This is a genomic window from Roseibium sp., from assembly GCF_965233565.1.
Taxonomy (GTDB): Bacteria; Pseudomonadota; Alphaproteobacteria; order Rhizobiales; family Stappiaceae; genus Roseibium.
The window spans coordinates 2,732,501-3,182,824 of the sequence record NZ_OZ247494.1; the positions used below are offsets into that span (position 1 = coordinate 2,732,501).

At 60.1% G+C, this 450,324-nt stretch carries 433 protein-coding genes, 4 tRNA genes and 1 riboswitch (2 of these 438 only partly in view); of the genes, 222 read left to right on the plus strand and 215 right to left on the minus strand.

Annotation, left to right across the window (positions count from 1 at the left end):
* On the plus strand, nucleotides 1-749 hold the 3' portion of the coding sequence (locus ACO6TG_RS12505; protein ID WP_422378465.1) for a M23 family metallopeptidase. Its footprint begins 1,225 nt before the window's first position; 749 of the gene's 1,974 nt are visible here — the last part of the coding sequence; its start codon lies off the left edge, out of view; the stop codon is at nucleotides 747-749.
* Nucleotides 750-890: 141 nt separating this feature from the next.
* On the opposite strand, the gene clpB is transcribed toward ACO6TG_RS12505, so the two are convergent.
* The 6 genes from clpB to ACO6TG_RS12535 form a co-directional block, all read right to left on the minus strand.
* Nucleotides 891-3,506 (minus strand): ATP-dependent chaperone ClpB, encoded by a 2,616-nt coding sequence (gene clpB / locus ACO6TG_RS12510; protein ID WP_422378466.1) that lies wholly within the window; start codon nucleotides 3,504-3,506, stop codon nucleotides 891-893.
* Between the two features lie 217 nt (nucleotides 3,507-3,723).
* Nucleotides 3,724-4,503 (minus strand): DUF4167 domain-containing protein, encoded by a 780-nt coding sequence (locus ACO6TG_RS12515; protein ID WP_422378467.1) that lies wholly within the window; start codon nucleotides 4,501-4,503, stop codon nucleotides 3,724-3,726.
* Between the two features lie 310 nt (nucleotides 4,504-4,813).
* Nucleotides 4,814-5,680, minus strand: a complete 867-nt coding sequence (gene prmC / locus ACO6TG_RS12520) for a peptide chain release factor N(5)-glutamine methyltransferase (protein WP_422378468.1) — start codon at nucleotides 5,678-5,680, stop codon at nucleotides 4,814-4,816.
* Between the two features lie 3 nt (nucleotides 5,681-5,683).
* Complete coding sequence (gene prfA / locus ACO6TG_RS12525) at nucleotides 5,684-6,757, minus strand: peptide chain release factor 1 (RefSeq protein WP_422378469.1); 1,074 nt, start codon at nucleotides 6,755-6,757, stop codon at nucleotides 5,684-5,686.
* Nucleotides 6,758-6,811: 54 nt separating this feature from the next.
* A complete protein-coding gene (gene ptsP / locus ACO6TG_RS12530; RefSeq protein ID WP_422378470.1) occupies nucleotides 6,812-9,079 on the minus strand; it encodes a phosphoenolpyruvate--protein phosphotransferase in 2,268 nt (755 codons plus the stop codon).
* Nucleotides 9,080-9,152: 73 nt separating this feature from the next.
* On the minus strand, nucleotides 9,153-10,403 hold the full coding sequence (locus ACO6TG_RS12535; protein ID WP_094072666.1) for an aspartate kinase: 1,251 nt from the start codon (nucleotides 10,401-10,403) through the stop codon (nucleotides 9,153-9,155).
* A 201-nt stretch (nucleotides 10,404-10,604) separates the two neighbouring features.
* Here ACO6TG_RS12535 and ubiG point away from each other — a divergent pair, with 201 nt between their 5' ends.
* The 3 genes from ubiG to ACO6TG_RS12550 all read left to right on the plus strand — a co-directional run bounded on the left by ubiG (nucleotide 10,605) and on the right by ACO6TG_RS12550 (nucleotide 12,795).
* The gene (gene ubiG, locus ACO6TG_RS12540; protein WP_422378471.1) at nucleotides 10,605-11,366 is read left to right on the plus strand and encodes a bifunctional 2-polyprenyl-6-hydroxyphenol methylase/3-demethylubiquinol 3-O-methyltransferase UbiG; all 762 of its coding nucleotides are present in this window, start codon (nucleotides 10,605-10,607) and stop codon (nucleotides 11,364-11,366) included.
* Entirely contained in the window at nucleotides 11,366-12,061 is a 696-nt protein-coding gene (locus ACO6TG_RS12545) for an alpha/beta fold hydrolase (protein WP_422378472.1), read from the plus strand. The genes ubiG and ACO6TG_RS12545 overlap by 1 nt, the downstream gene beginning before the upstream one ends.
* Before the next feature lie 212 nt (nucleotides 12,062-12,273).
* Entirely contained in the window at nucleotides 12,274-12,795 is a 522-nt protein-coding gene (locus tag ACO6TG_RS12550; RefSeq protein ID WP_422378473.1) for a hypothetical protein, read from the plus strand.
* Nucleotides 12,796-12,875: 80 nt separating this feature from the next.
* Here ACO6TG_RS12550 and ACO6TG_RS12555 read toward each other — a convergent pair whose 3' ends face one another.
* From ACO6TG_RS12555 to ACO6TG_RS12570, 4 genes are all read right to left on the minus strand, one after another.
* Nucleotides 12,876-13,400, minus strand: a complete 525-nt coding sequence (locus tag ACO6TG_RS12555) for a DUF1178 family protein (RefSeq protein WP_422378474.1) — start codon at nucleotides 13,398-13,400, stop codon at nucleotides 12,876-12,878.
* On the minus strand, nucleotides 13,397-14,251 hold the full coding sequence (locus ACO6TG_RS12560) for a carbon-nitrogen hydrolase family protein (protein ID WP_422378475.1): 855 nt from the start codon (nucleotides 14,249-14,251) through the stop codon (nucleotides 13,397-13,399). Before ACO6TG_RS12560 ends, ACO6TG_RS12555 begins: the two co-directional genes overlap by 4 nt.
* 46 nt (nucleotides 14,252-14,297) lie before the next feature.
* A complete protein-coding gene (gene grxC / locus ACO6TG_RS12565) occupies nucleotides 14,298-14,555 on the minus strand; it encodes a glutaredoxin 3 (protein ID WP_094072672.1) in 258 nt (85 codons plus the stop codon).
* A 110-nt stretch (nucleotides 14,556-14,665) separates the two neighbouring features.
* On the minus strand, nucleotides 14,666-15,448 hold the full coding sequence (locus ACO6TG_RS12570) for a ComF family protein (protein ID WP_422378476.1): 783 nt from the start codon (nucleotides 15,446-15,448) through the stop codon (nucleotides 14,666-14,668).
* Nucleotides 15,449-15,602: 154 nt separating this feature from the next.
* Between ACO6TG_RS12570 and ACO6TG_RS12575 the strand changes: the two genes are divergently transcribed.
* On the plus strand, nucleotides 15,603-16,490 hold the full coding sequence (locus tag ACO6TG_RS12575) for a methyltransferase domain-containing protein (protein WP_422378477.1): 888 nt from the start codon (nucleotides 15,603-15,605) through the stop codon (nucleotides 16,488-16,490).
* A gap of 21 nt (nucleotides 16,491-16,511) precedes the next feature.
* On the opposite strand, the gene ACO6TG_RS12580 is transcribed toward ACO6TG_RS12575, so the two are convergent.
* The 4 genes from ACO6TG_RS12580 to ACO6TG_RS12595 form a co-directional block, all read right to left on the minus strand.
* Nucleotides 16,512-16,742 (minus strand): Flp family type IVb pilin, encoded by a 231-nt coding sequence (locus ACO6TG_RS12580; protein WP_422378478.1) that lies wholly within the window; start codon nucleotides 16,740-16,742, stop codon nucleotides 16,512-16,514.
* A gap of 37 nt (nucleotides 16,743-16,779) precedes the next feature.
* Nucleotides 16,780-17,181: a (deoxy)nucleoside triphosphate pyrophosphohydrolase gene (locus ACO6TG_RS12585; protein ID WP_094072674.1), complete on the minus strand. Its 402-nt coding sequence runs from the start codon at nucleotides 17,179-17,181 to the stop codon at nucleotides 16,780-16,782.
* 98 nt (nucleotides 17,182-17,279) lie between these two features.
* Nucleotides 17,280-18,521, minus strand: a complete 1,242-nt coding sequence (gene argJ, locus ACO6TG_RS12590; RefSeq protein ID WP_422378479.1) for a bifunctional glutamate N-acetyltransferase/amino-acid acetyltransferase ArgJ — start codon at nucleotides 18,519-18,521, stop codon at nucleotides 17,280-17,282.
* 154 nt (nucleotides 18,522-18,675) lie between these two features.
* Nucleotides 18,676-19,560 carry a peptidylprolyl isomerase gene (locus tag ACO6TG_RS12595; RefSeq protein WP_422378480.1) on the minus strand — a complete coding sequence of 295 codons (885 nt, stop codon included), beginning with the start codon at nucleotides 19,558-19,560 and terminating at the stop codon, nucleotides 18,676-18,678.
* Nucleotides 19,561-19,829: 269 nt separating this feature from the next.
* Between ACO6TG_RS12595 and secA the strand changes: the two genes are divergently transcribed.
* The 6 genes from secA (at nucleotide 19,830) to ACO6TG_RS12625 (ending at nucleotide 27,793) form a co-directional block, all read left to right on the plus strand.
* Nucleotides 19,830-22,601, plus strand: a complete 2,772-nt coding sequence (secA, locus tag ACO6TG_RS12600) for a preprotein translocase subunit SecA (RefSeq protein WP_422378481.1) — start codon at nucleotides 19,830-19,832, stop codon at nucleotides 22,599-22,601.
* Nucleotides 22,602-22,704: 103 nt separating this feature from the next.
* Nucleotides 22,705-23,742: a glycosyltransferase family 2 protein gene (locus ACO6TG_RS12605; RefSeq protein WP_422378482.1), complete on the plus strand. Its 1,038-nt coding sequence runs from the start codon at nucleotides 22,705-22,707 to the stop codon at nucleotides 23,740-23,742.
* Nucleotides 23,732-24,163: a GtrA family protein gene (locus tag ACO6TG_RS12610; RefSeq protein WP_422378483.1), complete on the plus strand. Its 432-nt coding sequence runs from the start codon at nucleotides 23,732-23,734 to the stop codon at nucleotides 24,161-24,163. The genes ACO6TG_RS12605 and ACO6TG_RS12610 overlap by 11 nt, the downstream gene beginning before the upstream one ends.
* 19 nt (nucleotides 24,164-24,182) lie before the next feature.
* A complete protein-coding gene (locus ACO6TG_RS12615; protein ID WP_422378484.1) occupies nucleotides 24,183-25,688 on the plus strand; it encodes a glycosyltransferase family 39 protein in 1,506 nt (501 codons plus the stop codon).
* Nucleotides 25,689-25,756: 68 nt separating this feature from the next.
* Nucleotides 25,757-26,959, plus strand: a complete 1,203-nt coding sequence (locus tag ACO6TG_RS12620; RefSeq protein ID WP_422378485.1) for an adenylate/guanylate cyclase domain-containing protein — start codon at nucleotides 25,757-25,759, stop codon at nucleotides 26,957-26,959.
* A 36-nt stretch (nucleotides 26,960-26,995) separates the two neighbouring features.
* Complete coding sequence (locus tag ACO6TG_RS12625; RefSeq protein WP_422378486.1) at nucleotides 26,996-27,793, plus strand: alpha/beta fold hydrolase; 798 nt, start codon at nucleotides 26,996-26,998, stop codon at nucleotides 27,791-27,793.
* A gap of 307 nt (nucleotides 27,794-28,100) precedes the next feature.
* Here the strand turns inward: ACO6TG_RS12625 and ACO6TG_RS12630 are convergent, their stop codons facing one another.
* Both ACO6TG_RS12630 and ACO6TG_RS12635 read right to left on the minus strand, forming a co-directional pair.
* Nucleotides 28,101-29,285 carry an NAD(P)/FAD-dependent oxidoreductase gene (locus tag ACO6TG_RS12630; RefSeq protein ID WP_422378487.1) on the minus strand — a complete coding sequence of 395 codons (1,185 nt, stop codon included), beginning with the start codon at nucleotides 29,283-29,285 and terminating at the stop codon, nucleotides 28,101-28,103.
* Between the two features lie 150 nt (nucleotides 29,286-29,435).
* Nucleotides 29,436-31,286 carry a methyl-accepting chemotaxis protein gene (locus ACO6TG_RS12635; protein WP_422378488.1) on the minus strand — a complete coding sequence of 617 codons (1,851 nt, stop codon included), beginning with the start codon at nucleotides 31,284-31,286 and terminating at the stop codon, nucleotides 29,436-29,438.
* 297 nt (nucleotides 31,287-31,583) lie between these two features.
* Here ACO6TG_RS12635 and ACO6TG_RS12640 point away from each other — a divergent pair, with 297 nt between their 5' ends.
* Nucleotides 31,584-32,450 (plus strand): DMT family transporter, encoded by an 867-nt coding sequence (locus tag ACO6TG_RS12640; protein ID WP_422378489.1) that lies wholly within the window; start codon nucleotides 31,584-31,586, stop codon nucleotides 32,448-32,450.
* A gap of 15 nt (nucleotides 32,451-32,465) precedes the next feature.
* Here the strand turns inward: ACO6TG_RS12640 and ACO6TG_RS12645 are convergent, their stop codons facing one another.
* The gene (locus tag ACO6TG_RS12645; RefSeq protein ID WP_422378490.1) at nucleotides 32,466-33,377 is read right to left on the minus strand and encodes a YihY/virulence factor BrkB family protein; all 912 of its coding nucleotides are present in this window, start codon (nucleotides 33,375-33,377) and stop codon (nucleotides 32,466-32,468) included.
* Nucleotides 33,378-33,539: 162 nt separating this feature from the next.
* Here ACO6TG_RS12645 and ACO6TG_RS12650 point away from each other — a divergent pair, with 162 nt between their 5' ends.
* Both ACO6TG_RS12650 and ACO6TG_RS12655 read left to right on the plus strand, forming a co-directional pair.
* Complete coding sequence (locus ACO6TG_RS12650) at nucleotides 33,540-35,228, plus strand: acyl-CoA dehydrogenase family protein (protein WP_422378491.1); 1,689 nt, start codon at nucleotides 33,540-33,542, stop codon at nucleotides 35,226-35,228.
* Nucleotides 35,229-35,415: 187 nt separating this feature from the next.
* On the plus strand, nucleotides 35,416-35,796 hold the full coding sequence (locus tag ACO6TG_RS12655; protein ID WP_422378492.1) for a YkvA family protein: 381 nt from the start codon (nucleotides 35,416-35,418) through the stop codon (nucleotides 35,794-35,796).
* Nucleotides 35,797-35,819: 23 nt separating this feature from the next.
* Here the strand turns inward: ACO6TG_RS12655 and ACO6TG_RS12660 are convergent, their stop codons facing one another.
* Nucleotides 35,820-36,284, minus strand: coding sequence for a translation initiation factor IF-3 (locus ACO6TG_RS12660; protein WP_422378493.1), 465 nt, complete (start codon nucleotides 36,282-36,284; stop codon nucleotides 35,820-35,822).
* Between the two features lie 313 nt (nucleotides 36,285-36,597).
* On the opposite strand from ACO6TG_RS12660, the gene infC reads away from it, so the two are divergent.
* A complete protein-coding gene (infC, locus tag ACO6TG_RS12665) occupies nucleotides 36,598-37,137 on the plus strand; it encodes a translation initiation factor IF-3 (protein WP_422378874.1) in 540 nt (179 codons plus the stop codon).
* A gap of 141 nt (nucleotides 37,138-37,278) precedes the next feature.
* On the opposite strand, the gene ACO6TG_RS12670 is transcribed toward infC, so the two are convergent.
* Both ACO6TG_RS12670 and ACO6TG_RS12675 read right to left on the minus strand, forming a co-directional pair.
* A complete protein-coding gene (locus ACO6TG_RS12670; protein ID WP_422378494.1) occupies nucleotides 37,279-39,486 on the minus strand; it encodes an ATP-binding protein in 2,208 nt (735 codons plus the stop codon).
* Between the two features lie 464 nt (nucleotides 39,487-39,950).
* A complete protein-coding gene (locus tag ACO6TG_RS12675; RefSeq protein ID WP_422378495.1) occupies nucleotides 39,951-41,096 on the minus strand; it encodes a porin in 1,146 nt (381 codons plus the stop codon).
* A 699-nt stretch (nucleotides 41,097-41,795) separates the two neighbouring features.
* Here ACO6TG_RS12675 and ACO6TG_RS12680 point away from each other — a divergent pair.
* Complete coding sequence (locus ACO6TG_RS12680) at nucleotides 41,796-42,233, plus strand: MucR family transcriptional regulator (protein ID WP_422378496.1); 438 nt, start codon at nucleotides 41,796-41,798, stop codon at nucleotides 42,231-42,233.
* A 101-nt stretch (nucleotides 42,234-42,334) separates the two neighbouring features.
* On the opposite strand, the gene ACO6TG_RS12685 is transcribed toward ACO6TG_RS12680, so the two are convergent.
* A complete protein-coding gene (locus ACO6TG_RS12685; protein WP_422378497.1) occupies nucleotides 42,335-43,237 on the minus strand; it encodes a GlxA family transcriptional regulator in 903 nt (300 codons plus the stop codon).
* A 108-nt stretch (nucleotides 43,238-43,345) separates the two neighbouring features.
* On the opposite strand from ACO6TG_RS12685, the gene ACO6TG_RS12690 reads away from it, so the two are divergent.
* Nucleotides 43,346-44,185, plus strand: coding sequence for an MBL fold metallo-hydrolase (locus ACO6TG_RS12690; protein WP_422378498.1), 840 nt, complete (start codon nucleotides 43,346-43,348; stop codon nucleotides 44,183-44,185).
* A 17-nt stretch (nucleotides 44,186-44,202) separates the two neighbouring features.
* Here the strand turns inward: ACO6TG_RS12690 and ACO6TG_RS12695 are convergent, their stop codons facing one another.
* From ACO6TG_RS12695 to ppk2, 3 genes are read right to left on the minus strand one after another with little or no spacing between them, the layout of a single operon-like run.
* Nucleotides 44,203-45,207 carry a Gfo/Idh/MocA family protein gene (locus ACO6TG_RS12695; protein ID WP_422378499.1) on the minus strand — a complete coding sequence of 335 codons (1,005 nt, stop codon included), beginning with the start codon at nucleotides 45,205-45,207 and terminating at the stop codon, nucleotides 44,203-44,205.
* Between the two features lie 23 nt (nucleotides 45,208-45,230).
* A complete protein-coding gene (locus tag ACO6TG_RS12700) occupies nucleotides 45,231-45,833 on the minus strand; it encodes a hypothetical protein (RefSeq protein WP_422378500.1) in 603 nt (200 codons plus the stop codon).
* A gap of 59 nt (nucleotides 45,834-45,892) precedes the next feature.
* On the minus strand, nucleotides 45,893-46,801 hold the full coding sequence (gene ppk2 / locus ACO6TG_RS12705) for a polyphosphate kinase 2 (RefSeq protein ID WP_094072695.1): 909 nt from the start codon (nucleotides 46,799-46,801) through the stop codon (nucleotides 45,893-45,895).
* Between the two features lie 183 nt (nucleotides 46,802-46,984).
* On the opposite strand from ppk2, the gene ACO6TG_RS12710 reads away from it, so the two are divergent.
* The 8 genes from ACO6TG_RS12710 to ACO6TG_RS12745 all read left to right on the plus strand — a co-directional run bounded on the left by ACO6TG_RS12710 (nucleotide 46,985) and on the right by ACO6TG_RS12745 (nucleotide 55,574).
* The gene (locus ACO6TG_RS12710; RefSeq protein WP_422378501.1) at nucleotides 46,985-47,632 is read left to right on the plus strand and encodes a TetR/AcrR family transcriptional regulator; all 648 of its coding nucleotides are present in this window, start codon (nucleotides 46,985-46,987) and stop codon (nucleotides 47,630-47,632) included.
* Complete coding sequence (locus tag ACO6TG_RS12715; protein ID WP_422378502.1) at nucleotides 47,629-49,236, plus strand: carboxyl transferase domain-containing protein; 1,608 nt, start codon at nucleotides 47,629-47,631, stop codon at nucleotides 49,234-49,236. Before ACO6TG_RS12710 ends, ACO6TG_RS12715 begins: the two co-directional genes overlap by 4 nt.
* 3 nt (nucleotides 49,237-49,239) lie before the next feature.
* Nucleotides 49,240-49,662 (plus strand): ASCH domain-containing protein, encoded by a 423-nt coding sequence (locus tag ACO6TG_RS12720; RefSeq protein ID WP_422378503.1) that lies wholly within the window; start codon nucleotides 49,240-49,242, stop codon nucleotides 49,660-49,662.
* Nucleotides 49,662-50,177: an O-acetyl-ADP-ribose deacetylase gene (locus ACO6TG_RS12725; RefSeq protein ID WP_422378504.1), complete on the plus strand. Its 516-nt coding sequence runs from the start codon at nucleotides 49,662-49,664 to the stop codon at nucleotides 50,175-50,177. Before ACO6TG_RS12720 ends, ACO6TG_RS12725 begins: the two co-directional genes overlap by 1 nt.
* The gene (locus tag ACO6TG_RS12730) at nucleotides 50,177-52,171 is read left to right on the plus strand and encodes a biotin carboxylase N-terminal domain-containing protein (RefSeq protein WP_422378505.1); all 1,995 of its coding nucleotides are present in this window, start codon (nucleotides 50,177-50,179) and stop codon (nucleotides 52,169-52,171) included. The genes ACO6TG_RS12725 and ACO6TG_RS12730 overlap by 1 nt, the downstream gene beginning before the upstream one ends.
* Entirely contained in the window at nucleotides 52,158-53,786 is a 1,629-nt protein-coding gene (locus ACO6TG_RS12735; protein WP_422378506.1) for an acyl-CoA synthetase, read from the plus strand. Before ACO6TG_RS12730 ends, ACO6TG_RS12735 begins: the two co-directional genes overlap by 14 nt.
* 142 nt (nucleotides 53,787-53,928) lie before the next feature.
* Nucleotides 53,929-54,789: a hydroxymethylglutaryl-CoA lyase gene (locus tag ACO6TG_RS12740; protein WP_422378507.1), complete on the plus strand. Its 861-nt coding sequence runs from the start codon at nucleotides 53,929-53,931 to the stop codon at nucleotides 54,787-54,789.
* Nucleotides 54,786-55,574 carry a crotonase/enoyl-CoA hydratase family protein gene (locus ACO6TG_RS12745; protein WP_422378508.1) on the plus strand — a complete coding sequence of 263 codons (789 nt, stop codon included), beginning with the start codon at nucleotides 54,786-54,788 and terminating at the stop codon, nucleotides 55,572-55,574. The genes ACO6TG_RS12740 and ACO6TG_RS12745 overlap by 4 nt, the downstream gene beginning before the upstream one ends.
* 143 nt (nucleotides 55,575-55,717) lie before the next feature.
* Here the strand turns inward: ACO6TG_RS12745 and ACO6TG_RS12750 are convergent, their stop codons facing one another.
* The 7 genes from ACO6TG_RS12750 to ACO6TG_RS12780 form a co-directional block, all read right to left on the minus strand.
* The gene (locus ACO6TG_RS12750; protein ID WP_422378509.1) at nucleotides 55,718-56,542 is read right to left on the minus strand and encodes a hypothetical protein; all 825 of its coding nucleotides are present in this window, start codon (nucleotides 56,540-56,542) and stop codon (nucleotides 55,718-55,720) included.
* A gap of 182 nt (nucleotides 56,543-56,724) precedes the next feature.
* On the minus strand, nucleotides 56,725-57,546 hold the full coding sequence (locus ACO6TG_RS12755; protein WP_422378510.1) for a response regulator: 822 nt from the start codon (nucleotides 57,544-57,546) through the stop codon (nucleotides 56,725-56,727).
* Between the two features lie 244 nt (nucleotides 57,547-57,790).
* Nucleotides 57,791-58,597 carry a hypothetical protein gene (locus ACO6TG_RS12760; protein ID WP_422378511.1) on the minus strand — a complete coding sequence of 269 codons (807 nt, stop codon included), beginning with the start codon at nucleotides 58,595-58,597 and terminating at the stop codon, nucleotides 57,791-57,793.
* Between the two features lie 191 nt (nucleotides 58,598-58,788).
* On the minus strand, nucleotides 58,789-59,595 hold the full coding sequence (locus ACO6TG_RS12765) for a hypothetical protein (RefSeq protein WP_422378512.1): 807 nt from the start codon (nucleotides 59,593-59,595) through the stop codon (nucleotides 58,789-58,791).
* A gap of 261 nt (nucleotides 59,596-59,856) precedes the next feature.
* Nucleotides 59,857-59,932: transfer RNA gene (locus ACO6TG_RS12770), tRNA-Thr, on the minus strand.
* 186 nt (nucleotides 59,933-60,118) lie between these two features.
* The gene (locus ACO6TG_RS12775; RefSeq protein WP_422378513.1) at nucleotides 60,119-62,014 is read right to left on the minus strand and encodes a heme biosynthesis HemY N-terminal domain-containing protein; all 1,896 of its coding nucleotides are present in this window, start codon (nucleotides 62,012-62,014) and stop codon (nucleotides 60,119-60,121) included.
* Nucleotides 62,015-62,091: 77 nt separating this feature from the next.
* Entirely contained in the window at nucleotides 62,092-63,411 is a 1,320-nt protein-coding gene (locus tag ACO6TG_RS12780; RefSeq protein WP_422378514.1) for a COG4223 family protein, read from the minus strand.
* Nucleotides 63,412-63,436: 25 nt separating this feature from the next.
* On the opposite strand from ACO6TG_RS12780, the gene ACO6TG_RS12785 reads away from it, so the two are divergent.
* Nucleotides 63,437-64,153, plus strand: coding sequence for a hypothetical protein (locus ACO6TG_RS12785; protein ID WP_422378515.1), 717 nt, complete (start codon nucleotides 63,437-63,439; stop codon nucleotides 64,151-64,153).
* Here the strand turns inward: ACO6TG_RS12785 and ACO6TG_RS12790 are convergent.
* A complete protein-coding gene (locus ACO6TG_RS12790; RefSeq protein ID WP_422378516.1) occupies nucleotides 64,150-64,866 on the minus strand; it encodes a uroporphyrinogen-III synthase in 717 nt (238 codons plus the stop codon). The two genes, ACO6TG_RS12785 and ACO6TG_RS12790, sit on opposite strands and share 4 nt — an antisense overlap.
* Before the next feature lie 7 nt (nucleotides 64,867-64,873).
* Nucleotides 64,874-65,800: a hydroxymethylbilane synthase gene (hemC, locus tag ACO6TG_RS12795; protein ID WP_422378517.1), complete on the minus strand. Its 927-nt coding sequence runs from the start codon at nucleotides 65,798-65,800 to the stop codon at nucleotides 64,874-64,876.
* Nucleotides 65,801-65,928: 128 nt separating this feature from the next.
* On the opposite strand from hemC, the gene tsaD reads away from it, so the two are divergent.
* The gene (gene tsaD / locus ACO6TG_RS12800) at nucleotides 65,929-66,999 is read left to right on the plus strand and encodes a tRNA (adenosine(37)-N6)-threonylcarbamoyltransferase complex transferase subunit TsaD (protein WP_422378875.1); all 1,071 of its coding nucleotides are present in this window, start codon (nucleotides 65,929-65,931) and stop codon (nucleotides 66,997-66,999) included.
* 10 nt (nucleotides 67,000-67,009) lie between these two features.
* Here the strand turns inward: tsaD and ACO6TG_RS12805 are convergent, their stop codons facing one another.
* Nucleotides 67,010-67,405 (minus strand): hypothetical protein, encoded by a 396-nt coding sequence (locus tag ACO6TG_RS12805; RefSeq protein ID WP_422378518.1) that lies wholly within the window; start codon nucleotides 67,403-67,405, stop codon nucleotides 67,010-67,012.
* Nucleotides 67,406-67,641: 236 nt separating this feature from the next.
* Between ACO6TG_RS12805 and ACO6TG_RS12810 the strand changes: the two genes are divergently transcribed.
* From ACO6TG_RS12810 to ACO6TG_RS12840, 7 genes are all read left to right on the plus strand, one after another.
* Nucleotides 67,642-68,145, plus strand: a complete 504-nt coding sequence (locus ACO6TG_RS12810; RefSeq protein ID WP_422378519.1) for an NUDIX hydrolase — start codon at nucleotides 67,642-67,644, stop codon at nucleotides 68,143-68,145.
* A 20-nt stretch (nucleotides 68,146-68,165) separates the two neighbouring features.
* Complete coding sequence (locus ACO6TG_RS12815; protein WP_422378520.1) at nucleotides 68,166-68,648, plus strand: NUDIX hydrolase; 483 nt, start codon at nucleotides 68,166-68,168, stop codon at nucleotides 68,646-68,648.
* Nucleotides 68,635-69,642 carry an NAD(P)H-dependent glycerol-3-phosphate dehydrogenase gene (locus ACO6TG_RS12820; RefSeq protein WP_422378521.1) on the plus strand — a complete coding sequence of 336 codons (1,008 nt, stop codon included), beginning with the start codon at nucleotides 68,635-68,637 and terminating at the stop codon, nucleotides 69,640-69,642. The genes ACO6TG_RS12815 and ACO6TG_RS12820 overlap by 14 nt, the downstream gene beginning before the upstream one ends.
* Before the next feature lie 172 nt (nucleotides 69,643-69,814).
* A complete protein-coding gene (locus ACO6TG_RS12825) occupies nucleotides 69,815-70,105 on the plus strand; it encodes a YciI-like protein (RefSeq protein ID WP_422378522.1) in 291 nt (96 codons plus the stop codon).
* Nucleotides 70,106-70,531, plus strand: coding sequence for an EVE domain-containing protein (locus tag ACO6TG_RS12830; RefSeq protein ID WP_094072716.1), 426 nt, complete (start codon nucleotides 70,106-70,108; stop codon nucleotides 70,529-70,531).
* 1 nt (nucleotide 70,532) lies between these two features.
* A complete protein-coding gene (locus ACO6TG_RS12835) occupies nucleotides 70,533-71,192 on the plus strand; it encodes a class I SAM-dependent methyltransferase (protein ID WP_422378523.1) in 660 nt (219 codons plus the stop codon).
* Between the two features lie 153 nt (nucleotides 71,193-71,345).
* The gene (locus tag ACO6TG_RS12840; protein WP_422378524.1) at nucleotides 71,346-72,518 is read left to right on the plus strand and encodes a M20 aminoacylase family protein; all 1,173 of its coding nucleotides are present in this window, start codon (nucleotides 71,346-71,348) and stop codon (nucleotides 72,516-72,518) included.
* 82 nt (nucleotides 72,519-72,600) lie between these two features.
* On the opposite strand, the gene ACO6TG_RS12845 is transcribed toward ACO6TG_RS12840, so the two are convergent.
* A complete protein-coding gene (locus tag ACO6TG_RS12845; RefSeq protein ID WP_422378525.1) occupies nucleotides 72,601-73,158 on the minus strand; it encodes a Crp/Fnr family transcriptional regulator in 558 nt (185 codons plus the stop codon).
* Between the two features lie 225 nt (nucleotides 73,159-73,383).
* Between ACO6TG_RS12845 and ACO6TG_RS12850 the strand changes: the two genes are divergently transcribed.
* From ACO6TG_RS12850 to ACO6TG_RS12865, 4 genes are all read left to right on the plus strand, one after another.
* Entirely contained in the window at nucleotides 73,384-73,854 is a 471-nt protein-coding gene (locus ACO6TG_RS12850; protein ID WP_422378526.1) for a (2Fe-2S)-binding protein, read from the plus strand.
* Nucleotides 73,854-76,064, plus strand: a complete 2,211-nt coding sequence (locus ACO6TG_RS12855; protein ID WP_422378527.1) for a molybdopterin cofactor-binding domain-containing protein — start codon at nucleotides 73,854-73,856, stop codon at nucleotides 76,062-76,064. Before ACO6TG_RS12850 ends, ACO6TG_RS12855 begins: the two co-directional genes overlap by 1 nt.
* 215 nt (nucleotides 76,065-76,279) lie before the next feature.
* Nucleotides 76,280-77,074 (plus strand): helix-turn-helix domain-containing protein, encoded by a 795-nt coding sequence (locus ACO6TG_RS12860; RefSeq protein ID WP_422378528.1) that lies wholly within the window; start codon nucleotides 76,280-76,282, stop codon nucleotides 77,072-77,074.
* Between the two features lies 1 nt (nucleotide 77,075).
* The gene (locus ACO6TG_RS12865; protein WP_422378529.1) at nucleotides 77,076-77,849 is read left to right on the plus strand and encodes a sulfite exporter TauE/SafE family protein; all 774 of its coding nucleotides are present in this window, start codon (nucleotides 77,076-77,078) and stop codon (nucleotides 77,847-77,849) included.
* 99 nt (nucleotides 77,850-77,948) lie between these two features.
* On the opposite strand, the gene ACO6TG_RS12870 is transcribed toward ACO6TG_RS12865, so the two are convergent.
* Nucleotides 77,949-79,178 (minus strand): sterol desaturase family protein, encoded by a 1,230-nt coding sequence (locus tag ACO6TG_RS12870; protein WP_422378530.1) that lies wholly within the window; start codon nucleotides 79,176-79,178, stop codon nucleotides 77,949-77,951.
* Nucleotides 79,179-79,257: 79 nt separating this feature from the next.
* Nucleotides 79,258-80,346 carry a helix-turn-helix domain-containing protein gene (locus tag ACO6TG_RS12875; protein WP_422378531.1) on the minus strand — a complete coding sequence of 363 codons (1,089 nt, stop codon included), beginning with the start codon at nucleotides 80,344-80,346 and terminating at the stop codon, nucleotides 79,258-79,260.
* A 135-nt stretch (nucleotides 80,347-80,481) separates the two neighbouring features.
* Here ACO6TG_RS12875 and leuB point away from each other — a divergent pair, with 135 nt between their 5' ends.
* Nucleotides 80,482-81,594 (plus strand): 3-isopropylmalate dehydrogenase, encoded by a 1,113-nt coding sequence (leuB, locus tag ACO6TG_RS12880; protein WP_422378532.1) that lies wholly within the window; start codon nucleotides 80,482-80,484, stop codon nucleotides 81,592-81,594.
* Between the two features lie 180 nt (nucleotides 81,595-81,774).
* Complete coding sequence (locus ACO6TG_RS12885) at nucleotides 81,775-82,194, plus strand: hypothetical protein (RefSeq protein ID WP_422378533.1); 420 nt, start codon at nucleotides 81,775-81,777, stop codon at nucleotides 82,192-82,194.
* A gap of 73 nt (nucleotides 82,195-82,267) precedes the next feature.
* Here the strand turns inward: ACO6TG_RS12885 and ACO6TG_RS12890 are convergent, their stop codons facing one another.
* From ACO6TG_RS12890 to ACO6TG_RS12905, 4 genes are read right to left on the minus strand one after another with little or no spacing between them, the layout of a single operon-like run.
* On the minus strand, nucleotides 82,268-83,800 hold the full coding sequence (locus ACO6TG_RS12890) for a hypothetical protein (protein ID WP_422378534.1): 1,533 nt from the start codon (nucleotides 83,798-83,800) through the stop codon (nucleotides 82,268-82,270).
* The gene (locus ACO6TG_RS12895) at nucleotides 83,797-86,295 is read right to left on the minus strand and encodes a CHAT domain-containing protein (protein ID WP_422378535.1); all 2,499 of its coding nucleotides are present in this window, start codon (nucleotides 86,293-86,295) and stop codon (nucleotides 83,797-83,799) included. The genes ACO6TG_RS12890 and ACO6TG_RS12895 overlap by 4 nt, the downstream gene beginning before the upstream one ends.
* Nucleotides 86,292-86,702, minus strand: coding sequence for a hypothetical protein (locus tag ACO6TG_RS12900; protein ID WP_422378536.1), 411 nt, complete (start codon nucleotides 86,700-86,702; stop codon nucleotides 86,292-86,294). Before ACO6TG_RS12900 ends, ACO6TG_RS12895 begins: the two co-directional genes overlap by 4 nt.
* The gene (locus ACO6TG_RS12905; RefSeq protein ID WP_422378537.1) at nucleotides 86,699-87,613 is read right to left on the minus strand and encodes a hypothetical protein; all 915 of its coding nucleotides are present in this window, start codon (nucleotides 87,611-87,613) and stop codon (nucleotides 86,699-86,701) included. Before ACO6TG_RS12905 ends, ACO6TG_RS12900 begins: the two co-directional genes overlap by 4 nt.
* A 500-nt stretch (nucleotides 87,614-88,113) precedes the next feature.
* On the opposite strand from ACO6TG_RS12905, the gene ACO6TG_RS12910 reads away from it, so the two are divergent.
* Together ACO6TG_RS12910 and ACO6TG_RS12915 are read left to right on the plus strand one after the other, a co-directional pair.
* Complete coding sequence (locus ACO6TG_RS12910) at nucleotides 88,114-90,288, plus strand: methyl-accepting chemotaxis protein (RefSeq protein ID WP_422378538.1); 2,175 nt, start codon at nucleotides 88,114-88,116, stop codon at nucleotides 90,286-90,288.
* 83 nt (nucleotides 90,289-90,371) lie between these two features.
* Nucleotides 90,372-90,761: a VOC family protein gene (locus ACO6TG_RS12915; RefSeq protein ID WP_422378539.1), complete on the plus strand. Its 390-nt coding sequence runs from the start codon at nucleotides 90,372-90,374 to the stop codon at nucleotides 90,759-90,761.
* Between the two features lie 261 nt (nucleotides 90,762-91,022).
* Here the strand turns inward: ACO6TG_RS12915 and ACO6TG_RS12920 are convergent, their stop codons facing one another.
* On the minus strand, nucleotides 91,023-91,454 hold the full coding sequence (locus ACO6TG_RS12920; protein WP_422378540.1) for a YqaA family protein: 432 nt from the start codon (nucleotides 91,452-91,454) through the stop codon (nucleotides 91,023-91,025).
* Between the two features lie 232 nt (nucleotides 91,455-91,686).
* Between ACO6TG_RS12920 and ACO6TG_RS12925 the strand changes: the two genes are divergently transcribed.
* Both ACO6TG_RS12925 and ACO6TG_RS12930 read left to right on the plus strand, forming a co-directional pair.
* Nucleotides 91,687-92,763 carry a patatin-like phospholipase family protein gene (locus ACO6TG_RS12925; protein ID WP_422378541.1) on the plus strand — a complete coding sequence of 359 codons (1,077 nt, stop codon included), beginning with the start codon at nucleotides 91,687-91,689 and terminating at the stop codon, nucleotides 92,761-92,763.
* The gene (locus ACO6TG_RS12930) at nucleotides 92,760-94,211 is read left to right on the plus strand and encodes a GntP family permease (protein WP_422378542.1); all 1,452 of its coding nucleotides are present in this window, start codon (nucleotides 92,760-92,762) and stop codon (nucleotides 94,209-94,211) included. The genes ACO6TG_RS12925 and ACO6TG_RS12930 overlap by 4 nt, the downstream gene beginning before the upstream one ends.
* Nucleotides 94,212-94,247: 36 nt before the next feature.
* On the opposite strand, the gene ACO6TG_RS12935 is transcribed toward ACO6TG_RS12930, so the two are convergent.
* Complete coding sequence (locus ACO6TG_RS12935; protein ID WP_422378543.1) at nucleotides 94,248-94,688, minus strand: MarR family winged helix-turn-helix transcriptional regulator; 441 nt, start codon at nucleotides 94,686-94,688, stop codon at nucleotides 94,248-94,250.
* A 67-nt stretch (nucleotides 94,689-94,755) separates the two neighbouring features.
* Between ACO6TG_RS12935 and ACO6TG_RS12940 the strand changes: the two genes are divergently transcribed.
* Entirely contained in the window at nucleotides 94,756-95,166 is a 411-nt protein-coding gene (locus ACO6TG_RS12940) for an antibiotic biosynthesis monooxygenase family protein (RefSeq protein ID WP_422378544.1), read from the plus strand.
* A complete protein-coding gene (locus ACO6TG_RS12945; protein ID WP_422378545.1) occupies nucleotides 95,166-95,663 on the plus strand; it encodes a cytochrome b in 498 nt (165 codons plus the stop codon). The genes ACO6TG_RS12940 and ACO6TG_RS12945 overlap by 1 nt, the downstream gene beginning before the upstream one ends.
* Before the next feature lie 184 nt (nucleotides 95,664-95,847).
* On the opposite strand, the gene ACO6TG_RS12950 is transcribed toward ACO6TG_RS12945, so the two are convergent.
* Entirely contained in the window at nucleotides 95,848-98,067 is a 2,220-nt protein-coding gene (locus ACO6TG_RS12950; protein WP_422378546.1) for an esterase-like activity of phytase family protein, read from the minus strand.
* Between the two features lie 238 nt (nucleotides 98,068-98,305).
* On the opposite strand from ACO6TG_RS12950, the gene ACO6TG_RS12955 reads away from it, so the two are divergent.
* Nucleotides 98,306-99,505, plus strand: a complete 1,200-nt coding sequence (locus ACO6TG_RS12955; RefSeq protein ID WP_422378547.1) for a multidrug effflux MFS transporter — start codon at nucleotides 98,306-98,308, stop codon at nucleotides 99,503-99,505.
* A 50-nt stretch (nucleotides 99,506-99,555) separates the two neighbouring features.
* Here ACO6TG_RS12955 and ACO6TG_RS12960 read toward each other — a convergent pair whose 3' ends face one another.
* On the minus strand, nucleotides 99,556-100,065 hold the full coding sequence (locus tag ACO6TG_RS12960) for an arsenate reductase ArsC (protein ID WP_422378548.1): 510 nt from the start codon (nucleotides 100,063-100,065) through the stop codon (nucleotides 99,556-99,558).
* An 18-nt stretch (nucleotides 100,066-100,083) separates the two neighbouring features.
* Entirely contained in the window at nucleotides 100,084-100,419 is a 336-nt protein-coding gene (locus ACO6TG_RS12965) for an ArsR/SmtB family transcription factor (RefSeq protein WP_094072737.1), read from the minus strand.
* Nucleotides 100,420-100,572: 153 nt separating this feature from the next.
* Between ACO6TG_RS12965 and ACO6TG_RS12970 the strand changes: the two genes are divergently transcribed.
* Both ACO6TG_RS12970 and ACO6TG_RS12975 read left to right on the plus strand, forming a co-directional pair.
* Entirely contained in the window at nucleotides 100,573-101,658 is a 1,086-nt protein-coding gene (locus ACO6TG_RS12970; RefSeq protein WP_422378549.1) for a pyridoxal-phosphate dependent enzyme, read from the plus strand.
* A gap of 57 nt (nucleotides 101,659-101,715) precedes the next feature.
* Nucleotides 101,716-102,468 carry a maleate cis-trans isomerase family protein gene (locus ACO6TG_RS12975; protein WP_422378550.1) on the plus strand — a complete coding sequence of 251 codons (753 nt, stop codon included), beginning with the start codon at nucleotides 101,716-101,718 and terminating at the stop codon, nucleotides 102,466-102,468.
* Nucleotides 102,469-102,516: 48 nt separating this feature from the next.
* On the opposite strand, the gene ACO6TG_RS12980 is transcribed toward ACO6TG_RS12975, so the two are convergent.
* On the minus strand, nucleotides 102,517-103,014 hold the full coding sequence (locus ACO6TG_RS12980; RefSeq protein WP_422378551.1) for an arsenate reductase ArsC: 498 nt from the start codon (nucleotides 103,012-103,014) through the stop codon (nucleotides 102,517-102,519).
* Between the two features lie 350 nt (nucleotides 103,015-103,364).
* Between ACO6TG_RS12980 and ACO6TG_RS12985 the strand changes: the two genes are divergently transcribed.
* The 5 genes from ACO6TG_RS12985 to ACO6TG_RS13005 all read left to right on the plus strand — a co-directional run bounded on the left by ACO6TG_RS12985 (nucleotide 103,365) and on the right by ACO6TG_RS13005 (nucleotide 108,305).
* Nucleotides 103,365-103,502 (plus strand): hypothetical protein, encoded by a 138-nt coding sequence (locus ACO6TG_RS12985; RefSeq protein WP_157738969.1) that lies wholly within the window; start codon nucleotides 103,365-103,367, stop codon nucleotides 103,500-103,502.
* A gap of 111 nt (nucleotides 103,503-103,613) precedes the next feature.
* The gene (locus ACO6TG_RS12990) at nucleotides 103,614-104,648 is read left to right on the plus strand and encodes an aspartate-semialdehyde dehydrogenase (protein ID WP_094072742.1); all 1,035 of its coding nucleotides are present in this window, start codon (nucleotides 103,614-103,616) and stop codon (nucleotides 104,646-104,648) included.
* 80 nt (nucleotides 104,649-104,728) lie between these two features.
* Nucleotides 104,729-105,460 carry a TenA family protein gene (locus ACO6TG_RS12995; protein ID WP_422378552.1) on the plus strand — a complete coding sequence of 244 codons (732 nt, stop codon included), beginning with the start codon at nucleotides 104,729-104,731 and terminating at the stop codon, nucleotides 105,458-105,460.
* A 12-nt stretch (nucleotides 105,461-105,472) separates the two neighbouring features.
* Nucleotides 105,473-106,366 carry a DMT family transporter gene (locus tag ACO6TG_RS13000; RefSeq protein WP_422378553.1) on the plus strand — a complete coding sequence of 298 codons (894 nt, stop codon included), beginning with the start codon at nucleotides 105,473-105,475 and terminating at the stop codon, nucleotides 106,364-106,366.
* A gap of 223 nt (nucleotides 106,367-106,589) precedes the next feature.
* Complete coding sequence (locus ACO6TG_RS13005) at nucleotides 106,590-108,305, plus strand: methyl-accepting chemotaxis protein (protein ID WP_422378554.1); 1,716 nt, start codon at nucleotides 106,590-106,592, stop codon at nucleotides 108,303-108,305.
* Nucleotides 108,306-108,727: 422 nt separating this feature from the next.
* Here ACO6TG_RS13005 and ACO6TG_RS13010 read toward each other — a convergent pair whose 3' ends face one another.
* From ACO6TG_RS13010 to ACO6TG_RS13025, 4 genes are all read right to left on the minus strand, one after another.
* Complete coding sequence (locus ACO6TG_RS13010; protein ID WP_422378555.1) at nucleotides 108,728-111,844, minus strand: efflux RND transporter permease subunit; 3,117 nt, start codon at nucleotides 111,842-111,844, stop codon at nucleotides 108,728-108,730.
* Nucleotides 111,841-112,974 (minus strand): efflux RND transporter periplasmic adaptor subunit, encoded by a 1,134-nt coding sequence (locus tag ACO6TG_RS13015; RefSeq protein WP_422378556.1) that lies wholly within the window; start codon nucleotides 112,972-112,974, stop codon nucleotides 111,841-111,843. The genes ACO6TG_RS13010 and ACO6TG_RS13015 overlap by 4 nt, the downstream gene beginning before the upstream one ends.
* 16 nt (nucleotides 112,975-112,990) lie before the next feature.
* Nucleotides 112,991-113,878: an ABC transporter six-transmembrane domain-containing protein gene (locus ACO6TG_RS13020; RefSeq protein ID WP_422378557.1), complete on the minus strand. Its 888-nt coding sequence runs from the start codon at nucleotides 113,876-113,878 to the stop codon at nucleotides 112,991-112,993.
* A gap of 241 nt (nucleotides 113,879-114,119) precedes the next feature.
* The gene (locus ACO6TG_RS13025) at nucleotides 114,120-115,274 is read right to left on the minus strand and encodes an ROK family transcriptional regulator (RefSeq protein ID WP_422378558.1); all 1,155 of its coding nucleotides are present in this window, start codon (nucleotides 115,272-115,274) and stop codon (nucleotides 114,120-114,122) included.
* A gap of 171 nt (nucleotides 115,275-115,445) precedes the next feature.
* On the opposite strand from ACO6TG_RS13025, the gene ACO6TG_RS13030 reads away from it, so the two are divergent.
* The 7 genes from ACO6TG_RS13030 (at nucleotide 115,446) to ACO6TG_RS13060 (ending at nucleotide 122,919) form a co-directional block, all read left to right on the plus strand.
* Nucleotides 115,446-116,498: an ABC transporter ATP-binding protein gene (locus ACO6TG_RS13030; protein ID WP_422378559.1), complete on the plus strand. Its 1,053-nt coding sequence runs from the start codon at nucleotides 115,446-115,448 to the stop codon at nucleotides 116,496-116,498.
* Nucleotides 116,495-117,349 (plus strand): ABC transporter permease, encoded by an 855-nt coding sequence (locus ACO6TG_RS13035; protein WP_422378560.1) that lies wholly within the window; start codon nucleotides 116,495-116,497, stop codon nucleotides 117,347-117,349. The genes ACO6TG_RS13030 and ACO6TG_RS13035 overlap by 4 nt, the downstream gene beginning before the upstream one ends.
* Nucleotides 117,346-118,173 (plus strand): ABC transporter permease, encoded by an 828-nt coding sequence (locus ACO6TG_RS13040; RefSeq protein WP_422378561.1) that lies wholly within the window; start codon nucleotides 117,346-117,348, stop codon nucleotides 118,171-118,173. The genes ACO6TG_RS13035 and ACO6TG_RS13040 overlap by 4 nt, the downstream gene beginning before the upstream one ends.
* Before the next feature lie 34 nt (nucleotides 118,174-118,207).
* The gene (locus ACO6TG_RS13045; RefSeq protein ID WP_422378562.1) at nucleotides 118,208-119,311 is read left to right on the plus strand and encodes an extracellular solute-binding protein; all 1,104 of its coding nucleotides are present in this window, start codon (nucleotides 118,208-118,210) and stop codon (nucleotides 119,309-119,311) included.
* Nucleotides 119,312-119,385: 74 nt separating this feature from the next.
* Nucleotides 119,386-120,255 carry a glycerophosphodiester phosphodiesterase family protein gene (locus tag ACO6TG_RS13050; RefSeq protein WP_422378563.1) on the plus strand — a complete coding sequence of 290 codons (870 nt, stop codon included), beginning with the start codon at nucleotides 119,386-119,388 and terminating at the stop codon, nucleotides 120,253-120,255.
* Between the two features lie 309 nt (nucleotides 120,256-120,564).
* On the plus strand, nucleotides 120,565-121,566 hold the full coding sequence (locus ACO6TG_RS13055) for an HD-GYP domain-containing protein (protein ID WP_422378564.1): 1,002 nt from the start codon (nucleotides 120,565-120,567) through the stop codon (nucleotides 121,564-121,566).
* Between the two features lie 369 nt (nucleotides 121,567-121,935).
* A complete protein-coding gene (locus ACO6TG_RS13060; protein WP_422378565.1) occupies nucleotides 121,936-122,919 on the plus strand; it encodes an HD-GYP domain-containing protein in 984 nt (327 codons plus the stop codon).
* 88 nt (nucleotides 122,920-123,007) lie between these two features.
* Here ACO6TG_RS13060 and ACO6TG_RS13065 read toward each other — a convergent pair whose 3' ends face one another.
* Nucleotides 123,008-123,808 carry a hydrolase gene (locus ACO6TG_RS13065; protein WP_422378566.1) on the minus strand — a complete coding sequence of 267 codons (801 nt, stop codon included), beginning with the start codon at nucleotides 123,806-123,808 and terminating at the stop codon, nucleotides 123,008-123,010.
* 42 nt (nucleotides 123,809-123,850) lie between these two features.
* On the minus strand, nucleotides 123,851-124,288 hold the full coding sequence (locus tag ACO6TG_RS13070; protein ID WP_422378567.1) for a VOC family protein: 438 nt from the start codon (nucleotides 124,286-124,288) through the stop codon (nucleotides 123,851-123,853).
* 77 nt (nucleotides 124,289-124,365) lie between these two features.
* On the opposite strand from ACO6TG_RS13070, the gene ACO6TG_RS13075 reads away from it, so the two are divergent.
* Both ACO6TG_RS13075 and ACO6TG_RS13080 read left to right on the plus strand, forming a co-directional pair.
* Nucleotides 124,366-125,280, plus strand: a complete 915-nt coding sequence (locus ACO6TG_RS13075) for a LysR family transcriptional regulator (protein ID WP_422378568.1) — start codon at nucleotides 124,366-124,368, stop codon at nucleotides 125,278-125,280.
* A 231-nt stretch (nucleotides 125,281-125,511) separates the two neighbouring features.
* The gene (locus ACO6TG_RS13080) at nucleotides 125,512-126,456 is read left to right on the plus strand and encodes a DMT family transporter (RefSeq protein ID WP_422378569.1); all 945 of its coding nucleotides are present in this window, start codon (nucleotides 125,512-125,514) and stop codon (nucleotides 126,454-126,456) included.
* Nucleotides 126,457-126,464: 8 nt separating this feature from the next.
* Here ACO6TG_RS13080 and ACO6TG_RS13085 read toward each other — a convergent pair whose 3' ends face one another.
* The 6 genes from ACO6TG_RS13085 to ACO6TG_RS13110 all read right to left on the minus strand — a co-directional run bounded on the left by ACO6TG_RS13085 (nucleotide 126,465) and on the right by ACO6TG_RS13110 (nucleotide 131,787).
* Entirely contained in the window at nucleotides 126,465-126,983 is a 519-nt protein-coding gene (locus ACO6TG_RS13085; RefSeq protein WP_422378570.1) for a DinB family protein, read from the minus strand.
* A gap of 34 nt (nucleotides 126,984-127,017) precedes the next feature.
* Nucleotides 127,018-127,644: a carbonic anhydrase gene (locus ACO6TG_RS13090; RefSeq protein ID WP_422378876.1), complete on the minus strand. Its 627-nt coding sequence runs from the start codon at nucleotides 127,642-127,644 to the stop codon at nucleotides 127,018-127,020.
* A 147-nt stretch (nucleotides 127,645-127,791) separates the two neighbouring features.
* On the minus strand, nucleotides 127,792-128,103 hold the full coding sequence (locus tag ACO6TG_RS13095; protein WP_422378571.1) for a P-II family nitrogen regulator: 312 nt from the start codon (nucleotides 128,101-128,103) through the stop codon (nucleotides 127,792-127,794).
* A 4-nt stretch (nucleotides 128,104-128,107) separates the two neighbouring features.
* Complete coding sequence (locus ACO6TG_RS13100; RefSeq protein WP_422378572.1) at nucleotides 128,108-129,103, minus strand: sodium-dependent bicarbonate transport family permease; 996 nt, start codon at nucleotides 129,101-129,103, stop codon at nucleotides 128,108-128,110.
* A gap of 157 nt (nucleotides 129,104-129,260) precedes the next feature.
* The gene (locus ACO6TG_RS13105) at nucleotides 129,261-129,638 is read right to left on the minus strand and encodes a hypothetical protein (protein WP_422378573.1); all 378 of its coding nucleotides are present in this window, start codon (nucleotides 129,636-129,638) and stop codon (nucleotides 129,261-129,263) included.
* 151 nt (nucleotides 129,639-129,789) lie between these two features.
* Nucleotides 129,790-131,787 (minus strand): methylmalonyl-CoA mutase family protein, encoded by a 1,998-nt coding sequence (locus ACO6TG_RS13110; protein ID WP_422378574.1) that lies wholly within the window; start codon nucleotides 131,785-131,787, stop codon nucleotides 129,790-129,792.
* Nucleotides 131,788-132,067: 280 nt separating this feature from the next.
* On the opposite strand from ACO6TG_RS13110, the gene ccrA reads away from it, so the two are divergent.
* Nucleotides 132,068-133,363, plus strand: a complete 1,296-nt coding sequence (gene ccrA / locus ACO6TG_RS13115; protein WP_422378575.1) for a crotonyl-CoA carboxylase/reductase — start codon at nucleotides 132,068-132,070, stop codon at nucleotides 133,361-133,363.
* A gap of 181 nt (nucleotides 133,364-133,544) precedes the next feature.
* The gene (locus tag ACO6TG_RS13120) at nucleotides 133,545-134,081 is read left to right on the plus strand and encodes a CAP domain-containing protein (protein ID WP_422378576.1); all 537 of its coding nucleotides are present in this window, start codon (nucleotides 133,545-133,547) and stop codon (nucleotides 134,079-134,081) included.
* 15 nt (nucleotides 134,082-134,096) lie between these two features.
* Here the strand turns inward: ACO6TG_RS13120 and ACO6TG_RS13125 are convergent, their stop codons facing one another.
* Nucleotides 134,097-134,615, minus strand: coding sequence for an SH3 domain-containing protein (locus ACO6TG_RS13125; protein WP_422378577.1), 519 nt, complete (start codon nucleotides 134,613-134,615; stop codon nucleotides 134,097-134,099).
* A gap of 242 nt (nucleotides 134,616-134,857) precedes the next feature.
* A complete protein-coding gene (locus ACO6TG_RS13130; RefSeq protein WP_157738975.1) occupies nucleotides 134,858-135,277 on the minus strand; it encodes an SH3 domain-containing protein in 420 nt (139 codons plus the stop codon).
* 167 nt (nucleotides 135,278-135,444) lie between these two features.
* Here ACO6TG_RS13130 and ACO6TG_RS13135 point away from each other — a divergent pair, with 167 nt between their 5' ends.
* Nucleotides 135,445-135,936, plus strand: a complete 492-nt coding sequence (locus tag ACO6TG_RS13135; protein ID WP_422378578.1) for a hypothetical protein — start codon at nucleotides 135,445-135,447, stop codon at nucleotides 135,934-135,936.
* Nucleotides 135,937-135,966: 30 nt separating this feature from the next.
* On the opposite strand, the gene ACO6TG_RS13140 is transcribed toward ACO6TG_RS13135, so the two are convergent.
* On the minus strand, nucleotides 135,967-136,503 hold the full coding sequence (locus tag ACO6TG_RS13140; protein ID WP_422378579.1) for a winged helix-turn-helix transcriptional regulator: 537 nt from the start codon (nucleotides 136,501-136,503) through the stop codon (nucleotides 135,967-135,969).
* Between the two features lie 40 nt (nucleotides 136,504-136,543).
* Between ACO6TG_RS13140 and ACO6TG_RS13145 the strand changes: the two genes are divergently transcribed.
* Nucleotides 136,544-136,918, plus strand: a complete 375-nt coding sequence (locus ACO6TG_RS13145) for a VOC family protein (protein WP_422378580.1) — start codon at nucleotides 136,544-136,546, stop codon at nucleotides 136,916-136,918.
* A gap of 145 nt (nucleotides 136,919-137,063) precedes the next feature.
* Here ACO6TG_RS13145 and ACO6TG_RS13150 read toward each other — a convergent pair whose 3' ends face one another.
* Entirely contained in the window at nucleotides 137,064-137,795 is a 732-nt protein-coding gene (locus ACO6TG_RS13150; protein ID WP_422378581.1) for a GH25 family lysozyme, read from the minus strand.
* A 258-nt stretch (nucleotides 137,796-138,053) separates the two neighbouring features.
* Between ACO6TG_RS13150 and ACO6TG_RS13155 the strand changes: the two genes are divergently transcribed.
* Nucleotides 138,054-138,962 carry an alpha/beta hydrolase gene (locus tag ACO6TG_RS13155; RefSeq protein ID WP_422378582.1) on the plus strand — a complete coding sequence of 303 codons (909 nt, stop codon included), beginning with the start codon at nucleotides 138,054-138,056 and terminating at the stop codon, nucleotides 138,960-138,962.
* A gap of 142 nt (nucleotides 138,963-139,104) precedes the next feature.
* Entirely contained in the window at nucleotides 139,105-139,914 is an 810-nt protein-coding gene (xth, locus tag ACO6TG_RS13160; protein ID WP_422378583.1) for an exodeoxyribonuclease III, read from the plus strand.
* 472 nt (nucleotides 139,915-140,386) lie between these two features.
* Here the strand turns inward: xth and ACO6TG_RS13165 are convergent, their stop codons facing one another.
* Nucleotides 140,387-141,361 carry an NADPH:quinone oxidoreductase family protein gene (locus tag ACO6TG_RS13165; protein WP_422378584.1) on the minus strand — a complete coding sequence of 325 codons (975 nt, stop codon included), beginning with the start codon at nucleotides 141,359-141,361 and terminating at the stop codon, nucleotides 140,387-140,389.
* A 162-nt stretch (nucleotides 141,362-141,523) separates the two neighbouring features.
* On the opposite strand from ACO6TG_RS13165, the gene ACO6TG_RS13170 reads away from it, so the two are divergent.
* Together ACO6TG_RS13170 and ACO6TG_RS13175 are read left to right on the plus strand one after the other, a co-directional pair.
* A complete protein-coding gene (locus ACO6TG_RS13170; RefSeq protein WP_422378585.1) occupies nucleotides 141,524-142,069 on the plus strand; it encodes an RNA methyltransferase in 546 nt (181 codons plus the stop codon).
* Nucleotides 142,070-142,150: 81 nt separating this feature from the next.
* Nucleotides 142,151-143,479, plus strand: a complete 1,329-nt coding sequence (locus tag ACO6TG_RS13175; protein WP_422378586.1) for an NADase-type glycan-binding domain-containing protein — start codon at nucleotides 142,151-142,153, stop codon at nucleotides 143,477-143,479.
* Between the two features lie 15 nt (nucleotides 143,480-143,494).
* On the opposite strand, the gene ACO6TG_RS13180 is transcribed toward ACO6TG_RS13175, so the two are convergent.
* On the minus strand, nucleotides 143,495-144,157 hold the full coding sequence (locus ACO6TG_RS13180; protein WP_422378587.1) for a M15 family metallopeptidase: 663 nt from the start codon (nucleotides 144,155-144,157) through the stop codon (nucleotides 143,495-143,497).
* 46 nt (nucleotides 144,158-144,203) lie between these two features.
* Nucleotides 144,204-144,770: a sigma-70 family RNA polymerase sigma factor gene (locus ACO6TG_RS13185; protein ID WP_422378588.1), complete on the minus strand. Its 567-nt coding sequence runs from the start codon at nucleotides 144,768-144,770 to the stop codon at nucleotides 144,204-144,206.
* A gap of 367 nt (nucleotides 144,771-145,137) precedes the next feature.
* Between ACO6TG_RS13185 and ACO6TG_RS13190 the strand changes: the two genes are divergently transcribed.
* Together ACO6TG_RS13190 and rlmN are read left to right on the plus strand one after the other, a co-directional pair.
* Entirely contained in the window at nucleotides 145,138-145,647 is a 510-nt protein-coding gene (locus ACO6TG_RS13190; protein WP_422378589.1) for an invasion associated locus B family protein, read from the plus strand.
* Nucleotides 145,648-145,894: 247 nt separating this feature from the next.
* On the plus strand, nucleotides 145,895-147,118 hold the full coding sequence (rlmN, locus tag ACO6TG_RS13195; RefSeq protein WP_422378590.1) for a 23S rRNA (adenine(2503)-C(2))-methyltransferase RlmN: 1,224 nt from the start codon (nucleotides 145,895-145,897) through the stop codon (nucleotides 147,116-147,118).
* 69 nt (nucleotides 147,119-147,187) lie between these two features.
* Here the strand turns inward: rlmN and ACO6TG_RS13200 are convergent, their stop codons facing one another.
* Nucleotides 147,188-149,329: a methyl-accepting chemotaxis protein gene (locus tag ACO6TG_RS13200; RefSeq protein WP_422378591.1), complete on the minus strand. Its 2,142-nt coding sequence runs from the start codon at nucleotides 149,327-149,329 to the stop codon at nucleotides 147,188-147,190.
* A 393-nt stretch (nucleotides 149,330-149,722) separates the two neighbouring features.
* Here ACO6TG_RS13200 and ACO6TG_RS13205 point away from each other — a divergent pair, with 393 nt between their 5' ends.
* Nucleotides 149,723-150,334, plus strand: coding sequence for a cytochrome P460 family protein (locus ACO6TG_RS13205; RefSeq protein WP_422378592.1), 612 nt, complete (start codon nucleotides 149,723-149,725; stop codon nucleotides 150,332-150,334).
* 67 nt (nucleotides 150,335-150,401) lie between these two features.
* Here the strand turns inward: ACO6TG_RS13205 and ACO6TG_RS13210 are convergent, their stop codons facing one another.
* Nucleotides 150,402-152,588, minus strand: a complete 2,187-nt coding sequence (locus ACO6TG_RS13210; protein WP_422378593.1) for a molybdopterin cofactor-binding domain-containing protein — start codon at nucleotides 152,586-152,588, stop codon at nucleotides 150,402-150,404.
* Nucleotides 152,589-152,591: 3 nt separating this feature from the next.
* A complete protein-coding gene (locus ACO6TG_RS13215; RefSeq protein ID WP_094072778.1) occupies nucleotides 152,592-153,053 on the minus strand; it encodes a (2Fe-2S)-binding protein in 462 nt (153 codons plus the stop codon).
* 181 nt (nucleotides 153,054-153,234) lie between these two features.
* On the opposite strand from ACO6TG_RS13215, the gene ACO6TG_RS13220 reads away from it, so the two are divergent.
* Both ACO6TG_RS13220 and ACO6TG_RS13225 read left to right on the plus strand, forming a co-directional pair.
* Nucleotides 153,235-153,855: a TetR/AcrR family transcriptional regulator gene (locus ACO6TG_RS13220; protein ID WP_422378594.1), complete on the plus strand. Its 621-nt coding sequence runs from the start codon at nucleotides 153,235-153,237 to the stop codon at nucleotides 153,853-153,855.
* A 231-nt stretch (nucleotides 153,856-154,086) separates the two neighbouring features.
* Nucleotides 154,087-154,719, plus strand: coding sequence for a hypothetical protein (locus tag ACO6TG_RS13225; RefSeq protein ID WP_422378595.1), 633 nt, complete (start codon nucleotides 154,087-154,089; stop codon nucleotides 154,717-154,719).
* A gap of 231 nt (nucleotides 154,720-154,950) precedes the next feature.
* Here ACO6TG_RS13225 and ACO6TG_RS13230 read toward each other — a convergent pair whose 3' ends face one another.
* Genes ACO6TG_RS13230 through ACO6TG_RS13240 form a run of 3 tightly spaced genes read right to left on the minus strand, consistent with a single transcriptional unit; the run spans nucleotide 154,951 to nucleotide 158,065 of the window.
* On the minus strand, nucleotides 154,951-156,504 hold the full coding sequence (locus tag ACO6TG_RS13230) for an efflux transporter outer membrane subunit (RefSeq protein ID WP_422378596.1): 1,554 nt from the start codon (nucleotides 156,502-156,504) through the stop codon (nucleotides 154,951-154,953).
* 8 nt (nucleotides 156,505-156,512) lie between these two features.
* Nucleotides 156,513-157,664, minus strand: a complete 1,152-nt coding sequence (locus ACO6TG_RS13235) for an HlyD family secretion protein (protein WP_422378597.1) — start codon at nucleotides 157,662-157,664, stop codon at nucleotides 156,513-156,515.
* Nucleotides 157,661-158,065 carry a DUF3302 domain-containing protein gene (locus ACO6TG_RS13240; protein WP_422378598.1) on the minus strand — a complete coding sequence of 135 codons (405 nt, stop codon included), beginning with the start codon at nucleotides 158,063-158,065 and terminating at the stop codon, nucleotides 157,661-157,663. The genes ACO6TG_RS13235 and ACO6TG_RS13240 overlap by 4 nt, the downstream gene beginning before the upstream one ends.
* A 244-nt stretch (nucleotides 158,066-158,309) precedes the next feature.
* On the opposite strand from ACO6TG_RS13240, the gene ACO6TG_RS13245 reads away from it, so the two are divergent.
* Entirely contained in the window at nucleotides 158,310-159,530 is a 1,221-nt protein-coding gene (locus ACO6TG_RS13245) for an argininosuccinate synthase (protein ID WP_422378599.1), read from the plus strand.
* A gap of 11 nt (nucleotides 159,531-159,541) precedes the next feature.
* Nucleotides 159,542-160,222: a hypothetical protein gene (locus ACO6TG_RS13250; RefSeq protein ID WP_422378600.1), complete on the plus strand. Its 681-nt coding sequence runs from the start codon at nucleotides 159,542-159,544 to the stop codon at nucleotides 160,220-160,222.
* A gap of 46 nt (nucleotides 160,223-160,268) precedes the next feature.
* Here the strand turns inward: ACO6TG_RS13250 and ACO6TG_RS13255 are convergent, their stop codons facing one another.
* The 3 genes from ACO6TG_RS13255 to folP all read right to left on the minus strand — a co-directional run bounded on the left by ACO6TG_RS13255 (nucleotide 160,269) and on the right by folP (nucleotide 162,729).
* On the minus strand, nucleotides 160,269-161,300 hold the full coding sequence (locus tag ACO6TG_RS13255) for a phosphatase PAP2 family protein (RefSeq protein WP_422378601.1): 1,032 nt from the start codon (nucleotides 161,298-161,300) through the stop codon (nucleotides 160,269-160,271).
* Between the two features lie 79 nt (nucleotides 161,301-161,379).
* On the minus strand, nucleotides 161,380-161,895 hold the full coding sequence (gene folK, locus ACO6TG_RS13260) for a 2-amino-4-hydroxy-6-hydroxymethyldihydropteridine diphosphokinase (RefSeq protein WP_422378602.1): 516 nt from the start codon (nucleotides 161,893-161,895) through the stop codon (nucleotides 161,380-161,382).
* Nucleotides 161,896-162,729 (minus strand): dihydropteroate synthase, encoded by an 834-nt coding sequence (folP, locus tag ACO6TG_RS13265; RefSeq protein WP_422378603.1) that lies wholly within the window; start codon nucleotides 162,727-162,729, stop codon nucleotides 161,896-161,898.
* A gap of 190 nt (nucleotides 162,730-162,919) precedes the next feature.
* Between folP and ACO6TG_RS13270 the strand changes: the two genes are divergently transcribed.
* Nucleotides 162,920-164,494 (plus strand): alkaline phosphatase D family protein, encoded by a 1,575-nt coding sequence (locus ACO6TG_RS13270; protein ID WP_422378604.1) that lies wholly within the window; start codon nucleotides 162,920-162,922, stop codon nucleotides 164,492-164,494.
* 213 nt (nucleotides 164,495-164,707) lie between these two features.
* On the opposite strand, the gene ACO6TG_RS13275 is transcribed toward ACO6TG_RS13270, so the two are convergent.
* Nucleotides 164,708-165,919 (minus strand): multidrug effflux MFS transporter, encoded by a 1,212-nt coding sequence (locus tag ACO6TG_RS13275; RefSeq protein WP_422378605.1) that lies wholly within the window; start codon nucleotides 165,917-165,919, stop codon nucleotides 164,708-164,710.
* Nucleotides 165,916-166,377, minus strand: a complete 462-nt coding sequence (locus ACO6TG_RS13280) for a MarR family winged helix-turn-helix transcriptional regulator (RefSeq protein WP_422378606.1) — start codon at nucleotides 166,375-166,377, stop codon at nucleotides 165,916-165,918. The genes ACO6TG_RS13275 and ACO6TG_RS13280 overlap by 4 nt, the downstream gene beginning before the upstream one ends.
* 202 nt (nucleotides 166,378-166,579) lie before the next feature.
* On the opposite strand from ACO6TG_RS13280, the gene typA reads away from it, so the two are divergent.
* On the plus strand, nucleotides 166,580-168,403 hold the full coding sequence (gene typA / locus ACO6TG_RS13285) for a translational GTPase TypA (protein ID WP_422378607.1): 1,824 nt from the start codon (nucleotides 166,580-166,582) through the stop codon (nucleotides 168,401-168,403).
* 120 nt (nucleotides 168,404-168,523) lie between these two features.
* Here typA and ACO6TG_RS13290 read toward each other — a convergent pair whose 3' ends face one another.
* Nucleotides 168,524-169,063, minus strand: coding sequence for a DUF805 domain-containing protein (locus tag ACO6TG_RS13290; protein ID WP_422378608.1), 540 nt, complete (start codon nucleotides 169,061-169,063; stop codon nucleotides 168,524-168,526).
* A gap of 275 nt (nucleotides 169,064-169,338) precedes the next feature.
* Between ACO6TG_RS13290 and ACO6TG_RS13295 the strand changes: the two genes are divergently transcribed.
* Together ACO6TG_RS13295 and ACO6TG_RS13300 are read left to right on the plus strand one after the other, a co-directional pair.
* Nucleotides 169,339-170,235: a sulfurtransferase gene (locus ACO6TG_RS13295; RefSeq protein WP_422378609.1), complete on the plus strand. Its 897-nt coding sequence runs from the start codon at nucleotides 169,339-169,341 to the stop codon at nucleotides 170,233-170,235.
* Between the two features lie 304 nt (nucleotides 170,236-170,539).
* The gene (locus ACO6TG_RS13300; RefSeq protein ID WP_422378610.1) at nucleotides 170,540-171,592 is read left to right on the plus strand and encodes a MaoC family dehydratase; all 1,053 of its coding nucleotides are present in this window, start codon (nucleotides 170,540-170,542) and stop codon (nucleotides 171,590-171,592) included.
* 284 nt (nucleotides 171,593-171,876) lie between these two features.
* Here the strand turns inward: ACO6TG_RS13300 and ACO6TG_RS13305 are convergent, their stop codons facing one another.
* From ACO6TG_RS13305 to ACO6TG_RS13315, 3 genes are all read right to left on the minus strand, one after another.
* The gene (locus ACO6TG_RS13305; RefSeq protein WP_422378611.1) at nucleotides 171,877-173,127 is read right to left on the minus strand and encodes a L,D-transpeptidase family protein; all 1,251 of its coding nucleotides are present in this window, start codon (nucleotides 173,125-173,127) and stop codon (nucleotides 171,877-171,879) included.
* 333 nt (nucleotides 173,128-173,460) lie between these two features.
* The gene (locus tag ACO6TG_RS13310) at nucleotides 173,461-174,420 is read right to left on the minus strand and encodes an acetyl-CoA carboxylase carboxyltransferase subunit alpha (RefSeq protein WP_422378612.1); all 960 of its coding nucleotides are present in this window, start codon (nucleotides 174,418-174,420) and stop codon (nucleotides 173,461-173,463) included.
* Between the two features lie 205 nt (nucleotides 174,421-174,625).
* Nucleotides 174,626-175,459 carry a DUF3108 domain-containing protein gene (locus tag ACO6TG_RS13315; protein WP_422378613.1) on the minus strand — a complete coding sequence of 278 codons (834 nt, stop codon included), beginning with the start codon at nucleotides 175,457-175,459 and terminating at the stop codon, nucleotides 174,626-174,628.
* Between the two features lie 342 nt (nucleotides 175,460-175,801).
* Between ACO6TG_RS13315 and rpmB the strand changes: the two genes are divergently transcribed.
* Both rpmB and ACO6TG_RS13325 read left to right on the plus strand, forming a co-directional pair.
* Nucleotides 175,802-176,098 carry a 50S ribosomal protein L28 gene (gene rpmB, locus ACO6TG_RS13320; RefSeq protein ID WP_094074841.1) on the plus strand — a complete coding sequence of 99 codons (297 nt, stop codon included), beginning with the start codon at nucleotides 175,802-175,804 and terminating at the stop codon, nucleotides 176,096-176,098.
* A gap of 18 nt (nucleotides 176,099-176,116) precedes the next feature.
* The gene (locus tag ACO6TG_RS13325; protein ID WP_422378614.1) at nucleotides 176,117-176,803 is read left to right on the plus strand and encodes a queuosine precursor transporter; all 687 of its coding nucleotides are present in this window, start codon (nucleotides 176,117-176,119) and stop codon (nucleotides 176,801-176,803) included.
* Between the two features lie 211 nt (nucleotides 176,804-177,014).
* Here the strand turns inward: ACO6TG_RS13325 and ACO6TG_RS13330 are convergent, their stop codons facing one another.
* The 4 genes from ACO6TG_RS13330 to ACO6TG_RS13345 all read right to left on the minus strand — a co-directional run bounded on the left by ACO6TG_RS13330 (nucleotide 177,015) and on the right by ACO6TG_RS13345 (nucleotide 181,626).
* The gene (locus ACO6TG_RS13330; protein WP_422378615.1) at nucleotides 177,015-178,058 is read right to left on the minus strand and encodes an esterase-like activity of phytase family protein; all 1,044 of its coding nucleotides are present in this window, start codon (nucleotides 178,056-178,058) and stop codon (nucleotides 177,015-177,017) included.
* 8 nt (nucleotides 178,059-178,066) lie between these two features.
* Nucleotides 178,067-179,977 carry a cobaltochelatase subunit CobT gene (cobT, locus tag ACO6TG_RS13335; protein WP_422378616.1) on the minus strand — a complete coding sequence of 637 codons (1,911 nt, stop codon included), beginning with the start codon at nucleotides 179,975-179,977 and terminating at the stop codon, nucleotides 178,067-178,069.
* A 7-nt stretch (nucleotides 179,978-179,984) separates the two neighbouring features.
* Nucleotides 179,985-180,971, minus strand: a complete 987-nt coding sequence (gene cobS / locus ACO6TG_RS13340) for a cobaltochelatase subunit CobS (RefSeq protein ID WP_422378617.1) — start codon at nucleotides 180,969-180,971, stop codon at nucleotides 179,985-179,987.
* 64 nt (nucleotides 180,972-181,035) lie between these two features.
* On the minus strand, nucleotides 181,036-181,626 hold the full coding sequence (locus ACO6TG_RS13345) for a DnaJ domain-containing protein (protein WP_422378877.1): 591 nt from the start codon (nucleotides 181,624-181,626) through the stop codon (nucleotides 181,036-181,038).
* Nucleotides 181,627-181,804: 178 nt separating this feature from the next.
* Here ACO6TG_RS13345 and ACO6TG_RS13350 point away from each other — a divergent pair, with 178 nt between their 5' ends.
* Nucleotides 181,805-182,089, plus strand: coding sequence for a BolA family protein (locus ACO6TG_RS13350; protein ID WP_422378618.1), 285 nt, complete (start codon nucleotides 181,805-181,807; stop codon nucleotides 182,087-182,089).
* Nucleotides 182,090-182,107: 18 nt separating this feature from the next.
* On the opposite strand, the gene ACO6TG_RS13355 is transcribed toward ACO6TG_RS13350, so the two are convergent.
* From ACO6TG_RS13355 to ACO6TG_RS13365, 3 genes are read right to left on the minus strand one after another with little or no spacing between them, the layout of a single operon-like run.
* Nucleotides 182,108-183,460 (minus strand): HlyC/CorC family transporter, encoded by a 1,353-nt coding sequence (locus ACO6TG_RS13355; RefSeq protein WP_422378619.1) that lies wholly within the window; start codon nucleotides 183,458-183,460, stop codon nucleotides 182,108-182,110.
* A complete protein-coding gene (gene aroB, locus ACO6TG_RS13360; protein WP_422378878.1) occupies nucleotides 183,457-184,590 on the minus strand; it encodes a 3-dehydroquinate synthase in 1,134 nt (377 codons plus the stop codon). Before aroB ends, ACO6TG_RS13355 begins: the two co-directional genes overlap by 4 nt.
* Nucleotides 184,591-184,623: 33 nt before the next feature.
* Entirely contained in the window at nucleotides 184,624-185,271 is a 648-nt protein-coding gene (locus ACO6TG_RS13365) for a shikimate kinase (protein ID WP_422378620.1), read from the minus strand.
* A gap of 158 nt (nucleotides 185,272-185,429) precedes the next feature.
* On the opposite strand from ACO6TG_RS13365, the gene ACO6TG_RS13370 reads away from it, so the two are divergent.
* From ACO6TG_RS13370 to ACO6TG_RS13380, 3 genes are all read left to right on the plus strand, one after another.
* A complete protein-coding gene (locus ACO6TG_RS13370) occupies nucleotides 185,430-185,573 on the plus strand; it encodes a hypothetical protein (RefSeq protein ID WP_422378621.1) in 144 nt (47 codons plus the stop codon).
* Between the two features lie 22 nt (nucleotides 185,574-185,595).
* Nucleotides 185,596-186,519 (plus strand): site-specific tyrosine recombinase/integron integrase, encoded by a 924-nt coding sequence (gene xerA, locus ACO6TG_RS13375; RefSeq protein WP_422378622.1) that lies wholly within the window; start codon nucleotides 185,596-185,598, stop codon nucleotides 186,517-186,519.
* Between the two features lie 77 nt (nucleotides 186,520-186,596).
* The gene (locus tag ACO6TG_RS13380) at nucleotides 186,597-188,219 is read left to right on the plus strand and encodes an AMP-binding protein (RefSeq protein WP_422378623.1); all 1,623 of its coding nucleotides are present in this window, start codon (nucleotides 186,597-186,599) and stop codon (nucleotides 188,217-188,219) included.
* A 4-nt stretch (nucleotides 188,220-188,223) separates the two neighbouring features.
* Here the strand turns inward: ACO6TG_RS13380 and ACO6TG_RS13385 are convergent, their stop codons facing one another.
* Together ACO6TG_RS13385 and ACO6TG_RS13390 are read right to left on the minus strand one after the other, a co-directional pair.
* A complete protein-coding gene (locus tag ACO6TG_RS13385; RefSeq protein ID WP_422378624.1) occupies nucleotides 188,224-189,354 on the minus strand; it encodes a GNAT family N-acetyltransferase in 1,131 nt (376 codons plus the stop codon).
* Nucleotides 189,344-190,738: a lipopolysaccharide biosynthesis protein gene (locus tag ACO6TG_RS13390; RefSeq protein ID WP_422378625.1), complete on the minus strand. Its 1,395-nt coding sequence runs from the start codon at nucleotides 190,736-190,738 to the stop codon at nucleotides 189,344-189,346. The genes ACO6TG_RS13385 and ACO6TG_RS13390 overlap by 11 nt, the downstream gene beginning before the upstream one ends.
* 744 nt (nucleotides 190,739-191,482) lie before the next feature.
* On the opposite strand from ACO6TG_RS13390, the gene ACO6TG_RS13395 reads away from it, so the two are divergent.
* The gene (locus ACO6TG_RS13395; protein WP_422378626.1) at nucleotides 191,483-192,250 is read left to right on the plus strand and encodes an SDR family NAD(P)-dependent oxidoreductase; all 768 of its coding nucleotides are present in this window, start codon (nucleotides 191,483-191,485) and stop codon (nucleotides 192,248-192,250) included.
* Between the two features lie 68 nt (nucleotides 192,251-192,318).
* Here the strand turns inward: ACO6TG_RS13395 and ACO6TG_RS13400 are convergent, their stop codons facing one another.
* Nucleotides 192,319-192,714, minus strand: a complete 396-nt coding sequence (locus ACO6TG_RS13400; protein ID WP_422378627.1) for a YchJ family protein — start codon at nucleotides 192,712-192,714, stop codon at nucleotides 192,319-192,321.
* 123 nt (nucleotides 192,715-192,837) lie between these two features.
* Between ACO6TG_RS13400 and ACO6TG_RS13405 the strand changes: the two genes are divergently transcribed.
* Complete coding sequence (locus ACO6TG_RS13405) at nucleotides 192,838-193,809, plus strand: endonuclease/exonuclease/phosphatase family protein (RefSeq protein ID WP_422378628.1); 972 nt, start codon at nucleotides 192,838-192,840, stop codon at nucleotides 193,807-193,809.
* Nucleotides 193,810-193,901: 92 nt separating this feature from the next.
* Here ACO6TG_RS13405 and ACO6TG_RS13410 read toward each other — a convergent pair whose 3' ends face one another.
* Nucleotides 193,902-194,267, minus strand: a complete 366-nt coding sequence (locus ACO6TG_RS13410; protein ID WP_422378629.1) for a c-type cytochrome — start codon at nucleotides 194,265-194,267, stop codon at nucleotides 193,902-193,904.
* A gap of 195 nt (nucleotides 194,268-194,462) precedes the next feature.
* Between ACO6TG_RS13410 and ggt (ACO6TG_RS13415) the strand changes: the two genes are divergently transcribed.
* The gene (ggt, locus tag ACO6TG_RS13415; protein ID WP_422378630.1) at nucleotides 194,463-196,208 is read left to right on the plus strand and encodes a gamma-glutamyltransferase; all 1,746 of its coding nucleotides are present in this window, start codon (nucleotides 194,463-194,465) and stop codon (nucleotides 196,206-196,208) included.
* On the opposite strand, the gene ACO6TG_RS13420 is transcribed toward ggt (ACO6TG_RS13415), so the two are convergent.
* From ACO6TG_RS13420 to ACO6TG_RS13430, 3 genes are all read right to left on the minus strand, one after another.
* Nucleotides 196,205-196,711 (minus strand): hypothetical protein, encoded by a 507-nt coding sequence (locus tag ACO6TG_RS13420; RefSeq protein WP_422378631.1) that lies wholly within the window; start codon nucleotides 196,709-196,711, stop codon nucleotides 196,205-196,207. The two genes, ggt (ACO6TG_RS13415) and ACO6TG_RS13420, sit on opposite strands and share 4 nt — an antisense overlap.
* Before the next feature lie 153 nt (nucleotides 196,712-196,864).
* Nucleotides 196,865-197,362, minus strand: coding sequence for a TetR/AcrR family transcriptional regulator (locus ACO6TG_RS13425; protein ID WP_422378632.1), 498 nt, complete (start codon nucleotides 197,360-197,362; stop codon nucleotides 196,865-196,867).
* Between the two features lie 43 nt (nucleotides 197,363-197,405).
* Complete coding sequence (locus ACO6TG_RS13430) at nucleotides 197,406-197,777, minus strand: hypothetical protein (RefSeq protein ID WP_422378633.1); 372 nt, start codon at nucleotides 197,775-197,777, stop codon at nucleotides 197,406-197,408.
* A gap of 261 nt (nucleotides 197,778-198,038) precedes the next feature.
* Here ACO6TG_RS13430 and ACO6TG_RS13435 point away from each other — a divergent pair, with 261 nt between their 5' ends.
* Both ACO6TG_RS13435 and ACO6TG_RS13440 read left to right on the plus strand, forming a co-directional pair.
* On the plus strand, nucleotides 198,039-198,824 hold the full coding sequence (locus ACO6TG_RS13435) for a ThuA domain-containing protein (RefSeq protein WP_422378634.1): 786 nt from the start codon (nucleotides 198,039-198,041) through the stop codon (nucleotides 198,822-198,824).
* A gap of 76 nt (nucleotides 198,825-198,900) precedes the next feature.
* Nucleotides 198,901-199,965, plus strand: a complete 1,065-nt coding sequence (locus ACO6TG_RS13440) for a Gfo/Idh/MocA family protein (RefSeq protein ID WP_422378635.1) — start codon at nucleotides 198,901-198,903, stop codon at nucleotides 199,963-199,965.
* A gap of 324 nt (nucleotides 199,966-200,289) precedes the next feature.
* Here ACO6TG_RS13440 and ACO6TG_RS13445 read toward each other — a convergent pair.
* A tRNA-Gly gene (locus ACO6TG_RS13445) sits at nucleotides 200,290-200,364 on the minus strand.
* 242 nt (nucleotides 200,365-200,606) lie between these two features.
* On the opposite strand from ACO6TG_RS13445, the gene ACO6TG_RS13450 reads away from it, so the two are divergent.
* From ACO6TG_RS13450 to ACO6TG_RS13470, 5 genes are all read left to right on the plus strand, one after another.
* Entirely contained in the window at nucleotides 200,607-201,128 is a 522-nt protein-coding gene (locus ACO6TG_RS13450; protein WP_422378636.1) for a prolyl-tRNA synthetase associated domain-containing protein, read from the plus strand.
* Between the two features lie 140 nt (nucleotides 201,129-201,268).
* On the plus strand, nucleotides 201,269-202,258 hold the full coding sequence (gene trxA / locus ACO6TG_RS13455) for a thioredoxin (protein ID WP_422378637.1): 990 nt from the start codon (nucleotides 201,269-201,271) through the stop codon (nucleotides 202,256-202,258).
* Nucleotides 202,259-202,341: 83 nt separating this feature from the next.
* The gene (locus ACO6TG_RS13460; RefSeq protein ID WP_422378638.1) at nucleotides 202,342-203,019 is read left to right on the plus strand and encodes an LON peptidase substrate-binding domain-containing protein; all 678 of its coding nucleotides are present in this window, start codon (nucleotides 202,342-202,344) and stop codon (nucleotides 203,017-203,019) included.
* A gap of 28 nt (nucleotides 203,020-203,047) precedes the next feature.
* Nucleotides 203,048-203,239, plus strand: a complete 192-nt coding sequence (locus ACO6TG_RS13465) for a Trm112 family protein (protein WP_094072822.1) — start codon at nucleotides 203,048-203,050, stop codon at nucleotides 203,237-203,239.
* Nucleotides 203,240-203,495: 256 nt separating this feature from the next.
* Nucleotides 203,496-204,584 carry a hypothetical protein gene (locus ACO6TG_RS13470; protein ID WP_422378639.1) on the plus strand — a complete coding sequence of 363 codons (1,089 nt, stop codon included), beginning with the start codon at nucleotides 203,496-203,498 and terminating at the stop codon, nucleotides 204,582-204,584.
* Between the two features lie 275 nt (nucleotides 204,585-204,859).
* Here ACO6TG_RS13470 and ACO6TG_RS13475 read toward each other — a convergent pair whose 3' ends face one another.
* A complete protein-coding gene (locus tag ACO6TG_RS13475) occupies nucleotides 204,860-205,156 on the minus strand; it encodes a YggT family protein (RefSeq protein WP_094072824.1) in 297 nt (98 codons plus the stop codon).
* 223 nt (nucleotides 205,157-205,379) lie between these two features.
* Here ACO6TG_RS13475 and ACO6TG_RS13480 point away from each other — a divergent pair, with 223 nt between their 5' ends.
* A complete protein-coding gene (locus ACO6TG_RS13480; protein WP_422378640.1) occupies nucleotides 205,380-206,183 on the plus strand; it encodes a MipA/OmpV family protein in 804 nt (267 codons plus the stop codon).
* 86 nt (nucleotides 206,184-206,269) lie between these two features.
* Here ACO6TG_RS13480 and ACO6TG_RS13485 read toward each other — a convergent pair whose 3' ends face one another.
* From ACO6TG_RS13485 to ACO6TG_RS13510, 6 genes are all read right to left on the minus strand, one after another.
* Nucleotides 206,270-207,094, minus strand: a complete 825-nt coding sequence (locus ACO6TG_RS13485; protein ID WP_422378641.1) for a pentapeptide repeat-containing protein — start codon at nucleotides 207,092-207,094, stop codon at nucleotides 206,270-206,272.
* 406 nt (nucleotides 207,095-207,500) lie between these two features.
* Nucleotides 207,501-208,514: a patatin-like phospholipase family protein gene (locus tag ACO6TG_RS13490; RefSeq protein ID WP_422378642.1), complete on the minus strand. Its 1,014-nt coding sequence runs from the start codon at nucleotides 208,512-208,514 to the stop codon at nucleotides 207,501-207,503.
* 39 nt (nucleotides 208,515-208,553) lie between these two features.
* Nucleotides 208,554-209,336, minus strand: a complete 783-nt coding sequence (locus ACO6TG_RS13495) for a 3-hydroxybutyrate dehydrogenase (RefSeq protein ID WP_422378643.1) — start codon at nucleotides 209,334-209,336, stop codon at nucleotides 208,554-208,556.
* A 292-nt stretch (nucleotides 209,337-209,628) separates the two neighbouring features.
* On the minus strand, nucleotides 209,629-210,516 hold the full coding sequence (locus tag ACO6TG_RS13500) for a 4-hydroxy-3-methylbut-2-en-1-yl diphosphate synthase (protein ID WP_422378644.1): 888 nt from the start codon (nucleotides 210,514-210,516) through the stop codon (nucleotides 209,629-209,631).
* A 41-nt stretch (nucleotides 210,517-210,557) separates the two neighbouring features.
* A complete protein-coding gene (locus ACO6TG_RS13505) occupies nucleotides 210,558-211,352 on the minus strand; it encodes a hypothetical protein (protein WP_422378645.1) in 795 nt (264 codons plus the stop codon).
* Between the two features lie 168 nt (nucleotides 211,353-211,520).
* A complete protein-coding gene (locus ACO6TG_RS13510) occupies nucleotides 211,521-212,306 on the minus strand; it encodes a hypothetical protein (RefSeq protein ID WP_422378646.1) in 786 nt (261 codons plus the stop codon).
* A 225-nt stretch (nucleotides 212,307-212,531) separates the two neighbouring features.
* On the opposite strand from ACO6TG_RS13510, the gene ispG reads away from it, so the two are divergent.
* From ispG to ACO6TG_RS13530, 4 genes are read left to right on the plus strand one after another with little or no spacing between them, the layout of a single operon-like run.
* The gene (gene ispG / locus ACO6TG_RS13515) at nucleotides 212,532-213,791 is read left to right on the plus strand and encodes a flavodoxin-dependent (E)-4-hydroxy-3-methylbut-2-enyl-diphosphate synthase (protein ID WP_422378647.1); all 1,260 of its coding nucleotides are present in this window, start codon (nucleotides 212,532-212,534) and stop codon (nucleotides 213,789-213,791) included.
* A 22-nt stretch (nucleotides 213,792-213,813) separates the two neighbouring features.
* On the plus strand, nucleotides 213,814-214,710 hold the full coding sequence (pdxY, locus tag ACO6TG_RS13520) for a pyridoxal kinase (RefSeq protein ID WP_422378648.1): 897 nt from the start codon (nucleotides 213,814-213,816) through the stop codon (nucleotides 214,708-214,710).
* Entirely contained in the window at nucleotides 214,703-215,440 is a 738-nt protein-coding gene (locus tag ACO6TG_RS13525) for a DUF429 domain-containing protein (protein ID WP_422378649.1), read from the plus strand. Before pdxY ends, ACO6TG_RS13525 begins: the two co-directional genes overlap by 8 nt.
* Nucleotides 215,441-215,491: 51 nt before the next feature.
* On the plus strand, nucleotides 215,492-216,247 hold the full coding sequence (locus ACO6TG_RS13530) for a hypothetical protein (RefSeq protein ID WP_422378650.1): 756 nt from the start codon (nucleotides 215,492-215,494) through the stop codon (nucleotides 216,245-216,247).
* Between the two features lie 30 nt (nucleotides 216,248-216,277).
* On the opposite strand, the gene ACO6TG_RS13535 is transcribed toward ACO6TG_RS13530, so the two are convergent.
* Nucleotides 216,278-216,922: a hypothetical protein gene (locus ACO6TG_RS13535; RefSeq protein ID WP_422378651.1), complete on the minus strand. Its 645-nt coding sequence runs from the start codon at nucleotides 216,920-216,922 to the stop codon at nucleotides 216,278-216,280.
* Nucleotides 216,919-217,515: a TetR/AcrR family transcriptional regulator gene (locus ACO6TG_RS13540; protein WP_422378652.1), complete on the minus strand. Its 597-nt coding sequence runs from the start codon at nucleotides 217,513-217,515 to the stop codon at nucleotides 216,919-216,921. The genes ACO6TG_RS13535 and ACO6TG_RS13540 overlap by 4 nt, the downstream gene beginning before the upstream one ends.
* A gap of 217 nt (nucleotides 217,516-217,732) precedes the next feature.
* On the opposite strand from ACO6TG_RS13540, the gene ACO6TG_RS13545 reads away from it, so the two are divergent.
* The 6 genes from ACO6TG_RS13545 to queF all read left to right on the plus strand — a co-directional run bounded on the left by ACO6TG_RS13545 (nucleotide 217,733) and on the right by queF (nucleotide 221,100).
* Complete coding sequence (locus ACO6TG_RS13545; protein ID WP_422378653.1) at nucleotides 217,733-218,032, plus strand: hypothetical protein; 300 nt, start codon at nucleotides 217,733-217,735, stop codon at nucleotides 218,030-218,032.
* Between the two features lie 17 nt (nucleotides 218,033-218,049).
* Nucleotides 218,050-218,469 carry a hypothetical protein gene (locus ACO6TG_RS13550; protein WP_422378654.1) on the plus strand — a complete coding sequence of 140 codons (420 nt, stop codon included), beginning with the start codon at nucleotides 218,050-218,052 and terminating at the stop codon, nucleotides 218,467-218,469.
* Nucleotides 218,470-218,691: 222 nt separating this feature from the next.
* Nucleotides 218,692-219,381: a 7-cyano-7-deazaguanine synthase QueC gene (queC, locus tag ACO6TG_RS13555; RefSeq protein ID WP_422378655.1), complete on the plus strand. Its 690-nt coding sequence runs from the start codon at nucleotides 218,692-218,694 to the stop codon at nucleotides 219,379-219,381.
* Complete coding sequence (gene queD / locus ACO6TG_RS13560) at nucleotides 219,374-219,760, plus strand: 6-carboxytetrahydropterin synthase QueD (RefSeq protein ID WP_422378656.1); 387 nt, start codon at nucleotides 219,374-219,376, stop codon at nucleotides 219,758-219,760. The genes queC and queD overlap by 8 nt, the downstream gene beginning before the upstream one ends.
* Complete coding sequence (queE, locus tag ACO6TG_RS13565) at nucleotides 219,757-220,485, plus strand: 7-carboxy-7-deazaguanine synthase QueE (RefSeq protein WP_094072842.1); 729 nt, start codon at nucleotides 219,757-219,759, stop codon at nucleotides 220,483-220,485. The genes queD and queE overlap by 4 nt, the downstream gene beginning before the upstream one ends.
* A gap of 147 nt (nucleotides 220,486-220,632) precedes the next feature.
* Nucleotides 220,633-221,100, plus strand: a complete 468-nt coding sequence (queF, locus tag ACO6TG_RS13570; RefSeq protein ID WP_422378657.1) for a preQ(1) synthase — start codon at nucleotides 220,633-220,635, stop codon at nucleotides 221,098-221,100.
* A gap of 326 nt (nucleotides 221,101-221,426) precedes the next feature.
* On the opposite strand, the gene ACO6TG_RS13575 is transcribed toward queF, so the two are convergent.
* From ACO6TG_RS13575 to acnA, 3 genes are all read right to left on the minus strand, one after another.
* Nucleotides 221,427-222,023 carry a hypothetical protein gene (locus ACO6TG_RS13575; RefSeq protein WP_422378658.1) on the minus strand — a complete coding sequence of 199 codons (597 nt, stop codon included), beginning with the start codon at nucleotides 222,021-222,023 and terminating at the stop codon, nucleotides 221,427-221,429.
* A 480-nt stretch (nucleotides 222,024-222,503) separates the two neighbouring features.
* The gene (locus tag ACO6TG_RS13580; RefSeq protein ID WP_422378659.1) at nucleotides 222,504-222,893 is read right to left on the minus strand and encodes a bleomycin resistance protein; all 390 of its coding nucleotides are present in this window, start codon (nucleotides 222,891-222,893) and stop codon (nucleotides 222,504-222,506) included.
* Between the two features lie 116 nt (nucleotides 222,894-223,009).
* A complete protein-coding gene (acnA, locus tag ACO6TG_RS13585) occupies nucleotides 223,010-225,685 on the minus strand; it encodes an aconitate hydratase AcnA (RefSeq protein WP_422378660.1) in 2,676 nt (891 codons plus the stop codon).
* 376 nt (nucleotides 225,686-226,061) lie between these two features.
* On the opposite strand from acnA, the gene ACO6TG_RS13590 reads away from it, so the two are divergent.
* The 13 genes from ACO6TG_RS13590 to ccmB all read left to right on the plus strand — a co-directional run bounded on the left by ACO6TG_RS13590 (nucleotide 226,062) and on the right by ccmB (nucleotide 238,454).
* Nucleotides 226,062-226,802, plus strand: coding sequence for a DUF4129 domain-containing protein (locus tag ACO6TG_RS13590; protein ID WP_422378661.1), 741 nt, complete (start codon nucleotides 226,062-226,064; stop codon nucleotides 226,800-226,802).
* The gene (locus tag ACO6TG_RS13595; RefSeq protein WP_422378662.1) at nucleotides 226,799-228,121 is read left to right on the plus strand and encodes a hypothetical protein; all 1,323 of its coding nucleotides are present in this window, start codon (nucleotides 226,799-226,801) and stop codon (nucleotides 228,119-228,121) included. Before ACO6TG_RS13590 ends, ACO6TG_RS13595 begins: the two co-directional genes overlap by 4 nt.
* Nucleotides 228,111-229,067 carry an AAA family ATPase gene (locus ACO6TG_RS13600; protein WP_094072850.1) on the plus strand — a complete coding sequence of 319 codons (957 nt, stop codon included), beginning with the start codon at nucleotides 228,111-228,113 and terminating at the stop codon, nucleotides 229,065-229,067. Before ACO6TG_RS13595 ends, ACO6TG_RS13600 begins: the two co-directional genes overlap by 11 nt.
* A 17-nt stretch (nucleotides 229,068-229,084) precedes the next feature.
* On the plus strand, nucleotides 229,085-230,362 hold the full coding sequence (locus ACO6TG_RS13605; RefSeq protein WP_422378663.1) for a DUF58 domain-containing protein: 1,278 nt from the start codon (nucleotides 229,085-229,087) through the stop codon (nucleotides 230,360-230,362).
* Nucleotides 230,362-231,360 carry a stage II sporulation protein M gene (locus tag ACO6TG_RS13610; protein ID WP_422378664.1) on the plus strand — a complete coding sequence of 333 codons (999 nt, stop codon included), beginning with the start codon at nucleotides 230,362-230,364 and terminating at the stop codon, nucleotides 231,358-231,360. Before ACO6TG_RS13605 ends, ACO6TG_RS13610 begins: the two co-directional genes overlap by 1 nt.
* Nucleotides 231,360-232,280, plus strand: a complete 921-nt coding sequence (locus ACO6TG_RS13615) for an RDD family protein (RefSeq protein WP_422378665.1) — start codon at nucleotides 231,360-231,362, stop codon at nucleotides 232,278-232,280. Before ACO6TG_RS13610 ends, ACO6TG_RS13615 begins: the two co-directional genes overlap by 1 nt.
* 146 nt (nucleotides 232,281-232,426) lie before the next feature.
* Nucleotides 232,427-233,227: a hypothetical protein gene (locus tag ACO6TG_RS13620; RefSeq protein WP_422378666.1), complete on the plus strand. Its 801-nt coding sequence runs from the start codon at nucleotides 232,427-232,429 to the stop codon at nucleotides 233,225-233,227.
* A 103-nt stretch (nucleotides 233,228-233,330) separates the two neighbouring features.
* Nucleotides 233,331-234,185, plus strand: coding sequence for a hypothetical protein (locus tag ACO6TG_RS13625; RefSeq protein ID WP_422378667.1), 855 nt, complete (start codon nucleotides 233,331-233,333; stop codon nucleotides 234,183-234,185).
* An 87-nt stretch (nucleotides 234,186-234,272) separates the two neighbouring features.
* Nucleotides 234,273-235,049: a hypothetical protein gene (locus ACO6TG_RS13630; RefSeq protein ID WP_422378668.1), complete on the plus strand. Its 777-nt coding sequence runs from the start codon at nucleotides 234,273-234,275 to the stop codon at nucleotides 235,047-235,049.
* 46 nt (nucleotides 235,050-235,095) lie between these two features.
* A complete protein-coding gene (locus ACO6TG_RS13635) occupies nucleotides 235,096-235,980 on the plus strand; it encodes a hypothetical protein (RefSeq protein WP_422378669.1) in 885 nt (294 codons plus the stop codon).
* Nucleotides 235,981-236,190: 210 nt separating this feature from the next.
* Entirely contained in the window at nucleotides 236,191-236,970 is a 780-nt protein-coding gene (locus ACO6TG_RS13640) for a hypothetical protein (protein WP_422378670.1), read from the plus strand.
* A gap of 201 nt (nucleotides 236,971-237,171) precedes the next feature.
* Nucleotides 237,172-237,786 carry a heme ABC exporter ATP-binding protein CcmA gene (ccmA, locus tag ACO6TG_RS13645; protein ID WP_422378671.1) on the plus strand — a complete coding sequence of 205 codons (615 nt, stop codon included), beginning with the start codon at nucleotides 237,172-237,174 and terminating at the stop codon, nucleotides 237,784-237,786.
* Nucleotides 237,783-238,454 carry a heme exporter protein CcmB gene (ccmB, locus tag ACO6TG_RS13650; RefSeq protein WP_094072860.1) on the plus strand — a complete coding sequence of 224 codons (672 nt, stop codon included), beginning with the start codon at nucleotides 237,783-237,785 and terminating at the stop codon, nucleotides 238,452-238,454. Before ccmA ends, ccmB begins: the two co-directional genes overlap by 4 nt.
* Before the next feature lie 33 nt (nucleotides 238,455-238,487).
* Here ccmB and ACO6TG_RS13655 read toward each other — a convergent pair whose 3' ends face one another.
* A complete protein-coding gene (locus ACO6TG_RS13655) occupies nucleotides 238,488-239,120 on the minus strand; it encodes a LysE family translocator (RefSeq protein ID WP_422378672.1) in 633 nt (210 codons plus the stop codon).
* A 156-nt stretch (nucleotides 239,121-239,276) separates the two neighbouring features.
* Between ACO6TG_RS13655 and ACO6TG_RS13660 the strand changes: the two genes are divergently transcribed.
* From ACO6TG_RS13660 to ACO6TG_RS13690, 7 genes are all read left to right on the plus strand, one after another.
* A complete protein-coding gene (locus ACO6TG_RS13660) occupies nucleotides 239,277-240,044 on the plus strand; it encodes a heme ABC transporter permease (protein ID WP_094072862.1) in 768 nt (255 codons plus the stop codon).
* 4 nt (nucleotides 240,045-240,048) lie between these two features.
* Nucleotides 240,049-240,231, plus strand: a complete 183-nt coding sequence (gene ccmD, locus ACO6TG_RS13665; protein WP_422378673.1) for a heme exporter protein CcmD — start codon at nucleotides 240,049-240,051, stop codon at nucleotides 240,229-240,231.
* Nucleotides 240,228-240,851 carry a DsbE family thiol:disulfide interchange protein gene (locus ACO6TG_RS13670; RefSeq protein ID WP_422378674.1) on the plus strand — a complete coding sequence of 208 codons (624 nt, stop codon included), beginning with the start codon at nucleotides 240,228-240,230 and terminating at the stop codon, nucleotides 240,849-240,851. The genes ccmD and ACO6TG_RS13670 overlap by 4 nt, the downstream gene beginning before the upstream one ends.
* Nucleotides 240,852-240,998: 147 nt before the next feature.
* Nucleotides 240,999-241,769, plus strand: coding sequence for a DUF1223 domain-containing protein (locus tag ACO6TG_RS13675; protein ID WP_422378879.1), 771 nt, complete (start codon nucleotides 240,999-241,001; stop codon nucleotides 241,767-241,769).
* A 350-nt stretch (nucleotides 241,770-242,119) separates the two neighbouring features.
* Nucleotides 242,120-242,929 (plus strand): cation diffusion facilitator family transporter, encoded by an 810-nt coding sequence (locus tag ACO6TG_RS13680; protein WP_422378880.1) that lies wholly within the window; start codon nucleotides 242,120-242,122, stop codon nucleotides 242,927-242,929.
* Nucleotides 242,930-242,977: 48 nt separating this feature from the next.
* Nucleotides 242,978-243,805 (plus strand): carbohydrate ABC transporter permease, encoded by an 828-nt coding sequence (locus ACO6TG_RS13685; protein WP_422378675.1) that lies wholly within the window; start codon nucleotides 242,978-242,980, stop codon nucleotides 243,803-243,805.
* 54 nt (nucleotides 243,806-243,859) lie between these two features.
* On the plus strand, nucleotides 243,860-244,540 hold the full coding sequence (locus ACO6TG_RS13690) for an HAD family hydrolase (RefSeq protein WP_422378676.1): 681 nt from the start codon (nucleotides 243,860-243,862) through the stop codon (nucleotides 244,538-244,540).
* A gap of 50 nt (nucleotides 244,541-244,590) precedes the next feature.
* On the opposite strand, the gene ACO6TG_RS13695 is transcribed toward ACO6TG_RS13690, so the two are convergent.
* From ACO6TG_RS13695 to ACO6TG_RS13715, 5 genes are all read right to left on the minus strand, one after another.
* The gene (locus ACO6TG_RS13695) at nucleotides 244,591-245,811 is read right to left on the minus strand and encodes an ammonium transporter (protein WP_422378677.1); all 1,221 of its coding nucleotides are present in this window, start codon (nucleotides 245,809-245,811) and stop codon (nucleotides 244,591-244,593) included.
* Between the two features lie 320 nt (nucleotides 245,812-246,131).
* Nucleotides 246,132-247,484 (minus strand): ammonium transporter, encoded by a 1,353-nt coding sequence (locus ACO6TG_RS13700; RefSeq protein WP_422378678.1) that lies wholly within the window; start codon nucleotides 247,482-247,484, stop codon nucleotides 246,132-246,134.
* A 20-nt stretch (nucleotides 247,485-247,504) separates the two neighbouring features.
* Nucleotides 247,505-247,843 (minus strand): P-II family nitrogen regulator, encoded by a 339-nt coding sequence (locus ACO6TG_RS13705; protein WP_198338252.1) that lies wholly within the window; start codon nucleotides 247,841-247,843, stop codon nucleotides 247,505-247,507.
* A gap of 424 nt (nucleotides 247,844-248,267) precedes the next feature.
* Nucleotides 248,268-248,819, minus strand: a complete 552-nt coding sequence (locus ACO6TG_RS13710) for a DUF924 family protein (protein WP_422378679.1) — start codon at nucleotides 248,817-248,819, stop codon at nucleotides 248,268-248,270.
* A gap of 44 nt (nucleotides 248,820-248,863) precedes the next feature.
* Complete coding sequence (locus ACO6TG_RS13715; RefSeq protein WP_422378680.1) at nucleotides 248,864-249,682, minus strand: substrate-binding periplasmic protein; 819 nt, start codon at nucleotides 249,680-249,682, stop codon at nucleotides 248,864-248,866.
* Nucleotides 249,683-249,901: 219 nt separating this feature from the next.
* On the opposite strand from ACO6TG_RS13715, the gene ACO6TG_RS13720 reads away from it, so the two are divergent.
* A complete protein-coding gene (locus ACO6TG_RS13720; RefSeq protein WP_422378681.1) occupies nucleotides 249,902-250,132 on the plus strand; it encodes a sulfurtransferase TusA family protein in 231 nt (76 codons plus the stop codon).
* Between the two features lie 28 nt (nucleotides 250,133-250,160).
* Here ACO6TG_RS13720 and ACO6TG_RS13725 read toward each other — a convergent pair whose 3' ends face one another.
* Complete coding sequence (locus ACO6TG_RS13725) at nucleotides 250,161-250,460, minus strand: 4a-hydroxytetrahydrobiopterin dehydratase (RefSeq protein ID WP_422378682.1); 300 nt, start codon at nucleotides 250,458-250,460, stop codon at nucleotides 250,161-250,163.
* A 122-nt stretch (nucleotides 250,461-250,582) separates the two neighbouring features.
* Here ACO6TG_RS13725 and ACO6TG_RS13730 point away from each other — a divergent pair, with 122 nt between their 5' ends.
* Nucleotides 250,583-251,041 carry a low molecular weight protein-tyrosine-phosphatase gene (locus ACO6TG_RS13730; protein WP_422378683.1) on the plus strand — a complete coding sequence of 153 codons (459 nt, stop codon included), beginning with the start codon at nucleotides 250,583-250,585 and terminating at the stop codon, nucleotides 251,039-251,041.
* Between the two features lie 92 nt (nucleotides 251,042-251,133).
* Nucleotides 251,134-251,394, plus strand: coding sequence for a hypothetical protein (locus tag ACO6TG_RS13735; RefSeq protein ID WP_094072875.1), 261 nt, complete (start codon nucleotides 251,134-251,136; stop codon nucleotides 251,392-251,394).
* Between the two features lie 10 nt (nucleotides 251,395-251,404).
* Here the strand turns inward: ACO6TG_RS13735 and ACO6TG_RS13740 are convergent, their stop codons facing one another.
* The gene (locus ACO6TG_RS13740; protein WP_422378684.1) at nucleotides 251,405-252,262 is read right to left on the minus strand and encodes a phosphatase PAP2 family protein; all 858 of its coding nucleotides are present in this window, start codon (nucleotides 252,260-252,262) and stop codon (nucleotides 251,405-251,407) included.
* A gap of 77 nt (nucleotides 252,263-252,339) precedes the next feature.
* Between ACO6TG_RS13740 and ACO6TG_RS13745 the strand changes: the two genes are divergently transcribed.
* Complete coding sequence (locus ACO6TG_RS13745) at nucleotides 252,340-253,011, plus strand: 2-hydroxychromene-2-carboxylate isomerase (protein ID WP_422378685.1); 672 nt, start codon at nucleotides 252,340-252,342, stop codon at nucleotides 253,009-253,011.
* Between the two features lie 12 nt (nucleotides 253,012-253,023).
* Here ACO6TG_RS13745 and ACO6TG_RS13750 read toward each other — a convergent pair whose 3' ends face one another.
* Nucleotides 253,024-254,163, minus strand: coding sequence for a hybrid sensor histidine kinase/response regulator (locus ACO6TG_RS13750; protein ID WP_422378686.1), 1,140 nt, complete (start codon nucleotides 254,161-254,163; stop codon nucleotides 253,024-253,026).
* Nucleotides 254,164-254,352: 189 nt separating this feature from the next.
* Between ACO6TG_RS13750 and ACO6TG_RS13755 the strand changes: the two genes are divergently transcribed.
* Nucleotides 254,353-255,327 (plus strand): AEC family transporter, encoded by a 975-nt coding sequence (locus ACO6TG_RS13755; protein WP_422378687.1) that lies wholly within the window; start codon nucleotides 254,353-254,355, stop codon nucleotides 255,325-255,327.
* Nucleotides 255,328-255,334: 7 nt separating this feature from the next.
* On the opposite strand, the gene gluQRS is transcribed toward ACO6TG_RS13755, so the two are convergent.
* A complete protein-coding gene (gluQRS, locus tag ACO6TG_RS13760; RefSeq protein ID WP_422378688.1) occupies nucleotides 255,335-256,219 on the minus strand; it encodes a tRNA glutamyl-Q(34) synthetase GluQRS in 885 nt (294 codons plus the stop codon).
* A 102-nt stretch (nucleotides 256,220-256,321) separates the two neighbouring features.
* Here gluQRS and ACO6TG_RS13765 point away from each other — a divergent pair, with 102 nt between their 5' ends.
* Nucleotides 256,322-256,963 (plus strand): DNA-3-methyladenine glycosylase family protein, encoded by a 642-nt coding sequence (locus ACO6TG_RS13765; RefSeq protein ID WP_422378689.1) that lies wholly within the window; start codon nucleotides 256,322-256,324, stop codon nucleotides 256,961-256,963.
* An 11-nt stretch (nucleotides 256,964-256,974) separates the two neighbouring features.
* Here ACO6TG_RS13765 and ACO6TG_RS13770 read toward each other — a convergent pair whose 3' ends face one another.
* The gene (locus ACO6TG_RS13770; RefSeq protein WP_422378690.1) at nucleotides 256,975-257,748 is read right to left on the minus strand and encodes an alpha/beta hydrolase; all 774 of its coding nucleotides are present in this window, start codon (nucleotides 257,746-257,748) and stop codon (nucleotides 256,975-256,977) included.
* A 112-nt stretch (nucleotides 257,749-257,860) separates the two neighbouring features.
* Here ACO6TG_RS13770 and ACO6TG_RS13775 point away from each other — a divergent pair, with 112 nt between their 5' ends.
* Complete coding sequence (locus tag ACO6TG_RS13775; protein WP_422378691.1) at nucleotides 257,861-259,045, plus strand: glycosyltransferase family 4 protein; 1,185 nt, start codon at nucleotides 257,861-257,863, stop codon at nucleotides 259,043-259,045.
* A gap of 2 nt (nucleotides 259,046-259,047) precedes the next feature.
* Here the strand turns inward: ACO6TG_RS13775 and ACO6TG_RS13780 are convergent, their stop codons facing one another.
* A complete protein-coding gene (locus ACO6TG_RS13780) occupies nucleotides 259,048-261,012 on the minus strand; it encodes a methyl-accepting chemotaxis protein (RefSeq protein ID WP_422378692.1) in 1,965 nt (654 codons plus the stop codon).
* 383 nt (nucleotides 261,013-261,395) lie between these two features.
* Here ACO6TG_RS13780 and ACO6TG_RS13785 point away from each other — a divergent pair, with 383 nt between their 5' ends.
* Nucleotides 261,396-261,971: a DUF922 domain-containing protein gene (locus ACO6TG_RS13785; RefSeq protein WP_422378693.1), complete on the plus strand. Its 576-nt coding sequence runs from the start codon at nucleotides 261,396-261,398 to the stop codon at nucleotides 261,969-261,971.
* 12 nt (nucleotides 261,972-261,983) lie between these two features.
* Here ACO6TG_RS13785 and thpR read toward each other — a convergent pair whose 3' ends face one another.
* From thpR to ACO6TG_RS13800, 3 genes are all read right to left on the minus strand, one after another.
* Nucleotides 261,984-262,520, minus strand: a complete 537-nt coding sequence (thpR, locus tag ACO6TG_RS13790) for an RNA 2',3'-cyclic phosphodiesterase (RefSeq protein WP_094072885.1) — start codon at nucleotides 262,518-262,520, stop codon at nucleotides 261,984-261,986.
* Nucleotides 262,521-262,717: 197 nt separating this feature from the next.
* A complete protein-coding gene (locus ACO6TG_RS13795; protein ID WP_422378694.1) occupies nucleotides 262,718-263,770 on the minus strand; it encodes an NADP(H)-dependent aldo-keto reductase in 1,053 nt (350 codons plus the stop codon).
* Nucleotides 263,771-263,839: 69 nt separating this feature from the next.
* Nucleotides 263,840-264,466, minus strand: coding sequence for an arylesterase (locus ACO6TG_RS13800; RefSeq protein WP_422378695.1), 627 nt, complete (start codon nucleotides 264,464-264,466; stop codon nucleotides 263,840-263,842).
* Between the two features lie 123 nt (nucleotides 264,467-264,589).
* Here ACO6TG_RS13800 and ACO6TG_RS13805 point away from each other — a divergent pair, with 123 nt between their 5' ends.
* The 5 genes from ACO6TG_RS13805 (at nucleotide 264,590) to ACO6TG_RS13825 (ending at nucleotide 270,528) form a co-directional block, all read left to right on the plus strand.
* Nucleotides 264,590-265,297 carry an ABC transporter ATP-binding protein gene (locus tag ACO6TG_RS13805; protein ID WP_422378696.1) on the plus strand — a complete coding sequence of 236 codons (708 nt, stop codon included), beginning with the start codon at nucleotides 264,590-264,592 and terminating at the stop codon, nucleotides 265,295-265,297.
* The gene (locus ACO6TG_RS13810) at nucleotides 265,294-267,876 is read left to right on the plus strand and encodes an ABC transporter permease (RefSeq protein ID WP_422378697.1); all 2,583 of its coding nucleotides are present in this window, start codon (nucleotides 265,294-265,296) and stop codon (nucleotides 267,874-267,876) included. Before ACO6TG_RS13805 ends, ACO6TG_RS13810 begins: the two co-directional genes overlap by 4 nt.
* Nucleotides 267,877-268,041: 165 nt before the next feature.
* The gene (locus ACO6TG_RS13815; RefSeq protein ID WP_422378698.1) at nucleotides 268,042-268,815 is read left to right on the plus strand and encodes a hypothetical protein; all 774 of its coding nucleotides are present in this window, start codon (nucleotides 268,042-268,044) and stop codon (nucleotides 268,813-268,815) included.
* Between the two features lie 175 nt (nucleotides 268,816-268,990).
* Nucleotides 268,991-269,773, plus strand: a complete 783-nt coding sequence (locus ACO6TG_RS13820) for a Bax inhibitor-1/YccA family protein (RefSeq protein ID WP_422378699.1) — start codon at nucleotides 268,991-268,993, stop codon at nucleotides 269,771-269,773.
* A 242-nt stretch (nucleotides 269,774-270,015) separates the two neighbouring features.
* Nucleotides 270,016-270,528: a hypothetical protein gene (locus ACO6TG_RS13825; RefSeq protein WP_422378700.1), complete on the plus strand. Its 513-nt coding sequence runs from the start codon at nucleotides 270,016-270,018 to the stop codon at nucleotides 270,526-270,528.
* Nucleotides 270,529-270,538: 10 nt separating this feature from the next.
* Here the strand turns inward: ACO6TG_RS13825 and ACO6TG_RS13830 are convergent, their stop codons facing one another.
* Nucleotides 270,539-270,928 (minus strand): DUF2794 domain-containing protein, encoded by a 390-nt coding sequence (locus ACO6TG_RS13830; RefSeq protein WP_422378701.1) that lies wholly within the window; start codon nucleotides 270,926-270,928, stop codon nucleotides 270,539-270,541.
* A 542-nt stretch (nucleotides 270,929-271,470) separates the two neighbouring features.
* Here ACO6TG_RS13830 and ACO6TG_RS13835 point away from each other — a divergent pair.
* The gene (locus ACO6TG_RS13835) at nucleotides 271,471-271,989 is read left to right on the plus strand and encodes a GNAT family N-acetyltransferase (RefSeq protein ID WP_422378702.1); all 519 of its coding nucleotides are present in this window, start codon (nucleotides 271,471-271,473) and stop codon (nucleotides 271,987-271,989) included.
* Between the two features lie 18 nt (nucleotides 271,990-272,007).
* Here ACO6TG_RS13835 and ACO6TG_RS13840 read toward each other — a convergent pair whose 3' ends face one another.
* The gene (locus ACO6TG_RS13840) at nucleotides 272,008-272,586 is read right to left on the minus strand and encodes a hypothetical protein (RefSeq protein ID WP_422378703.1); all 579 of its coding nucleotides are present in this window, start codon (nucleotides 272,584-272,586) and stop codon (nucleotides 272,008-272,010) included.
* A 136-nt stretch (nucleotides 272,587-272,722) separates the two neighbouring features.
* Here ACO6TG_RS13840 and ppa point away from each other — a divergent pair, with 136 nt between their 5' ends.
* On the plus strand, nucleotides 272,723-273,262 hold the full coding sequence (gene ppa, locus ACO6TG_RS13845) for an inorganic diphosphatase (protein ID WP_422378704.1): 540 nt from the start codon (nucleotides 272,723-272,725) through the stop codon (nucleotides 273,260-273,262).
* Nucleotides 273,263-273,303: 41 nt separating this feature from the next.
* Here the strand turns inward: ppa and ACO6TG_RS13850 are convergent, their stop codons facing one another.
* Genes ACO6TG_RS13850 through ACO6TG_RS13865 form a run of 4 tightly spaced genes read right to left on the minus strand, consistent with a single transcriptional unit; the run spans nucleotide 273,304 to nucleotide 275,169 of the window.
* The gene (locus ACO6TG_RS13850; RefSeq protein ID WP_422378705.1) at nucleotides 273,304-273,738 is read right to left on the minus strand and encodes a metallopeptidase family protein; all 435 of its coding nucleotides are present in this window, start codon (nucleotides 273,736-273,738) and stop codon (nucleotides 273,304-273,306) included.
* A 50-nt stretch (nucleotides 273,739-273,788) separates the two neighbouring features.
* Complete coding sequence (locus ACO6TG_RS13855; protein WP_422378706.1) at nucleotides 273,789-274,055, minus strand: hypothetical protein; 267 nt, start codon at nucleotides 274,053-274,055, stop codon at nucleotides 273,789-273,791.
* Nucleotides 274,052-274,576: a disulfide bond formation protein B gene (locus tag ACO6TG_RS13860; protein ID WP_422378707.1), complete on the minus strand. Its 525-nt coding sequence runs from the start codon at nucleotides 274,574-274,576 to the stop codon at nucleotides 274,052-274,054. Before ACO6TG_RS13860 ends, ACO6TG_RS13855 begins: the two co-directional genes overlap by 4 nt.
* Before the next feature lie 14 nt (nucleotides 274,577-274,590).
* A complete protein-coding gene (locus ACO6TG_RS13865) occupies nucleotides 274,591-275,169 on the minus strand; it encodes a YqaA family protein (RefSeq protein ID WP_422378708.1) in 579 nt (192 codons plus the stop codon).
* A 202-nt stretch (nucleotides 275,170-275,371) separates the two neighbouring features.
* On the opposite strand from ACO6TG_RS13865, the gene ACO6TG_RS13870 reads away from it, so the two are divergent.
* Nucleotides 275,372-276,049, plus strand: a complete 678-nt coding sequence (locus tag ACO6TG_RS13870) for a hypothetical protein (protein ID WP_422378709.1) — start codon at nucleotides 275,372-275,374, stop codon at nucleotides 276,047-276,049.
* A gap of 206 nt (nucleotides 276,050-276,255) precedes the next feature.
* On the opposite strand, the gene ACO6TG_RS13875 is transcribed toward ACO6TG_RS13870, so the two are convergent.
* A tRNA-Leu gene (locus ACO6TG_RS13875) sits at nucleotides 276,256-276,340 on the minus strand.
* Between the two features lie 265 nt (nucleotides 276,341-276,605).
* Here ACO6TG_RS13875 and ACO6TG_RS13880 point away from each other — a divergent pair.
* Nucleotides 276,606-277,100: a cupin domain-containing protein gene (locus ACO6TG_RS13880; protein WP_422378710.1), complete on the plus strand. Its 495-nt coding sequence runs from the start codon at nucleotides 276,606-276,608 to the stop codon at nucleotides 277,098-277,100.
* A 122-nt stretch (nucleotides 277,101-277,222) separates the two neighbouring features.
* The gene (locus tag ACO6TG_RS13885) at nucleotides 277,223-278,788 is read left to right on the plus strand and encodes a CHAD domain-containing protein (protein ID WP_422378711.1); all 1,566 of its coding nucleotides are present in this window, start codon (nucleotides 277,223-277,225) and stop codon (nucleotides 278,786-278,788) included.
* 136 nt (nucleotides 278,789-278,924) lie between these two features.
* Here ACO6TG_RS13885 and ACO6TG_RS13890 read toward each other — a convergent pair whose 3' ends face one another.
* The 3 genes from ACO6TG_RS13890 to ACO6TG_RS13900 form a co-directional block, all read right to left on the minus strand.
* The gene (locus ACO6TG_RS13890) at nucleotides 278,925-280,388 is read right to left on the minus strand and encodes an amino acid permease (protein ID WP_422378712.1); all 1,464 of its coding nucleotides are present in this window, start codon (nucleotides 280,386-280,388) and stop codon (nucleotides 278,925-278,927) included.
* Nucleotides 280,389-280,393: 5 nt separating this feature from the next.
* The gene (locus ACO6TG_RS13895) at nucleotides 280,394-281,782 is read right to left on the minus strand and encodes a glutamate decarboxylase (protein ID WP_422378713.1); all 1,389 of its coding nucleotides are present in this window, start codon (nucleotides 281,780-281,782) and stop codon (nucleotides 280,394-280,396) included.
* An 84-nt stretch (nucleotides 281,783-281,866) separates the two neighbouring features.
* On the minus strand, nucleotides 281,867-282,808 hold the full coding sequence (locus ACO6TG_RS13900) for a LysR family transcriptional regulator (protein WP_422378714.1): 942 nt from the start codon (nucleotides 282,806-282,808) through the stop codon (nucleotides 281,867-281,869).
* A gap of 107 nt (nucleotides 282,809-282,915) precedes the next feature.
* Here ACO6TG_RS13900 and ACO6TG_RS13905 point away from each other — a divergent pair, with 107 nt between their 5' ends.
* The gene (locus tag ACO6TG_RS13905; protein ID WP_422378715.1) at nucleotides 282,916-283,872 is read left to right on the plus strand and encodes a DMT family transporter; all 957 of its coding nucleotides are present in this window, start codon (nucleotides 282,916-282,918) and stop codon (nucleotides 283,870-283,872) included.
* A 1-nt stretch (nucleotide 283,873) separates the two neighbouring features.
* Nucleotides 283,874-284,251 carry a nuclear transport factor 2 family protein gene (locus tag ACO6TG_RS13910; RefSeq protein WP_422378716.1) on the plus strand — a complete coding sequence of 126 codons (378 nt, stop codon included), beginning with the start codon at nucleotides 283,874-283,876 and terminating at the stop codon, nucleotides 284,249-284,251.
* Here the strand turns inward: ACO6TG_RS13910 and ACO6TG_RS13915 are convergent.
* Nucleotides 284,218-285,003: a helix-turn-helix domain-containing protein gene (locus tag ACO6TG_RS13915; protein WP_422378717.1), complete on the minus strand. Its 786-nt coding sequence runs from the start codon at nucleotides 285,001-285,003 to the stop codon at nucleotides 284,218-284,220. The two genes, ACO6TG_RS13910 and ACO6TG_RS13915, sit on opposite strands and share 34 nt — an antisense overlap.
* A gap of 125 nt (nucleotides 285,004-285,128) precedes the next feature.
* On the opposite strand from ACO6TG_RS13915, the gene ACO6TG_RS13920 reads away from it, so the two are divergent.
* Nucleotides 285,129-285,974: an ATP/GTP-binding protein gene (locus tag ACO6TG_RS13920; protein ID WP_422378718.1), complete on the plus strand. Its 846-nt coding sequence runs from the start codon at nucleotides 285,129-285,131 to the stop codon at nucleotides 285,972-285,974.
* A 183-nt stretch (nucleotides 285,975-286,157) separates the two neighbouring features.
* Here ACO6TG_RS13920 and thiC read toward each other — a convergent pair whose 3' ends face one another.
* Nucleotides 286,158-287,981 (minus strand): phosphomethylpyrimidine synthase ThiC, encoded by a 1,824-nt coding sequence (gene thiC, locus ACO6TG_RS13925; protein WP_422378719.1) that lies wholly within the window; start codon nucleotides 287,979-287,981, stop codon nucleotides 286,158-286,160.
* Nucleotides 287,982-288,071: 90 nt separating this feature from the next.
* A riboswitch (TPP riboswitch) is annotated at nucleotides 288,072-288,196 on the minus strand.
* A gap of 1,419 nt (nucleotides 288,197-289,615) precedes the next feature.
* Between thiC and ACO6TG_RS13930 the strand changes: the two genes are divergently transcribed.
* Nucleotides 289,616-290,422 (plus strand): ABC transporter ATP-binding protein, encoded by an 807-nt coding sequence (locus ACO6TG_RS13930; protein ID WP_422378720.1) that lies wholly within the window; start codon nucleotides 289,616-289,618, stop codon nucleotides 290,420-290,422.
* The gene (locus ACO6TG_RS13935; RefSeq protein WP_422378721.1) at nucleotides 290,419-291,978 is read left to right on the plus strand and encodes a permease; all 1,560 of its coding nucleotides are present in this window, start codon (nucleotides 290,419-290,421) and stop codon (nucleotides 291,976-291,978) included. Before ACO6TG_RS13930 ends, ACO6TG_RS13935 begins: the two co-directional genes overlap by 4 nt.
* Before the next feature lie 272 nt (nucleotides 291,979-292,250).
* On the opposite strand, the gene ACO6TG_RS13940 is transcribed toward ACO6TG_RS13935, so the two are convergent.
* Complete coding sequence (locus ACO6TG_RS13940; protein WP_422378722.1) at nucleotides 292,251-293,984, minus strand: AIPR family protein; 1,734 nt, start codon at nucleotides 293,982-293,984, stop codon at nucleotides 292,251-292,253.
* 415 nt (nucleotides 293,985-294,399) lie between these two features.
* Nucleotides 294,400-295,140 (minus strand): phosphonate metabolism transcriptional regulator PhnF, encoded by a 741-nt coding sequence (gene phnF, locus ACO6TG_RS13945; protein WP_422378723.1) that lies wholly within the window; start codon nucleotides 295,138-295,140, stop codon nucleotides 294,400-294,402.
* A 136-nt stretch (nucleotides 295,141-295,276) separates the two neighbouring features.
* Between phnF and phnG the strand changes: the two genes are divergently transcribed.
* The 9 genes from phnG (at nucleotide 295,277) to phnN (ending at nucleotide 302,547) form a co-directional block, all read left to right on the plus strand.
* A complete protein-coding gene (phnG, locus tag ACO6TG_RS13950) occupies nucleotides 295,277-295,762 on the plus strand; it encodes a phosphonate C-P lyase system protein PhnG (RefSeq protein WP_422378724.1) in 486 nt (161 codons plus the stop codon).
* The gene (gene phnH / locus ACO6TG_RS13955) at nucleotides 295,762-296,406 is read left to right on the plus strand and encodes a phosphonate C-P lyase system protein PhnH (protein ID WP_422378725.1); all 645 of its coding nucleotides are present in this window, start codon (nucleotides 295,762-295,764) and stop codon (nucleotides 296,404-296,406) included. Before phnG ends, phnH begins: the two co-directional genes overlap by 1 nt.
* A gap of 4 nt (nucleotides 296,407-296,410) precedes the next feature.
* Nucleotides 296,411-297,550 (plus strand): carbon-phosphorus lyase complex subunit PhnI, encoded by a 1,140-nt coding sequence (locus tag ACO6TG_RS13960; RefSeq protein ID WP_422378726.1) that lies wholly within the window; start codon nucleotides 296,411-296,413, stop codon nucleotides 297,548-297,550.
* Nucleotides 297,547-298,476 carry an alpha-D-ribose 1-methylphosphonate 5-phosphate C-P-lyase PhnJ gene (locus ACO6TG_RS13965; RefSeq protein ID WP_422378727.1) on the plus strand — a complete coding sequence of 310 codons (930 nt, stop codon included), beginning with the start codon at nucleotides 297,547-297,549 and terminating at the stop codon, nucleotides 298,474-298,476. The genes ACO6TG_RS13960 and ACO6TG_RS13965 overlap by 4 nt, the downstream gene beginning before the upstream one ends.
* Nucleotides 298,473-299,261 carry a phosphonate C-P lyase system protein PhnK gene (phnK, locus tag ACO6TG_RS13970; protein ID WP_094072917.1) on the plus strand — a complete coding sequence of 263 codons (789 nt, stop codon included), beginning with the start codon at nucleotides 298,473-298,475 and terminating at the stop codon, nucleotides 299,259-299,261. Before ACO6TG_RS13965 ends, phnK begins: the two co-directional genes overlap by 4 nt.
* 12 nt (nucleotides 299,262-299,273) lie before the next feature.
* On the plus strand, nucleotides 299,274-299,978 hold the full coding sequence (gene phnL / locus ACO6TG_RS13975) for a phosphonate C-P lyase system protein PhnL (RefSeq protein ID WP_422378728.1): 705 nt from the start codon (nucleotides 299,274-299,276) through the stop codon (nucleotides 299,976-299,978).
* A gap of 106 nt (nucleotides 299,979-300,084) precedes the next feature.
* Complete coding sequence (locus tag ACO6TG_RS13980; RefSeq protein ID WP_422378729.1) at nucleotides 300,085-300,834, plus strand: DUF1045 domain-containing protein; 750 nt, start codon at nucleotides 300,085-300,087, stop codon at nucleotides 300,832-300,834.
* Entirely contained in the window at nucleotides 300,831-301,976 is a 1,146-nt protein-coding gene (locus tag ACO6TG_RS13985) for an alpha-D-ribose 1-methylphosphonate 5-triphosphate diphosphatase (protein WP_422378730.1), read from the plus strand. Before ACO6TG_RS13980 ends, ACO6TG_RS13985 begins: the two co-directional genes overlap by 4 nt.
* Nucleotides 301,969-302,547, plus strand: a complete 579-nt coding sequence (phnN, locus tag ACO6TG_RS13990) for a phosphonate metabolism protein/1,5-bisphosphokinase (PRPP-forming) PhnN (RefSeq protein WP_422378731.1) — start codon at nucleotides 301,969-301,971, stop codon at nucleotides 302,545-302,547. Before ACO6TG_RS13985 ends, phnN begins: the two co-directional genes overlap by 8 nt.
* 63 nt (nucleotides 302,548-302,610) lie before the next feature.
* Here phnN and ACO6TG_RS13995 read toward each other — a convergent pair whose 3' ends face one another.
* The 6 genes from ACO6TG_RS13995 to ACO6TG_RS14020 all read right to left on the minus strand — a co-directional run bounded on the left by ACO6TG_RS13995 (nucleotide 302,611) and on the right by ACO6TG_RS14020 (nucleotide 311,222).
* On the minus strand, nucleotides 302,611-302,961 hold the full coding sequence (locus tag ACO6TG_RS13995; protein ID WP_094072921.1) for a hypothetical protein: 351 nt from the start codon (nucleotides 302,959-302,961) through the stop codon (nucleotides 302,611-302,613).
* 179 nt (nucleotides 302,962-303,140) lie between these two features.
* Nucleotides 303,141-306,011 carry an AsmA family protein gene (locus tag ACO6TG_RS14000; protein ID WP_422378732.1) on the minus strand — a complete coding sequence of 957 codons (2,871 nt, stop codon included), beginning with the start codon at nucleotides 306,009-306,011 and terminating at the stop codon, nucleotides 303,141-303,143.
* Nucleotides 306,012-306,138: 127 nt separating this feature from the next.
* Entirely contained in the window at nucleotides 306,139-307,296 is a 1,158-nt protein-coding gene (locus ACO6TG_RS14005; protein ID WP_422378733.1) for a DUF1513 domain-containing protein, read from the minus strand.
* Complete coding sequence (locus ACO6TG_RS14010) at nucleotides 307,277-308,347, minus strand: imelysin family protein (RefSeq protein WP_422378734.1); 1,071 nt, start codon at nucleotides 308,345-308,347, stop codon at nucleotides 307,277-307,279. The genes ACO6TG_RS14005 and ACO6TG_RS14010 overlap by 20 nt, the downstream gene beginning before the upstream one ends.
* The gene (locus tag ACO6TG_RS14015; RefSeq protein WP_422378735.1) at nucleotides 308,347-309,876 is read right to left on the minus strand and encodes a di-heme oxidoredictase family protein; all 1,530 of its coding nucleotides are present in this window, start codon (nucleotides 309,874-309,876) and stop codon (nucleotides 308,347-308,349) included. Before ACO6TG_RS14015 ends, ACO6TG_RS14010 begins: the two co-directional genes overlap by 1 nt.
* Before the next feature lie 83 nt (nucleotides 309,877-309,959).
* Nucleotides 309,960-311,222 (minus strand): imelysin family protein, encoded by a 1,263-nt coding sequence (locus tag ACO6TG_RS14020; RefSeq protein ID WP_422378736.1) that lies wholly within the window; start codon nucleotides 311,220-311,222, stop codon nucleotides 309,960-309,962.
* Nucleotides 311,223-311,536: 314 nt separating this feature from the next.
* On the opposite strand from ACO6TG_RS14020, the gene ACO6TG_RS14025 reads away from it, so the two are divergent.
* Nucleotides 311,537-312,007, plus strand: a complete 471-nt coding sequence (locus ACO6TG_RS14025) for a TerB family tellurite resistance protein (protein ID WP_422378737.1) — start codon at nucleotides 311,537-311,539, stop codon at nucleotides 312,005-312,007.
* A 92-nt stretch (nucleotides 312,008-312,099) separates the two neighbouring features.
* Complete coding sequence (locus ACO6TG_RS14030; protein ID WP_422378738.1) at nucleotides 312,100-312,855, plus strand: glutamine amidotransferase; 756 nt, start codon at nucleotides 312,100-312,102, stop codon at nucleotides 312,853-312,855.
* A 33-nt stretch (nucleotides 312,856-312,888) separates the two neighbouring features.
* On the opposite strand, the gene ACO6TG_RS14035 is transcribed toward ACO6TG_RS14030, so the two are convergent.
* The 4 genes from ACO6TG_RS14035 to ACO6TG_RS14050 all read right to left on the minus strand — a co-directional run bounded on the left by ACO6TG_RS14035 (nucleotide 312,889) and on the right by ACO6TG_RS14050 (nucleotide 319,108).
* A complete protein-coding gene (locus ACO6TG_RS14035; RefSeq protein WP_422378739.1) occupies nucleotides 312,889-314,454 on the minus strand; it encodes a DUF1254 domain-containing protein in 1,566 nt (521 codons plus the stop codon).
* A 149-nt stretch (nucleotides 314,455-314,603) separates the two neighbouring features.
* Entirely contained in the window at nucleotides 314,604-315,200 is a 597-nt protein-coding gene (locus tag ACO6TG_RS14040) for a hypothetical protein (RefSeq protein WP_422378740.1), read from the minus strand.
* Nucleotides 315,201-315,392: 192 nt separating this feature from the next.
* Nucleotides 315,393-318,833 (minus strand): pyruvate carboxylase, encoded by a 3,441-nt coding sequence (gene pyc / locus ACO6TG_RS14045; RefSeq protein WP_422378741.1) that lies wholly within the window; start codon nucleotides 318,831-318,833, stop codon nucleotides 315,393-315,395.
* The gene (locus ACO6TG_RS14050) at nucleotides 318,824-319,108 is read right to left on the minus strand and encodes a hypothetical protein (RefSeq protein ID WP_422378742.1); all 285 of its coding nucleotides are present in this window, start codon (nucleotides 319,106-319,108) and stop codon (nucleotides 318,824-318,826) included. The genes pyc and ACO6TG_RS14050 overlap by 10 nt, the downstream gene beginning before the upstream one ends.
* Before the next feature lie 528 nt (nucleotides 319,109-319,636).
* Between ACO6TG_RS14050 and ACO6TG_RS14055 the strand changes: the two genes are divergently transcribed.
* The 5 genes from ACO6TG_RS14055 (at nucleotide 319,637) to ACO6TG_RS14075 (ending at nucleotide 325,810) form a co-directional block, all read left to right on the plus strand.
* Nucleotides 319,637-322,762, plus strand: coding sequence for a helicase-related protein (locus tag ACO6TG_RS14055; RefSeq protein ID WP_422378743.1), 3,126 nt, complete (start codon nucleotides 319,637-319,639; stop codon nucleotides 322,760-322,762).
* Nucleotides 322,762-323,163: an RNA-binding S4 domain-containing protein gene (locus ACO6TG_RS14060; protein ID WP_422378881.1), complete on the plus strand. Its 402-nt coding sequence runs from the start codon at nucleotides 322,762-322,764 to the stop codon at nucleotides 323,161-323,163. The genes ACO6TG_RS14055 and ACO6TG_RS14060 overlap by 1 nt, the downstream gene beginning before the upstream one ends.
* Nucleotides 323,164-323,381: 218 nt before the next feature.
* Nucleotides 323,382-323,714, plus strand: a complete 333-nt coding sequence (gene fdxA / locus ACO6TG_RS14065) for a ferredoxin FdxA (RefSeq protein ID WP_422378744.1) — start codon at nucleotides 323,382-323,384, stop codon at nucleotides 323,712-323,714.
* 456 nt (nucleotides 323,715-324,170) lie between these two features.
* Nucleotides 324,171-324,758 carry a CarD family transcriptional regulator gene (locus ACO6TG_RS14070; protein WP_422378745.1) on the plus strand — a complete coding sequence of 196 codons (588 nt, stop codon included), beginning with the start codon at nucleotides 324,171-324,173 and terminating at the stop codon, nucleotides 324,756-324,758.
* 188 nt (nucleotides 324,759-324,946) lie between these two features.
* Nucleotides 324,947-325,810, plus strand: coding sequence for an RNA polymerase factor sigma-32 (locus tag ACO6TG_RS14075; RefSeq protein WP_094074859.1), 864 nt, complete (start codon nucleotides 324,947-324,949; stop codon nucleotides 325,808-325,810).
* A gap of 202 nt (nucleotides 325,811-326,012) precedes the next feature.
* Here ACO6TG_RS14075 and ACO6TG_RS14080 read toward each other — a convergent pair whose 3' ends face one another.
* Together ACO6TG_RS14080 and ACO6TG_RS14085 are read right to left on the minus strand one after the other, a co-directional pair.
* On the minus strand, nucleotides 326,013-327,458 hold the full coding sequence (locus ACO6TG_RS14080) for a M48 family metalloprotease (RefSeq protein ID WP_422378882.1): 1,446 nt from the start codon (nucleotides 327,456-327,458) through the stop codon (nucleotides 326,013-326,015).
* A 52-nt stretch (nucleotides 327,459-327,510) separates the two neighbouring features.
* Nucleotides 327,511-328,338 carry a hypothetical protein gene (locus tag ACO6TG_RS14085; protein WP_422378746.1) on the minus strand — a complete coding sequence of 276 codons (828 nt, stop codon included), beginning with the start codon at nucleotides 328,336-328,338 and terminating at the stop codon, nucleotides 327,511-327,513.
* Between the two features lie 329 nt (nucleotides 328,339-328,667).
* Here ACO6TG_RS14085 and ACO6TG_RS14090 point away from each other — a divergent pair.
* From ACO6TG_RS14090 to ACO6TG_RS14105, 4 genes are all read left to right on the plus strand, one after another.
* Nucleotides 328,668-328,744 (plus strand) — tRNA-Arg (locus ACO6TG_RS14090).
* A gap of 310 nt (nucleotides 328,745-329,054) precedes the next feature.
* Nucleotides 329,055-330,617 carry a cation:proton antiporter gene (locus tag ACO6TG_RS14095; RefSeq protein ID WP_422378747.1) on the plus strand — a complete coding sequence of 521 codons (1,563 nt, stop codon included), beginning with the start codon at nucleotides 329,055-329,057 and terminating at the stop codon, nucleotides 330,615-330,617.
* Nucleotides 330,618-331,192: 575 nt separating this feature from the next.
* Complete coding sequence (locus ACO6TG_RS14100; RefSeq protein ID WP_422378748.1) at nucleotides 331,193-332,458, plus strand: S8 family peptidase; 1,266 nt, start codon at nucleotides 331,193-331,195, stop codon at nucleotides 332,456-332,458.
* A 13-nt stretch (nucleotides 332,459-332,471) separates the two neighbouring features.
* Nucleotides 332,472-332,732, plus strand: coding sequence for a hypothetical protein (locus ACO6TG_RS14105; RefSeq protein ID WP_422378749.1), 261 nt, complete (start codon nucleotides 332,472-332,474; stop codon nucleotides 332,730-332,732).
* A 57-nt stretch (nucleotides 332,733-332,789) separates the two neighbouring features.
* Here the strand turns inward: ACO6TG_RS14105 and ACO6TG_RS14110 are convergent, their stop codons facing one another.
* Together ACO6TG_RS14110 and ACO6TG_RS14115 are read right to left on the minus strand one after the other, a co-directional pair.
* Entirely contained in the window at nucleotides 332,790-334,148 is a 1,359-nt protein-coding gene (locus ACO6TG_RS14110; protein WP_422378750.1) for a hypothetical protein, read from the minus strand.
* Nucleotides 334,149-334,380: 232 nt separating this feature from the next.
* Nucleotides 334,381-335,112 carry a FadR/GntR family transcriptional regulator gene (locus tag ACO6TG_RS14115; protein ID WP_422378751.1) on the minus strand — a complete coding sequence of 244 codons (732 nt, stop codon included), beginning with the start codon at nucleotides 335,110-335,112 and terminating at the stop codon, nucleotides 334,381-334,383.
* Between the two features lie 153 nt (nucleotides 335,113-335,265).
* Here ACO6TG_RS14115 and ACO6TG_RS14120 point away from each other — a divergent pair, with 153 nt between their 5' ends.
* From ACO6TG_RS14120 to acuI, 5 genes are read left to right on the plus strand one after another with little or no spacing between them, the layout of a single operon-like run.
* The gene (locus ACO6TG_RS14120) at nucleotides 335,266-336,057 is read left to right on the plus strand and encodes a DUF2182 domain-containing protein (protein WP_422378752.1); all 792 of its coding nucleotides are present in this window, start codon (nucleotides 335,266-335,268) and stop codon (nucleotides 336,055-336,057) included.
* A gap of 10 nt (nucleotides 336,058-336,067) precedes the next feature.
* Complete coding sequence (locus ACO6TG_RS14125; RefSeq protein WP_094072936.1) at nucleotides 336,068-336,694, plus strand: DUF1326 domain-containing protein; 627 nt, start codon at nucleotides 336,068-336,070, stop codon at nucleotides 336,692-336,694.
* A 16-nt stretch (nucleotides 336,695-336,710) separates the two neighbouring features.
* Nucleotides 336,711-337,832 carry a dimethylsulfoniopropionate demethylase gene (locus ACO6TG_RS14130; protein WP_422378753.1) on the plus strand — a complete coding sequence of 374 codons (1,122 nt, stop codon included), beginning with the start codon at nucleotides 336,711-336,713 and terminating at the stop codon, nucleotides 337,830-337,832.
* Between the two features lies 1 nt (nucleotide 337,833).
* Nucleotides 337,834-339,477, plus strand: coding sequence for an acyl-CoA synthetase (locus ACO6TG_RS14135; RefSeq protein WP_422378754.1), 1,644 nt, complete (start codon nucleotides 337,834-337,836; stop codon nucleotides 339,475-339,477).
* Between the two features lie 5 nt (nucleotides 339,478-339,482).
* Complete coding sequence (acuI, locus tag ACO6TG_RS14140; protein WP_422378755.1) at nucleotides 339,483-340,475, plus strand: acryloyl-CoA reductase; 993 nt, start codon at nucleotides 339,483-339,485, stop codon at nucleotides 340,473-340,475.
* Between the two features lie 22 nt (nucleotides 340,476-340,497).
* On the opposite strand, the gene ACO6TG_RS14145 is transcribed toward acuI, so the two are convergent.
* Entirely contained in the window at nucleotides 340,498-341,097 is a 600-nt protein-coding gene (locus ACO6TG_RS14145; RefSeq protein ID WP_422378756.1) for a hypothetical protein, read from the minus strand.
* A 247-nt stretch (nucleotides 341,098-341,344) separates the two neighbouring features.
* Entirely contained in the window at nucleotides 341,345-342,241 is an 897-nt protein-coding gene (locus ACO6TG_RS14150; RefSeq protein ID WP_422378757.1) for a LysR family transcriptional regulator, read from the minus strand.
* Nucleotides 342,242-342,339: 98 nt separating this feature from the next.
* Between ACO6TG_RS14150 and ACO6TG_RS14155 the strand changes: the two genes are divergently transcribed.
* The 4 genes from ACO6TG_RS14155 (at nucleotide 342,340) to ACO6TG_RS14170 (ending at nucleotide 344,574) form a co-directional block, all read left to right on the plus strand.
* Entirely contained in the window at nucleotides 342,340-342,957 is a 618-nt protein-coding gene (locus tag ACO6TG_RS14155) for an FMN-dependent NADH-azoreductase (protein ID WP_422378758.1), read from the plus strand.
* 269 nt (nucleotides 342,958-343,226) lie between these two features.
* Entirely contained in the window at nucleotides 343,227-343,424 is a 198-nt protein-coding gene (rpmI, locus tag ACO6TG_RS14160; protein WP_023002610.1) for a 50S ribosomal protein L35, read from the plus strand.
* Nucleotides 343,425-343,450: 26 nt separating this feature from the next.
* A complete protein-coding gene (gene rplT / locus ACO6TG_RS14165) occupies nucleotides 343,451-343,810 on the plus strand; it encodes a 50S ribosomal protein L20 (RefSeq protein WP_422378759.1) in 360 nt (119 codons plus the stop codon).
* Nucleotides 343,811-343,941: 131 nt separating this feature from the next.
* Nucleotides 343,942-344,574, plus strand: a complete 633-nt coding sequence (locus ACO6TG_RS14170; RefSeq protein ID WP_422378760.1) for a 3'-5' exonuclease — start codon at nucleotides 343,942-343,944, stop codon at nucleotides 344,572-344,574.
* Nucleotides 344,575-344,619: 45 nt separating this feature from the next.
* On the opposite strand, the gene ACO6TG_RS14175 is transcribed toward ACO6TG_RS14170, so the two are convergent.
* Nucleotides 344,620-345,216, minus strand: coding sequence for a hypothetical protein (locus ACO6TG_RS14175; protein WP_422378761.1), 597 nt, complete (start codon nucleotides 345,214-345,216; stop codon nucleotides 344,620-344,622).
* A 426-nt stretch (nucleotides 345,217-345,642) separates the two neighbouring features.
* On the opposite strand from ACO6TG_RS14175, the gene ACO6TG_RS14180 reads away from it, so the two are divergent.
* Nucleotides 345,643-345,915 (plus strand): hypothetical protein, encoded by a 273-nt coding sequence (locus ACO6TG_RS14180; protein ID WP_422378762.1) that lies wholly within the window; start codon nucleotides 345,643-345,645, stop codon nucleotides 345,913-345,915.
* A 219-nt stretch (nucleotides 345,916-346,134) separates the two neighbouring features.
* On the plus strand, nucleotides 346,135-346,455 hold the full coding sequence (locus ACO6TG_RS14185; RefSeq protein ID WP_422378763.1) for a hypothetical protein: 321 nt from the start codon (nucleotides 346,135-346,137) through the stop codon (nucleotides 346,453-346,455).
* A 13-nt stretch (nucleotides 346,456-346,468) separates the two neighbouring features.
* Here ACO6TG_RS14185 and ACO6TG_RS14190 read toward each other — a convergent pair whose 3' ends face one another.
* Both ACO6TG_RS14190 and ggt (ACO6TG_RS14195) read right to left on the minus strand, forming a co-directional pair.
* Nucleotides 346,469-347,854, minus strand: coding sequence for a multicopper oxidase family protein (locus tag ACO6TG_RS14190; protein WP_422378764.1), 1,386 nt, complete (start codon nucleotides 347,852-347,854; stop codon nucleotides 346,469-346,471).
* 101 nt (nucleotides 347,855-347,955) lie between these two features.
* Nucleotides 347,956-349,551 carry a gamma-glutamyltransferase gene (gene ggt / locus ACO6TG_RS14195; RefSeq protein WP_422378765.1) on the minus strand — a complete coding sequence of 532 codons (1,596 nt, stop codon included), beginning with the start codon at nucleotides 349,549-349,551 and terminating at the stop codon, nucleotides 347,956-347,958.
* A gap of 134 nt (nucleotides 349,552-349,685) precedes the next feature.
* Here ggt (ACO6TG_RS14195) and ACO6TG_RS14200 point away from each other — a divergent pair, with 134 nt between their 5' ends.
* Nucleotides 349,686-350,117, plus strand: a complete 432-nt coding sequence (locus ACO6TG_RS14200; RefSeq protein ID WP_422378766.1) for a GlcG/HbpS family heme-binding protein — start codon at nucleotides 349,686-349,688, stop codon at nucleotides 350,115-350,117.
* Nucleotides 350,118-350,276: 159 nt separating this feature from the next.
* Here ACO6TG_RS14200 and ACO6TG_RS14205 read toward each other — a convergent pair whose 3' ends face one another.
* Both ACO6TG_RS14205 and phaR read right to left on the minus strand, forming a co-directional pair.
* The gene (locus ACO6TG_RS14205; RefSeq protein ID WP_422378767.1) at nucleotides 350,277-350,786 is read right to left on the minus strand and encodes a GNAT family N-acetyltransferase; all 510 of its coding nucleotides are present in this window, start codon (nucleotides 350,784-350,786) and stop codon (nucleotides 350,277-350,279) included.
* Between the two features lie 18 nt (nucleotides 350,787-350,804).
* The gene (phaR, locus tag ACO6TG_RS14210; protein WP_422378768.1) at nucleotides 350,805-351,380 is read right to left on the minus strand and encodes a polyhydroxyalkanoate synthesis repressor PhaR; all 576 of its coding nucleotides are present in this window, start codon (nucleotides 351,378-351,380) and stop codon (nucleotides 350,805-350,807) included.
* A gap of 320 nt (nucleotides 351,381-351,700) precedes the next feature.
* Between phaR and ACO6TG_RS14215 the strand changes: the two genes are divergently transcribed.
* Together ACO6TG_RS14215 and phbB are read left to right on the plus strand one after the other, a co-directional pair.
* The gene (locus ACO6TG_RS14215) at nucleotides 351,701-352,882 is read left to right on the plus strand and encodes an acetyl-CoA C-acetyltransferase (protein ID WP_094074863.1); all 1,182 of its coding nucleotides are present in this window, start codon (nucleotides 351,701-351,703) and stop codon (nucleotides 352,880-352,882) included.
* Nucleotides 352,883-353,000: 118 nt separating this feature from the next.
* Nucleotides 353,001-353,729: an acetoacetyl-CoA reductase gene (gene phbB / locus ACO6TG_RS14220; protein ID WP_422378769.1), complete on the plus strand. Its 729-nt coding sequence runs from the start codon at nucleotides 353,001-353,003 to the stop codon at nucleotides 353,727-353,729.
* A gap of 50 nt (nucleotides 353,730-353,779) precedes the next feature.
* On the opposite strand, the gene ACO6TG_RS14225 is transcribed toward phbB, so the two are convergent.
* On the minus strand, nucleotides 353,780-354,520 hold the full coding sequence (locus ACO6TG_RS14225) for a DUF3299 domain-containing protein (RefSeq protein ID WP_422378770.1): 741 nt from the start codon (nucleotides 354,518-354,520) through the stop codon (nucleotides 353,780-353,782).
* Between the two features lie 140 nt (nucleotides 354,521-354,660).
* On the opposite strand from ACO6TG_RS14225, the gene ACO6TG_RS14230 reads away from it, so the two are divergent.
* Entirely contained in the window at nucleotides 354,661-355,299 is a 639-nt protein-coding gene (locus tag ACO6TG_RS14230) for a septation protein A (protein WP_422378771.1), read from the plus strand.
* A 350-nt stretch (nucleotides 355,300-355,649) separates the two neighbouring features.
* Here the strand turns inward: ACO6TG_RS14230 and ACO6TG_RS14235 are convergent, their stop codons facing one another.
* From ACO6TG_RS14235 to ACO6TG_RS14250, 4 genes are all read right to left on the minus strand, one after another.
* Nucleotides 355,650-356,072, minus strand: coding sequence for a hypothetical protein (locus ACO6TG_RS14235; RefSeq protein ID WP_422378772.1), 423 nt, complete (start codon nucleotides 356,070-356,072; stop codon nucleotides 355,650-355,652).
* 218 nt (nucleotides 356,073-356,290) lie between these two features.
* Complete coding sequence (gene rpmF, locus ACO6TG_RS14240; protein ID WP_094072957.1) at nucleotides 356,291-356,476, minus strand: 50S ribosomal protein L32; 186 nt, start codon at nucleotides 356,474-356,476, stop codon at nucleotides 356,291-356,293.
* 181 nt (nucleotides 356,477-356,657) lie between these two features.
* The gene (gene mtgA, locus ACO6TG_RS14245; RefSeq protein WP_422378773.1) at nucleotides 356,658-357,401 is read right to left on the minus strand and encodes a monofunctional biosynthetic peptidoglycan transglycosylase; all 744 of its coding nucleotides are present in this window, start codon (nucleotides 357,399-357,401) and stop codon (nucleotides 356,658-356,660) included.
* Complete coding sequence (locus ACO6TG_RS14250) at nucleotides 357,388-358,608, minus strand: class I SAM-dependent methyltransferase (RefSeq protein ID WP_422378774.1); 1,221 nt, start codon at nucleotides 358,606-358,608, stop codon at nucleotides 357,388-357,390. Before ACO6TG_RS14250 ends, mtgA begins: the two co-directional genes overlap by 14 nt.
* A 155-nt stretch (nucleotides 358,609-358,763) precedes the next feature.
* Between ACO6TG_RS14250 and ACO6TG_RS14255 the strand changes: the two genes are divergently transcribed.
* A complete protein-coding gene (locus ACO6TG_RS14255) occupies nucleotides 358,764-359,669 on the plus strand; it encodes a polyprenyl synthetase family protein (protein WP_422378775.1) in 906 nt (301 codons plus the stop codon).
* A 168-nt stretch (nucleotides 359,670-359,837) separates the two neighbouring features.
* On the opposite strand, the gene ACO6TG_RS14260 is transcribed toward ACO6TG_RS14255, so the two are convergent.
* From ACO6TG_RS14260 to ACO6TG_RS14270, 3 genes are read right to left on the minus strand one after another with little or no spacing between them, the layout of a single operon-like run.
* Nucleotides 359,838-360,782: a prephenate/arogenate dehydrogenase family protein gene (locus ACO6TG_RS14260; protein ID WP_422378776.1), complete on the minus strand. Its 945-nt coding sequence runs from the start codon at nucleotides 360,780-360,782 to the stop codon at nucleotides 359,838-359,840.
* A 9-nt stretch (nucleotides 360,783-360,791) separates the two neighbouring features.
* Entirely contained in the window at nucleotides 360,792-361,928 is a 1,137-nt protein-coding gene (gene hisC / locus ACO6TG_RS14265) for a histidinol-phosphate transaminase (protein WP_422378777.1), read from the minus strand.
* The gene (locus tag ACO6TG_RS14270) at nucleotides 361,925-362,791 is read right to left on the minus strand and encodes a chorismate mutase (protein WP_422378778.1); all 867 of its coding nucleotides are present in this window, start codon (nucleotides 362,789-362,791) and stop codon (nucleotides 361,925-361,927) included. Before ACO6TG_RS14270 ends, hisC begins: the two co-directional genes overlap by 4 nt.
* Nucleotides 362,792-362,973: 182 nt before the next feature.
* On the opposite strand from ACO6TG_RS14270, the gene metX reads away from it, so the two are divergent.
* The gene (gene metX, locus ACO6TG_RS14275) at nucleotides 362,974-364,176 is read left to right on the plus strand and encodes a homoserine O-acetyltransferase MetX (protein ID WP_422378779.1); all 1,203 of its coding nucleotides are present in this window, start codon (nucleotides 362,974-362,976) and stop codon (nucleotides 364,174-364,176) included.
* 1 nt (nucleotide 364,177) lies between these two features.
* Nucleotides 364,178-364,810 (plus strand): methionine biosynthesis protein MetW, encoded by a 633-nt coding sequence (gene metW / locus ACO6TG_RS14280; protein WP_422378780.1) that lies wholly within the window; start codon nucleotides 364,178-364,180, stop codon nucleotides 364,808-364,810.
* Nucleotides 364,811-364,817: 7 nt separating this feature from the next.
* Here the strand turns inward: metW and ACO6TG_RS14285 are convergent, their stop codons facing one another.
* Both ACO6TG_RS14285 and ACO6TG_RS14290 read right to left on the minus strand, forming a co-directional pair.
* On the minus strand, nucleotides 364,818-366,197 hold the full coding sequence (locus tag ACO6TG_RS14285) for an MFS transporter (RefSeq protein WP_422378781.1): 1,380 nt from the start codon (nucleotides 366,195-366,197) through the stop codon (nucleotides 364,818-364,820).
* Between the two features lie 246 nt (nucleotides 366,198-366,443).
* Complete coding sequence (locus ACO6TG_RS14290) at nucleotides 366,444-371,255, minus strand: NAD-glutamate dehydrogenase (protein ID WP_422378782.1); 4,812 nt, start codon at nucleotides 371,253-371,255, stop codon at nucleotides 366,444-366,446.
* A 107-nt stretch (nucleotides 371,256-371,362) separates the two neighbouring features.
* Here ACO6TG_RS14290 and ACO6TG_RS14295 point away from each other — a divergent pair, with 107 nt between their 5' ends.
* The 5 genes from ACO6TG_RS14295 to ACO6TG_RS14315 all read left to right on the plus strand — a co-directional run bounded on the left by ACO6TG_RS14295 (nucleotide 371,363) and on the right by ACO6TG_RS14315 (nucleotide 375,629).
* Nucleotides 371,363-371,929: a peroxidase-related enzyme gene (locus ACO6TG_RS14295; protein ID WP_422378783.1), complete on the plus strand. Its 567-nt coding sequence runs from the start codon at nucleotides 371,363-371,365 to the stop codon at nucleotides 371,927-371,929.
* A gap of 92 nt (nucleotides 371,930-372,021) precedes the next feature.
* Nucleotides 372,022-372,972: an N-acetyl-gamma-glutamyl-phosphate reductase gene (gene argC, locus ACO6TG_RS14300; RefSeq protein WP_422378784.1), complete on the plus strand. Its 951-nt coding sequence runs from the start codon at nucleotides 372,022-372,024 to the stop codon at nucleotides 372,970-372,972.
* 22 nt (nucleotides 372,973-372,994) lie between these two features.
* Nucleotides 372,995-373,600, plus strand: coding sequence for a 3-isopropylmalate dehydratase small subunit (gene leuD / locus ACO6TG_RS14305; RefSeq protein ID WP_094072967.1), 606 nt, complete (start codon nucleotides 372,995-372,997; stop codon nucleotides 373,598-373,600).
* A 286-nt stretch (nucleotides 373,601-373,886) separates the two neighbouring features.
* Complete coding sequence (locus tag ACO6TG_RS14310; protein WP_422378785.1) at nucleotides 373,887-374,624, plus strand: substrate-binding periplasmic protein; 738 nt, start codon at nucleotides 373,887-373,889, stop codon at nucleotides 374,622-374,624.
* Between the two features lie 132 nt (nucleotides 374,625-374,756).
* Nucleotides 374,757-375,629, plus strand: a complete 873-nt coding sequence (locus ACO6TG_RS14315; protein WP_422378786.1) for a sulfite oxidase heme-binding subunit YedZ — start codon at nucleotides 374,757-374,759, stop codon at nucleotides 375,627-375,629.
* A 179-nt stretch (nucleotides 375,630-375,808) separates the two neighbouring features.
* Here the strand turns inward: ACO6TG_RS14315 and ACO6TG_RS14320 are convergent, their stop codons facing one another.
* A complete protein-coding gene (locus tag ACO6TG_RS14320) occupies nucleotides 375,809-376,273 on the minus strand; it encodes a Crp/Fnr family transcriptional regulator (RefSeq protein WP_208988286.1) in 465 nt (154 codons plus the stop codon).
* Between the two features lie 67 nt (nucleotides 376,274-376,340).
* Nucleotides 376,341-377,024 (minus strand): response regulator transcription factor, encoded by a 684-nt coding sequence (locus tag ACO6TG_RS14325; protein ID WP_422378787.1) that lies wholly within the window; start codon nucleotides 377,022-377,024, stop codon nucleotides 376,341-376,343.
* 191 nt (nucleotides 377,025-377,215) lie between these two features.
* Between ACO6TG_RS14325 and ACO6TG_RS14330 the strand changes: the two genes are divergently transcribed.
* Nucleotides 377,216-377,755, plus strand: coding sequence for a L,D-transpeptidase family protein (locus tag ACO6TG_RS14330; RefSeq protein WP_422378788.1), 540 nt, complete (start codon nucleotides 377,216-377,218; stop codon nucleotides 377,753-377,755).
* Between the two features lie 31 nt (nucleotides 377,756-377,786).
* On the opposite strand, the gene ACO6TG_RS14335 is transcribed toward ACO6TG_RS14330, so the two are convergent.
* A complete protein-coding gene (locus ACO6TG_RS14335) occupies nucleotides 377,787-378,272 on the minus strand; it encodes a hypothetical protein (RefSeq protein WP_422378789.1) in 486 nt (161 codons plus the stop codon).
* Nucleotides 378,273-378,493: 221 nt separating this feature from the next.
* Between ACO6TG_RS14335 and ACO6TG_RS14340 the strand changes: the two genes are divergently transcribed.
* The 4 genes from ACO6TG_RS14340 (at nucleotide 378,494) to ftsY (ending at nucleotide 383,666) form a co-directional block, all read left to right on the plus strand.
* Nucleotides 378,494-379,381, plus strand: a complete 888-nt coding sequence (locus tag ACO6TG_RS14340; RefSeq protein WP_422378790.1) for a neutral zinc metallopeptidase — start codon at nucleotides 378,494-378,496, stop codon at nucleotides 379,379-379,381.
* 591 nt (nucleotides 379,382-379,972) lie between these two features.
* Nucleotides 379,973-380,884, plus strand: a complete 912-nt coding sequence (gene dapF, locus ACO6TG_RS14345; protein ID WP_422378791.1) for a diaminopimelate epimerase — start codon at nucleotides 379,973-379,975, stop codon at nucleotides 380,882-380,884.
* Complete coding sequence (mtaB, locus tag ACO6TG_RS14350; protein WP_422378792.1) at nucleotides 380,881-382,149, plus strand: tRNA (N(6)-L-threonylcarbamoyladenosine(37)-C(2))-methylthiotransferase MtaB; 1,269 nt, start codon at nucleotides 380,881-380,883, stop codon at nucleotides 382,147-382,149. Before dapF ends, mtaB begins: the two co-directional genes overlap by 4 nt.
* A 245-nt stretch (nucleotides 382,150-382,394) precedes the next feature.
* Complete coding sequence (gene ftsY / locus ACO6TG_RS14355; protein ID WP_422378793.1) at nucleotides 382,395-383,666, plus strand: signal recognition particle-docking protein FtsY; 1,272 nt, start codon at nucleotides 382,395-382,397, stop codon at nucleotides 383,664-383,666.
* Between the two features lie 11 nt (nucleotides 383,667-383,677).
* Here ftsY and ACO6TG_RS14360 read toward each other — a convergent pair whose 3' ends face one another.
* From ACO6TG_RS14360 to gloB, 5 genes are all read right to left on the minus strand, one after another.
* Nucleotides 383,678-384,172 carry a hypothetical protein gene (locus ACO6TG_RS14360; RefSeq protein WP_422378794.1) on the minus strand — a complete coding sequence of 165 codons (495 nt, stop codon included), beginning with the start codon at nucleotides 384,170-384,172 and terminating at the stop codon, nucleotides 383,678-383,680.
* A gap of 112 nt (nucleotides 384,173-384,284) precedes the next feature.
* Entirely contained in the window at nucleotides 384,285-384,716 is a 432-nt protein-coding gene (locus ACO6TG_RS14365; RefSeq protein WP_422378795.1) for a hypothetical protein, read from the minus strand.
* On the minus strand, nucleotides 384,713-385,156 hold the full coding sequence (locus tag ACO6TG_RS14370) for a cupin domain-containing protein (protein WP_422378796.1): 444 nt from the start codon (nucleotides 385,154-385,156) through the stop codon (nucleotides 384,713-384,715). The genes ACO6TG_RS14365 and ACO6TG_RS14370 overlap by 4 nt, the downstream gene beginning before the upstream one ends.
* 47 nt (nucleotides 385,157-385,203) lie before the next feature.
* Nucleotides 385,204-385,419, minus strand: coding sequence for a hypothetical protein (locus tag ACO6TG_RS14375; protein ID WP_422378797.1), 216 nt, complete (start codon nucleotides 385,417-385,419; stop codon nucleotides 385,204-385,206).
* Between the two features lie 118 nt (nucleotides 385,420-385,537).
* Nucleotides 385,538-386,320 carry a hydroxyacylglutathione hydrolase gene (gene gloB, locus ACO6TG_RS14380; protein ID WP_422378798.1) on the minus strand — a complete coding sequence of 261 codons (783 nt, stop codon included), beginning with the start codon at nucleotides 386,318-386,320 and terminating at the stop codon, nucleotides 385,538-385,540.
* Between the two features lie 150 nt (nucleotides 386,321-386,470).
* Here gloB and ACO6TG_RS14385 point away from each other — a divergent pair, with 150 nt between their 5' ends.
* Complete coding sequence (locus ACO6TG_RS14385; protein ID WP_094072980.1) at nucleotides 386,471-387,247, plus strand: class I SAM-dependent methyltransferase; 777 nt, start codon at nucleotides 386,471-386,473, stop codon at nucleotides 387,245-387,247.
* Nucleotides 387,248-387,319: 72 nt separating this feature from the next.
* On the opposite strand, the gene ACO6TG_RS14390 is transcribed toward ACO6TG_RS14385, so the two are convergent.
* The 5 genes from ACO6TG_RS14390 to htpX form a co-directional block, all read right to left on the minus strand.
* Nucleotides 387,320-389,431: a methyl-accepting chemotaxis protein gene (locus ACO6TG_RS14390; RefSeq protein ID WP_422378799.1), complete on the minus strand. Its 2,112-nt coding sequence runs from the start codon at nucleotides 389,429-389,431 to the stop codon at nucleotides 387,320-387,322.
* A gap of 225 nt (nucleotides 389,432-389,656) precedes the next feature.
* On the minus strand, nucleotides 389,657-391,273 hold the full coding sequence (gene purH, locus ACO6TG_RS14395; protein ID WP_422378800.1) for a bifunctional phosphoribosylaminoimidazolecarboxamide formyltransferase/IMP cyclohydrolase: 1,617 nt from the start codon (nucleotides 391,271-391,273) through the stop codon (nucleotides 389,657-389,659).
* Nucleotides 391,274-391,368: 95 nt separating this feature from the next.
* Complete coding sequence (locus ACO6TG_RS14400) at nucleotides 391,369-393,045, minus strand: heparinase II/III family protein (protein WP_422378883.1); 1,677 nt, start codon at nucleotides 393,043-393,045, stop codon at nucleotides 391,369-391,371.
* A 211-nt stretch (nucleotides 393,046-393,256) separates the two neighbouring features.
* Nucleotides 393,257-394,633, minus strand: coding sequence for a 16S rRNA (cytosine(967)-C(5))-methyltransferase RsmB (gene rsmB / locus ACO6TG_RS14405; protein ID WP_422378801.1), 1,377 nt, complete (start codon nucleotides 394,631-394,633; stop codon nucleotides 393,257-393,259).
* 151 nt (nucleotides 394,634-394,784) lie between these two features.
* Nucleotides 394,785-395,744, minus strand: a complete 960-nt coding sequence (gene htpX / locus ACO6TG_RS14410; protein WP_422378802.1) for a zinc metalloprotease HtpX — start codon at nucleotides 395,742-395,744, stop codon at nucleotides 394,785-394,787.
* Nucleotides 395,745-395,899: 155 nt separating this feature from the next.
* Here htpX and ACO6TG_RS14415 point away from each other — a divergent pair, with 155 nt between their 5' ends.
* Entirely contained in the window at nucleotides 395,900-396,163 is a 264-nt protein-coding gene (locus ACO6TG_RS14415) for a DUF1674 domain-containing protein (RefSeq protein WP_094072985.1), read from the plus strand.
* Nucleotides 396,164-396,173: 10 nt separating this feature from the next.
* Here ACO6TG_RS14415 and ACO6TG_RS14420 read toward each other — a convergent pair whose 3' ends face one another.
* Nucleotides 396,174-397,118 carry a hypothetical protein gene (locus tag ACO6TG_RS14420; RefSeq protein WP_422378803.1) on the minus strand — a complete coding sequence of 315 codons (945 nt, stop codon included), beginning with the start codon at nucleotides 397,116-397,118 and terminating at the stop codon, nucleotides 396,174-396,176.
* A gap of 128 nt (nucleotides 397,119-397,246) precedes the next feature.
* On the opposite strand from ACO6TG_RS14420, the gene ACO6TG_RS14425 reads away from it, so the two are divergent.
* The gene (locus ACO6TG_RS14425) at nucleotides 397,247-397,765 is read left to right on the plus strand and encodes a hypothetical protein (RefSeq protein ID WP_422378804.1); all 519 of its coding nucleotides are present in this window, start codon (nucleotides 397,247-397,249) and stop codon (nucleotides 397,763-397,765) included.
* A gap of 166 nt (nucleotides 397,766-397,931) precedes the next feature.
* Here ACO6TG_RS14425 and ACO6TG_RS14430 read toward each other — a convergent pair whose 3' ends face one another.
* The 3 genes from ACO6TG_RS14430 to ACO6TG_RS14440 form a co-directional block, all read right to left on the minus strand.
* Nucleotides 397,932-399,443 (minus strand): hypothetical protein, encoded by a 1,512-nt coding sequence (locus ACO6TG_RS14430; RefSeq protein WP_422378805.1) that lies wholly within the window; start codon nucleotides 399,441-399,443, stop codon nucleotides 397,932-397,934.
* A gap of 252 nt (nucleotides 399,444-399,695) precedes the next feature.
* Nucleotides 399,696-400,349 carry an SGNH/GDSL hydrolase family protein gene (locus tag ACO6TG_RS14435; protein WP_422378806.1) on the minus strand — a complete coding sequence of 218 codons (654 nt, stop codon included), beginning with the start codon at nucleotides 400,347-400,349 and terminating at the stop codon, nucleotides 399,696-399,698.
* A gap of 65 nt (nucleotides 400,350-400,414) precedes the next feature.
* On the minus strand, nucleotides 400,415-401,020 hold the full coding sequence (locus ACO6TG_RS14440; protein ID WP_422378807.1) for a DUF922 domain-containing protein: 606 nt from the start codon (nucleotides 401,018-401,020) through the stop codon (nucleotides 400,415-400,417).
* 158 nt (nucleotides 401,021-401,178) lie between these two features.
* Between ACO6TG_RS14440 and ACO6TG_RS14445 the strand changes: the two genes are divergently transcribed.
* The 4 genes from ACO6TG_RS14445 (at nucleotide 401,179) to ACO6TG_RS14460 (ending at nucleotide 406,894) form a co-directional block, all read left to right on the plus strand.
* The gene (locus ACO6TG_RS14445; RefSeq protein ID WP_422378808.1) at nucleotides 401,179-402,402 is read left to right on the plus strand and encodes an aminotransferase class I/II-fold pyridoxal phosphate-dependent enzyme; all 1,224 of its coding nucleotides are present in this window, start codon (nucleotides 401,179-401,181) and stop codon (nucleotides 402,400-402,402) included.
* On the plus strand, nucleotides 402,399-405,158 hold the full coding sequence (locus ACO6TG_RS14450) for a DNA translocase FtsK 4TM domain-containing protein (protein WP_422378809.1): 2,760 nt from the start codon (nucleotides 402,399-402,401) through the stop codon (nucleotides 405,156-405,158). The genes ACO6TG_RS14445 and ACO6TG_RS14450 overlap by 4 nt, the downstream gene beginning before the upstream one ends.
* A 93-nt stretch (nucleotides 405,159-405,251) precedes the next feature.
* Nucleotides 405,252-405,899 (plus strand): outer membrane lipoprotein carrier protein LolA, encoded by a 648-nt coding sequence (locus ACO6TG_RS14455; RefSeq protein ID WP_422378810.1) that lies wholly within the window; start codon nucleotides 405,252-405,254, stop codon nucleotides 405,897-405,899.
* A gap of 17 nt (nucleotides 405,900-405,916) precedes the next feature.
* On the plus strand, nucleotides 405,917-406,894 hold the full coding sequence (locus ACO6TG_RS14460; protein ID WP_422378811.1) for an ATP-dependent carboxylate-amine ligase: 978 nt from the start codon (nucleotides 405,917-405,919) through the stop codon (nucleotides 406,892-406,894).
* A 69-nt stretch (nucleotides 406,895-406,963) separates the two neighbouring features.
* Here the strand turns inward: ACO6TG_RS14460 and ACO6TG_RS14465 are convergent, their stop codons facing one another.
* Nucleotides 406,964-409,960 carry a hypothetical protein gene (locus ACO6TG_RS14465; protein WP_422378812.1) on the minus strand — a complete coding sequence of 999 codons (2,997 nt, stop codon included), beginning with the start codon at nucleotides 409,958-409,960 and terminating at the stop codon, nucleotides 406,964-406,966.
* A 370-nt stretch (nucleotides 409,961-410,330) separates the two neighbouring features.
* Here ACO6TG_RS14465 and ACO6TG_RS14470 point away from each other — a divergent pair, with 370 nt between their 5' ends.
* The 3 genes from ACO6TG_RS14470 to ACO6TG_RS14480 all read left to right on the plus strand — a co-directional run bounded on the left by ACO6TG_RS14470 (nucleotide 410,331) and on the right by ACO6TG_RS14480 (nucleotide 413,500).
* Nucleotides 410,331-411,320, plus strand: a complete 990-nt coding sequence (locus ACO6TG_RS14470) for an NADPH:quinone reductase (RefSeq protein WP_422378813.1) — start codon at nucleotides 410,331-410,333, stop codon at nucleotides 411,318-411,320.
* 129 nt (nucleotides 411,321-411,449) lie between these two features.
* Entirely contained in the window at nucleotides 411,450-412,631 is a 1,182-nt protein-coding gene (gene bktB, locus ACO6TG_RS14475; protein WP_422378814.1) for a beta-ketothiolase BktB, read from the plus strand.
* Nucleotides 412,632-412,909: 278 nt separating this feature from the next.
* Nucleotides 412,910-413,500: a hypothetical protein gene (locus ACO6TG_RS14480; RefSeq protein ID WP_422378815.1), complete on the plus strand. Its 591-nt coding sequence runs from the start codon at nucleotides 412,910-412,912 to the stop codon at nucleotides 413,498-413,500.
* A 21-nt stretch (nucleotides 413,501-413,521) separates the two neighbouring features.
* Here the strand turns inward: ACO6TG_RS14480 and ACO6TG_RS14485 are convergent, their stop codons facing one another.
* Nucleotides 413,522-413,728 carry a DUF1737 domain-containing protein gene (locus tag ACO6TG_RS14485; protein WP_422378816.1) on the minus strand — a complete coding sequence of 69 codons (207 nt, stop codon included), beginning with the start codon at nucleotides 413,726-413,728 and terminating at the stop codon, nucleotides 413,522-413,524.
* A 123-nt stretch (nucleotides 413,729-413,851) separates the two neighbouring features.
* The gene (locus ACO6TG_RS14490; protein WP_422378817.1) at nucleotides 413,852-414,754 is read right to left on the minus strand and encodes a LysR substrate-binding domain-containing protein; all 903 of its coding nucleotides are present in this window, start codon (nucleotides 414,752-414,754) and stop codon (nucleotides 413,852-413,854) included.
* Nucleotides 414,755-414,928: 174 nt separating this feature from the next.
* On the opposite strand from ACO6TG_RS14490, the gene ACO6TG_RS14495 reads away from it, so the two are divergent.
* Nucleotides 414,929-415,570 carry an isochorismatase family protein gene (locus tag ACO6TG_RS14495; RefSeq protein ID WP_422378818.1) on the plus strand — a complete coding sequence of 214 codons (642 nt, stop codon included), beginning with the start codon at nucleotides 414,929-414,931 and terminating at the stop codon, nucleotides 415,568-415,570.
* Between the two features lie 31 nt (nucleotides 415,571-415,601).
* On the opposite strand, the gene ACO6TG_RS14500 is transcribed toward ACO6TG_RS14495, so the two are convergent.
* From ACO6TG_RS14500 to ACO6TG_RS14510, 3 genes are all read right to left on the minus strand, one after another.
* On the minus strand, nucleotides 415,602-416,285 hold the full coding sequence (locus tag ACO6TG_RS14500; protein WP_422378819.1) for a glutathione S-transferase family protein: 684 nt from the start codon (nucleotides 416,283-416,285) through the stop codon (nucleotides 415,602-415,604).
* Nucleotides 416,286-416,419: 134 nt separating this feature from the next.
* Entirely contained in the window at nucleotides 416,420-417,304 is an 885-nt protein-coding gene (locus ACO6TG_RS14505) for an HpcH/HpaI aldolase/citrate lyase family protein (RefSeq protein WP_422378820.1), read from the minus strand.
* Nucleotides 417,305-417,727: 423 nt separating this feature from the next.
* On the minus strand, nucleotides 417,728-418,642 hold the full coding sequence (locus tag ACO6TG_RS14510) for a DMT family transporter (RefSeq protein ID WP_422373855.1): 915 nt from the start codon (nucleotides 418,640-418,642) through the stop codon (nucleotides 417,728-417,730).
* 184 nt (nucleotides 418,643-418,826) lie between these two features.
* On the opposite strand from ACO6TG_RS14510, the gene ACO6TG_RS14515 reads away from it, so the two are divergent.
* Entirely contained in the window at nucleotides 418,827-419,288 is a 462-nt protein-coding gene (locus ACO6TG_RS14515; protein WP_422373856.1) for a GNAT family N-acetyltransferase, read from the plus strand.
* 22 nt (nucleotides 419,289-419,310) lie between these two features.
* Here the strand turns inward: ACO6TG_RS14515 and ACO6TG_RS14520 are convergent, their stop codons facing one another.
* Entirely contained in the window at nucleotides 419,311-420,360 is a 1,050-nt protein-coding gene (locus ACO6TG_RS14520; protein ID WP_422373857.1) for a DUF2125 domain-containing protein, read from the minus strand.
* Nucleotides 420,361-420,495: 135 nt separating this feature from the next.
* On the opposite strand from ACO6TG_RS14520, the gene ACO6TG_RS14525 reads away from it, so the two are divergent.
* Nucleotides 420,496-421,026, plus strand: coding sequence for a gamma-glutamylcyclotransferase (locus ACO6TG_RS14525; protein ID WP_422373858.1), 531 nt, complete (start codon nucleotides 420,496-420,498; stop codon nucleotides 421,024-421,026).
* An 84-nt stretch (nucleotides 421,027-421,110) separates the two neighbouring features.
* Here ACO6TG_RS14525 and ACO6TG_RS14530 read toward each other — a convergent pair whose 3' ends face one another.
* From ACO6TG_RS14530 to ftsE, 5 genes are all read right to left on the minus strand, one after another.
* Nucleotides 421,111-421,482, minus strand: coding sequence for a hypothetical protein (locus ACO6TG_RS14530; protein WP_422373859.1), 372 nt, complete (start codon nucleotides 421,480-421,482; stop codon nucleotides 421,111-421,113).
* A 233-nt stretch (nucleotides 421,483-421,715) separates the two neighbouring features.
* Nucleotides 421,716-422,492 carry a lysophospholipid acyltransferase family protein gene (locus ACO6TG_RS14535; RefSeq protein ID WP_422373860.1) on the minus strand — a complete coding sequence of 259 codons (777 nt, stop codon included), beginning with the start codon at nucleotides 422,490-422,492 and terminating at the stop codon, nucleotides 421,716-421,718.
* Nucleotides 422,493-422,547: 55 nt separating this feature from the next.
* Nucleotides 422,548-423,237, minus strand: a complete 690-nt coding sequence (locus ACO6TG_RS14540) for a YdcF family protein (RefSeq protein ID WP_422373861.1) — start codon at nucleotides 423,235-423,237, stop codon at nucleotides 422,548-422,550.
* A 52-nt stretch (nucleotides 423,238-423,289) separates the two neighbouring features.
* Nucleotides 423,290-424,339 (minus strand): cell division protein FtsX, encoded by a 1,050-nt coding sequence (locus ACO6TG_RS14545; protein WP_422373862.1) that lies wholly within the window; start codon nucleotides 424,337-424,339, stop codon nucleotides 423,290-423,292.
* A gap of 8 nt (nucleotides 424,340-424,347) precedes the next feature.
* Entirely contained in the window at nucleotides 424,348-425,007 is a 660-nt protein-coding gene (gene ftsE / locus ACO6TG_RS14550) for a cell division ATP-binding protein FtsE (RefSeq protein ID WP_094073014.1), read from the minus strand.
* Between the two features lie 230 nt (nucleotides 425,008-425,237).
* On the opposite strand from ftsE, the gene ACO6TG_RS14555 reads away from it, so the two are divergent.
* The 5 genes from ACO6TG_RS14555 to ACO6TG_RS14575 all read left to right on the plus strand — a co-directional run bounded on the left by ACO6TG_RS14555 (nucleotide 425,238) and on the right by ACO6TG_RS14575 (nucleotide 431,422).
* Nucleotides 425,238-426,173: a zinc-ribbon domain-containing protein gene (locus tag ACO6TG_RS14555; RefSeq protein ID WP_422373863.1), complete on the plus strand. Its 936-nt coding sequence runs from the start codon at nucleotides 425,238-425,240 to the stop codon at nucleotides 426,171-426,173.
* 2 nt (nucleotides 426,174-426,175) lie between these two features.
* Entirely contained in the window at nucleotides 426,176-426,739 is a 564-nt protein-coding gene (gene hpt, locus ACO6TG_RS14560; protein WP_422373864.1) for a hypoxanthine phosphoribosyltransferase, read from the plus strand.
* Between the two features lie 2 nt (nucleotides 426,740-426,741).
* A complete protein-coding gene (locus ACO6TG_RS14565) occupies nucleotides 426,742-427,137 on the plus strand; it encodes a response regulator (RefSeq protein ID WP_094073017.1) in 396 nt (131 codons plus the stop codon).
* Nucleotides 427,138-428,249: 1,112 nt separating this feature from the next.
* Nucleotides 428,250-429,413, plus strand: coding sequence for an efflux RND transporter periplasmic adaptor subunit (locus ACO6TG_RS14570; RefSeq protein WP_422373865.1), 1,164 nt, complete (start codon nucleotides 428,250-428,252; stop codon nucleotides 429,411-429,413).
* Between the two features lie 107 nt (nucleotides 429,414-429,520).
* Complete coding sequence (locus tag ACO6TG_RS14575; RefSeq protein WP_422373866.1) at nucleotides 429,521-431,422, plus strand: MacB family efflux pump subunit; 1,902 nt, start codon at nucleotides 429,521-429,523, stop codon at nucleotides 431,420-431,422.
* Between the two features lie 59 nt (nucleotides 431,423-431,481).
* On the opposite strand, the gene ACO6TG_RS14580 is transcribed toward ACO6TG_RS14575, so the two are convergent.
* The 4 genes from ACO6TG_RS14580 to argH form a co-directional block, all read right to left on the minus strand.
* Nucleotides 431,482-434,058: a TIGR02302 family protein gene (locus ACO6TG_RS14580; protein WP_422373867.1), complete on the minus strand. Its 2,577-nt coding sequence runs from the start codon at nucleotides 434,056-434,058 to the stop codon at nucleotides 431,482-431,484.
* Nucleotides 434,059-434,196: 138 nt separating this feature from the next.
* Nucleotides 434,197-435,471: a diaminopimelate decarboxylase gene (gene lysA, locus ACO6TG_RS14585; RefSeq protein WP_422373868.1), complete on the minus strand. Its 1,275-nt coding sequence runs from the start codon at nucleotides 435,469-435,471 to the stop codon at nucleotides 434,197-434,199.
* Between the two features lie 112 nt (nucleotides 435,472-435,583).
* Entirely contained in the window at nucleotides 435,584-435,796 is a 213-nt protein-coding gene (locus ACO6TG_RS14590; protein WP_422373869.1) for a lipoprotein, read from the minus strand.
* A 113-nt stretch (nucleotides 435,797-435,909) separates the two neighbouring features.
* Nucleotides 435,910-437,295, minus strand: coding sequence for an argininosuccinate lyase (gene argH / locus ACO6TG_RS14595; protein WP_422373870.1), 1,386 nt, complete (start codon nucleotides 437,293-437,295; stop codon nucleotides 435,910-435,912).
* 41 nt (nucleotides 437,296-437,336) lie between these two features.
* On the opposite strand from argH, the gene tlpA reads away from it, so the two are divergent.
* On the plus strand, nucleotides 437,337-437,999 hold the full coding sequence (tlpA, locus tag ACO6TG_RS14600; protein ID WP_422373871.1) for a thiol:disulfide interchange protein TlpA: 663 nt from the start codon (nucleotides 437,337-437,339) through the stop codon (nucleotides 437,997-437,999).
* A 17-nt stretch (nucleotides 438,000-438,016) separates the two neighbouring features.
* On the opposite strand, the gene ACO6TG_RS14605 is transcribed toward tlpA, so the two are convergent.
* The 9 genes from ACO6TG_RS14605 to ACO6TG_RS14645 all read right to left on the minus strand — a co-directional run bounded on the left by ACO6TG_RS14605 (nucleotide 438,017) and on the right by ACO6TG_RS14645 (nucleotide 444,904).
* Complete coding sequence (locus ACO6TG_RS14605; RefSeq protein ID WP_422373872.1) at nucleotides 438,017-438,229, minus strand: hypothetical protein; 213 nt, start codon at nucleotides 438,227-438,229, stop codon at nucleotides 438,017-438,019.
* Between the two features lie 34 nt (nucleotides 438,230-438,263).
* The gene (locus ACO6TG_RS14610; protein WP_422373873.1) at nucleotides 438,264-438,524 is read right to left on the minus strand and encodes a hypothetical protein; all 261 of its coding nucleotides are present in this window, start codon (nucleotides 438,522-438,524) and stop codon (nucleotides 438,264-438,266) included.
* Nucleotides 438,525-438,838: 314 nt separating this feature from the next.
* Nucleotides 438,839-439,042, minus strand: a complete 204-nt coding sequence (locus tag ACO6TG_RS14615) for a hypothetical protein (RefSeq protein ID WP_422373874.1) — start codon at nucleotides 439,040-439,042, stop codon at nucleotides 438,839-438,841.
* A gap of 66 nt (nucleotides 439,043-439,108) precedes the next feature.
* Nucleotides 439,109-440,650: a class I adenylate-forming enzyme family protein gene (locus ACO6TG_RS14620; protein ID WP_422373875.1), complete on the minus strand. Its 1,542-nt coding sequence runs from the start codon at nucleotides 440,648-440,650 to the stop codon at nucleotides 439,109-439,111.
* Between the two features lie 11 nt (nucleotides 440,651-440,661).
* Nucleotides 440,662-441,543: a 3-hydroxybutyryl-CoA dehydrogenase gene (locus ACO6TG_RS14625; RefSeq protein WP_422373876.1), complete on the minus strand. Its 882-nt coding sequence runs from the start codon at nucleotides 441,541-441,543 to the stop codon at nucleotides 440,662-440,664.
* A gap of 137 nt (nucleotides 441,544-441,680) precedes the next feature.
* The gene (locus ACO6TG_RS14630) at nucleotides 441,681-442,613 is read right to left on the minus strand and encodes an electron transfer flavoprotein subunit alpha/FixB family protein (RefSeq protein ID WP_422373877.1); all 933 of its coding nucleotides are present in this window, start codon (nucleotides 442,611-442,613) and stop codon (nucleotides 441,681-441,683) included.
* 22 nt (nucleotides 442,614-442,635) lie between these two features.
* Complete coding sequence (locus ACO6TG_RS14635) at nucleotides 442,636-443,385, minus strand: electron transfer flavoprotein subunit beta/FixA family protein (protein WP_422373878.1); 750 nt, start codon at nucleotides 443,383-443,385, stop codon at nucleotides 442,636-442,638.
* A 308-nt stretch (nucleotides 443,386-443,693) separates the two neighbouring features.
* Complete coding sequence (locus ACO6TG_RS14640; protein ID WP_422373879.1) at nucleotides 443,694-444,392, minus strand: hypothetical protein; 699 nt, start codon at nucleotides 444,390-444,392, stop codon at nucleotides 443,694-443,696.
* On the minus strand, nucleotides 444,389-444,904 hold the full coding sequence (locus ACO6TG_RS14645) for an RNA polymerase sigma factor (protein ID WP_094073029.1): 516 nt from the start codon (nucleotides 444,902-444,904) through the stop codon (nucleotides 444,389-444,391). The genes ACO6TG_RS14640 and ACO6TG_RS14645 overlap by 4 nt, the downstream gene beginning before the upstream one ends.
* A gap of 204 nt (nucleotides 444,905-445,108) precedes the next feature.
* Here ACO6TG_RS14645 and ACO6TG_RS14650 point away from each other — a divergent pair, with 204 nt between their 5' ends.
* The gene (locus tag ACO6TG_RS14650) at nucleotides 445,109-445,765 is read left to right on the plus strand and encodes a hypothetical protein (RefSeq protein ID WP_422373880.1); all 657 of its coding nucleotides are present in this window, start codon (nucleotides 445,109-445,111) and stop codon (nucleotides 445,763-445,765) included.
* Nucleotides 445,766-445,786: 21 nt separating this feature from the next.
* The gene (locus ACO6TG_RS14655) at nucleotides 445,787-446,182 is read left to right on the plus strand and encodes an RT0821/Lpp0805 family surface protein (RefSeq protein WP_422373881.1); all 396 of its coding nucleotides are present in this window, start codon (nucleotides 445,787-445,789) and stop codon (nucleotides 446,180-446,182) included.
* A 7-nt stretch (nucleotides 446,183-446,189) separates the two neighbouring features.
* Here ACO6TG_RS14655 and ACO6TG_RS14660 read toward each other — a convergent pair whose 3' ends face one another.
* The 5 genes from ACO6TG_RS14660 to ACO6TG_RS14680 are packed head-to-tail and all read right to left on the minus strand — an operon-like array spanning nucleotide 446,190 to nucleotide 449,953.
* Nucleotides 446,190-446,885: a rhomboid family intramembrane serine protease gene (locus ACO6TG_RS14660; protein WP_422373882.1), complete on the minus strand. Its 696-nt coding sequence runs from the start codon at nucleotides 446,883-446,885 to the stop codon at nucleotides 446,190-446,192.
* Nucleotides 446,886-446,933: 48 nt separating this feature from the next.
* On the minus strand, nucleotides 446,934-447,509 hold the full coding sequence (locus ACO6TG_RS14665) for a cob(I)yrinic acid a,c-diamide adenosyltransferase (RefSeq protein ID WP_422373883.1): 576 nt from the start codon (nucleotides 447,507-447,509) through the stop codon (nucleotides 446,934-446,936).
* A 37-nt stretch (nucleotides 447,510-447,546) separates the two neighbouring features.
* Complete coding sequence (locus ACO6TG_RS14670; RefSeq protein ID WP_094073034.1) at nucleotides 447,547-447,744, minus strand: twin transmembrane helix small protein; 198 nt, start codon at nucleotides 447,742-447,744, stop codon at nucleotides 447,547-447,549.
* 54 nt (nucleotides 447,745-447,798) lie between these two features.
* Nucleotides 447,799-448,671, minus strand: coding sequence for an SDR family oxidoreductase (locus tag ACO6TG_RS14675; RefSeq protein WP_422373884.1), 873 nt, complete (start codon nucleotides 448,669-448,671; stop codon nucleotides 447,799-447,801).
* A 43-nt stretch (nucleotides 448,672-448,714) separates the two neighbouring features.
* Nucleotides 448,715-449,953: a ubiquinone biosynthesis hydroxylase gene (locus ACO6TG_RS14680; protein ID WP_422373885.1), complete on the minus strand. Its 1,239-nt coding sequence runs from the start codon at nucleotides 449,951-449,953 to the stop codon at nucleotides 448,715-448,717.
* A 128-nt stretch (nucleotides 449,954-450,081) separates the two neighbouring features.
* Between ACO6TG_RS14680 and tesB the strand changes: the two genes are divergently transcribed.
* A protein-coding gene (gene tesB / locus ACO6TG_RS14685; protein ID WP_422373886.1) for an acyl-CoA thioesterase II crosses the window boundary here: on the plus strand, nucleotides 450,082-450,324 show its 5' end (the start). It continues 624 nt past the right edge of the window; 243 of the gene's 867 nt are visible here — the first part of the coding sequence; its start codon is at nucleotides 450,082-450,084; its stop codon lies beyond the right edge, outside the window.

Below are 450,324 nucleotides of genomic sequence, written 5' to 3' on the forward strand. Positions count from 1 at the left end.
TGCCGGAAGAGATCATCAATGATCTGGTGCGCATGTTCTCTTTCGATGTTGATTTCAATGCCCGCGTCCAGCCTGGCGACGCGATCGAGCTGTTCTTCACCGAAGGCGACGGTAACAGCGCCCCGAAGATCCTCTACGCCGCGCTCAACACCGGCAACACGACACGGGAATTCTACCGGTTCCGTACCCCGGACGACGGCGTCACCGACTTTTATGACGAGTCCGGCCAGAGCGCGAAAAAGTTCCTGATCCGCAAGCCGCTCAACGGCGGCAAGTTTCGCTCGGGCTTCGGCATGCGTCGCCACCCGATCCACAAGTATACAAAGATGCACCGGGGCGTGGACTGGTCCGCGCCGCGCGGCACGCCAATCATGGCCGCCGGTAATGGCACGGTCATCAAGGCGGGCTGGAGTTCCGGCTATGGCCGCCGCATCGAGCTGCGCCACACCAACGGTTACACCACCACCTACAATCACATGACAGGCTTTGCCAAGGGCGTGCAGGAAGGTGTCCGGGTAACCCAGGGCCAGATCATCGGCTATGTCGGTTCGACCGGCCTGTCGACCGGCCCGCACCTTCACTATGAAGTGCTGGTCAACGGGCGCTACATGGATCCGATGCGCATCAAGCTGCCGAAGGGGCGCACGCTGGATGGCGAGATGCGCACCGCCTTTGAAACAGAACGCTACCGTGTAGATACCTTGCTCGACCGGGCGCGCAAACCGTCGCGGGTCGCAGCGGTCAACTGATCCAAACCCGCGACTTGCAGCGATATATGAAAAGCCCGCGGAACCGGAATTCCGCGGGCTTTTTTTCTTGATCAGGCCGGCGCCTGCCGAAATCTCAGACTGCAACACGACATGTTCGCGTCCACCTGAGGACGGCAGGTCCTAGTGAAGCGACTGGCTCTGCAGGGCAGCACTCTCTGCTGCATCCTCCTGAAACAGAAGCCTGTCGGCTCCGGCGGAGACATGAACGGTCTGGCCATCGAGAATCTCGCCAGCCAGAAGTTTCTCCGCCAGCGGGTCCTGAAGATCCTTCTGGATCACCCGCTTCAGCGGACGTGCCCCATAGGCCGGGTCATACCCCTTCTGCGCCAGCCAGCCGAGCGCGCCATTGTCCAGCTCCAGCGTGATCTTGCGATCGGTAAGCAGCTTGCGCAGCCGCTCCAGCTGGATCTTGACGATATCGGCCATCTGCGAACGCTGAAGACGATGGAACAGGACGATCTCGTCAAGCCGGTTCAGGAACTCGGGACGGAAATGCCCGCGCACGGACCCCATCACCTCGTCCCGGACCGCATCGGTATCCTGGCCTTCCGGCTGGTTGACCAGATATTCGGCCCCGAGATTGGAGGTCATGATGATCAGCGTGTTGCGGAAATCGACCGTCCGGCCCTGACCATCGGTCAGGCGACCGTCATCGAGCACCTGCAAGAGCACGTTGAAGACATCGCTATGCGCCTTCTCGATCTCGTCGAACAGCACGACCTGATAGGGGCGCCTGCGCACAGCTTCGGTGAGAGCACCGCCCTCTTCGTAACCGACATAGCCCGGAGGCGCGCCGATCAGCCGGGACACGGAGTGCTTCTCCATGTATTCCGACATGTCGATGCGTACCATCGCGCTGTCATCATCGAACAGGAACGCGGCCAGGGCCTTGGTGAGTTCCGTCTTGCCGACACCGGTCGGCCCCAGGAACATGAACGAGCCGATTGGCCGGTTCGGATCCTGAAGTCCGGCACGCGCCCGACGCACGGCGGTCGACACCGCGTGAATGGCCTCGGCCTGACCGACCACACGGCCCGCCAGAACGTCTTCCATCCTGAGCAGTTTCTCACGCTCGCCTTCCAGCATCTTGTCCACCGGAATGCCGGTCCATTTGGAGACCACCTGGGCAATATGGGACGGGGTCACCGCCTCATCGACCATGGCATCGGCCTCTTCCGTGGCCTCAGCCTCTTCCAGCTTTCTTTCCAGATCCGGGATCACGCCATAGGCAAGCTCGCCGGCCTTGGCCAGGTCGCCGCGCCTCTGCGCGATTTCCAGATCGATGCGGGCCTGGTCCAGTTGCTCCTTGATCTTCTGTTCAAGGTTCAGCTTTTCCTTTTCGCCCAGCCAGCGGTTGGTCAGCGCCTGGGACTGCTCTTCCAGATCCGTCAGTTCCTTCTCAAGCTTGGTGAGCCGATCCTTGGAGGCTTCGTCATTCTCCGCCTTTAGGGCTTCGCGCTCGATCTTCAGCTGAATGATCCGCCGGTCCAGTTCGTCCAGTTCTTCCGGCTTGCTGTCCACCTGCATGCGCAGGCGGCTGGCGGCCTCGTCAACCAGGTCGATGGCCTTGTCCGGCAGGAACCGGTCGGTGATATAGCGGTTCGACAGGGACGCTGCCGAGACGATCGCACTGTCGGTAATCCGCACACCGTGGTGAAGCTCATACTTCTCCTTGATGCCGCGCAGGATCGAGACGGTGTCTTCCACCGTGGGCTCGGTCACGAAGACCGGCTGGAACCGGCGGGCGAGCGCCGCGTCCTTTTCGACATGCTTGCGATATTCGTCCAGCGTGGTTGCGCCGACGCAGTGCAGTTCACCCCGGGCAAGCGCCGGCTTGAGCAGGTTGGAGGCGTCCATGGCGCCATCCGCCTTGCCGGCACCGACCAGCGTGTGCATTTCGTCGATGAACAGGATGATGCTGCCGGCAGCCGCTTCGACCTCGCTGAGCACGCCTTTCAGGCGCTCCTCGAACTCGCCGCGGTATTTGGCGCCGGCAATCAGCGCGCCCATATCAAGCGCCAGAAGCTGCTTGTCCTTGAGCGATTCGGGCACGTCGCCATTGACGATCCTCAGCGCCAGCCCTTCCGCGATGGCTGTCTTGCCGACACCGGGCTCACCGATCAGAACCGGGTTGTTCTTGGTCCGGCGTGACAACACCTGGATCGTCCGCCGGATTTCCTCATCACGGCCGATCACAGGGTCCAGTTTTCCCTCGCGAGCGACCTGAGTCAGGTCCCGCGCATATTTCTTCAGAGCTTCATACTGGTTTTCAGCCGTGGCACTGTCGGCGGTGCGGCCCTGGCGCAGCTGGTTGATCGCTTCATTGAGCGCATTCGCCGTCACACCGTGACGCTTCATCAGCTTGCCGGCTTCACTGTCCGTGTCCATTGCCAGCGCCAGCAACAACCGTTCGACCGTGACAAAACTGTCGCCGGCCTTGTCGGCAATTTTCTCAGCCTGTTCGAACAGGCGTGCCGTCGCCTGCCCCATATAAAGCTGACCGGATCCGCCTGAGACTTTGGGCATCTTTTCGAGAAGCCCCTCAAGATCACCCTTGAGCGCCTTCGTCTGGCCACCCGCCCGATCAATCAGGCCGCTGGCCATGCCTTCCGGGTCATCCAGGAGCACTTTCAGGATGTGTTCGGGGGCAAATTGCTGATGGCCGCGCCCGAGCGCAAAGGTCTGAGCGGATTGCACGAATCCGCGTGCACGCTCGGTATATTTTTCAAAATTCATGAGTTACCTCCTACTCGCCCGCACCACCCGAAGCATGGGGAACGATCTGGGATACGGACCTCTGTTGAGAGCGTCCGTGCAGCCTCTTTGAGCTCTGCCCCCTTCATATAGTGTTGCAAATTCATCACAAAAGCCCCCTGAAGTACTTTTTGCAAAGCCAAACAAAAACGGCGCCCCGAAGGACGCCGTTTATCATCTCAATCTTTCGCCGGACTGATTATTCAGTCGCCGGTGCGGCTTCAGCAGGCGCATCTTCAGCGGCCTTGGTCCGGCGCGGCCGGGTAGTGCGCCGACGCGGCTTCGGCTGGTCTTCAGCCTCTGCTGCCGGGCTTTCAGCCCCCTCGGCATTGCTTGCCGTTGAACCGGCTGCAGCGTCTTCTCCGGCACTGTCCGCTTCGGCCGCCCGACGCGGCGTCCGTGCCCGTGGCGTACGGGTCCGGCGGCGCGGTTTGTCGTCAACCTGCTCGTCTCCGGCTTCCGTCTTCTGACCAGCGCCGTTGACCTTGCCTTCCTGGTCGATGACCGGCATGTCCTCGATGAACGGCTGCGGGCTGTCTGCGTCGACAACGTCACCGTCGCTGGACGCAACTTCCGGCTGGGCGCGGTCTGCACCGTTGGCGTGCCCGTTGCTGTTGGCTGCAGCGACCTCGTTGCTGTCTTCAGCCTCGTTGCGCGCCGGCGCCTGCACATTGGGCTGTTGCTGCGGTTGGGCAGCGGCGACAATGCGCAGATAGTGCTCTGCATGCTGATTGTAGTTTTCAGACATCACCCGGTCGCCGGATGCCTGCGCATCGCGGGCCAGCTGCTGATACTTCTCCGCGATATGCATCGCCGTGCCGCGGATTTTCACATCAGGACCGTTGGATTCGTAAGTCCGGGTTAACGGATTCGGACCCTTGCGGCCCCGTCCGCGCATACGCTTATTGCTCTGATTTCCTGGTCTCATCCTGCCGTTTTCTCTTGCGGAACGGCGGTCAGCATTACGCCGACCCAACATCGGAATTGCATAAACCGATACGAAATAGCCACCGACACCAACAATGCTTGTTAGCGGCTGTCATTGAAAACATACGCAGCGCGTTAAAGGCCACAGGCCAACGCGTTTGTCATTTCTTCGACAGTCCGTAAACACCGGATAGTCCGATATGCAGTGGTTTCCAAAACGCCTAAACTGCGTCCGTCCCCACACTGCCGGATGCGCATGCCCCGCTGAACGCTGATCACATCTCCGGTCTCGGCAAGGGCAACCTACCCGTTTCCGCAGCGATTTCCAAGTGCTTTTTCGCCTTTGGATCAAAACGGCGAAATTATAACTTCTGCGCCAGCACGACCCGATCGTTTCCAGACAGATCCTTAATGATTTCAATCGCTCCAAAGCCATGATGACGCAGCTGGTTTTTCAAATCGACCGCCTGGTCGAAGCCGATTTCCAGCGCTATTCGCCCCTCTTTGCGCAAGAGGTGTGCCGCATCTGCAACAATGATCCTGTAGGCCTCAAGCCCGTCCTTGCCGCCATCCAGAGCCAGCCCTGGATCGTGCTGAACCACCTCGCGACTCAGCTCCTGAAGCACGGCTGTCCGGATATAGGGCGGGTTGCTGACAACCCAGTCGAACCCTGCCCACTCAGCTTTCCCCGCCGCCGGCCTGAGCGCACTCGTGTAATCGGCACAGACAGGCAACAGACGATCGGTGACGTGATGCTGCTCGGCATTCAGGCGGGCACAGTGAAGGGCCTCGGGAGCAAGATCAACCGCGACCATCCTGCTCAGCGGCAATTCGGCCAGCAGGGTCACCGCAATCGCTCCCGTACCGGTGCCGATGTCGCACAGAACCGGCGCCGACTTCGGGTCGCAACGCGCCAGCACCGCATCGATCAGCGTTTCGGTATCCGGCCGCGGTTCCAGCGTGGCAGCGTTGAGAAGAAAGCGGCGCCCATAAAACTCGCGCTCGCCCAGAATGCGCCCGACCGGCATGCCGGCCAGCCGTTTTTCAGCATAGGAATTGGCCAGACCGACAGAGGCTTCGTCGGAACGCTCGCGCTCCTGGAGCAAAAGAGAAGACACAGGCAGATCGAGAGCGGCGCTGACCAGAAGCCTGGCATCCAGATCCGGCGTCTCCAGACCGGCCTCACGGAACCGGTCACGCACAGACCTGTAAAGCCGGCCGATTTCCATGGATCAGGCCTCTTCGGAGGCGAGCAGACCGGCCTGGTGATCCATGATCAGTGCATCGATGACTTCACCGAGCGCCTCGCCGGCAACAATCTGCTCCAGCTTGTAGAGCGTCAGCCCGATGCGGTGGTCGGTGACGCGCCCTTGCGGAAAATTGTAGGTCCGGATCCGTTCTGAACGATCGCCCGAACCGACCTGCAGACGCCGCGCTTCCGTGCGCTCGCTGGCAGCCCTTTCGCGCTCTTCATCATAGATCCGGGCACGCAGCAACTGCATCGCCCGCGCCTTGTTCTTGTGTTGAGAACGCTCGTCCTGAACCGCGACAACGATCCCGGTTGGAAGGTGGGTGATACGGACGGCCGAGTCGGTCGTGTTGACGTGCTGGCCGCCTGCTCCCGACGCCCGGAACGTATCGATCCTGAGATCGCTGTCCTGAACATCGATATCGACATCTTCGGCCTGCGGCAGCACAGCCACGGTGGCGGCGGATGTATGAATACGGCCGCCGGATTCCGTTGCGGGCACACGCTGAACGCGGTGCACGCCGGACTCGAATTTCAGGCGGGCAAAGACGTTTTCACCGGTGACAGAGGCGATGATTTCCTTGAAACCGCCAACCTCCCCTTCGCTGGCCGACAGAACTTCGACTTTCCAGCCCCGTAGTTCGGCATAGCGCTGATACATGCGAAAGAGATCGCCGGCGAACAGCGCAGCCTCATCGCCACCTGTTCCGGCCCGGACTTCCAGAATGGCGTCATTGGTATCGGCTTCGTCCTTCGGCAGAAGTCCCAGGCGGACGTCCTGCGTGAGCTGCTCCACCTGTTCGGCCAGCTCATCACGTTCCAGTTCGGCCAGCTCCCGCATGTCCGCGTCTGTTTCCGGGTCCGACAGCAGCGCTTCGGCCCCTTCGAGATCCGCCTCTGCCTTGATCAGAGCCCGGATCTTGCCGACAAGCGGTTCAAGACCGGAATATTCCCGCGACAGTTTCACGTAAACCGCGGGATCCGGACCGGAGGACATCAGGTGTTCGATTTCGGCGAACCGGTCCAGCAGGGTATCGAGTTTGTGACGCGCCAGCATACGCGCTGATTCTCCTAAAATTCCCGATTTATGGGTGGGTTACGCCCGTTTGCGCTAAAGAGCAACATCGGTCTCGGCGGCGAACCGCTTCAAGACCACACGGATGTCGCTGTCATCATGTCCCGGCTCAAGCCTTGGCAGCAGCCTGGCGGACAACCGGCCCGCGTCAAGCGTGCGCAACATCGCCTTGACTGGCCCGAGCGAGGCAGGCGACATCGACAGGTCCCGATAGCCCAGACCGATCAGCGCCATGGCTTCCAGAGGCCGACCGGCCAGCTCACCGCACAGCGTCACCGGAACATGGGCTTTATTTGCGGCATCGACGATGGATTTCAAGGCCCTGAGGAACCCGACACCCAGCGTATCGAAACGCTCGGCAACGCGCGTGTTCCCCCGGTCGACCGCGCAGAAGAACTGGAACAGGTCGTTGGAGCCAACGGAGACGAAATCGACATAGGTCATCAGCTCGTCCAGCTGAAACAGCAAGGACGGAACTTCGATCATCACACCGAGACGGACATTTTCCGGCGTCGCATGGCCGTGCCGGCGCAGATGTTTGATTTCCTTGTCGACCAGCGCCTTTGCCTGAAGAAATTCGTCAACCACCGCCACCATCGGGAACATCAGCTTCAGATCACGGCCCGCCGCGGCATGCAGCAATGCCCGGATCTGGGTGCGCAACAGCCCCGGCCGGTCGAGACCGAGCCGCAGCGCCCGCCAGCCCATTGCTGGGTTTTCTTCCTGAATGGAGCGGAGATAGGGCAGCACCTTGTCGCCGCCGATATCGAGCGAGCGGAAGGTGACCGGGCGGCCGGCCGCCGCATTCAGGACCTGACTGTATTGCGCCTGTTGCTCGCGCATGCGCGGAAAGCTGGAGGCGACCATGAATTGCAACTCGGTGCGGAACAGTCCGACACCGGCTGCGCCCGCTTCTTCCAGATGCGGCAGATCGACCAGAAGACCCGCATTCATCTGCAGGGAAAATTCGACACCGTCCTTGGTGACGGACGGCTTGTTGCGCAGGCGCCGGTACTGTGCCTGCCGGCGGGCGCGAAAACGAACCTTCTCCGCATAGGCATTTTCCAGATCGGCCGCCGGGCGCAGATGCACCTCGCCGCTGTCGCCATCGACGATGATGGCATCACCGCCATCCGCCAGGCTGACGATATCGTCGACAAGACCGACGGTCGGGATGCCAAGCGCGCGAGCCACGATGGTCACGTGGCTGGTCGGTCCGCCTTCTTCCAGCACAAGGCCGCGAATCCGGTCCCGGCCATAGTCCAGAAGCTCCGCCGCACCCATGTTGCGACCGACAATGATCGCGTCCTGGGGCAGCTCGTCCATGCCCGGACCGTGTTCACGGCCCATGAGCTCGCGAATCAACCGATGGGCAAGATCGTCGAGATCGTGCAGGCGCTCGCGCAGATAAGGGTCGGTCTGGCGCAGCATACGCGCGCGGGTGTCGCTCTGGACCTTCTCAACGGCTGCCTCTGCGGTCAGACCGTTCCTGATTGCTTCCTCGATCTTGCGGATCCAGCCGCGATCATAGGCAAACATGCGATAGGCTTCGAGAACCTCTCGGTGTTCGCCGGTCGCTGCAATTTCACCGCTGGCCAGGAGGTCATCGATCGACAGGCGCAGTCTGTTGATGGCGCCGTCCAGCCGGCCCTTTTCCTTGTCCCCGTCTTCGGCAATCAGATTGGTGACAACCACCCGCGGCTCATGAAGAACCACGTGACCCAGCCCGACGCCTTCGGAAAGGCCGGCGCCGGAAGCGGTGATCGGGCGCGACAGATCGAGACCGGTGTCCTTTTGCGCAATCGCCTCGAGTTCGCCGGCGGCGACCATTTCGGCAATCACCATAGCTGTTGTCTGAAGGGCCTCGACCTCATCTTCCAGATAGGTCCGGTGCGACTGGTTCTGCACCACAAGAACGCCGAGCGTGCGCCCAGCCCGCAGGATCGGCACACCGAGAAAGGAATTATAGGCTTCTTCGCCCGTTTCCGGCAGATAGGCAAAGCCGGGATGGGCGCTGGCATTGGGAAGATTGAGCGGACGCGCTTCAGCAGCAATCAGACCGACCAGGCCCTGGCCGACGCGCAGCGAGGCATTGTGAACCGCAGCCCGGTTCAGACCCTCGGTGGCATAGAGCTCCAGAACGCCGTCGGCACGCAGAATATAAACCGAACAGACCTCGGCAACCACATTCGACGCGATCAGTACAACGATCTTGTCGAGTCGCTCTTGCGCCGTGATCGGCTCTGCCATGACTTCGCGAAGCCGGCGGAGCAGGAGGCGCGGTCCGGCCAGGTTGCTGCGCATTGCGCCCCCGATTGATCCCGCTTCAGTCAGACTTGGGCCCCGGTCCCCGCCGGAGCCTGCCTGCCGGATGTGACTATCCGTCCAACCCGTATAGCGAATGGAGAGTCCGCACTGCAAGTTCTGCATAGGCGGAATCGATCAGAACGGAGATTTTGATTTCCGATGTCGTGATCGCGCGGATGTTGATGCCCTTGGAGGCAAGACCCCGGAAACACTGCGCGGCGATGCCGGCGTGAGACCGCATGCCGATCCCGATGACCGAGACTTTCACGACATCGGTTGCCCCTTCCAGCTTCTGGAAGCCGATCTCGTCGCGATTGTCTTCAAGCACCTTGATGGCGCGCTGGTAATCGCTTTCCGGAACGGTGAAGGTCATGTCCGTCGTCTTGCCGTCCGGCGAGATGTTCTGAACGATCATGTCCACGTTGATATGGGCGTCGGCCAGCGGTCCGAACACCGACTCGGCAACGCCCGGCTTGTCGGCCACGTCACGGAGAGAGATCTGGGCTTCGTCCTTGGCATAGGCGATGCCGGTGACAACCTGCTGTTCCACGAGTTCATCCTCGTCGCAAATAAGAGTTCCAATCGGATGGTCGTTCGAGCCGACCTGCGCTGCTTCAGGATCATCGAAACTGGAGCGCACGAATGTTCTGACGCCATGAACCATGGCCATTTCGACAGACCGCACCTGCAGCACCTTCGCGCCGAGGGACGCCATCTCGAGCATTTCCTCAAAAGACACGCGCTCCAGGCGCTGCGCTTTCGGGACGATACGCGGATCGGTCGTGTAGACACCGTCGACATCGGTATAGATATCACAGCGGTCTGCCTTGATGGCTGCGGCAATGGCCACGGCGCTTGTGTCCGACCCGCCACGGCCGAGCGTGGCAATACGGTTGTCCGGCGCCACGCCCTGGAACCCGGCCACAACGGCCACCTGGCCCTGCTCCAGCCGTTCGCTCAAGAAACTGCCGTCGATCTCGCTGATGCGCGCCGCGCCGTGCTGCTCGTCGGTCTTGATCGGGATCTGCCAGCCCTGCCAGGAGCGGGCATTGACACCCATGTCCTGCAGTACGATTGCCAGAAGGCCGGAGGTCACCTGTTCGCCGGAGGCGACAACTGCGTCATATTCGCGGGCATCGTGCAGGGGCGAGGCTTCCCGGCAGAACTCGACCAGCTTGTTGGTCTGTCCGGCCATGGCCGAAACAACCACGGCAACCTGGTGTCCGGCATCCACTTCCCGTTTGACATGGCGGGCAACATTGCGGATGCGATCAAGATCGGCAACCGAAGTTCCGCCAAATTTTAAAACCAGTCGGGCCATACCACTCGTAAACTTCATTAGGTGTGTTGACGCGTCTCCCGCGCCTTATGGATCGGCGCACATGCATACAGGCTGCGTCCCTATGCTGCAACAGCGGTTCGTCGGCGATCACTTGACAAAAGGTCAAAGACGCTGAACGACAGCTAAAGAATGAAATGGGGCTGAAGCACAATGCCTTCGGCCAGTGGAAAGGACCGAGCAATGACCGGCAAGGCAGAAGCGACCAGCGGAACGATCGACAGCGAGGAGGTCGCCCGGTTTTCCGCCATGGCTGCGGAATGGTGGGACCCGACCGGCAAGTTCAAGCCTCTGCACAAGTTCAATCCCGTCCGGCTGAGCTACATCAAGCAGGAAGTCTGCCGCCAGTTCGGCCGTGATCCGAAGGCAGCCGATGCCTTCAAGGGGCTACGGTTTCTCGACATTGGCTGCGGCGGCGGCTTGCTCAGCGAGCCGATGGCCCGTCTCGGCGCAGAGGTGGTCGGAGCCGATCCGTCGGAAACCAACATCGAAATCGCCAGACTGCACATGCAGAGCTCCGGTTTGAACATCGACTACCGCGCAGAGACGGCGGAAGCCCTGGCAGAGGCCGGAGAGAATTTCGACGTCGTGCTCAACATGGAAGTGGTCGAACATGTCGCCGACGTGCCGCTGTTTCTCGACGCGACCAGCCGGATGGTTCGTCCGGGCGGGTTGATGTTCGTTGCAACCATCAACCGCACGCTGAAAGCCTATGCGCTGGCGATTGTCGGCGCGGAATATGTGCTGCGCTGGCTGCCTCAGGGCACCCATACCTATGACAAACTGGTGCGCCCGGCAGAGATCGAAGGTCCGTTGCAGGCGGCCGGCCTCAAGGTGATCGACCGCTCGGGTGTCAGCTACAATCCGCTCACCGACAGCTGGGCACAGTCACGCGACATGGATGTCAACTACATGATGCTGGCGGAACGCCCGAAGGGTGCCTGATGGGCGACCCGATCCTGTTCATTCCCGGTCTGCTCTGCACCGAGACGCTGTTTTCCAAACAGATCGTCGCCTTTGCAGACCGGCCAATCATGGTGGCCAACCACCGCGAACATGACAGCATCTCGGCGATTGCAGGAAGCTTTCTTGCCGAAGCGCCCGAGCGGTTCTCCCTGATTGCGCTGTCCATGGGCGGTTATGTTGCGATGGAAATCATGCGCCAGGCGCCGGAGCGTGTCTCAAAACTGGCTCTGATGAACACAAACGCGCGCGCGGATCGCGAGGACCAGTCCGAACGGCGCCGGTTCCTGATCGACATGACCCGGAAACGCGGCTTCAAAAAGGTCCCTCACCTGCTCTATCCGGGATTTGTGCACGAGCTGCGCGAAGAGGACGAAGACCTGAGGGCCATCGTGGTCGATATGGCCAATGACACCGGTCCGGAGGCCTTCATCCGGCAACAGACCGCGCTTATCAACCGCATCGATTCCCGCCCTTCACTGGGCGATATCCGCTGCCCGACCCTGGTTCTGGTCGGCGAGGGCGACAGACTGACGCCGGTACCCGTCTCCGAGGAAATCCACGACCATATTCCTGGCAGTGAACTGGTGATCGTCGAGGGCTGCGGCCACCTTTCCCCTCTGGAGGAACCGGACAAGGTGACCAGGGTGCTGCGGGATTTTCTCAATCGGGCGTAAGCGCACACCCGATCTTTTCAGATTCTGAACAATTCGTAACTCGCTTTTGATCCGGATCAAAGATAGGCCCTGTTGCTGGGCTAAAGTTGACTGACCTAGGGGGGCAGGAGCCGGACCTTACGCGAGCGGGTTCGCGAGGTCGGAAGCAGCGCACCGGCATGCGAAAACACCGGGCGCCTGCGGCATATCACGCAAACTGCGGAGGATGTTTCATGCCTACGAAAAACAGCACCGGTGCCTTTGATTTCAGCTCCATGATGACGGAATGGCCGAAGATGGGTGACTGGCCCATGCCGTCCTTCTCAAATTGGGCCTTTGCCGAACGCGAGGACCTGATGGAAGCCAAGACCGTCGCCAGTTTCCAGAAGATGGGGCAGACCATGTGGACCCATGCCGAAAAAGCTTTCAGCGATCACATGGACTTTGTCAGCGGGCGCCTGCACGAAGACTTCGAATGCGCCAAGTCCCTGACGAAATGCACCGCGCCGGAAGAGACGATGGCGACGCTGCAGGATTTCTATTCCCGGATGGCGACCCAGTATCAGGAGCATTTCGAAAAACAGGCCGCGCTTTTTCGCGACAGTTTTTCCGAGAACGCCGCAGCCGTTGAAGAGCTGAATGAAACGGCCATGGAAAATGTCAGCGAACTGACCAAGGCTGCTGAAGAAAGCCTGAGCGAAGGGAAGCCGGCCCGGACACCAACGCGGCGCAAGACGGCTGCTGCCAAGTCCTGAACTTACCGATGGCGGCCAAGCCGACCGCTTGGCCAGACTGCAATCGCCTTTGCGCTGAGGCGCAAGGGCCGGTTGGCTTGTCAGTTTTTTTCGTCTGGCAGATCCGGTAGCGGAAAGACCGAAATTCCCTCTTCCATCAGGGCTTCCGCGTCCTTGGGCGTTGTTTCGCCGTAAATGCTGCGCTCTTCCGCCTCGCCATTGTGGATCTTGCGGGCTTCGGAAGCGAAGTTGGTGCCGACATTTTCGGAATTCTCGATGATGCGGGACCGCACCAGGCGCAGGGCCTCGACAATTTCCTTCTGCTGAATGTCCTTCGGCAACAGCGCGGATGGCTGCAGGGCCGGTGTGGCGGCGTCGGCGGCCGGAGCTGCCGGCTCGGGCACCGCTTCCTGTGCCTGCATTTCGTTACGGGCCGCACTGACAAGCGCTTCCTTGCCGCGTGCCGTCGAAACCGCAGGTGCCATCAGCCCCTTGCGAATTTCGGTCGAGCCGCAGACCGGGCAGGCAACCAGGCTGCGGCTGCACTGCTTGTCGAAATCATCTGAATTCCGGAACCAGCCTTCAAACGAGTGGGCATCGTCACAGACAAGCGTGTATTTGATCACGCTGGCATCTCCTTCAGGCCGCCAGCAACCTGACAGACGAAGTCCCGTTCATTGGCGATCGCCGGGATCCGTCCACGTGCCTTGGCAACAGCTTCAGTCTCAATTTCTGCGAGCACATAACCCGGCTCGTCTCCGTCGAGTTCCGCGATCACCTTGCCCCAGGGGTCCACAACAAGACTGTGGCCGTAGGTTTCCCGGCCGTCCTCGTGTTGCCCGCCTTGGGCGGCGGAAATGACGTAAGCGCCGTTTTCGATGGCGCGGGCGCGCTGTAGCACATGCCAATGGGCTTCGCCAGTCTGACGCGTGAAGGCCGCCGGCCCTGTCAGGACCTCGGCGCCCTGCCGCGCCTGTGTCCGGAAGATCGCCGGGAAGCGGATATCGTAGCAGACCGCCATGCCGATCTTGGCAAAGGGAAGATCTGCAATGACGCTTTCCCGGCCCGGCTCATAGGTGGCCGACTCCCGCCAGCTTTCGCCATTGGGCAGATCGACGTCGAACATATGGATCTTGTCGTAGGTGGCTTCGACCGCACCGTCGGGCCCGAGCAGAAAGGCCCGGTTCGCGACTTTTCCGCCTCCTGCAAGAACCGCCAGCGACCCGAGATGGAGATAAATGCCGAGCTCTGCGGCAAGACCCTTGGCCATCTTCAAAAACGGGTCTGCTTCTGCGTCTGTAATCCGCTCAAGCAATTCTTCCCGGCTCTTCACCAGCACGTTCGACATTTCAGGCGTCTGAACGTAGCGCGCACCGTCCTGTGCCGCCGAACGGATCAGCCCCTCGGCCACCTCGGCATTTTTCGCGATGGTCTTGCCGCTGCGAAGCTGAACACAGGCTGCAGTGAAGGTCGCCATTGGCCGGTTGTCTCCCGTATCTGGTTTCAGTGAGGCCACCACTTAATCAGGCGGCGAGCAGAGCGTCCAGCTTGCCGGCCCGCTCCAGGTCATGCAGATCGTCACAGCCGCCGACATGGGTCGTGCCCACAAAGATCTGCGGAAACGTCGCGCGGCCGTTGGCCTTTTGTGTCATTTCCCTGCGCAGCTCCGGGCTGAAGGTCGCATCATGTTCCTGGTAAGCAACACCCTTCTTGTCCAGAAGGCGCTTGGCCGCCGTGCAAAAGCCGCACATCTGGCGTGTATAGATCACCACATCAGCCATCACATCATACCCTTTTGTTGCCGCACCGCCCCAACAGGCGTCTCGCGCGTCTGAAAATCCCGGCGTTATATGCGGGCGCGGCACAGAAACTCAAGAGTCATCCCGAAAAACTAACCGTGAACAGCAATGTCGTCCGATGCATTGGGATCCACCAGGGCGAATGTGAGCACGTCGACAGATGCTGCGCCGGCGGAAAGAAGACACCGGCAGCAGGCCGTGACAGTGGAGCCGGTGGTCAAAACGTCGTCCACCAGAACGACGCGCCGGCCTGCCAGGACATCCAGACGGGTCCGGTCAACCGCAAACGCCGCCCTGACGTTCCTGAGCCGGTCCTTGGCCGTCAAACCGACCTGTTGACGGGTTCGCTTTCTCCGTGTGAGCAGCATTGGCTCATATCCGGCCCCGCTTTGCCCGGCGATCTCCCGCGCAAGATCCGCCGCCTGGTTGAACCGCCGCGACACCAGGCGTGTCCAGTGCAGTGGTACCGGCAGGAGCAGGCACTCGCCGTCGAGCAATTCGCCTCCAGACCGTACCATCCAGGCCGCCATCGGGGCTGCCAGTTCTCGGCGCCGGGAAAACTTCAGCGACAGGACCAGTTGGCGGGCGGGGCCAGTATAATGGGCGACGGCGCGCAGACGGTCGAACAGGGGCGGCTCCGCGATCGCCCGCGGGCTCCAAGCGCCTTCACCGACATCGTAGGAAAAGGGCGTTCCCAGCCGCTGGCACCAGGGCCGTTCCAAAAACGGCATCGCGCGCCAGCACGACGCGCACAGCCCCGCCTCGGCGGCCACGCGAGCGTCACAGGTAAGACAGCGGCGCGGCAACAATCCATCCAGCAACAGGCGGCCGGCGGACTTAGACACATCAAGCAGTTTATCGCCGAAGATGACCATCCCTCGCTCCAGCGCCCTGCAACAGACCACCACCATAAGCTGTCAAAAGGCAGTTGCACCAGTTATAATTCAGGTCGCTTAAAGCACCCGCTTTGACGTGACGGGGCGGATAACATATGTGACCGGAGAGTTATGGAAATCAGCCGGTGACCTCGTGACCACGCAGCCAGACCTGTTCGACCGTCCTCTTCTGCGGCATCGCCGGAAACGTGCGCTTGTTGGCGCCAAAGCCGGCGCGGACTTCCTCCTGGAAGCCGTCACCGACGACCTGAAGGACCGGTTGCTGCTGATCAGCAGACATTTCGATGTGGCAGTTGACCTTGGCGGGCACACGGGACGGGTTGCAGACGCCATCGCGGGCAGCGGCAAAGCCGAAAGGGTTTTGAGGGCGGATCTGTTCCTGGCAGACCCAGCGCTGACACCTCCCGATCTGATCGTTGATGATGCAGTGCTGCCTTTCAGGGACCAGTCCATCGACCTGATCGTCTCTGGCCTGACGCTTCAATTCGTCAATGATCTCCCGGGCACACTTGTTCAGATCCGGCGTGCCTTGAAGCCCGACGGTCTGTTGCTGGCAACCTTGCCCGGAGCGGGAACACTGAGCGAGCTCCGAGACAGCCTGACCCGGGCGGAACTCGAATATAGCGGCGGCGCAGCAGCGCGCGTGCTGCCTTTTGCCGATACGCGAGACCTCGGAAGCCTGCTGCAAAGGGCCGGATTTGCGCTGCCTGTCACGGATCTCGACACGGTCACCGTCCGCTACGACACCATGTTTGCGCTACTGGCTGACCTGAAGGCCATGGGCGCAACCAACATCCTGAAGGATCGAAGCCGCAAGCCGCTGCCGCGACAGGTTCTGCTGCGTGCCGCCGAGCTCTATGCTGAAAATCATGCTGACCCGGATGGTCGCATCCGGGCGACATTTTCCTTCGTGACGCTGTCGGGCTGGGCGCCACACGAGAGTCAGCAGAAACCGCTGCGCCCCGGCAGCGCCAAGACACGGCTCGCCGATGCGCTGGGTGTTTCCGAGCAAAAGGCATGATTGAATTAGCGCCTGTCGCGGTTAACCGCCGTCACCGCCGGACGTCGCCAGAACCGAGTCAAGTGTGCTCACAACCGCGCCGAAAACATCGTCTCGCATGGTTTCGCCGATCGCCGTGAAGGCACCAATGGTTATGATGCTGAGAACGGCAACGATCATGGTGTATTCCATGGCGGTTGCGCCGCTTTCGTCACGCAGGAAGCGTCGCAGAAGGAGCTTGGCAGGTCTGAAACTGATCGGCCCGTTTTTCAATTCATTCGCTCCTTGCCTGCAGGCGTGAATCACTTTGTCAAACAGCGTCCAACAAATGTGGAATTAACGGCTCGTCAGCTGCCGGCATCGGGTAGTCCCTCAACCGGTTGGCACGCACCCATTTCAACGCCTGCCGTTCCTGCCCCTGCGGAACACCGCCCCAACGGCGGCAGATGAAAAGTGGCATAAGTAGGTGAAAATCTTCATAAGAGTGGCTGGCAAATGTAAGTGGTGCCAGACACGCTTCATTAACCTCGATCCCAAGCTCTTCGTGAAGTTCGCGGATCAAGGTTTCTTCAGGACGTTCCCCGTCTTCAACTTTCCCTCCGGGGAATTCCCACAATCCGGCCATCGATTTCCCCTCCGGCCGCTGGGCCAGAAGGATACGGCCATCCACGTCGACAAGGGCGCAGGCCGCGACGAGAACGATCTTGGTCATGATGAGGTGTCCAGTTTTGAGGCGGCAGCGTAACGCCGCATTAATCTTGTCTGCGGTTGCATCGCCAGAACTGCGAAGGGCGACATGTCAGCCGTCGTCTAGCTCCGGTAGTCGCCATTGATGGCGACATACTCCTTGGTCAGGTCACAGGTCCACACCGACGACTGCCCCGATCCAAGCCCAAGCTCGACGCGGATAACGATGTCTTCCTGTTTCATGACGGCAGAGGCAGCCTCTTCGCTGTAGGCAGGGTCACGCTCGCCCTCCACTGCCACACGCACATCGCCGAACCAGATGGCAAGCCGGTCGCGATCCGCCGGTTCTCCAGCCTTGCCGACGGCCATGACGACCCGCCCCCAGTTTGCGTCTTCGCCTGCTATGGCCGTCTTGACCAAAGGCGAATTTGCGATTGAAAGCGCAATTCTTTTGGCGGAGGCATTGTTGTCAGCCCCTTCGACCCGGACTTCGACAAACTTGCGGGCGCCTTCGCCGTCGCGGACGATCTGGTGTGCGAGATCGACCATGACGTCGCTCAGGGCAGCACGCAGGACACCCACACGCGGGTCTTCAAGCGACGCCACGGCCTCGACACCATTTTCGGAGGCCGCTCCGGTTGCGAACAGGAGAACCGTATCGGACGTAGAGGTATCGCTGTCGACGGTGATTGCATTGAAACTGCCATCCACCTCACGGCTCAACAGAGCCTGCAGGACATCGGGAGCAATCGGCGCATCGGTGAAAACGAAAGACAGCATGGTCGCCATGTCAGGCGCAATCATGCCGGCGCCTTTGGCTATGCCGTTGATCGTGACCGTTTCACCATCCAGATCCACGGCCGCAGTGGCGACTTTCGGGTAGGTATCCGTGGTCATGATGGCCTTGGCGGCATCCAGCCAGGACGCACTGCCCTGCCCAGCCTTCAGCTCTTCGACGACATCTGAAAACTTTTCCGCCGGCAACGGCTCACCGATCACGCCGGTTGAGGCAAGAAAAATCTCGTCACCGGAACAGCCCAGGGCCCCGGAAACAATGTCTGCGGACAGCTCTACTGCCGCCATGCCCTTTTTACCTGTAAAGGCATTGGCATTGCCGGAATTGACCAGTAGAGCCCGGGCCTTGCCTGCACCGATCCGGGCCTTGCACCAATCCACCGGCGCCGACGAGCATTTGGATTTCGTGAACACCCCGGCAACGGCCGTGCCCTCGGCAACGGTCGCCAGCAGCACATCCGTCCGGTCCTGGTACTTGATACCGGCAGAGGCGGTCGCAAATGCCACGCCGCGGATGTCCGGCATCTCGGGATAAGAAGTGGGGGCGAGCGGAGAAACGGTCGTCGACATCGATGCAGTCCCGGTCAGAATGGTGTGTGTTTGTCCCTAGCCACAGCGCATGACCAGCGCAAGCCTTTTGAGATCGCCTGGCGCAACAAATCACACGACAAAAACCCCGGCAGCACGGAGCTGCCGGGGTCTTTTATGCCGATCCGGAACCGGATTATTCCGTCTTGTCGCCGTCAGCTGCGGCGGCAGCGCCATTGTCTTCTGCAGCTTTCAGGGCTTCATCCAGAATTTCGATGCTGACTTCGTTTTTCAGCTCGGCCATGCGCGCATCATAAGCTTCGCGCATCAACTGCTGACGCAACCCTTGCGCAACATCTTCAAATGCCGGCTTGTCCTGGCGGCGCTTGTCTTCCAGCTTGATGACGTGCCAGCCGAACTGGGTTTCCACCGGTTCCTTGGTATAGGTGCCAGGCTCGAGAGCAAGTACGGCGTCTTCGAACGGCTTGACCATCTGACCCTTTGTGAAATAGCCGAGGCTGCCACCATTCGGGCCGGACGGGCCGGTTGATTTTTCCCGGGCGAGCTCGGCGAAATCAGCACCGCCGTCAAGTTCCTTGATGAGGTCTTCAGCTTCCGCTTTTTCCTTCACCAGAATGTGACGCGCGTTGAGCTCCTCCGGACCCTCATAGTCCGCAAACTCCTTGTCATAGGCTGCCTTGACGGCATCGTCGGAGATGTCACCGTTGATCTTTTCGCCGAGATACGCGTTGCGCAGGGCCCGCAGCTGCAGGAACTCGAGCTGCTTCTGGAAATCGGGATCCTTGTCCAGGCCTTCGTCGCGTGCCGCCTGCGCCATCAGCTCCATGTCAATCATGACGTCAAGCAGCAGCTTGCGCCACTGGGCCGGCGGAAAACGCTGCAATTCCTGACCAAGATCCTGGGCCGCAAACGCCATGTCGGCTTCCGTGATTTCCGCGTCACCGACCTTTGCGACTACATCGTCTGGTTCCTGGGCAGACAGCGAAGCGGATCCGAGCGACACGGCCAGGAGTGAAACGGCAAGCGCCTGAACCGGCCTGCGCATCGAAATTCGGAACATGAGAAGTCCTTTACCTATCGGAACTGTAATCTTTCTGGCCCCCGATCTTCGAGGGCGTGGCTACTTTGCGCATTCCTGCGGCGTTGACAAGCATACAGCCCCCTCTTATCTGTCGAGCGTCCTGGCTTGCGGGCCGGGAGGGCATCTTTTTGGCCGCATTCGCCGGCCACCGCGTTGCGCTTGGCGGCAACGTGGACAGCAATTGAGACGATTTCATGGGCAGGCGCCGGAATGCCAGATGGCGCCGCCTGTTAGGGAAGGACCGCCACATGGCTGGCCTTGGCGCATTAGCACGTAAGATTTTCGGTTCGGCAAACGACCGGAAGGTAAAGTCATTTCGGGCAGTGGTTGATCAGATCAACGCCCTTGAACCGGAAGTCCAGACCCTCTCGGACGAGGCGCTTCGCGCCCGGACCGATGAATTCCGGGCGCAACTCAAGAACGGCGCAAAACTGGACGACCTTCTGGTTCCTGCCTTCGCCACCGTTCGCGAAGCCGCCCGGCGCGCCCTCGGACAGCGCCACTATGACGTCCAGCTGATCGGCGGTATGGTCCTGAATTCCGGTCAGATTTCGGAAATGCGCACCGGTGAGGGCAAGACGCTGGTCGCAACGGCCCCCGTCTATCTCAACGCCCTGACAGGGCGCGGCGTGCACGTCGTCACCGTCAACGACTATCTGGCCCAGCGCGACAGCGAATGGATGGGTCAGGTCTACAAGTTTCTGGGCCTGACCGTCGGCTGCATCACCCACGGCCTGTCCGACGAGGAACGCCGCGAAGCCTATGCCGCAGACGTCACCTACGGCACCAACAACGAATTCGGCTTCGACTACCTCCGCGACAACATGAAGCATGACCGCGCCTCGATGGTTCAGCGCGAACATGCCTTTGCCATCGTCGATGAGGTCGATTCCATCCTGGTTGACGAGGCCCGGACCCCACTGATCATTTCCGGTCCGCTGGAAGACAGGTCCGAGTTCTACAACACCGTCGATGCCTTCATTCCGCAGCTGACCGAGGAAGACTACGAGCTCGACGAGAAGCAGCGCTCGGCCACCTTTACCGAGGCCGGCAACGAAAAACTCGAAGGCCTGCTGAGCGAAGCCGAGCTGCTGAAGGGCGATTCGCTTTACGATGTCGAAAACGTCTCGATCGTGCATCACCTGCAGCAGGCGCTGAAAGCGCACAAACTGTTCCAGCGCGACAAGGACTACATCGTCCGCAATGACGAAGTGGTGATCATCGACGAGTTCACCGGCCGTATGATGCCGGGCCGCCGGTTCTCTGAAGGTCTCCACCAGGCTCTCGAAGCCCGTGAGAAGGTTCGCATCCAGCCGGAAAACCAGACCCTGGCGTCGATCACGTTCCAGAATTATTTCCGCATGTACGACAAGCTCGCCGGTATGACCGGTACGGCGTCGACGGAAGCGGACGAATTCGCCGACATCTACAAGCTGGAAGTGGTCGAGATCCCGACCAACCTTCCGGTCAGCCGTATCGACGACGACGATGAGGTCTACCGGACCTTTGAAGAAAAATTCGACGCCATCAGCAAGCTGATCGACGACTGCAAGGACCGGGGCCAGCCTGTTCTGGTCGGCACCACCTCGATCGAGAAATCGGAAATTCTCGCCGAGCTGCTGAAGAAGAAGCACGGTTACAAGCAGATCGACCTGTCCGACCCGGCCGCATTTGCAGCCGCCCAGAAGAAGGACGGCGCCAAGTCCAAGGTTTTTGCGGTTCTGAACGCCCGCTACCATGAACAGGAAGCCTTCATCGTCGCCCAGGCCGGCCTGCCCGGCGCCGTGACGATCGCCACCAACATGGCCGGCCGCGGCACGGACATCCAGCTCGGCGGCAACGCAGACATGCAGATTGCCATGGAACTCGGCGACATGCCCGAAGGCGAGGAGCGCAGCGCCAAAGAGGCTGCTATCCGCGCCGAGGTCGAGGAAATGAAACAGAAGGCGCTGGAAGCCGGTGGCCTTTACGTGATCGGCACCGAACGCCACGAAAGCCGCCGCATCGACAACCAGCTGCGCGGCCGTTCCGGACGTCAGGGCGACCCCGGCCATTCCAAGTTCTTCCTGTCGCTTCAGGACGACCTGATGCGCATCTTCGGCTCCGAGCGTATGGATTCCATGCTGCAGAAGCTCGGCCTGGAAGAAGGCGAAGCCATTATCCATCCGTGGATCAACAAGGCACTGGAGAAGGCGCAGCAGAAAGTCGAAGCCCGCAACTTCGATATCCGTAAAAACCTTCTGAAATTCGACGATGTGATGAACGACCAGCGCAAGGTGGTCTTCGAACAGCGGATCGAGCTGATGGACAGCGACGCCATCCAGGACGCGGTTACCGACATGCGTCATGACGTGGTCGACGATCTGGTCGCCAGCCACATCCCCGAAAAGGCCTATCCGGAGCAGTGGGATACGGAAGGCCTCCAGGAGGAAGTCCAGAAATACCTCAATCTCGACCTGCCGGTGAAAGACTGGGCCGAGGAGGAAGGGATCGCGGACGAAGAGGTCAAGGACCGCCTGCGCAAGGCAGCTGACGAGGCCATGGCGCAAAAGGTAGCCAAATACGGCCCCGATGCCATGCGCTATGTCGAAAAGATGCTGCTGCTGCAGACGCTCGACAACCTTTGGCGCGAGCATCTGGCCAATCTCGACCACCTGCGGTCCGTGGTTGCCTTCCGCGGCTATGCCCAGCGCGACCCGTTGCAGGAATACAAGACCGAGGCCTTCACGCTGTTTGAATCCATGCTTGCCCAGTTGCGCCAGATGACCACGGCACAGCTGCTGCGCATCGAGATCGTGACCGAACAGCCGCCGCAAATGCCCGAGCAGCCGGAAATGCATCCCCATCACATCAACCCGCTGACCGGGGAAGATGAAATGGCGCTGGCCGATGCTCAGGCTGCCGGTCTGGGCGCCCGCGATCCCGACAATCCGTCCACCTGGGGCAAGGTCGGTCGCAACGAGGCTTGCCCCTGTGGTTCCGGCAAGAAATTCAAGCATTGCCACGGCGCACTCGTCTGAGATTAGATTTCAGACACCAGAAATCGGCCGGCCCGGATGATCGGGCTGGCCTTTTTTGTGATTATCCGTCAGGTTGCGCCGATCCAAATTCACCGAGCTGCATATGCAAGAAGTTGCCGCCTCCAACATTTACATTTCCCGCAGGGGCGACCAGCGTCCCGATGATCCCCTGATCAGCCTGATCGTTCCGGCCTTCAACGAGGCGGAGGTCATCGGTCATTTTCTAAAGGCGACCCGGCCTGTGCTTGAGGCCACGGGCCACGCTTATGAATATGTTTTCGTCGATGACGGCAGCCGGGATGAGACAGCCAATATCCTGTCTCGCGAACTCAAGAACGGACTTCCCGGCCGTCTTCTCGGCCTGTCACGCAACTTCGGCAAGGAAGCGGCGCTCTCCGCTGGTCTCGAAGCTGCCAAGGGCGACATCGCCATCATCATCGATGCGGATCTTCAGGACCCTCCGGAGCTGATCCTGCAAATGCTTGACGGCTGGCGTGCCGGCTACGATGTCGTCTACGGGTTGAGGGTCGACCGGTCGTCCGACACCATCTTGAAGCGATCGACGGCAGGCATGTTCTACCGCCTGTTCAATCGGCTCGCCAATATCGACATGCCGGCCAACGCCGGCGATTTCCGTCTGATCGACCGGGTCGTGATCGATGCGCTGTTGCGGCTGCCGGAGCGCAACCGGTTCATGAAGGGGCTCTTTGCCTGGGTCGGGTTTCCGGCAATGGCCCTGCCCTACGAACGGCCGCCGCGCAAGGCGGGAACCGGCAAGTTCAACTACTGGAAGCTCTGGAATTTCGCTCTGGACGGACTGACCGGCTTCACCACGCTGCCGCTTCGGGTCTGGTTCTATGGCGGTGCCCTGGTCTCTCTCGGTGCCTTTGCCTATGCGCTTTATCTGACGCTTCGCGTGTTTGCACACGGGATCGATGTTCCTGGGTATGCTTCGTTGATGGTTGCCCTGTTGTTTTTCTCCGGCGTCCAGTTACTGTCGATCGGCATGATCGGTGAGTACATTGCCCGCCTCTTCAACGAGGCCAAGCAGCGACCCGTCTTCATCGTGCAGGACGTCATCGAAGGCGCACCAACCTCACGCCCGACCCGTTTGGCGGACGAGAAGAGCGATGCAAGATAAGCGCCGTCGTCAGACGCTTAAGACCGAGACAGCCGCAGTGGGCAAATTCGCCGTGGTCGGTGTGCTGGCGACCCTGACGCATGCCCTGGTCGCCGCCAGTCTGCTCGAGGCCGGCGTCCTGACGGCGTTTCCCGCCAATATCTGTGGTTTCCTGGTCGCTTTCGGTGTGTCTTTCACCGGGCACTATTTCTGGAGCTTTGCCCACCTGCGCCAGGAAGGCAAAGCCTGGAAAAGCATGACGCGCTTTCTCGTGATTGCCCTGTCCGGTTTTGCGCTGAATTCATTTGTGCTGGCGCTGTGGCTGCAGTTGACACCCTGGCCGGACCTCGCCGGATTGCTGTTCTCGATCGCAATTGTTCCGGCCCTGTCCTTCCTCGGCGCGCGGCTTTGGGCATTTTCCCATCGCCCCGCAGAAACCTGATCATCCCGCGAGTGACCGCATGACCGCATCCCGCGCAGCCCTCCTTTACAGTGCCCTGGCCTGCCTGCTTTATGCCCTTGTTCCAACACTCACCTTTCCAACGCCTCCGCTCGACGTGGTGGAAGGCTTCGCCTGGGGACGGGAGTTGCAGCTTGGTTACACCAAGCACCCGCCCATGCAGGCCTGGCTGCTGGAACTCACCTACCGTCTGACCGGCGGCGGAACCTTTGGCGCCTACTGGCTCAGCGCCCTGTGCGCTGCGATGGGTTACTTCTTTATCTGGAAGCTTGCCAAACGGCTCGGACTGACCGGCTGGCAGGCTTTCTGGTCTCTGGTTCTGACCAGCGTGACCTTCTATTTCACGCTGCCCATGCCGGAATTCAATCCCAACATCCTGCAAGTACCGGTCTGGGCCGGCATGATGCTGTTCTTTCACCGGGCACTGACCAATGGCCACGCAATTGACTGGATTGTTCTCGGCGCATTGGCCGCTTTCGGATTCTACACGAAATACTTCGTCCTTCTTCTGGTCGGCACAATCGGCCTCTATACCCTGCTGTTTCCGGACGCTAGGCGCCATCTGCTCAGCCTTGGTCCCTGGCTGTGCGCGCTGACCTGCATCCTCCTGCTCGTGCCGCATCTCCAGTGGCTCCTTGAAACGGATTTCCTGACGCTTCAATACGCGGCCAGTCGCAGCAAGCCGGCCGCGGGTGTTGTTGGCCACATATTCAATCCGCTGAATTTCCTGGGCGCTCAGATCGGCAATCATGCCGGCCTGTTTCTTGTTGTTTTGGCAGGACTTGGCTGGACCGGCCTGAAGGATCTTCGGGCCAGACGGACGCAGTCGGCCGCCCCCCTTCTCCCGCCGCAGGACCGATTCCTGCTCTGGTTCGCCTTTGTGCCCCTCGCCGTTGTGCTGCTGGCATCCGCTGTCAGCGGGAACGAGTTCGAGCATATGTGGGGCACGCCGATGTTCGTCCTGTCGGGGATCCTCGCAGTCCGGTATCTGGGTTTGCCAAATCTGTGGTCCCACCCGCGCCGCTCCCTGGCTGCGGCCATAGCAATCCAGGCCGTGTTTCTGGGCATTCTCTTCGGTCAGGCCGTGCTTGAGCCTCACTGGAAGACAAAACAGACACGCATTCACTATCCGGGTAGGGAGGTTGCGCAGGAACTTTCCCGGATCTGGAAGGCGGAAACGGGAACGGACCTCGCCTATGTGGCTGGCGACATGTGGTCTGCCGCAAATGTTACCCTGTTCGCCCCCAGCCGGCCGTCCATGTTCTACCTGCACAGCCTGGAGCTGAGCCCGTGGATCAATCTCGACGACGTGCAGAAAAAAGGCCTCATGATTGTCTGGCGAGGTGACCGCGAAAAACCGCTCAACGAATTGCTCGCCTTCTATCCGGAGGCCGTGCGAGATGGCTCCAAGATGTTCCCTTATTCAGCCTCCGGCAGCATTCCCGATGTCAGGGTCAACTGGATGATCGTGCAGCCGGGCAAAGTAGCAACACAGGTTCAAAAATAACGGCGACAGCGGCTGTCGACCGTCTGGAAAGAGAGACAAAAGCCCTCTACCTTGGCGCCATGATCAGTATGGCGGAAATTGACGGCATCGAAGACTGGATGATCGGACAGGCACTTGGCACGCCCGACATGGCCACGATGTTCGGTGAAATGTGTGTGCGTCTGCGCCAGTGCAACGTTCCGGTAGACAGGGCCATGCTCGCCTGGTCGACGCTCCATCCTCTCATTGAAGCCGAACTTGCGTTCTGGGAAAGCGGAAACGCCGTTCAACACGAACAGATCACCCATACCGAGGAAGAAACCGAGGACTGGCTGCAAAGCCCCGTACGTGCCGTTCTGATCAGCGGGGAACCGTTGTTGCGCCGGCGGCTGACCAATGCCAACGCGCCTCTAGAATTTCCGCTGCTGCAACGTCTGTCGGACACCGGCTACACCGATTACATGGTGATGCCCACCGCGTTCGAGATCCCGGCCATACCGAGCGAATTTGCCAGCACGGGCATCGTTGTCAGCTGGGCCACCAGGGACAAGGAAGGTTTCTCCGACGACGCACTGACCGCCATCCAGTACATTCAAAAACGCCTCGCCTTGGCCGCTCGGGCTACGATTGAAGGTCAGATCAGCAAGACCATCGCAGAGACCTATCTGGGAAAGATCGCCGGCAACAAGGTCCTGAATGGCCAGATCCGCCACGGGGACGGCCAGACCATCGATGCCGTGATCTATTTTTCCGACATGCGCAGTTCCACCGCGATTGCAGAGCTACTCGGACCGGACGCCTATCTGAGTTATCTGAACACCTATTTCGAGGCGACGGCCGGCGCGGTTCTGGATCAGGGCGGGGAAGTCCTGGATTTTATCGGCGATGCGGTGCTCGGCGTGTTTCCGATCGGCTCTCAGGGCCTTGAAACCGCCATCCGAACCGCACTTGCAACGGCCGATGACAGCCGAGAACGGCTTAAGGCCCTGAACGCCGACCCATCTCTTGCGCATCCGCTGAAAGCCGGTATTGCCTTGTCCGTCGGATCGGTCATGTTCGGCAATATCGGTGTCGCCCACCGCCTCACCTTTTCCGTGATCGGCCAGACGGTGCATGCCGCTGCGCGGATCGAGAGCCTGACCAAGACCGTCGGAACAGATGTTCTCATGACAGAGGACATAGCCCGCCTCGCCGGCCCGCGCGCACAACCGGTCGGTTCCTTTGAACTCAGCGGCTTTACCGATCCCCAGCCGCTTTTTGCGCTGAATACGTCATCTCCTCTCCGGTCCTGAGACCGGCCTTTCTATTCCCTACTAAAAGCAGACCACATGACAGACCTGAGCCCCAATGCACCCAAAAACCTGCCTTTTCGCGACCAGCCTGCAAGCGGCGAGGAGGAAGGTGCACCGGTTGTCCTGCTGCATGGATTTGGCGGCGACCGGCAGACCTGGCTCAATATCCAGACCGCTCTGGCGCCCAAAAAGCGTTCGCTGGCCTTTGACCTGCCCGGTCATGGCGAGGCGCTGGACTGGCCGCGGATCGGTCATGCCGGTGTCTCGGCAAAGGCCGTCGGCCAGTCCCTTGAGGCGCTTGACCTGCAGCGCGTCCATCTGGTGGGCCATTCGATGGGCGGCGCCGTTGCAGCCCTGATTGCGCTGCGCAACCCGGACCTTGTGGCCAGCATGACACTGCTGGCGCCTGGCGGGTTTGGCCCGGAAATCAATCACCGGCTGCTGCGCCGCTATGCGGCGGCAACCGACCCGGAATTGATGGAAGTACTGCTGGAACAGTTTTTCGGCTGGGAATTCAAGCTGCCGAAATTTCTCGCCAGAACCGCAGCCGAGAGCCGGGCCCGGCCGGGAGCCGTTGCCACGCTTGAAACCATTGCCGATGAAATCATCGACGGCACGGTGCAAAAGACCCTGCCGCGCGACGAACTGGCAGCGTTGCAGATGCCGATCAAGGTGTTGTGGGGAACCCAGGACCGCGTGCTGCCGACCCGTCAGGCCCACAAGCTCCCCGGCACCGTTGCGACTCACATCTTTGAACGTGTCGGCCACATGGTGCATCTGGAAATCCCGAAGGAAACAACGCGGCTGATCCTGCAGAACGCAAGCACGTCCTAGGGTGCGTCGCGCTTAACAAGATCCGACGTTCCTCGGCAGCTACGTTGAAATCCTTGATTTCAGGCAGAAAAACCAAGTCCTGTTAAACACGGTTTGCTCTAACGCACTATCAGACTGCGAGACGCAGCAGAAATCTGCTGCATTTCAGCAATCTCAACCTCATCCTGAGGAGGACCGAAAGGTCCGTCTCGAAGGATCGGCTGCATAGTCGGGTGCTACCGGCCAACCCTGCAAAGGCGCCGCTATCGCGGCTCCTCAGGAAAAGGGCCTTTTGGGATCACGGTCTGCAATCGACAGCGGTCCCGCCTCACGCCTCCGGCAACAGATCGTCGCGCCAGGGTTCGCCAATCACGCGGCGCGCCATCATGTGCGAGCGGGGCGAGTTGATGCTATCGACAGCAATCAGTTGCGTTTCCTTCAGATAGGCAACGTAGAACTTGCTGTTCTCGGTCGAGCCGACGACCTTGGTGTCGTCATAACCTTCTGACAGGCCCGCAATCTGCAGCTTGATGTCGTACTGGTCCGACCAGAACCAGGGCAGCGGATCGTAGTCGACTTCATTCCCAAGCAGGGCCTGGGCAACGATCTTGGCCTGGTCGATGGCGTTTTGCACGCTCTCCATGCGAACGGACCGCTGGTAGCGGTTGGAATAGAACCGCGTGCAATCCCCGGCAGCAAAAATATCCGGATCGCTGGTCTGGCCACAGCCATCGACCAGAATACCGTTGTCGGTTTCCAGTTCGGCCGCTTCTGCGAGCCTGTCATTGGGTTCGGCTCCGACGGCAACCAGCACCAGTTCCGCAGACACCGTCTCGCCATTCGACAACTTGACGCCCGTAACGGCATCACCGCCCTCGATGGCCTTAATACCGGTGTTCAGTTTCAGATCGATGCCGTTTTTCTGGTGCAGCTTTGCGAAATACTCCGAGACAGCCTCACTCACGACCCGCTTCATGGGCCGGTCCTGGGCCTCAATGACACTGACTTCCTTGCCGAGCGACTTGGCAACCGCAGCCACTTCCAGGCCGATATACCCCGCGCCGATAATGGCGATTCGGCGGCTTGCCGAGAGGAGGTCCCGGATCACGTCGACATCCGCGATCGAACGCAGGGTGACAACACCCTTCTTGTCAGCACCGTCCAGTTTCAGGAAGCGGGCATTGGTGCCGGTCGCCAGCACCAGTTTGCCATAAGGCAGCGTATCGCCGTTTTCCAGTTTCAGCCTTTTGGCACCGCGGTCGATCTCAACCACCTTGGTGTTCGGAATATGGTCGATCTTGTTGGTCGTGAAAAAAGCCGGCGGGCGCAGCCAGAGTCCTTCAGCGCCGATTTCACCGGCAAGGAATTTTTTGGACAGCGGCGGGCGTTGATAAGGCGGATGAGGTTCATCACCGATCAGGCGCAGCGGACCTTCGAACCCGCCCTGCCGCAAGGACTGGGCAACCTGCGCACCGGCCTGTCCCGCACCGATGATGACGATATCTTCTTGCATTCCGTTCCGCCTTCTTCCCGCTTGGCTCGGGGCCTGTTCAGAAAAGAATGGCTAGCACGAAGAAAAGCCGTCCGCCAGACGGGCGAAACGCCGCGTTTGACCAACGCGGCGTTTTTTTGAACCAGTGTGTTTTTAAAGGTCGAGACGGGCTCAGGCGCTGCGCACGCCTTGCAGGAATTCAGCCACTTCCTGACGGATCAATGCCCCCTGCTCACCCAGCGATTCTGCCAGGTGCTCGACTTCCGCACCATTGGAACGGGCCAATTCTGCTGCGGAGCCGACGGTCTCCATTCGGGTGACCCCTTCTTCGGACCGGGTCGACGCGCTGGAGACGTTTTCGGAAATCACCTGGACGGCCTCATCCTGCTGCTGCACGGCAGAGGCAACGGCCGAGGCGAGCCCTTCCATGTCGGAGATGATCTTGTTGACGTCTTCGATTGCCTGAACTGCCTGTCCAGACGAGCCCTGGATGGCCTCGATCTGGGTGGCAATGTCCTCGGTGGCCTTGGACGTCTGGTCTGCCAGCTGTTTCACCTCAGCAGCAACAACCGCAAATCCTTTACCGGCTTCGCCGGCGCGGGCGGCCTCGATGGTCGCGTTGAGCGCCAGGAGATTGGTCTGGTTGGCAATGTCGCGGATCAGGCCCATGACTTCACCGATCCGGTCTGCGGCACTGGACAGTTCCTGCATGGTCGCCACCGTCGAGGAGGCACTCATCACCGCCTGCTGGGCAACCTCTGTCGACTTGTTGGCCTGCCCGGCAATCTCCGCAATGGAAGCGGCCAGTTCTTCGGCGGAATGCGCCGCAGAGGTGACGTTTTCCGCGGCCGTGCGCACCGCCCCGGCCGCTTCGCCGGACTGGTTGGCAACGTCATCGGCGGACTGCTCCATCGATTGCGACGTCTGACGCAACTCGCCATTGGCGCGGTCCAGGCTGTCGAGCGCTTCAGACACCGTGCCTTCGAAGCGGCCGATCAGATTGTCCAGACGGGCGACACGTTCTTCACGCTGCTGGTTTTCCTGATCCTGGGCCGCTGCAAGTTCCGCCCGTTCCACGGCGTTGTCACGGAACACCTGCACCGTTCGGCTCATGGAAGCCAGTTCGGTCTTTCCGGCCATTTCCGGCAAATCGACATCGGTCTGACCACCGGCCAGCTCCTCCATGGCCGCCTGCAGGCGCGCCAGAGGCCTGGCAACGGATTGACCGATCAGGATCGCGATGGCCGGCAACAGGATCAACAGGACCAGAATGGTGCCACCGATGGCATAGGCTGCGATCGAGCGCGCGCTTTCCAGCTGGGCGGCGGCTTCTTGTTGCATCTCGCTCGCCACCTTGCTGAGTTCATCGATACGCGGCGGCACGAAGTCAAACAGATGCCCCAGAAGCTCTTCCCTCTCAGCCTTCGTTGCCTTGGCAGCCTTATACTCTTCAAATGTAGCCTTGTAATTGGCCATGTTACCGGCGAGGTCTTTTTTGACCGAGTCAGACATGTAAGCTACTTGGAGTAACTCTTCAAAAACTCCGAACTGCTCACCGAACACTTCCTTTGCAGCGTCGGTATTGTTGAGCGTGTATTCCTTCTCGGCCAGCTGCACGGCCAGGATCGCACGGGCAAGCTTTTCAAAATCCGGCCCGCCACCAAATTTCATCTCTTCCGCAAGCCGATCCTTGACCGCACCTGCAAACTGATTCAGTCCGGCGAGCTGCCCCTGTGTCGCGTCATAGCCGATGGTCTGCTGGACCGCATCCAAATCGGCAAACGCCCCTTTGGTATCATTCAGTGTTTCGCGAACATCGTCGATCTTGACTTTGTAAGCTGCCGCCGCGGGGTTGGCTTCAATCGAGTCCAGAATGGTGTTCGCGGCGACCAGCCCCTCGGAAAACTCATTGAAACTCTCCGCCGAGGGCGAAGCAAGATAGCGCTCTTCCAAAGTGCGCAGCTTGCCTCCGGCTTCTGACAGCGCCCCGACCTGCTCAGCAAGTGAGGAACTGCCGCTCATGCGGGCAAAGGCTGAATTAAGTTCACCCTGGCTCCAGAAGAATACGCCTCCGATTGCCAACAGTCCGACGACCGTGAACAGGCTGAGAGCGAGAATTCTGACTTTGACAGACAAGTTGGCAAAGATGTGAAATGGAGATTGCGATCCGAAGGCCACCGGCGTATGTCCCTTAACACTCACGTTGGCAATCAAGAATTGGATAAAATTGCCAATTTACAGTTAACATCCGCGCAACTCTGCCAATCCGGCACCTATCTTCCGTTACGACAGCTTTCTCCTTAGCCCTTGAGGTCACTCTTGATTTCTCTTGCGAGACTTGCTCCGGCAATTTTTGTCCTTTTGTGGTCGACCGGCTTTGTCGGCTCCAAACTGGGGGCGCCCTACATCGAGCCCATGGTCTTTTTGACAGTGCGTTTTGTCGCTGTCTTGCCGATCCTGATTCTGCTCGCGCTGTTGCTCGCAAAGTCCTGGCCAAAGTCACCACTGGCGGTGTTTCATTGCATCGTCACGGGCATGCTGGTGCACGGGATTTATCTTGGCGGCGTGTTCTGGGCGATCAAGCAAGGCATGCCGGCTGGCCTGTCCTCCATCATCGTCGGTCTGCAACCGGTGCTGACGGCCCTGATGGCGGTCGGGCTCCTGAACGAGGCGATTTCAAGGAAACACTGGCTCTCCATGGCCATTGGCGCGGCGGGTCTTGCCCTGGTGCTCGGACCGAAATTCGACCTTGGCGGCTCGGGCATTACGGCTGCCACAGTAGGCATCGTCTTTGTTGCGGTGGCTGCCATCAGTTTCGGCACCGTCTATCAGAAGCGCTTTGTGCAGCAGACGGATCTGCTGGCGGCCACGGTCTGGCAATATGTGGGAGCACTGGTCGTCACGGTGCCGTTCAGCCTTGCGGAAAGCTGGCAGATCACCTGGTCGGGAGAGCTGATCTTCGCCATGGCCTGGCTGGTGCTGGTGCTGTCGGTCGGCGCCATCCTGCTGCTAATGTTGCTGATCCGGGAGGGCGCAGTCTCAAAGGTGGCGAGCCTGTTCTACCTGGTGCCGGTGGCAACGGCGGTGGAAAGCTATTTCCTTTTTGGCGAAATCCTGTCTCCCGTCCAGATCGGCGGCATGGTTCTGGTGATCGGCGCTGTCCTGACCATTCGCAAGGCGGCTTAAGATCACCTTCAGACGTCAGAAGCTGGGTGGGGTCGCGTCGGCCGGAACCGTCACAGGCTCCTTCAGGCGGTCTTTCCGGCGTTGCCAGTACCGCCTTTGCCGCGAGATTGCAGCATTTAGTTCTCCGCCCAGGATGAACACCAGCGCGCAGATATAGAGAAAGATCAACGCGGTCATGATCCCGGCAAGACTGCCATAGGTGGAGACGTAATTGGCAAAGCTTGCCAGATAGGCACCGAAGGCGCTGCCCGCGATGATCCACATGACAAGCGTCGCCAGCACACCCGGCCAAAGGTCGCGAAATGACCGCTTGCCGGCAGGCAGCAGCCAGTGCGTCACGAACAGGCCGATGATCAGCAGAGACCCGGCGAGGGTGAAGCGGGCCACATTGATCGACAGCAGAAACGATTCAACCTGCGGCACATAGGCCTGGAGGGTTTCCAGCGCGAGCGGCGCCAGAACCACCAGAAACGTGTAGGACAGCAAGATGGCCGCCCCCAGCAGGACCAGTCCGAGCGACTGCAATCTGAGCAAGATGATCGAACGAGGTTCGGTCTGCCGATAGGCCCGGTTGAGCGCCGTGCGCAGAGCTTCGACTCCGTTCGACGCGAACCAGAGCGCGGCAACCGCACCGAAGGTCAGAAGATCGCCGCGTCGGACGGTCAGCACATTGTGGATTTCATTGACCACCGGTGACGCTACGCTTTCGGGCCAGGCGTCGAAAAGAAGATCGGAGACGGTGTCGGCCGCACCGGTCATGCCGAAAAAGGCTGCCAGCGACGCAATGAAGATCAGCAGCGGGAACACCGCCAACAGACCGGACAAGGCCACATGGCTGGCCATTGCGAAACCATCGTCGCGGGCGAAATGGCCGATGGCGTCCTTCAGGACGGCATAGATTACCAGGACTGTTTGTCGGACGCGCATGGGCTTGATGTGGCCCCGAGGCGGCCGATCCGTCAAGTCCGGGGGGAAAAAACCCCATCCTCCAAAAGGTCTATAAATTCGCCCTCGACAAATGCCGGTGTGCAACGCAACATAGCTTCAAGAAAACGCCCCCGGGCGCAACAAATGAAAACGGAGATCGCCATGTCCACCGCAGCCCTTCCGGCGGCAGATAACCGGGAAAACCTTCACGAGCGCACCGAGGCCGCCGTCGAGACGCTCGACCGGCTGCTGGATCTCGCAGCGCAGCGCGTCCGCGCGCTGGTCACAACCGACGGCAGGATCTCGGCCACCCGGATGGAAGAAGAGCAACGGGCAACCCACGGCCTTGCCTGGCTGGCAACCTATGTCGAATCGCTGCGCCAGCTGAACGCTTATGCCCTCAGGCTCACGGAGGAAGGCCGTTACGGCCCACTGGAGGACCGGATTGTCCAGTTGGGTTTTGCCGAATACCTGGCCCAGATTTTCGGCGGCATTCCGATGAACCAGGGTGAATTTGTCCGCCTTGCCGATCTCGGACTGACCTTTCAGGAGGTCCAGGGCCTGCACACGCCCGAAATCGCGGCCCTGATCGATGCCGGCAACACGCCCGACATCCGCAGGGAAATCACGCAGCTGATCCGGGACCAGGCCGGTCATTCCACCTTTGGCGACCCCGGCCTCGACGAAACCATGGAGCAGATCCGCAACGAAATGCGGCGTTTTGCCGAAGGCACCGTCGTGCCTCATGCCCATGAATGGCACCTGAACAACGACTATATTCCGCTCGACGTCATCGGCCAGATGTCCGAACTTGGCGTCTTCGGCCTCACCATTCCCGAGGACTATGGCGGGCTCGGGCTCGGCAAGGAAGCCATGTGCGTGGTGTCCGAGGAGCTCTCCCGGGCCTATATCGGCGTCGGTTCGCTTGGCACACGCTCCGAGATTGCCGCCGAACTGATCCTGTGCGGCGGCACGGAGGAGCAGAAACAGCACTGGCTGCCGAAAATCGCGTCCGGCGAAGTCCTGCCGACGGCCGTCTTCACCGAACCCAATACCGGCTCCGACCTGGCTTCGCTGAAAACCCGTGCCGTCAAGGACGGGGACACCTGGAAGATTTCCGGCAACAAGACCTGGATCACCCATCCGGTGCGTGCCGACATCATGACGCTGCTGGCCCGGACCAATCCGGACGAGCCCGGTTACAAGGGCCTGTCCATGTTCATCGCCGAAAAGCCCCGGGGCACGGATGAAGATCCGTTCCCGGCGGAAGGCATGAGCGGTGGTGAAATTGAAGTGCTCGGCTACCGCGGCATGAAGGAATATGAGATCGCCTTCGACGGGTTTGAGGTGAAAGGCGAAAACCTGCTTGGACAGGTCGAGGGCGAAGGCTTCAAGCAGCTGATGCAGACATTCGAAGGCGCTCGTATCCAGACCGCGGCCCGGGCGCTCGGCGTGGCCCAGTCCGCGCTTGACCTCGGTCTGAAATATGCAGAGGAGCGCATCCAGTTCGGCAAGGCCCTCATCCACTTCCCGCGTGTTTCGGACAAACTCGCCCTGATGACGGTCGAACTGATGATCGCGCGTCAACTGACCTACTTCTCTTCCTGGCAGAAGGACAGCGGCAAACGCTGCGACCTGGAAGCCGGCATGGCCAAGCTGCTTGGCGCGCGTGTTGCCTGGGCAGCCGCCGACAATGCCCTGCAGATCCACGGCGGCAACGGCTTCGCGCTGGAATATGCAATCTCACGCGTTCTGTGCGATGCCCGGATCCTGAACATCTTCGAAGGGGCTGCCGAGATCCAGGCACAGGTCATCGCCCGCCGCCTTCTGGAAACCAGAGGCAATTCATAAGCGCGAAACAGGAGGCTGCCTTTGCAGCCTCCCTGCGTCATTCAACACGTGAAAAGGCAACGCCGGTTCTGCGGTTCCTGACACTGTCCGAACCGGTGCAGACCTCTCTGCTGGATGGACTGCGGTTGAACTGGCGGCGTTCTGCCCCCAGATTGTATGTCATGCAGGATCACGAAAGACGCGGCTCATGACATCTTCGTTTTCATTTGAGGACCTTGGTTTCGACCCTGAAATCCTGGGACCGGAAGAAGACCAGAAGCTCACCGTGCGGCAAAAGCTCATGGCGACCGCAAGGAAGGCGGCGCGCCAGGTCCCGTTCATGGAAGACGTCATCGCCGGCTATTATTGCGCGCTTGACCCGTCAACACCGGCAAAGGTGCGGGCCACGCTTCTTGCGGCTCTGGCCTATTTTGTACTTCCGGTCGACACGATCCCGGATTTTATCCTCGGAATCGGGTTCGGCGATGATGCCACCGTGCTGATGGCGGCAATCGCCATGATCCGCAGTCATATGCGCGACGACCACTACGATGCCGCGCGTGAAGCCCTCAAGGACGGCGATCTTTGAACTGCGCAATCTAAAGTTGGATTTCAGTCGACCGGTCCTTGATCGGCAGGCCTGGTGTCCTGCCGCTTCAAGCCGTGCCAGCAACCGGATGTCCGGCCGGCGATCAGCCAATAAACCGCACCGGCGACAAACCCGGCGGCCAGCGCCACCCCGCTGCCCGGGCGAAGCGTTTCGGCACCGGCCTCGCTTCCCAGGGTCCAGACCGCAAAGGCGATCAGGCCTGCGGCCGCCATGTGAAACACAATGCCCTTGAGCCGGGCAGTTTCGGCAATCGCTATGACCAGCCCCGCCGGAACCAGGGCGGTTGCACCGACAACGCTGGCGGTCACAAGCCCGGTACCGACGGTTGCCGCGAAGCCGACGGGATCAGTGTCAGGCGGACCGGCACGAAAAAAGCCCCACGCAAGGAACAGCCCGCAAGCCAGTACGGCAAGAATGAACCCGGTCACCACCTTGAGGAGCTGATAGACAAATTTTCCGCCGTCCAAACCGCCTGTCCTTCTTGATCTTGGTGTTCTGCCTCCTTACTTGAGCCCGCGCGTAAGCAAATGCAACAGCCGGGACAGGACCAGCCGGCAGACAGATTGAATTCCGTCAAGGAACGGACCGCTACTGAAAATCCGCGAAACCTCCAAGAAAACCGTTGTTTTCGGTTGACTTTTTGCCGGTTTCGCAGGAGCTTAGGGGATGGCGTCAAGCCAAGCACGTTCAGTCCCCTTGGTGCAGTTGTTCCGAGGTTTTTCGTGTAGGTATCGAGCCAAATCCTGACGCCACGTTGAAACGATAGAGGAGATTGCGACCATTCGCCGTCCGTTCCGCGCCCCGCCTCCCACGAAGGAAGGCCCGCGCACCAACCAAGAAATTCGCGTTCGCGAAGTCCAGTTGATTGATCATGAAGGCGCCAACCGTGGTGTCGTGCCGACCGAGGAGGCGATGGATATCGCCCTGGATGCAGGCCTGGATCTAGTTGAAATCCAGCCCAACGCAAACCCGCCCGTCTGCAAGATCCTGGACTATGGCCGGTACAAGTACCAGGCCCAGAAGAAAGCCGCAGAAGCCCGCAAGAAGCAGAAGACCGTCGAGATCAAGGAGATCAAGATGCGTCCGAACATCGACACCCATGACTATGAGGTGAAGATGAAAAACATGCTGCGTTTCTTCAATGACGGAGACAAGGTGAAGGTCACACTCCGCTTCAGGGGGCGTGAAATGGCACACCAGGACCTGGGCATGAACCTGCTCAACAAGGTCCGCGAAGAGACCAACGAAATCGCCAAGGTCGAATCCGCTCCGAAGCTGGAAGGCCGGCAGATGGTGATGGTGCTTGCCCCGCTGAAGTGAGCCGGCCGGCAAAGCCATGACGAACGAAACCCCGCCTCGGCGGGGTTTTTTGTTTTGTGCAATTCGGCTGGGACGCCTTAACGGATCACGTCCGAGCGGCCAGGTGACTTCCCCTGGAAGCGCTACATGAACAGAAAGCTGTCAAACGTCCTCCGTCGGTCGTTTCGGGGCAACGAGAGGCAATACGATTTTGAATGTCGTCCCCTCGCCGGCCTTGCTCTCCACGTCGATTTTACCGCCGAGCAGTTCGGTGACGAGATTATAGACGATATGCAGGCCGAGCCCTGATCCACCCATGCCAAGCTTGGTGGTGAAGAACGGATCGAAAATCTTGCCGATAGTCTCTTCGGGAATCCCCATGCCATTGTCGGCAACAGTGAGCGTCAGATGGCTTCCATCCGCGACCGAATGGACTTTGATGACGCCGGACTTCTCCGGCGGGAAAGCATGGACAAGTGCATTGTTGTAGAGGTTGAGCAGCACCTGCCCGACCGGTCCGGGATAACTGTCCATCTCCGCATCGGCTTTGATCGTCGTTTCGACAATGACATGCGCCTTTTCAAGAGACGGCCCGAGGGTCACACCGATCTCCTTGACGATTTCGGAGAAGCTGAAGACGCGGCGCTTGTAGCTTGTCTGGTCGACCGCAACCTGTTTGAAGCTGGCAACCAGTTCGTCGGCCTTGCTCAGATTGCGCAGGATCAGCTGGTTGCCATTGTCGACAACCTCGGCAAATTCCAGAAGAGCTTCCTGCTCCAGTGGCTGGTGGACCACCTTCTGGAAATCCCGGCTCCTGTCGACCAGGGTGCTTGCCATCATGACGGCATTACCGATTGGCGTGTTCAGCTCATGGGCAACACCTGCGACCAGGGAGCCCAGACCGGCAAGCTTTTCCGATTTGACCAGCTGGCTCTGCGCCTCCTTCAGCTCCGCCACGGTCCGGGATAATTCCGCGTTGGCCTGCGTGAGCTCCCGGGCGCGCTCGGCCACGCGGTCTTCCAGATCCGCATTCACATCCTGGAGCTTGTGAATGGCCTCACGGCGCTCAAGTTCCGTGGTATTTGCACGCCCGAACAGGCTCTTCCAGTGACGCGGCACAACGGGACTCTGGATCCGCACCTTGTGCGGCAGGTTTTCGACATGACGGGCAAGCTGCAAGGCGGGCAGCGTGAAGCGGCGGTGCTGGAGGACCACAAGCCCGATCAGCGACGCCACGCACAAGCTCATCATGGCGAGATACGGCGTCATCAGCTCAAAAACGGAAGACCGAAGATCTTCCTTGGCGATGTAAAGCAACATCCGCCAGGGCGTTCCCTGCAGATCGAATGTCTTCCAGACACCATGGTCGGACCGCTGCAATTCATTGGGGCTGATAGAAAAAACGGTTTCGATCTGCAGAGGATCGAGCACTTCGGACAAATTCAGGATTCGGCTGGACATATCCTGGGGTGGCCTTGAGGCGGCGACGACCTGACCGCCTTCTGCCAGAACCCAGAAATTGGCGATGGCCGTATCGTCGACCTTCAGTTGTTCGTTCAGGACGGCCAGGGTCAGATCCGAACCGAAGACACCGACAAATTCGTCCGAATGGTAGACCGGCGCCACCAGCGACACCATCAGCCCGGCAGCCGCGGCGTCAGGATATGGTGGTGTCCAGGCAAGTTGACGGTCGGGATTCTGGTCCGGCCCAATCAACTTGACCGGGTAGGTTCCTCCGGCTGCGAACACCACGTCGAGGATCTCATCCATCGTATGTTTGCCAGTTGCCCCGCTCAGCGCTTTGAAGTCGAGCCCCGGATAGAGAACGCTGAACGCACCCGCTGCGTCGTAATAGTAGCTCCATTGCAGGTTGGGAAACTTCTTGTGCGCATTCCACATCAGCGGCAGCGTTGTGAGCATGTCATCCAGTTCACGCTGGTACTCCGTGGCGTTCCTGCGAACATAGAGCGTGCCCGTTGTGGATCTCAACTCAGGCGGCAAGGTATCCCAGGGAGCGCCGGCAGGACTGCCCTGCCCGAGCCTTTCCAGCACTTCACTCATGCTGCCACCACTGCTCAGTTCAGTTCGTTCAAGCAGGGTTTCCATGACGAACCGCATGCCGTCCACATGCTGCTGAGCTTCGTCCAGTTGATGTTGCAGCCCCTTGTGAAGCAGCTCCGCCTGCCCGATCGCCTCACGTGTCAACCGATCGGATATCTGCTTGGCCTGGAGTATCCCGAACCCGGCCCCCACGGCGGAAAGAAGCAGGATGCCACCAACAAACAGGATGCCGTAAGCCTTTATGAGGCGCTCCGAATCGGTTCTCGGAATATCTGCGGCTGATGCGGCACCGACGGTGTCATCAGTCATCGGCGCACCTCCTGCCTTCCATGAGAAGATTGCCGCGCCCGGAGGTCGTTACGGCCTCACCCGGCACTTTCACACTGACGACGCCAGGGAACAGTGCGGACTGCAAATCTTCACCACCTCGTACAATTTACCCGCGGCCAAAAAGATACGCAGTTTGCAATTAAAGCAAAATATATATCTCTAGATACTGATATTTTTGACGGTGAAATTGTACAGGTTTTGCAGAAAAATCTAAAAGAATTGCCAAGTAAGGGCGTCGAATCGACTCCTCTTGCAAAGACATCGGCCTGCACACCTGACGAAACCGGCTCGCCGCCTGCCTGCCGTGCGGCATTGTTTGCAATCAGCCGGACTTGGCTGACATCCCCGGACCGCAAAAGGGGACGGCCCGGCAGATTGGAGCCTGCCGGGCCGCATGACTGACTGGAGGTTGGAGGTCTTCAGTCAGGCGAACTGTCGTCTGATCAGAATGTGCGCTGCATACGAACGCCGAAGAGGAGTTCGTCCGTGTCGCCCTGGGTGTCGACATCCGTGTTGGCGTAACCAACATCAGCACCAAGCAGGAAGCCGGAGACCGGTTCCCACTGAACCGAACCGTCAATCGCGTAGCGGGTGACGTCGTTCAGACCGGTCGCGGCGTCGATATCGGCGTAGGAACCGTCAAGCGCAAGACCGATTGTGCTGGTTGCCTGAATGTAGGCACCGGCGGAAAGCGAATAGCCCGAAGACGTATCGCCACCGTTGAAGTCGGCAACACCGTCATACGTCGTGATGTAGGCAAGCGCACCGTCAGCATAGAAACCCTGGAAGAAGATGTTCGATCCAGAGTTGGCAAACGGCAGGTTCACGCTCGCGCCACCGCCGATCGCCCAACCGAGCTGATCTTCAGCACCGTTGTTCGAAGTACCGGTCTGGTGGGCAGACGCGCGATCCGGATAGACCTGGTGCAACGCACCGGAAAGCTGGGCACTACCCCAACCCTGAGACACGCCGAGAGCCGCAACGATATCCGGCATGCGGGTGCCACCATAGTTGCCGTATTCACGCTCCGAACGGTCTTCCAAAGCGATGGTTGCAGAGAACCCGTTGCCGAAGGCAGCCGTATAGGCAATCTGGTTCACGGTGACGTCGGACCAGTCACGATCGACCACACCGATAAACGCCTGACCGGTAAAGATGTCGAAGTTCGAGGTCAGACGACCAGCCGTCAGACCGCCCCACTGGATGTAAGCGTTGTCCAGCGTGAAGGAAGAGTTGTCACCGTTGGTCGAAGAACCGTAGATCGAGATGTACGAACGCAAGGTACCGAACTCGGTTGCGGTACGCGCATCAAGATAAAGGTAGCCGCGAGCGAGCCAGGAGTAGCCGTCAGAGTCGCGATCACCCCAGTTGCCGTCATCCAGAACGTTGTTCGCGACGAACTGGGTACGAACACGGCCACCGACGCGGAGGCAGGTTTCTGTGCCGGGGATGTAATAGAAGCGAGCGCCGTAGGCATCACAGACGCGGACATAGTCGACCGGCTCCGGAGCAACGGGAAGGTCCGCTGCCTGAGCGGTGGAAGCTGTGGCGATGGCCGCAGCGCCGAGCATCAAGCTCTTGAAGTTCATTTGCTTCTCCAATTTCGATTTTGCGCCGGGGAGGGAGGAAACACGATTACTTAAACGTGTTCCGCTAAGCGCGCATTTTAACTTCCGCCTACTGAGATATACATAGCCCAACTCGGCGGCGACGACCCTAAAAAGCCAATCGAATCGCCTGAATGCAACCTCAAAATGGAGAATTCGGCATAATGAATCTGAGAGTCATATTTTTACAACACTATGATTTTCATAGGATTTTTATCCTGTTTCACATTTTGGCGCACCCCCTTGAACAACCGGCATCGCGACCCCATATGCCCCGCTTTTTCGTGCTTGTTTATTTACTTGAAAATATTTAAATCAAAAATCGTCTTTTCACTTTTCTGGCGAGATTAAACTGACCAGTTTAGTTTTCCAAATCTGAAATATAAATACAGATATTGGTAATTCAGCGGGACAAATTCGCTTTTTTGTTGTTTTTAATTGTCATTTATAGCTATTTTTTCTCGCTGCAACGCAGCAAATTTTGTTTTTCTTCCGTTTTACAGGCCAATGACTCACTCCGTCGTACACTCGCCACAAAAAATTCTTTGTTACAAATTTATTTGCAAAAAAATCAGAATGTACTTGAAATGGGAAGTCGTCATACAGATCTATTAGGGAAGGTTTTCCGGGACCGCATCCGCCGTTCCGATGAAGATATTTACCGCGGGACAGGGAGCTTCCATGCTGGAGCAAGACAATGGAAAAAGCGTCGAGGCTGCAAGCCTTGTCACGCTAACGGCGGATATCGTCTCCACTTATGTCACCAACAACACGGTTCCGACCGAAGATCTGACCGAACTGATCCGCAACGTTCACGGCGCTCTGGAGCAAGCGGCCGGATCACAGGCGTCAAACGGGCAGCCAGTCCCAGCGGTCCCAGTCGAAAAGTCGGTCACGCCGGAATTCATCTACTGCCTGGAAGACGGCAAACCGTTCAAGTTTCTGACCCGCCATCTCAAGACCAAATACAATCTCACTCCCCGCGAATATCGCGAGAAGTGGAGCCTGTCGGCGACCTATCCGATGGTTGCCCCCAAATACTCCAAGAGGCGCGCGGAAATGGCCAGAAAGGCGAAACTCGGCCACAAACGGGACGCTGGTGAACAGCCCCCGAATTGAAACCGAATTGGTCTGGAAAATGCCGGAACGCGCATGGCGCCCGATGCACTACGCTGGCGCTGCCCTCCGGATCTGTTCCATCTACTTTGGGAGGCCGTCGGCTAGCGCGCGCTCTTCCGCCTGAACTGCTCTCGAAAGGCCCGCGGCGTTAAGCCGGTCAGACGGCCAAACAGGCGAATGAAGGACGGTGGGTCGTTGTAACCAACCGCATAGCAGATCTCCGAGACACTGGTTTTGGTCTCGATCAGTAGTTCCCTTGCCCGTTCGATCCTGAGTTCCTGAAGGTAGACTTGAGGCGACAAGCCGGTCGCCGCCTTGAAACGCCGTTGAAAACTGCGCCCAGGCAGCCCGCTCACTTCGGCCATGCGCCTGACCGTGAGCGGTTCACGGTACCGGGCTTCCAGATGATGCTGGGCTTTCAGAACGGCATGGTCGCCGTGGCGCAGCTCCGGCAGGAAGCGGTGAAACCGGCGCTGATCACGCCGCCTGAATTCGACAATGAAATGGCGCGCCGTTTCCAGGGCAACATCATGCCCCTGAAAACGCTCTATCAGGGCCAGCGCCAGGTCAACCCAGGCCATCAGTCCCCCAGCCGTAACGAGATCAGAGTATTCGATCAGCAGCTGATCGGTGTCCAGCTGCAGGCCGGGGTAGGCTGCACGAAGGTGCTGCGCGAGCCCCCAATGGGTCGTCACCAGCCTCCCGCCTGTCAGATCGGCCTCCGCTATGAAGGCCAACCCCGTGCAGGCAGAACAGACGACGGCCCCCGTTCGGTGCTGCCCCACCAGAAAATCCGAAATCTGCGGCACTTCCTCTGCAAAAACCGGCCCTGCCGACGGTGGCAATATCAATGCCGCATACCGTTCTGGATGCGGTTGAAACGTGTTTAGCACGGCAAGATCCAGGACGGTGTCAGAGATCCCGTTTGCATGCCCAATAATGTCCTGCAGACCAAGCACAGCTGAGTCCAGGGATCCCGGATAGGCGAGAATGGCTACGGGCAAGCGAGTTATCATTTGGCTGATTTAGCACATTTTTTGTCAAATGCGCCAATCCCGGCACCTTGCGATCGCGCCTAACTTCCAGGCAACAGAAACCGGAGTGATATCAAGATGCTCGTTCCTTCTCAGCCGTCCCCGAACCAAACCCGCCTGGGAAACCTGACGGTCACCACACTGTCTGACGGTTTCCTCGATGTGCCCGGCGCCTACTTTTCCAATCTCTCCCCCCAAGAACACACACGTGTTCTGCCAACGGCGCGTTTTGGCGCCAACATCTGGCTGATAGAGGCTGGGGCACGAAAGGTGCTGGTCGACGCAGGGTCCGGCAGTTGGCTGAAAGAGCGTTTTGCAGACACCGGCAACCTCGGCTGGCAACTTGATGATAGGGCACCGGAACGCGCGGCAGTCACCGACATTATCGTGACCCATATGCATGCCGACCACATTGGCGGTCTTGTTGCCGGTGGCCGCAGTCTTTTTCCGAACGCGACAATTCACGTGCAGGCATCCGAATGGGCTTTCTGGACGGACGTAGCGCTTCCGCAATCCGTTCCGGAAGACCAACGCCCCCTGATCGAGCTGATTCAGGCGCTTGGCAATCCGCTCAAGGGTCAGATCAAGTTGCATGAAGGTAAAGCAGACCTTGGCGGCGGCATCAATCTGCTGCCGGCCGCCGGGCACACGCCCGGTCACCAGGTGGTGCATCTGTCTGCAGGGACCCGTGAGCTCATGCTGATTGCAGATGCCGTCGTTTCAGAGGCTTTGCAGTTTGGAAATCCCGACATCCACTACGCTCTGGACGGCGACCCGGCAAAGGCCGCCGAGACACGCAAGACCCTCTTCGACAGGATCGCCTCGGACAGAATTCCGTTCGCAGCGACCCATCTGACGTCAACTGGTTTTGGCCATCTGGAGCGAAGCGGCAGCGGTTACGACTATACCGCTGCCTGATCGAACGGCTTTGGATCTCAGCTGATGCTGACCCAGCCACCCGTCTCTGCCGACGCAAAGATCGCGTCCAGGACCTTCATGTTCTGGACGGCGTCCTGTGCACCGTAAGGCAGCGGCTCTTCCCCGGAAACGGCCCGGCCGAAGACGTCAGCCAGCTCGGCATACTGGTCACAGGGCGCGATAAGCTCGGATGTCATGGACGCATCCCCCAGAAGCGAACCGTCATCCAACCGGATCTGAAGAGCTTCTCCTTGTGGCGCGTTGAAGGGAATGACGATTTCCAGGCGCTTCTTCGTGCCGACCAGCTGCAGACGCTGATACGGCGTCAATTGGGTGGAAACCGTAAAGGACAGGTGCCGGTTGGAGCCGAAATCCATCAGCGCACTGGTCATCCGGTCCGTGCCGAACTCAGGGTCCCGGTCGATCAGCGAGACCACACGCTCAGGCTCGGCATCGTAGAAATAGCGGCCGGCCAGCATGGTGTAGCAGCCGATATCCATCAGGGCGCCGCCCCCGATATCGGCCTTGTTGCGAATATTGCCCGGATCGTCGTTGTAATAGCTGAAAAAGCCCTGAATTGCCTTCAGCTCTCCCAGGGTTCCCGAGCGCACGAGATCCCGCGCCTTGATCCATTGCGGATGCGCCCGCACCATGAAACCTTCCGCAACCAGTCTGTCTTTCGGCAGATCCAGGAGCAGCTCGGCCTCTCTTGCATTGAGCGCGATCGGCTTCTCGCACAGAACATGTTTGCCCGCCTCGACCGCCTGGACCGTTACCGGCACATGCATATGGTTGGGCAATGGATTGTAGATGGCGTCGATGTCTGGGTCGGCTAGGAGCTCTTCATAGGAGCCATAGGCCTTTTCAATGCCGAGTTCATCTGCGGCCGCCCTGGCCTTTTCAAGCCCTCTTGAGGCAATTGCGGCGGCGACACCGGTTTCGGAACGCTGTATGCCCGGGATAACCTTTGTCAGCCCGATCTTTGCCGTCGAAACGATGCCCCATCTGATCCTGTCCGCCATTTTCTCTCCGTTTCACACGCAATTTAATCGGTTAGAAGCCCGTATTCCCGGACTTCCTTGTCGGTCATGACATGTATGCCGTCTGCGGGCGCCGCTGACAATGTGAACCAGTAGAAACGATCGTCGCCAAGCATGTCCTCGGTGTATTTCCGCGCCTCCTCATGCTCCGGACTGTCCTTCGGATAATGCGCGCCGTCATGGATGCCGTCCGACCAGGAATGTACCCCGAGCACCGCCGCCTCCCCGATGGTCCGTTCAACGCCCGCCAGGAAAAGATCCACGCCGCCGGAGTAGATCTCGGCGCCCGCCGGCACATGAGTCGCCAGTCCGAGTTCCCGCACCCTGTAACCGAGCTTTACGTTGGTTTCGTCGTCGCTCGACCCGGAAATGCCGTCAAGCACCAGCACCTTCACCCATGGAAAGGCACTGATCACTTCGTTGAATTGATCAAGTGAAAGAGCGTTGATTTCACCACGGACATACAGCCGGTCATCGGCGACCTGGAACCGGGTTGTCGGCATGGAATTGGCAAAAAAGTCGCTTGTGATCTTGGCACCGGCAAAAAAGCCGGCAACGAGGATCGCAAGAACGGTGACCGCCAGCCAGACGAGGGGCCGTCGCATCATGGCATTTCTTCCCGTCAGGCACGGCCCCGGGTCATCTGACCCGGGCCGGCTGATTCACATCAGAATTTCTGCGGAACATAGAGATGTTCAGGCAGAACCTTGCGCTCATAATCCTGATTATAGACCCGTTCCGGCAGGGAGATCGGGTCATGCGGCACTTCTTCATACGGGATCATCGACAGAAGATGCGAGATGCAGTTCAGGCGCGCCTGTTTCTTGTCGTTGCCTTCCACGATGAACCAGGGCGCTTCGGGAATGTTGGTGCGCTCGAACGTCTCTTCCTTTGCCTTGGTGTAATCTTCCCAGCGCACGCGCGACTCCAGATCCATCGGTGACAGTTTCCACTGCTTCAAGGGATCGTGGATACGCATCAGGAAGCGCAACTGCTGTTCCTCATCCGTGATCGAGAACCAGTATTTGATCAGGCGCACACCGGAGCGCACGATCATGCGCTCGAATTCCGGAACGTCATTGAAAAACTGATCGACCTGATCTTCGGATGCGAACCCCATCACACGCTCCACACCTGACCGGTTGTACCAGGAGCGGTCGAACAGGACCATTTCCCCGGCGGCCGGCAGATGCGGCACGTAACGCTGGAAGTACCACTGTGTCTTTTCACGGTCGGTCGGGGCCGGCAGCGCAACCACCCGGGCAACGCGCGGATTGAGACGCTGGGTGATGCGTTTGATGACACCGCCCTTGCCGGCCGCATCGCGACCTTCAAAGACAATGACGATCTTCTCGCCCGTGTGCTGGACCCAATCCTGCAGTTTCACCAGTTCGGCCTGCAGACGCAGCAATTCATGAAAGTAGGTGTTCCGGTCGAGCGGCGACTTGTGTTTCTTTTCCGAAATGAAGGCCAGGTCCTTAGCGATCAGATTGTCATCGATCTCCATTTCCAGCTCTTCATCCAGGCTGTCCGCCCATTCGGCCTCAACCCAGCTCTTTGCGCTCTCTTCGGTCATCAATCGGTCCTTTTGAAAATTTCAGGCGAAACGCTCGCACGACTGTGAACAGATTATCCATGTAAGTTTTTTGACACTGCCCCTTCTTCGCAAGCCATTCTTTGATCTGACCCCTCCATTCCGCAAAAAGACACTTGTAAATGAATGATCGTTCATTTACTTTGCTGATCACGGAGGAGCCAGGTGATCAGCAACGCAGCAAAGGCGCAGCCACGCGGACCGTCCCGCCCCAAGGGGCTGGAGACGGCTGCACGTGTGCGCAAGGCAGCCCTGAAACGCTTTGCCGCTTCGGGCTATGCAGCCGTTTCCATGCGGGAAATCGCCGCCGATGTCGGCGTTCGTCCTGGCGCGCTCTACAATCATTTCCCGACAAAACAGGACATCCTGAAAGACCTGATGCTGTCCCACATGGCCGACCTGCTTCAGGCCTGGGAAACCGCCGACTTTCCGGAAAAGATGGACCCGCTGGAGCGGTTCGTGCGCTTCCACATCCGCTATCACCTTGAAAAGACGGACGAGGTCTTCATCTCCTACATGGAGCTACGCAACCTGGAACCGGACAATTTCGACCTGGTTGAGACCGAAAGGCGTCGCTATGAGACGATCCTGACCGGCATCCTGCAGGTCGGCGCGGCCCGGGGCCGCTATGCAGTCACCGAGCCGAAGGTCGCAACGCGCGCCATTATCGCCATGCTGACCGGCATCCCCAACTGGTATCGCGAAGGCGGCCGCCTCGCCAAACACGACATCGAAGACATTTATCTTGAGCTGGCGCGCAAGGCCGTTGCGCCTGGCGCCACACCACCCTTGACGGGAGACCGGATGACATGAGCATCCTGAAATCGAGCCTTTCGCCCAAATCCGAACAATTCGCCGCCAACAGGGCCGCGCATGAAGCTGCCATGGATCAGGTCAAGGCGGCCGCGCAGACCGCGCTTGACGGCGGCGGTGAGAACGCTCGCCAGCGCCACGTCTCCCGCGGCAAGATCCTGCCACGTGAACGCGTGTCCCGGCTGCTGGATCCGGGCTCTCCTTTTCTGGAAGTCGGCATGCTGGCCGCGCACGACATGTATGAGGGCGCCGCCCCGGCGGCCGGCATGATTGCCGGCATTGGCCGGGTCGAAGGTCAGGAAGTGATGATCCTGGCCAATGACGCGACTGTCAAAGGTGGCACCTATTATCCGATGTCCGTCAAGAAACACCTGCGTGCCCAAGAGATTGCGCAGGAGAACAACCTGCCCTGCATCTATCTTGTGGATTCGGGCGGTGCCAACCTGCCTAACCAGGACGAGGTCTTCCCGGACCGCGACCATTTCGGCCGCATCTTCTACAATCAGGCCAACATGTCGGCGAAGGGCATTGCCCAGATCGCCGTCGTCATGGGGTCCTGCACGGCGGGTGGCGCCTATGTGCCGGCCATGTCCGACGAGACGATCATCGTCAAGAACCAGGGCACCATCTTCCTGGCCGGCCCGCCCCTGGTGAAAGCCGCGACCGGCGAGGAAGTCACCGCTGAAGACCTTGGCGGCGGCGACGTCCACACGCGCCTCTCCGGCGTGGCCGATCACCTGGCGCGCGACGATGCGCATGCCCTGGCGCTCGCCCGCCGCGCCATTGCCAGCCTCAATCGCACCAAGACCTCCTCCGTCGCCATGCAGAGCCCGGAAGATCCGCTCTACGATCCGGAGGAAATCCTCGGGGTTGTGCCGGCCGACCTGAAGACCCCTTATGACATCCGCGAGGTTATCGCCCGCACGGTCGATGGCTCCCGGTTCGATGAGTTCAAGGCCCGGTACGGCACGACCCTGGTCTGCGGCTTTGCCCATATTCACGGCATGCCGGTCGGCATCATCGCCAACAATGGCGTTCTCTTTTCAGAAAGCGCAGTGAAGGGTGCTCATTTCGTCGAGCTCTGCTCCCAGCGCAAGGTGCCGCTGGTATTCCTGCAGAACATCACCGGCTTCATGGTCGGCCGCAAATATGAAAGCGGTGGCATTGCCAAGGATGGCGCCAAGCTGGTGACAGCGGTCGCCACCACGTCCGTTCCCAAGATCACCATGCTGGTCGGCGGATCGTTCGGCGCCGGTAATTACGGCATGTGCGGCCGGGCCTATTCGCCGCGTTTCCTATGGACCTGGCCGAATTCACGCATCTCCGTGATGGGCGGCGAACAGGCCGCCGGTGTTCTTGCCACCGTCCGCCGCGACGGCATCGAACGCAAGGGCGGCTCCTGGTCGATGGATAAAGAACAGGCCTTCAAGAAGCCGATCATCGATCAGTTCGAGGCGCAGGGCCATCCGCTTTACGCCACCGCCCGCCTCTGGGATGACGGCATCGTCGATCCGCGCAAGACCCGTGACATTCTCGGCCTGTCCCTCTCGGCCGCGCTGAACGCGCCGATCGAAGACACCCGTTTCGGCCTGTTCCGGATGTGAACCATGTCGATCGACGAGCTCAAACAGAAATACCCAGGGGCCGAGACCTTCAAGTTCGGCGACGGACCGGAGCTGAGCGATCAGCTGATCGCACTTGTCCGGTCCGGCAGGAAAACGGCCACCTGCGGCGCATTGAGAGATTTCCAGGAAGGAGGCGAAGCCATGCCCGTTGTTGGCAGACGGGACATTGCTCTCAACTGGGACGGGTCGCCGGCCCTGGTCATCGAGACACTGGAGGTCACAATCACACGCTATTGCGATGTGACGGAGGTCTTCGCACTGGCGGAGGGTGAGAACGAGGACCTTGCCGGCTGGCAACGGGATCATCAGGCCTTTTTCGAGCGCAATGGAGGCTTTGATCCGGAGATGGAACTCGTCTGCGAACGCTTCAGGGTCATTGAAGACCTGCAGCCGGAGGCCAGCTGATGAGCCGGATCGAAACAGAGGTAGGCGACATCACCCGGCTCGACGTCGATGCCATTGTCAACGCCGCGAATTCCTCGCTGCTCGGCGGCGGCGGGGTCGATGGTGCAATCCATCGCGCGGCCGGTCCGGAACTTGTTCATGAGTGCAGGTTGCTGGGCGGCTGCAAAACCGGCCAGGCCAAGATTACCAAAGGCTATCGACTGCCAGCCAGGTTCATCATCCATACCGTCGGCCCGGTCTGGCGCGGTGGCAGCGAAGGGGAACGGGATCTTCTGGCCAGCTGCTACGAAAGCAGCCTGCGCCTGGCATCGGAAAACGGCTGCAAGACCGTGGCCTTGCCGGCCATCTCGACCGGCATCTACGGCTATCCGGCCGACCAGGCGGCGGAAATTGCCGTTTCGACGGTCCGGCACTCGCTCGGCGATCTGCCGGATATCGAAACCGTCACTCTGGTTGCCTTTGACACGGCAAGCCACGACCATCTGAAAAACGCGCTCGGGAGGGCGGACAACTGATGTTCAAGAAAATCCTCATTGCCAACCGCGGCGAGATCGCCTGCCGGGTCATGGCCACCGCCCGGGATCTCGGCATCAAGACCGTCGCCGTCTATTCGGATGCCGATGCCGGCGCCAAGCATGTCGCCATGGCCGACGAAGCCTTTCGCATCGGCCCGGCCCCGGTCTCTGAAAGCTACCTAAAAATCGACACGATCATCGAGGTCTGTCGCAAGAGCGGCGCCGAGGCCGTGCATCCGGGCTATGGTTTCCTGTCGGAAAACCCCGATTTCGTCGATGCGCTGGAACAGGCCGGCATCACCTTCATTGGCCCGAGCGCCAAGTCGATCCGCGCCATGGGTCTGAAGGATGCTGCCAAGGCGCTGATGGTCGAGGCCGGCGTTCCCGTCGTACCCGGTTACCACGGCGACAACCAGGATCCTGACTTCCTGAAAGATGAAGCCGACAAGATCGGTTACCCGGTTCTGATCAAGGCCCGCGCCGGTGGCGGTGGTAAGGGCATGCGCCGTGTCGACGATCCAAAGGACTTTGCCGATGCACTTCAGGGTGCACAACGCGAAGGCGAAGCCAGTTTCGGCGACGGCCGGGTCCTGATCGAGAAGTATCTCACCAAGCCGCGCCATATCGAGATCCAGGTTTTTGGCGACAGTCGCGGCAACGCGGTGCATCTGTTCGAACGGGACTGTTCTCTGCAGCGTCGTCACCAGAAGGTGATCGAGGAAGCTCCTGCGCCTGATATGCCGGAAGAAATGCGCACAGCCATGGGCGACGCTGCCGTCAAGGCGGCCAAGGCGATTGACTATTCCGGCGCCGGCACCATCGAGTTCATCGCCGATGTTTCCGAAGGGCTGCGCTCCGACCGGTTCTATTTCATGGAGATGAACACCCGCCTTCAGGTGGAACACCCGGTCACCGAGATGATCACCGGCGAGGATCTGGTCGAATGGCAGCTGCGCGTGGCATCCGGTGAACCCTTGCCAAAGACCCAGGACGAGCTGTCCTTCAGTGGCTGGGCCTTCGAGGCCCGGCTCTACGCGGAAGACGCGCCCAAGGGCTTCCTGCCGGCCATCGGCACGCTGGAGCACCTCGCCCTGCCGGAGACCAGCGCAAGGGTCGATAGCGGCGTACGCTCCGGTGACGAGATCACGCCTTACTACGACCCGATGATCGCGAAGGTGATTGTCCACGGCCCGACCCGTGAAGCCGCTCTCGGAAAACTGCTGGCCAGCCTGGAGGCAACGGAAGTTGCAGGCTGTGTCACCAATGCCGGGTTCCTGGCCGCGCTGTGCCGTCATGAAGGTTTTGCGAAGGGCGATGTCGACACAGGCCTGATCGACCGGGACCTGGAAAGCCTGATCGAAGAACCGGCCATGCCGGAAGACGCCGTTGCCCTTGCCGCCTTGACCGCGCTTGGCCTTACGAAGCCGGCGCCGGGTGCCGATCCGTTCGAGACACTTGGCGGCTGGCGCATCTGGAGCGCGTCACGCCAGTTTGCACTCCTGGAGATCGGTGGCGAGCGGCGCGATGTCGAGGTCCATGCCCGTGGCAACCGGCGGTTCACCGTCCATCTTGAAGGCGGCGCGCGCGATTACACGCTTATCGACGTCTCGGCCGGTGCGATCACCTATGAATGTGCCGGCCACCGCGCCCGCGCTGTGGTCACCGCAGGCCGGAAGGGTCTCACCGTCTTTCTCGACGGCCACGCCTTCCCGGTCGCGCTGCCGGATGCGCTCAGCACGGATGAAGAAGCCGGCGGTGCCGGCGACCAGCTGGTCGCACCCATGCCAGGGCTCGTCAAGGTGCTCTCTGCCAAAACCGGTGATACCGTCACCAAGGACCAGCCGCTGGTCATCCTGGAAGCCATGAAAATGGAGCACACACTGAAAGCTCCGCGCGACGGCGTTATCGGCGACGTCCTAGTCAACGAAGGTGAACAGGTCACCGATGGCACCATCCTGCTGGCAATGGCGGAGGAAAGCGATGCTGCTGCCTGAGGCAACGAGCTACGACGCGCTTGTCTCCGGATTTTCCTGGGAGATTCCCGAACGCTTCAACATCGGCGTTGCCATCTGCGACGACTGGGCGGACCGGGAACCGGAGCGTGAAGCACTGGTGTTTGTCGATGAAGACGGCGACACAGCACGCTACAGTTACGCGGATCTCAGCCGTCTTTCGAGCCAGCTCGCCAATCTTCTGACGAGCCGGGGCGTTCTGCCCGGCGACCGCATCGGCGTGCTGCTGCCGCAGCGCCCGGAAACCGCCTATGCGCATATCGCAGCGCTGAAACTCGGCGCGGTAACGATCCCGCTGTTCACGCTGTTCGGTGAGGAGGCACTCGAGTACCGGCTGAAAGATTCCGGCGCCAAGGTCGTGATCACCGATCTTGCAGGCGCCGCCAAACTGGCCTCCCTGAGGGACAGTCTGCCGGATCTCTCGACAGTCTTCTGCGTCGATGGCGAAGATGGTGCCGCCCAGGACCTTGCAAGCCACATGGCCGGGCATGAAGACGCTTTCCGCGCCTTCGACACGGCCCCGAACGATCCGGCCATTATCATCTACACGTCCGGGACGACAGGCCAGCCCAAGGGCGCGCTGCACGGACATCGGGTGCTGCTCGGCCACCTGCCCGGCGTTGAGATGAGCCATGATTTCCTGGGCCAGCCCGGAGACCGCATCTGGACACCGGCCGACTGGGCCTGGATCGGCGGCCTTCTCGATGTGCTCATGCCCGCGCTCTATCTGGGCGTTCCGGTGGTTGCCTGCCGGTTCAGGAAATTCACGGCCGAAGCCGCCTTCCAGTTTTTGCAGGATCAGAAGATCCGCAACACGTTCCTGCCGCCGACTGCGCTGAAGATGATGCGCCAGCTGGACGCCCCCGAAACCCGCTGGCAGCTGAACTTGCGATCCGTTGCTTCAGGTGGAGAAACCCTCGGTGCCGAACTGATCGACTGGGGCCGGAAAACTTTCGGCCTGACGATCAACGAATTCTACGGCCAGACCGAGTGCAATATGATTGTCTCCAGTTGCGCCGGTCTTATGGACGCCCGCCCGGGCATCATGGGACGACCCGTGCCGGGTCACAACGTCAGCGTTGTCAATGACGCCGGAGAGGAACTTCCTACGGACACGCTCGGCAATATCGCCGTAAAACGGCCAGATCCGGTGATGTTCCTGAACTACTGGAACAACTTGGAGGCAACGCAGAAGAAATTTGCCGGCGACTGGCTGTTGACCGGCGACACCGGCTTAAAGGACGCGGACGGCTGGATCCGGTTTGTCGGCCGGGATGACGATGTCATCACGTCGTCCGGCTATCGCATCGGACCTGGGGAAATCGAGGATTGCCTGATCCGTCATCCGGCCGTTGCCATGGCTGGTGTCGTCGGCAAACCGGATGAACAGCGCACCGAAATCGTCAAGGCTTACATTGTCCTGAAAAGCGGCCTCGAAGGCAGCGAGGACCTTGCCAAGGAGATCGCCTCCTTCGTCAAGACACGCCTTGCAGCGCACGAATATCCGCGCGAAGTCGAATTTGTCGACGCCCTGCCGCTGACCACAACCGGCAAGGTGATCCGGCGAGAACTCCGCGCCAGGGCGGAAGGGGAGTAGCAGGTGCAGGCCACCCCTTTGTCATGCCCACGAAAACGGGGACCCAGCAAACGTCGGCGATCGACTGGTCGCCCTGGACCGGACCGGTAAGACAAATCACCGCCAACACAACTTGCCTCAAGAGAACTCAGAGCAGAACATCATGTCCGATTTTGTCACCCTTTTTGAAATGGGTCCCCGCGACGGCCTGCAGAACGAAAAGCTGTTTGTGCCGACCGCACAGAAGATCGAGCTCGTCGACCGCCTGTCCGCCTGCGGTTTTCGCAAGATCGAGGTGACCAGCTTCGTCAGCCCCAAATGGGTGCCCCAGATGGCCGACGCTCTGGAGGTGATGGAAGGGATCTATCGGCATCCGGCGGTAGTCTACACGGCCCTGACGCCCAACGTGAAGGGCTATACGGCGGCACGCCGGGCGTCCGTTGACGAAGTCGCGATCTTTGGCTCAGCCTCGGAAGGGTTTTCCAAGAAGAACATCAACTGCTCCGTGGCGGAAAGCATCGAACGGTTCAAACCGCTTCTGGAGAAGGCCCAGCAGGACGACATGCCCGTGCGCGGATATGTGTCCTGTGTCATCGACTGTCCCTATGACGGCCCGACACCACCGGAAAAAGTGGCCGAAGTCGCAGGCCTTCTGTTCGAACTGGGCTGTTACGAGATTTCGCTCGGGGACACGATCGGCGCCGCTACCCCGGACACCATTGCCCGTATGCTGGATGCCGTGCTGGAGGTGGTCCCGGCAGACAAGCTTGCCGGCCACTATCACGACACCAAGAGCCGGGCCCTGGACAATATTGCCGTCAGTCTGGAAAAGGGCGTCCGAACCTTCGACAGCGCCATTGGCGGCCTAGGTGGTTGTCCCTACGCGCCAGGCGCCAAGGGCAATGTGGCAACCGAGGCTGTTGTGGACCTGCTTGTCGAGAAAGGTTTCAAAACCGACCTCAAGCGGGATCTCTTGTCTGAAGTCGCCAATTTCGCGAAGACCTTGAGGAGTGTGGATGCATGAGTTTTGAGACCCTCACCCTGGCGACCGACCCGCGCGGCGTGGCCACGCTGACGCTCAACAGGCCGGACAAACACAATTCCCTTTCAGCGCAGATGATCGACGAGCTTACCCGGGCTGCCGCACAACTTGAAGCCGACGATGCAGTGCGCGTGGTTGTTCTGACGGGCGCCGGCGCCAGCTTCTGCGCCGGAGGCGATCTCGGCTGGATGCGCGAACAGTTCGAGGCCGACCGCGAAACACGCATGGCCGAAGCCCGCAAGCTGGCCATGATGCTGAAAGCCCTGAACGAGTTGCCCAAACCCTTGATCGGGCGCGTCCAGGGACAGGCCTTTGGTGGCGGCATTGGCATGATGAGTGTCTGTGACACCGTGGTCGCGGTCGACAGCGCCAAATTCGGCCTGACAGAAGTCCGACTTGGACTTATCCCCGCAACCATCAGCCCTTACGTTCTGGCCCGTATGGGAGAAGGCAAGGCACGCCGCGTCTTCATGTCGGCGCGGATCTTCGGAGCAGACGAAGCCAGGGACCTGGATCTTGCCGCGAAGGTGGTCAGCGAAGATGAGCTCGATGGCACCATCGAGGCGGAAATCAAACCCTATCTCGGCGCAGCACCGGCGGCGGTCGCCGCCTCCAAGGCGCTTGCCCGCAGTCTCGGCACACCGATCACCGATGCGGTCATCGACGACACCATCCGCCGCCTCGCCGACACCTGGGAGACACCGGAAGCCCGAGAGGGCATCTCGGCCTTCTTCGAGAAGCGCAAACCGGACTGGGTGGTGAAGTAGCGACACCCCAGCGGTGAGGCGGTGGCGGAAAAGCCAACCACCCTCCCGAGGAGGCACCTCATTGTGCCGCCGTCATCCGCAAGAAGCTGTGGAGTTTTAGGAAACCCTGGAGAAGCGGTATCCGGCCATTCAGAACACCGGCCTTACTGCCCTGCGCTGCGCCTTGCATGCTCGATCAGTGCAGCAATGCGCGCCACCTGCTTTTCTTCCGAAACCGGAGGTTCTCGCTCCGGTCCGCCATACATGCGCTCACGGCGCTGGCGGATCTTCTTGCGCTGATAATCGCTGATCACGTCCGGCAATTCGACGCCGGCCCGGTCGATATTGATCAGAACCCGCTGCAGATCGGGGACCAACTCGGAGGAGATCGTGAACTTGGCGCCGTCGCTGCGCTTGAACACCAGCGTCTTGGTGCTTTGAGCACCATTCAGGAGAACGGCGGACCGTGGCCCGCTGGAGCCGATTGTCGACTGAAACCAGGCCACCCAGCCCGAAGCTTCCCATTGCCGGACGTCGATTGTTTTCAGATCCTCATACATCACCCGGACCTTGAGACCGAACTGGGTAAATTCGAAGCCGTTGCTCAGGAAACGGACCCAGGAGGTTTCCTGGCGAACTGCGACCGTGAACAGCACCAGTGAAAGTGACGCCGGGCCTAGACAGATCAGGGCCGCAAGGGCAGCCGCTCCGCCCCAGGCGCTCATGCCGATCAGCGCGATGGAAAAGAACACGATGCCGAGAACCATGCCAATGGCGTCAAGCGTGACGACCGAAGGCTCGCAGACCGGCTTGACGGCCCCTGACGGTGCCTTCGGCCGTGGCAAGGCCGCATAGATTCCCCCCGCCGCGACCAGACAAAGAAGGCTGCTCAGCACGGATATGAAGAAATAACCACCGACAATGCCGAGAACGCTCAGACAGAGCGGCAACACCCGACGAACAAATTCAAGTTTAGCTGTTTTGCCCACACCGCTCTCCATGCGTTCAAACAGGTAAAACCGATACGAACTAAAGGGAGACTTCCTGATTCTTCTATTGAATCAACTGGGCCTACTCAAATCAAGCAAACGTTCAAACTATCCAAAATCAATGTAACCAAGCCGCAAACCGCAGCCGGAACACTTTAGGTCAAATTGGAAACAATGGCCGCTCAGGACGCTTTGCGTTCACGCTCCATGAAGCTGAACATGTCACGGACCTTCCCGAACTTCGGCGTATCCAGCTCCAGGAACTCGTGCATGACAGTGTCAATATCGTCTGCATTGAACGGCTTCTTCAAGAACCCTGAAATACCGACAAAGGCCGCTGAGCGTTCCAGATAGGAGGTCTCGTTGGTCGACATCATGTAAATGCCGATCTTGCTGGACAGGTCCCGGATGGAACCCGCCAGCTCGATGCCGTCAACACCCGGCATATGGAAATCGGTGAGCACCAGCTTGAACTTGCCGGAGGCCAGGGCACGCAAGGCGGCCTGAGCACTGTCCGCTTCTGAAATCTCGAAATCGAACCGGCTGTTCTCCAGGATTTTCCGGGTCAGCTTGCGCATGGTCGCACTGTCATCGACGATCAGGATCGGATAGGTCGTCGTCATGGTCATATAGGTGGCGATAACTTCGGAAACGTCTTCCTGCCTGAACGGCTTGCGCAGGAAATGATAGGCGCCGAACTGCTTGAACACGGTTTCCGCCCGAGCATCCAGATCACTCGACATAGCCACCGTGAGACAGTCGATCGATTTCGTGTCGCGCATGGCAGCAACCACTTCCGGACCGTTGAGCCCGGGCATGTTGATGTCGACAAATGCAATATCGACTTGTTTGCGTTTCAGGAGCTCCAGCGCAGACTGGCCATTGTCCACATTGTCGACTTCGATGTAGCGGTTGTTCCGATGCGGTTTGATGCCTTCGTTGACAACTTCGCGCGCGATGGCGCTGTCGTCTGCGACGAGAACGCGGATCATTTTGTGCAGCAAGGTCTCTTACCTCTTGGGTACCACGCGCTCAGGGCTGTGAGGCTTGTCTAAATTGACAAGTATAATAGCTAAACAATTGTATATTTTTGGTTACTGCGACTTGTATTACAAATTTCAACCTGAGATAGACATACACTTTACATGAACCACCAAATATATCGTAATGTGCTCGCAAATTATTAGTGAAATATACTGATGCAAACTCGACTAATCGGTCAATTTTTCACATTCACCGACTCAGAGCCTACTCCGTCAGCGGACGATCATCCTGCGTTTCCTCGGAAAACCGGAACTCTGCATGAGGACCCAGAATTGCCCTCATCCGGCCATCAAGGCGCATCTTCAGGATGAGCGGGTTGACGGCTGAAATAAACTGTCTGCCCGTTTCCGTGTCGTGGCAGATGAAGGTCACCTTGAAGCGCAGCTTTTTGACCGGCAGCGGACTGACATGGAGAGCATCCGGCTTGTTCAGCTCTTCGAGTGCAAGTGCCGTGTCCGGATGGTGCCCAAGAAACGCATCGATGCGATTAAGCTCAAGCATCCGGATCAACTGTTCTTCTGAATCGATCGCAAGAAACCTGTCTGCATTGGGTCCCAGCGGCTGGACTGCGCCGGACCCTCGAATGTAACCGACACGCTCCGGTGCAAAATCGCCGATCTCAATGTTCCCCGGCCGTTTGCTGCGCGTGTAAAGTCGCAGCGAAACCACATCCACCTGTTCTGAAGACAACAGCGTGTCGGCTTTGCTCCCGATCCTCAGCGCTCTGATATTGGTCGGGAACAGACAGGAGGACGGATCCTGCAGGAAATTCGTCTTGGACCGTACCAGTGGACCCGGTTTCAGCGACACCCTGACAGCGATGTCCTGCATCAGTTCCTTGAGGAAACCGTCATATTGCTGGCCGGTGCCAGGGACCAGTCGGTGTGGCAGCTGGTTGAGGTAAAGCGTGACATCTTCGGCGGCACGTGCAGTGGGGACAGTTGCCGGGCAGGCAAGCCAGACAAAAGACAAGAAGAGCCCGAAGCCCGCTTTGCCCAAGCCAAAGATCATGTTCCAAGTCTGCCTTTCACAGCGGTGCCTTGCAAGTTGTCTTCGTGGAAAGCTCGCAACTTGATTCCATGGCTTTCTTTATGCCTTGGCCGCGCACCTGGCGTTCATTTCCGGCCGCCCTAACGTCAGCTTGTGAATTTGTCCAGTTGAGATTGCAGAAAAACACCGAGATGTGGCCAATTCGCTGAGAACTACTTGATTAAGGGCCCGTTCTCTTCCGATCGATCCGTTTCGAACAGGTCAGCGTGCGGACCCAGGATTTCCTCCAGACGGCCGCTGCGGCGCAGCGCTCGGATCCGCGGATTGATGGATTTCAGAAATCGCTCACCGGTCTCATTGTCGTGACAGACAAACGAAACCCGAAATTCAAGGTTCTTGAACGGCAGTGCAGCTGCGTGAAGCGCGCCGGGTTTTCCGAGATCGTCCAGAGCCAGGGCCGTGTCCGGATGGTGCCCCAGAAAGGCATCCAGGCGCCCGAGTTCGAGCATGGAAATCAGTTGTTCTTCCGAATTGATTGCCCGAAACCGCTCCGCGTTCGGTCCCAGGAGATGAAGCGCACCGGAGCCCCGGATATAACCGACCCGTTCGGGTGCAAAGTCCTCGAGCGTTGCCCCGACATTGTTTTGACGCGCGGTGTAGAGGCGCACTGAAACAATGTCCACGGTCTCCAGCGCGACAACTTCCGACGCTTTGTCACCCATATTGAGCGCAACGACATTCGCCGGAAAGACGCAGGACCCCGGATCGGCCTTGAACAGTGCCGTGGTGCGCTTGAGAGGCGCCAGTTGCCGGTCGACGCTGATATTTGCTCCAGCAAGCAGTTCCTCAACCAGAAGCGCGTATTGCCGGCTGGCGTCTTCCGTCAGCCTGTGTGGCAGGTAACTGAGATGAAGGCGGATCTCTTCAGCAGCAGAGGCCTGCCCCTTGCATGCGGCAATCGCAAGCCAGGAAAACAGGAAGACCAGCGATTGGAGCCGGAGCGCGGATCTCAGAACCATTCCCAAGCTTGCCCTGCGTCAGATCTGCATTCAAGAAGCATTCACAAGTTTTCGCCGAGTTCCTGTTCAAGCGCTTGTTCTTGCCTCAGCTCTTGAAAGCAGCGCGGAATGCCGTAGTGCAAAAGAAAAGAGCAGGTGAGACGAACTGGAAGCGCATTCAACCAGGCCGAAAGCCATCAGCTCAACAAAGAGTGGTACAGGTGAGCGGAGCGAACTGAAACCGCGCTCAAGCAGGCCGAAGGCCGATAGCGCAAGAAAAGGTGGTGCCGCTGAAGGGACTCGAACCCCCGACCCCATCATTACGAATGACGTGCTCTACCATCTGAGCTACAGCGGCTTGTTCCGGAATGGACCGGACATCGCGCAATCTGCGCGGCGACTCGAGCAAGGCCCGAGTGCGCCGCTAATTACCGGAGCTTGACGTCAGATGCAAGCGCCGATTGCCGGTTTCCCGACCGAAGTTCATGCGCCTCGCAACAGAGGCGGTAGGACCGTGCATTCCAACGAACTGCAACGATAGCCGCTAGTTGAAAAACCTGGGCCGCGGCGTTTTGGGAGCCTTGTCGTCGTCCTCGTCATCCGGGCCGGGATCATCCGGCATGCGCGACAGCGGAAATTCAATCGGCCGGTTCATGTCATCCTTGCCGGCAGCCTTTTCATCCTTTTCGTCCTTGCCGCTTTCCTCGGAGTTTGCAGATGCCACGCTGGAACCATCCGCCTCAGCTTTGCTGTCCGGTTTTGGATCGGCAACAGGGTCGGACTTTGGTGCGTCGGCTTTTTCACCTGCTTTTTCCGGCGCCTCAGCCAAAGTCGGCTCTGCGGCCGCACTTGCGGCATCAGGCAGGTTTGACAGGGACGGACTGTATTTGACGTCATCCGTCGTGCCTTCATAGCCCTGCTTACCGGTCGGCGCTTTTGGCGAAGTTTCCTTTGCGGATGCCTTGACGCTGTCTACCGGCTCAGCCTCCAGCACGACAGCCTCGGTAACGTCCTCAACCGGTTCGGCTGTTGAACCGGCGGCGACAGTCGGTGCCGCAGGAGCCGGACTGCTGGCCGGCAAGGCCGGAGCGTCAAACAGGCTGTCTTCCAGCACAGCGCCTTCGCTATCGGCAAGACTTTCCGGCGTTACCCACTGAAAGGCGTCAATACGTCCGGTAACGGGCGACACGGCCTGCCAGTCGGCGGAGATGACACCATCCGCCATCCAGACCTTGTCCATCGGGGCCGTCACCGCACGGGCGAGCCAGTCCCGCATCCGGCCCTTGTCGCCATGTTCGGCTTCTTCAAGTTCCGCCATCAGCACAAAGGCCTGCCGGGTGGGTTCGGACTGCAGCACCTTTTTCAGCTGCTTGCGCGCCTCGTCAAATTCCCGCGCCTCGATGGCAGCTCGGGCAATCGCAATCGCCCCCTCCCCGGTGTTGGCCCGCTGTGCCGACAGAGCTTTAACCCGCTTCAACCGGTCGACGGCGGCATCGCCCGTGCGAACATGTGCATAGGTCTCGGCGAGATCCGGATGGGGATTAAGCCGCCATGTCGCTTCCAGTACCTTGGACGCCTTGCGGATGTCGCCGCGGCGGGTCGCAAGCCGAGACGTGACGACCGATGCCGGCACCAGATCGAGCGCAAGCCCATGCGCTTCCTTGGCCAGCGAGAAGGCGCGCTCCGGCTCGCCGTCTTCGAGTTTTTGCGCCAGCGCCGTCAGGATGACCGCGCGTTGACGGCGGTAGGACTTCTTGTCCAGTAGCTTGGCGGCGTAGTTGCGTTCCAGCGTTTTCAGCGCCTCGTCCCAGTGATGGGCAACAGCCTGGTAGCCGAGCACCGCCTTGCCGGCCCACTCCAGCCCGGGCGCTGTCTTTGCGGCTTCTTCCGCGTAGTGGCGTGCGGCCACGGGTTCCTTGTGACGTTCCGCTTCGACAAACAGACCATGCAGCCCAAGCGCCTTGGTTGCCGGATCCTCCAGCATCGCTTCAAACCGCTGCCGCGCCTCGTCGTCCCGGCCTGCAAGCTGCGCGGTCTGAGCCAGCAACAGCCGGGCCGCAGGTTCGTCTTCCAGCAGCCGGTCCGCATCAACCGCGTAGCGGCGCGCCAGCTTGGCATTGCCCGTGCCGAGCGCGATCAGGCCAAGCGACAGGGCGTTGTAGCCCTTGTCCTTGCGCCGGCGGCGAAAAAAGCGGCTGGCAATCTGCGGTGACTTGAGAACGACCCGGATCGCCCAGACCACGGCCAGGAAGATGGCCAGCAGCACGGCAACCACCACGGCGACAATCGCGGGCGATTGCTCCCAGATATCCGTGCCGACCTGCTCGCCGTTTTCATAGACCGGCCAGGAGATCTGGATCGTCCCCGGCAGATCCGCCATCCAGGCAAAGCCCATGGCGGCGAGAAACAAGAGGCCGAAAAAGAACAGAACGCGGATCATTCAGTTCGCTCCCTGCGACGGCCGGACAATTCCGGCGCTTGATTTCCTTGTCCGTCGGAAAGTCTTCCGGCGGACACTCAACTGTCTTTGTTCGCCAGCGCGTTCAGCACTTCTTGCGAAGCCTTATCCGTCAGGCTGTCCACTTCAACGCGGGCTTCGGCGCGGGCAGCCCAGTCGCTGGCAGCCGCCTGTCCGGCTTCCGGCAGTTCCTTGTAGGCCGCCAGGGCGGACGCAAGATCGCCGGATTTCACCGCATTTTCCATACGCTGCAATGCGGCGTTCGGCCCGTCGCCACTGCCACTGCCCGACCGGCGCACGGTGATCAGCGACTGCGCACTGGTCAGAAGGCTATCCAGGACATCGCCGGAGCGGTCCGGCTCGGAAAAGGTCTGGTAGACCTTGCGCGCAACCGGCGGAAACTGTGCGATCAGAACGGAGACCGGTTCGACACCTGTCTTGGCATGGGCTTCGAGCGCCGCCAGATCGATGTCGGACGGCAGTCCGGCCTTCACCGCCGCCAATTCGGTTTCGTAGGGACGGCCGGAATCAACCGCGGACTTGAGCGCGGAGACAGACAGCGCCCGGGCCGCAACCTCGCGTGCCGTTGCATCGCCCATTGTGGCTTCGACCGCTGCCAGTCTCTTGGAGATGGCATCCAGCTCGGCACGAACGCTTTCCAGCGCGGCCGTGTTGGCGGCACCGACGGACTTGATGTCCGCGGACAGGCTGGACAGCGTCTCGGTCGCACGGGCCTGGCTGTCTGCCAGGGTCTTCAACGACACGTCTGAGGTGGACACCGCCGTTTGGGCGGCCTTGGCCGTTGCTTCGGTGTTGGACAGCCGGGTTTCGACATCGCTCAGAGATGATTTCAGATCACTCAGCTGGGTCTCAAGACCGGTCACAGAACCGGACAGCTTGTCCGCTTCCGAAGACGCCGTCGTGGTACTCGTCTCCAGTTCGGTCAGCTTTTTCTCCAGCGGCGACAGATCGACAGGCGCCTGGGACTGGGAGGACGTTTCAAGAGCTGCAATCCGCTCCTCGAGCGGCTTCAGGTCAACGGGTGTGCCGTCACCACTGTTACCGGACACGGATGACAGGTCGCTGCGCAGACCTTCCATGTCCTGTTTCAGCGCCTCGACGGCCGGCGCGAGATCGGAGGAAGCAGCAGAGGCCGCCTCGGAGAGCTTGCCTTCCAGCTCCGTCACCTTGCCTTCCAGCGCCGACACGGCGGTGCCGACATCCTGGCTGGAGACACTGGCGGTGACATCGCCGAGTTTGGCCTCCAGGTCGGCGATCTTGCTTTCAGCTGCGCTCAGCGCGCTGGTCAGTTGCTGGTTCTGCTCCGGGTTGAGCTTGACCAGCCCGGCCTGATACAGGCCAAACCCGCCCCCAAGCACCAGAATTCCGCCAATGACGGCTGCAATGAGGACACCAAAGGCACCGACGCCGCCGCGCTCTTCGGCGGCCGGCGGGTTGGAAAAGGAGGTCGAGCCAGAGGAGCGTGAGGCACTCGAAGTGCTGGAGCTGCTGCTGGATGACGAGCTCGGCCGGCTGGACGGGGAACTTGTCGTGCTCCCCGTGGAAGACGGTTTGCCCGAAGACGAGGTCGACGTGCTTTTCGTGTCCGCAGACTTGCCGGCTGCGGACGCGGCAGACGTTGAGCTCGAAGCTGAGGACGTTGCGCTTGTCGTCCCGCCTGGGCGGGTTGAACTTTGGCTGGACGATCCTGTCGGCGGTGTTCCGGAGCGGCTGCTAGATGCGGTGCTGGCACTGCTCGAGGCGGGCTTGCTGTCTGCACCGGCACCACCTGGCTTGGCGCCGCCTGCGGAGGTGCTGGAGGGCGAACCGGAAATTCCCGGTTTGTCGCCTACTTTTTCGGCCGTCAGATCGATGGTGACCGGACGCTTGGACGAGCCGCTGGAAGTCGTCGAGCTGCTGCCGGATTTATCGGAAGATCCAGCACCGCTTCCCCCTGAGGAAGATGTCCCGCCCGAAGATTTTTTGTCCGTCGCCATCTCATCTCCTCCTGAACCCTACCGGTCCCAAGACCTTCACTATACACACCTCTTTGCGAAGCGGTACCGCTGCGGCAAAGTCTTTTGCGCGCTGCAAAAGAACGACTCCCCCGGATCTGGTTAACACTGTGTTAACGCCAGATCCAGCAGCGCGTTTTCATTTGGCGCGGCCGCCACTTTCACACGCATTCCGTTTGAAAGCGGTGCACCCGCCCGCTGCGACAGGGCGTAGACCGTCAACTTGGGCAAAATGTGGTCAAGCCGGTGCCCCCGAAGCAACCCGGCCAAGGCTTCTGCCGTACGTTTCGAATAGATCAGAATGCCGTCATATGCGGCATCCTTCAGCGCCTTCAGAACCGGGTCCGGCAGGTCCGGCACCGGATCCATCCGGTAAATGGCAACAGTCCGGCAGGAGACATTTCCTGCTTCCAGCAGACCTTCAAGATCTCCGGCCCGGTCGGTGGCCGCCGGATAAAGAACCCTGCCGCCGCCGAGGTCCTCCTTCCTGTCGAGAATCAGCAGCGCAAGCGCTGCGACATCTCCCTGGGCCGACAGAACAGTGTCGAACCCGGCGTCTCGGGCAGCGTCCGCCGTGGCCTTACCAACCGCAAATACCGGCAGACCGCGCAGGGCGCCAATTTGAGGATGGCCTGTCAAGACGGCGACCGTGCGCCGGCTTGATATGGCAAGTGCTGCAACATTTGCGAGATCGAGTTCAGCCGGGGCAATGTCGATTTGCCGCAGCAACGGTGCCTCGTCGGCAACGTGTCCCAGCGCCCGCAATCGCTCCGCCGTGCGTCTGCAATCCGGTTCAGGCCGGGTGACCAGCAGCCGCATCTTCGGATCAGCCCTCCGCCAGGAAGCCCGGACCCATCCGGGTTTTCAGGTCTTCGCCAACCGACCGGCCAATCCGGACAGCATCCTCGACAGGACCGCTTGCGGACGATTCATGCGCTTCCGAGCCGTCCGGCTTCAGGACAACGCCCTTCAGGGTCAAGGTGCCGCCATCCACCGTTGCCAGGCCGCCGATCGGCGTCCGGCAGGATCCGTCGAGCACGGCCAGAAACGCCCGCTCTGCATCGAGCCGGACCTGGGTCGACCTGTCGTGAATGGCGGCCAGCAGCGTCAGCGTCGCATCATCACCTTCGCGACTCTCGATGCAGATCGCGCCCTGCCCAACGGCCGGCAGGAACGTTTCGATTTCCAGAAGGCTGGTGATCTCCGATTCAAGACCAAGACGCCTGAGGCCCGCGGCAGCCAGCAAGGTTGCATCGACGGCGCCTTCAGACAGCTTGCGCAGGCGAGTCTGCAGATTGCCGCGATACATGACCACCTCGATGTCGGGACGCAGCCGCTTGATCATCGCCTGTCGGCGAAGCGAACTGGACCCGACCACCGCACCTTGGGGCAGATCGGTCAGCGTTTTCGCCTTGGGAGACAGGAAGGCATCGCGCACGTCTTCGCGCGGCAGAAACGCCGTCAAGGCCAGCCCCTCTGGCAGGACAGTCGGCATGTCCTTGGAGGAATGCACGGCAATATCGATGCGCTTGTCGAGCAGCGCCTCCTCGATTTCCTTGGTGAAAAGCCCCTTGCCGCCGACTTCGGACAGCGGCCGGTCCTGGATCTGGTCGCCGGAGGTCTTGATGACAACGATCTCGAACGCGTCTTCGGAAAGCGCGTGGGCGGCCATCAGCCGATCTCGGGTTTCGTGAGCCTGTGCCAGCGCCAGCGCGCTGCCCCGGGTGCCGATGCGCAAAGGATTTGATTGCAAGGTTTACCGTCCAGATGCTACGCCCGGCAGGACGCCGGACATATGTTTGTTCTTTGATACCTGTCCTATCACAGGCCACCGCACCGATACCAATGACTTCAGTCAATTCGAAAGACAATGCGACCAAACTGACGGTCCTGGGAATTGAGACGAGTTGCGATGAAACCGCGGCGGCCGTCGTGCGAGGTCCTGGGGACCGGACAATCCTGTCCAGCACCATCCGTTCGCAGATCGACGAGCACACGGAGTTCGGCGGTGTCGTTCCGGAAATCGCTGCCCGCGCCCATATCGAGATTCTCGATCGGATCGTTGCGGAGGCCATGAACGAGGCCGGGTGTGACTGGGACGACATCGACGCGGTCGCGGCCACCGCCGGCCCTGGTCTCATCGGCGGCGTGATTGTCGGCTTCATGACCGCCAAGGCAATTGCCATGGCCGCCGACAAACCCCTTGTCGGGGTCAATCACCTGGAAGGCCATGCCCTGACGGCCCGCCTGACCGACGATCTGGACTTCCCGTTCCTGCTGCTGCTGGTCTCCGGCGGCCACAGCCAGTTCCTGCTGGTACGCGGCGTCGGCGACTATGAACGGCTCGGCACCACCATTGATGACGCCATTGGTGAAGCCTTCGACAAGACGGCCAAGCTGCTTGGCCTGCCTTATCCGGGCGGCCCCCATGTTGAAAAAATGGCGGTGAGTGGCGACGTCACCCGGTTCAGGCTGCCGCGGCCTCTGCTTGATCGGCCCGGCCTCGACATGTCCTTTGCCGGTCTGAAAACGGCCCTTCGGACCCAGGCCAAGAAGCTGGAGCCCGTGGACGACCAGACGATCGCGGATCTGTGCGCCGCCTTCCAGCGGGCGGTTTCCGATGTCCTGGCGGCCCGCACCAAATCGGCCCTGGAGCTCTTCAGCACCCGCCACCCGGAGGCCGAGCCGGTGATCGTGGTAGCCGGTGGCGTTGCCGCAAACCAGGAAATCCGCCGCAGCCTGCTGGCAGCAGCTGATGAAGCCGGAGCACGGTTCGTCGCCCCGCCTCTCAACCTGTGTACCGACAATGCCGCGATGATTGCCTGGGCCGGCATCGAGCGCCTGCAACAGGGGCCGGTCGACGACATGGCGCTTGCGCCGCGCCCGCGCTGGCCACTGGATTCGGCCAATGCCGGCGTGCTCGGCGCGGGCAAGAAAGGCGCGAAGGTCTGACCGGGACGAGTTAGCCAACCACGCGGTGGCCACGCCCGGCCATGCAGTTCATGACAATCTGCTTGCGTTCGCCATGGGCCTTGACCGCGCCTCCGCCGGCACCAATGGCACCCCCTGCCAGTGCACCAACCACCGCACCGCCCGGCGCCGTATTGTCCTCTGCTTCGACGGCGCCGAGAACACCGCCAATGGCGGCCCCGGCAAGCGCGGCCATCTTGGTCTCGTCATTGAAGAGCCCGCGCTGCTCGGCCAGCTGTTTGCACTGTGCGAGATCGTTTTCATAGGCATAGCCGAGTGGGCCATCGACGATCGGCCGGTAATTCGAGCCGGTCTGCCCGCAGGCCGTCAGTCCGAAGAGAATCGCAAAAGGCGTAAGGAACATCGGGTTCGAGAAAGGTGTTTTCAAAGGAACGCTCCAAAGTGGTCAATCCACCGCCGGTCCGGGCGGACGCCGCGTATCTAGGGAACCTCAACCGGTAAATCAACAAATAATTATTGTTTTGCGATAATTTTTCTAACTTGAAAATGAACTCTCACCCAGTCTTCGAAGAAATAGACCAGCAAATTCACACGCTTGCCCTTTTTCCGCACCGCCCAGCCTGCTACGAAGCGGCAGGCAGCAACGAGGACTGTTTTTTAAAGATGCGCGTCTATCACAAGGCCTATGTCTACCTGACCTGCGGTACCGACCTCCTCGTGTTCGACGAGCCGGACACGCCCTGGCTTGGATTGCAGGTTCCAGGCGGCACGGTGGACCCGGGCGAAAGCTTCCTGCACGGCGCGATGAGAGAATTTGCCGAAGAGACCGGGCTTGATCTGGACGTCGCCTTCGAACAGTTCTCCAGCCAGGATCTCCCCTTCGAGACGATGCCTGCCACAGGCCAGTTCAAGGCGCCTTCAGGCAGACCGCTGAAGGGACGCCATATCCGGCGCAACTACCATGTCTGCCTGCAGAACCGGCCCAGGGACAGCTGGGAACATTTCGAGATGCATCCGAGCAATGGCGGTGATCCGATTCGGTTTCGCTTCTTCTGGATTGACCTCTTTGGCCCCAAAGCCGAGGACCGGGAAAACTTCTTTGCTGCCTTCGGCGAGCCCTTGGAAACGCTGCGCAGCAAACTGCCGAACCAGAGAAAAGCCGCCTGAACCCGTTTAATGTCAAGGACTTGACTTTGCAGATCTACCATAAGGCCTACGTCTACCTTACCTGCGGATCAGAACTGCTCGTTTTTGACGAGCCGGATTTTCCGGACGTCGGGCTGCAGGTTCCCGGCGGCACGCTCAACGCTGGCGAAAGCTACCTGATCGCTGCCCGGCGCGAATTTGCCGAGGAGACCGGACTTTCATTGGATATCGCGCTCGAATCGTTCGCCGATCAGGATCGTATCTTCGAAAATGTTCTCCATTGTCTCGACGGCGTGCATCGACAGCGGCATTTTCACGGCCGGATCCGGAAAAAGCCTGCGACAGAATGGGAACATTTCGAAACCTCACCAAGCTCGGGCGGTCCACCGATCAGGTTCCGCCTGTTCTGGGTTGATCTGTTCGCAAAGGATGCACCTGCCGAGACCCTCTTTTTTGAAGGTTTTGGAGCGCCACTTGAAACACTACGGACGCGCATGGAAGGGCAGATCGATGGGGGCCATTAAGACGGTCGGCGTCATTGGTGGCGGCGCCTGGGGCACGGCTCTGGCCCTGACGGCTGCGCGCGCAGGCCGGGACGTCCGGCTATGGGCGCGGGATCCCGGCACCGTCTCTGAAATCCGCGCAAGACGCCAGAACCCGCGCTATCTGCCCGGCATCACCTTTGACGAGGACTTGTCAGCGACGAGCTCTCTCGATGACGTTGCCGATGCCGATGCCCTTCTGCTGGTGACACCGGCCCAGACCACACGTGCCATGCTGGGCGCGTTGAAGAAGACGGAAAAGGTGCGCGGTCCCCTTGTCCTGTGTGCAAAGGGCATTGAACAATCCTCCGGCCTGCTCCTGTCCAAGGTTCTGGGTGAGGAACTGCCAGGCATTGAGCCGGGCATTCTTTCCGGCCCGAGCTTCGCCGACGATGTGGCGCGCGGCCTGCCAACCGCTGTTACTGTGGCTGCGAACTCGGCCAAGACGGCCCTCAGCCTCTGCGAAGCGCTGCAATCGCCCTGTTTCAGGCCTTATGCGTCCATCGACATTCTCGGCGCCCAGATCGGCGGCTCCCTGAAGAACGTTCTGGCAATTGCCTGTGGTGCCGTTGTCGGCCGCAAGCTTGGCGCCAGTGCCCAGGCGGCCCTGACAGCGCGCGGCTTTGCCGAACTCACCCGGCTGGGCACCGCCATGGGGGCCCAGGGCGAAACCCTGACCGGGCTCTCCGGCCTCGGGGATCTGGTCCTGACCTGCTCGTCCAGCCAGTCCCGCAACTTTTCGTTCGGTCTCCGGCTGGGCGAAGGCTTCAAGGCCTCGGAACTGATTTCGGCCGGCGGCAAACTTGCCGAAGGCGCTTATTCTGCCCGCGTGGCCGTCAAACTGGCGCGCAAATACGAAGTGGATGTGCCGATCTGCGAGACCGTTGCCCAGATGATCGACGAGGACCTCAGTATCGACGACGCCCTCAATACGCTGATGGCCCGGCCGTTGAAATCCGAGACGGAAGGACTTTGAAACGGCGGCACCTCCGCGCAATGTCTCCCGATATCCATCAGGCGCACGGCCAGTTTTCCGTCACCCGTTTTCCCTCCGCGCATCCTTCTCGCCAGACGGCAAACAGAAGGCTTCAAACTAACCGTGAAACGCTCTAGGTTCGACCCAGAATCGTTAACTCGGGAACCATTTCATGCTCTATGCCCTGATCTGCACCGACAAGCCCGGTGCATTGCAGACGCGCCTCGACAACCGCGCGGCCCATATCGACTTTCTGAAAGGCCTGGGCGACAGCCTCAAGGCCGCCGGTCCGTTCCTTGATGATGACGGCAAAATGACCGGCTCTCTCGTGGTGATCGAAGCGGCCAACCGCGACGAGATCCTCGCCATTTCCCAGGAAGATCCATATGCGAAAGCGGATCTCTTCGAGAGTGTCGAAATCCGCCCCTGGAACTGGGCCATCAAGAATCCGGAGATCTCGTAAGTGCAGTACTGGCTGATCAAATCCGAACCGGACAAATGGTCCTGGGAGCAGCAGAAGGCCAAGGGCGACGAAGGCGAACAGTGGGACGGCATCCGCAATTACCAGGCGCGCAACAACATGCGGGCCATGGAAATCGGCGACAAGGCGTTTTTCTACCATTCCAACATCGGCAAGGAAGTGGTCGGCATCGTCGAGGTCTGCAGCGAGATCCATCCGGACACCACCACCGACGACCCGCGCTGGGAATGCGTGGACTTCAAGGCTGTGCGCGACATGCCCAGTCCCGTGACCCTCGCCCAGGTCAAGGCTGAACCGCGCCTTGAAAAGATGTCGCTGGTCACCTCCATGCGTCTGTCGGTCCAGCCGGTCACCGAAGAGGAATGGAAGGTTGTCTGCGAAATGGGCGGGCTGAAAGAACCCGCCTGAGATGCCGGAGATCGAGGATCCGGTTGCCTTCATCCGCAGAGAAACCCGGGTCAAGCCCGTCCCGCATGCTGAGGAAATCCGCCTCCACCTTGCCGACGAGGCCATGGACCTGTGGCAGAAGACGGAAGAAGAGCTTGGCGAGCTCGGCCTGCCGCCCCCCTTCTGGGCCTTTGCCTGGGCGGGCGGTCAGGGCCTGGCCCGCTACATTCTCGACACACCGGACCTGGTCAGGGGCAAGCGTGTTGTGGATTTTGCCTGCGGCTCCGGTCTCGTCGGCATTGCCGCCATGCTGGCGGGCGCAAGTGCCTGCCATGCCGTGGATATCGATCCGTTTGCGCTTGTGGCAACCAGCCTCAATGCGGCGGAGAACGGGGTTACCCTGACGATCGAAACAGCCGACATCACAGAGGCTGCCGTACCGCAGGCCGACCTGGTGATTTGCGGCGATGTCTTCTACGACAGGGCCATGGCCGATCGAGTCCTTCCGTTTCTGGATCGGTTGCTGGAGGCCGGTACGGATGTGCTGGTTGGCGATCCGGGGCGCTCCTACCTGCCGAAAGACCGCCTTGAAGAACTGGCGGCTTACACAGTCCCGGTGGTCGGCGCACTGGAAGACAACGAGATCAAACGCACCGGAGTGTATCGGTTGGCGAAAAAATAATGCGCCCGCACCAGCCAGAGAGAAACAGACTGGTGCCGTTGTGGGAATGTGATCACTTTTTTCTTCAGCCCCACTTCCCCTTTTTGCAGCTTGCGATAGGTTAGCCGCTTGAATGCCTATCCCGCCTTCGTTTCGTATCTTCAGGAGTCCTTCATGCCCATCGTTAATCGCCTTGCAGATCTGGCCGACGAGATCACCGCGTGGCGTCGCGACATTCACGAAAACCCGGAGGTCCTTTACGAGACGGTGCGTACGGCGGAAAAGGTCTCCGAGCTGCTGCAAAGCTTTGGCGTTGACGAGATTGCGACCGGTATCGGCAAGACCGGTGTGGTCGGCGTGATCAAGGGCCGCAACGGCGGTGCCGGCAAGACCATCGGCCTGCGCGCCGACATGGATGCCCTGCCGATCGAAGAAGCGACCGGCAAGGACTACGCCTCCAAGATCCCGGGCAAGATGCATGCCTGCGGCCATGACGGTCACACCGCCATGCTGCTGGGCGCTGCCAAATATCTCTCCGAGACCCGCAATTTCGACGGCACGGTGGTGGTGATCTTCCAGCCGGCCGAAGAAGGCGGGGCCGGCGCCAAGGCCATGATCGACGACGGTCTGATGACCCGCTGGCCGATAGAGGAAGTTTATGGCATGCACAATTTCCCGGGCATGCCGGTGGGCGAATTTGCCATCCGCAAGGGCCCGATCATGGCTGCCACAGACGAATTCCGCATCGAGATCACCGGCAAGGGCGGCCATGCGGCCAAACCGCATGAAACCATCGATCCGATTGTCGTCGGCACCCAGATGGTTTCCGCCCTGCAGACCATTGCCAGCCGCAATGCCAATCCGCTCGACTCGGTCGTCGTCTCCGTGACCGTGTTCCAGGCCGGCAATGCGTTCAATGTCATTCCGCAGGAAGTGCTCCTGCGTGGCACGGTCCGCACCCTGAGCCCGGAAATGCGGGACCTCGCGCAGGCCCGCATGGAGACCATCGTTTCCTCAGTTGCCGATACGTTCGGTGCCAAGGCGGTGCTTGAATTCCGTCGCGGCTATCCGGTCACGGCCAACCACGACGAACAGACGGATTTTGCCGCCGAGATTGCAGAGGGTATCGCCGGTGTCGGCAAGGTCAACCGCAACATCGATCCGATGATGGGCGGCGAGGATTTCTCCTACATGCTGGAAGAGCGCCCGGGCGCCTTCATCTTTGCCGGCAACGGCAACAGCGCCGGCCTCCACCATCCTGAATATGATTTCAACGACGAGCTGATCCCGGTCGGCTGTTCCTATTGGGTCAAACTGGTCGAAACGGCTCTGCCTGCGGCTGCCTGAGAGAGCCACAGGTAGGGTTAAGCGATCAGGGTACAGGCGACCTGCCAAGTCCGCCGTCAAGCCTGCCGGGTGAGCCGACAGTTCACCCGGCTCGACCTGCGCGTATCCTGCTGAGCGATACAGGCGTGATACCCAGATAGGCTGCAATCTCAATTTGCGTGAGCTGCCTTGCAAGCCCGGGAGAGCCACGCAGGAACTTTTCGTATCGTTCTGCAGCGCTGAGACAGAGGAAATCGTATTCGCGTTCCTCATTCCGAAGCGCGAGGCGGCGGAACATTTGATTGGAGAACCTGAGCATTGCCGGATCGCTGTCCGTGAGTTCCCTGAACTTGTGGGCCGGCAACTCTTCGACTTCGACATCCGTTAGACAAATAGCTGAAAACCGAGACGGCTCCCCGGCGAGCGTACATGTCATGGAGGCAAAAATCGCCCCCGTTTCAAGGAACGATTTCGTATAGCTGGAACCGCTGCGCGTAACATATATCAATTTGATCAAGCCGGACGTGATCTTGTAAATATTCTTGTTGAATTCACCCTGCTGAATGACGCTTTCCGAAGTATTGAACCGTTTTCTTTGAATAAATTCCTCGACCGGACTCATGTCGACACCTGCAGACAGCAGCGTTTCCCGGAAGCTCATTGATTCTTATCCTATGATAATTCGAGCGTTTGGCGATTGTGCTAAGCAGTTCTCACATAGGTTCTAGATCTCAAGTTGCCAACGACCGGGCGACACCCGGCCTGCCGGTTTTTCCTTAGATCACCAAACAGCGCGTCCAACCTGCACAACGTGCCGGGTGCCTTTCGTGTGAGCTTGACCTTGCGCGCTGCCACCGCCCGGAGCGTTGAGAAGAAAGGCAAATGTATGAAGCTCAACGTGAATGGTTCCCTGCACGACATCCCGGAAACCTGGCAGGATGAAACACTGCTTTCAACATTGCGCGAGCTCCTGGGTCTTGTCGGCGCAAAATTTGGCTGTGGGCACGGAGATTGCGGAGCCTGTGTGGTTCATGTCGATGGCAAAGCGATGCGAAGCTGTCAGATGCAGGTTTCAGAGGCCTTTCCGGCACATATCCGAACCCTGGAAGGCCTCGCGGGGGCGAATGGCGGGCTTCACCCGGTCCAGCGCGCCTGGCTCGACGAAAGAGTGGCCCAATGCGGTTACTGCCAGGCTGGACAGATCATGCAGGCCGTCGCGCTTTTGGAAGAAAACCCGGAACCGGACAAGCAATCGGTCGTAGAGCGAATGCGTTCCAATTTGTGTCGCTGCGGCACACAGGCCCGCATTTTCAAGGCAATTCATCGCGCCGCCAGTGAAATGCGAGGCAAGTCGTGATGTCAAAAGCAAAACGGCGGATAACGCGTCGAGGGCTGCTTAAAGGTGGCGCCGCTGCCGCAGCCGGCCTCACGCTCACCTATCTGGCAGGGCGCCGGTACTTCCCGGTTTTGCCCTCGCTCGCGACGCCCGACTTCCAGGAAGCGGCCTGGCTCAAGATCGGCGCCGATGGACAGGTTTCGATGCTGAGCCCGGTTCATGAAATGGGGCAAGGTTCGTCTCTCGGCCTCGCCCAGATCGTGGCGGAAGAGCTCAATGTCGACAGCAGCAATGTGGAAGTGGAGTTCCCCTCAACCAGTGACGTTCCGCATATGCGCTTCACGACTGGCAGCCAGGCGATTGCCCTGCATGCACGCCCGCTTGCCGATGCCGCGGCGCAGTTGCGCGAAGAGCTCCGGCGCAGGGCTGCGTCCGTCGCCGGGACGACCCCCGATCGGCTAGACGACGCGGTCGGGGGGTTTCAGGAAAGAAGCGGTGCTTTCATTTCCTATGCGGACGCGCTTGAAGGGGTTGATCTCATCCTGTCGGCAGACAAATTGCCGCCAGCCGCCTCTTACGCGTTCGACCCTGAACGCGAAAAGCGGCAAATCGGCCGGGTCGCGCTTCAGGTACAGGCCGAAGAGATCGTCACCGGCGCCCCGGTCTTTGCCGGCGACATCCGGCGGCCGAACATGGCATTCGGACGGGCCGTTCAAGCGCCCTCGCCGGATGCCCGCATCCGGGATGTTGCCCGGAATGACGCACAGGACCTTCCGGGCGTTATCCAGGTTGTTGTCGACAAACCGCGCGGCCTAGTCGGCGTGGTCGCCGAAACACCCGGCGCGCTGAACCGTGCCATGGACCTTGTTCAAGTGACCTGGGATCGGCCTGATCCCTATTCCGCTGCAGACATAGCGGCCATGATCGATGTCGACGCAGCACTCGCCAAAGGAAACCTTGAGCACGCGATCACTGACGACGATATGGATCTGTCTAATGATTGGACAGTCGACATGCGCTTTGACCAACCCGTGTTGCATCATGCGGCACAGGAGCCACGCACGGCGGTTGCGGAGTTCAGCCGGCGCGACGGGCGGGAGGTTGTCGATGTTTGGACCGGAACTCAGGACCAATTCGTCAACCGGAAAAAGGCGGCGACCGATCTTGGCTGGCCGGTAGACCGGGTCACGATCCATCCAATGCGCGTCGGAGGCGGGTTTGGTGGGCGTGTGCTTTACGATGTGGTGCGCGAAGCCGTGTTGCTGGCGCAACACGTGCAGCGCCCGGTCAAGGTTACGTGGTCCCGCGAAGACGAGTTCCTGGCGGACCGGACAAGGCCGCCCTCGTCGCATCGCTTGCAGATTCGCGCTGGCGGGAATGGCCGGATTACCGACTGGCGGCACGCCTGTGTGAGTGGCCATGTCCTTCTCACCGAACTGATGGCATCCGAACCGCTTCTCTCCGGCATGCGTATGGTCATGCATGATTTCGGCGCGGCCCGAAATCTCAAGCCGCCCTACAGGGCGATACGCCAGCGGATCGAGATGAGCGATGTGGAACTGCCGTTTCATGTTGGTGAATGGCGCTCACTCGGCGGCGGACCCAACAACTTTGCCATCGAATGTGCCATGGATGAACTCGCCAGAGCACTCAAGCTGGATCCGGTCGAAATTCGGTTGAGAAATCTCGGTCCGGACAAGGCACGCCTCAAAGCCTGTCTCGCAGAACTCAAATCGATGTGCGACAACCAGACTGTGCCGAGAACGGAAGGGTTTGGACGGGGGTTTTCCTGCGGCATCTATCAGGAACACAGCTTTGTCGCTGCCGCCTTTGATGTTGTCGTGGATCGCAACACGCGCATGATCCGGGTTGAGCGGTGCACCTTTGTCATGGATGTCGGCCTTGTCATAAGTCCGGACCAGGTCAGGGCGCAGATCGAAGGCTGCGCAATGATGGCAATCGGTCAGTTGCTGATGGAAGCTGCTCCCATCGAGGGAGGCGGCCTGGCGGCGCGCCGCTTCGGCGACTATCCGACACCGACGTTAGAACATGTCCCCAAGTTTGAAATTGCATTTATCGGCGACAGTGCAAGGGCGCCGGCCGGCGCCGGTCAGGCGCCTATGATCGCGACCGTTCCGGCCCTTGCAAACGCCGTGCGCGACGCAACCGGTTATCGGGCACTGAAGCTGCCCGTCAATTTCGACGAGCTGGCGTTTACGGCTGATGGCTAAAAACACTCCCGGCAGACCTGCGGGTACCGGACATATCAGTCGCCTGGAAGGGCAGTTCTGACTGACCAAGGACCTGGTGAGCCGGCGGCGAAAAACCGCGGCTCCCCTATCGCATTGCGACCGCGCCTTTTCCAGACGTGCGGCCCTGATTTACTTGCCTGCAAAATTCGGGTACGAGCTGAGGGTCTTTTTGAGCGTCTTCCAGGGCTCACTGAATGTCCTTATCTCCTTTCAAGCTTCCCTTTCTGCTGACCTATGTCCTGGTTGGCGCAATCGTCGGTGTTCTTGTCATCCATCCCTTGTACCTTGTGGTGTTCTGGTGGGAGTTGACGGATTTCTCTGAAACCGCGCCAACCTTGCCGGAAGTTCTTTCCGCGCGGCTCTGGCTGCTGCTGTTGCCGCGCCACTTCGATGATGCGCTTGCCTACAGTCTGGTGGGAGCCGTTGTCGGTCTGGCCTTCGGCGTCTTCTCCCGCAATTATCTGCGCACATCGCAGGCCTATCAGTCCCTGCGGGAAGAACAGACCGCACTCATCCCTGAACTCTTGAAACGGGGCGAAACCGACCGGGTCGAGTTCAAGTCCTCGCTGCGCTGGGACGTGCAGGAAAACCGCGTCAATCGCGGTCTTGAGAAGGTGATCGCCAAGACGCTTGCCGGCTTCTTCAACGCCGATGGCGGCAACCTGCTGATCGGGGTCGACGATGCCGGCCGGCCGCTTGGTCTGGACAAGGACCTATCCACCCTGAAGAGCCCTGACCTCGACGCCTTCGAACGCACGGTCAACGACATCGTTTCCAGATCCCTTGGCGGTGACCTGTGCCCCTATCTCCACACGGTGTTCGCCAAGGTCGACGGCAAGGATGTTGCCATGATCATCATCCGCCCGGCGCCGCGCGCCGTCTACATGGAGGAGAACAAGGCCTCCGTGCTCTATATTCGCAGCGGCAATTCCACCCGCAAGCTGGATGTGCGCGAGGCCATCAACTACGCCAAGAAAAGATGGTCGTAACGTGAGCGAACTGGGTCTCTCACTGTTTCCGGCCGAACTTCATGTCGCCGCCAGCCTGCTGCTTGTTGTGGTCAGCTTCTTTGCCTCGGCGCTGACAGCCGCCCTCGGCCTTGGCGGCGGCATCGCCATGATCGCGGTCATGGCCACCGTAATGCCTGCGAATGCCCTCGTCCCGGTTCATGGCGTCGTCCAGATCGGCTCCAATGCCGGCCGCGCGCTGGTGCAGATCAAGCATGTCGACTGGCTGATTGCGCTCTGGTTTTCAGCCGGTGCTGTTTTGGGTGCGGCGCTCGGCGGTTCCATCGCGGTTGAACTGCCCTCGGAAGTCCTGAGGACCGGGATCGGCCTATTTGTGCTCTGGGTGGTCTGGGGCAAACCGCCGAAACTCGCCAGAGCCCGCAAGCGCGCCATGGCCGTGGCGGGATTTCTCTCCACCTTTCTCTCCATGTTTTTCGGTGCGTCCGGACCGATTGGCGGTGCGGTTCTGTCGACCCTTGGACTGGAACGGCGTCAGTTTGTTGCCAACCAGGCAATCACCGCGCTGACCATGCATGTCTTCAAGATCATAGCCTTCGGCCTGCTTGGCTTCGCCTTTGCACCGTGGGCGGGGCTGATCGTCCTGATGATCGCCAGCGGTTTCCTCGGCACGCTGGCCGGCAGCCGGCTGCTCGGCAAGATGAACGAGGCAACCTTCAAGACCGGCTTCAAATGGGTCATGACGGCCCTTGCCCTGAACCTTCTCTGGCAGGCGGCGCGCGGCTGGCTGGCCGGATAGCCACGTTTCGCGCGCACTGTTTCCCCTCCACCTTCGTCATTGCAGGCCTGTCGCTGCAATCCAAGGCATGACCAAGCGACAAAAGTTCCGCTGGCGACCTCACCTGAGCCCGACATGCGGCAGGCTCTCAAGACGCCGCCAGGTCTGTTTGCGGCAGACAACCAGTGCACAGCCCCGGACCTTCAGCGTGTTGCGGTCGAGCACCTTGATGGTGCTGCGGAAGACCTGGCTTTTTCCCGGGATGGTGATTTCGCCGTCCCGCCATTCGGCACCCTGCGACCGAAACCCAGACAACATCTCCATGCCAAGGTAGGAGCCTGATGCCGGACCCCAGATCCAATCAAGCCGGCCGCAGAGTTCCATCGGCGCCTTGTCGCAGGGTTGCAGGCGCACCACGGCGCCATAGCCTTCCGTCACCCAACGCCCGGAGATCGTCTCCAGGGCGGCGGTTTCAGTCGCCTCCGCACGACCGGATCCGGAGAGCACGGCCGCGCAGAAGACGGAAGCAGCAATTGCGATCGACAGCGCAACCGGCCTTGCGCGCTTCATGGGCTCTGCCCGTACGGCCGCTGAAAAGTGTTTCAGGTAATCCGGATGTTCCGTCTTCATCAGACGGTCCCAGAACGTGAAATAGAGACCGTAGTTCCAGCCCGGTGAGGCATGGTGCAGGTCATGGTGGGTGACGGAGGTCAACCAGCCGAGAAGCGGTCTGCCGGCGCGTGTTGCCGGAAACAGTTCGACCCCGCAATGGCCGACCGTGTTGCGCACGATCATGTGCACCGAAAAGACGAACAGCGCGAGGTAGGAGACCGGCAGCAGCAGGATCAGGAGCGGGACATAGAGCCCGTGCAGAAAGGCCTCGCCCGTGTTGAAGGCAAAGGCGGTGAACGGCGTCGGGTTGAAGCTGCGGTGATGCAGATGATGCCAGCTCTGATAGAGCCGTTTGTCGTGCAGCAGCCGGTGCACCCAGTAGAACCATGTGTCATGGCCGACAATCAGCACCAACACCGAAATGCCGAAATAGAACCAGCCATGGGCGTCCGCCTCGCGGTAAACCTGCGTCCAGCCGGCCTTGACCGCCCAGACCGCGCCGAGACTGAGCATTGAAAAGACAAGAACGGATCGGATGGAGGCAAGGATTTCCCGCCGAACCTGCCCTTTCGGCGGCCAGGCGGGTCGGATCTTGCGCCGCTGCACCAGCGGTTTCAACAGCGTCCTGAGCAGCAAATGCAGCCCGGCAGCGGCGAGGATGTATCGCATGAATTCGCTTGTCGCAAGCTCGAGAAAGATCGCTGCAGATTGCACAAGAATGTCGTTGAACGGATGCATGTTTGTCTCCATCAAGAGGATCGATGGAGCACTTGTCCGCAAGGCGCCGTTGCAACGCGCGCCACTTGCAAAAAGAGCACTAATTTTTCGGTTTTGGCGCTCTTTTTTCAAGATCGGCGAACCTGGCGGCCCGGTACTCGGTCGGTGTCATGCCCGTTTCGGCCTTGAAGGCACGGTTGAAGGGGCCGACAGAACCGTAGCCAAGCTCCAGCGCTATCTGCACAATCTGGCCCCGGGCCTGGTTCGGATCGCCAAGAATGGTTTCCGCCTCGCGCAGACGGTAGCTGTTCAGAAAGGCCGTGAAGTTCCGATAGCCGAGCCCCTGATTGATCAGGACCCTCAATCGGTGTTCGGGAATGTCGAGCCCGGTGCCGAGCTTGCCGACCGTGAGGCCCTCTTCGCGATACCCGCCGCGCTCCATATGATCCAGAACCTTGTCCAGTTCGATCCGGTCGGGCGCGCTGAGCTGTCCCGCTTTTTCCCGAACGACAGGTTGCGAGGGCGGCGCGGATTTGAGACTGCCCTCGGCCGGAAACAATTCCCTGTTGACACGCAGCCCCCAGACCGCAAATCCGAAGGTGACGGAAAACAGCACCACCGGATGCAGGTCTATCAGGAGGGGTGGCAGCTCGGTCCAGCGATTGGCGATTTCCGCTGTTGTCGTGATCACGGAGATCAGCGGGATCAGTGTCGCGACCGCGAGCCGGAAGGCGCGCCGCCCCGGAACGAGGTCCCCCTGCCAGCCTCGAAGTGCCAGGAAGACCACGTGAAACAGCATCGCATAGATGGTCGCGCCGTGAATAACGGCCGCAGCATCATCGAGAAACCCGCCATCCCTCGGGATCTTCACAGTGAGGCAGAGCGCGATGATGGCTGCCGGCACCGCATCAATGGGCCTTAATCGAAATCTGTCCTTGAAAAGCGCGCGCGCAAACAGCCAGAACGCAACGGAGCCGAAGGAGGCGGTAACACCGAGCGCCAACTGGAGCGGGCCGAATAGCGCAAGTGAGTTCGGCGAAGAGGCTAGAATGTAGCAACAGGTGATCAACACGAAAGCCGCACCCAGCCGGGCTGTCAGACTGCGCCCTTCTGCCAGCCACAGGACGCCGAGCAGCAGACAGATCCCGGCAGCGCCCCCGCGCAATGCAAATTCAATGGCCAGCGACATGCCCCACCTTTCGTGCCGTTCTTGACCTTTCCGTAGGTCTTCATTGAGTTCTTCGCAACTGGCTTGCCTTGAAACACGGGTGCCGACGCGCTAACCCAACGCATCGGTTTAAAACAAATGCGGGATGGAGCGTCCATGGCTTCTCAAAATCTTCTGCTGCTGCCGGGCGACGGCATCGGCCCGGAAATCATGCTGGAAGTGAAAAAGGTCATCGCCTGGTTCAATGAAAAGGGCGGCATGTCCTTTGAAACGGACGAAGGCCTCGTGGGCGGCTCTGCCTATGACGCCCATGGTCAGTCCATTTCCGAAGAAGACATGGCCAAGGCCATGGCGGCCGACGCGGTTATTTTCGGCGCCGTTGGCGGTCCGAAATGGGACGACGTTCCTTATGAAGTCCGCCCCGAAGCCGGTCTTCTGCGCCTGCGCAAGGACATGCAGCTCTTTGCCAACCTGCGTCCGGCCATCTGTTATCCGGCACTGGCCGATGCTTCGTCCCTGAAGAAGGACATCATCGAAGGCCTCGACATCCTGATCGTGCGCGAGCTCACCGGTGGCGTCTATTTCGGCGAGCCGAAGGAAATCATCGACCTGGGCAACGGCCAGAAGCGCGGTGTCGATACGCAGGTTTACGACACTTACGAGATCGAACGTATTTCCGGCGTCGCCTTCGAACTTGCCCGCACCCGCGGCAACAAGGTGACCTCGATGGAAAAGCGCAACGTGATGAAATCCGGCGTGCTCTGGAACGAGGTCGTCACCCAGACCCACAAGAACGGCTACGAAGACGTTCAGCTGGAACACATGCTGGCCGATGCCGGCGGCATGCAGCTTGTGCGCTGGCCGAAGCAGTTCGACGTCATCGTCACGGACAACCTGTTCGGCGACATGCTGTCGGACGTGGCCGCCATGCTGACCGGTTCGCTCGGCATGTTGCCCTCCGCTTCCCTCGGCGCCCCGGACGGTGTGACCGGCAAGCGCAAGGCGCTTTACGAGCCGGTGCACGGCTCGGCGCCTGACATTGCCGGCACAGGGGCCGCCAACCCGATCGCCATGATCGCCAGCTTCGGCATGGCCCTGCGCTATTCCTTCGAGGAAGTCGAAGCCGCCGACAAGCTGGACAAGGCCATTGCCAACGCGCTGGACAAGGGCCTGCGCACCAAGGACATCGCGTCGGAAGGCCAGGCAACCGTAACGACGTCCGAAATGGGCAATGCCATTGTTGCCGAGCTGGACGCTCTCAGCGCTTAAGTCCGGATGCCGGTTTCCGGCCCTACAAGATTGACCTTGTGTGCCTCCCCGTTCGATCGAACAGGGAGGCACACGGCTTTTCGCCGTCATTTTCGGACAGTTCAGTCGATTTCGGTTGAACTGCCCTTGATCCGGCATGTATCCCGTTGGCGGCCTTTCAATCCGGACCCTGTTGACCCCATGACCGAAGACAAACTCGCGCCCTTTCTCGGCACCTGGATCCTAGACACCGAAGACAGCGACTTCGAACAGGGTGAGCCGCCTAAAAGTGCAACTCTGAAGATCGAAGACAATTTCGGCATGGCCATCTTCTCCATGAACCAGGTGGCAGCGGATGGAGAAGTCACCAACGACACCTTCGAGGCCGTGCCTGACGGCCCAGAGGTGAAACTCGGCAAGAGCGGCCTGGTCGACGCCATGCGCCTGGTGTTTCAGGGCGACAGGAACCTGGTATCCGAAGCCCGTCGCGGCGGCCTGACCATCATGAAGGCGGAACGCGAACTCTCCGAAGACGGCCGCACCCTGACAGTGACCCAGACCGTACACTTGGTGGATGTTGCGAGTTTCAAGAACATTTCTGTCTATCGGCGGGCGCAATAACGAGACTTGGACCAACCGAGCGCGGTATCCTTGGTTGAAAACCGGTCCCCTGTTCAGGTACTTGTTTCCACCATCATTGATCCCTCCTTGCTTCGATCATCGCCAACATCTCCGCCGCAGCAGCTGCTCCTGCCTCGTTGCCTAGCACTTTGTATGCGGCGTCTGCCGCCTCCAGAACCTTGCTGGCGTCGTCATAATGGCTACCGAGCACCAGGATCTGCCCCAGCAACAAACCCGTTGCCCCGACGCCATCCGGGATCTTGAGGCTTTTTGCGATCTCGAACGCCTCGGCCAGGGCGTCGTAAATTCCCTGCGCCTCGCCACGCTCAAGAGCTCCAGTCTCTATTTTCAAACTGGCAATCTTGTAGAGCACGACTGACTTTTCGCGCACATCGCCCAGACGCTCATAAACCGGAAGCTGCTCCTCACACCGGATGCGAAGCGCCTCCTCCGTCTCACCACGGCCGGCAAGAGTGTCCGCGATCTTGCCCATCGTAACGGCGCGCGCGCGCGCATCGCCCAGACGATCAAAAACCGGAAGCTGCTCCTCTCGCCGGATGCGAAGCGCTTCATCCGTCTCACCACGGCCGGCAAGAATGTCTGCAATCTGGCCCATCGTGACGGCACGCGAGCGCACATCGCCCAGCCCCTCAAAAACCGGAAGCTGCTCCTCTCGATAGATGCGAAGTGCTTCATCCGTCTCACCACGACCTTTAAGAATGTCCGCGATCTGGCCCATCGTCACGGCACGCGAGCGCACATCGCCCAGACGTTCATAAACCGGAAGTTCCTCCTCACGCCGGATGCGAAGTGCTTCATCCGTCTCACCACGACCTGTAAGAATGTCCGCGATCTGGCCCATCGTCACGGCACGCGAGCGCACATCACCCAGACGCTCATAAACCGGAAGCTCCTCCTCACGCCGGATGCGAAGCGCTTCATCTGTCTCACCACGGGCGGCAAGAATGTCAGCGATCTTGCCCATCGTGACGGCACGCGAGCGCGCATCGCCCAGACGATCAAAAACCGGAAGCTGCTCCTCTCGATAGATGCAAAGCGCTTCATCCGGCTCACCACGGTCTGCAAGAATGTCAGCAATCTGGCCCATCGTAACGGCACGCGAGCGCACATCGCCCAGACGCTCATAAACCGGAAGCTCCACCTCACGCCGGATGCGAAGCGCTTCCTCCGTCTCACCACGGCCTGTAAGAATGTCTGCCACCTCACCTTGGCAAATGGCCGCGCCCCGTTCGACCCCGAGTGCTTCAAACATCGCTTCAGCACGCTTCAAGACGGTAAGCGCATTGTCGCTATCGCCCAGACGCTGTTTTCTCCGTGCCAGCCGCAACAACAGGGAAGCACTCTCGATGGTTTGCTCTTCTTCCTCCAGTAACGCTTCTGCATGCCGCAGAAGCTGGTCGGTGTCGTCTCCCCGGCCTATCAGATCGGCTGTGTCAATCGCATGCATCAACAGCCCGCCTTGAAGCGGAAGGGACTCGTCGGCAAGACGTCTCACGGCTTCGGCCATCACCGCATGGGCTGCCAGATTGGCATGATCTTTGGCCAGCGCGTGCCCGGCCGCTGCGGCAAGGAGACCCAGATTCATGCCGAAACGCCGGCAATCAGCGCAAGACGCAGGGCTTCGACGGAACGGCCATCCTGCGGCCACTTATCCTCTCCTTCGGCCCAATGCGCCTCCAGCGATGGCAAGGCTGCGCGGGCAAAGCTCTCCCGGTCTTCGTCCGACAACGGCTCGGCAATCGGTCTTGCAAAACGGTTGACCAGGAATTCCGGCTCCGTTTCACCGGTTTGAAACGGCGCGTGGGCTTCGAGCAAACCCAGCCCGATCAACCTCTGCTTTGCGGCCACCGCCTCGCCGATGGCAGCCGCTGCGGCAACGGCAGTGAGAGCCGCTTCCGGCACTGGCACGGGAACCGACTGGTAGGCCTGCAACTCCGCTCTTGCTTCAGGCTCCATGGTTTCGGGCCAGTGACCTTCACCAAAAAAGGAGATCGCACTCAGGTAACGGAACTCAGACCGGCTTAGCGCTTCACGGTATTTGGCGAACGTCATTCTGCGGAAAAATTCAAAGGCCTTGTTGCTTTCCTCCGGCACGGCGCCCGGATCCGCCATATGCTGTTCAATCGCCTCCAGCGCCTCTTGAACGGCTTCGAACTCACTGGCAAGCAGCGGAGTGGTCAGGATGTCCTGGAGACCCGGATTGCCATCGGCACTCGCCAGGCATTTTTTCAAAAGCTCAGTGCAGCGTTCATCGGCAATGGCAGCATTCGCCGCATCCCGAACAACGGCATCTTCGCTGCGCAACCGGATCGAAAGCTCCGCCCGCCACTGCTTTTCGCGTTCAAGCGATGTAAACGGTGTCAACTGGATCTTGTTGAGGTTCAGCGCCAGATCTTCTCCAGCCGCGTCGACGGCTGAAAAATCGTAGCGGCTGGTGAAAAGAAGACGGCTGCCTGCGCGGTCTTTGCGAAATGCGCTCAACACGGCCGCAATTGCGTCGCTCCAGCCATAGTCTCTTTTGAGCGGCGTCTTTTTCTGCCCAGGCTCCGGATCTTCCAGTACCTGTTCCAGGTCATCTATGATCAACAGGATCGGTTCGCTGAAAAACTGCCCTTTCAAAAGGCTTTCAAGCGCCCCGGCAAGCGCAGAAGGATTGTCCTGAACCGGCTGCTTCCATGTGTCGAAAAAGCCCGCGCGCTCTTCCGGTTTCAGCGCATCGACCAGCTTTTCCAGAATTGCAGTTGCGTCATAGTCTTGAAATATGACCAGGCTTTTCAAATGCGGCAGTCGGTTGGCAACACGCGCGGCAAGGCTCGACTTGCCGAGATTGCCCATCCCGAAGAGCAGCAAGCCGGGCGTTTCATTGTCGCGCAGCACCTTGATTGCGTCTTGGGTGAAACGGCGCCTGCCAACAAACTCCAAGGGACCGGCAACCTGGACCAGCTTGCGCTGGTCGTCCAGATAGGACTTGTACCCGGCATTCCTGGGCAATTGCCGCCGTGGCCCCTCCCGGGAACACAGCGCACCGCCTCCGCGCCCGCCCAGCCAGAGACGCGCCAGATGCCAGTGCAGACCCGTGCGGCCCCCGCCCTGCGAGGCCGACAGAAGTTTCCGCCGGGCCCGGCAAACCGCCTGCGGGCTTGTCCGGGCTGCAGCAAGTTCACCATAGAATTCTTCGGCAAATGCGATCGCGTCCGGATCGTTGACCGACCCATCCCACCCGAGCACCGCCGGAACACCACGGGCAAGCTGTGCACTGAAGGCTTCGCTCAATTCGCCCGGCGCTTCGGAGGTGCGGCAGGCGGACAGAAACACAAGTTGCGGCGGATCGTTTTCCCAGACTTCCGCCAACCGCTCCGGTGGCACAAACCTCTTCGATCCGTCTTCGGCTTCCAGCAAAAGATTCGGTCCGGGCACCGCACCTTCGGCCGCAAATTTTTGGGCTGTATCCGCATCCAGAACGTCCCCGTGGCAGGAGAAATGCATGGCCTCGAATGTCTCCTGCTGCCGCAGGCGGGCTTCGAGATAGTCAGCGCACCCGCTCTCTTCGACCGCAAGCGAAAGCTCGAGTTTTTCCGTTGCCGACAAGATCGCGGCTTCTTCCAGCTCAAAGTCGAGTTCCGGGCCACCACCACGAGGCGACGCTGCCATGAAGAGCAGCGACAAATCCCGATAGGGTGGCTCAGGTGCCGGCTGCGCAGGTCCGATCCGGCGCCAGATCTCGAAGGGCTGGAAAGCATTCTCCGCGAAATAGCCCTCGTCATTTCCAAGAAGTTCCCACGGAAGAGACAGCAGGAGCCGCTGATCGTCCGTGACAATCGCATCGGCTGCGATCTCGAGCTGACGGGCACCGCCATCCGCCAGCCACTTCTGGGCCCAGCCTCCAGAATTCAGCCAGGCATAGATTTCAAGACCGAGAGGGCGCAGCAGATCATGCGCAGAAGCCGGAACCGCCTTGCGGTACCGCTTCACCCAGCTGCGCCACAGGTCGCGTGTCTCGTCCGTTAGTGGCAGGCTTGCGTCGCCGGTCGGCCCGTGAAGACCAACTCTCGCGCCGATGACAGAGATCCTGGCTGTCACACTTTGCCCTCCCGCTTGGATTCCTCATAATCAGCCAGCGCATCGAGAACATCGTCGACACCAACGTCGCCCAGATCGAGCGGCCGCCCGTCGAGCCTGATCACCAGCGATTTGCCCGCCGCTGATTTCGCCCTTGCCACCTCCAGGGTCGGCTCAATCCGTTCCGACAATGCGATGCGCTTTTGCCCGGATGACAACATGTCCCTGAGCTGTGTCAGCGCCACCAAGGTCCCGGGCAGGGCGAGCACCAGCGCGGCATAGGCCGCAAGCGCCCCGTCCCGCGTTCTTTCGCTGATGTTATCCTCCTGCACCACCGGAGGCTGCCTGCCCAGCAGGGTCAGTAGATCTCTGGCTGCGGCAACAAGTTCCCGGTCCTCAGACGGCGTCACCGTCACGTCGATCGTCATGACTGCCTCTCCTTGATCTGGTCTAGAAAATCCGCAGCGGCTTCTGATCTGGTGTCATCACCAAGCACCTCAAACGCAGCGATGGCCGCCTCCAGCACCTTGATGGCGTCATCATAGTGTCCGCCAAGCACTATGACCTGTCCCAACAGAAAGCCCGTCGAGCCGATACCGTCCGGGATCTTGAGGCTTATTGCGATCTCGAACGCCTCAGCCAGGGCGTCGTAAATTTCCTGCACCTCGCCACGCTCAAGAGCTCCAGTCGCTATTTTCAGACCGGCAAATTTGTAGAGCGCGATAGACTTTTCTCGCGCATCGCCCAGACGCTCTAAGACCGGAAGCTGCTCCTCACGAAGGATGCGGAGCGCTTCATCCGGCTCACCACGTGCGGCAAGAATGTCCGCGATCTTGCCCATCGTGACGGCATGCGAGCGCACATCACCCAGACGCTCATAAACCGGAAGCTGCTCCTCACGAAGGATGCGAAGCGCTTCATCCGGCTCACCACGTGCGGCAAGAATGTCAGCTACCCCACCCCGGCAAATGGCCGCGTCCCGCTCAACCCCTAGCGCTTCAAAAATTGATTCAGCACGCTTCAGAACAGAAAGCGCACTGTCGCCATCGCCGAGGCGCCATTTTCTCCGTCCAAGCCGCAAAAGCAGGGATGCACTTTCGAAGGTTTGCTCCTCGTCCTCCAGAAACGCTTCTGCATGGCGCAGGAGCTGGTCGATGTCCTGTCCCCGGCCTATCAGATTGGCTGTGTCAATCGCACGCACCAACAGTTCACCTTGAAGCGGGAGGGACATATCGGCAAGACGTGTTACGGCTTCCGACATCACCGCATGGGATGCCAGATTGGCATGATCCTCGGACAGCGCTTTCCCGGCCGCCACGGCTAGGAGACCCAGTTTCATTGTAAGCCTATCCGGACAGATGCGATTGGTTTCAAAAATCGGACACTGCCTTCAAACACGGCGGAAAGACCCATGATAACACCCTTGAAAAGCACCTTAATAATCAACACTTGCAAGCATAATAGACGCCCTTTAGACGTGCAAAACAATTCCTACTTTGATCACCCAGCAGCTTCATGAATGAAGACGCCCCCTGACAGCCACCCAGACTGTTCACTTGGTGGATGAGTCAAGTTTCAGGAACATCTCGGCCTATCGATGCGCACAATGGCCAATGACAATAAAGACAGTATTCTTTTTAAATTTTTCTCCAATTTTTGGCGACCAAAATTTCTGCATTTCACATATTTTACTTTAAATTGACGCAAGGGTTGAAAATCAAATCTCAATTTGTCCTTTTTCAATTCAGGAAAACTGCATAATTTTTAGTCATTGCAACTCCTGATTTAAACATGCATTAACTTCATTCATGAACCCTAGATTGAAATCTGGAGGGTTCCATGTGGAATAGTCTATCCATTCGTTACAAGATTCCGGTTGCCATTTTGGGTGTTGCGCTGAGTGTCGGTGCCGGGGTCGGTCTGAGCAGCTATTTTACCGCAGCCAAGGAAATCCGGCAGCTGACGGAAACCCGCCTGCAGGCCATCGCGCAGAGCCGGGTCACCGAATTGTCGGACTATCTCGCGGCCATCGAGGCCGATCTGCTGCTTGTCAGCGAACTGCCATTCACCTTGCAGGCCACCCAGGCGTTTTCCGAGGCCTTCGAGGCCATCGAAGGCGACCGGACGGCAAGGTTGAAAACCGCCTATATCACGAACAATCCCAACCCGCTGGGACAGAAACACCGTCTTGACGCCGCAGACACCGGCACGGGATATGATGCGGTTCACGCCCGCTTTCATCCCTGGTTCCGGGCGTTTCTGACCGAGCGCGGGTATTACGACATCTTCCTGTTCAATCTCAAAGGCGATCTCGTCTACACAGTGTTCAAGGAAGAGGATTTCGCCACGAATTTCAGCGGAAACGGCCCCTGGACCGACACGGATCTGGGCAATGCGTTCCGCGCTGCTGCCAAGGGTGGCCCGCACAACAATCATTTCTTCGATTTCGAGGCCTATGCACCCAGCCATGGTGCTCCGGCAAGTTTCATTGCCAAACGCATCGAACAGGACGGGACACCGCTCGGTGTGCTTGTTTTCCAGATGCCGATCGACCGGATCAACACGATCATGAGCCGGTCGGCAGGTCTTGGAACGACCGGAGAAACCATCATTGTCGGCAACGACAAACTGCTGCGCAACGATTCCAGGTTTTCCGAGGTCAACGACATCCTCGCCACACGGGTTGAACACCCGGCGACCGAAACCGTTCTCGGCGGTTCGCCCGCCCTGTTTACCGGCTCCAGCCATCGCGACAGCAGCTTCACCCAGGCCGGCATACCGCTCGATTTCCTCGGGACCTCCTGGGCTGTCTTTGCCATGCAGTCGGAATCGGAGGCCATGGCGCCCCTGACAAGCCTGAAGGTCTGGATGATCGGCACCGGCCTTGCCTTGTTCATCTTTGCCATGGCCGGCGGATACGGACTTGCCCTGACGATCACGCGCCCGCTCGGCCAGCTCATACGCAACATCCGGGACCTGATCGATGACCGTCTGGACACGCAGATTGACGGCACGGACCGGGCGGACGAGATTGGCGACATGAAACGTGCCATGGCCGTCTTTCGTGACAATGCCCTTGAAGTCAAAGCCCATCAGGAAGAAGCGGTGGCCCGGCGCGCCGAAGAAGACGACAGGCGCCGCCAAACCGATCAGCTCGTTGAAACCTTCAAGACACGGATTTCAACCATCCAGGAACAGCTGACCTCTCTCAGCACGGTCATGAATACAACGTCGCAGACCCTGGTCGAGACCGCCGGCACTGCGTCTCAAGATGCAGAAAACGCCCTGTCGGCTTCGCGCCAGTCCGATGAAAGTGTTCAGGCCTCCGCCGTCGCAGCGGAGGAGTTGCGGATCTCCATTGAAGAAATCAATCAGCACACAGATCGGGCGCTGTCGACCACGCTGGAAGCGGCTGATGCGGCCCAGGCAACTGACCGGGACGTCACCGCACTTGCAGGGTCGGCGGAAAAGATCGGCGCGGTCATCTCCATGATCCGGGACATTGCCGAGCAGACCAATCTGCTGGCCTTGAATGCGACCATTGAGGCAGCGCGCGCCGGTGAAGCCGGCAAGGGGTTCGCCGTGGTGGCCTCCGAGGTCAAGGAACTGTCGACACAAACGGCAAAGGCGACCGACGAGATTTCCGCCCAGGTCGCTGCCGTTCAGACCTCGACCCATCGAGCTGTTGAAGCAATCCGCGCCATCGGAACCCGCATGGACAGCGTCCAGGAAATGACCACGGCCATTGCCTCGGCGGTCGAGGAACAGGGTGCGGCAACCGGCGAGATCAGCAAGGCCATGTCCATGGCTGCCGACGGCAGCACCCAGGCGGCTGGCAATGTCGCCGGACTGCAGGGCTCGATCGACCAGACACGCAGCAGTTCCGACGACATCGACCAACTGTCCCGGGATCTCTCCGATGTCAGCGCGACGCTCAGCCAGGCGGTCGATGACTTCCTGTCGGCGCAGATCTGGCAACAGCAGGGAGAGGGGTCTGTTTCCGAAGCGGCCTAACCGGAAACGCCCTGGACAACATCGCCGCGCGACAGAGGCCGCGCGGCCGTCTATAAGCAGCCAAAACGGTTGCAGGACACCTCATGAAACAGCTCATCAGCGCCCTCACGCTTGTGGTACCCGACTACGACGCGGGCATTGCCTTTTATGTCGAAAAGCTCGGTTTTGACTTGATCGAGGATACGGCCCTTTCTGCAACAAAGCGCTGGGTCCTTGTTGCCCCGAAAGGCAGTTCGGAAACCCGGCTGCTTCTGGCACAGGCAGAAGGCGACACCCAGCAGGCAAGCATCGGCCATCAGGCCGGCGGGCGCGTCTTCCTGTTTCTGTCGACGGACGATTTCGACCGGGACCACGAGGCGATGCTGGCAAAGGGCGTTATGTTTCTCGAGGAACCGCGCACGGAAGCCTATGGCAAGGTCGCCGTCTTTCAGGACCCGTTCGGCAACAAGTGGGATCTGATCCAGCACTTTTGAGACGGACCGGTCTTCTGTCGCCTGGTCCGAAGGGGCTCACGCACACGCCAAACCGTCCGTCGCACCCGGTTGCCTTGTCCCCGCTCACCATCCTCACCACATTTTCAGCCTCATCCTGAGGAGGGTCGCCAGGCCCGTCTCGAAGGATCCACCGTTTACACCTGCGCAGGTGGCCTGTCCTTCGAGACAGCGCTGCCGCGCTTCCTCAGGATGAGGTTTGCGCAGGTGGTGAAGCCACGGAAGAAGCAGGCGGCAAACGGCCTAGATTATTTGCAGGGTCAACAGGGCGACGACGACATATCGCGCCATCTTGGCAATCGCGACGAGCAGCGTGAAACTCCAGAGCGGCTCCCTCAGAACCCCGGCCGCAAGCGTCAGCGGATCGCCGATCACAGGCGCCCAGCTCATGAGCAGGCTCCAGCGACCGTAACGGTGATACCAGGCGGTTGCCCTGTCCAGTTTCTCAGGTGTTACCGGAAACCAGCGCGCGTCCGAAAAGGACGCTGCACCGCGCCCAAGGCCCCAGTTCACCAGGGAGCCGAGCGTATTGCCGAGACTGGCAACGGCCACAAGCAGGAGGACCGGATCCGTTCCAGCCACGATCATCGCGGACAGCCCCAGCTCCGATCCTGCCGGGAACAAGGTTGCCGCGAGAAAGGAAAGTCCGAAAAGCCCGGCCAGGCTGCCTGTCATGAAACCGCCTTCAACTGGTTGGCAGCGCATCAGACGACGGCACCGCACTCATGGGCCTGCTCTTAGTTTCATTCGTTTCTTATGGGAAGCGGTCAAATGCATGGGCGGTTCATGTTGCGTCACACAATCGCAGTTTAACTTGATTAGCGTTAAGGCTACTGTTTCAACCTGAGATGAGTGCAGCGCCCGGTTCTGAAGGGGCTGACCAGCCGGACTTCAGGGATGGATTGTCATGACCCGAAAATCCGTACAGGTTGATATCGCCTTGCAAGGTGGCGGATCCCACGGCGCTTTCACCTGGGGCGTGCTCGACCGGCTGCTGGAAGAGGACTGGCTGGAGATCGAGGGCATCTCCGGCACCAGTGCCGGCGCCATGAACGCCGTTGCATTGACGCAAGGCCTGTGTGAAGGCGGCCCGGACCGGGCAAGGGAGCTCTTGTCAGACTACTGGCACGCCGTCAGCGATTCGTCCCGGTACAGCCCCATCCGCCGCAGTCTGATGGACAAGCTTCTCGGCCGCTGGACCCTGGATTATTCCCCGTCCTATTTTGCATCGCAGATCTTTGGCCGCGTCCTGTCGCCCTATCAGTTCAATCCGATGGACATCAATCCGCTGCGCGAGATCGTCTCCGACTGCTTCGACTTCGACATCATCAACCAGTCGGGTGCTGCCCGGCTCTTTCTCGGCGCCACCAATGTGCGGACCGGACGGCCGAAGATCTTCCGGCAACCGGACATCACCTGCGATGCCGTCATGGCGTCAGCCTGCCTGCCGACCCTGTTCAAGGCCGTCGAAATCGACGGCGAGGCCTATTGGGACGGTGGCTATATGGGCAACCCGCCCCTGTTTCCCCTGATCGACGAGACCGATGCCCGCGACATCATCCTGGTGCAGATCAATCCGTTTGAAAGGCCCGGCGTGCCGACAACGCCGGCAGAAATCGAGAACCGGCTCAACGAAATCACCTTCAACGGCAGTTTGATCAAGGAACTCCGCTCGGTCGGCTTTCTTTGGGAGGTGATCCACCACGAAGATCTCGACCGGGCCGCCTATCGCGACGCGCATCTGCACATGATCGGGTCAGAAAGCGAACTCGCCCAGTATGGCGCCTCCAGCAAGCTGAATGCCGAACGCCCCTTCCTTGAGAAGCTGCATGCACTCGGTCGGCAGACAGCAGACAACTGGCTGTCGGAAAACGGCGACAAGATCGGCAGGGAATCAAGCTGGCGTCCCAAAGATCTGTTCGAAGAAAGCCTTCAACCTGCCCATCTCGAACCGGGCACCGACAGGAATGTCAAAACGTCATGATCGATTTGCTCGGTATCTTGCTGCCCCTCGGGCTTTTGATGTTCTTCGCCTTCCGGGGCATCACACTTTTGCTGCTGGCCCCGGTCATGGCCGTCCTTGCGGTTCTCCTGTCCGGAGGGCTGTCTCCCCTGGCCGCCTTCACCCAGGTCTTCATGATCAACACGGCGGATTTCATCCTCGCCTTCTTCCCGCTGTTTTTCCTGGGCGCCATCTTTGGCAAGCTGATGGACGACAGCGGTGCGGCTGAAGCCATCGCCCGCTGGGTCATCGGCAAGCTCGGCACCAGCAATGCCATCCTGGCCGTCGTCATCTGTTGTGCCGTCCTGACCTATGGCGGCGTATCCCTCTTCGTGGTGGCTTTTGCCATCTTCCCGATCGCAGCAGCGCTGTTCCGGGATGCAGGTGTTCCGAAGCGCTTTATTCCAGGCGCGATCGCGCTCGGCGCCTTTACCTTCACCATGTCTGCGTTGCCGGGGACACCTGCCATCCAGAACGCAATCCCGATGCCCTATTTCGGCACAACAGCCTTTGCAGCCCCCGGCCTCGGCATCATCGCTGCCCTGATCATGTTTGGCCTGGGCATGGTCTGGCTCAACCGGCGGGCCACTTCCGCCATGGCCACCGGAGAAGGCTATGGCCAGCATGATGATGCCATGCCGGAACCGGACACCGTCATGCGGGCCCAGGCCCAGAACGAGGGGTTCGATGTCATCGAGATCGAGCCGAGCGAGCAGGTTCGGACCCTGCCGTCCTTCTGGCTGGCAATCACCCCCATCGTGATCGTGGTGGCCGTGAATTTCCTGTTTGTGGAATTTGTCGTTCCCCGCCTGGAAACGGCCTATCTGGCGGAACCGCTCTTCGGCTCCACCTCCATTGAAGCCGTGCGCGGTGTCTGGGCGATTGTTGTTGCCCTGACCGCATCAATCCTGTTTCTCATCATCAGCAATTATCGGCGCTTTCCGGATATCCGAGAGACCCTCAACAAGGGCGCGGATGCCGCCGTTCTGCCGATCTTCAACACGGCCAGCCTTGTCGGCTTCGGCGGGGTTATTGCGGCGCTGCCTGCCTTCACCCAGGTCACGGACGGCCTGCTCGCTGTCAGCGACGGCAATCCGCTGGTGTCCGTTGCCCTGTCGGTGACAACACTCTCCGCGCTGACCGGATCTGCCTCGGGCGGTATGAGCATAGCGCTCGATGCGCTCGGCAGTACCTTCGTCGCCCTTGCCAATTCAACCGGAACTTCGCTGGAAGCGATGCACCGGGTCACGTCGGTCGCTTCCGGTGCGCTCGACGCCCTGCCCCACAATGGTGCGGTGATCACGGTGCTCGGCATTGCCCAGCTCACCCATAAGGACAGTTACTTCGATATCTTCGTCACTGCCGTTGTTGTGCCGTTCATCGCGCTGGTGGCGATCATTGTACTGGCCAGCCTGTTTGGCGGTTTCTGACAAGACGACCAGGCCAGGTGGCGGATTAGCCCTTGATCACCGGGCCTGATTCTTTTGCAGACCGGCAACCGCCCGCCGCATGAACGCCAGGAACTGGTCTCGTTCCGCATCAGAAAAGCCTTCGAGCGCCTCCGCATTGGTTGCCAGCGCCGCGTCCTTGGCCGGCGCTTCGAGCAACCGCGCCCGATCCGTCAGAAAGATCTCCTGCACCCGGCCATCCTCTTCCGACGCTTGGCGGTGGATCAGCCCGTCGCGCTCCATGCGCGCCAGCGTATTCGCGAGCGTTGCCTGCTCGATATCAAGCAGCTGAACAAGCTCCTTCTGTGTCCGGCCTTCCTTTTCCCAAAGCGCCAGCAAGGCCGCAAACTGACCCGGCGCCAGTCCGAGCGGCTTGATCCGGCGGTGCAGGCCCGCAGCAAACAGGCGGGCCATGTGATTGGCGAGATAACCGGCAGAGGCATTTTTTTCGAAGCTCATGCCTTGCATATATACTAGATAGCACACTATATAAATTAATATAGCTTGCTATATAAAGGAGATTGAGATGCCCATAATGATCAAACGCAGAATTCTGAACCTGCTTGCCGCCCTGACCATTCTGACAACCGCGACCGGAACCACAACCATGGCCGAGGACACAAAAACCCATCAGCCCGTCACCCTGATCAACGCCTTCGAGGTCTCGCAAGACCAGATCGAAGAGACGATCCGGTTCTGGGAACTGGCTCGTGACTTCTTGAAAGACCAGCCGGGTTACATCTCCACGCGTCTGCACCGCTCACTGTCACCGGACGCGAAGTTCCAACTGGTAAATGTGGCGCAATGGCAAAGCCCGCAGGACTTTCAGGCTGCAATCGGCGAAATGCGCAAGAGCGATCTGGGCAGCGACATGCGCGGAGCGGTTTTTCACGCTGCTCTTTACCAGGTGATCAGAACGGATGAAGGCCCGGAGTGATGGCTTCCTCGTCTTTCGCATTCACCCGGGTCCTGCACTGGATCATCGCTGTCACGGCAATCGGCGCCCTGGCTTCGGGTTATGGCCTGACACAGTCGGACGCCTTCGCCTTGTCGCTGCTCCGGCTCCATATAGCCCTTGGGATGACAGCCGGTCTCCTGACAGCCTTGCGTGTCGTCACTTGGTTGAAAGACGGCCCGCCACCTCCGGTCTTTTCGATCCGATCACGTGTGCAGGTTCGGATCTCAAGGTGGGTACATGGCTTACTGCGCCTGGCACCTCTGGTTCTGCTGGCAAGCGGTATCGGCATGGTCGCTCTGTCGGGCAGCATGCCCGCCATTGTCGAAGGCACTCTGCCTGGCCTGTCCGATTTTGAACCATTGCCTCCACGACGCCTGCATCACGCGGCCGCTCTGGGACTGGCGCTTCTGGTGGGCCTGCACGCCCTGGCGGCAGGGTGGCACACACTGCACCAGGCCCGACCCCGGACGAACTAGCGCTGGCGAGGTCAAATAAGGCCCGACAGCCATGGGCTGCCGGGCCTTCGGTCGGGTCTTGGGAGACCTGAGTGGATGACGCTCAGAGCAAATCGCGTTTAACCGGGCTCGATGTTCGCTGCCTGAAATCAAAGATTTCAGCGCAAAACCGGGGATCGATGGACCGCATTAAACGCCACACGCTTTAGTTCAGGCGTGTTGCCGGTCCAAGGTCGATCAGCTGGGTTTCGCCCGGCGCATCGTCAACACCATCATTGTCGGTCACCAGGATCAGACGGCCGTCGGCGGTGATGGCAAGGCCTTCCGGCTTGTCCATCACCCAGCCCTTGCCCTTCGACATGGCCGGGAGGATGTCCATTGCGAAGCGTTTTTCCAGAACCGGAAGCTCGTCACCATGGGCAGCCGGGGTAACGCCGTCCAGCGACACCACCGTGATCTGCTTGATGGCCGCGTCTTCACCGCCCTTGTTGTCGCGTTCCAGGATGGCAAATTGTCCGTTGCCCATGGACACGATCTCGGACAGACCAACCCAACCGCCGGCGGCGCTTTTCGGCGCATCAAGCGGATAGTGAACAAAGCCCCAGGACTTGTCCGCCGGGTTATAGATGGCGATCTTGGTGTGACCTTTCGGATCGTCTTTCCATTCGCGCTGAACGGCGACGGCGACAAGTGTCTGGCCATTCATCTCGAATTCGGCGACACCTTCGAAGGAGAAGCGCTTGGACTGATCGATCAGGCTCTGCGGCAGCGTGATTTGCTCTTCCACGGATCCGTCGGCAGCAACCTTCAGCAGCAGATGCTGCAGCTCACGGTCAAGACGGCCCTCGGAGGCCAGCCAGAAGCCGCCGTCCTTGGCAACCGAGATGCCTTCCAGGTCAAGCTTGGCCTGGTCGAAACCGGTGACCGTGACATAGGACGTGATCTGGGCCGGCTTTGAAGCGATGTCCAGCGTGTAGATGCGTGCATCGTCGTAGAAGCTGTCGCTGACGGCATAGAGCTTGTTTGCGTCAGTCGGATCTGCAGCGAGCGCCGACAGCGCCCCCCAGCCGATCGGGGCGTTCTTCTCCGGGTCCGTCGCAGACGTGATCGACGGATAGGCAGGAGCGTCTGCGCCGAACTGGTAGAGCGAGAGGTGCGAGCGCACACCGTCTTCCGCGCTATCGACTTCATTCGCGACAACAAAGAGATCCCGGCCCGGGATCGCCAGCAGGCCTTCCGGACCGACATGGGTCGGCAGGAACTGAACGAATTCCGGCTCAGCCCCGGTATCCTTGTAAACGGCAACAAAGTTGCCGCGCTCGGAATTGACGAAGATCAGCGTTTCACCGCCGAACTCCCCGACGGCGACGCCTTCCGGCTCGGTGCCTTTCTTGTGGGCGCGCTTGGCCGGGTAGTGACCGTGTGCCATTCCCAGATGTTCCATCTGGTTGCCGCTGTCGAACAGGACCTCACCCTTGGTGTTCCAGATGGTGAAGCCACGGGACCCGCCCTCATAGTCGCCTTCGTTGGCGGTGACAAAACGCTCGTCGTCGATCCAGGCGACGGCATCCGGTTCGCGGCGGACATCCACAGTGCTACCGGAGGCATCGCTCATGCGTGCCTTCTTGACGGGGATGTTCTCGGCGGAAGCTGCTCCGGCGGAGAAGCTGGCAACAACGTCGCCCGAGGCCAGGTCGACAATGGCAAGATGGTTGTTTTCCTGCAGCGTCACGACAGCCTGGTTCCGGGAGTTGATGGAAACGAATTCCGGCTCCGGATCGGTCGGGGCAACGTCGGCAAGACTGGTCAGATCGACAATGCGAACCGCATCACAGTTTGTCGGAACACCGTTTTCATCCAGATCGAAGATGGCCAGGTGACCGGCTGGCATCTGCGGGATCACGCCGTCATTGAGGTCTTCGTCACGTTCGTTTTCAATCGCAATGGCAACATACTTGCCGTCCGGGGAGACCGCAACGCTGTCCGGCTGACCCTTGGCATCACACGTTGCCGTAATGCCCATGTCGGCAAGCGCGATCACAGCCAGGTGGCCGGACGCATTGACGTAGTCTTCGCTGGTGTTGACACCGGCATAGGCTGCCTGGTCACCGACGGCAACGGAGGTCGGCTCGCCGCCAAGCGCCACCCGGGCCTTCGGCTGGATATTCAACGGGTTCGCCGCGTTGACGAAAACAATGGCATCACCCGGGCTGTCGGTGAACGCCAGCGTCCGGCCATCCTTCGAAGCGTAAATGATCTCGGCAACTGTTTCCGTTGCCTTGTCGGCACCTGCCGGCAGGGTCTTGTAGACCGGGTAGGTGTTGACACGCTCAAAATAGTCGGCCTGCGCTGCCGAGACGGTCCCGAGACCGAACAGAACGGCAAGGCTGACGCCTTTCAAAAAACGCCCGCGAAGGTTCGCCATGACACTAGCTCCCACGAATAATTGGGTTGAAGGTGGCGGCAAGCTAGTGGTCGTCCTTACAATATCGGTGACACTTGCATGAAGCTTTCATGATATGCTGCCGAACTTTTTTTCGCTGCACCTCTTGAAAGCCAGCACCTAAATTGCCACATGTTTTTTTCTGGACGCGGCCGGCTCTTTTTCCATTCTCCAGACCTCCCTTTCTGCGCCCCCTGGCGCCTTTTTATTGGAAAATCTTATGCAGATCGGATACGTGCGCTCCGCCGTCGTGCTGGGGCTGTTGGCCGCTGTCGGCCCATTTGCGATAGACCTCTACCTGCCGGCCGTCGGCGAAATCGTCGACAGCCTTGAGACGACAGATGCCGCCGTGCACATGACCTTCACGGTCTATTTCATCGCTTTCGGCTTCGCCCAGCTGATCTATGGTCCGCTGGCAGACCGGTTTGGCCGCAAACCGCCGGTTTTCCTGGGTCTTGCCGTCTTCATCCTGGGCTCGTTCCTCTGTGCCACGGCAGCTGATGTCTCGGCCCTCACGCTCGGGCGTTTCGTCCAGGCGCTTGGTGCGGCCGCCCCCATGGTGATCGTGCGCGCGGTGGTGCGTGACCTGCACACGGGAACGGAGGCGACCCGGCTGATGGCGCTGATCATGCTTGTGTTCAGCGTCTCACCGATGCTGGCCCCCTTGACCGGCAGTCTGATCATCGAATTCGGCAGCTGGCGTCTGATTTTTATCGCGCTTGGCATCATTGCCCTGGCCGCCGTGATGCAGATGGCCATCCTGTTGCCGGAAACCCTGCCGAAGGAACAGCGCGCAAAGATCGACCCGACGGCAATGATCCGCAGCGCCGTTTACCTGCTGAAGGACGTCAAATTCATGGGCCTGACCCTGATCGGCGGCTTTTCCCTGGCAAGTTTCTTCGTGTTCATTGCCGCAGCGCCGTTGGTCTACATGACTCAGTATGGCTTGAGCCCGATGGGCTTCAGCCTTGTCTTCGCCCTGAACGCGGTCGGTTTCTTCGCCTCATCGCAATTCGCGGCAATGCTCGGCCAGCGCTTCGGCATGGCGCGTGTTGCCCTGCTGGCGGTGATCGGCTTTGCGGCGTCGACATCGCTGCTGACCCTGTTGGTCTGGAGCGGCATTGACGACCTGCCGGTGCTGATGGCGCTGTTCTTCATCGGCAACAGCTGTCTCGGCCAGGTGATCGCACCTGTGATGGTCATGGCCCTGGAAGACCATGGCGAACATGCCGGCATGGCCTCTTCGCTGGGTGGCACCTTTCAGATGGTGGCCGGCGGCGTGATGATCCTGATCTGCAGCCCGTTTTTCGACCGGACGGCGCTGCCTTTGACAGGTGCCGTGGCCGCCTGTGCGCTGATCGCCCTCGCGATTGCACTGGTGACCCTGCGCCCGCAGCCTCAGGGACGGACCGCCGCCTGAACTGCCGTCTTGTCCGCTGAAGCCGCCTGCGTCAAGCAGGCGGCTTTTCTTCATGCGACCTCTTCGCCCGCCTTGCCGATTTCGTCCAGTTTCTTCTGCAAGGACAGTCTGTCCAGAGACGACATTGGCAAATTAACAAAAACCGAGATGCGGTTGTTGAGCATGCGGAAGGCATCGCTGTAAGCAAGCCGACGTTCTGTCTCGTTACCTTCAACCGCAGCCGGATCAGGCAGCCCCCAATGGGCGGACATCGGCTGCCCCGGCCAAACCGGGCAGGCTTCCTTTGCCGCGTTATCGCAGACAGTGAAGACGAAATCCATTTCCGGCGCGCCCGGCTCAGCGAATTCGGCCCAATCCTTGGACCGAGAATCTCCAGTCTTGAAGTTGAGCTTCTTCAGAAGTTCAAGAGCTTCTGGCTTCACGCTACCAGCCGGATGAGAGCCAGCCGAGAAGGCCCTGAAACGCCCCTGTCCGTCCCGGTTGAGAATGGCTTCCGCCATGATGGACCGAGCAGAATTGCCGGTGCAGAGGAAAAGTACGTTGTAAACACTGTCCGACATGGCGGTCTCTCCTGTGATTTACAGTTTACGGCAGGTGATTGCTTCCAAGGCCTGGGCACATAACTCCGGATGGCCGCCACAGCAGTCCGCCACCAGGAACGTCAGCAAGTCCTGCGTTCCGTCCAGATCCGCGAAATAGCGGATCGACCGGCCCTCACGTTCATTGCGGACCAAGCCGGCCTGCAACAACACCGACAGGTTCGCCGACATGGTGTTTTGGCGGACGCCCAGCGCCTCGCCAATGTCGCCCGCACTCATGCCTTCCGGGCCCGCATTGATCAGGAGCCGGAAGACTTCCAGCCGGGTCTTTTGACTGAGCGCACCAAAAGCGCTTAAGGCAGAATTTATATCCATAAATCATGATATATTGATATTTTACGGGAATGGCAAGCCTGCTCTTCCGCTACGGCATGCACTTTCTCTTGTCAGAAACCGTCATATAAGGTCAGAAGGCTTGAAATTGATCGTCGGGACTGCTGACCTGCCAGCCTGAAAGGGTCGGACCGCATGCAATCAATCACCAATCCATGGCGCGACAAGGGACTTCCGGCAGAAGCGGAGCTGGCGGACGGGACCGTTTCCCAGTATCCGGAGATGGCCGAAACCTTTCTTGTGCGCAGCCTGGACAAGAGGCCGACACCTTTGCTCGATCTGCCGGAGCTCGCAACGGCCTGTGGCATCGGAGCCCTTCATGTCAAGGACGAGCGCGGCCGCATGGGGCTTGGCAGCTTCAAGGCGCTTGGCGCTGCCTATGCGATCGCCAAGCGGGCCGGACAAAAGCTCAAGGACGGCAGCGCAAGTTCCTATGAAACCGCGCTGGAAGGCACGACCTTTGTCTGCGCCAGCGCCGGCAATCATGGCCTGTCACTGGCCGCAGGCGCCCCGGCGGTCGGGGCAAAGGCCGTTGTCTTTGTCGCAGAAACGGTTCCGGAAGCATTTGTCGTCCGCCTTCAGCTGCGCGGCGCCAAGGTGATCAGGGCTGGCGCCACCTATGAAGACAGCATGCGGGAAGCTGAAAAACAGGCGCTGGAAAACGGCTGGATCCAGATACCCGACAGCACCTGGCCGGGAATGACGGAGGCCGGGCGTGATGTCATGGAAGGTTATCTGATCATGGGCCTCGAGATTGCCGATCAGATCACGGCGCCGCCGACCCACGTGTTTCTGCAGGCCGGTGTCGGCGGACTGGCCGCGGCCTGCGCGGTCAGCGCACGGCTGACCTGGGGCAGCAACGTGCAGATCGTCGTGGTGGAACCCGATGACGCGCCGGCCCTGAAGGCCAGCGTCGAAGCCGGCAGGCCGGTCGTTGCGCCGGGTTCCGTTTCCATCATGGGCCGCCTCGACTGCAAGGAACCGTCCCACCTGGCCTTGAAATATCTCGCGCGCGAAGCCGATGCCTTTGTGACGATTTCCGATGACGAGGCCGCGGCCACCACCGAATGGCTGACACGGAACGGGTTGGCCAGCACGCCCTCCGGAGCAGCCGGCCTCTCCGCCCTGCATTACGCAAAGGGACCGCTCGCAGCAGCCCTGAACCTGAACGCTCAATCGCGGGTCCTGTGTTACCTATCAGAGGGACCGGAAGACGGCTGAGCCGGCAAGAACCGCAGCCCAAGACGCACAAGTGACGGCGACAGACCTGGAACCAGCATGCAATCGACGCAACTGCCTTTCACAACGGACAACAGGGACGAAGCAACAAAGAGGCTCGGCCTGATCGTCTTGTCCGCGGATGAAACCATTGAAGGTGAGTTTCGGCCTCTTTTCGACCGGGAGGACCTTGCGCTTTACCACACCCGGATCCGGACCGCGCCGGATGTCACGCCGGAAACGCTGATGCGCATGAAAGACGGTCTGACCGGGGCTGCTGCCCTCTTGCCGGAGACCGGATCAATGGACGTCATCGGCTATGCCTGCACGTCCGGCGCCACCGTGATCGGCTCCGACGCAGTTGCCGCAGCGGTCCGGAAGGCCCATTCGGCCGTGGCGGTCACCAACCCGGCGAGCGCCGTCATTGCGGCGCTCGATCATCTGAACGTTTCGAAAATCGGTGTCGTGTCTCCCTATGTCGAGAGCGTGTCGGAAGCAGTTTGTGCATTGTTGAGGGATCACGGTTTCGATCCCGTCAGGATTGGCTCCTTCGGCCAGGCCGAAGAAGCCGTCGTCGCCCGGATTGCTCATCAGTCGGTTCAGGACGCCGTGTGCACGATCGGTGAGGATCCGGATGTTGAAGCCGTCTTTGCCTCCTGCACCAATTTGCGCACCTTCAAGGTGATCGAGGCTTGCGAACAGCAGTTGGGCAAACCGGTGATCAGCTCCAATCTGGCCCTTGCCTGGCACATGATGAAACTTGCCGGCCTTGAGACCAGAGGGCACGGACCCGGCAGGCTGTTCAACGACTAGCCGGTCCGCTCACTCTCCAATCAGTCTGAGGTGCAAGGACGCGGCAATTCAGTGCATGCGGTGAAACGTGTCCAGGCTGTTGCGCAGGGACATCCGGTCCAGCTGGTCCTTGGGCAGGCTCATGAAAGAGGCGAGCCCTTCGCTGAGGCACCGGAAGGTTTCCGCGTAGTCCGTTTCCGACGCGGACCCGTTTGCTCTATGCGCCCCCGGATCAGGCAGGGGCCACAGGGCCGTTGTCGGATGTCCGGGCCAGACAGGGCAGGTCTTTTCCCTGTCCTGGTCGCAGATCGTGATCATGAAATCGAGCTCCGGCATGTTCGAGCCGATCAGTTCCGTCAGACTTTTCGCATAGGCCGCCTCGACGTTGCAGTCCATGCGCTGCAACAAGCGAACGACTTCCGGACGCACTTCCCTCGCCGGATTGGTTCCGGCCGAAAACGCCTGAAATCGCCCGTACCCCTGTCGATTGACGATGGCTTCGGCCATGACAGACCGTGCCGCGTTGCGGGTGCATAAAAAGAGTATGTTGTAAGTGTCGTCGTTCATGGCTCCAGCTCCGTCCTTCAGGGTGCTGCTCCGATCATGAAGCGCCCATATTGACGTAACGTCAATTAGAAAACCGGTGAGAGGTTGCGCGGTGCTTCCTTTATTCCTCCCGGTCACTTGGAAACCGCCCGTTCCGGCGTCAGGAATGCGTCAAGCCGGAGTTCACCGCCGGATATCGTGCCGGATTGATCGCCGCGCCCTTCATGAGCAGGCCGCGCAAACAGCCATGCGTCACTTTCAAGCAACAAGTTGAATACCAATCGCACAATTCCATCGTTTTCCTTGTTGACTCAGGCGATATTCCGGGCAAAAACACCGCCGTCTCAAGTTTTGACGTTTGCGAGCCCCCAATGACCCGGCTGAAAGCCGACATTCTGGATATGATGTCCCTGGCCCTTGCCAGCGCTACCTTCATGCGCGGCGAGACCCGGACCGATGCCGCAACCGCACTGAAACGTACACCGAAGACCACCAAGACCACCGCTTGACGGTGCCGCTCATCCCGCCTCCCCGGGGATGGGAGGCGCCGGGAGCCGGCGACGCCCATCCAGAACCAGGGCAGCCGGCGCAGCGGGGAGACGGACAAGGACTAAGCTAAGATGGGTTTCAAGATCGCAATTGCAGGCGCCACCGGCAATGTCGGCCGCGAGATGCTCGACATCCTCGCCGAGCGCGGCTTTCCGGCGGACGAAGTCGTCGCCCTTGCCTCGCGCCGCTCGCAGGGCACCGAGGTTTCCTTTGGCGACAAGACGCTGAAGGTGCAGGCCATGGAGAACTATGACTTCTCCGACACGGATATCTGCCTGATGTCCGCCGGCGGCACCATTTCCAAGGAATGGTCTCCGCGCATCGGCGCACAGGGCTGCGTCGTCATCGACAACTCTTCGGCCTGGCGCTACGACGCGGATGTGCCGCTGATCGTGCCGGAAGTGAATGCCGATGCCATCACCGGCTTCACCAAGAAGAACATCATTGCCAATCCGAACTGCTCCACCGCACAGCTGGTCGTGGCGCTCAAGCCGCTGCATGACCACGCCAAGATCAAGCGCATTGTCGTTGCCACCTACCAGTCTGTCTCCGGTGGCGGCAAGGACGCGATGGAAGAGCTGTTCAACCAGACCCGTGCGGTTTTCGTGAACGATCCGATCGAACCGGAAAAATTCACCAAGCGCATAGCTTTCAACGTGATCCCGCATATCGATGCCTTCATGGAAGACGGCTACACCAAGGAAGAATGGAAGGTTCTGGCCGAAACCAAGAAGATGCTCGACCCGGCCATCAAGGTGACCTGCACCGCCGTGCGCGTGCCGGTCTTCATCGGCCATTCCGAAGCGGTTAACATCGAGTTCGAAAACGAGATCACCGCGGACGAAGCGCGCAACATCCTGCGTGAGGCGCCGGGTTGCCTCGTCATCGACAAGCAGGAAGACGGCGGTTACATCACGCCTTATGAAAGCGCCGGCGAGGACGCGACCTATATTTCGCGCATCCGCGAAGACGCAACTGTCGAGAATGGCCTCAACATGTGGGTGGTGTCCGACAACCTGCGCAAGGGCGCAGCTCTCAACACGGTGCAGATCGCCGAGGTTCTGGTGAACCGCGGCCTGATCTCACCGAAAAAAGCTGCGGCCTGAGCAGACTTTTGATATCGAGGAAAACAGGCGCCATCCGGCGCCTGTTTTTCTTTGACAATCCAGGGGAGCATGGCCACGCCATGTCCGATACGTTCAACGGGTCCTTTCAGGACTTTCTGGCCACTGCGCCCGAGGCACGCTTCACCGACTGGCTTGCCGCGCGCGCGGAACCTTACTGGACCAGTGCCTGCACGCATCCTTTCACGGCGGCCATCGGCGATGACACCATGCCGGAAGCCGCCTATGCGCGCTATCTGATCGAGGACTACACCTTTGTCACCGATCTGGCCTCCACACTTGGATACCTGGTGGCAAAAGCGCCCGGCATGCGGTCCAAATCACGGCTCGCCGGTTTTCTGGCGCTGCTGACATCTGAGGAAAACGACTATTTTCTGCGTTCCTTCAAGGCGCTCGGCGTCCGGACGGAGACCTACGAGACCGCAGCCCAGGGACCCGTGACCCGGGCCTTTTCCGATCTGCTTTTGACGTCTGCCGGCAAGGGCTCCTATGAAGACGGGCTCACGTGCCTGCTCTGCGCGGAATGGTGTTACCTGACCTGGGGCCTCAGGGAAGCGCAAAAACCACGCCCGGCGGCCTTCTACCTAGCCGAATGGATCGACCTCCACGCCGTTGCCGGCTTTCAGGCGTTTGTCGGCTGGATCAGGTCAGAACTGGATCGGCTCGGTCCGGGCCTGTCCGCAGAGCACCAGCAGCATCTTGCCGATCTCTTCCGCCGCATGAGCGCCCTGGAAGCCGCCTTTTTTGAAACCGCCTGGACGGGCCAGGTCCCGGATCTTCCGGACAACCCCTGACGGATCGAAGTCATGTTCCTCTATGAGGCAGCCGCCCTTGGCGCGGCAACGCTCTGGGCCCTGACGGGTCTGCTGTCCGCCGGTCCGGCCCAGCACCTGGGCGCAATTGTGTTCAATTGCACGCGCATGGTCCTTGTGGCACTGATGCTGTCTGTCTGGGTCGCCCTGACCACCGGTTGGAGCTCCATTGCCGGCGATCATCTCGTGCCGCTGGTCCTGTCCGGTTTCATCGGCATCTTTCTGGGTGACACGGCCCTCTTTCTGACGCTGAACCGTATGGGCCCCCGCCGGACAGCCATGCTGTTTTCCTTAAATGCTCCCATGTCGGCGATCCTCGGCTGGATGGTCCTGGGTGAACATCTCAATGCGACCCAGATTTTCGGCATCCTGCTAACGTTTCTGGGCGTTCTGCTCGCCATCCGTTTCGGCAAGCGCAAGTCTCAGCTGCACAAGTGGGAAAGCATTCGCGGCCCGATCTGGGTTGGCGTTCTGATCGGGCTGGCCGCGGCGCTCTCCCAGTCTGTCGGCTCACTGATCGCCCGTCCGATCATGGAAAGCGGCGCCGACCCGGTCGCGGCGTCCAGCATCCGCGTCGGCGTGGCCGCCCTGGGGCTTCTCGCCCTGACCCGGCTGCCCTTTTCCTGGGTCAAGCCGGCCGGCCGTTTGACGCTGCCCATCACCGGCATCATTGCCCTGTCCGGCCTGCTCGGCATGGGTCTTGGTATGACCCTGATCCTGTTTGCCCTGTCGGGCGGAGAAGTCGGCATCATCGCAACCCTGTCTGCCACGACACCGGTTGTCATGCTGCCGATGATGTGGTGGCGCACCAGGGAGATGCCCGCCATCGGCGCCTGGGCAGGGGCCGCACTGGTCGTCGCCGGCAGCGCTCTGCTGTTTGCGAGCTGATTCGCTTCAGTCCCTGTTCTGGTTGCAGGAAGCAAAAAAGAGAATATTATCGTAATTTTTGACAATGATTGCTGTGCGTAACACAGGCAAAACGGCCAAGTGATTGAAAAACGCATAATCAACCACCTCAAATTTGTCTCAAGTCAGACAGATGGAGCGCATTGTTACCTCAATCTTTACCTGCTCCACGCAGAATCCCTTACGAGAGGTTGGAGAGGGTTCAATGCGAGATTTCTATGCACGTTTAAGTATTACTTCCAGACTGGCACTCGTTTCGGCGGGCGTTCTTACGGTTTCCATGGTCGTCGTTGGCATCATTCTTTATCAGGTTGCGCTTGGCCAGGCCCAGTCTGCGGCGATCAAGAAGCAGGACGTCAATCTGAGGGTTGCCGCCACGATCCTTCAGGACCGTGTCGAAGGCACCAAGGTTTCCTGGAACAGCGCCGGCAACGTCACCAAGATTGTGCTCGGCGAGATTCCGGCTTTCGACACCCACGACATGATCGACGACATCGGCCGGATGACCGGTGAAACCGCGACCGTTTTTGCCTGGGATGATGAAAGCCGGGACTTCTGGCGCAAGACCACAAACATCATCAAGGGCGATGGCAAGCGCGCTGTCGGCACACCACTTGGACAGACCGGCGCCGTCTATCCTGTCGTCACCAAGGGCAAGACCTTTCACGGCCAGGCAACCATCCTTGGCAAAGACTATTTCACGGTCTACCAGCCGATTTTTGCCAATCAGGGCAAGATCATCGGCATTCTTTATGCCGGCGTTGAAAAAGAGGCCGTCCAGGCAAACGTATCTGAACTCATGAACCGCTACATCCTGCTGGCCCTGCCAGTCGTGCTGGTCTCGGTTCTGCTGCTGATTTTTGCAATTCGCCGGCAACTCCGCCCGGTGACCGCCCTGGCGAACATCACAACCCAGATCGCGCAGGACAATCTGGAGGACGACGTCCCGTTTGAAGGCCGCACCGACCAGATCGGCGTACTGGCCCAGGCCGTGAACACGCTCAAGACCCGCGCCATCGAACGCCTGGAGCTGGCTGATCAGCAGCGTCATTCCGAGGAAGCCGCCGTCAGCCGCCAGAACAGCGTCCAGGACCTGATCGCCGGCTTCAGATCCACCATCTCCAATGTCCTGACGTCTGTCGACGAGACGGTTCATGGCCTTGAGGGCACGGCCGGACGACTGAGCGACCTGTCCAGCCAGAGCGCTTCCAGCGCCATTGAAACGCTGAACTCGGCGGATGACGCAACATCCAACGTTCAGACCGTGGCAAGCGCTGCGGAAGAGCTTTCGGCATCCATTGGTGAGATCTCCCGCCAGGTGGCACAGACCACCGACGTGGTCAGCCGCGCGACGGAAGGCACCCGGGTCACCAACGAAAAGGTCGAGGGACTGGCAGCTTCCGCCACCAAGATTGGTGAGGTCGTGACACTGATTCAGGCGATTGCGGAACAGACCAACCTGCTGGCACTGAACGCAACCATCGAGGCCGCACGCGCCGGCGAAGCCGGAAAGGGCTTCGCAGTTGTCGCCGCCGAGGTCAAGGAACTGGCAACCCAGACTTCCAAGGCGACCGAAGAGATCAGCGCGCAGATCACGGCCATCCAGGATGCGACGGAAGAATCCGTCAGCGCCATTGCCGAGATCACGACGATCATGGAAGAGGTAAACTCCTATACCAGCTCGATCGCGACCGCGGTCAGCGAACAGGGATCTGCAACAGGCGAGATTTCTCACAATGCCCAGAACGCTGCCGAGGGAACGACCTTCGTGTCCTCGCGCATGTCGGACTTGTCGAACACCGTGAACGAGACCTCGGAATCCTCGCGCGCGGTTCTGGATGCGTCCGGTCAGTTGGCGAGCCGGACCGAGGAGCTCAAGCAGCAGGTCGAAAGTTTCCTCGACAATGTTGCCGCCGCCTGATCGCGCTGCAGCGGTACAGGGCTGAACGAAGCGCCTGACCACAAAAAAGAGGGCTCCGCCAGGCGATCTGACGGGGCCCTTTCTGCTCGACACCTTACTTCTGCAAAAAAGCGAGATGTCCTTGAATTTTCCAGCGGTCTGGTCGATCGGGAAAAAATAGGTCTGTTCACAGCAAGGCACATTCAAGAGGCCGTCACACTTCGGCAGTTTCACAAACCCGGACGAACAGCGCAGGCGAACCATTTCCATAAGGTTACCTTTGAGGATTGTCCTGACCTCTTTCAGACACCACGCCACGCCATTTTCCGAGGCCACAGGTTGCGCACCGCCGGCAAGACCGCGAGGGCATGGGTTAGCAGACCCCGTTTGCGGTTTCTGACTACTGGGAGAGGCAGCACGCTCACGGCACCTGGGCTCCGGGATCAGGCGAGCATCTCTGCCCTGCGACCAAAGACCAGGCTTCGGAGATCTCCGGCGATTGCCAGCAACACAGGGATCAGGATCAGCGTGATCAAGGTTGCAAAAATCTCGCCGAAGGCGAGCGACACCGCGGCCGGGATCAGGTACCGCGCCTGTTCGGAGGTCTCGCTCATCAGGGGCAGCAGCCCGACGACCGTGGTCGCCGTGGTCAGGAAGATCGCCTGGAACCGGTCAATGCCGCAGCGCCGGATGGCGTCCCGCTCTTCCATGCCGGCCTCACGGGACTGGAGATAGAAGGTCATCATGACGAGGGAATCGTTGACCACCACCCCGATCAGCGCCAGGACGCCGAAAAAGGACAGAAGCGAAAACGGCAGGTCCATGATCACATGCCCGAGCACCGCGCCGACAAATCCAAACGGCACGACGGACATGATGATCAGGGGCTTGAAGTAGGATTTCAGCGGCACGGCCATCAGGATATAGATGAGCAGACAGGCAATCAGGATGGCCCGCAAGAACCCGCCCCTCATCTCGCCGACCTGCTCCAGTTCTCCGCCCTCATCGACAGACAGGCCGGGATACCGGGCTTCCAGCCCTTTGGCGAAATCGTTCAGGACCGCCTGCCCGATCTCCTCCGGCGCAACGATCTCCCGGTTGACGTCGGCAAGAACGGTGGCAATCAACTCGCCATTGCGGCGTTCAATCTTTTCCGACACGTAGCGCGCGTCGATTTCGGCGATAGCGGAAAGCGGGATCCAGTCACCACTTTCTGCCTGCAGCCTCAACGCCATCAGATCCTCGATCCGGTCGCGAGCCGCCAGGGCATTGCGCACGACCACCCGGACTTCCGACGCTCCTCTTTGAATCCGCTGTGCTTCGCCGCCACCAAACGCATATCCGATCTGGCTTGCCAGGCGCTCGGACGTGAACCCGAGTGAGCGGGCTTCCGGTTTCAGCGTCAGGCGCAGCTCCGGCTGCCCGGTCAGGAAGGTATCACGCACATTGGCGACACCCTTGAAGGTGGCCAGATGTAGCCGAAGCTCCCGGCTGGCCGCTTCCAGAAGGGCACGGTCCTTGGCAATCAGCCGGATCTGGAACCCGCCGCCAAAATCTTCGAAGCCGGAGAAGTTCACTTCGGAAACACCTTCAAGCGGCCCGATGCGCGCCCGCCAGTTTTCCAGGATGTCCAGCGTGCTTTGTTCGGGGCGCTCGGCCGAAGGCGTCAGCTCCATGTAAAGCTCGGCGGAGGTGGTCCCGGTGACAAATGCAAAGAGATGGGCAACCGGCCCCTCTCCAGAGGCGTTCACAAGGTCCGGATCATCCGCCAGATCCAGGGCCGCCTGTTCTATGACCGCGACATTCTTCTGCGTCAGGGATAGGGGCGCGCGCTGATCCATGGTCAGGGAGACCGAAATCACCTGACCCGGCACATTGGGAAAGAACACCGACTTGATCTTGCCCGCCTGCATCAGCCCGAAAACAAGCGTTGCCACGGCGACAAACAGGATCAGAACCGCATACCGGTTGCGCAACGACCAGGTCAGTACCGGCGCATACAGACGATCGCGAAACGCCATCAGCCCCCCACGCGCAAAGGACTGCACCTTCGCCCAGCTCCGCGAGGCCAAGCCCCGTTGCTCCGGTAGCGACATTGAAAGATGGGCCAGATGGGCGGGCAGGATAAACTTGCTTTCCAATAGCGAGAACAGCAGCGCCAAAATGACCACTCCGGCAAAGCCGGCGAGAACCTTGCCGAGCGGACTGTCGATCAGAAGCATCGGAAAGAAGGCAGCCACTGTTGTCAGCACGCCGAAGACCGTTGCCACGGAAACCTTTTCGACACCGACTTCCGTGCCGCGGATCGGGTCCGCGATGCGCCGCCGCTGCTCATGCACACTCTCGCCGACGACCACCGCGTCATCGACCAGGATCCCGAGCACGATGATGAAGCCAAAGGTTGTGATGTCGTTCAGGGAATAGTCGACCCAGCCTGTTGTCGCGACGGCAAAAGCGCCAGCCAGCGAGATCGGAATGCCCATTGCCACCCAGAAGGCCAGCTTCACGTTCAGGAACAGCGCCAGCATCAGGGCGACAAGGATCAGGCCCTGCACCGCACTGTTGCCGAGCAGCTCCAGCCGGTCGGAAATGTAGTCGCGGGAATTGCCCCAATGTGCGACCTGGACGCCATCGGGCAGAGACTGCTCGACCTTCGCGACAATCTCTTCTGCGGCATCGGAGACCCTGAGCAGATTGTCCTTCCGGCCAATCAGGATTTCCATGCCGACCGATGGCCGGCTGTTGAAACGGGTCTCGATATCCGTTTCAGCAAAACCGTCGCTGATCACGGCAATGTCACCCAGGAGTGTCGTGGTGCCATCCGGCCACTGGACAATCGGAAGCTCCTGGAAATCCTTGAGGGAGTAGGCCTGGCTGTCTGCCCTGAGGGAGATGTAACCGCCTTCCGTTCGAAGCGTTCCGCCCTGAAAATAGAGCGACGCCTTGCCGATCCGGTCCATGACATCGGCAATCGTCAGGTCCAGCCTTTCCAGGGTTCCCGGCACAAACTCAACGGAGATTTCCTGATCCTGCAAACCCCAGTTGTTGACCCTTGAAATCTCTTCGCTCGCCAGGAGATCCGCGCGCAGGTCCCGGGCAATTTTCTGTAGCGATTTCAGGTCCGTGTCGCCATAAACCTGGATATAGAGAGCCGGCACATCGAAATTGTTGGTTTCGATCACCGGCCTGCGGGCATCTTTGGGCAGATCGTAAATGCCATCGACCTTCAGCCGGACATCATCGAGCAGTTTTTGAAGCCTGTAACCGTTGTTCTTCTGAACCTCGACAACCGACGCGCCGGGTGTCGACGAAGAGCGGATCGCCTTCACACCGTTCAAACCTTCCAGCGCCTTTTCGATCTTGCGCGTGACCTGCTCGTCCACCTGGGCGGTATAGGCATTCGGCAAGGCCGTGGTGACGCTGACGGTATCTGCGGGGATCTTCGGAAAGCCTTCGATCCGCACGGTCAGCAGGGACGAAACTCCGACCACCAGAATGAACGCCATCAGGAGGTTGGCGGCAACGGGATTACGGATAAACCAGTTGGTCAGCCAGGTCATGCGCCGTTTTCCTTTTCAACGGGTGCGACGCGTTGGCCTGGCAGGTAGGCGCTCATCGGCAAAGGCACGATACGCAAGCTTTCCCCCTCCGGGACCGTTGCCGGTGCAGGCACGACGACTTCTTCGGCATTTCGGAACAAAGCCTGCGCTGCAAAGCGCTGCAGGCGATCCGCCTTGTCCAGATACCAGACAAAGCCATTCTGACTGAGCGCGCTTTCCGGGATGCGCAGACTGTGCGCCACCGCCTTGCCGGGCAACCTCACACTGACAAACTGGCCAGGCAGGATGGCCAGGTTTTCCGCCTTGTCCACTTGCAGAAACACCTGGTAGCGGCGCGATTTGGGATCGAGAAAGCCCCCGCCTCTCTTCACCCGGGCCGTTCCGAGAAACTGGTTGTTTTCGCTGAAGACCTGTGAACTGGTTTCCGCCCGTGACAGGTCCAGCAACGCCCATTGCTCCGCCGTAAGCGAGACGCGAATGTCGAGGATCCTGTCATCGAGAAGCGCAAACAGGACGTCACCCTCATTCACCGACTGACCGGGACTGACCGAGCGCCTGGTGATGATAGCATCGAAGGGTGCGCGAATATGTGCGGATTCAAGGTCGTATTCAGCCGCGCCGACGCGCGCCCTGGCAGCCGCCACGGCAAGTTCGGCCACCCTGACTTCGGGCCTGTGGACGGCAAGGTCCGGCGGTTCGACGCCAGGGCGGACCGAGCGCCAGTCTTTCAGCGCAATGTCCCGTTTCTTCTCTGCCTGGAGCAGCTCCAGCTCCGCTTTTTTCAGACTGAAACGCGCTTCCTCCAGGTTGGCCACATAAGGAGCGTTCTCCAGCACCAGCAATTCGGTGCCCTTTTCGACACGCGCACCGCCCAGGGCAGCCGGCGCAACGGCGCCGACAACACCGGCCACTCTGGATTTGAGATCCACCTGCCAGCGCGGTGTTACCTCGGCAAAGACCGACACGGTTCCGGCCTGGTCGCCAACTTTGGCGGCGACATAGGTGACAGGACGCAGGGCCGGCGCCTTTGTGCCTTCCTCGACATCCGCAACGTCTTCAAGGGTCAGAATGTAGCCGGTGGCGGCCGCCAGCAGCAGCACGGCAAGCGCGATCCACAGCGCTCTTTTCATGGGTGTCTCCGGTCGATCAGATCTGGTTGGACAGGACTTGCCGCGAACTTGGCCCGTGGGCGTCGACCGCATTGATGCGGCGGCTGATTTCGCTGAGCCGCGACCAGCCCTGCAGGGCAATCGGCAGCATCAGCGCCGCTTCCACATATTCCCAGGAGTAGGTTGCAATGGCGAAGATCTGTCCGGCTGTGATGCCGTCGATCCCGGCGCCGCAATAAAGGTTGAACGCGATGAAACCGATCTGCAGCAGGAAAATGCTGCCGTAAAGGATCGCCTCCATATCCGAGATCGACACTTCGTGCTGACGCAGCGCGCGCAGATGCTGAAAGACACCAAGCCGTCCGCCCCTGGTCAGGACATCGACCTGCTGCTCCTTCTGCTCGTTCAAACGGGCGTTGAATCGATAGAAGCTGCGATGAAAGCAGGCATAAAGCAGCAGCATACCCAGCACGACAAGCACGGATGACAGACCGAGATGCACGTCGAAATAGGTCAGCAGAACCAGGCTGACGACAATCTGGACGACCGCCGTGATCAGACCCGGCACATCTTCTTCCAGAAAATCGACCAGCTCCCGCGACATATCCAGGCGCGCACTGCGTTTGGACACCTGCAGGGTGGGATATCGTCGATGCAGCTCGGCCCCGAGGTGAAGACGGATGAAACCATAGGCCCTTGTGTCATAGATCCTGCGTCCGACCGCAAACACGCCAAGTGCCACAAGAATTGCGGCCATCCAGCCAAGTTCCTGCAGCCGGCCGGCCAGCAGTCCGTCAATTGTCAGACCAACGAACAGGGGCACGAGCGCGATTAGTACGTTTTCCAGCAGCACGATGGCCCAGGTAATGGCGATCCTGCCGGTGAACTGCTTCACGATGTAACCCAGGTCGATACTCGCCTGCATGTCTGTCTGCCTTCTGCCTCGTCTGGCTCCCGCAGTCTCCTTGGGCTTCCCCAAATCCGCTGTGCACACCCGAAAGGGACAAATTTCTCAAATAACGAACGAACGTTCGCTCTTGATATAGTCAGCAAATGACAGTTTGCCAAGACGGCAGTTGACGCCGCAATATTGAAGGAACAGCGGATCGGCGGAAACGGGTTCCACATTGCCGGCTAACATGGACCGGCACGTGCCGGGCGCGAGCTCAGGCTTGATTGAGCACCCGGCGCCGGAGCGCCTGGATCCCCGCCCCCACGGCGCTCGGCTGGGCAGGTATCTGGCTCTGCACCAGCGCCGGGCCGGGAATTTTGCGACCGTAGCGATCGGGAACCCGTTGAGACGTCGCCGCGATCAGCATGTCCCGCAACGCGCTCGGCGCCTCTCCGCCAAAAACGATGGCAGCCGGATCGAGAACCGCCGTGACCGCTCGCACCAACTGGTTCAGCGCTGGCGCAACCCGGAGCACCCAGGCCTCAACGCCGGGCCAGGCCGGGTCGAAACTGGTTTTGAGAATGTCGATATTTGGTACGTCGAGGCCATTCTCCTGGAGATCCCTGATCAGGTACTGCAGGGCCGGACGATTCGGCTTCTCTTCAACGAGATAGATATCCGTCAACTCACCGGCATTGCGATTGAAGCCGTAGAACGGACGGCCATCCAGCACCACGCCGCCGCCAAGGCCGAAGTTGAACGACAGATAGACGAAGGTTGGATAGTCCCTGCCCGCACCGCTCCAGAGTTCGGCAATGGCCCCCAGCGTGCCATTGTTCTCTGCGTAGGCCGGGCAGCCAAAAGCGTCGGAGAATTGTTTCTCTATGGCAAATCCGGACCAGTTTTCCAGAAGGGGGGGCGTGGTGAAGATATTGTCCTGCGTGTTGCGAAACCCCTGGGTCGATATCCCGCAACCGGCGAGCCTGTTCGGGTCCAGTCCCAATTTCTTCGCGCTGCGTTTCGACAGGTCCAGGGCCGCCTTTATGACGGCTTCCGGGTCGTTCGGGTTCACGTCAACCCGGCCCTCGCTCAGGATATTGCCGGTCAGATCCACCCAGACCGTTTCCACCGTGTTGGTGTCCACCGAAACGCCAAACGCGTATGCGCCGGCAGGATTGACCGCGAGACGAGGGCTTGGTTTGCCCCGCCCCTGGATCACCGGATCGCGCCGTTCCAGAAAACCGCTTTCAAGCAATTCTTCTGTCAATCGGTGCACGGATTGCTGAGACAGTCCGGTCGGTGCGGGCAGATCCGCGCGGGCGACAACACCATTGACACGAACAGCTTCCAGGATAGCGGCGCTGCTTGGACCGATCGGAAAAAGAGCCGATTTTTCTGAATCTTTCGGGGTCCCAACTGGCACCGTCACGGACAGAAATCCCTAATTTCAAACGAGAATCACGACGCCATCCTACCGCTCGCCTCCGGGCACGCCAATCCCTGTCATAAAAATATTACTTTCAATGAGTAATAAAAAGAATAATACTCACAACGAGTGATAAACTTTGACAGGTAAGCAATCGGGAGGAGCGAACCGGCCATGGGCGGGATCAGTGCGCGCAATCTGAAAATGGAATTCGGCAGCTTTGTTGCTGTCAGGAACGTGTCATTCGAGGTCGCTTCAGGTGAGTTCGTCACCCTGCTTGGCCCGTCCGGCTGCGGCAAGACAACGCTCTTGAAGATGATTTCCGGGTTCCTGACACCGACCCACGGCGAAATTCATCTCGCAGGCCAAGACGTCACCCGGACACCACCTGAAAAACGCGACACGGCTCTCTGTTTCCAGTCCTATGCGCTGTTCCCGCATCTGAGCGTTCTGGAAAACCTGGAATTCGGCCTGCGCCAGAAACGGGTTGCCGGACCGGAACGCAAGACACGGCTCGACGCTGTCATCAGCGCGCTGGACCTGTCGCTGCACCTGGAGAAACTGCCCAACCAACTGTCCGGTGGCCAGCAGCAGCGTGTCGCGCTCGGCCGCGCCCTGGTCATGCGCCCCAGCGTGATCCTCTTTGACGAACCGCTCTCCAATCTCGACGCCAAGCTGCGTGACCAGGTGCGCATCGAGATCCGGCGCATTCAGCGCGACTTCGGCCTGACAGCAATCTACGTGACCCACGACCAGGCGGAAGCACTTGCCATGTCCGACCGGGTCTTTGTCATGAACGGCGGCGTCATCGAACAGGCCGACACGCCCGAAACACTCTACGGCGCGCCAAAGACAAGCTTTGTCGCCGATTTCATTGGCAGCGCCAACGTGCTTGAGGCGTGCGTGACCGGAACAGACGGCAACGGCGGCGTCGAACTGGCAACGTCACTCGGACCGCTCTTCGCGAAGAAGACCGACCTGCAGGAAGGCCGAATGGTCAAGATCTGTTGGCGACCGGAGCACGCCGATCTGGAAGCAGGCGGCACAAATCGCCTGACCGCACGCGTCACCCACCGGGCCTTCCAGGGGCATTTCACCGACCTCCATCTGGACATGGACGGGACAGATATCCGCATCCAGACCAACCGGCCCGGCATTCTCGAAGGTGACACGGTGTCCTTTTCACTACAGCCGGAACAGATCGTCCTGCTGGAGGCCGTGGCATGACCCTGAAACGCTGGCTGCTTGTTCTTGCCCTGCTCACGCCCGGCCTCGGCCTGATCCTTGCCCTGATCGGGATCGCGGTCTACATCGCGGCTGCCCAGTCCTTCGGCTACTACAATCTTGCCGGTGAAAGCGGTTTCTCACTGGAGTTCTGGGATCGGATGCTGGACCGTAAGGTCTACAGCCGGGCAGTCGTCTATTCGATCTATATCGGCATCCTGAGCGCGATCTTCTCTGTCATGCTGGCCTATCCACTGGCCATCTGGCTGCGCAAACCCTTTCCCGGCTCGCTCGCCATCGGCGCCATGCTGAAGGCACCGCTCCTGGTGCACGGCCTTGTCGCTGCCTTTCTGTTCATCAATGTCATCGCCTATCACGGCATTCTCAACCAGCTGATGCAGGGCATCGGCCTTTGGGACGAACCGCGCCGGCTCCAGAACGACCGCAACGCCATTGGCGTCCTCATCCTGCAGACCTGGAAGAACATGCCTTTCGCGCTCTTGCTCCTGACAGGCGCCGTGCAAAGCATTTCAGATGATGTCCTGAACGCGGCTAGGGATCTTGGGGCCGGCAGTTTCGACCGGTTTCGCAAGGTGATTGCACCGCTCACCGTCTCCGCCATGCAGGCGGCACTGATCATCATCTTCATCGGTGCGCTGGCCGATTTCAGTTTCCAGGTGATTGCCGGGCCCACCAATCGCCAGTCGCTCTCCCAGCTGATGGTGTTTTTCAAGGATGGCGGGCGCTGGAACGATGCCGCCGTTGTCGGTGTCACGCTGATGCTGATCGCGATTGCCGGCTCCGCCCTGCTCGCTCTTGTCACCCGCCTCACCTTGCGCGGGAGGATCGCATGACCCAGCACCGCCTGAACCAGGTCCTTCTTGCGCTGTTGCTCAGCCTGACGGCGCTCTGGCTGATCGTACCCTTCACCATGGCGGTGCTCTGGTCCCTGGTGGATCCGTCCGAGCCCTGGACCGCCGACAAGCTGGTTCCGCCGGCAATGTCCTTCTACCGCTGGCAGCACATGTGGGAGAACTCCTCCCTCAAAACCGCGCTCGTGAATTCCTACGTCCTGGCCCCGTCGGCAGCCCTGGCCGCGCTTGTGCTGGCCACCCCGACCGCTTTCGCACTTGGGCGGATCCGCTTTCCCGGCCGCGAGGTCTGCAAGCTCTTGGCGCTTCTGCCCCTGATCGTGCCGCCCTTTGTCACCTCGATCTTCTTCACCTCGCTGCTCTATCAGCTCGGCCTCAACACCTGGCGCTTCGGGGCGATCCTGTTCGCCCACGCCATCGTCTTCATGCCCTATGCGATCCGCATCATGACGGTGAGTTTCGAGCAGGTGCGCACCGACCATATCGATGCTGCCCGCGACCTTGGCGCCAGCACCTGGGCCCGCTGGCAGGTGGCTTATCTGCCCGCACTCAAACCTGGCATCTTCGCCTCGCTCCTGATCGTTTTCATCCAGTCGATCGAGGAATTTGCCATCGCCTTCATCGTCGGCTCGCCCGACTTCACCACCATTCCGACACTGCTCTACGGCACGCTCGGACAGGACTATGTCCGTCCCAATGCAGCGGTGTTGTCCCTCATTCTCGTCGTCCCCAACGTTATCCTGATGCTCATCCTGGAGCGGCTTCTGAAATCGGCCAATCCGGCTCTGAGTTCAGGCAAGGGCTGACGAGGATATCCCGACTGAACGGAGATCAACCGACATGCTGAAGACCCTCATTCTCTCCACCACCGCCCTTGCTCTTGGGCTGAACGTGGCCGCTGCCGCCGACCTGGCCGACATGAGCTGGGACGACATCGTCACCCAGGCCAAGGCCGAAGGTGAACTGACCTGGTACGTCTGGTATCTGCAGGATGACCTGCGCCGGGCGGTCAAGGCCTTCGAAGACGAATACGGCATCAAGGTCACCATTCCGGAAGGCACCGCCGCCGGCAACGCCGAGAAGCTCATGGCCGAACGCAATCGCGATACCGGCGACATCGACGTCTTTGCCTGGGGCTACAACGATTTTGAAACCGTTGACCTGAGCGCCACGTTCCAGCCGCTTGTCATGCTGCCGGAAGACGATGGCCGGGTCTCGGAGCTCGTCGGCATCGATGGCGCCGGTTTCGTGCTTGCCTTCTGGGGCAACCAGACCGGCATCGCCTATGATCCGGCCAAGATCTCCGCCGACCAGCTGCCACAGACACCGGACCAGTTTGCCGCTTTCTGGGCCGCCAATCCGGAAAAGTTCGGCTTCAACTATGAAAAAGGCGGCTCCGGCCCCTCCTTTTACCAGAACACCTTGCGCACGCTGACAGGGGTCGATTTCTCCGACGGTGAAGTGACGGACGAAAAACTTGCCAAGGTCGGCGAAGGTTTCGACTTCTTCAAGGACAGTGCCGAGACCTATGTCATTACCGCGTCCAACGCCGACAGCATCATCCGTGTCAGCGACGGTGAACTGTGGATGGTCCCTGCCTGGGAAGACCACCTGGCCGGTCTGCAAAAACGGGGTGAAGTCCGGTCCGAGATCAAGTTCTACATTCCTGAAATGGGCATGAATGGTGGTGGCAACGGTGTGGCCATTCCGAAAAACGCCCCGCATCCGGCGGCAGCGGCGGTGTTCGTCAACTGGCTGACCTCCGCGGACACACAAACCATGTTCAACCGCGACTTCGGCACCGCGCCGATGCACGCCAAGGCAGATGACAGCCACGCCCTTGTTCCGAACGAACAGCGCAAGAGCCGTCAGGCCTGGGCAGCTCAACCGTTCCGCAAGGCGGTCGAGGAAAGTTTCATCGAAAACGTGATCCTTGAACGTTAAGCTGTCCCTCACACAACAGTCTCGCGTTCGCGCGGGACTGTCCTCCCACCCATTGACCAAAAAGAAGAACAGCAATGCCTCTTCACCCCGCCTCCGGTGCGCGGCCGCCTCTGAAGGAATTTCTGGCAGATCCCTCCTGGACCCTGGCCGTCGTCGCCCATCGCGGCGCCTGGCACGGTGCGCCTGAAAACTCTATCGCCTCCGTCGATCTGGCGATCCGCTGTGGGTATGAATTTGTCGAGATTGATGTCCAGGAAACGGCCGACGGCGCACTTGTCTGCCTGCATGATGACACCCTGGACCGCATGACCGGCCAGCAGGGAACCGTTTCCAGGCTTCCGGCGGCCGACATCATCAACCTCTTCCTGAAAGACGGTGCCGGAGGTGCGCAGGCGCCCCTGACATCATCGCATCCGGCCCTACTGGGTGACCTTCTCGATGCAACCGCCGGCAAGATCTATGTGGATGTCGACGTCAAGCATCTGCGCGACCTGGAGCAGGTCGCCGATTTTGTCCGCACGCACCCGTGGTGCTCACACATCAATCTGAAAACCCTCGTCGCAAACGAAAACGACCTGCAGCTGGTCGACGATCTCGAGCGGCAAACCGGTGTGATCGTCAAACCGGTTGTCCAGGTGACAACGGAGACCCTTGGTGTTTTTCTCGGACTTCTTCGACAGCGGCCAACACCGCTGGTAGAAGGCCTGTTCGACAGCTTTTCCAGCTTTGATGCCTACGCCCAGGCTGCCCGTGCATCCGGAACGGACATTTTCCTGAACACGCTCGACGCGGTGCCGTCCGCCGACGTGACGGACAGCGATTCTCTCTCCAATCCGGTTCGGGGTTGGGGCCGGTTGCTGGAACACGGGGCACGTTTGCTGCAAACCGATCGCCCGGACGCCTTGAAGGCGTTCGCTGCAAGCCTCGAAAAAATCGCATCCTGACGACTGTAAATGGCCAACGCCCGCAGTTCCGACTGGCTGCGGGCGGTGCCGGGTTGCCTTCAGGCCCGCAGAAGACTCTGTTTTAGCGTGAAATTTTCGGAAACACTTTCAGCCGACATTCCAGTCACAAATTCCCGCCTAGTAGTTTTTACTAAGTCTTTTTTTACGAATTAACTTCAAGGTTTTGTCCCTGATACTTGATGTGAAGACAGTTCTTTTTGCATGGCACAAATCCTCGCGGTTTCCGCAAATTGGAAAGATTTTCCAAGGCAGTTTGCAAAACTCGCCAGGTACTATCCTGTCAAGCACGTGCCCATCTCGAAATTCGACCCTGAGGCTCACGACGAGAACACGCTGCTGCTTATCGATTTCTACAACCTGTCGCCCAAGCAGCTTCATGCCATGAAACCCTGCACCAAAAAACGCAACGATGCCTCGATCGGCCTCGTTACGATCCGCAGCCGTCAACAGGTCCTGCAGGCGCGCGAGCTCGGCGTCTTTCACCTGATCGACCGCGAGGACAGGTTTTCAAACCTGCTTCTGAAACTGCGTGAGCTACTGGGAGACTATTCCAGGCCGAACCTCCCGGCAGGCCTTCCGGAAAAAACCGTCCGGACCGTCAAAAGTACATCTGCCGCACTGAGCCACCTGTCGATGGCGGCACTTTCTGGCGCGCCCCTGCCTGTCAAAAAGCTGGCCGGCAGCGCCAAGGACATGGCTGCAACCCTTGACGCGGAGGGTCTCGACAGCTGGCTAACAGCTGTACAAAGCCACCACAGCCATACCTACTGTCACACGATGATGGTCGCCGGTCATGCCCTGACCTTTGCAAAGGCGCTCGGCATGAGCCAGCAGGAACAGTATCTCATGGGCCTTGGCGGTCTGGTCCACGACCTCGGCAAGGTGAAGATCCCGCTCTCGATCCTGGACAAACCCGGCAAGTTGACTGCCAAGGAACGTGAGCTGGTCAACAAACATCCGATCTACAGCAAGGAAATTCTGGAATCTCGATCGGAAATGCCGAAGCCCGTGGTCGACATGGCGCTCTGGCACCATGAATTCATCGACGGCTCCGGCTACCCGGACGGTCTCAGCGGCGACGAGATCTCCGAAAGGGTCCGCCTGCTTACGATTGTCGACATCTACTCCGCGCTTACCGAAAAGCGGTCCTACAAGGACGCCGTACCGCCTCAACGTGCTCTTGCCATCATGGCGGAGATGGGAGGCAAGCTGGACGCAGGGCTTCTGCGCAAGTTCAGCAAGTTGATCTCGAGATCGGATTTCGGCCGCATCCGCCGCAGGGCGGTATGAGTCGTGCCGAAAGACATGGCGTCTGCGAACTTCGCGTCTGACCGCTCGGCAACACGCAACCGACAAACCATGTCTGCAATACCTGCTGACGCCACGCGGGCAGTCGCATCGTTTCGAAAATTTCACATCACTACATTGTAAAAAATACGGATTAAACTAAACAATTTTGCGGTATTTTCGCAGTCTAACGCCCTCACAATAAATGTTTTTTTATTAAATGACCTTAGGTTCTCCTAACGCCAGTTACGTCAGACAAGGTCATTTGACGCGATGCAGATCGTCCTAACAATTGCCGATGCTAAAAAAGCATCCCGGAATTTTATTGGTATTTCTTCGACTTACCCGGCAAAACTTGTCGCCATCTCCAAATTGACGCCTCAGCTTCCTGGCAAGACAATCATCATTGCCGACTTCCTGGGCGCGACGGCTGCCGACGTACAGCACATCAAGAATCTGCGCGAAAGAACCCCCTATCCATTGATCGGCTTTGCCGACCTGAAAAACCGTCAGCAGGTCATGCAGGCCCGTGAACTTGGTTGCCAGGACGTCTTTGACCGGAACGAGCACCTCGGTTCGGTCCTGCTGAAACTCCGCAAGCTGCTTGGCGACTATGCGCGCCCGAAACTGACAGGCCGTTGCTCGCCGCGAATGGCGGAAACCGTGACATCCGCCTGTTCGTCCTATGCGCTAATGTCGTCCGCCGCACTGACCAATGCGCCCTTGCCGTTCGCGAAACTCGAGACAAGTGCCAATCACATCGCCAATGCAATCGAGGCGGAAGGCCTCAACGCCTGGCTTTCGGCTGTCGAACTGCATCACAGCCACACGTTCTGCCACACGCTGATGGTGACGGGCCATGCCACCAATTTCGCGCAGCTGCTTGCCTTGTCAAAGGAAGAACAATCCCTGCTCGGCCTCGGAGGCCTCGTGCATGACCTTGGAAAGGTCAAGATCCCGCTATCGATCCTCGACAAGCCCGGCAAGCTGTCCGATGGCGAAAGGCAATTGATCAACAAGCATCCGGTTTTCAGCAGGGAAATCCTGAAAGACAGCACCGAAGTTCCAGCTGGCGCCTATGACATTGCGGTCTCGCATCATGAATTTCTGGATGGCAGCGGCTATCCGGACGGGTTGAAGGGCAATGAGATTTCCGAACTTGTCCGGATCACGACCATCTGCGACATCTACTCCGCCCTGACCGAGAAACGCGCCTACAAGGACGCCATGAGTCCCAGGCAGGCCTTTGCAATCATGATGGACATGAAGGGCAAGCTCGACGACAGGCTGCTGAGAACCTTCAGGGACGCGGTTCTCAGCACAGAACTCGGCCAGCTGAAACGCACGGCAACCTGACACTCTGCCCTTTGCCGATAAGACCAGACGGCCTGCACGGTGTGTTGGCGCCGTGCAGACCCTCCAATGGGTTTCAGACTTTTGGGTCTTACCACTTGCTGTCCGGATCTACCTTGAACAGGTGTTCCATGAATACTCTGGTGACGTCCGCCAGCTTCTCCTGCCGGGCATGGTCTCTCTGCAGTTCCGCAGGCACCACGTTCCAGGTAATTGGCTCAACACCGGCCTCGATCATGCGTGCCATGCCGTTGTCATGGCTCATCTGCGTGATGCTGCCGACTGCGTCTTCCGGCACATAGACCTCATATCCTTCCCGCTCCGCTTCGATCGCCGGATAGGCGAGGCAGACATCCGTCCACAATCCACCCATGATCAGTTTCTTTCGACCGGTCGCCTCTACCGCGGCGACAAATTCCGGCTCTTCCCAGGCATTCACGCTGGTGCGATCGACAAACACCGCATCTGGCGCCAGGTCGCTTAGCTCCGCGATCATGGGGGCGTAGTCGTTCAGACCGACGGCGACGTGCGAGAAGATGATCGGAATGTCGTAGATCACAGCGGTTTTGATCAGACCCGTAACGTTGTTGATCAACTCCTCATGCTCGATATTGCGGACCCCTTGCAGGATTGGCGGCTGATAATCGATCAGGATCAGGACGGAATTGTCCGGTGAGAGGAACGGATCTTCACCGGCAGCCCTTGGAGGTGTCCCGGCATAGCCTTCGGGATAGCTGGCGATACCATCGACCGTCTTGATCCTGTGTTGACCTTCGAACCGCTCCACCCGGCTTTGACGAACCTCTTCAGGCGTCAGGCCTGCTGCCAGGGCGGGGGCACAGATGGCTGCGGTCAAAAGCGAAGCGGCGGCAAATTTCACAAGCGATTTCATGATGGTTTCCTATGTGTTGAGAGAAGAAGGGAGTGCACGCATTCACCGGTCAGCATGGACGTGCTCCGCGATGAGGTCGGCAACGGATGGACCTGGACCGACCAGTTCGAGGACATTCCGGTCGGGATCGCGGATGAAGATGGTCTTCGTGCCCCGGAATTCACGACGCCCGGTGATCTCGATACCGTTTTCGGTAACGAATGCCTCCGTCGCCTCCGCGTCTTTCATCTTGAGCGCCAGATGTGTGATACCCGGCGACTTGCTTGGCTCATCCATCAGGATGTTGTGGCCCTGGTTCTCGGTCGCAGGTCCAAGCAGGTTTATGTTGATCCCGGAGGGATGCAGCATGACCAGCGGATGGCCGTTTTCGTAGCCACCGTCAGCGATCTGCCGGAAACCCAGCAACTGGTAAAACGCGACGGAAGCCTTCCGGTCGCTGATGCGAATGCCGATATGGTCGAAATTTGCGATGTCGAGCATGGGACTGAACCTTCTCAATTGCGATGCAAATGAGATAGTCTTGTGACCTCAAGATCACTAGGTGCAAAGAAATGGCAATGACTGTCCAAAATGATCACAGCCTGAACTCGGATCGCATGCGCGAATTCCTGGCCGTCGTAAAAGAAGAAAGCATCTCCGCGGCTGCGCGGTCCCTCAATCTCCCACGGGCAACGCTGAGCCGCAGAATGTCGGGCCTGGAGGCCGATCTTGGGGTGCGTCTCATTCATCGGCGCACCAATCGGCTGACTTTGACCGAGGCTGGCAAGGAACTGCAGTTGCGCGCGCAGCGCATTGTCGAAGATGTCACTGAAACCTGGAATGCGGTTCGCAGACTGGACGACACCCCTCGCGGATTGCTGCGTGTCTCCGTGACAGGTCCGCATTTTGCCAAACTGTTCACGGGCTTTCTGTGCGACTTTCCGGAAGTTCGGCTGGAGGTTCAATCGACAACCCGTCATGTCGACCTGCTCTCGGAGGGAGTGGATGTCGCAATCCGGGTCGGACCGGTTCAGGACCAGAACCTGATCGCCCGCCTGCTCCACACCGACAGACTGGTTGCCGCCGCCAGCCCCACCTATCTGCGAAGGCACGGACACCCTGTGCAACCGGAAGACCTTGCCGATCACAATTGCATTGTCGGCTTCGCGGGGGCCTGGACGCCTACCCGGACCTGGCCAAGGCGGGACGGCGGCACGGTCCAGGTAGGCGGCAGATTGTCGGCAAACGAGATCGAACTGGTTCTGGAGGCTGCGCTGGAGGGTATCGGCATCGCCCTTTTGCCCTCCGCGGTCGGGGCCGAACACTTTCGAAGCGGCGGACTCGAACCACTCCTGACGGACACGGTCGGGACCGACTTGCCTATCAGCATCGTTTACGCAGACAAGGCGTTCATCGATCCGAAAGTCAGAACTTTCGTCGACCGGGCTGTGCAGGCCATCCAGAAGGAAATACCGCGTCCGTTTGAGTTTTGATTGGCTCAACCGGCTTGTCACAGATTCCGAAAGCAGAAAATCAAGCCGGCACCGGACTTTTCGCCAACACAGGACAATCCCCGTCGCAACGTGGCAGCTAAGACGATCACCACCCCACTATTGTGTTTGAGGCTCCTTTCCTCACGTGACCTCGAGAGGACGGACCGCACCCCAGGCCCCAACGCACCCTAGAGCGAACCCATGCGTGGTGATCCAGCCGACAGGAGCAACTTGCAAGGAATACTTTTCCTGATCCTCGGCCTTGCCGTCTTTTCAGTGCAGGACGTGATCATGAAGCATTTCAGCGATCAGCTGGCCCTGCAGCAGGTCATTTTTCTGCGCGGCCTGGTGACCATTGTTGTCATCGCCTTGCTTCTGGCCCGGCATGGCAGACTGTCCGCTTTCAGCGCGAGAAGACCCGTGCTGTGCATCGTGCGGGGTTTCGCCGGCTTTGCATGTTTCACAAGCTTTTCCATGGCGCTTGCTGTTCTGCCGCTGGCCGACGCCATGCCGCTTTACTATACAAGCCCACTGTTTGTCATGGCCCTTGCTGTTCCCCTGCTGGGCGAAACTGTCGGCTGGCGCAGCTGGCTGTCAATCCTGGTCGGTTTTGCCGGGGTAATCCTTGTGGCTCGACCAAGCGCGGAGGGTTTGGAACCCGGCATGGTCCTGGCCATCGCTGCAGCCCTTGCCTATGCAATCCAGAGCCTGCTTGCCCGGGCTCTGGGACCGACGGAAAGCGCTCTTGGCATGACCTTTTATTCCCAGCTGACGTTCATTGCCAGCAGCGGGTTCCTGGGACTTGCATTCGGCAACGGCTGGCTTGACCAGATCGACCATCCGAGCGCGCAATACCTGTTCAGGGCCTGGAGCACACCAACGCTTGATCAGGCCGCCCTGATCATCGCACTCGGCTTGATTGCTGCCGCCGGATTTTACTGCATCAGCCAGGCCTACCGGCTTGGACAGGCCAGCACAGTGGCCCCGTTTGAATACAGCTCCCTCCCCTTCGCCCTTCTCTGGGGCTGGCTGATCTGGAGCTCCGTCCCGACCGCCGCGTCACTCATCGGCGGTGGCCTGATCATCGCCAGCGGACTTTACATCATGTACCGGGAAATGTTGCGCAAACGACGAACTGCGAGCGCTGTCACCACCGCTGCCGAAGCGCATTCCTGATTTGCGCGCTAGCCGCCGTAGGCCTCGATCAGATCCGGCATGAAGGGCAGGTCGGTGACACCGATATCCTGACCTGCCTGGGTCAGAAGCGTCGACACCTGGCCGCGGTGATGGGTCTGGTGGTTGAACATATGCGTCACCAGCACCCAGCGCGGCCTCCGGCGTGTCACCATGTCCGTGGAACGGGTCCAGTCCATGGTCTCGGCCAGCCAGTCCGAGGTGAGCTGGTCCGCAAAGGCCGAGATGTCACTGCACATCGACAGATGTGCCGCCTCAAGTTCGGAAAAGTCTTCGAAAAGATCAATGCCCATGCCCTTGACCGCATAGTGCGTCTTAGCAAACCGGCTCATCCAGACCCTGTCTGCGAACAGAATGTGATTGAGTGTCGAGTGGATCGACCGGAAGAATGCCCCGCGATCTTCCTTCCGCTCCGCATCGCTCAATTTACCGGCCGCCTCATAGGCCTTGCCTGTCATCCAGGCGTTATACTTTGCCAGGCGCTGGTACAGCGCCGGATCGATCTGCATGAAGGCTCTCCGGAACAAGATGTAAAGACACCTTCTAGATAGATTCTGGCGTGGCCTTTTCAAATCGTTCGCTGTCTGGATTCATAATCCGGAGCTCCCCTGAGCCGATGTCAAACCAGGAACCGTGCAGCTCCAACCCACCTTGTTGGACTGCTTTGGCGATAAACGGAAACGTCATGAGGTTTTTCAGAGATTGGCGCACACCTGCATATTCCATTGCCAATTGCGGGTCGTCGGCCTTGTCAACCGGCAAACAGGCCATGGCAATAGCCGCAGGTTCAAGCAACTTGATCCAGCGCCCGATGAATTGCCCTGTCGCCATGGGGTCATTGGCGTGTTCGCGAAAGGCCTTCACGCCGCCACATTGACCATGCCCCATCACGATGATGTGCTTGACCTTAAGCCCATTCACCGCAAATTCGATTGCCGCGCTGGTGCCGTGCTGGCCTTCGGTGTCTTCATAGGGTGGAACAAGATTGGCCACATTCCGCACCACAAAAAGTTCGCCGGGGCCGACATGAAAAATGCCTTCCGGCGTAACCCGGCTGTCGCAACAAGAAATCACCATCACCTCGGGCTTCTGGCCGTAAACCGCAAGCCGCTCATGTGTTTCCTTGTAACGGACAAATCCCCTGTTTAGATAGCGGCCGTAGCCTTCCATCAGCTGTGCTGGAAATCTCAAAAAACATGCCTCCCGCCCGCGACCGCATCGCCAGGATACGGTCTTTTTCCGGGAGGTTCATATCATTTGATTTGGAGAAAGCAAATTGACCAAGGCGACTAGCCGGATTGGGTGAGGCCAATCCCCTTAGAAGCGCTCCGCACGCAATACGGTACAATCTGTGACGGAAATAACCCCGATATGGCGCTCCACGACGCTGAACGCAGCCTCCAGCAGCGTGTCGAGCCGGTCAGGCCGGATGATGCATATGATCTGGACCATGCCCCCCGCACGAGACACCTGCCCCTCCCGGCTCCAGCGCCCGGACCGGCCGCTGCCGCCCATCACCGGCAGGATCGTGTAACCGGTGACCCCGGCTTCTTCCAGCGCATCCGTCAACCGGGTTTCCAGAGGCGCTTCAATGGTGATCTCGACCCGTTTGGCGTCCTTCATCTCCATGCGCTTATCCTCCGATTGCCTGGGCGATGCTGAGATAAAGGGGAATACCAATTGTCAGGTTGAAGGGAAAGGTGATCCCCAGCGACATGGTCAGATAAATCGAGGGATTGGCCTCCGGCAAGGCAACACGCATCGCTGCGGGAACGGCAATATAGGAGGCAGACGCGCTCAGCGTCATCAACAGCACTGTGCCGCCCGCCGAAAGACCGATGAGCGTTGCTGCCGTCAGGCCCGCGAGGGAACCGATCACCGGCATCAGCATGCCGAACGCGATCAGGCCGGGCCGAAGCTGGTGCGCGCTTGCGCGCAGACCCCGGCCGGCCACAAGGCCCATATCGAGCAGGAAGAGACAGAGTACACCCTTGAACGGGGCGACGATGAAGCTTTCGATCTCGGTGAGGCCTTTCGGTCCGGTCATGAACCCGATGACAAAGGAACCGACAAGAAGAACAATCGAGCCGTTCAGAAGAATTTCCCGCCACAGCCCTTTGGTGTCCTGGGCTCGATCTGATCCGTCGGCGGGTTTGGCAAAGCGGGCCACCAGCCAGAGCGCCGACAGGATGGCAGGCGCTTCCATGACGGCCGCCACGGCCACCATATAGCCTTCACTGGCGATGCCCTGGCTCTGCAGAACCGAGGTCGCCGCAACGAATGTCACGATCGAGATCGAGCCGTAGTGACCCGCCACCGCCGCCGCATCCGTGACACTAAGAGCGGTCATCACGCGCAACAGACCAAAGGCTGCGAACGGAATTGCGAAGGACAGGACAAGACCGGCCAGCATGGTCAGGAGCAGATTGGCATCGACCCCGTGCTCACTGACACTGACGCCACCCTTGAAGCCGATGGCAAACAGCAGGTAGATCGACAGGGCCTTGGCGGCCGCTTCCGGCACAGACAGATCGGAGCGCACCAGCGCCGCCAGAAGACCAAGCGCAAAGAAGAGGATGATCGGCGACAACAGGTTCTGTGCCGCCAAGGCCAAGATCGTTTCTGCCAATGCCCGCTCACCCCTTTGCACCGCCGACAACCGGCGCGTCATCAAATCCAGCAGATACGTATGATTACGTACTAGCGGCGGGTGTTACCAAGGACGTCGCGGAACTGCAATGAAAATCGACCTGTCTAGCGCCTTTGGTTAAAGCAAGGCACAGAGATCAGGTCGCAACGTTGACCTCGTGCGGCGGCTCACCTTCTGTGTGATCTTCATAGGCGTGGCGGATGTTGTCCGCCGGCAATCGGTCAATTGGTCCCGGCAACGGATGAACCGGCCCGTGGTCGATGCCGGGTTCAAGCGCCTGCAAGGCCGCGGCCCGATAGGCGGCAACGCCATCCAGTGTGTGATTTTCAGAGTGATGAGCATCAACAAGAACTGCCGGATTGTCATCGGACACTCCGGTATCTGTTTCATGGCGCTCTGCGGTGTCACGCTTTTTTCTGCGGTCGTAACCGGTGCCGTCACCGTCCCGATCCGCGGGATACTCTGTCGCATGCGCCACGACCTGGGCCGGAACCGGCCGTTCAATCGTCGCCATTTCGGCCTCCTGGCCATTCAGAGAGAACCGCCTTCTGGCGGAACCCACCGAATCTCTCAACAAAGAGTTAACAAAGCTTTACGCAACGTTAAGCAATTGTTTTTCCGAAGACAACCGATGAACAGGCGCAGGAATCAGCGTCTGGAACCGTTTAGGCCGCCTTTTCCGCTTCACTTCCAACGATGCGGACAACGTCCGACATGATGTCCGTGAGCTGGAAATCCTTCGGTGTATAGACAGCAGCAACACCCATGGCCTTGAGCTGGCGCTCGTCTTCTTCCGGAATGATGCCACCGACAACAACGGGAATATCGTCGGCCCCCGCCGCCCTGAGCCTCTCCATGACATCCCGCACCAGGGCCAGATGCGACCCTGAGAGGATGGACAGGCCGATCACGTGCACATCTTCTTCGACCGCGGCGTTGACGATCTGCGACGGCGTCAGGCGGATGCCCTCATAGACCACTTCCATACCGCAGTCGCGGGCCCGGACGGCAATCTGCTCCGCGCCATTGGAATGACCGTCAAGGCCCGGCTTGCCGACCAGGAATTTCAACCGCCGGCCAAGTTTTGTCGACACAGCTTCGACATCGCCGCGGACGGCCGCCAGATCGCCGGCATCGTCGCTCACGCTCTGCCCGACACCGGTCGGGGCCCGGTACTCGCCAAAAACTTCGCGCAAGGTGCGGCCCCATTCGCCAGTGGTCACGCCTGCCTTGGCCGCGGCTATGGAAGGTTCCATGATGTTGCGGCCTTCCTGGGCCGCGGATTTCAGCGCGGCAAGCGCCGCCTCAACGGCCGAGGCTTCCCGGGCATCGCGCCAGGCGGCGATTTTCTCGACAGCTTCGGCTTCCACATGTTCCGGAACGGTGAGGATCGCACCGTCTTCGCCGCCCGAGAGCGGCGAAGGTTCGCTTTCGATCCACTTGTTGACGCCGACCACGGCCTGATCGCCACCTTCGATGGCCGCAAGGCGCGCCGAATTGGCCTCCACCAGCTTGCGCTTCATGTAACTGGAATCGACGGCGGCCACCGCGCCGCCCATCGCGTCGATGCGTGCCAGCTCTTCGCGCGCTTCGGCCTTCAAGGCTTCAACCTTGCGGGTGATTTCTTCTGAACCATCAAAGATATCGCCATATTCCAGAAGGTCGGTCTCGTAGGCGACGATCTGTTGCATTCTCAAGGACCATTGTTGATCGAACGGCCGTGGCAACCCCAGCGCCTCGTTCCAGGCCGGCAGCTGCACGGCCCGGGCACGGGCATTCTTCGAAAGCACAACGGCCAGCATCTCGATCAGGATGCGATAGACATTGTTTTCCGGCTGCTGCTCGGTCAGGCCGAGCGAGTTCACCTGAACCCCATAACGGAAGCGGCGATACCGCTCGTCCTCGACGCCGTAGCGTTCCCGGCAGATCTCGTCCCAGAGCTCGGTGAAGGCGCGCATCTTGCACATCTCGGTGATGAAGCGCATGCCCGCATTGACAAAAAAGGAAATCCGGCCGACGGCCTTTGGAAAGTCCTCGTCGGGAATGGCGCCGCTGGCTTTCATGGAATCCAAGATGGCGACTGCCGTTGCGAGGGCGAAGGAGAGCTCCTGAACCGGCGTCGCACCTGCTTCCTGCAAATGGTAGGAGCAGACATTCATCGGGTTCCATTTGGGCATGTTGGAATAGGTCCAGGCGATCACGTCCGTGGTGAGTTTCAGGGACGGCGCCGGCGGGAACACATAGGTGCCGCGGGACAGGTATTCCTTGATGATATCGTTCTGGGTCGTGCCGGCAAGGAGCTTGCGGTCCGCACCCTGTTCGTCCGCGGCGGCAATATAGAGCGACAGAAGCCAGGGCGCCGTGGCATTGATCGTCATGGAGGTGTTCATGCGTTCCAGGGGGATGTCCTGGAACAGGGTGCGCATGTCGCCCAGATGGGCCACCGGCACACCGACCTTGCCGACCTCGCCGCGCGCCAACAGGTCGTCCGGGTCGTATCCGGTCTGGGTCGGCAGATCGAAGGCAACAGACAAGCCGGTCTGCCCCTTGGCAAGATTGCTACGGTAAAGCTTGTTCGATTCGGCGGCGGTCGAATGCCCCGCATAGGTGCGGAAAATCCAGGGGCGGTCGCGGTCCTGTTTTTTCTCTTGCCCTGTGCTCATGCCACTTCTCCTCCTAAGGCATTCTGCTGCCTGATTTTTTGTCGCCCCGACAAGACCTTTATCTGCCCGTTTCTCCCATTCAGGCACAGTCTGCCGGATATTGCGCGCCTGCGAAAGTTTTTCTCGCAATGCAAAATATGCTTGGCATCAAAACGCAAGTTAAGCAATAGTCGTATAGATCGACGCAGCATTTTTGAACAATAGTTGCGCAAAACCGGGTTTCGACCCGATCATGCATTGTGCAAATGCGAAATTCTAAGGCCAGCCCTGGGAGGGGAGAATGACAGCAGCCGCCGAAGCCAACGACAACCAGACGCGCGAGGATGCTCCGGTGAAAGACCTTTACGAAATCGGCGAAATTCCGCCGCTGGGTCACGTTCCGAAGAACATGTATGCCTGGGCCATCCGCCGCGAGCGCCATGGCGCCCCGGAAGATGCCATGCAGCTGGAGGTCGTGCCGACCTGGGAGCTCGACAGCCACGAGGTCCTGGTTCTGGTGATGGCCGCCGGCGTCAATTACAACGGCATCTGGGCCGGACTTGGTGAGCCGATCAGCCCGTTTGACGGCCATGGAGCCGCGTACCACATTGCCGGATCCGATGCCTCTGGCATCGTCTGGGCCGTCGGCGACAAGGTCAAGCGCTGGAAAGTGGGCGACGAGGTTGTCATCCACTGTAATCAGGATGACGGCGACGACGAGGAGTGCAACGGCGGCGATCCGATGTATTCCAACACCCAGCGCATCTGGGGCTATGAAACCCCGGACGGGTCCTTTGCCCAGTTCACCCGCGCACAGGCCCAGCAGCTGATGCCAAGGCCCAAGCACCTGACCTGGGAAGAAAGCGCCTGTTACACGCTGACACTGGCAACCGCCTACCGCATGCTGTTCGGTCACCATCCGCATGAGCTGAAACCCGGCCAGAATGTCCTGGTCTGGGGCGCCTCCGGTGGCCTCGGGTCCTATGCCATCCAGCTGATTACAGCAGCAGGCGCCAATGCCATCGGCGTGATTTCCGATGAAGACAAACGCCAGTTTGTCATGGATCTCGGCGCCAAGGGCGTGATCAACCGCAAGGACTTCAAGTGCTGGGGCCAGCTGCCGACGGTCGGTTCGCCGGAATATGGCGAATGGTTTGCGGAAGCCCGCAAGTTCGGCAAGGCGATCTGGCAGTTCACCGGCAAGGGCAACAATGTCGACATTGTCTTTGAGCACCCGGGCGAGGCGACCTTCCCGATCTCGACCTTTGTCTGCAAGAAGGGCGGCATGGTCGTGATCTGCGCCGGCACGTCGGGCTTCAACTGCACCTTCGACGTCCGCTACATGTGGATGCACCAGAAGCGCCTGCAGGGCTCGCACTTCGCGCATCTGAAGCAGGCCGCGGCAGCCAACAAGCTGATGATTGAGCGGCGCATCGATCCCTACATGTCAGAGGTCTTCCCCTGGGATCAGATCCCCAAGGCCCATACCAAGATGTGGAAGAATGAACACGCCCCCGGCAACATGTCCGTTCTGGTCTGCGCCCCGACAACCGGCCTCAGAACGCTTGAAGACGTGATCGACGCCGGCAAGCGATAAAGCTCCCCGAAAGGCTCAGGCAGAGTAGCCTGTTAGAGCCTCATGCAGCCTGGCCAGCCCGTTTCGACGGGCTGGTTTTTTGTTTGAAAGCGCGTTGCCCTGCCCCATTTCCGCTTCGTTATGGTTTCATGACCTATTGAGGTCATTCGAATCATGCTTTGGCAAATGGAAAGACGGCAACTTGGTTGATCATCGAACGGGCTTCCTGTCCCTGAAACTCGCGCTTGCAGGAGCTTTGACATTGTTGCTCACCGCGTGCATGGGCGACCGGCTGCAGACGCCACCCTTTTACCAGGATCTGGCGCGGGCCGATGGCAAGGTCGATGCGGCCACAGCCGCCCAGATGATCTCGCAATACAGGGTCAACAACGGGCTGTCGCCGGTTTCCCCGGATTCAAAACTCATTCTGATCGCCGCCTCCCAGGCCCAGGCGATGGCCGCTGAAGGCTCGGTGCGCGCATCGCTGGCGCCCGACCAGCAGCTTGCGACCCGCATGATTTCGATTGGCGAGCCCAGGACGGCCGCGGCCGAAAATGTCAGCGCCGGCTATCGCACCTTTGCCGAAGCCTTTTCAGGCTGGCGGGAATCGCCAAAGCACAACGAAGTTCTTCTGACCAAAGACGCGACCCGGCTCGGTATTGCTACCGCCTATTCACCGTCAGCCAAGCACAAGGTGTTCTGGTCGCTCGTCCTGGCAGCTCCGAAACCGGCTCAATAAGAACCGTAACACGCGCTAGCAGACCTGGTGTTCGAAATACCGGTCCGGATAACGCGGACACGGTGGGGTCGCAAAGGGGTACATCGCCGGATCATAAGGTAAAACCTGTCCAGGTGCCTGACTGACCACAGGGACCGGATCCCCTTTGTAGACGGGACCATTTTTATGGACCGGACCGGCCTTGGGCGCAGGTCGGCTCTTTTGAGTGACTGGCACGCCAAGGCTTCTTGCCGCCACAGCAATCGGCTGGCCTTTGAAACGGCCTTGATCAGCAGAAATCAGGTAGTCGCTGGACACCCAGCCCGCCACATTGCCAAAGGTCGCATCACACCAGCTGTAGCTGGCCGTGCAGCCATTGACGGTCACACGCCCGCCGCGCGGGACAGTCAGGATGACTCGGTGGCCCGTCCCAGGCCCAGCCCGCATGTTCAGGTCGGCGGTCGTATTGGCTATCACCGGCCCCTCGGCCTGAGCCACCACGGTCAACGCCGTCACGGCGATGGCGATCGCTGCCAGCGACAAGCGGATGCGCATGATCAGAACTCCGATATTCTGGGCCAGGAGCATTTCCGGAGGAGAACATGTCCTGGCGGTAGAATAGTCTGGCCCGGTTTTGGGCCCATCGGTATCGGATCCTGCCGGTCGCGGCTTGCGCCCAGCTTGCGTCATATCAGGTCTGGTCCGAACGGCGGCCTTCCAATTCCCTGAACGAAGTCGCAGGAACGGACCCGTTCAACGGCCTCTGTCTGCGGGAACAGGCCTCAGGCGTCCTACCGTCAGTAGCGTCGGTAGTATGGTCCGCGCGGATAAGGCCGCACCGGCTGCACCACCACGGGCGGCCGGCCATAGATCGGGTAGTTGCGGTAATAGCGCTGCACGCCGACATGAACCCCGGCATTGGGGATCGGCCGGCCATAATAGATGCCGTTGCCGCCATAGCTGAGATATTTGCCCGACACCCAGCCCTTGGCATTGGCAAAGGCGGCATCGCACCAGGCGAAATTGGCCGTGCAGCCGAAAACCGTCACGCCGCCACCGCGCGGCACCGTTGTAATCACGGGATAGTTCGTGCCCGGGCCGGTTCTCATGTTGAGGTTTGCAGTTGTGTAGGCAATCGCCGGTCCAGCCGCCTGGGCCACAGTCGGCAGAGCGGTCGCGGCCAGTGCAATCAAGCCCAGCGAGAAGCGGGTGAGCATGTTCAAATCTCCGAAATTCTGTGCCCAGACCTTCCCCATGTGGGTAGACATCATGGCGAAAATATAGCACGACCATCGGAATTCGGCCCGATCTACGCCCGATCTGGAGGTGCCCGGCTTGCGTTCTTTGCCCGATTGAGGAAGATGAAAGCCGGGGGCACGTCATCATGAAACAGTTTCAGCTATTTACCACTCTGATCGCGATCGCCGTGTTGTCGCTGTCGTTTGGACCTGGTCCAGCCGGTGCATTCGACGCCCACGCCGGCTACTATTACCCCGAGCCGCAGACGCGAGAAGTCTACGTTTCGGAACTGGGACTGGCGCCGGACGCCGGCAAAAGGTCGCGCGCCGCCTTTGTTATCGGCCTCGCAGCGCAGCACGACAAACGCAACCGCATTGTCGGCTATCATCTGTTTGCCAAGGGTGGAGACCTGGAGAAACTGATCATCGTTGCTACCGGTGACGGCCAGTATGACACGCTCTACCGTCTCCGGGCTCTGCTTGCCTCGCTGACATCAATGGCGCGGTCAACAGAGCTCTTTGCCCGCTCCAATCAGCCCCAGGAACTGAATTTCCTCGATTTCTGCAAGATGATCGGTTTCACGCAAGTGACCGTGAGCAACGGCAAGGATGTGGCGCACCAGATCCTGGTCCAATAGGCCTCAGCCACAGAAAGCAGACCGGGGCCGCTAGGACCTCAATCCGATGGCCCGATTGACGATCTCACCGGCATTCACCGCCTGATAGGTTGGAAACGGGGTGCGCTGAGACACATCGATCTCGCGCCTGAGCCACGCGCGTTCTTCCAGCATGCCAAGAGACTTGGAAAGCGCCCGGTCGGTTATGCCCCCCAACCCGGATCGGATGGCGGAAAACCGGCTGGGCGCTTCGGTCAATGCCAGGATGGGCACGGACCAACTCCGTTTCAGGATACCGAACCCGTCCTCGCCAGGAGCTGCTTCCAGGATACGGTGCGCCATGGCGGCCACCACCTTGCCTTGCTCTGTCAGACGGAATTCCGGACGGAGCGGGTGACCGTGGCCGGGATTTCTCTCAAGCAGGCCCAACTTGATGAGATGCTCCAGACTGGCGGCAAAGGCGCTGCGTGACGCCGTGGTAGCCGCGATCAGGGGCGCCTGCCGGCCCGGAACGCCAGAATGCAGCAGCGCCAGAATTTTCAGCGACCAGGCTTTCGATGTGAGCTTGACAAGCAGCGGCATATCCATGAAATATAGCTACTATATTTTTGCTACAGAGGATAGTGTCATGTCAGTCGTTTCTTTGGAAAACACCATCACCCTCGCGCTGTCGGTGCGCGACCGCCATGCGAGTGCGCAATGGTATGAAAAAAACCTGGGCTTTCAGCTGCTCATGCATATTGACGAAGCCGGCTGGAGCGAAATGCAGACCAAGACGGAAGGCGTCACACTGGGATTGGGAGAGCAGGCTGAACCAGCACCGGGCAACATGGTGCCGGTTTTTGGCGTCGCGGACATCGCCTCGGCCCGCGCAGCCCTGGAAAAGGAAAACGTGAAATTCGACGGCGAAACCGAGACCGTCGAAGGCATGGTCAGCACCGCCACATTCTACGATCCGGACGGCAACGCGCTCATGCTGGCGCAGGACCTGACGCAACAATAATGAACAGCCGGACCTGAGGCACCGCAAGAAATTGCCCGTTGTCGCCGGCTGCAACGCCCCAAAGCGACGACACGACAACCGCTTCCAGACGTGTGAGGGAAATCTCACACGTCTTTGCCGTTGCAACTGTCAGAAGTAGCCGCCGCTAGCGTTTCAGCTCACCGCGCAGCCAGGCGCGGTATTGTGATTTGGTGCCGAAAAAGACGTTCCGGTCGACATCACCGCGCACGCCGGGCACCCGGCCTTCGGCCGTATACTGCCAGAAGAACCAGTCGTCCCGCTGGTCATAAATGTTGTTTGGATAATCTGCGACGGAGCGCAGCCAGAATTGTTCGCCCTTCAGGGCTCCGACCAGACGGTCACGGTGGAAATCAACCGACGAGTAAATCACCGGGCGTTTGCCGTAGTGACGCTCCATCTCATCGAGGAAGAGTTTCATGTCACGCAGGATCTGGGTGCGCCCCGGACGTTTCTGACAGGTCTTGGAGTGCGCATTCCACTCCATGTCCAGAACCAGCGGAATCGCTTGCGGGTCCACTGGAACAATCTCCTTCACCCAGGAAATCTGTTCCTCCACCGGACGGCAGAAATAGTAGAAATGATAAGCGCCGCGCGGCACGCCGGCCTTGCGCGCGCCAATCCAGTTGTCGACAAAGCGCGGATCGACATGGTCGCCGCCTTCTGTCGCCTTGATCCAGGCAAAGGCCACACCACCATTCTTGACCGCGTTCCAGTCGATGTCCCCCTGCCAGCGGGAGATATCGATGCCGTGAACGGCGTAGTCTTCCGGTGTCGGATCCGGAAAATCATAAGCTGTGCAAGAGCTTAGAAAGATAAATCCAAACAGCGCGCAAAATTGCCTGACCAGTTCCGACACAGCGACCTCGATAGGTTAAAAAAGACTTTCCGCTCGCGCCCAAAATGCGTTGGAATTCCTAACGGAGTGTAGACGTTTTGACGATTTCTCCGCAAAAACACGTATCCGCTTTTTCCTTCCGACCGGACTAAGGCCGGATTGCGGCGGTTCGAAGACAATTGTGGCATTGACCACAGCAATATGCTCAGAGGGAACCCGCTTCAGGCACGTGCGGCAGTTGGCCGAATTCTCGCCGCGAAACGCAAGGGACCACGGATTGTGAGCAAAACGATCGACCAGAACATCAGCGCCAAAAGCCTGGCCGTGCGTGCAAGTCTGACAAGAGAGGTGCCGGATCCTAGTTGCTCCCTGCAACAGGAACGCTCCCAATGGAACGAAGCTGCCAGAGGCGTGGCCCTCGCGCCCCGTTGCCAAGCCACCGAAGACCGGATCGGCGACGTTCCATGCCTGTGGTTATCTCCGGGAGAAACCGCCTCGGAGGACCTCCTCCTCTATGCGCATGGCGGCGGGCTCGTGACCGGCTCGATCCTGACCCACCGCGCCTTCGCGTCCGAGCTCGCGACCGCTCTGAAACGCAAGGTGCTGCTCGTTGGATACCGCTTGCTTCCGGAACATCCCTTTACCGCTCCACGGGATGATCTTGTTACTCTTTACAAGGCCCTGCTGGCGGTCGGAGGCTACAAGGCGGACCAGGTCATCTTTGCCGGCGACAGCAGCGGCGCTGCCGTGGCCGTGGCGGCCTCGGTGGACCTGGGGCAGCAAAATGCTCCTCAGCCACGTGCCATCGTCTCCCTGTCCGGTGCCTTTGACACCAGCCTGTCCGGGGACAGTTTCAAGGCGCTTGCCGGCAAGGACCCGTTGCTGTCGCCAGGGGTACTGCTCGACTGGCAAAAGCACTTTTGCGGCAAAATCGACCTGAAGGATCCCGTTATCTCTCCGCTGTTCGCGGATCTGCATAACATCGCGCCGGTCCTTCTGCTCGCAGGCGATCACGAATTGTGGCTAAGCGATTCGGAACGCATGCACCTGGCCCTGCAAGCCGCGGGGGTCTCCTCCAGCCTCAGCATCTATCCGGGCATGTGGCATGTCTGGCCAATGTGGCCGAGCCTCCCGGAGACGTCTGACGCTTTCCGGGAAATCGACGCGTTCCTGTGTCAAACAAGTTGACCATGCTCTCCGGGCCAAGGGCCAGGGCGGTCTGCAGCGCTGCCCGGCAAAGGTTTGATCGGCCGAAGGCCAAAACCGATTGCACTTGAGCCTCGAATCCTTATGACTTGGCGGATCTGCAACGACCCTTGGCAAATTTCTCATGACCGACCGGCTTAAACTCGTCACCTGGAACATCAATTCCGTGCGTCTGCGCATGCCGATTGTGGAACAGCTGATCGACGAGATCGCACCGGACGTGATCTGCCTGCAGGAGACCAAGTGCCCGGACGCCAACTTCCCGGAAAACGCCTTTCGCAAGGCCGGCTACGAGCACATGGCGATCAACGGCCAGAAGGGCTACCACGGGGTGGCCACCGTCTCCCGACTGCCGCTCAGCAACATTGAAAAACGTGACTTCTGCGATGTCGGCGACAGCCGCCACATTGCGGTTGATGTGCCGTTCAATGGCAGCAGCCTGCGCCTGCACAATTTCTATGTCCCGGCCGGTGGCGACGAACCCAATCGGGAGATCAACCCGAAATTCGGCCACAAGCTGGATTTCATGGCCGAGATGCAGGACTGGCTGCAGGGTGAAGAAACCGCCAGACCGGCCGTTCTGGTCGGCGATCTCAACGTGGCGCCTTATGAACATGACGTCTGGTCGCACAAGCAGCTTCTGAAAGTGGTGTCGCACACGCCGGTGGAAACCGAGCTGTTCGAAAAAGTGCGCGAAACCGGCGGCTGGCTGGACGCCATGCGCCAGTTCACGCCACTGGAAGAAAAACTCTACACCTGGTGGAGTTACCGGGCGAAGGACTGGTCCAAGGCCAACAAGGGCCGCCGGCTCGACCATGTCTGGGTGTCGGAACCCCTCGCCCCGCATATAAAATCGACCAGCGTATTGCGCGATGCGCGTGGCTGGGAAAAACCGTCGGATCATGCCCCCGTGATTGCGGAATTTGCTGCCTGAGCGCCAAGGTCGTTGGAATTTGGCTCTTGACCGAAGGGCGCATTGGAGCAAGTGGCCGATCCTTCGAGACGGGCCTTTGGCCCTCCTCAGGATGAAGACTTATTTCGTTTAACTTTAAAAAAGGCCGCACACTCAGCCTCAGCCTCAGCCTGAGTGTCTGGCCCGAAAGTGATCTAGGACGCAGCTTTCATCGTTCCTGGCACGAACTCGCCCCCTCTCGGTTGTCTTCCCCGCGAAAGCGGGGACCCAGTAACCTCATGAATCGGCGCTATAAATTAAAGCTAACCTCACGGAGTTCTGGTTTCCCGCTTTCGCGGGAATGACAAATGTGACTGAAGCATTCGCCCCGGCCATCACATTCAGCCTCATCCTGAGGAAGCGCGTAGCGCTGTCTCGAAGGATCGGCCACCTGTCCCTTTTTTTGCCACTGTCGGCGCCGACCTCCACTGGAGCATTTCACTGTTGGATCGCCTCAAGGCGTCACGATCACCTTGCCGCGCACTTTCCTGGCCGCGATTTCCTCCAGCGCGACGGCAATATCCTCCAGCGGATAGATCCCGTGCACATGCGGCTTCAGCTTGCCTTCCTCGACCCAGGCCAGAAGCTGCTTCATGTTTTCCTTGTTGGCGTCCGGGTCTCGGGTGACCGCAGCGCCCCAGAACACACCGCGCAGGTCACAGCCTTTCAGCATGACGATGTTCAGCGGGATCTTCGGGATCTGACCGGCGGCAAAGCCGATGACCAGAAAACGGCCGCCCCAGGCTGTCGCCCGGACGGCCTGTTCGGCAAGATCTCCGCCAACCGGATCATAGACAACGTCCACACCCTTGCCGTCTGTCAGTGCCTTCAGACCTTCCTTCAGGGGCTCCTTGGAATAATCCAGCGTCAGGTCCGCACCGAGAGATCGGGCAAAGGCAAGCTTTTCCTCTGACGAGGCGCAGGCAATGACCTTTGCCCCCATGATCGAGGCAATCTCGACCGCGGCCTGACCAACCCCGCCGGAGGCACCGAGAACGGCGACGGTCTCTCCCGCCTTCAGATCCCCCCTGTCCCGGTAGGCATGTAGCGTGGTGCCATAGGTCACTGCGAGACCGGCCGCGGTTTCAAAGGCAACACTGTCCGGTATCCGCACGATGTCGTTTGCCTCGACAACGACCTTTTCCCGGGCAGCGCCCCAGCCGACATACCCCATGACACGGTCACCGGGGGCAAACTCCGTGACGCCGGTGCCGACCGTTTCAACGATGCCGGAAAACTCGGCACTTGGCGAGAATGGCAACTCGGGCTTGTACTGATACTTGTTTTCAATGATCAGCGTGTCGAAGAAATTGAGCGCACAGGCCTTCACCCGGACAACAATTTTGCCCGGTTCGGAAACCGGATCGGCAATTTCCTCGATGACGAGGCTGGAGGGCGGACCGAAAGATTTGCAAAGACAGGCTTTCACGGCAACCTCATTTGGAGCGGCGCAGAGGCCGGCAGCTGAACGACCGGCCGACGTTAGCAACTTCGGCAAGCGGTCGGAATTGGCTTTCCGGATAACCGGTGAAACTTTCAGCCCGGTGCAAATTCGGTTATGACCCGGTGACATCGAAACAACGGAAAGTCCATGCGCGGTTATTTTGCGGTCGGGGCCGAGGGCCTCTCGAAACGAATGAATCTCGGCACGCTGATGCGGTCGGCCCATGCCTTTGGGGCCAATTTCTTCTTCACGGTGGATGCTGACCAGAAGATCCGCAAGGCACCGCCCTCCGATACCTCCAAGAGCCCGGGACACCTGCCCGTCTTTACCTGGGACAGTGTCGATACGATGGACCTGCCCAAGGGATGCCAGCTGGTCGGCATCGAACTCACGGACGAATCGATCGACCTGCCAAGCTTTGGCCATCCGTTGCAGGCGGCCTATGTGCTCGGGCCGGAGCGCGGCTCCCTATCGCCGGAAATGCTGGCGCGCTGCGACCATGTCGTGAAGATACCGACCAAGTTCTGCATCAATGTCGCCATGGCCGGTGCCATCGTCATGTATGACCGTCACCGCGCGCTCGGCCGCTACGCCGAACGATCGATCACCGCTGGCGGGCCGAAGATCGAGCGGCCGAAACATGTCAGCGGAGGCCCGGTCATGCGCACCGGCCGAAAGGTCCCCGGCACCTGACACCTTGCCGGCCTTTGCCAATTACATCTTGCAATCTCCTGTCACGACCGGTTTTCTTCAAGGCGCTGTGGGAGGCACCAGATGACAGGACCGTTCAAGACCATTTTCGGAATACTCTTGCTGGGCCTGGCGCTCGCCGGACCTGCAAAAGCCGCAGGCAAGACGGCGCTGGTGATTGGCAACGGGGCCTACCAATCGATGCCGTCGCTGCGCAATCCGGCCAATGACGCCAATCTGATCGCAGGCAAACTCACCGGTCTTGGCTTTGACGTGGTTCGCATTGTTGACGGGGACCGGGCCGATTTCTGGGACGGGCTGAAAACCTTCGGCCGCAAGGCCCAGGGTGCGGATGTCGCGCTGGTTTTTTATGCCGGTCACGGCGTACAGGTGAACGGTCAGAACTGGTTGTTGCCCGTCGATGCGGAAATCGAGGCCTCCACCGACCTTCCTGCGCAGGCACTGAAAGCAAATGATCTTCTGGAAATCATGGAGGCGTCCGGAGCCCGGCTGAAGCTGGTGTTCTTCGATGCCTGCCGCAACAACCCGTTGCCGAGATCCCTGTCCAGGGGCGCGGCCAACGGGCTCGCACGCCTGGAGGCCAACGCCGCCGGCATGATGATTGCCTTTGCGACGTCTCCCGGTGATGTCGCGCTGGATGGCAGCGGACAGAACAGCCCCTTCACCGAAGCTCTTGCCCGCTATATCGACACACCGGACCTGGAAGTTCGACACCTGATGGGCCGCGTGCGCGAAAGCGTCTACACGACCACGGGCGAGCGCCAGCTGCCCTGGCTGAACGAAGCACTGATCGGCGAATTCTATTTTGGCGGCAAGAGTGGCAACGCCCCCCAGCCGACAATGCAGGCGCCGCCCGCGGCCCAGTCGCCACAGGCGGAAATCTCCGTTTCCCGCACCGAACCTAGACATCAGGCGATACCGTCCTATCGCGAGGACCTGTGCCGTTCAACTTACCGAACCGGCAGCAACCTGATGTTCTGCGCCAGCTCAATACTTGATCCCCAATATGGCAACCGTTACGGAACGGCCAACCTTTATGACGGCAATCCTTCGACCGCCTGGGTAGAAGGTGTTGCCGGCAACGGTGCGGGCCAGAAGGTGCTGATCGCCTTCGACCGGCCAAGGCTTTTGTCCGGCTTCGAGATCATCAACGGCTATGCAAAGAACCGCGATATCTTCCGCAAGAACGCAAGGGTCCAGAGTGCGCGCCTGACACTGTCGGACGGCAGCAGCCAGCTCGTGTCCCTGCCTGATGTCATGCATGAAAACCGGTTTTCCTTTGGCACACCGGTCGAAGCCACCTGGCTGGAGCTTGAAATCGGCTCCGTGTTTGCCGGCAGCAAGTACACCGACACCGCGCTCTCCGAATTTGTCCCGGTGTTCGCTGATTAGGGACCGTCAGCCCGGTCAGCGTCGCTGGATGTCGAAATTGAACGACCGGTCCGGAAACGGTTCATTGCGCAAGGTGAAGTGCCACCATTCACCGGCATAATTCTTGAAGCCGCCTTTGCGCATCAGTTTGACCAGCGTCTGGCGATAGGTTTGGGCCTTTTTGGATACGGCGCTCGATGCCGTCCGGCTGGCCGGGTCGAAGCAATCAAACGGCGTTCCGAAATCGACGGTCAACCGGTCTTGCCGACTGCATATCTGCGGTTCTGCCGAGCCGCGTCCCTCCAGGAGATCCAGTCCGACATCAACCGTTGAGCCGCGGGCGTGGCTGCTTTTCGCACCGATGTAACCTTGCCGGATCAAATCCGAACGCCGAACGTTCGGGAAAAAATCCGGATCCGTGCCCTTTCCATGGCGCACCCAGGCGACCATGGCCTCAACCGCGCTTTGCGGCCTGTAACAATCAAACACGACCAGGGTGTACCCCTCGGCAACCGCGGCGTTCTGAACCTTGCCGAGCGCTTTTGCCGCAGTCTCCGTCAAGACGCATTCCCTGGCTCCATAGCCCGGCAAACGCTTGCGCATGAAGTTGTTTCGCGTGGCGTAGCGTATGTCCTGCTGAATATCCGGAACGAAGTCCCGCAGATAGACGAACCCGTCTGGAAGCTGGCCGGCAAGCAAGGGGAGGCTGCTCCCGCAGAGAATGAGTAGCGAACTGAAAGCCCGCTTAATCCACATCGACGGCCTCATCGGCCTCGATCAGCTGGCGCAGGCGGCCAAAGGCCAGGCGGATGCGTGATTTGACTGTGCCGAGCGGCAAACCGGTATCATCGGCAATCTCGCTGTGCGACTGCCCGATGAAAAAAGCCAGCCTGACCACTTCCCGCTGTTCTTCCGGCAACTGCGACAAGGCCGCACGAACCCGCTCCTCACGGAGCCGTGCATCCATTTCATCCGAAACATCCGGCAGCGGTGTCGGCTGCAGTGCCGGTTCTTCCGGGTCGAGCTCCGCCGTTTTCTGCCGGCGCAACCGGTCGATCCGCCGGTTCCGGGCGATCCGGTAAAGCCAGGTGCTCGCTGAGGATTTTTTCGGATCGAACAGCTCGGCCTTGCGCCACAGCGTGACCATTACATCCTGCGCAATTTCCTCGGCCAGGGCATCGTCTGCGCCCTGTTTCATCAAGTAGCCTTTGAGACGTGGCGCAAAGTGGTCAAACAATTCGACAAAGGCGGCCTTGTCCCTTGACCCGGCCACCTTGACGATCAGTTCCGAAAAATACTGCGCTTGCGCCAAAGGCCACTCAACTCCCTGAAGATCTTCGGACCGCATCAATTTCAAGAGGAAGCATCTGAGGACAAAAAAGTCGACCACTCCTAAAGTGGTAGACAATTGCCTCGACGACCTCCCCGCGGCGCGAAGTTCGTTCCCCATCTTTAGCAGGTTCACAGCGTTTCGGAAGAGGGCTCGACACCACTTGCCACACTGTTGCCGCCTTTAGCCGCAACAGCCATGAGACAAATGAGCGTCGAAAAACAAAAAGACCGGCCGATGGGCTTCAACCCTTTCGTAACTCGCTTTAAGTTATCATTAAAGCAAGGTTTATATGTCAGACGACAATTGAATTAAATTTGACGCAAACTCTAGTGCAAACGGTGTGGAGATGATGAAGGCAAAATCGCTGGTTCTGGCCCTTGCAGGTCTAGCCGTTTCGAGTGCAGCGGCTTTCGCACAAACCCCGACGCTTGTGAAACAGCACAAGGATTGGGCGGCCTATGCGTTGGTGGGCGGCAGCGGCAAAGTGTGTTACGCGCTGACGAAACCGACCACCATGCTTCCGGGCGACCGCAATCATGGCGACGTCTTTTTCTTCGTCACCTCCCGTCCGGCTGAAGGCGTCAGTTCCGAACCCAGCCTGCTGGTCGGTTACCCCTTCAAGGACAAGTCCACCGTGACGGTGGATGTCGACGGCAAGGGCTTCAACCTGTTCACCAACAACGATGGTGCCTGGGTCGAGAATGCTGCAACTGAAGCGCAGCTGGTCGCTGCGATGAAGGCCGGCCGGGAGATGACCGTCAACGGCGAATCCAGCCGTGGAACCCGGACCACCTACAAATTCTCGCTCTCCGGCGTGACCGCCGCGATCGACACGGCGGCCGGCGCCTGCCGCTGACCGCCCGTTTTCAGGCGGCAGTCTCCCGAATGCCGCAACAGATTGGTCCCGGAAAAGCCCGAACAGGCCTTTCCGGGCTTTTCCTGTTGGCAGTTGCATAGCTCCCCTGCGCAGCGGAAACTTGATTTTTTCCGCTGTTTGTGGTTTTGGGAGCGCTTGAATTCTTCCCTGCAGGTCAGGGAGCCGGCCGCCGCGTTCCGACACCATTGACGCCCATAGTCGCGCCGGACAGACAACGGATCACGACATGACGGTTACGCTCGACATTGCGCGGGACAATCCGAACGCGCCGACGGTTTCAGCCGCAGCAAGCGCCCTGGCACCGAACGAGGACAAGCCGACCCTGATCGGCCTCTCGCGCGAGGAACTTGGAGAAGCGCTCGGCACGATCGGCGTCGCCCAGAAACAGTGGCGCATGCGCGCCTCCCAGCTCTGGCACTGGCTCTATGTGCGCGGGGTCTCTGATTTTGCGCAGATGACCAACATCGCCAAGGATCTGCGCCAGAAACTGGATGACAATTTCACCATCGCCCGCCCGGAAATCGTCGATGAACAGATCTCCGTCGATGGCACGCGCAAATGGTTGTTCCGCTTTCCGCCGCGGGGCGCCGGCCGGCCGGTGGAAGTGGAAACCGTCTATATCCCGGAAGAAGGCCGCGGCACATTGTGTGTCTCCTCCCAGGTCGGCTGCACCCTGACCTGCACCTTCTGCCACACCGGCACGCAGAAGCTGGTCCGCAATCTGACGGCAGAGGAAATCCTCTCCCAGATCCTGATGGCCCGCGACAGGCTCGGCGATTTCCCGGACGCCTCCACCCCCCAGGGCGCCATTGTGCCGTCCGAGGGCCGGCTGGTCTCCAACATCGTCATGATGGGTATGGGCGAACCACTCTACAATTTCGACAACGTCAAGCAGGCGCTGCTGATTGCCTCGGACGGCGACGGCCTGTCGCTTTCCAAGCGCCGCATCACCCTGTCGACCTCCGGCGTCGTACCGGAAATCTTCCGCACGGGCGATGAAATCGGCTGCATGCTGGCCATCTCGCTGCATGCCGTCAACGACGAGCTGCGCGACGTCCTGGTGCCAATCAACAAGAAATGGAACCTGGAAGCACTGCTGGACGCCTGCCGGAAATATCCGGGCCTGTCCAACGCCAAGCGCATCACCTTCGAATACGTGATGCTGAAAGGCGTCAATGACAGCAACAAGGATGCGCTCGAACTGGTCCGGTTGCTCAAGGGCATTCCGGCCAAGATTAACCTGATCCCGTTCAATCCCTGGCCGGGTTCGGAGTATGAGTGTTCGGACTGGGAACGCATCGAGGAATTTGCCGACATCGTCAACCGGGCCGGCTATGCCTCACCGATCCGCACACCGCGCGGCCGTGATATTTTCGCCGCCTGCGGCCAGCTGAAATCGGCCTCCGAGCGTATGCGCAAGAAGGACCGTGAGGCCCTTACCGCCTCCTGAAGACTGTCGACATCTAAAAAAAGAAAGCGGCGCCGGGGGCGCCGCTGTTTTTTTGCGTTTCAAGTCCGCTCAGGCTGCAGCCACATTGCTGAGGAAGTCGCTCACCGAAACGTTCAATGTTCTGAGTTTTTCCGCCGCTTCCTGCGTTGCCCTGTCGACAGATTCTGCCGAATGCGCCGTTGATTCCACAGCGGAGCTGACATTTGACATGTTGTCGCTAGCCGATTTTGTCCCGGACGATGCCTCCGACGCACTGCGGCTGATTTCGCCGGTTGCCGCATCCTGCTGCTGTACCGCAGCTGCAATCGACGCGGTATTCTCGTTGGCCTTTTCCATGACCGCGGCAATGCCTTCGATCGCGGCGACAGCCTGCTCGGTCGCAACCTGGATCTCGGAGATCTGAGAAGAAATCTCCTCGGTCGCCTTGGACGTCTGGGTCGCCAGTTCCTTGACCTCGGCAGCAACGACCGCGAAACCCTTGCCGGCTTCACCCGCCCGGGCTGCTTCGATCGTGGCGTTCAGCGCCAGAAGGTTGGTCTGTTCCGCAATTGCCTGGATCAGACCGATGACCTCGCCGATCCGCGCCGAACCGGAAGACAGCATTTCCATTTTCTCGGTGCTGGCATGGGTCTGGTTGGTGGCGTCCGCAATGACGCGCGTGGTCTCTTCGACACGCTGACCGATCTCGGAAATCGACGACGACAATTCCTCGGTCGCCGCCGCGACCAGCTGCACATTGCCCGAAGCCTGTTCTGTCGCCGAGGCCGCACTGTTGACCTCCTGGGTGGCGTCACCCGCAGTCACCATCATCGACGAGGCGGTTGACTGCATATCGCTCATCGCCGCATCGACCGCCCCCAGCATTTCTGACGACTGTTCGCGGAAACTCTGAATGAGTGTCTCGACACGATGCTGGCGCTCGGTCCGTTGCTGTTCTTCCTGCTGACGGATTTCTTCAAGACGTGCCTGCTCCGCAACACCGTCCCGGAACCCGGCAATGGCGGTGGCAATTTCGCCGACTTCATCCTTGCGCTCTGCTTCGGTGAATTCCACGCTGACATCTCCACCGGCCAGCTTCACCGCGCTTTGCACCAGGTTTCGGATCGGCGTGACGATCGACCGTGCCGCCACCCAGCCAACACCGGTCATGACGGCGAAGATCGCAAGGCAGATCAGAGCGATGTTGTTGCGAAGGGAGGCGACCGGCGCAAGGATTTCCTCACGCGCCTCGGTCGCAACCACTGCAAGATTGGCCCCCTGAAACTCCAACGGAACCGCCGCCGCCAGGAAGTCACCATCCCGGAAATTGTCCAGGTCACCAACCGCAACCTGGCCCGCCAGGGCCCGGTCGACAATCTCCGCGTCCAGGCTCGCCTGGAGAATGTCGTTTTTGTCCGGTGTCTTGGCCGAATCGTTGCGGAACAGCTTGTCGGCACCCAGCACGATCGCTTCGCCGCTGTCGCCCAATCCGCTCGTGGATGCCATGATGCTGTTGATGTTGTCGATCGGCATCTGGAACACCAGAACGCCAATCTTCTTGCCATCTTCCATCACGGGCGTGGAAATAAAACTGGCCGGCGCGTCCGCGCTTGGGGCGTAGGGTTTGAAATCGAAGAAATGAATGCCGCCCGAGGCACCCGAGTTCGCCGCCCGGAAGGCGTTGCCCAGGTCCGTGTCCTTGTATTTACCGCTGACAAGGTTGGTCGCATAGTCCAGCTCCTTGAAGACCGTGTAGATCAGAGACCCGTCTTCGGCAAACAGGAAAATGTCGTAATAGCCCCGCGTTTTCAACATCGTGCGGAACCAGGGATGGTATTTGGCATGTGCCTGGTCATAGACGCCGTCACCAGCGCTCATCAGGGCGTCTTTCTTGCCAAGCGGATGCGGATTGTCGTGAATATAGGCGCTCTGCAGAATGGATTGCGCCGTTCCGTCCTGCGCCTCCCAGGCGGTGTTGAAGTCTTTCAGGGCGGCCGCGACGAAGGGGCTTGCCGCAGTAACCTTCAGGTCCTGAACAATGGACTCCAGGTAATGTGACAGGTCCTGGGCTCGGGTCTGCGCAAGCGCCTCAAGGCGAAGCTCAGCCTGTTCCTCCATGTCGACGGAACTCACCCAATAGGCAAGTCCGCCAACGGCAAGTGCGGCAACAACGGAACATCCTGCGATGATTGCCGGAAGGCGAAAGCTGAGTTTGGTTATCTGGAAGGCCATGATCCGCTCGCGAATTGATATCTCTTTTCACAAGCGTCTCGCCAATCGATTGCCGGGAAGTTAACTTTGATTGATTTACTTGAATTTTCACCTCAACGTCGATTGCCCCACAGGAAATCACTTACCCGCGGTAGAGGTAATGTGTGATCTAAAAGTAGAAACTCAGATCTACGACAATTAGACGAAATACTATTATAGATATACTTTTGATCTCCATACCTATCTGAAGATGCAATCAGAATCGGGCCTGATACTGGCACAGCGGCATAGATGGATCCGCACACATCCCGGTGATCGGGCGTTGCAAACGATGAATTTCACCGCTGACGACACTATCTAGAAAGTCAGCCACATCACGCGTGCTGCCTTGCCCGCCTGATCAGGAGGCAAACAATGCACCAGACCACATTTGCTTTCGGCGGCCTCTTGGGCCTCGCAGCGCTAGGTGCAACGGCACTGGCGCAAAGTGATAGACACGACAGCCATATCGCCATCGACAATCCGGCCGACCTTACCAACGAGGAAGGCCGACGGATCTATGCCGATCTGAAGGACCGCATGGCGGCCAGCTATGCCATGTCCGACATGCCGGAAATCGACAGCTACCAGACCTGGCCAATCCTGAATGTCGCTCCCTATGTCTCGGCGACCCACGGCCAGAGATATGTCAACAACTATGTCAACCAGGCCGCCGCTGGCTATGCCACGCTCAAACCGGGCGAGCGGCTTCCGGCAGGTTCTGTTCTCGTTAAGGACAGTATCACCGTCACAGATGACGGGCGCATCTTTCCCGGCGCTCTATTCGGCATGGAAAAACTGGCGGCCGGCGCAAGTCCTGAGACGGCGGACTGGCGGTATTTCATGGTCATCCCGGACGGCTCCATCTTCGGAGACACCATGGGCGACAACCCGGACCTCATGACCTATTGCCACGACTGCCACCTCGCCGTCGCCGACCGGGACTACACGTTTTTTATTCCGGAAGAGTATCTGGCCGGCAATTGAAGCCGGAGCGTCTTTTGACGTGAGAAGGCCGCCCGGAGGCGGCCTTTCCGTTTCCGTCTGAACCTGATCAGACCAGGCCGTTCTTGGCGAGCGGCAGGCTCGTGATCCATTCGTCCTTGGCGGCCGCAATCGCGTTGGCCACGGCCGGACCGATCGGCGGAGTTCCCGGCTCGCCGATACCGGTTGGCGCTTCGTTGGAGGCAACGATGTGCACCTCGACCTCCGGCATGTCGGAAATCCGCAGCGATTCGTATGTGTCGAAGTTGGTTTCCTCGACAAAGCCGTCGGCAAGCGTCACCTGGTTGCGCAGGATGGCTCCGAGGCCATAGCCGATACCACCCTCCACCTGAGCCCGGATGTTGTCCGGATTGATCGGCGTACCGCAATCGACAGCGGCCACAACCTTCTCGACCTTGACGGTGCCATCATCGCGCAGAGAAATCTCCGCCACCTCCGCCACATAGGAGCCGAAGGACTTGTGAACGGCGACGCCACGATGACGGCCGTCCGCAGGCGGGGTGTCCCAACCGGCTTTTTCAGCCGCCAGCTTCAGGACATTGGCCTTGCGCGGGTCGTCTTTCAAAAGCTCCAGGCGCAGGGCCACCGGATCCTTGCCGGTCTCATGGGCGATGCGGTCCATCACTGTTTCCATGACATAGGCCGTGTGGGTGTGCCCCACGGAGCGCCACCACAGAACCGGGACCTGGGTCTCCTGGAAGGCCTGGTCCATGTTCATCAGCGGAAACGCATAGGTCGTGTCATGCGCGCCCTCGGTCATGTTGTGATCGACGCCGTCCTTCATCAGCATCGCTTCGAAGGGTGTGCCCTTGACGATCGACTTGGCGGCCATGTTGTACTTGACCGCGGTGACATTGCCGGCATCGTCGAGACCAACCTTGACCTTGTGCGCAGACATCGGCCGGTAGTAGCCGCCCGCCATGTCGTCTTCGCGGGTCCAGACGATCTTCACCGGGTTCAGATCCATGCCCGCCGCCTGCATGGCCTTGACCAACAGGCAGGCTTCTGCAACCGGATGGGCATCGGCCTGTGCCCGGCGGCCGAAGGATCCGCCGGCCCAAAGCGTGTTGATCTTCACCTTCTCGAACGGAACACCCAAAATGGTCGCGGCGACATTGTGGTCGATGGTCTGGATCTGTGACCCGAGCCAGAGCTCCGCAGTTTCGCCATTATAGTGAAGTGCAACATCCAGCGGTTCCATGGCACCATGGGCCAGGAACGGGAAGTCATAATCCATCTCGATGACCTTTGCGGACGCTTCCAGCGCGGCATCCACGTCGCCATCCTCGCGGACCTTCACACCCGGCTTGGTGGTCATGTCCTTCAGCTCAGTGAACATGGCATCGCTCGACCTGGTCTCGGCCGCGCTGTCGTCCCACTCGATCTCGAGAAGTTCGCGCGCCTTGATGGCCGGCCAGGTGGATTCAGCAACCACCGCAACCCCGTTCGGGATCTGCAGAACATTGACCACGCCCGGCACAGCCAGCGCTTCGGTGGCGTCAAACGACTTCACCTTGCCGCCGAAACGCGGCGAGCGGGCGACAGTGGCCACCAGCAGATCATCACGCTGGAAGTCCATCGTATAGGTGTTTGGCGAACCGACGGTCTTGTTCTTCACGTCGAGACGCGGGAACGACTTGCCGATATAGACCCACTGATCGGGCGTCTTGAGTGCCGGTTCGGCCGGCACGTCTTCCTTGGCAGCCAGACCGGCGAGTTCGCCGAACGTCGCCGACTTGCCGGACGGATGCGAGACAACGCCCTGCGACACGGTGATTTCAGCGGCCGGAACACCCCAGTCCTTGGCAGCCGCTGCGACGAGCATCGCCTTGGCGGCGGCACCGGCCTGACGGTACTGCATGAAGGAATTCGGCATGGCAGTGGAACCGCCGGTGCCCTGAACGCCGAACAGCGTATTGGCATAGACCTGCGGGTTGGACGGCGCGAACTCGACGGAGACCTGTTCCCAGGAGGCATCAAGTTCGTCCGCCACGAGTGTGGACAGACCGGTTGCCGTACCCTGCCCCTTGTCCAGGTGCTTGGACAGGACGACGACCGTGTTGTCCGGCCGGATATGCACGAAGGGCTGCGCGAACTCGCCTTCAGCGGCTTCGGCGACGGAACGCGGCAGGTTCATGCCGATGACAAGGCCACCGATCGCACCGGCGGACAGTTTCAGGAAAGACCGGCGAGATGGCTTGGCGGCTTCAAGCGGCTGTTTCAGAAGATGCAGCATGGATCAGCCCTCCATCTTGTCGGCGGCGACATGGATCGCCTTGCGGATACGGGCGTAGGTGGCGCAGCGGCAGACATTGCCGTCCATGGCCGCGTCGATATCTTCGTCGGTCGGCTTCGGCGTTTCGGCCAGAAGTGCGGTCGCGGCCATGATCTGGCCGGACTGGCAATAGCCGCATTGCGGAACGTCGAGTTCGTTCCAGGCGGCCTGGACGGCCTTGGCCGCCTTGTCGTTGATGCCTTCAATAGTGGTGATTTCGGCCCCTTCCAGATCGCCGACGAAGGTCTGGCACGAGCGGATCGGCACACCGTCCCAATGGACGGTACAGGCACCGCAGGCGGCAATGCCGCAACCGAACTTGGTGCCGGTCAGGCCCAGCTCATCGCGCAGGGCCCACAGCAGCGGGCTTTCGGGGTCGGCGTCAAGCGTACGCGTTTCCCCATTGATTTTGAGGGTAACAGACATGAGGAGGCGGCTCCTTTGGCTGGCCTTATCTGGCTAAAGGAAGTAAACTACACAGTGCAGTTTAATCACTGACTGCGCGTCTGTAAACGCCCTAGTTTACATAGGGCGCGTTTTTTGGGATGAAAGGGCGGGGGCTCAGATACCTGAGAGAAAGGCAATTACGCACAAAACCGGGAAAGACATGTCCGTATCCGACCAGAAAAAAAAGCAGATTGTTGAGGCGGCCATCGCTGAATTCCAGGAGAAGGGCTACGCGGGCGCAAGCATGGACCGGATTTCCGAACGTGCCCAGGTGTCCAAGCGCACGGTCTACAATCACTTCGACAGCAAGGAAGTGCTGTTCAAGGCGATCAACCAGTGCCTGGCCGACCAGATCAACTCCGCCCTGGAACTGCCCTATGACGCGGACCTGCCAATCCGCGACGCCCTGATCCGCCTCGGCTGGGCCGAAGGCGAACTGATGATCAATCCGTGCTTCATGAGCCTTGCCCGCATGATCATGAGCGAGACCATCCGCGACCCGGAACTTGCCGAAGACATGAACCAGCGCATGACCAAGCTTGTTGTTTTCACTGAGTTTGTCGAGCGGGCCACAAGGGAAGGCAAGCTCAGTACTGACAACCCGGAAGTCGCAGCCTCGCAGTTTCTCGGTCTGATCAAGTCACGGGCCTTCTTCCCGAACATTCACATGGGCCGGGTGCCCGAACGGGAAGAAGTCTCCAACATTATCGAGGAAAGCGTCGACATGTTCCTGGCGCGCTACGGGGTCAAAGAAGACGCCGGCAAAACACTGGCGAAGTGAACCGGCTTGAGCCTCTCAGTTGTCATCCCCGCGAAGGCGGGGACCCAGTAGCCGCAGAGGCTTCAGAACAGGTCCCGACGCTGCGCCGAACTGGAACCCGGATCTCCGCTGCGTCCGGGATGACAAACTTCGGAGAGAATACAACACATAGCGTGCGCTCAAACCGCTTGTTCTCTCGACGTTTCACCGCTTATCTGCAACCGACTTTTCCAACATCTGAAAACCTGACACATGCCAGCCAAGAAACTCATCCTGAAACCGGACCCGATCAAGGTTGGTCTGTTCAACGCCCTGTTTTGCGGTGCACTAGGCCTTGCCCTCGCCGCTCTCTTCGGTGCCGTCGGGGTGTCGGTCGTGATATCTATCGTTGTCGGACTGGTGTTTGCGGTTGGTCTGCTGGTTGTTTGGGGCCGGCCCCAAGCCACATCCTGGCTCGAGCTTTCCCGGGACCATCTGACGGTCGTCTCGGACATGAATCACAAGACCCTGCCCTGGAAAGACATTTCCCGGTTCACCTTGCTCCAGTTCGAAACCGACGAACGGGACAACACTCGGCAGGATTCCTACTACGTGACCGCGCGCACTATTGGTCCTGCGGACGATGCCGACATGGCGACCAGCCTTGAAACGGCCGACCTGACGCTCAAGATAGACGACTACATTTCATACCATCGGTATTCCGGCCGCACACCGGACCAGGAAGCCGCTTGCAAGTCCCCGCAGGACTTTGCGGACACGCTCAACCGATGGCGCGACTTCGCCCTGAACCTGGAGATCGGCGCGATCCCGACGCCGCATGTCATTTCAAAAGAAGACGCCCCGAATGATTTCGCCCTGGCGCTCTATTCCAAACTGACGGGCTGAGGCACCTCGAAGTCACGGCGATCGGCGGCGCGGCAGCATAATGAGAAGCAGACCCATCCTCTCCTTGTCATCCCCGCGAAGGCGGGGACCCAGTAACCACCAGTCTCATTGATTGTTTCCCGCCGCTGCGACGTACCGGATCCCGGATCTCCGCTGCGCTGTGTCCGGGATGACAAAATCGGGGGGGAGCGACGCGCCTGATGCGCTCTCGCGGCTTGCTTTGCCACCGCATCACCCCTTTTCGGCAACCGGCTTTTCCAGCAACTGGCCCCAACGTGTCCGCTCCGCCATCTGCTCGCGGGTCTTGTCCGATATCAGGCCCTTGACGTTTTCCGGCACCCAGCCCCCGCCGAGCCCCTTGTAGACCGCGATCAGGTTGGTGAGCACATTCGCTTCCGCCGCGATCAGCCGCTCTTCGGCGACCAGCAGGCTCTTCTGGGCGTCGACCACCCGGTTATAAGATGCCGTGCCGTCCTCATATTGGGCATCGACCTCGCCAACCGCCTCGCGTGCCGCCCGGACGCTGCGGCGCAGATAGACCGCCTGCTGCTTGGAGCGCAGAAAGCCCGTCAGCGCGTTTTCCACTTCCGAATAGGCGGACAGCACCGTGTTTTCATAGTTGAGCAGGGTTTCCTGGAACTTGGCGTCCTGCACCCGGACATTGTTCTGGATGCGGCCGTAATTCAGGAAATTCCAGGAAAAGCCAGGATTGATGAACCCCGCCGTGGTGCCGTTGTTGAAGAGATTGGAAAAATCATCGGCCCGGACGCCGATCGCACCGGAGATGGTGAAAGCCGGAAAGAGATCCGCCTTGGCAACGCCGATCTGGGCCGACTGGGCTGCCGCCACATATTCCGCGTAGCGAATGTCCGGCCGGCGGCGCAGCATGTCCGCCGGCACACCGATGGCAACTTCGGCAGGCACGCGCGGAAACCTTGCCTTTGACCCGATGCGCGATTTCATTCTGCCAGGCGCTTCGCTCACAAGCAGGCTGAGTGCGTTCAAGGCCTGGGCGAGTTCGGCTTCATAGCCTGGAATGCTGGACAGCGTGTTGTTGTAGAGAACCGTCGCCTCGTTGACGTCGAGCTTGGTCGCCGCGCCGTTTTCCAGCCGCAGCCGGGTAATGTCGAGCGACTTTTTCTGCAGGGCCGCATTCCGTCGCGCCGCGGCAATCAGCTGCTGCAATTCGCGCACGGTGACATAGGTCGCGGCAATGTCGCCGGTCAATGTCACCAGCGCATCGTCGTAGGAGGCGATGCTGGCCTTCAGATTGGCGTCCGCCGACTGGACATCCCTGCGGATCTTGCCCCAGATATCGATTTCCCAGCCGGCATCGAAGCCGACATCGACCCGGGTGATGTGATCGTTGACGAGACCGATCCGTTCCAGGTCGCGGACAAACGGATCCTTGGCGCTGAAGCGGATGCTTTTGGAGCTGCCGTTGATTTCCTGCACCTGAGGGAAGAGCTCGCCCCGCGCGATGCCGAGCTGCGCCCTTGCCTGATAGACCCGGACACCGGCCGCCTGCAGACCGACATTCTGGCGATAGGCCTCAGCGATCAGGCTGTTGAGCGTGTCATCCCTGAAGACATGCCACCACGGCACGGAATGGGCGCTGCGGCTGGTGAAGCCGGTGCGGCTGTCAACGGGAAGGTTGGCGCCCTTGCTCCAGTTGTCGAGCACCGGCGCATCCGGCCGCTCGAAATCCGGCCCCACCATGCAGCCTCCGACAAGCAGCGCGCTGCCAAGAATTGCCCATCTTGCCGTTTTCTGAAAAAGCCCCATCCCCACACTCACACGTCGAACGGCACGATGAAATTGACCCAGGTATAGAGCCGCATGTTGACCCGTCGCAGCACGGCCACCCAGTCGCCACCACCACCGGTATAGATCGCCGCCGCACCATGGGCACCGGCCGGATAGCGCTTCAGCGCCGGGTCGTCATCGAGATGAATTTCCACCGCGAAGCGCCCCTGCGGGCTCATGAAGATGAATTCCGGCACCCGGCCTCTCGGAATGATCTGACCCTGGCCGGTGCCGTCCCAGATCGAGTTCACCTTGCCGGTGAAGATCTGGCCCGGATAGATGTCAAGCGCGACTTCCACCGGCATGCCCGGCTCCACGAATTTCAGGTGCTCCTGGTAGAAGGTCGCCAGAAAGTAAGGATCGGCATCGGCCACGAAGGCGGCGATCGAGCCGACCCGGAATCCGCCGACCACGAGACCCGGTCGCGCCTGCTGCGAGATGATCACACCATCTTCGGGGGCGTAGATCGTGGTCTGGTCGACATAGTATTGTGCCTGGTCGACTTGCGCCTGCGCGGCGGCAACCTGGGCGTTGACCCCGTCATATTGCGCATCGGCGGCAAGCTGCGCCTTCTTCAGATTGGCCTCGCCCTCTGCGACCTGAGCCTCGGCCGCAGCCAGCTGCGCCGACCATTTGTCGAGCGTTTCCTGCTTCGCTCCGCCGCGCGGCACCAGATCCGTATAGCGCTTGACCTGCTCGGTCGCATATTGCTCGTTGGCCTCGGCCTGCAACAGGGCATCCCGCGCCACTTCGATATCTTCCTGAAGGATCAGGGCATTTTGCTGCGCGCTCGCCAGATTTGCCTGCGCTTCCAGGAGCTGGGCTTCATAAAGCGTTTTTTCGAACTGGTAGAGCTTGTCGCCCTTCTTGACCTTCTGGTTCTGCGCGACAAACACCTCTTCCAGAACTGTCGGATGCGGCAGGCGCGGTGCGATCTGGATGGTCTGCCGGATCACGTGACCGTCAATCGTGTAGGGCGTGAAAAACCGCAGGAAAACAACCAGCAGGAAGAGCACGTGGAAACCCACCCAGAACGTGACCACGCCCCAGGCGATATTGAATTTCAGCCATTGAAACTTGTAGAAAACAAGCCACGCGAACAGCGCGTAGGCCGCCAGGATCAGAAGCGCGATGGTCATGTGGTCGCCCCGCCCTCAGGCCTGCCGGGTGGCAGATCATCCGCTTCGACCTCAGACAGGGTCGCGGGCACCTCTTCTTCCAGGCTGCCGCCCGCCTCAGGCGCGCTCTTTTCCGCCGCTCCGTCTCCTGCCACAGCGACTTTCGGCAGCTTGCGCACATCGACCGTCATGGAATCGTGATAGGCCCAGATCAGGGCATGGATCCAGGGAAAGACCGTAAAGAGCCCGATCCAGCCGCCGAGTTTCACTGATTCAGCATGCGGGTGATTGCGCTTTTCCGCCAGTTTGCCCGGCAGACCGCCCAAAGTGATCATGGCGTAAAAAAAGGCGATCACGACCGCCAGCAGGATCACGAAGGTCAGGTAGTCGTATTTGTCCAGCTCGAAATCGATCAGGCCCATAGCGCATCCCGCACCAACAAGTTGTTCTTTTACATCTTGTTAACACCCTCCGCTGCCTCGCGGTCAATTGCAAGCGCGATCTCCTGACCACACAGGCTGTGAACTGTCGCTGGCGCGCAACGCGAACAGCGACCATTTGAGCCGCGCGAAGGGCTTGCACGGCGCAAAGAACCGGCTAAATTGCCGCAAATTTTCCAACCGCGCGGGCACGTGCCCCAAGAACAACGAACTGGACCTTCCCTAAATGGCGTATGGTGACATCAAGAAAGTCGTGCTGGCCTATTCCGGCGGCCTCGACACATCGATCATCCTGAAATGGCTGCAGACGGAACTTGGCTGCGAAGTGGTGACCTTCACCGCCGATCTCGGCCAGGGCGAAGAGCTGGAACCGGCGCGCAAGAAAGCCGAGATGCTCGGCATCAAGGAAATCTACATTGACGACCTGCGCGAGGAATTCATCCGCGACTTCGTCTTCCCGATGTTCCGCGCCAACGCCGTCTATGAAGGGGTCTACCTGCTCGGCACGTCCATTGCCCGTCCGCTGATTTCCAAGCGTCTGATCGAGATCGCCGAGGAAACCGGCGCCGACGCGATTGCCCACGGCGCCACCGGCAAGGGCAACGACCAGGTTCGCTTCGAGCTCTCCGCCTATGCGCTCAACCCGGATATCAAGGTGATCGCACCGTGGCGGGACTGGAGCTTCAAATCGCGCACCGATCTGCTTGACTTTGCCGAAAAGCACCAGATCCCGGTGCCGAAGGACAAACTCGGCGAAGCCCCCTTCTCCGTCGACGCCAACATGCTGCACTCCTCTTCGGAAGGCAAAGTGCTCGAAGATCCGGCGGAAGAAGCCCCGAACTACGTTTTCCAGCGCACCGTTGACCCGACCGAGGCACCGGATGTCGTCACCGAGATCGAGATCGGCTTCGAAAAAGGCGATGCTGTCTCCCTCAACGGCGAGAAGATGTCTCCGGCAACCCTCTTTGCCAAACTCAACGACTATGGCCGCGACAATGGCATCGGCCGTCTCGACATGGTCGAAAACCGCTTTGTCGGCATGAAGAGCCGCGGCATCTACGAGACCCCGGGTGGCACCATCCTGCTCACCGCTCACCGGGCGATGGAATCAATCACCCTCGACCGCGGTGCCGGCCACCTGAAAGACGAGCTGATGCCGCGTTATGCCGAGCTCATCTATAACGGTTTCTGGTTCTCGCCGGAGCGCGAGATGCTGCAGGCCCTGATCGACAAGAGCCAGGAACATGTCACCGGCACGGTCAAGCTGAAGCTCTACAAGGGCAACGTGATCCTGGTCGGGCGCGCGTCACCCTATTCGCTCTACTCCGAAGAACTGGTCACCTTTGAGGACGACCTGGGCGCCTATGACCAGAAGGACGCCGCCGGCTTCATCAAGCTGAATGCGCTGCGCCTGCGCACGCTGGCCAAGCGCGACCGGCTCGGCTGAGAGACCTGACAATGACCGGACCGGCGGCTGCAACGTTGACAGAACGGCTCGCGGCCGCCGGTTTTTTATGTCTCGGCGGCTTCAATGCCGCGGACGGGAGTGTGCTGCCGGCCCTGAATGACGGCGCGCCCGCCAGATCGCTCCTCCTGATCGGCAGCACCGGGCCGTCCGTCTGGAGCAGACTGACGGACAGTCCAGAATGGGGTGACGGCAAAGCCGATCCGCTCGACCGCTACACGCGGCGTCTCCTGACCGACATTGCCCTGACAGAAGGTTTCAGCGCCGTCTTTCCTTTCGAAGGCCCGCCCTATCATCCGTTCCAGCAATGGGCGACAAGATGCGGCGGCTTTTCCCAAAGCCCCATGGGCGTTCTGGCGCATCGGCACTACGGCCCTTGGACCGGGTTCCGGGCCGCCTTCCTGTCCGGCGCGCCTCTGGTTTCCGAACCGGTTGAAAACGCCTCCGGGCCTTGCGAGACCTGCGAGGACAAACCCTGTATCAGCGCCTGCCCGGCGACGGCTCTGACGATTGAATCTGGTTACGATGTGCCGAAATGCCGGGAACACCTGTCGGCCAGCCGGGATCTCGATTGCTGGACCGGCTGCCTGGCACGCAGAGCCTGCCCATTCGGCGCCGAGCATCGTCAGGCGCCGGACAATGCCCGCTATCACATGGAGCGATTTGCCGGATAAGGCACGCTTGAGATTGTGTATTGAGGCACTTTGTTGTGTGGGAGGCCTAGTACCGGCTGGCGTCGTTCCCGAACAAACCGCGATAACAAGGCCGCATAGCGTTCAACACCGACACCAGCACAGCGAGCGCCGTCCCGGCCAGAACATCGATAAAATAATGGCCGCCGAAGATTGGCACTGATGCGATCATCGTTACCGAGAATGCGATTACGCCCCAGGAAAGACGGGTCTTCAGGAACCCGAAGATCAAAAGAATTCCACCAGCAGCATGAAACGACGGAAAAGTAGCGAGACCTTGTGCCGCCAGCAGGTCGATCGATGGTGTTTCCGCTGTTCGCAGCATCAGAAACTGCTCCATGTGGTAGACACCCGGCGCCGCCCCAAAGCCTTCCAACTCGCTCACGTTGCCAAAATTGTAGACGACTGCAGCTACCGCAGGAAAGAACATCGCGATCGTTGTGCAGATTGCGGCGGTAATCAGGAAAATCTCGCAGAAATAGCGGGCACGCCGTGCATACCCCATCACGACAAGTGCCAGAAATCCGAGCAGACTGGCCCCATCGAAGCCGATATAGGCGACTTTCAAAATGGTGGCGAAGGTGGGATGGGTCTGGACAAAGGTAAAATAGGCCATCCAGTCAAGACCGAGCGACTTGTCCCAGCTATCCAGCAGGGAATCGGCCAGCGGAAAGGCCAGGCTCATGGTCAGATGATTGAAGATACGCAGTGTCGCCAGAGCGACGAAAATAAAGACCACCCCCTTCAACACCAGCTGCATGCGTGTTCGGAATACATCCTCGAAGGCAGACCTATGCTTGATGTAAACAGAAAGCGCCAGACAGGTCGAAATGATCAGAATGTAGGGAACCGTGGTCGCCAGATCGATATCGGGCTCGACGTAGAAGTATAAAATGGTCGTCAAGACTGCGGCGATCGCCATCAACACGACATTCAACCGCCCGGGAAAGGCCACTTCGCTGTCTGAAGGCATGGCTGACGAGAGCCGTGAAGTGTCGCCCTCATTGAGGTGCATATCGTTGCTGCTGGAAGCTCTCAGGCTTTCAACTGACAGCGTCATCGGGGCACTCCACGCTCAGACAAATCGTCCCCTGACATACATGCTGCAGGCTTAAGATCTCGTTTCTGACTAGAAACTGTTATTCCTCAATCAGCACCACCCCTTCCTGGTCCGGACAGGTCTCCAGCGCAGCCGCGGCCGTCCGGCCATCGGCAAGCGGCGCGTCCGGCCAGATCTCGGCCAGGGGGATCAACACAAAGGCACGTTCGCCCATGCGCGGATGCGGCACTTCAAGATCGGGTTCCGCAATAGTCTCCATGCCATAGATCAGCACATCGACGTCGATCACGCGCGGGCCCCATCTCACGTCTCGGACCCGGCCGAGTTCGTTTTCAATTTCCAGGCAACGTTTCAGGAGAGCCTGCGGGCTCATAGTGGTGTCGATCACCACACAGATATTGACAAAGTCATCCTGTGGCACCGGCCCCCAGGGCGGTGTCCGGTAATTGGACGACCGACCCACCAGGGTGATGCCGGATGTCTCCTCCAGACGCCGCACCGCCTCGTGCAGATTGGCGATCGGATCGCCCAGGTTCGACCCCAGCCCGAGGGCACATCGGGTCGGTGCACCGGTTGCAAAGTCTTGATGTGTCATTCAGATCGGGTTCCGTTCCAGGCGTGTTGCCTTCAGCATACGCGCACAATCGGCATGCGGACGTACATCATGTGCCCGCACGATCGCCGCCCCTTTCATCATGGCCATCAGATGCACCGCCACCGACCCGAACAGCCGGTCTTCCACCTCGGCATCGAGAACGGCGCCGATCATGCGCTTGCGCGATGCGCCGGCCAGCAGCGGCAGACCGTGTTTCTTCAGATCCTCGAAGCGGTTCAGGATGACAAAATTCTGATCGATTGTCTTGCCGAAGCCAAACCCCGGATCAAGGATCTGCCTGTCCCTCGGGATGCCTGCCCGGTCGGCCAGCTCCATCGAGTTTTCAAAGAAGCGATCAATGTCGGCTAGGATGTCGATCGAAGCGTCGGCAGCCTCTCGGTTGTGCATCATCACGACATGAACCCCGGCTTCCGCCACCGTTTCGGCCATGGCCGGGTCTTTCTGCAGACCCCAGACATCATTGACGATCACGGCGCCGGCAGCACAGGCGCGCCTGGCGATCTCCGCCTTGTAGGTGTCGATGGAAACGGGGGTTCCCATCGCAATCACCTCGTCCAGGATCGGCTCCAGCCGCGCCCACTCCACCTCCAGGGAGACCGGCTCCGAACCGGGCCGCGTGCTCTCTCCGCCGACATCCAGAATATCCGCTCCCTCGGCAATCATCTGCCGGGCATGGGCGAGTGCCGTGTCGACAACAACGTTCCTGCCGCCATCGGAAAAGGAATCCGGCGTCACATTGAGGACACCCATCACATGCGGGCGCTCGCTGATGCCGTCGAAACGCGGCAGGTCGTATTGTGTGCGGGTCGGCATCGAGGCGTCCTTCTGTCAACTGACCCCGGTTTGGCGCGTCAGACCCGGTGGGTCAAGGCGCGGATGCGGCACCGTCATGAAAAATTCGGACAACGGTCTTGGAACGGACACGCCTTTGTCATGGCTCACCAGCACCTGTTGCAATTGCCAAGGTCATGCGCCTGAAGGCCCCAGCCAGGAGTATTTCAACATGTCTTCCCGTTTTTCACGCCGCAGTTTTCTGAAGTCGTCGGTGGCAACCGGTGTCGCGCTCGCGTCCCCGCTCGCCCTTCCCGGTCTGTCGCGTGCCGCAACGCGGCCGACCATCACCCATGGCCTGCAGTCGGGTGACGTCAATGCCAATTCCGGCATGATCTGGGCCCGTACGGACCGCCCGGCCAGAATGCTGGTTGAAGTCGACACGACCGGGTCTTTCGAAACCCCGCGGCGCCTCGCCCCCATCAATGCGCTCCCGGACAGCGATTTTACCGCCAAGCGCCTGCTGGAGGACCTGCCGTCCGACCAGGACATCTTCTACCGGGTCGCCTTCGCCGATCTTAATGACGTCAACGCCGTCTCCGAGCCGATGACCGGCCGCTTCCGCACCGCTCCGGCCTCGCGCCGCAATGTCCGCTTCGCGTGGTCCGGCGACACGGCAGGTCAGGGCTGGGGCATCGACACCGACCGGGGCGGCATGAAGACCTACGCCACGATGGCCAAACACCGGCCGGACTTCTTCATCCATTCCGGCGACACCGTCTATGCCGATGGCCCGATGAAGGAGACCGTCGAACTGAAGGACGGCACAACCTGGAACAATGTCCTGATCGAGGAAAAGACGAAAGTCGCCGAAACGCTGAACGAATTCCGCGGTCAGTGGAAATACAATCTTCTGGACGACAATCTGCGCGCGTTCAACGCGGAAGTGCCGACCTTCTTCCAGTGGGACGACCATGAAGTTGTCAACAACTGGTCGGATGCCAAGGACCTCGTCTCCGACGACCGCTACACGGAAAAGAACGTGCATCTTCTGGCCGCCCGCGCCGGCCGTGCGTTCCACGAATTGACGCCGATCCGCTATACGCCGGCGGAACCCGGCCGTGTCTACCGCAAGATCGCCTATGGTCCGCTGCTGGACGTGTTCTTCCTGGATCTGCGCTCCTATCGCGGCCCGAACGGGGCGTCGATGGAAGATGAGATGACACCAGGCTCCCGCATTCTGGGCGCAGAACAGCTTGCCTGGCTGAAGCGTGAACTCGTGGCGTCCAACGCAACCTGGAAAGTCATCGCCAGCGACATGCCGCTCGGCCTGATCGTCTGGGACAACTGGAAGGAACAGGCCGGCGCCGAAGCGGTTGCCAATGGCGACCATGGCGCGCCGAAGGGCCGTGAACTGGAATTCGCCGACCTTCTGCGGTTCATCAAGACGGCCGACATCGACAACATCGTCTGGCTGACCGCGGATGTGCACTACACTGCCGCGCACTACTACAATCCGGACAAGGCCCAGTTCCTGGACTTCAAGCCGTTCTGGGAATTCGTCTCCGGCCCGATCCATGCCGGCACCTTCGGTCCGAACGATCTGGACATGACCTTCGGCCCTGAAGTCAAATACGTAAAGGCGCCGGCCGAGGGCCAGGGTGTCAACCTGCCGCCCTCCATGGGACTGCAGTTCTTCGGCCTTGTCGACATTGACGGCACCAGCGAACAGCTGACCGTTCGCCTGATGGATCGCGACGACCAGGAACTGCACAAGGTGACACTCGATCCGGTGCGCCGGGGCTGATCAAAGAAAATGCAATGGCGGGCCGGGAAGCCGGCCCGTTTGATATCTCCTGCCCAAATCCTCTCCATCGTCATCCCGGACGCAGCAAAGCGGAGATCCGGGATCGGGGAACTCAGGGCTTCGCCGGGTCCGACAGGCCTTGCGCAGTGCCTCCCCGGTCCCGGCTCGCGCTGCGCTTGGCCGGGATGACGTTGGAAAGGGGTGGCGATACGGCTACTCCGCCGCTGCCGTTTGCGGGGCCTGGTTCCTGAAAAACTGATTGAGGAAGATCCCGGCGATCGGCATTGCCGGCAGAACGACCGCGAGACCAAGAACCGGGTCGTGCAGGGCCGCGACGATCAGGCTTGCGACAATGCCGCCACCGAACTGCAGGAACCCGACCAGCGACGAAGCAGCACCGGCAATATGCGGAAACGGTGCCATGGACTCGGTGAAACTGGCGGGCAGGACCAGTGCAAGTCCGAACACGAACAGCGCGACGGGCCCCATAACCGTCAAGATGCTCGGTTGCAGGGTCAGTGTCAGTCCGCACATCAGTGCCGAAGCCACCACCCAGAGCGCCATGCCGTAAGGCACAAGCCGACGCGCTTCCACCACCCGTAAAAGCCGTCCGGTCAGAACCGTGCCGGCAATGAAGGACCCGGACTGGATGATCATGGTCAGCCCGAATTCGGACGGCGACAATCCGACCTCATAGATCAATACGAAGGGCAGCACGGTGGCCAGTGCATAGAGATTGCCGAGACCAAAGCCGATCAGCAGGCTGGGTGCCAGAAACCGCGGATCCTTGAGCAGCGTCAGATAGTTCACCGCAAGCTGCTTCGGTTGCAGGTGATGGGTACCCGGATTTGGATTGGTTTCCACCTGGAAACACCCGACCGCGGCCATCAGGAGAGCGCCGTAGAAGACCATGCACCAAAACACTTCCTGCCAGCCGAACAATTCCAGCACGAACCCGCCGATGGTCGGCGAGACAGCAGGCCCCAACGCCAGCATCATGGCAACGGTGTTCATGATGCGAGCGGACTCCTGACCGGTAAACTGGTCGCGCACGATGGCCCGGGCAACGGCAATACCGACGGCGGCCCCGACCCCCTGCAGCGCCCGGGAAAACACCATGAACTCCACTGTCGGTGCAAACGTCGCCAGGACGCTCGAGACGAGATAGAGCGTCAGAAATCCCAGCGTCACAGGTTTACGGCCAAAAGCATCTGTCAGTGGTCCACACACAAGCTGCGTGAGGGCAAAGCCGACGAAATAGGCTGTCAGGGTCAGTTTGACCGCGCTGTCGCTGGTACCGAATGCCTCGACCAGTGCCGGCATGGCCGGTGTGTAGAGCGCCATCGAAATGGGGCCGATGGCAACAAGCCCGGCCCCAAGCAGAGATGTACGTCTGGCGCTCATGGTCGAGCTGGCGGGTGTCATTTATGGTTCCCTTTGGAATCCTCCTGCAGCAGGCTGTCCTTCATGGTCTGCAGGAGCGCTTCCAGCGTTTTCCGGTCTTTCGGCGCAACATCCTCCAGGGCCTTGGAACGCACCGACTGGAGCGCTGCATTGATCCGTTCCAGCAACGGATCGGCCTTGGGCAACAATTCGATCAGCTTGGCGCGCTTGTCCCTGGGATCCGGACAACGCCGGATCAGGCCGGCCTTTTCCAGGGTGTCCAGATAACCCACCAGGGTCATCGGCTCGACATACATCCGGTCGGCCAGCATGGCCTGCCGTTCCCCCGGATTGCGCCAGACATAAAACAACGTGCGCGCTTCGCCAGCGGTCAGACCGGTATCCACCCGTGTCAGTTCCGCGTCCAAACGCCGCCGGAGCAACCGTGCCAGATCCACGACCAGCATGGTGACACCGACATTCGGAGAAGGTACGCCCATCACCGCCCCTTTTTAGTAAGGTTACCTTACGAAATAGTGAAGCCGGGCGGCACTGTCAATCCGCCGAAATGACACTGCATTGCACAATTCCCCCGCGCCACGTATAAAGGCGCCAAAATCGGCTGGTTTGCCGATCCTGAGCCAATCAACATCCAGACATGTCCGGGTCCAAAAGGGCCCGTTCTGTCTTTTGGAGCCACTCATGAACCTTCGTAATATTGCCATTATCGCGCACGTTGACCATGGCAAAACCACCCTCATTGACGTTCTTTTGAAACAGTCCGGCGCCTTCCGGGACAATCAGCGCACCGAAGAGCGCATGATGGACTCCAACGACATTGAGCGTGAGCGCGGCATTACCATCCTGGCAAAAGTCACGAGCCTGGTCTGGAAAGACACCCGCATCAACATCGTCGACACCCCGGGCCACGCCGATTTCGGCGGCGAGGTCGAACGCATCCTGCACATGGTCGACGGCGTGATCCTGCTTGTCGACGCCGCCGAAGGCCCGATGCCGCAGACCAAGTTCGTGCTCGGCAAGGCGCTGAAACTCGGCCTGAAGCCGATCGTGGCCATCAACAAGATCGACAAGCCGGAGCAGCGCGCCGACGAAGTTCTCGACGAGGTCTTCGACCTCTTCGCCGCGCTCGATGCCAATGAAGATCAGCTGGATTTCCCGGTGCTTTATGGCTCCGCCAAGCAGGAATGGATGGCTCAGGAGCCGGACGGACCGCAGGACAACATGGACCCGCTGTTCGACATGGTGCTCGACAAGGTCGCCGCACCGGAAGCCGAGCCGGGCGAGTTCAAGATGCTGGCCACCACCATCGAATCCGATCCCTTCCTGGGCCGCATCCTGACCGGCCGCGTCGTATCCGGCACCGCCCTGCCCAACATGCCGCTGAAGGCTCTGAACCGGAATGGCGATGTGGTTGAAAACGGCCGCGTTTCCAAGATCCTCGCCTTCCGCGGCCTGGAGCGTCAGCCGATCGAATCCGGCGAATCCGGTGACATCGTTGCGATTGCCGGCCTGACCAAGGCAACTGTCGCAGACACGCTCTGTTCGCCGGCCGTCAACGAACCGCTTCAGGCTCAGCCGATCGATCCGCCGACCCTGTCCATGACCTTCCGCGTCAATGACAGCCCGCTGGCCGGCACCGAAGGCTCCAAGGTTCAGTCCCGCGTCATCCGCGAACGCCTGATGAAGGAAGCCGAGGGCAACGTTGCCCTGAAGGTGGAAGAAACCGACGAGCCGGACGCCTTTGTCGTCGCCGGCCGCGGCGAATTGCTGCTGGCCATCCTGATCGAGAACATGCGCCGCGAGGGCTTCGAGCTTGGCGTCGGCCGTCCGCGCGTCGTCTTCCAGTATGACGAGGCGGGCAACCGCCTCGAGCCGGTTGAGGAAGTCATCATCGACGTCGACGAGGAACATTCCGGCGTGGTCGTGCAGAAGCTGCAGGAGCGCAAGGCCGATCTTCTGGAGATGAAACCGTCCGGCGGCGACCGCACCCGGCTGGTGTTCCATGCGCCGACCCGCGGCCTGATCGGCTACCAGGCCGAACTGATGTCCGACACACGCGGCACGGCGATCTTCAACCGTCTGTTCCACGGCTACGAGCCCTACAAGGGCCCGATCCAGGGCCGTCACACCGGCGTGCTCCTGTCCAACGGCACCGGCGAAGCGGTTGCCTATGCCCTCTTCAACCTGGAAGACCGTGGCCCGATGATGATCGAGCCGGGCACCAAGGTCTATCCGGGCATGATCGTGGGTGAGCACACGCGCGGCAACGACCTGGAAGTCAACGTTCTGAAAGGCAAGCAGCTGACCAACATCCGCTCCGCCGGCAAGGACGATGCGGTCAAGCTGACCACGCCAAAGAAGCTGACGCTGGAAGCGGCCCTGTCCTACATCGCCGATGACGAACTGGTGGAAGTGACCCCAAGCTCCATCCGCCTGCGCAAGGCGGAATTGGACCCGCATGCCCGCAAGCGCGCCGAACGCGCGGCCAACAAGGAATCGGCATAAGCCTCAAGGCTTATCTGCAAGAACCAGAAGCCCGGGCTCGCCCCGGGCTTTTTTGTTTTTGAAGACTGCCCCCGGCCTGGATTCAAAGACACAACTTTGTCTGGACGTCCGGGCCAGTGATTATTCAAAGACTCCGACCAGACCTGAGGAACTTTGCTCGTCATCAGTCGGCGGACCATATTTGTTGGGGCCTTTGGTCGGAGCTACGCTCATGAGAAACGCGAAAACGGCAAAATGGAGTGCTACGACCGCCCCAAAAAGCGCATATGCGCCGATGACATTTCCACCTCCAACGAGGGGCAGAAGAAAAAAGCCAAGCGACGGAACGAAGCAAAAAAACAAGTAGTTCGAAGACTTATTCCAATCATGAAGCCTGCGAATTGCGACGTTTTTCGAAGCAAATGAAGTCCCGATGCTCACAACACCACCCAAGATCATAGAAATGATCGGCAGTTCATGTTCGTCCCGGACGTTCCAAGTATAACCTGAAAGTAGCTCAGAAAAACCTATCAGCAGAACCAGTAGGATCAGAACTGACTCGCACATAAAAAACGACCAGAATTCACGACGGCTCGCCCGCCCTTTCGAATCGAAGCGCTTTTCCCACAAACAGGTAACGAAATAATTCCATACTGTTTTTGCCCTAATAGACACGCCCATCAATTCCGCTTGAAAGAAACCTTAAAATATAGATCGTCACCATATTCCATGACATCCACATTCCGGCAAGACTCGGATGTCCCACGATTGGCTCAATCCGCCAGCCGCAATCTCCTGCTAAGAACAACGCGTTGATTGGGTGAAATTGTCAAACCACCCGCCATCTTTGAAACCCCATCCCTGTTGCCGCAGCGGGAACTCTTTAAAATTCTGCGCAAGACCGTGACGGGCGAATTGCGTTCTTTTGCAATCGCCCAAGCAGGAAAGCTGACACGATGAAACGCTTCGCTCTCGCCATCGCCGTTGCCACAGGCCTCGTTACCAGCGCTGCCGCCGATACTTTCGGCCCGCTGGTGGATGCAGACACTCTTTCTGCCGCACTCGACAGCGAAATGCCGATCCTGCTCGATATCCGCAACGCCGGGTATGACGATGGCCACGCGGAGGGCGCGCTTTACGCCCCCTACCGCATGTTCCGCGGCTCGGACAGCAATCCCGGTGCGCTCTTTGACATCGAGAAGCTGGAAGCAGAGCTGGAAGAGCTCGGCCTGGAGCAGGATCTCCCGATCGTCATCCTGTCGGAAGGCAAGACCGACACCGATTTCGGCTCCGCGGCCCGGGTCTACTGGACCCTGAAGTCGACCGGCTTTGAAGATCTCTCGATCCTGAATGGCGGCCTGACCGCCTGGAAGGCCGCGGGCCTGCCGATCAGTACGGCCACGGAATCCGCCTTTCCGAGCGAGCTCGACCTGACCCTGGACACGACCTGGCTGGCAACGACCGCCGATGTGGCGGCCGTGGTTGCGGGCGAGGCAGAAGCCTTGCTTGTGGACGCCCGTCCTTCGGAATTCTTCAGCGGCAAGGAAGCGCATGAGGCCGCCGCCCGTCCGGGCACGCTGCCGGGCGCGATCAACTATGCCTATACCGCTTTCTTTGCGGATAAGTCCCCGAAGATCTCGACCAACATCGATGCTGCAGCGCTCAAGGAGTCACTGAAGCTTGCCGCAGGCAAACCAACCGTCTCCTTCTGCAACACCGGCCACTGGGCCGCCAGCCACTGGTTTGCAGTCTCCGAACTGGCCGGTGTCCCGAATGCCAAGCTTTATGCCGGATCGATGGTTGAATACTCCCAGTCCGGCAACAAGATGGCCAACACGCCGGCGGTAAATTGAACCTGATCTGAGCGGAAATTGAAAAGAAGCCCGGGCATCGTCCCGGGCTTTTGTATCGCTCACAACACCCCCTCCATCGTCATCCCGGACGAAGCGAAAGCGAAGAGCCGGGACCGGAGCGCCGAGGCGGTCGAACATTGGCCAAAGGCTCCTCGATCCCGGCTCGCGTTACGCTTGGCCGGAATGACGATGGAGGGGACCGTTGAGTCAATCCGGAATAATATCCCCCATCGGCTAAACGTCTGACTTGCCTGTGTGCACTGCGATAGGCTTAATTCGATAAAACCAGACCCGGGAGGCATCGGTGAGCAAGACCAATCGCGGCAATTTTTTCGAGGACTTTGAAGTCGGCCAGGTGATCCGGCATGCGACACCGCGCACGATCACCAGCGGCGACCAGGCGCTCTACACTGCGCTTTACGGCTCCCGCTTTGCGGTCCAGTCCTCAGATGCCTTCGCCCGCTCCCTGGGTTATGCCCATGCACCGGTCGACGATCTGCTGACCTTCCACATCGTCTTCGGCAAGACCGTGCCGGACATCTCGCTGAATGCCGTCGCCAATCTGGGTTATGCCGGCGGCCGGTTCCTGGCGCCAGTCTATCCGGGCGACACGATCTCCACGGTGTCGGAAGTCATCGGCAAGAAGGAGAACTCCAACGGCCGCACCGGTGTCGTTTATGTGCGCTCCACCGGCTACACGCAGAACGGTACGGAAGTGCTCGATTATGTGCGCTGGGTGATGATCAACAAGCGGGTGGTTGCCAATGCACCACCTGAACCGGTCGTGCCCGAGCTGCCGGCGGCCCTCGATCCGCAATCCCTTGGCACCGCCGTACCGCTGCTTGACACAGCCAACTGGGACAATGACCTTGCCGGATCCGACTACCGGTTCGACGACTACGAGATTGGCGAGAAAATCGACCATGTCGATGGCATGACCGTGGAAGAAGCCGAACACCAGATGGCGACCCGGCTTTATCAGAACACGGCCAAGGTCCATTTCAATCATCACACGGAAGCCCACAACCGCTTCGGCCACCGGCTGGTCTATGGCGGACATGTCATTTCCATCGCCCGGGCTCTGTCCTTCAACGGGCTGGGCAATGCCTTCCACATTGCCGGCATCAATGCCGGCCGCCATGTCGCCCCGCTCGCCGCGGGCGATACGGTCTATGCCTGGTCAGAAGTGCTGGACAAGTCCGACATCGAAGGCCGGTCGGATGTCGGTGCCCTGCGCCTGCGCCTGGTCGCGACAAAAGACCGGCCCTGCGACGATTTCCCCGGCCTGGACCACGAAGGCAACTACCTGCCGGAAGTCCTGCTCGATTTCGACTATTGGGCCTTGATGCCAAAATAAGGGATGCCGGGCCAGTGCCCCGGCATGTCCTGAACGATCTGCCGCAAGAGACGCCACCCGGTGGAGGCACCGGCGTCGCAGCATGAACAGGTGTCACCCCGGGCGCGCGAAACAAGGCCCGGGGCCCACGCATTTGCAGAGATTTGGAAAAAGGGCACTCAAGCCGCCGATTAAAGCTCTGCGGCCTGGACAAGCGGCTCTGCGAATAGGCCCCGGATCAGCGCTACGCTAGTCCGGGGTGACACTCCAACAGAAAGCCTTCGGAATTCAGACCGGGAAGTGCTCTAGTTCGGTTTTGCCGCCGGCACCACTTCGGTGGCGATCGGGCCAACGCCCGCACCTTCATCCGAAGCTTTCGGGCCGAAAGGCACCCAGCGCTTGAAAAATCCGCCGACGGAGCCGCCGCGCGACTGTTCCGGCGCGACAAATGCGCTTTCAACGGCTGCGCCCGGGCGCCTTTGCGGCTCGTTGGCCGCAGCGGTCTGTGTGGCCGGTGAATTCGCAGGCGCTGCAGCTGTTGCGGTTTCCGGCGCCGGAGCCGTATCGTCTTCACCGCCGCCGAGAGCTTCAGCAAGGCGGTTGGAACGTTCTTCCCAGCGCTTCTGGCGTTCTTCGCGGGCATCGTAGCGCGCCGCCAGTTGCTGGTATTTCGCGTTGTCTTTCTTCTGCTTCGAAGCCACCGCGGAAGCGATGCGCGGGCTTACCTGGTAGTCCGGGCACTTGGCACTTGCCCTGAACGGCACGCCCTCGACCAGGGTCGTTGCATCGAAGACATATTTCTTTTCGCAGACGGCAATCTTCGGCGGCACCTTGGCCACCTCGAAATGGTCGTAGCCGGTCTTCAGCATCTTCCAGAAGTCCAGATGCTCGCTGTCCCGGTGACGGGCCATGTTTTCCGGCGTCATCTTGAACGGGAAGGCCTGGACCTGGAACGAGCGCTGACCACCTTTGAAGCTGTCGCGCGCCAGCGCATAGATATCCTGAACCTGCTCGTCGGTCATGGCGTAACAACCGCGCGAGGAACACGCGCCATGGACCATCAGATGCGATCCGGTGCGGTTATGGGCCCGGTCATACCTGTTCGGGTAGCCGAGATTGAACGCCAGGTGATAGCTGGAATTCGGATTCATGAGCGCAGGGGTGATCTCGTAGAAACCCTCCGGCGCCTGACGGTCGCCTTCCTTGAATTTCGGCCCCAGCTTGCCCGACCATTTGCAGATCTCGAAGTCTTCCAGCAGCTTGAACTTGCCACTCCGGTCCTGCTTCCAGACTTCCAGCTGCGACTCTTCCTTGAAGATCCGGATCATGATCGGCGATGTCGAACTCATGTTCATGTCAGACATCTTGCGCTTGAGCGAGGCGCTCACGGGAAGCTTGGCCTTGTTCGGTCCGGCAACGAATTCATCGCCCTGGCAACCTGCCAGCACACCAGCCATGATAATGGCGGCTCCCAGCTTGGCGACATGGCGTCCGCGCCGGTTCTGCAAACCCTTTTTCAGACCCGATGGCGTATTCAAAAGGCGCCCAAAGACCATTGTACTATCCCGAACTGATCGAAAACCGGTGCGCTGCCGAACCAAAGCGGACAGCCAAATCCCGTTTTCTGCGTCTTCGCCCCCGCGCAAAGGCTAGGCAAGGATGGTTGACGATAAGTTACTGAAGCCGGAATGCTCCTGCGACCCACAATCAAGTGATAAGAACAAAAAAGTCCGCCCCGGACCGCCTGATCGTCCCATCTTCGCCTGAATGACGGCAAAATCTGGCCACACAATGGCAAAAGGGCCGCCATACGGGCAGCCCTTCGACCGAATTTCAAGAAAACTCAGGAATATTCCGGATGTCGGCTCACCGACACCAGCTCCCTGATATCAGCTCAGGGTACGGCCGATCGAAATAAACTTCTCTCGGCGCTGCTTGCGGATTTCATCCGGGGTCAGGCCCGACAGCTCGGACAGTGCCTTCTCGATTTCCTTGCCCGCATTGTCGATCACGATTTCGCGGGCCCGGTGCGCACCGCCGATCGGCTCGTTGACGATACCGTCGATCACACCAAGCTGTTTCAGGTCCTGGGCCGTGATCTTCAGCGCGGTCGCCGCATCCTGCGCCTTGGCGCTGTCGCGCCACAGGATCGAGGCCGCACCTTCCGGCGAAATCACCGAGTAGATGGCATGCTCCATCATCAGAACCTTGTTGGCGGTGGCGATGGCAATTGCCCCGCCGGAACCGCCCTCGCCGATCACGACAGAAACGGAGGGCACCCCAAGGCCAAGACCTGCATCGGTCGACCGGGCGATGGCTTCGGACTGGCCGCGCTCTTCTGCACCACGGCCCGGATAGGCCCCCGAGGTGTCGACAAAGCTGATCAACGGCAGGTCGAAGCGTTCCGCCATTTCCATGACCCGCACCGCCTTGCGGTAGCCTTCCGGCCGGACCATGCCGAAATTATGCTTCAGGCGGGTTTCCGTGTCGTGGCCCTTTTCCTGGGCGAGCACGGCAACCGACTGGCCGCGGAAGCGGCCAATGCCGGCGATCAGGGCATGGTCTTCGGCAAATTTGCGATCACCGGCCAGCGGCGTGAAATCCTCGATCAGGCCGGAAATATAGGCAACGGCATGCGGACGGTCCGGATGGCGCGCCACCAGGGTCTTCTGCCAGGGCGTCAGCTTGGTATAGAGGTCCTGCAGGGTCTGCGAAGATTTTGCCTTCAGCCGGTCGATTTCGCTGTCCACATTAACGGCTTCTCCGTCTTCCGCGGCCAGTGCCCGCAGTTCCTGGATCTTGCCTTCAATATCCGCGACGGGCTTTTCGAAGTCCAAATAGCTGTGCATGTACTCGCTTACCTGAAACAAACCGGATCCGGCCCGCCTGGGCCGGTCATCCGGAGAATTCTATCCTGAAGGCATCAGTTTGCCTGGATGCATACTTGGAGGGCTGTAACAAGAGACGCAAGGGGGTGCAAGCCTTCGCGTGCGCCTCGGTTGCCGGAACCGGCCGGAAATTCGGATTGCAGGGCGATTTGGAGGGGCCTGGACGTCAGTCTGCCGACGCCCTGTCGCTTCCCGCTCCGCGGATGTTCAGCTTGGAGGCCTCCACCACCAGCCGGCCATTCTTTGTGTCGATCGAGATCCGGTAGGGGATCAGGACATTGTCCCGGCCCATCGGCGCAATCCAGACTTCCATGTTGGCCCGCGCCATGTATTTGACCGATTCCTTGGAAGGACGGTGACCGGCGACCGGAACCCACTGCGCCTTGCAGACAACAACCGGACCGTCATAGCCGTGCCCGGAAACTTCCTTGGTTCCCTGGTAGCTCAACTTGATGTCAAACCGTGTCCAGCCATCGAAAACGGGCAATTTGCGCGAGCAGGCCTTGGGGCCGAGACTGTCTCTCGCCCGGCCAACAGGCATCAGCGCCGCGCTGAGCGGGTCGATCGCGTTGCGCCGGTGGCGATTGGTGACCTTGATGCGTTCCTTGTTGGGCTTGAACTTCGGAGCCACTTCCATGGAGCGGATATTGCCCGAGCCCTGGTTCAGATTGACGTAGAAATCGAGATTGGCGGCATGCGAGGCCATCCGGTATTTCGATGGCACAACCCTTGACCCGACCAGCCAGCCAGACGCCTCGGCGCCGCCCTTGCCGGTGGAAAACAGCGTTCCGATCCCGGCAGGCTCAAGGCTGACCTTGGCGGAGTAGGCATTGCCCTGCATGACCAGAGACAAGGTTCCCCGCCCGACCTTGAAGCCGGCGATGGAAATATTGTACAGGCCGCCGACGCTGCTTTTTTTGGCTTCAGCTGGCGTGACCAGCATGGCCCCGGCAAGCATTGGCAGGGCGATCAGGCGCCCCAGAGACGTCAAACCAAACACTTCAAAACCTCCGGACTGCCAAAAAGGCAGCGAATTGCGCCCCCGCGCTCACAGTGTCCGTGGCGCAAACCTTAACATGAATCCCTGCCTCCGAACGACATCAATCATTCTAAATTATGGTAACCCACTGGTTAACGATCGTCAGTTCTGCGAATTAAAACACAGAATCACGCCAAAGCGTCGGAGATGTCTTGACGTTGGCGCGCGCTGCCATTATAGCGGGGCAACTTTTTCCGAGAAATGCCGGAGACGATGTCGCCGGGCCTCAGGTCCGCGCCGGTTCCGGTTTGGACTTGCTGGGTTCCATGTAACGGCCCAGCCACGAAAACAAAAGGTGATATCATGGCACGCCGTTGCGAACTCTCCGGCAAAGATGTGATGACGGGCAACAACGTCTCTCACGCTAACAACAAGTCCCGCCGCCGGTTCCTGCCGAACCTGTGCAACGTTTCGCTGATCAGCGACACGCTGGGCGAAACCTTCAAGCTGAAAGTCAGCGCGCATGCCCTGCGCTCCGTCGAGCACCGCGGTGGCCTGGACGCCTACCTGATGAAAGCCAGCGACGCTCAGCTGTCCGACGCTGCCCGCAAGATCAAGGTCAGCATCAAGCGCAAGCAGGCGGAAGCCGCTGCCGCTTAACCCTCAAAGGGTAAAGACATGACGGACACCCGGAGTTTCTCCGTGGCCAGCTTCGCCATCGCGGTCCTCGCGATGGCGATTGTCGTTGCGGCCTCCAATTTCCTGGTCCAGTTCCCGGTCCAGCACGTCGTCGGCGGCGTCAATCTCGCCGACACGCTGACCTGGGGCGCCTTCACCTATCCGATCGCCTTCCTGGTGACCGACCTGACCAACCGCCGCTTCGGCGCAGGCGCCGCCCGCAAAGTCGTCATTACCGGTTTCGTGATTGCGATCATCGTGCCGATGATCTTCTGGACCTTCAACGAGGCCTTTACAACGCCGCGCATCCTGATCGCCTCCGGCACGGCCTTTCTGGTCGCCCAGTTGCTCGACGTAACCATTTTCGACCGTCTGCGCCGCCAGACCTGGTGGAAGGCTCCGATCACGTCGTCGCTGATCGGCTCCGTCATCGACACTTTGCTGTTCTTCGGCATCGCGTTCTCGGCAAGCTTCGCCTTCATCGATGGCCTGTTCGGTATGGAAGACGGTTCGCTCGCTTTCCCCGTGCCGTTCCTCGGCATCGCCGAGGACCCGCAGGTGCTTTTGTGGATCTCGCTCGCCGTCGGCGACTTCCTGGTGAAGATGCTGGTCGCGGTAGCGCTGCTGGCGCCCTATCGGATCGTGCTCGGTCTGTTTCAGGCTAACCCGGACAGCCGGGCGGCGTGAGGCAACAAATACCAGAGTGTCACCCCGGGCAAGCAAAGCGCGACCCGGGGCCTACTCTCAGCGCCACTTGCTGAAGAAGAAGACAGCTCCTCTTACAGCCCTGCCTTTAGAAATTCTCTGGAAACGAGTAGGCCCCGGCTCTTCGCTTCGCTGCGGCCGGGGTGACACCTGCGATCTTGTCTAGCGCTTCGCGGCTTTATCGCCGAACACGTCATTCCTCCAACCGGAACCGCAAGAACAGCGTCCGCTGCAGGATCGAGCGGTTGTCATCGGAGACGAGCGTCAGGATCGTGTCGCCAGCTTCCGTCTGGTGAATGGCAAGCGCTTCCATGTTGTCGATCTGCGTATTGAAATCCGCTTCAAGCAAAAGCTCGCCTTCAATCACCGCATCGGCCTTCAGGTCTTCCTCTGCGATCCGGCGCAGGCGCAGCCCGATCAGGTCGCGCAGGCTGAAGCGTCGCTCCATGACAATCAGGTCGCCGTTGGGCAGGAAGGCGGCATCCGTCGCGTCGAAACGGTCCTGGCGCTGCAAGGTGAAACGCTTGGAACCGGACGGCCCGATGATATAGCCGGTCAGGTCATGCAGACCGCTCTGCGCGGATTCGGCGATCGCGATCAGGTTGCCGTGATGCGGGCTGCCATCCGGTGCAGCTGCAAGGGACTCAAGACCCGCATTGCGCGGCAGTTTGCGGGCGCTCTCCGGCAGGGCCACCTCGCCAATCATCTTTTCCCGCCCCGTCGAAAGCGGCCAGGGATAGTGATAGACAGCATTGCGGGTTTCCGCCGTCACATAAAGGCCTGACCCATCCAGGGTCAGCGCCTCTGTATCGTGTCCCCAGCGGGCCGTCAGGGTCTTGCCGTCCGCGCCCAGCAACGGGGCGAAGCGAATGTCCTTCAGATCGAGCGGCGTACCGTCAGCTTTCTGCTCGACCTTGCCGCTCACCCAGTGACCATTGTCGGTCACCGCCAGAAACCGGCTGCCGCCGTCCAGACTGATCAGCCCGGAGAGACCGCCTATCTTGCGATCAGACGCCAGCACCTCCAGACCACCCAGGAAGGTCAATTTGCCGAAGCGGGTGTCGTCACGCCCGATATGGAACGTTTCGATCGGTTTTGTGCGGGATTTGACCACCTCACCTTCTGACAGAAGGTCCTGCGCGAGGGCGGACGGCAACGGCGCGGACAGCACGGCAGCGATGACACACCCGGCAAGCCTGACCAGACCGCTCCGATGCCGCCCCCCTGCCATGCTCATTCCCGCTTCTACCGCCGGCCAGCCCGGCGACGCCCGCCGCGGCCGGCAAATGGATCAACGACTTCGTCGTCAAACAGATCGGCGAGCTGGTCGGTCATCGCCCCCGCGAGCTCTTCGGCATCGACAATGGTCACCGCGCGCCGATAGTAGCGGGTCACGTCATGGCCGATGCCGATGGCAATCAGCTCCACCGGTGACCTTGTTTCGATATCCTCGATCACGTAGCGCAGGTGACGCTCCAGATAGTTGCCCGGATTGACCGACAAAGTCGTGTCATCGACCGGCGCACCGTCCGAGATCATCATCAGGATCCGGCGCTGTTCCGGGCGCGCCAGCAATCGTTCATGCGCCCAGATCAACGCTTCACCGTCGATGTTTTCCTTCAGCAGGCCTTCGCGCATCATCAGGCCAAGATTGCGCCTCGCACGCCGCCAGGGCGCATCGGCGGACTTGTAGATGATGTGGCGCAGGTCGTTGAGGCGGCCCGGGGTCGGTGGCTTGCCGGCGCCGATCCAGCTCTCGCGCGACTGGCCGCCCTTCCAGGCCTTGGTGGTGAAACCGAGGATCTCGACCTTGACACCGCACCGTTCCAGCGTGCGCGCCAGGATGTCGGCGCAGGTGGCCGCAACTGTGATCGGCCGGCCACGCATGGAGCCGGAATTGTCCAGAAGCAGCGTCACGACCGTGTCGCGGAAATTGGTGTCCCGCTCCTGTTTGAAGGCCAGCGGCGACATCGGGTCCGTCACCGCGCGGGTAAGACGTGCCGTGTCGAGCAGACCTTCTTCCAGGTCGAAATCCCAGGCGCGGTTCTGCTGCGCCATCAGCTTTCTCTGGAGCCGGTTGGCGAGACGGGCGACGGCGCCCTGAAGATGGGTCAACTGCTTGTCCAGGAAGCCCCGCAGGCGGTCCAGTTCGGCCGTATCGCAGAGTTCTTCGGCGGTGACCGTCTCGTCGAACTGATAGGTGAAGACCCGGTAGTCGGATTCCGGCCGGTTGGACAGCGAACTGTCCGGACGATCGCTCTCGCCGGGCTCTTCGGTATCCTCCGCCATGTCCTGCTCGGCGAAGTCTTCCATGTCGGCTTCGGCGGCTTCCGTATCGCCGCTGTCCTGCTCCTCGCCCGACAGTTCCATTTCCTGCGGAGAAGCTTCCTGCTCGCCGCTGTCCTCTTCGCTATCGTCACCGGTTTCGGCTTCGTCGTTGTTGCCGTCGTCCTCGTTCTGGTCCGGATCCATGTCCTCGTCGTGATCGCCGAGTTCATCTGCCATGTCGAGCGACTTCAGAACGTCGCGCAGACGTGAGGCAAAGCTGTTCTGGTCCTCGACTTCCGCTTCCAGCCGATCGAGATCGGCACCGGCCTTGTCCTCGATCCAGCCGCGCCACATGTCGACGAGCTTCTCCGCGCTTTCCGGTGGACGAGCGCCTGTCAGGCGCTCACGCACCATCAGCGACAGGGCGTCCTGCAGCGGCGCCTCTTCCCGGCTGGAAATGTCCGGTGCACCGGACTTGCGGAACCGGTCGTCAAGCATCACTGAGAGGTTTTCGGCAACGCCCTGCATGCGCCGCGCCCCGACGGCCTCACAGCGCGCCTGTTCCACGGCCTCGAAGATCGCCCTGGCTTCCGCGCCCTGCGGCAGGTTCTTCGCATGCACGGCCTTGTCGTGGCAGGCAATGCGCAGCGCCATACTGTCGGACATGCCGCGCGTAACCGCGACGTCGCGCGCACTTACCTTGCGCGGCGGCTCGGGCAAACGGGCCGAGGTCCCGGAAATGCCGGGCCGGTCACCGGAGAAGATGACTTCCAGTTCCGGCTCACCGGAAATCGCCCGCATGGTACCGCTCACCGACTGTTTGAACGGTTCGGTGCTCGGAGCGGGCTTGTTGCCCGGAAGGGAATTGCTGCCTGGCCGCGGCGCCATCTTGACCTCAGCTCATGACAACGTTGACGGAGGATTCCGGCAGATCTTCGCCGAAGCAGCGCTGATAGAACTCGGCCACGAGAGACTGTTCCATGTCGTCACACTTGTTGAGGAAGGTCAGACGGAAGGCAAAGCCGACATCACCGAAAATTTCAGAGTTCTCCGCCCAGGTGATCACGGTCCGCGGGCTCATCACTGTCGACAGATCACCATTGATAAAGGCGTTCCGGGTCATGTCGGCAAGACGCACCATCTTGGAAACGGTGTTGCGGCCTTCGTCGGTCTGAAAGTGCTTTGCCTTCGACAGCACGATATCGACCTCGTTGTCATGCGGCAGATAGTTCAGCGTGGTCACGATCGACCAGCGGTCCATCTGGGCCTGGTTGATCTGCTGGGTGCCGTGATAAAGGCCGGATGTGTCGCCGAGACCGACCGTGTTGGCGGTGGCAAACAGTCGGAAGGCGGCGTGCGGACGAATGACGCGGCTCTGGTCCAGCAGGGTCAGGCGGCCGGAGGATTCCAGGATCCGCTGGATCACGAACATCACGTCCGGGCGGCCGGCGTCATATTCATCGAACACCAGCGCCACATTGTGCTGGTAGGCCCAGGGCAGGATGCCGTCCTTGAACTCGGTGACCTGCTGGCCGTCGCGGATCACGATCGCGTCCTTGCCGACCAGGTCGATACGGGAGATGTGGCTGTCCAGGTTGACACGGATACACGGCCAGTTGAGACGCGCGGCAACCTGCTCGATATGCGTCGATTTGCCTGTGCCGTGATAGCCGGTGACCATCACCCGGCGGTTGTGGGCAAAACCGGCCAGGATTGCCAGGGTTGTTGCCCGGTCGAACAGGTAATCCTCGTCACGCTCGGGCACATGCTCGGACGGCGCGGAGAATGCCGGCACCTTGAGGTCGGACTTGAACCCGAAAACCTCTTCTACAGAAACTTCAGTATCCGGCATGGCCATGGCCGCAGTCGTCGTCTCAGTCATCAGTCCTCCGCTGTCCCGTGACACGGGAAGGGTCAAATGGGGAAAGCCGGCAAGACCTGCAGGCTTAAAGGAAACCGGCTTTTTTCAGGACGTTATAGGCCTGAATGATCTCCCGCAGGCGGTCTTCGGAAGACCTGTCACCGCCATTGGCATCCGGATGGTTAAGCTTTACCAGCTCCTTATAGCGCGCTTTGATTTCCGCGCCACGGGCTGTGTAGGGCAGATTGAGCACATCCAGGGACCGTTTTTCAAGCGTTAGTAGCTTTCTTTGCCGCGGCCGGCGTGCCTGTTCGGCGCGCCGTTGCGCATTTGCACGCATCCCCGAGCGTGGATCGTAGCCGTCCGGACCGTCGGCAGCCTGCTTGTTGACACCCATCTTCCAGGTCGGCCGGTGACCGGTCAGGCTGTCCTTCTGGTAGGAGCGCACGTCATCGTCGCCCATGCCGGTGAAATAATTGTAGGACTTGTTGTATTCGCGGACGTGATCGACACAGAAGTTAAAATACTGGCCTTCCCGGTCGCGTCCCTTCGGCGCCCGGTACATGCCCGGCCGTTTGCATCCCGGATGATCGCAGACGGGATGCCGTCCTTCTTCGGCGCGCTCCTTGTCCGGCTTGACCCGGATACCGTCGAAAATTTTTGAATCCAGTTTCATGCGGCAGACTATCGAAGCCCCTTGAGGCGCGGGCAAGCCGCGCATGGTTGCAATGTCCGGGTATCCAAAGCTAATTTCCAGCTCCCGGTCCCGGAAAACGGTCAGCCAGCGACATTACCAGCCAGCGCAAGCTGCGCCTAGACTTGAACTTTCAAAAGCAAGGCCACACGTTAGATTCATGAGCATGAAACAGACCATCACCGACAAGCTCACGGCGGCGTTCGACCCGTCCTTCCTCAATGTCATCGACGAATCCGAGAACCATCGCGGGCACGGCGGCTGGCGCGAAGGCGGCGAGACCCATTTCAGGGTTCAGATAGCCGCGCCTGCCTTTGAAGGCATGAACCGGGTCGCGCGCCATCGGGCCATAAACGACCTGCTTGCCGACGAATTGGCGGCCAGCGTTCATGCCCTGGCGCTTGAGATCCGCGCCGACAGCGAACCGGACCCGCGCGCCAGGTAATCCCCTCTCAGGTCACATTCAGCTACCCGCACTGCTTGCCGGCAGACTTGCGCCTGTCGCCCCGGCCGGCGGTGCCGTTACCGGCAGTTTTGCACCTTGTGCCTGTCCAAGTGGCATGATCCGGAGCCTTGTGATCCGGTTCTTCTCCCGCCTCAGCACGGTGAAACGAAAACCGTGGAACGTGAAGATCTGGCGTTCTTCCGGAATCATGCGCGCCTCGTGAATGACGAGACCGGCTATCGTGGTCGCCTCGTCATCCGGCAGGCTCCAGTCCGCCGCACGATTGAGGTCCCGGATCGGCACCGAGCCATCGACGATCACGGATCCGTCCGCCTGGGGCCGGAGGCCTTCAAGCTCGAGATCGTGTTCATCGGCAATCTCGCCGACAATCTCTTCCAGGATATCTTCCAGCGTGACCAGCCCCATCACCTCACCATACTCGTCCACAACAAGGGCGAAATGGGATTTGTGACGCAGGAATGCGTTGAGCTGGTCCTGCAGGCTTGTCGTGTCGGGCACGAACCAGGCCGGGGCAGCGATGTCCAGGACGTTGATCTTGGTCGCGTCGCCACGGGCTGCGTTCAGGGCGCGCAGCAGGTCCTTGGCATGCAGCACGCCGATGAAATTGTCGCTTTCACCGCGCCAGAGCGGCAGCCGGGTGTAAGGAGAGGCAAGTGCGGCATTTACCAGATTGTCCGGATCGTCATCCGCGTTGAGGGCCACCATGTTGGTCCGGTGAACCATCACGTCAGAAACTTCCAGCTCCGCCAGATCCAGAAGGCCGCCCAGGCGGTCGCGTTCGCCTTTTTCAAGGCCGCCCTCGATATGTTGCAGGTCGACCGCGCCCCGCAGTTCCTCATGGGCCGAAAGGATCGAAGCATCGTCGCCGATGTTGACACCAAGTAGCTTCAGGATCGACCGCACGATCCATTCGACACCGACTACCACTGGACCGAACACGGCCACGACGACACGCACGATCGGCGAGACTGTGACCGCAAAGCGCTCCGGATTGGAAATCGCCCAGGTCTTCGGCAGCACTTCGGCAAAGACCAGAACAAGCGCGGTCATGACAAGGGTTGCGATCGCAACACCTGCTTCACCAAACAGCGTCAGGAACACCGTGGTTGCCAGGGCGGAGGCCAGAATGTTGACTAGGTTGTTGCCGAGCAGCAGGGCCCCGATGAGGCGTTCCCGGTTGGCAATCAGCGCACTGACGACCCGCGCGCGCCAATCACCCGTTTTCTCCAGCTGGTGAATGCGCGCGCGCGACGCCGCGGTCAGAGCGGTTTCAGAACCGGAAAAGAAGCCGGACAGAAACAGAAGCACAAAGATGGCGGCAATCGCCAGCCAGAGAGCCGTGTCCGTCATGCGTCAAGTTTCTCCTTCAGGAATTCCGAGACAACTGCAGGATCGACACCTTTTTCGACAAATGCCTCGCCGATACCTCGTGTCAGAATGAAAGTTAGGGCGCCGCGGCTGACTTTCTTGTCCTGCGCAATGATATCCATGAAGGTATCCACTGGCGGCAACTGCCCCGGAATGGCCTGAACCGTTACCGGCAGCCCAACGTCTGTCAGGTGCTTGTGCACACGCGCCACCGTGTCGGCATCGATCAGGCCGAGCCGCTCGGAAAACTCGTGCGCCAGCATCATGCCGATGGAAACGCCCTCACCATGAACAAGTCGTTCAGTCTCATAGGAAACGGCCGATTCAAGCGCATGACCGAATGTATGGCCGAAATTGAGCAGCGCCCGGCGGCCGCTTTCCAGTTCATCTGCTGCAACCACATCCGCCTTGGCCTGGCACGAACGTGCCACGGCTTCGTCCCGCTCCGGACCACCGGCAAAGACCGCCTGCCAGTTTTCCTCAAGCCATGCAAAGAAGTCTGCGTCACCGAGCAGGCCGTATTTGGCAACTTCCGCATAACCGGCCCGGAATTCGCGCGGTGACAGGGTATCGAGCACGGCCGTATCGGCCAGCACCAGCGCCGGCTGATGAAACGCCCCGATCAGGTTCTTGCCGTGCCGGGAATTGATCCCGGTCTTGCCACCGACCGAACTGTCCACTTGCGCCAGCAGGCTGGTCGGCACCTGGACAAAGGCCATGCCGCGCCGAACAGAAGCCGCCACGTAACCAGTCAGGTCACCGACGACACCGCCGCCGAGAGCGACGATCGCGTCGCCCCGCTCAAGACGCGCGGCCAGGACTTCATCACACAGGCGTTCGAACTGGCTGAAACATTTGGTGCTCTCGCCAGCCGGCACCATGATGACTGTGTGATCGAGGCCGGCCGCCTTGAGGCTCTCGGCAAAGACGTTCAAATGCAGACTGGCAACGGTCTCGTCGACCACTACAGCAAGCCGAGCCCCTGGCAGGACCGCGGCAATCTCCGCGCCGGCGCCCTCGATCACCCCGCGTCCAATGCGGATATCGTAACTGCGGGTATCCAGGTCCACCCGGACCCGATTGTCATCCCGCCCCATCAGGGCGCGGGCCATTACCGTATCTGCCATACCGTCAAGCCATTCAAATCAAGTGACTGATGTCTGCGAGGCTGTCGTATCCTCGCTGTCAAACAAATAGTCCGCCAGGGTGACAACGATCTGGTCGACCACTGCCTCGTGCGGCACATCCTTCGAGACCACCGTGAGCGCTGCCTTGCCGTAGACCGGTTCCCGATCGGCCATCAGCTTGCGCATGGTGCCTTCCGGATCCGGGTTCTGCAGCAGCGGCCGCGTCGAGCGGCGCCGCACCCGGGCCATCACGGTGTCGAAATCGACCTTGAGCCAGATCGACAGACCGTGGGTCCCGATCTCCGACCGGGTTGCCTCGCTCATGAACGCTCCGCCCCCCGTCGCCAGGACCTGTGGTCCTTCGCGTAGCAGGCGGGCGATCACCCGCTCTTCGCCGCTGCGAAAATAAGGTTCACCGTGCTCCGCGAAAATCTCGGCAACCGTCATGTTGGCCGCGCGCTCGATTTCGGTATCGGCGTCGATGAAATCAAGACCCAGCCGCTGCGCCAGACGCTTGCCGACCGTCGATTTTCCGCAGCCCATGATGCCGACCAGAACGATGGACCGGCCGCCGAGCGCGTGAACCAGTTCGGCAAGGTCAAGGGATTTTGCGTTTTTTCCGGCGGAGCCCTTCTCCGGGGTCCGCAAGTTATCGTTTTTTGTCATGGCGGCGTTTTAGCATATTCGACAAAAAAGACACGGGTGAAGTCTCAGGTCGGACACCTGTCCGGGTCGAAACCCAATTCAGCCAAGACCCTGGTCTTGCGTCGGCCCGGCCCTGTTGAAACAATCCGCTATCCGATTCGCTCCTGGAGAGTTCGCACGTGCCAACCCTGACCCGCCTGCTGTTTGTGCTCCTGCTGCTGAGCGCGCTCGGTTACGGTGCGGTCTATGCGCTGGCGACCTTTGTCGATCCACGGGAGCGGGAAATCGAAATACGCGTGAAAAAAGAAGGTTTCGGCCGGTAGAACCGACCGAATTCACGACGTCATGGCCACCGGGTTCGATCTGGAAAACTTCCTGGAAATGCTCGCCGCTGAACGCGGTGCGGCCGAAAACACGCTTGCCGGATATCGTCGTGACCTGGAAGACTTCTCGGATTTTCTAGGCCGGAAAAAACTGGCCGATGCGCATACCGATGATCTTTCCGCCTATCTCGGTGACCTGAACCGGCGCGGCTTTGCCGAGACCTCACAGGCCCGCAGGCTTTCGGCGCTGAAACAGTTCTACAAGTTTCTCTATTCCGAAGGCAGCCGAGAGGATGACCCGACCCGGACACTGTCCGCCCCCAAGAAACGTGCCGGCCTGCCCAAGGTGCTTTCGCTGGAGGACGTCGACCGGCTGATCGAAACGGCAAGAGCAGCGACCGCAGCAACGCACAAGAGCGCGGCCGCGCGCCTGCGCGCACATCGAATGTACACGCTGATCGAGGTGCTCTACGCGACCGGCCTGCGCGTTTCGGAACTGGTGGCGTTGCCGGTGTCCGCGGCCCAGCGCGACGCCCGCCTGATCGAGATCCGCGGCAAGGGTGGCAAGGAACGGCTCGTGCCGCTGTCACCGCCGGCGCAAGCGGCCATGAAGGATTTCGTGGCCTTGCGCAGCGCGGAAGGTGCTTATGAAAACAGCCCCTGGCTGTTTCCCTCGCACGGTGGCAGCGGGCACCTCACCCGCCAGCATTTCGGCCGCGACCTGAAGGACCTGGCCATCGCAGCCGGGCTGGATGCCGGCAAGGTCTCCCCGCATGTGCTGCGCCACGCTTTTGCTTCTCATCTACTGCAAAACGGCGCGGATCTGCGCGTTGTCCAGCAGCTGCTAGGCCATGCGGACATCTCCACGACACAGATCTACACCCACGTGCTGGACGAGCGTTTGCGAGAACTTGTGGAGAGCGCTCATCCGCTGGCGCGCAAGTAATTCTCAAGATCTATTGCACTGCAGCAATCATCGACCTACACTCCGCTGCCTAATTTTACAGCACCGGACGCCTCTTCATGCTGCAACGCGCCAGCAACTTTGACACGCTGACCTCCCAATTCCATTGGCCAAGGCCTGAAACCTACAATATGGCGGCCGCCGTCAGCGATCTCTGGGCAATCCGGGATCCCGACCGCCTGGCCATCCGCCAGGTGCTTGAGGACGGCTCTCGTCTTGACTGGTCCCATCTCGAGCTGAACCGCGCCGCCAATCGTCTCGCGAATGCCCTTGTGGCCCATGGCGTGAAGCGGGGAGACCGGGTGGCATTGCTACTGCCGCAGACCCCGGAAACCGCGATTGCCCATCTGGCGGCCTACAAGATCGGCGCCATTGCCGTACCGCTTGCCGCGCTGTTCGGACTGGACGCCCTGAAGTACCGGCTTGGCGATTCAGGTGCCAGGGCTCTTGTGACCGACAGGGACGGCCTGTCGAAGCTGGCCGACATACGAGACGGCCTTCCGGATCTTGAACTGGTGGTCTCCGTCAGCGGCCCGGACTCCGGCGTTCTTGCCTTTGACGCGCTTCTTGCCGCGGCGTCCGACCGGTTCGATACCCTGGCAACAACGCCCGACGATCCGGCCCTGATGATCTACACGTCCGGAACGACCGGTCAGCCCAAGGGTGTCCTGCATGGCCACCGTGTGCTGCTCGGCCATATGCCGGGAATCGAATTGTCGCAGAACTTCCTGGGGCAGGACGGCGATCTTCTCTGGACCCCTGCGGACTGGGCATGGGCCGGTGGGTTGTTGAACGCCCTCTTTCCCGCCCTGGCGCTGGGGGTCCCGGTTATCAGCCAGGTTGTCAGGAAATTCGACCCGGAAGCTGCCTTTCACCTTCTTGAGACCGAGGGCATCCGGAATGCCTTCATTCCTCCGACCGCGCTGAAGATGCTGCGCTCCGTCGAGGCACCCGGCACACGTTTCGATCTCTCCTGGCGCAGCGTCGGCTCTGCCGGCGAATCCCTGGGCAAGGAAACATACGACTGGTTCCGCGAGGAATTCGGCTTTGCGGTCAACGAGTTCTATGGTCAGACCGAATGCAACGCCGTGCTCGGTTCAGCGGCCGATCTGGGCATTTCGCGCTCGGGCGCCATCGGCAAGGCAATCCCTGGCCACGATGTTGCGATCATCGATGATGCGGGTAATCCGTTACCGCCGGAAACGCTCGGCCAGATTGCCATCCGCCGGCCCGACCCGGTGATGTTCCTGGAATATTGGAACAAACCCCAGGCGACCCGGGACAAGTTCATCGGTGACTGGATGGTCACCGGCGATCAGGGACTGATGGACGAAGACGGTTATGTTCATTTCATCGGCCGGGACGACGATATCATTACCTCTGCCAGCTACCGGATCGGTCCTGGCGAGATCGAGGATTGCCTGTTGAAACACCCAGCGGTTTCCCTGGCTGCGGTAATCGGCAAACCGGATCCTCTGCGCACCGAAATCGTCAAGGCCTTCATCGTCCTGAAATCCGACCAGCAGGCGGGTGAGGATCTTGAAAACGCGATCAGGACCTTCGTGCGCGAGCGCCTGTCGGCCCACGAATATCCGCGGGAGATCGAATTCGTCGACAGCCTGCCGATGACCACGACAGGCAAGATCATCCGGCGCAAGCTACGTGAACGCGAGGTGGCGTGACGCCCTAGCCTGCCAGACGCCGCTTGAGGGCGCGGGCCACCCGCCGGGCGGTTTGTTCCAGATTTGCATCCGCCGTGCAAAGAGGCCGCTTCAGGACACCCAGCAGGCCTTCGGCATGAAGCAGCGTTCCTGTGTTCAGCCGCCCGCGCCAGAGCGGCTCAATCATCGCGTGGCCAGGTATCGCAAGGGAATCAGCGCTGCTGAAATTGTCTGACGCGAGGTTGGTCCTGAGTGCCTGCAACGCGATCTGAGCCCCGGGTGAATAGCGTGCAAAATCCTCGTCAAAGGCTATTTTCCAGGAAAACACACTACCGCCATCCCGGAACAGAACGAGCGCGGCAATCAATCTGTCTCCCGCCCAGAGCTGGTCGATACGAACGCCGTCAATCGCCGCTCTCTGTTCGATCGCAAGCCGAGCGAAAGCCGCTGTTTCTGGAAGACTGAGCAAGGCGCTGCCTGCCCGGCCCTTCCAACCCGCGGCTTCCAGATGCAGGAATGCTTCGAATCCCTGGAGCGTTTCGTGGCCCGCCAGGCTGGCAAACCGGACGTTTCCATGTTCGCCCAGCCGGCGCAGGAGGCGTCGCATTTCCTTGCGGCGCTTTCCGCTATCGGCCGCCGCAAGCTGGGCCTCACCTGTCGCCCCGGCACCGTGACCTGCACGCGCTGCACGGGCGAAGACGACGGAACTCCGGACGGCAGCGCCTTTCAGCCTCGTTGCGGTTTCACACTGTAGCGGCAGATAGGGTATCGCGAACAGACCGCCCGGCTCTGCGCCCGCCGCCAGAAAACCGCGCACGGCATTGTCGGTGGCCTGCGGATCGACAAGCGGTGTTCCAAGCGGTGAGTATTCGGTTGCCCAGGTGGTGTTGGCGCGCAGCACAAGACCTTGTCGCCTCCGGCCAACCGGCGCAGCCACCAGCCAGCGCGCGCTCTTCCTGTCGCGCAGCACCAACAGCCGGACACCCTTCTGCCCCAGATGTTCCAGAAACGGCCGCAGGAAATCCGGGCCAAAAAAAGGGTTCGGATCAAGTGCCTCGCGGCCGAGCGTCCGCCACTCCTTTTCCGGAATGTCCGCGTTCAAGGGATCGAAACGGACGATCTCAAAGGTTTCGGAAAAAGGGGGGTCAGCGGTCAACAGGCTGCTTTCTGGCGGAGAATAACAAGGGCAGAACAAAGGTTGTGATATTGAGCTTGCGTTTTGCCGCGGTTGCAAGTGCGGTCGCTTCAAAAAGAATGGCAAGACTTGTTGCGATCGCCGCCCCGGCCAGACCAAAAGGCGGGATCAGGATCAGATTGAAAACAACATTGAGGACAAAGGTGCCGGCATAAATTCCGGCACAGCTGTTCTGATGTCCGGTCATGGTCAGGAGCGCGTCGGCCGGCCCGACGGAGGCACGTGCCAGGACCCCGATCATCAGCAGGGCAATCAGAGGATAACCTGCTTCGAAGCCGCTGCCGAACAGTTGCAGCAACAAGGGCGCAATCAGGAGCAGACCGGCTCCGGCAATCAGTGACGGCCAGAAAGTCCAATGGGTTGCCCGGGCGACATAAGCCACGAGACCGGCCTGATCCCGTTTGTGGGTGTAACTTGAAAACCGATGCGCCGACGCGGCACGAACGGCAAAATAGACAAAATGCACAAGGGCAAGCGTTCGGGACGCCGCGAAATAGACCGCGACTTCATCGGGATCCTGAAAGAAACTGACCATGATGACGTCAGCGCTCGTGATCAGCTGCAAGAACCCGTCAACCATCAGCATGGGCATGGAGATGATCAGCCAGGTCTTCAATTCGACACGCCGAGGACCCGAAGGCAGTCTGGGTAGAAGCCGCTTGCGCAGATGAAAGTACTGATAGCCAGCGACCAGAACGGTCGCCGCAACAGCAACCATGGCTGCGGTCAGCGCATCTGCCTGAAACCCTGCCAACAGAACGGCAGCGACAAGCAGAAACAGGATTGCAAGCGGCCGCCAGATATAGGTCGGCAACATGGCCAGGAAGGTCCAGTCAAAGCTCCGGGCAACCCCGTCCTGAACGAGGCCGAAGGCAAAAAACGGCAAGGCCAGCAGGATGATCATCAAGGGCAGCACATAGGACGCATCAATTGCGTCTCTCAGCACGTACACCAGACAGATGCCGATCGCGGCTGCAGCCGCCCCGATGAAAAACGCCACCTGTCCACCGGTGCGCAGGAAACCGCGCAGACCGTCTTCGTCACCGGCTTGGCGGTATTGCGGAATGAACCGGTTGGCTGATGATGAAAACCCGCCACAGGCCATCACACCAAGGACGATGACAAAGGTCCAGGCAACGGAATAGATGCCGTAATCATGGGCCCCCAGGAGCCGGGCAAGCACGATTTGCGACAGATAGGCCAGCGCTGCGCCCGCGATCCGGACCGCGAAAGTCGACACGGCCATACGCCCGGCCGCCTGGCCATCACCGCCGGTTCCACGCAGGAAATCGGTGACTTGAGCCGCCCCTCTGCCGAGCCCCCAGGGCAAGGCGGCGTCCTGCAAGCGCTTAGTCCAGGAATTACCGGAAAATCGCACTGATGGGTCCCTTGTGAACTTTATTCCGTATTTGTGACATGAGGGACTTAATATTCTATGGCAATCAACGGCTCGCGCCAGCTTCTGTTTCACAGATGTGTGAATGGGGCATGTGTCAGCGCCTCGCAAGGAAGTCGCGTCAGGCATACAGGGCTTCAAAGTCAGCTTTGGTCTGGTTGACCAACCAGCCCTTGACACCAGCCGCGAATCTGAGACAAATGAGAACAAATAGGGAACAGATGGTGTTTTGAGTTTTTTGACCTGCTTGAACGGTTGCAATTTTTTTGCGGATGAAGAGGGTCGCCTCCCCTTCCGTCCGCAGTTTGGTCCGGTCCCTGCTCCCGCCGCCATTCGCAGGGACCGGACATTTTTCTGAAGGCGCCCTGACAGACTGTCCCTCAGCCGCCATCACTTTCCGCCTGTCAGGAAACCTTCCCGGCAGGTCCCGCTTCATGCTGCGCCAGATGAAAAAGAAACCCACTTGAGCGTTGCTTAGGGTTCCTGTCGGCCCAATCCCTGCACTTTGGTCCCTCAGTCAGACGACCGACCGCGTTGGCAACAAAGTTGGCCCGGCGCAACGGCCGCCGAGGAGAGCGCGCTCCATCGATTTATCTATCAATCGATAGATAGTTCTTGACTTCACCAATCGATGCCTCGATATGTCAGCCATCACAATCTACCTACTGATAGATATAAATTGGAGTGAAGCGCATGACAGACAAGACCGCCTTCCTTTTGGGTGGAACCTCGGGCATGGCCCTGGCAACGGCCGATCGCCTCGCGGCCAGAGGCATTTCCCTGATCCTGACCGGTCGCAGCGAAGCCAAGCTGGCGAATGCGAAAGCCGGTCTGACGGAACGCTATGGCGTTTCCGTCGACACCTGGCAAACGGACATTACCGACCCGGAGCAGGCCGCGGGTCTCGTTCGAAAAATTGACGGACTGGAGCAACAGATCGGCTATCTGGTCAACGCGGCCGGCGCCTTCAGCCCGAAGGCTTTCCTGGAACACACGGCCGAGGATTACGATCTCTATCACGCCTATAATCGCGGCACGTTTCTTGTCACCCAGGCTGTGGCGCGCAACATGGAAAAAACCGGAAGAGGCGTGATCGTCAATCTCGGGTCCATGTGGGCGCACCAGGCGGTCAAGGCGACGCCCTCGTCAGCCTATTCCATGGCAAAAGCGGGCCTGCATGCCCTGACCCAGCATCTCGCCATGGAACTGGGCGACAAGGGCATTCGCGTCAATGCGGTCGCGCCTGCTGTGGTCGAAACGCCGATTTATGGCGCGTTCATCCCGGAGGACCAGATCGCCTCCACATTGCAGGAAGGCTTCAACGCATTCCACCCGATCGGCCGCATTGGCACGCCGGATGACGTGGCCGCTACCATCGATTTCCTGCTGTCGGACAATGCCGATTGGGTCACCGGTGCCATCTGGGATGTCGATGGCGGTGTCATGGCCGGCCGGAACTGACCTTGAAGGCTCAAACCGCCCGTCGTCCCGCCTGGTCTGCGGGACGGCTCCAATCCCTTCGAAGCAGGTTACTCCGGCACCGCTTCGACATAGTACCAGCGCCCGGATTTCTTGCGAAACAGGCTCAATTCCCGGTGTGTGACCAGTTTGCCGGCGGCAAGATATCTGGCCTCGAACAGCACCGTGCCTTCTCGGTCGGCCTCTCCGCCCTTGCTGACGGCCAGCACCGAAAGACCGGTCCAGTGACTATCCGCGGCCCAGCGCGCGGTTGCGGGACCGTCGAAGGATCGCTGGTATTTCGGCCAGAGCGTTGTTTTCAGATAGGCAATGTCCTCCCGCACATAGGCGGAATAGCGGGACCGCATGAGCGCTTCGGCCGTCCCGGGCACCAAGCGGCCTGACAGAAAGGGCTCGCAGCACAGAAGGAATTCCCCGCCGCCGCAAGGACAAGCTTCACCGGCCATTGTCACTCCTCAACACATGATCCAACTGGAACGAGCGGCGCTCGAGATCAGACTGCTCTCTACCACTTGATGCCGCGCCTCGCTATGGTCCGGACAGACACATCCGCATCCGGGCCCCAAGGCATGAAAATCGCCACGTTCAACATGGAATCCTTCGGCAACGACCGGCACGACCCGCAGGAATTGCAGCCCAGGCTCGAGGCGCTCCGGCCGAAGATCCTGGAACTGGAGGCAGATATCCTGTGCCTGCAGGAGGTCAATGCGCAGAAATTGAAGGGTGTTACCGCGCGGCAGTTCCAGGCACTTGATCTGCTCCTGAAAGGCACGCCCTATGAGACGTTCCACAGGGCCACCAGCGACCGTCCATCCGGCAAGGGACCGGGCGACCGGCACAATCTCGTGATCCTGTCGCGCTACCCGATCACTCAAACGGAAAGTCTCTATCAGGCCCACGCCCATCCGGCTCGCTGGCAACCGAAATCTGCGAACCCACCCTACGAGACGCCAGAGATAATTGCCTTCGACAGACCTGTCCTGAAGACAGAGATCGATATCGGCGATGAGCGGCCCTTGTATCTGTTCGGCGTGCATTTGCGGGCCCCGATCGCCGCCATAATCCGGGGTGGCAAGAACCCGGACCGAAGCTGGACATCCATTTCGGCCTGGGCTGAGGGGTATCACCTCTCCGTCCTCAAGCAGACTGCCCAGGCCCTGGAGCTGCGGCTTGCGGTCGAAGATATCTTCAACCGGGACGACGGCGCCCTGATCATACTTGCCGGCGATTTCAACGCCACCAGCGAAACAGGTACCATCCGGCTTTTGCGCGCCGACCCGGACGACACCGGTTCACCGCAGCTCGAAGGGCGTCGCCTTTACCAGCTCGATGCCGCCCTGTCTCCGGAGAGGCGAAAAACGGTCATCCATAGGGGCAAGGGCCAGGCACTCGACCACATTCTGGCCAGCCCGGCGATGGCCGGACGGACCACCCATGTGAAGGTGTTCAATTATGACCTCCTGGACGAGGTCTTCGACAACAGGGGAGAGGACTATGCCGGCTCGTATCACGCGGCCATGCTGGCCGAGTTTGATGATTAGAGCATTTTCCGTCCAAGTGGCGAGCTACACGGCCCGTCCTTGGAGACGGCGCTGAAGCGCGTTCACAGCATGAGGTGAAATGTGAACGCGGCTTACTTGGAAAGAGAGCTGATATAGGCGGAGAGGTTGGCGATTTCGGTGTTGCCAAGATTCATGTCCGGCATCTTGGGATGCGGATTGGCCAGAAAGGTTGCCAGCTGTTCCTGTGACCAGTCCGGGTCTTTCGCGATATCGTAAAAACTCGGAAGAGAGACGCTGGACGCGGTCGACTGGTCTTCGGCAACCAGGTGGCAGGACGAGCACCATTGCAGAGCCAGCGCCTTGCCGGTTGCAGGGTCCGCGGCTTCAGCCGTCGTGGCACCGCTCAACACTATCAAAGCGACAAAAGCAGCACCGGCAATCAAGGTCGCTGACGACTGACGCGACCAGGTTTTCAGGTTTGTTCCGGCATGGGTCATGAGTGCTCCTTGACGCCGCTGTTTCCTTGGAAGGCAAGTCGCTTCCTTTGAACGAAGCCTGCAATCAAGACGACGAAGCGTCATTGCGTTGAATCAAGTCTCGGATTTCAGGTAGTGAAATCGGTTTTTGCAACCCTATTGAACTTCAGGACATGGACTGACACATTCCTGTCAGCTGCACTTTCGGAGGGACAAATGAAACATCATCTGAGATCCGCCTTTGCCGCCGTGTCATTCGCCGCGGCACTGGCCATCGGGACATCGCTTCCTGGCTCGGCCCAGGACGCACCGATCTATTCCCTCAAGGACCGGTTCCAGCCGGTGGCCGCCCGGCACGGCATGGTCGCCAGCCAGGAAGCCGTCGCAACCGGGGTCGGTGTCGACATCCTGAAAAAAGGTGGCAATGCCGTTGATGCCGCCATTGCCACCGGATTTGCGCTCGCCGTCACCTTGCCTCGCGCGGGCAATCTCGGCGGCGGCGGTTTCATGATGATCCACCTCGCCGACAGTGGCGAGACCAAGGCGCTCGACTACCGCGAAAAGGCACCTGCCGCCGCGTTCAAGGATATGTTCCTGGGGGACGATGGCGAGCCGGACAGTCAGAAGTCCCGGTTCTCCGGGCTGGCGGTCGGTGTTCCCGGCACCGTTGCCGGCTTCGCCGAGGCTTTTGAAAAACATGGCAGCGGCAATCTGAGCTGGGCCGATCTTGTGGCGCCTGCGATTGCCCTTGCCGAATACGGTATCCAGGTAACGCCTGACCTCTCCGCCTCCCTCACATCCGCCTCCAAACGTCTTGTGAAGGACCCGGCATCCCGGGCAATCTACTACAAGACCGGTGGCCTGCCATACCTTCCAGGCGAAACCCTCGCACAGAAAGACCTGGCCGCAACGCTGCGGCTCATTGCCGAAAAGGGCGCCGACGGCTTCTACAAGGGCGAGACGGCGGATAAGATCGCTCAAAAAGTCCAGGACGCCGGCGGCGGCATGACTGTCGAGGACCTTGCCGGCTATGAACCGGTCTGGCGCGAACCCGTCACCGGCAGTTACCGGGGCTACGACATTGCTTCAATGCCGCCGCCGTCTTCGGGTGGCGTTCATATTGTCCAGATCCTGAACATGCTGGAAACCTTTCCGCTTGAAGAATATGGCCTCAACTCCGCGGACAGCATCCATGTCATGGCGGAGGCCATGCGCCGCGCCTATGCGGACCGGTCAAAATTCCTGGGCGACCCGGATTTCGTTGAAATACCGGTCGAGGGCCTGACCGCACGAGATTATGCCGCCGAACTGGTCAAGACCATCCGCATGGATGCGGCCACGCCGTCCGTCGACGTCAAGCCGGGCGACCCATATCCTTATGAAAGCAATGAAACCACGCACTATTCCGTCGTCGACAAGGACGGCAATGCGGTTTCCAACACCTACACGCTGAACTTCTCCTACGGAGTCGGACTGACCGCCGACGGTACCGGGGTTCTGCTCAACAACGAGCTCGACGATTTTTCCGCCAAGCCCGGCGTTCCGAACGCCTATGGCCTTGTCGGCGGCACGGCGAACGCGGTGGAAGGCAACAAGCGGCCGCTCTCCTCCATGAGCCCGACGCTGGTCTTCAAGGATGGCGATCTCTATCTCGCCACCGGTTCGCCGGGCGGCAGCCGTATCATCACGACCACCTTGCAGATCATTCTGAACGTGATCGACCACGACATGAATATTGCCGAGGCGACGGCCGCACCGCGCATTCACAATCAGTGGCTGCCGGATGAAATCCGTATCGAGGAAGGCCTGTCGCCGGACACGATCCGACTGCTGGAGGAACGCGGCCACAAGATCGCGATCAAGAATGCCATGGGCTCGACCCAATCCATCATGAAGGTGGACGGGCTGTTGGCAGGTGCCTCCGATCCGCGCCGGCCCGGTGCATTGACCGCTGGATATTAAGACTCTCCGGCCGGGCCCTTCTTGAGACCACTGGTGCTGTCGAGATCTCTGAGATGCTGGAAGAAGCTCTCGGCAGCCACCGCCAGGAAGGAGACCAGCAACACCCCGATATAGGTGGAGTGTTCCAGCAACTCCGCCCGGTCGCCGACGATCACGTCGAAGATGATAAAGCCCAGAAAGACGACGATCGAAGCCGTGATCGCCAGATCCGTCCGGTAGGCGACACCGGGTTTGCCCTGAACAAGACGAAAACCCGCCACGACGAAAAATCCTGCGGCGGCAAATTCGACAATGCCCGCAAAGATCAGCGTCGCCTTGATATACTCCGGGCTCCACATCAGCTTTTCAAAATACATCGTGAATTTTTCGACGCGGTGATTGCCCCACCAGCGCACAAAACCGAGATCCTGGCGCGCAAAGAACTTGTCGAGCGCGTTCAGCACCCAGAAGAAAAACCAGAAGGTAATGACAACGGCGGTAATGGGTTGTCGAAGGACGGCCATGGCAATCTCAATCACTAGGATACTAAAGGTAGCTGGCCGCTTGATAACAACAACATGTTGAAACTTGGTTAGGGCAAAACGGGATGTTTCACCCGATCCGCATCTAAACCGGCTGCATCTCGCCAGCCGTGTCGGATGCGGATCGGACTCGGCTCAGTCCAGCAGTGTCACCAGTGAGGCAAATCGGCGGTCAAGTGCCATGCGCTCTTCCGCCGTCATTTCCGGCCAGACAATCTGGCTGCCGATATAGGCTGCATATTCTATCCGGGCGATGTCCCGGGCCAGATCCGGCTCATGTCCCCGCGCTTCATAAAGATCGGCGACGAATCCGGTACGCAGCTCATCCACCTCACGCACCACACCTGCCGCCACCCTGTTTGACTGCGCGAACTGGCGCACGGCCCGCTCCAGGTCGTGATCGAGACGGTTGGCCATGCTGGAAAGCTTAGCCGTTCTGGCGTCCGGCTCTTCGGCCATGGTTGCCTCGGCGACATCCAGCGTATGCCGCTGTTTCCACGCCTGCATCAGCGCCGCGACGAAGGCATCATGGTCCTTGAAGTGATGATAGAACGACCCCCGCGTGCGCTCAGCGCGCGCACACAGGGCTTCCACCGTCAGGCCGGCGGGCCCCTCACCTGCCAACTGGGACAATCCAAGGTCCAGCCAATCCGTTTTGCCAAAGCGTTTTTTCAGCTCACACCACTCCGCCAATGAGCCCCAGAAGCATGATCGGCAGAAACAGCCAGCCCTGGGGCATGTGACTGTATTTCTGCTTCTTCAGCGGCGGGACCACAAGCCCCAGAAGACAAAAGGAGGCAACGAGGGCCGTCGCCACCCAGCCGAGATCGAGACTGGATGGTCGCAGCCCGGCGAAAAGGAACATCACCGCAATCATACCCAGCACGATCGTGACAATGTGCCAGCAGTAATAGGCAACATATTTCGGCACAGGCTTGAGGTCAGAGGCCTTCAGCAAGGGAACGGCAATCGCGCGCCCGCCTGCGAAAGTGTGGAGGAGGCAGACTGCCAGGGACAGAACCGCCGCACTCAGAAACAGGATATTCATCAACTCACCTCCAAAACATACCATATAGTATGGTTTGTAAAATACATGCCCGGTAGCTTCAATGCGGCGTGCGGTCACGGTGCGATTGACGGGTCGGGCAAAGCCGACAGCTCGTCGTGTAGCGCCTTTCTTTTGCTTCAGGCGATTGTTCGTTTGACAGCTCAAAAAGCCAGTGATAGCGCTATTCAAAGCGCTTTGAATTCTTTTACTCAAGCGCGTCACATCACTATCTGCCAACACCACTTTCAAGGAGAGGCTGAGATGCCGATCAACGCCGTGGTTTGGGGCGAAAACGTCCATGAACAGCACAACAAGGTCGTCGCTGACACCTATCCAGCCGGTATGCACACCTGTATTGCCGATGCTTTGAACCAGGATCCGGAAATCAACGCCACCACCGCGACCCTTCAGGAGCCCGACCATGGGCTGACGGCGGAACGGCTGGCCGAGACCGACGTTCTGCTCTGGTGGGGCCATGCCGCCCATGGCGACGTTGCCGACGACGTGGTCGAGCGTGTCTGCGATGCCGTCTGGTCCGGCATGGGCATGCTGTTTCTGCATTCCGCGCACTTTGCCAAGCCGTTCAAACGCCTGATGGGCGGCCCGTGCAACCTCACCTGGCGCGAAGCCGGCGAGCGCGAGCGGCTTTGGGTCACCAGCCGCAACCACCCGATCACCAACGGCCTTCCGGACAGTTTCGAGCTAGAGATGGAGGAAATGTATGGCGAACCCTTCGGCGTGCCCGAGCCGCTTGAAACCGTCTTCATCAGCTGGTTCCAGGGGGGTGAAGTCTTCCGCTCCGGACTGACCTACAAGCGGGGCGCGGGCAGCATCTTCTACTTCCGGCCAGGGCATGAGACCTACCCGACCTATCACAATGCCCATGTGCAGCAGGTTCTGAAGAACGGTGTCAAATGGGCGTTCAATCCGATGGCCAGGCTCGCCGATCCGAATGCGGCGCCGAATGTGCCTGTTGATGCGGCACCGGAAAAAATCGAGGAACGCGGACCGAAGCTCCACGCCGAGGGAGAGGAAGGCTTCCGCTGATCGCAGCACTTGTAAAAAAGGGCCGACCGGATGACGTCGGCCCACTCGCTCAAAAAATGTCCAGGGAGGCCTTCCGATGACCACATCAACACCGCTCCGCATCATGATCCTTGGAACCGGCAACATGGCACGCACCCATGCCGCCGCCTTTCAGAAGATCCCGAATGTCCGTCTGGTGGCCGGCGTTGACCGGCGCGCGGATGTACTGGCACAGTTCTGTGCCGATTTTGACATCCCGGAGCGTTTCGAGACCCTGGACGAGGCCATCTCGTGGGGGGCTTTTGACGCCGTGGCCAATGTCACGCCGGATGCTGCCCACCATCCGACGACACTGGCGCTGTTGACTGCCGGGAAACACGTTCTGTGTGAAAAGCCGCTGGCAACCAATGCCGCCGACGCCAGAGAAATGGCCGATCTTGCTGCCGGGAAAGGCCTCATCGGCATGGTCAACCTGAGCTACCGCAATGTCGCTGTGTTGCAGAAAGCCGCCGAACTGGTTGCCGACGGCGCCATCGGTGCGCTTCGACATTTTGAGGCCTCCTATCTGCAGAGCTGGCTGACCCAGCCGGCCTGGGGCGACTGGAAAACCCAGGACCAGTGGCTCTGGCGTCTGTCGACCGCTCACGGTTCCAAGGGCGTGCTCGGCGATGTCGGCATCCACATTCTGGATTTTGCCACCTTTGCAGCGGGCAGCCCGATCGCGGACCTGTCCTGCCGCCTGAAGACTTTCGACAAGGCGGAAGGTGGCCGGATCGGAGAGTATGTGCTCGACGCCAATGACAGTTTCACGCTGCAGGCGGAACTCCGGAACGGCGCTCTCGGCACCGTCACCGCCACCCGCTTCGCGTCCGGTCACCTCAATGACCTGCGCCTCAGGCTCTATGGCGACAAGGGCGGCCTCGAAGTGCGTTTTGAAAAAAATGTCGAAACGCTGAGGATCTGCCGCGACGCGGATCTGAAAGAGGCCAATTGGACCGAGCTCGCGGTGCCACCTGTGCCAACGGTCTATGAACGGTTTGTTGCCGCCATTCGCGATGGAGCCCCGGCCGAACCGGATTTTGAGCATGGCGCCAGGCTTCAGGTCGCGCTTGACCTTGCCGAACGCTCCCATCTGGAAGGCGGCAGGTTTTTCAAGACCTGATCGCGGCTGTCCCGGCCCCGCCACCACAGCGAAACTGCAGCGGAGCCAGGGCCCCGCTGCAGCAAGTTTGGTACTTGAGGCAAAGCAAGAACACGGTCGGGCACGCAGTCAAACAAGCGCCCCTCCGCATATTGCCTGATGAGATTACTCCGGAGCCCCCTGACACTTCGTTCAGGTTGCAGGCCGGGTTTATGTCAATGTTTAGACGAAATTCGAAATAACGCAGGGGCAGCCCCCTGCGGAGCAGCAGTTTCCGTAAAGCGTCGCAAGACAAAAAAACCAGCCTTCTTTCGAAAGCTGGTTTCTCGGGCCATTCGGCCGAACTGGAGCGGGCGATGGGATTCGAACCCACGACCCCAACCTTGGCAAGGTTGTGCTCTACCCCTGAGCTACACCCGCATAGTGACCGTGTCCTGGGCGGTGACCGCCCCGGCGTCGGTGGCGCAGTATATGAACTATGCGGAGACGGATTGCAACACCGAAATTGAAGAATTTTTTTTAGCTGTCTTTCTGTGGACTTTCTGTGCAAACAAAGCCGTAAATCCGCAGATTTCTGCCGCTTTTTCAGCACATCACCTCTTGTGAGCGAGACCCAAATCGCGGTATTTAGCGCGCCAGCACAAATTTTTCGGAAAAAAATCATGCCGGCAGCACGCGACGACCTCATGGCGTTTTTCAAGGATCTCGGCATCGAGGTCAGCACAGTGGACCACCAGCCCGTCTTCACGGTTGCCGAATCCGGTGACCTGCATGATCGGATCCCCGGTGGGCATACGAAAAACCTCTTTGTAAAGGACAAGAAGGGCCGCCTGTTCCTGATCGTCGCCCTGCATGACGCGGAAATCGATCTGAAGAAGGTTCATCAGATCATCGGCGCCCAGGGGCGAGTGTCCTTCGGTAACGCGGACCTCTTGATGGAGGTGCTGGGGGTCGAGCCGGGCTCGGTCACGCCGTTCTCTCTGATCAACGACCGCGATGAAAACCGTGTCATTCCGGTGTTTGACGCAGCGATGATGCAGCACGAGGTGCTCAACTATCATCCGCTGAAAAACGATGCCACGACCGCGATTTCGGCTGAAGACCTGCTCAAATTCGCAAGAGCCTGCGGTCATGATCCGAAGGTTCTGGCGGTCAGTGAGGAAGCCAAGGCCGCCGCGCTCTGAGATCTTGCTGGAATTCAGCTGCGGGGCGTTTGTAATTCGACGGTGTTGGCGCCATGTTAGGGCCAACACAACCCTTTTGACGACATTCACTTGAGAGCCGGGCATCACCAATTGCCGGCCGGAAACATTGAGGCGGGCACATGAGCAACGGCAACTATAGTATCGGTGGCCAGGTTGGGGGCGGATTTGGTGCCAGCATGGGCGGCGGTTACGGCGGCCAGGGCGGTGGCAATGGCGATGGCGGTGCGCCTACAGGCGGCGGCGACCTGGTGTTTGACGTCACCACCCAGAGCTTTATGGCCGACGTTCTGGAAGCCTCCCGCCACCAGCCGGTGATCGTCGATTTCTGGGCGCCCTGGTGCGGACCGTGCAAACAATTGACGCCCGTGATCGAGGCCGCCGTCAACGCGGCAGGCGGGTCGGTCAAACTGGCCAAGATGAACATTGACGAGCACCCGGAAATTGCCGGTCAGATGGGCATTCAGTCGATCCCGGCCGTCGTCGCCTTCAAGGACGGCCAGCCCGTCGACGGCTTCATGGGCGCTCAGCCTGAAAGCGAGGTCAAGGCATTCATTGAAAAGCTCGGCGGTCCGGCCCCTGCCAACCCGTCCGAAGCCTATCTGGAACAGGCAGAGGCGCTGCTCGCGGAAAAGGATTTCGGCCAGGCGGCGCAGCTTTTTGGTGCCGTGATGCAGATGGAGCCGGACAATGTGACGGCGATTGCAGGCCTTGCACAGTGTTACCTCGGCGCCGGCGAAACCGAACGCGCCCGTCAGGCGCTAGACCTTGTCCCGGAAGAAAAACGATCCGAGGACGCTTACACAGCGGCCCTTGCCGCGCTTGACCTTGCCGAACAGGCCGCGGCTCTCGGCGACCTTGCAGACCTGCAGGACCGGATCGCCAAGGACCCGCTCGATTTGCAGGCCCGCTTTGATCTTGCCCTCGGCCTCAACGGCAAGGGCGACAAGAATGGTGCCGTTGACCAGCTGATCGAGATCGTCCGCCGCGACCGGGACTGGAACGAGGACGGTGCACGCAAGCAGCTCCTGCAGTTTTTTGAAGCCTGGGGGTTCAAGGATCCGGCCAGTGCCTATGGGCGCCGCAAACTCTCTGCCGTTCTGTTTTCTTGACGATCGTCGCCGCTGACACACTTAAGGACTGAGACAAGCCAACGCAGGCAAGCTGCAACAACGACAAGAACGAAGGCACTGAAATGCAGGCGGGAAATGCCATTTACGAGACCATTGCGGATCTGCCGCCGGTCCTGCCCGTGTTTCCGCTGTCTGGCGCCCTGTTGCTGCCCAGGACCCAGCTTCCCCTGAACATCTTCGAGCAGCGCTACATCGACATGATCGATGCGGCGCTCGCCGGCAACAGGCTGATCGGGATGGTGCAACCATTGCCCGACCAGCCGTCGGACGACGCTGACAGGCCCGCGCTGGCCAGCGTCGGTTGCGTCGGCCGTCTCACCTCCTTCCAGGAAACCGGCGACGGCCGATACCTGATCTCGCTTCAGGGCATTACCCGCTTCAGTCTCGGCAAGGAACGCAAGGTCTATGCGAGTTATCGCGAGGTCGAGTGCGACTTCGCGCCCTTTGCCGATGACCTGAAATGCGGCGAGGGCGAAGACGACGTCGACCGCAACGGCCTGTTGAGGACATTGCGGGAATATCTTGACGCCAACAATCTGGAGGCGGATTGGGAAAGCGTGACGGAGGCGGAGACCGAAGTGCTGGTCAACGCACTCTGCATGATGTGTCCCTACGGCCCCCAGGAAAAGCAGGCGCTTCTGGAGGCACGCGACCTCAAGACACGGGCCGAGACCCTGATCGCGATCACCGAGATGGATCTGGCCCGTTCCCAGAATGACGGCGGCACCACCTTGCAGTGATTGCCGGTGACCCTACCGAGAGACTGATATGACCGAACAGACCGAACGCGCCGTTGACCGCAAGCTCCTCGAGCTGCTGGTCTGCCCGGTGAGCAAGACAACCCTGGAATACGATGCCGAGGCGAAGGAACTCATTTCCCGCACCGCCAAACTCGCCTATCCGATCCGCAACGGCATCCCGATCATGCTCGCCGACGAGGCGCGTAAGCTGGAAGACTGAGCCCCCCTCAAGCAATTCGGCATGCATCCTGGCTGTGATCGCTCCCCTTTTTTTTAAACATGTTGACGGCAGACTGATACGGAGCTGATCAGCTGGCGGCTGATCTCAGCCCTGATGACCGGCGTAGACGTCTGCACCAGCAGCTCGTATTCGCCCAAACGCAGGCTGCAACCAGCTGAACGGTTCCAGAATGTTTTTATTACCTCTTTCCGATCCCCTGTGGCGCAAACTGGACGACGCCCATCGAGACAGGGACATGCCGGCACTCCTTCGTGCGCTGGCGCAGGACTGGGACGAGGAAACGGCCAGCTCGCTTTTCTGGGATTGCCTGTGTCACCAGGACACCTGCTACGGCGCGACCTACGCATCGGTGCCCCACCTACTTCAATTGGCCAAACGCCCTCCTGCACCGGAAGCAGTTGCAAGCATTGCCGATTTCCTGGGGCATGTTTCAATCGTGGCCTTTCAAGCCGCAGGTCATGGCCGCAGCGATGCGCCCGATGTACTGCAGGGATTGCCGTCAGACCTCGAAGCCTGGGACCGCAAGCTCGATCCTTACCGGCACTTACTGGAACATGCGAAAAAAGATCTGGCCGATCCCGAATTTCCGGAAAATGCACTGAAATCGGTAGGCAACGTGTTATTTGAGCTGAGCTCCGGGCCACTTCAAGAGGGGCTAGACGTCGTTGAACCTGAGACGGACCAGTCTGCCACAACGACCAGCGAACTGACCTTGTTGCGCGAAAACCGGCAAGCCGAACTGGATCGCTACACGGAAATACTGTCACGCAGCCCGGTTAACGAGGCAGACCTCAAGACAATCGCCCGGATCGGTGACGCTTTCTTCGAAGCTCAGGTCGAAATTGCTGACCTTTGCGAAAAAGCCTATGCAAACGCGGAATCACCTGCTGAGCGACGGTACTTCTTGGCGGGAACCGTTGCCGCATTTGGGGACCGTGAACTTGCGCAACTGCTGGAAAGCGGGGATGAGGGCTGCTTCGCGTGCGGCAACTGCCGCTGGCAGTATGAGTACCTGATCTTCGGGCAACGCATGGCGTATTATGCCTCGCCGGTCGGCCCAGGCGAAAGTGACACGATTACCGCCTCTGAGGATCTGGTGTTACGGGACTACCAGGGCGGCGCTCCCGATCGGGCTGATGGGCTTGTTCTGCGTTGCGAAGATCTCGGGACTGACACCCCGGCGGGGCGGGCGCTTCAGCTCGTGAAAGCACAAAAAGATCAGGAAAACGAACACAGACTGCGCCAGTTCAAGGGAACTTTTCTGTGCCAGAAATGCGGCATCCAAGTTCCGGTGACCAAGGTTGTGAAGCAGAAACGCTCATGATGAGCAGGTCGGCAACTCCGGTCCACATCACTGCCATCCGATCCGGTGGCCGCGCAGATCGGGTTTTGGAAGCTGATCACAGCGATCTGGACGGTAGAAAAAGACGCAAGCCAAACGAATAAAATCCGCTGGATCACCGGACGCGACCAATCACCAGGGCGCGGTTTTCAGGCTCTTGCCCATGACCAATGCCCCCGAGGATCGCGCGCGGACCAAGGGGGCTTGCTCTTCCAGAATATTCAAAGGCGCGGGATAGCTTCCGGGAAACCCGGTTCTTACATCCCGTAGCTGAGCCGCGCGATGAAGCTCTGCAGGAACCAGATGATCAGCAGCAGGATCACAGGCGAGATGTCGATCCCTCCGAGATCCGGCATGAAGCGGCGGATCGGCCGCAAGGCGGGCTCGGTGAGATTGTAGAGCACACGACCGATCGTGTTGATGAACTGATTGCTCGAATTGACGATATTGAAGGCGAACAGCCAGGAAAAAATGGCGCTGGCGATGATCACCAGAGAATAGAGGTATAGGGCAAGGCCTATTACATCCAACAAAGATCCGACTAATGCGCTCATGTGCCGTCCCACTTCGAAGCTTCAGTTGCCTTTCATGTAGCTTCCTGACAGCCACGCCGCAAGGCGGCAACACCGGAAATCCAACTCTGCCTGCCGGCCATGCTCGCTTGAGCGCTGCGGTGCCAAAATGCAACAGTCCGGCAAAACCCGAAATCCTTAGGGTTTGAGTAAGCGCCACCCGTGCTATCTTCCCGCCAAAGTTTTTTCCTTCTGGGTAGGATACATGTTCAAGTTTCTGTCGCGCGCCTCACTGGCCCTTGCCCTGAGCGCCGTGTCCGGAGCCGCCCTGGCTCAAAGCGGGGAAGTCTCCGCACAGGATGCCAACCGTCAATTCGTGATCGATCTTGGCGTTGGCGCGATTGCCAAACCGCGCTACGAGGCAGCGGACTCCTATCTGGTCTACCCGTTCCCGATCGTTTCCGTCGGCCGGTTCTATCTTCCCGGCCTCGGACAGGTCGTCGATGGCCGCCGCAAGTCGGGCATCTTCTTCTACCCGTCGTTCAATTTCATCGGCGAACGCAAGGCCAGCGATTCGGCGGACCTGACCGGCACCAGGACCGTCGACTGGGCTCTTGAACTCGGTCTTGGCGGCGGTTTCCGCACCGAGCATTTCCGCGCCTTTGCAGAATTGCGCCAGGGCATCAACGGACATAGCGGCCAGGTCGGCCAGCTTGGCCTCGACGGCATCGTCTACCCGGCGGAAAAATGGGAAGTCAGTTTCGGCCCGCGCGCCGATTTCGCCACGGACGATTACATGGACACGTATTTTGGTGTTTCGGCCTCCGAGGCAGCCAACAGTGGCGGCCGGCTGACCCGGTACGATCCGAGCGGCGGCTTCAAGAGCGTCGGCCTTGCTGCGCGTGCCAGCTACGACTTCAACGACGACGTCCGCCTGCACATCCAGGGTGGCTATGACCGCCTGATCGGAGAAGCGGCCGACAGCCCGATCGCCGATGCCGGCAGCAAGGACCAGTTCAGCATTGGTCTTGGCGTGTCCTACCGGTTTGCCTTTGACGTCTTCAAATAAGCGCAAAGTGCACCCTGCTGCACATACTGAAAAGGAGGCCGCCGGCCTCCTTTTGCATTTGCGGTCACGCTATCGGCTGATAGATCTCAGTCGGAACACGGGATCAGGGTAATACCGCGCGGCAGTTTGGTGGTCTCGTCACCACAGGCCCCCAGGATCCGTTCCGGGTCCAGATTGTAGGCACCGGTCAGGTCGGCCCCGACCAGCCGTGTCCGGCGCAACAGCGCGCCGTCAAAATCCACATCTGTCAGGTTGGCACCGCTCAGGTCGGAACTGACAAACCGGACGCCGGACATGTCCGCTCCGGAGAAATCGGCATTGTGTGCCTTGATCCGGTCGAGCTTGGCATCCCGGAGCCGCGCCCTCTTGAAGCTGGCATCGGTGAGATCGACACGTTCCAGATTGGCGTCGTCCAGCTTGGTCCTGTCAAAGGACGCGCCGGTGGCGACCGAACGGATCAGGATGACATTGCGCATGTCGGCACCGTTGAAATTGGCACCGGGGGCAAGGCTGGCATTCATGTCCGCATCGCGCAGGTCCGCATCCTGGAAATTTGCCTTGCTGAGATTGGCTTTTTCCAGGTCGACGGAGCGCATGCTGGCGTCTTCAAAATCGCTGCCGGCAAAATCCGCGCGCTCCGCCTCGGCCCTGCGGAAATCGGCGCTCTTGAAATTCGCGTTCGGCAGCACCGCTTCCTTCAGATCGGTTTCGCGCAGATTGGCCCTGCCGAAGTCGGCGTCTTCCACGGTCAGAAACCGCAGTTCCGCCAGCCGGAGGTCGCAACGCGGGCAGCCGCCCTTTTCCTTGATCTCAGCCATGCGTTCCGCATCGCTGCCGGCCAGGGCCGGTGTCGCCAACATGATCAATGTGCCGAAGCAGCCGGCCAGAACCCGCATCACCGTGTCGCTCATCACTTGTCCTTTTGACTGTCTCAACAAGACATAGGTTGCCAAAACGGCAGTTTAAGGACCCTGCCATGACAGAAAACTTAAAAATGCAAAAATGTTGGGAGATTTATGCAAGAGGGCGGGAAGAAACGGACGGGGTCGCAGGTGCCCGTTTCTTCCAACCACATCAAGCGCTGACGACGCACTACCTGACAATCAGCGTGTTTGTTAGAACGCAAAAGCCTTGCCAATTGGTTTTTCACCTCAGGTAGCCTACATCTGGGCCTTTGCACCTGAAGAAGCACAAGATGCTGACTTTGTTCAGATTTTCTTCACCAGCCCTGCATTGCAATTTGCAACGCCAACTGCAAACAGGGTTAACGAAACGCTAACTGGGCACCAGCCGCGCCGGCGGCTGGCACCGGTCGCCTCAGGTGATTTCCGCACGCAGATCGAACGTCGAGCGCTTGCCGACATCGTCAAAGTGCCGGTCGAGCCAGTCTTTCGCGGTCTCGCGGCCAAGATCCCTCAGATGGGTCAGGAAGTCCCATTCCGCATTCAGTTTCGACGACGCCTGGAGCGGTTTCAGTTCTTCCGCCGCGATCCGGTGCATGTGAACCTTCACATATTCCTCGTCCGACAATTTGCCATCCTCGATGAGCCTCGTGACAAAATCGATGGCGCGCAGTTCGCGCAGAAGCGTCGAGTTGAAGGTGATCTCGTTCAGACGGTTGACGATCTCCCGGGCCGTCCTTGGCACCTGGCGCCGTTCGGTCGGATTGATCTGGATGAGCACGACATCGGGTGTGTCTGTCTCGTAAAAGAGCGGATAGAGCGGCGGATTGCCCATATAGCCGCCATCCCAATAGGGTTCGCCGTCGATCTCCACGGCCTGGAACAGTTGCGGCAGACACGCGGACGCCATCACCGCGTCGAGCGTGACCTCCTTTTCCCGGAACACCCTGATCTTGCCGGTGAAGACATTCGTGGCCGCGATGAAGAGCTTCACGCCCGCACAGCAATGCACCTTGTCGAAGTCGACGATCCGTTCCACCACATCCCGGAGCGGGTTGGCGTTGAGCGGATTGAATTCGTATGGCGAGGCAAAGCGGGAAACCACGTCGAAAAACAGGTAGCTCGGCGAATGATCAAGGCTCCATTCACCCAGGAACTTGTCCAGAGGCGTGCGCTGAATGGGGCTGGCCTGTGCCTCCCGGCTCACCTCGTGCCAGAAGGCTTCCAGGCGTTCGCGCGCACCATCTTCCCCGCCCGCTTCCAGGCCGCTTGCCAGCACCACGGCATTCATGGCCCCGGCGGATGTTCCGGTGATGGCATCGATCTGAAAGCGGCTGTCCTCCAGGAACCAGTCCAGCACGCCCCAGGTAAAGGCGCCATGGGCGCCGCCGCCTTGCAGGGCAAGATTGATCTTCTTGGGCGCGGCCATGGCTGCCCCTTCTTCTGGATTTCGTGTCGTGCCGGTTCCTTAGTGCGCGGTCCAGCCGCCATCGATGGGCAGAACCGATCCCGTGATCGACGCAGCCGAATCGGAACACAGGAACACCGCGTAATCAGCCACCTGCTCGATGGTCACGAACTGCTTGGTCGGCTGCGCCGCCAGCATGACATCGTTCTTGACCTGCTCTTCGGTCAGGTTGCGTGCCTTCATCGTGTCCGGGATCTGGGCTTCGACCAGAGGCGTCCAGACATACCCCGGACAGATAGCATTCACGGTGATGCCCTGCTGTGCCACTTCCAGCGCAACCGTCTTGGTCAGGCCGGCAATGCCGTGCTTGGCCGCCACATAGGCGGATTTGTAGGGCGACGCCACCAGCGCATGGGCTGAGGCCGTGTTGATGACCCTGCCCCAACCCTTTTTCTTCATGCCGGGCAGGGCAGCGCGAATGGCATGGAATGCGGAGGTCAGGTTGATGGCGATGATCGCATCCCATTTCTCCACCGGGAACTCGTCCACCGGCGACACGAACTGGATACCGGCATTGTTGACCAGGATGTCGACAGAGCCGAATTCCTGTTCCGCAGCAGCAACCATTCCGGCGATTTCGTCACCGTTCAGCATATTGGCGGGCGAATACCGGCACTGGACGCCGAAGTCCGCTTCGATCGCGGCCCGGGTCTTCTCGATTTCATCCGCATCGCCGAGCCCGTTGATGACGACATTGGCGCCCTTCGCGGCAAACGCGCGGGCGCAGCCCAGACCGATCCCAGAAGTGGATCCGGTGACGAGGGCGGTCTTGTTGGCAAACATGAAGGAAACTCCCGAAGAAAAAATCCGGCACAGATTTCACCACTTATCGCCGCACTGCAACATCGAAGTGGCGAAAAGTGATGGACCCTGGTCAGGAGCCCCTATTTCCTGACGACAATTGCGACACTCATAACGTCATCCTGAGGAGCGCGCACCATGCGCGTCTCGAAGGATCGGCGGCATATTCCGGAGCAAGTCGCCCCTCCTTCGAAACGGGCCTTCCGGCCTGTCTCGGGATGATGAATTTCGGGTTGCGGTCTCTTTCGGCTAGCCCCCCTGAGCCAACATCAAGTCAGCGCCGGTTCATGCGCCGCACGCCGTCCAGCGCCTTATGCGCCTTGGACCTTGCTGCACTCTGGGTCCGCTCGACCTGCTCGAGATCCTCGTGCTTCAGCCCGAGCTTCTCGGCAAAGCGCTCCCGGATCAGGCCGTAGAAGGTCGCATGCAGACTGGCAAAGGCCCAGACGAGGATCAGCATCATGCCCATGGGGAAAATCGCCGAACGGACCTGCTGCCAGACAAGATTGGCCGGCAGCAGACCGTCACTCATCCACAAAACCAGCGCCCAGAGACCGACCAGGGCCCCGGCCAGAAGGCTCATCACCAGGGCGGCAAAGGCCATAGACCAGCCGAGGCCCGCAGTCGCACGCCAGCTTTCCCTGAGGCTGAGCGGGTCGTCGACGGCCGCTGCCGGCAGCACAACGGAAAATTTCTGAACCACCATCAACGCGATGAATGGCGCCAGGAACAGAAGCAGCAGACCGAAACCTGCGGTCAGCGCGGCAAGAAGCGCCGACAGGATGAAGAGCGGGATCAGCGACAGCATGCCGATCAGGCCGAGCACGATCTGATAGACGATCACCCGGACGGTTCGCCCGCCAAACGCGATCGGAAAGTCCTGCGCGCCGATCAGGATACGGCGCACATAGGCGATGGCGATGGAGAACCCGACCAGCAGGTTGGCCAGCCCGGCCAGCGCCCTGAGCGCGCCCTCGTCGGCCGCGGCAACAGGTTCGGTCATATAGGAGACGGTTGTAAACCCGGTCTCGGGCATCAGCGAGGCACCGATGGCAAAATTAAGCGCGGCCAGCAGCAGGATGTAGGCCCAGCCGGTTTTGAACAGCGTGCCGATATTGTGCTGCGCCAGGGAAAGTGACCGCTCCAGAACGGTGAGAAACATATCCTGCCCCAGTGGTTTGATACCGGGGCAGGATACCGAATTTAGGCCGGTGCGCCAGCGCTGCCTGCAACATCCGGCTGCGACCGGTCACCTTCCTTGGCCAGCTTGTAGCCGTTGGTCAGGACGGACAGTGCCAGAACGGTCATGATCATCTGCATCAGCAGGTTGATGGCCGCGGCCTTGGCCATCACGATGACCAGCGGCAAGGCACCGTCCAATAGACCGAGCGCGAACTGGAGAATACCGGTGGCAATCGCAAATGGCAGGGCAAGGGCGAGCGTTGCCAGGACCATCCACCAGCCCAATCCCTTGCCCGCCTCATAGGCTTCCTTGAAGCCAAGCGTCCCTTCGACCGCCGTTGCCGGCAGCACGAGGCTGACGCGAAACACGATCGGAATGAGCACGATGGCAACCGCCAACACAAGAACCGACATGATCACGGTAGAGCCGGTCACCATGCCGATGCCACCGGCAATCGCGTAAGTCACACCGAAACCGATCGTGATCACAAGCGACTTCAAGGCAAATCGCAGTTCCAGCCCCCCGAAACGCAGATTGACCGCAGGCGGCTGTTCGCCCAGCAGCCCGAAGCGGTGCCAGGCAACCGCAATCGAAGATGCCGCGACCAGGCCGACCAGAGCACCGACGACCGACATCGCAGTTGCGGTCAGGAGAAACGGCGACCCGGCCGGATTCCCGGCAAACAGCGCCAGAACGACGACAAAGGCGAGTGCCACGGCCAGCTGGACCAGAAACCACGCGCTGACCACTTTGAATACGGCACCAAGATTGTCGAATACGAGTGAAATGGAAGATTTTACAAGATGCATGAACATGGCGAACGAACTCATAGATAAGGTTGCAATATTCCGCTGCCCGTCGGAGTGCGCTTTATCTACGCGTTTGCCCATTCAGCGCAAGAAAACTTCCCGCCCTGACGAATGTCTACTGAAGTTACCTGAAAATTCCATGTCATGAACTGTATAGCGCATGCATTACCATGGTCAGTCTTCAAAGGCCTGTGTCATCGCTTGTTCTGTCGCTGCGCGATACCCCGCCGTAATCACGGAAATACTGAGCACGGTGACCAGGATCTGCAGCAGCACGTTGAGGATCATGACCTTTATCTGAACGAAGATCAGCGGCAATCCGGTTCCGGTCAGCGACAGCACATGGTCGATCAGGGCCCCGCCCAGCCAGAACGGCAAGGACAGGACAATGACGGCCCAGAGCATACGCCACCCGAGCCCTTGCCCCAGCCGGTGCGCTTCCATAAATCCAATCGGGCGTTCCAGCGCCGCCGCCGGCAGCACCAGGTTCAGGCGCATGAGATGCGGCATGATCAGAAACAGCAGAACGGCGAATGTGGCACTCATCGACACGCCGAGCGGAAAGGCTCCACCGAGTAGCGAAAAAACAACGGCCACCGGGATCGAAACCCCGATCGCGATCAACACCAGCAGGATCATTTTCCAGAGAAATCGTGCTTCCAGCGCGCCGAAACGGACGAACACAGTGGCTGGTCGTTCACCGAGCATGGCAAACCGATGCCAGGCGACTGCAATCGAGGCGGCCGCCAATATGGCAACGGTCACGTTGAGCAGCAGCAGCAGGACCGCACCGGCCGGAATCGACGCTGGGTCAGTGGCCTCGTCGATGGGACCGACAGTCAGTATGACCACAAACGACAGCATGATCTGGATGCCGACCCAGGTGCCGCACACCTTGAACACCATATCCAGATTCTGAAACACCAGCGAAAGGGAATCGGTCAAAAGCCGTTTGAACATGTCTAAGCCCCAGATACGTGATCACGGGCTTGCCCGTTTCAATGAAACCGCTCTTAAAGGTTGGTGGTCCTGCCCGCAACGATTGACAGCAAATCACGCAAATCAACCTGAAAAACCGACCGGCCATTGCCCTTTTTTGCCGCAGCCCCTAATCATGCGCTGGAAAACAGGACCGGGATCGCACATCTATCGGTTCAACAGTTTCAAGACACCCTGGTGCCCATCATGATTGATGATTTCGCAAGTCCCCTGCCCCGCCGCACATCGGTAGGCGTGAAGGTCGGCAACGTCACGGTCGGCGGCGACGCCCCGATCGTCGTCCAGTCCATGACCAATACGGACACCGCCGATGCTGATGCAACTGTCGCCCAGGTGGCGGCACTTGCGCGTGCCGGTTCGGAAGTCGTGCGCATCACGGTTGACCGTGCAGAAGCGGCCGAACAGGTGCCACGCATCAAGGAGCGGCTGGAGCGGATCGGCATCGACCTGCCGCTGGTCGGCGACTTTCACTATATCGGCCACAAGCTGTTGCAGGACTATCCGGATTGCGCCGCGGCGCTCGACAAATACCGGATCAACCCGGGCAATGTCGGCTTCAAGGCCAAGCGGGACACCCAGTTCTCCCAGATCATCGACATTGCCCTGAAACACGACAAACCAGTCCGCATCGGCGTCAACTGGGGTTCGCTTGACCAGGAACTCCTGACCAGGCTGATGGACGAGAACGCGGAAAGCGACGCCCCTGTTTCGGCCGCCGCCGTGATGCGCGAGGCCATCATCCAGTCCGGGCTTCTGTCGGCCCAACGTGCCGAAGACCTTGGCATGGGGCGCGACAAGATCATTCTCTCGGCCAAGGTCAGTCAGGTCCAGGACCTGATTGCCGTCTATGCAGACCTTGCCCGGCGCTGTGACTACGCATTGCACCTGGGCCTGACCGAAGCCGGCATGGGCACCAAGGGCATCGTCTCTTCCGCAGCCTCCATGGGCATCCTGCTGCAGCAGGGGATCGGTGACACGATCCGCGTCTCCTTGACCCCGGAACCGGGAGGCGACCGGACCCGCGAAGTGCAGGTCGCCCAGGAACTGCTTCAGGTCATGGGTTTTCGCGCCTTCGTGCCCGTCGTGGCCGCTTGCCCCGGATGCGGCCGGACCACGTCGACGACGTTCCAGGAGCTTGCCCAGGACATTCAGGGCCATATCCGCGAATCCATGCCGAAATGGCGTGAGCAGTATCCGGGCGTTGAAAGCCTCAACGTTGCGGTGATGGGCTGTATCGTCAACGGTCCGGGCGAGTCCAAGCATGCCGATATCGGCATCTCGCTGCCCGGCACCGGCGAAACTCCCTCCGCCCCGGTTTTCATCGACGGAGAAAAAGCCACCACCTTGCGCGGGCCGGGCATTGCCGACGAGTTCAAGCAGATGGTGCTGGACTATATCGAGAAGCGCTACGGCTCCGGTCCGAAGTCTTCGTCCGACGCCGCCTGACCAGACAGAAAGTCCCAAAAAGATGATGCAGCCGGGCCTTGCCGAGCCTCAGAGAAAGCCGATCCTGGTGATCACCTCACAGGTGGTCCGCGGCGGCATCAGCGGCCGCGGCCTGACCTTCGCCCTGGAACGGATCGGACACGATGTCTGGTTCCTGCCGACCATCCTGCTGCCGTGGCACCCCGGTCAGGGCAAGGGCACCCGGATCGTGCCGGCGCTGGAAGATTTCAAAAGCCTCACGGCGGATCTGGCAGCGTCGCCGAAGCTTGCCGAAATCGGCGCCGTTCTGTCCGGCTATCTGGGCAGCCAGGACCAGGCCGGTCCGATCGCCAAACTGATCAAGGCAGTGAAAGCCGCCAATCCGGACGCTCCCTATCTGTGCGATCCGGTCCTTGGCGACCTGCATGGTGACGCGGGATCTCTTTACGTGCCCAAGGCAACCGCCCAGGCCGTCCGGGACGAGTTGGTTCCGCTTGCGGACATTGTCACTCCCAATGCATTTGAACTTGGCTGGCTGAGCGGGCGCGAGGTCACCAATGAAATGCAGGCGCTCGCCGCCGCAAGAACACTTGGCAACGAGCGGGTGCTCGTGACCTCGTCACCGGCACTGCGCCGCAACGCAATTGCCAACCTGCTGGCTGCGCCGCGCTCTGCGATCGCCGCCGAACACGCGGCAATTCCCAATCCGCCGCACGGCACCGGCGACCTCATGGCCGGCCTGTTCCTGAGCAATCTGCTGGCCGGTTTCGATGACGAAGAAGCCTTGAAGCGGGCATCAGCATCCGTCTTTGAACTGGTCGCACGCAGCGTCAAGAAGGGCGCTGACGAGCTGCTCTTTGCCGAAGAACAGCAATCGGTGGTGAAAGCGATGGCGCTGGTCACATCCCGCCGCGTCCTGGAAACCAAGGTCCGTGCCTGAGAAAAGCACAGACTGGATTGCAGGTGTTGACGGCTGCAAGGCCGGCTGGGTCGCGGTCTTGCGAAATCTCGCCGACCCGACCGAGGTGAACCTGCACCTCTTTCCGGCCTTCGCCGACATTGTCAGCTTCGTCCCTCAGATCAAGGTCATTGCGGTCGATATGCCAATCGGCCTGCCGGATGCACTCGGCCCCGGCGGCCGGGGACCGGAAAAGGCCGCGCGCCGTCATCTTGGAGAACGCCAGTCATCCGTCTTCACCGTGCCCCCCCGACCAGCGGTCTATGAAACCGACTACCGTCAGGCCTGCGACACCGCCATGAAGACCTCCGAGCCGCCAAGGAAAGTCTCGAAACAGTGTTTTTATCTGTTTCCGAAGATGCGGGAGATCGACACGTTGATGACGCCCGAATTGGAAGAGCGCGTTCATGAGGTCCATCCGGAACTCGCCTTCTGGCGCTTGAATGGCGAAGCCGAAATGAGTCTGCCGAAAAAGGTGAAGAGCCGCGCCAACCCGGCTGGCCTCGATCAGCGCAGGGACCTGCTGGTTTCCAAGGGAATGCCGCAAGATTTCCTCGACCAGAAGCCTCCGCGCGGATGCGGCCGGGACGATCTCCTGGATGCAGCAGCGAACAGCCTGATTGCCGAACACATTATAAACGGACAGGCGGAGCCTTTCCCGAAAGATTTCCGACGCGACGACCGGGGCCTCAGAATGGCAATTTGGGCTTAGGGTTGCCGTGAAGCACCTGCCAACCAGACGAAGACAGGGACAATCTACGCCATGCGCCCGGCCCTGAAATGGATGGTCTTTTGTCTCCTGTTCGCGATTTTGACGCTGATCTCGCAATTGGGGGGCCTTGCCCTGATTGCCGCACTCTTTTTCAAACGCCGCATGTTGGTGTTTTTGACAGCTTACGCACTCCTCAGCCTGTCCGCGATCTGGATTGCGCCGGTTGTCAGCAACCGGGTTGCATTGCCCTGCTTTTCGGACGGCCCGTTAAAGGTTCAGTCGTGGATCTACTGCGCCCTCAACCGCAATTATGTGTCACCTGAAGTCAAGGCGCTGCTGGAAGACCTCGCCGATGCGACCGAAGAGGCTTATCCGCGCACACAAACGCTTGTTCTGGATGGCAATTTTCCGTTCCTGGACGGCTTTCCCCTGATCCCGCATCTCTCCCATGATGACGGCAGGAAGGTGGATCTGGCGTTTTATTACCGGGATGCGTCAGGTTACCGGCGTGGTTCCATACGTTCGCCGATCGGCTATTTTGCCTTTGAAGACGGTCCGAGCAATTGCCCGCCGAAGCGCCTGAGCCTCAGATGGGATCTTGCTGCCCTGCAGCCCCTGTGGCCCCGCCTTGAGATCGAGCCGAACAGGACCCGGTTCGCTCTTGCCTTCCTTGCCGCCGATCCCCGTGCCGGCAAGATCCTGCTTGAACCCCACCTGAAAACGCGGCTCGGGCTCGCATCCTCAAAAATCCGTTTTCAGGGCTGCCGGGCGGCCCGGCACGACGATCACATACATCTTCAACTTTAACCCGCGGTCTTTTCCCGCATTACCATGTAGTCAAAGCGTCTCCAGCAAGGCGCAGATGTCCTGCTTGAGGTCCTTGCCTCGAACAATCCCGCCGTGGCACGGCACGATCACGGTTGGAGTTTCGAGATCGAGGCGGTTTTGAACCCAGGCCGAAAACACGGTCTTGTCGCGCAGCCCATAAGTCGGAAACGGCTTCAGAAAGCCCACCTTCGGTTTGGTATCGCTCTTTTCCTGCACACCGCAAAAGGCATCGGTCACGATCCAGATGACCGCGTCCTCTGTGCGCAGGCACATCCACACTTCACCCGTCTTGAGACCGTCCGGTTCAAGGAGGCTGGCGTGGCCGGGAAGCGCTTCGGCAAGCCTGTCCAGGTCAGAGAAGGCAAGCCCGGTGACTTTCTCCAGACGCGGCCTTGCGCCTTGCGAACAAACACAGTCCGCCTCCGAAAAGGCGGCAACATGTTCGCTCAAACCCATGTTGTGATAATGGTTCGGCGCCAGCAGGAACCGCACAGGGGCGAGAGCCGATGCCGTGCCGCTGGACTTGCGGACGGGGCTGTAAAGAGCTGTTCCCCCATAAGGCAAAGCGATCGCGACACAGCGTAGATTGCCCTTTCGTATGGACCAGAGGCCGTCGGCCCCCTCGACCGGTTCAAGTCCCGCTGCCTGTTTCATGTTCTAAACTCCCTGCTGGTCAGTTGCGCGCACAGCAAGTCGACCAGCGGCTTGCCGGCATCGGTTTTCCCGGCCAGACGGTTTTGGGCGTGAACGCCCATGACGGCGGATACCAGCCCCTTCGCGGTTATCACCGGTTCCGTGTCGGCCGGAAGCGACTTGTCGGCAATTGCCTTTTCCAGGCAGGTGGCAAAAGCGCTTTCCAAAGCAGCCCAATAGCGTTTGGCGGCTTCCTCCAGCCGCGCGCTGCCAACGCGTGCGTTCTCAATCCCGGTGTTCACGACGAGGCAGCCATATGGGCTGGACGTCATCGAGCCGTCCGTGACCAGAGATCGCAGAAACTTCAAGAGTTCCGGCAAGCCGCCAGTCTGCATGGGCGCCATGGCATGCCGGATGGCCTGGTCCGAATAATAATCGAGCGCTCGCAGATAGAGGCCTTCCTTGCCGCCGAACTCGGTTCGGATCGCAAACTGGTTGAGGCCGGTGAGGCGCTCCAGTTCGCGCAGTCCGAGTGCCTGATAGCCATGTTGCCAAAACGCGTGAACGACACGTTCGACCACCTCATCGACATTGTAGCTTTTTGGACGCGCCATGATTTTATTTCTCTACGACTGAATAGAAATTAATTCCTATACACTCGAGAAGAAATGTCAAGACACAAGATAGGCAGTCTCGTGCAGGCGCTAGAAAAAGGTGCCATACGGATTTCACACGACTCGATAACGCTCCCCAACGTAAGCTAGGATGCTTCGTGCCCCGTCCCGGCGGCGATCTTGCGCCGCGTATCTCCAGCGAGAGGACATTTTCATCATGCGTACCAGGTACATGTTGGCGGCTGCGATCGGCTTTGCGATTGCCTATTCCGCTCCAGTAGATTTCACCGGCTTTGCCGCCGGCACACCCATTTTTGCCGGCATAGCGCCTGCCAAGGCTCAGAACCCGACCCGCAACACGGCGCGGCGGACCGCCCGGCGCACCACACGGCGCGTTGCCCGCCGCACATCGATCGCCGGATGCGCGCCCTACAACGCCTATTACAATTGCGGCGGGGTCTATTACCGGCCCGTCGTTGAGAACGGCGTCACCGTCTATGTTGTTGTGAACCCCTGAACCTTCTGGAGAACCTCATGAGAAACCTCCGTATGCTGGCTCTTGCCGCCAGCGTCTCGCTTTTGAGCGCTCCGGCCGTGGCACAGGGACCGGTCAAGGGCGTCCTGGAAGCCTGCGAAACCGAAATCACGACCTATTGCGATGAAGTCACGCCGGGCCATGGCCGTATGCTGTCCTGCATGTATGCCCATGAAGACAAGATCAGCGACGAGTGCGCGGCCTCCATTGTCGACCTGGCGGATGCCCTCGACTTCCTGTTCGCCAATGTCGGCAACGCGGTAGCGCTCTGCGCCGCCGACATCGAAGCCAATTGCTCCGGCGTCGAGTTCGGTGGCGGCCGCATCCTGTCCTGCCTCAAGGCCAATGCCGACAAGGTGTCGGCAGAGTGCCAGCCGGTTGTCAGCTCCTTCTCCAACCAGTTCGGTCTGAACGACTGAGCGAACCACGCTAGCTGCGTGCGGCCTGCCCTTTGGCTGCGCGCAGCCGGCTTCAAACTCCGGCCAATTCGCGCAGCGCAGCGGTCATCTTCACCTCTTCCCTTTCCTTTTCGTCAGAACCTGCTAAAAGGCGCGCCGTTCCTTCACGGGAACCACCGGTCGCAGCCTACCCGGTGACGAGCGTCGCAACGGGCGTTCAACAGCGAAAACAAGGGACCAACGTTGAAAACACTTGTCATCTGTTCCGGCGGAATGGATTCCGTCACCCTTGCGCACAGGATTGCGCAGGACCATGAGCTGATCGGCCTGATCTCCTTTGATTATGGCCAGCGCCACAAGAAGGAACTGGATTTTGCCAGAGCCTGCGCCGAAGAGCTCAACACCGAGTTCATCCTGATCGACATTTCCAATATCGGCCGCCAGCTGACCGGCTCGGCGCTGACCGATGATCTGGACGTGCCCGATGGCCACTACGCCGAAGACACCATGAAGGTCACGGTGGTGCCGAACCGCAACGCGATCATGCTGACCATCGCCTATGGCATTGCCTCCTCGCGCGGGGCTGAGGCGGTCGCGACCGCCGTTCATGGCGGCGATCATTTCATCTATCCGGACTGCCGCCCGGCCTTTACCGAGAGCTTCGAGACCATGCAGCGGCACGCCCTGGACGGTCTAGGCGAGATCAGGCTCTTCACGCCTTATGTCAATGTCTCCAAGGCAGAGATCGCCCGCGAGGGCCTGGCCCTTGGTGTCGACTATCGCAAGACATGGTCTTGCTACAAGGGCGGCGCGGAGCACTGCGGCCGCTGTGGCACCTGCGTGGAACGGCGCGAGGCGTTTCACCTTGCCGGCGGCATAGACCCGACGGTTTACGCAGACGCGGACTTCTGGAAGGTGGCCTGCAATGTATAGGATCACCAAGGAGTTCCACTTTTCCGCAAGCCACCAGCTGAAGGGTCTTGGCGACGACCATCCTTGCGCCCGCTTCCATGGCCACAACTACGTCGTTGAAGTGGAACTGGCCGCCGAGGAACTCGACGCGATCGGCTTTGTTCGTGACTACAACGAACTGAAGCTGCTCAAGACCTATATCGACGACACGCTTGATCACCGGCACCTGAATGACGTGCTCGGCGATGATTGCGTGACCGCCGAGCGCATCGCCAAACACCTGTTCGACTGGTGCAAGGCGGCCTGGCCGGAAACGGCCGCCGTCCGCGTCAAGGAAACCCCGAAAACCTGCGCGGAATACCGCCCGCTCGTTTATCTCCCGGTGGAGGCGCGGTCATGACTCAGGACCTGATCCGCGTCAACGAGATCTTCGGACCGACCATCCAGGGCGAAGGCGCCCTGATCGGTCAACCGACCGTCTTTGTGCGCACAGGCGGCTGCGACTATCGCTGTGCCTGGTGTGACACGCTGCATGCGGTCGACAGCGCCTATCGCGACGAATGGGTGCCGATGTCGCCGCAGGCGATCCTGATGCAGGTGGAGATCCTGTCGGGCGGCAAGCCGCTGATGGTGTCGCTGTCGGGTGGCAACCCAGCCATCCAGCCGCTCGGACCGCTGATCGAATTCGGCCGTCGCGAAGGCTATCGCTTTGCGCTTGAAACCCAGGGCAGCCTGGCGAGGGAGTGGTTCGACAGGCTGGATGTCCTGACCCTCAGCCCGAAACCGCCATCGTCCGGCATGGCAACAGACTGGCAAAAACTTGCCGAATGCGTCGAAGCGGCCGGTTCCGACACCCAGACAGTGCTGAAGGTCGTGGTCTTCGACGAGGCGGACTATGCCTTTGCCCGCGATGTCTCGGAACGCTATCCGGAGCTGAGCTGCTACCTGCAGCCGGGCAATCACACCCCGTCCGAGGCGCACGAGACCGACAGCACAATCGACATGGCCGGCATCATGGACCGCATGCGCTGGCTGGTCGACAGGGTCACCACCGACAAATGGTACGCCGCCACCGTGCTGCCGCAGCTGCACACGATGATCTGGGGCAATCTCAGAGGCGTTTAACGTCTCGAACCTCGCCAGCCTCATCCTGAGGAGCCGCGCCAGCGGCGTCTCGAAGGATCGGCGGCAAATTCTGAACAAGCGGCCCCTCCTTCGAGACGGACCTGATGGTCCTCCTCAGGATGAGGTCGGAAACGAGGAAACAGACAGATGTCCGACAAGAGCATCTATGAAAACCTGACCCAGCTCGGCGCTTCCACGGAGCTGCCGGACGATCCGGACAAGGCCGTGCTGGAAAAGGTGCCGAACCCGCAGGCGGGCACCGGCTACATGGTTCGCTTCGTCGCCCCGGAATTCACCTCGCTCTGCCCGATCACCGGCGCGCCGGATTTTGCCCATCTGGTGATCGACTATGTGCCGCGAGACTTCCTCGTGGAGAGCAAGTCGCTGAAACTCTTCCTCGGCGCCTTTCGAAATCACGGCGCCTTTCACGAGGATTGTACCGTCTCCATCGGCAAGCGCCTTGTCGAACTGCTTGACCCGCAATGGCTCCGGATTGGTGGCTACTGGTACCCGCGCGGCGGCATCCCGATCGATGTCTTCTACCAGACCGGCCCGGCCCCGGAAGGTGTCTGGATCCCGGAACAGGGCGTCGCGCCATACCGGGGACGTGGGTGAGATCTAACCAGCAGCAACGGCGAATAACCACAGATGCCGCTTATTGAAGGTCTAGCGCCCGACGCCGTAGCGAAGGGCCGCACGGAACCTCCAAAAGCTCCGAAGTCCTCGCGGCCCTGAGCCGGGATCCAATCCACCGTGCGACGCATCGCGTGCGTTGAGCGGACAGGGAAGCAACCGCGAAAGCCCAGCCTTTCAGTTCGGCTCTGCGATCGAGCGGATCCCGGATCGTCGCTGCGCGGTGTCCGGAATGACCGCCAGGGTGTCACCCGCGCATTCCCAAACAGGTGGGCTGAGCAAGATCAAGGGATTGCGGCGCAGTCCCCTCATTCCGGTGCCGGCAACGTCAACCCCGGGGCCTTCTCGATCTCCTGGGTGGTCACCATTTCGAAATTCGGCGCCTTGGTGTCATAGACGGCCTTGACGATGAAATTATCGCTCTTGCGGACCCAGTAGGTATAGCGGTTTTCCGTGACCATGCCCTGGCTGACGGTGATGTCGGCGGCGACAACCTCGACCGGCTCTCCCTCCAGGTCCTCCGCACTGCAGGTGGCATTGCGGATGGTTTCAGCGTTGGTCTCTTTGTCGGCCCGGGCCTTGTCCGCGTTCTGGTCTGTCTCCATCTCCCGGATCTTGTCCCAGGTCTTGCCTTCATCCGCGGATTGATAGAGCGCGTTGCCGTATCCCAGAACCCAAGGGCCAGCCGGAGAGGTCGGCACGGTCATGTAGTGGTCCGGGCCAAGATAGAGAAAGTCGTTTTTGCTTTCCGGCGCTCCCTTGAAGGCTGTGGTCACGGCCGCTTTGGTTGGCATGCCCTGATCCAGCTGAAGATAGAGCTCCGTGAACCGGTCCAGGCACGGATCGGCCAGCGCAGCCTGGGAGGTAACGGCGAACAGACCGAGAGACATCAAAATCGATTTCATCAAATCCCCGCGTGGCAAAGACATTCCTTGGAACGCAAACATGGAACACCGTTTTCCGGTGCGAGGCAATTGATCTTTCCGCAGGGTCAGCTTTCCGGACACCGGTCATTCTCGAACCACTCTGCCGAAGGTTCATTTGGCGCAGCCGGTTCTCGCTCAGGCTCACCCCCTCCTCCGTCGTTCCGGACAAGTGCAGCGCAGCTGCACGCCGATCCGGAACCCGGCGCGTCAGCGCGAGCGGAAGCGAGCTCAACTGTTTCTTGAAAGGGCTGTGCCTGCGCGGAAGGCACTGCAGCTGCCCAAACCCAAGGAGTCATCCTAGCCCCCGAGACGGAATCCAATCTACCTCTCAACGCATCACATCAACAGAGCTTGTGCGAAGCGGCCGAAGCCATCGCCGAGCCTTTCAAGCCCGCTCTGGAAACGAGTGGATCCCGGATCTCCGCTGCGCTGCGTCCGGGATGACACCAAGGGGAAGAACTACCCCTCCAGGCGGCTCAGATGCTCGCCGAAGATCAGCAAATTGCCGTCCGGGTCTTTTGTCTCGAATTCCCGCATCTCCCAGGGCTGGTCGGCAATCGCTTCGGTGATGTTGGCGCCGGCGGCCTGCACCTCGGTGTAATAGGCAGCCACATCTTCAACAAAACAATAAGCCACCGACGGCTGCACGTCGGGGCTCGCCGTCAGATGCAGCTCGATCCCGTCCCGGCCGAGAATGGCATAGCGCACCGGCTCGGCCTCGCTGTCCTTCCACTCGAAGCGGATCTCGAACAGGAGCTTGTCCCGGTAATAGGCAACCGACGCGGCAAGATCGATGGCCCGGAAGACAGGGGCGATGTGGGACAATTGAGGTGACTGAGTTTCAGACATGAGCAATCCTCCGGAAAAACCTGCAGTTGAGCCTGCCGATTTTTTGCACCGACTGCAAATAACAAACGGGCCCCGAAGGGCCCGTTCAATCGTTGCATTGCGAGAGGTCAGAGCCCTCAGCTCGTCACCAGGTTCCGCAGCACGTAGTGCAGGATGCCACCGGCCTTGATGTATTCCAGCTCGTCCTCGGTATCGACGCGGCACAGGCACTCGATGGTCTTGGTTGAACCATCCTCGTAGGTGACGTCCACATTCATCATCTGGCGCGGCTGGATGTCGGCAATGCCCTTGATGGTGACGCGTTCCGTTCCCTTGATGCCGTGCGACTGCCAGCTCTCGCCGTCCTTGAAGGTCAGCGGGATGACGCCCATGCCAACAAGGTTGGAGCGGTGGATACGCTCAAAGGACTGGGCAATCACGGCGCGGACGCCCAGGAGATTGGTGCCCTTGGCGGCCCAGTCACGCGACGAGCCGGTGCCGTATTCCTTGCCGGCAAAGATCACCAGCGGAACACCGGCTTCCTTGTACTCCATGCAGGCGTCGTAAATCCATTCGCGCTGGCCGTCCTTCATGGTGACGCCGCCTTCGACACCCGGCACCATCTGGTTCTTGATACGGATATTGGCGAAGGTGCCGCGCATCATGACCTGATGGTTGCCGCGGCGCGAGCCATAGGAATTGAAGTCCTTCTGGGCGACCTGATGCTCCTGGAGATATTTGCCCGCCGGGCTGTCCAGCTTGATCGCCCCGGCCGGGGAGATGTGATCGGTCGTGATGCTGTCCAGGAAAAGGCCCATCACGGCGGCGCCCTCGATGTCCTGAAGCGGTTTCGGCTCCATGGTCATGCCCTCGAAATAGGGCGGGTTCTGGACGTAGGTGGAGGACACCGGCCAGGTATAGGTCAGGCCGCCTTCGACCTTGATCGCCTGCCAGTGCGCATCGCCCTTGAAGACATCCGAATAGCGCGAGCGGAACATGTCCTCGTTGATCGAGGCACGGATCAGGTCCGTGATTTCTTCCGTTGTCGGCCAGATGTCCTTCAGATAGACCGGATTGCCGTCCCGGTCTTCCCCGAGCGGGTCTTCCGTGATGTTGACATTCAGACTGCCGGCGATTGCATAGGCGACCACCAGCGGCGGCGAGGCCAGATAGTTGGCGCGCACATCCGGGTTGACCCGGCCTTCAAAGTTGCGGTTGCCGGACAGGACCGAACACGCAATCAGGTCATTGTCGTTGATCGCAGCGGAGATGGCCGGATCGAGCGGTCCGGAATTGCCGATACAGGTCGTGCAGCCATAGCCGGCCAGATCGAAGCCGAGCGCATCGAGATCAGCCTGAAGACCAGCCTTTTCCAGATAATCCGTCACCACCTGGGACCCCGGCGCCAGCGACGTCTTCACCCAAGGCTTGACGTTGAGGCCTTTCTGCAGCGCATTGCGCGCCACCAGGCCCGCCCCGATCAGCACAGACGGGTTGGAGGTGTTGGTGCAGGAGGTGATGGCGGCAATCACCACGTCGCCATTGCCGAGATCGTGATCCTTGCCGTCAACGGCGACCCGCTTCGACAATTCGTCCGCCTTCTTGAATTCTTCCGCCATGGTCTTGGCGAAGCCGGTCGCGGCATCTGCGAGATTGATGCGGTCCTGCGGGCGCTTCGGACCGGAGACGGAGGGCACGACGGTGGAAATGTCTAGTTCCAGCGTGTCGGTGAATTCCGGTTCCTCGCCGCCGGAGCGGAACATGCCCTGGGCCTTGGAATATTCCTCGACCAGCGCAACGCGGTCCTTGTCGCGTCCCGTGGCTTCCAGATATTTCAGCGTTTCGCTGTCGACCGGGAAGAAGCCGCAGGTCGCGCCATATTCCGGCGCCATGTTGGCGATGGTGGCGGCATCCTCGAGCGACAGGTTGTCGAGGCCGGGACCGTAGAATTCAACGAATTTGCCGACCACGCCTTTCTGGCGCAGCATTTCCACAACGCGCAAAACAAGGTCGGTCGCGGTGATGCCTTCGTTGAGTTTGCCGGTGAGCTTGAAGCCGATCACTTCCGGGATCAGCATGGAGATCGGCTGGCCGAGCATTGCTGCCTCTGCCTCGATGCCGCCGACGCCCCAGCCGAGAACCGCCAGGCCGTTGACCATGGTCGTGTGGCTGTCGGTGCCGACCAGTGTGTCCGGATAGGCGATGGTTTCGCCGTTGTCTTCCTTCGTCCAGACGGTCTGGGCGAGATATTCCAGGTTCACCTGATGGCAGATACCGGTTCCCGGAGGAACGGCGCGGAAATTGTTGAACGCGGACTGGCCCCAGCGCAGGAATTCGTACCGTTCCTGATTGCGCTCATATTCCAGTTCGACGTTTTTCTTGAACGCATCCTTGGTGCCGAAATAGTCGACCATCACCGAATGGTCTATCACCAGATCGACCGGGACCTGAGGATTGACCTTTTCCGGATCGCCGCCCAGCTTGACGGCTGCATCGCGCATGGCGGCCAGGTCAACAACAGCGGGAACGCCTGTGAAATCCTGCATCAGAACGCGGGCCGGACGATAGGAAATCTCCTGCGTGGACTTTCTCGTCTTCAGCCATTCGGCGCAGGCGATGATGTCATCCCGGGTGACGGAGCGGCCGTCTTCGAAACGCAGCAGGTTTTCAAGAACCACTTTCAGCGAAAACGGCAGTCTGGAAACACCTTCCAGACCGTTCTTTTCCGCCTCGGGGATCGAGAAATAGGTGTAGGTCTTGCCACCGGCGGTAAGCGTTTTCTTGCATTTGAAACTGTCGAGGGACTGGGTCACGACGTGCCAACTCCTTATGGGGTCTCGGGCAGCCGGGCCGCATCTGTCTGGCTGCCGGTCAGAAATCTCTGGGGGGCGCCGTCTGTTGCAGCGCCTTAATTGCCCTTGCCGGGCTTATGCGGAGATAGGGGCCGCGCCTTGCGCGAGCAACACCCTCCATCGCCCCTATACAAAAAAATGGCTCCGACCACCAGCAAAGAGCGTCCTTTCCAAACCGGCAAAGGGCACCGGAATTGCCGAGACGGCACTCTGCGCCAGGCTGTGCTGGCCCATGCAAAACAGTGCTGTTCAAATCCGAAGCCTTCGCCTCCCGAAGCGGCCAGACTGTCAGCATCTGTCTATTGCACCTCTTGAACCTTGCCGGTATGAAAGCGGCATGCGTCTTATTCCGCTGTATTTTGTTTTATTGTTTCTGATTATCCCCCTGCAGAATTCATCAGCGCAGGAGGCCGTAAGGACACCGCTCGAAATCGGACCTTCCGGCGAGGAGTATCTGAAATCTCTGCGCTTCCGCCGCATCGGGACGGATGTCGGGTATTTTGACCCGACCGCGCCTGCACCGGAGCTGAAGACCGATCAGCAACCGGACAAGCAATCCGGGGAGACCGGCGAAGCCTCTGACCGGGAGAACCAGTCCTGGAACGGCGACGCCAGTTCGGCTCGGTGGACCATCGGCCTGATCATGGCGCTTGTGCTGGGTGCAATTTTCTACCTGTTCCTGCGCTTCGGCGGCAATATCTCCGTGTCGCTGAAACGGGAATCCGGCAACATCTCCCGGAACCGGCCCAAGGGCCAACCGGACGCCCCCGCCTGGGCGACCCGAACGGGCTCGCTTGAGGACATTCTGCGCACAAGCGACCGCAGGCTGGCGCTGATCCAGCTGATGCGCAAGGCGCTTTCGACAACCGTAAGCGCCAATGGCATCCTGATGCAGCGCAGCTGGACGGCGCGCGACGCCCTTCGCCACCTGCCTTCGACCCAAAGCCATCTCGACCGGCTGCGGGAGCTGGTCCTGGCAAGCGAACGGGTCCAGTTTGGCGGCCGTGACGTCTCGGAAGAGGAATTCCGCAGCCATGTCGACGGCTGCCGACCGCTGCTGGGGACAGGTGCATCATGAGCAACACATCCTCCTCCCCGGAGCAGACCGGCCCGCGCCTTGAGGTCCTGATCATAGGCGCGATCGCGGTCGTCATGCTCGGCGCCCTCTGGTACGTCTTTTCGCAGCAGCAACAGTCCCTGCGCCGCTCACCCAGCGGCCATGACGGCTTGCAGATCTGGCTGGCTGCCAATGACGTCAGCGCGCAGAATTTCACAGGCGGCTGGCTGATCGACGAGACATCCGTCGGCCTGCTGGTCCTGCCGCTCTATGATTCGGAGCTCGACAAGGACCGTGTCAGCCCGACAACGCAGCAGGAACTGCTGCTCCAGCAAGACGAATATGACCTGGCAACCCCGATCATCAGGCGGAAGGCCCAACGGGTTCCTGCACTGGTGATCCTGCCCAAATGGCGCACGGGCATGCGGTTGACCGGGATAGCCCACCCGATCCTCAATATCGAGGCCGACCGGACTGCCAGAACCCTGCGCAATCTGACGGGAGACCGTCAGGCGTCGCTGGTCTCTGCCCGAACACCGTTCACCGATTTCAGCTATCGGTCACACGACGGCGAGACCCTGACCGCCCGCCTCTATGATGCCCAGATGTTCAAAAGCGATGCCTGCACGCCGATTATCGGGCGGCAGGACGCCATGCTGCTGGCAAGCTGCACGCTCGCTGCCGCCGAGGGGTCGTCGGACGACCGTGTCATGGTGCTGTCCGATCCCGATCTCTTGAACAATCACGGCCTGCGCCTCGGCGACAATGCGCTGATCGCGCTGGACCTGATGCGCGCGGAAGCCGAGACCGGCAACATCGTGATCGATTACAGCCGCGACGTGTGGCTGCGCGATCCTTATGTCGAACCCGAGCGGGAGCGAACCTGGGACGACCTGGCCCGGTTTTTCGGCCCTCCCTTCCTTGCGCTCTGGATCGGTGTCGCGCTTGTCTTTGCGCTGTTTCTCTGGCGGGCCTCCGTCCGCTATGGGGCGGTGCGGCCGGAATCGACAGAGCTTGGCGCCGGCAAGGATATTGCCGTGCAGGCACGGGCCAGATTGCTGCGCCTCTCGGGCCAGGACGGCGCGCTTGCACGCGAATATGCAACCGCACGCCTGGCGGCGACAGCCTCTGCGCTGTTTGGACCCTCTCATGCGCGCCACTATGCCGGCGAAGCCGCGTTCCTGAATTATACCGAACGCCGGCATCCGGCACTTGCCCCACACCTGAGAGGGGTGCTGGACGCCATCCATCAGCTGCCGGCACGCCTGACGGCCGCAGAAGCCATTCATCACATCGACCAACTGGAACAGGTTTTGGAGCAAATCACCCATGACGCTTGACGCCCTGCGCGAACGCACGGACGCCCTCCGGTCCGAGATCGGCCGCACGGTGCTCGGCCAGGACGAGGTCATCGACCTTATGCTGGTCGCACTTTTTGCCCGTGGCCACGTCCTCCTTGAAGGTCCTCCGGGGACTGCAAAAACCCTGCTTGCGCGCAGTTTTGCCGCCGCAATGGATCTCGATTTCGGCCGTATCCAGTTTACGCCCGACCTGATGCCGGGCGACGTGCTCGGCACGTCGATCTTCGATTTCAGAACCAACGCCTTCGTGCTGACAAAGGGCCCGGTCTTTTCGCAGGTCCTGCTCGCCGACGAGATCAACCGCGCACCGCCCAAGACCCAGGCGGCGCTTCTGCAAGCCATGAGCGAGCGCAAGGTCAGCATCGACGGTACAGACCACACGCTCGGCAGCGAATTCATCGTCATTGCCACCCAGAACCCGATCGAGCAGCAGGGCACCTATCCACTTCCCGAAGCCCAGCTCGACCGCTTCCTGTTCAAGCTGGTGATCGACTTTCCGCCCGAGGAAATCGAAATGGCGATCCTGCGCCAGCACGCGGCCGAACCGCTTGAAGCCGGACTGGAAACGGAAGCCCTGGCAAAGGTTCTGGATGCCGCAGCGCTGGCCGAAACACGCAGCCTGGTCGACAGCATCATCCTGAAGGACGACATCCTCGCCTACATCCTGCGCCTGATCCGGGCAACTCGGGAAAGCTCGGAAATCGCCTTTGGCGCCTCTACCCGCGCGGCCGACGCACTGGCCAGCGCAGCACGGGCAACGGCCGCGCTGAACGGCCGCGACTTTGCCATTCCCGACGACGTCAAACGCCTGTTCATTCCGGCACTGCGCCACAGGATCGTGCTTGGCCCGGCGGCCGAGATCGAAGGCCGCAGTCCGGAACAGGTGCTGGAAAACATTCTCAACCAGATTGAGGCCCCCCGCTGATCCGGCCATCGAAAAGATTGCTCACCCTGGGACTGACTGCGCTCGTTCTGTCCGTGCTTGCAGTCGGGTCCGGCGGTGCGGCCCGGGAACTGACCTGGCTGCCCTGGTTCGTGCTGGCGCTGGTGGTGATGGCCGACTATGTGCTGTCGCTTCGCCGCCCGCGCGCGATCGAGATCGACGCTCCGGCCGAAATCTTCGTCGGAGAGAGGGCCAAGGTGCGGTTCGACCTGCAACGGGTGCCGGACGACCTGAGAGCCAAACTCGACTGGCCGGACGGCCTCTCAGGCCCCGGCGAGTTTGCCTTTGTACCACTTGGAGAGGACACGGCGGCCGCCGTGATCGAATGCCGGGCCGTGCGCCGCGGCGTCTGGCAGTTCGAACATCTTTGGCTGTGCTGGAGTTCCCGGCTGAAGCTGCTCGAATTCGTGCCACGCCTCAAGCTTGGCGCCGAGATCCGGGTGGTGCCCAATATCCGCCTGGTTCAGTCCGGCCAGATTACAACCACGGTCATGTCGACGCTTTACGGTGTGAAGGAAAACAGGGCGATCGGCGAAGGGTCCGAGTTCCAGCAGCTGCGCGACTTCGTGCCGGGCATGGACATCAAGACGATCGACTGGAAACGGTCGGCCCGCCGCCGCTCCCTGGTTGCCAAGGAACTGCGGGCGGAACGCAACCACCATGTCATAGTCGCGCTCGACAACGGCTACCTGATGCGCGAGGAGATCGGCGGCCTGCCGAAGATCGATCATGCGGTTACCGCCGCGCTAGCCACAGCCTGGGCCGCCTCCATCGGCGGCGATCTTGTGGGGCACTATTCCTATGACGTCCGTCCGCGCACCTTTTCCGCCCCGGCACCCGGCCGCACCGCCTTTGCCCGCCTGAGAAGCTGGACGGCCGAACTCGACTATGTCAGCCGCGAGACCAACCATACGCTGGCGCTGACCGAACTCAACGCCCGCACGCCCAAGCGCAGCCTGATCATCATCTTCACCGACTTCGTCGACACGACTTCCGCGGAGCTGCTGGTCGAGAACATCGGCATCCTGGCGAAGCGGCATCTTCTGATCTTTGTCGCCATCCGCGATCCGGACCTGGAAAAACTGGTCGAGACTGCGCCGGACGATATTGACGGTGCCGCGGCACTGGTTGCCGCCAACCAGGCTATCAACGAACGCCGGATGGTGTTCGAACGGCTCAGCCGCATGGGTGTCACCATCGTCGATGCCAAGCCCGACGCCATCACTTCACGGCTCATTTCAGCCTATCTTGAGATCAAAGCACGGGAGCTGATCTGATGAATGGCGACGATCTGATCCGTTCCGCCCGGTTCCGGCAGGAACGCGAAGCCGACTGGCAACGACTGGAGCAACTGGTTCTGGCTGCCGAAAGCCGCGGCTTGCAGCACATGGAGTTTGCCGAGACCCGCGACCTTGCGGCGCTTTACCGCCAGGCCACCACGTCGCTGGCCATCGCCCGCGAAATCTCGCTCGACAAGGCCCTGCTCGGTTATCTGGAAGCGCTGACGGCCCGCGCCTATCTCTGCGTCTACGCGCCCCAACAGCGCCTTGGTGGCCTGATCGAACGGTTTTTCACCAAGAGCGCGCCCCAGGCGATGCGGCGTTCCTGGCTCTTCATCCTGCTCGGCTTCCTTTGCCTTGGCCTGGGAGCGCTGTCCGGATACCTGCTCTATTTTGAAAACAACGACTGGTTCTATGTCTTCATGCCGGCCGAACTTGCCGGCGGCCGCGGTCCGGATGCAACGACGGAATCCCTGCGCGATGTGATCTACGGCCACGACAGCGGCACCAGCGGACTTGGCGCCTTCGCGACCTATCTGTTCTCGCACAACACACGGATCGCGATCTTCGTGTTCGGCCTCGGCGTGTTCGCCTGCGCGCCGGCAGCCCTTTTGACCTATTACAACGGCCTGATGCTCGGCGCTTTCTACGCCCTTCATGTTGACCGCGGCCTGGGTCCGGATCTTGCCGGCTGGCTTTCGGTTCACGGCGTTACCGAACTGTCGGCCATCTGCATTGCCTGCGGCGGCGGCCTCCAGCTGGGAACGGCACTCTTGTTTCCAGGCGATCGAACGCGTGCGGAAGCACTGCGCCTCGCCGGGCGGGACGCGGTCAAGCTGGCCCTGGTCGCAGCGCTCATGCTGCTTGTGGCTGCGTTGCTGGAGGGCTTTGCCCGCCAGCTGATCAACGACACCGGCACCCGGCTCGTGGTTGGCTGGGGCATCGGCGCACTTTGGCTGGCCTGGTTCACGCTTGCCGGACGGGAGCGGACCTGATGCTGCGCCGCTGGAAAGAACGACGGCGGGCCCGGCCCTCCCCCGACACGCTGATGCCGCCGGAAGGTGTTGCGCTGAACCTGCCCATCGCCGGTCTCGGCGTGCGCTTTGCAGCCCAGCTCACCGATATCATCATCACCACCATCGCAGCTGTCTGCCTTGTGGTGCTTCTTCTGGTCGTTAATCTCACCAGCCCGCAAACCCTTATGGCGGTTGGTGCCCTCCTGTTTTTCCTGATCCGGGTGCCCTATTACATTTGCGCGGAACTGGCCTGGAACGGCCAGACGCTCGGCAAGCGCCTGATGAAGATCAAGGTTGTCTCCCACGATGGCGGCCCGCTCACAGCCCATGCGCTGGTGCTGCGCAATCTGATGAAAGAAGCCGAAATCTTTCTGCCCGGAACATTGCTGCTGACGCTGAACGCGGCCACACCGTTCGAATCGCTGGCGTCTTTCGCCTGGGTGACGATGGCCCTGATGATCCCGCTCTTCAACCGATACCGGCGCCGCCTTGGCGACATGATGGCCGGCACGCATGTGATCCATCTTCCGGTGCCCGTCTTGCTCAAGGATCTGGCAAGCGAGGCACCGCTGCCGATTGAGGGGCGCAAGAAGATCACCTTCCTGGCGCACCAGCTCGACCATTACGGCGCATATGAACTGCAGACGCTCGAGACCCTGCTGCGCAGCCAGAACACGCCGGCCGGGTCGGCATCTGCGAAGCAGAGGCAGGCGACCATCGAGGCAATTGTCGAAAAGATCCGCAAGAAGATCGGGTATGCGGATCCTGTTCCACCGGCAGACCGGCTTCGTTTCCTGCAAGCCTTCTACAACGCCCAGCGCGAACACCTGGAACAGCGCCAGCTTTTCGGCGACCGGCGCGAGAACAAGCATTATGCCAACGAGGATCGCAACGCATAAAGTGTCTGGGAACCACCCTTCAAGGCTCTTCCGGCAAATTAATTGATCGTCATAATTTACAATAAGGCCAGTTGACCCTATCGAGGTCTTCGAACCCGTTGCGGGTAATAGTTAATAGCGCAAAAAAAATTTTCAGGAGTGATTGCATGTCCGATATTTCCTATCCCGAAAACCAGTCGGTGGCTCCGGGTTCCACCAAGCAGTCGCTTGGGCTGGGCCGCATCATCAGCGATACGTTTGACATTTTTTTCAGACGCTTCCCGGTTATCTTCCTGATCTGCCTGGTCCCGAGTTCGGCAGGTCTGGTCATGAGCAGCTATGCGATCGGGATCGAGGCAGCGCTAGGTCTGACCGCGCCAAGTTTCACCGGGCTAGAAGATTCAGGCCCTTTTTTGGCGGCGGTGATCGCCGGCATTCTGGTGTCCTACATCGCATCCGCCTTCCTGGTGCAATTGACCTATGATGCCAAACTGAACCGCCCGGTTCGCCTGTCGCACTATATCTTGCCGACGCTGGTCACGATCCTGCCAGTCGTGATCATTGGCCTGGTTTCAACCGTGCTGACATTTCTGGCCACGATCGCACTTGTGATACCAGGTCTCTGGGTTTCGGCCGTCTTCGTCTCCGCGATTCCGGCGATCGTCATCGAACGTGTCGGTTTCAGAGGCTTGCAGCGCAGTGCGGAACTGACCAAGGGCTATCGCTGGCCAATCGTTGTCGTGGTCTTGTTGGCCGGGTTTGTGTCGCAAGGAATGACCTTCCTCGCGACCTATCTGGCGGGCCTTGTCAACGGGGCCTATGGCTTGACACCGACCGTTGTACTTTTCATTGCGCTGGTCACCATCAGCATTGGCCTGACCAGCGTGCCGGTGGCACTCATCTATGCCCGCCTGCGCGAAATCAAGGATGGCGTCAGCGTCGACGACCTTGCAGCCGTGTTCGACTGATCTAGGCCGAGCAGGAAACACCTGAGCGAGGCGAACCAAAGGGGTTGCCTCTCTCGCTGCTCCACTCCAACCCAAAGTCAAAAACTCATTTCGGACAACACCCTTGAACGACGAAAACTCCACCGCCGAGATCAAGACCTCTCTCCCCATGACGGACAACCGGCCACGACAGTCCCTCGGTGTCGGAGGGTTGATCACGGACACATTCGCGATCTTCTTTCGCCACTTTGTCGTAATTTGCTTTATCGGTCTGGTGCCGATGATCCTGGGCCAGGTGCTGCCCGGACTGGCACTTGGTCTTGCAGAGCAAAACCCGGACCCGCTCGGCCCAGGCACGATCCTCACGTCGCTGTTCATGGGGTTTCTTCTGTTATGCATCTATACGTTGACCACGGCAATTCTGGTCCAGCTCACCTATGACGAGCAGCTTGGCCAGCGGATCCGGGTGAGGCAGTACATCCGCCCCGCGTTTCGGGCCCTATTTCCGATTCTGGTTCTGAGCATTGCAATTTTTCTGATCCTGTTCGCCTCGCAGCTCCTTTTGATGTTGCTGTCCGCAGCCACCCCCTATTTGCTGGTCATGGGCCTGCCGCTTCATCTGGGCTTCATTTTCTGGATCTGCGCCACCTTGTCGGTTTGTGCGCCTGTCATCCTTTTCGAGAAGGCCGGCTTGCGGGCCTTCTTCCGGAGCATGGAACTGACGCGGAACTACCGCTGGCCGATCGTCGGCACGATAGTGTTGACCAGTATCTTCATCCTGATCCTCTATCTGGTTGTCGGTGCGCTCATCGCACTCTTTTCGATGATGACCAGCCCCCTGATCGGAGCGCTTCTGTTCGCGCTCCTGTCCACGTCTGGAACCAGCCTCCTGGCGATCATGGTGACGCTCATCTATGCCCGCCTGAGAGAGATCAAGGAAGGTATCGGACTGGATCAGGTCGCTGCCGTTTTTGACTGAATTTCGAAATGCCCGGCGCAAGAACAGGCACCATGGCGCCCGGGAAAATCCTGAAGCCGCGATTGGCAACCTAACGGAGTGATGCGTATGTCGGATAGCACACCAGACCAACCGAAGCAGCCACTGGGCGTCGGGTCGCTGATCGCGGAAAGCTTCTCGATCCTGTTCCGTTACTTTGTCCCTATTGTCCTGATCGCCTTCATTCCGAACCTGCTCGGCGTCCTTCTGTCCGGATACCTGGTCGGATTTGAAGTCGCAATCGGCCTAGAGGAGGTTGCAGCCGATGGCTCCGGCGCACCAGGTCTGGAGCTGCTGACGTCACTTGTGGACATGGTGGTCTACTCCATCACCACCGCCTTTCTCGTTCAGCTGGCCTATGACGCAAAACTTGGGCGGCCGATAAGAATTGCCCGCTATATCGGACCGGCACTGGGAGCCATCGTCCCCATCGTCATCCTCGGGTTTGCGGTCAGCGTCATGGTGGGGCTGGCTGCCATAGCCCTTCTGATCCCCGGATTGTGGGTCTATGCCGTGTTCTCTGTCATGGAACCGGCAGTCGTGATCGAACGACTGGGCTATAGCGGCCTTGGCCGCAGCGCGGAACTCACCAAAGAATACCGCTGGCCGATACTGGGCGCGCTTGTCCCCATCTTCATCTGCATGGCCCTGATCTTCGTCCTGGCCTTTTTCATCGTTCAGACGCTGGGATATCAGGGCAACCTGATTGTGTCGGTTCTCCTGTTCTCGACCATCGCCGCAGTTGGAACCAGTCTCCTGAGCGTCTTTGTTTCGCTGCTGTATGCCCGCCTGCGTGAAATCAAGGAAGGCGTTGGCGTTGACGAGATCGCATCCGTATTTGACTGACCTCTCGCCCCCATGCGTTCATCAGGAACAAGAGGCCTGACCTGTCATGCCGGATAACGCATCCATCAGGCAGTATTATCTGAACCGCCTTGATGACAATCAGGACGGTCAAAAGCCCGGCCCCAAGGTCCCTCTTGGCATCGGCAGGCTGATTGCCGACTGTTTTGCCGTTCTGTTCCGGAAGTTGCCGATAGTGCTTGCCATCAGCTTCTGGCCCAGCCTGCTGGGCGTGCTTCTGTCCGGCTCCCTGGTTGGCATCAGATACACGATCGGATTTGAAGAGGACGTGGCTTCTGGCACTGCAAGCGGGCCAATTCTTTTATCGGGGCTGGTCGATATCCTGGTTTATGCGATGGTCACCGCACTGCTGGTACGACTTGTTCACGATGCGAAGTTCAAAAAGCCAATCCGCATCCACCGGGACCTTGTGCCGGCGTTGAAGAGTGTTGTCCCGATCAGCCTCTTGATCCTCGCCCAGACGCTGATGGTGCTGCTTGGCGGCCTGTTGGCGCTGTTCATCCCTGGTTCTGTCTTGTTTGGCCCCATTGGCTTTGGTTTCATCGGACTGTTCCTGATTGCCGTCATCTGGGCCTATGCCGCCTGGAGCGTCATGCCGGCTGCCGTTGTTGTGGAGGGGGCGGGGATTCAGGGCCTCAGCCGCAGCGTCGCTCTTACCAAGGGCTATCGCTGGCCGATCGTCGCTGTGATTGCACCGGTCTGGATCTGCTCCGCCCTGGTCGTTCTGGCCACAGCCGCCTTGACCGGTCTCGTTGAGAACTTCGCAGGCCTGGCGGCGGCTGTCGTCCTGTTTGCGGTCGCGGATGCCATTGGTACGAGCCTTGTCGGCATAGTCGTGTCGATCCTCTACATACGCCTGCGCGAAATCAAGGAGGGTATCGGCGTTGATCGCGTCGCCGAGGTGTTCGACTGAACAATGCGCGACGTTACAGATTTATTACCGACTGAAAGTCACTTCAGCACATTGCAGGAACCTGCAAGAAACAACAATGCACTGCTTGAGCCACACACCTATTAGACTTATGGTGTAGCCGCTAAAAACAAGAAAGCGCCGTTCCGGCGACCTCTAGACTGAACTTCAAAAACCTCTTTTCAATTTTTCTATACCAAACGGAGTAATCGAATGACGGATACGACCACGGCCCAGCCAAAGGCCCCGCTCGGAGTTGGTTCGATCATCGGCGAAAGCTTTTCGATCCTGTTTAGCAAATTCCTGCAGGTCGTTCTGATCGCGTTTGGCCCTGCCCTAATCGGTTTGGTCCTTTCCGGGATGCTGATTGGTTTCGGCGCGGTCGCAGGCTCTGCCGCACCCGACTTTTCCGGCGCCGGCGGTGGTGTCGCCATCTTTTTGACGATCATCATCCAGTTTATTGTGTATGCGGTCACAACGGCGTTGCTTGTGCAGCTTGCCTATGACGCCAAGCTTGGCCGACCAGTACAGATTGGGAAATACATCGGACCAGCCTTTTCTGCCGTGCTGCCGATTATCATCCTGGGCTTGGCGTCCGGCATTCTGATAATGATAGGCTTGGCCCTTTTCATCGTGCCCGGTCTATGGATCTATGCGGTTTTTTCCGTAATGGCACCAGCCATCGTTATTGAAAGGGCTGGTTTTGGGGCACTGGGTCGTAGCGCTTCTCTCACAAAGGAATACCGCTGGCCTATCGTCGGCGCCATCCTGTTGATCATCTTGATCTCATTCATCATCAATCTGGTAGCCGGTTTGATTATCGGTTTGCTCTCTGCCGTGATCGGCAGCGTGGTAATCGACATCATTCTGTCGGCCGCCCTTTCAACAATCGGTGCCGGACTCGGCAGTATCCTGGTTTCCCTGCTCTACGCCCGCCTGCGTGAAATCAAGGAAGGCGTCAGCGTCGACCAGATCGCCTCCGTCTTCGACTGATCCGGACCGCCGAAGCCGAGCTGGGGCTGACCCCGCTCTGAAAACATGATCCCCGCCTTGATCCTTGACCGAGATTAAGGCGGGGATTTTTTCTTGCGTCATCAAGGGACCTGACCCTAACAAGAACAGTCCCTTGTCTCCCGGAGCAGTTCGCTGAAACTCATCGCCGAAAACCTGACCATAGACCGTGGCGGCCGCCGCGTGTTCCAGGATCTCTCCTTCACGCTGGAAAGCGGCACGGCGCTGGTGGTCACCGGCGCCAACGGCATCGGCAAATCGTCTCTGCTGCGCACCCTTGCCGGCCTGGTGCCCCTCGCCGGTGGCACCTTGCGGATCGAAGGCGGTGAGGATGATCGGCCGGCGGAAGAGCACGCGCATTATTTCGGCCATCAGAATGCGGTCAAGGCCGCCCTCAGCGTCCTGGAGAACCTCGATTTCTGGAAGAGTTTCACCAGCCCGGTTCAGGCGGTCGGGTTTCAAGGCACCTCGGTTCCGCCGGAACAGGCCCTGAAACTGCTGACCATCGGTCACACTGCCCGCCTGCCTGCGGGCTATCTCTCGGCCGGCCAGACGAGGCGATTGGCCCTTGCGCGGCTGCTGGTCACGGCACGGCCGGTCTGGCTGATGGACGAACCGACCTCCGCGCTCGACAAGGCGTCCGAAGCGGGCCTTTTGAAACTCATGAACCAGCATCTGGACGATGGCGGCATGATTGTAACGGCAACCCACACGGAACTGGCGCTTTCCCGAACCCGGGAACTGCATCTTCAGGCGGCTGAACCCGCACTCGATTCTGCCGGGGAAATCCTGGCATGACGTCCTGGAGCTTCGCCCTGTTTCAGCGCGACCTGCGCCTTTCCGTTCGCATCGGCGGCAGCGCACTGGTCGGCGTCCTGTTTTTCCTGGCCGTCGTGACCGTGATCCCGTTTGGCGTCGGCCCGGACCTCAATCTCCTGGCGCGCATCGGCCCCGCCATCCTGTGGATCGGCGCATTGCTGGCGACGCTCCTGGGGCTGGATCGCCTGTTCCAGGCGGACAGGGAAGACGGCACGCTCGACCTGATGCTGATGGCCGGACGGCCGCTGGAATTGCTGGTGCTGGTCAAGTGCCTCGCCCACTGGGTGGCAACCGGTCTGCCGCTGGTCATCGCGGCGCCGCTTCTCGGCATTTTCCTCAATCTCGACCCGGTGGCCATGGGCGCCGTCACACTGACGCTGCTGGTCGGCACGCCTGCCCTCACCCTGATCGGGGCAATCGGCGCCTCCCTGACCGTGTCCCTGCGGCGCGGTGGCCTGCTTCTGGCCGTGTTGGTCGTGCCCCTGGCCATTCCGGTCCTGATTTTCGGCGTTAGTGCGACCGACGCCGCGCTGCATGACCCTGTTCCCTTCCTGACACCATTCCTGATCCTGTGCGCCCTCAGCCTCGTCGCCGCCGTGATTGGCCCGTTGGCGTCTGCAACAGCGCTGCGTTTTTCCGCCGACTGAGGGCCTGCGGAAAACCGTGCGTTCCCTTTCCAGCTAGGGCCTGTCGCCGGTCGCAATGCGGATCGCCAGCAAGGCAAACACGCCTGCCAGAAGGTAGTTCGGCAGCTTGCGCAGCCGTGAGACCCGTCCGAGATGGACGCGAAAATGTCCCCCGAGAAGGACAACCGCTCCATTGACCAGAAGCCCGATCCCGTTCAGCACGGAGGCCAGCACCAGCATCTGGAGCGTGATGCCCCCCGAGCCCGGCGAAATAAACTGCGGAAACAGCGCAACGACGAACAGTGCCATCTTGGGATTGAGCAGGTTTGTGGCGAGGCCGTCGAAAACGATCCGTCGGCCCGAAAGCCGGGTCGGGCATGTCTCCCGGGTGCCTATAAGTGGCGCGGCACGCAGGGACTTGAGGGCCAGATAGAGCAAGTAGAAACACCCCGCCCATCGAACCACCTCGTAAGCCGCCGGGATGGTTGCAAGGAGCTGAGACAGCCCGAACGCCGCCGCAAGGGCATGACAATACGTTCCCAACGCAATTCCAAGATAGGTCTGAAAACCCGCGGATCGCCCCTGGGTGATGCTTCTGGAAGCGATGAGCAGCATGTCCGGGCCCGGCGTGGCCGTAAGCACAAACGAGGCAAGGGCGAACAAGACAAGCGTGGAGAGGTCCGGCATAGTTAAATCCTTGAGATTGGAGCCGGAATCTCCGTTTATCAGTTTCCTCTGCCATTTCAAGCGCAAAGCGCTTCAAGGCCAATTGACCAAAAGCAATGCGCTGCTGTGTCACTCTGGTCCATTGAAGCGGACGCAGCTCTAGATTAGAACGGTTCCATGGCAATCTGGGATTATGCAAATCCGACGCGCTTCTTGAGGCTGGTGCAGGTGGTTCTGCCCTGGCTGATCGGCTTGTGCGTCCTCTCGTTCGCAGCCGGTCTTTACCTCGGCTTTTTCGTGGCGCCGGAAGACTATCAGCAAGGCGACACCGTCCGGATCATGTATATCCACGTGCCGTCGGCCTGGCTGGCCATGATGTGCTACTCGGTCATGGCGATCGCGTCTCTCGGCACCCTGGTCTGGAAACATCCGCTTGCCGACGTTTCAGCAAAATGCGCTGCACCGATCGGCGCCGCCTTCACCTTCATGGCGCTGGTGACCGGCTCGCTCTGGGGCAAACCCATGTGGGGCACCTACTGGGTCTGGGATGCGCGCCTGACCTCCGTGCTGGTGCTGCTGATCATGTATCTGGGCCTGATGACGCTATGGCGCACCATGGACGACCAGATCAAGGCAGGAAAGGCGGCAGCCGTCTTGACCCTTGTCGGTGCGCTGAACCTTCCGATCATCAAGTTTTCGGTCGACTGGTGGAACACGCTGCACCAGCCTGCCAGCGTCGTCCGCATGGACGGCCCGACCATTCATCCGGACATTCTCTGGCCGCTTCTGATCATGGCCATTGCCTTCACGTTGCTGTTTTTCGTGCTGCACCTGATGGCCATGCGAAATGAAATCCTGAGACGGCGGGTGCGCCGGCTGCGCCAGCACGCGGCAAGCGCCGCTCAACCCGGCACGGCAACCGCTGCCGCCCAGCCTGCGGAGTAACCCCATGGATCTTGGACCGCACGCCGGTTTCATCATCGCGTCCTATGGACTGTGCGCCCTGACGATACTTGGTCTGATCGCGTGGGTGCGCATCGACAAGGCCCTGCAGGAAAAGGCCTTGAAAGAACTTGCCGAGCAGGGCGTCAGCCGTCCGCGGGAAGAAGAAAAGGGTGATCTGGCAACATGACCTCCCCCGATGCTGATGCCGGGTCCTCCACGGACGCCGCAGAAACACCGCCGAAACGCGGCTTCCCCGTTCTGGTCCTGCTGCCGCTTATCGTGTTTGCAGCACTGGCCGCCCTCTTCCTGTTCCAGCTGACCCTGGGCGGAGACCCGCAGAAAATTCCGTCTGCGCTGATCAACAAGCCGGCACCGGAGTTTGTTTTGCCTCCGGTGGATGGTCTTGTCGAGAACGGCAGGCAAATGCCCGGCTTTGCCAGCTCGGACCTTGTCGGGAAGATATCGGTCGTGAATGTTTTTGCCTCCTGGTGCGTGCCCTGCCGCCAGGAACACCCGTTGCTGGAGGAGCTGGCCAAGGTCGACGGCATCGAGCTGGTCGGCATCAACTACAAGGACAAGCCGGAAAACGCGCGCCGGTTTCTCGGCAGCCTGGGCAATCCCTACGACCGCATCGGCGCGGACACGATTGGCCGGACGGCGATCGAATGGGGTGTTTACGGCGTTCCGGAAACCTTCATTGTCGATGAGAAAGGCATGATCCGCTACAAGTTCATCGGACCGCTCAGCCCGTCCACCTATCAGGAAACCTTCCTGCCGGAACTGAGGAAAGTGATGGCTGGCGGCTGAGGACCACCGCCGGCTCACTCAATTGCCTGCAATTCTCACAATTCCGCGAAATTGCCGATAAATCGAAAAAGTCACCGGCTCGTGACTCGCGATTGACTGCCCCATTGCATATTTTAAGGGCAATCAAACGAGGGATTGAGCCAAATGGTGGGAATATTGTCCCGGAAAGCGTCGCGCGCTTTCCGAACCGGACTTGTCGTCATCGCCGGAATAGTCGCTGCCGCTACCACGTCGAGTGCTGCGGGCGCGCAGCCTGAAAAGGTCGTCGAGCTGTTTACCAGCCAGGGCTGTTCGTCCTGTCCACCCGCAGACCGGCTTGCCGAACGGCTGGTCGAGCAGGAAAAAGACGTTCTGACCGTGCTCATGCCCGTCGATTACTGGGACTATCTCGGATGGAAGGACACGCTTGCCAGCCCGGTTTTCTCGCAGCGCCAGCGTGCCTATGCCAACCGCCGCGGCGACCGCTCCGTCTACACGCCGCAAATGGTCATCAACGGTGAAGAACATGTCGTCGGCAGCCGGGAAGGCGATGTGCGTGCGGCGCTTGCCCGCACCGATCCGTTCACGGCCAAGGTCAATCTGAAGATCTCCGACATGGTGGTTCAGGCAACAGTGGACGGCGACCTGCCCAAAGGCGCCAAGATGGCAACCGTCTATTTCCTGCGCATCAAGGAAGAGGCGCTGGTCGACATCGGCCGCGGCGAGAATGCGGGCCGCAAGATCCGCTATGTCAACGTGGTCCAGCAAATGCAGCCCATGGGCATGTGGTCCGGCGGTGTGGAAACCTTCCGCATGCCGAAATCGAAGCTGATGCTGAAAGGCGACGCCCGCTGTGCAATCCTGGTCCAGATCGAAGGTCCGGACGGGCCGGGCATGATTGTCGGTGCGGCCGTGATGGATTGGCAAAGCGGCTTTTGAGGCCCCTTCCGGCCAGATTGGGTCCCTCTGGCCGGAAAAGCCTTGACCACTGCAAGGTGTGACCGAAACACAATTCTTCCCGATATTTCTGAGGCCAAGGCCCCGTAACGGCTTGCGGTCCCCGCAAAAACTGCTACCCCTTGCGCGGCTCGGCCAAAAGGCGGTGGGCTGCCCGAACTAGGATAGGGCGGCCGGATTGCCGGGGGCCGATCGCGTTCGCCGCTTTTCGCCGGTTTGGCCGGAAAGCAGATCCTCGGGGGACTGGCATGGACCTGCGCCGCAAGCTGCAAATTGCCTTTTTCAGCATTATCGTCGGCCTTGTGGTGCTGGCCCTCAAGACAGGTGCCTATCTGCTGACAGGGTCCGTGGCGCTCTATTCGGACGCGCTGGAAACCACGGTCAATATTGCCTCCTCGACGGCCGCGCTTGCAGCCGTCTGGTTTGCCGCCAAGCCTGCGGACAGCAATCACCCCTATGGACATGACAAAGTCGAGTATTTTGCCGCTGTTCTGGTGGGCGTGATGATCGTGCTCGCGGCCCTTTCGATCTTCCGGGAGGCCTGGATCGGTTTTGCGCATGGTGAAAGCCCGGTCTATTCCTCTGAAGGCATTGCCATGAACGTGGTCGCCGCCCTGATCAACGCCGGCTGGGCCCGCTATCTGATGATCAGCGGCCGGAAGGCCAGATCGCCTGCTCTTGTCGCCGATGGCAAGCACCTCTTGACGGATGTCGTCAGCTCCGTCGGGGTGCTACTTGGTGTGGTGCTGGTGATGCTGACCGGCTGGAAGGTGCTTGATCCGGCGTTGGCGGTGCTCGTCGGCCTGACCGTTCTCTGGTCCGGCTGGGGGCTGGTCAAGGAATCTGTCGGCGGCCTGATGGATGAAGCCGCCTCCGGCGAGGTCCTTGAAAAGATCCGCATTCTGATTTCCGAACACGGCGAGGGTGCGCTCGAAGCCCATGATCTTCGCACCCGCATCGCCGGCCGGTCGACCTTCGTCGATTTTCACCTCGTGGTTCCGGGCACCATGCCGGTCGAAGAAGCCCACGACATCTGTGACCGGATCGAGGAAGCCATCGCCGAAGACGTGCCCGGCGCGCGCATCACCATCCATGTGGAACCCGAACACAAGGCCAAGCATTCCGGAATTGTCGTGCTCTAGGAAACCCATGTCGAACCGTCAAACAGCAAACCACCAGGCAACAAGCTGATGCCCTCCTGGCAGCGATGGCAGGCCCAGCTTGCGGATCACCTGATCCTGATTTGCGGCGCGCTGTTCATGGTGGTGCCCGTCTGGATGCTGGTGGCGGCAACCACGCACCTTCCCGGAGCGCGCCCCTTTCCCCGGCTAGATCCTGGCACAGGCGCCCTGGAGAACTATTCGGGCTTTCTGACAGGCAGTGCCGGGTTTTCCGGCGACGTGACCGTGCTGGCAATGTTCTGGAACTCGTTTCTCCTCGGCGCCGGCTTTGCAGCGTTGAAGGTGCTGCTTTCGCTGCTGGCCGCCTATGCGCTGATCTATTTTCGTGTGCGCTTTGCCAGCGCGATCTTCGCGGTTCTGCTGTTGACGTTGATGTTGCCGCTGGAATCCCGTTTTCTGCCGACTTACGAGATTGTGGCGCAGCTCGGGCTGGTCAACAGCCGGTCCGGCCTGATCCTGCCGCTGGTGGCCTCGGGCCTCGGCACGCTGTTCTTTCGCCAGTTCCTCCTGACAGTGCCGGACACGCTGCTGGAATCGGCGAGGCTCGATGGTGCCGGCCCGCTCAAATTCCTGAAAGATATCCTGCTGCCGCTCTCCACCCCGACCGCTGCGGCTCTGTTTCTTGTCCTGTTCGTCAATGGCTGGAACCAGTATCTGTGGCCAGTCATCGTGACGACGGAAGAAAGCACCTACACGCTCGTTCGCGGCATGCAGTTTTTCGGCAATTCCAGCCTGCGCGGCCTGATGCTCGCCGTCATCGCCATGCTGCCCCCCGCACTTCTTGTCATCTTGTTTCAAAGACAAGTCGTTAAAGGTCTGTTTGACGGCTCACACTAAACTGCGCTTGCCCCGGAAACGGGCGGCCTCAACCCCTTGGAAAGACAGACAAGCATGGCATTTGAAGCGATCCTGTTTGATTGCGACGGCGTTCTGGTCGATTCGGAAAAAATCTATGTCGATGTGGAACGCGAACATCTGGCACGGATCGGGCTCACCTACGAGCTGGACGAATACATGGACCGTTTCCAGGGCCTCGGCAGCGATGATTTCTGGGCAGCCCTCGATGCGGATTACCGGGTTCTCGGAAAAGGGCCTCTACCGGAGAGTTTCGGGCCGGATCTTGATGCGGCAACACTGGAACGCATCGACCGGGAACTGTCGGAAATCAGCGGCATCAAACAGCTGCTGGAGGCGCATGACGGTCCGCGCGCCGTTGCTTCTTCCTCCCGGCTGCACCGCTTGATCCACAAACTCAAGCATACGGGCCTGTTTGGATATTTCGACCCGCATATCTATTCCGGCGAACAGGTCACGAACGGCAAACCGGCCCCGGACCTGTTCCTCTTCGCCGCAAACAAACTCAGGGTGGACCCGGCAGCGACCCTCGTCATCGAGGACAGCGCCAATGGCGTCAAGGCCGGTCTGGCAGCGGGCATGACCGTCTGGGGTTTTGTCGGTGGCGGCCACAGCCACGACGGCCATGCGGAACAGCTCCACGCCGCTGGCGCCCATCGGGTTGTCGGCAGCCACGGCAGTCTTTCTGAATTGCTCCGCGACCTCACGGCCGCCTGACCACACAAAACGGGCGGCCCTGGAGCCGCCCGTTCGGTTTTCCAAAGTGCTTAGCGCCCCAGATCGTGTTCCGGATTGGCGCTGATCTTGTGGATCGAAAGGTCCGCGCCCTGATGCTCTTCTTCTGCGGACAGGCGCAGGCCCATCACGGCTTTCAGAACACCATAGACCACAAAGCCGGCTCCCAGTGCATAGCCGACACCGATCACCGTACCGATGATCTGAGAGACCGGTGAAACGCTCCCCATGCCACCGAGGGCTTCCAGCCCGAAGAAACCGGCGGCAATCGCCCCCCAGGCACCGCAGACACCGTGCAACGGCCAGACGCCGAGAACATCGTCGATCTTCAACTTGTTCTGGCAGATCTCGAACCCGATCACAAAGATCGCCCCGGCGACACCGCCGACCAGCAGGCTGCCGACCGGGTGCATGACATCGGAGCCCGCGCAGACAGCCACCAGGCCGGCCAGGGCGCCGTTGTGAACAAAGCCGGGGTCATTCCTGCCGACAACGAGAGCCACCAGAATGCCGCCAACCATGGCCATGAGCGAGTTGATGGCCACAAGGCCGGAGACGCTTTCCAGCGAAGCCGCTGTCATGACGTTAAAGCCGAACCAGCCAACACACAGCATCCAGGATCCGAGCGCCAGCCAGGGCAAAGACGATGGCGGAATGCCGATCGGACGGCCATTTCGATCGTAGCGGCCACGACGCGCGCCCAGAAGCAGCACGGCCGCGAGTGCGATCCAGCCGCCAACCGCATGCACCACGACAGAGCCGGCAAAATCATGGAAGCCTGCGCCAAAGGTATTTTCAAGCCAGCCCTGGAACCCGAAATTGCCGTTCCAGATCAGACCTTCGAACAACGGGTAGACAATCCCCACCAGCGCGACTGTTGCCAGGCATTGCGGCCAGAATTTCATCCGCTCTGCAATGCCGCCGGAGATGATGGCCGGAATGGCCGCGGCAAACGTGGTCAGAAAAAAGAACTTAACCAGCGTCAGACCCTGAAGTTCAAAGCCTTCACCGCCGCCGGACAAAGTTGCGGCATTCACCAGGAAGGTGGTTCCATAGGCGATCGCGTAGCCAACGAAGAAATAGGCAACGGTCGACAGGGCGAAATCCACCAGGATCTTCACCAGCGCGTTGACCTGGTTCTTGTGACGAACGGTCCCGACTTCCAGGAAAGCAAAGCCGCCATGCATGGCGAACACGAGAATGGCCCCGACGAGGACAAAAAAGACGTCCCCGCCCACTCCTGTTTCATTCATATCTGACCCCCAGTTGGGCAATCTGCCCTTTGTTTATGCGTTTCGGGAGCCAATGCATTCAAACAGCATGCCAATTGGGCAACTGATCAAGAAAAACGCAGAAAATCGCCGTTTTCTTAGGCGAACTTGTCATGAGGGACCGCAGCTTGACCCAGTCGAACGGTTAGATCTTGTTCAATTGTCTGTTTTTTGTGCAGACCCACAACAGGAGCTGGACTGCTGTGGCGGACACAAAAAAGAGCCCGGGGTTGCCCCCGGGCTTTCCAAGTTTGCGGTCTGAGCCAATAGACCGCCTGGGAGATTTTTGTCCGCGTCTCCGATCAGAGACGCTGGGAACCGGTACCGAATTCCGGGTAGGCTTCGACGCCAACCTCGACCTTGTCGAGACCGAGAGCCTCTTCCTCGTCGGAGACCCGGATGCCCATGGAGGCTTTCAGGACATACCAGACAACCGCGCTGGTGACCGTCGTGAACAGGCCGATGGAGATGATGCCGATCAGCTGCGACACGTAGGAAGCATCGGAGTTGGTCAGCGGCACGATCAGCGTGCCCCAGATACCTGCCAACAGGTGGACCGGGATGGCACCGACGACGTCGTCGATCTTGAACTTGTCGAGCATCGGCACGGCGAAGACCACGATGGCACCACCGACACCGCCGATGAAGACGGAAGCCCAGACGCTCGGCTGCAGCGGTTCGGCCGTGATGGCCACCAGGCCGGCCAGGGCACCGTTCAGGGCCATGGTCACGTCGACCTTCTTGTAGAGAACCTGGGTCAGCAGGACGGCAACCACAACACCGGCAGCTGCGGCAAGGTTTGTGTTGGCAAAGATGCGGGAGATGTCGGAGACGTCACCGATGGAGCCCATGGCAAGCTGCGACGCACCGTTGAAGCCGAACCAGCCGAGCCACAGGATGAAGGTACCCAGCGTCGCCAGCGGCATGGAAGACCCCGGGAACGGATGCACGGAACCGTCTGCACCGTATTTGCCTTTACGCGCACCGAGGATGATTGCACCGGTCAGAGCAGCCCAGCCGCCAACGGAGTGCACCAGCGTGGAACCCGCGAAGTCGGAGAATTCAGCGCCGCCGATACCCGTGACGAATTCGCCGTTGAGCCAGCCGCCGCCCCATTCCCAGGAACCGGTGATCGGATAGAGAATACCCGTGAGAACCACGGTGAAGATCAGGAACGGCCACAGCTTGATACGCTCAGCCAGGGTACCCGACACGATGGACGCGGTGGTCGCACAGAACACCATCTGGAAGAACCAGTCGGAGGCCGTGGAGTAGCCGGTGTCGAGCGCATCGCCACCGACGGCGTCAAAGGAATAAGGACCAAAGGAGCCCATGAAGCCGCCGTCAACGCCAGAATACATGAGGTTGTAACCGGTGATCCAGAACATCAGACCCGCGATCGAATAAAGCGAGATGTTCTTCAGGCACTGCATTGACACGTTTTTGGACCGGACAAGTCCGGCTTCCAGCATGGCGAAGCCAGCTGCCATCCACATCACCAGGAACCCGCCGATCAGGAACAGCAGCGTATTGAAGATGTAAGCAACTTCGGGAGAAACGGCCGGAGCGGCCTCGGCATCCTGCGCGAGCACCGGCAGAGCCGAAAGGCTCAGCAGGGCAAGCGACGTCGCGCCCATAGCGACTAGTTTTTTCATGATACGTTTCCTTACCTAAATCAGAGAGCTTCGGCGTCGGCTTCGCCGGTACGAATGCGCACGACCTGGTCGATCGAGTGGACAAAGATCTTGCCGTCTCCGATCTGGCCGGTCTTGGCGGCACCCGAAATCACTTCGACAACCTTGTCGACGGAGGCAGCGTCCACAGCGACTTCGATCTTCAGCTTCGGCAGGAAGCTGACGGCATATTCGGTGCCGCGGTAGATCTCGGTGTGCCCCTTCTGGCGCCCATAGCCCTTCACTTCCGTCACCGTCAGACCCTGGATGCCGATGCCGGTCAAAGCATCCCGCACTTCGTCGAGCTTGAACGGCTTGATGATGGCCATCACTATTTTCATTGCTCGTTCCATTCCCCTTGCTTGACGCCCCTTCCCGTCGAAGAAGCTGGCCGACCACCCCGGACTGCGCGCCTGCTTGTGCCCCCCTCTGGAAGGAGCGTCTCAGGTCTTTGGCTTGCCCACGCTTGTGGGTCCGGGCCGGTGTCGGCCTCTACTAATCAAAGACCGTGCCAACTTCGAATTTCGGGAGAATGGATGGCGGAAACCCGCGGTTTTGCACCGCAACAAAACAAAAAAGCAAAGAAATGATGAACCGGGACTGACCGGATTTCAGGCAGGTTTTCTGCCTATTTTTTGACCTCCTAATATGTTGCTGGTCAAAAAATAGGCAAAACAGAGTCTCTGGACTTGCACGCACAAAAACGAGGCAGCAAGCCTTTTGACAGGCGCATCGCGCCCTCAGGCGGGATCGGGAATCGGCGCGTCAGGCCGAAAAGCCTCCGCTTTCCATGTAGGCTTCTTCCTCCGGCGTGGACTGCCTGCCGAGGAAACCATTGCGGTGCGGAAAGCGACCGAAGCGGCGGATCACATCCATGTGGATCAGCGCGTAGTGATAAAGCTCCCTGTCGCCAAGCTGGCGGCACAGGTCCACACTGCGCTCCTGATGCGCCATGTTTTCCGAATGTTCGAATGGCAGGTAGAAGAAGCCCCTGACGTCTTTGGGATAGGCCTTGTCAAAGCCCTTTTCGAGCGCCTTTTCAGCAACCTCGACAGCCTTGCCGTCCGCCTTGAACGCATCCGGCGTCCCTCTATAGACATTGCGCGGCATCTGATCGAGCAGCAGAAGCAGCGCCAACGCGCCATCGGCGCTGTCGAGCCAGTGGTCAAGCGCGCCGGAGGCGGCAGCCTCTATGGCCTCCAGAAACGTCTTCTTGCAGTGCGCATCAAACTTGTCGTCCTTCGCGAACCATTTCGAAGCGCCTGCCTGCCACCAGAAATCGAGGACATCCAGGGGAGTGATTGCCGTTCCGTTCATGCGAGCCAATCCAGTTTCATTGCCAGGAGCTTTGACGTCGTGTGTCATTTGCCCGCTGTCAAGGCGCCGCAGGCAAGTGTCTGCCAATTGGCCTGATGTTCCCGGATCTGGGCGTCCAGGAAGCCTTCAGCCTTCAAGTCTTCTATGGCTCCCTGAAACGCCGCGACGAGCTCTTGATCCGTGCCCTTGCTGAACACCGCCCAAAGTGGCTTGGCAAGCGCTTCGACAAACAGCACAGGCTTCAGCTGACTGCCGTCATAGCCCTGCTTGCAGGCGCTCGCCTCTGCCAGAAAACCGGTAAGTGGCAACAGGTCAACCCGGCCAAGAAAAAGCATCTCTATGCCTTGATGGTAGTCGGTGATCGGCACCAATTCCTGGTCAAAACCGAGCCTTGTCAGATGCGCATGGAGATTGCCGCCGTCCTGGACCCCGATTTTCACGTCGAGCCCACGAAGATCGGAGAGCGTTTCGACTTCTACGCCGGGGCTGGAATCCAACCGATAGAGATACTGACCATAAGGTGACACTTCACCGAGCCAATGAAATTTTTGCTCCCGCTCGGGCGTGCGCGACAAAGAAAAGAACATCACGTTCGGAACGGTTTCCGCCATCAGCATCGCCCGTTTCCACGGAAGAAATTCATAACCGGCAATCGTGACCGGAACGGTTTGATTGACCCGTTCCGCCGCAGCAAGAAGAAAGGCCGTTACATAGCCGTCAGGCGTGCCCTCATTGTCCCACTGCAAGGGCGCAAAACTCTGGGTGACAAGAGAGATTTCCTCCGGCTCGGCATTTGCCGACGGATTCAAAAGGCAAAGAAAGATGAGCGCAGCACACGCGACGCTCCAAAAACCTGCTCTCATAATCGCCCCTGTTTGCACCGTGCCTCTCGTTGACGCCATCAGGTCGGGGGCTTTCCAGACCGGCAATGCGCCTGCGAGAAGTCGCATGATCGGCCCAGCTGCACCGACCTGACAACACAACCTAGATTTCAACTCCTAAACTTGTATGAACCACTGTCCATCCGGCTCAATTTGACTATGTTGCGGGTATTACGCCCGTATTTCAATGGAGACTGATTGGTGTCATCGGCAACACAGCTTGATCTGAAAGGCCTGAAATGCCCCTTGCCGGTCCTGAAAACCCGCAAGGCGCTAACCCGTCTGAATGCGGGTGACCGGCTGACGGTGCTGACCACCGATCCGATGGCAGAAATCGACATTCCGCATTTCTGCAATGAAAACGGCCACGAACTTCTGGAGGCTGAGCGTCTGGACGGCGGCCATCGTTTCGTACTCGCCAAAGGCGCCTAGCGAACTCCACTGGCCAGGGAACGGGAAATCAGGCGTAGTTGCCCGCGATCCGATCAATTTCCGCCGCCAGATCCAGGTCCAGCCGGCTCAGTCCGCCGACATCATGGGTCGCGAGCGTGATATCCACGGAGCGATAGACATTGAACCATTCCGGATGATGGTTCATTTTTTCCGCGACCATCGCAACCTGCGTCATGAAGGCAAAAGCCTCTTGAAAATTGCGCAGCTTGAAGGACTTCGAGATGGCCTCGCGCCCATCACACAGATGCCAGGTGGGCAGCGCCGCCAAACCTGCCGCCCGGTCTTCCGGTTTCAGTCGCTCTGCCATCTGATCCTCCTGCCAATCCTACCCCTTCATCTAGCGCAAGCTCTTGCCAGTTCAAAGGCGATGATTGCATCTGCCGCCTGAACGCGTCACGGTGCAACCTGGTTCTCGTTCAGGAATGAAAATTGCCCCACGCCGTTCTGTTTGTCTGCCTTGGTAATATCTGCCGCTCGCCCCTTGCCGAAGGCATCTTTCGCTCGCTGGTCGACGAGGCCGGGGCATCGGATCATTACCTGATCGATTCCGCCGGGACCGGTGCCTGGCATAGCGGCAATCCGCCGGACACGCGCTCCGTTGAGGTCGCCGCGCGCCACGGGATCGACCTGAGCACCCAACGCGCCCGGCAAGTTTGCCCGGACGACTTTCAGGCCTTTGACACCATCATTGCCATGGACCGCGACAATCTCACGACCCTGAAGGCCCGAGACACCGGTGCGAAGGCACAACTGCGGCTTCTGCTGGCCGAGCCGGCTGCGGACGTGCCGGACCCTTATTACGGAGGCCCAGATGGCTTCGATCATGTGTTCAACCTGGTCCGGAAAGGCTGTCGGGACTTGCTGACCGATCTGGAAAGAAGCGGTTAACCCAGGCTTGTGATTGCCTGTCAGCAGTCATAAATCCGTATCACTGACTGCTGTATTGGTGGTCGTCCCGACCTTATCCCTTGGCGTGAACCATGAAACTTCTGTGGTGGTCCCTTGCGGCAGTCCTGATCCTTGCCGGGCTGGCAACAGTCTGGCTGCCCATTCCGACCGGCGTGCCCTTGCTGGCGCTCGGCATGATCGTCATCATCGGGACGAGCCGCAGCGCCGCGCGCATGCTGCGCAGCCGCCGCCGCAAGACAGAACATCTCAACTCGGCGATCACCTGGGTCGAGGACAGGTCCCCCCTTCGCTTTGCCCGGATCTTGAAACGAACACGGCCGCGAAAGAAATAGCTGTCGTTGCTCAGCTTTCCGAAAAGGTCTTCACGGCACCGCGCATCCAGCGCCGACCGCGCACGAGAAACCGCTGGACAATGCGTTGCACCGCCCGCCCGCGTTTGGTGAACCACTCATCCAGCTGCCGGTCACTCACAAGGGGCGGGGTGTTCACATAGAGAAGGCGATAAGCGACAAGAATGACCAGAAGGGTCAAGCCCCAGGACAGCAATGTGTCCGACAGGAAGTGCCCGCCAAACGCCACCCTGTTGACCGACAGGATCAGACCCAGCGGCAGGACGAAGGCCAACGCCGCCTTGCGCCAGGTTGCCGGCACCAGGAAGACAAGGGCAACCAGCCACATGGCGGCAGACGCTTCGCCTGAGGTGAAGGAACAGTTCTTGTCGCAGTAATCCGTGATTTTCCAGACCGGCTGGAACGGCAGGTCACCGTTGAATTCCTCCACCGAACGCGGTCGCGGCCGTCCCCAATTGTCCTTCAGGATCAGATTGACGAGAACGCCCGGCCCCAGAATGAGCGTTGAGAGCAGAAAGAGCGGCATGCGGAGCGGAAGCAGGGGTGACCGGCCGGGCACCAGAAATTTCAGCAACAGGATCGCCACGCAGCTAATGGCCGTGATCCGAACCAGGAATGGGCCCAGATGCCGGACCTCCCTCAGGAAATCGACATTCTCCGCAGCAAAACCGGCCTCGCCGTAAAAGAAGAACGCACTCGCCCAGAGATCCACTCGGGGAAAGGCCAGGAAGAACAGCGAGACGATGACGACGGCCACGCCGACCGCGATCAACGGATGCTGCCTGCACCAGTCGGCTGTTTTACGACGCAAGGACTTCGGATTATGGTCGGCGGAACGGTTCGGATTCATGGCAGCTCTTTAGCGCATCCGGATAACCGATCCAATCCCCTCCTGCCGACCTGACGGCACGGATCTCGGAGTTACAGATGGCGCCAAAACAATTGCGGCCCGCAAATCCCTCCGGCACGAACGTTGTTTCATTGCCGAAGCAGGACCAACCGACGCTAGAATTCTGGTACGAATTTGCGTCCACCTACAGTTATCTCTCGGCGATGCGCATCCAGACCCTTGCCGCCGACCTTGATGTCACGATCCTCTGGCGCCCGTTTCTGCTCGGTCCGATTTTCAAGAAGAGTGGATGGTCGACTTCACCTTTCAATCTTTATCCCGCAAAGGGCATCTACATGCAGCGCGACATGGAGCGCATGTGCGAAGCCTACGGCCTCCCCTTCACGTTGCCTTCCCCGTTCCCGCAGCAGAGCCTGCTGGCTGCCCGCATTGCGCATTGTGGCCGGGATCAACCCTGGATCGGGCCGTTCACGCGCGCCGTTTATGCCGCCGAATTTGCACAGGGACTGAATATTTCCGACGAGGCCCTGATGGCGGAGCTGCTGCTGGAGGCTGGTGCACCCGCCAAAGCCGTTCTGGAGGCGGCACACACCACGGAAACCAAGATCGGTTTGCGGGCCACGGTCGCCGATGCAGAAGACCGCGGTATCTTCGGCGCTCCAAGCTTCGTCCTGGAAAATGGAGAGCTCTTTTGGGGAGACGATCGGCTGGAGCAGGCCCTGGAAACGGCCGCCAAACAGCTGACCTGAGGCTGATTGCGTTCAGTCACGCACCTTCGACAGGGCATCGTAAAGCGCGGTGGGAGACAGCGGCTTTGTCAGCGTCTCCTGAAAACCGGCTGCGCGAAGGCTGGCGTCTCCGGCTGATTCCAGCGCGGCTGTCACGGCGATCAGCGGCAGGCTCCGGCGCCTCGGCAGCGATCCAAGTCGCTGCGCAGTGTCAACGCCGCTCATGTCCGGCATGTGCAGGTCCAGGAGAACGGCGTCGTAGTCCGCCTTTTCCACCAGGGCGATGGCCTGGGAGCCAGAGCTGGCAACATCGGCGGTTACACCGAAAGATTCCAGCAGTGCGGCGAGAAGCCTGCAGTTGGTTTCATTGTCGTCGACCACAAGCACGTGCAGCCCCTGAAGCGCGGATTGCCCCAAGCCATTGCCGGTCCCCGAAGCGGTCTTATGAATGACCGCGCCAGTGTCGGCATTCGCGGGCAGTTCCACGACAAAACGGCTACCGCCTTCTTCGGCGCGATCCAATGTGATCCGCCCCTGCAACTGGCGAACGAGCAAATCCGTTCCCCAGAGCCCGAGGCCGCTACCCTTTCCTGTTGCACGGCCCTGCCGGCCGCGCACAAACGGTCTGAAGAGGCGGGCAGCTTCTTCCGGGTCGATACCCGGGCCACTGTCGGTCACGACCACCTTGACCCAATCCAAGTCTGCTGGTGCGCCGTCGACCGCCTCGCACCCGCAGGGTTCCAGCCGCACGGATACACCGCCGGCGGACGTGTATTTGATGGCATTGTCCAGAAGCGTTGTGACGATCCGCCTGAAGCTGGCCGCATTGTGTATCTGAAAGGCAAGCGCTCCATCATCGACAGAGGTCTCAAGAAAGAGCCCCTTGGCTTCCGCCGCAAGCTGGAACAGACCGGTCACTTCGGTCAGGATATCCGCCGCCGAGCCTGCTGCCGAGGGCTCTTCGCTGCCCGACCTTGCTTCCTTCACAAGCTCGCCGGTCATATCGGTCAAGGCGTCGATGGATCGGGTCAGAATGGCCAGTTGTTGCGATTGTGTTTCGTTCAGCGGACCATTGCCGATCAGGTCCGCCGTCAACCGCATGGCCGCAAGCGGCGTTCTCAGGTCATGGGCCAACAATGCAAGCTTGATGGCCTCCTCGTCGTGATCCGCCATGCGGCCGGGTCCCTTCACATGCGATTGCCGTCAACAGGGCTTGCCAGGCGGGTTTGAAAAAGCCAAGTTGATCGACACCGTGCTTACCCCGACAACGGGCCGCTGTCCATGTGGCCTGACCGGTAGCACGGCGCCTCCCGGACTGGCTTCTCGCCGCGACCATCACAAACTTTCGAAACCGAACCTTTCATGCTTGCGCAAACCTTCACGATCGTCGCGCCCGTTTTTGTCCTGATCGGCATCGGATACGCGCTGGCAAAGTTTCACGTCCTGAAAGACACGGCCAGCGAGGCCCTCGGCCAGTTTGTCTATGTGGTCGCCATCCCGATCCTGATCTTCCGGACGCTGATCGGCGCCGACCTGTCTTCAGGGTTGCCTCTTGCGCTCTGGGCTACCTATTTCCTGGGCGTCGGCATCGCCTTTGCCCTCGGGTCCGTCATCATCCGCAAGGGCTTTGCAAGAGATGCCCGTGCCGGCGCCATCGGCGGCATATCGGCCACATTCGCCAACACCATCATGGTCGGCCTGCCGCTCATCGCCGCGGTGTACGGCGATGACGGACTGGTGCCCCTGCTGCTGATCATCTCGATCCATCTGGCCATCATGACGGTCGGCATGGCAATCATCATGGAGCGGGCGGCGGCAATCGACAGCGGCTCGGAAACTCCTCCGGTCACGCAGATGGCTCTCGGCGCCCTGCGCACGGTGCTCCGGAACCCGCTGGTGATCACGATCGTCATCGCCTTCCTCTGGCGCATGACCGGCCTCGACCTGCCCGATATCGGCACGATGGTTCTGGACCGGATTGCCGCGACGGCGCTTCCCCTGGCTCTGCTTTCGCTCGGCATGAGCCTGGTGCAATATGGCATGCGCGGCAACGTCGTGCCCGGTCTGCTGCTCAGCCTGATCAAGATCGTCATCATGCCGGCAACGGTGTTTGTCTTCGGGGCGTTCGTCTTTCAGCTGCCGCCGCTCTGGACCGCGGTCGCAACCCTGACCGCGAGCTGCCCAACCGGCGTCAACGCCTATATATTCGCCAATCGATACGGCACAGGCCATGCCATGTCTGCCAATGCGATCACCGTCACCACTCTGATCGCAATTGTCACCACCAGTCTCTGGATCTGGTTCCTGGATCAATGGTTCGGTGCCGCCCTGGGCTGATATGCGCTCAAAGACCGATGCGTTTGCGCAGCTCCGAATGGCTCAGTCCGGCGGCACGCAGGGCGCGCAGGCTGGTGTCCTGGTTCGACTTGGAAAGTTTCCGGCCATCTTCGGCCAGAACCAGCCGATGATGCCGATAGACTGGTTCAGGCAGGCCCAGCAACTGTTGCAGGACACGATGAACGCTGGTTGCCTCATAAAGGTCGCGACCGCGCAGGACGTCTGTAATCCCTTGCCGCGCGTCATCGACAACCACCGCAAGGTGGTAACTGGTCGGTGTCTCCTTGCGCGCCAGTACTACATCCCCCCAGGCAGCCGCGTTGACGTCCACCTTGGACGGCGGATTGAACAGGGCCTCACCTTCGGCGCCCGCTTCCTGCCAGAAAAGCGGACAGTCGATCCTGGCAAGCGCGGCCTTCATGTCGAGCCGCAACGCAAACGGTGCATCGCTGGCGGCACGCGCGGCAATTTCCGCGCTGGAAAGAACGGCCGTGTCGCCAGGGTAAAGCGGCGCGCCATCCGGATCCCGCGGCCAGCTTTCGCCGGCGGCTTCCCGGCTTGCGACAAAACGCTTGATTTCCGCCCGGGTCAGATAGGCCGGGTAGACCAGCCCCATGTCCTGGAGCCGTTCCAGCGCGGCCCGGTAGTGCGGAAAGGCCTCCGACTGCCGCAGCACAGGTTCGTTCAGCGGCAGACCGAGCCAGGCCAGGTCCTCGAACATGTCCCGCTCAAGGTCCGGTGTGCAGCGGGTCTGGTCGATGTCTTCCACGCGGACCAGAAACCGGCCGCTCAGAGCGACGGCTGCCCGCGCGTTCAAAAGCGCTGACAGGGCATGACCGAGATGAAGATGGCCGTTGGGCGACGGGGCAAAGCGGAAGACAGGGAGATTCATGGAACAGGTGATGCCGGGTTGACGGAATGGTTTTGATCCTTCAGGTCCTACCTACCATCCCCGCCTCACCGCGCAAGAGCGCGCCAGCAATCCGTTATCCCGATGAAACCGATCACGACAGACCAAGACATTCTGGAGGGGCTCGAAGCCCTGATCAGCACGGACGGCCGCCTTGCCGGTATTGCGGACATTGCGGGTGATATTCCCCTGCGCCGGCGGGCAGCAGATTTTGAGGGCCTGGCGCAGATCATCACCGGACAACAGGTTTCAACAGCAAGCGCAGCTGCCATCTTCAAGCGCCTGACGGCGCTCGTGACACCGCTGACAGCCGATCGGCTGGGCACGTTTTCCGATGAGGACCTGGCAGGTGCGGGCCTTTCCAAACCGAAAATACGCACGCTGCGCGCCGTTTCCCTGGCCTGCAGCAACGGGCTGGATCTCGGCGGCCTGGCGCAAGCGCCGGCGGACGAAGCCCATGCGCGCCTTTGCGAGATCAAGGGCATCGGCCGCTGGACGGCGGATATCTTCCTGCTGTTCTGTGCCGGACATCCGGACATTTTTCCAAGCGGCGACCTGGCGCTGCAGATCGCGGTTCACGATGCGCTTGGCCTGCCCGGAAGACCGACACCGAAAGAACTCGACGCCATCGCATCCGCCTGGGCCCCCAACCGCGCCATTGCCGCGCGCCTGTTCTGGGCCTGGTACCGGGTGAAAAAACAGGGCCGGGAAACGATGCCGGTCTAAGGGTCCTGACCCTAGAACTTCGACATTTCAGCAACCGCACGCAGCAACAGCTCGATATCCTGTGGCCGGGACAGGCGATGATCGCCGTCGGGCACGAGTGTGAAGGTGACGTCGTCCTGCGGCAGGGCCTCCACAAGCCGTTGGGCGTGGTGTGCGGGCACATCCGGATCTTTTGCGCCCTGCAGGATCGTCACCGGACAACCGAGATGAAGCGGTTTCCCGAAAAGAAGATGCCTGCGCCCGTCCTCGATCAGCTTTCGGGTGATCACGTAGGGGCCGTCCTCATAGGCGGATGGCTGGGCCCAGCGGCCCTCTGTCAGGATCGCCGCACGGATCTCGTCGGTGAACCGCTGTTTCCACATCAGCTCTTCGGTGAAGTCCACCGCCGGAGCAATCAGGACAAGTCCCCTGATCCTGTGCGTTTCCTTTCGGCTCAAGGCCAGCAGCAACGCGATCCAGCCCCCCATGGACGACCCGATCAGCACCGTGTCACCCGTGAAAAAGCGATCGAACACGGCCTCGGCTTCTTCCAGCCAGTCAGACACACAGGCTTCTTCGAATTCACCGCCGGAGGCACCGTGTCCGGAATAGTCGAACCTTACCACCTCTTGGCCGCGGTCCTCGGCAAAATCCGCCAATGCCGCGGCCTTGCTGCCGCTCATGTCGGACTTGAAGCCCGACAGCCACATCAGGCCGGGGGTCTTGCCCGCCGACTTCTGCACCGCGATCTCGCGGGCATCGGCGTTTTTTCCGATGCTGATGAATTGCGGTTCGGGCGTCCCCATATTATGGCTCTCAACTTAATTCGATTTCAGCTTGGCCCAAAACCAGTTCGGCCGCACGGCCCAAGCCTTTGACACAGACATAGCGACTTGAAAAGCTTTCCGGAGATCCGACTTGCCGCACCTGCCCGTTGAGACCACGATCCTGCAAGTGATCCCGGATTTGAATTCCGGCGGCGCGGAGCGGACCACGCTCGATGTGGCCCAGGCCGTCGTGAAAGCCGGCGGAAGGGCGCTCGTTGCCAGCCAGGGTGGACAGATGGTGGCGGAACTGACCGCCTCCGGCGCGGAGCACATCGAGCTGCCGGTCAAATCGAAAAACCCGCTGACACTCTGGAAAAACGCGGCCCGCCTTGCCGATCTGATCCGGTCGCGGAACGTGAACGTGATCCATGCCCGAAGCCGGGCGCCTGCCTGGTCCGCGCTCTGGGCGGCACGGCGCACCGACATTCCCTTCGTGACCACCTATCATGGCACCTACAATCAATCGAACGCTCTCAAAGGCTGGTACAATTCGGTGATGGCGCGCGGGGATACGGTGATTGCCAATTCCCATTTCATTGCCGAGCTGATCACGGAGCGACATCCCTTTGCCAGGGATCGGATCACGGTGATCCAGCGCGGTTCGGATCTGAAGGGCCTGGACCCGGCCAATGTCAGCGCCTTGCGCCGGCAGGCGCTCAAGGATCAGTGGGGCATTCCGTCCGGCCATCCGATCATCATCAACATGGCGCGGCTGACCGCCTGGAAAGGCCAGAAGGTGTTGATCGAGGCGATGGCGCACCTGATGGATGCCGAACTCCACGGTCCGATTGCAGTGCTGGCCGGCGATGCCCAGGGCCGTGACGGCTATGTCGCGGAGCTCAAGAAACTGATTGCGGACCACGACCTGCAGGACCGGGTGCGGCTGGTCGGGCATTGCGCCGACGTACCGGCGGCAATGTCCCTGGCAGACATCGCCGTTGTCGCCTCGACCGAACCGGAAGCCTTCGGCCGTGCTGCGGTGGAAGCCCAGGCGGCGTCGGTTCCCGTCATCGTGTCGAATCTGGGCGCCGTCCCGGAGACCGTTCTGGCACCGCCTCAGGTGACAGAAGAAGCGCGGACCGGCTGGCGCGTCCCACCGTCCGACCCTGCGGCCCTGGCCACGGCCATCCGGCATGCGCTTCAGCTGGACGGCGCGCAAAAACAAAAACTGACGGACAGGGCCCTTGCCCATGTCCGCCAGAACTTTACCGTCGAGACCATGACCGACCGGACGCTCGACGTTTATGCCGGGTTGCTCGAAACGGGTGCCGGCTAAGGTCAGGCTGCCCGGATCTGTTCCAGGAACCGGCCGACTTCATCCCGCAACAAGCCGGACTGTTCGGTCAGGTCGTCGATGCTCGTCTGAACCTGCCGCGTGGCTTCGCTGGCTTCTTCGGACGCTTCCTTCACCACCTGGATACTGTCGGATACGTCGCGCGTTCCGTTCGCTGCCTGGGCGACGTTTTCGGCAACACTTTGCGTCGTCGCGCCCTGTTCTTCCATGGCTGACGCGATGGCTGCCGAAGAATGCTCCAGGTCACGGATGACGTCGCCGATCTTGCCGATCGAGCCGACGGCCGTCTTGGTCTCGCCCTGAATTTCCGTCACCAGCTCGGAGATATTCTCCGTTGCCTTGGCCGTTTCATTGGCCAGCGCCTTGACCTCGCTGGCGACGACGGCAAAGCCCTTGCCGGCTTCCCCGGCGCGTGCCGATTCAATCGTGGCGTTGAGCGCCAGCAGGTTGGTCTGTTCGGCGATATCGGAAATCATCGACACCACTTCACCGATCTTGTCTGCCATGCTGGCCAGCGTTTCCATCTGCCCGGCTGTCTGGGCGACATCCTGGGCCGCGCTACGGGACGCTTCGGACGCCCGGATGACCTGCTGGTTGATTTCACTGATCGAAGCCGTCATTTCCTCCGCTGCCGAGGCAACGACGCTGACATTCTCGGTGGTCTGCGACGAGGCATGCGCAGCATTTTCGGCCCGTTCATTGGTGTTGGAGGAAACCCGGGACATGGTCTGCGCGCTCTGGTCGAGATTGGACGCCGTGTCGGCAACCCGCTGGACGATGGCACCCACGGACGCATCGAACTGGCCGGCCAGCCGTTCCATCAACTCACGCTTCTCTTCTTCCATGCGCTGGGTCTGATCACGTTGTTGCTCCTCCAGCTCACGCGTGCGCGCCGCGTTGGTCCGGAAAACTTCAACGGCCCGCGCCATGCTGCCGATCTCGCTTTTGCGGTCGGTGAAGGCAACTTCAAGGTCGATCGTGCCATCCGCCAGAGACCGCATGGTTTCGGTCAGCGATTTCACCGGACCGGTAATGCTGCGTCCGATCAACCAGCCTAGACCGATGGCAAGGACGAGCGCGATACCGGAGACGACAAGATAGGTGGTCTGGGATGATGCTTCCGCTGCATCCAGCGCCTCGCTGGCGGCCTGCTTGCCGAGATAGGCCGCCTCGGACATGGCGTACCAGTCTGGCTCGATCCTGGCGTAAATCTCTGTAATTTCGGCAAGCTCCGTCTCGATGAGCTGCGCCTTGGCAGTATAGCTCTTGAAGGCCGCCTGATAGCTGTCGAGCAGGGCGCTGATCTCCGCCTGCTCTGCATCCGAAAGCCCGCTTTTTGGAAGCATCTCGGCAAATTCGCTGCGACGATCGTCAATCCGGCCGATATATTTTGCGTCGCCGCGCAGCATGAAATCCTTCTCATGGCGGCGCATCATCAGCATCTTGACCGTCAACGCATCAAGGTTTGCGGCTTTCAGCTTTTCTTCAACGTTGTGGACTGCAGCGCGCAAGTCGCCCTGAAGACCACTTTTTTCATCGAGCCCCATTGCCGTCAGATCGGTGGTCAAGGCCCTGAACTTGGCCTCGTGCTCATCCAGGACCGTCCGCAGGCTGGCGATGTTGTTCTTGATGGGGGCAGCTTGCGGCTTGGCGTCCACATCGTTGAGATTGGACTGGGCCTTTTCGAACTCGGCATTGTACTCGTCAACGAAGGCCGAATCCTTGGTCAGAAGGAAATCCTTCTGACTGCGCCGCATGTTCTGCGCATGCGCCTGAACCTGCGAGACCTTGTAATCCATCTGCGAGTACTCAGCCAGATTGTCGATTTCGGTCGAAACGACATGTTGGCTGTAAAACGCCGTGCCCAGAAGGACACCGATGGCGGCCACGGCGATCGCGGAAAGACCGCCGACACGAATTGCGATGGGCAAATCGGCAAGAAATCTCATTTGTGTACTCGTTTGCTTCTTTGAGTTTTGCTCGAGTCAGGAGCTGCACAGTCAGCTTAGAAAAGGCAAAAGCCATTAAAATTCCTTTACGGAAATTGAATTCGCTCCGGGAAAGTTTATAAACTCAAAGATTAGTACTATCATTCTCTACAACTGATGCGAGAATCTCTGCATTTTTATTAGCCGGCTAAAGTATTTTGACGCCGCCTTGCCTTTGGTGACTTTCACCGTCGTGATAGACTGACCGTCTGACAAACCATCGCATTCGGACACCGACGATGTGGCCCCGATTGACGTGTTTTATCGTCATGCTTGGCCCGATCCTCGGATCGGAGGGTGGTGCTCGCGCTGAAATACGCACTGAACTTCGGGAAAGAAGTTACATGGTCAGCGGTAAATCGGCGATGGAAGTGGCTGCCTATATGCGCCGCAGGCCGTTTCGGGGCGACTATGGACCCGCCATCGCCAATATCCGCCCGCGCTACACCTATACCTTCAAGACCGAGCAGAAGAAAAACCACTGCCGGGCAGTCCGGTTCAAACTCAAGATCGATTTCACCATGACCCTGCCCAAGGCACGGCAGGAAACCGTGTTCGACCGCAGAACGCTCAGCGCATGGCGCAGCCTGCGTGGCTTCACCCGCCGGCATGAACTGGTGCATCGAAAAATCTATCTGGGGTGCGCCAAGCGCCTGGAACGCGCGGTTCTGTCGCTTCGCCCGCGCACCTGTGGCGGCATGGGCTGGAAGATCCGGAAACTGCTCAACGCGGAAAAAAAGGCCTGCAGGGCACGGCACCTGGCTTTCGACCGCCGGGAGCTCCGGCGGCTGACCCACCACCGCTTCTTTGAGCTGGCCCGCCGCCAACGGGACCAGCAGCGCGCCAGCAACACCCGCCGCAACGCGCCACGTCAGGGCGTCGCCCGGAATGGCCGGCTGCTGTTTTTCGTCTCCGACTGAGAACCGCCACGCTCAGGCGGCCAGCGGATAGGCCTCTTCCACCAGGTAAGGTCCACCGCCGACACTGGCCTTGGCCGAGAACAGGACGAAACGGCCTGCAACAAAGGGCGGCGCCTGGAAGTTGCCGCGCTCGCTCAACCACTTGGCAACGTCCTCGTTGGTCGAGGTCTTGCAGCGCGCGATCGTGACATGGGGAATGTACTTGCGCCGCTCCGCCGGCAGATGCAGCCGCTGCAGGATCCGCTCCTGTTCGGCCTGGAGCTCGGCCAGTTCCGCACTTGGTTCGACCCTTGCCCAGACGGCATGCGGTTTGCCATTGCCGAAGGAGCCGAGACCGGTCAACCGGATTTCGATGGGATCACGCCGGATCCTGTCCAGCGCGGCCACCACTTCGTCAGCTGTGCGGTCATCGATGTCGCCGATGAAACGCAGGGTCAGGTGATAGTTTTCCGGATCGATCCAGCGGGCGCCCCGAAGGCCTCCCCGGAGCATAGAAAGCATGAGGCCCGTCTCTGACGGAATCTCAAGACCTGTAAAAAGGCGCGGCATGGGTGTTCCCTCCGCTGTCGCTGATGAATCCCATCAGGAATCAACTTCGTGAAATGCGCAAGACAAATTTCTAAATTTCTGTTTTATAAAATGAAATTCACAGACCGCTTACAAGAATGCCGGACCTGATTTCCTCAGATCCGGCACATCGCAGCCAGTTTGATTCTGTTGAAAACCGGCCCTTTGACACAGGCCGATCAGGGGGCCGGATTACCAAACTCCTGATGCAGCGCGTCAATCTTTTCCAGAACATCACTGCTGAGGTTGAGATCGGCAGCCGCGATATCGGTTTCCAGCTGATCCACGCGTGTTGCTCCGAGGATGACCGACGTCATGAAGGATCGCGACATGGCAAAGGCCAGTGCCATCTGGGACGGATCCAGACCAGCCTCCTTTGCCAGATCGAGATAGGCGTCAACTGCCGCAAGAGTGCGCGGATGCTCATAGCGCTGCAGACGATTGAACAGCGTCTTGCGCGCGCCCTGCGGCAGGGCGCCGTCCCGGTACTTGCCGGTCAGATAGCCCTGCGCCAGCGCGGAATAGGCCAGAAGACCGACATCTTCACGGCGTGCAATTTCCGCCAGGCCGGTCTCGAAGGTGCGGTTGACGAGGGAATAGGCGTTCTGGATCGAGACCACGCGCGGCACGTCATAGAGTTCGGATGCCGTCACATAACGCATCGTACCCCAGGAACTTTCATTGGAAAGGCCGATATGGCGTACCTTGCCGGACTTGACGATGTCGCCAAGGATTTCCAGCGTCGACTGGATGCTGTTCTCGCCCTCGGCCGGATCCACGTCAAGCCATCGGGTCGGGTTGGAACCGAAACCGGAAACGTTCCGATCCGGCCAGTGGATCTGGTAGAGATCGATATAGTCCGTCTCGAGGTTCTTCAGGCTGCGGTCGACAGCAAACTCGATCTGCGCGCGGGTCAGCTGTCCCTTTTCACCAGTGTCGCGGAACCAGTCCATGTCGGTCCGGCCAACCACCTTGGTCGCCATGACGATCTTATCGCGATGGCCGGTCTTCTTGAACCACGAACCGATGATGCGCTCGGTCCGCCCTTGTGTCTCCTTCTTCGGCGGGATCGGGTAGAGCTCGGCGGCGTCGAAGAAATTGATGCCCTTTTCCAGGGCATAGTCCATCTGGGCATGACCTTCGGCTTCCGAATTCTGTTCGCCAAAGGTCATTGTTCCGAGGCAAAGAGCGCTTACCTCTATATCCGTGCGGCCAAGCCGACGCTGTTCCATCAGGAAATCCTTCAAGTTTTGAATTGAAAGCAACCGGAAAGCCCTGAGCTTCCGGCGCTCGAAAGACAGTTATGACTGGGCCTTGGCCAGAAGGGCCTCGACCTGCGGCAGGATGTTGTCGACGATGACGTCGACACCCTTCGAATTGGGATGCATGCCGTCAGCCAGATTGAGATCCGGGTTCAGCGCCACGCCTTCCAGAAAAAACGGATAGAGCAATGCATCGTGGGCCTTGGCCACATCTGCGTAAATCGGGTCGAAAGCTTCCGCATATTCCGGACCGAGATTGCGCGGCGCCAGCATGCCGGCCAGCAGCACCTCCATCCCCTTTGCCCGTAACCGGCTGGTGATTTCCTCGATGTTCTTGCGTGTGGTTTCCGGTGACAGGCCCCGCAGCGCATCATTGGCGCCGAGTTCGACGATCACGGCATCGGCGTCCTCGCCGACTGACCAGTCGAGCCGTGAGAGCCCGCCTGAGGAGGTGTCACCCGAGACGCCGGCATTGACCACTTCGACAGAATGGCCTTTCCCGGTCAGCGCCTTTTGCAGCTTTTCCGGAAAGCCGTCCCCCGCCGGCAACTGGTAGCCGGCAACCAGACTGTCACCCAAGACCACAAGCTTGAAGTCGTCAGCCTTGGCCGACATGCCGGTCAATGAGATCAGAAGAAAAGCAAGACAGGCAATTAACCGGTTCATGCGAACTCTCTTTCAGGACTGGAAGATGCGACACAACAGGCCCATATGGTCGCAGAGCGTTCAATTGTCGAGGGCATGCATCTGTCAGGAAGACGATCATGCGCCCGTTGTAAAGGCCTGATAATGACAAATTCGCCCGCAATCACCCTCAAAAATGTGCAACTGACACTCGGCGAGGGAGCGGGCCGTGTCCATATCCTCAAGGGTATCGACCTGGACATCGACAAGGGAACCTCCGTCGGTCTTGTCGGACCGTCCGGATCGGGCAAGTCGACCTTGCTGATGGTCATGGCCGGGCTGGAGCGGGCCGATGAAGGCTCTGTCAACGTGGCAGGATCCGAACTCGGACCGCTGTCGGAAGACCAGCTGGCGCGCTTCCGGGGCCGCAATGTCGGCATCATCTTCCAGTCTTTCCATCTTGTGCCCAACATGACCGCGCTGGAAAATGTTGCCGTGCCTCTGGAACTTGCCGGCGATCCTGCGGCCTTCGACAAGGCCCGGGCGGAGCTGGAAGCTGTTGGCCTCGGTCACCGCCTCTCCCACTATCCTGCCCAGCTGTCGGGCGGTGAGCAGCAGCGTGTTGCCGTGGCAAGGGCGCTGGTGGTGGAGCCTGAAATCCTGATCGCGGACGAACCCACGGGCAATCTTGACGATTCGACCGGAAGCCAGATCGTCGACCTGATGTTTTCCGCGCAAAAATCCCGCGGCACGACGCTGGTGCTGGTCACACATGATCCGAACCTGGCGGCAAAATGCGACCGCATGATCCGCGTGCGGTCCGGTGAAATCGAAGAAGCGCACGCGGCAGCACCGCAAGAGGTGCCGGCATGAGCGGCTTTGTGGCCGGCGAAAGTGCCACCGGACAAAAAAGCTTCGGCCTTGCGGCGCGCTTCGCCTTTCGGGAATTACGCGGCGGCCTGAAGGGCTTCTACATTTTTATTGCCTGTATCGCGCTTGGCGTTGCCGCCATTGCCGGTGTCACCTCGGTCTCGCGTTCGCTGACGGAGGGGATCTCGCGTGAAGGTCAGGCGATCCTCGGCGGTGATCTGTCTTTCCGCCTCATTCATCGCGAAGCAACTCCCGGGGAACAGGCTTACCTTCAGGATCTCGGCAGCGTCTCCAAGGTCGGCACCATGCGCGCGATGGCGCGCCTGCCCGATGGCAGCGACCAGGCCCTGGTGGAACTGAAGGCCGTTGACGGTGCCTATCCGCTTTACGGATCGCTCGATCTGACCGGCGGCCAGGCGCTGGCAGCCGCTCTTGGTGAACAGGATGGCGTCTGGGGCGCTGTTGCCGATCCCGCGCTTCTCGCGCGACTCGATCTAAAAGTCGGCGACACCATTTCGCTCGGCCGCAGCACCCTGCGCCTCACCGACACGATCGCGGCCGAACCGGACAAGCTGGCCGGCGGCATGGATTTCGGGCCGAGGCTGATGGTTTCCGAGGCGGCGCTGCCGGCAACGGACCTGGTGCAGCCGGGCAGCCTGGTCCGCTGGCACTACAGGGTCCGTCTGGACCCGGCCCCGACCCTTGAAGCCCTGCAGGGCGTTGTCGAGGAAGCCCGCTCGGCGCAGCCGGACGCCGGTTGGCGGGTGCGCTCGCGGGCCAATGCTTCGCCGGGCCTTCAGCGCAGCATCGACCGGTTTGCCCAGTTTCTCACGCTGGTCGGCCTGACCGCGCTGGTGGTCGGCGGCGTCGGCGTTGCCAACGCCATCCGCGCCTTTCTGGAAACCAAACGCGAGGTGATCGCCAGTTTCAAATGCATGGGCGCGACGGGCGACTTCGTCTTTCGGGTCTATCTGGTGCAGATGCTGGTTCTGGCCCTGATCGGCATTGCCATTGGCCTCGCGATCGGCGCCCTGATCCCCTTTGCCGCCGCGGCCGCGCTTGCCGGCGTGCTTCCTGTAAAACTCGCTGCCAGCATCTATCCCGGCGAACTGGCCCTTGGCCTGGTTTATGGTGTTCTGACGGCCCTTGCCTTTGCACTCTGGCCACTTGGCCGGGCCCATGATGTGCCGCCGACCGCGCTCTTCCGCGATATTGTCACCGGTGGCGCCAAACTGCCGCGCAAACGCTACCTGTTCGCAACCGCGGTCACCGTTGGTGTACTGGCATCGATCGCCATGTTGCTGGCCCATGACACCCGCATGGCGGGCGTCTATATCGCCGCCTCCGCAGGTGCTTTCGTGCTGCTCGTACTGGTCGCAAGGGTGATCATGTTCGTGGCCCGGCGCCTGCCGACGGTGCGCTCGACGGAACTTCGGCTGGCCATTGCCAATATCCACCGGCCCGGTGCGCTGACCCCGTCTGTTGTGCTGTCGCTTGGTCTCGGCCTGTCGCTGCTGGTCGCGCTGGCGCTGATTGACGGCAATTTGCGCCGGGAATTGACGGCGACCATTGCCGACCAGGCCCCGAGTTTCTTCTTTGTCGACATTCAAAGCCATGAGCGCGATGCGTTTGAAGACCGACTGACCGCGGAGGCCCCGGAGGCCAGGATCCAGAGCGTGCCGATGCTGCGCGGCCGGATCGTCAGCCTGAACGGTATTGCCTCGGAAGACTTTGTGCCGGCCCAGGAGGGCTCGGACTGGGTCCTGCGCGGCGACCGCGGCATCACCTATGACAGCAGACTGCCGGAAAACTCCAAGGTCGTTGAGGGGGCCTGGTGGCCGGAAGATTACACCGGTGTGCCGCTTGTTTCCTTTGACGCGGAAGCGGCCACGGACCTCGGGCTGAAAATCGGGGATACGATCACCGTCAACGTGCTCGGGCGCGAGATTTCCGCGGAAATTGCCAACCTGCGCGACATCGAGTGGCAGTCGCTGGCCATCAACTTCGTCATGGTGTTCTCGCCAAACACCTTTGCCGGCGCCCCCCACTCTCACCTGATGACTCTCGGTTGGGATGAGGATGTTCCGGCCGAAACAGAGCTCGCCCTCCTGAAGACGGTCTCCAATGCCCACCCCACGGTCACGGCGGTTCGCGTCAAGGACGCCATCACCCAGGTCAACGATCTGGTTGCACAACTGGCCTGGGCTATCCGCGGGGCCAGCTCGATCACGCTGATCGCCAGCGTGCTGGTTTTGGCGGGTGCCCTCGCTGCCGGCCACCGCAGCCGGATTTACGACGCTGTCATTCTCAAGACCCTGGGGGCGACCCGGACCCGGCTGATCGTTGCCTACGGCCTTGAATACGCGATCCTCGGATTGGCGACGGCATTGTTTGCCCTGATGGCAGGTGGCGTGGCGGCCTGGTACGTGATCACCCAGATCATGGACGGCACATTTGTGCTGATGCCGGTCACGGCGACCGGTGCCGCCGTGATCGCGCTGGTTCTGACCGTCGGCTTTGGCCTGATCGGCACCTGGCGGATCCTGGGCGAGAAACCCGCACCAGTATTACGGAACCTCTAAGCGAAATATTCCTGACAAGTCATGTCACCTCGACATGGCCTGTCAGGAAAAATTCATATCCGAAAAGCAGTTTCCGTCAAACTTCAGCCCCACGCAACTTGCACACTCAAATAATCTTGGTTATCCGGTTCGGGTCCGGGCAAGATTTCTAGAGGGGCATAGTCCATGTTCGCATTCAAACAAGGTTCTTATCTGAAGAACTTTGCAAAGGCCGCAGCCATTACAGCAGCAGCCATTTTCTCTTTTGCACCTGCTGCAACCGCAGAAAGTCCGTTCCACACCGGTGTGTGGCAGCTCAACACCCCGGACGGCCCGCGCGGGCTTGTCGTCAGCGACTGGCTGGTGTTTGAAAACGGTCTGCCGAAGCGCTGGCTCTACCGCCGCGCCGGCACCAATGACGCCAACCAGTTCGATTTCTTCACCCGGACGATGAACGATAGTGGTTACACGCCGGTCGGCATCCGCGTTTACCGCACGGGCGACAACTCGATGAAGTACACGCTGGCTCCGAAGGGCGAAGATCCGATCGAGGTTACCGCCGAGCGCCTGTCGATCCCGAATTTCGCAAATTCCTGCCTGTCCGTGGAAGGCAAGGGCAAGCGTTTCTTCGGCAACTGGGTGGGCACGGACGGCTCCAAGCTCAAGAAGCTCAATGTCCAGAGAAACCGCATCACGATTGATGGTGAACGCCGCAACGTGACCGTCGAACAGGTCCGTGTCGGTCGCATGGGCATCATCGAGGACGGCAAGCCGGTCGCATTCTTCACCGATGCAGGCGGCGACTACGCGGTGCTGCAGTGGTTCAAGCCGGGCGTCACCGACGCGCAGATGCGCGACCAGGAGCGGGAAATCCTGGATTTTGCGTCAGAGGAAATCGTCCGCAACCCGGGCGGCACCTGCGACCGCCAGATTGCCTCGCGCCTGAAAGCGATGAAATAATCTCAGCAATCTTAAGCATCTTGGCGTAAAATGCGGTATCGAGACCAAAGATTACGAATTTTTCAGGATTCTCGTCTTGAGCTTGATACCGTATTTTCCCATATGTTGAGGGAGTTGTGTTGCAGGTGAAATCACGTGCAACAAGTGTGGTTTAAAAAAGGGGATCACCACGACCATGTCGACCTTTGACCGTCAATCACAAGGCGCCTATTCGGCGGCCGGCGCGCGCGCCGAGGCCGGCATCGATCAGGGCCTGCGCAGCTATATGCTGGGCGTCTACAACTACATGACCATCGGCCTCGCGCTGACCGGTTTCCTTGCGCTGGCAACAGTCATGCTGGCAACGACCAACGATCCGAGCACCGCCGTCGCGAGCCTTGGCAACGGCAAGATGCTGACGCAGCTTGGCGTGACGCTTTATGGCAGCCCGCTGAAATGGGTTGTCATGCTGGCACCGCTCGGCATGGTGTTCTGGCTGTCCTTCCGGATCCAGTCCATGAGCGCGAGTACAGCACGCACCATGTTCCTGGTCTATGCAGCCGCGATGGGCATCTCCCTGTCGTCGATTTTCCTGGTCTACACAGCCGGTTCGATCGCACAGGTGTTCTTCATCACCGCCGCGACCTTCGGTGCGCTGAGCCTCTTCGGCTACACCACCAAGAAAGACCTGTCCGGCTGGGGTTCGTTCCTGTTCATGGGCCTGATCGGCATCATCATCGCGTCGATCGTGAACATCTTCATGGCTTCCTCTGCCCTGCAGTTCGCCATTTCCGTGATCGGCGTGCTGGTCTTCGCTGGCCTCACCGCCTATGACACCCAGCAGATCAAGGAAATGTACTACGAAGGTGACAGTGGTGAGGTTGCCACCAAGAAGTCCGTGATGGGCGCCCTGCGTCTCTACCTCGACTTCATCAACCTGTTCATCATGCTGCTGCAGCTGTTCGGCAACCGCGAATAAGCGCAAGCGCACGAGAACAAACGGAAAAGCCCGGCTTAGGTCGGGCTTTTTTGTTTCACATCCAAAAGAAGGCACCTCACTGTTTATCGGCTGGCCAGGCGGCGAATGCAGAACACCCAAAACAGTTTTGACACACTACAAGATCTGAAAACGTTCTTGCGACGCGCCGTGCCATCGAATGGTGATTTGCTCGTAGGTGTCTGTGGATATGCCGGGCAGGAAAAACTACGTTGTGCCGGGCCTTGTCGGACTGCCTCCCTGACAAAGTCACGCATTTTTCCTGCGACAGGTTTTCCCGCTACAGTTTCAAGGAGCGCGAGAAACGTATTGAAGCGGAGGTCGGTAGTGAAGACAAAAGTTACGAAGAAAATCCATTACACTGGTACGACTGGAACGCTATTTCGGAGGCGTTGACTTCGCTCCGTACGGCGCGACAGTTCACTTACAAGAATGCTTGGAACCCAAGTTCAGGAGAGTTGAATGCGACCTATTCGCTGAAACTCCCGGAAAACCAATCGGCTCTCGTATTGTGCGACGGCATCTTCCTGCTTCACAGCCCGGTCAAAGAGTGGTTCGACATTACGCTCCGAGTGGATTGCGCCCAGACTCTTCGACAATCACGCGCGAAAGCTCGAACCAAGAGCTTGTCTCGACTATCCTACATGGCAAGCCTTGAGCGCACCTACGTGGAACCATATTTTCGCGATTTTTCGCAGCGTGCAGAGATTGTCTTGCCAACCGCACTACCACTTTGAAGGCAGCCGTCTAAACCTCAACGACGCGCAGGTGTTTCTTCTTTTCAAGAACGCGCAACACCTGGCCCAGATCGTGGCCGCGTTTCAGGATCATGCCGCCGGTGGCCACCACCGAATAGGCTCCCTGGCGCCGCGCCAGTTTCGGATCTTTCTCGATCCGGTAGAGCGGCATTTCGGACGAGCGGCGGAAGACTGAAAAAACGGCCCTGTCTTTCAAAAGGTCAATGGCATAGTCGCGCCATTCGCCGTCGGCAACCATACGGCCATAAAGACGCAAGATGGTGTCGAGTTCGCGCCGGTTGAAGGCAACGACGGGTTTTGGAGGGGGAGCCGGTTGGCTGTGCGGCGCCGGGCTTATGCCCGCGCCGCGCTGAAACGCGCTGTCATCGGCTTCGCTCATTCCGCCTCCAGTTTCGTTTGCGGTGTCGCGATGATCGGGGAATCGCCCGGGACGTCCCTGTCACCTGACTGTCATCTTGCGTTGGCTTTGGGGTCCATGGCAAGTCTGCAGGCAAAGAATGGGGCTTTGATGACCATATCCTGTCACTTTTGCGTAGGAATTTCCGGAGGAAAACGCAAAAAACGGACGCAACGGCACTTTGCCCAGAAAGAATGCCCAAATTTCCTTGATTTTGCCGCATTCCAGCCCTTGGCCAGCCATTTTGGCCACCCATATTATGATCATACCCTGATGGGTACGACCGGTTGAGGCCGCGGAATGCATTAGCCCCCCAGCCCCCCGAGGCGTTGACAGGTCGACCAGATTTAGTGAGTCAAACATCAGGGCAACTGAAGGGCCGGCGATGCGCCGGCCCTTTTCATTTGGTCCTCCTGCACATCCGCATTTCTGGCAGGCCCCTCAAAACCAAACGTCATTTTTGATCTGCACCCGTGGAATTGGCCCTTTTCCATTCGGGGACTTGATGTATCCTTTTTCTCAGAATGACTACGGACCTGATCGATCTCCGAGCGGCCCGGACCGCAGATTGCGACGCCCTTGCCGGCATTCACTCCGAAGCCTGGCTTGGCGCCTATCGGGGTGTCTTGCACGGCGTTGACCTTCAGAAGATGGTCTCCCGCAGGGGCAGCAGCTGGTGGCGCGGCGCCCTGGCGCGTGGTGTCGACATCAAGGTCCTCAGCATCGCGAACATACCGGCAGGCTACGCCACCTATGGCCCCTGCCGCCTGAGAGACACCGGCATGGACGGTGAAATCTACGAGCTCTATCTCAAGCCGGAATATCAGGGCCTGGGATTTGGCCGCACGCTGTTTGATCATGTCCGCGATACGCTTGCCGCCAGAAACATGCCCGGTCTTGCGATCCAGGTGCTGAGCGACAATCAGCCTGCCCGCGCCTTCTACAAGGCAGTTGGCGGGCGTCTGGCGGCCAAGTCCTGGTATCGGATCGGCGGCCGGCGGCTTGAACTCTCGATCTACGCCTGGCCCCCCACCAAGAGCTGAATCCCCGGAACGGGGTGTTCACCACCGCAAAATGCCCGGGTTTCCGAGGATTTGCGGTTGTTGCGTGCAATCGAACTGGCCGGCCAGCGTGTCGGCGGCCCGGCGCACCATGGCATTGGCGTTTTTGTTGGCCTGGGCATCGACCATTGCGATCTGGCAGGTGCCGCCGCCAGGTCTCAGCTGGGTCACGATCAGAACGCTGCCGGTTGAACTGCCGTCGTCAAGACTTGGAAACCAGCGCAGGATAGTGGCGAAGGCCTCCCCGTGCCGCAGGCGCCATTCAAGGGTTTCGTTGACGGTATTGAAATTGGGCAGGGTCTGGCCTGCCGCCGGTTCATCCGCGGCAAACGGACCGAAGGAAACAAACATGCGCAAGTCACCCTCGGCAACATAAACGTCCTGTCCCTGATACCCCGGGCAGGTCCAGGCGCCACCGAACGTGCCTTCATCGGAAGCGGTTTCGACCTGCGTGCAGTTTTGCAGCTGAATTTTCGTGTAGGTGCTGTCCAGTCCGGACGCGTTGGCCGCGCTCCCGCAAGCCAGCAAGGCGATGCCGAAACGGACCACCCCGCTCAGTCTGAACCAAAGCGCCTTCATGTCCGCATCTCCCCCTTCACAGCGTGTTTGCAAGCAACGCACGTTAATCAATTAGGTGCAATGCAAAAATTAAGGGCTTGAACTTCACCGGCTGGATTGCGATAGACGCAGCAACGTTTAACAGGAGTTTTCTCAGATGCGTATCGACGCAGTGCCGATTGGCAAGAACCCGCCGGAAGACATCAACGTCATCATCGAGGTATCTGTCGGCGGCGAGCCGATCAAATACGAGATGGATAAGGACGCTGGTGCGATGTATGTCGACCGCTTCCTCTACACCCCGATGCGCTATCCGGGCAATTACGGTTTCGTGCCGCATACACTGTGCGGCGACGGCGACCCGATCGACGTTGTTGTGGTCAACCAGCGTCCGATCGTTCCCGGCGCCATCATGAACTGCCGTCCGATCGGCGTGGTGCTGATGGAAGACGAATCCGGCCAGGACGAGAAGATCATCGCCGTGCCGTCGCACAAGCTCTCCAAGCGCTACGACAACATCCACGACATCACTGACCTGCCGGAAATCACGATTGCCCAGGTGAAGCACTTCTTCGAGCACTACAAGGATCTGGAACCGGGCAAATGGGTCAAGATCACCGGTGTTGAGGGTGCTGATGCTGCCCGCAAACTGATCGTTGAATCCATCAATCGGGCCCAGAAGGAAGCTGCCGAATAAGGCAGGCTATCTGACGAACCGTCTTGAGAGGCTGCGGCTGACTACCTGTCGACCGCAGCCTCTATGCGTTCCATGTCCTGGTCGGAGAGGCCGAAATGGTGGCCGATCTCGTGGATCAGCACATGGGCGACCACGTCTCCCAGCGTTTCATCCATCGCGGCCCAGTAGTCGAGGATCGGGCGGCGGAACAGCCAGATCCGGTTTGGCATCTGGCCGGTGAACTGCACATCTCCGCCCTCGGCCAGGCCCTGGCCTTCAAACAGGCCAAGCAGGTCATGCGGATCCTCTATGGCAAGCGCATCCAGAACGTCGTCCGGGGCATAATCAGCAAGGCTGATCTGCAGATGGCCGCAACGCAGCAGCAGGTCGTCCGGAAGACCGGCCAGGACCTCACTGGCCATGGCTTCGAAATCTGCCAGTTCGGGTGCTTTGCGTTCGGTCCAGCCACTGCGGCTGACCGGCCGGACGGATGCCATCTTGCTACCTTTTTTCGCGTGTCTGCGGGAAATCGGCCCCGGAATACGGCCTACAGGTAGGTGATGGCAAGATAAATCACCAGCCCAATGGCAAAACAGACCCCGAGACCGCGGCCGATCCGGGTGCCCCAGATCTCGATCCGGTCGTCCTCGTCCTTGTCGGCCGCCGCCATATGGTTCTTGGCACGGTCGGCCATACGCACGAAAGTCGAGCCCACGATGGTCTCGCTCTCCGCCTCGACCCTGTCGAGCGCATGCAGCGCGTCCTGGCGCTGCTTTTCCTTCGGATGGACGGGCTGCTTGTCTGAACTGCTCATGCGTCTACAGTGACCGGGTTGGCAGGCCGTTTCAACAAAAATGCCGCCACCAATGCCAGGCCGGCAAGACCGGCGGAGGCCACTGCATTCCAGCCCGCAAAGGACAGGCCGAACATGCGCCAGCTGGCTTCCGTGCAGCTGACCACCCGGGTCGACTGCAGCGCCTGCAGCATATTGGAAGCCGAAGTCGGCGCCGCGCTGCCGCCACCGCAGTCATTCGGACCAGCCCAGAAATCCCATTCGGCGCCGGCCTGATAAATACCGAGCCCCGCGCCATAGGCGAAGATGGCAGCGACCGCCAGCAGGACCAGCCCGGCCAAGCCGGAACGCCCGCGCATTACCAGAAAGAGAGCCAGCGCCGTCAGGGGAAGGCCTGCGTAATAGGGAATGCGCTGTTCCAGGCACAGCTTGCACGGCACATAGCCCCCGATCAGCTGAAAGCCCCAGGCCGTCGCAATCACGACCAATCCGCCCAGCAGAAGCAAACCTGTTGCCGATTTCGCCAGCTGTTCCCGTGCCATCACATCCTCATCCGTCAGATATATTTCAAGGCCACAAACCCGCCGACCAGCAACACCACGAATAGGGTGAACATGAGGCCAAGGCGTTTTTCGATGAAATCCTTGATCGGCGGACCGAAGAAATAGAGCAGGCCTGCGACCACACAGAAGCGAATACCGCGCGACACGATGCTGGCCATGATGAAAACCGGCAGGCTGAGCCCGAGCGCTCCGGAAGCAATGGTGATCACCTTGTAGGGAAACGGCGTGAGGCCGGCAATGAAGACGAACCACCAGCCCCATTCGTGGAAGATCACCTTGAACTCGTCGACAAAGGCCATCTTGCCATAGAAGGTCAGCACCGGCACGGCAATCTGCTCGAACAGAAACATGCCAATCAGATAGCCGGCAATGCCCCCGGCGACCGACGTCAGCGTACAAAGCAGTGCATACCACCAGGCCTTCTCGCGCCTGGCGATCACCATGGGGATCAACAGGATGTCCGGCGGGATCGGAAAGACCGAGCTTTCGACAAAGGAAACGGTTCCCAGCGCGGCAGGTGCGCGCGGTCCGGCGGCAAGGGACAGGGTCCAGTCGTAAAGGCGTCTCAACATGCCGCTTCCCTTAGCCGCTGCGCTGCAAAATGTCACCTGAGGAAATCGCCTGCCTGTCGTGAAAGTGAAGCGAGCACTGTGCACAGAACGACTGCGGTCTGGATGTTCTGCCGGTCCGGACCGGCGAGGCCGTGAGCACCGAGGCGGCATTCAGCCCGCCATCTGCTAGGATAGGGCCGGCAACTATGCTCGGGAGGACACCATGAAAAGCATCCTCAGGCTGGCCTTGGCGACGGTCTGTGCCTTCACGCTGTTGGCACTTCAGGCGGTCTCCGCCCAACAGGTGCAAATTGAAGGATCGGTCAACCTGACTCCCTTTGAGGCACGCGGCATCACGCTATCGACGCTCTACAAGGTCGATGGCGAGTTCGCAGGCAAACACGGGATCCCCGTGCCGGCCCCGTTCACCCTGGCGGCCCCTCGCCGCGACGGCCAGCAGATCCTTGCGCAAGCCAAGCCGGCCGGCGGTGGCCCGATCAAGATCTATTTCGCGACCGACGATGCACAAAAGCGCATTTTTTCCTCCCTTCAGATCATCCCCTTCACGATGAAGACGGATGACCTGCAAAAACGCCTCGAGATCGGCGACTATTTCGCCATCGACCTTCTGAAGAAACTCGGAGAGAACCGGACCACACGCGTGAACCTCCGGCGCCAGATCACGGTTGGCGGACTTCCGGCCGCCGAAGTTGTCGGCAATTTCGTGAATGGAGAAGGCGACCAGCTGCTGGTCCGGCTGGTCGCCGTGGCAAAACCGGGCAGCCCGCACGGCATCATCGGCATTGCCGTCGGCCACCCGCGCCAGGGCCGGATCAAAAAGGTCGAGGACATCTACGACACCAGCGCATCGCTGGCCTTCGACACGGTAATGTTCAACTGAACGAAGATGTGAGGAAGACTTGGGCACCTGCGCGCAATCAGGCGATAGCCGCTAGCTATGCAAACATTTGGGAGGAGAGCGGCCTGCCGCGAAGCGGTACAGCGCTCAAGCAGGCGGTAGCCGGTGGCGCTAGAATAATGGCGCAGGTGAGCGGAGCGAACTAGAACCGCATTCAAGTAGGCCAAAGGCCGATAGCGCAAGAAAAATGGTGCCCCCCGCCGGAATCGAACCGGCACTCCCGAAGGAACGGGATTTTGAATCCCGCGCGTCTACCAGTTCCGCCAGAGGGGCAACTGACACCGGAGAGCGTGCCTATCATGGGGTCCGGTGCGATGCAAGCCGTTAGACATGCATCGGCATGGAAGTCCCCCAACAGCCTTTGCGGATGCGGGGTTATCGACCTTTAAAAACCAAGGAAATTTTTTCAGACACCCTTAACCCTGACGCCCGAAACCGTTGCGATTTCGATCCCCGTCCGCCGTTCCGGGATTAAATTTAAGGGCTTCGAAATTCCTCTGGCGCCAAGACAGGTGCCAATACGATTGGGGAGACGCACATGTCACTGGCAGATGCCACAGCGCAATCAGCGCAGCAGACCACATCCGCTTCGCGCGCCGGAGACGGCCGCCAGCATCAATTCGTCATCGATACGGTTGACAAGGACCAGCTGGAGCCTGCACCGATCCGCCCCGAATGGATCCTTGAGGGCAATCCGGAAGCCAAATGCAAACAGCTCTCAGGTCACAAGTTCGGCTGGGGCGATGCCTGTCACTGGTCCTGTACGGCGGGCAAGTTCCGCTGGCACTATGGCTGGGACGAGACGGTGATGTTCCTGGAAGGGGAAGTGACCATCACGGATGAAAACGGCAACGTTTACGAAGGTCGTCCGGGCACATCGCTGTTCTTTCCGGCCGGCACTTCAGCCGTCTGGGTGATTCCGGCCTATATCCGCAAACTCGCCTTCAACCAGAAGCCTGTGCCGTGGTACCTGCATTACCAGTCGCGCATCATCGAGCGACTGAAGGGCGCCATGCCGGGCGGGCTGCGCTAATCCCGCCTCTCCGGAACAGCCGATCCAGGTATCGGCTGGCCGGATCTGCTTAGTCTGGAAACAAAAGCGCAAATTGTGCGCTTTTTCTGGACAAGCCGGATTGGCTTGTCTAGATAAGATTCATGAGCAAATCTGGCAGAGAAATCGAGCTCAAGCTCGAACTGGAATCGTCGGCCCAGGACGCAATCAAACGCGCGGGCAGCATCAAGGGCTTCACCGCCGGCCGGGCGGTGACCAAGACCTTGCAATCCATCTATTTCGACACGCCCGACCAGGCCCTGCGCAAGGCCAAGGTCTCGCTGCGGGTGCGCAAGTCCGGCCGAAGCTGGCTGCAGACCGCCAAGCTCGGCACCGGAGTGATGGGTGGCCTGTCGTCGCCGATCGAAGCGGAACATCCGGTCAGCGGCCGGGCACTCGACTTTTCCGTGATTGAAGATCCGACGGTCCGCGCGAAACTCACCGAAATCATCGGCGAGGCGCCGCTGTCCGAGTGTTTCGAAACGGTGATGAAACGCACCACGCGCCAACTGACCCGTGAAGCCGATGGTACGCATATCGAGCTCGCCTTCGACACGGGCAACATCCTGGCCGGTGCCGGTTCCCAGCCACTGGTCGAACTGGAAATGGAACTGAAGTCCGGTCCGAGCCTTGCGCTCTTCGAAGCGGCCAAGGCGCTGCTTGACGACGCGCCGTTCCGGTTTTCTCCCTACAGCAAGGCCGAGCGCGGATATCGGTTCGCGGAAGGCCAGGAGGTCGAGGAACACAAGCCCTTTTTCGCTGACAAGATCAGCTTCAGCGCCGGCATCAGTACGGAACTCGCCTTCCGGGACGTGCTGCGCTCCTGTCTGACCCAGATCTCCGAAAACCGGCTGGCCGTGCTGGCTTCCGAAGACCCGGAAGGACCGCACCAGCTGCGCGTCGGGTTGCGCCGTCTGCGCAGCGCCTTCCGCCTGTTCAAGCAGGTGCTGAACCCGGCGACCCTTGCGCCGCTGGACCAGATGGCCCGCACCATTGCAGGCGAAGCCGGTGCCCTGCGCGATCTCGATGTGCTGGTGGATGAAATCGTTGCCCCCCTGGTCGACAAGGCACCGCCCAGCCTCTCCTTCGATGCCCTACTGGCGGACCTGAATGCGTCACGCGACAAGGACATCCGCACCACATTGACGGACCATCTGAAATCCGCCGAGGTCAATCAGTTCCTGCTGGATCTGGCCGCCTATACGGAAGGTCGCGGCTGGCTTGATCCGGAAAACTTCGACCAGACAACGCTACTGGCGCAGCCGATCGAGGCGCATGCCGGCAAGGCACTTGCGAAACAATGGAAGAAGGTGCTGGGTTACGGAAAACGCCTGGAAAAGCTGAGCATCGAAGAGCGCCATGACATGCGCAAGGCCATGAAAAAGATGCGCTACGGCATAGAGTTTTTCGGCAGCCTTTACCCTTCCGACACGGTGAAACCGTTCCTGAAACGTATGAAGAAACTTCAGGACATTTTCGGCTATCTCAACGACGTCGCCATGGCCGAAAGCCTGCCGGACAAATGCAGGGCACTGGAAGAGAGGTCGATGGAAGCCGCCCAGGCCATCGGCTTCGTCATTGGCTGGCATGAGGCTCAGTGCCAGACCAAGTGGCTTCACGCCAGGGATTATTGGGACGCCACCAGGGCAACTCCAAAGTTCTGGACCTGACGAGAAAGGTGGCAGGGACAGCTTGTCCTCTCAGACCGCAAAAGCAAAGGCTATAGTCACTCCAGGCAAGGTCAGCACCGCTGCAGACCGCCTGGAATGACGTGATTGGGCTCGGACTCATGCGCCCGAGTCGGATCTAGTTCCCGTCATCCTCCACCTTCACCCACGACGGGCGCTTCAGCGAGTGGATCAGGATGGGCAATCCGGTAAAGACGACGAACCCGGCGGCCACGACGCCGACATAGGTGGCCGGGCTGCCAACCGGCAGCTGGCTCGGCGGGAAGAATGAGGTCACAAAGGCAAAGGCCACGCCGGCAAAGCCGATCCCCGCGACCACCAGCAAACCGGTCATGCCGCCCGGAACCTTGTAGGATCGCGGCATGTCTGGATGCGTGATCCTGAGACGCACGGCCGCAGCATACATCATCATGTACATGACCAGATACAGCGTGATCGTCATGGCCGAGAGCAGGAAAAACGCCACCGAGACGTTCTTGAGAAAGAAATAGAGCGACGCCAGCACCGTGACGATGCAACCCTGCACCACCAGAATGACCACTTGAATGCCGTTCTTGTTGGTCCTGGCCAGGAAGGGCGGCAACTCGCCGTCCCTGGCGGTCCGCAGCAATCCCCGGCTCGGCCCGGTAATCCAGGACATCACCCCTGCCAGCGCCCCGAGGGCAATCAGAAGCGCCAGGACCGGCACCAGCCAGCCGAGATTAAAGCCGGTCAGTGCAATACTGAAGGCCTGCATCGGCCCCTGATCCAGCGCGATCTTGTCGGCCGGCACGATGGCAGCCAGCGCCAGGGACCCCAGCAGGAACAAGACCACAATGATCGCGACGGACAAGAGAATGGCTTTCGGGAAATCGCGATGCGGATCCTTCAGTTCATTTGCGTGAACGGCGTGAACTTCCACCCCGGCAAACAGCAGCACGATCCCACCCAGAAACGCGATCGAGGACAGGCCGGTGATATGCGGAAAGAGGCGGATATGGGCCTGCGCGCTGTCCGCAGCTTGCGGCAGGAAGGCAATCGCATTGCCTTCCGCGATCCAGGCGGCCCCGAGCGCAATGATCAGGAGCCCCGGAACCACCGTGCCGAGCACGAAGCCGACCGAGGTAATCCGCGCCGCCGCACTCGTGCCGGTAAGGGCAATTGCGGTTGCAAACCAATAAGCGCCGATGATGACGGAGCCCGTGTAAATGCCGTCATCGGCGAGCGACGGTTTGCCGATGACATAGGCAAGCGACGCCGCAGCGAAGGCCAGCACAGTCGGATACCAGACGACGTTCTGAATCCATTGCAGCCAGATCGCGACAAACCCGGCCCGTGCGCCGAACGGTGCCTTGACCCAGTCATAGACGCCGCCGGTGGACTGGGCGAACATGCCGCCGAGCTCGGCGGCAACCAGCGCCGCCGGCACCAGAAAGATCAGCGATGCAAAGCCGATGTAAAAGAGCAGCGTGGTGCCTTCGTCGGCCATGAGCGGCAGGCCGCGCAGACTGACGACGGCGGCCACCGTCATCATCGCAAGGCCCAGGACGGAAATGCGGCCCCTGGCGGCTGATGCGCCAGCCGCCTGTGTGGTCTCTGTCATCTCGTTTACCTGCCGTGGTGAAAGGTCGGTCCGGCTTCGGCGTTCGACATCGGGTTGCGGTCCAGGAATTCGATGGTGCGTTTCATGTCCTCTACGAGCAGGGCCATCAGGTCCTTGCCCATGCCGTGGCGCACGAGAACACGCTGAACCACCAGGTCGCGCCGGTTATGCGGCAACGGATAGGAGGCAATCTGCCAGCCGCGCATGCGCATGCGCTCCGAAATGTCATAGAGCGTATAGGCCTTGTCGGCGCTGTCCTTCAGCGAATAACAGGCCGCCGGCAGGCCGCCGTCGCCATTGTAGAGAATGTCGAAATGGCCTGTTTTCTCCAGCTCATCCGCCAGATATTGCGCGGCACTTGCGCAGGCCCCCTGCACATCCGTGTAACCCTGTTTGCCCAGCCGCAGAAACTGGTAGTACTGCGCGATGATCTCACCGGCCGGCCGCGAGAAATTGAGCGCGAATGTGGGTACCTGGCCGCCGAGATAGTCAACATTGAAGATCAGTTCCTCCGGCAGGTCTTCCTGCTCCCGCCAGACCACCCAGCCCACACCCAGGGGCGCCAGTCCGTATTTGTGGCCCGAGGCATTGATCGACTTGACCCGCGGCAGGCGAAAATCCCAGACGACGTCCTTGTGCAGGAACGGCGCGATGAAACCGCCGGAGGCCGCATCGATATGCAGCGGAATGTCGAGGCCGCGTTCCGCCTGGATCTGATCCAGCACGGCCGAAATCTGCTCAACGGGTTCATAAACGCAGGTAAAGGTCACCCCCAGTGTGGCAACGACCCCGATGGTGTTTTCATCAACCGCCGCAGCAATCTGGTCCGGGCGCATGCCCAGTTCACCGTCCAGGATCGGCAGCTCGCGCAACTCGATGTCAAAGTAGCGGGCAAACTTGTGCCAGCAGATCTGGACGGGTCCGCAGATCAGGTTGGGTTTGTCGGCGGGCTTGCCTTCCGCCTCGCGCTTCTTGCGCCATTTCCACTTCAGCGCCAGGCCGCCCAGCATTGCCGCTTCCGACGACCCGGTCGTGGAACAGCCCTGTGTGACAACGGAATCCGGGGCGTTCCAGAGATCCGCCAGAATGTGAACGCAGCGGTTCTCTATCTCGGCTGTCTGCGGATATTCGTCCTTGTCGATCATGTTCTTGTCGACACAGTCCTGCATCAGCTGCTGAACCTGCGGCGAGGCATAGGTGGTGCAGAAGGTTGCCAGGTTCTGGCGCGAATTGCCGTCCAGAAGCAGCTCGTCATGGATCAGGTTGTAGACCGTATCGGCAAGCGAGGAGTTGTCGGGCATCCGGTACTTCGGCAAGGCCTGTTCAGATAGATCTCTCGTATAGAGATCAAAGACTTCGTTGCGGCGATTTGACGAGGCTTGATAAAGGGGCAAGGGATGTCTCCTAAGGCTCACGGGCAACCTGCAATGACTTAGCTTAGGCACCGTGGCGGACAGCTTCAAGCTCGGATAAAACCCTTACGAGCGCCTGTCGGCCGCCGCACCCACCCCCACATCCGTGTCCCAATAAGGCAGGTCGGGGTCATAAAGATCGACCAGATAGTCGATCAGCGCGCGCGCGGCGCGCGGGATCAGCTGGCGGCTCGGAAACTGGATGTTGAGCGCCTTGGACGGCATCTCGAACGTCGGCAAAAGCCGCACCAGCCGGCCTTCATCCAGCAACGAATGCGCAACAAAACTCGGCAGGCGCCCGATGCCGCCCCCCGCCAGGACAGCCGCGCACAGCGCCTCACTGTTATTGATCTTCAGATTGCCGGTGACAGGGATGCTTTCCGGGCCGAGCGGTGACCGGAACTCCCAGACATCCATGTTGTCGGAATAGGAAAAGAAGACACAATTGTGCCCGTGCAACTCCGCCGGCACGTCAGGCGCCCCCTGCCGGGAGACATAGTCCGGCGACGCGCAGATCACGCTGCGCAAGGGGGCCAGTTTGCGGGCAATCTGGCTGGAATCCGGCAAGTCACCCGCTCTGAGTGCAAGGTCATAGCGGTCATCGATCGCCGCCAGAAACCGGTCATCGAGCGTCAGGTCGACGCTGAGCTTCGGATGCGCCTGAAGAAAGGCCGGCAGATGGGGCGCCAGATGCCGGCTGCCGAACGCCATCGGTGCCAGAACCCGGATTTCACCGACGGCCTCGCTGCCAAAAAGGCCCGCTTCCCGTTCCGCCGATCGGACATGATGCACGGCTTCGCTGGCATGGGCGAAATAGCGCGCGCCGGCATCCGTCAGCACCAGCTTGCGTGTGCTGCGCTGGAGCAACTGAACGCCCAACCGTGCCTCAAGATGCGTGATCCGCCGGCTGACCGCCGATTTGGTCAGGCCCAGATGCTCCGCCGCCCGCGAAAAACTGCTCTTTTCAACGACCGCAACAAAAACGGCAAAATCGGGAATGCTCTCCATGGCCCATTCATTGTTGATTTGAAGTCAACTCAAAGTCAATCAATCGACGTATAGTGAAAGATAAGAACAACAATAAATTGCCATGGATCCCAAAACCGGAGCGTTTCATGGCACAGCAGATATCCCACCAGCCAAAGAGCGGCGCGGCCTTGCCGCTGATCCTGTTTCTGGGCGTTCTCGTCGGCGGCAATTTTGTTTTGGCAAAAGCCGTCGTTCTGACCGGTCTGACGCCCCTGATGCTCTTCGAAGGACAGGTGCTGGGCGCGGGTCTTGGCCTTTGCATCGGCCTGGCGGTCACATCCCGAAACGACTTTCAGGCCCTCCTGAGCGGCCCCGTCGCGCTCTATTGCCTCATCAATGGCCTGCTCGGCGTCTCCACCCCGCAGATCCTCAGCTATATCGCGCTTCAGCAGGTGTCCGCCGGTCTTTTCTCGGCCCTTGTGACCCTCTCCCCACTGCTGACCTTCTGCTTCTCTTCGCTGATGAGACGAAGACTGCTGCCGCTGCGCCGGCTGACAGGCGTCCTGATCGGGCTTGCGGCCGTCACGCTGGCAATGGCAGACCGCAACCGGTCGATGGCGGCGGGCCTCCCCTGGCTGCTTGCGGCCGGGCTCGTCCCCGTCCTTCTCGCCCTCACCAATGTCTTCCGGGAGCGGGCAATGCCGCAAGGTGCCAACCCACTGGTTCTGGCCGGTGGGACCCTGCTGTCCCAGGCCGTCCTGTTTCTGCCCGTAGCGCTCGTTTGGGGCGGCGGCCTCCCGCAGTTTCAAGCCCAGATCTGGATCGGCCCCGCCATTCTGCTTGTCTGCGCCGCCACTGCACTTGGCTACGTCCTGACCTTTGAGCTTCTGAGGCGCACCGACGGTGTCGGCTTCAGCCAGGTCGGTTATGTCGTCACCCTCACCGGCATTGCCGCCGGGGCGCTTTTCTTTCAGGAACCGGTCGGACCTGTGTTTCTGATCTCGGTGCTGCTGCTTTTCCTGGGCGTTGCACTTTCAAACGCAAACGCCCCGCTTTTCCCACGCCTCTTCAAACGTCCCCAACCGTCAAACAAGGAGTTTTGACATGCAGATCACAACAGAGAGTACCACCCCGCATCGCAAGCTGATTGCCGGGCTCTACCAGGCCGTGGATGCGCTTGATGCGGAAGGCGTCGGCAGTTTCGTCACCGACGATGTCCTGTTCCGGCTCGGCAATTTCGACCAGCTTCAGGGCCGGCAGCAGGTGATCGACGCCAATGCCGCGTTTTTCAGCACCATCTCGGCGATGCAGCACACGATTTCGGGTATCTGGTCGGACGGCAACACGGTGATCTGTTCCGGTGAGGTCCATTACACCCGAAAGGACACCAGCACCCTGTCGGTGCCCTTCGCGACCGTGCTGACCCTGACAGACAGCCGGATTGCGGATTACCGCGTCTTTGTCGACGTCTCGCCGCTCTGAGACGGCGAAGAGCCGACGGGCGGCGCGATGGTCAGGATGTCGGGAAAGCTGACCGGCGCAAAGGCACCCGTCAGTTTGAAGGTGGTCAGGTCGCCGTCGCGCGAGACCATCTGGTCCTGCCGGGCGAGTTCCGCGATGGTTTCCTTCAGGCTCTCGATTTCCCGCAAGATAAAGGCACCGGTGTCGGGCAACATGCGGCGGGAGACGGTGAAAAACGCCCCCTGATTGCCGCCCCGGGCCTCGATCACCTGGCCCAGGAACCGCGTGTTGATCTCCTTCAGAAGCGGGATCAGCGGCCCGTCGGGCCGGAAACGGACCGGCGCCGTCCAGGTGATACGGATGCGGTTGCCCGGATGAACCTCCGCAAGCCCGAGCGCCTCCAACGCCCGGCCGAGCCGGAACATGTCCTCCGGCGTTAATTGAAACCGGTCCTCGATATCCTGCTGCGGGATCGGCTCCCGCAGCAAAATGAACAAAAAGAACAGCGACGGATCCGCCGCGAGCCGGGCTTCGGTCGCCACCGGCAACAGGCTGGTTTCTTCCGATGTGCGTTCCGCCCGGTGCAGCACATCGGCAAGCGGCACCTCCAGGATGTCGCAAATCTCCAGAAGCCGGCTCAGCTTGCAGTCATGGCCGGCAAAGATCCGTTTCACGGTCGGCTCGGAGACCTCCATGCGCAGGGCCAGATCCGCATAGGTCATGCCGCGGGACTTCAAAACGCCCTGCAGGATTTTGAACGTATCGCCGCGCATCCGCTGGTTTGATCCTTCAGATCGCCAATTCGTATCGTTTTTTGATACCATATTTTCTGAAATTGCCAAGTGAGTTCGATTTCTGCATTCGAGATCTATCGACAGTTCTCAAGAAAGGTCCTCCCATGCAGATCCTGAAATCCCTTGTCGCCGCCGGTTGTCTTGCCCTCTTCCCCCTCTCCGCCGAAGCGGGGTCGCTCTGGTCAACCGAAGGCTTCGACATGCCAGAATCCGTTCTATACGACGCTAACCATGACCGGCTGATCGTCAGCGTCATGCAGGGCGCGCCGAATGCGGTGGACGGCAACGGCCACCTGGCGCTGCTCTCCACCGACGGCAAGGTGATTGACGCTGCCTGGGCCACCGGCATGGACGCCCCCAAGGGCCTTGCCATAATGGATGGCCAGATCTTCGCCGCCGATCTCACCCACCTGCGCATCGTTGATGCCGCAAGCGGCGAGCTCGTCGCCTCGCTCCCCGCCGAAGGGGCTGTCTTCCTCAACGACGTTGCCACCAACGGCGAGGCGGTCTTTGTCTCCGACATGATGACCCACACGATCTGGCGTTATGCGGATGGCCGGTTTGAAAAGTGGCTCGAAACGCCGGACCTTGCGCATCCGAACGGGCTTTTCTGGGATGACGGCCGCCTGCTGGTCGGCAGCTGGGGCAAGGGCCTTCAGGAGAATTTCACCACCGAAGCCCCCGGCAGCCTGCTCAGCATCGCCCCGGAGACAAAGGCTATCTCGGTTGTCGCCCGCGACATCGGCAATATCGACGGCATCGTTCGCCTGAACGGCAAGCTTGTTCTCAATGACTGGATCAACGGCAAGGCGTACGAGATTTCGGCAGACGGCACCGCCACGGAAATCCTCGCCGAACCCGCCGGCCTTGCCGACATCGGCGCCGCGAACGGCACCCTCTACCTGCCGCATATGCTGGAAGGCCGGATCGAGGCGGTGACGCTGGACTAGGCGCGGCCCACACAGCCCTCACCGGCTGCATTTGCAAAGGCAGGAGCAGTCGGCGGGGACGCAGCATCCAGCGCTCGGAAGAGCTCTGGATGCCGCACGTTTCGGGCCTAAGGCCCACCGGATGTGATGGGCAGCGCCCGCTCCTGTCCATCACCTCCACGTGGGTGGTCTCTTCAAACCGCGTTACCCGCCCTTTGGCATATAGAGGTCGCCGCCGTTCCGGTATCTGGCAGCCATTTCCGCCATCCCTTCCTGGCGCGCGCCCTCCTGGCGGGCCGCGTCGCGGATATCATGCGAAATCCGCATGGAGCAGAATTTCGGCCCGCACATGGAGCAGAAATGGGCCACCTTGTGAGCCTCCTTCGGCAAGGTCTCGTCGTGGAAGGCGCGGGCCGTTTCGGGATCCAGCGACAGGTTGAACTGGTCCTCCCAGCGGAATTCGAACCGGGCGCGCGACAGGGCATCGTCGCGGATCTTGGCCGCCGGATGGCCCTTGGCGAGATCCGCGGCATGGGCGGCGATCTTGTAGGTGATGACCCCGGTTTTCACGTCGTCGCGGTCCGGAAGGCCAAGATGCTCTTTCGGCGTGACATAACAGAGCATGGCGGTGCCGAACCAGCCGATCATCGCGGCGCCGATGCCCGATGTGATGTGATCATAGCCCGGCGCGATATCGGTCGTCAGCGGCCCGAGCGTATAGAACGGCGCTTCGCCGCAGGCCTCGATCTGCCGGTCCATATTCTCCCTGATCTTGTGCATCGGCACATGACCGGGCCCTTCGATCATCACCTGGCAGTCCTTCGCCCAGGCGATCTGCGTCAGCTCTCCGAGAGTCTCCAGCTCCGCAAATTGCGCGGCATCATTGGCATCGGCAATCGAACCGGGACGCAGGCCGTCACCGAGCGAAAAGGCAACGTCATAGGCCCGGGCAATGTCGCAGATCTCCTCGAAATGCTCGTAGAGGAACGACTCCCTGTGATGATGCAGGCACCACTTGGCCATGATCGAGCCGCCGCGCGAGACGATGCCGGTGACGCGATCGACGGTGAGCGGAATATGGGCAAGGCGGACACCCGCGTGGATCGTGACATAATCGACGCCCTGTTCGGCCTGCTCGACCAGCGTGTCGCGGAAGACTTCCCAGGTCAGCTCCTCGGCAACGCCGCCGACCTTTTCCAGCGCCTGGTAAAGCGGCACGGTGCCGATCGGCACAGGCGCGTTGCGCAGGATCCAGTCCCGGATGTTGTGAATGTTGCGGCCGGTCGACAGATCCATGACGGTGTCCGCGCCCCAGCGGGTCGCCCAGACCATCTTCTCGACCTCTTCGGCCATCGACGACGTGACCGCGGAATTGCCGATATTGGCGTTGATCTTCACCAGGAAATTGCGGCCGATGATCATCGGCTCGGCTTCCGGATGGTTGATATTCGCCGGCAGGATTGCCCGGCCCCGGGCGATTTCGTCGCGGACGAATTCCGGCGTCACAAAGTCCGGGATCGCCGCGCCGAAACTTTCGCCGTCCCGCGCGGACTGCACCTTCTGCGCCGCACGCCCCAGATTTTCCCGGATGGCGACGAATTCCATTTCCGGCGTGATGATCCCGGCGCGGGCGTAGGCGATCTGAGTGACCGCCTTGCCGGCGCAGGCCCGGCGCGGCATCGGCAGCTCGGGAAAGGCCGGCGTCAGCCGGTCGCCGGTGGCAAAGCCGTTGTCTTCCGGCTGAACAGTGCGGCCCGGATAGGCTTCGGTATCGCCGCGCCCGGCGATCCAGTCTGCGCGAAGGCGCGGCAAGCCCTGTTCGATGTCGATGGCCTGCGCCGGATCGGTATAGGGGCCCGACGCATCATAGACCGTCACCGGCGGCTCGCCGGCCGTCGGATGAACGGCAATCTCGCGCATCGGCACCCGCAGCTGCGGATAGATCAGACCGGGTTTGTAAATCTTGGTCGAGGCGGGCAACGCCCCTTGTGTGACATCCGGTTTGGAGATCTTGGCGGCAGTGGTCATTTTGAGGCTCCAATCATCTTGCTTGGAGACCCAGTTCGCAGCCGGAATGATGGAGAAACGCCGGGACGGCCCGTTTCCGGGCACCGTCCTGTCGCAGCGCTCGCACCGTCCCTACGCCAGTATGAACTGGATCAGGTTCAACGGGTCACTGCGCTGCCGCTCTTAACGGCCCAGCAGACTCTCAGCCCCTTGTCGGGACACCCCGGGTAACAACGCTATCGACCGTCATCCACCGGCCTTTGTCAATATGGTAACGCGCGAAAAACTCACTGCTGTCACCCCGGGCGCGCGAAGCAAGACCCGGGGCCTACTTGTTTGCAGAGAGAAGGTCCTTGCAGCACGACCGCAAAGCAGACACCGGCCTCCGCAAGCGGCCCTGCGAGTGGGCCCCGGGTCTGCGCTCTGCTTGCCCGGGGTGACACGGAGATCGATCCGCTCCTGCCCGTCATACCGCCAACACGCCCTCATCACGTCATTCCGGACAAGTGCAGCAAAGCTGCGCGCTGATACGGAACCCAGCGCATCAGCGCGAGCGACAGCGAGCACAAAAAACCAATCAAGCATCGAAACAGGGTGATAAAGACGCGCCCAGGACGCGGAGTATCCGCTGGGTTCCGGATCTGGCCATGCAGCTGCGCTGCAAACCGTCCGGAATGACGGTGGCATGGTCTCGGCAGATGGAGGCCTCGTGCGAACAAACACAGCTGTCACCCAGGGCGCGCGAAGCAAGACCCGGGGCCTACTCGTTTGCAGAGAGTGGGTCCTTTCAGCACGACTGCAAAAACAGAAACCGGCTTCCGCCTGCGGCCCTGCGCGTGGGCCCCGGGTCTGCGCTGCGCTTGCCCGGGGTGACACGGAGATTGATCCGCTCCTGCCCGTCATACCACCAGCACACCCTCACCACGTCATTCCGGACAAGTGCAGCAAAGCTGCGCGCTGATCCGGAACCCAGCGCATCAGCGCGAGCGACAGCGAGCACAAAACCAATCAGGCATCGAAACAGGGTGATAAATACGCGCCCAGGGCGCGGAACAATCGCCGGGTTCCTGATCTGGCCATGCAGCTACGCTGCAGACCGTCCGGAATGACGGTTGCATGGTCTCGGCAAATGGCGGCCTCGTGCGAACAAACACAGCTGTCACCCAGGGTGCGCGAAGCAAGACCCGGGGCCTGCTCGTTTGCAGAGAACGGGTCCTTGCAGCACGACTGCAAAAACAGAAACCGGCTTCCGCCTGCGGCCCTGCGAGTGGGCCCCGGGTCTGCGCTCTGCTTGCCCGGGGTGACACGGAGATCGATCCACACCCGCGCGTCACACCGCCAGCACACCCTCACCACGTCATTCCGGACAAGTGCAGCAAAGCTGCGCGCTGATCCGGAACCCAGCGCATCAGCGCGAGCAACAGCGAGCACAAAACCAATCAAATGACTGAATAGCTCGATAAAGACGCGCCCAAGGCGCGGAGGAACCGCTGGGTTCCGGATCTGGCCATGCAGCTGCGCTGCAGACCGTCCGGAATGACGGTGACATGGAAGGTCTGGGCCGCCTCGCATCGAAAATCCCCCTTCCACCGGTTTTACCGGACCGAAAGGTCCCCGCCGTATCCTCCCCAAAACCACGTTCAAACGAGTGCCTGATGCCGACCGCCAACCCTGCAGCCCTCGAGATATTCAATCTTCACAAGCGCTTCAGCGAACCTGCCGTCAACGATCTGTCGCTGAAGGTCAAGGCAGGCGAATTCTATGCCCTGCTCGGCCCGAACGGCGCGGGCAAGACCACGACGCTGCGGATGGTGTCCGGCCTGCTGGAGGCCGATGCCGGCACTGTCCGGATCTGCGGCATCGATGCCTTCAAGGACCCGATTGCGGCCAAGAAGATCCTGGCCTGGGTGCCAGACGAGCCGATGGTCTATGACAAGCTGACCCCGCTGGAATATCTGGAGTTCGTCGCCGGCCTCTGGAACATGGACGCGGATTTTGCGCAAGCCAAGGCCGACAGCCTGCTAGACGCCTTCGGGCTCGGCCCCCATGCGGGTGAGCGCTGCGGCGGCTTTTCCAAGGGCATGCGCCAGAAAGTGGCGCTCGCAGGCGCGCTGATCCATGAACCGCGCCTGATCATTCTCGATGAACCGCTCACGGGGCTTGATGCGGGCTCGGCCCGGCAGGTGAAACAGGTGCTGACCGATCTGGTCGCCAAAGGCGTCACCGTCATCATGACGACCCATATTCTGGAAGTCGCCGAGCGCATGGCCGACCGGATCGGCATCATCGCCCGCGGCCGGCTGGTCGCCGAGGGCACCTTGGCAGAGCTGCGCTCCCGCGCCAGCGCCGAGGGCCATTCCCTGGAGGATATCTTCCTCGATATCGTCGGCGGTGCCCAAAGCGACGGTCAAAGCGACACCTTCACGGACCCCTCTCACCTCCCCGACGAGAAAGTGGCATGAGCCGCGCCCTGGCCTCCCCGCTGGCGTTTTCGGCGCTGATCCGCTTTTCCCGGCATGAATTGCGCCTTGCCTGGCGCGACTGGGCCTGGATCTTTTCCGGCTGGCGCAAGACCGGCCTGAAACGCACGCTTATCGGCATGGGCCTCTTCTACGCGGTCCTGCATCTCATCGCCTATGCCGTGCTCGCCCCGCAATTTGCCGGCGGCTTTCAGCTCGACCAGACCGCGCTGGCGGTGATTTCGGTCTCCGTCCTGCTCAGCTTCACCATGATGCTGTCCCAGGCGATCGAGTCGGTGACACGCGCCTTTTACGCCCGCGACGATCTCGATCTGATCCTGTCCTCGCCCGCACCGTCGCGGGATCTTTTTCTGGTCCGCATCGCCATGATGGCGCTCACCAGCTGGGTGATGTCCGCGCTGGTGATCTCACCCTTTTTGAATGTGGCAGCCGCCCTTGGCGGGCCCCATTGGCTGTCGGGCTATCTGGTCATTCTTGCCGCCTCGCTGACCGCGACCGGTGCGGGCATCCTGATGACGCTGGCCCTCTTTCAAACGGTCGGAGCGAAGCGCACGCGGCTGCTGGCGCAGATCCTGGCGGCGGTTGTCGGCGCGGCCTTCCTGATCGGCTTGCAGGTGGTCGCGATCCTCTCCTTCGGCTCCATGTCGCGCTTTGCCCTCTTCGAGGCCGATTTCCTGCGCGCGACGGTGCCCGCCGCCGGCTCGCTCTGGTGGTTCCCCGCGCGCGCCGTCGCCGGAAAGACAAGTGTCGTTGCCCTGATGCTCGCAGGCTCCTTTGCGTTTTTTGCCATCGGCGCCTGGTGCGGTGCCGTCCAGTTCCGCCGCATCGTGGTGAAGGCGCTCGGCGTTGCCGAAACCACCCGGCGGAGCCGCGCCACACACCGCCCGTTCCGGGGCCATTCGGCGCTTGGCGCGCTGGTCACCAAGGAACTGAAGCTGATTGCCCGCGATCCCTGGCTGGTGTCGCAGACGCTGATGCAGGTGCTTTATCTGGTCCCGCCCGCCGTGATGCTCTGGGTGAGTTTCGGCGCCAACACCGAGATTTCCGTCCTCGTCGCCCCAGTGATCGTGATGGCCACCGGCCAGCTCGCCGGCGGCCTCGCCTGGCTGACGATTTCCGGCGAGGACGCCCCCGACCTGATCGCCACGGCCCCCCTCTCGGTTTTCACACGCCTCGCCGCAAAAGTTCTGGCCGCGCAAGCGCTCATTGTCGCCGTCCTGCTGCCCATCACGCTGGCCCTTGCCGCCCTGTCGATCTGGGGCGCGCTGATCACCTTCCTCGGCGCCCTGATCGCAGCGAGTTGCGCGATCCTGATCCAGCTCTGGTTCCGCGCCCAGGCCAGCCGCACCACCTTCCGCCGCCGCCAGGTCGCCTCCAAGGCCTCGACCTTCGCCGAAGCCGGTGCGTCTATTTCTTGCGCGGGTGCCACGGCGCTTGTGGCGGCGGGCAGTGTGTTGGCGGTGTTGCCGGTTGTGTTGCTGGGGATTGTGCTGGGGGTGGCTTGGGGGGTGAGGCCGAGGGGGAACGTGGGGGTTTGAGGGGCTTGGAAGCTTTGAAGCCCGACATATTCAAGATGAAGGGAGGCTGTGCGTCCCCATTTCGGTCTTTCGCAGGATTTCGTCCTGATCTTTAAAGCTGCCGGTCGTTGCGTGACGTGCGAAGGTCAATTGTGGGCGGAAAACGGACGTTCGCTGTATGCGCTGTCGATGACCGGGCTGAGCATGAAGCGAACTTTGTAAATTTTCGATGACGCGTCCCAAACTGCCTGACGCTGTACTAAATTACGTCAAGGAACAGAGGGAGCACAGACTTAATGGTCAAACGGAAACTCTATCTGATTGGAATTTGATTGGTTCTCTGGCGTTTTTCCCGTAACAACGTCCACGATTTCTTGACATTTTTCTCTATTTTTCGCCAACGAGCCAAGGTAGCTTCCTTCGTATTTCTCATCGACATAGTCTACTACAGAAATAAAGATTTCTTTCGTCAGTTCGAGGACATTGCTGGGTATTTCGTGAGATGATGAGTAGTCAGAAAGCCAACGGGCAATCGTTGGTTTTGTCAAAACAATATGTAGGATGAGCCTATTGAGATGTGCTGCGACCATGGCACGGCGTGGTTCAATGTCGCTATTTGCTCTAGTTGATTGAAGGAACTCGTCAACTTCGCGCATCACGTTTACGCAACGCCAGACGGTGGTTGCGGACAAATCTTTAGGAAAAATCTCAGTATACGGCTTAGATTTTGGATCCGCCCAGATGGCCCCAATCTCTCTTTTTACCTCCACCGCGACGCCTACGGACAATCTGCAGCCAAGAGCTTGGGTCGCCTCTTGAAGCGTGCAGCCCAAGCTCGGGATCGGTTCAGAGTCACCCGACCGGTAGACATACTTCCGTCCGTCGAGCTGAAAATCCAAAGCTAACCGATGTTGATTTGGATCCAAGGACGCAAACTCCCGCGTTCCGACAGCGTTTTGGAGATTGGTGGCTCTTGTCACATCTAGAGCAAAGTTATCGCGGCAAGATTCAAGGGAAATCAGTCTTACATGGACGTAAGCGTGTTCGTCAGAGTCTTGAAGTTGGTCCGCCTCGGCTCCAATGGCACCTACTGTTTGCGCACCGTTTACAATGCTTGCGCCATGGCATGTGAAGTTGCCAAAGGCTCGTTTTGTGGAGCCTCCGATTCCTTTCACGATCTTCTCGGCGATCAGAGTTAAGCCGTTGTTAAAGTACCAAAAATCACGCGGCGAGGTGGCGATCGTCTTACGTATCGAACGGTTCACAATTGAGTTTGGATAATAAAGACGCAGATTTTTTGTAAAAAGATCGCTCTTGTGATCTCGCCACCATGCAGCGATTTGGTCAGCCGAGACTTTTCCGTAGTAGGCTTCATAAGGGTGCGTCAACTGTCCCCAATCTTCCAAAGTGATCTGTAATTGTACAGGAGGATCTGTCACATGCGCTGTAATCATGTCGTAGACGCCGGCTTGTGAACGCTGTCGAACAGAGCAAATTTCAACTGGAGCATTGATTTCATCAGCTAGCTCTGTCAGCGGCCGCATGCAGTGTTCGTTTAGCGGTTGCTCACCCGTGTGAACGACGCAAACGACAATGCGGACTCGGCGTTCGCAAAACAGAGCTTCGTCTATCTCAGCCTTTCTTCTATGAAATTTATTGTTGAACTTGGTGAGATCTGTATTGAGGAACCTTCGAACGCCAGCTGCGAATTTCTCGATCTCAGCAAGATCAAATTTTGACTTCCCAGACTTCGACCACCGAGATGTCACTACATACAATGTGTCATCCATCGCATCAAAGTGGAAAGCGTCAATGGAATTGTCATCATACCCGTCGGTCACAAATTGCGACGCTCGTTCAGGGTTGCAGTCTAGCTCATTCCGAATGTAGTCTGCTGCTAATGCTCGTGAAACTAAGCAAGTTTCGCGCTCTTCTTTTGATTTATCGGCTAGATCACTCAAGTCTATAAGATTTTCATACTTTTTGATCAAAGCGCTTCGAATTCTTTGTAGCGTAACCTTACTCATTAAATTCCTATCCCGAAGGTCGAATGTTTAAATGTGATCGATTTGGTGGCAAACCAATGCTTTTCGTTCTGGAATACAATACGAGGCGCATTTGACATGCAACCTAAGAGAGTTGTTTTCGGCTTCGTGGTGACCCCGAAACTCACCTAGGTGTAAGACCGGTCATGCGTTCGACGTGACAAAAAGGTGGGCCGTTGGCCGCAGTCTCGTCGTCTGGCACCACCGATTTCAAGCGAATGCTGTAAACGACCGCATTGGGGGCCGCGACTGCGGCAGTCATGACTGTAGTGAACGTCAGCAAACGGCCGGTAGCGCCGACCCGTTCAGGGCCGACGAATGTCAGCTAGCCGCAAGCGGAGCACGTTTGTCGCCAGTCCGCTCTCGGCCCCCTTCAGATCATGGGCAGTTGCCCCCGTCAAACCTCCCCATCCACCACCAACTGCATCCGGTCCGCCGCCACGCGCCCGCGCGTATATTGCAGCGGCTGGCCAACCCCGTCGAGATTGATGCTTTCCACCACCATGACCGGCTGGCCGAGGGCAATGCCGAGTTGCTGGGCGTCTCTCGCCTCAACAAGTTCGGCGGTGATGCGGGTTTCCTTGCGGCTGTAGTCTGAGATGCCGGCGCGTTTCAGGGCCTCGGTGATCGAGCCGCTGTCGGCATAGTCGGCAACAAAATTCGGCACCCGCTCCCGGACGAACCAGCTGGTGGCAACGATCATCGGGATGCCGTCGGCGACCCGTAACGACTCCACCCGGATCAGCATGGTGCCGAGCGGCACGGACAGCTGGTTGGCCAGAAGCGCGTCGGCCTCTTCCAGGGCCGAGCCGATGATGCGGCCATCCGGGGCCCGGTTCTGGCCGGAGACGATTTCCGAAAACCGCGTGCGCGGCCCGATCGGGTAGCTGAGCGGGGCGGAGGCCACAAAGGTGCCGCGGCCCTGGTCGGCGCGCAAAATGCCTTCGGCCGTCAGGGCGGCAATCGCCCGGCGGACCGTGTGCCGGTTGACCCCGAAGCGGCTGGCCAACTCGGATTCCGGCGGCAAACGGCTGCCCTTTTCAAAGGCGCCGCTGACAATTTCCGCCTTCAGCGTTTCCATGATCTGCCGCCAGACGGCAATGCCCGCGCTGCGGTCAAGAGTTGTGTGCGTCGTCATGCGCCCGTCATCAAATTTCGGTACCAAAGAGTCAACCTGATTATTTGTCTAGACAAATAGACAAATCAAGTTTAGACAAGCCTCGAATTTTCAAGTTCACACCCGCAAGGACCGCCCAACCCAAAAGGCGCGCTTCATGACAGACACCACCACTCCCGACCTCACCGCCAGCCTGGCGCCCGGAGCGACCGGCGCCCGGCAGTCCCTGATGGCAACGCTGGCAGCCGCAACGCCGGAAGCCGTTGCCGAACGTTATGACACCCTGACCCCGCCGGCCTTCGAACTGGTGCGCCAGCCGGAAACCGGCCTGGTGATGGTCCGCGGCCGCATGGGCGGCACCGGCAGCCCGTTCAACCTCGGCGAAGTCACGGTCACCCGCTGCGTTGTCCGCCTCGGCACCGGCGAGACTGGCAGTTCCTACAGCCTCGGCCGCAACAAGCAGAAAGCCCTGCAGTCGGCCGTCATCGACGCGCTGTGGCAGCGCGACGACATGAAGGCCAGCATCGAGGCGGAGATCATCGCGCCGCTCGCCGAGGCCCAAAGCGCCGACAAGGAAACGGTGCGCGAGGAAACCGAGGCCACCAAGGTCAACTTCTTCACCATGGTGCGGGGAGACAATTGATGACATCTGCAAATGGTTCTTTGGCAGAAAGCGCTTCAGCCGCGACGCCGCTGGCCGCCGGCTTTGCCGATCCGGTGCATGACGCCCAGGGCGCCTTCCGCACCATCATGAACGCCATGGCCCGTCCGGGCACGCAGCACGCGCTCGATACCGGCCGCCTGACGCCGCCCGCGCCGCTGACACCGCTGGCCGCCACCATCGCGCTGACGCTGTTCGACTATGACACGCCGGTCTGGCTCGACAAGCCGCTGATGGCTTCGGACGCCGTCAAGCAGTTCCTGCGCTTTCACACCGGCGCGCCGATTGTCAGTGAGCCGGTCGAGGCCGCCTTCGCGCTGGTTTCGGCCCCGGTCACCATGATCCCGCTGGCGAGCTTCAACCAGGGCTCGGCGGAATATCCGGACCGCTCGACCACGGTGATCCTGACCGGACAGTCGTTCGAGGACGGCCCGGTGGTGATGTTCGAAGGTCCAGGCATCAAGGACACGATCCTGTTCAAGTCGGGCCCGGTGCCGCCGGTCTTCTGGGACCAGGTGATTGCCAACAACCGCCAGTTCCCGCGCGGCATCGACCTGATCTTCGCCGGCGGCGACAAGCTTGCCGCCCTGCCCCGTTCCACCCGCATCACACCGCAGGAGGGCTGAGCCCATGTATGTTGCCGTCAAGGGTGGCGAAAAAGCCATCCGCAACGCCCACAAGCTCACCGCCAAGCGCCGCCGGGGCGACACGTCCGTTCCCGCACTGACGCTTGACCAGATCGCCGAGCAGCTGAGCCATTCCGTGGCCCGCGTCATGGGCGAAGGCTCGCTCTATGACGAAGGCCTCGCCGCGCTGGCCATCAAGCAGGCCAGGGGCGACCTGATCGAGGCCGCCTTCCTGATGCGCGCCTATCGCACCACGCTGCCGCGCTTCGGCTACAGCCAGCCCGTCGACACCGGCGCCATGCTGGTCGAGCGCCGCGTTTCGGCCACCTACAAGGACCTTCCGGGTGGCCAGGTGCTGGGCCCGACCTTCGACTACAGCCACCGCCTGCTCGATTTTGCCCTTGCCGCCGAGGATGACGGCAGCACCCCTGAAGAGGTGGAAACCGCCGAGCCGCACGAAACGGCGATGCCGCGCGTCACCGATCTTCTGGGCGATGAAGGCCTGATGGAGCCGGACCCGGTCACCGATGAAGACACGCCCATCGGTGATCTGACCCGCGAGCCGCTGTCCTTCCCCGCCGACCGGGACCTGCGCCTGCAGAACCTCGCCCGCGGCGACGAGGGCTTTCTGCTGGCGCTCGCCTATTCCACCCAGCGCGGCTATGGCCGCACGCACCCCTTTGCCGGCGAGATCCGCTTTGGCGAGGTCGAGGTGGAATTCTTTGCCGAAGAACTCGGCTTTGCCGTCACGCTCGGCACCATCAAGGTGACCGAGTGCCAGATGATCAACCAGTTCAAGGGCTCGGCCAAGGCCGCGCCGACCTTCACCCGCGGCTATGGCCTCGTCTTCGGCCAGGTGGAGCGCAAGGCCATGTCCATGGCCATGGTGGACCGCTCGCTCCGCTGGGAAGAACTCGGCGAGGAGCAGGTCGCCCCGGCACAGGATGTCGAATTTGTCCTGTCCCATTCCGACAACATCCAGGCAACCGGCTTCGTCGAACACCTGAAACTGCCGCATTACGTCGATTTCCAGGCCGAACTCGGCCTCGTGCGCCAGATGCGCGCCGAGTGGTTCGAAAAACGCCGCCAGGAAGACGACGCCACGGAAGAAGAGGGCGTGAGCGCCCAGGAGGCCGCAGAATGAACGACACGGCTCAGATCTACGACCAGGGCGAATACAATTTCGCCTATCTGGACGAACAGACCAAACGCATGATCCGCCGGGCGATCCTGAAGGGCATCGCCATCCCGGGTTACCAGGTGCCGTTCGCCTCGCGCGAAATGCCGATGCCCTATGGCTGGGGCACGGGCGGGGTGCAGGTGACCGCCGCGATCCTCGGGCAGAACGACTGCCTGAAGATGATCGACCAGGGTTCCGACGACACCACCAACGCGGTTTCCTTACGCGGTTTCTTTGAAAAGACCGCCGGCATCCGCACCACCTACGAGACCGCGGAAGCCACCGTCATCCAGACCCGCCACCGCATCCCGGAAAAGACCCTGACCGAAGACCAGGTTCTGGTGTTCCAGGTGCCGATCCCCGAGCCGCTCCGCTTCCTGGAGCCGCGCGAGACGGAAACCCGCAAGATGCATGCGCTGGAAGACTATGGCCTGATGCATGTGAAGCTCTACGAGGACATCGCCAAGAACGGTCACATCGCCACGACCTATGCCTATCCGGTCAAGGTCAACGACCGCTATGTCATGGACCCCTCGCCGACGCCGAAATTCGACAACCCGAAGATCGACGAAATGGCCGCCCTGCAGCTTTACGGCGCCGGACGCGAAAAGCGCATCTACGCCATTCCGCCCTATACCAAGGTGAAAAGCCTCGACTTCGAGGACTACCCGTTCGAGGTGCAGACATTCGACAAGCCCTGCGCTCTTTGCGGCGCGGAGAATGTCTATCTCGACGAGGTCATCCTCGATGACAAGGGCGGGCGCATGTACGTCTGCTCCGACAGCGACCATTGCGAGGAACGGCGCGCGGCGGGCCATGTCGGTCCGATGGCCGCCAGCCAGGCAGCGCACCAACTCGACGACACCAAGGCCGGGGAGGCCGCCCGATGACCGCCATCCAAGACCAGGACCCGCTGCTGCAGGTCCATAATGTGACCCGCTATTATGGCGACCGGGTCGGTTGCCTCGACGTTTCCTTCGACCTTTGGCCGGGCGAAGTGCTGGCGATTGTCGGCGAGAGCGGCTCCGGCAAGACCACGCTGCTCAACTGCCTGTCGACCCGCCTCGCGCCGACCACCGGCGCCATCGAGTACCGCATGCGCGACGGTGCCATGCGCAACCTCTATCAGCTGACCGAGGCCGAACGCCGCCTGCTGATGCGCACCGACTGGGGTTTCGTGCACCAGAACGCTGCCGACGGCCTGCGCATGAACGTTTCCGCCGGCGCCAATGTCGGCGAGCGGCTGATGGCCATCGGCGACCGCCACTATGGCAACATCCGCTCCACCGCCGATGACTGGCTGGGCCGGGTGGAAATCGAGAGCGACCGCATCGACGACGATCCGCGGTCCTTTTCCGGCGGCATGCGCCAGCGCCTGCAGATCGCCCGCAACCTCGTGACCCGGCCGCGGCTGGTGTTCATGGACGAACCGACCGGCGGTCTTGATGTTTCGGTCCAGGCCCGTCTTCTGGATCTGCTCCGCCGGCTGGTGGCCGATCTTGGCCTCTCCGTTGTGATCGTCACCCATGACCTGGCCGTTGCCCGGCTGCTGTCGCACCGGATCATGGTCATGCGCCACGGCAATGTCATTGAAAGCGGCCTGACGGACCAGGTGCTCGACGACCCGCGCGAGCCCTACACCCAGCTGCTCGTTTCCTCCATTCTCCAGGTGTAAAGGATGCCAGATATGCCCGTACGCCTTTATCTCAACAATGTCGGCAAGACCTTCACCATGCATCTGCAGGGCGGCGCCGTCATTCCGGTGGTCAATCATGTCGAATTCTCGGTCAATGCCGGCGAATGCGTGGTGCTGGGCGGCCCGTCCGGGGTCGGCAAGAGCTCGATCCTGAAAATGATCTACGGCAACTACCGCTGCGACCAGGGCCAGATCCTGGTCACGGTCACCGACGAGATCGTCAATGTGGCCGGCGCCGAACCGCGCAAGGTGCTCAAGCTGCGCGAAGACACGATCGGCTATGTCAGCCAGTTCCTGCGCACCATTCCGCGTGTCTCGGCTGAAGATGTCGTCGCCGAGCCGCTGATCGCGCAGGGCGCGAGCGAAGCCGAAGGGGTCGACACGGCGCGGGCTCTGCTCGCCCGGCTGAATGTGCCCGAGCGGCTCTGGACCCTGCCGCCAGCCACCTTCTCCGGCGGCGAGCAGCAGCGCGTCAACATCGCCCGTGGCTTCATTGCCCATTACCCGATCCTGCTCCTCGACGAGCCGACCGCATCACTCGATGCGGCCAACCGGGCCGTCGTGGTGCGCCTGGTGGAAGAGAAGAAGGCCAAGGGCGTTGCCATGGTCGGCATTCTCCACGACCAGGATGTGCGCGAGCAGATCGCCGACCGGATCATCGACGTCTCGGGCTTCGCCGCCGACGCGGCCGCCTGAGCCCGATAGAAGGAAATGCTTGCGGGCGGGTGGAAACTGTCACAGAACAGTCACCACCCGCCTATAGGCCATCACTCCGGCCTCTTTTGATATTGCGATTCTGACCATGCGCTACGCGATCTACTTTGCCGCCGACGCAGGCGATCCCCTCATGCAGCTTGGCAATCACTGGCTGGGGCGGGACCCTTTCACCGGCAAAACCCTGACACAACCGGCCATTGACGGCCTGGATGCCGACCGCTTTGAAGCCCTGACCACGGATCCGCGCCGCTACGGGTTCCACGGCACGCTCAAGGCGCCGTTTTCACTGAAAAACGGCAAGAGCGAAGCGGATCTCGTGGCCGCCTGCCAGGCCTTTGCCGCCGACATTGCCCCGTTTGAGGTCAAGAGCCTCAGCGTCAATCCGCTCGGCCGGTTTCTGGCCCTGACACCGGACCAGCCGGAAGCAGCGCTTTCCGCCTTCGCCGCGCTCTGCGTCCGCCGGTTCGAGCCTTTCCGTGCACCGCTCAGCGAAGCGGATCTGGAACGGCGCCGCAAGAGCGGCCTCTCGCCGAAGCTGGATAGCTACATGACCTCCTGGGGCTATCCTTACATCTTTGACGAATTCCGCTTCCACATGACGCTCTCCAACAAGCTGGAGAACGACACGGAAGCCCGCCTTCTGGCTTCGGCCGCAAAAACGCATTTTTCAGAGGTCACCGGCCAGCCGCGCACCTGCGCGCAGGTCGGACTTTATACCGAGCAGGAGCGCGGCGCTCCTTTCCAGGTCCATTCGATCTTCCAGCTGCACGGCGACACGTCGCCGGAAAACGCGCTCGCCGAGATCGAAGGCCAAACCCGCAAGGAGACTGCATGAGCACGCATCCCAAAACCTTCAAGAACGCCCGCCTCATTCTGGCCGATGACGTTCTGGACGGGTCCCTGACGGTCGATGACGCCGGGCTGATTTCCGAGGTGGGGTCTCCGACGGAAACCGAAGGTCATGACTGCGAAGGCGATTACCTTCTGCCCGGGCTTGTTGAGCTGCACACCGACCATCTGGAAACCCATTATGCGCCGCGCCCGAAAGTGCGCTGGAACGCGGTATCAGCCGTTCAGGCCCATGACGCCCAGATCGCCTGTTCCGGCATCACCACGGTGTTCGATGCCCTGCGGGTCGGCATGGACGAGGACGCGGACCTGCGCTATCCGGACATGCGTGCCCTGGCCGATGCCATTGAGACCGGCCAACGCGAAAACCGCCTGCGCGCCGATCACTTCATCCATCTGCGCTGCGAAGTCTCCGCACCGGACGTTCTTGATGCCTTCAAGGTGTTCGAGGACGACGACAGCATCCGCCTGATCTCGCTGATGGATCACACGCCCGGTCAGCGCCAGTTCGTGTCGCTGGATGCCTACAAGATCTATTACCAGGGCAAGAAGGGCTTCACCGACGCCCAGATGGAAGAATTCATCCAGAAGCGTCAGCAACGCGCCAGCGGAATCGCCCCGGCAAACCGCAAGAAGCTCTCCGAAATTGCCGGAGAACGCGGCATCGCCATCGCCAGCCATGACGATGCCACAGTGGCTCACGTGGATGAAGCGGTCGGTCTCAACACCAAGATCGCCGAATTCCCGACCACGCTGGAAGCGGCCAAAGCCTCTCATGAGGCCGGCATGGCCGTGCTGATGGGTGCGCCCAACGTGGTGCGCGGCGGATCGCATTCCGGCAACATCTCGGCCAGGGAACTCGCCGAAGCTGGCGTGCTTGACGTGCTCTCCTCCGATTATGTCCCGATCTCGCTGCTTCAGGCCGCCTTCCAGCTGGCCGAAGAAATCGAGGCGATCAGCCTGCCCAAGGCGGTGGCAACCGTCACGTCGACACCGGCCAACGCCATTGGTCTCACCGATCGCGGCATGATCACGCCGGGCCGCAGGGCTGATCTGATCCAGGTCAAGATGGTCGGTGCCATTCCGGTGGTGCGGGGCGTCTGGCGGGAAGGCAAGCGCGTTGCCTGACGCAGCCCTAAAAACGGCTGAAAAACTCGGGCCCGGACGCATGGTTCTGGTTGTCGGCCCGAGCGGGGCCGGCAAGGATACGCTGATGGACGCGCTCAAGGCGCGCCTTGCCGGGCGCAAGGATGTCTCCTTTGCCCGCCGGGCCATCACAAGGGTCGCCGATGCCAATGCAGAAGACCATGACACGCTCAGCCGGGAGGCCTTCGACCGGCTGGTCGCCGAAGACGGCGTCGCGCTTTCTTGGGAGGCACACGGTCTCGGCTATGTCATCCCGAAGACTTATGACGATGCCATCCGCTCCGGAGAGACCGTCATTGCCAACGGCTCCCGCCGTGTCTTGAAACAGGCCGACGGCAAGTATCGGACCGCCATCACGCTGCTGATCACGGCCCCGGTCGAGGTTCTCGCCGGGCGCCTGGCGGCCCGCGGCCGGGAAAGCCGGGAAGACATTCAAAGACGGCTGGAACGCGCCGACCTGGAACCCGACAACGTTGCCAATCTGGTCCGGATCGAAAACACCGGCACGGTGGAAGAAGCGGTCAACCGGATGATGGCCGCCCTGGAGCTCTAGAGAGTGTCGCGATTAACGAGATCCAATGATCCTCGGTTAAACGCGATTTTCTCTGACCCTTCGTTATTGCACGAAAACGCAGAGCACGTTCTGACTGAAGGTGAGCGCCTGCTCGTCGAGCTCGTCCTGGTAGTCGCCGTCAAAGGCGTAGGCCATTTCGCGGAAATCCCGGGCGCTGCCCGTCAGGTCCGGCTCCCAGTCCTGCGGATAAAGATCGGCCATGGCCTCTTCGTGTTGAACCACCAGATCGGCAAGGTGAAGGGCGCATCCAACCACATAGGCCCTGTACTGCATGCGCTTGACAGGGTCGAGCTCGTGAACATCCGGTTCCTGCAGCAATTGCCAGAACCCTATGACATTCATGCAGGCGGTCCGCATCAGGCGGCCGCACTGCGCTTCGTTGGACCGGGACATGCTTGCCTCGCAAGATTCGCCTCGACCCTTCAAGCGTAGCAAGCCGCCTCAAAAGCGCAATGAACCTGAAGAGTCAGTGGCTGCCTTTACACGCCCAGATTCCTTGAAAAAGAAATACCACCTGAAAAACAGCCGCTTAGCCGGTGGACAACACCGTGACGAATGCGGCCATGATCCGGTCAGTTCTTCTTCTTCTTGTTGCCGAACACGTTCCCGAGCAGCCCTTGCGGCAGGCCAAAGCCTTCCTCGACGGCCTTCAGAACCTCTTCGTCGTCGACCTTGCCCTCGATGACCTTCTCGACGTCGATCTGGGTGCGGCCGCCGGTCGCCTGCTCGATGACCTTGTTGGCCTGATCCACCAGTTCCTGCGAAGGCGCCTTGTCGCCCTTCAAGATCGAGATCAGCTCGCCGCCGGTCTTTTCCAGCTGTTTGTAGGCCGCTTCCGGATTTTCCAGGATGCCCTTGATGTCGGGATAGATGCGCGGATCGTTCCAGTTGCCTTCGATCACGATCGGCACACCGAGCCCGGCCATTTTCTTGTCCTCGCCCTTCCGGCGCGGCTGGGGTGCCTGACCTTCAAGCGTCGGCACGATCTTCGGCTCAACCCGCCAGGACAGCCTTTGCGCCGGCATGTCGGTGGTGCCCTTGCCGGTCATGCGGATCAGCGGACCGATCAGAGACAGGTCATTGGTCGTAGCGATGCCGTTCTGGATCTGAAAGCTCGCACCGAGCGAGCTGAAGTCGGTCTTGGCCGATGGATTGGTCTGCCAGCCGAGCAGGGTCTCGATCGATAGGCCACGCACCATCTTCGGAATATTGATGCCGCGAATGGCTCCATCGGCGAAGTTGTAGCTGGCCGTGCCGTTCAGACCCTGCACCAGCGCCTGTTCGCTGCCTCCCCTCGACGTGACGTCCAGATTGATGGTCGCCTTGCCTTCGATCCAGCCAAAATCCGCGGCATCGCGCAGGACCGGATAGGCATTGAGATTGTTCATCGAGAATTTGGCCGAGAGTTCCGGCGTTGCCGCGGCGCCGTTCAGCGTCACCATGCCGGTGCCCTTGCCACCATAGAGCGCCAGATTTTCCAGATTGGCCGTCAGCACGCCGTTCTTGATCGTTGTCGACAACGCACTCTGGTCGATCTTGATCTTGTCCCAGCGGATTTCACGCGTGGTGAGCTTGAAATCGGCATCAATGGCTTTCAGACCGGAAAAGTCGATTGGCGCTGTGCTCCACCCCTGACTGTTTGACCGCTGACCACCACTGGCGCCACCCGAGCCGGTTCCCTGAGAGCTGCCCCCCGAAGCTTTCGACGCGCTCCCGAGATAGGGATCAAGCACCAGTTCGCGCAGATCGAGCCGTGCGGTTACCGACGGTTTGCCGGCGAGCACAATCCGGCCATTTGCCTCTCCGGAGGTGTCATCCAGGGTAAAGCGCGTTTCTTCAAAGGACAGCGTATCGCCCTTCACGCCAAAAATACCGGACGCCTTGAAGCGGTTCAGGCCGCCACCTGTACCGAGCGGTTGCCCCATCCAGGCCATCAGACCACGCAGATCGGCCGTTTCCAGATTGACAGCACCGTCAACCGCACCTGTTCTCGATGCCTGCCCGTTGAACCCGGCACTGAGCCGGTTGCTTTTCACGGTTACGGAAACCGGTGCCGCATTGCCCGCAAGCAGCTGCGCCGTGGCTGCCTCGCCTGTCAGGCTGAAAGCCTCACCGCGCCAGGAAAGCGCACCGCTGAGCGAAATCGGGTTCTCCAGCCCTTCCAGCTCAACCTGCATGGCAAGATTGGTCAGCCTGTCGGCTTCCGGGTCGCCGCCAACGGCGGAGGCAAGACCCAGGCCGCCGATTTCACCTTCCGCGACGCGCACGGTCCCGTTGATGTCGAGCCCCGCAACCAGCTCCTCACCCGTCAGGCCAACCGTTTCAAAGGCGAGATCGGCGCTGAGTTTACCGCTTGCGGGCAGGTTCTGGCCAGAAAGCTGAAGAAGATCGGCAATCGAGCCGTCTTTCAACACCACGCGACCCGAAATTTCCGGCACCAGTCCGGCGAGGTCCGCGTCCACGGCCCCGCCGAGCGACAACTGGCCGAGCAACACATGAAGGTCTGCAACGGACACGGCGGCTTCATTGCCGGCCACCTTGGCATCCAGCTTGAAGGCCCCCGGATCCGTTTCGATGTCCTGGCCTGCCAGGGCAGCCAGAGCCTTCAGGGAGGGTCCGGCAGCTTCCAGGGCCAAATCCGCCCGAGCCGGTTTGATACCGCCATTGCCGTCGATTTTCAGACTGTTCTCGCCGCTGGAAAGGGTCAGGGAAACGGGCACCTGTTCGCCAGCGACCATGCCAAGCGGATTGGACAAGGTTCCGGAGACGCCGAGCGGGATGTCCTGCAGCACGAACTGGCTTTCCAGCGCTACCTCGCCCGCAAGATCCGGCGCATTCAAGGTCAGGTCAAGATCACTGATCCGGATGGGCTGGTCGGCGGACTGGTCCTTCCAGGTGACCGTACCGCCGGAGATCTGAAGCCGGTCGACACCAATGCTCTTCAAGTATCCTTGAGAGGGTGCAGAGGACGTTTCTTCCCCCGCTGCGGGTTCCGTTGCGGAAGAGGTCGGCGCGGCGGCCTCCGCCGAGGCCGGAGCATTGTCACCCGGCAAATCCCGGCGCGGCTCCCAGCTTGTGGTGCCATTTGGCCCGACTTCCAGATAGATGTCCGGCTGCTCCAGCGCGATGCCCGTCACATTGATATTGCCGGAAATCAGCCCGCCCCAGCCCAGGCCGAATTCGATACGTTCTGCCTTGGCGAACTCGATGCCGTCGGCGCCCGCTTCGCCGGCAACACCAACCTTGTCGGCCGTCAGCGAGAAGGCTGGAAAAAGCGACAGCGACACGGGGCCATCAAGGCGCAGCCGCCAACCCAGGCGCTGATCCACCTGTTGAACTACCTGACGCTTGATTTCGTCCTTGGGCAGGAACAGCGGCACCACCAGGACGATGGTCACCAGCATGAACAGCAAGCTGCCCAATCCGATCAAAAGCCGACGCATTATTCCGGTCTCCCCATGGCGAATCGGCCCCAATGTAGACCAATTGAGGCGGAACGTCGCGACACAGAGTGCCCGCCGAATTTGGCCAAAAACGGAACCTGCCCGATTTGCAGCGGAAAGGCGTGCCTCAGGAAAGTGCGAACATGTGGTTGTCCCAGGAAATTCCGGGGGGCCGTGCCAGGATTTCTGCCGGGTCCTGGGGGTCCGTCACCAACGACAGCGCGCCATTGCCGTCGGAAACCAGGAAACTGCCCTGGTCGATCGGTGCGACGCCGCAACCGTCTGCGATGCTTTGGGTGCCGAGATAGTCCCCGGTCGCAGCGTTCCAGAACAGCGTCTGCGCGCCACGCGGTGCAGAGGTGGCGATGACGTCGCCGGCCCGATTGGCCGTAACGGAGCCAATGTAATTCTGCAATTCCGAAGCCGTTTTGATTGGAGTTTCCATCAGAACGGGCGATCTGTCACGAGAGAACACGCCGACCAGCGGCGGCGTTTCAGTCTCGGGTCCTTCGAATTGCCCGCCGACCCAGGCACGTCCTTCCGCATCGAGCGCCATGTGGCGCAAGGAGAGTTGATGCAGGTCTTTCTCGAGACGGTGTTCGGCCAGGATGTCGCCTGTCTCACGGTCGAGAAAGACGACAGACGGAGACATTGTCTCAAGGTTGAGCTTTTCGCGGCCCTTGTCCGGGTGGGTTTCAATACCGCCATTGGCCACGATCAGCGTCTTGCCATCCGGGGTAAGCAGCAGATCGTGCGGTCCGATGCCGCCGGTGTCCAATTCGCCCAGGCGGCGCATGTCCCGGCCGCTCATGTCGTAGACGCCGAGGACGCCGCGAGCGTTGTCAAAGTCGTTTTCAACGGCATAAAGCAGCCGGCCATCGGCCGAAAAACAGCCATGGCCGAAGAAATGCCGGCCAGGTTCAGCAGTCAGCGCACGCGGTTCCTGCTCCCGAAACGGTCGTATGACAACCGCAAAAGTGCCGGGGCGACGGGCGAAAGCGACCAGACACCTCTTGTCGGGCGAAACGGCAACGCCGTGACCGCGACCAGGCAGGGAGACCTTTGCGAGGATCTGCCCCAGGTCATCAACGATGCCGACACCATAGGCGCCATCCGCCTGTTGGAAGGCGCTGATGAACAGGGGGACGTCGTCGGCAGCATCACGCCCCAGAAGACTGGCGGCGAGCGTCGAGCGGGAAAAGGCCGGTGCCGAGGCCAGACTGCCCAGCGCGGACAGAAAACCGCGCCGCGACAGGCGCCGCGCCCTAGTCCCCGTCCAGGGCATTGAACCCTCCTGACAGGTCGAGAGCCCCGGCAATGCCCTGCAACAGGTCTTGGATCGATCCGACATTGATCACAAGGGCGGACGCCATGTTGTAACTGCCGTTTTCGCCAAACGTGGTCCGCAGCGGTGGTTGAAGCTTCGCCAGATAGCCGTCGGCATTCTTGAATTCAAAACCAAGCGTATCAAGTGTCCACTGGTCATCCGCCGACATCATGTCTTTGAGCGGCATGCTGAAAATCGCGTCCCGAACACCATCCAGTTCCGCGGTCAGATAGGTGACTGCGTTGCCGGACCGCGAATAGGGAAAACGGCGCGGTTTTGCCTTTTCGGTACTGGTGCCAAGGGCTGGCAAAAGATCCTGGTCCTTGACGATGGTCAGCGCCGTGGTGAAGGCGTTGTAGACGGTTTCAAAGGCTTCCTTGGATGACCGGAAGCGCGGGTTGTCGGCGCCGCCCGTCAGAAGCAGCTTGCGGTATCCATCCGGATCGGCCCAGTCTGCGGCGACCGCCACCGAAATGGCGGCTGCGTTCTGGGCGATCGCCAGCGCATACCGGCAGGTGAAATCCCGGTTTTTTTCTTCGGTGCCAAGAACAAGATTTGCCGACTTGTCAAAGGCAATCAGTTCAAAGGCGGTCAGGCTTTGAAGCGCGACACTTTTTTCCCTCAGACTTTGAACGTCAAGCACGCTCTCGTCTTTTGCCGCGTAGACCTTCCGGATCTGACGCTGCGCAATGCCGCGCGGATCCGGCAGGAAGGACAGCCGGTTGAGGCGGTCGTCCTCCAGCAGGGGACCAAAACGAAGAAAATGGATCCGGGCAAACCGGTCGACGGTTTCGGAAAATGCTGCCGTCAAGGCCTGCTGATTGGTGTTGCTGTTGTCAGCGCAAACGGCTTCAACTGCGCCAGGCAGCTTGGCTGCAGCGGTGGCAAAATTCTGAGTTGCGGGCCCGATGTAACTGGAAATAACGGCCTGAAGCGGCGTGTTCAAGTCAGCAGCCCCGGCGGGCAAGGCCGGCAGGGTGATTGCCAGGGCGAGAAGTAGAGACCGCATCAAAGAGACTCCAAAAACCGAAGAAGAGACTGGCGATCCGCGGGCGAGAGCGCCACAACTGCATCGCGCGCCTGTTGGGCTTCGCCTCCGTGCCACAACACCGCTTCAAGCAGGTTGCGCGCCCGGCCGTCATGCAGGAAGCGGGTGTGATTGTTGACCGTCTCCGTCAAGCCAATACCCCAAAGCGGTGGCGTCCGCCACTCCCGGCCCGACGCGTCGCCAACCGGGCGACCATCCGCGAGCCCTTCGCCCATATCGTGCAACAGGAAATCCGAGTAGGGCCAGATCAGCTGAAACCGGTGTGCCGGATTGTCTGCATCACGGCTGGTGACGAATTTCGGCTGGTGGCAGGACGTGCAGCCGGCTTCGTAAAACGCCTGTTTGCCCCTGAGAACCTCCGGGTCCTCCACGTCACGTCGGGCCGGAACCGCAAGGTTCTCGGAATAAAAGGTCACCAGTTCCATGACCGGATCTGGAGCTTCGGTGGGTCCGAGCTTGGCCTGTTCGCCATGAGGCAATTCCCGGCAGGTGGTTTGCGCTTCGGTGCAATCGCCATAATTGTCGGGCTTGTCCGGCGTTGAAATGCCGATGTCACCGGAAAAGGCGCCGGCGGTCTGTGTCCGGATGGTCGGATTGCTTGCTTTCCATCCAAAGCGGCCGATGACGAAGTTTCCCGTTTGAGGATCACGGACGCGGCTGATCTTGCCGGAGATGCCATCGCCATCGGCATCTTCCGGATCGGCCAGGACCTCCAGGTCTCCCGGATGAATGGCCTGGATGAGGCCGAGGCCGCTCATGGGTGGCGCCACCCGGGGCGATACCAGCGTCTCCGGATGCATGTCACCAAACCCGAGATCCCGGATCTTGTAGATCGGGCGCTGCAGGATCGCCGTCTCCCCGCCATTCAGCGGCACCACGATCTCTTCCGTTTCGATGTCGAACCGCCCTTCACCCGCAAGACCCGGGACGGCAAAGGACTGGAACTGGCCGCCATAGGTGGGTTCGGGCACGGACAGGATGTCTTTTTGCGTGAGCGCCTGGCGCTGTTCGTCCGTTTGCGGCGGAATGGACAGGCGCAGGAACAGCGACACGGCCTCGTCGCCCTCGCGCGGCGGCCGGCCGCGACCGTCCTTCAAATGGCAGCCCTGACAGGAGCGGGCATTGTAGAGCGGACCGAGCCCGTCTGACGCCTGGGTGGAAGAGGGTGAAGATGCCCAGAGTTTCTTGAAAAGGCCGTTGCCGACCTTGAACAGATGCTGTTCCTCGAAGGTCAGATTGGCATTGGCATGGGAAAGCGCATCGCGGTTGGGTCGGCGTTGCGACGTGCCCGCACCGCCCTGCATCAACTCGAAAGGTTCAGCCCTTTCAAAGTCCGTGGGGAACGACAGCACCTTGGAGACTTTTGCCCTGTCCTGGGCCGACAGGTCGTTCCGGTGCGGGAGCGGGTCTGCGGAAAGCGCCGGCTCTGCGGCCAGCCACATACACAAAAAGGCGCCCAATACAGCGCCGGAACCGGGAACCGGTTTCATGGATCGCATCCTGATTTTGCCGCGAGCCCCAATTCGCGGAAGATCCCGGTGGGCGGTCCTCGCCACCCACCGGGACTGTTTGCTTATTCGAAGACGGCGCCCGGATTGTCGAGGCTGTCGGACCCTTCAAAGGCGATCTCGTCCAACTCGAGCACCTTCACGACACGCTCGATCGAAGCGGTCTGGTCAACAAGGGCATCGACCGCGGCCTGCACGACGGCATTGCCTTCTGCATTGCCTTCACCGAGCATCTGGTCATAGGCCTCACCGCCTTCGGCGCGCGCCTTCATGACGTCGAAAGCCGCCAGGGTAGCGTCGAGCTTGGCCTTCATTTCTTCGGCCAGTGCCGGGTCTTTTTCCGCAACCATGTCTGCGAGCGAGGCGCCGGCAACATCATTGCCGAGCGGGCTCTTGTATTCGCCGAAATAGACATTCCGGATGCCCACGACGTCATTGTAGTGAGACATGTGTGTGTTGTCGGAGAAGCAGTCATGCTCTTCTTCCGGATCATGCAGCATCAGGCCGAGCTTCATGCGCTCGCCCGCCAGCTCACCATAGGAGAGCGACCCCATGCCGGTCAGGATCGTGGCGAGCCCACCGGCATCGCCCTTGCCGCCAAGTTCTTCGCGTGCTGCGCCACCCGGAGCCCAGGCAGCGGCCATTTCCTGCAGGTCGGAGATCAGAAGATCGGTTGCCGCCTGCAGATACTGGATGCGGCGTTCGCAATTGCCGCCGGTGCAGTTGGCGGTGTCGAAGTCGGTCGCCGGACGGCTGCCTGCGCCCGCATCGGTGCCGTTCAGGTCCTGGCCCCAGAGCAGGAATTCAATGGCGTGATAGCCGGTCGCGACGTTGGCTTCCACTTCGCCGGCTTCCTGCAGCGTGTCGGCCAGCAGTTCTGCGGTGATTTCGGTGGCATCAATGGTTTCGCCGCCGACCTTCAGCGTCGGATTGGCGATGACGTTGGCGGCATAAAAGTCATTTTCTTCAGACTCGTCACCATAAGAGGCATCGACATAGTCGATCAGGCCTTCATCGAGCGGCCAGGCATTCACCTTGCCTTCCCAGTCGTCGACGATGGCGTTGCCGAACCGGTAGGCTTCGGTCTGCTGATACGGGTTACGCGCCTCGATCCAGGCTGCCCTGGCCGCTTCCAGGTTCGCTTCGGTCGGCTCGGCGACCAGCTTGTCGACGGCTGCTTTCAGGGTCTTGGCAGTTGCCAGGGAGTCTGCGTATTTGGCCTGTGCAATATCGCTATAGGTCGACAGGACATCTGACGGGGCTGCGGCCATCGCCGGCGATACAAAAAGGGCTGTTGCGGCCAGGAGGCCAAATTTGAGTGATTTCATGGGTCCGTTCCTAACCATCGGAAAGCGCACCAATGACCGGCAATGGCATGCTTTCTTGAAATGCGGGAAGTGCGATTGCACTGGGAATGGATCGGTGTAACCATTTCATGAGGGTAAAAGTCAAGTTAATAGTTTAAAAAAATCAGTACTTTAGAAACATTCCAAAAAGTTAACTTTGAAATGTAAGTTTTTATACGCATGTCTAGGCCCTAAGCTAGGCATCAACACTTTCGTGCTATGGAAAGTTAAGGACAGCAATGACATGATCCGGTGAAGAACTGACTTGCCGGGCACCGCCCAACGGGGACCAAAGAATGCTCAATGCGCTGAAAAGCTTTGTTCGGGAACTGACCTTCGGTGACAGCGGAGAAAAGACCTTCGCCGAGGACGACAAGCGCCTGGCTGCAGCCGCACTACTGTTTCACCTGATCGATATCGACGGCGTCATCGAAGAGTCGGAAAGCTCCAAGTTGCGGGAGATCCTGCAGAAGCACTATGACCTCAGCGACAAGGAAACCACGGAACTGATCGCAGCCGCCAAGCAGCGCGACGAGGAAGCCGTGGACCTTTATGGCTTCACCTCGGTGCTCAAGCGCACAACGGAAGAAGAAGAGCGGCTCGCAATCGTCGAGATGATGTGGGAAATCGTCTATGCCGACGGCCATGTGCACGAATTCGAGGACAACACCATCTGGCGTGTGGCCGAACTGCTCGGCGTCTCGACACGCGACCGGATGACACTGCGCCACAAGGTGGCCCAGACGGCGCCTGAAGACGAGGCCTGATGCGCGAGATCAAGGCATAGGCGCCGTGCGAATGTGCAATTTGCCCCTCGACGGGACTCGATTTCTGCGCGCCGGTCCCCCATACTAAGCACATGCTTTTTCAGCCCGATCCAGTCAAGAATCGCCCCAAAATCCTGGTCATTCTCCATCAGGAGCATTCCTCTCCCGGCCGGGTCGGCCAGGAACTGGTCAAGCGTGGCTTCGCCCTCGACATTCGAAAGCCCCGTTTCGGGGACAGTCTGCCTGAGACCATGGAGCAGCATGCCGGCGCCGTTATTTTTGGCGGCCCGATGAGCGCCAATGACCCGGACGCGTTTGTTCAGAAGGAAATCGACTGGATCAACGTGCCGCTAAGGGAACAAAAGCCCTTTCTGGGCATCTGCCTCGGCGCCCAGATGATGGTCAAGACACTCGGCGGCACCGTCAGCGGCCACGGCGATGGCCTGGTCGAGATCGGCTATTATCCGCTGCGTCCGACAGAAACCGGAGACGCCCTGATGGACTGGCCGAACAAGGTCTATCAGTGGCACCGCGAAGGCTTTGATCTGCCCAAGGGGTCGGAACTTCTGGCGACCAGCCCGACCTATCCGAACCAGGCCATCCGGCATGGCCCGGCAGCCTACGGCATCCAGTTTCACCCGGAACTCACGCATCAGATGATGGTCAAGTGGACCACCAAGGGTGCTCCGCGCATGGAACTGCCCGGCGCCCAGCAGCGCCGCGACCATTTCGCGGGACGGTTTGTCTATGACCCGGCCGTCAGGAAATGGCTTGATCGCTTCCTGGACCTGTGGATCGGCACTGCGGCGGCACCCGTGGAGCACAGCCTCCTCAAGGCGGCGGAGTAGGTTTTCAGATACTCCGTCGCCCCTTGGATCTGTTCAGCCCGCCGGTTCGATCTCACCCGGACGCCAGGTCTTTTCGAACCAGGCCTCTTCGGGACCATAAAGACGCAGGATCGCAAACCAGCCCTTGCCGGCCACGGTCTGCACCCAGTTATCTTCCTTGCCGGCCGGCGCTTCCGGACCGAAATGCAACGTCACCGATCCATCCTCGTTTTCGACAAGCTTGTCTCGTTTGTTGTTCTTGCTCGGGAACGGCTGGCTGGTCTGCAGTTCCGATCGTGTCTGAGGATCGTAGACGACCACAGACCAGAAATCCTTGGCCGGCGCATTGGCCGGTATGGTCAGGGAGTAGCTGTTTGACCCGTCGAGGAATGCGCCCGAACTGTCGGTGACGGTCAGCGCATATTGAGAGCCCTTTCCGGGGATCTTGAGCACCATCGCGGGCGTGTTGACCGTTGCCATATAGAAAAACATGGTCCTGGCATCGAGATAGCGACCGCCCCTGCCCTCGTCGCGCAGCCACTCCCAGCTGCCACCGATAAAGGCCGTGAACCAGCCGCTGTTCTCATAAAGATAGGCAGCCTTGTCACGCGGCTTGAGCCAGATCGTCCGCGCCGTCGCATTGCCGATGGCAACTGCTTCGGTCAGGATCTGTGTCATGCGTTCGTCAGGGGCAAAGTCCTTGCCCTTCTGGATGCCGATCGATGCCGCAAGACCGCGCAATTCAGGATCGAAGGTCGAAACCGGTTCCTTCTGCAGAACCGTGTTCAGCTCGTTGTAGAATTCGAACGTGTTGGCATGGATCGTGTTGAAGACCTTCTTGGAGGCGTTGACGAATTCCATCTGCGGTGGTGACGCCTTGTCCTTCAGCGGATAGATCTTCAAGCCGTCTCTGTAGGCAGCAACGGCCGCATCGGTCTTGCCGTCCACCAGGAAGCCACGCGCGATGAACCAGTTGATGTAGCTGGTTGATTTCGAAACAAAATAGGTCTCGTCCTCCACCTCGGCCTCGTATCCGCCCACCGGAGGGTCGAGGTCGCCGTCATAATCGGGCGGCAGGATCAGATATTTGCCCCCCTCGCCCTTGTCCGGTCCCGGAACACCCATGTCGGTGACAAACCGGAAATAGGCGTCGTTCACGGTGGTCGGGCCCTGGCCCTTTGGCACTTCGATCACGGTGGGGCCGTCCCGTCCGAGATCGAGAATGGAGGAGGCGTAGACCGTATCCGTGTTGCCGGTCAGAAAGAGCGGATTGGAATCCATCAGCTCCTCGAACACGGCAACCTTGTGCGCCTGATTGACACCGATCGTGTCCATGCCCCGGCGAATGCCCTCGATGGAGGTCGCCGGGATGAAATTCAGGAACACTTCGACGCCGCGCATGAAATCGAGCGTGTCATACATCAGCGCGCTGGTTTCCGGGGTCGGCCGCCCGTCAACGAACTTCAGCGTACCGAACCGCGTCTCGACCTCGTCCGGGGTCAGAATGTCCTGCGGAATGGGCGTGTTGTAGCCGGGCAGCTCGACCAGCTTGTCGGAGGCCTGGGCTATGCCTCCGTGGAAAAAGAGACAGGCTGCAAGCGATAGTCCAAACCGTTTCATGAAATCCTCCCGGGATGCCGGCGCACAATTAAGCGCCTTCCGACAGGAGTATCTGGTCGCCTCTCGCAGGAGATCAACCGACTGGCCCCACATACCTCGGATTTGGTGAACGAGGTCCGGCGAGCGGTCTGCCCTTCATTCGGTCAGGATTACCTGATCCGGGCCTCTTCGGCCGGATAGCCGAGACCGCCTTGTTCGCCGAAATTTCCCTGGTGGCATTCGCTGCAGGCGGTGATGACATCGACGGCCTGGGGCACGCCGCCGGGCGAGACCATCATGTAGAACCAGTCATCGGTGTCCGGCGATGTTCCTGCCGCCACTTTCTCCATCAGGAAAAGCGGCCCTGTCGCGACCTTGCCGTCATCATCGACAGCAAAGGATTCCTTGGCGATCCTTGTTCCGGCCGGGATCTGAACGTTTTCGGGCTTGTATTTCAGGTACTCCTCCTCACCCACGGAATTCACATAGGTGACCAGGAACCGGCCACCATGAAATCCAGGCGCTGCCGGAAAGGCGCTGGCAGCTGTCCATCCGGGATAATCCCTGACGAAGTCCTCCGGGATCCAGCGTTTGGCCCCTGTCTGATATCCGGCCTGCAATTCGGCCTTCAGACAATCGTAGACGGATTGCGCCTGGTCACCGGTCAGCTCGTAACCGGGCACTTTGACGTCACAGGCAGCATGAGCGGTGGGCGGAAGAAGCAAGACGGCTAGTGCGCCGCCCAGACACGCAAGACTCAATTTCATGGGTTTTCTCCTCAAAGCTGACGTCTCTTGCGAGACCTGGCTTCTGCAGCTTCCCGCCACAGGGAGAACCGGTTCAAATCACATGCCCGGTGTTGGAATGTGACCTCTCGTGAACCGCACGAATTTGGCGTTAAGGATCATACCAGTAGCGAGCGGGTCGCAGAAACGTGCGGCCCGCTCACCTTTGCTCGATCAGCTGTCGAAGACGACCAGCAGGTCCTTGGCGTCGATCTGGGCACCCGGAGTTACCAGCACTTCCTTGACCGTGCCGTCCCGCTCCGCATGAAGCGCGGTTTCCATTTTCATGGCTTCAATGGAGACCAGCACGTCGCCTGCCTTGACCTCCTGCCCGGACGCCACAGCGACCGTGGAAATCACGCCCGGCATCGGCGCGCCGACATGGGCTGCGTTGCCATCTTCCGCCTTGCGCATGGCAGCAGCGCCGGTGGCGCCATGGGCGCGATCCGGAACCTTGACGTTGCGCGGCTGGCCGTTGAGCTCGAAGAACACCTTCTTCTCACCCTTTTCGTCCGTTTCGCCGATGGCCTGGCAGCGCACCACCAGCGTCTTGCCTGGTTCGAGGTCGACAAAGACCTCGTCGCCCGCGTCCAGACCGTAGAAATAGACCGGTGTCGGCAGAACCGACGTCGGGCCATATTGCTGGTAGGCCTTGTCGAAATCGGTGAAGACCTTGGGATACATCAGGTAGGAGGCGAGTTCCGCATCGTCGATCTCGTGCCCGGTTTTCTCAGCCGCTGCAGCACGCTCGGCGTCAAGATCGGCTTCGGCCAGGAGCGAGCCGGGACGCACCACGATCGGCTCTTCGCCCTTCAAAACCTTCTTCTGAAGGGCTTGCGGCCAACCCCCGGGCGACTGGCCCAGGTCACCGTGCAGCATCTTCACGACACTGTCCGGGAAGGCCACGTCCTTGGCCGGGTCCTGGACGTCCTCGACCGTGAGGCCCTGGCTGACCATCATCAGCGCCATGTCGCCGACCACCTTGGACGACGGAGTCACCTTGACGATGTCTCCGAACATCTGGTTGGCATCGGCGTAAGCCTGGGCGACCTCATGCCAGCGGGTTTCCAGACCGAGCGAACGGGCCTGTTCCTTCAGGTTGGTGAACTGTCCGCCCGGCATTTCGTGCAGATAGACCTCGGACGCGCCGAAGCGCAGGTCGCTTTCAAATGCCCGGTACTGTGCCCGGACCGCTTCCCAGTAGAAGGAAATCTGGCGGATTGTCTTCGCATCGAGGCCGGTATCCCGCTCGCTGCCGCGTAAGGCTTCCACGATGGAACCGAGGCAGGGCTGAGAAGTCAGGCCGGAAAGGGCATCCATGGCCGCATCAACCGCATCGGCGCCAGCCTCAACGGCGGCCAGAACCGTGGCTGCGGCAATGCCGGACGTGTCATGGGTGTGGAAGTGGATCGGCAGACCGACTTCCTCTTTCAACGTCCGGATCAGGACCCGGGCAGCCTCCGGCTTCAGAAGACCGGCCATGTCCTTGATGCCAAGGATATGGGCACCTGCCGCTTCCAGCTCCTTGGCCAGCCCGACATAGTATTTCAGGTCGTATTTCGGCCGCGCGCTGTCCAGCATGTCGCCGGTGTAGCAGAGCACGCCTTCACAGAGCTTGTTGGCTTCCTGAACCGCGTCCATGGAAACGCGCATGTTCTCCACCCAGTTGAGGCAATCGAACACGCGGAAGAGGTCAACCCCGTTCTCCGCCGCCTGGGCGACGAAGAACTTGACCACATTGTCCGGATAATTGGTGTAGCCAACGCCATTGGACCCGCGCAGCAGCATCTGCAGCAGGATATTGGGCGCCTTTTCACGGATCTGGTGAAGGCGCTCCCAGGGGCTTTCGGTCAAAAAGCGCATGGAAACGTCGAAGGTGGCACCGCCCCAGCATTCCAGAGAGAACAGGCTCGGCAGACCGGCCGCATAAGCATCCGCGATGTTGACGATGTCGTGACTGCGCATGCGGGTCGCCAGGAGAGACTGGTGTCCGTCACGCATGGTCGTGTCGGTGATCAGCGCCCGCTTTTCCGCCTTCATCCAGTCGGCAAAGCCCTTCGGGCCGAGCTGATCAAGCAACTGCCGTGTGCCGGCCGGCTTGTCGTCACCGAAATCCGGGATGACCGGTGCGGCCACGTCTTTCGGCGGCCGCTCGCGCGACTTCGTTTCCGGATGACCATTCACCGAGACGTCGGCAATGTAAGTCAGGAGCTTGGTGGCCCGGTCCTGGCGCTTGGTCTGCTCGAACAGAGCCGGCGTCTCGTCGATGAAGCGGGTGGTATAGGCATTGGCCTTGAAGTCGTCATGGCCAATGATGTTTTCCAGGAACACCAGGTTGGTGGCAACGCCCCGGATCCGGAATTCGCGCAGGGCACGGTCCATGCGCTTGCGCGCATCTTCGGCCGTCGGCGCCCAAGCGGTCACCTTTTCCAGCAGTGGATCATAGAAACGGGTGATCACGGCGCCGGAATAGGCCGTGCCGCCGTCAAGCCGGATGCCGAAGCCGGTCGCGCCGCGATAGGCGGTGATGCGGCCGTAATCCGGGATGAAGTTCTGCTCCGGATCTTCGGTGGTGATGCGGCACTGAAGGGCGTGACCGTTCAGGCGGATTGCGCCCTGTGCCGGCACGCCACTTTCCGGAGTGCCGATTTTCGCCCCTTCGCAGATCTTGATCTGTGCCTGGACGATATCGATGCCGGTCACTTCCTCTGTCACCGTGTGCTCGACCTGCACCCGCGGGTTGACCTCGATGAAATAGATCGAGCCCGTATCCGCATCCATCAGGAATTCGACGGTGCCTGCGCCACGGTAGTTCACCGCCTGGCCGATTTTCAGACCGTAGTCACACAATTCGGTCCGTTTGGCCTCGTCGAGATAGGGAGCCGGTGCCCGCTCGACCACTTTCTGGTGACGGCGCTGGATCGAGCAGTCGCGCTCATAAAGATGGACGACGTTGTCACCATCGCCCAGGATCTGCACTTCAACGTGGCGCGCCCGCTGGACCAGCTTTTCCAGATAGATCTCGTCCTTGCCGAAGGCCGCCTTGGCTTCGCGCTTTGCGGCCAGGACTTCCTTTTCCAGCGTCGCTTCGTCCGGGATGACGCGCATGCCGCGGCCACCGCCCCCCCAGGAAGCCTTCAGCATCACCGGATAGCCGATTTGAAGCGCCTGTGTCTTGATGTCTTCAATGTCATCGGGCAGCGGGTCCGTTGCCGGCATGACCGGAACGCCCGCCTCGATGGCGAGATTACGCGCCGCGACCTTGTTGCCGAGACGGCGCATCGTGTCCGATTTCGGGCCGATGAAGGTGATGCCGGCGGCCTCGCAGGCATCGACGAATTCCGGGCTTTCCGACAGAAGGCCATAGCCAGGGTGAATGGCGTCAGCGCCAGCGTGTTTGGCAACACGAATGATCTCGTCAATGGAAAGATAGGCTTCGATCGGGCCAAGGCCCTTGCCGACCTGATACGCTTCATCCGCTTTGAAGCGGTGCAGCGCCAGCTTGTCCTGTTCCGCATAGATCGCGACTGTTTTCAGGCCAAGTTCATTGGCGGCCCGGAATACCCGGATCGCAATTTCCGATCGGTTCGCAACGAGAATTTTTGTTATCGCCAAACGCCCATTCCCCCTAATTTTCGACAAACAGTCTTGCCGGTTTCGGCAAGATTTCTACTTTGGACGGACGCTCTTGAAAAGGGGCAGAAGCTATGTCCTTTTTTTAACTTGGAAAATATTTTTGCGCCTGCGCTGATAACTGTAGGAAATCCAACGCCAAATTGATTTAAACCCTGAATTCGTGTCGCATTCAGATAAATTTGCGGCGCAGCAATTTTGCCGTCAAAACCCGCGCTCAAGGGGCAAAATGATGATTTCGCGGCAAAATGGTTCAATTCGGGACAGCTTCCAGAGGCACGCCACCAGATTACGCCCGTTCAATCTGGCTCGCCTATGAACGCAGCGCACCCCACCCACTAGATCTTGTGAGAACAAAATTCGAACAGCCTCGAGTCACCGATTCGTCCGAGATTCGTTCACCCTGTGTCCTAAGGTAAAGGAGGCACTCCTCAATGGTCAGAAAGCTGTTTACCGAAAATTATCTATTGACAGCGATTCCGGGCAAATCGCCCGACAATCGCATTCACGACTCAAACCTCTGACGCGATTCAGGATTTCGTAGCGTCAAGTGTCCAGCAAACCACATCTGGTAGGGAACAAATCCTGAATCACCAAGAGTCAGCGATTCGGTTTCGGTTTGTTCCAGAGTCGTTCTCCACAATTTATTTCCAACCGGGAAAAGCTGACCTTTTGGCCAAAAGAGTAACGACATGCCCGCCTTGCCTGTGCTAGACACGCGGCACCATATATAGGTGCCAGCCTCAGGGCGCCTGCCTTTAAGAAAGCCGATCACAAGCACTTACATGCCCCGTCTCCAAAATCTGCCGCTGCCGCCGTCTGCCCGGTCTCGCACAGTGACGGCCGTGCTTGGCCCCACGAACACTGGCAAGACCCACCTCGCGATCGAACGCATGCTGGCACAGCCATCCGGACTGATTGGCCTGCCCCTGCGGTTGCTGGCCCGCGAGGTTTATGGACGGGTCGCGGACCGGGCCGGCCCCGAAGCCGTGGCACTGATCACCGGTGAAGAGAAGATCATCCCGGAAAAACCGCGCTTCTGGGTCTCCACCGTCGAAGCCATGCCGCTCGACCTCAACACAGAATTTGTCGCCATCGACGAGGTCCAACTGGCGGGCAATCTCGACCGGGGTCACGTCTTCACCGACCGTATTCTCAATTTGCGCGGCCGGTCCGAAACGCTGCTCCTGGGAGCGGCCACAGCCCGTCCCCTTTTGGAAAAACTGCTGCCCGGCCTCAATGTGGTCACCCGTCCGCGCATGTCGGTCCTGGAATATGCCGGTTCGAAAAAGGTGTCGCGCCTGCCCTCGCGCTCGGCGATCGTGGCTTTCTCTTCGGATGAGGTCTATTCGATCGCGGAGCTGATCCGTCGGCAACGTGGCGGTGCCGCGGTGGTGCTCGGCTCCTTAAGCCCGCGCACCCGGAACGCGCAGGTGGAACTGTTCCAGAACGGCGATGTCGACCACCTGGTGGCGACCGATGCAATCGGCATGGGATTGAACCTCGATGTTCACCACATCGCCTTCGCCGGCAACCGCAAATATGACGGTTATCAGTACCGCCAGCTGACCCCGTCCGAAATGGCTCAGATCGCGGGCCGGGCCGGCCGCCACACAAAAGACGGCACATTCGGCGTCACCGGAAGGGTCGATCCGCTGGACGATGAGCTGATCGAACAGATCGAAAGTCACCGGTTCGACAGCCTGAAAGTGCTGCAATGGCGCAACAGTGCGCTGGATTTTTCATCCGCGAATGCATTGCGCCGCAGCCTCGACGCGGTCCCGGCAGAAGAAGGTCTCGCTAGGGCACCTACTGGCGACGACATCACCGCGCTTGAACATTTGTTGCGCGATTCCGCAATATCCGGAATGGCAAAGGGTAAAAAATCGATCGAATTGTTATGGGACGTGTGCCAGATCCCGGACTATCGTAAGATCGCGCCCGCGAACCATGCCGAACTGTTGAACACCATTTACACCCATCTGATGCAGGACGGCGCCATTGCCGATGACTGGTATACCCGTCAATTGGCCTTCGCAGACCGCACGGATGGTGATATCGACACACTCGCGAACCGGATTGCCCATATCCGGACGTGGACATATGTCGCCAATCGTCCCGACTGGCTGGCCGACCCGGCCCACTGGCAGGGGGAGACGCGCGACATTGAAGACAAACTATCCGACGCCCTTCACGAGCGTTTAACGCAGCGCTTCGTGGACCGGCGTACAAGTGTATTGATGCGACGTTTGAGAGAGAACGCAATGCTGGAAGCGGAAATTACATCGAGCGGCGATGTGCTCGTTGAAGGTCAGCACATCGGGAATCTGCTTGGCTTCCGGTTTGCCCCCGACGCGGCGGCCGAAGGACCGGACGGAAAAACGGTACGGGCCGCAGCCCAGAAAGCGCTGACGAGCGAAATCGAATCCCGTGCGGAGAAGTTCGGCAAGTCGGAGAACGCCGACTTCGTGCTCACCGCCGATGGCACCATCCGCTGGCGCGGGGAACCTGTCGCCAAGCTGGTCGCCGGCGATGAGGTGCTGGCACCGACTGCATTGCTTCTGGCAGACGAACATCTGACCGGTCCGGCACGCGAAACGGTTCAAAATCGCATGGACCTCTGGGTCAGGGCCCAGATCGACACATTGCTGAAGCCGCTGGTCGACCTGAAAACTGGCGAAGGCCTAGAAGGTCTGGCACGCGGTATCGCCTTCCGCATCGTGGAAGGCCTCGGCATTCTGGAACGCCAGGACGCTGCCGATGAAATCCGTCAGCTGGATCAGGACATGCGCGCTTCGTTGCGCAAGCACGGGGTGCGCTTCGGCGCCTATACCGTGTTCGTTCCGGCGCTGCTGAAACCTGCTCCAAGCCAGCTCCTGGCACAGCTCTGGGCTCTGAAACACGGCGCACTGGACATGAACGGCATGGCGGAGCTGCCGCAGCTGTCGGCGTCCGGCCGCACGTCCATTCCAGTCGACGAAAGCATCGACAAGGCACTTTACAAGGTTGTCGGTTTTCGCGTCTGCGGCCCGCGCGCCGTGCGTGTCGACATCCTGGAACGTCTGGCGGATCTGATCCGTCCGCTGATCGCCTGGAAGCCGCTCGACGCCGAGGTCAGCCCTCCGGAAGGTGCCATCGAGACAGGTGGCGGCTTTACGGTGACCGTCGCCATGACCTCCCTGCTCGGCTGCGCCGGCGAGGATTTCTCCGCTGTGCTGAAGTCGCTCGGCTACCGCGTCGAGACCAAGGAAGTCCAGCGCCCGGTCGTCGCCAAGCCGGCTGTCGAAGAAACCACGGCTTCCGAAGCTGCCGCGGAAACCGAAGCTCCTGCAAGCGACGAAGCAACGGAAGCGGCAGCACCGGACGCTCCGGAAGCAGCGGCATCCGAGGCTGCTGATGAAGCGGCAACCACAGATGCACCGGTTGCCGAGGCCACCGAGGCTGAGAGCCCGGCCGAGGAAGCACCGGCCGCACCGGTTGCTGAAGACGCGAGCGCTGTCGGAGCCGGTTCTGACGCAGAAGCGAGCGATGCTCCCGCAGCAGTCTCCGCTGGCGCCGGAGAAGCCGTTGCCGACAGTTCCGCCGTGGCTGCAGACGGCGAACTGGAAACGGTGACCATCGAAATCTGGCGCCCGGGCCGTCATGACCGCCGGCCGCGCGGTCGTTCCGATCAACGCCGCGGCGACAACCGCAAGGGCCAGGGGCCGAAAGGCAATCGCGACGACAAGCGCCATGGCAAAGGCGGTAAGGGCGGACCGAACCGCAATCGCGGCGCCCAGGGCGGCAAGGGCTTTGATGGCGGCAATCGCCGTGACGGAAAACCGCAGCGGGACAAGCCGATCGATCCCAATTCGCCTTTTGCCGCGTTGATGGCGCTGAAAGCGGACCTGAGTAGCAAGGACAAGAAGTAATTCCGGCACCGGACACAGATGCTGCCACCGGCAGCCTGCGCATCGACAAGTGGCTCTGGTACGCCAGGGTCACAAAATCCCGGTCGCTCGCGCAAAAGCTGGCGACATCAGGTCATGTCCGGGTCAATCGCGACAAGATTTCTTCCGCCAGCAAGACCATCCGCACAGGTGATGTTCTGACCGTCGCACTGGACCGGCGCATTTTGGTGCTGAAGGTTTTGGCACTGGGCGCACGCCGCGGACCTTATGAAGAGGCCCGCAAACTTTACGAAGACCTGTCGCCCCCACCGCCTCCAAAAGAAGCGCCGCCACCGCTGCCGCCCGGCCAACGCGAGGCTGGCTCGGGTCGTCCAACCAAGCGCGACCGGCGCAAGCTGGACGCCTTGCGGGGGGAAGACTGACCTCTGTTCCCTTGCGAACGGCAAAAACAGAAAAACTTTCTCTTCTTGCCGCTGACTGCGTCATCCAGAGCGCTTGCGCCAAAGGGACAAAAACGATACCCAACTGCAACGCGAGACGATATACCTGCCCGCGACAAGAGCGGCCCGAAACTGATGACCGGAACTGTGGCTAACGGCGCGACCCAGTTAAACCGCACCGGCACCGAATGAGGATTGAGATGACCTACGTCGTCACAGACAATTGCATCAAGTGCAAATACACCGACTGTGTTGAAGTCTGCCCGGTCGATTGTTTCTATGAGGGCGAGAATTTTCTGGTGATCAATCCGGACGAATGCATCGATTGCGGTGTGTGCGAACCGGAATGCCCGGCAGAGGCCATCCTGCCGGATACGGAGCCAGGCCTTGAAAAATGGATCGAAGTGAACGCCGAATACTCCGAAAAATGGCCTAACATTACCGAAAAGAAAGATCCTCTGCCTGAGGCGGAAGAGTTTGACGGTAAGAAAAACAAGTTCGAACAGTATTTTTCGCCAAATCCCCCGGCCTGATTCGGCGACGACACGAATTTGCTGCACTGCGACAAGTCGCCCACGCAAGGCAACAGGCGGTGTTTTTGCGAATAATTTCAGAAGCCTGACGGACAGCTTCCGCTAGGTTAACTGTGCTGTTTGCGCACCTGCAAAGCACAACACTTTAATTTTCCACAAAAGTATGTTACATATAAGGACTAGTCGCCAACCACGAGAAAAACCCCCAAAACGGAGTTTGTGAAATCCTGTCCCGGGCCTGACCAACCGGACGGAGCAAGCTTCCGGCAGCTCATATGACTGATCAAGGTTCTAAAGTGGAAATCGACGACTGACCAGCCCTGACACGCCGCATATCAACAGGCGTTCCACCTTGGATCGCTCGGCGGGCTTCGTGTCGCATAAGAACAGAGGACCGCGCCGCGGTCCGACACCGGCCCGAATGGGGCCGATAACTGCGCAGGAGAGAATACGAGTATGGCAACAAGCACCAAAAAGACCGCGCAGCGCCAGGGTTTCAAAACCGGCGAGTACATCGTTTATCCGGCACATGGCGTCGGCCAGATTACCGCCATTGAAGAGCAGAACGTTGCAGGTCACTCTTTGGAGTTGCTCGTTATCGTTTTTGAACAGGACAAGATGACCCTTCGTGTCCCGGTCGCGAAAATCGCGTCCGTCGGCATGCGCAAGCTTGGCGACCCGGCGGCCGTCAAGAAGGCTCTCGAGACCGTACGCGGTCGCCCGCGCGTGAAGCGCACCATGTGGAGCCGCCGCGCCCAGGAATATGAAGCCAAGATCAATTCTGGCGACCTGATTGCGATTTCCGAGGTGGTTCGCGACCTTTACCGGTCCGAGAGCCAGCCGGAACAGTCCTATTCCGAGCGTCAGCTTTATGAAGCCGCGCTTGATCGCATGGCTCGTGAAATTGCCGCGGTTAACAAGTGCTCGGAAACCGAAGCAATCAAGCAGATCGAACAGAACCTGGCAAAGTCTCCCAGCCGCATGAAAGCCGCAGCCGAGGCAGCCGCTGAGGAAGACGACGACAAGGAAGAAGAAGCCGCCTGATCTTAAAGCGGATTGTTCTTTTCGACAGGAGAGGGCCCGGAGATTTCCGGGCCCTTTTGTGTTTCCAGGCCGCACGATGTGCACGCGTTCACGGGAATTTGCAAAAATTGTGCCCCAACGGCAGGCATAAGTGATCTAACCTGAGCTCAGGTACGTAGTAACCCCGATAACACATCGGAGTGGCGAACATGTCCATGAGCGAAAAACGTCAACTTGTGCGAGCCGCCATGAAGGCGCCCTATCTCACCCGTGAGGAAGAGCTTGATCTGGCGCTTCGATGGCGGAATGACCGCGATGAGAAAGCGCTGGAAAAACTGTCGCTTTCACACATGCGCCTGGTGATTGCCGTAGCGTCGCGCTTTCGCAACTTCGGACTGAACCTGGGCGACCTTATTCAGGAAGGTCATGTCGGCCTCCTGGAGGCTGCTGCCCGTTTCGAACCGGAACGCGAAGTCCGGTTCTCCACCTACGCCACCTGGTGGATCCGCGCGTCGATCCAGGACTACATCCTGCGCAACTGGTCTATCGTACGCGGCGGCACCTCGTCCTCGCAAAAGGCTCTGTTTTTCAATCTGCGCCGGCTGCGCGCCAAGCTCTCCGGCAACCAGACGCCACTCACCGACAGCGAATTGCATCAGAAAATCGCCGATGCGATCGGCGTCAAGCAGTCCGATGTTGCCCTGATGAACGCTCGCCTGTCTGGACCGGACACGTCGCTCAACGCCCCGATGACCGACAGCGAGGGCTCCAGTGCCGATCGCCAGGATTTCCTGGTGTCGGATGCACCGCTCCCCGACGAGATCGTCACTGGCAACATCGACACTGAACGGCGCCGCCGCTGGCTGACTTCTGCACTTGAGGTCCTCAGTGAGCGCGAACTTAAAATCGTGCGTGAACGTCGTTTGTCGGAAGAAGGTGCAACGCTCGAATCCCTCGGTCTGAAACTCGGGATTTCAAAGGAACGCGTGCGCCAAATCGAAAGCCGCGCGATGGAAAAACTGAAATCCGCGCTTCTGGCGGCCCAGCCCGACAAGGCCGTTTACAGCGCCTGACCCCATCCAAGCTGCCACTGATACGGGGAGCCGCGAGGCTCCCCTTTTTTGAGCACCGTTCATCGCGTATCGCAGCATCTGTGGTTCCCGGGAAGGAGTTCCGGGGTCGGCAAAACACTCGTGGTCAAGCGGAGACAATCCCACTGTCCCGCTCCAATAGGGGGACGCTGGCGTTACGGTCTGCACGCTTAAAGCGACTGCGCTAGTCCACAACCAGCTTGATGGCCGTTCCGGCCGGAATGGCTTTGTCAGCGCTCAGGTCGTTCAAGATCGTGAAGAATTCCAGCCGGCGGGACGGCTCCACGCCGCTCATGCCGACGGCCAGCTTGCGCGCCGTGTCGCCCGGTTTGGACTGGACGACCTTGATCCGGAGTGACCTCAGGCGCGCGCGTTCCGTGGGCGACAGCTGCTTGAAACTGTTGACCGTTGCCTGAAAATCCCGGTCGAAGCGATCACTTGGCGAACGGCTGGCGAAGATGAAACGGTAGCCCGTGCGGCCGATGCGCACGACTGCGATGCGGAAAGACCAGCCTTGTGTGATCGCAGCCCCGGTCACTGCGGGCAGACCGTTGATCGTGGTTTCCCGCACGCTTTCCGGTAACAAGCCATTGATCCAGCCGGAATTCATATAGTCCCGCAAGCTGGAATAGCCGCTGACATCGGCACCGTCGAAGCGGATCGCCGTGCCATCGCCATTGCTGGCCAGAACTGCCTCCGGGGTGTTTTCCAAAATGTAACCGGGTGGCACGGTGTAGCCGATGCCAAGTGCCTTGTGCAGGAAGGACCGGCCGCGCACGAAACCTTCCAAAGGATCGTCACCGAAGAGCATGCCGTTGATCTGGCTGAGATACCGGTCCCGGTCGCGTTCACCGATGCCAGGTGCCCCGATCTGCCGGGCCGCGCGGATCGCAATCTGCAGTCGCTCCGGCGTCGACGGGTGCGAGGACAGGAAATCCGGCGCCGAGGACCCGGATTTATCGGCCGACTGGTAGCGGGCGAAGGCTGCCATAGAGCGCAGGAAACGGGCTGCCGCGTAAGGATCGTAACCGGCTCTTGCCAGCGTTTTGACGCCGATATCATCAGCTTCCAGTTCCTGGACCTGACTGAAACGGGCGAAGGACAATTGCGATGAGATGATCGCCTTGCGCGCCTCTTCTGAATCTTGCACGACATCGGTCAGGATCCGGTTGGCCAGTTGTTTGGCCTCTGCGCGCTGTTGCCTCTTGATCGCATGGTTCGCCGTGACATGAGCCATTTCATGCGCCAGCACCGCCGCCACTTCCGATGTGTCATTGGCAAGCGCCAGCAGGCCCCGGGTGACGTAAAGATAGCCGCCCGGAAGCGCAAAGGCGTTGATGGCCGGCGAATTCAGGATCGTGATCTTGTAGCTCTGGGACGGGACTTCGGATGCTGCCACCAGACGGCCGACGACGCTGGCAACGGCCCGCTCGGCGCCCGGATCCTTATAGACCCCGCCATAGGTGGCCACGACCCGCGGATGTTCGCGTTCACCGATATTGGCGGCAAGGTTCGGCCGCAACGTGCCGGGCGAGACCGTGCCGACGCTCGGCCCGTCACCCAGCAGCTGGCAGGAGGCAATCAGAAGGGTTGCACCGGCAACGGCAAGCAGGCGCAACCGGCCGCCAATCGACGCCGGTGCCGCGTCCTGGCGCGCTCCGTTTTGCGAGTGCTGCCGGATATCAGTTGTTGCCTTGGCGCTCACGTCCTGCCCTTTTGTCTTCCAGCACCACCAGTTGCTCCGGATTTCGAAGCGCAATATGCGGCCCGTCCCTCAGTTCGACGACACCGCGCAACTCGACGACGCGGCCGGCCAGCCCGTCCAGATGCCAGCCCCGACGGGCGAGCGCTGCGTTGAAGTCATCCTCGTCCGAGACCCGCACGGTGCCCGTCACATCCGTTTTCCAATATCTTCCGAAATTCAGATAGCGGGTACTGCGGGTTTTTCCAAGGGAAACAACACGCCCGCGCGCAATCACATAGCGTCCCTCAGCATCGGCAAACGCATCAGGCCTGTCCGTCCGATAGGCCAGGCCTGCGCCTCCTTCCCGCCAAAGGCCGGTGCTCTCCTGACGCGCCCGGCCCTCCGCCCGGCGCAGCGCTTCGGCACACCCCGCTTCGGCGTGAAGCGGTGCAAAGAAGGCCGCACCCTGCTCCAGCAGGCTACTTTGCCAGATCTGAAGGCTCCCGTCCCGGCGCAGGATGATCCAGGAAGGCACCCGGCCCCACCGGTCTTCCGAACCAGCCGGCACTGCCAGCACGTCCGTTTCATTCGCCGGCCAGACGGCAGCGTGCGATGTCTCGGCACTTTCCGGAATTCTCAAGTCACTGGCTCGGAACGAGGTGCCGTCCTCTGCTTCGAAAAGCAGCTCTTCCCCGGCAGGGTGCACTGGGATGGCAGTGGCCAGATCTATGGTGCAGGCATCAAGTGCCTCAGCGGCAAATACCTTGCCAGGAGCCAGGAAGACTGCAAGGCCAGCCAGAGGCATCACCAGCAGCAGGGATAACATTCTGGCCAAACGGGATGGTACCGGGCGCAGAGACGCACGGCTGGCAGAACCAATATTCCCCGGCCCTTTCGGCACTGGCCCACCCCTTAGCCAATTCAATGGGTCACCCCTTGTCCGGGCGCTCACCGGGATGGCGGCGACTGGTCCCGAATAGCGGTCACGACGAGTGTTCCTTGCTACGCACGGAATAAGGCAAGTCCAAGACAGGAGCGCAAATTGACGGGATGCACCATGAGAGGCCGGTCGTACGGGGCAGCCTCTGTAAACCGCAATGCCGCCACACTGGGTCTCGCCTTCGCCGCCAAATCATGCTAATCGGCTTGCCGTACGGCCCCGTAGCTCAGCAGGATAGAGCATCAGATTCCTAATCTGAGGGTCACAGGTTCGAATCCTGTCGGGGTCACCATTCTATTGCATTTTCCTTGATCCGGTTTGCAGACCGCTAGTGTCTGAACGACACTCGGGCACTTTGCCGTGCCGGTTAGCTGCTGCAGATCCGCCAATTGCAAGGGCCAGTCCCTGTCTTTCCAAATGTTGCTTCTCAGTTGTTTAAGCGAGAGGTGCAATCCCGGCTATTAGCGTCGCCTTCATTTTTGTTGCGTTTACTTGCCGAGATCAGATGAACTGGCAGAAAGATAAGCCATGCGAAGCTTATCCTGACATTTCGAAAGAGTGTTGGCTTGCCCTGACGCTGCGCAACAGCAAGTGAGACGAAAATGCATTTTGAAGTCTTCGCTATCGGAACTGCCTTCGTCTTCGGGCTCGCTGTGCGGCAGATCGGCCTGCCCCCGCTGGTCGGTTTCCTGGCCGCGGGCTTTTTCATCAATTTCATCGGACCGGGCCTTGGCATGCCCGTCGAGACAGGACCCATTCTCGAATATGTCGCAGAACTTGGCGTCCTGATGCTGTTGTTCACCATCGGGCTGAAACTGAAGCTGCGTCAAATCACCGAACCTCAGGTGATTGGCGGCGCCGTGATTCACTTCGCCGTTTCGATTGCGCTATTTGCCCCGATTGTCCGGCTGCTGTTCACCAGCGACTGGATGAGCGCCCTGCTCATCGGCATTGCGCTCGCCTTCTCGTCAACGGTGTTGTCCGCCAAAATATTGGAAGCAAAGCGCGAACTGGGCACGTTTCATGGCCGGACAGCCATTGGCATCTTGATTGTCCAGGACATCCTCGCGCTTGTGGTGCTGGCGATCTTTGCCGGTAAACTGCCCGGCCCATGGGCGCTTTTGATCTTTGCCACCCCTTTATTGCGGCCACTGCTGTTTCGCTTGCTGGACCTTGCCGGTCACGACGAGGTTCTGCTTTTGACCGGGATGATGCTCAGTCTCGTCATAGGCGGCGTCGGTTTCGAGATCATCGGCTTGAAGGGCGAGATCGGTGCGCTGGTCATGGGGCTCTTGCTCTCCGGTCACCCGAAGGCCAGCGACTTGTCAAATTCGCTTTGGGCACTCAAGGAAGTCTTCCTGATCGGTTTCTTTCTCTCCATCGGCATGTCCGGTCTGCCGGACTGGAACGCGCTGACCTTTGCGCTGGTCCTGGGAGTTCTGTTGCCGCTTAAGGGTGTTCTGTTTTTCTTCGTCCTGATTGCTTTCAAACTACGAGCGCGAACGTCTTTCGTCACGGCCTTGTCTCTGACCGCCTACAGCGAATTCGGGCTGATCGTGGCGGCAGGCATCCCCGCCGCGCAGGACTATCTCGTGCCTTTGGCCATTGCAGTGTCGGTCTCGTTCCTGATCGCTGCTCCGCTGAACCGCTTCGCCCATCCGATCTTTGAGCGTTTTGAGGCCCGGCTGCAGCGGTTTGAGCTCTCGGCGCGTCACCCGGACGAACAACCAAAAGATCTCGGAACCGCCGATGTCATCGTGTTCGGAATGGGCCGCACCGGAACCGCGGCTTACAACGCACTGATCGAAAAGGGCTGCAAGCCGATCGGCCTCGACGCCGATGTCTACAAGGTCCAGGGACACGCGAAAGCTGGCCGAAACGTGATCTTCGCCGATGCGGAAGACAGCAATTTCTGGCACGGGGTCGACCTGAAGGGCATTTCAGCCGCGGTTCTGGCAATGGACGACCTGGAAGCCAAACTGATTTCGGCCCGGATGCTGCGCGCAAGCGGTTTTTCAGGAACGATTGTCAGTCATGCGCTCCATGCCGATCACGTTCAGCAAATCACTGATGCGGGTGCCGACCAGACTTATCTGACAATGCAGGAGGCAGGTCAGAGCCTGGCTGCCCATGCCATTGAACCGAACCTTACGCGCAACGCTTGAGAAACGCGGCTTGTTAGTGGTCTTGACTGCCACAGGACGCGCATACGGACTGTTTCAATACGACATTCAACTCTTCAAGGTCGACCCGGATGGTTTCTTGAACCGGAGCTGGCGGGTGTTTGAGAACACCCTCGAGAAGGCCGTGCCCGAACTCGAAGTCAAAACCCGGCCTGTCGGGTTGCCGAGTTCCGTCAGATCCGGGCGTTGCAATGCCGGTTTTTTGCGGGACTTTCACCCGGCAAGCGGTCAAGCAAGGTTGACCCTGGGATGCTTCACGCAAAAATCTTGCGCGATTGATCCTGGATAGAACGCGACCGCGCAGAAAAGGAATCCAAAACGACAGCTTCGAAAACTTGACTCATAACACGGGAGGGCATTTTCTACTTTTGGCTTTATTTTTACGCCCTGTTTAGCTTTAATTTCAAAAGTCAATTTTGAAGAGCCGCCTTCAAAAAAGCACGTCATGCTTGAGCATCACCAATTGATTGCCAAGGCGGCTCTTGAGATTGTCTTCGGGGCGCCTGTTTTCAGCCCTGGTCAAATTCATTCAGTTTAGAAGATAGAGGAAGTTCGAGATGACTCGTCAGAATTACGGCCCGCTCAGTGTGCAACGCAAACCCGCAAACAGTCAGATCGTCGTTAAGTTAAAGCACAGCGGCGCAACACGAGGCGCTCTTCGCGCTGCTGCAGACGATGGAGTTGTTTCCGAAGACCTCGGCGCTTTTAACAGGTTGCTGGAAAGCAGCGACGTGGAAGATGCCGGTCCGATATTCGATGATATCTCCGACAGCTCCTTCAGCGGTATCCGCCGTATGGCATTGGCGGCTGTGGAGGAAAAAAACGAAGAACTGGCGGGTCTGAATGCCCTGACCATGCCAAGCGAGCGTCACGCCAAAAAGGCTCTGTCGGACTTGGAAAAAGATCCGATGATTGAGTTTGCATATATCGCCCCGGAGAAGTTTCCGCTAGCCGCTGACCCTTTGCTCAATCGTCAATGGAACCTGGCGGCCATCGAATTGTTCAAATCCGAAACTGCGGCCAGTTTTCCGGATCCAAGCAACGTGATTGTGGCGGTGATTGATAGCGGTATTGATCCCAACCATCCCGATTTGACAGGCACATTTCAATCCAATCTCAATTTCACGGGCAGCGCACAAAATGACGACACGAGCGGGCACGGCACTCATGTCACGGGAACAATCGCTGCGCTCATCAACAATGCAAGGGGTGTGCGTGGTATCATCGACAGTCAAAGCATCATGTCGTTGAAGGCGCTGTCGCCTTATAATGCTCCCGGCTATTACCGAGCACTGCGTCACGCGATAACCAGCGGCGCAAAAATCATTAATCTCAGCCTGGGTGGTGGTTTCGATCCGACCGAAGATATTCTGATCAAGCAGGCAATCCAAAATGACATTGCAGTTGTTGCCGCCATGGGCAATGACAAATTGAGCGGAAACCCGACGAGTTATCCGGCGGCAATTGCAGACGTTATTGCGGTCGGCGCGACCGACGAGACCGACACCATTGCCGATTTCAGTCAAACGGGAACACATATTGATCTGGTTGCGCCCGGCGTGAATATCCTGAGCACGATACCGACTTACCCGTCGTCAATGGCTGGTGGAACCAACTATGAAGCATGGCCAGGCACATCCATGGCTACGCCTCATGTGAGCGCTGCCATCGCCCTCATGATTGCCAAAGACCCGTCTTTGACCTTGAGCCAGATCCGCAATCACCTGGTGCGCAGCGCCGACAAAGTCGCAGGGGCGACCGGTTTCTCATCGACCTATGGTCACGGACGGCTTAATATTCGCAAAGCTTTGGACAGGATCTAGGAGATCAGAAACCGTGGCTGACAATCCGGCCATAATCGTGAAGTTCAAAACTCAAGCAAACCAATTGGCCAGTGCGAACCGATTGAATGAACTGGTGGGCCAGGCCGCTGAAAGGGTTGAACCGGTTTTTCCGGGCGACGACAGCGATGAGCTGGGCGCAGTGTTCGAAGTGCGGTTGAACGACTTCGCAAATTCGCAGCGGATTCTTCACGAACTCGAAACTCTCGATGAGATCGAATACGCTCACGAGCCAGCCAAACGAAAGCCGATCTGATTTGGACCCGATTGGAACCCAGACCCAGTCATACAGGGTCTGGGTCAGAATGGGTGATTAGGGTTTGTTAAGCGCGCTGGCAAGTCTCGTGGCATTTACACAACCGCCGTGAGCTTGAACGACATCGCCGCCAAGCACTTTGCCGCTATTGCCTTCAAACAATGCGTAGCTCGCCGAAGCACCGCCAGAATAGTAAAGCGGCATTTTCCCAAGCCCAGTCAAAAGGTTCTTTTTGATAATGTATCCACCACCGCTTGATTCCAGCCTGACGAGAAGCACATGCCTTGATTTGCAGGCCTGTTCAACCGCAAGTTCCTTCATGATGGTCTGCAATTGATTGCCATCGCCAGAAGCTGAATTGAGCGAGTTGATAAAATCGTCGTAAGACTTGAGCGCCGCGGTCAGCTTCGCGAGATCTTGGTTCAATCCGGTAATTTCGTTGGCATTTTCCGCTACGCCGGCATCGGTCAACGATTTGATTTTGCCTTCAACCTTTTGGACTTCTAGGGAAGTCTGCATTCGCATTAGCTCAAGTTTTTCGAATTCTCCTGCCAGCTCTTTCATCGCAGCGCCGTCGGGATCACTTTGATAAACGAGCGGCAAAGTGACATCTGCGCCCTGCTTTTTCAGGGCGCCCGCAGCGCAGAATACGAGCATTGAATCATCAAGTTCAACATCGACATCGCCGACGGTATAGTCGGTTTTCAGGTACCCTAAAATATCCGACACAGCTGTGAGCCCGGCCGAGATAGTCGCTGGAAGGGCGACCATTGCCGCAGCTCTTGCCGCTGCGGGTTCACGCTTCTCGGCGCTGACACCTGCAGCACCGAACCGTTTTTCGATCAGCGAGATCTGAAACCGAAAGCCTCGCAACGCGACAAAATCGGGAAAGGTCTTCGCATCAAAAACGGCGAAATTGGCCGAATCCTTGGAAACCTCTGTTACCGAGTCGGCTATCTTGACAGCGCATTTTTTCAGCGCAGCAGAAGCCAGCAGGGCCGCCTCGGTCTTTCCGACGCCATCGTTTGCTGTGACAGTGCCTTTATAGGACCCAGGCGTCGTAGTGCCGATATACTTTGCCAGAAAAGCCTCTTGCCGCTTGTCTGCCAGATTTTTTTCGCTTTCTGCCAGCTTGGTATTCAGCTCGGTTTCACTGGTGATCTGCTTGAGTTTCAGTGCCATTTCAGCATCGTGCCGAGCCTCATCAGCCTCGATACGAGCTTTGTCGGCATTGTGGCGGGCTGTTTCAGCCTCGAACTTGGCCTTCTCTGCTTCGAGCTTGGCAATTTCCGGATCTTTAATCTGGTCGGCAGTTGTTTCATCATTTTCTTCTGTCATAGCAATAGTCTCTTTTTTGAATGAATAAATTGCGGCATTATTCACCGCAGCTGAAATCAGCGAAAGATTTGAGCCCATCGACAATTTAGATATGAGCTCAAGAGTTCTTATGGATGACTAAATAGTGTATTTAGCACACCTTATGATAGCAGATTTTCCAGAGAAGAGAAGATATGCACTTACCTGGGCTTCCAGGCGTTTGAAGCCAAAAGGGAATACGAAGAGCAAACTTCTCCCGATACGGTCCAATCCGAACTCGAATTCGTTCTCATCTGAACCGTCAACGAAATTGAGGACACGAATTCAGGATTTAACCGTTCCGCGGTTTTCGCCTCTGCGCCGCCAGGTCCTTGGTGTAAGCCGCAAGCGCGTCCAGCTCGGCAGCGGCCTTGGCGCTATCACCGGTTTCCAGTGCCGAGGCCAGCGTTTCATGCAGATCAGCGATCCGCTCGCGGTCGCGCAGGCGGTAGACCAGCATGTTCATCAGCGGCTGCATCGCCTCAAAGGCAGCCGCCAGCTGAAAACTCAGCAGCGGATTGCCGGTCGCCGCTGCAATTGCTGAGTGAAACGCAACATCTGAAGCACAGAACTCTTCATCGCTGGTCAGTTTGTCCCGCTGACGCGCGATCTCCTGCGCCATTGCCGCCAGATGCTGATCGGCCCTGTTTTCGGCCGCGAGCGGCAGGGCGGATGTCTCCAGCGCGAACCGCGCCTCGATGGCATCTTCCAGCGGAATGTTGTTCATGCCGATCAGAAGACGCGTCGTCGTCACCAGATTGTCCTGGGCCTCGTCCCAGGTCAGCCGATTGACGAATGCACCGCCGGACGACCCGCGTTCGCTGCGAATGAGGTTCTGCGCGGCCAGGCGTTTCAGGGCTTCGCGCACGGTCGACCGGGAGACACCGAACCGCTCGGAAAGCTCTGCCTCGCTCGGCAGCCGCTCTTCGCTGGCAAGCCGGCCTTCGAGAATGGCATCCCGGATGGCATTGGCGATCTGGACCGACAGCCCCTCTTTTTGAATCGTGTTGAATTCAATCGCCAAGATTTTCTCCGGTCCTGCCCCAATCAACGAGAGGCAACCTAATGAGGCGCCAGGCAGGGGTCAATTGAAAATGTTTAAATGTCTGACAATTAAATGTTTGACTTTTGCATCTTTGACGCGCAGCGTAAGGCCAAACATGATCGGGAGGATCGTATGGAGACCATGACGCGGCTGTTTGCCGGCCACAGGAGCCTGTGGCTTGCCTTCTATGGCTGCGTTCTGGCCGCCTGGGCGGCGCTGTTTGCCATGCAGATGCAGGAGGTCCCGGCCTCCTTGCAGGTGGATGGACTTGCCTATCTGATCTCGCTCTGCCGCACGACTGCCGCCGACGTCGGGTTTCAATCGGCATTTGTCATGTGGTCCCTGATGGCACTCGCCATGATGGCCCCGACCGCCTTTCCAGCCTTTCGCACCTTCGCGCAGTTGAACCGGACCGCGGGTGCGGGTGCAGCGCCGCTCGCGGCCCTGCTTGGCGGATACATGCTGGTCTGGCTGGGCTTTTCTGTTCTTGCGGCCCTCCTGCAGACCCGGCTGGCAGAGCTCGGCCTTATCTCCGACCTTGGCCGGTCGGTGTCCGCCCCCCTCAATGGCGGGCTCTTGCTTCTGGCCGGCGCCTATCAGTTCAGCACCCTGAAGGAAGCCTGCCTCAACGCCTGCCAGAGCCCGATGACCTTCTTCTTCAGCCACTGGCAACCCGGTGCCAGGGGCGGTGCAACGCTCGGCCTCCGGCTCGGGGCCATCTGTCTCGGTTGCTGCTGGGCCCTGATGCTGCTGGCCTTCGTCGCCGGCACCATGAATCTGGCGTTCATGGGCCTCGCCATGGTGCTGATGACCCTCGAAAAACTGCCGGCCATCGGCACGCGGATCACCGCGCCGCTCGGGGTCTTTCTCATTCTGACGGGGGCGGTCGTTCTGCTCCTGCCGCTGACAAACTCAATCAACTAGGGAGAAAACAATGTCCGGATGGGCCATTCGCGGGGAACTGATCCTCAACTGCAATTGCACGGTCTTTTGCCCCTGCGTCGTGTCGCTCGGCAAACACGCACCCACAGAAGGCTATTGCCAGGCCTGGGCCGGTGTTCGCATCGATGAAGGCCACTACGAGGGCGAAGACCTGTCCGGCCTCAATGTTGGCCTGGTGCTGGAAATCCCGGGCCTCATGGCCCGCGGCAACTGGAAGGCGGCCGCCTATATCGATGAACGCGCCAGCGAGGCGGCCTATGACGGCTTGATCAAGATCTTCTCCGGTCAGGCAAAGGGCACGACCGGACTGTTCCGGGTGCTGGTCAGCGAGTTCCTCGGTGCAGAGCGCGCCCCGGTTTCCTACGAAAACGAAGGCAAGAAGCGCCGCCTGATCGTCGGCAAGGCCATCAAGGGCGAAGTAGAACCCGTCCGAGGCGCCAATCCGGATGAAGACATCGTGGTGACCAACACCGAGTACTGGATGGGATCCGACATCACGGTGGCCACCGCCACGCAAGGCCGCGTCCGTGCCTATGGCCGCGTCTGGGACTTTGACGGTCGCAGCGCGGAAATCTGTCAGATCGACTGGTCCGGCCCCGCGGCCGAGCAGGCCGCGTAAGGTCAGGGAGGGCAACATGCAGGTCCCCGCACTTTCCATCTCCCGCCGCACGCGCAAGACCCCCTTTGCCCGGCGTGTTCAGGCGGCCGGCGTCAAGGGTTATACAGTCTATAACCACATGCTGCTGCCAACCGTCTTCGACAGCGTCGAGGCGGATTATCACCATCTGAAAAAAGACGTTCAGATCTGGGATGTTGCCTGCGAACGGCAAGTGGAACTGTGGGGGCCGGACGCTGCGCGCCTGGCCCAGATGCTCACCCCCCGGGATCTGTCCGGCATGACCGAAGGGCGGTGTTACTACACACCCATGGTCGACGAGACCGGTGGCATGCTCAACGATCCGGTGACGACCAAGCTTGCCGAAGACAAGTTCTGGGTGTCGGTGGCCGACAGCGATCTCCTGTTCTGGATCAAGGGCCTTGCCCATGCCTTCCGGCTGGAAGTCGATGTCGACGAACCGGACGTGTCACCACTCGCAATCCAGGGACCAAAGGCCGAGGATCTGGTCGCGCGGCTCTTCGGAGAACGTATCCGCACGATCCGCTTCTTTCACTACGACCATGTCGAGTTCGAGGGCCACAGGCTGGTTCTGGCCCGCTCCGGCTATTCGAAGCAGGGCGGTTTTGAGCTCTATGTCGAGGGTTCCCGTCTCGGCGAACCGATCTGGGATGCCTTCATGGCGGCGGGAGAAGATCTCAATGTGCGTGCAGGCTGTCCGAACCTGATCGAACGCATTGAGGGGCAGCTGCTGTCCTATGGCAACGACATGACCCGCAACAACACGCCGCATGAATGCGGGCTCGGCAGGTTCTGCCAGACCAAGGACGCCATCGGCTGCGTCGGCCGCGATGCGTTGCTGCGCGTTGCTGTGGAAGGTCCTGTGCGGCAGATCCGCAGTCTTGCCATTGACGGCGAACCGGTGCCTGCCTGTGACGAACTCTGGCCGATCATTGCCGGTGGCCGTCAGGTCGGAACCGTCAGTTCTGCAGCCTATTCACCGGATTTCCGCACCAATGTGGCCATCGGCATGGTGCGCATGACACATTGGGACGACGGCACCAAGGTTCAGGTCGACACGCCCCATGGCATGCGGGCGGCGACCGTTTGGGAGACACCGTTTTCCAATCAGGGGGCATGACATGAAGCAGCACTACGATGCCTTCGACAAGGCACCTGCCAATCATGTGCCGCTGACGCCTCTGTCCTTTCTGGAGCGCACCGCGGCGATCTTCCCGGACCGGACGGCGCTGATCTACAATGAGCGCCGGTCCACCTGGCGTGAGGTGCAGACCCGGGTGCGCCGCGTAGCGTCCAGCCTGCGGCGACTGGGCATCGGCCCGGGCGATACGGTCTCCGTCATGGCCGCCAACACGCCGGAGCTTTTCGAACTGCATTACGCGGTGCCGCTCACCGGCGCCGTCCTCAACACGATCAACACCCGTCTGGAACCGGAGACCGTCGCCTATATCCTCGGCCACGGCGATGTACGCCTGGTCATCGCCGACACGGCCTTTTCTGCGGTGATCAAGAAGGCCTTTGCGTTGAACGGCAAGACCTTGCCGGTTGTCGACATCGTCGATCCGGATGGGCCTGGCGGTGAGCGGATCGGGTCGGAAACCTATGAGAGCCTGGTCGGCACGGGTGACCCGGAGCTTGCCTGGACCGGCCCGGAAGATGAATGGGCAGCCCTGGCGCTGAACTACACCTCCGGCACCTCTGGACGGCCCAAAGGTGTCGTCTATCACCATCGTGGCGCCTATCTGATGGCGATGGGCACACCCGTTGCCTGGGAGCTGCCACGCCATCCGGTCTATCTCTATTCCGTGCCCATGTTTCACTGCAACGGCTGGTGCCACGCCTGGACGATGACGTTAATGGCGGGCACAATCGTGCTGATCCGGCAGATCACCGGCGAAGCCGTCTTCAAGCTGATCGCCGAACACGACATCACCCATCTTGGCGGTGCACCGATCGTCCTGTCCATGCTGATCAACACGCCGGAAGACCAGCGCCGGCAGATTGGCCACACCGTCCGGATCATGACGGCTGGCGCGCCGCCGCCGGCCCCCGTTCTTGCCGGCGTCAAGAAACTCGGTTTTGAGGTGATGCAGGTCTACGGCCTCACAGAAACCTACGGCCATGTTGCCCAGTGTCTTTGGCAGGACGACTGGGCCGATCTCTCCCCCGACGAGCAGGCCGAGCGGCAATCCTGGCAAGGGGTCGGTTTTCCGATGACCGAAAAGATCGACGTTGTCGACCGGGACAGCGGCCTGTCCGTGCCGATGGATGGCCAGACCCAGGGCGAAATCGTCATTCGGGGCAACACCGTCATGAAGGGCTATTACAAGAACCCGGACGCAACGGCCGAGGCCTTTGCCGGCGGAGCGTTCAAATCCGGCGACGCGGCCGTGCGCCACCCGAATGGCTACATCCAGATCCGCGACCGGCTGAAGGACGTCATCATCTCCGGCGGTGAGAATATCTCCTCGGTTGAGGTCGAAGGCATTTTACACCGGCACCCGGATGTGGTTCTGGCCGCCGTTGTTGCCCTGCCGGACGAGAAATGGGGCGAGGTGCCCTGCGCGTTTGTGGAACTCAAGGAAGGCAGCCCTGAGACAGAGGACAGCCTGATCGCCTTCTGCAAGGAGAACATGGCCGGCTTCAAGCGGCCCAAGAAGATCGTCCTGACCGAACTGCCCAAGACGGCGACCGGCAAGATCCAGAAATATGTCCTGCGCCAGGAGGCCAGGGCCATGAGCGAGACCACCCAAAAACAGGATTGAGGCACATGACTTTCAAAGCACTGATTGTGAACAAGGACGACGACGGCAAGACCCATGCGGGCATCGAGGAAATCGAGGAAAGCCGTCTGCCGGAAGCCGATGTCACCGTTGCGGTCGAATATTCGACATTGAACTACAAGGACGGGCTGTGCGTCGGCCCCGGTGGCGGTCTCGTGCGCAACTATCCGCATGTGCCCGGGATCGACTTTGCCGGCACGGTGGAGGAAAGCACCGACGACTGGTACAAGCCCGGCGACAAGGTGGTGTTGACCGGCTGGCGCGTCGGCGAAGCCTGGTGGGGTGGTTATTCTCAAAAAGCCCGGGTCAAGGGCGAGTGGCTGGTGCCACTGCCCGAAGGCATTTCCACCCGCAATGCCATGGCGGTCGGCACGGCCGGTTTCACGGCCATGCTCGCGATCATGGCGCTTGAAGATCACGGTATGAAACCGGCAGACGGTCCGGTGCTGGTGACAGGCGCGGCCGGTGGCGTCGGCTCGGTCGCGACCGCCATTCTCGCCAATCTGGGCTACGAAGTCGCCGCCGTCACCGGCCGGGAAAGCACCTGGGACTATCTGAAATCTCTTGGTGCAAGCCAAATCGTGCCCCGTGACGACGTTGCCGAAACCGTCAAACGTCCCTTGGAAAGCGAAACCTGGGCCGGGTGTGTCGACGCTGTCGGCGGCGCAATGCTCGCGCGCATTCTCGGACAGATGAAATACGGTGCGTCGGTTGCAGCGGTCGGTCTGGCCGGCGGCGCGGCCCTGCCGGCCACCGTCATCCCGTTCCTGCTGCGTGGCGTCAACCTGCTCGGCATTGACAGCGTGATGAAACCCTATGACGCCCGCCTGAAAGCCTGGGAGCGGCTGGCAAGGGACCTGCCGATGGACAAGCTGGAAGCCATGATCCAGCCGGCAACACTTGAAGACCTGCCGCAACTCGGTGCGGATATTCTGAAAGGTCAGGTCAAGGGCCGCGTTGTGGTGGATGTAAACGTCTGAAGGTAAAGAGAAAATCGCCGTATCAGGCGGCGATTTTCTCCTGTTCGCGCATGTAGTCCCGGTAGGGCTTCGGCTTGTAGCCGAACAGCAGGTAATCGACCTTGAAGTGGTCGACCAGGCTCAAATAGAGCTCTTCCGACAAAGGCACAAATCCCCTGTTCCTGCCGACATTCTCCCTGGGAAAAGGCGACGTGATGTTCAGGCGTTCTGCAAGTTTTTCGGTGTTCATGTTTTCGAACTTGAACAGAAAATCGGGTCGTTTGTTGGACTGAAGGTGTTCCGTGTACTTGTATTGGCCGGCAAGAACGAACACCTGCTCGGAGATAATTGTCGTGAAGAACATCAAGGGGTCCCAGTCGCCCATACCGGTATAGACCTTCTTGAAAATGCCCTTGTAGCTTTCGTGGGTCATGAACCGATAGCAGGACAGGGCCCTGTCAATCGGCTCACGCACCGTGACCACCACTGTGTACGCGTTCCAGATTTCTCGCGGCACGTTGACGGTCGGCACGCCGTGATTGACAGGGCCGTCAATTCCCAGCCATTTGCGAAAGCTGATACCTGCCGTTTTCGGATTGTGCACGAACACCAGCTTCTGTCTGTGAGAAATGTTGGGATTCATGAAACGCATCCAGATATCTGGCCTGATCAACCCCTAAACCATCTCAGGTTTAGAAGTGATTGAAGATATATCCTGGGTTTAAATCCTTACTTTTGATTGAATCTCAGAGGTCAAGCTGCAACCATAGATAAGGCGGAGCTTCTGATTTGAAGGGAGAGTGCAACGCGCATCGATGGTCTCGGCAGATTTTTTCTCCAATCATCAAGGTGGCAGGCATTCAGGGAAGGTGACCGCACTATTCAGTCGCTCACCCCCATTTCTCTTTCAGAAAATCAATCATCACCCGGACCTTTTGCGGCAGGTAGGAACGGCTCGGGTAAAGCAGCCACGCCGCGGTCTCGAAGGAAGAGGCCGCACAGGCATGGTCGGGGAAAAGGTCGACCAGCGTACCGTTGTCCAGGTCACGCTGCACCAGCATGATCGGCAGAAGCGCAACGCCCATACCGGACCGTGCCGCCGAGCGGATGGACAGGGCATTCGAGATCACCGTCGCACCGCCAACCGGCACGCTGAATGCGTCCTCGTTTTCCCTTTCCCGGAACTGCCAATAGGTCTTGAAGCCAGGGATGGCAAAGCGGATGCACTCCCGCTCCGACAGCTCGTCGGGATGTTCCGGCCGGCCCGTCTTTTCCAGATAGGCCGGGGACGCCACCACACGGTAGCTGGTCGCCATCAGCTTGCTGACAATCCAGTCCCCCTTTGGCATCTGCCCGAACCGCACCGCCAGGTCAATGCCATCGGCCCGAAGGTCCAGATTGGCATCGGAGGCCAGGATCTCGAGGTCTATCTCCGGGTACCTGTCCCGAAACGCAGGCAGAACCGGCATCAGACATTCCTGGACGAAAGAGATGCTGGCCGTCACGCGCAAGGTTCCACGCGGCGAAACGCTTGTCGTACGGGCTTCGTCCCCTGCGGCATCCAGCTCCTCGACGAGCGGCGCGATCCGGTTGAGATAGAGCTCGCCCTCGCCGGTGGGAGCCAGGCTCCTTGTGCTGCGTTGAAACAGGCGGAAGCCGACATCCTGTTCCAGCTGGGCGATCACCCGGGAGACGCTGGATGCATCCAGGTCCAACAGCCGGGCAACTGCGGCAAAGCTGCCGAGATCCCGGACCAGCAAGGCGGTTTTGAGTGTTGAGAGCTCCATTCGTGCATGATACGCACGAGTAAAGTGTAATTCGATCTATTTTTTCACTCATCGCAGGAAACTAGACCGGACATGCCATTCAACAAGGAGGCATGATCATGACACAGTTGCTCCGCATCAATTCAAGTTCCCGGCTGGAAGGCTCGCATTCGGCAGCTGTCGCCGACATTTTCGAGGCAGAGTTTCGCCGGAAACATCCGGGCTGCCGGGTGATCACGCGTAACGTCGCGGATGGCTCCATTCCCTTTATCGCCCAGAAGACCATCGAGGGATTCTATGCGCCGCAAGACGCTCTATCAGAAGACCTGAAGGAGGCAACAGCCCTGTCGGACGAACTGATCCGGGAGATTCAGGGGTCCGAAACGCTGCTGCTTGCCGTGCCGATCTACAATTTCTCAATTCCCGCAGCCCTCAAGGCCTGGATCGATCAGGTCATGCGGATCGGTCACACGTTCTCCATGGATGAAACAGGCTTCCAGGGACTGGTCAGGGCCGAACGGGCCATTATCGTCTGCGCCTACGGCTCTGAAGGGTATCTCAGGGAAGAACCTTTTGCGGCGGCGAATTTTCTGGAACCCTACCTGACATTCCTGCTCACCTTTCTGGGGGTTGAAACCATCGAATTCGTCCATGTGCAGGGAACCGCCACGGCGGGTCCGGAAGACTTTGCCGCCCGGCTTGAAGTGGCAAAAATGGAAGCGAAGCGGGCCGCCTAGGCAGAGGGGCACGGCGCGCCGAAGCCAGTCAGGCAGCGATCGGGACCGAGGGCGGAGAAGAAACGGCAGATTCCCCCCGATTCCGGTTGCATTTGACGGAAACCTCCCATATAAGCGCCCGGTCCAGAGTCGTCCGGCTCGTCGTGGACTGGTCTTTTGCATCCTGATGCGGACCATTTGCGACAACCAAGGGCATGCCGTGTCGGCTCTGAATGCACCAAGAAAGAAGCGGCCGCTTTATCGCGGACGCACCAAGGAAAGGATGCAAAATGCCCAAGCTGAAGACGAAGTCCGGCGCCAAAAAGCGCTTCAAAGTGACTGCGACCGGCAAGGTGAAAACCGCGCAGGCCGGCAAGCGTCATGGCATGATCAAGCGCACGAACAAGTTCATCCGCAACGCCCGTGGCACCACCACGCTGAGCGACCAGGATGCAAAGATCGTGAAGCAGTTCCTGCCTTACGCCTAACGCCAGCCCCGAAGGAGATCATCTAAATGTCACGCGTCAAACGGGGCGTAACCGCCCACGCTCGTCACAAGAAAGTTCTGAAGGCCGCAAAAGGTTATTACGGCCGCCGCAAGAACACTATCCGCGTCGCCAAGCAGGCTGTCGAAAAGGCAGCTCAGTACGCTTACCGCGACCGCAAGGCCAAGAAGCGCAACTTCCGTTCGCTCTGGATCCAGCGCATCAATGCGGCGACCCGCCAGCACGGCATGACCTACGGCAACTTCATCAACGGCCTGAACAAGGCCGGCGTCGAAGTCGACCGCAAGGTTCTGTCCGACCTCGCCATCAATCAGCCGGACGCCTTCAAGGCTCTGGTCGACAAGGCGCAGGGCGCACTGGCTGCCTGAGCCGGTTTGAACAACAGTCTTGAAAACGCGGTCTTCGGGCCGCGTTTTTTTTGCGCCTTAGTCCGACTCACGTTCCTATGCTGCCGGACAGGATTCACGCGCCAGGCCTTTACCGGAACCGGGATCACGCAATGACACATGCCATCATCTTCGATTGCGAGTATTTGACCGCGCCTGGCGCTATTACCCGCCTTTGGGGAGGTCCGTTTGACCCTGATCCGGCAGTAGCACAGATCGGCGCAGTCAAATTGTCTTTGGATACCGGTTTCGAAATTCTGGATGAGTTTCAGGTTTTGATCGCTTCAACGGACAGATTTGGCAAAAAGGTCGACCTCACCCCGTTTTTCACCGAACTGACGGGGGTTGACCAGGCGACCATGGATAACGATGGCGAGACTCGAGGCGAAGCCCTGAGCCGCTTCGAACGCTTTGCCGGTGAGGGGACCCTCTGGTCCTGGGGCAAGGACGAACTCTATCTCTACGGCATCAGCTGTTACCTCGCCGGCATCAAGCCGGCCCTGGCTGCCAGCCGGTTCGGAAACGCCATCGCCCTCGCATTCAATGCGGGCGTGCCGCTGGAGGATCTCCAGAAGACTTCCAGTGGTCAATTGGCTGACTATTTCGGCATCAAAGGCGAAGGCAGGCGCCACCATGATGCGCTCGACGATGCCATGTCCGTTGCCCTGTCCCTTCAGTTTCTTTTGCGCAACGGCAAACTCCAGCCGGCCGATTTCCAGCTGCCGGTGAAGACGAAAAGCCGATAGCAGGTTCAGGTCTGCCGAAGAGCCTTGTGACTTTAAATCAGGACCCTAGTACCCGGTTCGATAGAAGCGGACGGCGCTTGGCACCTTTGCAAGATCATCCTCGGTCCTGACCGACCATTTGAGCGGATAGGCGCCGAAAGCGACACCATTGCCGTCGACCCATACACGATCCAGCAAGGTCTCTCCGGCCTCGGGCAAATCAAAGACTGAACAACTCCGGCCATCCACCGGCCGGGCGATATGGGTTTGCCACCCTGTCAGACCGCATCCTGCAGCCGTTTCAGGATCATTATAAACCGCGGTGACCTCGTCCCTGTTCGTCTTGAGAAGGATCGACTTAATCCTGTGCGTTATTCGCAGGGCTTCCGGGTCTTCCTGCAGGTCCAGAAGTTGTGACCGGTACTGTGCCTGCACTGTCGGCACTCGGCAGGCATTGCTTGCAAAGACCTGGCTCCAGGCCGACACCTGCCCGCTGCCGTCCACCACAAGTCGCGTGATCATGCCGTGTCTGCCCGCCGTTCCGATCGGCAGACAATCAGTGGTCCACTCTCCCTGCAAGCTGGCTGGCACAACCGGCTCAGCGCGCGTTTCCGCCGCAACCACGGTCAAGGCAAGACAAAGGGCAATGGCAGTCGGGCGCATTCTGATCTCCGGTCGAATCTGAAGGAACAAGAGTGAACCGGTAAAGTCTGATTCCGGTCTCCACGTGACTGAAGCGTGGCGCTTTGATGGTGGATTTCACCATTTTGCAACGACGTGGAACGCGTTCCCGGATTTGCAAAGATGTCGGAACAATTCGCGACAAAACCCCGCTCCAGGTTTCCACACTTATCCCCGCTTCCCACTGAAACTGTCTGGTTTTGCACCAGCTTGTTAACTTTTGTGACCACGAAATCGAGGATTTCTGCGGACAAAAGGTTAACGCCTACCTATATTGGCATGGTGATTGCGAGGTTTCAGGAAAGGCACCATCAAGCGTGCCATTTTGAAACAATGAGGCGGAAATACGTGCGAGTGAACCCGGTCAGTTCGGCAGGTCGTGCCAATGTGAGGCGGAAACGTCCCTCTGTGGGAGAGACGGAAACCGAACGCCAGGCCAGCTTTGCCGCGCATTTGCCCGTGCCGGAACGCCCCGCGCTGGAGCGCGACCAGGAGGCTTTCAGCACTCGCTATCGTCCGAATTCCGTTTTCCTGGCACATCTGATCGCCACCCGCGACTATGACATCCAGGCTGGCGCACCCTTGCCGAGCGACACTTTGAACGGCGCCAACAGCTACCGCGCCGTTGCTGCCCTTCCACGCCGCCGCGCGACGGGTCACCTGCTCAAGACCGAGCTCTGAAAGTTTTCAAGTTTCCAGATGTACCACTGGATATCACTGGCCCGGGGCTCTGCCCCGGGTTCTTTTTTCAATTGCCCGTCTTCAACAACCGGATCGCCAAAGTGTGACGCGCGTCACATTTTTTCGTTGCGGGAAGTCCTATATTGAAAAACAGATCCGGACTCCCCGGACCTCCGACCAGATTGGCCACGGACTGGCCCGCCACGGAGACTGAAGACAATGCGAGTAAACCCTGTTTCCGCCGTTCCTGCCCTGCGCATCCGCCAGAAGCCGGTTGCCGAATACGTTCCCAATCCGGACCTTTTTGCCGGCGCCGGCAGCAGCTTTTCCGATCATGACCTGATGCCGGCCCATATCGCGGCCGCCGAACTGCAGCGAGATCTGTCTGCGGGTGCTCATGCCGAATATGCGACCCAGCTCCTTGCCAGCCGCCAGTTGCCGCTGGAAACCGATCTGGAGCGCATGCAACACCATGCGCAGTACCGCTCTGCTGCCGATGACAGCGATGAGCGGTCCTACACGGTGATGCTGTCCGCTTGAAAGCGGTTCCCCCTTACGCTTCGATCCTCAGGAAACCGGTCAGTCCGGTTTTCTGATGTTCGATCACGTGGCAATGGAACGCCCAGTCACCCGGATTGTCGGCAACCAGCGCCACATCCAGCGTTTCTTCTTCCAGAAGCAAGGCAGTATCCGTCACCAGCGGCGGCAGTTTGCGCTTGTTTGATTGCAACAGCCGGAAGGAAACACCGTGCAGGTGGATCGGGTGCGCGTTGGGCGACTCGTTTCGCAGCCGCAGGATGTAGGATTTGCCCAGTTTCAGCGTTGCCAGCGGATCGAAAGGTCCCGGCAGATCGCCCGGCCAGGCCTTGCGGTTGATCGACCAGAACGTATAGCCGAGCGTGCCGCATATGCTCGGCTGCGGCGCATCTCCCTCCGGTGACCAGCCGAACACGAACTCCATCACTTCTGCATTTGCCAGATCGGCCTCGGGCACGGGATTCGGCTTCAGCGGTTTGAGTTCCCGCAACTCCCGGCGAAGACTTTGCCCCCTGGGCCGGAAAGTTGCCAGGTCGCGGTCGCCATTGCGGCGTTTCAGCCTGAGTGTCACCGCTTCTTCTTCTCTGTCCGGAACACGCAGGGCGATGTCGGCACGCTGGCCGGGAGACAGGATCAGGTCTTTTGCCGGGACCGGCCGAGGCAACGGATTTGAATCGATCGCAATCACCTGCGCCTCTCCGCCGGTGATCTCATAGGTCCCCACCCGCGTGATGTCGGTCACCGCCAGGCGCAGTCTGACAAGACTGCCGGCGGCAAAGTCAAAGGTTGGAGCAACTTTCCAATTGACGGTGGAGACTGTGCCGAGCGTGCCGCCACGGGCCGCGTTGCGTGCCTTGTAAAACGCGATGAACTGTCCGTCGCCCCCCAGTCGGAAATCGCGGATGTTGAGCGGCAGATCCTCGTCAAATCCCGGATCCTCATCCTCTTCCACGATCATCATCCCGGTCAGGCCACGGGACATCTGCTCCAGCGTGTTGCAATGGGGGTGATACCAGAAAGTACCGGCGTCGGGCGGTGTGAACTCGTAGCGGAAGGACTGACCAGCCTCGATCGGGTGCTGGGTCAGGTAAGGCACCCCGTCCATTGCGTTGGCAATCCGGAGCCCGTGCCAGTGCACCACGGAAGCTTCATCGAGTGCATTACTGACATCAATGGAAGTCTTCTGACCTCTTTTGAGGCGCAGCACCGGTGGTGGTCCGTCGGTTGCGAAACTCATCATGCCCTTGGTCATCGTTTCCGGCAGGATGCTGTGATCGAGACTGGCGATGGTAAGGGAATGGTCCGCGGCCTGCGCCTTGGCTGAAACAAGGCCGCCCAAAGTGAATGCACCCAACACGCCCGTGCCGCCCAGCAGCAGGTCCCGGCGCGAAAGTCTGGTCATGTCATGTCCTTAAAGAATTCGGTTGGCGCGTCCGGGGGCAGTGAACACCCGGGCGCACCCGATCTCAAGGATCATTTTGACGCGGTCAGACCTTGCCCGGCTCAATAGCCCGCCGCATGGCCGTCCTTGCGCGGATCCGATCCGGCCACCAGCAGATGTCGCGCCTTGTCGATCATGATTGCCTGCGAACCGCCAATCGCTCCGGGCGCGGAAACAACCTCATGCCCGAGCGCGCGCAGCCCGTCCAGGGTCGAGGGCGGCACAAGCCTTTCCGCCTGAAGGGCATGTGTGTCGAGATCGAAGAACATGCGCGGAAAATCGATCGCCGCCTGAACGTCCATGCCGTAGTCGATGATGCTGGTCAGCAAATGGGCGTGACCGCAGGCCTGGTAATGCCCGCCCATCACACCGAAGGTAAGCCAGGGCGCCCCGTCTTTCAGGCCCATCGCCGGGATGATCGTGTGCATGGGTCGCTTGCCGCCATCGATCGAGGCGGCATGACCGGGCTCCACACGGAACGACTTGCCGCGGCAATGCAGCAGCACGCCGCTTTCAGGCGCAACGATGCCGCTGCCAAAGTCGCTGAAGAGCGAATTGATGAAGGAGACCGCCAGACCGTCCTTGTCGACAACCGACAGATAGACCGTGTCGGTTTGCGGCGCGAGCGCACTTTGCGGCAATGAGCTCATCCGCTTTTCCCTGGAGACCTGGGCCGCCAGCTGGTCGATATAGTCCGACCCGATCAAACGTGTGTGGCAGACATCCATATAGCCGGGATCGGTGACGAAGCGGTCGCGGACCGCATAGGCAAGACGCGCCGCCTCCATTTCAAGATGAAACCGCTCCGGGCCAAGCGGATCGAGCGTCTCCAGGTCGAACCTTTCCAGAATACCGAGAATGAGGAGCGCAATGACGCCCTGGCCGTTCGGCGGCAGTTCCGCAACCGTATGACCCTTATAGTCCCGCATGACCGGTGACACCGCCGTGGTGTGGCAGGCCGCCAGGTCGTCTTCCGTCATCAAGCCGCCACGCGCCTGAAGCGCCGCAACAATATCCGCGGCCACCGCACCGGAATAGAACGCGTCGGCGCCGCCTGCCGCTATCTTTTCCAGCGTCTCCGCCAGGTGGGGGTATTTCAGGATCGTTCCAGCCGCAGGAGCTTCGCCGTTGATGAGATACCGTGCTGCAGCGATCGGGTCCGATCGCAGCTTGGCTTCGTTGTTGGCCCAGTCACGGGCAACACGCGGTGCAACCGGGAAGCCGTCCCGGGCATAACCGATCGCACGTTTGAACAGCGACTTGAACGGGGCCGAACCATGCGCCTTGTGCAGCGTCTCCCAGGCACGGACTGCACCTGGAACGGTAACCGCATGCGGCGACGTGTCGGTGAGTTCCTTCACACCCAGCTGCGCCAGTTTTTCCGGCGTCGCTGCACGCGGCGCACCGCCGGAGCCGTTGAACCCGGTCAGGCGGCCGTCCGACTCCATCACGATGGCGAAGCAGTCGCCGCCGATCCCTGTCATATGCGGCTCGACAACACATTGAACGGCAACCGCAGCAATGGCGGCATCGACAGCGTTGCCGCCGGCCTGCAGGACTTCAAGTGCCGCGCTGGTGGCCAGGGGATGGGATGTCGCTGCTGCTGCCTCGCGTGCAAAAACCGGCGACCGCCCCGGTGCCTGAAAATCGCGCTTCACTGATTGTCTCCTGCCCCAATGAGTACTTTTTCGATTTTGCCGAAGAAGCTTCGCGGCTTTTTCACCTATGCGGCCAAAGCCTGGTCTGCTAGCAAAATCGAATAACGGCCAGCACCTTAAGGAGAACCGGCGAAATGCGCAAACTCACTCTTTCAACGGCAGAGACCATCACTTCCGCCGCACTGGAAAAGGCCGCCGACCTGAAGTTGAAGCCGCTGACCGTTGCCGTTCTCGACGCCGGCGGCCACACCGTGCTTCTGAAACGGCAGGACGGCTCGTCGATCATGCGGCCGCAAATCGCCACCGGCAAGGCGGTTGGCGCGCTGGCCGTCGGCACCGGCACCCGCTGGCTCAATGCCAATGCCGAAAGCCGTCCGCATTTCGTCAATGCGTTGAACGGTGTCTCAGGCGGTGCCATTGTTCCCGTCCCCGGCGGCGTCCTGATCAGGGATGAAGACGGCGAGACCCTCGGCGCTGTCGGCATCACCGGCGATACCTCCGACAATGACGAGGCGTGTGCCGTTGCCGGGATTGAAGCCGCGGAGCTGGTTGCGGACTGCGGCTAAGGCGGAACAGGCGTCACCACAACTACCACCCTCATCCTGAGGAGGACCGAAAAGTCCGTCTCGAAGGATCGGCTGCACCCTCCGAGAACAAGGGGCAAATCCTTCGAGACAGCGCTGGCGCGCTTCCTCAGGATGAGGTTGAAATTGTGTAGCTGCTGATCAGGCTATCAAGAGCACCTTCCGGAATATCTCCAGTTCTCCGGATGGATATCGGAAAGTGTCGATCCGTTGCCAGTCCCGTGTCAGAAACAACGACTGCGCAGTGGCTGTCGAGGAGAGTATTTCCGAATAGCCCAGGCGCGCAGCTTCCGCTTCCGCAGCGGCAACGAGAGACGTTCCAATGCCGGCCAGCCGAAACGGCCCGGGCACCAGCAGTGCAGTCAGCCATGCACCCGGATAGCGATCCGAACCCGGGGAAGAATCGCGCAGGGAAACGGTTCCGACCGGCAACCGGACGGTGTTCAGCGCCACGAGGCAACGCGGCAGGCGAAATTCGGTGTGAAGGCATCTTGCCAGATCGCGCCTGGCATCGCCCTGACCGCCGGCCCCATACCAGGCTGGCCATTCGTCCCGAAACCAGACCTCGATGTCTGCAGCAGCCTCAGAGATCGTTTCAAGACAAACGACCGGCCCTTTCGGTGCCGGTCGGTCAGTGTCCGTCTTGGTCAATTGCTGCAGATCCTGCGGTCAGGATTTGTCGCTCAGCTGGTTGATCTTCTTCTGCATCTCTTCGAGCTGCTTCTTCATGTCGTCCAGATCCGACGGTTCAGCCTTGTCTTCCTTGGCCGCCGCTGGTGTGCCGCCGGCCTCACCGGTCGGGAACGGCATGAACATCTTCATGGCGCGCTCGAACATTTCGGTGTTGCGCTTGACCTGGTCCTCAATGGCGTCAAACGCCGTGGCGCCGAAGGCTTCGCTCATCTGGGAGCGCAGCTTCTCCTGCTCCTGGGTCAGCGAGGTCATGGAATATTCCAGGAAGCTCGGCACCAGACCCTGCATGCTGTCACCGTAAAACCGGATCAACTGGCGCAGAAAGGTGACCGGCAACAGGTTCTGCCCCTTGCCTTCCTGTTCAAAAATGATCTGGGTCAGGACGGAGCGGGTGATGTCCTCACCGCTTTTTGCGTCGTAGACGACGAAGTCTTCCTCCCCCTTCACCATCACCGCAAGGTCCTCAAGCGTGACATAGGTGCTGGTGCCCGTGTTGTAGAGCCGCCGGTTGGCGTATTTCTTGATGATTGTCGGCTCGCTGGTTTTGGCCATCCGTGAATTCCGCCTGTTTGCCTTCGGGCATGAACGGGACATCCTCCCGCTCTGGTTTCCCATTTGACGACAAGGCCTTCGCAGGCTTGTCATCTCCTCCGACTAAGAGACTAAGCCAATCGTATCGGATCGTGCCACCCTTTTTATGTGCAGTGACGAAAGGATAATGCCGCAAATGCGAAAACAGGTCGCTGATAAGGGCTGATACGGTTGACACGACCTGCTGGTGCAGTTTCTAGTCCTTGCATCAATTGGGATCAAAGGTGCCCCTGCGGCACCAGTCTACTAAGGTCGATCGACCTCAAGTCCTGGAGAGTATGATGAGCGCTTCCACCGATATCGTCATTGTCAGCGCGACCCGCACGCCGGTCGGGTCTTTCAATGGTTCTTTTGCCAACATGCCGGCCCATGATCTTGGCGCCATCGTCATGAAAGCAGCTCTTGAGCAGGCCGGTGTCGATGCGGCGGACGTGGATGAAGTGGTCTTCGGTCAGGTTCTGACAGCCGCCCAGGGCCAGAACCCCGCCCGCCAGGCTGCCATCAAGGCTGGCATTCCCGACAGCGCCACGGCCTGGACCCTCAACCAGGTTTGCGGCTCGGGCCTGCGCACCGTTGCCATTGCAGCGCAGCAAATCCAGGCGGGCGACGCCACCGTGATGATGGCAGGCGGCCAGGAAAACATGTCGCTCTCCACCCATGCCGCCCACATGCGCAACGGCTACAAGATGGGCGACTACAAGATGATCGACACCATGATCAAGGACGGTCTGTGGGACGCCTTCAACGGCTATCACATGGGCCAGACCGCCGAGAATGTTGCCGAGAAGTGGCAGATCAACCGCGAGCAGCAGGACGAATTCGCCGTTGCGTCCCAGAACAAGGCGGAAGCGGCCCAGAAGGCCGGCAAGTTCAAGGACGAAATCACCCCGGTGACCGTCAAGGAACGCAAGTCCGAGCGCGTCGTCGAGGACGACGAATACATCCGCCACGGCGCCACCCTTGAAAGCGTCGCCAAACTGCGTCCGGCCTTCACCAAGGAAGGGTCCGTCACCGCGGCCAACGCATCCGGCATCAATGACGGCGCCGCCGCCCTCGTTGTGATGAGCGCAGCCGAAGCCGAAAAGCGCGGCCTGACCCCGCTGGCACGCATCGCCTCCTGGGCAACGGCCGGTGTCGACCCGGCGATCATGGGCTCCGGTCCGATCCCGGCGTCCCGCAAGGCGCTGGAGAAGGCCGGCTGGTCGGCCTCCGATCTGGATCTGGTAGAGGCCAACGAAGCCTTTGCCGCACAGGCCTGTGCCGTGAACAAGGACATGGGCTGGGATCCGGAGATCGTCAACGTCAATGGCGGCGCCATCGCGATCGGTCACCCGATCGGTGCATCCGGCGCCCGCATTCTCTGCACCCTGCTGCATGAAATGAAGCGACGCGATGCCAAGAAAGGCCTCGCAACGCTCTGCATCGGCGGCGGCATGGGCGTCGCCATGTGCCTGGAGCGCTAAGCGCCCCAACACAGCGAGATCATGGCCGGTTCACGCCGGCCATGAAGACTGAACGAATCGTACGTTCAAAAACCTCGAGGTCCGAAGGGCCCGAAACCGGAAGTCAGGAGGAAGGGGAATGAGCAAGGTCGCATTGGTCACGGGTGGCACGCGCGGTATCGGCGAAGCAATTTCGCGGGGCCTGAAAGACGCTGGCTACACAGTGGCGGCCACTTATGCCGGCAACACCGAAAAGGCGGAAGCCTTCAAGGCCGAGACCGGCATCCACGTCTACAAGTGGGACGTTTCCGATCCTGACGCCTGTGCTGCGGGCATTGCCCAGGTGGAAGATGAATTGGGTCCGGTGGAAGTCCTGGTCAACAATGCCGGCATCACCCGCGACGGCATGTTCCACAAGATGGACTTCGACCAGTGGCGGGCGGTGATGTCCACCAACCTCGACAGCATGTTCACCATGACCAAGCCGGTCATCAACGGCATGCGCGGACGCGGCTCGGGCCGGATCATCAACATCTCGTCCATCAACGGCCAGAAGGGTCAGATGGGCCAGACCAACTACTCCGCAGCCAAGGCCGGCGTGATCGGCTTCACCAAGGCACTCGCGCAGGAGAACGCCTTCAAGGGCATCACGGTCAACTGCGTCTGCCCGGGCTACATCAACACCGACATGGTCGCCGCCATGCCGGAAAAGGTGCTGGAGTCGATCGTCTCCAACATTCCGGTCGGCCGCCTCGGTCATCCGGAAGAAATCGCCCAGACGGTGGTGTATCTCGCTTCCGACGCGGCCGGTTTCATGACCGGTGCGGTCATGACAATCAATGGCGGCCAGTATCTCGCCAATGGCTGATCATCAGCGCAATTGAGCTGTGAAAAGGCGCTCCCTATGGAGCGCCTTTTTTATTGGCCGCGCACAGCGTCGTCAGCCTGCCGGCCCTTGAAGAAGTTAAAGAGACGGTTCCTTGGCTCCGGCCGGGTATCCCGGTCGAGACTGCGCGCCTCAGTGACATCCATCTGGAACGAGGCCAGCATGTCGATCTGACCGTCCAGCAAGGTTATTTCCTGGCTGGTCGTCTCCAGCGACAGAGTGCCGATCAGCTGCACGGGTTCATACACGTAATCCGCCTCCCAGTCTGTCTTGAGAGAATAACGGATCATCTGGTTGGGGTCCGGTGCCGGCATATGACTGCACATGCCGGCCCCGGGAACGAGATACCCGGTTGTCGCCCGGCCATCCGGCCCCGCCACCGGGATCACGTAGCCGGTAATGACAATTTCGCGACCGGCAACGTCAGGATTGCCTGCCATTGCGGCGGCGGCCCTTTTCCTGGCGATCTCCAGCCGTTGCGACAACAGGCCGTCGACATCAATACCAGCTGCAACGAGCCTGGCCTCCTCGGACCGCAAACGCTGTTCGATCCCGGCCCGCGTCTCGGCGGCAATACCTTCCTCTTCAAGTCGCAGCCGCAAGCGCAAGATGGTTCCAAGGGACCGAAGGTCATACACACTGAGGGCTGCAAACGGATCATCGAAGGAAGCAGATGCCGGATCCTTGAGATCTGCCCATTCCACCGCCGTTGCGGCCAAAGCCGCAGACGCGGACAGCAGCATCATCAGCAAACAGACAAGACAGCGTGTCACGAGATCCTTCTCCTGGCCAATTTCACGGGCCCCATAGCGCAAGGTTTACCATCTTTGCAGACATTGAGCAGCCCTGCCCCTTGACCCATGCGCCTTCCTGCCCCTATCTCCCGGTAACAAAACGCGGAGCATTCACACACATGGAATTCGAACACGCCCCGAACGATCCGACCCGCAAGGAACTGTCGCCGCTGTTGAAGCTGGCGCTGGAACTGGGACCGCTTGGGATTTTTTTCCTGTTCAATTCCCGGGGCGAACAGATTGCAGAGGCGTTTCCGGTCTTGCAGACAATCGGTGAACCGATCTTCCTGGCAACGGCCGCTTTCATGGTCGCCATAACGATCTCACTGGTCGTCTCGCTCTGGCTGACCAGGCGACTGCCGATCATGCCACTTGTTTCCGGTGTTGTGGTTCTGGTCTTCGGCGCCCTGACGTTGTGGCTGCATGACGAGTTATTCATCAAGCTGAAGCCGACCATCGTCAATTGCCTGTTCGGTTCCGTCCTTCTAGGTGGGCTCCTGTTCGGCAAGGCGCTGCTTGGTTACGTCTTTGACAGCGCCTTCAAGCTGACCGACGAAGGCTGGCGCAAGCTGACGTTCCGCTGGGGCGTCTTCTTCTTCGTTCTGGCCATCATCAACGAGATCGTATGGCGCAGCTTCTCAACCGATTTCTGGGTCAGCTTCAAGGTGTTCGGCATCATGCCGATCACCCTGGTCTTCACCCTGACCCAGCTGCCCCTGATCCAGAAACACGCCATCGTGGAAGAAGGCGAGGCCTGAGGGGCCTTCGGACTGTTCCTGCAGTGGTCGTTCCCGCGAAAGCGGGCACCCAGGAAGCCTCAAAATCGGCTGTGAGTGGGCAACCAGCTTCTGCCTGAAACTCGCGGGCCTACTCTGCGCTGCGCTGGGGACCGCAAACAGAAACGGGATTCCGCTCTGTCATTCCGGACAAGTGCAGCAAGGCTGCGGGCCCCGGTTGTCATCCCTGCGAAGGCAGGGATCCAGTACTCCCGGGCGGAAATTGCCTTATGGGCCGCGCTTGCCAGGTCCAGTTCCAGATCAGATGTTTACTGGATCCCGGTCTTGGCAACGCCAAACCGGGATGACAACGGTGAAGGTGGTGCCCGCCTTCAATGCATCTCGCCATGGCCAAAGGAGACATCCCGGCGGGCGCCCGTGATCGAGATGGAAAACCCGGCAATCACGTCGATCAGCGAAATCGCCATCAGGATGAAGAACAGCGACGTGGCCGCTTGCGGCAGCACCAGGAACTCCACCAGATAGGCCACGAACACCAGAACGGAAAACATGTGGTCCAGCAGTGCCGTGGTGCCGATGCGGGTCGCTTTCAAAATTTCAATGAACAGGAAAAACAGGCCGACGGTGATCAGGACGTCGCTGGTGAGCAATTGGAAAGTCGCTCCGGAGACCATGTCGATCGTGACCAGCGGCTGGGACCAGAAACCGGCGTCCGCCGAGCCTGTGGTAAAGGCCAGCGCGTTGTAGATCAGCAGCGAGAACAGCGTGAATGGAATGGCGGAAAACAGACGCATGAAAAGCTCCCGGAAAATTAGACCGGCGCAGACCGGTGGTGGCGGCGAGCTGACACGATCTTGAAAGCAGTTTCAAGGCACGCCGGCAACTAGACAAAGAAAAAGGCCGACCTGTCGGAACAAGGTCAGCCTCAATCTTGTTTTGCCATGCGGCGATCCACCGATCGGGATCGAAGCCATAAACCGGCCTGCCTTCAACAGCTGAAGGCAGAGGGGTGTTACGCTTCGTCCTTTGCGGTAAGGATCTGACGGCCCCGGTACATGCCGGTCTTCAGGTCAACGTGATGCGGACGGCGCAGTTCGCCCGAATCCTTGTCCTCGACGTAAGTCGGCTGCTTGAGGGCGTCCGCGGAACGGCGAAAACCGCGCTTGGAGCGCGAGGTTTTTCTCTTTGGAACGGCCATTTTTCTTTTCTCCGTGGTCCATAACAGCGCGGCCCGGACCGGGTCAGCCCGGGGCGTGGCGTCACGCAACGTGTTGGAATGCGCGGCGTTATACAGGCAACGCCAGCGTTTTGCCACCCCATAGACAAAATTTTCTTGGTCTATCTAGCCGAAGCCGATTGAACGCACCAGCCTGACGCGCTCATTTCCCCAGAACACAGCCGAAAATCGGGCCCGCGCCCTTCACCCGGGCCAGGTTTGTGGCCGCCAGGCGTCTATGCCCATTGCTCGGTTTTGCCGGATTGCGACCAAGCGGATTGGGCAGCGCGGTCGCAAGCCGGGCGGCCTCGGTGCGCGTCAGCGCGCTGGCCGGCTTGCCGAACCAGGCTTGCGCGGCAGCTTCGGCCCCGAAAATGCCTTCGCCCCATTCGGCAACGTTGAGATAGATCTCAAGAACACGTTTTTTGGTCAGGATCGCATCCAGCATCAGGGCCAGCGGCAATTCCAGACCCTTGCGGATGTAGGACCGGTCCCCCCACAGAAACAGGTTCTTGGCGGTTTGCATTGTGATGGTGCTGGCGCCGCGCGGCCTCTCGCCTTCGCTCAAAGCTTCGACCTGGTCCTGCAGTGCGCTCCATTCGACACCGTCATTTGTGCAAAAGCCGCTGTCTTCGGAGGTGATCACGGACTTCACCAGATTGGGAGAGATCTCTTCCAGCGGCACCCATTGCCGGTCGACCCACAGAAACTGGACGTAGCGCCCGATCATCAGCGTGCTCACAGGCGGCACGACCGAATAGACAACCGTCAGAACCGGTGGCAGCAAAATGATGACGAGCAGAAGCTGAAGCAGCCGTTTGCGAAGACCGCCCAGGAAACTCCGCTTACCGCGCGCAGTCCCGCCAGAACCGGGCCCGCTGCCCCGTGCAGGTTTAACCCTTGCCATTCAGTGTCCGTTCATTGTCGACGATAAAGTCCCGCAGGATCGGCACGGCATCCCGTTCCTTTGACACAAGAAGCTGAAAGACCATGTTCGAACCATGCAGAAAACCCAGTTCGACCGCACAGAGATAAAACTCCCACATCCGGCAGAACGCTTCGTCGTACAGGGATGCGGCTTCTGACCTCTTGTCCTCGAACCGCCGCCGCCAGTCCCGAATGGTATAGTAGTAATGCAGTCGCAGGATTTCGGCATCGCAGACCCATAACCCGAGCCGCTCTGTCGAGGCAAAGACTTCCGACAGGGCCGGCACGTAACCGCCTGGAAAAATATACTTCCGGATGAATGGTCCGGTCGTGCCTGGAGGTGTCATGCGACCGATGGAGTGAATGACCGCATACCCGCTGTCCGTCAGACAATCCCGGATCTGTCCGAAATACGCGTCCAAATGCCCGATTCCGACATGTTCCATCATGCCGACGGAGATTACCCGATCAAACTTGCCTTCAAATTCACGGTAATCCTTCAGGACGAATGTCACCCGATCTTCCAGCCCGGCAGCCTTCACTCTTTCTTGCGCGATCTTCACCTGTTCCGGAGACACGTTCAGCGACGTCACACGTGCGCCGGCTTCTGCCATGCGGATGGCGAGCGACCCCCAACCGCCTCCGATTTCCAGAACCTCCATGTCGGGAACGAGGTCCAGCTTGGCCACAAGATGGGTCAACTTGGCGTCCTGTGCCGCCTCCAGCGCTTGGTCCGGCGTGGTGTAGTAGGCGCAACTGTAATTGAGCCCGTCATCCAGAAAGAGCCGATAAAGCTCCGTCGACAGATCATAGTGATGCCGCGCCTGTGCCTTTGCCCGTTCGACACTGTTTTTCTGCTGACGCCGGCGCATGGCTTTCCAGCCGCGGCGCAACAACCCCTGTACAGGATGCGCGCCGAGCGGTGCCCGGTTGATGGAAAAAAGATACATGAAATCATAGCAGGTCGAGCCATCTTCCATGGTCAGCGTACCGTTCATGTAGGCTTCGCCGGCAGCGAGCTCGGGATTGAGAAAGAGAGAGCGATAGAGCGCTTTGTCGTGCAGTCTGATAGTCACTGTCGGCCCATCGGCACCCGAGCCAAATTCATGCACCGTCCCAATGGTATCGATGACGCGCATTCGGCCACGAACAATGAAACGTCGCAGCAAGCCGGAAAGCAATTTCATGAATTTAACTCCAAATGGCCTTAACCGAAATCGACCCGTGCCGGAGCACAGGACACTTTTTCAAATTCGAGCCTTGACGATACAGCCAATAGGTCTCAGGGAAACCCGTAGTCTAAAAAAGTTATAGGCAACAGCGACCCCGTCCGGAGCCCATCGTGACCTTTGACCTGAAACAGCACCTGGCACAACGTGGCCGTTACATCGAGGCCGCCCTGGAGGACGTGCTCAACACACGCGTCCTTCCCGGCGAGACAGCCCGCCCGGACCGGCTGCTGGCAGCGATGCGCCACGGCGCCCTCAATGGCGGCAAGCGCTTGCGGCCGGTGCTGGTCTTTGAGACCGCCAAACTGTTCGGCCGTGTCGATGACGGCGTCCTCAAGGCGGCCTGTGCCCTGGAACTCGTCCATTGCTACTCGCTTGTGCATGACGACCTGCCGGCCATGGACGATGATGATCTGCGCCGCGGCCAGCCGACCGTGCACAAGGCCTTTGACGACGCCACTGCCATCCTGGCTGGCGATGCGCTGCTGACCCTGGCCTTTGACGTGATTACAGACGAAGCGGTGCACAAGGATCCGGGCATTCGCCTGGCGCTGTCGCGTGACCTGTCCCGTGCGGCCGGACTTGGCGGCATGGCCGGCGGACAGATGCTTGACCTTGAGTCGGAGCACCGCGACCGGACAGAAGCCGAAATCCGTCAGCTGCAGGCCATGAAAACCGGCGCCCTGCTGCGTTTCGCCTGCCGCGCCGGTGCACGCCTTGCGGACGCCTCGGACACCGACATCGACCGGCTGACCCGTTTTGGCGAAGTGATCGGCCTGGCCTTTCAGCTTGCAGACGATTTGCTGGACGTTGAGGCCAGCGCGGAAACAATGGGCAAGGCGACCGGCAAGGACGCGGAGGCCGGAAAGGCAACGCTGGTAGGTCTCTGGGGTGTGACGAAGACGCGAGCGGAACTTGTCCGCCTGCAGCAGGAAGCCGAGCGTCTCCTGGCCCCTTATGGCCAGCGCGCGGACACCCTGGCCGCCCTGGCCGGGTTCATCGTCAGCCGGACGAGCTGAGGCACCTATTTCGCTACCGGCTCTGCTTCATCCTGAGGAAGCGCGCTTGTTCCAGCGCACGAAATCGATCCTTCGAGACGGGCCTGCCGGCCCTCCTCAGGATAAGGTCGAAACACGTTCAGACGCTGCGACCCCTGCCATCAATCAAGGCGGTGAAAATCAACCGGCCTATTCCGCCGGACCATCCGGATTGCCGGCGCCGTGACGACCGAAATCGGGCGCATCGGTTTCCTGGCCGGCCTCGATGATCGAACGCCGGATGCTGCGCGTGCGCGTGAAGAGTTCGAACAGCATCTGCCCGTCCCCCCAGCGAATGGCCCGCTGCAGGGCGGAGAGATCCTCCGAGAAACGCGCCAGCATCTCCAGGATCGCGTCCTTGTTGTTCAGGCAGACGTCGCGCCACATGGTCGGGTCGGAGGCCGCCAGACGCGTAAAGTCGCGGAAACCTGACGCTGAGTACTTGATCACTTCTGATTTGGTGACCGCCTCAAGATCATCCGCCGTGCCGACAATGTTGTAGGCGATCAGATGCGGCAGGTGCGACACGATGGCAAGCACCAGGTCATGATGCTTGGGATCCATCGTATCGACATCGGAGCCGCAGGCGCGCCAGAAGGCACTGAGCCTGTCGACCGCCTTACCGTCTGTCCCCTCCGGCGGTGTCAGAATGCACCAGCGGTCGTCGAACAAGGTCGGAAAACCCGCATCCGGCCCGGACTGTTCCGTACCCGCAATCGGGTGACCCGGAATGAAATGAACGCCCTCCGGCACGAAGGGGGAGACCTGATCGACCACCGATCCCTTGGTGGAGCCGACATCGGTCAGGATAGCCCCCGGCTTGAGCGCCGGTGCGATCCATTTGGCCACCGATTCATTGGCGCCGACCGGCACACACAGGATGACCAGATCAGCCCCTTCGACAGCCCGTGCCGCATCAAGCTCATAGACATCGCCAAGCCCCAGTTCCTCGGCCCGTTGCAGGGTCGCAGGCGAGCGGGTGGAAATCGCGATGTCCTTGACCAGGCCGCGCTGGCGCGCGACCTGTGCGAGGGAGGAGCCGATCAGGCCGATGCCGATCAGCGCCATGCGCTCAAAAAGGGGGGCAGCAGTCATGTGGATTGTTTAATTCTGTCCCAGAAAGTCTTTCAGGTGTGCAATGACCGTCCGGTTGGCGTCTTCCGAGCCGATGGTCATGCGAATGGAATTGGGCAGGCCGTAATTGGCGACCATGCGCAGAACGCAACCGCGCTCCAGCAGGTAGGCATCGGCGTCCTTCGCCCGCTTGCCGTCTTCATCCGGGAAATGCACCAGAACGAAATTGCCGACGCTCGGGGTCACTGTCAGACCGAGCTTCTCAAGCTCTTCGGTAACGAAAGGCAGCCAGATCTCGTTGTGCTCGATGGACTTCGTGACGAAATCGCGGTCGCGCACGGCTGCAATGCCGGCGGCGATCGCCATGCCGTTCATGTTGAACGGGCCACGGATCCGGTTGAGCGCATCAATCACATGCGCCGGACCGAAGCCCCAGCCGACACGCAAATTGGCAAGGCCGTAAATCTTGGAGAAGGTCCGGGTCATGACGACATTGTCGGACGTTGCTGCCAGTTCCAGACCGCTCTCATAGTCGTTCTTGCGCACATATTCCGCGTAAGCGGCGTCCAGCACCAGGAGCACATGGGCCGGCAGGTTCTCCTGCAGGCGCTTGACTTCCTCGAACGGCAGATAGGTGCCGGTCGGATTGTTCGGGTTGGCGATGAACACCATCTTGGTCCGGTCGGTGACGCGCTCCAGAATGGCGTCCACATCCGTCTTCAGGTCCTTTTCCGGCGCGACGACAGGCGTTGCCCCGGCTGCCCGGATGGCGATGTCATAGACAACAAAACCGTGCTGGGAGTAGATCGCCTCGTCGCCCGGCGCCAGATAGCCGTAGGCCAGCAGCGACAGCACCTCGTCAGAACCGGCGCCGCAGATGATCCGGTCCGGATTGAGGCCATAGACCTCGCCAATCGCGTCCCTGAGTTCCGTCGCCCCCCCGTCGGGATAAAGTTCCAGGTTCTGCGCGACGGTTTCAATCGCCGCCCTGGCGGCCGCGCTGGTGCCCATCGGGGTTTCATTGGAGGAAAGCTTGTGAACGGTCTTGCCGTGCGAGCCTTTCGACTTGCCCGGAACATAAGGCGCAATGTCAAGAACGCCTGCTTTCGGCTGCGGACGGGTTTTCTGGGTGCCGTCGGCTTCAGTCACTGTGCTCATCTCGTTCATTCCTGAGGCTCCTCGTCCTCTGCAGCAAAACTCACTTCAGGGTCACCGTCGATGGGCGCCGCATACCCGCCAACAGGTTTCAGGACATCCGGTTCTGCGCCGGCGTCGGCACAGGCCTTGCGGACATCCTCTTCATTCAACTCACCCGAAATCGCCAGCAGCGCATCAACACCGCTTGCCGACCGGAAGAAACTGAGCACCTCGATGCCCTGGTCCATCAGCCGGCCGGGCAGAATGTCAGACCAGCGGGCGTCATAAACCGCAATGTCGGCGTTGTCGATCATGCTGTCCGCCTTGGCCAGTACAAGAGCGGGCAAATCCGCGGGGCGTTCGTCCAGAACCACGAAGGGCAGGCGGGCCCGCACAAGGGCGCCGGCCTCGCTGAGGCCGCGCCACCAGGGCAGCTCCGCCCGATCCGTCAGGGCCACGAGGCCAAGGTCGTCTTCTGACGCTGCAACCGCTCCGACAACGTCCGCCGCATCTGCCGCCGGGACAAGATCCACCGAGAAGCCGAAATAAAAGCGGGCAAGATCCAGCATCTCGATCAATTCGGCGCTGCCATCGAGATGCACGGCAGTTGCCGCTTCCAGATTGGTGCAGGCGCAGATGAGATCCCGCCACAAATGCTCGACCGTGGCCAGGGGCAGATCTCCGCGGTGCCGCTCGACCATCTGGCGCATCAGATCCGCATCGCGCTCGGGGTGAAACAGCAGGGCGCCACCACCGGCGGCCTTGCGGGCAGCCTGTATACCGGCTTCGGCGCGGGCGCGCTCCATCAGGGCGGTGTGAATGCGCTCGTCGATCTCGTCGACCTGGCTTCGCAGGTCTTCCAGAGACAGACCGCCGTCGGGCAGTTGCGGCATGAGGAAATTCCGATTTTCTTAGTCAGTCAGCGGCGCATAGTCATAGGCGGGTGGCGCCACAAAGGCAAAAGAAAACGTTGACTCAAGCCGCAGGCCACGGCTAGGTCGCCCTTCCGGTCTCCGCACCCTAGGAAGGAAATCAAAACCTTCCCTAACGGGGACGAACACATACATAAAGAGCCATGTCCGCAGACACATCCCGTCCAGCAACACCGGAAGATCAAAAAGCAGGCGAAGCCGTTTCGCCGTCCAGCAAGCTTGCCCGGTTTTCGGCAGAACAGCCGCTTGAGCTTGATTCCGGCGTTCGGCTTGCCCCCTGGCAGATCGCCTACGAAACCTACGGCACGCTCAATGCGGACAACTCCAATGCGATTGTCGTTTGCCACGCCCTGACGGGCGATCAATATGTGGCCTCCACCAATCCCGTGACCGGCAAGCCCGGCTGGTGGAGCCTGATGGTCGGCCCCGGCAAGCCGATCGACACGAACCATTATTTCGTGATCTGCGCCAATGTGCTGGGCGGATGTCTCGGCACCACCGGCCCGGCAACGATCAACCCTGAAACGGGCAAGGCCTATGGCCTGGATCTTCCCGTGATCACCATCCGCGACATGGTTCGCGCCCAGGCCCGCCTGGTCGACCATCTTGGCATTGACACGCTGTTTGCCGTGGTAGGCGGATCGATGGGCGGCATGCAGGTGTTGCAGTGGGCCGCGAGCTATCCGGAGCGCGTGTTTTCGGCGATCCCGATCGCAGCCGCCGCCCGGCACACGTCACAGAACATCGCCTTTCACGAAGTCGGACGTCAGGCGATCATGGCGGACCCCAACTGGTGCGGCGGAAGTTACATCTCGGAAGGCATCCGCCCGACCAAGGGTCTCGCCGTGGCCCGCATGGCGGCCCACGTGACCTACATGTCCGACGAGTCCCTTCATCAGAAATTCGGACGCAATCTGCAGGACCGGGACAGCAAGACGTTCGGCTTTGACGCCGATTTCCAGATCGAGAGTTATCTGCGGCACCAGGGCATGACCTTTGTCGACCGGTTCGACGCCAATTCCTATCTCTATGTGACCCGGGCGATGGACTATTTCGATCTTGCCGAAGAATTCGGCGGGTCTCTGACAAACGCCTTCAAGGACACCGAAACCCGGTTCTGCGTCATGTCCTTCACCTCCGACTGGCTGTTCCCGACCTCTGAAAGCCGTCAGGTCGTTCGAGCGCTCAATGCCGCGGCCGCCAACGTCTCCTTTGTCGAGATCGAAAGCGACCGTGGGCACGATTCCTTCCTGCTGGATGTCCCTGAAATGTTCGACACGATCCAGGGCTTCGTGACCGGTGCAGCGCATGCGCGCGGCCTGCCGGCCCCGGGCGAGGAGATTTGAGATGAACCTGGCGCCTAGACAGACGCTGCCCGGCGAAGTGCGCGGCGACCACAAGGTCGTGGCATCGCTCGTTCCGGAGAAAGCCCGCGTTCTCGATATCGGTTCCGCCGACGGCGAATTGCTTGACCTGCTCTCGCGCGAGCGCAACGTGGACGGCCGTGGTATCGAGCTGTCCCAGGAAGGGGTGAACCGCTGCGTTGCCCGCGGCCTTTCGGTTATCCAGGGCGATGCGGACACGGATCTATCCGACTATCCCGACCAGGCCTTTGACGTGGCTATCCTCAGCCAGACGCTGCAGGCAACCCGCGAACCGAAAAAGGTGATGAGCGAGCTGCTGCGCATCGGCAAGAAGGTCGTGGTGTCGATCCCGAACTTCGCCCATTGGCGCAACCGCGGCCAGCTTCTTTTCCGCGGCCGCATGCCCGTGACGAAATATCTGCCCTACGAATGGTACGATACGCCCAACATTCACTTCTGCTCGTTGCGTGACTTCGTCGAACTGTGCCGCGAGCTGGACGCGGATGTTGAAAAGGCCATCGCGCTCAGCGCCAGGGGCAACGAGATCCCGGTGAACGCCCCCTGGTGGATCTGGAACATCGTTGCCGAACAGGCGGTGTTCCTGCTGAAGCGCTAGGAAAGCCCTATTCGGCCCCGCGTTCCCGCACCCGCATCAGCAAGATCAGGCCAACTCCGAAAAACAGCAGGATGACAGACATGCCGGCGGGCTGACTGGCTGTCATCGCTGTCACCACGCCAACCGCTAGCGGCGCCAGGAAGCTGGTGACTTTTCCCGACAAGGCCAGCAGACCGAAATACTGGGTGATGCTTTCCTGTGGCGCGAGGCGAATGAGCAGGCTGCGACAGGAGGCCTGGAGCGGGCCTGAGACCGCCCCGATGATGCCTCCCAGAACGATGAACATCTTCTCCGGCAGCGATCCGAACAGAACCCCCTCCGGCGCGGCCGCCGTCTTGATGACAAAAAAGACCGTGGTCTTGTCGATGGATATCATGCCGAGACCGCAGATCATCAGAACGATCAGCGCAAACAGGATCACCGGCTTGGCGCCAAAGCGGTCATCCATGGGGCCGCCAAGCAGGAGACCCAGCGTGCCGGTGATGGTCAGAATGATGCCGAATGTCCCGATTTCGATCGAGCCCCAGCCCAGCTGGCCGGCTGCATAAATGCCGCCAAAGGCAAAGAGCGCCACAAGGCCATCCTTGAACACCATGTTGGCGAGCAGAAACAGGAAGATGTTCCTGTTGGCCCGGGCCTGGGCAAGGCTCTCCCTGAGGCTCCTGAGACCCGAGCGAATGGCAGCGCCGAACCTTGCCTGCTGCGGCGCGTCCGGCACGAACAGGAACAGCGGCAGCACAAAGACCAGGTACCACAGCGTCGAAAAAGGCCCGACGGCCCGGTCGCCTTCACCGGTTGCCGGATCAAGCCCGAACAGCGGCACGAGGCCCAGAAGCGTCTTGCCCGTATCGGGCCGGGCCGCCAGAAAGCCGAGTGCAATCACCAGCGTTACGAGCCCGCTGACATAGCCCATGGCCCAGCCAAAGCTTGACAGGCGCCCGACCCTGGCTGGCGGCACCAGCGTCGGCATCATGGCGTTGTTGAAGACCGTCGCGACCTCGATGCAGAAGGTGCCGACGGCAAAGGCGATCAGGGCAATGAGGATGCCGTCCGGATTGCCGGGTGCTGCAAACCAGAAGGCCCAGCAGCAGATGACGAAGGGCACTGAGAACGCAAAGATCCAGCGTTTCCGGCGACCGGTGGCATCGGCAATGGAGCCGAGGATCGGTGCGGTGATCGCAATACCCAGCCCGGCTGCCGCCGTCGCGAACCCCCACAGCGACTGTCCTTCCGCCGGCGTCGCCGCAAGGGAGGAGGCAAAATAGGGTGCGAATACAAAGGTGGTCACAAGCGTAAAAAACGGTTGTGCGGCCCAGTCGAACAACGCCCAGGACAGCACTGCTCGCCGATCTGTCGTCTTGAAGGAATCGTCGACGGCGTCTGTCATAATCGAAGGACCTTCCGAGGCGCGCCGACAGAAAGACATCTCCGGCGGCTCAACAAATTTAACCTCATCCTGAGGAGGGGAAAGCCCGTCCCGAAAGATCGGCGGCAAGCTCGTGAAACCGGCCGGTCCTGCGAGACGGCGCATTCACGCCTCCTCAGGATGAGGGAAGAGGAAGTGGTGAAGCTCTCGCCTCGTGTGGCAACCGGCGGCTTTCTCATTGGCCGCCGGTCACGAATTTGTATCGCCTCAGGCCGTGCCGCAGATTTCCGTCAACAGGCTGGCTGCGACCGAGAATTTGGAGACGCTCAGGCTGCCGTCAAGGATCTCGGCAACCGCGCGCTGTCTGCGTGCGACTTCAAACTCGTGCTGTTCGAGCCAGCTCTCGAAACCGCCTTCCTTGACCGCCTGGATGGCCAGCGCACGATGTGCTCCGAACAGGGTCGCCCGTGCTCGATCCAGCGCAAGTCCATCATAATAGTCGTTGACGTTGAGGTCGCTCGCCTGCGCATGCATGGCACCGATCTGAAAGTGATGCGCCACCTTGTAATAGGCCGTTGCCGCCGTTTCGAGATCGGATCCGGTTTGCTCGGAGACAATCACGATGTCGGGGATGGCTGTTTCGGCCATCAGCCAGGCAATGCGTTTGGCCAGCGCCTTCGGAACGCCCTTCTCTTCATATTCGCCGGCGCGCGCATTCAGCTGGGCAGCCGGTTCTTCCGGCAGCAGGTTCTCCAGCCGGCCACGCAGGGCGGCAATACCGGAGCGGAACCGTTCAACGACCGCCGACAGCCCCTTGTCGAAGGACACGTTGCGCTTGAACCAGACCACACGGCCGAGCAGCAGCGACTGCACTTCGGAATAAAGCTCCAGCTGCAGGTCGCCGTCGATCTTGGTGTCGAGCGCGTCGATCTCGGTGTTGAGATCGGTCAGGTCATAGCTGTTGCGCACGGCGACGAAACCTTGCGCGATTTCAGTCGGCGTCGCACCGGTCTGGTCCTGCAGCCGCGTCAGGAAGGTGGCACCACCCCGGTTGATCATCGAGTTGGCCAGCATGGTGGCGATGATTTCCCGGCGCAGCCGGTGGCCGTTGATTTCGTCCTGGTAAGTCGTCGCCATCTGGTCCGGGAAATAGCGGAACAGTTCACGGGCCAGGTAGTCATCATCCGGAACCGAGCTCTCCAGAAGCGAATCGTAGAGCGTGATCTTGGAATAGGCCAGAAGCACGCCGAGCTCGGCACGGGTCAGAAGCTGCCCCACCTTGCGCATCTCGTCGAGCGTCGCCTCGTCCGGCAATTCCTCGACCACACGGTCAAGCAGGCCGGCTTGTTCCAGCTGGCGCATCATGCGCACCTGGTAACCGAAATCCTCCATCCCGCGTAATTCGGTCATGGAAATGGCCAATGTCTGCAAATAGTTGTTTCTGAGGACCAGGTCGGCGACTTCGTCCGTCATGTCGGCCAAAAGCGTGTTGCGCTGCTCCAGGTTCAGTTTGCCGGATTTGACCGCAGCGCCGAGCGCGATCTTGATATTGACCTCCATGTCCGAGGAATTCACCCCGGCGGAATTGTCGATCGCATCGGAATTGCAGCGCCCGCCCTTCTTGTTGAACTCGATCCGGGCCAGCTGGGTCAGGCCCAGATTGGCGCCTTCGCCGATCACCTTGGTGCGCAGCTCCGGTGCCGTGATGCGGATCGGGTCGTTGGCGCGGTCACCCGCATCCGCGTCGTTTTCCGTGGTTGCCCGGATATAGGTTCCGATGCCACCAAACCAGAGCAGGTCGACTTCCATCCTCAGGATGGCGGTCATCACTTCCTGCGGCGTCGCGCTTGCCTTGTGAAGGTCGATCAGTTTCTGGATTTCCGGAGACAGCGGAATGGATTTCAGCTGCCTGGAAAAGACGCCGCCGCCCTTGGAGATCAGCTTGGTGTTGTAATCCTTCCAGGACGAGCGGCCCATGTCGAACAGACGCTTGCGCTCTTTCCAGGTCTTGGCCGGATCCGGATCCGGGTCGATGAAAATGTCCCGGTGATCGAAAGCCGCCACCAGTTTGGTCGCCTTTGAGAGCAGCATGCCGTTGCCAAAGACGTCGCCGGACATGTCGCCGACACCGGCTGCGGTGAAGGGTTCGCTCTGGATGTCCCGGTTCATCTCCCGGAAATGCCGCTTGACCGCTTCCCAGGCACCCCGCGCGGTGATGCCCATCTTCTTGTGGTCGTAGCCGGCAGAGCCACCGGAGGCAAAGGCATCGCCCAGCCAGAAATTGCGGCCTTCGGAGATGCCGTTGGCCGTGTCGGAGAAGGTTGCGGTTCCCTTGTCGGCGGCCACCACCAGATAGGGGTCGTCCACATCGAAACGCTGCACCCGTTCCGGCGGCAGGATCTGGTCTTCATCCAGATTGTCGGTGACGTCCAGCAGTGCATTGATGAAGATCTTGTAGCTTTCCGTGCCTTCCTGGAACCAGGCATCGCGATCGCTCATCGGCGGCAGGTTCTTCGGTACGAAGCCGCCCTTGGCGCCAACGGGAACGATCACCGCGTTCTTGACCTGCTGCGCCTTCACAAGGCCGAGCACTTCGGTGCGGAAATCCTGCGGGCGGTCGGACCAGCGCAGGCCCCCACGGGCGACCATGCCGAACCGGAGATGCACCCCTTCCACCCGCGGGCTGTAGACAAAGATCTCGCGGAACGGCCGGGGTTGCGGCAGCTCGTCGATCTGACGGCTGTCGATCTTGAAGGCAAAGACTGACTTCGGCTGACCCTTTTCGTCCAGCTGGTAGAAGTTGGTGCGCAACACGGATTCGATCGTGTTCTGGAAGCGGCGCAGGATGCGGTCGTCATCCAGGCTGGCAACATCTTCCAGGTTTGCGGTCAGTTCACCGACCAGACGCTCCGTTCCCAGATCCCTGTCCTTCTCGGTGACATCCGGGTTGAAGCGCAGATGGAACAGTTCCACCAGCTTGGCAGTGATGGCCGGATAGCTGTTCAGCGTCGACCACATGTAGTCTTCGGAAAAGCGGATGCCGGCCTGGCGCAGGTATTTCGACAGGGCGCGCACCACCGCGATGTCGCGCCAGGCAAGATCGGCCGTCAACACGAGACGGTTATAGCCGTCATCTTCGGCCCTTGCGGACCAGACCGCCATGAACATGCTTTCAAGGCGTGACTGCAGCTCGTCGGTAAAGGCAATGTCCTCGCCGCTGCGCGCCTCCAGCGTCATTTCATGCAGGTAGGACATCGGCGCATCGGCCGGGGTGATGCGGTAGGTCCGCTCGTTGATCACCCGGAAGCCCATGTTCTCCAGCATCGGCACACGGGCCGAGAGCGGGATCGGTGAGCCTCGGTGATAGACCTTGAGCGCCAGCCGGTTGTCCTTCGTCCCTTGCGGGCGATGGAAGGTGATCGTTGTCGGGTTGCGGTCCGACAGCGTCTCGAGCTTGACGATGTCGAACAGGGCCGACTGGGCGTTGTAGACTTCCTTGTAGCCGCCATGAAAGGACAGCGCATAACGATCGGCAAGCGTGCGCGCCTGGGCTGCTGCGAATTCCTTTTTCAGGGCGTCGCGCACACTGTCGGACCAGGTGCGCACCATGTCGGCAACCGCCGCTTCAAGCTCTTCCTGTTCCGGCTGCGGGGTTTCTCCCTTGTCGCGCCCGACAATGTAATGCACCCGCGCCAGCGGGCCTTCCGGATAGGTCACGTACCAGGCGGACAGGCGCCCTTCGTATATGGAAGCCAGATAGGTGCCGATATTGATGCGGACTTCGGTCGAATAGCGGTCGCGCGGCACGAACACCAGGATCGAGACGTAGCGGTCGAACTTGTCCGGCCGGGAGAGCACGCGGATACGCGGCCGTTCGTCAAGTTGCAGGATGGCAATGGCGAAGTGGTAGAGCCGGTCCCGGTCGATCTGGATCAGCTCGTCGCGCGGAAAGGCTTCCAGAACATTGCGGAGCGCGCGACCGGAGTGGCTCTCCGACCCGTAGCCGGCGCGGGCCAGAACACTGGCAACCTTGCGGCGCAGGAACGGGATTGTGCTGGTGGGCTCCGTATAGGCCGTGGAGGCAAAGAGACCGACAATGCGCAGCTCGCCGATCATGTTGCCGTCGTCGTCATAGAGCTTGGCCCCGACATAATCCATGTGAACCCGCCGGTGGACGGTGCTCTTCACATTGGCCTTGGCGATGATCAGCGGCTCTGGTTTTTTCAGGAATTCGCGGATCTCGGGCGTGATCTGCACGAATTCAGACCCCCGGCGCAACACGCGCACATCCGGATCGGTCAGAAGACCCAGCCCGGTGCCGCTATGCGGGGACAATTCCCCTTCTTCGACGCCGCCCTCGAAGGTGTATTCGCGCATGCCGAGGAAGATGAAGTTGTCGTTTTCCATCCATTCCAGGAAGTGAATGGCTTCCCAGAGCTCGTCGCTGGAGCCCGGGATCTGTGTGGTCTTGTAGGTGTCGATCGCTTCGGCAAGCCGCTCCTGCATCGGCTTGAAGTCGGTGACTACCGACCGCACGTCGTTCAGGACCTTGTCGAGCCGTGCCTTCAACTCGTTGCGGGTTCCTTCGGAATCGATCCGCGTCACGTGGATATGGATCAGGCTTTCCTGCCGGTCGGTGCGTTTTGCAGGCTTCTTGCGGGCAACCGACGAGGTCAGCTTGCCCTTGTCGTCCCGTTCGACGATGAAAATCGGGTGCAGAACCAGATGCACTTCCAGTTTGCTGTCCTGGAGTTCGTCCATCACCGAATCGACCAGGAACGGCATGTTGTCATTGACGATCTCAATGACGCTCAGGCTCTTGGTTTTTTTGCTTTGCGACTTGAAAGAAGGGTCTTCGATGCTGACCCGATGCGTGCCGAGATCGTGGTTCTGGAAATCCTGCCAGGCGTCACGGGCGAAACCGATCAGGTCTTCCGCCGTGTAAGTGACAAGGTCCTCCGCGGCGCCCCGGTCATAAAAGGCGCGGGAGAAATCGGCGAGCGCCGGATCTTCCTTGCTCAAGGTTGCTTGGACCGCGTCGATGAGTTTGAGTTTCTCGACGTCGTGTTTGTCCGGCATTTTCCATCCCCTTAGGCGATCGTATGGTTTGGCTCTGTCGCCATCTCGTTCTAAGACTTAAGTTCATATTGCGGCGACATAGAAGGTTTCATGACGGGAGGAGCAAATTGTCAAGTAAAGTCACGGCCTTGCAAATCGATTCAAATGAAACATTAAGTGAAAAAACGCGAGCCTATTTCGACTTGTGCGAGGAGAAACTGGGTCTGGTGCCCAATGTGCTCCAGGCCTACGCCTTCGACGAAACGAAGCTGCGTGCCTTCACCGACATGTACAACGACCTCATGCTGGCCGAGTGCGGCCTCAGCAAGCTTGAGAGGGAGATGATTGCCGTTGCGGTATCTGCGGTCAACCGCTGTTTTTACTGCCTGACCGCCCATGGCGCCGCTGTGCGGGAACTTTCGGGTGATCCGGTGCTCGGAGAGCTGATGGTAATGAACTACCGCGTGGCAGATCTCTCCGACCGGCAAAGGGTGATGCTGGACTTCTCCGTCAAACTGACGGAAAAGCCGGCGGAAATTCTGGAAAGCGACCGGCAGGCGCTGCGAGATGTGGGCTTTTCCGACCGGGACATCTGGGACATTGCCTCGGTAGCGGCGTTCTTCAACATGTCCAACCGGGTCGCGGCCGCGTCCGACATGCGCCCGAATGATGAGTATCACTCAAGGGCCCGTTGAGCTCTTGACGCCTGCCCCGGCGGTGACAACGCCGTGGTTTGGGTGTATGACCCTGTCGAAATTCACTCGCAAACTGAGGAGAGGAGCGGGCTATGGTCGCGCGCGTGTTTATCGATGGTGAAGCCGGTACGACGGGTCTGCAGATCCGCGAGCGCCTCGCCATGCGCCGTGACCTGGAGCTGATCTCCATTCCGGAGGAAAGCCGGAAGGACCCGGCCGCCCGCGCCGATTTCCTCAACAAGGCCGATGTCGCGATCCTGTGCCTGCCCGATGCGGCCGCCAAGGAAAGCGTTGCGCTGATCGAGAACGACACGACCCGCGTGATCGATGCGTCCAGCGCGCATCGTGTTGCGGATGGCTGGGCCTACGGCTTTGCCGAAATGGATTCCGACCAGGGCGATGTCATTGCGGCCGCCATGCGGGTCGCCAACCCGGGGTGCTGGCCGCAGGGCCTGATTGCCTCCGTGCGGCCGCTGATTGCCGCCGGCCTGCTGCCGGCCGGCTTCAATTTCACCTATAACGGCGTTTCGGGCTATTCCGGCGGCGGCAAGGGCATGATTGCCGATTACGAGGCCGCCGGAAACGCGGCCAATGTCTTCGCGCCCTATGCGCTCGGCTTCAATCACAAGCACCTGCCGGAAATGACCGAATACGCGCTGCTGGACCAGGCACCGCTGTTCACGCCGTCCGTCGGCAGTTACTACAAGGGCATGCTGACGGTCGTGCCGCTGAACCTGGCCGGCCTCGACAAGGTGCCGACCGGCGAAAAGCTGCACGCGGCCCTGGCGGACCATTTTGCGGCGACTGCCAATGGTTTTGTCGAGGTGGCTCCTCTGGAAGCCCTGGAACGCGCCGACAGCCTCGATCCGCAAGACCTCAACGACACCAACACGCTGCGCCTGCACGTCTTTGCCAATGACGCACGCGCCCAGGCCGTGATCATCGGTGTCTATGACAATCTGGGCAAGGGTGCTTCCGGTGCCGCCGTTCAGAACCTCAATCTGATGCTCGGTGTCGACCAGAGCACAAGCCTCGCGGCTTGACCCACCATTTCGGGAGAGAAAAATGGAAAAATTCGAAACCCTGACCGGTGTCGCGGCCCCGTTGCCGATCGTCAACATCGACACCGACATGATCATTCCGAAGCAATTCCTGAAGACGATCAAGCGCACCGGCCTCGGCACGGCGCTGTTTCATGAAATGCGCACCAATGACGATGGCTCGGAAAACGCCGACTTCATCCTGAACAAGGCCGCCTATCGCGACGCCAGGATCCTGATCGCCGGCGACAATTTCGGCTGTGGCTCTTCCCGTGAACATGCGCCCTGGGCTCTGCTCGATTTCGGCATTCGCTGCGTGATCTCCACCAGCTTTGCCGACATCTTCTACAACAACTGCTTCAAGAACGGCATCCTGCCGATCGAGGTCTCCGAAGACGAGCTGGAAACCCTGCTGCACGCAGCCGAGCGCGGATCCAACTTCACGCTCACGATCGACCTGGAAAACCAGGAAATCCAGGGCCTGGAGAGCGGCGATATTGCCTTCAAAATCGACCATTTCCGCAAACACTGCCTGATCAACGGTCTCGATGATATCGGGCTGACCATGGCAAAATCCGAGCAGATCGACTCGTTCGAGGGCCAGATGGGCAACGACCGCCCCTGGGTCTAAGATCTTCGCTCTGCGGAGCATTCCACTTGAAAAGCATGCCGCCAGGACTAACGGGCGGCATGCTTTTTTGTGTTTGACCTCGGAATATCGACTTTCCCTAAGTACACCCCTCCCGCTCAAGCATTTTATCATCGCTTGGGTCAGGGCTTTGATAACTATTATTCTTGATAATCATTGACGATGCCTGCTGCACCTATAGCACTCACTCTCAACAAGTCTGCAGGACCCCGAGATGAATTCGGCTTTAAAAACAGCGAAATCACCTTTTATTGGAATGATTACTATATTGGCATTTGCCGCGTTGTTGTCTTCGGCAGGAGCCTCTGCTCAGGAGCGCGATCTGATCGTCATCGCCAATCCTCAAGCTCCTTTCAAGTTCGAGGACAATGGGATCCCGAAAGGCATCGACATCGAGGTCATAGATGCCGTCTTTGAGCGTCTGGGTGTTTCCTACCAGGTCGAATTCATCACGTCAGACGCCCGCATTCAGCAGGAAGCCCGTAACGGGCGCGCAGACATGCTGCTTGTCTTCTCAAAAAATGCAGAGCGCGAACAGTACCTGATCTATCCGACTGAATCCTATGTCGATATCAGCTGGAACCTGTTTATCCGGTCGGAAGACAAGGACCGGATCAAATTTGACACGCTTGCGGATCTCGACGGCTTGCTGATTGGCATCACGCGCGACATATCCTACACCGAAGAGTTCCTGAACGCCGGGCTGAACTTTGATGTGGCCGCAACGAACGACCTTCAGATCGGCAAGCTGCTCGCCAGGAGATTTGATGCTGTTCCCTTGAACACGATCAACACACTGTATGACCTCAAGCAGTCCGGCCAGCTCAATCAGGTCTATCCACTTCCCAAATCGATCAAGACCAAACCCTATTACAACGTCTTTACGAGGAACTCGAGCTACCCGGATATTGAAGGGCTTGCCGAGAGATATGATGCCGTCATCCGGCAGCTCAAGGCCGATGGAACGATCGACGGGATCATGCAGAATTATATCGGTCTGGATTAGCGTTCGAACCGGCCCCTGAAGTCGGCGTGAGGTCAGACCGGCCAGGATCACATGTACCGGTCGCTAAGCTCTCACATAAGCTTGAAAACTCGTTGGCTGAAGTTTCAGGTGCTGTTTGATAAACCCGCTGACATGCAAAAGTTGAGTGCCCTCCGTTTCGCCCCCTGGACCGACCACCGCGGTCAGCTGTCCTGGTTGCGCCTTGTGGTTTTCATAGGGCTTCTCGTGCCAGCGGTTCGGATCTTCTACGACCTGGCCTTCGGGCCGGTGCTTGCCGAGCCCTTTGAAGCCGCCCTTCATGCCAGCGGCACGTGGGCGGTGCGGTTCCTGATGATCAGTCTGGCCATCACCCCGCTGCGGCGGATCCTCTCGTGGAACCGTCTCATCGGTCTCCGGCGCATGCTCGGCCTTTCTGTGCTTGCCTATGCGCTGCTTCATCTCGGCCTCTATGCGGCCGAGGAGCAGTGGAACCTGTCGAAAGTCGCTTCTGAAATCCTGGCAAGGGTCTACCTGACCATCGGCTTCACGGCGCTGGTCGGCTTCGCGGTCCTTGGCGCCACCTCTTTCGACACGGCAATCCGCAAACTCGGCCGAAACTGGCACCGCCTGCACAGCCTCGTTTATCTCCTCGCCGGACTGGCTCTGGTGCACTTTTTCCTGCAATCGAAATCCGATGTCAGCGAACCGACGCTGATGGCCGGTCTGTTCCTGTTGCTGATGGCCTACCGGCTCGCGTCAAAGATCAGCCTGAACCTGGCCAATCCCCTTGTTCTGGCTGGATGCGCCCTTGCCGCCACTGCGGCCACTGCAGGCGTTGAATATGCCTGGTATGCGCTTGCCACGGGCATTCCGGCGGACAGGGTCTTCTGGGCGAATTTCGACATTTCGCTCACCATCCGCCCGGCCGTCTGGGTCGGGATCATCGGGTTTGGTGTTGCAACTGTCGCGCTCTTGCAGCAGGCGGCCGGCTTCGTCTTGCCCAGGCTGCGTCCGAAGCGGGCCTAGCGCAGTTTCGTTTCCCGGCCACACTTCCGCGCAAGCGAGGAGCCAGGACACCATCGGTTCTTGGGTGCCTGGCCGACAGCTTCCCCGGGCGCCAGGGTCCCGGATCTTCGCTTGGCGTCGTGCGGAGGATGACAGCCCTCGGATTGAAGGACGCTTTGCCAAAGCCCGGGGTCAGGCCCCTAGGACTGCCGCTCGTCGTCCTTGACCCGGCGCTCGGCATTGAGCTGTTCCAGTTCGGCCATCTTTTCGCCGACGGGCTTGAGAGCAGAAACCGTGTACCGGAAGCGGCTGACACGCTGGTCCAGCATGCGCTGCGCCAGTTCCGGATATTCCTGGATCATGCGTTTGAAGAGCGCCCGGCGAATGCGGATGATGCGTACGGCGTCGATTGCCTCGGCCCGGCAGGGACGTTTGTTTTCCGTCAGCAGCGCCGTCTCGCCCAGAAGCGTTCCCTGACCAACCTGCTCGATTTCCTCAAAGCCGTCGGCACCCTTGGTCTGCAGGCTGACCGTACCATCGGTGATCACGAGACCGCCGTCAGCGCGATCGCCCTGATCGAACAGGCGCTGACCGCGGCTGTAATCCATGCTTTCGGCACTGAAGGCGAGCAGGCGCAGCTGATCGTCCTGAAAGTCCGAAAGCATCGGGATTTGTTTGAGAATCGCAATATCTTGGGCAAGGCTCATGCCCAAGATTTACGCTGATTACCTGTTACGGCACAAGCTTATATCCACCGGCTTCTGTGACAAGAAGCTCGGCATTGGACGGGTCCCGCTCGATTTTCTGCCGCAGACGGTAAATATGGGTCTCCAGCGTGTGCGTGGTAACGCCGGAATTGTAGCCCCAGACCTCGTGCAGCAGCACATCGCGGGTCACGGGTTTTTCACCGGCCCGATAAAGAAACTTCAGGATCGAGGTTTCCTTTTCGGTGAGGCGCACCTTGGAGCCGGCATCGTCCTGCATCACCTTGGCGGCCGGGCGGAACGAATAGCGGCCAATGGCGAAGGTCGCATCTTCACTTTGTTCGTGCTGGCGCAGATGGGCGCGGACACGGGCCAGAAGAACAGCGAACTTGAACGGCTTGGTGACGTAGTCATTGGCACCGGCCTCGAGGCCGAGGATGGTGTCACTGTCGCCGTCATGCCCGGTCAGCATGATGATCGGCGCCTTGAAGCCACCCTTGCGCAGCAGCTTGACGGCTTCGCGACCGTCGATATCCGGCAGGCCGACATCCATCAGCAGCAGGTCGACATGCTCTTCCTTGGCCATGGCAATGCCGGAGGTCGCCGAATCCGCCTGGAGCGTTTCGAACTCGTCATAAAGAGAGAGCTGCTCGACCAGAGCTTCGCGGAGTTCGTTATCGTCATCGACAATCAAGATCGTGCGGGCGGTCATTTATGCGTTCCTCGCCAAATACCTAAAGTGATCACGTCAACTTGTGCTTCGGACACAAGCGTGTTCCTGCCCCTATGTGCGTGTCAAATTCTCACCGCACAAGCGTCCCCGCGTCAAATCTTCTTCACGCGAGGTTTAGAGCTGGTTTATCAAGATCTTCGAAGAAGATGGCCAAAAGAGACACAGATCGCATGACCGGCACAAAAAAACCCGCAGAGACGCTGGAAGTTCGCGCTCTGACCCGCGACCGGAGGAAGGGCCTGTTGCGCCTGGGAGAGATCACGGTTCCGTGTGCGCTCGGCCGATCGGGGATCGTCATGCGCAAGCGGGAGGGCGACGGCGCGACGCCGGCGGGCCGGTTCGCCCTGTTGCATGTCTATTACCGCCCGGACCGTGGGTTACCGCCCGCAACCCGGTTGCCGCTGGAACCTCTGTCCCCCGCAGCAGGCTGGTGCGACGACCCCGGTCACCCTCGATACAACCGTCCGGTCGACCTGCCTTTTAACGCCAGCCATGAAGTCATGTGGCGGCAGGACAGGCTCTACGACATCGTCGTGGTGCTCGACTGCAACATCGCTCCGGCCGTTCCGGGCAAGGGCAGCGCAATTTTTTTTCATATCGCACGGGAAGACTACCGGCCGACGGAGGGCTGCGTCGCCGTTGCGCCGGGGCACATGCGCCTGATTCTCTCAAGAATCGGCTCAGGCGCAGATATGGTGATCCACGCCTGAATTGGTGCAAATGGGCAGGGTGTGACCGGTTCTAGGGCGTCGCGGCCACCTGCGGCCGATAGATAATGAAACTGCCGCTGACCGTGATCGCGGTTCTGACACCGGCATCATCGGTGGTGGTAGCGGTTCGAACCCCGAAATCATTGCGTTTCACGGTCTGATCGTCGGTGACGTTGCTTTCCAGGAAGGTCGCCATGTTGCCGTTGAGGCTTTCCAGGATCGCCGTGTGCCGCGGGGCACCGCGCGAGATGGTCTGCTCTTCCCAGCTGCCGTCAGGCTGGGTGACGCGCCTGGTGACCTCGAACCGGCGGAACTGAAACACGTCGCCGGGCTGGGCATCGGACAGGTTGGCAACCACGCGCCCCCAGACATAGGTGGACGCCGGCTTGTCGAAGCCGACATGCTGAAAGCCGTTATTCACCAGCGTCCAGCACTCGCCATTGCCTTCAACGCGCCCCAGTCTCTGGGTCGCGAAATTGATCAGGCGCTGCGCCTGCTGTGCATTCACGTCGGGCATCTGCAAAATCCTTTTGTACGCGCCCCACGACCAGGAGTTTAAGCGCGCCCGGCCGCCCGCTCTGTAACGGGGATCACATTCCCGTGAACTTTCGTGATGGGAGCCGTCCCTTCTCCCGGGAGACGGCATGCGTGCCGGCCGGATATTCAGCACCGGATTGCATGAGACCGTGCAATCCTGTCTGGTGGTCCCGGGCAAAAGCGTGAGGAAGGAACGTTGGGATGCGTTGGAAAGGCCGCCGCGGCAGCAGCAATATTGACGACCGCCGTTCGCGTGGCAGAGGCGGAGGATCGAGACGGCGGGTGCGCACCGGGGGCGGGCTAGGTCTGACCGGCATTCTTGTTGTGGTCGGCATTGCCTGGCTGACCGGGGTCAATCCGTTGACCCTGCTGGCGCAACTGGACGGCGGCCAGGGCGGTTTCGAAACGTCCTCCTATCAGGATGGACAGTCGCGCAGCACCGCCGATGACGAAACCGCGGAATTTGTCTCTGTGATCCTGGCAGACACGGAAAACACCTGGGGCGATATCTTCAGGGAAGGCGGTGGCACCTATCCGGAGCCGACGCTGGTGTTGTTCTCCGGCTCGGTGTCGTCTGCCTGCGGCTTTGCAAGTTCCGCCACAGGTCCGTTTTATTGTGGCGCCGACAGCAAGCTCTATATCGATCTTTCCTTCTACCAGCAGCTCGCCGCCCAGCTGAACGCACCGGGTGATTTTGCCCAGGCCTATGTGCTGGCCCATGAGGTCGGACACCACATTCAGAACGTGCTCGGCATCCTGCCGGAGTTTCACAAGGCCAAACGCTCCTTGAGCAAGGCGGAAGGCAACGCGCTGTCTGTCCGCGTGGAGCTGCAGGCCGACTGTTTCGCCGGCATCTGGGCACATTATGCCGCGCGACAGCGGGGCTTTGTCGAAGATGGCGACATCGAAGAGGCTCTCAATGCCGCCAGCCGCATCGGCGACGACACGCTCCAGCGTCAGGCGCAGGGCTATGTGGTGCCCGAAAGCTTCAACCACGGCACTTCTGCCCAACGCGCCCGCTGGTTCCGCCGGGGCTTCGAGGCAGGCACGCTGCAAGCCTGCGACACGTTCAATGCGGACAGGCTTTGAAACCAGCCCGGTGTCCTCGCGATTTGATGCCCGCAGCGGCAAGACCGGAAGAACTGAATAACAGTCAGTTCCCCGCCCCCCCCGTCGTCATGCCACGGCCCGACCCACTGCTGTCCAGTTTAAGTCGACCCAGTTTCAACAGATCATTGATTCATCATCGATATTTACGCTTCTTCCAATCCTGGATACGCAGCGCCTTACCGCTAGTTCCAGTCTCCCCCCTGGAGGGGGAGATGTCCGGGAACCGGACAGAGGGGGGGCACAGCGGTTCCTCGCATTCGGAAAAGGCCTTGTATGCGGGGAGGTCGAGCCCCCCTCTGTCTCCTGACGGAGACATCTCCCCCTCCAGGGGGGAGACTGGAACAAGCGGCGAAGCCTAAATACAGTCAGATGCATCTGCTTAACCGAACAGCAGTGGGTCAAGCCCTGCAATGACGGAGACGCGGAGCAAGTGTCAATCTTGACGTTTACGCATATCTGACTTGCCCACCTGCCCCACTGGTAATTTGCGGTGATTTCCGCCATATAGGGGCAGTTGTCCGCAAGTTGGCGGTCCGTTTCCTCAAGCTCAAGCGAAGAAGTGCACCCGGTATGGCGTCTGAAACCAGACCCTTTTTGAAGATGAATGGCCTCGGCAACGATTTTGTGGTCTGGGACGCGCGCGAAAAACCGCTGCGCCTCGGCCGTGATGTGATTGCCGCCCTGGGAGACCGGGACACAGGCATCGGCTTCGACCAGATGATCACCGTGGAGCGGTCTTCCCTCGGCGTCGACGCCTTCATGCGCATCCACAACCAGAATGGTGGCGAGGTTGATGCCTGTGGCAACGCCACACGCTGCATTGGCCGACTGCTCATGGAAGAGGCCGGCAAGGAGCTTGTGACCATCGAGACCGGCGCCGGCCTGCTGCATGCCTTTGACGCCGAAGGTCCGCGCACGGTCACCGTCGACATGGGCGCCCCGCGGCTCAACTGGGACGAAATCCCGCTGGCCGAGGAATTCGCCGACACGCGGGCCATCGAATTGCAGATCGGTCCGATCGACGATCCGATCCTGCACACGCCGGCCGCCGTCAACATGGGCAACCCGCACGCGATCTTCTGGGTCGACGATGTCGAGGCCTATGAGCTGGAGCGGATTGGTCCCCTGCTGGAAACTCACCCGATCTTTCCGGAATGCGCCAATATTTCGCTGGCTCATATCTTTGCCGAGAACCAGATCCGCGTGAAGGTCTGGGAGCGCGGTGTCGGCCTGACGCTCGCCTGCGGCACGGCCGCCTGCGCGGTTGGCGTGGCGGCAGCGCGCGACGGCAAGACCGGCCGCAAGACCACCATCCATCTGCCCGGTGGCCCGATCGGCATCGAATGGCGCGATAGCGATGGTCACGTGCTGATGACCGGACTGACGGAAGTCGAATTCGAAGGCGAAGTTGACCTGGAAACGCTTTCCTGGCGCAAGACGGCAAGCGGCGACCAGACCAAAGAGGCCGGAGCTGGGTCATGAGCGTTGATGTCGTTACATTCGGCTGCCGGCTCAATTCCTACGAGTCGGAGGTGATGAAGCGCGAAGCGGAGGCCGCCGGCCTCAAGGACGCCATCCTGATCAACACCTGCGCCGTCACCAACGAAGCTGTCCGTCAGGCCCGCCAGGCCGTGCGCAAGGCCAAGCGTGACAATCCGGATGCACGTGTGATCGTAACCGGCTGCGCCGCACAGACGGAAACCGAAACCTTCTCGTCCATGGAGGAGGTCGATCTGGTGCTCGGCAACACCGAGAAGCTGGAGCGCAAGTCCTATTCGGACGTCGCGGCTTTCGGCATTTCGGAAACCGAGAAGGTGCGCGTCAACGACATCATGAGTGTCGAGGAAACCGCCGGCCACCTGATCGACGGGCTGACCGGGCGCGCAAGGGCCTTTGTCCAGGTCCAGAACGGCTGCGACCATCGCTGCACCTTCTGCATCATCCCCTATGGCCGTGGCAATTCCCGTTCCGTGCCGATGGGTGTCGTCACCGACCAGATCAAGCGTCTCGTCGCCAACGGCTACAACGAGATCGTCCTGACCGGTGTCGACATCACCTCTTACGGTGCGGACCTGCCGGGCACGCCGAAACTCGGCACACTGACCGCGAAAATCCTGAAAGTTGTTCCAGAGCTGAAACGGCTGCGTCTTTCCTCGATCGACTCCATTGAGGCGGATGACGACCTGATGCGGGTCATCGCCGAGGATGAACGGCTGATGCCGCATTTCCACCTGTCGCTCCAGGCGGGTGACGACATGATCCTGAAGCGCATGAAACGGCGGCACCTGAGGGCCGACACGATCCGCTTCTGCGAAGAGGTCCGGCGCATGCGCCCCGATGTGGTATTCGGGGCCGACATCATTGCCGGTTTCCCGACCGAAACCGACGAAATGTTCGAGAACTCCCTGAAGATCGTCGACGATTGCGGTCTGACCCATTTGCATGTCTTTCCGTTCTCTCCGCGCCCGGGCACCCCGGCAGCACGCATGCCGCAGCTGCCGCGCAACGTGGTCAAGGACCGTGGCGCCAGGCTTCGCGCCAAGGGTGCCGAGGCGCTGGCTGCGCATCTGTCAGCGGAAGTCGGCAAGGTCCGGCCGGTGCTGATTGAAAAGGAAGGCCTGGGACGAACCGAGCAGTTCACACAGGTCGAATTGGCCGGCGGCAGCGCCGGAGAGATTGTCGAAACGAGAATTATCGGCCATACCGGTCGCCATCTGTTGGGCGAAGCGCTTTCCAGGGCCGCGTGAAGAACCGATTTGGGTGCGCCTTTTTGACAGGCTGCCCTTTGAAAAACGTGGGAGAGGGCTGCAACCAGAATACGCCGTCACTCAGAGGCGGACAAAAAGGTCCGTCTTGAGGGGCAGGTGGCAACGCGGAGCAAGCGGTCCTTCCTTGGAGGCAGCGCTAGGCGCTTCTTCAGGACGACGCATTGGGGTTTGGTCTCGCAGGTCGCGGCGAGACCCATTGACGGACAGAATTTTAAGGCAGGTTCATGAGCGAGAAAAAGCGCGGGTTTCTGGGACGGCTCTTCGGAGGCAAGGAGACGCCTGAAACGCAGGCCGACCCAAAACCGGAAGCGGTTTCGGAAGAACCTTCTGCCGAAACACCCCCCGCGGATGACCCCTCCATTGACGTCGAAATGGAAGTCCGTCCGGCCGCCGCTCTGAATGCCCCGCCGCAGCCGATGCAGCTGGATGCCGCGCAGGGTCTCGGCCAGTCCATGTCGTCCATGCCCTCCGCCGCGCCCCTTTCAGAAGACATTCTGCCGACCGACGTCTCCCTGGAGGCCCAGTCCGACCCTGTGATCGAACCGCCGGTCGAGCCCGTGTCGGCGGCGGAAAAACCGAAACAGTCCTGGTTCCAGCGCCTCAAGAGCGGCCTGTCGCGCTCTTCTGCCTCCCTCACCGAAGGCATTACCTCGATCTTCACCAAGCGCAAGCTTGATGCCACCATGCTGGAGGAGCTGGAGGATATCCTGATCCAGGCCGATCTCGGCGTCGACACGGCGATGGCGATTACCGACCGGCTCTCCGACGGACGCTACAACAAGGAGATCTCGCCGGAGGAAGTTCGCGAGATCCTCTCCGAAGAGGTCGAGAAGGTCCTGGAACCGGTCGCGCATCCGCTCAATCTCGACACCGGCAAGCAGCCGCATGTCGTGCTGATGGTCGGCGTCAACGGCACCGGCAAGACCACCACCATCGGCAAGCTCAGCCAGAAACTTCGCTCCGAGGGCAAATCGGTGATGCTGGCAGCGGGTGACACGTTCCGCGCTGCGGCCGTCGAGCAGCTGAAGATCTGGGGCGAGCGCACTGGTGCCGAGGTCATCGCCCGCGACACCGGCGCCGATGCCGCCGGTCTTGCCTTCGACGCCATGAAGGCTGCCAGGGAACAGGACGTCGACATTCTTCTGATCGATACCGCCGGCCGGTTGCAGAACAAGGCCGAGCTGATGGATGAACTGGAAAAGGTCATCCGCGTGATCAAGAAACACGATCCTGATGCCCCGCACACCGTTCTCCTGACTCTGGACGCCACAACGGGTCAGAACGCACTCAACCAGGTCGAGATCTTCGGCAAGGTCGCCGGCGTCACCGGCCTTGTCATGACCAAGCTCGACGGCACCGCTCGCGGCGGCATCCTGGTCGCCATCGCCGCCAAACACGGTCTGCCCGTCCATTTCATCGGGGTCGGCGAAGGTGTTGAGGATCTGGAGCCGTTTTCGGCGAAGGATTTTGCCAGTGCAATTGCGGGATTGGCCTGACCAAGCGTCTTTTAGCTCTCACCCCACAGACCGGGACCTCCGGCATACCGCCCGGCAATTCGCCAATAGACATAGCCAGCGACAAGTCCACATCCCAGTGCGAATGGCAGCAGCAGCAACAGCACCGGGAGCAGGAGGCCGGATCCAGACCCAGAGCCAAACAAGAGGTAAAGGGCCGGGGTCAGGGCAGTGAGCACCGAGAAGACAAGATAGACGACGATATTCGTGATCTTTCTGATCTCACACACGGTTGCAAATACGATCGCTGGGATCAGGGCATATCCGGCAATGATCTGATTGATCAGCAAAAACGCTTCCGCGAACGAGCCGGCACCGCGCCCGCCTCTGGTGAACAGCGCGTCGAGCACAATGAGTGTGACCGACGCCGCGAAGGTGCTCGCAATAAAGGCGAAACAGACGCGTAAAACTCTGACGACACCTGTCATGATCGGGCTTCGTTTGATCGCAACCGCCCTCCCGTCAGCTGCCGGTTCGATAAGTTCCATCCAGGCTGCCGAAGGTCAGAAAAATGCCGTGGAAGAGTTCCAGGCAACCATGCAACTTGTGCGCAATCAATACGAGCTACAGATGCGTTGTTGCACACACTTGCATCCTGCATCAGTCAAACGCCTCGATCTGGGCCTTGAGCAGCCTGGCGTCGTCACCTGCATGGCGCCCGGCGAAATACCAGTAGACCAGTCCGGAGACGAGCCCTGCCGGTATGCAGAACACGGCGGTCTTGAAGATTTCCCAGTCGATGCTCATCAGGATGACAGGCAGGCCGGCAAACGCCAGGATTGCGGAAAAGAGCATGTAGGAAGGGGCGCTGCGGATTGTCCGCTTTTCGCAAAAGGCAATGAAAAGAAGCGACGGCACGACCGTATAGAGCGTCACGAACACCAGCAGAAACAGATAGACGATCATGTTCACGCTCAGGCCACCACCGCCGCCTGACACGCTGTTGAGCGTGAGATGAAGCGTGAAACTGGCCGCCAGCGCGCTGGCCACATAGCCGATGAAGATGCGCTTCTGGAACAGGAGCTTGATCACTGTCCCGGCTCCCAGCCCTCCGGCGCCATGACAAACCCTTCGAACTGAAATCCGGGCGCCACGGTGCAGCCGACCAGTGTCCAGGCGCCGAGCGAACGTGCCTGTTGCCAGCCGTCGCGCGGCACAATGCCCTGCGGGCGCTGTCCCGCCAGAAGGTCGCTGCCAAGTGTCAGTACTTCTTTCGGGCCGCCATCGGAACTGATCGACAGTTCCAGGGCCGCCCCCGCATACCAGTGCCAGGTCTCCACCGCATCCACCTTGTGCCAGCGTGACAGAACACCTTCCGGAAGCAGGAAATAGATCAGTGTCGATGCAGTCCGTCCGCTCACGTCCGTGACGGGATCCCTGAAGGTTTCGACATAGTGTCCACCTTCGGGATGCGGCTGCATGTTCAGGAGGGAAACGACCTGATCCGCCGTCAGATCCTGGGAAACGGTCATCCTGTGCCCCCGGCTTCAATCTGTACAAGTTAAGCCCGGGAGGCCGCTCAGGACGGCTTGGACCCGGAACAGAAAGCCAGATCATCGATGGTTTCGCGCAGGGCGGCAACCACTTCCTCGTAAAGCACCTGCATATCCAGCTTGTGTCCGCCGCCGTGATGCATCGGAATGGCTTCGGCCTGGCTGACGATACGGTGAACCACGTCCTTCGCACGTTGCTCCGCAGAGCGGGATAAATGGGCTTCGGAACTGGCAGGTGTCATGGATTTTGCCCCTTCATGATCACGATAAACGTGCATATGGGGGTAAAACCTGATGGTTTTAAGGCTTTCAGCTCAGAATCCGTGAATTTCCCACGTGGAAATGCTGAGGGATTATCGCTTAGGCATTGTCCTTACGGGTCCGGATCTCGGTAAAAATCTCCGTCGCGGATCTGCCTTCCATACCGAGAGCGACGGCAACCGACGCTTCGCCGGCACGCAGGAAAGGATTGGTCGCTTTTTCCACCGCCATCGTGGTCGGAAGGGTCGGTGCCTGTCTGGCACGAAGGGCCATGACCTCTTCCGCACGGGCCTTCAGCTCGGCATTGTCCGGTTCGATCGTCAGGGCAAATCGGGCATTGGCCTCGGTGTATTCATGGCCGCAATAGATCACCGTGTCGTCCGGCAGTTTCCGGAGAAGCTTCGACAAAGACGACCACATCATCTCCTTGTCCCCCTCAAACACCCGGCCGCAACCGAGCGAAAACAGGGTGTCGCCTGTATGAGCCATGGAAATCGACGGAATGTACCAGGAGATCTGATCGAGCGTGTGTCCGGGCGTTGCAATCGCCTTGATTTCATAGGGGCCGCACAGGACATCGTCATCGTCCTCGACGGTGCGGTCCAACTCGGCAATCTTCTGGCGTGACCGCTCGGGTCCGATCACGGTGGCGCCGGTTTTCTGCTTGAGGTCGCCCAGGCCCTGAACATGATCCCAATGATGGTGGGTGATCAGAATGTGGCTGAGCGTCCAGCCCGTCTGCTCCAGAGCCTGTTCATAGGCAACGGCATGCGGCACGTCGATGCCGATCGTCGTGCCGGTCTCCGTATCGTGCACCAGCACGCCGAAATTATCGTCAAGGCAGGTGAACTGATGGATTTCGGTTGTGTCGCGCAAGGCCATGGCGGGCTCCTTTCGAGGACTGGCTGGTTGAAACGTAAAGTGGCAAAGCGCACATTCAAGAGCAAGGCATGAGATCTTGCGCTTGGCGCCGGTTCCATGTTCAATCGCGGCGATCAGGAACCGCCCCTGAACCACACCGAGCCAGGCTGAATGTATCTCGACGTCGTCCATCTGCGCGCCTTTTACGATTTACCGCTCGGCCAGCTGTTGCGCAGTCTGATCGGCGCCCCCATCGGCAACATGTGGCCGGACATGGCCGGCAAGAGCCTGCTTGGCATCGGCTATGCCGGTCCATTCATGCGGCCTTACATGGACAGCGCGGAACGGGCAATCGCGGCCATGCCGGCCCCCCAGGGCGCCGTTGCCTGGCCAAGGGAACGCGACAGCGCTTGCGCGCTTGTGGAAGACACGGATCTGCCCTTTCCCGATGCCTATTTCGACCGGGTCATGATGGTGCACGCGCTCGATCACTGTTCGGATCCAGCAGCGGTCCTTCGCGAAGCCTGGCGCGTGCTGGCTCCAGGTGGGCGCCTGATCACCGTCATTCCCAACCGGCGCGGTCTCTGGGCACGATCCGAGCTGTCCCCCTTCGGCTATGGCCGGCCCTATTCCAGCCGGCAGATGAAGGATCTGCTGAAAAGCTGTCAGTTCAACGTGCTCGACGACCGGGAAGCCCTGTTCATGCCACCGTCCAGCAAGCGCGCGGTTCTGAAGGCCGCCCGGACCTGGGAAAACATCGGGCGCCGAATCTGGCCACTCTTTGGCGGCATTCTGGTGATGGAGGCGGAAAAGGTCGTCTTCCAGAGCCTGCCGTCCGGCGGACAGAAAAGCCGCCTGCGTGTGCTGCGCCCGGTCTTCATTCCCGAAGGTGTCGCTTCGGGCCTGAAGCCCGTCCGGGCGGTGCACCGGACACGGGAAGCGGATTAAACCATCCGGCGGCAAAGAAAAACGCGCCGGAACATGTCCGGCGCGTTCTCTGTTTCGTTCTATCAGTAGGTGTCAGGCAACCTGGCGGACATTGGCGAGGAAACCCTCGACTTCCTGCTTCAGCCGGTTGGCTTCGGTCTGAAGCACGTTGGCCGAAGCCGACACCTGGCGGGCGGCATTGCCGGTGTCGTCGGCCGAGGCCGCCACCTTGACGATGTTCTGTGCCACTTCCTGGGTGCCGTTGGATGCTTCCTGGATGTTGCGGGCGATCTCGTCGGTCGCAAGACCCTGCTGTTCCACGGAACTCTGGATGGAGGAAGAGATCTCGTTCATCTTCTCGATGGTTTCCGAGATGCCCTTGATCGCCTCGACCGAACCGGCGGTCTCCGTCTGCACTGACTGGATCTGCAGCGAGATTTCCTCGGTCGCCTTGGCGGTCTGGTTGGCCAGTTCCTTCACTTCCGCGGCGACAACCGCAAAGCCCTTGCCGGCTTCCCCGGCGCGGGCCGCCTCGATGGTGGCATTCAGCGCCAGAAGGTTGGTCTGTTCGGCAATGTCGGTGATCAGCTTGACCACTTCGCTGATCCGGTTGGCCGCTTCCGCAAGCCCCTCGATCTTGGCGTTGGTCGACTGGGCCTGATCCACCGCATGGGAGGCAATCTCGGTCGACTGGGTCATCTGCCGGGAGATTTCACCGACGGAGGCCATCAGCTCTTCAGCGGCCGAGGCAACCGTTTCCACGTTGGACGAGGCTTCTTCGGAGGCGGCCGCCACAGCGGTGCTCTTGTCGCTTGTGTCGTCGGCGCCCGCTGTCAACGTGCCGGACGCCGCGTTCAGGTCCTCCACCTGGGTCATGACGATCTGGGTCAGTTCCGAGATCTGCCGGTCGAAATTCTGCGACAGTTCGCTGATGCGTTCCGCGCGGGCCAGCTGCTGGCGCTGCGCCTCTTCCTGTTCGGCGGTCAGGGCTTCGGCCTGGCGCGCCTTGTCGCGGAAAACTTCCAGCGCCTTGCTGATCTCGCCGATTTCATCGGCCCGGTCCGTGTCATGGATCGGCTCGTCATAGCGCCGGTCAATCAGGGCCTGGATGCTGCCGACGGCACGTTCCAGCGGACGGCGCACGATGGTGTTGCCAACCACATAGATCGACAGCGCCACCACCAGAAGGAGCACCACGCCAACGCCGATGATCAGCGTCGTGATCTGGGAGGAGGCTGCATTCAGCGTCGCCAGCGGCACATTCACCACCACCGCCATCTTGGCGTCTGTCCCGGTGATTTCCACCGGCATGACGATACGGTGCACATCCGTGCCAAGGGTGTTGGAATAGCCGTCATAAGCGAAAGGCTTGCCGTTTTTGACAGCTTCCAGCAGGGCGGACTGAACGGCCAGGTCGGCATCTGACCGGCCTTCGGCCCATTCCTTGCCAAGCACCGCTGCATCGGGATGCGCGATCCAGACGCCGTTCTGGGACATCAGATGAACGGAACCGGTATCGAGCGGCTTTTGCTCTCCAAGCGCCTCGGACAAGGGCGTCAGCAGAATATCGCCACCGGCAACACCGATGGTCTTGCCGCCATCCTTGATCGGAATGCTAAAGGAAACGCCGGTCACGGTCTTGCCATCGGCTTCCCAGCTATAGGGCTCGGTCACATAGTCCTTGCCGGGCACAAACGCGCCGTTGAACCAGAGCTGGCCGGCATCATCCATGTCACCGACCGCGATTTCCTCAATCGAGCGATAGGCGAGGGTGCCGTCCCCTTTACGGAAATAATAGGGCTGCCAGGCGCCGTTCACGGCCCATTTTTCATTGCCCTTGAACTCGGCGTCCTTGCCATCGAGCTGATCGTCGACGATCACCCCCCAGGCACCGGACAGATCCTTGTTGGTCAGGGCGAGATTCTCGACCACCGCGCTCCAGGCCTCACGGTCGGCAACCCCGCCCTTTTTCATGCCGCTGAGCGTGCTGGCCAGGGCCTGTGCAGATTTCAGGCCTTTTTCCAGGCCACGCTGCACGAATTCGGCCTGTTCACGGGCAACCGCCTCGGCCTCGGTCCGGGCGACTTCACCCGTGATGCTCGAGGCCTGCCAGCCGATAAAGCTGATACCGACCACAAGGGCTACGGTTAGGGCCGCCGCGCTGGCGCCGATGAGCTTTGTAGTGACCTTCGCTCTCTTAAACACCGATGTTCTCCGAAAATCGCAAGAAATGGACAGGCGAATACCTGCCGAAGCTTGCAGCAGACTAACGGGAGGGCGTTAACAAGGTCTTCAAAGGGTGAATCTTTTCTGAAGAACGATCCGCAGTTTTTACAATAATTGCAATCAATTAGACTGCTAAGCTCTGCAAATACGACAAGGCCCCGGATCCGGTCGGATCCAGGGCCTTGCAGCATCTGGTTCAGGCGCTTAGTGGCGGAAGTGGCGCATCCCGGTCATGACCATGGCAAGACCGGCTTCGTCGGCTGCCGCAATCACGTCATCATCACGCATGGAACCGCCCGGCTGGATGACCGCCGTCGCACCGGCTTCGGCCGCCGACAGCAGACCGTCTGCAAACGGGAAGAATGCGTCGGAAGCCACAACGCAGCCCTTGGTGAGCGGTTCGGCCAGTCCGGCCGCCTCGGTTGCGTCGAGCGCCTTGCGGGCCGCAATGCGGGCCGAATCCACCCGGCTCATCTGGCCGGCGCCGACACCGACAGTCGCGCCATCCCTGGCGTAGACGATCGCGTTGGACTTGACATGCTTGGCCACGCGGAACGCAAATTTCAGGTCCGCCAGTTCCTGGTCGCTCGGTGCACGCTTGGTGACAACCTTCAGATCCAGATCGTCGACGACACCATTGTCGCGTGACTGGACCAGCAGACCACCGGCGACCGATTTGACAAAAAGCCCCCTGGCCCGGGCATCGGCAAGACCACCGGTCACCAGCAGGCGCAGGTTTTTCTTCGCCGCGATGATCTCGCGGGCGGCTTCATCGGCATCCGGGGCAATGATCACCTCGGTGAAGATCTTGACGATTTCCTCCGCAGCGGCCGCATCCAGCGTCTGGTTCAGTGCCACGATGCCGCCAAAGGCCGACACCGGGTCGCAGCGCAGGGCCAGCTCGTAGGCCTCCTTGAGGCTGGCCCCTTCGGCAACACCGCAAGGATTGGCATGTTTGATGATGGCAACGGCGCTGGTGCGGGCCGGATCGAACTCGCTGACCAGTTCGAAGGCCGCGTCCGTGTCGTTGATGTTGTTGTAGGAAAGCGTCTTGCCCTGGAGCTGCGTTGCCGTTGCAACGCCCGGACGGTTCTCTCCGGTCTTGTAAAAACCCGCCGTCTGATGCGGGTTTTCGCCATAGCGCATGACTTCGGCCAGTGCACCGCCAACCGCCCGGTGCGCCGGCGTGGCTTCGTCTAGCTGATCCGCCATCCAGTTGGACACGGCCGCATCATAGGCCGCCGTGCGGGCAAAAGCCTTCAGCGCAAGTTTCTTGCGCAACGCAATCGGCGCCTGGCCGTTATTGGCATCCATTTCGGCAATCACGGTGTCATAGTCACCCGGATCGGTGACAACGGTTACATAGGCATGGTTCTTGGCCGCCGCCCGGGTCATGGCAGGTCCGCCAATGTCGATGTTCTCGATCCCGGTGGCATAATCGGCGCCGGACGCGACAACCTGCTCAAACGGATAAAGATTGCCGCAGAGGAGATCGATCCCGGTGATGCCGTGATCCGCCATCGCACTCTGGTGGTCGGCATCATCGCGGATGGCCAGCAGCCCGCCATGCACATTCGGGTGCAGGGTTTTCACCCGGCCGTCCATGATTTCCGGAAAACCGGTCACTTCGGAAATGTCCAGCACCTTGAGACCCGCGTCTTTCAGGGCCTTGTAGGACCCGCCGGTCGACACCAGCTCGACACCACGGTCAGCGAGCGCTTTTGCGAAGTCCACCAGACCGGTCTTGTCGAAGACGGAAAGCAGTGCGCGCTTGACGGGAACGAGTTCGGGAACGGGTACGGCTTTGGACACAATGGCCATGAAGTTGCCTCGCGATTGGTGACGCCTTGGGAGAGTTGGCGTCGCCCTAGCACGCTTTAAGGCAAATCGGAAGGTCACCTATGGGAGAGGTGTGCCTATTCTTCGAGCGGCAGCTCCTCGACCTCGTCGAAATCGCTGGTTCCGCGCCGGCTGAGCTTCGCCGTTGCCGTCTTGCGAAACTGCCAGCTGACCGAGGGCGTTTCCAGGAGCGAGCCGTTGATCACGATCTGGTCCGCCTTGCGGTGACCAAAGACATCGGACAGGTAAATGCTCTCTTCGAGCGTGACCTCATTGCCGGGTGCGTCGAATTCCCAGGCTTCGCCGTCCCTGCAGACGAGGAGCACGGCGGACCCGCCCCGGATCAGCGAGGCCCGCAATCCGGGATGCAAATGAAAGCGCAACGCATAGCGATGCTCCGGGTCGACCGCACCGACCGCGTTGAACGTGTCGACGCCATCCAGAACCGTGCCGTCGCCTGCCAGGCGCAATTCCCGCTGGTGCGTGACACGGAACTCGGCCGCATAGCCGTCATGAGACGCGGTCACCTGGCTGCCCGTGGCATCGTCGGCGCGCTCAACCGGCACCTTGGACGGCCCGGACAGGATCGGCGCCCCCAGAATATGGCCAAACGGCCGGTCAGACAGGAACCTGCAGGACGAGGTATCCTCGACAACCGCGGTCGAATGGGCCGCGGTCGAGCGGCTCACCCTGCGCCAGAGCGCGTTCGATTTCGGCGACACACCGCAATTGACCACGATCCGGTTGGCACCGGAGGAAAACTCGAAGGAAAGACACCCGGCGTGGGCATCTCCGGACACATTGACAGAGGGTGCGGCACCGGTATCGATCAGCACCACCGAGTTTCCGCCGCTCAAACGCTGGTATCCGGAATGCGGCGCGTTGACCGGCGGCGCGCCGCGGGCGTCATCATAGGCCAGGATCGTGGCCACCAGATCGCTTGGCGTCGACCCCATGCCATTGAAATGGCCGAGAGCCCCGTCGCCGTGCCGGAAGAACCGCAGAAGGGGCATCATCCGGTCGACCGATTGCAGCATGGCGGGCGGAACTTCGAGCCCCTGCGCCACGAAGGCCTGCCGGACGGGCAGAAGATCGGCCAGAATGTCGATCAGGGCTCTCGGATTTCTCGAGATATGCCCGCCATCCGGCAGGATCTGGCGGGCAAGTTCCTGATCAAGCCGCCGGATACTCTGCCGGGCGAAACGTCCCTGTCCGGCCATGGAAATACAGGCTGACGCAATGGCCAGCGCGCCATGAAGCCGTTCAACGCCATCTTCGGTTTCGTTGATGGTCTGGCGCAGGAAGCGCACCTGCCGGGCCAGCGACTTGACGAAGCGACGGTAAAACTCGTGGTCGCCATCCTGCAGGATAAACGGGGAGTGGGCGAGCCAGGACAGGATCCGGCGGGTCACCACCGAGGCTTCCCAGCCGATATCGTGCCAGCGGCCCGAATAGCGGATCCAGTCTTCGACGAGGGCTCTGGCATTCTGGCGGGAGATCTGGCTGTCGGACGCTCTCAGGTCGCGCAGCCAGCCAAAACTGTGCAACTCGCGCTGCCAGTCTTCGTGAACCGCCTTGAGTTCGAAGGGCGAACGCCCCTGCGTTTCCACCAGGTGTCCGGAAAACAGGAACCGGCCCCCGTAAATGTCGGCCGCATTGGTGGCGTCGGCCGTGCGCAGATCCTGGGGAGCAATCAGCAGACGCGCGGGCACAGCAGAAAACGGCTGCATGCGGAACAGGGGGCCGCCATGCATCCATTTCAGGGAGCGTTGCCAAACATGCAGGGCCACAAGACGCCAGATCCGGCTTCTTTCACTCAGGCTTGCGATATTCACCAAACCATCCCCAACACTGATGGTTTATGCGCGTCTATGGGAACTCTCCGGGTTCAAAATCTGAGAGAACGAACCATTAAGGTTAGCATTTCATTTAAAGAATCATTGCAAGTGAACGGTTTATGCGGCGTTAAAGACGGCGGAATCTGGCAGCGAAAAATCCGTCCAGACCCGTATTTTCTCGTGTTTTTTCAGCTTCATGGCAGGGCAGGCAGCGCAGATACCCCGTATTTGTAACTAGGTGCGCGAGACCGCCGACCTCTTCCGGCGTGACCGGAACCGGTGCGATCCTGTCGCCCAGACGGCCAATAAAAGCATCTGCCTGGGCCTCGCCCTCGGCGGCCTCAAGCGAACAGGTGCAATAGACAATCAGGCCACCCGGCCGCACCCAGTCCACCACCCGGTCCAGCAGCTCCTTCTGGATCTCGCTCAGCTTCTCAATGTCGTAAGGCTTCTTGATCCAGGGCACATCCGGATGGCGGCGGATCGTGCCGGTGGCGCTGCAGGGGGCATCCAGCAAAACCGCATCAAACGGCGCTTCGGGTTCGAACTGGCGAAGATCCGAGGCAACGGTCCGAACTGTCAGCCCGAGCCGGGTCATGTTCTCTTCAAGCCGTTTCAGACGGCCCTTGGAGATATCGACCGCTGTTACCTCTGCCCCGGCCGCCGCCAGCTGGGCGGTTTTGCCACCAGGTGCTGCACACAGATCCGCCACGTTGAGACCCTGAACGTCGCCCAGAAGCCGCGCCGGCAAGGCAGCAGCGGCATCCTGCACCCACCAGCTGCCGTCCTCAAATCCCTCCAGCGTCTCGACGGCCGCCTTTTTGGCGAGCCGGACACTGCCCGCGGCAACGACCTGTCCCTCGAGCTTCTTTGCCCAGCCGGCCGGGTCCGTCTTGACCGTCAGGTCGAGCGCAGCCTCCTGCTGATGTGCCGCAGAAATCTTGCGCGCGATTTCGGCGCCATAGGCCTCAGACCAGCTGTCCATCAGCCAGTCGGGCGTGTTCAGGAGATCCGGTTCAAGGTCCCCTGTGATGTCGTCGCGCTCCCGTCCGAGCCGGCGCAAGACGCCATTGACCAGGCCCTTGTAGGGCCGCGCCCGCCGGTCGAGACCGGCATGGTCGACAGCTAGCGACACGGCAGCGCGGTCGGGAATGTCAAGATAAAGCATCTGACTAATGGCGACATGAAGGATGTCCTGCACCCGGCCTGTCTTTTCCGGGATCGGCCGATCGAGCAAACGCTCCAGGATCTCCAGGATTTCACCCCGGTGCCGCAGGGCCGCGCCGACAATGGCCCGAACCAGCGCGCGATCATTGCCGGCCAGGGCCCGAAAGCCAGAGTGACCGGAAGCAACATCGAGCTCGCCATCCAGAGGGCGTTTCTTGTGAACGACATTACCGAGAATATCGGCTGAAACCTTGCGCGCGGCAAAGCCCGGCTTTTCCTGTTTCTCTTCCGCGGGTGCCTTGGCGGATTTGTCTTTGGTGTTCGCCCGTCTGCTCACGACGCCATTCCCATTCCATCGGTGCCCGGCCGGATGCGGCCGGTCTCAAAACCAAGCGCCGCAGTCCGGGGCTCCGGCTGCGGCGCAATCTGTGCAGTTTAAAGCTCAAGGGGCTTCGGTCAAAGCGGTTTTTGCCGGATGGCCCTGACAGTCAGCCCCAGGGGCCCTTCGGCCGGTTCTGCGAGCCGGACGACGTCGTGCGTCCTGTCCCCTGCCACGGACCGGCGGGCGAGCTCTGCCGGCTGCTGAAGGACCGGCCACCACCGGATCCGAGCCCTGCATCGGCCAGCTTGCGCAGCTCGTCGATCCGGTTCTGGGTGTTGGGGTGCGTGGAAAACAGATTGTCCATGCGCTCGCCCGAGAGCGGGTTCATGATGAACATATGCGCGGTCGCCGGGTTGTTTTCCGCGTCCGGATTGTGGATGCGCTGAACACCGCCGGAAATCTTGGCAAGCGCCGAAGCCAGCCACATGGGTTCGCCGCAAATCTGGGCGCCCATGCGATCGGCGGCATATTCGCGTGTCCGCGAAATCGCCATCTGCACCACCATGGCAGCCATGGGGGCGACGATCATCATCAGCAGCATGCCGACAATTCCAAGCGGGTTGTTGCGGTTTCCGCCAAAGAAAAAGGCGAAATTCGCCAGCATGGAAATCGCACCGGCAATCGTCGCTGTGATCGTCATGATCAGGGTATCGTGGTTCTTCACATGGGCCAGCTCGTGGGCCATCACGCCGGCAACCTCTTCCGGCGTCAGCATGTCCAGAAGCCCGGTCGTGGCCGCAACGGCCGCATTTTGCGGGTTGCGGCCGGTCGCAAAGGCGTTCGGCTGCGGATTGTTGATAATATAGACCTTGGGCATCGGCAGATCGGCGTTCTGAGCCAGTTGCCGGATCATCCGGTAAAGGTCCGGTGCCGATCGCTCGTCCACCTCCTGCGCATGATGCATGCGCAACACCATCTTGTCGGCGTTCCAGTAGCTGAACACGTTCATGGCCGCGGCAATGAGCAAGGCAATCAGCATGCCCGACTGTCCGCCGATCATGAAACCGATCCCCATAAACAAGGCGGTCATGGCCGCCAGGAGCATTGCAGTGCGAATGTAGTTCATCGCTCGCGGTTTCCGTTTCTGTCCCTATGTTTTGCTGCCTATGCGGAGACGCCTGTGACGTCCCGTTCCAGTCAGCTAGATGGGGATAGCTGCCATTCTTGGCAAGTTTAGCCTATATAGGTGACAAACCTTTCATGCCGAATGAGCCGAGATCCATGACGGACGACCCGAAGACCCCGACTGCCGCCTACAGCCAGAGCGATGCCCCTTCCCTGAAAACGGACGTGGAAAGCGCGCCGAAAAAACGGTTTGAAGACCTGCCGCCGGCCGCCCAGCGCGCGCTGAAAGAAGCCGAAGAACGCCGCAAGGAAATCGATGAGCGTCAGAAAGGCATGGCGGAAGAGGTCAATGGCCGGGGCGGGCTTGAGCCCACCCGCTACGACGATTGGGAGATCAAGGGACTGACGGTCGATTTCTGAGCGGTTTCGACTACTCCGCTTCGTTCGGCAGCACGGCGTTTTCAAAGAACACCTGCATCACTGCCAAGGTGCGGAAATGCATCAGGGTCAGCTGTCGTTCCCTTCCGTCCGGGAAAACAACGTTGCCGTCCTTGTCCTCTACCACGTCCTCACCCGTCAGGATCTCCTGCATGTCCGTTTCATGCCAAGAGGACTGCGCATAGGGCCGCTTGCCGTCAATCAGGGGAACTGGCCATTCGCCAACAAACGCACTGACCTGCATCTCCTCTTCCGAAGGCCAGTAGAACGGCATTTCCCGAATGAGTTTGAGCATGTCAGCGTCCACGATCACCCTGCCATCCGCATCAAGGCCGATATCCTTCGGTGACGCAATCAGGTCCGCATTCAGGAAGAACCCGTCGAATGTCTTAAAAAGCTGGTGAGGCGTCACGTTTTTCAAGCGGTATGTTCCAGGGGCAAGCTCAGCCGACGACAGAAACCGGCGAAGTGCGAGATGCATCAGGCCATAGGCCTTCGCCTGGTCTCTTACCGTTTTGGCCCCAAACAGCACTCTCATGGCCTCGAACGGATCTTCCTGACCGAAGGGATGATGGGCCACCACCTTTGGCGCTCCGTTTTCAACGTCGTCCCAGGCCAGCCGCACATGCCGCAGCAAGACGACATGTTGGGGCGTGAGGCGAAAGCCGGCGCCATAGTCATCCGGAAAATTGTTGAAATTCTCCCGGGTGAATATCTCCTCGACGTCCATACCTGCAAGACGGGCCTTCAGGGCCGGACTATAATATCTGTCTTCGAGATCGATCTGATTGAGCAGGATCTGGACCTTCCGCCTGAGTTCTTCTTCGCTCCAGGGAAGCTCCACACGGCCCGATGGGTCAGGCAGGACCAGACGAAGGACAGATGTGATTAGAAAAACAAAAACAAAGCCTGCGCATACGGAGGCAAAAAATCTCATGACGCCACCTATCAAATCCAGGAAACACTAGTTGATTTTCGGTCGCGGCGGATGGTTTTCTGACCGGAAGTACAGATCTGCTGACAGGGGGTGACACGCTCGCTCTGGCGGCTCAAACCGGTGACGAGATGCAAGACACGCTTCAGAAAAGCCTGACCCTCTGGGACGGCAAGGACACCGCATCGCTTGAAAGTCTCTTCCTGGAGTTTCACGAAGGACCGGACTTTCTGCCGGGGCTGATCGCCCTGGGCAACGACCGCAAGTTTCACCGAGGCGTCACCTGGCTGCTAAAACATCACTTCGACCGGAAGGGACCGGCCCTTCAACCGGATCTGGCTCGCAGTCATATTCTGCAATTTGAGGCGATCGATGACTGGCAGGCCCGCCTGCATGTGCTGCAATATCTGGAGCATCTCGATCTGCCGGAAGACTCGGAAAATGTCGTTTCGGATTTCGTTGAGAGCTCGTTGAGGTCTGATCGAACATTTGTCCGCGCCTGGGCGTGGCATGGACTGGCCGTGTTGGCGGAGCGGTTTTCACTGAGGCGTGACGAAACGATCAAGCAGCTGACGGAAGCTCAGGCGAGGGAAACCGCCGGCTCTGTGAAGGTTCGTATCCGCAGGGCGATTGCGAAACTTCAAAGCTGATCGGCGGCCGCCGCCGAAGCCTCACCAGACAAATCGTGGTTGCTGGCGGGTTGAAACCAACCCACCAGCATCATTGGGAAATCCAGGCCCCGACACGAACAACTGACCGCATCGCTTATGCTGCAATCGTTGCGCGGTTTGGTGCTTGCTCATTCATCCGTTTCGCTCAGCACCGGCTACCCACGCACTCTCCTGTTTCCTCAATAAGCACGCTTGAATGGCCGGGGCTGCCTTCAGGCATTGGCACGCCCCGCCGAAGAACGAACCTTACGGAGTGGCCTCCCGTCAAACCCGCGGGAAAACGCGGGATTGGTTTGTCGATCGAAAGAGCGCCGTCGCTCAGTTTGCTCAAGGCCCCACTTTGCATGAGTTGGGCGAGCCCCGCCTGAAGCGGCAACACTTCATACGGTTCTGCCTTGCCGTTGGTCACGACGTCCTTTGGAATTACGCTTGCCACGCCATCGGGATAGGTCCTGATCAGGTCTCTGTAATACGCGGAAGACGTGTCCAGCGGTTCCATCTCCTCAAGACCTTCTTCCGTCATGCGAAAGCGGCGGTTGCCCGTTTGGATCACAAGACCTCCACTGGCCGTCTGCATTTTTTCAGCCTGCAGGCTCTTTCCTGACGGCACTGCCAGTCGGTTCACCCTGTAACCGCTTAACATGTTGACTTCGCGCCCAAATGCATTGGTCAGCAACGCCTTTGCCTGTATCCACTTTGAGGAGTCCGGCCGATAGGCAATTGGCACATTACAATCCCGCAACGGCGTAAAGTCCACGACACTTTCAGGCAACCCGACGACACCCATACCTCTGTGGCCGCCGGCGACAAATCTCTCCACACGATCGATTGCACCTGTTATCTGCATGACGGTTGAATCGTTGACAGCGGCCAGAATGTAGAGCGGCTCAGTGCCCTTCTCAATCTCGATCGTCCCGAAGCTTGTATCCTCATCCAGGCCGGAAACAGCCACCGAGGACACTGCTGTCCCACGATAACCGCCGATATAGACCAGCTGCGCTTCGGATGACGGCTCCTGCAAATTGCAGACGCTAGCGGTTTCACGACGATCGGGCGCTGCGGACCGTTTGGACAGATGGACTTCCCTGTCCTTAAGGCCTTCATTCGCAATGCGCTTGATTGATGTTTTCAACTCCTCGAAAACAACGGTCCCATCGCCGTCGACGTCGAATTCCATCAGGTCACCAGCCTGGAAACGATGATGACCACCCGTTTCACGCAATTCTGCCACTTTCGCTTCGATCCGGGCTCTAATTTCAGCTTCGGACAGCGCGCCGTTCTGGTCTGCATCAACATCGAGCAGCATGTTTTCAAACGATTCTCGATCGCCTCCCACAAGCACCTTTCGGATGCGTTCAACCTCCTGGGCCGAGACCTCCCCATTGCCGTCCAGATCGTTTCGCAGAAGTGTCGAGCGGGTGCCGAGTCGTTTTTTGGCCTCGCTGTATTGCTGCAGGGTGACCGCCATTTCGCGCGTCAGGCTGCCTGCTGGAGCCGCCCTGAAGAAAGAGTCGTAAACGCGTTTCTGAACGACCTTCACATCCAGACCGTCTCTCACTTGCTTTCGAATTCGGTCTTCAGCCGTTGAAGACGTCTGGGAAAATGCGGGATTGGCGGCAATCAAGAGAGCCGAGATGGCAGCGATGCAACGATACATGAAGGATGCTCCGACCGAAATTTATTAGTCAATTGGCCGCCACGCGGCGGACAGATACAACTTATAGGTTTGCAATCTGAATCGAAGACTAATGAACTTGGTGAATCTGCAAGCGTAGCCACGCTTTCAGATAGGATCGTCGCGCAAGGCTTTCTCTTGCAAATTCTGCACCTTGCGGGCAGCTGTATTTAGCAATCTTTTGACGTTCGGCTCAAACAATCATGACGCGTAGCGGCAGGTATCCTGTTGGCTTCAGTCCGCCGCCAACTTGCGCACCTGTGCCGCGATCGCCATTGCCAGACCCGCCTGCGGCGCGGCATCGAAGTGAATGGCATCAACCTGGCTGGCTGAAATCACGGTTCCCGTGTCGAAAAACGCCACCCCATAGTCTTTTGCAAGTCGCTCATAAACGCCGGCCAGCCGCTTCGACTGTTCACCGCCATGCGCATTCGAATAGACGCCCGCATATTCCTTGCCTGTGAAATCACCCAGCGGCGGTGGTGACATCAAGAGGATCTTCGGTGCCCTGCCTTCGACATCATCCGTCGGCTGCGTTGCGGCAAACAGGACCCGCCCCATGGCCAGGCCGATCGCGTCGGCGCTCAAGCCAAACCTGTCCTGAAGGTCGTTCGAGCCCAGCATGATGATCAGGATGTCGATGGGCATATGGGTCTTGCGGACACCGGCCAGATGCTGCAGCCCGTTCTTGTCGCCGCGAACCGGGTCTTCGAAAACGGTGGTCCGCCCGTTGATGCCTTCCTCGACCACGTGGAAATCCGGCCCGAGTTCTTTTTGCAGCAGCCGTGTCCAGCGCACATCATGCCCGTAACGGGTCTTGTCGGCCGGGTTGAAGCCCCAGGTCAGGGAATCGCCGAAACAGACGACGGTCAATGGCTGCTCAGTCAAATGTGGTCCTCCAACTGGTGCAGCATCTGCACCATTCCGGACTGTAGCTGAATGAAAACAATTGTCTAATCGCGCAGGGGCGGAATGGTGGTGGCGCCATGGCGCGTTTCCCGGTCATAGTCGATGTCCTGTTGCCGCAGCTCAGCCAGCTTGTCCTGTCCGAACCGCCTCGCGTCCGCATTGAGCCGTTCGCAACTGATGTCGGATTCCATGGCTTCAAGCGTCCTGTCAATGTCTTCCACCATGTCGATCGCCATGTCCGCATGCCCCTGCTCATGCGCTTCCAGTTCGCGCATCATCGCTCCCCAGGACGATTTGAGGCGTGCGGAAGCGCCGGCTTTCCGGGTCCAGAGCGGATAGATGAATTCCAGGTCCAGCTCGGTCCAGACTGTGGTCATCACACATGTCTGGTCCCGGTAGACATATCGGTATTGCCAGGAAATCCGCCAATTCGTACGCGCCCAATGGCGTGTCGAGCCGGATACATCGAGAGGCCCTTTTTGAGCCATTTCTTCGATCAGCTCTTCCGCCGTGCCGCCGCCAATTTCGTAAAGATTGGTCTGGCTCCTGATCGTGACATCGCCAAGCGCGGGAAACGGCAGCAGGACCAGGATCAGAGTAAGGGTCACCATCAACCAGACAAACTGAACACGAAGCAGGGTGGTCCACATGGCGGCTCCAGATCATCGCTCAATGCGGGTCAGGCTGACCGGCACGAGCAATAATTGCAATCAGGAAAAACGCCCCTCGCCTGCTTGGTTAATAAGAGATTTACCATGCAGGCGATAGGGTGAACGCGAAGTTATGCGTCACGACTGCCGGATCCTAGATGACTGCCAGCCCAAAGCCTTACCAGCGCGGTGTTTCTCTGCCGAGTTCCAATCCGTTTCAGCGCCTTGCCGAACTCCTGGAAGGAGAGGCCGCAGGTCTGGACCCGATTATCATGACAATCGGCGAGCCGCAGCATGCCATTCCGTCGTTTACAGCCGAAGTGCTGATGGAAAACATGGCCGGATTTAGAAAATACCCGCCGATCAATGGCTCGCAGGAGTTTCGGCAGGCCATCGCGGCCTGGCTGGACAAGAGATATGATCTCGGCGGCGCCGTCGACGAAGATCATGGTGTCCTTCCGCTCAACGGGTCCCGTGAAGGCCTTTCCTTCGGCGCCATCGCCGCGCGTGACCAGCTGGACAAGGGACTGGACCATCCGGTGGTGATCCTGCCCAACCCTTTCTACCAGACCTACGCCGCCGCGGCCCATGTGGCCGATGGCGAAGCCGTCCTGCTTGATGCGGTTGCGGGCAACAACTTCCTGCCCGATCTCGACAGTCTCAACGATGACCTGCTCGACCGCACCGTTGCCTTCTACGTGGCATCGCCCACCAACCCGGAAGGTTATGTCGCCGACATCGCCTATTGGCAGCGTCTGATCAAACTGGCCCGCAAGCACCGGTTCATGATTTTTGCCGACGAGTGTTACTCGGAAATCTACCGCGACACACCGCCTCCCGGTATTCTGGAAGCGGCCCTGCCGCTGGGAGACGGCTTTGCCAATATTGTCGTGCTGAACTCCCTTTCCAAGCGCTCCAACCTGGCCGGCCTTAGATGCGGATTTGCCGCAGGCGATCCGGAGTTCCTGAAACGATGGGCAAAATTCCGCGGACTGGCGGCGCCTCAGGTTCCGCTCCCGGCACAGGCTGTCGCCGTGCGCGCCTACCAGGACGAAGCCCACGTCATCGAGAACCGGTGTCTTTACAATGAGAAATTCGCGGCCGCAGAACGCATTCTCGGCCCGATCCTCGGACCGGTTACGCCCGAAGCCGGGTTTTTCCTCTGGCTGGATGTCAGCCGCTGGGGCGACGGGGTTTCGGTCACAAAGGCGCTTTGGCGCGATGCCGGCTTGAAGGTGCTGCCCGGGCGTTTCCTCGCCTCCGACCAGTCGGACGGCAGCAATCCCGGCGAAAACTACATTCGCATCAGCCTGGCGGCACCGCTCGAGCAGGCTGAAATCGCCCTTCGACGTTTGGCAAACTGGATGGGAGAGACAGAATGAGGCGGGCCAGCGCAACTCGCGGCAACGGCCGCAGGGCCTCGGTCGATCTTCTCGATACCGAAAGCCCGATCAAACGGTTTCTGCGGCGCAATCTCGTCGGGGCAGCCGGTCTCGGCATCATTGCGCTTGCCGCAATGCTGGCAGCAAGCCTTGCCACCTGGTCGGTCAGCGACCCGAGCCTGAATCACGCCACGGACGGCCCCGTGCGCAACGCGCTCGGCACACCGGGCGCCATTCTGTCTGACATCCTGATGCAGACCATCGGTCTTGCCACGGCCGTGTTTCTGGTTCCGCTGGTGCTCTGGGGCTGGCGTTTGCTCGCCGGACACGAACTCGGGATCGGCCGCAAACGCCTGGCCTACTGGCTGGTCGGCTCAAGCCTTGCCGCCGGGGCGCTTGCCGCGCTGCCGGTGCCCGACAGCTGGCCGCTGCCAACCGGTCTCGGCGGCTTTTTCGGCGATTACGTGCATCGGTTCCCGGCGCTTATCACGGACAACATGACCGGTGGCGCAGCCACCATTGTCGGCGGCCTCGGACTTGGTGTTCCCGCCATTCTCTTCCTGCTGGCTGCTGCCGGTTGGCTGGGCAACGCCGGTGCCCCGGCTCCGCGCACGGAGCCCGCGCCAACCGCAAAGGGTCACGGCAAATCGATCGAGGAAGATCTCGGCCTGGACCAGGAAGAAGGCGAATCCCGCCTTGCCCTCTTTGCCAGTGCGTTTGTCGGCCAGATGGGACATGTCGGCCTCCAGACCGCCGCTCACCTGCGCCGCCTGACAGGTTTCAAACGCGCCCGGCCTCAGGAGGAAGAGGAAACCTGGGACGACGACGAGCTGGAACCGGATTACGAGCCCGAAGACAGCCGGCAGGGCAGCCGCCTCAAGGCCTTCCGCCGGGTCTTGACCGGCCGTCTGATGCCCGAGGACGATGACGGTCTCGACGAGTTCTATGAGCGCGGCCAGCATCCCGACGACGACGAAGATCCCTATGCCGAGCCGCCCTTTGACGAAGACGGCGAGAGCTTCGAACCGGATGATCTCATGATCGACAAGGGCCCGGTCTCCGGCCGGCCGACGGTTCCGGTCGGCATCGCACCGCCGCCTGACCAGGCACCTGCCAGACCGGAAGCCCCCGCCCAATCCGCACCGGCGGGCCGGGTCATTCCGCCGGCACCGCGCCCGAAACAAAGCAAACGGGCACTGGAAGAAGCCCAGCCGTCCTTCCTTGGTGCGCCGGAAGAATACGAGCTGCCGCCCCTGAGGCTGCTGGCCGAACCGAAGGCCGGCGGCAAGGTTCCGGGCCTGTCCGCCGATGCATTGGAACAGAATGCCCGCATCCTGGAAGGGGTGCTGGAAGACTTCGGCGTGCGCGGCGAGATCATCGAAGTTCGCCCCGGCCCGGTCGTCACCCTTTATGAACTGGAACCGGCACCCGGCATCAAGTCGTCCCGCGTCATCGGCCTTGCCGATGACATTGCCCGTTCCATGAGCGCGATCTCGGCTCGCGTGGCCGTCATTCCAGGCAAGAATGCCATCGGCATCGAGCTGCCCAATGCGCGGCGCGAAACCGTTTACCTGCGCGAGTTGCTGGCCGCCCAGGACTTCGAAAAATCCAAGTCCAAGCTGGCGCTGGCGCTCGGCAAGACCATCAATGGCGAGAGCGTCGTCGCCGATCTGGCGCGCATGCCGCACCTTCTGGTCGCCGGCACCACCGGTTCGGGTAAATCCGTTTCGATCAACACCATGATCCTGTCTCTGCTCTACAGGCTGACGCCCGAACAGTGCAAAATGATCATGATCGACCCGAAGATGCTGGAACTGTCCATCTACGACGGCATTCCGCATCTGCTGACACCCGTCGTCACCGATCCGAACAAGGCCGTTGTTGCGCTGAAGTGGACCGTCCGCGAGATGGAAGACCGCTACAAGAAGATGTCCAAGATGGGCGTCCGCAACATCGACGGCTACAACACCCGCATCAAGCAGGCCCTCGAGAAGGGCGAGAGCTTCACACGCACCGTCCAGACCGGTTTTGACCGCGAGACCGGCCAGCCGATCTACGAGGAAGAGGAACTGCCGCTCGAGGCCATGCCGTATATCGTTGTCATCGTCGACGAAATGGCCGACCTGATGATGGTGGCCGGCAAGGACATTGAAGGCGCAATCCAGCGTCTGGCCCAGATGGCACGTGCCGCCGGCATCCACCTGATCATGGCCACCCAGCGTCCGTCCGTGGACGTCATCACCGGTACCATCAAGGCAAACTTCCCGACCCGGATCTCTTTCCAGGTGACCTCGAAGATCGACAGCCGCACGATCCTTGGCGAAATGGGCGCCGAGCAGCTGCTCGGCATGGGCGACATGCTCTACATGGCCGGCGGCGGCCGCATTCAGCGTGTCCACGGCCCGTTTGTGTCCGACGACGAGGTCGAGGACATCGTCAAGCATCTGAAGGTCCAGGGCACACCGCAATATCTGGAAGCCGTCACGGAAGAGGAAGACGGGGGCGACAGCCCCTATGACGGTGGCAGCGGCCTGGCCGGCGGCGGCGAGGGCAACGAGCTCTACGACAAGGCGGTCGCCATTGTCCTCCGCGACAAGAAGGCATCGACCTCCTACGTTCAGCGGCGCCTGTCGATCGGTTACAACCGGGCGGCCTCCCTGATCGAGCGGATGGAACAGGAAGGCCTGATCAGCGCCGCCAACCATGCCGGAAAACGCGAGATTCTCGTGCAAAACGGCGTCGAAGAAGACTTTTGATGTGTTAGGGTAAAACCTGCCAAAGCTTTGCCACACAGGATCACTACCTAAGAGCAAAGCCAAACGGCACGAACTGATTTAGGACATTGCATCATGCTGAAACGCCTCGCACACCGCCTGCTCAAACCGATTGCGGCGACCGGTCTGGCCGCGGTTCTCGCCTTCTCTGCAATGCTTCCGGCAGCAGCGCTTACCGAGCAGGAACAGAAGACGCTCACCGACCTGAACACCTATTTCAACTCGGTGAAGACCATGCATGGCGACTTCATCCAGTTCGGTCCGGATGGCAGCCAGTCGGACGGCAAGTTCTACATGGCCCGTCCGGGCAAGGTGCGTTTCTACTACAACAAGCCCTCCGTGCTCGACATTGTCGCCGACGGCAAGTCTGTCTCCGTGCGCGACCGCAAGCTCAACACCCAGGATATCTGGCCGCTGGGTCAGACGCCCCTGCGTTTCCTTCTGTCCGACTCCATCGATCTGCAGCGCGACACCAATGTCACCAACGTGCTGGTGGAGGAGGACCTGGTCACGGTCACGATCTTCGACAAGACCAAGTTCAACTCCGGCACGCTGACGCTGATTTTCGATGCCAAGGACTATGCCCTGAAACAATGGACCGTCACGGACCAGCAGGGGTATGACACCTCGGTCGCTGTCTATAACGTTGTCTCCAACGGCCCGACCAATCCGGACCTGTTCAAGATCGACTATCTGGCGAATGCCCGCCAGAACAAGAACTGACCGGCGCGGCCGATCCGGTGACTTCTGAGAAAACCGCGTCCGGCGGACGCTCCGTCGTCTTTCAGCTGCTTGAGGCCTTCTGCGCCGGCAAAGGCTATCGTGTCACGGCCGGTGACCCCCATGGCCATGCCGGCCATGTTGAAAGCCCCACGGGCAAACGCTGGTTCTTCAAGGGCACGCGGTTTGACCTCAATCCCTATGGCGCGGCCGAGATCGCCAATGACAAGGCCTATACCTGTCGGTTTTTAAAGGACGCGGGCATTGCCGTTCCGGCCAGCCACTTTGTCCCGGCCACCAGCATCCGGAGCGGCAAGCGGCCACCTGAAGATGTGCTCGACTTCGCCGAAGAAACCGAATTTCCGCTCTTCGTCAAACCGAATGAAGGTCAGGAAGGCCGCGACGTGATGCGGGTCGACACCTATCACAGCCTTCAAAACGCCCTTCATCTCCAGGCCAAACGCCACGAAGCCATGCTGGTCCAGGAGGAAATCCGAGGCCTGGACCTTCGGGTCCTGGTGCTCGACGGCGAGGTGCTGTGCGCCTTTGAACGCCGTGCGCCCGAGGTTACCGGCGACGGCGTCAGCAGCCTTGCGGAACTGGTCGATGCACATCCAAGCATTGATCCGTCCGACGGCCGCATCGACTTCGAACTCTCGCAACAGGCCCTGATGCTGGAAAGCGTGCCGGTGGCTGGCCAGACCGTGACCTTGTTGCCGGTCTCGAACCTGTCCTCGGGCGGCTCGGCCAGGATCATCACGGCAAGTCTCGCACCGGATCTCCACGCCCTTGCCCGACTGGCCACCAAGACGCTCGGCCTGCGTTATGCGGGCATCGACCTGATCGTCCCGTTCGAACAGCGCCCGGACACCACTGCCGTGGTGCTGGAGGTCAACGCCGCCCCCGGTCTCAGCAATCTCTATCGCCAGGGCTGGGAAGAAACGGCTGCGGTAAAGCAGGTCTACGAGACGCTGTTTGAAGCCATGTTCTGGCCATAGTGCCCCTTTTCCGAGCGACCGACTGCACCTGGTGCACGATCGCCGACCGCAGGACCGCTTGCGGTCGGATCAAGTGGGTTTCTTGGTCAAGACCGCACTCAGCCGGTCAGCCGAAACATCGGCGGCCATCCCATAAGCGAGTGCCAGGACAAGCGCCAGATACCCCGTCTGAAACTGATCCAGCGCAAACACCCCGAAAATGGTGATCAGTACACCATTTACGACGGTTCGCCTCTGCACCGCTTTCCATATACGTTCCCGCAGCGGCCCGAGACCGCTCGATTGGCTGGTCTCGATCGGCTTTGCCGGTTCTTCCAGATGCATTGACTGGCCATCTGACGTGAAATCGACGCTGACCTTGGCCTCTGTCTCGATCCGAAAAAAGACCCTGGACCCACTTGTGATGACTTCCTGCTCGCCGGCGTCCTTCGGTTCAAGTGACCAGCTGATGTCTTCAGGATCAGCCACTGAAGCATCCAGAACCTCCAGCGCCCAAAGTTGCGCTTCACCGGGATAGATCACGGCGGGCGCCACAATCCGGTATTGTGGTCCCGACCTAACCGTCTGTACCAAGGACATCGCGCCCCGGCTCCGCCGTGATACAGGTTCTACCACTAGCTTCCCCTGTTCCCAGGCTTCATGGGCCCTCGCGACGGCGTTGTCGTCGCTGGGTGGTTCAATTTTGCCGATACGCCCGAGTTCGGCCAGTGCCCGTGCAACATCCGCCGTGACTGCATGCAGTTGCGCCAGAGCACCTGTAAACTCAGCGACTGGACAGTCGGAGGAACTTGCGGCGGCCATCGACTGCACCGTGGTCAGGATCTCCATCATTTTTCCGGACGGAACGTCTATGATCTCCACATCCGGATTGGTTTTGTTTTCTTCTTGCCGCTTGATCATCGCATCACGCGCGGTCTCATCTAGCGCTGACAGAAACGGCCCCAGCTCCTGCACAAGAAGGCGGCGCATGGTTGTTTCGTAGCTGCGCAACATCTCGGACAGGGCCGCCATTGCCGCCGTCACCTCGGACGCCTCCGGTGTCGGGCTCAGTGCCAGTTTTTTCTGGGACTCAATGACCGCTTGCTGCAACTGCTTATCGTTGGACAAACCGGCCAGGACCGGATTCCAGCGATCTTCGGCCTTTTTGAGCGCGATCGCGTGACCATCCAACCAGACCTGCACATGACCAAGGCCTTGCCTGGCAAGATCGGGCAGGCGACTGACGCCAAAGAGACCGGAAACAGTCGCAGCATCCTCTGCACCAAGGTCGGCACGTAGAGACGCAATATGGGCTCGTATCGGCTTCAGTGCATCTTGAACGGTTCCAGGTTCCGCGAACCGGGGCGTCATGGCGGAACTCCAGGGCGCCAGCGCTGCGTCAGCAGTCGAGATAGCCTGTGCCAGGGTGGTCTCCGCAGACTTCAGCTCTGACACCGCCGCTTCCCGTTTGGCCTTTATTGTCACGTCCGTGGCCTCCGGATCGTGCATTGCGATCTGCAGATCATTGATAATCTTTTCCAGTTTCGACAAAAAATCAGCATCACGCGCAGTCTGCCGAATGCGCGTCAGCCTGTTCATGAACTGGCGGGTCGGGATCATCTCCCGGTCGCGGTCAAGACCGGTTTCGAACCGCTTTCGGTAGTAATATCCCAAAATGATGCCACCAATGATGGCAAGGACCAAAGCGATCTGGGGCAGCCTGACATCCAGTTCCACGTCGACACTTTTTTCCGCCGCATCCGTATGTGCTGATTGAATTTTCATCGAGCCCGAATACGTCCCGTAGCTGCCCAACCCCACTGGAAGCGCATAGGCTACGGGTTTGAGCTCCATCACCTGGCCGGGACCGATCATTCCAAGTTCCTCGTCCGGGTCGCTTGTTTCGGCGAATTTCACCGTGGCGATGTCCTTTGCATTCCCGTCTCGGGAGAGCCGCACCTCTCGATCGGTAGGCGACAGATCGGCAGTGGCCACATAACCGGTCTCGCGAATCTTGAAAGGATGGTGCCGTGCCGGCCACCAGTCACCAACGCTGCGGCCAAAGACGTTTAGACCCGAGATCATTTCGACAAAGGGAACGCGGGTGATGCTGATCCGGATCTTGGCGGGCGTCGCCAGAACCGCGTTTTTACGCTCCAGTTCAAGCGTGATGCGCTGGCACTTCAGTTCGGTTCCCCGTTCAGATGCCTGCTTGCAGGTTTCGGGCTTGTATTCCGGTTCGGTTGTTCCCGGCGTGTCGCAAAGCGTCCCAGGTCCGGACGCCTGAACCAGATCCAGCGTGACGGAATAAGTCGCTGCCTTGTAGCTCGCCTTACTCGGTTTCAGCTTGATTTGCGGCACTTCGGTGCCGCTGTCCTTCGACTTGGTGATGCAGGCGTCAAAAACCCCATCCTCGGCGGATCCGTCCGAAGCTGTCGTTGCGGCCTGGTAAATCCAGAGTTTTTCGGCCGCCACTCCTTCGCCGGAGGCGAAATTGAACTTCGCCTCCAATGGCGCGCCCTTACTGTCGAACGGCAAGGTCCGGCTGGTGCCGTTGAGCAGGGTCAGGAGATTGCCTTTGCGGATCACTTTCGGTTCGGCTTCGGCTGTGATCGTAAAGGTCTGCCACTGGCAGCTCGTCGGTGCGCAGGTTGTCACCGGGGCGACTGAAGCCGGCTTGCCCTCGACCAGCGGCTGGCCATCGCAGTCCGGTTGCCTGGACCGTTGGTCGGCGTCGGTCCAGATCAGCACCGACAATTCGTGGACCCCATCCGCAAAAGCGTCCTCGTTGGTGCTGAGATCGATGGTCCAGATTCCGGAACCGTCGGCCGGCGCAAGGGTGCAGGCGCTATAGAGCGCCGCCGCCCGTCGCGTGGTATCTAGTTTGGCGGAAACCACGCGAGCAAAAACGGCTTTTTCGCCTTCACCGGTCAACATCACAGGAACACGAACCGTCTTACGCTCCGCTGCGTCGTGCACCAGCTTGATCGACGCACCATTGGTTTCGATCAGACGAACCGGCTCACCTTGAGCCATCGCGGTGCCAATCGCCGCAAAAAACCAGACCAAAGCAACAAGCCGTCTCATGACCATCCCCGCTTAGTCCCGACCGGTTGCGCGAGGTGAGCATATTTGCGGAAAAATTTACCGCAGTTACACGCATAAAACGATCAGAAGGTTCCACAATACCTTTTCAAGGACAAAAACCACCCGCCGACTTCGCTCCCCCCAGAGCCGACCGATAAACCAGTAGCAATTGTCGAAGGATACAACGGCTGCGAGAAGTATTCAATTATTCCGAAATTCGAGATGCCACGATGGACCAGCGGACCACCAGCTTGGTAACAATCGATCGTGAGGAAATTTCCCGATCAAGCAAGTGCTGTTCGAATTCTGGTATGCGCCATTCGAACAGGGGGAAACCTTCTCTCAAATCCACATCCGGTAGGAGACACAAATGCGCGCGATCACCTATGACCGTTTCGGTCTGGCCGAAGAAGTCCTGATGCTGGAGGACCTGCCTACTCCGAACCTTGCTCCTGGAGAGGTCCTGGTCAAGTTGCATACTTCAGGCGTCAATCCGTCCGACATACGGGCACGCGCCGGCGGCCGTCCGGGGGTGACGAAGCCGCCCTTTCCAAAAATTGTCCCGCACAGCGATGGCGCAGGCGTCATTGAGGCCGTTGGCGAAGGCATTTCGCAAGACCGGGTCGGCGAGCGGGTCTGGATCTGGAACGGGCAATGGCAGCGGGCCTTTGGCACGGCAGCAGAGTATATCGCCCTGCCTTCGGTTCAGGCGGCAACCCTGCCGGATCAGACCTCTTTCGAGACAGGTGCCATTCTCGGCATCCCGGGCATGACGGCGGTCCACGCGGTGCTTGGCGGCGGCGAGGTCGCCGGCAAGACCGTCCTGATCAGTGGTGGCGTCGGAACCGTGGGCAATCTTGCGATCCAGGTGGCCGCGGCCTCCGGAGCCACCGTGCTGGCAACGGCCCGCGGCGAAAGCGGGCTGGCTGCGGCACGCGAAGCCGGCGCCGCTGAGGTGTTCGACTATACCTCCGACAAGCTCGCCGATCAGATCCTCGAGGCAACGCACGGCACATTGATCGACCGGATTGTCGAGGTCGAATTCGGCAAGAATATCGAGACCAACACCAGGGTCATCACCGAGCGCGGCACCATCGCCGCCTATGGCTCGGCCAAGGACATGACACCCGTTCTGCCGTTCTATCCGCTGATGTTCAAGGCCGTGACCCTCGATCTGGTGCTTGTCTATCTGCTGTCCGGAGCCGAGCGCAGCACCGCCATCGGCAACCTGACCGGGCTTCTGGAAAAGGGCGCACTCGACTTCAGGATTTCCGAAACGCTGGATCTCACCGAATGCGCCAGGGCTCATGACCTGATTGCCGAGGGAAACCGGGCTGGGTCGGTGCTTCTCAAGTGCTGACACTCGACCGGCGGCTGGACCCAGCTTTAAGCACCGGCGGAAACTCTCCGTTTGGCCGACTCGCCTTCCGCATACGGAACCGGCTATGAAAGACGGAGTTGACCCTAGGGCGGAAACAGGATCGGACCCATGACTGAGATTGTGATTGCAAGTGCGGCGCGGACAGCCGTTGGAAGTTTCGGTGGCGCGCTGAAGGACAGCCCGCCCTGCGACCTGGGCACGACGGTCGCAAAGGCCGCCATCGAACGCGCAGGGATCGAAGCAGATACCATCGATCAGGCGTTTTTTGGCAATGTCATCCACACCGAACCGCGCGACATGTATCTGGCGCGCGTCGCCTCCCGCCAGGCCGGCGTCCCGGACCACGCGCCGGCGCTGACCATGAACCGTCTGTGCGGCAGCGGCCTGCAGGCCATCGTGTCCGCGGTCCAGGCGATCACCCTGGGAGACGGCGACGTCGCATTGGTGGGCGGCGCTGAAAATATGAGCCGCGCCGGCTATTCGCTGCCGGGCGCCCGTTTCGGCCAGAAAATGGGCGATACGCAGATCGTCGACATGATGACCGGCGCCCTGCACGACCCGTTCGGCATCGGCCACATGGGCATCACGGCTGAAAACATCGCTGAAAAACACGACATCCCGCGCGAACGGCAGGATGCCTTTGCTCTGGAAAGCCATCGCCGTGCCAGTGCAGCCATCAAGGCCGGCTACTTCAAGGATCAGATCGTGCCGATCAGCGTCGGCCGGCGGGGCAAGGAGACCGTCTTCGACACCGACCAGCATGTTCGTCACGAGGCAGAGATCGGCGACATGGCCAAGCTGCGCCCGGTCTTCAAGAAAGACGGCAGCGTTACTGCCGGCAACGCCTCGGGCCTCAATGACGGTGCCGCGGCACTTGTCCTGATGAGCAGGGAAAAAGCCGACGCGCTCGGTGTGAAGCCGCTGGCGCGCATCCGCTCCTATGGGGTGGCAGGCGTCGACCCGGCCGTGATGGGCATTGGCCCGGTTCCGGCCATGCAGATCGCCATGAAACGCGCCGGCATTTCCGCAGCAGATCTCGACGCGGTGGAATCCAACGAGGCTTTCGCGGCCCAGGCCTGCGCCGTCAACGATTTGCTGGGCCTGCCTGCAGAGAAGGTCAACCCGAATGGCGGTGCCGTCGCGCTCGGCCACCCGATCGGTGCCACCGGTGCAATCATCATGACCAAGCTGGTTTACGAACTGCAGCGCAGCGGCGGAGGCCTCGGCGCCGCCACCATGTGCATCGGCGGCGGCCAGGGCATTGCGGTGATCGTCGAAAACGCGGCCTAGATCACCCGATTGCGCATCACATTATCACGGATCGATTGCACGGCTTGCTCGCAGTGCCGTGCAATTATAAGTAAAACAACCTTAGATACTTAGATTTATTTCTCTTTTCGAAAAAACTGTTTCGGTCAATACTCGTCTCAGCAGCTCTGCAACAGACAAATTGGTCACCTATGCATCAGGCCGCCAAATTGCTCGGTGTGCTTGCCTGTTGTTTCACCACAACAGGAGCAGCCTCAGCTTATTGTCCCGAGCGGATCGCCACGATCGAAGGCACGCCTATGAATACTGCGCTGCTGCCGGTCATGGAAGACCTTTACGGGCAGCTCGGGTGTCAATTGACGACAGTGGCTTTTCCGGGCCGGCGCGGTGTTGCCGCATTCAACGCAAAGAGGGTCAGTGGCGAATTGTTTCGTCTGCCGGTCATCGAACCGTCCTATCAGACAGAGTTCGTCCGGTCAGCTGCTCCGGTGTTTCATTTTCAAGAGGCCTTGTGGCTCCACCCTTCCAGGCACCTCGATCGCACCTCGAAAATTGGCTATGTGATTGGCCTCAAATGGCAGGAGACCTTTGCCAAGAACAACGCCGCGCGGCACCAATTCGTCAAATACTCTTCGTCTCGTGAGCTGTTTTCAGACTATGAGCATGGACTGCTGGACGGGTTTTTATCCGGACCTCTTCAGGTGGAAACCCAGTTGAAAGACAAAGTCTTCTCGAAAAGACCGGAGATGGCCTTGTTCATCCGGAAAACGCCGGTCTACCACTATCTGGACAGCCGGTATGCCACCTTCATGGCGGACCTCTCACGCATCATCAAAGATCAGTCCACCATCAACGAGACCGGCGCCAAGCCTGATCAGGCAAACCATTAAGGGCTCGCCAGGCCTGCGTTTTCAATAATCTCCGAGCTTGATGTCCCGGGAGTAGTCTTCGCCCGCGACCTCTTTGGTGACAGCCTGGCCGCAAATGGTAGCGCCGCGCGTGGCGTCATAGGTGAGGGAGGGCGAACCGGCCAGTTGCCAGCCCTTGTTCAGGGCCTGGGTCACCCGGTGGCAGAATTCGCTGTCGTCGACACCGGTGATGAAGCGATAGAGTTTCATGTCTGTCCCTGTTCCGTCAGATCAGTTGCCAACGGCCTTCCGCCGCCTGCCGGCCCTGCATGTAGCCGGTCCACCCCGGAACCGTCCAGACTTATCGGACACGTTCCGCATCAACACTCGTGTTCAGACTTCCAGATGAGGCGGCAGTTCCCTGCTCAGAAAGGCGATCAGTCGTTGCACGGGTGGCAGAACTCCCGTCCGGGATGGCATCAGGAAGCTGATTTGCGGGGTTCCGGCAGTCCAGTCAGGTAGAACACGCACCAGATGGGATGTTCTTACCTCCTCCCGGCAGACATAGGCCGGAAGAGCAACGATCCCCAGCCCGTCCGAGGCCGCCTGTTTCAGCGATACCATGTCCTCGCTGCGCAGACGCTCGCTATAGCGGACCGTTGCTGCGGCGCCCTGGCCGTCGCGCAAAGTCCATTTGCCGCCCGAGGCCTGCCAGCCCATGGTCAGACCGGCGAGATCCTCAAGGTCTTCGGGCCGGTCCGGATGACCGTTCTTTTCCAGAAAACCCGGAGAGCAGAACAGATGCCAGGCGACGGTGGCCAGACGCCGCTGAACCAGACTTGAATCCGGCAAGGTCTCCATGTGGCCGCGGATTGCAAAATCAAGCCCCCCGCCCAGCACATCGACCAGCTCGTTGGACACCTGCTGCTTCAAGGTGACCTGGGGATGATCGGTCAGAAAGCGCGAGAGCAACGGCCTCAATCCGAACTGGGCCATCCCGACCGAGCAGCTGAAGCTCACCGTTCCGGCAACCTGGCTCGACTTGTGCCGTACCGACGCTTCGGCGGCATCCAGGTGCTGCAGCGCCTGTTTCGCATCCTGGAAATAGTCCCGGCCAATATCCGTCAGGACCAGACGCCGGGTGCTGCGCAGCAGCAGCTTGACACCGAGGCTCCGTTCGAGCTGCTGCACATGGCGGCTGAGTTTCGACTTTGAAATGCCGAGCGCTCTGGAGGCGGCCGAAAACCCGCCTTTTTCGACAACCTGGACGAAGGACCGGGCACTGTTCAGGTCCATATGACCGGCATCTCCAGACTATTGTTCCATTTATGGAACAATCCTTATCAATATTGTTGTCTTCTTTCCAGACTGTTCCGTCCTTAGGTTGAAAACAGCCGACAAACCGTCGGCCGCGCGAGAGCCGTAGCGACTAGCGATCTCGTTCGACCGGCAGATGAAAGGACCAAAGGAATGACCTCACGCATCAACCCCGCCCCCCTGACGCAAGACAACGCCGCCCTGGTGCTGGTCGATCACCAGGTCGGTCTGATGACGGGCATTCGCGACTACTCGATTGCGGACCTGAAGCATAACATCATCGGCCTGGCCAAGGCTGCCAAAGTGCTGGGTCTGCCCATCGTCGCCACGACCACCTCCGCCGACACGCTCTGGGGTCCTGCCTTTCCGGAGCTGACCGAAGCGCTCGCCGGCGAGGAGTTTATCGACCGGACGACCGTCAATGCGTGGGACGATGCCCGTGTTGCCGACAAGATCAAGGCAACCGGCCGCACGAAACTCATCTTCGCCGGTGTCTCCCTGGAAGTCTGCGCGGCTTTTCCGGCCATGCGTGCTCTCAGAGAAGGATATGAAGCCTATGTCGCCGTCGACGCCTGCGGCACATTCAACCAGACCAAACGCGAGACCGGCCTTGCAAGGCTTGTGCAAAGCGGTGTTGTCATTGCCGACGGAGCCAGCCTGATGGTCGAAATTCTGGGCGACAATGCACGCCCCGAGGCCTGGGGCGTCTATGAAGCGCTCGGGATGGATTGGGCAACGCTCGTTGGCCAGGTGCGCAACAGTGTTCCCCAAGCTCTTGCGTCTTCGGCTGCCTGAGAAAAGACTGACCGGATCTGAACAGGTCCGGTCAGTGCCCCTGCCGTTTCAATATCCTGCCGGCATGACTGTTCCTGGCCGCAATGAAGGCGGCATAGGCCGCATCGTAATTCGCTGGAACGGCTTCCTTGACGGACCGGCGGTCTTTGACGCGATGCCACCAGTCTCGCTGCCTGTCAGACAGGTTTGCCGTCAGCTTGACCTTCGACACCCGATCCAGAACCGGCAACGAGCGAAAAAGACTTGCCAGAACGGCATCGAGCAAACCGAATTTGGAGCCGGAAAAATAGGGATCCGGCCACAGCCTGCGTTCCAGTTCGTGCAAATGCCGAACGAGAGCCTGAACTGACGCGTCACAGGAACGGGCATCCGGGTCCCGATAGATAATCCTGGCAACGAGCGAAAGCATGCCGTCAGCGAACCGCATCCAGGCATCCTGCAGCGCATAAGCCAGCGGATCATCCGGCATCAGTCGTCCGCCCGACTGACGGTCCATGAAAGCGGCAATCGAACCGGATTCAAAAAGCCAGGTGTCTTCACCGGCCTGAAGCACAGGTACCCGGCCCAGCGGCGAAACGTCTTCCAGCCAGCCTGGCTTGTCGTGCAACTCGATATCCACCCTGTCGAACGGAATGCCGCACTCCAGCATCGCGATAACGACGCGTTGCACATAGGGGCAAAGCCGATGGCCTATGATCTTGAATTTGGTGCGCATCTGCCGTTACTTGCCTGACTTTCATAAGGAAAATCAGGCATATCGGCTTTGGACGTCGTGATCGATAGACAGAGTTGCAGGCCGCGATTGCGATCCTGCAAACAGGCTTGCGAAGCTCTTGGAGTTTGGGGCGCTCAGCCTTGGGCAGAAATGGCATCAGCGATCGCGATCACCCGCTTGCCCATGTCCGCATGGAGCCGTTCCACCATCTTGCCATCCACCTGGATAGCACCCTTGGAAGCGTTTTCCGGTTTTTCGAACTCGGCGTTGATCAGCCTGGCCCAGGCGACCTCCTCTTCGGATGGGCTGAAGGCCGCGTGACACGGACCGATCTGTTTCGGGTGGATCAGCGTCTTGCCGTCCATACCCATGTCTGCTCCTTGAGCACATTCGGCGGCAAAACCGTCTTCATCCTGAAAGGCATTGAAAACACCGTCCAGGATGTCGATGCCGCCAAGACGCGCAGCGGCAACGCAGGTCATCAGCCAGGGCATCATCGCCGCCCGCCCCGGGGTCAACCGAGCGCGGGTTTCCTTGGCAAGGTCGTTGGTTCCCATGACAAAACAGGACAGGCGAACGGCGGGATCCCTGCCGCAAGCGCCAATTGCACCGGCATTGAGCATGGCCTCGGGCGTTTCCATCATCGCCCAGAGCCGCAGACTGTCCGAAGCGCCCAGAACCGAAAGCTTGTGTGCAATCAACTGCAGGTCGGCAGGTGTATTCACCTTCGGCACAAGGATCGCATCGGGGTCCGCCTTGACCGCTGCTTCCAGATCCGTTTCACCCCAGGGTGTTTCAAGCCCGTTGATCCGGATCACCACTTCGCGGTCGCCATACCCACCTGCCGTCACCGCATCGACAATCTGGTTGCGCGCCAGTTCCTTGGCATCCGGGGCAACCGCGTCTTCCAGGTCAAGCAGCAGGCAATCCACATCCAGCGTTTTCGCCTTTTCCAGCGCCCTTTGATTGGAACCGGGCATGTAAAGGGCGGAACGGCGGGGTCTGAGCAGCGACGACATGGCGGATCCTGAAGGCTTGAGAAAACGAAATTCCGGTTAACCTAGTGGATCGCATGAGTGAGGGAAATTGCCCGAAAGGGGAACGCGTGAACAAAAGTTCGGCTGAAAAATTCAGTCAGCAAGTCCTGCCAACAAGATCAGGCACTTCTGAAGAACCAGCGGGCACTTGACGCCGGCTTTGACCCCGCCTGGAGTCTTCGTGTTAAGAAATACAGAATATCGGAACGTGTTCTGCTTAACGAAGATCTATTTCTCAAGAAACCTAAATACATGCCGATTCCGGCAAGTACATAGCAGCAGGCGAATGTGATCATCACCACATCTTCCCCTGTTATCTGTACCCAATCCGGCATCGGTTGCTCCATTGCTTAATCTGACACCTAAAATTTGGCACAAGATCAAAGAAAATTGAGAGCGGTTACGTCACACTTTTTTCGTTTGGGGCGCTTCGACCGACTTTTGCCGCGACCTGAAGATCATGTCCTTCGCGGCAATCACCGCACCAACCGTGATGGCGACGCAGGCAATGCCGACGGACCAGGTCAAGGCCCCGAAGCCGAAAGCAATCAGGAGCAGGGTGGACAGGAGCGGCGCGGAATAGGCAGCAGCCCCGAGCACCTGGATATCACCGCGTTTGACGCCGATGTCCCAGGTGAAGAATGCCAGTCCGACCGGAAAGGCCGCCAGCGCCAGAACCGAGGCCCATTCCAGCGGTGCGGCAGGCCAGACCGTTTCCTCCAGCGCCAGATGGCACAGGCCCGACAAAAGCGCCGTCATCAGGCAGAAGCCGGCCACCGCTTCGGTGGGCACCGCGCCGAGCCTGCGCGACAAAACCGAATAGCTGGACCAGAACAGGGAGGACGTGACCGCTGCGGCATAGCCGAGCATCGACTCGCCGGAAAATGCGATGCCTTCACCGCCCGTGATCAATAGAACCGCCCCGGCGAGGCCCAGAACAGTGCCGACAATGTGGTGCAGCCTGAGGGTCTCGCCGGGCAGCAAGGCTGAAAACAGCACGATCAGCAGCGGCCAGGTGTAGTTGATCAGGTTCGCCTCAACCGGTGGCGCATTGCGGATGGCCGTGAAATAGAAAAAGTGAAAGCCGAACAGACCGATCGTACCGAAGGCCCAGACCCCCAGGGGTTGACGCAGCAGCCTCGTTTTTCCGGAGGCAATCAGCCAGATCAGTGCGACCGTTCCGGAAAAGCCAAAACACAGCGTGTTCAACAGAAACGGCGGAACATTGCCCGATCCGGCTCCGAACAGGCCGAGCGTTGCCCACATCAGAACCGCGCTCAATCCGATTACCGTTGCCTTCAGTCTTCCCGTTTCCGCCATGACACTGTTCCGATGTGAAGTCGTCATCGCTCATGACATGGAACGGCCAAAAGCGAAAGGGCGTGTCAGGACCCTTGCAACGGAAAAAGCGCCGCAGACGATAATTGATCGAGGTCCTTGAAACCGGGCACGGTTTCGGGACATTGTGTGGCTCGCTTTACTCGAGTTTTATTCCGGGGAATTCATGACGACACCGCAAATCAGGGCTCTCGGGCTGGATGATGCCCATAAGCTTGCGCCGCTCATTGCCGAAAACGCCCAGGCCCTCAAGCGCGGCGCACCGCGTCGGCCGGACGACTTTTACGCCGAGCGCATCCTCGCAGACAAAACTGCCGAAGTCATCGGAGCGTTTGTGGGCGAGGAACTGATCGGGTTTGCGGTCTATTTTGACCTGCCGGAACTGATCACCGGCCTCAGGATCGGCCAGCTGGACGACATTTACGTGCACCCGGACCATCGCAACAAGGGCACCGGCCGCAAGATGATCGAAACTCTGGCAAACGAAGGTCAGAGCCGAGGCTGGCTGCATCTGCGCTGGATCGTGCCGGGCAAGAACACACCCGCGGTCGCGCTTTATGAAAAGATCGCCGAGCCGGACCACCGCAAAAGCTACGTCATCCCCATCGACCGGATTGCAGGCGATTGAGACGGCACCACTGCACCGCGCGTCAGAACCCCGCCTGAAACAGCGGCGGGATCCGGCCAACGGGCAGGAAGCCGACCTGCACCAAACCCTGGTTGATCGTTACCGGGACCTTGATGGTCCGAACGCCGTCCACTTCGGTGGCGGCCGTGTCCAGGCTCTTGACCACCCCTTCAAGCAGGGAAAAAGCCTGATCTTCCGGTGGAAACACGGGCTTCAGGCCTTGCAGCAGGTCAGCTGCATTGCCGATGGTGACCTCAAGCACGCCTGACAAGGTGCCGTCACCGGCAAGAACCAGATCACCGCTGGCGGCGGCGCGGCTCGCTTCAAACCCTGCTTCGGCCAGCATCAGACGGATCGGCAGTTCGCCTCCCTTTGCCTGCACCAACGACGCCAGATCAGCGCCTGCCATCAGCGCCATGCCACCCTCTATCCGGGCGTGGCCGCGCAGCATCAGCGACTGCGGCAATGCGGGCAGGGATTTCAGCGCCAGCCGGTCCACCGTCACAAATCCTTCCAGCATGCCGGCGACATCCGGAACCTGCCGCAAATGGACTTCGGCCTTGTCGGCCGCAAACGTCCCTTCCGAAAGGGTCGAGCCGAACACGGCCGCGGGCTGATCGACAACGGCGTCAAGCGCGCCGAGGGCGTCATCCGAAAACTTCATGCTGGCCCGCGCCGTCGTCCAGGTGACATCCCCGGACAGGCCGGCCACGGGTACCGACATCGCCGCCGGAGACGTGGCTTCGAAGATCACGTGGCGGGGATTGTAGATCAGGGCAACGGCGTTAAGCCCTCCCAGAGCCCCGGTGGCGCCAAACCTGTCCTCGGATTGCATGTCGCGGCAGGCGACCTCATAACGAAACGGATAGCCGGCGATTTCGAGATTGCCGCATGAAAGATCCAGCCCCTGTGTTGCCATGCGCTGGAGCTGCTGGTCGATCTGGTCTCCCAGTATCGAACGGCCATAAGCCCAGGCAGCCGACCAGCCCGCAACAACCACCACGATCGCCGTGATCAGCAGGATATAGCCGCGGCGGGACGGTTTGGGCGGCTTGGTCTCGGTTTTGGACACGATACAGGCTCTCTCTTTGTTTTGCAGTGACGACGCCGACGTCGCCTTCAAGGAATGCTTTCAGATCCTGGCGGCATTGAATTGACCGATACGGCTTGGTATCTCCGCATCTGCACGAACGTTAGACAGGACGATATGAGCGATTTTTGGGTCTTTGGCTACGGCTCTTTGATGTGGAACCCCGGATTTGAATTTCTACGTGCGGAGAGGGCTCTGCTCAGAGGTGCTCATCGCTCGCTCTGTGTCTATTCCTGGGTCCATCGCGGCACGCAGGAACGACCCGGGCTGGTCTTCGGGCTCGACAATGGCGGCGCCTGCCGGGGCATGGCCTATCAGGTTGCGGAAAACATATGGCCACAGACGCTGGACTATCTGCGTGCCCGGGAACAGACCACCATGGTCTACAAGGAACACCACCACAACATCGAGCTCGACGATGGCGAGAAGGTCGAGGCGCTGGTCTATATGGTCGATCACGGCCATGCGCAATATGCAGGCGCACTTCCTCTCGACCGTCAGCTGGAAATCGTGCGGGGCGCCGTCGGAAAATCGGGCGAGAACCCGGAATATGTCATCAACACGGCTGCCCATCTGGAAGAGATGGGTATCCAGGACAATGGTTTGGCCTGGTTGTCGGCCCGGCTCAGGGGCACCCCCGAAAACTGAGCGACTTTCAGAAGAACCAACAAAAGAAGAAGGGCCGTGCAGGTCGCACGGCCCCTTCTTGTGCCATTGCTGGCGCGCAGGCTGTTACTGATGCGGGAAGCCGGCCTTTGACGTACCGTTCCAGTCGCCGAGGAACGGCAGGATCAGAACATTGCTGTTGTTTTTGGTCTTGCTGATTTCGCGAACCGGAATGCGGTTGTTGCCATTCAGGTCTCCATACGCCTGGCGCGGGAAGTCGGCAGAGGCGGAGGCGTTGTTGACCCGGACAGAGGACCCGCCGGCCGAATTGAGCGCTTTCTGATTTGCAATCCGCATCTGTTCAATCGACACCGGCTCGTTGCCACTCAGATCGCCATAAGACTGGCGCGGGAAATCAGCGAAAGCGGAACCGATAGCAGCGGTGGAAACGACGCCAGCGGCCAGCAACGTGGTGATGATTTTCTTGGTAGTACGCATGATTAAGCTCCGTGTGTTAGGTTTATTCCAAATAAAGCGCTTTAATTCAGGTTGGCTTTATCGGGTCTCTTGCTGTGACACACCGGATATGGGAGCTGGATTTTGTGAAAAAAGAGACATAACTCGCCTGTGATCGTGAGTTTACTTAAAAACAATTCGATCACAGGCAGTTGTTATTTGTGTTACTTACAGTTTACTTGGATTCTGAAGGTCAGATCGATTGCCGGTCCGGACTATCCGGCCTTTGCCTGTTTCAATGCGTCGACCTCGGCGAGAACCGGAGAGGGCCGCTTTTCCTGGCGTGCTTCCTCGATCAACCGGTCGCTTGCCGTTTCAATGTCCGCCACCATTCGCTTGTAGAAAACGTCAGAGGGCAGACCGGGTTCGATCGCCGGCAGGATCTCGACAATGACCGTACCGGGATAGACCTTCCAGGACGACCGCGGCCAGTAAAGCCCGGCGTTATGAGCGATCGGCACGACCGGGCATTTCAGGTCCCGGTAGAGATGCGCGATGCCGTACTTGTATTGCGGCTCCGCCCCGGCAGGGCGCCTTGTGCCTTCCGGAAAGATCAGGATCTGGCGTTTTTCAGCAATAGCCTGTTTGGCGGCCTGCATCATGGCAGCCAGCGCTTCGGACCGTTTGCCCCGGTTGATCGGGATCTGGCGGAACTTGGCAGTGTACCAGCCAAAGATGGGAATCCAGCGCAATTCGCGCTTCAAGATGAAGGTCGGGCTGGAAAAGAGCGGGATCAGGGACACCGTTTCCCAGGCCGACTGGTGTTTCATTGCGGCGATGAACCCGCCCTCGGGCAGGTTCTCCCGGCCCCGGACTTCCACCTTGATTCCGGCGAAGACCCGCATCAGCAACTGCAGGATCCGCGACCAGGTCGGCACCACCCACCAGCCCCAGCGCCGCGGCAGGAGCATGACCGGTGAAAACAGGATCATCAGTATCAGGGTGACGGAATAGAACAGGACCTGAAACAGGGTAGAGCGCAGAAACAGCATGGCACCATGGAAACCGATGGGAACGTGTCACCGTCCGGCCGCAGTCTGACAGGTGTCAGCCCACGCCCTGCACGGCGATGCGAAGTCGGGCGAGGATATACTTCACATATTCCCGCATGAGAAGCCGCATCGTGTCGGGTTCCTGATACCAGGTGCCCAGCTTGAGGTCTTTGGAAAAGACCGGATAGGCGATCAGGTCGACATTCGGAAGCGCCCCGGAGAGCTCCGCCTGGGCCCTGGGAAGGTGATAGGCGCTGGTCACCACGAGCAGCGAACCAAAGCCGTTCTTGCGCACCCATGCAGCGGTTTCGGTGGCGTTGCCAGCCGTGTTGAGCGCGACCCGGTCAAGATCGACACTTGCCTTTTCAAGCGGGAGGTCTGACGCGGTTACAGCCGCCAGCTGCTCACGCGTTGTGCCCGGATGAACGCCGGAAATCAACAGACGGCTTGCCCGGCCTTCTTCCAGAAGACGCACAGCTTCGCTTACGCGGGCATGCCCTCCTGTCAGCACGACAATAGCGTCCGCATTCGCGGTGGTCGGGGCCTCGGCGCTGGCAACCTTATGGGCAAACAGCGCAAACTGGCCAAGCCCGCCCGCAATCAGGGCCGTGACAACTGCCACCAACAGAATGCGCAGACCGAACCGCTTCTTGCGCACAGGTGCAGGCGGATGCCCGAGCCTGTCCGGCGAGGTCGGACCACCGTCCTCCAGAGCGGGATCTATGACTGTGTCAGCATGTGTCATGGCGCGACTATGATAAGTGATTCGGCCAATTTCACGGCAATTGCCAAGAAAATCAATCCACTTTCGCCAGATGCGCCTTCACCGCCAGGCCGGATGTCAGCGCCGTCAGGATGGCAACAAGGAAGATGACGCCAAAAACACCCAGATAGCCGGGCAAGCTTACCGAGATGCCGCCAAACAGCGCCGACAGCTGATCGGACCCGGCCTGGCCTGCACTTTGCCTTGTCAGCATGTCCAGGGTGACAAAGGTCAGGATCGCGGCAATTCCGCCCGAAAATCCGCCCTTCAGCCCGAGCATCAGAAAGTGCCGCTGAAACTCCCGGGCAATGAACCCGTCTTCCGCCCCGACAAAATGCAGCACCGATACAACATCCTTGTTGCCCGCCATGGCGGACTGCGTCGCAAACACGACGCTGAGCACCATGGAGCCCATAACCAGGACCATGATGGCAAAGCCGCCCGCCACCACGGCCCCGGCCATGGCGGACAGGCGCGAGGTCCAGACCGAATGATCGTCGACACTTGCACCGGTCACGGTTTGCGAGACCTGGGACCGGAGTTGCTGGAGGTTCAGCAGTTCCGGGTCGCTGACCGTGATCTGGATGAGGCGCGGAACCGGCAATCCGTCCAGTTGCAGGCCGTCTCCCAGCCAGGGCTCCAGCAGAGATTTCGTTTCGGCGTCCGACAGGGCCCTGACTGCGGAGATCCCTGGAAATTCCTGTGCCAGAGCGACGGCCTTGTCGATCTCGCGCAACATGTCGACGCCTTCCGTCGGCCTGATCTGGATGGTGATCTCGCGCACCAGATCGTTCTGCCAGGCATCCGCGGCATCCCAGACAATGGAAACGGCGCCGACCGTAAGACAGGCGAGAAAACTCATGATGGCGACCACAAGCGTCAGCGCACGTCCGGCAACAGATTGCGGTGGCACGATTGCGGCAGCCGGCCGCAGCTTCGCCTCGTCGCCCTGCGCTTCCGGCTTTGCTTTGGCAGCAGATTTGCGAGCAGGTCGTTTGGAGCGTTTGGGACGCGCAGCCCGTCTCGGCGGTTTGACCTCGACAGAACCGCTGGTGTCTTTTTCGGTGTCGTCTGACTGGGACATGCTGCCGCCTAATCGAAAATTGAGAGGCGACCGTCCGCGAGCACCATGCGGCGGGCGTCCACCTGTTCCAGCAGCGCGATGTCGTGGGTCGCGATGACAACGGAGGTGCCGAGTTTGTTCAATTCAATGAACAGGCGCAACAGGCGACGAGCGAGAGGCGGGTCGACATTGCCGGTCGGCTCGTCAGCCAGGAGCACCTCCGGACGGGTGATCAGCGCGCGCGCAATTGCCGCCCGTTGCTTCTCACCACCGGAGAGAACCGGCGGCAGGACATGCATCCGGTCGCCGAGCCCGACCCATTTCAGAAGGTCGATCACGTCGGAGCGATATTCGGATTCATCCTTGCCGACCACCCTCAGCGGCAGGGCGACATTTTCATAGGTTGTCAGATGATCCAGCAGCCGAAAATCCTGAAACACCACGCCGATCTTGCGACGGAGCTTGGGCAGCTCCTGTTTGCCGATCACGCTGAGGTCACGATTGAACACCTTGATCAATCCGCGCGTCGGCTGCAGAGACATGAACAGCAGCCGGATCAGGCTGGTTTTCCCGGCACCCGACGGCCCGGTCAGGAACTGAAAGGACTGCGGCTCGATCTCGAAACTGAGGTCGCGCAGGATTTCCGGCCCCATGCCATATCTCAATCCGACATTCTCAAAGCGGATCACAAAAATACTCCTGTTGATGGACCGGTTCGCGTCTCGCTCTATAGCCTCGCCGTTAACGGTGCATTAATCATATAAAGGTCCATTAGAGTGATATTAATAGGTCCTGACCCAGGTGGGCCGAAAGTCCGACATGAAAAATGCTGGTTCTTGTCCAGAGTTTCGTGCCGAATTTCGCTCCCAAGGGACCTGTCAGGCCCCTTTGAGCATGCCATGACGAAAGGTCTTCGCGCATGAAGATCAAATGTCCGGACTGCAGTACGTCCTACGAAATCAAGGCAGAGGCCGTCGGCGCGGAAGGCCGCAGCGTGAAATGCGCCAAATGCGGCAACCGCTGGTTCGTTTCCCCGGAGGATGACGAAAAGGGCGACGTCGATCTTGGTGCCGACAGCGACGACAACGCCGCGGATACCGGCACCGATGATCCCGGCAAGGACGAAGCAGACTGGGCAGCTGATGCCGAGGAAGACACTGCTGGTGAACCCGACGACGCGCCGCCGGACGACGAGGACCCTGCCGATTTCCAGCCGGAACCGGCAACCTCCCGCGCCAGTCAGGATGAAGACAAATACGCCGCCGACCTGAAGGACGAGGCGCCTGACGACGATGACGGGCCGGTCGATATTGAATCCAGCGCCAAACGACCAAAAATCATCGTCAACCCTGACAAGTTTCGAAGAGACCATATCGGTGCTGTTCTGAGATGGCTTTTCCGGCGCAACTATCGCCGTCTCGGCGGCATCGCCCTTTTTGGTGCCGCACTTGCCGTCTGCGTGTTCTTCGTCGCGATGCGGGACAATGTGGTCAAGCAGTCCCCGGATCTTGCGAGCCTATTTCAGATGATCGGGTTTGATGTCAATCTGCGTGGGCTTGAATTCCGCAATCTCCGGACGTTCACGGAAGTGGAAGACGGCAAGAGGGTGCTGGTCGTCGAGGGCTCGATCCGCAATCTGCTGGAAGAACGGAACGTTGTGCCTGCCGTTCGCCTGTCGATCCGCAGCGCCGACCATCAGGAAGTCTATGCCTGGACCGTGGAACCGCGCACAAAATCCCTGAATGCACTGGACGAGACCCGGTTCAGGACGATATTAGCCGACCCACCAGCCAGTGCTTCCGATATCCAGGTCCGTTTTGTTGAACGCGGCAAACGGCAGATAGTTCTCGAGTAACCATGACCTCACATATTCACACCCTCTTTGATGAAGACGCCATCTCGCAGCGCGTCGGCGCGCTTGCAGAGGAAATTGCCGAAGGCAGGCCACAGAACCTTCTGGTGGTCGCTGTCCTGAAAGGCAGCTTCATCTTTGCAGCGGACCTCGTGCGCGCCATGCACCGTGCGGGGCTACAGCCCGAAATGGAGTTCATGCACCTGTCCTCCTACGGTGCTGGCACGGAAGGTTCTGATACCATCCGGATTTTGCGCGATGTTGAAAGTGACGTTAACGACCGCGATATTATTTTGGTGGATGATATCCTGGAATCCGGTCGAACCTTGTCCTTTGCCAAGGAGCGGCTGAAAAACCGGGGCGCCCGGTCCGTCAAGGTTGCCGCCTTGCTGGATAAGCCCGAGCGCCGCAAAGCTGCCATATCTGCCGATTATGTCGGTTTCGCCTGTCCTGATAAGTTTGTCGTCGGATATGGTATGGATATGGGCCACGCTTGGAGGCAGCTGCCCTATATTGGATACGTTGTCGTGCCCGAGGAGGGAGCGGCAGACGGCAAAACAGGAGAGTGAGCATGGCTCGCATTCTTCTTACCGAAGATGATGAGGCTGTCCGCAGCTTTGTAAAGCGCGCCCTGGAGCTGGACGGGCACACCGTCGAAGCGGCGGAAGACGGCGGCGAAGCCGTCGAGATCCTGAACAGGGACAAGGGCGGCTATGACCTCCTGCTGACGGATATCAAGATGCCCGTGATGGACGGTATTGCACTTGCTCTTCATACGGCGCGCGATTTTCCGCAAATGCCCATCCTGATGATGACCGGCTTTGCCGACCAGCGCGAACGGGCCAACGGGCTCGATTCGCTGGTGCACGATGTCATCACCAAGCCGTTTTCCCTGGCTGACATCCGCAAGGTTGTCCGCCAGGCGATCTCCGGTGAAACGGTGCAGGAAACACGCCGCTACGCGTGATGGCGCCGCCATTTGCCTAAATCCGTTTCAACCCCGCTCCGGCGGGGTTTTTTGTGCTCTTCACGCGTCCTGGGTGCTGGGCCGGAATGAACACACCGCCCGCTTTTTTGCCTTTCCTCACGGCTCATTGCCTTTTGGCGCTCAATTTCGATCAATCTACCGGGTCCTGATGCCAATGGCTCGGTACGAGCAATCCTTTGGAGGACCAAGGCCTGACAGACCTGCTCGAGCGCGCCTCCCGTCACCCCCTTCGTCGATTTGATGTTGCGGTAAACGGGCTTTTCTGCAGCCCGCCAAATGCGAAACCCACCCTGGAAACACGTTTTGCGATATCTTAACAGATTGATTTAGCTAGTAAAAATTATAATATGAATCATAGAATCAACTTTTTTGCCCCAAAAGGTTGCATTTCAGATTCTCCTGAGATAACTCTGTAATAACAACACTGAAAATTGTGACAATACTGATAGGGGCAAAGTATGAATAAGGCTATTTTCTATTCTATTATTTCTGCTGCAGCTTTTTCTACAATAACTATAACGCCTTCATTCGCTCAAAATCGGATTCCTTGTAATGTTTACTGCGTTGGCGCCTGCCTGGGTGCTCCGGACGTTGAAGGTTGCGTGAACGGTTGTATGGCATCCTGTAGCGAATGCGGGTATGTGTGTCATGTTTCCAACCTGAACAAATCTAACCCGGACTTCCTGAATAAAGTACCAGTTGAACTCACAAAGCGATTGGAGTTCAACACCAAAGACTCCAACGATTCTGTTTCAGAATTGTGTTCCTTTATCGGGAATAGAAGCAATCAGCCGGATCTTACATTGACTTCTTCGAACTTATATACTCAATGTGACCTTCCTCACATTGATTCTGACAGTCAGTGACGCAAAACCAACTCCATATATTTGATATATGACCTTGATCAACCAAAAAGGTTCTGTCTTACAGAAGCCGGATAGCGTCTTACACGGGACGCTTTCCGGCTTAACACCTCCATCGAGACCAAATTCCAGATACGCGAACACTGCTTTTCTTTGAGATTTTGAAGGCTGCAATTTAAAATTGCCATTGCCTTGAAAAACAGTATTTCTGCCGGAAAGAAAAACCAGATGAAAGCAAAGACAGGTTTGTTGGGAGCCATTGTCGGAGCAGCCTTGGTAGCCGGCTTCAGCTATTGGAGCTTCGGCAAGGCGTCCGGGCACACGCCGGCCGTCAGCTATGCTGTGAAACGCGGTGACCTAGAACTATCCGTCCTTGCCTCTGGAACACTGCGCCCCGCGCGGCTTGTCGCCGTTGGCGCCCAGGTTTCAGGCCGTATCACCGCGGTACTGGTGAGCCCGGGTGACGTGGTGAAGCAAGGCGACCTCATTGCCAAAATAGACTCCGTCACCAAGCTTCATGCACTGAAGAAGTCTCGGGCAGCCCTCGACTTTGTGGAGGCACAGCGGCTCGAAAAATCCGTTGCGCTGGACCTGAAGCAACAGGATCTGACCCGCCAGGAAGCCATGTATGCAAAACACTCTGTTTCCAGGGCGGATTACGACAACGCGGTTGCGGAAGTCGCCATGGCCAAGGCTCAGCTCAAACAACTGGACGCGCAGGTCACGGAAGCTGAACTTGCAGTCGAATCAGCAAAGGCAGATCTGGATTTCACGAAAATCATTGCTCCGATCGACGGAACAGTCCTGTCAATCGTGAGCCAGGAGGGACAAACGGTCAACGCTGCGCAATCCGCGCCCACCATTGCCATCCTTGGTCAGTTGGACGAAATGATCGTCCGCACGACGATTTCCGAAGCGGATGTGACGCGCGTGCACCCCGGTATGCCAGTCCATTTTTCCGTGACCGGTGCTCCTGAGGAGCGCTACGATGCGGTCCTGGAGTCCATTGATCCAGCACCTGAATCGATCAAGACAGACGGATCGTTTTCCTCTGCAAACGCCTCTTCAGGCAGCCAGTCAACGTCGGCGATCTATTACTCCGGAACCTTCAGGGTTAAGAACCCGCACGGACGGTTGCGCACCTATATGACCGCCGAAGTACATATTGTGCTCGAGCGGATGGAAGACGTTTTGACGGTTCCATCCTCGGTGCTCGGTCATAGAGCCCGCGACGGGACCTATGCGCTCCCCGTCGTGTCGTCGGACGGTCACCAGACCATCCGTCAGGTTCAGATCGGACTAAATGACAAGATCAACGCCGAAGTTAGGTCCGGACTTGAGGCCGGCGACCGAATCCTGGTCGGAACGCTGCATCGCCCACCACACTTTTAACGCCCTGTCCGAAAGCCTGTCAGGCCGGATTTCAAAGAAGGTGATCTGTGACAGACCCCCTTATTCAGTTGACCGGAATCCGGCGCCAGCATGCCGTCGGCGGTCGAATGATCTTGGCTCTCGACGGCATTGACCTGACAATTCAACAGGGAGAATTCGTTGCGATTGTCGGCCCGTCCGGTTCAGGCAAGTCAACCTTGCTGAACATCATCGGCTGTCTCGATGAGGCCACTTCGGGGGATTATCTTCTGGAGGGTCGGCAGGTCGCCACCTTCGAACCCGACCAACTGGCCAGTCTGCGCAACAGGTGCTTCGGATTTGTGTTTCAACGCTACCACCTGCTTGGAATGCTGGATACGCTCGCAAACGTGGAGATAGCTGCCGTCTATGGCGGTGCAAGAGCGACAGAGCGCAAATTACGGGCGCAGGCGCTGCTGAGGCGTCTGGATCTGCCCGACCGTGCCGGACACCGTCCGGGAACGTTGTCCGGAGGCGAACAGCAACGGGTGTCCATCGCACGTGCATTGATGAATGACGCCACGATCCTGCTGGCCGACGAACCAACTGGTGCTCTCGACACCCAGAATGGCGAAACTGTTCTGAATATTCTTCAGGAATTGAATGCTGAAGGGCGCACCATCGTGATCGTCACGCATGACAGACAAGTTGCCGCCCATGCCGGACGCATTGTTGAAATTCGAGACGGCAAACTTGTGAGCGACCGCAGTGCGAGCAGGAGCAAACCGGCCAAAGTTGAGCACGAGACCAGGCCGCCGCCTTCTCCTCTTCGCCAGTCCGTCCGGAAAAACACAGCGACAATGACGGAAGCCGTCCGTATGGCCCTGTTGGCAATAGCCGCCCACAAGCTTCGCTCCTTCCTCACAATGCTGGGCGTCATCATCGGCATTGCCGCCGTGGTGTGCGCCGTCGCACTTGGTCGCGGCACTCAGCAAAGTGTTCTGGCGGACATCTCCAGCCTTGGAACCAATACACTGGAAATATTTGCCGGCACCGGTTTCGGAGACACCCGATCAGCCAAGATCACGACGTTATCCGTCTCCGATGCCAGGGCGTTGGCAAAACTTCCCTTTATCGCCGCAGCGACACCCACCGTTTCGACCAGTGCGACAACGCGCTACGGCTCGATCGAAGCAAATGCCCAGGTTAGCGGCGTCAACGAGCAGTTTTTCGCCGTAAAGGGAGCCGTGCTCCGAGAAGGGCAGCGCTTCGGCGCTGACAGCGTGGCTGCGCGCGCACAGGACGTGGTCATTGACAACAAGGCACGTGCCACGCTCTTTCCGGATCCGCTGGACAGTCCCATTGGTAAAATCATCCTGGTCGAGGACGTCCCCGTAAGAGTGATTGGCGTCGTGGAATCCGCTGCAACAGGTTTTGGCGATGGACAGAGTCTTGTTCTCTATATGCCCTATACCACCGTCCAGACCCGATTTCTCGGCACAAAAACCTTGCGGAGCATAACCCTTCAGGTATCCGCTTCATTCGACACTGGGCTTGCACAAGAACTCGTAACGAAATTCTTGACCGGTCGCCATGGCAAGAAAGACTTCTTCATCCTGAATACCGACCACATCCGCAAAACAATCACAAAAACTTCGGGGACCATGGCGTTTCTGACAGCTTCGATTGCCGTCATCTCGCTCATTGTGGGTGGCATTGGGGTCATGAATATCATGCTGGTTTCGGTTTCCGAACGCGTGACGGAGATTGGTGTGCGCATCGCCGTCGGTGCCCGCAAGTCAGATATTCAGCGACAGTTTCTCATCGAAGCCATGCTGATTTGCCTGGTGGGTGGGGTATCCGGCGTTGTGCTGGCGCTGGCCTGCGGGTCTGCCTTCAACGCCTTGTCGGCAGATCTCAGCCTGATCTATTCACCGGCTTCCTTCGTTCTGGCCGTTGGGTGTTCAGCAGCGATCGGTGTCGTTTTCGGCTACGTTCCAGCCCGCAATGCCTCGCGGCTCAACCCGGTGACCGCCCTGGCAAACGGCTAACGCGCACCTGTGAAGCGCGAACGCAGACAAGAACCGGTGCCGGAATATGCGGCTGGTCCTTAATACCGCTTGAGCAGACGTTCCAGATAATCCAGTTCAAGTTGCGGCCGGGAAGGGTCGGAGAACCGCCGGCGCAGCTCTTCCAGAATGCGCCGTGCCCGCTGAACGTCGATCTCGTCCGGGATCTGCACCCGGTTGTTGAAGTCCGGCCCCTCCGTGCGCCGCGGGCGGCCTAGAGGGTCTTCGTCCATGGGAGAGGGCCCCTGCGGTGATCCCATGCCTTCCCCCTGGCCCATCATCTGCTCGGTGAGGCCTTGGGCACCCCGCCGCAGCGCGTCCAGCGCATCGCCCTGTTGGCCAAGTGCCTGCTGGCCCTGACCTTCGCCGAGCGATTGCTGGGCCTCGCCCATCGATTCACCGGCCTCGCCAAGCGCCTGGTTCTGGCCCATGCCGTTCTGGTTCAGCTGCTCCATCAGCTCCTGCAGCTGTTGCGCCAGGTTGCCCTGGCCCTGCTGCAGCTGCTCAAGCATCTGTTCCAGCTGCTCCTGGGTCATTTGCTGTTGCTGCCCTTGGCCCTGCTGCTGTTGCTGCTGGCCTCGCCGCTGTTGCTGCTGGTCCTGGTTGAAGCTGTGCGTATCATCCATCAGCTGCTGCTGGCGTTGGATCATCTCGCCCAGCTGGTTGAGCATTTCCATCATCTCGCTGGACATGCCGTTTGGCATCATCTGCGGCCGTCCGGCCTGCAGGTTTTCCAGCATCTGCTGCATCTGGGCCAGCAATTCGCGCGCGGCATCGCGGGAACCGGTCCGTGCCAGTTCCTCGATCCGGTCCAGCATCTCGCTGAGATCCTGCTGGTTGAGCGTCTGCTGATTGCCGTCAAAGGGCTGCATGGCCTGCGGGTTCTGGCGCATCTGCTCCGCAAGGGCCTGCATATATTCGTTCAACGCTTCGCGCAGCTGCTGGGTCAGCTTGGCGATTTCCTCGTCGCTTGCCCCTTCTTCCAGCGCCTTGCGCAAGGCTTCCTGGGCTTCTCTCAGCTTCCGCTCCGCCGCCGACAGATCACCGTCCTCGATGGAAAGCGCCAGATCCCAGAGAAGCGGCAGCATCGCCTTCAGGTCTTCATCGCTTTCGGCCCGGATCAGCTCACCATAGGCAAACCGCATGCCCAGATAGTTGCGCGGTTTGAAGTTGAACGTCTGCGGCGCCAGCATCAGGGCATCCAGCGCCGTGATCACCTGGGCATGGTTCTGGGCATCAAGCGCCAGGTTGCGGCGCTGTTCGACCACGGCCCGCGCCAGCGGCTTGCCGAAGCGGCGCTGAGGCAGCGTGATCCGGTAAGCGGGAGAAAGACCTTCCTGACCGGCCTGATCGCGGGCAGTCAGCGTGAGATCGACTTCGGAGCCCGCCCAGGGATGCGATGTCAGATCGCGGATCGTTTCCGCCGTCTTGGCGGTTCCCGCACGCGGTGGCAGAGACAGGGGGAATTGCGGCGCCTCCACAAGAGGGCGGGGCACGCGGTCGCCATGGTCCGGATTGGGCAGCGGCGTGATCCGCGCCTCTGCCGCCACGACGCCATAGTCGTCCTTGACGAGATAGGAGAACTTCAAGGCCCCGCTGAGCTGTTCTTCCGGGTCGTCCGTCAGCCGGATGTCCGGTGCGTCGTCCGGCCGTACGGCGAACACAAAGCTGAGCAGCTGATCTTCGCCATTCAGGAGTTCCACAACACCGGTTGTTTCCAGTTCAAGCCGCCGCTCGACCGGCAATAACTTGGCAAGCTCGGGATCCGTTGCCTCAGGCAATGCCTGCGGTTCGATCAGGCTGGGCTCGGCGTCATCGGCTCTGGCAAAGGTCATCGCCAGATTGGGTGCGCCCTGGCTTCTGACCACCAGAATGGATCCTTCGGGCACGGAGACCGGTGCGCCCGGCTCCCGCAATTGCGCGCTTTCGCCGGTCAGATAGACGGGCGGTTCGCTTGTGTAGAGCGGCGGTGTGACCCAGGCATCGAGCCGGGTTGGCGGTTCAACGGTCTTGAACGGGTTCTGAAACGCGGAGGTGAGTCTGCCAACACGGTCCCCGCCCGACACAGAAAAACCGATCACGATCAGGCAGGCTGCAAGAACCCGAAGGGCAAACGGATCACGGCGAAAAGCCTGCGGATCAGGCGCCTTGGAGCGGATGGTGGCTACGGCTTCTGCGGTCCGGCGCTGGTGCAGGGCCCAGATGGCCTGGCTATCCGTATTGTTTGCGCCGATGGACAGATCGTCTTCCAGCGCCGTCAGAGGGCGGTGCGCCTGCCCGGACGACTGCTCCACCCGGCCAAGGGCGTCACCGCGCGACGGCCATCTGAGGTGCAGAAGGTCGCGCGCCGCATAAACCGCAAATCCGGCAAACAGGACAAGGCCCAGTGGACCGGCCCAGGCCGGCAGGACAAGCCAGAGACCGAGCCAGGACAGACCGACAAACAGGCCGATAACCACGAGGATTGGCAGGACGGCCCGCCAGAGCCGCTCCACGAACAGCGCCCAGCGGCTCTGCCGGACGAGCCGGTCGAGACGCGCCTTGATGAAGGCCCGCCAGCCGTAAGGTTCTGGAGACTGTGGCCGAACGGGATCTCGGTTGCTGTCAGTCGGGCTCAATGGCACCTCCGGATTTTATCCCGGGGGCTGCCGCTCAATGAAGATTTGCAGCCCACAGGACCTGCCCACCCAGACTAAGGTGAGGCATTGGAGGCCATCCGGCAAGTTGTCGGTTCAACTAATTGCCGGAAGATTGTGTCACGAACCGTTGAGCCAGTCCGGAATCCGGTCGAGAGCGATCAGCTCGTCAAAATCTGTCCTGGGACGAACAATCGCGAATTGATCAGCATTTACCAGCACTTCCGGGATCAAAAGGCGGGAATTATAGGTGCTTGCCTGCACGGCCCCATAAGCGCCGGCTGAATAGACCGCCAGCATGTCACCGGCCATTACCTTGGGCATATCCCGGTCCTGAGCCAGGAAATCGCCGGTTTCGCACACGGGCCCGACGATATCCGCCTTGATTCGCGCCGTTTCCGCGCCTGGTTCGCTGACCGGGCGAACCTCATGATAAGCTTCGTAGAGCGTCGGCCGGATGAGATCGTTCATGGCCGCATCGACAATCACGAAATTCTTGTCGGCGCCTTCTTTCACATAGATGACCTCGGTTACCAGGATGCCGGCATTTCCGGCAATCATCCGGCCCGGCTCGAACATCACCTTGCAGTCCAGCTCGCGCACATGCTTCTTCACCACCTCGGCATAGGCATCCGGATGTGGTGGCGGGTTGTTGTCGGTGACATAGGGAATGCCCAGTCCGCCGCCCAGATCGACATGGTCGATCGCATGCCCCTGGGATCTCAGGTCCGCGATCAGGTCGCCCAGGCGCGAAAACGCATTGTCGAAGGGTTCCAGTTCCGTGATCTGGGACCCGATATGCATGTCGATCCCGGTGACCTTGATGCCCGGCAGCGCCGCCGCCTCGGCATAGACCTCCCGCGCGCGCTGCCAGGGAATGCCGAACTTGTTTTCAGCCTTGCCGGTCGCGATCTTGGCATGGGTCTTTGCATCGACATCCGGATTGATGCGCATCGACACGCGCGCCGTCTTGCCCATGGCGCTGGCGACACGCGACAGCTGCCTCAGTTCCGGCTCGGATTCCACGTTGAAGCACAGGATGTCTTCTTCCAGCGCGTAGGCCTGTTCAGCTTCCGTTTTGCCAACTCCGGAAAAGACAATCTTGTCAGCTGGTACCCCGGCAGCACGCGCCCGGCGCAATTCACCTTCCGAAACCACGTCCATGCCGGCACCCAGCCGCGCGAGCGTCTTCAGAACCGCCTGATTGGAATTGGCCTTCATGGCATAGCAGACAAGCGTCGGGATATCGTCGAACGCTGAGGAGAACACCTCGAAATGGCGGGTCAGCGTGGCCGTCGAATAACAGTAGAACGGGGTGCCGACCGCCCGCGCAATCTCTTCGATCGCCACGTCTTCGGCAAAAAGGGCACCGTCTCGATAGTCAAAATGATGCAAGGAACGCCCCCATGCAGCTGGATCGTCCCGTGTTTCCTCATGAGAAGAAACGAAACGGTTCGGATCGGTATTAAGGTGTCGGCGCAGCCAATTGGCTGTGAGTGCCGGGTAGTTACTGGATCAGGAAGTCCAACGGAAAGGACTTGTTGTTTTGCGGCGGCGCCGGTTCAACCTGCGCGGCAACAGCAGGGTCAACCGCGGTGCCTTCCTGCGCCGGCGGTGCGCTCGGATCGTCAAGCCCGCCCTTCCGGCCACAGCCCGCAAGGGTGACACTCAGGCAAAGTCCGATCAAAGCCAGGGATTTGAGCCGGGTTGTCATCGCCATCTTGCCCTTTTGAACCTGTTGGCCCGCCCCGGTTCAGGGCGGACTGCAATTACATTATCTGCGCATTGTCCTCGCATGTGACGGCGCATTCGGCAAGGGCCAAGGCGATTGCCTCAGGCCTTTGCCAGGTCCTTCAGCCAGCGGCGTGCCTGTTTGCGCACATTGACCGGCGACGTGCCGCCATAGCTGGTGCGGCTGCGCACGGACTTGTCGACCGACAGGACCGAAAAGATTTCTTCGGTGATTTTCGGCTCGACCGCCTGCATGTCTTCCAATGGGACCTTGTGCAGCTCGACGTTGCGCTCCACGGCGATCGCAACGATCCGGCCGGTCACATGGTGCGCGTCGCGGAACGGCAATCCGAGCACCCGCACCAGCCAGTCTGCCAGATCCGTCGCGGTGGAATAGCCCGAGCCTGCGGCCTTTTTCATGGCTTTGACCACAGGCTCCAGGTCCCGCACCATGCCGGTCATTGCGGCAAGCGCCAGGGAAATGCTGGCCAGACCGTCAAAGGCCTGTTCCTTGTCTTCCTGCATGTCCTTGGAATAGGCCAGCGGCAGACCCTTCATCATCACCAGCAGCGCCTGCAGCGACCCGTAGATCCGTCCGGATTTTGCGCGGACAAGCTCCGCGGCATCCGGGTTCTTCTTCTGCGGCATGATGGATGAACCGGTCGAAAACTTGTCGGACAGCTTGACGAAGCCAAACTGGGCCGAACACCAGATCACGATTTCTTCGGCGAGACGGGACAGGTGCATGGCTGTCAGCGACGCCGCGGCCAGTGCCTCGATCACGAAGTCCCGGTCCGACACGGCATCGAGCGAGTTGGCCGACGGCCGGTCGAAGCCAAGAGCTTCGGCGGTCATCTTGCGATCGATCGGAAAGGACGTTCCGGCAAGGGCGGCGGCGCCGAGCGGGCATTCATTCATGCGCTTGCGTGCGTCGCGCACCCGGCCACGGTCGCGCGCGAACATCTCGACATAGGCCAGCAGATGGTGGCCGAATGTCACCGGCTGTGCCGATTGCAGATGGGTGAAGCCCGGCATGACAACGGAGGCATGGGTCTCAGCCTTTTCGGCAAGCACCTGCATCAGCTCGCTCAGCTGCGCATCCAGCGTGTCGAGCGTGTCGCGCACCCAGAGGCGGAAATCGGTCGCCACCTGGTCATTGCGCGAACGCGCCGTGTGCAGCCGGCCGGCGGCCGGGCCGATCAGCTCGGCAAGACGCGCTTCCACATTCATGTGAATGTCTTCCAGCGCCCGGGAGAAGGTGAAGGTGCCGCCGTCGATCTCTGACAGGATTGTGTCTAGACCTTGAACGATCTTGTCGGCATCGTCCCGCGTCACAATGTCTTTTTCCGCGAGCATGCGCACATGGGCTTTCGAGCCGTCGATGTCCTGCCTATATAGCTTCCGGTCGTAGTCGATGGAGGCGTTGATCTCCTCCATGATGGCGTCCGGTCCCTCGGCGAACCGGCCTCCCCACATGCGATTGCTCATGTCCTGTCCCTTAGAAGGCGCCCCGAACGGGGTGTGAACGAATGACCAAGCCAACAGAACCCGCAAAAGCCCCCAGACGCGGCCTACTTGCCGCCGGGCTCGCCGGTGCAGTGGCCGCCGTAGCGGCTCTATACGTGATCGTTGGTCCGAATGGCAATATCGCCGACGCGCAAAGCTGTTCGGCCGCACTCGCGTCGGCCAAGGCTGCAAAGCCCTTTGCCAAGGGTGAAGTCGCCGCATTTCTGCCGGCCAGCCAGCCGCTCGACCTGCAGAACCTGACCTTTCTGGGTGACGACGGCAATCCACGGACCATGGCCGATTTCAGGGACAAAACTGTCCTCTTGAACCTCTGGGCCACCTGGTGCGCGCCGTGCCGCAAGGAAATGCCGGCCCTGGATGACCTGCAGGCGGATATGGGCGGGGAAGACTTCGAGGTGGTCGCCGTCAGCCTCGATCGCGGCGGCCCGGACAAACCAAAGGCCTTCCTGGAGGAAATCGGCGTTGGCAACCTGTCCTTTTACCAGGACAGCACCAATAAACTCTTGCAGGACCTTCGCAAGGTTGCGCGCGCCACGGGTTTGCCGACCACGATCCTGATCGGACCCGAGGGCTGTGAGATCGGAACCATGTATGGCCCCGCCGAGTGGGCATCCGGCGAGGCCAAAGCTCTGATTGAAAGTTCCATGCGGCCGTCCGGCACCTAAGGCCGGGGCGGCTGCCGTCAGACCGTGATGTCGACGGCGTTGCCGAGACCGGGGATCTGGCGCTGTTCGCGGCGATCCTGCTCCTGCGTCGCCTGGGCGTCGTCAAGACGCTCGGCAACCTGGCGCTCCTGCTCGTTCTGGTCCCGAACGGCATTGGTGGCCAATTCACTGCGAACGCTTGCGGCGCTGTAAGCGGCCGAAGAGGACGTGCTGTCCGATACACTCGCCATAACCGGTACTCCTTTGGCGTGGTGATGGGGTTACTCAGACCCGAATGTCGACCTGACTACCGAGGCCGTTGTCGGGGTTGCGCGTTTCTGCACGGTTTTCCAGTTGCTCAGCCTGCCGGCTTAGAAGCTCGGCCCGGTTTGAGCTGAAGTCAGCCTGGCGCTGTACCGTCTCGGCCACAGCCTCGGACTGATTGGCATTAATCGTCTTCACCTGCTGCGCAAGCTGATCGGCCCGCGGTGTTGCAAGGGAAGGCTGAAAAGCCTGACTTGGTCCATATCCTATTGCTTCAGGCATCGTATTTCCAATCCTTGGATACGATTTTGCGTCTCTATAATGAGTTAAATAGTTGAAGCGAATAGTAAATACGATGGCTTACCTATAGGCAGGATAACTACTTTACTGAGATGTCCGGTAGAATTTTCGTAAAATTTTATCGATCAAGATGTAATTCATTGAAACAGTTCAATTAATCCCGTTCCCGCAATCATCAAGCATCGGCTGCACCGCCTGCAAGATTGCAACCGGCGGGAAGGAAAGCAGATCCCGGCGCTGACCGAGAAACGGGAATTGTTAAGAAATCTGACTGGTAGGATTCAGACTGGCAGGTTTCAGGCGGTGACGTCGACAGTCGCGCCGAGCCCTGGAGGAGGGGCCGCCTGGGTGGACTGGAGATTATCGGCGCCCTGCTGCAACAAGGCGACCAGATTGGCATCCTGTTGGGCTGCCATCTTCAGCATCTTCGATTGCAGTGCCTGGGCCGTCTGGGCCTGGGACTGTGCAACAAATGTGTTGGCAATGCCGACGCTGTCCATCTGGAACTCCTCGATTCGCCCGCCAGCCTAGCCGCCCCCCCTTAATCGGTCGTTAACAATCAGGGATCAGGACGGGTCCTCTTGCCTCAAAACGGTTCTTTTGACCTTTCCAGATGGGGTTCGCGGCAAGCTGTCCAGGATCCGGTAAACCTTCGGACGCTTGTATTCGGCCAAAAGCCGCGCTGCATGCTGCGCAAGACGGCTTTCATCGAAAGACGCCGGATCCTGCGGCACCACAAAGGCGGTGATCAGGCTGACCCCGTCGCGAGCCGGTACTGCGGTCACCGCAACTTCCTGGACCTGGCTGTCGGCGGCCAGTACCCGTTCCACCTCTTCCGGCGCCACCCGGTATCCGAAGGCATTCATCAGGTCGTCGGCACGGCCTTCATACCAGTAGTATCCGTCCGCATCGGCGCGGGCCCTGTCGCCGGTCAGGAACCAGTCCCCCCGGAAAGCTGCTTCCGTCTCCTGCGGACTGTTCCAATATCCGAGCATCAGACCGGGTTCGTCCCGGTGAACAGCAAGCAGACCGGTTTCTTCCACCTTCGCAAAAGAAACCGCTTCGCCCGTTTCCCTCAGACCGATTTCTTCCAGACCGGTTTCTTTCAGGCCGGCTTCTTTCAGGATTGCCACCTTGCGGCCGGCCTGCGGCCTGCCGGGAGAACCCGGCCTCACCGGCACATCGGGGCTGCTGGAGAGATAGGTCGAGATCTCGCTCATGCCGAGCGCCTCGTAGAGCTCCCGCCCGCTTCGCGTCTTCCAGTCCTGGTAAAGGGGGACCGAAAGGGCTTCCCCCGCCGTCAGGCCATGGCGCAGATCCGGAAAGGACCCGCGTGTCACTTCGCCATACTTCAGGATCCGCCGGTAGAGGCTTGGCACCGCGGCAAACAGCGTCGCCCGGCTCATTGTGAGGAGATCCGGCCAGAGGTCCGGTTCACGCGGTCCGTCATAGACGACGCTGGTGGCTCCATTGGCCCAGGGGTCCATCAGACCGGCACCCAGAGTGTAGGTCCAGTTGAAGGCACCGGCATGCAGCAGCCGGTCGTCCCGCCGCATGCCATACCAGCCACGATCCATCGGCCGCCGGGCTGCTGCGGCTCGGTGTGCATGCAGGACACCCTTCGGCCGACCGCTGGTGCCGGACGTATAGATCAGGAATGCCGGATCGTCCGCGGCAGTCTCGGCAAACCCTGCGGGCGTGGCGCTTTTCAGGTCCCGGATTCCGTCCGGCCCAAGCACCCTGATCGCCGTATCACCCGGCAATATGGTCTTGCCGTCATGCAACACAAGCCGAGCGCCGCTGTCGGCCAGGACCAGACCGGTTTCGGCCGCCGTCAATTGCGAAGACGTCGGGATCGGCACGCAGCCGGCGGCGATCGCTCCAAAGAACAGGAGCGGAAAATCGCTCGAATGGCCAATTCTGAGCAGAATCCGGTCGCCCTGATCGAGGCCCGATGCCCTGAGACCTGCCGCAACTGCAAGCACCTGGCGCGTCAAGTCGGCAAATTTCCAGACTTCCAGAAGGTCGCCGCCCGGTCCAACCACTTCCAGCGCCGTTTTGCCCGGATCGGGAGCGGCGCTGGTCAGGCAATAACGGGCAAGGTTCATCAGCCGTCCGCTTAGCGGGTCGGCACCGGGTGCTCACCGCGATAGTCGTAGAAACCACGCTGGGTCTTGCGGCCGAGCCAGCCGGCTTCGACATATTTCACCAGCAACGGGCAAGGCCGGTATTTTGTGTCCGCCAGGCCTTCGTAGAGCACCTGCATGATCGACAGGCAGGTATCCAGACCGATGAAGTCGGCAAGCTGCAGCGGACCCATCGGGTGATTGGCACCCAGGCGCATGGCCTTGTCGATGGATTCAACGGAGCCGACACCTTCGTAAAGCGTATAGATCGCCTCGTTGATCATCGGCAGTAAAATGCGATTGACCATGAAAGCCGGGAAATCCTCGGCCACGGCAATCTGCTTGCCGAGACGTTCGCAAAAGCCCTTCGACGCTTCGAAGGTTTCGTCCTCGGTCGCGATGCCGCGCACAAGCTCGACCAGGTCCATGATCGGAACCGGGTTCATGAAGTGAATACCGATGAAGCGTTCCGGTCGGTCCGTCGTTGCAGCCAGACGCGTGATTGAAATCGACGACGTGTTGGTGGCAAGGATCGCTTCCGGCTTCAGGATCGGACACAGTTGCGAGAAGATCTTGCGTTTGATCTGCTCGTTTTCAACCGCCGACTCAATCACCAGATCAGCGTCACGCAACGTGTCGAGGTCTTCTGCCGGCTTGATCCGGTCAAGCGCGGCGGTCCGTTCTTCCTCGGTGATGAGGGATTTGGACACCTGACGCGCCAGGTTGCCGTTGATGGATGCCAGACCTGACTCGATCCGCTCCATGGAAATGTCGCTCAGGCCCACGTCGAAGCCGGCGAGCGCACAAACATGCGCAATGCCGCTGCCCATCTGACCAGAGCCGATCACGCCGACTTTCTTGATTTCGACTGCCATCCTGAAATTCCGATCTTTTGAAACGTCCCGGTGAAACGGGTTGCGGCTATTTTTGGCAAGTCTTGCGCCGAACAGCAAGAACCCCGGAGCGAAAACTGTCATTCACCCCGGGGTCCGTGATCAATTTGCCGCAGGTGTTACTCGACGGCAGCCTTCAATTCGGGCAGGACCTCGAACAGATCCGCGACCAGGCCGTAGTCCGCCACCTGGAAAATCGGCGCTTCCTCGTCCTTGTTGATCGCGACGATCACCTTGGAGTCCTTCATGCCGGCCAGGTGCTGGATGGCTCCGGAGATGCCGCAGGCAATGTAGAGATCCGGAGCAACCACCTTGCCGGTCTGACCAACCTGCCAGTCGTTCGGGGCATACCCCGCATCGACGGCGGCACGCGAAGCACCAACGGCAGCGCCGAGTGCGTCGGCCACCGGCATGATGACTTCCTGGAACTTCTCTTCAGATCCGAGCGCACGGCCACCGGAAATGATGATCTTCGCCGAGGTCAGCTCCGGACGGTCAGACTTGGAGAGTTCCTCGCCGACAAATTCGGACAGGCCTGCACCATCGGTGCCAGCGACCGTCTCGACAGAAGCCGATCCGCCTTCCTCGGCGGCGGCAAACGTCGAGGTCCGGACCGTGATCACCTTTTTCGGATCACCGGACTTGACCGTCTGGATGGCATTGCCGGCATAGATCGGACGCTCGAACGTGTCGGCATCGATCACGGCGGTGATGTCGGAGATCTGCATCACGTCTAGAAGCGCGGCCACACGCGGCAGTGTGTTCTTGCCGTTGGCAGTTGCCGGAGCAACGATCGCGTCATAATCGCCGGCCATGCCCACGATCAGATCAGCCAGCGGTTCGGCCAGCTGATGTTCCAGAGCATCGCTTTCGGCAACCAGAACCTTGGCGGCACCGCTGAGTTTGGCGGCTTGTTCCGCAACAGCCTGGACACCTTTGCCGGCCACAAGGACGTGGACATCGGCACCCAGCGCTGCGGCGGCAGTCAGGGCTTTGGCGGTAGCATCGTTGAGGGCGCCGCCGGCATGTTCGGCCACAAGAAGTGTTGTCATAGTCTATCCTCCTGGGCAGTCCTTAAAGGACGCCGGCCTCGTTCTTGAGTTTTTCGACCAGCTCGCCGATGGACTCGACCTTGATGCCGGCTTCGCGCGCAGCTGGTTCCGCGGTCGACACAACCGTCAGGCGCGGCGTGGCGTCGACGCCATAATCACCCGGGGTCTTCTCATCGATCGGCTTCTTCTTCGCCTTCATGATATTCGGCAGGGAGGCATAGCGCGGCTCGTTGAGGCGCAGGTCGGTGGTGACGATGGCCGGCAGCTTCAGCTTGACGGTCTGCAGGCCGCCATCGACTTCGCGGGTGACATCCACGGTGCCATCGCCAAGATCAACCTTGGAAGCAAACGTGCCCTGGCTCCAGCCCAGAAGAGCTGCCAGCATCTGGCCGGTCTGATTGCAATCGTCGTCAATGGCCTGCTTGCCCAGAATAACAAGGCCGGGTTCTTCCGCTTCGACGATGCCCTTAAGGATTTTGGCAACGGCAAGCGGCTCGGTGGTTTCGTCGGTCTTGACGAGAATGCCCCGGTCGGCGCCCATGGCCAGACCGGTGCGAAGGGTTTCGGTCGCCTGCTGCGGGCCGACGGAAACAACCACGACTTCGGTCGCCTTGCCGGCTTCCTTCAGCCGAAGGGCTTCTTCGACGGAAATTTCGTCGAACGGGTTCATGGACATCTTGACGTTGGCAAGATCGACGCCCGAACCATCCGCCTTGACGCGGACCTTCACGTTATAGTCGATGACCCGTTTCACGGGTACGAGGATTTTCATTTGGTCTCAACCTCTTGCTGGGCCGGCTTTCACCGCACCGCTGAACCGGGCTCACCCGCCAGATGACGTTAGGTCATAAATGGCGGATTTGAGCCAATCGTGGCGCATGGCGGGGGACGGTACTGACCGACACGGCAGCTGTCAATTGCGGTAAAAGGTCTAAGGCGGCAATTTGCCGGGCTTAGAAAACGATGCGTCGCAAAGATGATAGTTCTGCGGCGCAACAAGGGCGCCAAAATCGGCTCGAAAATGAGGATTGCAGGCCGAAACGCGATCGGCCCGCCGGTTATCGTCGCCGTTCTGAAAAACTAGATTCCCGGTGTTTGCGGGGAAAACTTGTCCGACACCGGTTCGGCGAAAACGGTGGTCCAGGTTCCGTTTTCCTCCCGGCAAGCCGTGCCCTTGATGGAAAGATCGAGCCCGCCGAACGTGGTTTCGCGCAGATATTGCCGGCACCAGTGACCGCTTTTGCTGCGATAGGTCTTGATCGGTGTCAGGACTTCGCTCCAGTCGCCTTCCTGGCCGATGAACACCGGCTCGCCGCTCACTTTGGTTTCCAGAGCCTGCTGAACCGTTTGCGCAAGAAGAATTCGTTCGGTCTCCATATGGGCGGCGAGGGAAGAAACGGCGTCATCCATACGCGACTGCATCCAGAAGGACGTGAACGCGAAAGTACCGGCGACCAGGATCAGGGCGGCCGCCATTTGAACAAACACTGTATTCAGGGACGAACCTCCCGGACGCGAAACAGGCTGTTCACGCCGCGCGAATTCCCGGTCGATCAGAGCCGTGAAACGGTCCATGGACGAGTCCGGGATTGCTGCAGGGACACCCTCCTGCAGAACCGCATTGTCGCGGGACATCTTTTCCAGAAGCTCCCGGCCGCCATCCTGTTGTCCGATTTGCTCGATCAAGGCAGCACGTTCTTCAGCGCTGCCTTCGCAGTCCAGGATCCTGCCAATATCCTTGGCGAGCAGGATCTGCTCGCGTCTTTCATCGAATGTCATCCCATACCCCCTGGCATGCTGCGCAGCCCGGCACTTGGCGCCTTGTCGTTGGTCTCCAGCCATTCGCGGAGCTTCAGCCGGGCGCGCGCCAGCCGACTTGTCACCGTGCCGATCGGAACGCCAAGTTCAGCCGCCACATCCTTGTAGCTGCGGCCCTCAATGGCGATTTTCAGCAGAACCTCACGGCTGTCTTCTTCCAGCTCGCCGATAAAAACCTGGACACGCTGCAGCTCCAGACTGCTGCTTGCCGCCTTGGCCCCATCGTAACTTTCTTCAAAATCCAGCATGGCCAGATCGAACAATCTTGCCCGGTTCGCTGTATCGCGAACCGTGTTGAAGTAAAGGTTCTGCAGGATCCGGAACATCCAGCTGTCAAGCCGGGTGGCCGGGTCGAATTGATCGAGAGACCGGATTGCGCGCTCGCATGTCGTCTGGACCAGATCGTCAGCCTGATCCGGGTTTCGGCACAGCCTTAAAGCAAAACTCCTCAACTTCGGGAGCAGACGGATCATCTCCGTCTTTAACGTTTCTTCAGGCAAGAAGCTCTCCGCAAAACCGCTCTCAAGAGTGACAACACGTAAGCAGATCTTTTGATCCCGGCTTTTTTTAGGCTATCTATTCGGAAGAAGACGGCAAGCTCGCGTGTTATGCAGTCAACGGCAAATGCCGCTCAACTGCACCTCTGTCGCCCATTGAAATTGTTTGAAACCGTATAGATGAGACACACCCGCCAGATCCCATTGCAAGACCGCCTCTCTGCGATGATCCGCTTTCTGTCGGGTGTTCTGGCAGCGGTGATGGTGTTCTCGCTTGTCTTCTTCAGCCCCTTGATTGACATGGATGACACTATCGCCGCAGCCGCTCAGTCACGTGAACGCGGAGAAAGAGGGGAACGCGGAGGCCGTGGGGAACGCGGGGAACGCAGTGAAAGAAGCGAACGTGGGGAGCGCGGCGAGCGCGGTGAAAGAAGCGAACGCGGGGAACGCGGCGAACGTAGTGAAAGAAGCGAACGCGGGGAACGCGGCGAACGCGGGGAACGCAGCGAGCGCGGTGAACGCAGCGAGCGCGGTGAAAGAAGCGAACGCGGGGAACGCGGCGAGCGCGGTGAAAGAAGCGAACGCGGGGAACGCGGCGAACGTACTGACAATTCTGACGATGATGCAGAAGACGACGGTGATGCCGATGCGCCTGAAACCGAAAACACCGACACTTCGGGAGCCAATTCGGGCAGCTCTGCCACACAAAAGTCCGGTTCTGGCGGTTTTTTCGGTAATGTCTTTGGCAACGGCCAGTTTGCAGGCGATAGTGAACCATCCGGGGGCGCCCTGACGAAAAGGGAAGAACGGGAGGCAATCCAGAACGGCTGGCGATAGATCCGAGAGGCAGGATCGGTTGTGAAACTAGTCAGTCCCCAGCCCCTGGCGGCAATTCTTTTGCTTTTCGGCTTGTCTCACATCGTGTCGGCTTGCTCGACATCACTTGCCTCCATGCAATCCGCGACCGATCTGTCCCAAATAGAAAAGAACCCGGCGATCGCGGCCTCCGACAAGGCACTGGTCGAACGGAAGCGGCAAACAGCTCTTGAAAAGTCCGTTTCCGGAACACCTGTCCGTTGGGAGAACCCGACAACCGGAGCCAGTGGATCGGTCACGCCGGTCAGGACCTGGAAAAAGGCAAACGGAACCTTCTGCAGATCCTATCGCGAAAAGATCAGGTTGGCGTCCGGAGAGGTCCTCAGCAACAAGGCCACCGCCTGCCGAACGGCAAACGCATTCTGGAAAACGACCTGAAGGGACGTCAGTCTGCAAGACCCCGGTCGAACAGGGGCACTCCACGCCGCCGGAAAAAGACGACCAGAACGGCGCCGGCCACGAGACCGCCGACATGGGCAATGAAGGCCACCTGGCTGTCGGGCGCGATGACCGTGTTGACCACCTGATAGATGATCCAGGCGCCCAACAGCCAGAACGCTTTCAGTCTGAGCGGAATTCGGCCCAGCACCAGGACCCAGATCTTCACGCGCGGATGCAGCATCAGATAAGCTGAGACGACACCGGCAACGGCACCGCTGGCCCCGATCAGGGGCACCGTGGAATTGACGTCCATGGCGGCGTAGGCAAGACCACCAGCTGCGGCACAAAGCAGATAGAACAGCAGGTAGCGAACGTGCCCCATCGCATCTTCGACATTGTCGCCAAACACCCATAAGAACAGCATGTTGCCGATCAGATGCATGAAGTTTCCATGCAGGAAGGCATAGGAGATCAATGCCGTCCATTCCGGCAGCACCTGCAGCTGCGGTGCCAGGTCGCGGATGTCGAAGAAAACCACCGGGATCAACCCGAGGGAATAGGACGAGGCACCAACGGCTTCGCTGTCGCCTGCCCGCTGGAACAGCAGGAAGATCAGAACCGTAACCGCGATCAGGGCAAGGTTCACGAAGGGAAGCGGAACATGTTCCAGACGGTTCTTGTCGTGAAGGGGAAGGAACATGCGGCTGAGCGCCTCACTTGCACGGATTTGAGGTGAACCGGGAGTGCCTCAGCGGTTCTGCCCCGGCACCCACAGGACGTCATCCGCACCCTTGTCGTTCAGATAGCGGGAGGCCACGAAAAAATAGTCGGACAGGCGGTTCATGTAACGCACCGCCGAGGGATTGATCTTCTCGCGCGCCGACAGCTCCACCATCAGACGTTCGGCGCGGCGCGACACCGTGCGGGCGAGGTGAAGATGGGCCGAGGCAGCACTGCCGCCGGGCAGCACAAAAGACCTGAGGGGGTTCAGATCCGCGTTCAGGACGTCGATAGCCTCTTCGATCGCCGTCACCTGCGGCTCCGTGATCCGCAGCGGCTCGTAGCCTAGATCCTGATCGGTTTCCGGTGTTGCCAGGTCCGCGCCAAGATCAAACAGGTCGTTCTGGATCCGGCTCAGGGTCCGGTCCACCTCTGGCGCTCCCTCCTGGGTCTGCAGGCGCACCAGGCCGACAACCGCATTGGTTTCGTCAACCGTGCCGTAGGCTTCGATCCTGAGATCGTTTTTGGGCCGGCGTTCGCCCGATCCCAATGCCGTCGTGCCGTCATCGCCGGTTTTTGTGTAGATCTTGTTCAGTACAACCATGCAGTCTGCCCCTCGTGTCGCGCTATCCGGTTGGCCGTCACTGGCCGGACCCGAAGAAGTAGAGCCCACTCATCACCAGGACAACCACCAGAAACTGCAATCCGACGCGCCAGCGCATCAGCATCTGTGACCGGTTGGCAGGTCCGTTGCGGAACATGTTCCAGATTCCGAGCAGAAGCACGATGGCAACCGCCGCCATGCCGATCGGGATCAATATGTCGATAATGCTTTCCATTTTTACCTCAGATAGCCGGCAAGGCCCTTCTTATGGCCTTCGCCTGCCCGTTGTCTATTCCTCGCCGTCCGCCGCCCAGATACAGAGCCGGTCCAGAAGACTTGTCGGAAGCACCCGCTTGGCCACCGCCATGACCGTCGTCGGAACCGTGACATGATAGCGTGCTTTCGGCCGTTTGGCTTCGAGCGCATGTACCAGTCGTTTGACCACGGCTTCCGGCTGTAATTTGAACGGTCCCGGTTCCCCGGATTCCATGCGCACCCGGCGTTTTTCATACGTTGCCCGATGCGCAGAGGATTTCAGACCGTCGTCGCCAATCCAGCGATCAAAATTGGCCAGGGTGTTTTCAGTGAACTTCGTGTCGATCGGTCCCGGTTCAATCAGCGAAACGAGAATACCGGTTCCAGCCAGCTCCTGCCGCAGCGTGTCGGTATAAGCCTCCAACGCGAACTTGGAGGCCGTGTAGGCGCCCCGGTATTTAAGCGCAACAAACCCCAGTACGGACGAACACTGTACGATCCGCCCGGCCCCATTGGCACGCATGGATGGAAGGAGCTGACGGGTCAGATCGTGCCAACCGATGAAATTGGCTTCAAACAGCGCCCGCATGGCCTCCGTCGGGATATCTTCCAGCGCGCCCGGAACCGCATAGGCACCATTGTTGAAAACCGCGTCCAGTTTGCCGTCTGTCCACTCCAGGACAGTCTCGGCCGCCGCTTCGATGCTGCCGGCATCCTCATAGTCGAGACGAACTGCCTCAAACCCCATCTCCGACAGTCGATCAACATCTTCCTGCTTGCGGGCGGCCGGAAACACCCGCCAGTTCCGGCCCCTCAGGATATGCGCCGCCGAAGCGCCAATGCCAGACGAACACCCCGTGATCAGGATCGAGCGCGGCACGGAAAAGCTCTCGGAAAGGTCATTCATTCAAGGCGAATCCGGCGAAACAGAGGAACCTGTCAAAGTCGTATCAGATTGGTTCCCCGGAAAGCAATTTCGGCACGGGTCCGGCGAAACCGGCCGCTTCCTTGATGAACCTCGATTTCAACGACGGCATGCGATCAACCACGCCCAGACCGAAGTCACGCACGGCCCGCAAGATGTCGTTGTCGTTGGAGAAGAGCCGGTTGAGCACATCGGTGACGACGCCCATCTGGAACGTGTCGAACCGGCGCCAGCGCTGATAGCGTTCCAGGACGTCAAAACCGCCCAGATCCTGGCCCAGGCGCCGGGCATCGATCAGAACTTCGGCCAGAGCGGCGACATCCTTGAAACCGAGATTGAGGCCCTGGCCTGCAATCGGGTGAATGCCATGGGCGGCATCCCCGATCAGCGCAAAACGCGGCTTGACGAAGTCGCGCGCCAGTTTCAGGCCGAGCGGATAGGCCCGGCGCGGCCCGTCCAGCTCCAGGGCGCCAAGGTGATGGCCGAAGCGGCGCTCCAGCTCCAGCTCGAAGGTGAAATCGTCCGACCGGACCAGCCGGTCCGCATCGGTTGTCTTTTCGGTCCAGACCAAAGACGACCTGTTCTCGGGCAGGGGCAGGATCGCGAACGGGCCGGCCGGCAGGAAGTGTTCTTCGGCCCGGCCATTATGCGGTCGTTCATGCCTGACAGTCGTCACGATCCCGGACTGGCCATAGTCCCAGTTGACCGTCCGGATCCCCGCCAGTTCGCGCAAACGCGACCGGACCCCATCAGCGGCCACCAGCAATCGGCTCTTCAGAACGGATCCGTCCGCCAGCGAGAGCTCAACATGGTCCGGGTGGCTGCGGAAGGTTTCCGCGGTGCCCGGTGCGAAGAATTCGACACCCAGTGCCTTGGCAGCGTCGTAGAGCGCCGGCATCATCACACCATTGGGCATCATGTGGGCGAAAGGCTCGCCCTCGGTCGTTTCCCCGCCAAAGGTCAGAAACACCGGGCGAACCGCATCACGCAGCTTGCTGTCGGTGACGATCATTTCGTTGATCGACTGCGCCTTTTCAGCGATCGCCGGCCAGATGCCGAGCTGAGTCAGCATGCGCGAAGCAGCAGCGGCAATGGCCGACGCGCGCGGATCCTTGTGCAGGTCCGCCATCGGCTTCGGGTCGACGACGGCGCAAGTGAGAGCGGCATCCCCCTGTTTCAGCGCCACGGCCAGCGACAGGCCGACATAACCACCACCGGCAATCACAACATCAAACATGTCCGTGGCACTTTTTTTCTTTGCCATTGTCTTCCGCTCCTCGCCCCCGGTTCCCCAAGGGTATCTTGACTTTAACGTCAGGTCCCGTTCAAGAGTTGCTCAACCGTCAGACCATCCGGCCAATCTCCGGCCACTATCTAACAGGGATCGCGCCGATGAACACGGCCATTGACAATCTTCTGCAAATTCTCGACCTGGAACCGCTGGAGCGCAACCTGTTCCGTGGTCGCAGCCCCCAGGTCGGCTGGCAACGCGTTTTCGGTGGCCAGGTCATCGGCCAGGCGCTTGTTGCCGCCTCCCGGACTGTTGTCGAGGACAGGCATGTACATTCCCTGCACGGCTACTTCCTGAGGCCGGGCGATCCGTCCGTTCCGATCATCTACGAAGTCGACCGCATC

Bases quoted from the DNA above. Each gene is read 5' to 3' on its own strand.
- clpB (WP_422378466.1), bottom strand. From the start codon at position 3,506: ATGAATTTTGAAAAATATACCGAGCGTGCACGCGGATTCGTGCAATCC.
- ACO6TG_RS12515 (WP_422378467.1), bottom strand. From the start codon at position 4,503: ATGTTGGGTCGGCGTAATGCTGACCGCCGTTCCGCAAGAGAAAACGGC.
- prmC (WP_422378468.1), bottom strand. From the start codon at position 5,680: ATGGAAATCGGCCGGCTTTACAGGTCTGTGCGTGACCGGTTCCGTGAG.
- prfA (WP_422378469.1), bottom strand. From the start codon at position 6,757: ATGCTGGCGCGTCACAAACTCGATACCCTGCTGGACCGGTTCGCCGAA.
- ptsP (WP_422378470.1), bottom strand. From the start codon at position 9,079: ATGCGCAGCAACCTGGCCGGACCGCGCCTCCTGCTCCGCCGGCTTCGC.
- ACO6TG_RS12535 (WP_094072666.1), bottom strand. From the start codon at position 10,403: ATGGCCCGACTGGTTTTAAAATTTGGCGGAACTTCGGTTGCCGATCTT.
- ubiG (WP_422378471.1), top strand. From the start codon at position 10,605: ATGACCGGCAAGGCAGAAGCGACCAGCGGAACGATCGACAGCGAGGAG.
- ACO6TG_RS12545 (WP_422378472.1), top strand. From the start codon at position 11,366: ATGGGCGACCCGATCCTGTTCATTCCCGGTCTGCTCTGCACCGAGACG.
- ACO6TG_RS12550 (WP_422378473.1), top strand. From the start codon at position 12,274: ATGCCTACGAAAAACAGCACCGGTGCCTTTGATTTCAGCTCCATGATG.
- ACO6TG_RS12560 (WP_422378475.1), bottom strand. From the start codon at position 14,251: ATGGCGACCTTCACTGCAGCCTGTGTTCAGCTTCGCAGCGGCAAGACC.
- grxC (WP_094072672.1), bottom strand. From the start codon at position 14,555: ATGGCTGATGTGGTGATCTATACACGCCAGATGTGCGGCTTTTGCACG.
- ACO6TG_RS12570 (WP_422378476.1), bottom strand. From the start codon at position 15,448: ATGGTCATCTTCGGCGATAAACTGCTTGATGTGTCTAAGTCCGCCGGC.
- ACO6TG_RS12585 (WP_094072674.1), bottom strand. From the start codon at position 17,181: ATGACCAAGATCGTTCTCGTCGCGGCCTGCGCCCTTGTCGACGTGGAT.
- argJ (WP_422378479.1), bottom strand. From the start codon at position 18,521: ATGTCGACGACCGTTTCTCCGCTCGCCCCCACTTCTTATCCCGAGATG.
- ACO6TG_RS12595 (WP_422378480.1), bottom strand. From the start codon at position 19,560: ATGTTCCGAATTTCGATGCGCAGGCCGGTTCAGGCGCTTGCCGTTTCA.
- secA (WP_422378481.1), top strand. From the start codon at position 19,830: ATGGCTGGCCTTGGCGCATTAGCACGTAAGATTTTCGGTTCGGCAAAC.
- ACO6TG_RS12605 (WP_422378482.1), top strand. From the start codon at position 22,705: ATGCAAGAAGTTGCCGCCTCCAACATTTACATTTCCCGCAGGGGCGAC.
- ACO6TG_RS12610 (WP_422378483.1), top strand. From the start codon at position 23,732: ATGCAAGATAAGCGCCGTCGTCAGACGCTTAAGACCGAGACAGCCGCA.
- ACO6TG_RS12615 (WP_422378484.1), top strand. From the start codon at position 24,183: ATGACCGCATCCCGCGCAGCCCTCCTTTACAGTGCCCTGGCCTGCCTG.
- ACO6TG_RS12620 (WP_422378485.1), top strand. From the start codon at position 25,757: ATGGCGGAAATTGACGGCATCGAAGACTGGATGATCGGACAGGCACTT.
- ACO6TG_RS12625 (WP_422378486.1), top strand. From the start codon at position 26,996: ATGACAGACCTGAGCCCCAATGCACCCAAAAACCTGCCTTTTCGCGAC.
- ACO6TG_RS12630 (WP_422378487.1), bottom strand. From the start codon at position 29,285: ATGCAAGAAGATATCGTCATCATCGGTGCGGGACAGGCCGGTGCGCAG.
- ACO6TG_RS12635 (WP_422378488.1), bottom strand. From the start codon at position 31,286: ATGAGCGGCAGTTCCTCACTTGCTGAGCAGGTCGGGGCGCTGTCAGAA.
- ACO6TG_RS12645 (WP_422378490.1), bottom strand. From the start codon at position 33,377: ATGCGCGTCCGACAAACAGTCCTGGTAATCTATGCCGTCCTGAAGGAC.
- ACO6TG_RS12650 (WP_422378491.1), top strand. From the start codon at position 33,540: ATGTCCACCGCAGCCCTTCCGGCGGCAGATAACCGGGAAAACCTTCAC.
- ACO6TG_RS12655 (WP_422378492.1), top strand. From the start codon at position 35,416: ATGACATCTTCGTTTTCATTTGAGGACCTTGGTTTCGACCCTGAAATC.
- ACO6TG_RS12670 (WP_422378494.1), bottom strand. From the start codon at position 39,486: ATGACTGATGACACCGTCGGTGCCGCATCAGCCGCAGATATTCCGAGA.
- ACO6TG_RS12675 (WP_422378495.1), bottom strand. From the start codon at position 41,096: ATGAACTTCAAGAGCTTGATGCTCGGCGCTGCGGCCATCGCCACAGCT.
- ACO6TG_RS12680 (WP_422378496.1), top strand. From the start codon at position 41,796: ATGCTGGAGCAAGACAATGGAAAAAGCGTCGAGGCTGCAAGCCTTGTC.
- ACO6TG_RS12690 (WP_422378498.1), top strand. From the start codon at position 43,346: ATGCTCGTTCCTTCTCAGCCGTCCCCGAACCAAACCCGCCTGGGAAAC.
- ACO6TG_RS12695 (WP_422378499.1), bottom strand. From the start codon at position 45,207: ATGGCGGACAGGATCAGATGGGGCATCGTTTCGACGGCAAAGATCGGG.
- ACO6TG_RS12700 (WP_422378500.1), bottom strand. From the start codon at position 45,833: ATGATGCGACGGCCCCTCGTCTGGCTGGCGGTCACCGTTCTTGCGATC.
- ppk2 (WP_094072695.1), bottom strand. From the start codon at position 46,801: ATGACCGAAGAGAGCGCAAAGAGCTGGGTTGAGGCCGAATGGGCGGAC.
- ACO6TG_RS12715 (WP_422378502.1), top strand. From the start codon at position 47,629: ATGAGCATCCTGAAATCGAGCCTTTCGCCCAAATCCGAACAATTCGCC.
- ACO6TG_RS12720 (WP_422378503.1), top strand. From the start codon at position 49,240: ATGTCGATCGACGAGCTCAAACAGAAATACCCAGGGGCCGAGACCTTC.
- ACO6TG_RS12725 (WP_422378504.1), top strand. From the start codon at position 49,662: ATGAGCCGGATCGAAACAGAGGTAGGCGACATCACCCGGCTCGACGTC.
- ACO6TG_RS12730 (WP_422378505.1), top strand. From the start codon at position 50,177: ATGTTCAAGAAAATCCTCATTGCCAACCGCGGCGAGATCGCCTGCCGG.
- ACO6TG_RS12735 (WP_422378506.1), top strand. From the start codon at position 52,158: ATGCTGCTGCCTGAGGCAACGAGCTACGACGCGCTTGTCTCCGGATTT.
- ACO6TG_RS12740 (WP_422378507.1), top strand. From the start codon at position 53,929: ATGTCCGATTTTGTCACCCTTTTTGAAATGGGTCCCCGCGACGGCCTG.
- ACO6TG_RS12745 (WP_422378508.1), top strand. From the start codon at position 54,786: ATGAGTTTTGAGACCCTCACCCTGGCGACCGACCCGCGCGGCGTGGCC.
- ACO6TG_RS12760 (WP_422378511.1), bottom strand. From the start codon at position 58,597: ATGATCTTTGGCTTGGGCAAAGCGGGCTTCGGGCTCTTCTTGTCTTTT.
- ACO6TG_RS12765 (WP_422378512.1), bottom strand. From the start codon at position 59,595: ATGGTTCTGAGATCCGCGCTCCGGCTCCAATCGCTGGTCTTCCTGTTT.
- ACO6TG_RS12775 (WP_422378513.1), bottom strand. From the start codon at position 62,014: ATGATCCGCGTTCTGTTCTTTTTCGGCCTCTTGTTTCTCGCCGCCATG.
- ACO6TG_RS12785 (WP_422378515.1), top strand. From the start codon at position 63,437: ATGAGGACACCAAAGGCACCGACGCCGCCGCGCTCTTCGGCGGCCGGC.
- ACO6TG_RS12790 (WP_422378516.1), bottom strand. From the start codon at position 64,866: ATGCGGCTGCTGGTCACCCGGCCTGAACCGGATTGCAGACGCACGGCG.
- ACO6TG_RS12810 (WP_422378519.1), top strand. From the start codon at position 67,642: ATGCGCGTCTATCACAAGGCCTATGTCTACCTGACCTGCGGTACCGAC.
- ACO6TG_RS12820 (WP_422378521.1), top strand. From the start codon at position 68,635: ATGGGGGCCATTAAGACGGTCGGCGTCATTGGTGGCGGCGCCTGGGGC.
- ACO6TG_RS12825 (WP_422378522.1), top strand. From the start codon at position 69,815: ATGCTCTATGCCCTGATCTGCACCGACAAGCCCGGTGCATTGCAGACG.
- ACO6TG_RS12835 (WP_422378523.1), top strand. From the start codon at position 70,533: ATGCCGGAGATCGAGGATCCGGTTGCCTTCATCCGCAGAGAAACCCGG.
- ACO6TG_RS12840 (WP_422378524.1), top strand. From the start codon at position 71,346: ATGCCCATCGTTAATCGCCTTGCAGATCTGGCCGACGAGATCACCGCG.
- ACO6TG_RS12845 (WP_422378525.1), bottom strand. From the start codon at position 73,158: ATGAGCTTCCGGGAAACGCTGCTGTCTGCAGGTGTCGACATGAGTCCG.
- ACO6TG_RS12850 (WP_422378526.1), top strand. From the start codon at position 73,384: ATGAAGCTCAACGTGAATGGTTCCCTGCACGACATCCCGGAAACCTGG.
- ACO6TG_RS12855 (WP_422378527.1), top strand. From the start codon at position 73,854: ATGTCAAAAGCAAAACGGCGGATAACGCGTCGAGGGCTGCTTAAAGGT.
- ACO6TG_RS12860 (WP_422378528.1), top strand. From the start codon at position 76,280: ATGTCCTTATCTCCTTTCAAGCTTCCCTTTCTGCTGACCTATGTCCTG.
- ACO6TG_RS12870 (WP_422378530.1), bottom strand. From the start codon at position 79,178: ATGCATCCGTTCAACGACATTCTTGTGCAATCTGCAGCGATCTTTCTC.
- ACO6TG_RS12875 (WP_422378531.1), bottom strand. From the start codon at position 80,346: ATGTCGCTGGCCATTGAATTTGCATTGCGCGGGGGCGCTGCCGGGATC.
- leuB (WP_422378532.1), top strand. From the start codon at position 80,482: ATGGCTTCTCAAAATCTTCTGCTGCTGCCGGGCGACGGCATCGGCCCG.
- ACO6TG_RS12885 (WP_422378533.1), top strand. From the start codon at position 81,775: ATGACCGAAGACAAACTCGCGCCCTTTCTCGGCACCTGGATCCTAGAC.
- ACO6TG_RS12890 (WP_422378534.1), bottom strand. From the start codon at position 83,800: ATGAATCTGGGTCTCCTTGCCGCAGCGGCCGGGCACGCGCTGGCCAAA.
- ACO6TG_RS12900 (WP_422378536.1), bottom strand. From the start codon at position 86,702: ATGACGATCGACGTGACGGTGACGCCGTCTGAGGACCGGGAACTTGTT.
- ACO6TG_RS12905 (WP_422378537.1), bottom strand. From the start codon at position 87,613: ATGAAACTGGGTCTCCTAGCCGTGGCGGCCGGGAAAGCGCTGTCCGAG.
- ACO6TG_RS12910 (WP_422378538.1), top strand. From the start codon at position 88,114: ATGTGGAATAGTCTATCCATTCGTTACAAGATTCCGGTTGCCATTTTG.
- ACO6TG_RS12915 (WP_422378539.1), top strand. From the start codon at position 90,372: ATGAAACAGCTCATCAGCGCCCTCACGCTTGTGGTACCCGACTACGAC.
- ACO6TG_RS12920 (WP_422378540.1), bottom strand. From the start codon at position 91,454: ATGACAGGCAGCCTGGCCGGGCTTTTCGGACTTTCCTTTCTCGCGGCA.
- ACO6TG_RS12925 (WP_422378541.1), top strand. From the start codon at position 91,687: ATGACCCGAAAATCCGTACAGGTTGATATCGCCTTGCAAGGTGGCGGA.
- ACO6TG_RS12930 (WP_422378542.1), top strand. From the start codon at position 92,760: ATGATCGATTTGCTCGGTATCTTGCTGCCCCTCGGGCTTTTGATGTTC.
- ACO6TG_RS12935 (WP_422378543.1), bottom strand. From the start codon at position 94,688: ATGAGCTTCGAAAAAAATGCCTCTGCCGGTTATCTCGCCAATCACATG.
- ACO6TG_RS12940 (WP_422378544.1), top strand. From the start codon at position 94,756: ATGCCCATAATGATCAAACGCAGAATTCTGAACCTGCTTGCCGCCCTG.
- ACO6TG_RS12945 (WP_422378545.1), top strand. From the start codon at position 95,166: ATGGCTTCCTCGTCTTTCGCATTCACCCGGGTCCTGCACTGGATCATC.
- ACO6TG_RS12950 (WP_422378546.1), bottom strand. From the start codon at position 98,067: ATGGCGAACCTTCGCGGGCGTTTTTTGAAAGGCGTCAGCCTTGCCGTT.
- ACO6TG_RS12955 (WP_422378547.1), top strand. From the start codon at position 98,306: ATGCAGATCGGATACGTGCGCTCCGCCGTCGTGCTGGGGCTGTTGGCC.
- ACO6TG_RS12960 (WP_422378548.1), bottom strand. From the start codon at position 100,065: ATGTCGGACAGTGTTTACAACGTACTTTTCCTCTGCACCGGCAATTCT.
- ACO6TG_RS12965 (WP_094072737.1), bottom strand. From the start codon at position 100,419: ATGGATATAAATTCTGCCTTAAGCGCTTTTGGTGCGCTCAGTCAAAAG.
- ACO6TG_RS12970 (WP_422378549.1), top strand. From the start codon at position 100,573: ATGCAATCAATCACCAATCCATGGCGCGACAAGGGACTTCCGGCAGAA.
- ACO6TG_RS12975 (WP_422378550.1), top strand. From the start codon at position 101,716: ATGCAATCGACGCAACTGCCTTTCACAACGGACAACAGGGACGAAGCA.
- ACO6TG_RS12980 (WP_422378551.1), bottom strand. From the start codon at position 103,014: ATGAACGACGACACTTACAACATACTCTTTTTATGCACCCGCAACGCG.
- ACO6TG_RS12985 (WP_157738969.1), top strand. From the start codon at position 103,365: ATGACCCGGCTGAAAGCCGACATTCTGGATATGATGTCCCTGGCCCTT.
- ACO6TG_RS12990 (WP_094072742.1), top strand. From the start codon at position 103,614: ATGGGTTTCAAGATCGCAATTGCAGGCGCCACCGGCAATGTCGGCCGC.
- ACO6TG_RS12995 (WP_422378552.1), top strand. From the start codon at position 104,729: ATGTCCGATACGTTCAACGGGTCCTTTCAGGACTTTCTGGCCACTGCG.
- ACO6TG_RS13000 (WP_422378553.1), top strand. From the start codon at position 105,473: ATGTTCCTCTATGAGGCAGCCGCCCTTGGCGCGGCAACGCTCTGGGCC.
- ACO6TG_RS13005 (WP_422378554.1), top strand. From the start codon at position 106,590: ATGCGAGATTTCTATGCACGTTTAAGTATTACTTCCAGACTGGCACTC.
- ACO6TG_RS13010 (WP_422378555.1), bottom strand. From the start codon at position 111,844: ATGACCTGGCTGACCAACTGGTTTATCCGTAATCCCGTTGCCGCCAAC.
- ACO6TG_RS13015 (WP_422378556.1), bottom strand. From the start codon at position 112,974: ATGAAAAGAGCGCTGTGGATCGCGCTTGCCGTGCTGCTGCTGGCGGCC.
- ACO6TG_RS13020 (WP_422378557.1), bottom strand. From the start codon at position 113,878: ATGCAGGCGAGTATCGACCTGGGTTACATCGTGAAGCAGTTCACCGGC.
- ACO6TG_RS13030 (WP_422378559.1), top strand. From the start codon at position 115,446: ATGGGCGGGATCAGTGCGCGCAATCTGAAAATGGAATTCGGCAGCTTT.
- ACO6TG_RS13035 (WP_422378560.1), top strand. From the start codon at position 116,495: ATGACCCTGAAACGCTGGCTGCTTGTTCTTGCCCTGCTCACGCCCGGC.
- ACO6TG_RS13040 (WP_422378561.1), top strand. From the start codon at position 117,346: ATGACCCAGCACCGCCTGAACCAGGTCCTTCTTGCGCTGTTGCTCAGC.
- ACO6TG_RS13045 (WP_422378562.1), top strand. From the start codon at position 118,208: ATGCTGAAGACCCTCATTCTCTCCACCACCGCCCTTGCTCTTGGGCTG.
- ACO6TG_RS13050 (WP_422378563.1), top strand. From the start codon at position 119,386: ATGCCTCTTCACCCCGCCTCCGGTGCGCGGCCGCCTCTGAAGGAATTT.
- ACO6TG_RS13065 (WP_422378566.1), bottom strand. From the start codon at position 123,808: ATGAAATCGCTTGTGAAATTTGCCGCCGCTTCGCTTTTGACCGCAGCC.
- ACO6TG_RS13070 (WP_422378567.1), bottom strand. From the start codon at position 124,288: ATGCTCGACATCGCAAATTTCGACCATATCGGCATTCGCATCAGCGAC.
- ACO6TG_RS13075 (WP_422378568.1), top strand. From the start codon at position 124,366: ATGACTGTCCAAAATGATCACAGCCTGAACTCGGATCGCATGCGCGAA.
- ACO6TG_RS13085 (WP_422378570.1), bottom strand. From the start codon at position 126,983: ATGCAGATCGATCCGGCGCTGTACCAGCGCCTGGCAAAGTATAACGCC.
- ACO6TG_RS13090 (WP_422378876.1), bottom strand. From the start codon at position 127,644: ATGGAAGGCTACGGCCGCTATCTAAACAGGGGATTTGTCCGTTACAAG.
- ACO6TG_RS13095 (WP_422378571.1), bottom strand. From the start codon at position 128,103: ATGGAGATGAAGGACGCCAAACGGGTCGAGATCACCATTGAAGCGCCT.
- ACO6TG_RS13105 (WP_422378573.1), bottom strand. From the start codon at position 129,638: ATGGCGACGATTGAACGGCCGGTTCCGGCCCAGGTCGTGGCGCATGCG.
- ACO6TG_RS13110 (WP_422378574.1), bottom strand. From the start codon at position 131,787: ATGAGCACAGGGCAAGAGAAAAAACAGGACCGCGACCGCCCCTGGATT.
- ccrA (WP_422378575.1), top strand. From the start codon at position 132,068: ATGACAGCAGCCGCCGAAGCCAACGACAACCAGACGCGCGAGGATGCT.
- ACO6TG_RS13125 (WP_422378577.1), bottom strand. From the start codon at position 134,615: ATGCGCATCCGCTTGTCGCTGGCAGCGATCGCCATCGCCGTGACGGCG.
- ACO6TG_RS13130 (WP_157738975.1), bottom strand. From the start codon at position 135,277: ATGCTCACCCGCTTCTCGCTGGGCTTGATTGCACTGGCCGCGACCGCT.
- ACO6TG_RS13135 (WP_422378578.1), top strand. From the start codon at position 135,445: ATGAAACAGTTTCAGCTATTTACCACTCTGATCGCGATCGCCGTGTTG.
- ACO6TG_RS13140 (WP_422378579.1), bottom strand. From the start codon at position 136,503: ATGGATATGCCGCTGCTTGTCAAGCTCACATCGAAAGCCTGGTCGCTG.
- ACO6TG_RS13145 (WP_422378580.1), top strand. From the start codon at position 136,544: ATGTCAGTCGTTTCTTTGGAAAACACCATCACCCTCGCGCTGTCGGTG.
- xth (WP_422378583.1), top strand. From the start codon at position 139,105: ATGACCGACCGGCTTAAACTCGTCACCTGGAACATCAATTCCGTGCGT.
- ACO6TG_RS13170 (WP_422378585.1), top strand. From the start codon at position 141,524: ATGCGCGGTTATTTTGCGGTCGGGGCCGAGGGCCTCTCGAAACGAATG.
- ACO6TG_RS13175 (WP_422378586.1), top strand. From the start codon at position 142,151: ATGACAGGACCGTTCAAGACCATTTTCGGAATACTCTTGCTGGGCCTG.
- ACO6TG_RS13190 (WP_422378589.1), top strand. From the start codon at position 145,138: ATGATGAAGGCAAAATCGCTGGTTCTGGCCCTTGCAGGTCTAGCCGTT.
- rlmN (WP_422378590.1), top strand. From the start codon at position 145,895: ATGACGGTTACGCTCGACATTGCGCGGGACAATCCGAACGCGCCGACG.
- ACO6TG_RS13200 (WP_422378591.1), bottom strand. From the start codon at position 149,329: ATGGCCTTCCAGATAACCAAACTCAGCTTTCGCCTTCCGGCAATCATC.
- ACO6TG_RS13205 (WP_422378592.1), top strand. From the start codon at position 149,723: ATGCACCAGACCACATTTGCTTTCGGCGGCCTCTTGGGCCTCGCAGCG.
- ACO6TG_RS13210 (WP_422378593.1), bottom strand. From the start codon at position 152,588: ATGCTGCATCTTCTGAAACAGCCGCTTGAAGCCGCCAAGCCATCTCGC.
- ACO6TG_RS13215 (WP_094072778.1), bottom strand. From the start codon at position 153,053: ATGTCTGTTACCCTCAAAATCAATGGGGAAACGCGTACGCTTGACGCC.
- ACO6TG_RS13220 (WP_422378594.1), top strand. From the start codon at position 153,235: ATGTCCGTATCCGACCAGAAAAAAAAGCAGATTGTTGAGGCGGCCATC.
- ACO6TG_RS13225 (WP_422378595.1), top strand. From the start codon at position 154,087: ATGCCAGCCAAGAAACTCATCCTGAAACCGGACCCGATCAAGGTTGGT.
- ACO6TG_RS13230 (WP_422378596.1), bottom strand. From the start codon at position 156,504: ATGGGGCTTTTTCAGAAAACGGCAAGATGGGCAATTCTTGGCAGCGCG.
- ACO6TG_RS13235 (WP_422378597.1), bottom strand. From the start codon at position 157,664: ATGACCATCGCGCTTCTGATCCTGGCGGCCTACGCGCTGTTCGCGTGG.
- ACO6TG_RS13240 (WP_422378598.1), bottom strand. From the start codon at position 158,065: ATGGGCCTGATCGATTTCGAGCTGGACAAATACGACTACCTGACCTTC.
- ACO6TG_RS13245 (WP_422378599.1), top strand. From the start codon at position 158,310: ATGGCGTATGGTGACATCAAGAAAGTCGTGCTGGCCTATTCCGGCGGC.
- ACO6TG_RS13250 (WP_422378600.1), top strand. From the start codon at position 159,542: ATGACCGGACCGGCGGCTGCAACGTTGACAGAACGGCTCGCGGCCGCC.
- ACO6TG_RS13255 (WP_422378601.1), bottom strand. From the start codon at position 161,300: ATGACGCTGTCAGTTGAAAGCCTGAGAGCTTCCAGCAGCAACGATATG.
- folK (WP_422378602.1), bottom strand. From the start codon at position 161,895: ATGACACATCAAGACTTTGCAACCGGTGCACCGACCCGATGTGCCCTC.
- folP (WP_422378603.1), bottom strand. From the start codon at position 162,729: ATGCCGACCCGCACACAATACGACCTGCCGCGTTTCGACGGCATCAGC.
- ACO6TG_RS13270 (WP_422378604.1), top strand. From the start codon at position 162,920: ATGTCTTCCCGTTTTTCACGCCGCAGTTTTCTGAAGTCGTCGGTGGCA.
- ACO6TG_RS13275 (WP_422378605.1), bottom strand. From the start codon at position 165,919: ATGACACCCGCCAGCTCGACCATGAGCGCCAGACGTACATCTCTGCTT.
- ACO6TG_RS13280 (WP_422378606.1), bottom strand. From the start codon at position 166,377: ATGGGCGTACCTTCTCCGAATGTCGGTGTCACCATGCTGGTCGTGGAT.
- typA (WP_422378607.1), top strand. From the start codon at position 166,580: ATGAACCTTCGTAATATTGCCATTATCGCGCACGTTGACCATGGCAAA.
- ACO6TG_RS13290 (WP_422378608.1), bottom strand. From the start codon at position 169,063: ATGGGCGTGTCTATTAGGGCAAAAACAGTATGGAATTATTTCGTTACC.
- ACO6TG_RS13295 (WP_422378609.1), top strand. From the start codon at position 169,339: ATGAAACGCTTCGCTCTCGCCATCGCCGTTGCCACAGGCCTCGTTACC.
- ACO6TG_RS13305 (WP_422378611.1), bottom strand. From the start codon at position 173,127: ATGGTCTTTGGGCGCCTTTTGAATACGCCATCGGGTCTGAAAAAGGGT.
- ACO6TG_RS13310 (WP_422378612.1), bottom strand. From the start codon at position 174,420: ATGCACAGCTATTTGGACTTCGAAAAGCCCGTCGCGGATATTGAAGGC.
- rpmB (WP_094074841.1), top strand. From the start codon at position 175,802: ATGGCACGCCGTTGCGAACTCTCCGGCAAAGATGTGATGACGGGCAAC.
- ACO6TG_RS13325 (WP_422378614.1), top strand. From the start codon at position 176,117: ATGACGGACACCCGGAGTTTCTCCGTGGCCAGCTTCGCCATCGCGGTC.
- ACO6TG_RS13330 (WP_422378615.1), bottom strand. From the start codon at position 178,058: ATGAGCATGGCAGGGGGGCGGCATCGGAGCGGTCTGGTCAGGCTTGCC.
- cobT (WP_422378616.1), bottom strand. From the start codon at position 179,977: ATGGCGCCGCGGCCAGGCAGCAATTCCCTTCCGGGCAACAAGCCCGCT.
- cobS (WP_422378617.1), bottom strand. From the start codon at position 180,971: ATGACTGAGACGACGACTGCGGCCATGGCCATGCCGGATACTGAAGTT.
- ACO6TG_RS13345 (WP_422378877.1), bottom strand. From the start codon at position 181,626: ATGAAACTGGATTCAAAAATTTTCGACGGTATCCGGGTCAAGCCGGAC.
- ACO6TG_RS13350 (WP_422378618.1), top strand. From the start codon at position 181,805: ATGAGCATGAAACAGACCATCACCGACAAGCTCACGGCGGCGTTCGAC.
- ACO6TG_RS13355 (WP_422378619.1), bottom strand. From the start codon at position 183,460: ATGACGGACACGGCTCTCTGGCTGGCGATTGCCGCCATCTTTGTGCTT.
- aroB (WP_422378878.1), bottom strand. From the start codon at position 184,590: ATGGCCCGCGCCCTGATGGGGCGGGATGACAATCGGGTCCGGGTGGAC.
- ACO6TG_RS13365 (WP_422378620.1), bottom strand. From the start codon at position 185,271: ATGACAAAAAACGATAACTTGCGGACCCCGGAGAAGGGCTCCGCCGGA.
- xerA (WP_422378622.1), top strand. From the start codon at position 185,596: ATGGCCACCGGGTTCGATCTGGAAAACTTCCTGGAAATGCTCGCCGCT.
- ACO6TG_RS13380 (WP_422378623.1), top strand. From the start codon at position 186,597: ATGCTGCAACGCGCCAGCAACTTTGACACGCTGACCTCCCAATTCCAT.
- ACO6TG_RS13395 (WP_422378626.1), top strand. From the start codon at position 191,483: ATGACAGACAAGACCGCCTTCCTTTTGGGTGGAACCTCGGGCATGGCC.
- ACO6TG_RS13400 (WP_422378627.1), bottom strand. From the start codon at position 192,714: ATGGCCGGTGAAGCTTGTCCTTGCGGCGGCGGGGAATTCCTTCTGTGC.
- ACO6TG_RS13405 (WP_422378628.1), top strand. From the start codon at position 192,838: ATGAAAATCGCCACGTTCAACATGGAATCCTTCGGCAACGACCGGCAC.
- ACO6TG_RS13410 (WP_422378629.1), bottom strand. From the start codon at position 194,267: ATGACCCATGCCGGAACAAACCTGAAAACCTGGTCGCGTCAGTCGTCA.
- ggt (WP_422378630.1), top strand. From the start codon at position 194,463: ATGAAACATCATCTGAGATCCGCCTTTGCCGCCGTGTCATTCGCCGCG.
- ACO6TG_RS13420 (WP_422378631.1), bottom strand. From the start codon at position 196,711: ATGGCCGTCCTTCGACAACCCATTACCGCCGTTGTCATTACCTTCTGG.
- ACO6TG_RS13430 (WP_422378633.1), bottom strand. From the start codon at position 197,777: ATGAATATCCTGTTTCTGAGTGCGGCGGTTCTGTCCCTGGCAGTCTGC.
- ACO6TG_RS13435 (WP_422378634.1), top strand. From the start codon at position 198,039: ATGCCGATCAACGCCGTGGTTTGGGGCGAAAACGTCCATGAACAGCAC.
- ACO6TG_RS13440 (WP_422378635.1), top strand. From the start codon at position 198,901: ATGACCACATCAACACCGCTCCGCATCATGATCCTTGGAACCGGCAAC.
- ACO6TG_RS13450 (WP_422378636.1), top strand. From the start codon at position 200,607: ATGCCGGCAGCACGCGACGACCTCATGGCGTTTTTCAAGGATCTCGGC.
- trxA (WP_422378637.1), top strand. From the start codon at position 201,269: ATGAGCAACGGCAACTATAGTATCGGTGGCCAGGTTGGGGGCGGATTT.
- ACO6TG_RS13460 (WP_422378638.1), top strand. From the start codon at position 202,342: ATGCAGGCGGGAAATGCCATTTACGAGACCATTGCGGATCTGCCGCCG.
- ACO6TG_RS13465 (WP_094072822.1), top strand. From the start codon at position 203,048: ATGACCGAACAGACCGAACGCGCCGTTGACCGCAAGCTCCTCGAGCTG.
- ACO6TG_RS13470 (WP_422378639.1), top strand. From the start codon at position 203,496: ATGCCGGCACTCCTTCGTGCGCTGGCGCAGGACTGGGACGAGGAAACG.
- ACO6TG_RS13475 (WP_094072824.1), bottom strand. From the start codon at position 205,156: ATGAGCGCATTAGTCGGATCTTTGTTGGATGTAATAGGCCTTGCCCTA.
- ACO6TG_RS13480 (WP_422378640.1), top strand. From the start codon at position 205,380: ATGTTCAAGTTTCTGTCGCGCGCCTCACTGGCCCTTGCCCTGAGCGCC.
- ACO6TG_RS13485 (WP_422378641.1), bottom strand. From the start codon at position 207,094: ATGAGCGACACGGTGATGCGGGTTCTGGCCGGCTGCTTCGGCACATTG.
- ACO6TG_RS13490 (WP_422378642.1), bottom strand. From the start codon at position 208,514: ATGGCCGCGCCCAAGAAGATCAATCTTGCCCTGCAAGGCGGCGGCGCC.
- ACO6TG_RS13495 (WP_422378643.1), bottom strand. From the start codon at position 209,336: ATGTTTGCCAACAAGACCGCCCTCGTCACCGGATCCACTTCTGGGATC.
- ACO6TG_RS13500 (WP_422378644.1), bottom strand. From the start codon at position 210,516: ATGTTTCTCACCGTTCTGGAGCGGTCACTTTCCCTGGCGCAGCACAAT.
- ACO6TG_RS13505 (WP_422378645.1), bottom strand. From the start codon at position 211,352: ATGTTCATGCATCTTGTAAAATCTTCCATTTCACTCGTATTCGACAAT.
- ACO6TG_RS13510 (WP_422378646.1), bottom strand. From the start codon at position 212,306: ATGTTCAAACGGCTTTTGACCGATTCCCTTTCGCTGGTGTTTCAGAAT.
- ispG (WP_422378647.1), top strand. From the start codon at position 212,532: ATGATTGATGATTTCGCAAGTCCCCTGCCCCGCCGCACATCGGTAGGC.
- pdxY (WP_422378648.1), top strand. From the start codon at position 213,814: ATGATGCAGCCGGGCCTTGCCGAGCCTCAGAGAAAGCCGATCCTGGTG.
- ACO6TG_RS13530 (WP_422378650.1), top strand. From the start codon at position 215,492: ATGCGCCCGGCCCTGAAATGGATGGTCTTTTGTCTCCTGTTCGCGATT.
- ACO6TG_RS13535 (WP_422378651.1), bottom strand. From the start codon at position 216,922: ATGAAACAGGCAGCGGGACTTGAACCGGTCGAGGGGGCCGACGGCCTC.
- ACO6TG_RS13540 (WP_422378652.1), bottom strand. From the start codon at position 217,515: ATGGCGCGTCCAAAAAGCTACAATGTCGATGAGGTGGTCGAACGTGTC.
- ACO6TG_RS13545 (WP_422378653.1), top strand. From the start codon at position 217,733: ATGCGTACCAGGTACATGTTGGCGGCTGCGATCGGCTTTGCGATTGCC.
- ACO6TG_RS13550 (WP_422378654.1), top strand. From the start codon at position 218,050: ATGAGAAACCTCCGTATGCTGGCTCTTGCCGCCAGCGTCTCGCTTTTG.
- queD (WP_422378656.1), top strand. From the start codon at position 219,374: ATGTATAGGATCACCAAGGAGTTCCACTTTTCCGCAAGCCACCAGCTG.
- queE (WP_094072842.1), top strand. From the start codon at position 219,757: ATGACTCAGGACCTGATCCGCGTCAACGAGATCTTCGGACCGACCATC.
- queF (WP_422378657.1), top strand. From the start codon at position 220,633: ATGTCCGACAAGAGCATCTATGAAAACCTGACCCAGCTCGGCGCTTCC.
- ACO6TG_RS13575 (WP_422378658.1), bottom strand. From the start codon at position 222,023: ATGAAATCGATTTTGATGTCTCTCGGTCTGTTCGCCGTTACCTCCCAG.
- ACO6TG_RS13580 (WP_422378659.1), bottom strand. From the start codon at position 222,893: ATGTCTGAAACTCAGTCACCTCAATTGTCCCACATCGCCCCTGTCTTC.
- ACO6TG_RS13590 (WP_422378661.1), top strand. From the start codon at position 226,062: ATGCGTCTTATTCCGCTGTATTTTGTTTTATTGTTTCTGATTATCCCC.
- ACO6TG_RS13595 (WP_422378662.1), top strand. From the start codon at position 226,799: ATGAGCAACACATCCTCCTCCCCGGAGCAGACCGGCCCGCGCCTTGAG.
- ACO6TG_RS13600 (WP_094072850.1), top strand. From the start codon at position 228,111: ATGACGCTTGACGCCCTGCGCGAACGCACGGACGCCCTCCGGTCCGAG.
- ACO6TG_RS13610 (WP_422378664.1), top strand. From the start codon at position 230,362: ATGAATGGCGACGATCTGATCCGTTCCGCCCGGTTCCGGCAGGAACGC.
- ACO6TG_RS13615 (WP_422378665.1), top strand. From the start codon at position 231,360: ATGCTGCGCCGCTGGAAAGAACGACGGCGGGCCCGGCCCTCCCCCGAC.
- ACO6TG_RS13620 (WP_422378666.1), top strand. From the start codon at position 232,427: ATGTCCGATATTTCCTATCCCGAAAACCAGTCGGTGGCTCCGGGTTCC.
- ACO6TG_RS13630 (WP_422378668.1), top strand. From the start codon at position 234,273: ATGTCGGATAGCACACCAGACCAACCGAAGCAGCCACTGGGCGTCGGG.
- ACO6TG_RS13635 (WP_422378669.1), top strand. From the start codon at position 235,096: ATGCCGGATAACGCATCCATCAGGCAGTATTATCTGAACCGCCTTGAT.
- ACO6TG_RS13640 (WP_422378670.1), top strand. From the start codon at position 236,191: ATGACGGATACGACCACGGCCCAGCCAAAGGCCCCGCTCGGAGTTGGT.
- ccmB (WP_094072860.1), top strand. From the start codon at position 237,783: ATGACGTCCTGGAGCTTCGCCCTGTTTCAGCGCGACCTGCGCCTTTCC.
- ACO6TG_RS13655 (WP_422378672.1), bottom strand. From the start codon at position 239,120: ATGCCGGACCTCTCCACGCTTGTCTTGTTCGCCCTTGCCTCGTTTGTG.
- ACO6TG_RS13660 (WP_094072862.1), top strand. From the start codon at position 239,277: ATGGCAATCTGGGATTATGCAAATCCGACGCGCTTCTTGAGGCTGGTG.
- ccmD (WP_422378673.1), top strand. From the start codon at position 240,049: ATGGATCTTGGACCGCACGCCGGTTTCATCATCGCGTCCTATGGACTG.
- ACO6TG_RS13670 (WP_422378674.1), top strand. From the start codon at position 240,228: ATGACCTCCCCCGATGCTGATGCCGGGTCCTCCACGGACGCCGCAGAA.
- ACO6TG_RS13685 (WP_422378675.1), top strand. From the start codon at position 242,978: ATGCCCTCCTGGCAGCGATGGCAGGCCCAGCTTGCGGATCACCTGATC.
- ACO6TG_RS13690 (WP_422378676.1), top strand. From the start codon at position 243,860: ATGGCATTTGAAGCGATCCTGTTTGATTGCGACGGCGTTCTGGTCGAT.
- ACO6TG_RS13695 (WP_422378677.1), bottom strand. From the start codon at position 245,811: ATGAATGAAACAGGAGTGGGCGGGGACGTCTTTTTTGTCCTCGTCGGG.
- ACO6TG_RS13700 (WP_422378678.1), bottom strand. From the start codon at position 247,484: ATGAAAAAACTAGTCGCTATGGGCGCGACGTCGCTTGCCCTGCTGAGC.
- ACO6TG_RS13705 (WP_198338252.1), bottom strand. From the start codon at position 247,843: ATGAAAATAGTGATGGCCATCATCAAGCCGTTCAAGCTCGACGAAGTG.
- ACO6TG_RS13710 (WP_422378679.1), bottom strand. From the start codon at position 248,819: ATGAACGGAACGGCAATCACTCCCCTGGATGTCCTCGATTTCTGGTGG.
- ACO6TG_RS13715 (WP_422378680.1), bottom strand. From the start codon at position 249,682: ATGAGAGCAGGTTTTTGGAGCGTCGCGTGTGCTGCGCTCATCTTTCTT.
- ACO6TG_RS13725 (WP_422378682.1), bottom strand. From the start codon at position 250,460: ATGGCAGAGCGACTGAAACCGGAAGACCGGGCGGCAGGTTTGGCGGCG.
- ACO6TG_RS13735 (WP_094072875.1), top strand. From the start codon at position 251,134: ATGAAACTTCTGTGGTGGTCCCTTGCGGCAGTCCTGATCCTTGCCGGG.
- ACO6TG_RS13740 (WP_422378684.1), bottom strand. From the start codon at position 252,262: ATGAATCCGAACCGTTCCGCCGACCATAATCCGAAGTCCTTGCGTCGT.
- ACO6TG_RS13745 (WP_422378685.1), top strand. From the start codon at position 252,340: ATGGCGCCAAAACAATTGCGGCCCGCAAATCCCTCCGGCACGAACGTT.
- ACO6TG_RS13750 (WP_422378686.1), bottom strand. From the start codon at position 254,163: ATGGCGGATCACGACGAGGAGGCCATCAAGCTTGCATTGTTGGCCCAT.
- ACO6TG_RS13755 (WP_422378687.1), top strand. From the start codon at position 254,353: ATGCTTGCGCAAACCTTCACGATCGTCGCGCCCGTTTTTGTCCTGATC.
- gluQRS (WP_422378688.1), bottom strand. From the start codon at position 256,219: ATGAATCTCCCTGTCTTCCGCTTTGCCCCGTCGCCCAACGGCCATCTT.
- ACO6TG_RS13765 (WP_422378689.1), top strand. From the start codon at position 256,322: ATGAAACCGATCACGACAGACCAAGACATTCTGGAGGGGCTCGAAGCC.
- ACO6TG_RS13770 (WP_422378690.1), bottom strand. From the start codon at position 257,748: ATGGGGACGCCCGAACCGCAATTCATCAGCATCGGAAAAAACGCCGAT.
- ACO6TG_RS13780 (WP_422378692.1), bottom strand. From the start codon at position 261,012: ATGAGATTTCTTGCCGATTTGCCCATCGCAATTCGTGTCGGCGGTCTT.
- ACO6TG_RS13785 (WP_422378693.1), top strand. From the start codon at position 261,396: ATGGTCAGCGGTAAATCGGCGATGGAAGTGGCTGCCTATATGCGCCGC.
- thpR (WP_094072885.1), bottom strand. From the start codon at position 262,520: ATGCCGCGCCTTTTTACAGGTCTTGAGATTCCGTCAGAGACGGGCCTC.
- ACO6TG_RS13795 (WP_422378694.1), bottom strand. From the start codon at position 263,770: ATGGAACAGCGTCGGCTTGGCCGCACGGATATAGAGGTAAGCGCTCTT.
- ACO6TG_RS13800 (WP_422378695.1), bottom strand. From the start codon at position 264,466: ATGAACCGGTTAATTGCCTGTCTTGCTTTTCTTCTGATCTCATTGACC.
- ACO6TG_RS13805 (WP_422378696.1), top strand. From the start codon at position 264,590: ATGACAAATTCGCCCGCAATCACCCTCAAAAATGTGCAACTGACACTC.
- ACO6TG_RS13810 (WP_422378697.1), top strand. From the start codon at position 265,294: ATGAGCGGCTTTGTGGCCGGCGAAAGTGCCACCGGACAAAAAAGCTTC.
- ACO6TG_RS13815 (WP_422378698.1), top strand. From the start codon at position 268,042: ATGTTCGCATTCAAACAAGGTTCTTATCTGAAGAACTTTGCAAAGGCC.
- ACO6TG_RS13820 (WP_422378699.1), top strand. From the start codon at position 268,991: ATGTCGACCTTTGACCGTCAATCACAAGGCGCCTATTCGGCGGCCGGC.
- ACO6TG_RS13830 (WP_422378701.1), bottom strand. From the start codon at position 270,928: ATGAGCGAAGCCGATGACAGCGCGTTTCAGCGCGGCGCGGGCATAAGC.
- ACO6TG_RS13835 (WP_422378702.1), top strand. From the start codon at position 271,471: ATGACTACGGACCTGATCGATCTCCGAGCGGCCCGGACCGCAGATTGC.
- ACO6TG_RS13840 (WP_422378703.1), bottom strand. From the start codon at position 272,586: ATGAAGGCGCTTTGGTTCAGACTGAGCGGGGTGGTCCGTTTCGGCATC.
- ppa (WP_422378704.1), top strand. From the start codon at position 272,723: ATGCGTATCGACGCAGTGCCGATTGGCAAGAACCCGCCGGAAGACATC.
- ACO6TG_RS13850 (WP_422378705.1), bottom strand. From the start codon at position 273,738: ATGGCATCCGTCCGGCCGGTCAGCCGCAGTGGCTGGACCGAACGCAAA.
- ACO6TG_RS13855 (WP_422378706.1), bottom strand. From the start codon at position 274,055: ATGAGCAGTTCAGACAAGCAGCCCGTCCATCCGAAGGAAAAGCAGCGC.
- ACO6TG_RS13860 (WP_422378707.1), bottom strand. From the start codon at position 274,576: ATGGCACGGGAACAGCTGGCGAAATCGGCAACAGGTTTGCTTCTGCTG.
- ACO6TG_RS13865 (WP_422378708.1), bottom strand. From the start codon at position 275,169: ATGTTGAGACGCCTTTACGACTGGACCCTGTCCCTTGCCGCCGGACCG.
- ACO6TG_RS13870 (WP_422378709.1), top strand. From the start codon at position 275,372: ATGAAAAGCATCCTCAGGCTGGCCTTGGCGACGGTCTGTGCCTTCACG.
- ACO6TG_RS13880 (WP_422378710.1), top strand. From the start codon at position 276,606: ATGTCACTGGCAGATGCCACAGCGCAATCAGCGCAGCAGACCACATCC.
- ACO6TG_RS13885 (WP_422378711.1), top strand. From the start codon at position 277,223: ATGAGCAAATCTGGCAGAGAAATCGAGCTCAAGCTCGAACTGGAATCG.
- ACO6TG_RS13890 (WP_422378712.1), bottom strand. From the start codon at position 280,388: ATGACAGAGACCACACAGGCGGCTGGCGCATCAGCCGCCAGGGGCCGC.
- ACO6TG_RS13900 (WP_422378714.1), bottom strand. From the start codon at position 282,808: ATGGAGAGCATTCCCGATTTTGCCGTTTTTGTTGCGGTCGTTGAAAAG.
- ACO6TG_RS13905 (WP_422378715.1), top strand. From the start codon at position 282,916: ATGGCACAGCAGATATCCCACCAGCCAAAGAGCGGCGCGGCCTTGCCG.
- ACO6TG_RS13910 (WP_422378716.1), top strand. From the start codon at position 283,874: ATGCAGATCACAACAGAGAGTACCACCCCGCATCGCAAGCTGATTGCC.
- ACO6TG_RS13915 (WP_422378717.1), bottom strand. From the start codon at position 285,003: ATGCGCGGCGATACGTTCAAAATCCTGCAGGGCGTTTTGAAGTCCCGC.
- ACO6TG_RS13920 (WP_422378718.1), top strand. From the start codon at position 285,129: ATGCAGATCCTGAAATCCCTTGTCGCCGCCGGTTGTCTTGCCCTCTTC.
- thiC (WP_422378719.1), bottom strand. From the start codon at position 287,981: ATGACCACTGCCGCCAAGATCTCCAAACCGGATGTCACACAAGGGGCG.
- ACO6TG_RS13930 (WP_422378720.1), top strand. From the start codon at position 289,616: ATGCCGACCGCCAACCCTGCAGCCCTCGAGATATTCAATCTTCACAAG.
- ACO6TG_RS13935 (WP_422378721.1), top strand. From the start codon at position 290,419: ATGAGCCGCGCCCTGGCCTCCCCGCTGGCGTTTTCGGCGCTGATCCGC.
- ACO6TG_RS13940 (WP_422378722.1), bottom strand. From the start codon at position 293,984: ATGAGTAAGGTTACGCTACAAAGAATTCGAAGCGCTTTGATCAAAAAG.
- phnF (WP_422378723.1), bottom strand. From the start codon at position 295,140: ATGACGACGCACACAACTCTTGACCGCAGCGCGGGCATTGCCGTCTGG.
- phnG (WP_422378724.1), top strand. From the start codon at position 295,277: ATGACAGACACCACCACTCCCGACCTCACCGCCAGCCTGGCGCCCGGA.
- phnH (WP_422378725.1), top strand. From the start codon at position 295,762: ATGACATCTGCAAATGGTTCTTTGGCAGAAAGCGCTTCAGCCGCGACG.
- ACO6TG_RS13960 (WP_422378726.1), top strand. From the start codon at position 296,411: ATGTATGTTGCCGTCAAGGGTGGCGAAAAAGCCATCCGCAACGCCCAC.
- ACO6TG_RS13965 (WP_422378727.1), top strand. From the start codon at position 297,547: ATGAACGACACGGCTCAGATCTACGACCAGGGCGAATACAATTTCGCC.
- phnK (WP_094072917.1), top strand. From the start codon at position 298,473: ATGACCGCCATCCAAGACCAGGACCCGCTGCTGCAGGTCCATAATGTG.
- phnL (WP_422378728.1), top strand. From the start codon at position 299,274: ATGCCCGTACGCCTTTATCTCAACAATGTCGGCAAGACCTTCACCATG.
- ACO6TG_RS13980 (WP_422378729.1), top strand. From the start codon at position 300,085: ATGCGCTACGCGATCTACTTTGCCGCCGACGCAGGCGATCCCCTCATG.
- ACO6TG_RS13985 (WP_422378730.1), top strand. From the start codon at position 300,831: ATGAGCACGCATCCCAAAACCTTCAAGAACGCCCGCCTCATTCTGGCC.
- ACO6TG_RS13995 (WP_094072921.1), bottom strand. From the start codon at position 302,961: ATGTCCCGGTCCAACGAAGCGCAGTGCGGCCGCCTGATGCGGACCGCC.
- ACO6TG_RS14000 (WP_422378732.1), bottom strand. From the start codon at position 306,011: ATGCGTCGGCTTTTGATCGGATTGGGCAGCTTGCTGTTCATGCTGGTG.
- ACO6TG_RS14005 (WP_422378733.1), bottom strand. From the start codon at position 307,296: ATGCCCTGGACGGGGACTAGGGCGCGGCGCCTGTCGCGGCGCGGTTTT.
- ACO6TG_RS14010 (WP_422378734.1), bottom strand. From the start codon at position 308,347: ATGCGGTCTCTACTTCTCGCCCTGGCAATCACCCTGCCGGCCTTGCCC.
- ACO6TG_RS14015 (WP_422378735.1), bottom strand. From the start codon at position 309,876: ATGAAACCGGTTCCCGGTTCCGGCGCTGTATTGGGCGCCTTTTTGTGT.
- ACO6TG_RS14020 (WP_422378736.1), bottom strand. From the start codon at position 311,222: ATGAAATCACTCAAATTTGGCCTCCTGGCCGCAACAGCCCTTTTTGTA.
- ACO6TG_RS14025 (WP_422378737.1), top strand. From the start codon at position 311,537: ATGCTCAATGCGCTGAAAAGCTTTGTTCGGGAACTGACCTTCGGTGAC.
- ACO6TG_RS14030 (WP_422378738.1), top strand. From the start codon at position 312,100: ATGCTTTTTCAGCCCGATCCAGTCAAGAATCGCCCCAAAATCCTGGTC.
- ACO6TG_RS14035 (WP_422378739.1), bottom strand. From the start codon at position 314,454: ATGAAACGGTTTGGACTATCGCTTGCAGCCTGTCTCTTTTTCCACGGA.
- ACO6TG_RS14040 (WP_422378740.1), bottom strand. From the start codon at position 315,200: ATGAAATTGAGTCTTGCGTGTCTGGGCGGCGCACTAGCCGTCTTGCTT.
- ACO6TG_RS14055 (WP_422378743.1), top strand. From the start codon at position 319,637: ATGCCCCGTCTCCAAAATCTGCCGCTGCCGCCGTCTGCCCGGTCTCGC.
- fdxA (WP_422378744.1), top strand. From the start codon at position 323,382: ATGACCTACGTCGTCACAGACAATTGCATCAAGTGCAAATACACCGAC.
- ACO6TG_RS14070 (WP_422378745.1), top strand. From the start codon at position 324,171: ATGGCAACAAGCACCAAAAAGACCGCGCAGCGCCAGGGTTTCAAAACC.
- ACO6TG_RS14075 (WP_094074859.1), top strand. From the start codon at position 324,947: ATGTCCATGAGCGAAAAACGTCAACTTGTGCGAGCCGCCATGAAGGCG.
- ACO6TG_RS14085 (WP_422378746.1), bottom strand. From the start codon at position 328,338: ATGTTATCCCTGCTGCTGGTGATGCCTCTGGCTGGCCTTGCAGTCTTC.
- ACO6TG_RS14095 (WP_422378747.1), top strand. From the start codon at position 329,055: ATGCATTTTGAAGTCTTCGCTATCGGAACTGCCTTCGTCTTCGGGCTC.
- ACO6TG_RS14100 (WP_422378748.1), top strand. From the start codon at position 331,193: ATGACTCGTCAGAATTACGGCCCGCTCAGTGTGCAACGCAAACCCGCA.
- ACO6TG_RS14110 (WP_422378750.1), bottom strand. From the start codon at position 334,148: ATGGGCTCAAATCTTTCGCTGATTTCAGCTGCGGTGAATAATGCCGCA.
- ACO6TG_RS14120 (WP_422378752.1), top strand. From the start codon at position 335,266: ATGGAGACCATGACGCGGCTGTTTGCCGGCCACAGGAGCCTGTGGCTT.
- ACO6TG_RS14125 (WP_094072936.1), top strand. From the start codon at position 336,068: ATGTCCGGATGGGCCATTCGCGGGGAACTGATCCTCAACTGCAATTGC.
- ACO6TG_RS14130 (WP_422378753.1), top strand. From the start codon at position 336,711: ATGCAGGTCCCCGCACTTTCCATCTCCCGCCGCACGCGCAAGACCCCC.
- ACO6TG_RS14135 (WP_422378754.1), top strand. From the start codon at position 337,834: ATGAAGCAGCACTACGATGCCTTCGACAAGGCACCTGCCAATCATGTG.
- acuI (WP_422378755.1), top strand. From the start codon at position 339,483: ATGACTTTCAAAGCACTGATTGTGAACAAGGACGACGACGGCAAGACC.
- ACO6TG_RS14145 (WP_422378756.1), bottom strand. From the start codon at position 341,097: ATGAATCCCAACATTTCTCACAGACAGAAGCTGGTGTTCGTGCACAAT.
- ACO6TG_RS14150 (WP_422378757.1), bottom strand. From the start codon at position 342,241: ATGGAGCTCTCAACACTCAAAACCGCCTTGCTGGTCCGGGATCTCGGC.
- ACO6TG_RS14155 (WP_422378758.1), top strand. From the start codon at position 342,340: ATGACACAGTTGCTCCGCATCAATTCAAGTTCCCGGCTGGAAGGCTCG.
- rpmI (WP_023002610.1), top strand. From the start codon at position 343,227: ATGCCCAAGCTGAAGACGAAGTCCGGCGCCAAAAAGCGCTTCAAAGTG.
- rplT (WP_422378759.1), top strand. From the start codon at position 343,451: ATGTCACGCGTCAAACGGGGCGTAACCGCCCACGCTCGTCACAAGAAA.
- ACO6TG_RS14170 (WP_422378760.1), top strand. From the start codon at position 343,942: ATGACACATGCCATCATCTTCGATTGCGAGTATTTGACCGCGCCTGGC.
- ACO6TG_RS14175 (WP_422378761.1), bottom strand. From the start codon at position 345,216: ATGCGCCCGACTGCCATTGCCCTTTGTCTTGCCTTGACCGTGGTTGCG.
- ACO6TG_RS14185 (WP_422378763.1), top strand. From the start codon at position 346,135: ATGCGAGTAAACCCTGTTTCCGCCGTTCCTGCCCTGCGCATCCGCCAG.
- ACO6TG_RS14190 (WP_422378764.1), bottom strand. From the start codon at position 347,854: ATGACCAGACTTTCGCGCCGGGACCTGCTGCTGGGCGGCACGGGCGTG.
- ACO6TG_RS14200 (WP_422378766.1), top strand. From the start codon at position 349,686: ATGCGCAAACTCACTCTTTCAACGGCAGAGACCATCACTTCCGCCGCA.
- phaR (WP_422378768.1), bottom strand. From the start codon at position 351,380: ATGGCCAAAACCAGCGAGCCGACAATCATCAAGAAATACGCCAACCGG.
- ACO6TG_RS14215 (WP_094074863.1), top strand. From the start codon at position 351,701: ATGAGCGCTTCCACCGATATCGTCATTGTCAGCGCGACCCGCACGCCG.
- phbB (WP_422378769.1), top strand. From the start codon at position 353,001: ATGAGCAAGGTCGCATTGGTCACGGGTGGCACGCGCGGTATCGGCGAA.
- ACO6TG_RS14230 (WP_422378771.1), top strand. From the start codon at position 354,661: ATGGAATTCGAACACGCCCCGAACGATCCGACCCGCAAGGAACTGTCG.
- ACO6TG_RS14235 (WP_422378772.1), bottom strand. From the start codon at position 356,072: ATGCGTCTGTTTTCCGCCATTCCATTCACGCTGTTCTCGCTGCTGATC.
- rpmF (WP_094072957.1), bottom strand. From the start codon at position 356,476: ATGGCCGTTCCAAAGAGAAAAACCTCGCGCTCCAAGCGCGGTTTTCGC.
- mtgA (WP_422378773.1), bottom strand. From the start codon at position 357,401: ATGGCAAGGGTTAAACCTGCACGGGGCAGCGGGCCCGGTTCTGGCGGG.
- ACO6TG_RS14250 (WP_422378774.1), bottom strand. From the start codon at position 358,608: ATGAAATTGCTTTCCGGCTTGCTGCGACGTTTCATTGTTCGTGGCCGA.
- ACO6TG_RS14260 (WP_422378776.1), bottom strand. From the start codon at position 360,782: ATGACTGCTGCCCCCCTTTTTGAGCGCATGGCGCTGATCGGCATCGGC.
- hisC (WP_422378777.1), bottom strand. From the start codon at position 361,928: ATGAACGAGATGAGCACAGTGACTGAAGCCGACGGCACCCAGAAAACC.
- ACO6TG_RS14270 (WP_422378778.1), bottom strand. From the start codon at position 362,791: ATGCCGCAACTGCCCGACGGCGGTCTGTCTCTGGAAGACCTGCGAAGC.
- metX (WP_422378779.1), top strand. From the start codon at position 362,974: ATGTCCGCAGACACATCCCGTCCAGCAACACCGGAAGATCAAAAAGCA.
- metW (WP_422378780.1), top strand. From the start codon at position 364,178: ATGAACCTGGCGCCTAGACAGACGCTGCCCGGCGAAGTGCGCGGCGAC.
- ACO6TG_RS14285 (WP_422378781.1), bottom strand. From the start codon at position 366,197: ATGACAGACGCCGTCGACGATTCCTTCAAGACGACAGATCGGCGAGCA.
- ACO6TG_RS14290 (WP_422378782.1), bottom strand. From the start codon at position 371,255: ATGCCGGACAAACACGACGTCGAGAAACTCAAACTCATCGACGCGGTC.
- argC (WP_422378784.1), top strand. From the start codon at position 372,022: ATGGTCGCGCGCGTGTTTATCGATGGTGAAGCCGGTACGACGGGTCTG.
- leuD (WP_094072967.1), top strand. From the start codon at position 372,995: ATGGAAAAATTCGAAACCCTGACCGGTGTCGCGGCCCCGTTGCCGATC.
- ACO6TG_RS14315 (WP_422378786.1), top strand. From the start codon at position 374,757: ATGCAAAAGTTGAGTGCCCTCCGTTTCGCCCCCTGGACCGACCACCGC.
- ACO6TG_RS14320 (WP_208988286.1), bottom strand. From the start codon at position 376,273: ATGCTTTCGGACTTTCAGGACGATCAGCTGCGCCTGCTCGCCTTCAGT.
- ACO6TG_RS14325 (WP_422378787.1), bottom strand. From the start codon at position 377,024: ATGACCGCCCGCACGATCTTGATTGTCGATGACGATAACGAACTCCGC.
- ACO6TG_RS14330 (WP_422378788.1), top strand. From the start codon at position 377,216: ATGACCGGCACAAAAAAACCCGCAGAGACGCTGGAAGTTCGCGCTCTG.
- ACO6TG_RS14335 (WP_422378789.1), bottom strand. From the start codon at position 378,272: ATGCCCGACGTGAATGCACAGCAGGCGCAGCGCCTGATCAATTTCGCG.
- ACO6TG_RS14340 (WP_422378790.1), top strand. From the start codon at position 378,494: ATGCGTTGGAAAGGCCGCCGCGGCAGCAGCAATATTGACGACCGCCGT.
- dapF (WP_422378791.1), top strand. From the start codon at position 379,973: ATGGCGTCTGAAACCAGACCCTTTTTGAAGATGAATGGCCTCGGCAAC.
- mtaB (WP_422378792.1), top strand. From the start codon at position 380,881: ATGAGCGTTGATGTCGTTACATTCGGCTGCCGGCTCAATTCCTACGAG.
- ftsY (WP_422378793.1), top strand. From the start codon at position 382,395: ATGAGCGAGAAAAAGCGCGGGTTTCTGGGACGGCTCTTCGGAGGCAAG.
- ACO6TG_RS14360 (WP_422378794.1), bottom strand. From the start codon at position 384,172: ATGGAACTTATCGAACCGGCAGCTGACGGGAGGGCGGTTGCGATCAAA.
- ACO6TG_RS14370 (WP_422378796.1), bottom strand. From the start codon at position 385,156: ATGACCGTTTCCCAGGATCTGACGGCGGATCAGGTCGTTTCCCTCCTG.
- ACO6TG_RS14375 (WP_422378797.1), bottom strand. From the start codon at position 385,419: ATGACACCTGCCAGTTCCGAAGCCCATTTATCCCGCTCTGCGGAGCAA.
- gloB (WP_422378798.1), bottom strand. From the start codon at position 386,320: ATGGCCTTGCGCGACACAACCGAAATCCATCAGTTCACCTGCCTTGAC.
- ACO6TG_RS14385 (WP_094072980.1), top strand. From the start codon at position 386,471: ATGTATCTCGACGTCGTCCATCTGCGCGCCTTTTACGATTTACCGCTC.
- purH (WP_422378800.1), bottom strand. From the start codon at position 391,273: ATGGCCATTGTGTCCAAAGCCGTACCCGTTCCCGAACTCGTTCCCGTC.
- ACO6TG_RS14400 (WP_422378883.1), bottom strand. From the start codon at position 393,045: ATGCATGGCGGCCCCCTGTTCCGCATGCAGCCGTTTTCTGCTGTGCCC.
- htpX (WP_422378802.1), bottom strand. From the start codon at position 395,744: ATGAACTACATTCGCACTGCAATGCTCCTGGCGGCCATGACCGCCTTG.
- ACO6TG_RS14415 (WP_094072985.1), top strand. From the start codon at position 395,900: ATGACGGACGACCCGAAGACCCCGACTGCCGCCTACAGCCAGAGCGAT.
- ACO6TG_RS14420 (WP_422378803.1), bottom strand. From the start codon at position 397,118: ATGAGATTTTTTGCCTCCGTATGCGCAGGCTTTGTTTTTGTTTTTCTA.
- ACO6TG_RS14425 (WP_422378804.1), top strand. From the start codon at position 397,247: ATGCAAGACACGCTTCAGAAAAGCCTGACCCTCTGGGACGGCAAGGAC.
- ACO6TG_RS14430 (WP_422378805.1), bottom strand. From the start codon at position 399,443: ATGTATCGTTGCATCGCTGCCATCTCGGCTCTCTTGATTGCCGCCAAT.
- ACO6TG_RS14440 (WP_422378807.1), bottom strand. From the start codon at position 401,020: ATGTGGACCACCCTGCTTCGTGTTCAGTTTGTCTGGTTGATGGTGACC.
- ACO6TG_RS14445 (WP_422378808.1), top strand. From the start codon at position 401,179: ATGACTGCCAGCCCAAAGCCTTACCAGCGCGGTGTTTCTCTGCCGAGT.
- ACO6TG_RS14450 (WP_422378809.1), top strand. From the start codon at position 402,399: ATGAGGCGGGCCAGCGCAACTCGCGGCAACGGCCGCAGGGCCTCGGTC.
- ACO6TG_RS14455 (WP_422378810.1), top strand. From the start codon at position 405,252: ATGCTGAAACGCCTCGCACACCGCCTGCTCAAACCGATTGCGGCGACC.
- ACO6TG_RS14465 (WP_422378812.1), bottom strand. From the start codon at position 409,960: ATGAGACGGCTTGTTGCTTTGGTCTGGTTTTTTGCGGCGATTGGCACC.
- ACO6TG_RS14470 (WP_422378813.1), top strand. From the start codon at position 410,331: ATGCGCGCGATCACCTATGACCGTTTCGGTCTGGCCGAAGAAGTCCTG.
- bktB (WP_422378814.1), top strand. From the start codon at position 411,450: ATGACTGAGATTGTGATTGCAAGTGCGGCGCGGACAGCCGTTGGAAGT.
- ACO6TG_RS14480 (WP_422378815.1), top strand. From the start codon at position 412,910: ATGAATACTGCGCTGCTGCCGGTCATGGAAGACCTTTACGGGCAGCTC.
- ACO6TG_RS14485 (WP_422378816.1), bottom strand. From the start codon at position 413,728: ATGAAACTCTATCGCTTCATCACCGGTGTCGACGACAGCGAATTCTGC.
- ACO6TG_RS14490 (WP_422378817.1), bottom strand. From the start codon at position 414,754: ATGGACCTGAACAGTGCCCGGTCCTTCGTCCAGGTTGTCGAAAAAGGC.
- ACO6TG_RS14495 (WP_422378818.1), top strand. From the start codon at position 414,929: ATGACCTCACGCATCAACCCCGCCCCCCTGACGCAAGACAACGCCGCC.
- ACO6TG_RS14500 (WP_422378819.1), bottom strand. From the start codon at position 416,285: ATGCGCACCAAATTCAAGATCATAGGCCATCGGCTTTGCCCCTATGTG.
- ACO6TG_RS14505 (WP_422378820.1), bottom strand. From the start codon at position 417,304: ATGTCGTCGCTGCTCAGACCCCGCCGTTCCGCCCTTTACATGCCCGGT.
- ACO6TG_RS14510 (WP_422373855.1), bottom strand. From the start codon at position 418,642: ATGGCGGAAACGGGAAGACTGAAGGCAACGGTAATCGGATTGAGCGCG.
- ACO6TG_RS14515 (WP_422373856.1), top strand. From the start codon at position 418,827: ATGACGACACCGCAAATCAGGGCTCTCGGGCTGGATGATGCCCATAAG.
- ACO6TG_RS14525 (WP_422373858.1), top strand. From the start codon at position 420,496: ATGAGCGATTTTTGGGTCTTTGGCTACGGCTCTTTGATGTGGAACCCC.
- ACO6TG_RS14530 (WP_422373859.1), bottom strand. From the start codon at position 421,482: ATGCGTACTACCAAGAAAATCATCACCACGTTGCTGGCCGCTGGCGTC.
- ACO6TG_RS14535 (WP_422373860.1), bottom strand. From the start codon at position 422,492: ATGCTGTTTCTGCGCTCTACCCTGTTTCAGGTCCTGTTCTATTCCGTC.
- ACO6TG_RS14540 (WP_422373861.1), bottom strand. From the start codon at position 423,237: ATGACACATGCTGACACAGTCATAGATCCCGCTCTGGAGGACGGTGGT.
- ACO6TG_RS14545 (WP_422373862.1), bottom strand. From the start codon at position 424,339: ATGTCCCAGTCAGACGACACCGAAAAAGACACCAGCGGTTCTGTCGAG.
- ACO6TG_RS14555 (WP_422373863.1), top strand. From the start codon at position 425,238: ATGAAGATCAAATGTCCGGACTGCAGTACGTCCTACGAAATCAAGGCA.
- hpt (WP_422373864.1), top strand. From the start codon at position 426,176: ATGACCTCACATATTCACACCCTCTTTGATGAAGACGCCATCTCGCAG.
- ACO6TG_RS14565 (WP_094073017.1), top strand. From the start codon at position 426,742: ATGGCTCGCATTCTTCTTACCGAAGATGATGAGGCTGTCCGCAGCTTT.
- ACO6TG_RS14570 (WP_422373865.1), top strand. From the start codon at position 428,250: ATGAAAGCAAAGACAGGTTTGTTGGGAGCCATTGTCGGAGCAGCCTTG.
- ACO6TG_RS14575 (WP_422373866.1), top strand. From the start codon at position 429,521: ATGATCTTGGCTCTCGACGGCATTGACCTGACAATTCAACAGGGAGAA.
- ACO6TG_RS14590 (WP_422373869.1), bottom strand. From the start codon at position 435,796: ATGGCGATGACAACCCGGCTCAAATCCCTGGCTTTGATCGGACTTTGC.
- argH (WP_422373870.1), bottom strand. From the start codon at position 437,295: ATGAGCAATCGCATGTGGGGAGGCCGGTTCGCCGAGGGACCGGACGCC.
- tlpA (WP_422373871.1), top strand. From the start codon at position 437,337: ATGACCAAGCCAACAGAACCCGCAAAAGCCCCCAGACGCGGCCTACTT.
- ACO6TG_RS14605 (WP_422373872.1), bottom strand. From the start codon at position 438,229: ATGGCGAGTGTATCGGACAGCACGTCCTCTTCGGCCGCTTACAGCGCC.
- ACO6TG_RS14610 (WP_422373873.1), bottom strand. From the start codon at position 438,524: ATGCCTGAAGCAATAGGATATGGACCAAGTCAGGCTTTTCAGCCTTCC.
- ACO6TG_RS14615 (WP_422373874.1), bottom strand. From the start codon at position 439,042: ATGGACAGCGTCGGCATTGCCAACACATTTGTTGCACAGTCCCAGGCC.
- ACO6TG_RS14620 (WP_422373875.1), bottom strand. From the start codon at position 440,650: ATGAACCTTGCCCGTTATTGCCTGACCAGCGCCGCTCCCGATCCGGGC.
- ACO6TG_RS14625 (WP_422373876.1), bottom strand. From the start codon at position 441,543: ATGGCAGTCGAAATCAAGAAAGTCGGCGTGATCGGCTCTGGTCAGATG.
- ACO6TG_RS14630 (WP_422373877.1), bottom strand. From the start codon at position 442,613: ATGACAACACTTCTTGTGGCCGAACATGCCGGCGGCGCCCTCAACGAT.
- ACO6TG_RS14635 (WP_422373878.1), bottom strand. From the start codon at position 443,385: ATGAAAATCCTCGTACCCGTGAAACGGGTCATCGACTATAACGTGAAG.
- ACO6TG_RS14640 (WP_422373879.1), bottom strand. From the start codon at position 444,392: ATGACATTCGATGAAAGACGCGAGCAGATCCTGCTCGCCAAGGATATT.
- ACO6TG_RS14645 (WP_094073029.1), bottom strand. From the start codon at position 444,904: ATGATCCGTCTGCTCCCGAAGTTGAGGAGTTTTGCTTTAAGGCTGTGC.
- ACO6TG_RS14650 (WP_422373880.1), top strand. From the start codon at position 445,109: ATGAGACACACCCGCCAGATCCCATTGCAAGACCGCCTCTCTGCGATG.
- ACO6TG_RS14660 (WP_422373882.1), bottom strand. From the start codon at position 446,885: ATGTTCCTTCCCCTTCACGACAAGAACCGTCTGGAACATGTTCCGCTT.
- ACO6TG_RS14665 (WP_422373883.1), bottom strand. From the start codon at position 447,509: ATGGTTGTACTGAACAAGATCTACACAAAAACCGGCGATGACGGCACG.
- ACO6TG_RS14670 (WP_094073034.1), bottom strand. From the start codon at position 447,744: ATGGAAAGCATTATCGACATATTGATCCCGATCGGCATGGCGGCGGTT.
- ACO6TG_RS14675 (WP_422373884.1), bottom strand. From the start codon at position 448,671: ATGAATGACCTTTCCGAGAGCTTTTCCGTGCCGCGCTCGATCCTGATC.
- ACO6TG_RS14680 (WP_422373885.1), bottom strand. From the start codon at position 449,953: ATGGCAAAGAAAAAAAGTGCCACGGACATGTTTGATGTTGTGATTGCC.